Below are 461,373 nucleotides of genomic sequence, written 5' to 3'. Positions count from 1 at the left end.
AACAGCTGGTAAAGTGAATCGGCATGCTGCTCTGCCAAAATTTCTGTTGGGACCATTAATGCACCTTGAAAACCTGATAAATGAGCGGCATAAAGCGCAATGGCTGCAACAGCTGTTTTCCCTGAACCTACATCTCCTTGAAGCAGCCGGTTCATTCGATATGGAGACGCCATGTCCGACATGATTTCATCAAGTACTCTTGATTGTGCCTTCGTCAGCGGAAATGGCAGGCTGTTAACAAACTCAAAAACAGCCTCTTTGGAAAACGGATGCTGGATGCCTGATGTCCTCTCTCGTTCTTTTTTTCTAATCGCCTGCATCTTCAGTTGAAAAATGAGAAATTCCTCGTACACAAAACGGCGTCTTGCTTGCTTGAGCGAGTCTCTTGTTTCTGGAAGATGAATGGCTTTTAATGCTTCCTGATAGGACATGAGTTTATAGGCAGAAACAAGCTGCTTTGGCAATGGATCTTCAGCTTTGTCTGCATAAAGTGACAAGGCCTGCTTTACAAAGCGTCTCATCATTTTCACGGTCACATTTTCTTTTACTGAATAAACGGGCTCTATACTGCCATCTTGCTCGTGCGTCCCTTTTTTAAATTCCTGCACCATGATAGATTGACGGTTTTTATCCCATTTTCCTGTAACGGAAACTGTATCACCTAACACAAGGCTTCGTTTTAAATATGGGCGATTGAAACAAATCGCTGTAATGAGAAAACGCCCGACAAGCAGCCTGAATGTCAGCCTGCTTCGTTTTTTTCCATAATAGGTGAGAACGGGCTCACTATGTACTTTTCCTTCAACTGTGACACGTTCGTCATGTTTGACTTCTTCTAAGTTACGAAGCTCATAGTCGTCATATCGATAAGGAAAGTAGCCGAGTAAATCGGCTACTGTGTAGATTCCAAGTTCATTGAGTGTTTTTTCGGTTTCCTCTCCAATCCCCTTCAGGACAGAGACATTATCTTGCAGTTTCTGTATCACGAGATGAGGTCACACCTCCGAAAATCTTCTTTTCAAGCTCTCTTGCTGTCGGTGTCGCAGCGAGACCGCCTTGTGCAGTTTCGCGAAGAGCTGTTGGCATCGTTTGACCGATTTTGTACATCGCATCAATCACTTCATCACAAGGAATGCGGCTTGTGATGCCAGCAAGAGCCATGTCTGCTGCGATCATGGCGTTAGATGCACCCATTGCGTTTCGTTTCACGCAAGGTACCTCGACAAGTCCCGCTACTGGATCGCAAACAAGTCCAAGCATATTTTTCAGTGTAATCGCCATCGCTTCTGCAGATTGCTGCGGTGTACCGCCTGCCATCTCGACAATCGCTGCTGCCGCCATACCTGATGCAGAACCTACCTCTGCCTGACAGCCGCCTGCTGCACCGGAAATGCTCGCGTTATTCGCCACAACAAAACCAAATGCGCCAGAAGTAAATAGGAATCTGACCATTTGTTCCTTTGTTGGCTTTAATGTTTCTTTTACTGCAAATAACGTACCTGGTACAACACCTGCTGAGCCTGCTGTAGGCGTTGCACAAATGGTTCCCATTGCGGCATTGACTTCATTTGTTGCAACTGCTTTACTGACAGCATCTAATATCGTATGACCAGACAGTGTTTTGCCTGATGCGATATAGGCTTGAAGTTTGACTGCATCTCCGCCTGTTAAACCTGATAATGATTTCACACCCTTCAGCCCGTTTTCAACGGCCTGCTCCATCACTTCTAGGTTGCGGTACATCTGGGAGAAAATTTCTTCACGTGACTTCCCTGTCACTTCCATTTCTTGCACAATCATAATTTCTGAAATGGAGGTATTCCGTTCTTCTGTTAGCTGCACGAGTTCTTTGACGTTTTTAAACATCATTCATAACCTCCTTGTTGTTACTCTGCAATTTGTGTGACTTGAATAATGTTTGGCAGCGTTTCAAGCTCTGATAGGACAGCTGGGTCAATATTTTGATCCACTTCAATCGTCATCAGTGCCTCTTGCCCGACATCTTTACGCGCCACTTCCATATGACCGATGTTGATGGCGAATTTCGCTAAGACATTGGCAACTGCCGCAATCGTCCCGTAGCGATCGTTATGAACCACAAGAATGGCAGGATGATTCCCTGAAAGCCTGAGCTCAAAGCCATTTAATTCTGTGATTTCAATTTTACCTCCGCCGATGGAAATCCCGATTAGTTCAAGGCTTCCGTTCGCATCTGAAATCTCTACTTTTGCTGTATTCGGATGCGCCGGCACCGCCTCTTCTTCTTTAAATTCAATGTCGATCTCTTTGCTTTTTGCAATATCGATCGCTGTTTTGATTCGTTCATCAAATGTATCAAAGTCAAGAACACCGCCAATAATGGCGACATCTGTACCGTGTCCTTTATACGTATCTTTAAAAGAACCATAAAATGAAACGACAATTCGTTTCGGTTCTCTTCCAAATAAGCTGCGAGCTACTCTCCCTATACGAGCCGCACCCGCTGTGTGCGAACTTGATGGCCCAATCATGACAGGTCCAATAATATCAAACACACTTCTAAATTTCATAGGTCTTCCCCTCTCATCACCACTCGCGTATGGTTTGGTTCTTTCTTTAGACTAATGGATTCATTCGTTTCCCGCAACTCATTTCACCGTGGAATGGCTAGTAAAAAATTGCAAAAGAAGAAGAAGGGCTTTATTTGCCCTTCTTTCGTTATTCAACCGCCAAAATATATGAATAAAGCGGCTGTTTTCCATCGTGGACTTCAACTTCTACATCTTCAAATGTTTCTTCAATAAAGGCTTGCAGTGCATCCAGCTCATCAGATGATGCATCTTCCCCTTTAATGATGGTGACAATCTCATCATCTTCTGTCACCATTTTGGTTAGAAGTTCTTTTGCTGCATCTAATTGATTTTTCGCTGTTAACGTGATTTTCCCGTTGAACAGACCCATATAATCACCTTTCGCAATGTCGATTCCATCAATTTGAGTATCTCTTACTGCAAAGGTAATTTGCCCGCTTTTCACATGGTCAATCGCTTCTAGCATCGCTCTTTCGTTGTCTTCATTTGAAGCTGCTTCATTGAGAGAAAGAAGTGCCGACATTCCTTGAGGAACGGTCTTCGTCGGAATGACAACGACCTCACGGTTTGAGACAGTTGCCGCCTGTTTAGCTGCCATGACAATATTAGAATTATTAGGTAAGATAAAGACGGTTTCGGCATGTACGCTTTCTATTGCTGTGACAATGTCTTCTGTGCTCGGATTCATCGTCTGTCCGCCTTCAATGACGACGGAAGCTCCGATACTTTTGAACAAGTCAACAATTCCTTCTCCCATTGCGACACTGACGACGCCAAAGCGCTGTTTTTCAGCAGCAGGTGCTTTTGGTGCAGCAGGTGCGTGTTCTCTTTCTTCGTTCACGATTGAGCTATGCTGCTCTCTCATGTTTTCTATTTTCATATTAATTAAGCTGCCGTAGCGCTGTGCATAGGATAAGACATCTCCTGGCTGCTCTGCATGAATATGAACTTTCGCCAGTATATCGTCAGACACCACAAGAAGTGAATCTCCGAATTCACTTAAGTCTTGTCTGAAGGCATTCTCATCAAAGGACTGTTTGTCTTCTTCAAATTTCACCATAAATTCAGTACAGTAGCCAAATTCGATATCTTCTGTGTTCATATGGCTTTGCGCACTTTTATGATGCTCTGCACTAACGAGCTCTTTTAACGTAGGTAAAGAAGCCGCTTTAGGAGGAAGCTCTTCTCCTCTTAATGAAGCAAGGAAACCTTCATATACGCATAGAAGTCCTTTACCTCCACTATCGACAACACCCACTTCTTTTAAGACAGGAAGCAGATCTGGCGTTCGATCAAGTGATGCTCTTGCTTCCTCAATCGTTAACTCTAGAACGCGGTCAATTTGATCCTCTGCTGCCGAAACAGCAACCGCTTTCTTTGCTGCATCCTTTGCAACTGTTAAAATCGTTCCTTCAATCGGTTTCATCACGGCTTTATATGCTGTATCAACACCCGCCTGTAAGGCAAGAGCAAATTCTTTTGCATCAATCGTTTCTTTTTGTTCAATATGTTTACTGAAACCTCTAAAGAGCTGTGACAGGATCACGCCAGAGTTTCCTCTTGCGCCCATCAATAACCCTTTTGACAGGGCCACGCCGACCTTCCCAATATGATCGGTATTTGTTTCTTCAACTGCTTTTGCCCCTGAAGTCATCGACAAATTCATATTTGTCCCCGTGTCTCCATCTGGCACTGGAAAAACATTTAACGCATCAACAATTTGTGCGTTTTGAGAAAGATGGTGAGCACCTGCAAGAATCATTTTTGCAAATGAGCGGCCATCAAGATTTCTAATAGACAATATATTTCCTCCTTACTACGGGTTCGTAACTTTTACTCCTTGTACATAAATGTTGACCGAGTCAACAGAAAGTCCAATTGTGTGATGAATCGTGTATTTGACTTTCGTTTGAACATTATGTGCGACTTCTGATATTTTTGTACCGTAGCTTACGATGATGTACATATCAATATGAATGCGGTCTTCTTTTTGACGCACAAGAACACCCCGGCTGAAGTTCTCTTTGCGGAGAATATCCGTCAAGCCGTCCTTGATTTGATTTTTGGACGCCATGCCAACAATACCATAGCAATCGATCGCAGCGCCTCCTGCCACCATTGCAATGACTTCATTTGATATATCAATTTGTCCGTATTTCGTTCTAAGTTCAATGGACACATTGGTTCCCCCTTTTTGAGAAATTGCCCTGAGTTATCACTATTTTACTATAAGACCCTTCTTTTTAAAAGAAATCATTCAATCCGACCCAATCCTACTTATACTATAGCCTTGATTTTTTATCAAGATGTCAAGGTATTTTTCTTGAAAGAGGAGTAAACAATCCTTGCAAACCCCTTGAAGCTGTGGTAAATTATTAAAGTATCTTGAGGCATCTCTAAGTACGTATATGAAGAATATGATGATGTTTTCGCAGTTAGGAGGGAAACAAATGGCACGTAAATGCGTTATTACAGGCAGAAAAACAAAAGCTGGGAACAACCGTTCTCACGCAATGAACTCTACAAAACGTACATGGGGCGCGAACCTTCAAAAAGTTCGTATTCTAGTGGACGGTAAGCCTAAAAGAGTATATGTATCAGCTCGAGCTTTGAAATCTGGTAAAGTTGAGCGTGTATAAGCAAGAGTAAACGCCTGCTACAATAAACTGTAGCAGGCGTTTTTATGTGGAAATAAAGGAGATTACTCATTAATCTTTTTTAAATGAACCAAGCATCGCACGGACAATGCCGCCAAGAAATCTAGGCAGTTTGATTGTATAAAATTTCATTTTGTCCCCCTCCTAAAAGTACCGCTTGCAGCACAATTGAGCTTAATCAGCCATCCACATTGATAGGTTGGTCAATCTTTGCTTCTTACCATTATTAATATGCCTTCATGAAAAGAAAAAGTACCACTTGAGTGGATGAGTTCGTTACTAATACATAGTGTGGAACCAGGCTCAATATGACAATTTTTCAGAGGATATTTGAAACCTTTTAATGTCAGCTTTTCAACCGATGTACCAAAGGGCAGAAACGACACATATTTTTTATCAGGGTCTTCTTTTATTTCGTATGTACCAGGTCCAAACATTTGAATGATATTTTGCTTATCTACAAGAGTGATGTTCTGCTTGTGCTGAATGCCTTGATATAGAAGGTGAATATTTCCTAGAAAGTGATCAGCCCTTCCTCCTGTAATGCCGTAGATGTGAATATGCGCTGGGTGCTGGCGCATGGCCCAGTTCAGCGCAAGCTCTAAATCGGTTTCATCCTTTTCAGCCTGAAATACATTCAAGGCAGGCAATTTCTTTTTCAGCTCACAAAGCTCTTCTTCTGTCACACTGTCAAAATCACCAAAAGCCTTGGCAGGCATGATGCCGTTCTCTAGTAAAAAAAGCGTCCCCCGGTCTACACCGACCCAGAGAATATCGTCCTGTGATGCTTCCTGTTCAAGGGGCGGGATGTATTCAAAAGGACCGCCGGCTACGATATGTATGTGCATGATATACGCTCCTCTCCATGTAAAAAGAACCAAAGATCAGAGTGACTTTGGTTCCTTTTTTTACGCTTCTCGAATGGCCTGAATGGCGGCTGCACGGTTGTTTTTACCGTATACCGCTGAGCCGGCCACAAGTAAGTTAGCGCCCGCCTCTTTACAGCTCTTTGCAGTCTCTACATTGACACCGCCGTCTATTTCTATGAGTAAGTCTGATAAGCCCTTTTGTTCGCTAAGGGTCTTCACTTCTTTTACCTTCTCGAGGACAGATGGAATGAACGCCTGTCCGCCAAAACCAGGATTCACCGTCATGAATAAGACAAGGTCTACGTCCTCTAATACATGCTCAATCTGAGAAACAGGTGTGTGCGGGTTCAAGACGACACCTGCTTTTACACCTTGTTCTTTTATGTGCTGTATCGTGCGGTGCAAGTGCGGACAAGCCTCTACATGGACAGATATAATGTCAGCACCTGCTTTTGCGAATGCAGGAATATACCGGTCTGGCTGCTCAATCATTAAGTGAACATCGAGCGGCAGCTTTGTATGCGGTCTGATCGCTTCCACAACATTCGGTCCAAATGTGATATTCGGTACAAAATGGCCGTCCATCACATCGATATGAATGTAATCCGCTCCGCCTTGTTCCACATCACGGATATCTTTCTCCAAATTGGCGAAATCTGCTGATAAAATGGAAGGGGCAATATAAACCATGAGTTAGTACCTCGGCTTTCTGTCTTTGATTTCAGTTAAAAACTCTAAATAATGCTGATAGCGATACGCTCTGATTTGCTCTTGTTCGACCGCGCCTTTTACCGCACAGCCAGGCTCTTTCACATGCAGACAGCCTCTAAACTTACAATCTGCACTCCGCTCTTTGATTTCTAAAAAGTAAAGGCCTAAATCTTCCGCTTCAATGCCGGTAAATTCGAGCGAGCTAAAGCCAGGTGTATCTGCAATGAGCCCTTCTGCTGTACGAATGAGTTCGACATGTCTTGTCGTATGCTTCCCCCTTCCAAGATGAGAGGAAATATCATTGGTTTTCAGCGCCAAATCAGGACTCATCGCATTTAAAAGAGAGGACTTACCTACACCTGACTGACCGGCAAATACAGTGATTTTATTGTGAAAATGCGGGGTCAGCTTTTCAATTCCGTCTCCCTCGATCGTGGATGTTACATGAACATCATATCCAATTTGCCTATAGTCCTCTGCATAGCCTTGAATACTTTCACGCTCTTCATCTGTTTTCAATAAGTCCATTTTTGTGATACAGATAATCGGCTTAATATCATTTGCTTCCACCAGCACTAGAAATCTGTCTAAAAGCGATGTGCTAAAGGTCGGTTCTGTCGCGGAGAAAACGAGCACCGCTTGATCGACGTTACTAATAGGCGGACGAACAAGTTCGTTTGTCCGCTCTTTTACTTCTAATAAATAGCCTTCTTTATCGTTATCCGCTTGATATACGACATAATCTCCAACTAGAGGTGTGATTTTGTTTTTTCGAAAAATGCCTCTCGCTCTGCACTGAATCACTTTTCCACTTTCTAGAGACTCATCGAGCACATAATAAAATCCGCTTAATGCTTTAATAATTTTGCCCTCAGGCATAAAGTCCCTCCTTTATTCATCGTCAGGGTATTCGATTGTTTTAGAGCTTACGACTTTATCATCAACCGTCACTTGATAGTATCCTTTTTGACCTGGTTCAATCTTAAATTTAATGGTCCGTTCAGTTGGTGCAGTGATGTTAAAGGTTTCATATGAATCAGAAATGCTATGCTCAGCATCGTCAATGGAAATCTGAACGGTCATCTCTTGCCCTTCAGTGACTGGCTCATACGGGATGGCAATCTTCTCAGTTACCGTTTTAGCCGGTTTTTTCTTCGGTCCGAGTGAGAAGGTGATCTTAACCGTATCCCCTGGTTTCACAGCAGTACCTGCTCCTGGCTCCTGCTTCATGACCTCACCTTTTGGTACATCATCAGAATACGCTTCTTTTTCATCAAGCTTTAATCCGTTATCCTCTAAATAATTCGATGCAGCCTGTTTACTATATGTCGTTAAATCCCGCAAAGTAATATCGGCAGGACCTATGCTGACCGTCAACGTCACTTCTTCATCTGCTGCCACAAGCTCAGTACTCGCTGAAGGTTTCTGTTCCATGACAATCCCAGATTCGGTGTCATTATCATTTACTTCCTCCACAACAACTTGCTTAAACCCTTTTTTCTCTAATAATTCTTTTGCTTTATCGACCTTTTCACCTGTTACATCAGGTAATTCGGTCTTTTCTTTGCCAGTACTTTGGTAAAGCTGAATCTCGGTTCCTTCTTTTACCTTTGTGCCGATTTTCGGGTCTGTTTTGACGACAAGCCCTTTTTCAATTTTTTCATCAGCGATCTCAATTGGTTCAGAGGCAACGGTAAAGCCGGCTTTCTTCAAGGTGTCCTCTGCTTTTTCAATCGTCATGCCAGATACATCAGAGACCTCAACATCTTTTGGAAAGAGCAGTCCGGGAAACACAGTGATAGCTAAAATAGTCGCAGCAGTTAGAATAAACAGGATGGATGCCACAACCCAAGGCCATTTTTTTCGTTTCTTTTTCGGGTTTTGTTTCTCTTTTTTCTTCGGTTTTTGCACCGGATGGACAGCTGTTTTTTCATTATCTTGATCGACTTGATGATCTTGAATGATTGGGATCGCTTTCGTTGCTTCATGATCCTCTTCAATGACAAAGCGTTTTTCTTTTAGTCTTGAAGGGTCGAAAGCAGTTTGCAGATCTTTTTGCATTTCAGATGCATCTTCATATCGATAAAATGGATCTTTGGCCATTGCCTTTAAAATGATGTTTTCCACGCTTTGTGGAACAGAAGGATTCCACCTTCTTACAGATGGCGGCTCTGATTGCAAATGCTTCAGCGCAACACTGACAGCTGATTCCCCTTCAAATGGCATGCGTCCAGAAATGAGTTCATAGAGCACAATTCCAAGTGAATAGATGTCTGACTTTTTCGTCGCAAGACCTCCGCGGGCTTGCTCTGGAGACAAATAGTGCACCGATCCTAGAACCGAATTTGTGTGGGTGATGGTCGCTGAGCTGAGTGCAATGGCAATCCCAAAATCAGTGACTTTAATATTCCCCATGTTGTCTATTAATATATTGTGAGGCTTAATGTCCCGGTGGACGAGCTGCTTTGCATGGGCTTCTTCCATTGCCGCAACCACTTGCTCCATAATGCGAACGGCTTCTTTCGGATGAAGCGGGCCATTGGCATGTATGTATTCTTTCAGCGTCATCCCTTCGACATATTCCATGACAATATAATAAATGTCATCTTCTTCCCCTACATCGTAGATGCTGACAATATTTGAATGATCTAAACTTGCGGCTGACTGCGCCTCGCGCCGGAAACGTCTAATAAAATCATCATCGCTTGCAAAGTCAAAGCGCAAAATTTTAATCGCGACTTCGCGATCTAAAATCATATCCTCCGCCAAATAAACGTTTGCCATTCCGCCTCCGCCTATGACGCGAAGAATCTGATAACGGCCGCTGATCCGTTTTCCGATCAACACTTGCTGTCACCCTCCTCTGGCTGGGAGGAGATTTCTAACAATACTGCTGTAATGTTATCTTCACCGCCGTTGTCATTCGCTGTTTGGATTAATGCTGTTACTTTTTCATCTGGTGCGGTCGTTTGCGTTAAAATATGAATCAAATTCTCTTCTTCTACTTTATTTGATAAACCATCTGAGCAAAGCAGGATTTGATCTCCTGGATCCACTTCAAAGGTATGTGCATCGATTTGAACGTGTTTATCTGTTCCTAATGCTTTCGTAAGCACATTTTTTCTTGGATGATATTCTGCATCCTCTTTAGAAATTTCACCTGTTTTCACAAGCTCATTTACGAGTGAATGGTCATCTGTTAGCTGGGTCAGTGCTCCTTCTCTTAGCAAATAGCAGCGGCTGTCGCCAATATGGGCAATTGTGACCGTTTGCAAATGAACGAGCGCACAAACAATGGTTGTCCCCATTCCTTGGCACTCCTCATTGTTTTTCGCATGTTCATATACTTGATCATTAATGTCACTAATTTTTGAGATTAACCAGCTTTCTTGCTCTGCTGGTTTTGCTGGAATTGAAGATGTTTCTTCCCAGTATTCTTTTAAAGAAGAGACGGCCATCCTGCTGGCGACATCACCAGCAAGATGACCTCCCATTCCATCTGCTACAACAGCTAGAAGGGTGTCTTCTTTTGCTTCAAAAATACCTGCATCATCTTCATTATGCTGACGGACTTTTCCTGTATCGGTTTGAAAGGCTGCCCTTATCAACATTCGTCACCTCGTCTCTTCCTGACGCTCCTTCGCTCTTAGCTGACCGCAAGCAGCATCAATATCATGGCCTTGCTCTCGTCTAATTGTTACGTTTACGCCGCGTTCTTTCAGCGTTTTTTCAAATAGGAAGATTTGTTCTCTTGGTGTTCTTACATAATCCCTTTCCGGTACATAGTTCACCGGAATGAGGTTCACGTGGCACTTGATTCCTTTTAATAAGTCTGCAAGCTCTTCTGCATGATGCACTTGATCATTTACTCCGCCAAACAGGCCGTATTCAAAGCTGACACGTCTACCCGTTTTTTGAATGTAGTATTCAATGGCTTCCATTAATTTTGGCAGCTTATATGCCTTATTGATCGGCATCAGACGGCTTCTGATCTCTGTGTTCGGTGCATGCAGAGAGACAGCAAAATTGATTTGCATTTGCTCATCAGCGAATTGATAGATCTTTGGAATGATTCCGCTTGTCGACACTGTAATATGACGCGCGCCAATGTTTAAGCCGTTGTCATGGTTGATGATTTTAAGGAAGGCAAGCATTTCGTCAAAGTTATCAAACGGTTCGCCAATTCCCATGATGACAACCGAGCTGACTCTCTCATCTGTTTCGTCAAGTGCCTGCTGCACTTTCAATACTTGAGCAACGATTTCTCCTGCTTCAAGGTTTCGTTTTAACCCGCCAAGTGTAGATGCACAGAATGTACAGCCGATTCGGCAGCCAACCTGAGTTGTGACACAGACAGAGTTGCCGTATTCGTGGCGCATCAGTACTGTTTCAATCGTATAGCCATCATGTAATTCAAATAAAAACTTGATCGTTCCGTCTTGAGACGTTTGTTTGATCACGGTTTTTAATGTGGTGATCGCAAATTGATTTTTTAATTTTTCTCTTAAATCCTTTGAAAGGTTAGACATATCGTCAAAGGATGTCACACGTTTCTCATAAAGCCACTCGAAAATTTGGGCTGCGCGGAAAGGCTTTTCGCCTTGTTCTTTTAACCATTCTTTCATTTCGTGAAGCTCAAATGAGTAGATCGACGGCATTTCTGTCTTCAGTTCTTTTCTTACTTTTTGTTCTGTCATTTTTTATCCCTTCTTTCTCATGCTGCAAATAAAGAAACCATCTGTTCCGAAATAATGAGGAAGAATTTGTACACTTCCGTTTTGAACAAACGGAGCAACCTGCTCAGGCAGCCGTTCATTAAGAGATAGATCGGGTTCGAAGTCTTGGTGTTCTTGTAAAAACGCATGAATCACTTGTTGATTTTCTGTTGGGTCCATTGTACACGTACTGTATACAAGGGTTCCGCCCGGTTTTAAAAGCGGGGCCGCTTCCTTTAAAATGGCCTGCTGGATAGCTGCAAGCCTTGCTGAGTCTTCTTGTGACTTTGTATATTTCATATCTGGTTTTCGTCTAATGACGCCAAAACCGGAACACGGTGCATCAATGAGAATACGGTCAAACGAAGCTTCGCTGTAATAGTCTGCCGCTTTCCTTGCATCAAGTGCTTTTGCCTCAATGTGAGTAAGGTTTAGACGTTTTGCTGCTTGTTTAATGAGTTTCACTTTGTGTTCATGTAAATCAAGAGAAACAATTTTGCCCTCATCGTTCATACGTTCTGCAATATGTGTTGATTTTCCGCCAGGAGCCGCACAGGCGTCAAGCACCGTTTCTCCCGGCTGAGGGTCGAGCGCTCTTGCGACAAGCATCGAGCTTTCATCTTGTATCGTCACATAGCCTTCTTGAAAAGAAGGGGTTGAGACGATAGACCCTTTCATGAGCTTAAGTGCATCTTCAGATAAGTCGCCAAGCTCCGTTTCAATGCCTGCATCCAATAGTTTTTGCTGCAGTGCCGTGCGGTCAATTTTCATTCGATTGACACGAAGGGTTTGCTTTGGCGGGACTAAATGAATGCGGCACATGCTTTCTGCCGCTTCAAACCCGTACGCCTGAACCCACTCCTGCACAAGCCATAATGGGTGGCTTGTCTCAATGGACAGCCGCTTTACGGGATCTTTGATCGCATCAAATGACGGAACGCCTTCTCTTTGCACGGAACGAAGAACACCGTTCACAAGTGAAGAAATGCCTTTGTGCCCGCGCTTTTTCGTTAGCTCGACAGCTTCATGAATGGCTGCACGATCTGGTATTTTTTCAAGGTACACCATTTGATAAAGAGACATCCGCAAAAGCTGCATCACCCATGGAGCGACCTTTTGCGGTTTTTTCACAAAGGGTGTCAGCATATAATCTAATGCCAGCTTATTTTGCAGTGTACCATATACAAGCTCTGTTAACAGCGGTTTGTCCTGATCAGCTAAGTCTTTATCTTTCATGACTGACTGCAACAGCAAATTACTGTAAGCTTGATTTTGTTCGAGTTTGATTAAAGCGTCCAGCGCTACTTCTCTCACATTACTTTTCTTCATTCATTAGCCCTAATTTCTGTCCAATTTCGATATTTGCGCCTCTTAAGAAGTCTTCGCCGCTCATTTTTTTCTTACCAGCTGGCTGCACACCTGTTAATAAAAGGCCTTGCTCATTCCCAGTTGCAATGACCGGACCTTCTTTTTGAAGCTCAATCACTTTCCCGGGTTCTTCTTGCGCTTGAAGCGGAACCTTTTTCGCTTCCCATACTTTTAGATGAGCGCCGTTCCATTCAGTATAGGCAACTGGCCAAGGATTTAGCCCGCGAACTTGGTTGTAAAGCTCTTCGCCGGTTTTTGTCCAGTCTAATCTTTCTTGCTCCCGCTTAATATTTGGTGCGTATGTGGCCGCTTCTTCATTTTGCGGAATTGGAGAAATAGACCCGCTTAGAACATTTGGCACCGTATCTTTTAGCAGTGTGGCACCAGCTGCACTTAATTTATCATGCAATGTTCCGACATTGTCTAATTCATCGATTTCTACTTCTACTTTACTGATCATGTCACCTGCATCAAGCCTTTCCACCATGTACATGATGGTAACGCCTGTTTTCTTTTTGCCTTGAAGGATCGCATAATGGATCGGCGCGCCGCCTCTTAGTTCTGGCAGGAGCGAGGCATGAACATTGATACAGCCAAACTTAGGTTCATCGAGTAATCGCTTTGGTAAGATTTGTCCAAATGCCGCTGTGACGATTAAATCCGGCTGTAATGCAAGCACCTTATCAATTTCTTCATCAAGGCGCACCTTTTCAGGCTGCAACACAGGAATGCCGTGCTTTAAGGCTTCCACTTTTACAGGAGGCGGTGTGAGCACTCGTTTTCTTCCTTTTGGGCGGTCTGGCTGCGTGACAACCCCTACCACTTCGTATCCTTCTGTTATCAGTGTTTGCAGCACAGGTACTGAGAAATCAGGGGTTCCCATAAATACGATACGTGCCATTTTCTTCACCCTTCCATTTCCGCAAGTTCTTTTTCTGTATAGGTTTCAATGATTTTTGACGTAAATAAAATGCCGTCTAAATGATCAATTTCGTGCAATAAAGCTCTTGCTAAAAATCCGTCTGCTTCTATTGTAAATGGTTTACCTTTCTTATCAAAGGCTTTTACCTTCACATAGTTCGGTCTCTCTACAGTGCCGTATAAAGATGGAAAGCTCAGGCAGCCTTCAATATCTGTCTGGCTTCCTTCTACTTCAAGCACCTCGGGGTTCACTAAGTCAATTCTGCCAGATTCTTCTCCGATATCTACAACAGCGATTCTTTTTGAAATACCGATTTGTGGTGCTGCTAGTCCAACTCCATCCAGCTCAAGCATTGTATCATACATATCATCCAGCAGTTTTTTAAGCTTTTTATCGAACGTCTCGACGCGCTCTGTCTTTTGTTCAAGCACTTCTGCCGGATGTATGACTATTGGTTTTACTGCCACTTACAGCCCTCCGTTTTACATCATCATATATGGATTCATATCTATTGAAATCATCAATTGTTTTTGTTCCATTTCCTTTTGATAATGGTCTTGTATTTTCCGTAGTAAACTTGCCAGTTCATTTTCCCTTTTGTATTTTATCACGCATTGATATCGATATCTATCTTTGATCTTAGCGATTGGTGATGCGGCCGGACCAAGGATTCGAGTATTCGGTGCACAGTTCATTTTTAGGAACTGGACAATTTGGTCAGTAACATGCGCTGCCTTCGTCACTTCTTCGTGTGACACTGTCACCATCGCCAAAAAGTAATAAGGCGGATAGGACTGGTGGCGGCGATGCAGCATCTCCTGTTCATAAAAGGCTTCGTAGTCATGCTGCTTCGTTAATTCAATACTATAGTGAGAAGGTGTATACGATTGAATAATAACCGAGCCCGCTTTTTCATGGCGCCCTGCCCTGCCGCTGACCTGCGTGAGAAGCTGAAATGTTTTTTCACTTGAACGAAAATCAGGGATGTGAAGGGATGTATCCGCACTGAGAACACCAACAAGTGTGACATCTGGGAAATCCAGCCCCTTTGCAATCATCTGCGTCCCGAGCAAAATGTCCGCTTCTTTATTGCCAAAAGACGTAAGAAGCTTTTCGTGAGCACCCTTTCGAGACGTTGTATCCACATCCATTCGAATTACACGCGCCTCAGGCAATACCTTTGTCAGTTCCTCTTCTACTCGCTGCGTGCCAGTTCCAAAATAGCGAATATGCTCACTGTGGCATTCTGGACATTCAGCAGGTACTGGTGCTTCGTGACCACAATAATGGCACTTCAGCCGTTTTTGATAGCGGTGATAGGTAAGAGAAATTTCGCAATGAGGACATTGCTCCACATAACCGCAATCACGGCACATCACAAAGGATGAATAGCCTCTTTTGTTCAGAAATAAAACGGCTTGTTCTTTTCTTTCAAGCACTTCCTTTAACCTGATCATTAATTCTTCTGAGAACATGGAGCGGTTGCCATTTCTTAGTTCTTCTCTCATATCAATTAACGAAACGTGCGGCAGCTGCTGCTGGTTGACGCGGTGCTTGAGCGACAGCAATGTATAAACGCCTTTTTTCGCACGTGCATAGGTTTCAAGTGAAGGTGTTGCACTGCCTAATACGACTGGACATTGATGCCGCACTGCTCGTTCAATGGCGACATCCTTGGCATGGTAACGAGGCATTTCTTCTTGTTTATAAGAGGATTCGTGCTCTTCATCTATAATAATCATGCCTAAATTTTCAAATGGAGCGAAAACAGCAGATCTTGCGCCAACGACAAGCTTGACTTCCTTGCGATGAATCTTCCGCCATTCATCATATTTTTCTCCTGTCGATAAGCCGCTGTGAAGAACAGCCACATTTGAGCCAAATCGTTCTTTAAATCGCTGCACCATTTGAGGGGTTAATGAAATTTCAGGAACTAAAACGATCGCTTCTTTCCCTTTTTGAAGAACATGATCAATTGTCTGCAAGTAAATCTCCGTTTTGCCGCTTCCTGTCACTCCGTGCAGCAAAAAGGTTTCGTGCTGATCCTCACTGACTGCTTGATGAATATGTTTTGCCGCCTCTCTTTGCTCAGGCGTGAGATCAAGTGATGCAGATGGTGTAAACTCCCGGTCATGGTAAGGATCCCGGTAGACCTCTTCATAGCTTTCTGTTAACAGCCCTTCTTGAATAAAGGTTTTAAGCGTTTGAGAACTCGCCCCTGTTTGCTGCTGCAAGTCTTTCGCTAAAAAGGTTGTCTCTCCAGCTTGAAGCAAGTAAGAGATCAGCGCCTTTTGTTTTACCGCATTTTTCTTTAGCTGCTGCTGCTTTTCTTCAAGTTTTTCTTTCAATACAGCCAACTGGAGCATGCGGACCTTTTTCTTTCCAGATTTTTGCGAGACATGATATCTCACCTCTAGATGACCTTTTTGGACATGCTTTTGAATCTGTTTTAATTGTTCAGCCGGGATGTCAGCATAAAGAATGCTCTCACGCTGACCGAAAAGCTCTTTCAATGACTGCGGAAGTTCTTCCTCTGATAGCACCTGTATTTCTTTTTCATACTTTGCCTTCATGGCTGCGGGCAGCATCGATTGAAGTGCCGTAATATGATAGGACAATGTTTTTTCCGTCAGCCAGTGGGAAAGCTCCAGCAGCTCATCTGTCAGAACAGGTGATAAATCAAATAAATCGACTATCTCTTTGATGCTTCCTGTCTTGATGTCTGTTTCCTCTTTGACTTTTGTCACAAACCCTTGAATCTTCCGCGGGCCAAAGGGAACGACCACCCTCATTCCCGCTTTGACGAGATCTTTGAATCGATCTGGTACACGGTAATCAAATGGCCGGTCAATGGCTTTCGTTGTGACATCTACGATGACTTCAGCAATCATGCGCGATCACGCTCTTCTGGAAGCAGCAGTATTGCCTCCTTTAAAATTTCAAAAGCGAGGTCTTTTTTGCTCATCATCGGCAGCTCTTTTTTCGTTCCATCTGCTTTGATGATCGCTGCCACATTTGTATCTGTGCCAAATCCTGCACCTTCTTTAGTGACGTTATTGGCCACAATCATATCTAGGTGCTTGGATTCAATTTTCTTTTTCGCATAATATTCTACATCCTGCGTTTCAGCTGCAAATCCGATCAGCACTTGATGCTCTTTTCTTTTCCCTAGCTCTTTTAAAATATCTTTTGTCCGGGTGAATTCAATGTCCAGAGCGCCGTCCTGTTTTTTCATTTTATGAGCATATGTCGTGACAGGGGTGTAATCGGCGACAGCTGCTGATTTAATGACAAGATCTGCTTCTCCGTATACATCTAGCGCAGCTTGATACATATCTTCAGCTGATTCAACGTGCACTACATGTACATGGTCAGGTTCAGTTAAAGAAACAGGTCCAGAAATCAGCGTAACATCTGCCCCCATTTGCTGAGCAGCCTCTGCGATCGCATAGCCCATTTTTCCACTAGAACGATTTGTAAAGAATCGGACAGGATCGATGACTTCACGTGTAGGACCAGCTGTCACCACGACTTTTTTTCCTGAGAGCGGTAAGCTTTTTGGCTCATCAAAAAAAGCACGGATGTGTTCCACAATTTTTTCAGGCTCTTCTAATCGCCCTTTTCCAATGTAACCGCAGGCTAAATAACCTTCACTTGGCTCAATAAACCGGTAGCCGTCTTCATATAATGTGCGAATGTTCCGTTTGACAGCCGGGTGATCGTACATATGCACATTCATCGCTGGAGCGATCCATACAGGCGCTGTTGAAGCAAGCAAAGTCGTCGTCAGCATATCATCTGCAAGTCCAGCGGCCATTTTACCAATCGTATGTGCTGTTGCAGGGGCAACAAGAATGAGATCGGCCCAGTCAGCTACGTCAATATGCGCAATGACTCTTGGATTGTTTTCTTTGAATGTATCTACATATACCTCATGCCGAGACAGAGCTTGGAAGGTTAGCGGAGACACAAACTCACGAGCAGATTCCGTCATAATCACTCTGACATTTGCGCCTGATTGTACGAGTTTACTAGTAAGTGCTGCTGCTTTATATACGGCAATTCCTCCGCTGACACCGAGCAAAATATTTTTTGACTGTAACATTTGTTTGTCCCCCTTAACGGCCTTTTTCACAAATTCGTCTACAATTCAAAAAAGTCAAAACCAATCATAGTTTTGACTTTTTTGAACGTATCGTATCTGCATTGCAGAAGCGATGTGTTATTCTTGATCCTCTTTTTCAAATGTCAAAAGACCAGCGTCGATTTCTTCTAGTGCTTTGCCTACGAATTTGTAAGACTTTGTGTTTTCAATCTGCTGATCTTGATGGATCTGCATTTCACGTGCACGGCGTGCCGACACTGTTACAAGTGTATATTTTGAATCAAGTTTGTTCATCAATGAGTCAATTGAAGGATCTAACATGGTTTATTCTACCCCCAGCATTTTTTTATATCTTGGTGCGACTCTGTCTCTGCGCAGGTGTTCTGCAAGGACGATCGCTTTGATTCTTTCACAAGCCAGCTCGACATCATCGTTTTCAACGACATAGTCGTAAGCATCCATCATTTCAATTTCTTCTTTCGCAGCGGCCATTCGGTTTCGAATGAGCTCCTCAGACTCTGTACCGCGTGTAATGATGCGGTTTTGAAGTTCTGAAAGGCTAGGCGGTGCAAGGAAAATAAAAAGACCTTCCGGGAATGCTTCTCTTACTTGAAGTGCACCTTGCACTTCAATTTCAAGGAAAACATCTTTTCCTTCGCTTAATGTCTGTTCTACATAGTCAACAGGCGTGCCGTAGTAATTCCCGACGTACTCTGCCCATTCTAACAGCTTTTTGTTTTCAATCATATGTTCAAATTCTTCCCTGGTTTTAAAGAAATAATCGACACCATTTCTTTCACCTTCACGCGGTTTGCGTGTCGTCACAGAAATAGAGTATTCAAATTTCGTATCTTCCTGGGAGAAAATGGCTTGTCTGACCGTTCCTTTTCCAACTCCCGAAGGTCCAGAGAGAACGATTAAAAGTCCTCTTTCTTTCATAATGGCGTATTACCCCTGCCCTTCATCTATGATTTCTTCTTTTACAGAAAGTCTTTGCGCGACAGTCTCAGGCTGAACGGCAGATAAGATGACATGGTCACTGTCCATAATGACAACAGCACGGGTTCTTCTTCCGTATGTAGCATCTATGAGCATGCCTCGATCTCTTGCGTCTTGTATCATTCGTTTAATCGGTGCTGATTCCGGACTGACGATCGAAATCATCCGATTCGCTGAAATGATGTTTCCAAATCCGATATTGATCAACTTTATGGTCATCTTCTTTCGTCCCCCTGTAATATAAACGTCTCTAGTCTCGCCGAAAGAGACGCACTGTAAACAGCATACACAATGACTATTCTATATTTTGCACTTGTTCTTTTATTTTTTCAATAGCACTTTTCATTTCAACCACCAGCTTTGTTAAATGGTGATGGTTCGCTTTTGATCCAATGGTGTTCACTTCACGGTTGAGCTCCTGTACAAGGAAGTCAAGTTTTCGGCCGGCAGCACCGCCTTGCAGCAAGATTTGCTGAAACTGCTGAAAATGACTTTTTAATCTCGTAATCTCTTCTGTAATGTCACACCGGTCAGCAAAGATGGCTGCCTCTGTAGTCAGTCTGCTCTCGTCAAGCGCGTCTCCGATCCATTCTTGCAATCGCTGATTCAATCGTTCTTTGTACTGACTCACAACCTCTGGTGCAAAGACTTTGATTTCTTCTGTATAGGCCTCTAGTTCAGAAAGCCTCAGTTCACAGTCTTTTTGAAGGGATGCTCCCTCTTGCTCTCTCATGAAGCAAAGCTCCTTGACAGCAGCCTCGCAAGCTTCCATCAGCAGCTGCTCTAACTGTTCATTTCGGCTGGCTGACTCTTCCACCTGAACAGCAAGCTCCAGCCCCAATAAGTCATGTGCATGCTGAATACCTGAAATGTGATAGCGTTTCTCGAGGTCTTTTGCGGCTTTCATGTATTCATCAAGCAGCGGCCAGTCGATCTGTAAGGACCGGCTTGCTAGTTTACCGCCTTCAATCGTGACAAACAGCTCAATTCTACCGCGCTGCACGTGACGAAGAATGATCTTTTTTAATGTATCTTCGAAATATAAAAGCGGCCTCGGCAAACGGGCATGAACCTCTTTAAAACGGTGATTGACCGATTTTAGCTCAACTGACACTGTCAGTTCTCCATCCGTTTTACTCGCTTGGCCGAATCCCGTCATACTGCGTATCATGTCAAAACACCCAATTCTTTCATATTAATAAAATGAAAAAGGTAATAGCAGACACTATTACCTCAAAATTATACCATAATCAATTATTTTTTTCTTGTCAAAAGTGATCCTGCCAGTAAAAAAGTTGGCAGTGCAGACATCCCGATGATCAGCAGCCAATCAATTGGTGCAACCGCGACCGTTTTGAAAATCGGCTGAAGCGGCGGGTAATAAATGACCACAAGCATGAGCAAAAGTGATGACAAAACCGCACCGATCAAATAAAGGTTCCCAAATGGATTACGTTCAAAAATGGACCGTTCACTGCGGCAGTCAAATACATGAATGAGCTGCGCCAAAACAAGCGTACTAAATGCGACAGTCTGTGCATATTGCAGGTTGTTTGGATCGCGGTGATACACAAATATAAATGCCAAAAGGGTCGCAAGTCCGATGAGGAAGCCTCTTGAAATGACCTTCCAGCCAAGCCCTCTAGCAAAAATGCCCTCTTTCACATTCCGCGGCTTTCTCTTCATGACATCGCCTTCTGGCTTATCCATGCCAAGTGCCATAGCCGGCAGACCATCTGTGACAAGGTTTACCCATAAGATTTGTATAGGAACGAGCGGCAGCGGCAGCGCGAGCAGCATCGCAAACAGCATGACCAAAATTTCTCCGACATTTGATGCCAGCAAATAACGGACAAACTTACGAATGTTTTCATAAATATTCCGGCCCTCTTTAATGGCGGATTTTATGGTCGCAAAGTTGTCGTCAAGTAAAATAAGAGAAGACGCTTCTTTGGCTACGTCTGTTCCAGTGATGCCCATGGAGATACCGATATCTGCTTGTTTAATAGCAGGCGCATCATTGACCCCATCACCTGTCATCGCCACAACATGCCCATTTTTTTGATAGGCTTTGACAATTCTCAGTTTATGCTCAGGGGAAACCCGGGCAAAGACGTATACATTTTCAGCCGTTTGCTCAAGCTCTTTGTCGCTCATCTGATCAAGCGCTTTCCCGTCGAGCACCTGTCCTTGCTTCGGTAAAAGGCTCAAGTCTTTGGCGATCGCTTTGGCCGTTTCTACGTGGTCGCCTGTAATCATGACCGTTTTAATCCCGGCATCCCGGCACTCTTTAATCGCTCGTCTGACTTCAGGACGCGGTGGATCGATCATACCCTCTAACCCGATAAATGTTAAATCGGTTTCAGCCTGCTTTACAGAGGTGATTTTTTCTGTCAGACCGACTTTTTTATACGCAATGGCAATGGTTCTAAGCGCCTGTCTTGCTAACCCTTGAATCGCAGCTTCTGCTTCTTGCCTATGAGTTGCTGAAAAAGAAGCTGTGCGTCCGCCGTGCATGATATGACTTGAACGGTTCATTAGTACATCCGGCGCACCTTTTGCAATGACATACCGCTCTTTTTGATTCGTTTCAACGACGACTGACATCATCTTTCTTTCTGAGTCAAAAGGGAACTCCTCAATGACATGAAATCCAGCTTCAATGAATTGCTCTGTAAAACCCGCTTTACGTGCTGCGGTAAGAAGCGCCCCCTCTGTCGGATCGCCATCAAGCCTCATCTCTCCATCTTTTTCAACGATGGTCGATGTATTACAAAGCGCCCCGTATAATAACACCTTTTGCAGGCTTGGGTGCTTGTCGGCATGGACGATTTCTCCGTTCAAGGTAAAGTCACCGGATGGCTCGTAGCCTGTGCCAGAAATATTCCACGTTTTCCCCTCTGCCCATACATGAGTCACGGTCATTTTATTTTGCGTCATCGTTCCTGTTTTATCTGAGCAAATGATTGACGCGCAGCCGAGTGTTTCCACAGCCGGGAGCTTTCTGACAATCGATTTTTGTTTGATCATCCGCTGCACTCCTAGGGAAAGTGCGACAGTGACAATCGCCGGCAGTCCTTCTGGAATTGCCGCAACAGCAAGAGATACTCCCGCTAGGAACATATGATACAATTCATGTCCTTGCACAACACCGAGAACAACAACGAGCACCGTTAAAAATAAAGCAGCCACAATCAGAATTTTCCCGAGCTGCTCGAGACGCCTTTGCAGCGGCGTTTCCATATTACCTGCTGCATCCAGCATACCGGCAATTTGTCCCATTGCCGTATTCATTCCTGTACCAATGACAACCCCTACGCCGCTTCCTCTAGTAACAAGCGTCCCCATAAAGGCCATGTTCGTCAAATCTCCAAGTGAGACATGGCTGCTTGAAAGAGGACTTGCGTGTTTGACAGCTGGGATAGACTCGCCAGTGAGAGCGGACTCCTCAATTTCTAAGCTCTTTGTTTCTAGTAATCTAATATCTGCCCCAATCCGGTCTCCGCTTGAAAATTTCACAATATCCCCTGGCACGAGATGTTTAGACGGGATCTTGACCCATTCATTATTTCTCCTTGCATATACATGCGGAGTTGATAATTCTTTTAACGCTTGAAGGGATTTTTCCGCCCGGCGCTCTTGATAAAAGCCGAGTACACCATTAATCAAAACAATGGCTACAATCGCAACAGCATCAATGTATTCTCCTAAAAAGGCAGAAATGATTGTTGCTGCAAGCAAGATTAACACCATGAAATCTTTAAACTGTGCTAAAAAAATGATCAGAGCCGACGCCTTTTTTCCTTCCTGCAATTCATTTGGCCCGTGTTTTTCAAGCCGCTTTTGTACATCTTTTTCTGACAGTCCGTCACCTATCGATGTATTCATGGTTTTTAATAAATCGGTTTGGTTCAGTTCATGCCAATTCATTTGACCTCGTCCACTCCTCTTTTGTTCTCTCTCATATGCAGTGTTCTATAAGCCAGTTTATTCAGACTCGTCCTAAATCATGCTATAATAATAAGACTGCCTAAAGAACGAGAAAACGGAAGTTCTTTCAGTAGATTTGTGCGAAAGAAGAGGGTGTATCCAACATGTCATTTGACGGCATTTTTACATATGGTATGACAAATGAATTGCAAGAGACATTAACTGGCGGGAGGATTTCTAAAATCCATCAGCCATATAAGCACGAGCTGATATTTCATATTCGGGCAAACGGGAAAAATCATAAGCTCCTTTTATCGGCTCATCCGAGCTATGCGAGAGTGCAGCTCACTGAGCATCAATACGACAATCCAAGCGAGCCGCCAATGTTTTGTATGCTCCTCAGAAAGCATCTTGAGGGCGGCTTCATTGAACGTTTTGAACAGATTGGATTTGACCGGGTGATCGTGCTTCATGTAAGAAGCAGAAATGAAATTGGTGATGAGCAGACGCGTAAGCTTTACATTGAAATCATGGGACGACATAGTAATTTCATTCTGGTAGAGGATGGAACGCAGCAGATCATTGATGGTTTGAAACACCTTTCTCCATCTGTGAACAGCTATCGAACGGTGCTCCCTGGTCATGAATACCTTCTGCCGCCTGCGCAGCAAAAATTGAATCCTTTTGACGTGACAAAGGATGATATTTTGAAGCATTTACGCTTTCAAGAAGGAAAGATCGCAAATCAAATTGTCGATACCTTCTCTGGGGTTTCTCCGCTGTTTGCAAAGGAAGTTGTACACCGGGCCGGTCTTGCCAATCAAGAAACGATTCCAAATACACTGCTCGACATGTTCCAGCTCATTCGCATGCATTCTTTTACACCGCAGCTCACAAGAAAAGACGGAAAAGAGTATTTCTATTTATTAGAGCTTCAGCATGTCCATGGCGAGATGAAGACATTCGACTCACTCAGCCAGCTGCTTGACCGCTTTTATTTTGGAAAAGCTGAGAGAGATAGAGTCAAACAGCAGGCAGCTGACCTTGAACGGTTTGTCGTCAATGAAAAAAAGAAAAATGAAAACAAGCTGAAAAAGCTAAAAAGAACCCTTGAAGAATCTCAAGATGCACACAAATATCAGCTCTATGGTGAGCTGTTAACAGCCAATTTATATGCGATTAAAAAAGGGGATAAAGAAGCGACTGTCATCAATTATTACGATGAAGACGGCGGAGAAATCACGATTCCGCTCAAAACAAACAAAACCCCTTCTGAAAATGCCCAGGCATATTTTACAAAATATCAAAAGGCAAAAAATGCTGTAGAAGCTGTAAATGAACAAATTAAGCGGACACATGAAGAAATTGCTTATTTTGAAGAGCTGATTCAGCAGCTGTCCTCTGCTTCACCGAAGGATTTAGAGGAAATGAGAGAAGAGCTTGTTGAAGGAAAATATTTGCGCGCCAAACAAAAGCGTCTCGCCAAAAAGAAAAAACCGGCGGCCATTCAGCTCGAAACGTATGAATCATCCCAAGGCATACCAATTTTAGTCGGAAAAAACAACAAACAAAACGAGTATTTGACTACAAAGGCAGCTGCTCGTGATGATATTTGGCTGCATACAAAGGATATTCCTGGGTCACATGTCGTCATCCGTCACCAAGCACCTGATGAACAAACGCTGCTTGAAGCGGCTCAAATTGCCGCCTATTTTTCAAAGGCAAAAGAGTCCAGCTCCGTACCTGTCGACTATACAAAAATCCGCCATGTGAAAAAACCAAACGGAGCAAAGCCAGGCTTTGTTACGTATGATCAGCAGCAAACATTATTTGTCACGCCTGACGAAGATCTTGTGCTCAAGCTGAGAAAATAAATAAAAAAAGCCGATAAAATCTCCTGTAAGGATTTTATCGGCTTTTTCTTTGTCGTTTTTTTCTTTCGATGTAAAGGGCATCAAGTGCGTCAATATCCTCTTGTTCAAGCAAGGATTCAATTGCCGCAGCCAGCTGTTTTGTCCGGGCGGGGCTTGCACCGCTTGTAGAGACTGAAATCGTCACTTTTCCTGCTTTGACAACCTTCGGCACCATCACATTACCGAGCTCAGATTGGCTCACACAATTCACGAGCTGGTGAGGCTGCGCTGTTTGTGCAATCCATTCATTTACCGAAGGGTCGTTTGTAGCAGCTACAATGAAAAACGCATCCTTCAAATCTTCAGCGCCCACCTTCTTTTCCTTCCAATTCAATGCGTATGTATCAATGAGGCACGCCATCTCTTCAGAAAGGTCAGGACTCACAACAGTTAGATGGCAAGGCTCCGTACACAATGTCTTTGCTCTTCTTAATGCAACAGATCCGCCGCCGGCGATGACCACTTGTTTATTGGTTAAATCAAGATGGACTGGAAGCATGGCTTTCTCCTCGGAAACGAAACGCATCGTCTTTGTTTAAAATGGTTTCTAGCACTCGTTCAATATAAGCCGCTTTGACATGCGGATGAAAGCCAATATACCGGCATACCCGGACATCTTTCAGCCGCTTTCTCGCCTGAGCGGCTTCACTTTCAATTTCTTTCATTAAAATCCCCGTAAACAGTAAGTAAGGAACGATATAAACAGGCCCATCGTCATCTTCTGATAACTGCGCGAGAACATCTCGATAATTTGGCTCACATGCTGTAATAAAACACGGAAGAACCTCTGCATGCGGAAGCAGGCTTCGGACATCGTCTGCAATGCCAAACACATCTCGCTTCACCTCCGGATCAGAACTCCCGCGGCCAATTAAAAGAATCCGAGCGCGCTCGCCTTGATATCCTGCTTCTTTAATTCTTGCGGCAACCGCTTTTGTTACTTCTTGATTCACCCCGATCGGCTTTCCATATGTGACCTTCACTTGCGGGAAACGCGCGCGCACTTTCTCAATTTCGACCGGGATATCCGATTTGGCATGCATGGCAGTTAAAAGGAGGAGCGGGACGATTGCAATGTGTGTCGCTCCTTTTTTCACACAGGCCTCAAATCCTTCTTCTATAGAAGGATCCGTCAGCTCTAAAAAACAAATTTCTTGTATATCTGCTTTCACTAACGGCATACAGCTTTTCATAAAAGAAATGGCCTTATCTTGTGCTTCTTTCACCCTGCTTCCATGCCCAACATAAAGGACAGCTTGTTTCATGCGGCTCCTCCCTCTCACTTGTTTTCATCAGACGAAAAGACACGATGTATGCACGTGTCTTTTCTCTACCATTCTCATTTCTCGATGAATGCGGGTTCAAACCAGTTCAGCTTTTGATGAAAATGAACGACATCTCCAACAACAATTAAACTTGGATGCTCGATCCCTTCTTTTTCAACAGTTTCAGACAGTGTCGCAACCGTGCAGCAAGTTGTCTTTTGCCTCGATGTGGTTCCCCAGTGTATAAATGCAGCGGGTGTTTCTGGGTCCCGTCCATTTTTTAAAAGCAGGCGCTGCACTCTTTCCACGTTTTTGACACCCATGTAAATCACAAGAGTATCAATCCCTGTAGCCAGCGCCTCCCACTTTTCTTCAAAATGTTCATCCTTTTGATAGTGGCCCGTGACAAAAGCAACATTTGAGCTGAATTCACGATGTGTCACAGGGATGCCCGCATAAGCAGCCGCTGCAATCCCAGAAGTAATTCCTGGGACGACCTCATACGGAATTCCGTGCTCAGCTAAGCATTCGATTTCTTCACCGCCGCGGCCAAAGACAAAGGGGTCGCCGCCTTTCAGCCGAACGACAACGTTCCCTTCCTTTGCATGAGCCACAAGCGCTTCATTGATGGCTTCCTGCCTCATTGTATGATGATTTGGCAGCTTGCCGCAATAAATCAATTCCGCCTCCGGTTTGGCATGGGCGAGAATTTCTTGATTGACAAGACGATCATATAAGATGACATCTGCCTGCTGTATCGCCTTATAGGCCTTTAATGTGATTAAATCTGGGTCACCGGGTCCAGCACCCACAATGTATACTTTCCCCATCTTGCTTTTCTCCCCCTGCCATCAGGCGATTATTTCGTTGTTCCTTTTACATAATCAACAAGACGCTGTTTAGATTCCTCACGGGATAATTCCCCTGTATCTAATACGAGCTCAGGCGCAGCAGGCTCTTCATACGGTGAATCGATTCCAGTGAAAAATGGAATTTCACCGTTTCTCGCCTTTTTATATAACCCTTTTGGATCACGCTCTTCACACACGTTCAGATCACATTTGACAAACACTTCGTGAAATTCTCCCTCTTCGACCAACTGTCTGACAGTGTGGCGGTCTTCCTGAAATGGAGAAATAAAAGCAGTGATGACAATCGTTCCTTGCTCCACAAATAATTTCGCCACTTCTCCGATCCGGCGGATGTTTTCTTTTCTGTCATCATCTGAAAACCCTAGATCTTTATTGAGTCCGTGCCGCACGTTATCGCCGTCAAGAACTGTGACTTGGTAGCCTTGTTCAAACAGCTCTCTTGCAGCTGCATTCGCGATCGTTGATTTACCTGACCCGCTTAGACCTGTAAGCCAGATAATGCCGCTCGTATGATTGTTTTTTTGTTGATATTCTTTTTTTGTAATAGATGAATCATGCCACACGATATGTTCGTTGCTCATGTCATACCCTCCCGTTAAGATACCGTCGTTTTTAATCCTTCGATTAATGTTTCAATGACTTCTTTTCGGCTGAACGTGCTTGGTGGTAATTCACCGTTTCTCAGCATTGTTCGAACCTTTGTACCTGAAAGAATGACATGCTCGCTTTTGTCGTGAGGACACGTTTTTGGAGTGGCCATCGCTTCACATGTATTACAGTAGAAGCTGTGTTCAAATTTTAATGGAGTAATGCCGATTTCTTCGCTTGTAAATTGATCAAATAGTTCCTGCGCCTCGTATGTGCCGTAATAGTCACCAACACCTGCATGATCTCTTCCGACAATAAAATGGGTGCAGCCATAATTTTTCCGTACTAGCGCATGAAAAATGGCTTCCTTTGGTCCAGCATAACGCATTGCAGCAGGAAAAACACCTAAAAAGACGCGGTCTTTTGGATAATAACCGTCCAATAACACTTGATAGCTTTTCATTCTTACATCTGCCGGGATGTCGTCAGATTTTGTTTCACCGACAAGAGGATTTAAAAATAAACCATCGACTGTTTCCAGTGCTGTTTTTTGAATATATTCATGAGCACGGTGAACCGGGTTTCTCGTTTGGAAACCAACAATGGTTTTCCAGCCGTTTTCTTGAAAATGACGTCTTGTTTCTTCTGGCTCATACGTAAATTGAGGGAATGGTTTTTCACTGCGTTTCGTCAGTGTAATTTTCCCGCCAATGTAAGTATCGCCGCGTTCAAATAATTTTTTCACGCCTGGATGATTGCGGTCATCTGTTTTATAGACATTCACCGCTTCTTTTTCCTTATCTGGTGTGTATTGATCCTCTACTTCAATGACCCCATATACAGTTCCATTGTAGGATAAGCGCACGATATCGCCTTGATGGATTTCCGCAGCCTTTTCTTTTGTCACTGGCAGTGTAATAGGAAGAGACCAAACGACACCACTTGCTAGCCGCATACTGCTTACAACTGCTTCATAATCAGCTTTTGTTAAAAACCCTTCAATTGGACTATATCCGCCAATTGCAATGAGTTCAAGGTCTGCAAAGGAAATCGCATCTAGTTCAATTTCCTTCGCAGCCGTGCTGAGATCATATTCTTCATTTACTCGATTAATTAATACGCCACCATGTGGTGTTAAACTCATTTGTTCATCTTCCTCTCAATGTTCATATTTATTAGATGTTAATAGTCGGATTTATGGTTAAATCCCGCCGCCCTGTTCATGAATAGAGCTGCTTTCATTTTTGACTGCTTTCATCAGACTCAGCGCACCAAGTGAGGCAAGCAGTACACTCATCATGATAAAGATAGAGTAATAGTCTCCTTTTAAGAAAAGGCTCACAAGCAAATACGATAGGCTGAGTGATAAGAAAGGTGAGACCACCCATACTTTCAGCATTTTTTTCACCACATGTTTGTGAAAAATGTTAGGCCCGCCTTTTGCCATTCCAAGCCCGATAATAGACGAGGAGGTGATTTGCGTAAGTGGAACGGGCAGCCCAAAAATAGAGCTGACGATGACAAGCCCGGCACCGGTACTCGAAAGTAAAATCCCTTCGCCTGTTTGATAGCGGGTAATTTTCTTTCCGTTTGTTTCCAGTACTCTTCTACCTAGCAAGAGGGCCCCTGCTGCGACAAAGATTCCGCCGTAAAGTGTTCCCTGCCCAACTGACAAAACGCCTGAAGCGACGAGTGGGCCGACGGCATTTGCCACATTGTTCATACCGGCTGAAAATGCCTCTAAAAATCCGCTGAGAATTAATACGATAGATAAAATAGCTGTGCCTTTTTTAGACAGCTTCCGTTTAGGGAACATTCTGATGATTTTGACGACAGCAAAGGTAAAAAGAAAGGCGAAAAGCGGGATGATGACCCAAAATGCCACAATCACTAAAATGGATTTCACAAACAAAACTTTATATGCGACTGCCACACCAACTACAGCCCCTACTGTGACCTCACTTGTTGATAAAGGAATCGCCATCAGATTTGCTATGAAAAGTGATAGTGCAGCAGAACCAATGATAATACAAACGATTTCAAGTGTAATGACTGATTCTGGCATAATACCAGAGCTGATCGTTTTGACGACCTCACCGCCGCCAATCACTGAACCTGCTAAAATCCCAACTGCACAAAAACTGAGCGCATAAATGGGCTTTTGAATGGCACCTGATCCATACGCAATGCCCATAGAAGCAGCTGCTCCGCTTGCGCCTATGTTTAAAGCAAAGAATAGACTAAATAAAATTGCGGCGATTTCCATACATTATGCTCCCTTACTCATGTAATCCGCACTCTGTCTTTGCTGTGCCTGACCATCTGCCAGAACGCAGATCATCTGCAGTAAATGCTGGCTGTGTACACGGTGCACAGCCGATACTTGGATATCCTTGGTCATGCAGCGGATTATAAGTAAGTTCCTCTCTAGATGCATATCTCCATATGTCCTTCCACGTCCAATGGATGAGGGGACATACTTTCACTGATTTGAATTTTTCATCCTTATTTAAGAAATTCGTCCCTGCTCGTTTTGGTGACTGCTCTCTTCTTAAACCAGAAAGCCATGCTGGATAACCAGATAAGGCTTCTTGCAAAGGAATGACCTTACGCATATGACAGCAGCTTTGAGGATCTGTTTTCCATAATTGATCACCGTGCTGCTCATTTTGCTGTTCAACCGTCAGCTCAGGCGTTTTCAGTACAATATCTAAGCCCGGATATCTTTCCTTTACCGCATCAATTGTGTCGTAAGTTTCTTTAAAATGCAGACCTGTATCTAAAAAGACAATTCTCGCATCTTTTTTTACTTTTGCAATCAGATCAATTAGAACGATGCCCTCAATCCCAAAGCTGCACGCATATACGAGCTGGTCACCATAATGACCGTACGCCCATTTCAGTACAGACAGGGCTCCTTTATACAAATCATCCTCTTGAAATGTAATGGACGGCTCTTGCCAATTTTCATAAGTTAACATGATTTCTCCCCTTCCGGAGTACCGCTCATATTGCTATTTTCCGCACTACTTTAATCTAATTTTTTCGTTTTTTTCCACTTGAATCACTTGACCGTCCTGAACAATTAACGTAATTGAACCGAATTTCATATCCCCAATCAGTTCTTGCATATGCTTTACTAAGTCCTCATCCTGATTTTGTTTCACTTCCATCTCCTCTTCCTCCTCACCGTTAAAATAAAAAAACTTTCTTTCAGTCCGAAAGAAAGATGAGGAAGCTCGCAATTTCCTTATCTTTCAAAATAGAATCATTTTGCAGGAAGTAGCACCTTGCGAATCGCAGGTTGCCGGGTTTCATCGGGCCAGTCCCTCCACCTCTCTGGATAAGAGTTTCAATTTGTCTTAAATATTAACACAATTCAAACAAAAGTCAACCCGACTTTATTGATAGGATTAGTTTTTATTAAAATTTGAGTCTATTTTACTATTTTTACCCAAATAAAAAAGCCGTGCGGGCAGGCACAGCTTTAAAATTGTTAACGATGGACTTTGACTTTTCAGACCGTTTCTTCCATCCAAGATTCAGAGGAAGGGTCTTGTCTCCAGCGTTTTAGTTTGTTCATCGCAGACGGCTCAATCGCTTTCAGTTCAAGTGCCACGTCTGTCAATGTGTCATAGTCTGTCAGGGTGACATATGGAATATTTTTTTCTTGAAAAGCGGCCGCTGCTTTTGGCAGTCCGTATGTGAAGATTGCGGCAACTCCTAGTACCTCGCAGCCCTCAGCTTGAAGAGCAGCAACCACTTCCAGCACACTGCCTCCTGTGGAAATAAGGTCTTCGACGACGACAACCTTTTGGCCTTTCGATACGGCCCCTTCAATTTGATTTCCTTTGCCGTGTACTTTCGGCTTACTTCTGACATAACACATCGGGATGTTCAAGCGGTCTGCTGCTAATGCCGCATGCGGAATGCCTGCTGTTGCAGTACCCGCGACAACCTCTGCTCCCTTGAAATGAGTGAGAATCAAATCTTTTAGACCTTCCGCAATGTCGTGTCTGACTTCTGGATATGATAATGTGAGGCGGTTATCACAATAGATCGGTGATTTTATACCGCTCGCCCATGTAAACGGTTCGTCTGGTTTTAATGAGACCGCTTTGATTTGTAATAGATGTTTCGCGATTTTTGATTTCATCTGGCAGTCACTCCCACTCTTTCAAAATTTGATGATAGGCTTCTATTGGTTTATCAGCTTTTGTGATTGATCTTCCGACAACAATTTGTGAAACACCTTGCTCTTTTGCATAGGCAGGTGTCGCCACACGCTTTTGGTCATCGGTTTGATCATTCGGTAAGCGAATCCCTGGCGTTACAGTGAGAAAAGAGGGTGAGATATGTTCATGAAGTGCTTTAGATTCATGAACAGAGCAAACAACCCCGTCCAGCCCACTTTCATATGCTAATTGTCCGTACCGGATCACAGTCTCTTGCAGCGGACGGTCAATGAGTAATTCGTTTCTCATCATGTCTTCTGACGTACTAGTCAGCTGGGTCACTGCAATAATGCCCGGACGGCTTTGTCCAGCAGGAGTCCCGCTTTCAAGTCCCTCTAATGCAGCCTGCATCATTCGTTTCCCGCCAGCAGCATGCACATTGACCAAATCAACGCCAAGTGCGGCAAGCCGGTTCATCGCTTTTTGCACCGTTGTTGGAATGTCATGTAATTTTAGATCGAGAAAAATGCGGCAATTTTTTTCTTTCAGCGCATCAAGGATGGCAGGTCCTTCTTGGTAAAACAGCTCCATGCCGACCTTCACAAATAATGGTGTCCCTTCAAAGAGATCTAAAAAGGCAAGCGCGTCCTGCCCTGATGGAAAATCAAGCGCGATGATGGGCAAGTGCTTCATGTTTCCAGCTCCTTCCGATACATTCCTCTACAGATGAATAACCATATGCTGCTAACACATTTGGCAATTCTTCAATGATTTCCGGGCAAATAAATGGATTCACAAAATTGGCTGTACCGACAGCGACTGCACTTGCACCTGCTAGTAAAAATTCAAGTACATCTTCAGCACTTTGCACTCCGCCCATCCCGATAATCGGAATAGAAACCGCTTGACTCACCTCATGCACCATACGTACAGCGACAGGTTTGACAGCTGGTCCTGATAATCCGCCTGTTTTATTGGCAAGGATGGGTTTCCCCGTTTTTAAATCTAAACGCATCCCAATTAATGTGTTAATCATAGTGAGTCCATCTGCTCCAGCAGCTTCAATCGCTTGAGCAATTTCTACAATATTGGCTACGTTAGGTGACAGCTTGACATAGACAGGTACGGAAGAGACTTTCTTGACTGCTTTTGTCAATGATGCTGCCATATTTGGATCTGTACCAAAGGCGATTCCGCCGGTTTTAACATTTGGGCAAGAAATGTTCAGCTCAAGGGCATGAACATTTTTTGCTTGGCTGATTTGCTTGGCTACTTCAACATAATCATCCACCTGTGAGCCAGCAACATTCGCAATAATAGGCGTATCAAACTGCTCGAGCCAAGGCAATTCATTTTCAAGCACACCTTTTAGACCTGGGTTTTGAAGGCCGATTGCATTGAGCATACCGGCTCCTGTCTCAGCTACCCTTGGAGTCGGATTGCCAAATCTCGGTTCAAGGGTTGTGGCTTTGATCATGATACCGCCCAGCAATGACAGGTCATATAAGGATGCAAATTCTCTCCCGAATCCAAAGCAGCCTGATGCAGGGATAATTGGATTCTTTAAAGATAATCCCGGTAACTCAACGTTTAGCATGACAATGCCACCTCCTCTGCTTTAAATACAGGTCCATCAAGACACACTTTGACGTAAGGTTTGTCGAGCTGATCGGTATGACAGACACATGCAAAGCAGGCACCAATCCCGCAGCCCATTCGTTCTTCCATCGAAATGTAGACAGGCTTATCAGGATACGTGTCTTTCAGCGCTTTTAGCATAGGTGTTGGACCGCAGGAAAGCAGCACATCAAAGCTCAGGTTTTGCTCTTTTATCACATCTGTTACAAAGCCTTTAGCACCGTATGTGCCATCAACCGTTGCAATAAACGTATCGCCGAGTGCTTGAAATTTTCCCTCGTAAAATACATCCTTTTTCGACTGAAAGCCGAGGACATGCTTTACGATGACGCCTTTTTTCGTTAAACGCTTGGACAGTTCATATAGAGGCGGTACGCCAATTCCGCCGCCGACTAGTAATGCCGTCTCTCCGGGCTTGACGACTGAAGGATCATACCCGTTTCCAAGCGGCCCTAATACATCGACTGATTCTCCCTCCCGCTTTTGGGAGAGGAGCTTTGTGCCCTCTCCCTCTGCGCGGTAAATGATGGTTGCTTCTTTTTGCTCGGCATGAATGTTGGCAATACTGATCGGTCTTCTCAGCAGCGGTGTCATCGATTCACTGACCTTTAGATGAAGAAATTGTCCAGCCGTTTGAAAGGAGTCCACAAGGTCACCTTGTAATGTCATTTCGTAAATATGATCAGCGATCTCTCGGTTCGAGACGACCGTCAAGTATGCTTTTTTCATATCGTTACTGTCACCTCAGCATTCGTTTTCACTTCTGGCATTTCATCCGCTCTAAATGTCATGCTCTCAAGCACTCTTAAAATGGCTTCTGCTGTATCTAGTGACGTTAAGCAAGCCACTCCGTTTTCAACAGATTCACGTCTAATTCTAAAGCCGTCTCTTGCCGGCTGTTTTCCTTTTGTTAATGTGTTGATCACGAATTGGGCTTCCCCGTTTCGAATAACATCAAGAAGATTTTTGCCTTCTTCTCCAATTTTGCCGACCACACTTGAAGGAATGGAGGCTTGTTTTAAATAATTCGCCGTTCCTTCTGTTGCTAAAATATGATAGCCGATCGAATGGAATCTTCTTGCGATCTCAAGTCCTTCTTCTTTATCCTTATCAGCCACTGTCAGAAGAACTGTTCCGTCATTAGGGATTTGAATGCCTGATGCAATCAATCCTTTATATAGGGCTTTTTCGATCGTGACATCTTTCCCCATGACCTCACCTGTTGATTTCATTTCAGGCCCGAGTGTAATATCCACTCTTCTTAATTTTGCAAAAGAGAAGACTGGAACTTTGACGTACACTCCTTCTTGCTCTGTATGAAGCCCTTCTTCGTAGCCATAATTTTTGAGCTTGTCTCCTAAGATGACTTTTGTCGCAAGGTTTGCCATCGGGATGCCTGTAATTTTACTTAAGAAAGGAACCGTCCGGCTTGATCTCGGGTTCACTTCAAGTACATACACTTCACCTTTTGATAGGACAAACTGAATGTTCAAAAGCCCAATAATGTTGAGTCCTTTTGCAAGCTTGATCGTGTATTCTGCGATCTTTGCTTTGATGTCCTCAGACAATGTTTGCGGCGGATAGACCGCAATCGAGTCACCAGAGTGAACTCCGGCTCTTTCAATGTGTTCCATAATGCCTGGGATTACGACAGTTTCTCCATCAGACACGGCATCTACTTCAATTTCTTTTCCTGTCAAATACTTGTCAATTAACACTGGATGCTGCGGGTTAACCTTCACCGCATTCTCCATGTAGTGAAGAAGCTCAGCTTCTTGATACACAATTTCCATCGCGCGGCCGCCTAATACATAGGAAGGACGGACAAGGACTGGGTAGCCGATTTGATTGGCAATCGCTACAGCTTCAGGCACAGACGTTGCTGTTTTCCCTTTAGGCTGCGGCACGCCGAGTGTTTCTAACGTTTGTTCAAACTTGTCCCGGTTTTCTGCGCGGTCTAGGTCTTCTAGAGAAGTTCCAAGAATTTTAACCCCTCTATTTGATAATTCATCTGCTAGGTTGATCGCCGTTTGTCCGCCGAACTGAACGACGACTCCTTCAGGCTGTTCAAGGTCGATGATATGCATGACATCTTCTACAGTGAGTGGTTCAAAGTAGAGCTTATCTGAAATACTAAAGTCTGTTGAGACCGTTTCAGGGTTGTTGTTTATAATGATCGCTTCATAGCCTGCTTGTTTAATTGCCCACACAGAGTGAACAGTCGCATAATCAAATTCAACCCCTTGTCCAATTCGGATAGGACCTGAACCTAATACGATAACGCTTTTCTTGTCTGTACGTTCTGATTCATTTTCATCTTCATATGTGCTGTAGAAATATGGTGTCTCTGATTCAAATTCTGCCGCACATGTATCCACCATTTTGTATACAGGTACAATGCCTGCTTCTTGTCTTAGCTTGTAGACATCCGCTTCGTTCATCTTCCACTCGCGGCTAATGTAGATATCTGAGAAGCCTTTTTCTTTCGCTTCTTTTAATACGTCTGTATTGCCTTTGTTTTCTTTTAATATCTTCTCAAAGGCGATGATGCCTTCCAGCTTATGAAGGAAGAAGTAATCAATTTTTGAGAATTCATGTATTTGTTCGACTGTATAGCCTCTTCTAAGCGCCTCAGCGATATAAAATAATCGTTCGTCTCCCGCTTTGATAATCCGTTTTTCAAGCACTTCATTTGTGATGTCTGCTTCATCTTTTAATTCAATGTGATGCACATCGGCTTCAAGTGAACGTACAGCCTTTAGAAGAGACTCTTCTAATGTGCGGCCGATCGCCATGACTTCACCAGTTGCCTTCATTTGCGTACCAAGACGTCTGTTCGCAGATTCAAATTTATCGAACGGCCAGCGCGGTATTTTTGAAACGATATAGTCAAGTGCCGGCTCGAAGGCTGCATAGGTTTTACCTGTGACTGGGTTCATCATTTCATCAAGCGTTAAGCCGACAGCAATTTTCGCTGCCAATTTGGCTATTGGATAGCCTGTCGCTTTCGACGCAAGCGCAGATGAACGGCTCACACGCGGGTTTACTTCGATGATATAGTATTGAAAGCTGTTTGGATCAAGTGCCAGCTGTACGTTACAGCCGCCTTCAATGCCAAGTGCACGGATCAGCTTAAGCGACACATTTCGAAGCAGCTGATATTCACGGTCACTTAACGTTTGGCTTGGGGCTACAACAATACTGTCACCAGTATGGATGCCGACAGGGTCAAAGTTTTCCATGTTACAAACAACGATTGCATGGTCACCGCTGTCTCGCATGACTTCATATTCAATTTCTTTAAAGCCTGCAATGCTTTTTTCAAGTAAGCATTGTGTGACTGGGCTTAGCTTCAGACCGTTTTCAACGATTTCCTTCAGTTCTTGCTCGTTTGTACAAATTCCGCCGCCTGTTCCGCCTAATGTATAGGCTGGTCTGACGATGACAGGGAAACCGATTTGATCTGTAAACGCCATCGCTTCTTCCAGGTTATGAATGATTTCACTTTCTGGTACTGGCTCATTTAGTTCATTCATTAAATTACGGAATAAATCTCTATCCTCTGCTTTTTGGATGGCTGACAGCTTTGTACCGAGTACTTCAACGCCGCATTCAGCTAATACGCCAAGCTCTGACAATTCAACAGCAAGGTTTAATCCAGTTTGCCCGCCAAGTGTTGGCAAGATCGCATCAGGGCGTTCTTTTCGAATGATTCGTGTTAAAAATTCTGGTGTCAGTGGTTCGATGTATACCTTATCAGCCATTTCTGTATCTGTCATGATGGTCGCAGGGTTAGAGTTCACAAGAACGACTTCATAGCCCTCTTCTTTTAGCGCTAAGCAAGCCTGTGTACCTGCATAGTCAAACTCCGCTGCCTGACCGATGATGATAGGACCTGATCCGATTACTAAAATCTTTTTGATGTCTACGCGTTTTGGCATACTTCTTCCCCTTCTTTCTCAGTCGTATGAATCATTTCCATGAACTGGTCAAATAAGTAGTTTGCATCTTCTGGACCCGGTGATGCTTCTGGGTGGTACTGAACAGTGAAAGCTGGTGCTTCTTTATGTTTTAATCCTTCAATCGTATTGTCGTTTAGGGCAATATGTGTGACTTCGAGCACGTCTTCGTTAATACTGCTAACCGTGTAGCCGTGGTTTTGAGACGTCAGTGTCACCTTGCCAGTTGCTAGTTCTTTCACCGGATGGTTTGATCCTCTGTGGCCAAATTTCATTTTTTCTGTGCTTGCACCGCATGCTAGAGCAAATAATTGATGTCCGAGGCATATACCAAAGAGCGGCACCTTTCCAATCAATTGCTGAATCATCTCAACGGCTTCCGGTACATCCACAGGATCTCCAGGTCCGTTTGAAAGCATGATGCCATCAGGCTTTAGCTGCAGCACTTCATCTGCAGTGATGTTGTATGGCACCACAATGACGTCGCAGTCACGTTTATTGAGCTCGCGCAAAATGCCGTGCTTCATGCCGAAATCGACAAGGACAATTCTTTTTCCTCTGCCTGGGCTTGGGTACGCATTTTTCACAGATACTTGACTCACTTGATCTGTTGGCAGCTGCAATGTTTGAAGGCGGCGGACAACGTCTTCTACTTGTTCATCAGGTCCTGCAAATGCCCCTCTTAAAGTCCCTGCACTTCGAATCATTCTAGTCAGCTTCCGTGTATCGATTCCGCTCAGCCCCGGAATGTTTTTCATTTTTAAATATTCATCGAGTGAATATGAAGAGCGCCAGTTTGAGGGCTTTTCACAAAGCTCTTTCACAATCAGCCCTTTCACAAACGGTGTGATCGATTCAAAATCGTCACGGTTAATGCCATAGTTGCCGATAAGCGGGTAAGTCAGTGTGACAATTTGTCCGCAGTATGATGGATCAGATAAAATTTCTTGATAGCCCGTCATCCCTGTATTAAAGACGACTTCTCCGACTGATGGTTCTAAGCTGCCAAAGCCTGTTCCTTCGAATACTGTTCCGTTTTCTAGCACTAAGCGTCTCTTCATTTTACTAGTCTCCCCTCTTCATAAACGACTTTCCCAGATGCAAGTGTCATGACCGGCCATCCTGATACAGTCAATTTGTCAAACGGTGTATTTTGCCCTTTAGATAAGAAGCTTGTTTTATCGATTGCCATTTCTTTGTTTAAATCAATGAGTGTGATATCAGCTATGTGCCCTTCTTCAAGCTTTCCGTATGGAAGAGAAAATGCTTCAGCTGGTTTGATTGTCATATAATCAACGAGTTCTTTTAATGTCCATTCGCCTGTTTTGACAAATCGTGTATACAGAAGCGGAAACGCAGTTTCAAGTCCCACAATTCCAAACGGGGCACGCTGCATCGTTTCGTTCTTTTCTTCTTCTGTATGCGGCGCATGGTCTGTTGCGATGAAATCAATCGTTCCATCTAACAGTCCCTCGATCAATGCCTCGCGATCCTCTTTTCCTCTGAGCGGCGGGTTCATTTTATAATTTGTATCAAGACCTGGAATGTCCGTATCACACAACAGCAGGTGATGCGGTGACACCTCAGCCGTCACACGGATGCCTGCTTTTTTTGCATCGCGTACGACCCGCACAGATTCTTTCGTACTGATATGACATACATGATAATGACAGTTCGCTGCTTCTGCTAAAAGAACATCTCTTGCAATATGCACCGATTCACAAATGGACGGTATTCCGTTTAACCCATTTGCTTTTGAAAATTCTCCTTCATGAACGCACCCGCCGTAAATGAGCGAGTTATCTTCACAGTGCGCCACAATCGCTTGATCAAGACTTGCTGCCTTTTTCATCGCTTCGTACATCATGCCTGCTGTTTGGATGCCGACACCGTCATCTGTAAAGGCAAAGGCGCCTGCTTCTTTTAGTGCTGCAAAATCCGTCATTTCTTCCCCAATTTGTCTCGTTGTGATGGAGGCGTATGGCAGCACTCTTACAGATGAAGTCTCTTCGATTCGATTCATGAGCCATTCCATTTGCTCTTTTGTATCTGGAACCGGCCTTGTATTCGGCATCGCTGCAATCGTCGTATATCCGCCTCTTGCGGCTGCTTTAGAGCCTGTTTCAATCGTTTCCTTTTTCTCTCCGCCTGGCTCTCTTAAATGCACATGCAGATCGATCAAGCCTGGTGATACAAATAGCCCTGCTGCATCAATAACCTCTTCTCCGTCTTCTCTTTCTAAGTGACCAATCGCTTGAATCACTTCTCCTTTTACCCTAATATCCTGCTGCACCCTTTCGCCTGTGCTTGTTAAGATAAAACCGTTTTTAATGAGATATGACATAGACAGAATCTCTCCCTTTTTGATGTAGTGTGCTATTTTGAAAAGCTCTTTTTAATACGGCCATTCGGATATAAACACCATTTTCCATTTGTTTGAAAATCCTTGACTGCTTGGACTCTACTAATGAATCATCTATTTCAACACCTCTGTTTACTGGTGCTGGATGCATAATAATCGCGCGTTCTTTCATTTTGTTTGCTCTGTCTACTGTTAATCCATAAGTTGATAAGTAATCTTCACTGCCCATTTTTTCAGCGTGCCGTTCATGCTGGATTCTAAGTAGCATCACCACATCAGATTGTGCGATGGCTTCATCTACTTGGACATACGTTCCGTGAGGGTTTTGTTCATCCTGGAAGGAGGCAGGCCCTGAAAAGAGGACTGTCGCTCCCAGCCTTGAGAGAACCTCAGCATTAGATCTTGCCACCCTGCTATGTTTGATGTCTCCATGAATCGAAATCGTTAAGCCTTCAAAGCCGCCAAACTCTTCAAAGATGGTCATGAGGTCAAGCAGTGATTGGGTTGGATGCTGTCCGCAACCATCTCCTGCATTGATGATGGGAATTCCAACCTTCCCGATCAGCTCGTTATAATATTCATCTGTGCTGTCTCTGATCACACATGCCTTTACTCCGATCGATTCGAGTGTTTTTACCGTATCGTAAAGTGTTTCGCCTTTTTGAACGGAGGTGCTTGCTGCATCTAAGCTCAGGACATTCATCCCTAGTTTCTTCTCAGCTACTTCGAAGCTAAAACGTGTTCTTGTGCTTGGTTCAAAGAAAAGGTTTGCCACAAATTCTCCGGCTAATCCATGTTCTTGTTTCCCCTTTTTGAGTGCAGCTGCTTCTTCAATCAGCTGTAAGATCTCTTCTTTTGATAAGCTGCTCATTGTCGATAAATCATTCATTTTTTCTTCCCCCTCTAGTTTTTCATCACTTTCAGGTTCAAAAAAACCCTAAGCCTCGGCAGCTTAGGGTTCTCCAAAAGAAGCAGCGGCACTTTTGTGCATTCCGCTCCATTTAGAACCCTTGTCAGCCTCACTGGACTTCTTTTAAAAGGTTTTCTGTATTTGATTCATTTGAGTTGTCATCTTCTGCTTTTTGATGCGGCAGGATCAGATTTAACAGGACACCCGTAATCGCAGCAAGTGCCATTCCAGATAGGGTGAGATTGATTTGTTTCACCTCAATGAATGCCCCGCCAATCCCAATGACTAGGATGACTGATGCGATAATGAGATTACGCTTTTCTTCAAAATTCACTTTATGATCAATCAGAATTCTCAGGCCGCTTGAAGCAATGATTCCAAAGAGCAGGAACGAAACGCCTCCCATCACCGCGGACGGCACTGTACTGATTAATGCTGAAATTTTTCCTACAAAACCGAAGCAGATCGCAAACACGGCTGCTCCGCCGATGACGAAGATACTGAACACTCTTGTGATGGCTAGTACGCCAATGTTCTCTCCATAAGTTGTTGTTGGTGGTCCGCCAATAAGTGAAGCGAAGATCGTCGCCGCACTGTCTCCTAAAATGGAACGGTGAAGACCTGGTTTTTTAATAAAATCTTGTCCTACGACCTTACTTAACACCACTTGGTGGCCGATATGCTCAGACATTGTGACAAAGGCTACCGGCACCATCACTGTGAGAATGCTTAAGGTCACAGCAGGTGTATAGTCGACAAATGGCACGACGAAGTCTGGTACAGCAAACCATTTTGCGTCAATGACCGGCTGGAAGTTCACGATGCCTTGTGTTAAGGCAAAGAGATAGCCGCTGATGATGCCGATTAATACTGGGATTAAGCTAAGGAATCCTCTTAGGAAAATCATACTGATAATGGTGACAGCCAGTGTGAAGCCAGCGACCATTAAGTGCTTGAGGCTGTAAACAAGCTCGGTTGCATTCGGATCAACATACATCGCCATGTTGACTGCTGTTCCAGCGAGTCCGAGTCCGATGACCATAATGACTGGTCCTACGACCACCGGCGGCAGAAGCTTCATCAGCCAGCCTGTGCCGAGCCATTTAATGAATAGGGCGATGAGTGCATAAGCGACACCCGCCATGAAGGCGCCAACCATTGCGGCTCCAGGGCCGCCTGTTGCTTTCACATTCAGTATGGGGGCGATGAAGGCAAAGGACGATCCAAGATACGCCGGAATTTGTCCTCTTGTGATGATTAAGTAAACAATCGTTCCCACTCCGCTTGAGATGAGCGCGACGGCTGGACTCATATCAATGATTTTTGGTACAAGAATGGTCGCACCAAACATCGCAAACAAATGCTGCAGGCTAAGTGACAGCCATGTGAATGGTTTTGGGATATCTCGAATGCCTAAATTGGCTTTTTGTTGACTCATGATTTTCCTCCTAGATGTGTCCTTTTTCATTAAAAAAGCCTCTTTGCGAGTATGCGCAAAGAGGCCTAGATAAACCGGACACGTCATGTAAGCCGTGTACTCGGTTTCTCTGTTATTGCCCTCTTTGCAAACTCTCTGGAATGCATTTAAAAAGGTTATTTTTCATATATAGCGACAAGGTCGTTTTGATCTACTTCATTGAGCTGAACCATGACTGTCTCTGCTTTTGAAGTCGGAATGTTTTTCCCGATATAATCCGCTCGAATCGGCAGCTCCCGGTGTCCTCGGTCGACAAGCACAGCCAGTTGAATGGAAGATGGTCTTCCTACATCCACAAGGGCATCCATAGCTGCTCTCACGGTTCTGCCTGTAAATAGGACATCGTCAACAACAATGAGTGTTTTGTCATTAATGTCAGCTGGTATATCTGCACCCTTTACAAGCGGGTCTTGGTTGTCTGTCTTTTTTGTCAGGTCATCACGGTATAGCGTAATATCAAGTTCACCCACAGTGACTGGATTCCCTTCAATTTGCTCGATGCGCTCTGCAAGGCGCTTAGCAAGATGTATGCCTCTTGTCTTGATCCCGGCAAGGATGACATCCTTCATCCCTTTGTTGCGCTCAATCATTTCATGTGCAATTCGGGTAAGCGCTCGTCTAATCGCTTGTTCATCAAGAATGACTGCTTTTTGTTCCATCTATTACACCTCTTTTTGACAAATAAAAAGCCCCTTCTGCAAAGGGCAGAGAGGGGCGTTCATTTGTGCATACGCCTGCACAAATTGATCCGTTATCCTTCTCAGCCTCTCTGGACTGTTTTAAAGAATCTCAATTTCTTCGTTTATTATTTCAGAAAAAGAACGGCCTGTCAATCGTTATTTCTTAATGAATCAATAAAAGCCTGCATATCAGCTGGAATTGGTGCTGTGAACTCGATATATTCTCCTGTTCTAGGATGATCAAATCCTAAAACACCTGCATGCAGCAGCTGTCCATTAAAATCGACTGTTTTTCTCGGCCCATATTTCGGATCTCCTGCAAGAGGGTAGCCGATATATTTCATATGAACACGAATTTGGTGTGTTCTTCCCGTTTCAAGACGGCATTCAACAACCGTGAAGTCTTTAAAGCGTTCAATCACATCAAAGTGAGTAACGGCCTGTTTTGCATTTTCTTTTGTGACCGTCATGCTTTGGCGGTCTTTTTTGTCTCTGCCAATTGGGGCATCAATTGTGCCTGTATCATGCTGGATAATACCGTGGACAACAGCTGTATACTTTCTAGTGACAGTTTTAGCCACCAGCTGATTAACGAGTGACTCATGTGCCATATCGTTTTTTGCGACCATCAACAGCCCAGACGTATCTTTATCAATTCGGTGGACAATTCCAGGACGCATCACACCGTTAATCCCTGATAAGTCTTTGCAATGTGCCATCAGTCCATTTACAAGTGTTCCTGAGACATGACCCGGCGCTGGATGAACGACCATTCCTCGTGGTTTATTTACGACTAACACATCTGCATCCTCATAATAAATATCAAGATCCATTGGTTCTGCTTCTACATCTAGCGCTTCCGGATCTGGAATCTCCACTTTGATTTGATCCCCAGCTTGTACTTTGTAATTGGCCTTTACTTGTTTCCCGTTTACTTCGATCAGCCCATCTTTTACCCATTGCTGGACTTGGGTTCTTGACCATTCTGGTTCTGTCGTGCTTAGAAATTTATCTAGCCGTTCACTCGTTTGTTCTTCTGAAACGGCAATATTTACTTGATTCATGTAGTTGACTCCTTATTTTTCTTTCCATCTAACAGCATTTGAATGAAGAGCAGAATAACCCCTACACAGAGAGAAGAATCTGCAATATTAAAGATTGGGTAGTGATAATCCCCAAATACGAAATGAGCAAAATCAACCACTTCCTGACGGAAAATACGGTCGATAAAGTTTCCGATCGCTCCGCCAAGCATTAAGGCCAGCGCTACTCCCAGCAGCTTGTCCTTTTGTCCATGTTTTTGTAAGTAATAAACAATTCCCGCAATAACAACGAGTGTGATCACATAGAAAAACCACATTTGCCCTTGGAGAATTCCCCATGCGGCTCCTGAATTTCGGTGAGACGTGATATAAAAGAATCCATCAATTACTGGAACAGAATCACCGAGCATCATATTTTTGACAATGAGCCATTTTGTTAATTGGTCTAAACAAATGATAACGAATGCGATTATGTAATAGAACACACACGTTCCTCCATCTTCATACTTTGATCTTTAAGCATTTTATCAAGAAAACAGGAAGGAGTAAAGAAACTTTAGTTGACAGACAAAAACCTCCCTACATGTGGAAGGCTTCAAAATGAGAATCATTTGATTCGGAAGGATAAGGAGTGAATGCTTTTTTCTCGTATTGCTTATGATATAAAAAGTCGTCAGCCGTGCGGGCGGTAGGAAGAATGCTCATTTGTTCAAGCGGAATCATATTACCTGTCGCCTCACATATGCCATAGGTCCCTTGTTCGATCTTTGCAATAGCGAGAGACACATCTTGCAGCTCTTCTTTGATGTGATAAAGAAGTGTGGTCGTTTTAACGTCATTCAACGAGACATGCTCAGCGGGTGAACGAAATGATGCGTATTCAAACAGTTTAGATTGCAGCTCTTCTTTTATTTGAAGGAGTTCCGTGTAAATCGTCTCTAGATCGCCATTCATGTCGCTATTTCAACTCCTGCCCTGTCGTGATAATCATATTGTTGCCCTGCCTGGTTACTTTAAAGCCATAAGATTTTTCCTTTCGTTCTAAACGCTGTCATTTTCTCAAAAAAGAAAACGCCCCGCATATGACGGGGCGCCAGCTTGTGATTATCGCACTGTTAATTTTGGTAATATTTCTCCACGATTTCAGCATTTTTCAGCGACAATGTTGGGTATTTCGGATTTGCACCAACATCTTTTGAAATAATGCGGGAACGTTCGCACAGTTCTCCTTCTGCTTTTTGAACCACAATTCTTCCTGATGTATATTCAGGCGCCGATGTATCTGCATGCTGCTTATCCTCTACCGTTAATTCAGAGATGATAAAGAGCTGCTTCACATCTTCTTTAATGGATGCAAGAAGGTTTTTCACTTCGTCTGTCGCATAAAGCGTCACACTTGCTTCAAGTGAACGTCCGATGACTTTCTCATTACGCGCAATCTCTAGCGCTTTCAGCACATCGTCACGTACCTCCATAAAGCGGTCAAACTTCGCTTCTGTCGCTTCAGCTTGAGGAACTGCCACACCTTCTGGCATATCTGTTAACTGAACACTTGGCTCTTCAACAAAGCTTAAGTGGCTCCATAATTCATCTGCTGTATGCGGAAGAATTGGTGCAGTCAGCTTCACTAATGTCATTAATGTTTCGTAGAAGACAGTCTGCATGCTGCGGCGGTCTGGGTGATCCGCATGCTCAATGTAGACGACATCCTTTGCAAAATCGAGATAGAAAGAGCTGAGCTCAATCGTACAGAAATTGTGAATCGCATGATAGACGACCGCAAATTCGTAATCATCATAAGCTTTTTTCACTTTATCAATCAATTTGTTTAATTTGATCAAGATGTATTGGTCCACTTCGCGAAGCTCTTCTACTGGCACAGCATTTACTGCTGGATCAAAGTCAAATAGGTTTCCATGCAGGAAGCGGAATGTGTTACGGATTTTACGATAGACTTCTGCTACTTGTTTCAAAATATCATCAGACACTGGATGATCGGCTTGATAGTTGACAGAAGATACCCAAAGTCTAAGAATTTCTGCACCGAGCTGCTTCGCAACCTTCGTTGGGTCAATCGTGTTGCCTAATGATTTACTCATCTTACGTCCTTCTTTATCAAGCGTAAAGCCGTGGCTTAGGACACCTTTATACGGTGCTTTTCCAGTGACAGCAACTGCTGTTGATAAAGAGGAGTTAAACCAGCCGCGATATTGGTCAGAGCCTTCAAGGTAAAGATCTGCCGGACGGACTAGGTCATCTCTTTCTTCTAAAACGGCTTGGTGAGAAGAACCGGAATCAAACCATACATCCATGATGTCCTGCTCTTTAGTGAATTCACCATTCGGGCTGCCTGGATGTGTAAAGCCTTCTGGCAATAGCTCTTTCGCTTCTTTTTCAAACCAAATATTCGAGCCATGCTCTCTAAATAATTGAGATACATGCTGGATGGTTTCGTCTGTGATGATCGGCTCACCATTTTCTGCATAAAACACCGGAATTGGAACGCCCCATACACGCTGTCTTGAAATGCACCAGTCACCTCTGTCACGCACCATATTGAACAGGCGTGTTTCACCCCATGCTGGAACCCATTTCGTTTCTTTAATATTGTCTAATAACGCTTCTCTAAAATCTTTAATGGATGCAAACCACTGAGCTGTCGCACGATAAATCGTTGGTTTTTTCGTTCTCCAGTCATGCGGATAGGAGTGCGTGATAAAGTCGAGCTTCTTCAGCGCGCCTTTTGCTTCAAGCTGTTCTGTGATGGCTTTATTGGCATCCTCGTAGAATAGTCCTTCAAAACCAGGTGCCTCATCTGTCATCACACCTTTTTCATCTACTGGACAGAGCACATCAAGACCGTATTTCATACCGACAATAAAGTCATCTTCCCCGTGGCCTGGTGCAGTGTGAACACAGCCTGTTCCTGCATCAGTTGTCACGTGATCGCCAAGCATCACAAGAGAATCTCTACCATAGATTGGATGCTCTGCAACGATGTTGTCTAATTCTTTTCCTTTTAGCGTTTTCACCACTTCATACTCTTCAAAGCCGAGTGTTTTTACTACTTGTTCAACAAGTTCAGATGCAACGACATAACGCTCATCACCGACTTGAAGAACACTGTACTCTAAGTTCGGATGAACACAAATGCCAAGGTTTGCAGGAAGCGTCCAAGGTGTTGTTGTCCAGATAATGAATTGTTCGCCGTTTTCAAGAACGCCTTTGCCATCTTTTACTTTAAACGAAACGTAAATGGATGGTGAACGTTTGTCTTTATATTCAATTTCCGCTTCAGCAAGAGCTGATTCACTTGAAGGAGACCAGTTAACTGGCTTCAGTCCTTTGTAGATATAGCCTCTCTTCGCCATTTCACCAAAGACAAGAATTTGCTGCGCTTCGTATTCAGGCTTTAATGTGACATATGGATTGTCCCAGTCTGCTCTGACGCCTAAGCGCTTAAACTGATTGCGCTGACCTTCAATTTGCTTCCAAGCATACTCCTCGCATAGTTTGCGGAATTCTGCTGTAGACATTTCTTTGCGTTTTACTTTTTTATTTTTAGTAAGAGCTGTTTCAATTGGCAGCCCGTGTGTATCCCAGCCCGGTACGTACGGAGCATGGTACCCGTTCATTGATTTAAAACGGACGATAAAATCTTTTAGGATTTTATTGAGTGCATGCCCCATATGAATGTCACCATTCGCATATGGAGGCCCATCATGCAAAATAAACGTTGGGCGTCCTTTTGTCCGCTCTAAAACCATTTGATAGATGTCTTTCTCAGCCCACTCCTCTTGGATTTCAGGCTCTTTGTTCGGCAAGTTCCCTCTCATCGGGAATTCTGTTTTCGGCATTAATAAGGTGTCTTTGTAGTTCATACCCATTCCTCCACATGCAAATTCTGATTAAAAAACAATAAAAAAAGCCCTCTCATCCCATAAGGGACGAGAAGGCTTGTCTCGCGGTACCACCCTTTTAGACAAGCGATATGAAAGAGCCGCTTATCCACTCTAAAATCGTAACGTGATCAGACGCCTTTTCTTACTGTTTTTTTCAGAAAAGGAACTAAAGGGGTGATCTCATTGCAGCGTCTCGTAATGTCAGGCTTCCACCATCCCTGATTCGCTTTATTACGCATGTGACAGCTGCGAGTGTCCCTTTCAAACGTTTATCTCTTGTTAATTTATGATGGTATTATATGCAACATGAGCACGTCATGTCAAGATGATGCGCTTATTCTTTTTCATCAAAGACAGCGTCTACTTCATATTCCAGTAAATGATCCCAATCGTCATTTTTCAGAAGATCAAGCTGCGCTTCGATGAGCATTTGGAAACGAGTTCTAAAGACCTTCGACTGTTTCTTCAGCTCTTCGATTTCCATTGCAATTTTTCTTGATTTTGACAGCGCTTCGTTGATAATACGGTCTGCATTTTTCTCTGCTTCACGAATAATCAATTTTGCTTCTTTATCCGAATGGCGCTTTACGTCTTCTGCTGCTTCCTGCGCCACAAGAATCGATTTGTTTAATGTCTCTTCAATTGTTGCAAAATGACCTAGTCTTTCGTCAAGCTCGTTTACTTTGTCTTCAAGCTCATTCTTTTTACGAAGTACGATCTCATAGTCTTTACGTACTTGGCTTAAAAACTCGTTTACTTCATCTTCATCATAGCCGCGAAAGCTTTTTGTGAACGTTTTATTATGAATATCATTAGGTGTTAATGGCAACCTCGCCACCTCCAGATTCAAGTTCGTTATGTCAGAAGCTCAAATGTTACTTTGAACTTATCTTTTTTGGTCTTCCCATCAATCGTTTTGAGGCTAAAGCGGCCAAATCCCCGAACAGAGAGCTGATCGCCTTCACCGATTGTAAAAGAAGGGTCCTCTGTGACTTTCCAATTGACTTTGACAAGCCCATTTTTGACTAAAAGCTGTGCTTTTTGCCGAGACTGACGGCTGACAGCAGCACATACAGCATCAAGCCGAAGTGAAGAAATGGTATCTTCTTTGATATCAGTCTTCGTGATCACTGGCTTTATTTCTGCCTGCGTGATTTCCTCTAATGAAACGCTTGCTCTGCCGACATGAGTCAGCTGCGCCCGCACAAAATCGGCGACATCACTTGTACAAATAAACTGCACATCTTCCTCTGAAAATAATAGATCTCCGAATTTTTGACGCTTCAAGCCTGTCCCAATCAATGAGCCGAGAAGCTTCGGGTGTTCTAAAGAAATAAACTTTTTCGCATAGTTCACCTGAAAATATGACAGCTCAACATCTTGAATAGAAGGTTCTAAATAATCAGGATAAATGAGGGCTCTTTTGCGCTCCGCTCCCTCATACCCGCCAAAAAACATGATCCCAAGTTCTTCGCCATGCTGGATGACGGACTCAGTAATAAATTGCTCACGCGGATCGAGGAAATCTGTTAATTTCATTCGATATTGGTCGAGTGCGATTTTTTTCCAGCCTAACACTTGGTCGACAAATGGCTGTTCGTCTTTTCTAAAATGCTGATAGATATCGCTCATTTTGTTCCCCTCTTATGTAAAAGAGCCTGGCAGTGCCAAGCCCGGCAGCCTGTTTACATGAAGCGCACAATCATATTGTAAAGACCAGTTAGTCCATATGATGATGCAAAACGAATCACAAGCAATGCCACAATCGGCGAGATGTCAATCATGCCGATTGGCGGAATAATTTTACGAAATGGTTCTAAATACGGTTCGCAAATATTTGTCAGAAAACGGCCAAACACAGTTTCTCTTGCAGATGGCACCCATGACATAAAGATGTAAATAATAATCGCGAATGAGTAAATCGTTAATACCGTTCCTAAAATATTAAAAATGAAATTTAGAATCACTATGATTTACCACCTCTGAGGTTCTTCCTCTGTCAATAGCTCTGATATTGTACCAGATACATCTACATTATCAGGTGTGCAGAGGAATATATTCGAGCCAATACGCTGGATGTCTCCACCGATTGCATAAACGGTTCCGCTTAAGAAGTCAATGATTCGCTTTGCTTGATCATGCTGAATGCGCTGCAAATTCACGACGACTGCACGTCTGTTTTTAATATGGTCTGCAATCTCCTGCGCCTCTGCATAAACACGCGGCTCACTTAACACCACTTTAGAGGATTTTTGCACGCTTTGCAAGCTGACGACATTTTGTTTTCCTGTCTGCGGGCGATCTTGAAATGCTGCTTTGTCCTTCGTTCCTTTTTCTTCTTGAACGGGTTCTCTTTCTTCATCAATATATTCGTACTCATACTCTTCATCGTCGAGAGTGAAAAAGCTTTTAAACTTATTTTTTATGCTCATGTCACGCACCTCCTGTTTCATTTCCAACAAGTGAAGAGCCAATCCGAACGAATGTCGCACCTTCTTCAATTGCGATTTCAAAATCATTTGACATGCCCATCGATAAATGCTGACAAGGTGCATTTACTTGGTTAAGATGTTTTACTTCTTCTTGAAGATTTTTTAATGTTTTAAAACAGTTGCGAATCACAGTGTGATCATCTGTAAATGGAGCCATCGTCATCAGCCCAGCCACTTCAATGTGTTTGAAATCAGCCAGCTGCTTTACAAATGGAATGACGTCTTCACTTTTCAAGCCGTGTTTTGACTCCTCAAGTGATGTGTTCACTTGTACAAAACAGCGAACTGTGTGATCCGCTCTTTTTTCAATTTCATTCGCAAGAGACATTCTGTCAAGCGAATGTAAGTAGTCAATTGTCTGAATGACAGATTTCACTTTTCGCGTCTGTAAACTGCCGATGAAGTGCCAGCTAATGTTTTCATCGGTTATGGCCGCCTGCTTTTCAAGTAAACCTTGGTCACGATTTTCACCAAAGTGCATAATTCCTGCTTCTTTAGCTTCTTGTGCTCGTTCAATGGAGACATACTTTGTCACAGCGACGACCGATACATCTGCTGGATGTCTACCGGCTCTTTTACATGCTTCGTTTATTTGTTCATTTATTTGTCTGAGATTCTCTCGTACATTCAATTGCACTTATGCCTCCTTAAGCCCGACAAAAGACATCATACGTCCTGTTTTCCCTTGATCACGCCGGTGTGAGAAGAAAAGCTGATCATTGCAGCTTGTGCACATCGAACTGACATGTATGTTTTCTTCCTTTATTCCTGCATGAAGCAATACGTTTTTGTTTAATGTTTTCAAATCAATTTTATATTGTCCTGGTGAAATCTCGGAATACACATCCTCTGTTGAAAAAGGAAGCTGTTTCACTTGATCCATGACTGCGTCATCGACTATGTAGCAGCAGCTGCCAATGGATGGTCCAATGACGACTTGAATATGATCGGCCTTGGCATCTTCTTGGCTGACCCATACATCAACCATCTTTGCACCAATTTGCTTGACGGTTCCTTTCCAGCCGGCATGAGCCGTTCCAATTAATCCGTTTTGCGGAGCTAGAAAATAAAGCGGAACACAATCAGCGAAACAAAGAGCGAGCATCATGTTCGTCTCAGACGTATATAAACCGTCTGTACCAGGCAGTGCCTCATGATAATGAAGACTTCCTCTTCCTCTTTGCTCCTTGGTGACTTTCAGGATGCGATCCTCGTGTGTTTGGTCTGCAAACACCCAATCAGAGAGCGGCACAGCAGCAGCATCTGCTATGACTTGACGATTCATTTGAACACTAGAAGCATCATCTCCTACATGGAGTCCAGTGTTCAATGATTGATATGGAGGTAGGCTGAAGCCGCCGTTTTTTGTGGTAAACCCGGCCAATACCTCTTTACCAGAACATGTCATGTTCGTCCAATCATGAATGGTCATTGCATATGGTGATTTCTGCTGAAAGGGGTCATATTTGTATGTCAAAGCTGCCTCCCACCTTTCATTCATCTCTCTTTATTTCGCTCCTATTTTACCACAAGACATGCATAGACAGTTAGTGGGATTCATTAAATATTACACTCAAATGTGCCCTTTCTGCAGGTTTTTTTACAAATTGATATGAAAACGTAATCTTTTTACCCGAAAAAGACATTGTTTGCTAAGAATGAAGAGTTTGTTTTAAGGAAAAATTGAATGATTCATTGAGGAGTTATACGAATTAAGAAGACAAGCGGACAAGTATCACATCTTCGCCAATTTTTACTATATTTCGCCATGGGACAATCATTTCCTCTTCTTTTCCGAAAAATCCCATCATTTTACCTGTGCCGCCAATAATAATCGCTTGGATTTTGCCGCTTGTGACATTAATATCAATGTCCCCAATGGTGCCTAGTTTTTTCCCGCTGGATACATCGACGACATCCTTGATTTGGAATTCAGAAATACTGATCATCTGTCCTTCCCCGCCTTTCGTTTTCTACTATAATATGTATGATGGAAAAGCAGGGAAGCAGACCAATAGTTTCTTTTATCTACAATTTGCTTAAATGCGGACGGCCATTTCTCCACATGACATCTACCGGACATTCAAAAAAAGAAGAAAGCAGGCCGCTTGTCATCATCTCTTTTGTTTCTCCTTGATCAAAAACCGATCCATTTTTTAATAATAAGGTATGCTGAAAAACAGGCAGAATCTCCTCTGCATGATGGGTCGTATAGAGCAAAGTAGGCGCATCAGGCTTAGCTGCAATAAATGAGATGGTCTCCAGCACTTGCTCTCTTGCTAAAAAATCAAGACCCGTCACAGGTTCATCTAAAATCAAGAGCTGCGGATCATTCATTAAAGCCCTCGCAATCAAGACTTTTTGCTTCTCTCCCTGTGAGAGGGTTTCATATGTTCTGTTGGCATATTTGAATGAACCAAACGCTTTTAATAGATCAATGGCTTTCTCTCTCATTTCATCAGTCGGGGTTTCATAAAGCCCGATAGAAGCAAATGCGCCGCTCAAAACAATTTCAAAAGCATTGTCGTCTCTGTGCAATTTCTTTTCAAGTCCCGCTGAGATGAGACCAATTTTCCTCCTGAGCTTTTCACCAAGAGCTTCCTTGCCAAAGACATGCCCCAGAACTGTCATCTCGCCTGACGTGGGGAAATAATAGGAGCAGAGCATATTTAATAAAGCGGTTTTTCCCGCACCATTTAAACCGTAAAGCACCCAGTGTTCCTGCTTATTTACCTGCCAGTCAACAGACTGCAGCAGCCATTTCCCATTTCTTTTTAATGAAACATTCTTCAATTCAAGTGACACCATAACTTCCTCCTGAGTAAAAATTCTGAATATACAAATAATGAATGTTTACAGCATATCGTAAATGCTCTTTCTGGTAAACCTCATATAAAAAAGCTGCTCCAATTTAGGAACAGCTTTTTTTACAAGGTTACGAAATTTCAATTCGTACGCCTTCTTTTATATCAGGAAACGTGTGCGGGGATGCAAATACAGCTCCTGGTAATACATCATCAAACGGCTCTTGGAAGTAGATCGAAATATGGCCGAGCTCTTTAAAGTTGTCATTTGCTTTATTGCCTAGGGCTGTGATCGTGTACGTTTGATCGCCCACTTGAATGGTTCCGCCTAGCTTCAGCGGCTCTTCTTCTAAATGTTCGAACTCATGAATGACAGACATATCTCTTAATTCCTGCGGCGCTGCGGGTCCAAATAAAACAATCAGCTTATCTTCTTTAAATTGCGGGACTAAGATCCCAATTTCTTTTACGACAGATTGTGTTACCATGTATCTCGATTCCTCCTTTAATACGTTTAATACATACCGAAGCTGGCAACGTATGCGATCACAACAGATAGAACCCCTGTAATAAGACGGCTATACAAAACAGCTGGTACCCCATATTGTACCGTTTCCGGCTTCGCTTCACCAAGTGACAGCCCCACTGGAATAAAATCACACCCTACTTGACCGTTGATGGCAAATAGTGCAGGAAGTGCAAATTGAGGCGGAATGTTTCCTAGTGCAATTTGACTACCAATCAGAACACCGATGACTTGGGCAATGACTGCTCCAGGTCCTAAGACAGGTGATAGGAACGGCAGTGTACAGACCACAACGAGCAGTAAGAGCCCCCAAAGAGATCCTGCCAAAGGTGATAGAAAATGGGCAATCAGATCGCCGATTTTTGTATAATTGATAATTCCAATTAACATACTGACAAATGCCATGAATGGAATAATGTTTTTCAAAAGCATATCAACAGAATCACGGCCAGCCTGGTAGAACGTACCGGTGACTTTCCCGATTCCGCGTGAGAATCTCATCAGGAAATTGCCTTTTTCCTGCCGCTCAATATTTTCCTCTTTCAGCTTTGCATACGTTTCTTTGAAATTCTCTTTGTCAATCGACTCACTGTTTTCCTGACCTTCTGCTTTCGCCTCACCATCAGATGCTTCTGCATAGGAAATATCTTTTTCTGTTACGCCTGATACGAAGATATCTTCTGTAATATGTTTAGCAAGCGGCCCAGAAGGAGAGGATGCCAAAACGTCTACAGTTGGAATGCGTTTCATTGGATAAAGTCCGATTCGCGCTGTTCCCCCGCAGTCAATGACAACACACATCATTTCATCTTCTGGTATAGAGTTTTTAAAGCCATCACATGCTTCTGTCCCTGTCATTTCTGCAATTTTACGTGCAACCGGGTGAATGCCTCCCCCTGTAATGGAAACGACCTTTCTTCTTTTACCAGTTGGTTCAAGCTCTAAGCCTTCTCCCCATCCGCCAGCACCTTTTGCAACAAATACTTTGTGGTTTGTCATGTCTAACCCTCCCCTATTGTGAATTCGCTTTCATTTTTCCTGCTAAATATTTTGTAATCCATTCAGTAATGATTCCGCGTAGCAAAATGACGACGATCCCGACTAAGAAGTAACGAACAGCGAGCTCTGACATTGAATATCCAGCTTCTTTAATCCCGTTCGCAATTCCTAAGTAGACAAATAGTTCTCCTGCGTTGGCATACGGGAACAGTGATGTCACCGGATGAACAAATGAAACAGCTGAATCATAGAATGCTGGTTTTTGTTTTTCAGGTAAGAAGCGGCCAAACGTATAAGCCATTGGGTTTGTCAAAATAAGAACAGATAAGATCGGCATTAACGTGTAGCGCAAAATGGTATATTTCGCTGCAAACTGAATGGCTCTATTCACTCGCTCTTCTCCAATAAATTTCATGACAGCATAAGTGAAAGTAAGTAACACAACAAGCGTTGGAACGATACCTGTAATCAGACCCATGAACTGCTTTCCGCCGGCTTCAAACATTCCGATAAAGTGCTCTCCAAACCATTGAATCCATTCCATGTTTCATCTCCCCTTTCTTTAGTTCACATTTGTTATATTTTTTTTCGAAATCGAGACAAGTGCCTGCTCAGCCGCCATGGAAAGTGCTTGCATGACAGCTGGCGCCTTTTTACGCTTTTTCAACGTTTTCTTCATCATGTGGTGCTCGTCCAGCACAGCCCCAACATGCTTGCCTTCATATGCAGGGACTTCTTTAAATTTAGATAAGATCGACACGCCGCCAAGCACATGGCATTTTTGAATGATATACGATTCATCCACAATGATGAGCGCAATGGCCCCAGGGCCAACTTTGCGCCGTTCCATTCCTGAAAATAAGTGATAGCCTTGTTTCCCTCTGTAGTCATCAATCAGTGAGTCCATGCTTTTGCGATAATACTTGATTTGAATAAAAGATAACCCATACTGCACGATGAGAATGATACAAAGTACGATTGCTAATTTTTCCATAGCTTCACGTCCTTATGATTGAAATAAGTGATCTTGTAATGAACGCAGCTTCCAGACGGTTGTGTTTGAATCAAGCTCTACATCATCAAGAGTCAGGAACTGTCCTAATTTGATGTCTTTTTTCGCTACGACTTTTCCGCTGATTAAACCAATTGGAATGTGACCGTTCGTTTTCATGTCTTGATGCGTTTCAAGTACACCTCTTACGGAGTATCCGCCAATCCCGTCAAGTGATTCCCCTGCTTTAATATCTCTTTTCGCAACAGCGACTGTTTCTGACACTGGTACACCAATCGGGTGGATCGATGAATCATGCTGTAAGACCGCTTTTGCGATGGTAACAGGTGTTTCAAGACTCGCTAAATGGAAAGGGCGGTAAAGCGTGTAGTGAGGACCTTTTCCAACTTTTAAGTAACGAAGCTCTTCATCTACTGGCTCTAGATCACTCTTGACGATAACGAATACGCCAGGAGCAAGTCCATTTACATATTCAACGACTCCGAAGTTATCGAGCACGCCGCCTTGTTGTTTTTGATTCAATTTATCTGCTACATTCTCTAAATTTGCTTCGACTCCGTGCATACCGACTTTATCTGGCAAAAGCCCTGTCGCGTTACTTAATAAGTTCATTTCTGCCATTGTTTTTGTTCCGTCTTGGAAGGCAGCGAGCATATGTGCACTCATATGTTTACTATCTGCTTCTGCTTTACACGTATCTGGATTTGCTTCTGGGAAGAATGGGTTGTTCTTGCCTTTCCCAGCAACGAGCACCTCAAGTCCCATTGTTTTTGCAAATTCATATAATTCTAGTGTTGCTGCCGGTTCGTCTCCAGCTGATCCAGAATAAACAAGTCCTGCATTTGTGAATAATTTATGCATCACCAAACCGATGGTAATATCAACTTCTACATTTAAAAGAACGAGATGTTTCTTTGAATTAAGCGCTTCCAAAGAAATGTTTGCTCCGACCTCTGGCACTCCTGTTGCATCTACGACAACTTCCACAAAATCTGATTGAATCACTTCTCTATAATCATTTGTGACGACCATTTGATGCGGCTTCGCATGCTGCTTATAAAAATTCGCTGCCTTCTCTGCTGCACTAAGGTGAATATCACAAACACCTGCTACAATCATGCCTGGAATTTTAGAAATTTGTGAAATAAGTCCAAAGCCCATTTGGCCTGCCCCAATAATTCCTACTTTGATTGGATCTCCACTGCGTTCTCGAGCTAACAACTGTTGATAGATTGACATCTAAATCATCCTTTCAGGTTTTCTTGCTTCTCGGGTAGATTGCTAGAAAAATAATCTGAAACTTTTAACAAATGTTATAAAAATTAACAAAAATCTGTTTCTTGTAACATTTGTTATTTTATTTATCATTTGTTATGAACTTAGTTTATATGATGTGTCAACTTTGTGTCAAGATAAAATCAATAAAATTTTCAATCTTTTTGAGTCTAAAGACTCAAAAAAACTACCTAATCATATTAGGTAGTTACTTTAATAAGGCATCTCCTGTTCGTTCATCCGTAATTAATACATGAATTAATCCACCTTCTAAGGCTGCCCGGATCGCTTCAACTTTTTCTTCTCCTCCAGCGACACCAATGACTAGCGGGATTTCTTTCAACTTTTGCGGGCTTATGCCCATTACCCTGTCGTTCCATGGGTGAGGATACACTTCCCCTTGGTGATCAATAAAGTTATAGCAAATGTCACCCGCTACATCCTTCGCTTGAAGAATATCCTCCTCACCGCTTGTCATATAAGATTTCACCATCGTTGAATGCTGCGGAACCCCGCCAATCCCGACAACCGCAATATTTGATGATTCTCCTAATTCAATCACTTTTTTGATTGACGGCTGCCGTATCAGTACATCCTTCGCTTCTTTCGTATCAAGCATGACAGGCACATGTAAAAACTCACATTTAGATTTGAGTGCCTCTGTGCATCTCGCAATAATATAATTGGCATGGATATCAACATCTTCGTTTCCCACACCCCCGACAAGCGGAACAAATGTCACGGATGGGTAGTGCTGAACTGACGTAAGCGATTTCGCCATTTCATGCAAAGTGGTTCCTGAGGAAAAACCGATGACTTGTCCATCCTTCATGACTTTTAATAAAAAGCCTGCCGCCGCAGCGCCGATTCGGCTTTTTGTTGTTTCTTGGCTGAGCGTTTCCACACAGACGACTTCTCGCAGCCCGTATTTCCGCTCTATTTTTCTTTCTAAAGATCCATATTGTTGATTCATTTCATCATGAATAATGATTTCCACGATTCCTGCTTCACGTGCTTTTGCCAAATATTTCGATATGAGCGAACGGCTAACCCCAACAGCATCTGCTATTTTAGATTGAGTGGCGCCTTCTTCATAATACATATGCGCAACCTTAATGAGCAGCCTTCTTTCATCATGGAATGTCATAATAACCCTTCTTTCCGCTTAAGTGTTCCCTAACAAATGATATCTAAAATAACATTTGTTAAAAACAGATTAAATGAAAAAAATAACAGAGTCAATACTAGAGACGTGCTCTTTCCAAGAATGAAAAAAGCCGCACATGAAGCGGCGGCTTTAAAAGATGTTTTTATTCATTTGTTTGATGGCTGCTTTTTCAAGTCTTGAGACTTGTGCTTGAGAAATCCCGATCTCTTCAGCGACTTCCATTTGCGTTTTTCCTTGGAAGAAGCGTTTGCGGAGAATCATTTTTTCTCGATCATTCAATCTGCGCATTCCCTCTTTTAAGGCCAATTCCTCTACCCATTGTGTGTCTTTGTTCCGATCATCACTAATTTGATCCATCACATAAATCGGATCTCCTCCGTCATTATAGATCGGTTCAAACAAAGAAACAGGATCTTGAATCGCATCTAGGGCAAAGACAATTTCCTCATGAGGCACTTCCAGCACTTTGGCAATGTCTTCTGCCGTTGGCTCCTTGCTTGTCTCACTAATCAGCCTCTCACGAACCTGAAGCGCTTTGTAGGCAATATCTCTTAGTGAACGAGACACCCGAATTGGGTTGTTATCACGCAAGTATCGACGGATTTCTCCTATGATCATAGGGACCGCATAAGTTGAAAATCTGACATTGTGGCTTAAATCAAAATTATCAATTGATTTCATTAATCCGATACAGCCTACTTGGAAGAGATCATCCACATACTCGCCTCTGTTGTTAAAACGCTGAATCACACTTAAAACCAACCGCAAATTGCCATTGACTAGCTTTTCTCTTGCTGTATCGTCACCCTCATCTTGCAGCTGTCTGAACAATTTTCTCATCTCTTCGTTTTTCAGAACAGGCAGTTTGGAGGTGTCGACTCCGCAGATTTCCACTTTATTTCTGGACACTTTTTTCCCTCCCTACAGGAGCTGTTGTACAAAGTTCAGTATCTCCTTGGGATGGAAAAATATGCACGAGTGATGACGAGAATCATGAGAAAAGAAGTTGATTCCTTTGACAGCAAAGGGACAGAGCTTTTCAAAAAATTTTTTTAGACCATTTTGTTAAATTCTTTTTGTAATCGTTTAATAATTCTTTTTTCAAGCCTTGAAATATACGACTGGGAAATGCCTAGCATATCAGCGACATCTTTTTGGGTTTTTTCCTCACCGCCAACCAAGCCGAATCTAAGCTCCATGATCTGCTTTTCGCGGTCATTTAATTGCTCCAGCGCTTTTTTCAAAAGTTTTTTATCTACATTTGCTTCAATATCTCGTGTGATAATATCATCATCTGTTCCAAGTACGTCTGATAAAAGCAGTTCATTTCCGTCCCAATCAATGTTGAGCGGCTCATCAAACGACACTTCTGAACGAATTTTATTATTTCGGCGCAAATACATCAAAATCTCATTTTCAATACATCTCGAAGCATATGTCGCAAGCTTGATCTTTTTTTCTGGGTTAAATGTATTGACTGCCTTAATTAGACCAATAGTTCCAATACTAATTAAATCCTCAATATTAATCCCTGTGTTTTCAAATTTTCTTGCGATGTAGACCACCAACCGCAAATTTCTTTCAATCAGGATAGCCCTTGCTGTTTGATCACCTTTTGGTAATTTGACAAGCAGTTCCTGCTCTTCATCCTTTGATAATGGCGGCGGCAGCGCCTCACTACCACCAATATAATAAATCTCATCACTCTTAAGACCTAGCTTCATGAGGAGTTTATACCAGTAGTAACTGAGTTTAAATTTTAATTTTTTCATCTTCTTCTCCCTTCTAAATGTCAAGTTGACCTCGTAAGATAAAAGACATCACCAAAACTTAAGACACCCCTTGGATGATTTTTCCGTCTAACATATCTGGATGAATGATGGATTGAAATTCCTGATCTGCTGATAAACCGCTCAGACTCATGCCTACAAAACACTTGGCTGGCTGGATCATATGCGTTTTTGAATAAATGATGACCGTATCTGGTTTTAAGCATAGAAGAAACCCGTGATCATGACCGACCGCTCGATATGGAACAAGTCTTAAACGGTCAAGAAGCGGAAATTGATCATCGAGCTTTTGCATCACTTCAACAGGATGAGACTGCTTCATAAGCTCTATAAATGGCTCTCCGCAAATGGACATGAGTTGATCTGCTTGAACGATCATCACAGGTGTTTTCGTCATAGGATCATACAGCTGATTGCCAGAATCGACGAGTCCCTTTAAGCGGATGGTCTCTCCTTGAATGTGTATCTCCGCAAGGACTTGTTCATCAAACTGTCTTTTTTTCGCACCGACCTCTCCTAATCGTTTCTTTGAAAACAGCCAAATCGCAGGAAAGCCGGTTAAAACGAAAAGCCAGCTAATGGGATCACCAAAGCCATCATTTTGTGAAATCAGCAGCCCGTCTTGAATAACAGTATTGGTTTGTAAAAACGAATGAACCCCGATCATGCCTCCTCCCATCAAAAATGTGACAAAGTAAAAAGCAAACAGGTTTTGAAAAAAGAATCGAAATCTTTGAAATCCAAAAGTTGCAAGCACGATCAAGACAGAAAAAAGCAGTTTGCCTAGAGGGTGTGACACAAACATTGCAAATGGTGTAAAGAGCAAGAGAACAATGCTCGATCCAATCAGAGCTCCTAACATATATCGCCGTTTTTTTACTTGTCGTTTGAGAATAAATGCAGTGAGTAAGAGAAGCAATAGATCAAAACAAAAGTTTAACAGCCAAATCACATCTAAATAAATGACCACCTTCTGCTCCTTTCATCTGAAACAAAGAATCAAAAGCAGTACTTGCACTTGTTTGTACCAGTATAAAACAGCCAAGAGATGGAAGTCTGTCAATTCTTGTTGGGGATGATAGAGAACTTTTGGTGGATTGTTATTGTTTTTGTCGAGGAATGAGAGCACAAAGAAAGAGAGTGTGCTTCCGGACAAGCTTACAAACAATCATTCGAAACGAAAAAGACACGCTCCAAGGAGGCGTGCCTTTTTTAAGGGTTATTTTACATTGATATTTAATGTGCCTGGGGCCTTTTGTCGAGTAACATTTCCATAATCATCCCGCACAATCACTTCAATGACTGCACCTTTTGCTTTGGCGGTAGAAGTAGCTGTCCAGTAACCTTCATATGTTCCCTTGGCTACCTCACGAAGCGGCAGCTCTGTTGTATTTTGCAGCTTTGATCTCGCGTTTGTCAGCGGCATGTGAATGACAAACGTTGCGTCTAGCTTTTCTCTGCTGTTAAATGAAATTTTAACAGACTCACCTGATGATAGATTGACATTCTCTGCTGGTGTCAGCTTAGAAATCTCAGGCGCTTCGTATTGAACATCGATATCGACTTTTTTAGTCGTTTTGTTTCCTGCTGCATCTTTTGCTGTTACTTTGATCGTATTTTTCCCGTTTTCAAGCAGGATTCTTGCAGAATATTTCCCATCTTTTATTGCTGCTTTTTTTCCATTCACAGTGACTTGATCAAGATGATCATCCGTTACCTTTCCTTCTACAGTGAGTGATTCTTTGTTAGACTTTTCCCCTTTTTTTGGTGTATCTATCGTTAACACTGGGGCTGTTTGATCAATGATCACCTTGACTGATTTGGATTTTTTCGTTGCGCCTTTATCCGTAACAGTAGCAGCCGTGAATACATGCTCTCCGCTTGACACTGTAACCTTCTCTTTGAAAGCACCCGACTGATCTGCTTTCACTTTGGCAATCTCTTTATCGTTTTGATAGATCGCTACATCAAGCCCTGGAGAGGCTTTACCTCCGATCTCCAGTTCATCTTTGTTCGTGATCGTTCCAGCCTTTGGAGATGTTATTTCTGGCACATCTGCTTCATATTGGACAAGCGCACGAATCATATAATTTCCCTCTTCTTTTGGAGAAGGAGAAAAGGCACCGCTTGTCAGCTGCCAGCTTCTTTCAGCATTTGGTCCATCTTCATCTGTTGCAAGGCCTGGAGATTCCATATTCTTTTTCGTTTGAATATAGACAAGATAGAAATCTCCATCCACCGTAATGGCTTGATCTTCTAAATCTACTTTTGTCCATTCACCATTACGCAGCGCATTCGCTTTAAAAGGTCCCGCAATTTTCTCACCTGGAGCGCCGTCCTTCCCAGAAGCATCATACACTTCAACCGCAAATTCATTCCCGCCAGGGGCTGGCCACTCTGTTGTCCAGAAACGGAAAAGCCCCCCTGTAACCTGTGCTTGTTTCTTCCCTTTTTCTAATGAAAATTTCACCGCCCAGCCATTACCAGGATCATAGAACGCCCGTGCATTTTCAGCTGTTCCGTCATCGTAGCCAATTTCGCCAGTAAAACCGATGAAAGGTTCCAGCTTGATTGCTGTTTCAAGCGGCTTTTCTGTCACATCGGCTGTAAACGAATATCCTTTAAACCCTTTCGCAAATACTTTGACTGTATATACACCGCTCAATGCCTCTAGAGAAAACTCGCCAGATTCATCTGTTTTCACCGGCTCAATTTTCGCATCCTCTACAAGATAAACCGTAGCATCCTTTACTTTTTCACCCGTTGTTTCATTGACAATTGTGCCAGATATCGTTCGTTTTTCTAGTGGCTGTAATGAGAAATTTGCCTCTGCTTGATCATTTGCAGAAATATTGACTTTTTGTGTGCGTGATTCAAAGCCATATGCTTCAGCTTTCACTGTAAATTCCCCTGCACCATGAGAAAGCTGATATCTCCCTGTCGCTTCATCTGTGTACGTGGACTTGCCGCTTTCAAGAACACTGATTTCTGCCTTCATCGGAAGAGCTTTGATAGATGGGGCATCTACACTTTTTTCCTTTTTCATCTGGACATGTTTTTCTTTTATTTTAGCAGGCTTTGCGCTTTTCGGATCGACGGGTTTCTTCTGCTCCTGTGCTGACTTTTCTTTTTTGATGACGCCAAGCTGTTTCTTTGCCTTTTGAGGCAAGGCTTGATCTGTTATTTTCACATCATCTAAATAAAAACCGTCTTTTGTCACACTGCCATCCGTTCTTAGCTGAAAAATAACTCTCACGTTCTGACCTTTGTAAGCAGATAAATCTACTTCTCCTTTTGTCCATCCACTTGTTTTGCCTGTGTAGGCTGCCACTTGGACAGCATCTTCCCCCTCAGGCTGCACATGAATATGCACATAGTCATAATTTGCTTCAAGGTCATGCCAGTATTGATATTGTAAAAAGGCGGAGCCTGACTCAGGTACAGCAATCATCGGCATAGATAAATGAGCATCTGTTTGATTTTCATAAGGACTGTCTAGGTTTGTAGCATAGACATGATCTCCAGTAAAGGCCTTTTTCGGACCTGTGGTCGGCTTCCCCCACTGCCAAGGATCTTTTGTTCCACCACTGAACCATCCACTTGGCCAAGCTTCAAAATCTTGCGAGTAGCCAGTCGTGATGGATGTTTTAATCGGAAGCGTATACGGTTCTGATGCAGCTTCATTTTCTCCAAAATCTTTCACAATCCATCGGTACGTGACGTTTTCTCCCTCAAGTTCTGGGAGCTGAACAACATATGTCCCTTTTAAATGATTTCCATCCGTTCGTTTTGCTTGCAGCGTCTCCCTTTTCCCTTGATCCACTTGATAAGTCAAGGAGACATTTGTCACAGCTACTTCATCTTCTGCTGTAATACTTAGAGGTGTTGGCGTAGAGGCAAAAATTTCATTCGGTCCTTTATGAGAAAAAACAGGTGGTTCTGTATCTTCTCCTTCTTTTGTTACCTGTCCTTCAATCTTGCCAATTCCATCTGTTAATGCTGTGATGGCTTCTTTTGCATCAACTAATCCTGCCCCATAGCCATTGTTAGGGGATTCCGGGAATTGCTGATCTGTCAGAGGTTTTGCAGTATCAATGAGAATTTCTTCGATCTCTTCAACAGACAGATCTGACTGTACTTGGCGCAGAAGAGCCACAACAGCTGAAACATGTGGACCTGCCATCGAGGTTCCATTCCAGCCATCCTCATACCCTTTCCCTGGAATAGAAGAACGAATATTTACCCCTGGGGCCGCAATATCTGGTTTCATGACCCCATATGGAGAGGGGCCTTGCAAAGAGAAAGAACCCAGTTTGTTGTTTTGATCTGTTGCACCCGTCGCAAAGGCTTCGGGATAGTTCGCAGGATTTGCAATAGATCCCTCACCGCCAGGGTTAAATAAATCCGTATTACCAGCTGAAAACTCTGGGAAGATGTCCGCTGCTCTCCAAGCATTGACCACATCTTTATACCAATCATCAAGACCAGGCCCACCGCCCCAAGAATTATTGACCACATCTGGCGCCTTTTCTGGATGAGGGGTTCCGTTTTCATCTTTTGGAGCTAAAATCCATTCACCTGCGTCAAGCAGATCAGCATCTGATCCACCATCTTCTGAGAAAGCTTTCACCGCGATCCATTTTGCACCTGGTGCGACTCCAATTTGATTCTCTCCATTTGGCTCAGAGCCAACCATCGTTCCCGTTACATGTGTACCATGCTCTAAATCATCGTATGGCGCTTTAGAACCTGTCGTTGCATCGTACCAATTGAATTCATGAGAAGGTTCATTCGGACGTGCAGGGTCAAATCCGCGGTATTTTTCTTTTAATGCAGGATGATCCCATTCCACACCTGTATCAATACTTGCCACAACGGTACCAGTTCCGTCATAGCCTAAAGCCCACGCTTCTGGGGCATGAACTTGAGAAATATTCCACTCGATTCCATCTGCTGCTTTGATTTGTTTGTTTTTCTTTGAAGTCTTCAAATCAACAGGACGATGGATTTGACGGATTTCATTTGGCAGCACTTGATCTACTTCTGGGAAGGAAGCTACCTTTTCCATGACTTCTTTCGTTCCCGTCACAGCGAGACCATTCACAATATAGTACGAATGAATATCCTTCACTTGCTTTTTCTTTTGGGCTTTTTGTAAATAAGCAAGCAGCGCTTCCTGCGTCTCTTCAGACGTCGCTCTTAGTTCTGATACGACAGCTGATCTTTTTGTGTACTGCGTTTTAGCAGCTGTTAACTTTTGTTTTTTGGCTTTTGACACAGCATCCTTCGCCACTTTTTTGACATTGGTTTGTTCCTTCATTTTGACTAAAAAGGTCACCTTGTCTTCTTGTTGAAACTGTTTCATTAATCTAGATGAGATCTTTGCTTTTGTTTTCTTGGAGGAAACAGCTTCCTCTTGATATGAGGTAGAAGTCGATTTTGCTTGAATCATCCCAAAGCTTGTCATCATTAAAGTACCAATCACCAAAAGACTCATCAAACGATAGCCGGCGGTTTTGCGAAACTTCACTTTCAATCAAATCCCTCCTCCTCAAATGGTCAAACAGTGTATGGGTTTAACTCCTCCCTTTCCTTTGTTCATGACAAGATTCATGGTGTTCTATTTAATGTAGTCAAATAAAGTTCATCATTTTGTCGCTTTTTGTAATAGGGTTTAAAAATGATTCTTTTTACTTAATCACTCTAAGTCGAAATACATATGTTGGATAAAGTAACCCAGACACTTTTAAGACTTTTTGATTAGTAGTGATGCGGGTTTCTTTATATATTGGACATGAAAAAATCCCCTTCCGGTGGAAGGGGATGAGTGATACTCGATTAACGTTTATTACGGTTGCGCAAGAACGTTGGGATATCCAGCGTATCATCGCTTGATTGTGTATTTTGTCTCGGCTGAGATGATGACTGCTGATGTTCCTCACGTTTTACTTCACGTTTTTGAGGAATGGATTGATTTTGCTTTAATCCTTGCCCTAATGGATTTCTTTGTGGTTTTGACACCTCTGGCTCTTGCTCAATAAATCCAGTTGCGATCACGGTTACCACAATTTCATCCTTCAAGTTATCATTAATGACAGAACCGAAAATCATGTTTACATCTTCATCAGATGCAGAAGCCACAATGTCCGCTGCTTCTTGTACCTCATAAAGACTTAGGTTCGTACCACCAGTAATATTCATGATGACACCTTGTGCACCGTCGATTGCCGTTTCTAGAAGTGGTGAAGAAATAGCTTTCTTCGCAGCTTCAGCGGCACGATTTTCACCAGTCGCAACACCGATACCCATAAGAGCAGAACCTTTATTGGACATGATCGTTTTCACGTCAGCAAAGTCAAGGTTGATTAAACCTGGTGTAGCAATAAGATCTGAGATCCCTTGAACACCTTGTCGTAGCACGTTATCTGCTGCACGGAATGCTTCAAGCATTGGCGTGTTTTTATCAACAATTTCAAGCAAGCGATCGTTTGGAATCACAATTAAAGTGTCAACTGCTTCTTTCATAGAAGCAATTCCTTCAACTGCTTGAAGCTGACGCTTTCTTCCTTCAAATGTGAAAGGACGAGTCACGACTCCAACTGTCAATGCACCAGAATCTTTTGCGATTTTTGCAATGACAGGTGCAGCACCCGTACCAGTTCCACCGCCCATACCAGCAGTAACAAAGACCATGTCTGCGCCTTTTAATACTTCTTCAATCTGTTCTTTGCTTTCCTCAGCAGCTTTTTTACCGACTTCAGGATTCGCACCTGCTCCAAGCCCTCTTGTCAGCTTAGCACCGATTTGCATTTTCGTTTCTGCTTTTGATAGATTTAACGCCTGTGCATCTGTGTTGACTGCAATGAAATCGACACCTTGTACGTCATTTTCGATCATTCGGTTGACAGCGTTATTTCCGCCTCCACCTACTCCGATTACTTTAATTGATGCTAGGCCGTCTATATTTGTTTCAAACTCCAACATGCTGAATCCTCCTAATCCGTCGAAAATCTAATTCTATTCCCAGAACATATTAAATAGTTTTTTCATTTTGCCCGGTTTTTTATTTGTCTCTTCTTGTGCTTTTTGTTTTACTTTCGGTCTTGGCTGCGCTTCTTTCACTTGTGGTGCAGAAGAAACCGGCTCCATGGATGCGCCTACTTCATGAAACGCCTCATCCGGCATTTGGAATCCAACTTGTCTGCCCTGAATCTTTGCATTGCGATAAGCAAAGTGGATCAGACCCACTCCTGTCATATACTGAGGTTCTCTCACCCCAATATAATTCGGACTTGCAATTCTAACATTGTTTTGCAAGACCGTTTGTGCAAGAGAAAGGATACCTGGTATAGCTGCCTGTCCACCTGTTAGAACGAATCCGCCAGGCAAATCATGGACACCCATATTTCTTAATTCCTCTGCCACAAAGAGCAAGATTTCTTCCAGCCGAGCCTCGATGATATTAGCCGCCTCAAGCTGTGTATACGTCTGTTTCTGATCGGTACCGATGACAGAAACTTCAAATGTTTCTTCAGACGATGCCTCATCATAAAACGCATGTCCAAATTGTTTTTTGATTCGTTCAGCTTCTTCAGTAGAAGTTCTAAGTCCTATAGACAAATCTTTTGTAATGTTCTCTCCGCCCAAAGGGATACTGTGAGTAGAATAGAGATGCCCGTTTTCAAATACGGAAATCGTTGTAGATCCGCCGCCAATATCGACGAGAGCTACCCCTAGATTTTTTTCATCTTTCGATAATGCTGCTGAGCCCGATGCGAGCGGCTGCAGGCAAATATCCATAATTTCAATTCCAGCTCTTTCTACACATCGGAGCCAGTTATGTAGAATCGTTTTAGAACCTGTAATTAACGATCCATCCACCTCTAGCCGAACACCAAGCATTTTTTTCGGATCAGTGATCTCATCTCTTCCGTCGACGATAAATTGTCTCGGGATGACGTCTACGACGAGATGTTCTTGAGGAATAGATACTACCTGTGCAGCATCTAAGACACGTCTCACATCTTCAGCATGTATTTCTTTGTTTTCACTAGATACTGCGACCACGCCGCTCGTATTCTGAATATGAATGTGGTTTCCGTTAATTCCGACAATCGCCTTTTGTAAAGGAAAACCTACCATTCTCTCAGCCTGTTCAAATGCTTGTCTAATAGAATGAACTGTCTCATCTATATCAACAATCGATCCTTTTTTTAACCCTTCTGAAGGGACATTTCCAACACCTATAATGTTAAGCGAATCATCCGCCATTTCTCCGACGATGACTTTTATATTGGATGTACCGATGTCAAGGCTGACGTAAATTTCATTGTTGTTCATTCTATGGCACCTCCTCACATATCAATACTTTCTATTCTATTATTTGCTGAACAACAATACAATGAATGTGTTTTTACAAGTGTGTAACAAAACTTAAAAAATCAACATTTTTTATTAGGATTACTGAAAATATTCGTTACATCATATGTATATCCTTTTTTATGACTCACTTTTTTTCTTTTTTTCTCTAGAAATTGTCCATTTTGTTAGTAGAATTCTGCGAATAACTGCTATATTTTGAAACAATCTAACGCCGAAAGCAAACATTCCGACTAAATACAAGTCTACACCAAGATGGACGCCCAGAAAAGCTAAACTTATTGCAAGTATAATATTAAAGAAAAAGCCTGATACAAACACTAGTTCATCGTATGCCCCTTGCAGATGTGCCCTGATTCCACCAATCAATGTATCAAGCGCAGCAAGTACAGCGAGGGAAAGATAATTAGAATACTCATTCGGTATCGTAAAATTTGTTAAGAAACCGATCGCAACTCCTATGATTAAGCCAAGTACAGGAAGCCACATTAAGATTTTCCCTCCTTTACATCGTCAAGAGGCTTCAACTCGTTTAACTGAATTGCACCGTCATATGCTTTTAATTGAATTTGCTGCTTCGGCTGGCTAATACTTAAGCCGAAATTTTCCTGAGCAAACAAATCACCAATATCTGATACATTTAAACGGCTGTATAATTTGTCGGCCTGGTCGCTGATCATCTTGATGGTCACTTCATCACCATCTAAGCTGTAGCCATCCATTTTCGTCGTACCATTAATATCTCGAATCACACTTGTATTAATCACACGGTGGTCATTAATGGAAATATGTTTTGCCCCATACATATTGGCTTCGTTGATTAGCTTTTTCAGAAGATCAGGCGGGATATTTTTCACTTCTTCTCCGGTCAGATCCTTGGAGAAGAGCTGAGAGATGTCAACTTCAATTCCCTCCCCTGTCACTTCTGTAAAACCAGCCTTTTCTTTTAAATCTTTTAATGTTTTAGTTAGTTGAGCTTCTTTTGATTGATCTCCTTGATGACCATACTTTTTCAGCATTTCATCGTATTTATCAATTTCTTTCAGTAAATCCAATTCTTTACTTTTAGATGCAGATAAATCCTCTCTTAGCTCCCACACATCGCGAGTATCACGAACTTTGGGCTTTTGCAATGAATTAAATTGGATGGAGACCATGATGCCGAATATCACCATTAAGGCTGTCAAACTAAGTAAAGGCTTCTTTTTCCTCAACACCACTCACCTTTTCACTTTTAATCTTTGTGTTTTAAAAGAGGATTCATACGAATATCCTTTTTTTCAATCGTCATCGAAATGTGATCACTTGTCAGCTGATCGACTACTCCTCCTGCAATATTTAATGCAGGTATTAACACAGCCGGATCACCAATAGCAGAAATAACAAATGGCGCTGGATGCTGAACACCGTCAACTGTGACAACTGGGCCATTACAATGTATGTATGATTGGTGTGTAATTCTCTGTCCATTAATAGATACGGCAGAGGCCCCTGATATAAACAGTTCGTTTATCACATGAAAAATGTGGCTCTCATGAACAATGTAATTATTGACATTTTGTCCACTCGGGATATAAGATGCATCTTCAAGGGATACTTGTACCCCTTTTCCTTTTACACCGATCTCTCCTGTAAACATCCTGTATTTCTCAACATCTTCCAATACATTAAAATACTGCTCTTTTTCATTTTTCAAATTGGACTCAGTGGCTTGAACCTGTGATTGAAGACTATATAATTCTTTTTCAAGTTTCTGATTCGCCTTTTCTTGCTTTGTCAGCTGACTTTTCAAGGAGTATTCTTTTTTCCATTGCTCTGTTCGAATGACATCTGCCTGATGCTGCTTAGTATATTGGTATGAAAAAGAAATCAGAAAACCAAGAACAAGCATGACAATTGAGAATATAACTGTTTTGCCTCTCAACGTTCATCTTCCTTTTTCTTAGATTTAAACGCTTCAAAATACGTCGCGACTTCCATATGGATTGTGCCTTTTTCAGATGGCGAAAGTTCTTTTACAATGGCAGGATAGGTTTTCATTTTATCAGCGAATGTTTTAATTGATGCAATCACGGTGTTCCCGTCATTCATATAAAATTTAACGAGCCACTGGTTTGAGCTTGTTGGCACATAATATATTTCTGAGATGAGTTCCTGAATAGAGGCTGGCAGCTGATTTAAAGATCTAACCGTTTGCTTCAGCTTCTCTTTATTGTCCCAATCAACAAAAATAGGTCCTGCATGACTTGGTGTGACTTCTTCTGGTAATGCTGTCCCATTTTCAAGAAGCTCATAGTATAAATTTCCCTTTTGAAGATACGCAATATTGGCATATTCCTTGACAGCAATACTAACCTTATTTGGAAAATGTTTTTTGATACTGACACTTTTAATCAGTTTGTTTTGCTTAATATGATCTGCTGTTAAATCTTTATTTAAATTCCAAAACTCTGTTTCGCCTTCTTTAATCTGGGAAAGTTTCACAAGCTGTTTTGTAGGGACATGCTCATTACCCGTAATAGTTAAAGAAGAAATTTTACTGATTGGTGTCTGCAAATAAATAATGATTAAAACCATGATAAAAAACAGTAGAATAAAAGAGATTAGTCTCCGATTCGCTTTCTGCTTCCTTTGTTCTTTAATTTTAGGAATTCGTTCTTCTATATTGACGATCTTTTCATTTTCATGATCAGGCCGCATATATATTCTTCACCCCATTCAAAGCTGCTTGTCCACACCTTTGGGTCATCTTTTGATGAGAAAACAAACGGCATTCTTTCATGCCGTTTGTTTTCCTGTGATGCCATCATTCATAAAACTTGCTTTTAATTTGCTTCACCGATAATTTCTACTTCTGTATGCATATCTACATTGTAGTCATCTTTAATTTTCTTTTGGATGTACTGGATTAAGTCCAGCACGTCTTGAGCAGTAGCCCCGCCAGCGTTCACAATAAAGTTGCCATGCATATCAGAGATTCTTGCTCCGCCAATTTGGTACCCTTTTAAATTCGCTTTTTCTACAAGCTGTCCTGCATATTCAGGCAGTGGATTTCGAAAAATACTTCCGGCACATGGTCGATTATAAGGCTGTGTTTCCTTGCGATAGTCTTTATTTTGCTGCATTTTCTTTGTGATTTTCTCGCGATCATCCTGTTTGAGCTTAAACACGGCCTCGAGAACAATGCCTGGTCGTTCCTTTTGAAGGACAGACGTTCTATAGCTAAAGTTCATCTGCTCATTTGTTAGCCACTCGATGCTTCCATCTTCAAATAAGATTCTCGCTTTCACAAGAATCTTACTGATATCAGATCCGTGCGCACCTGCGTTCATATAAACAGCGCCTCCAATAGACCCTGGAATACCAGCTGCAAATTCCAGCCCTGAAAGACCCTGCTTACTAAGAGACGTTGCAAGCCTTACAACAGAATAGCCGCCGCCAACTATAATTTCTTCACCATTTACAGTTAAGTGATCAAGTCCAGCGCCTAACTTCAGGACGACGCCACGTATTCCTTTATCAAGTACGAGTAAATTTGACCCTCTTCCAATAACCGTCCAGTCCGCGTGGTGTTTTTTTATCTGATCCATGATCGTTTTAACTGAATCGATATCTTTAGGAACGATCAATAGATCTGCCGGCCCGCCTATTTTCATTGTCGTATGATTTGCAAGCGGCTCATTTTCAAGCACTTTACCGACTTGCGCTTCTAATAATTCATTCTTCAAGTTCTCCATATTACCCTCCGCCTTACCTAATATCATTCCATCATGTAGTCGTAATTTCTTTTAATACATTATATAAACGTCCAGCCGCATCTGGTACTCCAAGTTCTTTTGTTAAACGGCTCATTTCGTTTAATTTTTCTTCATTACCAGCAATTTCATCAATGGCATGAAGGAGGCTTTCTCCAGAAAGCTCTGATTCTCTTAAAACGATTGCAGCGTCATGCTTTTCTAGTGATCTTGCATTGATTTCCTGGTGATTTGCCGTCACGTATGGGCTTGGAATAAAAATAGTTGGAATTCCAAGGGCTGTTACTTCAGCAATCGTTGTGGCACCGGCTCTTGCAACAATCACATCAATCGATTTCAAGTACTCCGGCATTTGATGCAAGAAAGGCTTTGTGATCATATTAGGTGCTGCACCTTTTTCCTTTAGTTCGTTCAGCACTTTTTCATAATGAACCTCACCCGTGATATATAAAAGCTGATAGTTCTTAGCCTTTAATCCATCTTGCATGTCAATAACTGCTCTATTAATTGGCGCAGCCCCCCGGCTCCCGCCAAAAATAAGAACCGTTTTTTTCGTTTCATCCAGTCCAAACTCCTTCAGAGATTTCCCCTCTTTTATAGAGACGACTTCAGAGGCTCTAGGGTTTCCCGTAAATACAACCTTTTCAGAAGGAAAATGTGCCTTTGCTTCTTCAAAGCAGATGGCTACCTTATCAACATATCTTGCTAGAAACTTATTCGTGATACCAGGCAGACTGTTCTGTTCGTGAATAATGGTCGGGATTTTCAGCTTAGAAGCTGCATAAACGACAGGCCCGCACACATAACCACCTGTTCCAATGACCGCATCTGGCTTAAATTCCTTTAAGTAAGATTTGCTTTTTTGAACGCCTTTTAGAAATCTCATCACCGTTTTTACGTTATCAAAGGAAAGCTTTCTTTTAAAACCTGAAATTTCTATGGATTTGAAAGGGATATTTTCTCTTTCTACAATTTTCTTTTCAAGTCCATTTTCAGTACCAATATATAAAAATTCTACATCAGGATGCAGTCTTTTCACTTCTTTAATAAAAGCTAAGGCTGGATAAATATGTCCGCCTGTTCCGCCTCCACTGATTACTATACGCATTATACCATTTCCCCTCAATTTTTTTCTGCTCTGAACAAAGTATAAACCCTGTTTTAAACAACAGGGCTCCGTTAAAACCTGTAAAGAAGAGTCAAAAAACATGTTTCCAATACAAAATCTGTCATTTCTACTCTTCAAATCATTTTTTTGTACTTTTGCAAAATAAATGTCATCATGGTTTCATGAACTAGCAGCACTAATATCTAGCGTACCTGCTTACATTTAAGAGTACGCCAATTGCCATCAGCATTAATGTCAGTGATGAGCCGCCATAACTTAGGAATGGGAGCGTGATACCTGTCACAGGGATAAGTCCAGTAACAACTGCGATATTAATCATCACTTGAATGGCAACCATTGAAATAATACCAACTGCTAGGAAACTTCCATATAAGTCTGGGGCTCCAAGTGCTATTCGTATGCCTCTCCATAATAGAACACTAAAGAGCAGCAAAATGAGTGATCCTCCTATAAAGCCAAGCTCTTCAGACAATATTGCAAAGATGAAGTCTGTTTGAGGCTCAGGTAAATAAAAGAATTTTTGTCTACTTTGACCGAGACCCATTCCGAACAGACCGCCTGGACCAACAGCGTATAAGGATTGAATAATTTGAAACCCACTGCCTAGTGGATCTTCCCAAGGATTTAAGTACGATGTAATTCGTTTTATGCGGTAGGGCGCTGATAAGACTAGTGCAGCAAATCCGCTGAGCCCTAAAAGACCGAGAAATATAAAGTGAGCAATTCTCGCACCTGAAACAAATATCATAATAATACAGGTTCCAACCATTACCGTCCCTGTTCCCAAATCTGGCTGCAGCATGATGATGGCAAATGCAGAAAACACAATGCCTAATGCTGGTGCGAAACCTTTACGAAAGGATGTGATATTTTTTTGTTTTTCAGATAAGAATTTTGCAAGAAACGCAATCATCGCAAGCTTCATAAATTCAGAGGGCTGAATACTAAACGCACCGACACCGATCCAGCTTCTTGATCCATTTCTCTCCATACCGATACCAGGAATAAGTACAAGCAGCAAAAGGAGAAAACAAACAGCAATCAATATCTTTGACCAAGTCCGCCACGTCCAATAATCGACTCGCATAATGAAAAACATCGCGATAACTCCGATTCCGGCAAACAAAAGCTGTCTTTTTGCAAAATAAAACGAATCATCAAATTTATACGATGCCCACACAGCACTAGCGCTGTACACCATAATTAAACCAATCGTCAATAAAAGTAACGTAATGACAACAAGCAAAAAGTCCGGAGAAGTTTTCTTATTCGTCAAGAGACCGACACCCCAAGCATAATTTCATTTGGGCTGTCAGTCATACGAGAGACAAGCCCTTATTTAAGCATATGCACGGCGTTTACAAACATGTCTCCACGTTCTTCAAATGTTTTATGTTGATCCCAGCTTGCACAAGCCGGGGATAATAAAATCACGTCTTCTTCTTCAGAAATGTTAAACGCCGCAGGTACTGCTTGTTCAACATTATCGACATGTTTTACGTGATGTATTCCCAGTTCTTCACCAAGCTTCACAAACTTAGGTGCCGTCTCACCAAATGTGATAATTCCTTTTACATTTTTCATAAAAGGTTTCAATTCATCAAATTCATTGCCGCGATCAAGCCCGCCAGCTAGTAAAATGGTCGGCTGATTAAAAGCTGACAATGCTTTACTTGTTGCCAGTATATTGGTGGCTTTACTATCGTTATAGAATTTTCTGCTTTGAATTGTATCTACAAACTGCAGACGATGCTTCACTCCACTAAATGTCGTGAGAACGTGTGCGATTGCTTCATTTGAACAGCCTGCATTTTTCACGACACAAATAGCTGCCAAAATATTTTCTTGGTTATGCTCACCAGGAAGAACAACATCCTTTAAATCGATGATATGTTCATTCATGTAGTAGATCGCACCATTTTTAATATACGCACCATGTTCTACTTGCTCTTTCACTGAGAAAAACACTTTTTTTGCTTTTGAAGCTTCAGCCAGTTTTACGACTGATGGATCATCGAGGTTAATAACAGCTATGTCATCTTCAAGTTGATGTGCGTATACTTTCTGCTTTGCTTTTTCATATTCATCACGAGTGTGGTGATAGTCTAAATGTGCATCAAAAATATTTAATATTAAGCTGATTTTAGGTCTGAAATCAACTGTTCCCATTAACTGAAAAGAAGAGAGTTCAGTTACGATCCACTCATCGCCAGCTGCTTTTGCAGCGACTTCGCTGGCAACCGTGCCAATATTACCTGCCACTAAAGTTTTTTGACTGTCTTGTTTCAACATTTCATAAATCAAAGTCGTGGTAGTGGTTTTTCCATTTGATCCAGTGATCCCAATAAAAGGAGCTGAGGTTAAATGATAAGCTAATTCTATTTCCGTCCAAACTGGAATTCGTCGGCGAAGCGCTTCTTGAACCATCACATTTTCATATGGAATTCCTGGATTTTTAATTAAAATCGTAATTTCTTTATCATCGAACATACGAAGAGGATGGCTGCCGCAAACGACATCAATCCCCTTTTCAGAAAGAAGCTGAGCAGGTTCATTTTCTTCAAACGGCTTTTGGTCATTTACTATGACATTTACTCCATGCTCATGAAGAATTGAAGCTGCCGCATATCCGCTTTTTGCAAGACCTAATACTAGTACATGTTCGTTTTTTAACATTTGCATCTTATTCAATTATAACCACACCTCGATGTAAATTCCTAAAACAGCAAGTAATAAACCAGCTGTCCAGAAGGTGACAACTACTCTCCACTCAGACCAGCCAACTAACTCATAGTGGTGGTGAAGCGGACTCATCTTAAAGATTCTTTTTCCAGTTGTTTTAAAGGAGATCACTTGAAGAATAACGGATAACGTTTCGACAACAAATACTCCTCCAATAATGACAAGTAAAATTTCAAGCTTTGTTAAAATCGCAATTGCTACAATCGCTCCGCCTAAAGCAAGCGATCCTGTGTCACCCATAAATACTTTTGCAGGATGCGCGTTAAACACAAGAAACCCAAGAACGGCTCCAGCAACAGCTACTGAAAAGATCGCTACATCGTACTGTGATTGATTCCAAGCCAATATAGCAAAGGCTCCAAAGGCAATAGCCGCGGTTCCAGATAATAGACCATCCAGTCCATCCGTTAAGTTCACGGCATTAGAACCTCCGACAAGCATGAAAACGACAAGGATAAAGTAAGCCCATCCTAAATCGAAGCTCACATCTGTTCCTGGAATGCGAATCGTCGTTGCAAACTGATAATAATGGAAGACTGCATAAAAAATCACTGCGATCACAATTTGACCAATTAATTTCTGTTTCGATGTTAAACCTAGGTTTCGTTTCATCGCTACTTTAATATAATCATCTAAAAATCCTAATAGACCGTAGCCAAGCGTGACAAATAACAATAAAAACATTTCTGGACTAATCTCAGAAAATTTGTTGATCATCACAATCGTTGTAATGGTAATAGAAAAGATAATCATAATTCCGCCCATTGTCGGAGTACCTGATTTCTTTTGGTGAGACTGTGGTCCTTCTTCTCTAATACTTTGACCAAATTTAAGCCTTCTTAAAAACGGAATAAAAATCGGGGATAAAAGAACACTGATTAAAAATCCCATTATGATTGTAAACAATATCACCTGTTCAAGCATCGTTCTTTACTCCTTCCGAATTTCCAAAGCCGTTTTCCATCAGAAAATCACATTCATTATTAAGGTATTCATTCGCGTTCTTCGTATGTTGTTTTTGTACAAAATGCTTCATTTCATTACACTCTTTTCATCATTTTAAGATTTGTTTAGATCTAAAATAGCGTCCATAGCAACCTTTGCATCATCAAAATCGTAAACTTGATCGCCGACGATTTGATATGTCTCATGACCTTTACCCGCTATTAAGACTGTATCGCCTTTTTTCGCATTGGCAATTGCAAAAAAGATGGCTTGTTTGCGATTCACAAAACTATGATAATATGCGTCTGGCACCCCATTTTCCATATCCTTTAAAATAGCTGAAGGATCTTCGCTTCTTGGGTTGTCTGATGTAAATACAGGTTCATCTGCATACTTCACAGCGATTTGGGCCATTTGAGGACGCTTTGTTTTATCACGGTCGCCGCCGCAGCCTATCACACAGAAAATTTTGCCCTCTGTTAATTCTCTACACGTTGTCAGGACATTTTCTAAGCTGTCAGGTGTATGGGCGTAATCGACGATAACAGGGAAATCTTGATCACAGTTCACAAGTTCAAATCGGCCTTTGACTCCCTCCAGCTCTTCAATAGCACTTACAATCGTTTCAAATGTTAAGCCAGATACGATCCCTACTGATACAGCTGCTAGAATGTTGTACACATTAAACTTACCGATGAGGGCAACTGTCACATTTTTTGTGCCAATTGGAGTGATCAAATCAAATTGAGTCCCCTTCGGTTTGATTTGAATATTCTTTGCCATTACATCTGCTTTTTGCTCTAAGCCATATGTCATGACTTCAGCAGCTGTCACTTTTTCATAATAACTCGAAGCGTCATCATCTGCATTTAAAATCGCATGCTTCGGCTTGTCGTGATGAAAGGCACTGCCAAGCTGTGAGAATAGCAAGCTTTTCGCATGTTTATATTCTTCCATTGTGTTGTGGTAATCAAGATGGTCCTGAGAAAGGTTTGTGAAAACAGCAATATCATAATCACATCCATGTACCCTGCCAAGATGCAGTGCATGTGATGATACTTCCATAATGGCTGTGTCTACATCTTGGTCAAGCATCTGTTTAAAAGTTTTCTGAAGTGTGACACTTTCAGGTGTGGTGTTTTTCACATCGAGAATGTCATCATTCACCTTCATATACATCGTACCGATTAAGCCAGTTTTCTTTTCGGCTTTTCTCATCATTTGTTCAATCATGTGTGTTGTGGAAGTTTTTCCGTTTGTTCCTGTGATCCCGATGAGATTCAGCTTATGAGTTGGCTGCTCGTAAAACGCATCAGCTATTCTTGCAAGAGCTCTTTGAGAGTGTTTTACAATAATGACTGGTACATCTGATATGTTAAGAGGGTGTTCTGCTACAATCGCTGCAGCCCCGCTTTTCACCGCTTTTTCAGCATAATCGTGTCCATCTACTGTATAGCCTTTTATACAGACAAAAAGGCTTCCTTTTTTCACCTCTCTTGAATCCATTTCAATGGAAGTGATATCAGGATTTTCGTTTATTAGTTCGTTGTTTTCACTTTTAAAATATGTAAGGAGTTCTTGTAATTTCATTTCATATCAAACCTCTCAAATTCGTTCACGTGCATGTCTTGTGAAAAAAACACACAGTCTATATTTTATCGTAAAAAAAGGGATACATCCAGCGTATTCCTTAAGTTTCTCTTGGAAAAAACACACTTTAGGCTCTTTTTTTCCAACAGACCTTCTCTTTCAACAAAAAGAGGCAGCCGAATGAGTGCGGCTACCCTCTGTTCATTCTTTATTATTCATCGTTTAAGTATAATCTGATGGTGGAGCCTTCTTTGACTTTTGTCCCGGCAGCAGGCGATTGCTTCACCACTTTACTGCCAGTTCCAGAAGCATCGATCTTCAGGTTAATCAGTAAGGATTCAAGGTCTGAAACAGATCCCCCTACAAGATTCGGTACTTCAATGGTTTTTGTGTCCAGCCACTGGTACTTCTTTTCAATTTGTCCTTTTCTTTTTTTCACACCCATCTCAGGCAGGCTGTCCCGCATAATATGACCCACAATTGGTGCAGCAACTGTCCCGCCAAATTGAATAGTGCCTTTCGGGTTATCTACAGCCACATATACAACGATACTCGGATCATCAGCAGGCGCAAACCCGATAAATGACACAATGTGGTTATTTTCCATGTACTTGCCGTCTTTTACCTTCTGTGCTGTCCCTGTTTTTCCGCCAACTCGATATCCTTCAACAAATGCATTTCGGCCAGTTCCTTGAGCGACTACACTTTCAAGCGCATATCTGATTTCTTTGGATGTTTCTGCTGAAATCACTTTCTTTTTGGCAATCGGTGATTGCTTTTTCACTACCTCTTTTGTGATTGGATCTATCCATTCTTTTGCAATGTACGGCGTGTAAAGTGTTCCGCCATTTACCGCAGCTGCTACGGCAGCTACTTGCTGTATCGGCGTAACAGATACACCTTGACCAAAGGCAGTTGTTGCCTGCTCTACAGGACCAACCCGGTCCAGCGGGAACAAAATGCCTCGCCCTTCCCCTTGAAGATCGATTCCTGTTTTTTGGCCAAACCCGAAATTTTTAATATAGGAAAATAATTTATCCTTTCCAAGACGGTCGCCTAGCTCAACAAAGCCAGGGTTACAGGAGTTTTGAACCACTTCTAAAAATGACTGTGATCCGTGTCCGCCTTTTTTCCAGCACCTCAGTCTTGCACCATCAACTGTCACAGATCCGCTGTCAAAGAAATGATCGCGTTTTAAATTGACTTTTTTCTCTTCTAGTGCTGCTGCAAGTGTAATAATTTTAAATGTCGACCCTGGCTCATATGTGCTCCACACCGGTAGATTTCGGTTAAACACTTTCGAGTCAACTGATTGATAGTCCGCTGGATCAAAATCCGGTCTGCTCGACATCCCAAGCACTTCACCGTTCTTCGGGTTCATCGCAATTGCAATCATCCCATCTGGGTTATATTTTGCCTGCGCATTGTCTAATTCCCGTTCTATAATGGTTTGCACCTTCGCATCGACAGTTAACTTCATATCAAGACCATCTTTAGGTGGTGTATAATCATCTGCTTCATCTGGCATTTTCTGCCCTTTTGCATCGGAATAGAACTTGACAGAGCCTTTTTCACCTTTTAGGTCATCATCATAATAGGCTTCCAGTCCAAGTAACCCTTGATTATCAATTCCGGCGAAGCCCAGCACATGAGAAAGAAAACTGCCAAACGGATAGTGTCTGATGCTGTCTTCCGCAACATAAACGCCATCTAAATCAAGCTCTCTGACTTCTTTTGCTTTTTCATGAGATACTTTTCTGCCTTCTGGAGAAATTCGTTCGATGGATGTTTTCTTTGTGACGTGCTTGTACGCTTTCTCTTCAGACATATTCAGTACTGCCGCCAGTTTCTTGCTTGTTTCTGCCGGATCTTTAATTTGCCGCGGGACGACCAATATAGATGGGGCACTTTTGTTCGTCGCAAGCTCTACCCCATTTCGGTCCAAAATATCTCCCCTTTCTGGTTCGAACGGGAGATTCCGGCTCCATGAATCTTTTGCTAAGCTTGTCAGCTTCTCGCCCATAATAAACTGTACATATCCTAATCTAGTATCTATGATGAAAAAAATGATCACCCCAAACAGCAGCACGAAAAGCAATCGTTTTCTCACTGTTACACTTGATACTCGCACGCCCGGTTCACTCCTTACATACATATGGCTTGTTTCCATCATATGCAGGCCCGTCCTTATGTAGAACGTCTCGTCTATCCCGCTCGGCAAAAGAAAAAACCTAGCAAGTGGTTTGCTAGGTTTTGCAGTTAATTCGGGCTTTTAAATGTCACAGTGACGACTTTATCTGAAATCTCCGCTCCATTTTTCACACTTTGTTTGACAGCATATCCTTGTCCTTTTGTTTCGATATGCACACCGGAAATGGATGCATATTGAAGGACTTCCCGTCTCGACCAGCCTGTCATATCAGGCATTTTTATCGTTTTTCCTGCTGTTTTCAAGAAAACTTTCTGGCTTTCAGAGAATTCAGAGCCTGCACTTGGCCACTGTCGTTTAATGGAGAGGCCGTCGCCGATGACAACAGGCGTTAAGTTTTTGTTTTTGGCTTCTGTTTCCGCCTGCTTCACTTCTAAATCTAAGAATGAAGGCATTGTTTCTTGTTTCACTTTTTGTTCGCCTGATTTTTTATCGTCTGTTTTTGTTGGTGCAATATTTAAATATAGCAGACTATTTTTCATGACTGGGTTAAAGATTTGTGCAACTGGGGCAGAGCCAGTTTCTGTATCAGACAGCTGCGGCTGCTGTACAGCGACATAAACGAGCAGCTTCGGATCATCTTTTGGCGCCATTCCCATAAATGAAAAGACGTAATCGTTTCTTCCTTTGAGATAACCGCCGGCACCGCCAATTTGTCCTGTTCCTGTTTTTCCAGCAACGTCAAATCCTTTGATTTGGTAAGGCTGGCCTGTTCCAATCTTCGAGGAAACCACCTCACCTAAAATGTCACGGACTTGCTTTGCTGTATCAGAGGAAATTGGTTTTCCAGCTACTGTTGGTTCGTGCTGTAAAATCGTTTTGTTTGTGTTCGGGTCTGTAATATGATCAATGACATATGGCTTCATCATCGTTCCGCCGTTTGCTATTGCTGTCGCTGCTTCGATTTGTTGAATCGGTGTAATGGCAGACGCTTGACCGTAAGCCGTCGATGCTTTGTCATATTCGTATCTGTAATTGATTTTACTAGACGCTTCGTTCGGTAAGTCAATACCTGTTTTGTCATAGAAATGGAACTTCTGCAAATATTGTTCGTAGCGCGTGAAGCCTAATTTTTCTTTTGCCAGCTTTGCAAAAGCTACATTAGACGAACGGAGAACCCCTTCATGAAAGTCAATTTTTCCCCAGCCGTTTCCATTGTTGTGGTCTCTTACAAGGCCGCCTCCTACTTTATAAGTACCCGATTGATATTTATCATTGCCTTGGTAGACCCCTTCTTGGATTGCCGCAGCAAGTGTGAAGATTTTCATCGTTGAACCTGGTTCAAACGCATATGAAATGACATCATTGTTATAATTCGTAATGTCTAATTCATTTAAATTAAAGCTTGGCCGCTGTCCCATCGCGAGCACCTTTCCCGTTTTTGGGTCAACGACTGTGGCAATGATTTTCTTCGGTTTATATTTTTTGGCAACCTGCGTCATACTTTCTTCAAGGAACGCTTGGATTTTTTGATCGATGGTCAGCGTGACATTTTTTCCATCCTTCGGAGCGACAATGTCTTCTTTACTATTTGGAAGAGCCCATCCGCTTCTGTCACTGTTATATGTCACATAGCCGTCTTTTTCTTTTAAAAATTTGTTCAGCGCCTTCTCAAGTCCCATCGCGCCTGACATGTCCTTCGTTGCCTCATCTAATCTTGCATAACCGATCAGATTCGACGCAAACATGCCGTTTGGATAATATCGCTTCGTGTCTTTTTCAAATGCGATCCCTGGAAGCTTTAGCTTTTCAATTTTTTCTTTTGTTGAAAAACTGATGTCTTTCCCAGCTTTACCAAACTCAACTTGGAACGCATCTTTTGTATTCAGACGCTTTAAAATTTCGCTTTCGCTCATATCAATGACTTTTGACAGCTCTTTTGCTGTCTTTTCTTTGTCGACGACATGCATCGGGTGCTTTGGATCGACCGTCATTTTCTTGCTCATGATCGCAATGAGCTTATAGACAGACGTATCCTCGGCAATCACATTCCCATTTCGGTCTAAAATAGACCCTCTTTTCGCTTCAAGTGTTTTCTTCGATTGATATTGTTCATTTGCCTTTGCGGCTAACACTTGGCCATCGACCGTTCCTGTAATCTGAATATAAATAAAACGTGCAAGGATGATAAAGAAAAACAGGGCGAAGCAAATACTCGCAATTGCCGCGCCTCTGTTCATCATTTTATTCTTTTTAGGCATCGCCATCTTAATCGACCTTCTTAACATCTTTCGAAATGCTTAAGCCAGCTTTTTTCGCAGTATCAATGACTCTCTCTGGTTCACTCAGCAAGTCTTTTTCCTTTTGAAGCTCAGTGATCTTCTTCGATTCTAAAGATACTTGCTGCTCTAATTTCTGCACCTCGATATTGGCGTGATAGACAGCAAAGGCTTTAGAAATGATGAGAATGGAGCTGCACATAAGAGCCATGACAAACATGACAAGTAAGATTTTTTCACCAAGTGTGATTGAACCTCTTCTTTTAATTACAACCGATTGGCCTTGCTGCTCTGTTTGATATTGTTTTACTTCTCTTTTGTAAGCCAAATTACTCATAAGAAACCTCCTTTTTATCATCATCTATGGTGTCGTTTTACTTTTTTTCTGCAATTCGGAGCTTCGCTGAACGGGCACGGTTGTTATGTTCCAGCTCTTGTTCTGATGCAACGATTGGTTTTCTCGTGATCAGCTTCAGCTTTGGTTCAAGTCCTTCTGGAATCACTGGTAGTCCGTGCGGAAGTTCTGGAAGAGAAGACATTTCTTTAAATGTACTTTTACAAATCCGGTCTTCAAGTGAATGGAATGTAATGACAGAAATTCTCCCCTTCGGATTGAGTAACTCTATTGCTTGTTCTAGTGCTTCTTCAAAAACTTTCAATTCATCATTGACGGCAATTCGGATCGCTTGAAACACTCTTTTTGCTGGATGTCCGCCAGTTCGTCTTGCAGGTGCGGGAATTCCTTCTTTGATAATGTCGACAAGCTCACCTGTTGTTTCAATTGGTGCTTTTTTTCTAGCTTCTTCAATTTTGCGTGCGATTTGCTTGCTGAATTTTTCTTCCCCATATTTGTAGAAAATCCGAACTAGATCTTCAAATGGCCATTCATTCACCACTTGTTTTGCCGACAATGCGGCTGTTTGATCCATTCGCATGTCAAGAGGTGCATCATGGTGATAACTAAAGCCTCTCTCTGGTGTGTCGAGCTGAGGAGATGAAACCCCAAGGTCAAAAATCACACCGTCTACGCTTGTAATGCCTTGTTCATTCAGACGTTCTTTTAAATATCGGAAGTTGCTCTTTATGAAAAGAATGTTCGCTTTTGAATCTGCGAGCTTCTCTCGTGCATGATCCAGTGCAGCATCGTCTTGGTCAAATCCAATCAATGTACCTTTTTCTGATAGTTGAGATAGTAAATATGAGCTATGACCTGCTCCGCCCAGCGTGCAGTCTACATATGTACCGTCTTCTTTGACGTTTAAACCGTCAACTGTTTCTTTTAATAATACTGTCTCATGTTGAAACATGATGTTATGGTCCCACCTTTTTCAAATAGAAATGAATGTGTAGAAAGCTTGCTGCACAAGGGATTATTATATATCAAACCCAATCATGTTTTCAGCAATTTCAGCAAAAGAATCTTCTTGCTCTTCTGTATATTGTTCCCAGATCGACTTACTCCACAACTCAATTCGATTTGAAACGCCGATGACCACACATTCTTTTTCGAGTTTTGCATATTGGAGTAGGTTTGATGCGATGTTAATGCGCCCCTGCTTGTCCAGATCACATTCAACTGCGCCGGAGAAGAAGAACCGGGTAAACGCACGTGCATCTTTTTTCGTTAGCGGCAGTGCTTTGAGTTTCTCTTCAATTAGTTTCCACTCACTCATAGGGTAGCCAAATAAACATTGATCAAGCCCTCTCGTCAGCACAAACTGTTCTCCGAGACCGTCTCTAAATTTAGCAGGGATGATCATGCGCCCTTTTGTATCAATCGTATGTTGGTATTCACCCATGAACATGATAATCAGAGCCCCACTTTCTCACCCTTACTCTCCACTATCCACCACTTCTCTCCACAAAACTTATTTTACACTGTTTCTACATAAAAAAAAACCCTGAACTAGTCAGGGTTCATTAAAACTTTATTTCAAAGTTTGACAATTTGCTGCTTGTTTTGAAATGAAAATGGCAGATTTTTGAACGTTTTGAAGAATTCTGGACCATATTTGTTTAAAAAGTACATGATATTCCAAATTCTTTCTTGCGGGGCATCTAATGGTTTTAAGCTGTTTTCAATCCGTTCAAAATCTCGAAGGATATATCCTTCCTTCTCTTCCACACGCTGCGCCACCTTTTGATAAACAAATTGAAGCTGGTCTTCGATAAATTTGGCATTTTTATCTAGCAGCTGTTCGAAGTTTGGTTCAACCTCCAGTGCTTCTTGCCTCAGTACGCCATGAACATTCGCTAATTCACGTTTCGCCTGATCAACGGCTTGAACAAAGCTGTCTGGAAGGCTTTGCTCAAAGTGAGCCTCTTTCTTTTCTTTTACTCCGTTTGTGAGCACTTCTTCAAGAGAAAGTTCTCTGACCGGCAGCTTCTTATCGATGTGCCTTTCAAGAATGGTCACGTGCAGTCTTGGAAGAACGGGTGCCATCTTTAATTCAAAATGCTCAAAAATTCCTTTCAGTTCTCCCCAATAGTTGACTTCACCGTGGCCTGCCATAAAAGCAAGTGTTGGGAGAAGGGTTTCCTGCATTAAGGGACGCGTCACCACATTGTTGCTGAACCGTTCTGGGTGCTCCTCAATTTCCTGCAAAAGCTCTTCTTTTGTCCACGTAAGCCCCACTTCTGATATAGAAAACTGGCCGTTTTCTTTTTCAATAAGGAAACGCTCTTCATCATATTCGTAAAACAGGTTCGCCTGATTGTCACCAGCTTCTATGATAGGCTGATATCCCGCTCGTTTCATGGCAGCCTGCGTTTCATTCAAACGAGCTGTGACCGCATCATTTGTCTCAACAATATGCTTGAATAACGTACGCTCAAGTGGTTTGACGCCTAAGTCTCCTGAATTAAATAGAAGCAGTCCATCTTCTTCAAAAAGGTCGCATACAATCCATTCAAAGAAATCCGTAAATGTTTGTGATTTGCGTAAACATCGAAGAAGCTGATCAAGCAAGTCATTTGTATACGCAGATTCTTCATATGTTGAAAACACATCGCGGAGCCATTTCTCTGTTTTTTCTTGATGCAGAGGTGTTCTTTTGGCAGCAGTTTTTTTGACGTTATGTAATGGCAGCTTTTGCTTGACTGGACCTTTTTCGCCAGATGTGTAGACAAAATTAATTTCATCTACGTCATGATCCTCACCTGCTACCCAAAAGACTGGAATCACAGGAACGCCAAGCACTGATTCTTTTTCTTTTGCGAACTGAATAATGGATATGATTTTATGTATGGTATAAAGCGGTCCTGTCAGTAGGCCTGCCTGCTGTCCTCCAACCACCATGACACTCCGTTCATCACGGATCTTTTCAATGTTCTGACGCATCGCTGTCGATTCAAACTTTGCGTGGTATGCGCTCATATAATCCGCTAAAGCCTCGCGCGGGAAGCTCATTTCCATGAGATCGTCGTATCTTTTTTTCCATGTGTGCTCAGAATGTATATCATAATCAAAAAAAGCAGTCATCTCTTTTTTTTCTTCTATATAATCACGTATGAATAAATTCTGACTTCGGATGGAAAGTTCAGTCAATTGCATGTTTAGAACTTCCTTTCTTCAATAAATAGTTAGTTTCCCGAAAAAAGTATAGCATGTAAATGAGCTCACTCAAAAGATTTTGTTTGCTTTTTTTCCAATACTTCCAAGCTTCGATTGAAGAAAGTAAGATGTGGCGCCAGAATTTCTTGAGCTTGAGCCTTTTTTAAAAGATAGCCAACGATGGCTTTTCTTTCGGTTTCACGGCCTTTGACGATATCTTGAAGCATTGACGATTGATTGGCGGCCGTTTTCTTACAAATGGAAACGACGTGTGACCAGAGCCGCTCTTTTTCAGCCAGACCTAGAATGGACAATGCTTCCTCAAATGCACATTTCATCATGTATTCATATGCAGGAGTTGCGATCAATTCTCCATTTTTCACATGCAATAAAGCCGTGAGCGGGTTAATACAGACATTGACCAGCAGTTTTTCCTCCAGCACTTTTTTCCATTCATCCGTATAAATCATCTGAAATTGGGCCGGCGTTTCATTCAAAGCATTTCTCACATCAGCTGCATCCTCAGGATGAAAAGCCCCCCACTTGATGACACCAATCCCTGTATGGTTTACTGCATGATCTGATACCTTCATCGCCCCGTGCTCTACAACACCGATATATATCGAATGCGGCGTGTCCCAGTTTTCTAAATCTAATAAGTGGGCCATGCCATTTTGTAAAAATAAGATTCGTTGACGAGGTAATGTGGATAGTTCATCAAGCACCTCTTGCAGCTGGTGATATTTCACCGTCACAATCAGCAGATCAAATACTCCTGTAATCCCTGCCCTTGCCTCCGCAGACGCCAGGAATGTGTCTCCTTTTACCGTTCGCTTAATACCTGATGTTCGAATCTTCTCTGCTTGTTCTTTTCTTCTTGTCAAAACAGTGATGTCATGATGCTGTGATAAATAACTGGCACAAAGCAGACCAATCGCACCGCCGCCAATGATTCCAATGTTCAACTGCCGCACTTCCCTTTTTCTGTTTACTTCATCATATCAACCATTTTAACAGTTTCAAGCCGCGATGCAAAAAGCAGATGGCGCGCCGCGATTGAATTTTTTTAATTTAAAAACTATAATAATAAGTGTAAAAACTTTTTGAGGCGGATGGGATGAAAACGCCTTCAACGACATCACTGTCAACATTATGTGTGTAAGGGGGAAGATCATATGACACAAGTAAAACGACTTCTAATCAATTACAAAACTTTAGAGGAATTTAAACAATTTAAGGAATATGGCATACAAGAACTATCCATGCTTGAAGACCTTGAAAGTAATATGATTGAAAATGACAGCAACTCTCCATTTTACGGGATTTATTTTGGAGATAAGCTGGTTGCACGTATGAGCCTTTATCAAGTGGACGGCTCGACGACAACGTATTTTGACCACAATCATGATTATTTAGAGCTGTGGAAGCTGGAAGTGCTTCCTGGGTATCAGCGTAAAGGGTACGGCGAGGCACTTGTTGATTTCGCCAAATCTTTCGGACTGCCAATCCGGACCAATCCACGCGTCAAATCTGCTGGTTTTTGGGATAAAATGGGCTTTGAAGCGGTAAAATATGATATGGAACGCGACAAAGGTGAAAATCCACTCATCTGGGAACCTGCCCATATTCAAAAGAATACAGGTGAATCCGCTTAATCACTGATGGCAAAACGCCCCTCCTTTCTCTGTGAGGGGCGTTTTCTTATTTAGCATATTCTTTTAAGTTGATATTCTGTTTGACTCTTTCAACAATCCCAATAAGTGCCCGGTAGTCTTCTTCTGTCATTTTTAATTGCCGCTTCAAATGTTCATTTTCTTCTGTGAGCGACTTCAGTTGATGCTGCGTGTCCGCCAGTTCTTCGCGTAAATAAGCTGAGCCAGCCGGTTCTTTTTCAAGCTTCTCTAAAAACTGAATCACTTCTCGCAAGGTCAATTCAGCCTGATCTGAAGTTGCCTTTTCTTCTATCGTTAACGTATTCTGTGGTAAACCCGAGGAATGAATTCCAATCTTTTTACGCAGTTCTTTCCGCTGTTTTTTCGCCAGCTCAATGCCTGCCTGATATTGTTTTCTGACGTATGAGTTCCATCTGAATCCACATGCTGCCGCTGTTCTTGACAATGCTTTCCCGACTTCCTCAAATGCGGAAAGCTGCGTTCCTCCATCTCGAATATGCCTTAAGACGACTTCTGCTAAAAGTAAATCTTCATCTTGTGTCCATGCGTCCTGCCTTGTAATCGTCAATTGATCATCCCCCCCTGAATCTGAATACCACATCATATGCGCTTACTAGAGTAGATAGACTATTTGCAGGAGAGAAACCTAAAAAAATAGACAAATAAAAAAACGCAAGGGAAGATTCCCTTACGCTTTTTTATCAAGCATTAGTTGCTTTTTACGTCTTTGCCTTTGTATGTTCCGCAAGATTTGCAGACACGATGAGAAATTTTCATTTCACCGCATTCTGGGCAAGCTACCATACCAGGTACTTGTAGTTTGAAATGCGTACGACGCAATCTTTTTTTCATTTTAGAAGTTCTTCTAAAAGGTACAGCCATTATTCCCACCTCCTTAAAGAGTTAAGATTCATTATTTTCTTCTAAAAGCTTTTTCAAGCCTTCCAGACGCGGATCAATTCGGTTTTGATGTGCATCTTCCGAAATGACCGCCCAGTCATTCCCTTCCTGTGGTGCAGCACCTTTTACGTCTGTTTGGTCGCAAAAGATTTGCATCGGCACTTCAAGAAGAATTTCTTCCTTGACTATAGGCGTTAAGTCGATGATATCGTCTTCTACAACAGATACGTCTTCATCTTCTATATCGTCTGTCTTATGAAGTACAAATAGTTCTTTCGTTGAAATCGCAAATGGATAATTTACATCAACAAGCGTTCTTGAACAAGGCAATGTCATTTCACCTGTGATGGTTAAATCAAATGCGACTTGCTTTGATTCGATCACTCCAGTCCCTTTCACCTCTACCGGTGAAATACGACGTATATCTGAATGAAGGCTAGTAAGTTCATTTAAGTCAACCGTCTCATGAAAATCGAAGCTGTTTTTAGCTTTTTGATGTAACTGATAAACTGTCCATTTCAATTGTATCACCTCTAAGAGCAACAAACATGATTATAGCTTTCATCATGCTATTTGTCAATATTTTTTCTTTACAGTCCTTTGTGATGTCAGAGCGTTGTTTGACATCAGTTCACGGAATGCCTACACTGAAAAAAATGGGCTTCATTTTTCCCTTATGCTACTGTAGCATAGACCATTTAACCATAGCAAGAAAGGCGGAACATCTATTGAAAGCAACAGGAGTTGTTGTCGAGTACAATCCATTTCATTATGGACATGCCTATCATGTTCGCCAGGCGAAAACACATACCTCCTCAGATGTAGCCATTGCCGTCATGAGCGGATCCTTTCTCCAGCGCGGAGAGCCCGCTATCGTCTCCAAATGGGCACGAACAAAAATGGCATTGCAAAACGGTGTAGACATCGTGTGTGAGCTTCCATACATATATGCAGTGCAAAAGGCAGAAACCTTCGCAAACGGCGCCGTGTCTATTCTAGATGCTTTAAAATGCCGCTCCCTTTTTTTCGGAAGTGAGGACGGAAACATCAAAGCATTTGAGCGAACAGCTCACGCTTGGCATGAGAAAAAAGAAGAAATCGACCTTTTCACAAAAGCAAAGGTAAAAGAAGGTCTTAGTTATCCGGCTGCCGCTGCCGCTGCGTTTCAAGAGGTCATTGATCCGAAACACTTACTGGATCTGTCTAGGCCTAATAACATTTTAGGCTTCCATTATGTCAAAGCCATCTTAGAGAGATCTCCTCACATAGAGCCCTTTACCTCTCAAAGAATTGCATCCGGTTATCATGATCAAGAGCTTCCTAAACATCAGAAAATCGCAAGCGCTACAAGCATCCGAAAAGCCATAAAAGAGAATGGGTCATTTGAAACTGTCGCCTCTTATCTCCCGGAAGCCTCGCTTAAGCAATTACATGACTATTATTCTTCTTATGATCTTTTACATACGCAAGAAGACTATTTCAGCTTCTTAAAACATGTGTTTCACACAATGGATACAGCTGAACTAGAAGGCATCTATGAAATTGAAGAAGGCATCGAACACCGCATGCAAAAGGCGATCACACATGCGTCCTCCTACGAGGAATATCTATCACTTGTGAAAACAAAACGATATACGTGGACAAGGCTGCAGCGGATGAATACGCACCTTTTAATGAGGGTGAAGAAAACGGTCATGCATGAGCTGCTAAAGGAGAAACAAGCACCATACATTCGTTTACTTGGTATGTCAAAGAAAGGCCAGCAATACTTATCTCTTGTAAAAAAGGAATTGGACGTACCGCTTGTCAGCAAGCTGTCTTCCTTTTCACATCCTGCCCTTGATCTTGACATTCGCGCTTCCCGCGTCTTCAGCCTTCCCATCAGCGAACCAATGCAAACAAAGTTAACAGAAGCAGAATTTAAAACCTCACCGATCCGCTATGATGAAGAGACTGGTCTCTTCCAATCTCGATAAAAAAAGCAGCCTAAGGCTGCTCTCTGATTGTTGACAAAGGGCTAAAAGGATCTTTATTTTAGTCCTTTGTCCTCTTTTCAGCGTGATAGAAAACCTTTGAAGTCTAGGAAGGGCGAGCACCGGAACGGAGCGAATTTGACATTCGTGAGTACCGGCGCAGAGACCTGACACCGAATGCGAGGGTTTGTCTACACGCTGAGAGCAGCCTGTGATAAAGGCTGCTCTTTTTTCACTTAAGATGCTTTCTCTTTTAACTTGTTTAAATAGTTCAGTGCGTCCTGCATTGTGTCCACAGGAACGATTTTCATATTACTTTTAATATCTTTTGCTGTTTTCACTGCATTTTTGTAGTCTGAATTTGGATCACCTTTATCGTTTGGTGCAAAGAAGATATCTTTTCCTGCTTTATCTGCTGCAACAACCTTTTGATCTATTCCGCCAATTGGCCCGACCGTACCATCAGCGTCAATCGTTCCAGTCCCTGCAATCGCATAGCCATGTGTTTCGTCTTCTTTTGTCAGCTGGTTATAAATTTCAAGTGACATCATTAAACCTGCCGACGGGCCGCCGATATTTTCAATATCGACCTTAATGGAAGGCGATACTTTCACATTTCGGTCTGTAAATAATGATACGCCAATTCCGACTCGGTTCGGCTCTTCTTTAAAAGGCTTTAACTTCACTTTCTGCGTAATATCCTTGCCGTTTCGTTCAAGGACAAAACGGACAGATGTACCAGCTTTTTGACGGCTGATATACGACACCATTTTATCAGCAGAATCATACGTCTTGCCATCAACGCTTTTAATCCGGTCGCCCACTTCAATTTTGCCATAAGCAGGCATGCCTTTCATGACGTAGCTCGCATATACCCCATTAAACGTATAATCTACTTTTTTGCCTGCTTTTGTATACGCTGCAATCATGGCATTTTCTTGAGAGCTTTTCATCAGCTGAAGCTGTCTTTTCATATAATCTTCATCCGACTCTCCGTCCGCTTTAATATTTTCTTCTGGGACGATCTCGTCATATTTATTCATTTTCGCAAGTAAATACGTATACGGATTGGCTGGACCTACTTTTATCGTCATAAGAGAGAAGCTGCCCTTCTCGCCGTATCCACCGTCCACTTGAATGTGAGGGGCAATCTCTGTTGCATCACCCGGCTTTGTCACGTAATACGGCAGTTTAACAAAAGTTAAGCCAAATAAGACAAGAACAACGACAAAAAAGCTGAGCCAGCGAATATTCAATTTTTTCATTCGATTAACACTCCCATTTATCAATGACATCTTTCAGTTTACCTGCTAATTGATCTGCGGCGAGCTCACCAGCTTCAATCATCTCCTGAACCTGGGTGAACGAACTAGAGCTAAATGTTTCAAGCCTCGGCCGGATCATGAGATCTGCATGAATGGTTTGATGACGGACCAATTCATTTTGAAGGATGTCCAAACTTTGCATAATCACATCCGATAATCTCGTCGCCTTTTCTGTTTTTTTCACCCTTGATACATCAGAGGCGATAATAAGGTCTGCGCCCATTTCTTTTAAAACAGACACAGGAATGCGGTCAACAACCGCTCCATCCACTAGCTGTCTGCCGCCCATTTCGTGAGGAACAAACACGCCTGGAATGCTGATGCTTGCTCTGACTGCTTGTGAGACAGACCCTTCTTTAAACACAACCTTCTCCCCTGTTTCGAGGTCACAGGCAACCACCGCAAGGGGCATTCTTAATTCTTCGAATGTTTTCCCATATGTAAACGTGTGAATCAGCTGCAAAATTCGATTTCCTTTTAAAAGACCGATTTTTGGCAGTGTATAGTCAGCATAATACTTTCTTCTGAAGACAAGTGCAAGTTTTTTCATTTTTTCTACGTCTTGTCCTGCCGCATAAAAGCTCCCAACAAGTGCGCCAATACTGCTTCCAGCAATCATATCTACCTGTATTCCTTGCTTCTCAAGACTAGACAATACCCCGATATGCGCCATTCCCCTCGCACCCCCGGAGCCTAGTGCAAGCCCGATGATCGGTCGCTTCATGAAAATCCACCCTCCTCTTTCTATGCATATATACGAATCTATAGGTCTAAACATGCCCCTACTGCTCGTATAGTAATAGAAGACAGGCTCGGCTAGTTTCTTTTTCTAATATCACGAGCTCGCCAATAGATCATAACGGCAAGGGGCGAAATCTCCATGAAAAAATGGAACACTCTGTTCATCGCTGCTTTTTTTATTTTTTTAACAGCCACTGTGATTACACACCCACAAGCCTCTTTGCAAGCATCGAAAAATGGACTTGCAATGTGGTGGGAGGTTGTATTTCCATCATTGCTTCCTTTTTTTATTTTGTCCGAGCTATTAATTAGTTTCGGGATTGTCAGATTTGTCGGGGTATTATTAGAGCCATTTATGCGCCCCATCTTTCGGGTGCCGGGTGTAGGCGGATTTGTACTGGCTATGGGAATGGCTTCAGGGTTTCCTTCTGGTGCGAAATTAACGACAAGACTGAGGCAGGAAAGGCAGCTGACGCGGATCGAAGCAGAGCGTCTCGTTTCCTTTACAAATTCATCGAATCCATTGTTTATTTTCGGTGCGGTGGCTGTTGGTTTTTTTCATCATCCAGCTTTAGGCATTGTATTGGCCAGCGCTCATTATTTAGGGAATCTCGCTGTTGGTGTGACGATGCGGGGATATAAAGCGCGCCATGATGCACACCTAAGAAGCCGTAAGAAATTTTTATTCCCCCCGTTTAAAGAGGCATTCAATGCTCTTCATACAGCAAGACTCGCAGAGAAAAGACCGCTCGGCCAAATGTTAAGTGATGCAGTCATGTCATCAGTCCAAACACTCTTTATGATTGGCGGCTTTATCATCTTATTTTCTGTGTTTAGCAAAATGCTGTCAGTTGTCCATGTGACAGACCTTTTATCTATAGGGCTCGGATATATGCTGCAAACGCTGCATCTTCCGCCAGAATTAGACCTTGCCATGATTGCCGGTTTATTTGAAATCACATTAGGAAGCCAGATGACGGGGTCACAGGAAGTCACCCTTCTCGCTAAAACCATTGTCGTCAGCTTTATTTTAGGATTCAGCGGGTTCTCTGTTCAAGCCCAAGTCGCCGGCATTTTAGCGGCAACCGATATCCGCTTTAAACCGTTTTTCTTTGCCCGCTTGCTTCACGGGATTTATGCAGCTGTTTTTGCCTTTTTATTATTCAAGCCTCTTTATGTCTCTCGATCAGACATGGCTCTCCCAGCGGGTGCCTTTGATGCAGGCCAGCAGGTCGTCATGTTCAGCAGCGTGCTTTGGAATCAGCTTGTGACAGCTGGTCCTTTGATCACACTTTGCAGCTTGATTGTGTATATCGCGCTATACTATCGGAAATTAAAAAATGGATGAGTGCTGGGTGCACTCATCCATTAAATTTTTCCTTCAGCGCTGCTTCTACCTCTTTTGGTACAAGATCTTTGACTGCCCCATGATATTTCGCTACTTCTTTGACAATGCTGGAGCTTAAGAAGGAATATTGATTGTTGGTCATCATAAAAAACGTTTCAATTTCATCGTCTAACACTTTGTTCATTGAGGTGCCTTGCATCTCATACTCAAAGTCCGTCACAGCTCTTAGTCCGCGTAAAATGACTTTGGCTTCTTTTTGCTTCGCATAATCAACAAGCAGGCCATGAAACGATTCAACTTTGATATTTGGCAGCTCCTTCGTTGCTTGGCGAATAAGCTCACACCGTTCTTCAACAGTAAATAACGGTTTTTTAGATGAATTATTTAGTACACATACATACACTTCATCAAAAATCTTTGCACCTCTTTTGATGATATCCAAATGCCCCAATGTAACTGGATCGAAGCTGCCCGGACAAACGGCTATGTTCCCCATGCTAATTTCCCCGCTTTCTATAGATCGTAATACCAGTCAATCCGTACAGTTCCTGCCTTGTGATGTGAAGCTGTCCTGCTTCTTCTGGCAGCTTCACATCTTTATCATGCTCACACACGATCACGCCGTCATCTGTTAACAAGGCGTGCTCGTCAATCATTTCAAGAAGTGCTTTTAGCTGTTGATCTTTATAGGGCGGATCAAGGAAAATGGCTTGAAAGGATTCCTCTCGTTTCACAACAGCTGCAAGTGCACGCTTTGCTTCATTTCGAAACACTTCACTTTGATCCATTAGCGACAATTGATTCAGGTTGCCTTTAATCGTCTGAATCGCCTTTATATCTCGATCAACAAATATGCAATGATCGAATCCTCTAGAAAGCGCTTCAATCCCTAAACCACCGCTTCCTGCAAATAAATCAAGAGCCCATCCGCCATCAAAATACGGGCCGATCATATTAAATATTGATTCTTTTACTTTATCTGTCGTCGGTCTTGTTGATTGACCTGGTACCGCTTTAAGTGTGCGGCCTTTTCTCGTTCCAGAGATGACTCTCATTTTTCCACCACTTTTTCTACTTGCTTCTATTCATCATTATATATGACAAAAAATTCAACATTATCTTACCACATCACTCCTCAAGGAACAATGCAATGATATTCTTTCATTTTCTATGTATAGATCAAGAAATCCGGGGTCATACTACTTATAACAGCATCTGATGTGGTGCTGTTGCCAACCGCGGAGAAGACTTACGTTTCCCCATAAGTTCTTCCTCCGGTTTCTCCTCTCCCTTTGCCTTCTCCTTAATGAATCATTAAGAATAGAAGGACCCCGCGGGTGATGCCGCGGGGATTTTTTTGTGTCTTTAAAAGCCCACCTTATAATCATACTCTTTTGCTTTGTCCAATTTGGATTCGTACTCTAATTTAATAAAAGGTTTATATGAAGGCTCAACACGTTTCACAAATGGTAACGAGCTGAGTTTAGCCATATGGCGCTCAAGATCATCCATATCACAATAGATCACAGCATATTTCATTTTCCTTGAAATATAGTGAACATTTCCGAATTTTCTTAGCGCTTTTGACTGCTTTAATGAATGCAGCCAGACGACCATCCCTTGACGTTTGGTTTCCATCTTTTCACCTGCCGCTTTTCAATTCTTTTCATTCATTATGTAAAAGACGAGACATTCAAGTCTCGTCAAGATACTTTACAGCCGCAGCTGCCACCTGATCCACAGCCACCGCCGCATGATGATAGACCATCAAAATATGGGTTCCCTGTTGGAACTTTAATATATGCTGATACAGCTTGACCGATTTCAATACTAATCTCATCTAAGATGGATTGAATCGCTGTTTCTGCTTTTTTGAAATCAACCACTGTATCGTGAAGATCTAGCTTTCTTTTGACCTCACGCATTTCCTTTGAGATCGTTCTATAGTCCGGATGATATTTGCCGAACCGCTGCACATCCTCATACTGCTCTTTTACTTTTGTAAAATGGGCAATAATTTGTTGGGCTTCTTCGTCTTGCTGGAGACGCTTAAAGCAGTTGCGGTAATGTTCAGCCTCCTCCGACTGAAGAATCATGGCAGCCAATTGATTTGCTTCCTCTTGGAGCTCCACAGATTCGATTGTCGCATACATAAATGTTGCACCTCCAATTCATAGTTTACCACGAAACCTATGGATCAGAAAATGCTTTTACGTGACAAATACATCCCATGTTTCTCTTTTCTGTTTATATTCTGGATGACGGGAATTCAGCACAACAGTCATTTTATGCTTTCCTTTTGAAAGATGCTTGACCACAAATGCCGCGGTATACTCATTCCCTGCACGTTTCCCGTCTACATACACTGTGAAATATCCCGCCTTCTCGTTCTTTTTCAGACGCTCTGGCTGAAGATGAAAATCTTGAAGTGTACTTTCTATATAGACAGACGACCCTTGCACTTTGTATTTCAAAAAGCCTTGCTGCTTCATTTCGCTTTGGGCTTGCTGCATGACTGGTACTGCTGGGTCTTGCTTAATCACTTGCTCTTCTCCATGTTGACTTTGACACCCGGTGACAAGAAAAAGCAATGCGCCTATTGACAGCATCCATTTCATCATCTGATTCTCCTTTCATCTACTTTTTATAGGATGCTCAGGAAATAGACATCTTAATCAACTCAAAAAAAGCCTCAACCGGCTCCATTTTGATTGCGCATTGCTTGGAACATTTGAATCATCATTTCAGCCATTTGGACGCTATTGCTCAACTGACTCACACGATGAGGAATGGTTTTTTCGTAAAAGTTCATTTTATCTAATTCAAAGGACGTTAGATTTTCAGGATGTCGCGTCAGCTGTCTGTACCAGATAGGACGCTGCCTTATGAATTTGATTCGCTCCTCTTCGGCCATGACAAATTCCTGTACTTCTTTTCGCACCAGAAGCATCCCCTTTCACTTAATCTTTCCTGAAGGAGAATGGGTGCTGACTGCCTCCAGATGAACCTTTCTTTGAACCATTGGATGAAAATTGGCCGAGCAAGCTTTGTAAAGAGGAAATAGACTGGCTCATTTTGTTAATCTGTTCATTCATTTGATCAGCGTCCATTTTTTTCACAGCAGAAACCATTTTAGACATAAAATCTGCTTTTCCTGCTTCACTTGGCTTAGTGGCTTTTTCTTCTTTCGCATCTTCTGATTTCGATTGCCGGTAAGGTGACCACATCTCATCTTCCTCACCAAACATGACCCAATTCTCGTATACACTTTGCCAGCTTTTTTCTTGCGTTTGCACTTCTTGAATTAACTTCGGATGGCGTCTGACGAATTGTTTAAATTCATCAATGGATGTTTGTTTATGCTTGTTTGTCATATCCTCACCCCCCATACAAATGCCTACTATACTATATACACCAGCATCTGTTTTGGTGAGCCTCTTTTTAACCATCAAAAAAACAGCTGCGACCATGCAGCTGCTTTCGTTTAAGAAGTTTTCTTGATGAAATTTTGGGTGTAATATTTTTCTTTCACCCCTACGCCAAGATGCGTGTAATCTTTATTTAATAACGCCTTCCTGTGACCTTCACTATTGAGCCAGCCCTCTACCGCTGCAGGTCCATCGACATAGTTATAGGCAATGTTTTCACCTGCGAGCTGAAAGCCCACCTCGCCTCTTTCTAACCGATCTTTCAGCGTACCGTATTTTTTAGATTCATGGGAGAAATAATGATTCTCTTTCATGTCCTCACTATGCATGAATGCCACTTCAGAGGTTTCATCATCCCACTTTAAGATCGGCAGGTTGTACTTATGGCGGATAATATTGGTCATATCAAAAATTTGTTTTTGACTGGAAGCTTCGATATCTTTCCACTTTTCGCCTGATATCGCTTCAGGTTCTACCAATTGACCTCGGTAGACCACCTCATACGGCTTTTGTTTCACAAATGTATCTGCGTTGAAGGCCCTGATACTTGAAAGGGTGCTTTCAAACTTATCCATGTAAAGCTGAACATACACATCATCTCCCACTTTCACAGTAGGTCTTGTATTCATATCATCTTCTGAGAATTCAAAGCGGTATGAATTTTGTTCATCCTCCACATGAATGTAAGGTGCAATTTGTGTTTTCTTAAATACTTCACTCGTGGCTTGACCGATTTTAAACGGTTCTACATTCAGACCGTCTCCTGTTGCAAACAAGGTCACCACTTTACTATCCTTTACCCCTACTTGAATATAGTGCTTCTTCGATTGGTTGTAAATCCACCAGTCATAATCATATGCGGAAGGATCAATTCGATCTGGTTCTCCCAGCTGCTTAAGCACTTCGTTTGAAGATTTCCCCATAAAGGACATGAGCCCCTTTTTGGGGATGTTGATCGGCTTATCGCTAGATGTTTCTTCATTAGACACCTTCGGTTCATTGCTGTTTTCTTTTTCTGGTGAAGATCCATATTGAATAAACAGAACGTACGTTCCAGATATAATCAGGAGGATGAGGAGTGTTTTGAGCACAGTTTTCAAATAAACACCTCCGTTAAATTGGCAAGGTACAAAAAGTACCTTCTACTGTCATTTAAACAAAACTTGCTCCATTTATCAACGACAATACAGCCTATTTAACACGAATTTAAAATATGCCCCTCTTAATGAAGAAATCCTTGTCCATGATCTTGATCCTGTTGAGAGATTTCTGTCAGTGCCTCTCCCGCGCGATCATTTGATAAATCTTCGACTGATAAATCTCCAAGAGCGACAATCCCTGTTAATGCGCCGTTTTTTACAACAGGAATGCGGCGGAGCTGATGCTCTGACATGAGCCGGACAATTTCTTCAAGTGTTGCATCTTCTTCAGCTGTTAATACTTCCTTTGTCATCAGCGAGCCCACTTCCTGTGAGTTTGGCTTTTTTTCTGCAATGCCTCTAAGCACAAGGTCACGGTCTGTCACTATCCCAACGAGCTGATCTCCGTCAACCACTGGAATGGCACCAATATCAGCATCTCTCATTTTGACTGCTGCTTCATACGTATTGTCATCTTGATTACATGTCACTACTTTTTTGGTCATAATATCTTTGATTTTTTTCGTTTTCACGTTGATTCCTCCATCCGTTATTTTCTTTATTACTGTAACCAGCTTATAAAAGAACATACCTTTCACAGTTGAAAGTTTAACGCTTTCATACTATGATTGTCAGTAAAGGGAAATTTTATAAGGAGGGGTTTTGGGTGAAGTTTGAAGGTACGGGGATTGAAAAGGTATCAGCTGACTTAAATAAATTAGATTTCATTATGGAAAGTGAAGGATTTGTACGAGCCGATCAATGGGATTATGAGCGTGTGACATACGACAGAAAGTACAGCATGGTAGAGGGAACCTTTTATTTACGGATTTCCGGCTACGCCACTGAAGGAGATGTCGGTTCCAAAAAAGCACACATTCAGCTTCTAACACCGTTACTAGGAAAACACTATTATCCACATGGCGTTGAATACGGCGAAGGCGAAGAATTCCCTAAGTCTCTCATCCAATCAAGCAAAAAAACACTTGCACAGCTGAAGGAAAAACTAGAAGCCATGACGGCTGAAGCATAAAACAAAGGGCTGAAATGATCTTTATTTTAGCCCTTTTTCTAAGATGAAAGCACAGCCAGATGGGACTGACCCCGTTTTTGAGACAGGGATCAAAACACCTTTATACAGCCAATTGCCGATAGTTGATCGGTGATTGATTGTTTAGTTTTGTTTGAATACGAATGTTGTTATAATAATAAATGTATTCTTTGACAGTGCGTTCTACGATGGTGGTCGTAGTTCGATCAATACTGTTAAGATAGAACGTTTCAGACTTTAGCGAGGAATGAAACGATTCGATGGAGGCATTATCAGCGGGCGTCCCTTTACGGGACATGCTCATGGTAATGCCTTTTATATGAACAGCTTTCTGATACTCGTAAGATGTATACACAGAACCTTGGTCGCTATGTAACACACAGTTTTCAGGCAGTGCTGGGAGCTGATCAAGTGTGTTTAAAATAAAGTCTGTGTCCTGCTTATCACCAATCGTAAACGCAATCACTTCTCCATTATATAAATCCAATATACTGGAAAGGTACAATTGTTTCTGTCCATAAGGCAAATACGTGATGTCCGTTACTAGTTTTTCAAGAGGGCGATCAGACTGAAAGTTCCGATCCAGTATATTACCAGCCACAGCATAGGGCTGCCCATTTTTCTTACGCTTTTTCATTTTAACCCGGCACTGCCACTGGTTTTTCTGCATGATACGTTGAACAGTTTTATGGTTAATACGCATTCTCACTTTTAGTAAGGCTGTGATTTTTCGGTATCCATATCGATACTTGTGCTCTCGGCACAACGTGCCGATTTGTTTCTCTAGTTGTCTTTTAGAATGATTCTGATTCAGATTCTTTTTCCATCTATAGTACGAAGCGCGTGAGACGCCTAAATGGACACAGATGTCCTGTACTGTCATCGTTTTGCACAATTCTTCTACCAGTTTGATTGACGTTTCCTTATCAACTTCCTTTCCAATTCGTTGTACTTTTTTAAAACTTCATTCTGTTGACTCAGATAGCGATTTTCTGCCTGCAGTCTCTCTAATTCGGAAGAGTACTCGGGACCCTTTCTATGGGTATATTGTTTTCCAACAGGCTGTTCGAACCGGTGTGTATCCCCAGCCTTATGCCACCTCACCCATGTCTGAACCTGCGTTTTATTTTTGATATTCAATTCCCGCAAAATCTCTTTCATTGATACGCCTGCCAATCTCATTTCTACAGCCTTCTGTTTGACTTCAACCGGATAACTCACTCTTGTCCCCATAGAAAAAACACCTCCATGTTTTATTTCGGATTACAACGATCCGTTTTCAAACTTGAAGGTGTTTTTTATTTGTCTCATTTTATGGGGTCAGTCCCAGATGGCTGTGCTTTTTTTATTCATATTTCGGAATAAGCGCATCTGGTACGGCATCTTTTGCTCTTTCTTTTCTTGCCCAGTCAAAGAAGACAACAGCAAGAATAGAGCCGTACACAATCTCCTGAATAATTTTCATCAAAATGGCACCTAGCTGCTGGTCCTCCAGCAGCGGCAAGATGTGGAACATATCAGGGCCAGTGAGGGCAAGGCCTGCCAGCATATCACTTGGCACACATAAATGCAGTGCTTGTATCCATGCGCCGGCATCCGAATAAGTGGCATAGATCGGAGCCTCACTAAACATGATGAGTGCACAGGCCGGAGTCATCAATATCCCGTCTGCCATGATATATCCAAGCTTCAAAATGCCTGTGATCTGCGGCTGACTTTGAACTTTATGGACAAGCGGCCACCACATGAAAAAGGCAGCGATAAAAATAACCACCGTCATCACTGCGTGGTAAAACGGATCTGTTTTCACAAAATCAAACACAAGCGGAATGTGATACAGCGAAAACAAGCCGTTAAACCCAAGCAGTGCAATTAAAGGTTTGGAAAACAAACGGAAAACAGCTTGAATACCTGGTGTTTGAATGATCCGCTCCCAAATGGCTGGAGGCAATCCTGTAATAAGGAGAGGCGGGATGACTAAGTACAGCACCGCCATTTGCGCCATATGTGCACTAAACATAATATGCCCCATTAAATCAATTGGGCTTCCTTTCACAGCATATAACAGAACAAGCCCTGTCAGAAACAACGTCTTCTCTTTCACCGTCGCACGGTGCTTTCCATTTGTCACAAGAAGCAGATAAAGAGCAGCTGCTATCACAATACAAGTCAAATAATAAGGGCTCCATAAAGCCCGAAATCCGAAAATTTCTAAGTTCTCCATTGCTGCGCCTCCTTCAAGGGCAAAGCGGGTTTACCACCATATAATGGTCAAAAAGGCTAATACGGTAATAAACGCAACAAACACACCTGAGTATAGAAACAAGGCGGGTGTTTCATGCCCTTTTTGGTTCATGTGCATAAAATAATAAAGCTGAAAAGCTACCTGAATGCCTGCAAGCAGTAAAATAAATGGTACTGCGAACCAATTTCCAACGTCTTCTGAGGCGATCGTTAAAAACGCAACAAATGTTAATCCAATCATCAAGCCGAAAGAAATGAGCTGATGCTTCATTTCTTCGGCATTTTTCTTTTTACGATATACAAGGTCGACTTTAGACTGATTTGTGTTTTTATTTCCCATTCTTATCCCACCATTCCCATTAAATATACAACGGTAAAGATGAAGACCCACACAACATCAATGAAGTGCCAATAGAGACTAGCCACATAATATTTCGGCGCATTGTATAAATCGAGTCCGCGTCTCATATTTCGAATCATAAGAGCGGTAATCCAGCAAAGTCCGAAGGCGACGTGAGCTCCGTGAGTTCCTACAAGAGTATAGAAGGAAGAACCAAGAGCAGAGCTGGTAATCGTAAATTCATACGCATGCACATAGTGATAAAACTCATATATCTCAACCCCTAAAAATCCAGCACCTAAAAGGACCGTGATACCAAGCCAAAGCTGCATTTTTTTAAAGGCAAAGTTTTTCATATGATACATGGCATACACACTCGTTAAACTGCTCGTTAATAGAAGCATTGTGGCAATAAAGACAAGTGTGAGGTCAAACATATCAGTTGTTTTTGCTCCGCCTGCATTTGAGTTTTTCAGCGCCAAATAAGTGGCAAAAAGCGATGCAAACAGAACGGTTTCTCCTCCAAGAAACAGCCAGAACCCGACAAACTTATTCTTCCCTTCTAACGTGGCCTTCTCAGGAGAAGCCGGAAAGGTTTCCGCCGTCATTTTTTGTGGTTCCATTATGCTTTCACCCCTTTATCATCGTCGTCAGTCAAATCTTCTTTGTGAATATGATATCCATGATCATCTTTCAGAGATCTAACGAGCATGGTCGCAAACGTAATACCAAGACCAATGAAGATCACCGGAAGCCCCCAGCTGTGCTCTTGACGATACATGAAACCAAACGCTGACACAAATAGACCGAATGAGATAATGACAGGCAAAATGGAGTTATTCGGCATGTGAATATCATCGAGCGGTTCAGATGCTGTCATTCCTTTTTTACCATCCATTTTTTCAATCCATAATGGATCTAGTCCTCTCACAAGCGGCAGCTGTTTAAAGTTGTATTCTGGCGGAGGCGAAGAAACTGCCCATTCAAGTGTTCTTCCATCTCCCCAAGGATCGCTCGATACCCGCTCTCCTTTTGCTGTTGTCCAGATGATGTTAATCAGCATGATCACAACAGCTACAAACATAAACAGTGCTCCAATCGTACTGACTAAGTTCCCAAGCTCGAGACCCTGACCTGGCAGGAATGTAAAGACCCGGCGCGGCATGCCCCATAAACCGAGAAAATGCTGGATAAAGAAAGTTAAATGGAAACCGACGAAAAACAGCACAAAGCCAATTTTCCCAAGCTTCTCATTCAGTATTTTTCCAAACATCTTCGGCCACCAGTAATGCACACCTGCTAGAATACCGAATACAACCCCGCCGATAATGACGTAATGGAAATGCGCCACAACAAAATACGTATCATGGAACTGATAATCCGCTGCAGCTGCTGCAAGCATGACCCCAGTTACCCCGCCAAGTAAGAACGACGGAATAAAGGCAACAGAATAAAGCATCGGCGTTGTAAACTTCACATTACCGCCCCATATCGTGAGCAGCCAGTTGAATACTTTAATTCCTGTTGGCACCGCAATTGCCATGGTCGCTACAGCAAAGATCGCATTGGCGATAGGTCCAAGCCCCGTAGTGAACATGTGATGCGCCCACACCATGAATCCAAGGAAACCAATCAATACAGTAGCGAACACCATGGACGAGTAACCAAACAATCTTTTTCTTGCAAACACCGGAATGATCTCAGAGAAGATTCCGAATGCCGGCAGGATCAAGATATATACTTCCGGGTGTCCGAAAATCCAGAACAAATGCTCCCAGATGATTGTATTTCCTCCAAGCTCTGGATTGAAAAAGCTCGTGTCAAACATTCTATCAAGCATCAGCATCGCAAGCCCTGCTGTCAGCGGAGGGAATGCGAATAAAATAAGTGCGGAGGCGACAAATGTCGTCCAAGTAAAGAGCGGCATTCTCATATACGTCATACCAGGCGCTCTCATATTAATAATCGTTGCAAGAAAGTTAATTCCTGCGATCAGCGTACCAATACCCGCGATCTGTAAACCTAAAATGTAGAAATCCATTCCATGACCTTCTGAATTCAGCGTGAGCGAAGCGTATGCAGTCCAGCCTGCATCAGGTGCTCCGCCCATAAACCATCCAAGGTTTAAGAAAATTCCTCCGAAAAAGAATAACCAAAAACCAAGTGAATTCACAAACGGAAATGCTACGTCACGTGCACCAATTTGAATTGGTACTACCGCATTCATTAATGCAAATAACAGCGGCATAGCTGCAAGGAAAATCATTGTCGTTCCATGCATCGTCATGATTTCATTGTAAACCCCTGCACTGACAAAATCATTTTCAGGGATGGCTAGCTGAATACGGATAAACATCGCTTCTAGGCCGCCAACCAAAAAGAAAAATCCCCCTGCCACTAAATATAATATGGCAATTTTTTTGTGGTCAACCGTTGTCAAGTAATCCCATAAGACAGCGCCAAACCCCCGCTTTTTAGCTATTGTACTCACCATGAAATCCCCCTCTTATCTCCCATTTGCCCCTTTTCATATAGATGTCTTTCTTCACGATCCTTTAAGCAGACTATGTCTGACAGATGACGACTTCTCGGTTGTAGAGACATATTCGGGAGCTCTTAACAAAAACTTCACATCGATCACATACCCTCTTGAATATCTGCTCTAGTTGTTACTCGATTTTAAGACCTTTTAAATACTCGTAAAGTGCATCTGCTTCTGAGTCATTTAATTTAGGGTACGTTCCTGTCATCTTATTACCTGGTTTAAAGCTTTCTGGATCTTTCAGCCATGCTTTCACATTTTCTTTGTTCATGTCTTTAATTCCAGCTACTTTCGTCCGCTCTCCGAAGGTCGCAAGGTTTGGTGCAGTCCTTGCTGCTTCCGGCCGTTCGTCACCAGGCTCTACTGCGTGACAGCTTAAGCAATTTTTCTCTTTAAATAGCTTTTCACCCTCTAAAGCGAGATCCTTTGTGGATTCAGGCTTCTTGTAATCAGCCATTTTTTTCGTCCATCCTAAAAACTCATCTTGAGAAAGCGTTTTAACTTTAAAGTCCATTAAAGCATGTGACGGCCCGCACAGCTCCGCACATTTCCCGTAGAAATATTCCCCTGCATCTTTCGTTCGTTTCGAGTCAAAGGTTAAATAAAATTTGTTTTCATTATCTGTGTTTGTATCAATTTTACCGCCAGCCGATGGAACCCAGAATGAGTGTTTGACATCGGACGCTTTCAGCTTAAAATATACCTTTTGATCTGTTGGTACGATCAATTCCTGACTTGTGACAATCCCATAATCAGGGTATTCAAATTCCCACCAATATAAGCTGGCTCTTACATTAACAACAAGTGTCTTTTCAGGATCTCGTTTTTTCTTATCCATAGCGCTTGTATCCCCTAGTTCAAGCGTGTATGCCACAACAGGTACAACGAGAATAATGAGTAGAAGAATCGGAATCGCTGTCCATGTGATTTCCAGGTTGCGGTTCCCTTCCACCTGCTTTGGAATCGTATCTTCTCCCACTTTAGAACGTTTGAATTTAATGATGACGTAAAAGAAAATGATCGATACAACAATGACGACAAGAACCATAATGAGTGTACTCAGTACCGTTAGGAAAAACTGTTTATCTGCTACTTCCCCAACAGGCTTGAGTGTTGATAAGTATGGTTCACCACAGCCCGCCAAAACGAGCGTCAGTAAGAGAAACAGTGAATAAACACGCCATTTTCTTATCATAATTTGTCCCAACCCCTTTTGCTTGATCTCCTTTGCCTTTCGCTTTTTACCTCTTATTTATAAAATCACTTCTCACCCATGCATAACCCCCGCCTCTTATAAAAGCACTTACATTTCCTCTTTTCATAAAAAAATGATGTTTTTACTCAAAATACCATCTATGTATAAACAGAAAGCCGCCTAAATAGAACTGAATATCAGGCGGCTTTCATAGTTGTTAGAAAATGTTGTGTTATAAGATATAGCCATTGTTTTGATGTGATCAAAGTGTATTTCACTCTAGAATAGTGTAATAATAATCATCGCTACGAAAAAGATGGTTAAGTAGTTTAATGAATAAACGAACATGAGCGTTGACCACTTCATGATGTCTTTCATTTTAAAGCCCATAAGGCCAATAACAAGCCATCCAATATTAAGCAATGTACCAAGTGCGACAATCGGCCATCCTAATCCACCTAAGAAAAATGGAAGCGGAAGAAGACATGCTGTCCAAATGATGATCTGGCGTTTTGTGACTTCAAAGCCGTAAACAACTGGCAGCATTGGAATGCCCGCCTTACGGTAATCTTCCGTTTTCTTAATCGCAAGTGACAGGAAGTGCGGGATTTGCCAAATGAACATAATCATAAACAAAACCCAAGCTGTTGTGTCGATTGTACCTGTGACAGCTGTCCAGCCGATTAATGGCGGAACCGCGCCAGATACACTTCCGATAACTGTATTGATGGTGTAGTGGCGTTTAGACCACATGGTGTAAAGAACCGCATAAGTAAAGACTCCAATAAATCCAATCACTGCTGATGTAATGGTTGTCATCAGAAGCATAATGAGTCCTAATACAACAAGCAGAATGCCAAATGCATACGCTTGCCCCGGCTGAATTTTACCTGTAACCGTCGGTCTTGTTTTTGTTCTTTCCATTAATATATCAATATCACGGTCAAACGCATTATTAATTGCGCATGAACCGGCAATAATAAGAGAAGAACCAATCATTGTTAACAGCACAATATCAAGATTTCCAAGAAAACTCATATCTGTAAAATAAAAAGCAAGCCACATTCCAGTAAATGTCGTAATGAAATTGGAATTGACGATGCCCATTTTAATCAGAGCAAGAAAATCTTTCCACGCTGTTGTTTCTTCTATTTGTCCATGAATAGCTGCTTCCGCGGCTGTTTTGGAATTTGCCAATGTGTATAACCTCCCTTGCCCAAACCTTCAAACGAACGAATGACACGTAAAATCATTACAACTCTATCATACAAGATAAACAGCTGTAAAAAAACATCCTATTAAATAATAAACGACAAACTTGAAGTTATTTGTGAACTTTTCGTGAATTTATTAGGATATATGTGTGTTTCAGAAGGCGGTGCAAAATGAAATATTCTCTCCTCTATTTCTATCAGACTGTCAAAGAAAGATCAAGCACTCTAAATCTGTAAACTTTGTGAACTAACATATCATTTTTTTGTGAACTTTGGTCATTATGAATTGCAACAGAACACGCATTTGGCTTAAACTTGAGAGCATGTGAGGTTTTCATTTACATCAGAAGTTTTTTAGAGAAGGTGAAATAATTTGATGAAATTTGCTTTAAGGCTATTGAGCGTGATCACAACGTTTGTGATGCTGATCGTACTGATTGGCGGTGCGCTTGTGACGAAAACCGGTTCGGGTCTTGGCTGCGGTAGACAGTGGCCCCTTTGCCACGGTCGTTTCTTTCCTGAAATGAACCCCGCTTCCATCATCGAATGGAGTCACCGCATGTCAACAGGGGTTTCCACCATTCTTGTTCTGGCACTGGCGGTCTTATGCTGGAAAAAAATTAGTCCAGTATTCCGTGAAACCAAATTTTTGGTCATCATGTCCATTATATTCTTAATGCTTCAAGCGCTGTTAGGAGCTCTTGCCGTCGTATTTGGTTCTAACGCACTTGTAATGGCACTGCACTTCGGTATTTCACTCATTTCATTTGCTTCAGTATTACTGCTTGCACTTCTTGTCTTTGAAGCAACCAGATCTGAAACAAAGCTTGTGAAGCCGCTTCATATCGGCAAAAAAATGCAGTTCCATATTTATGGGTTGATCACCTATACGTATATCGTGGTATATACGGGCGCTTATGTGAGACATACAAAGTCAAGCCTTGCTTGTTCTGTCTTCCCGTTTTGTTCAAAAGACGGTGCGCTTCCAACGTATTTTAATCAGTGGGTTCAAATGTCTCACCGAGCAGCAGCACTTCTTTTATTCGTCTGGATATTTGTCGCAATGTTCCATGCCATGAAACATTATAAAGAACAGAAGCAGCTTTATTATGGGTGGATTATCTCAGCCATTCTGATTACACTTCAAGCCATTTCAGGTGTGATGTCTGTTTATTCTCAGCTTGCACTTGGTTACGCGCTGGCTCATTCATTCTTTATTTCTTGTTTGTTTGGGGTACTATGCTACTTCTGCTTACTCATTGCCCGGTTTAAATATGAAAGCAAAGAGCCATTTAGATAAGAATTGTATCCCCCTTTCATGTGGAGAGGGGGATTTTTTATTGTTGTTTTGCATTTTCGAATAGTGAAATGGCCTTTTTGCGTCTTTCCTTGTGATCAACTGTCGGCAGCGGATATGTATCCCCTAGTACACAGCTCGATTTCAGTTGTTCATCGGTCGGCATTTTACTTGGTTCATGAATCCATTTTTCATCAACATGCTCTAGCTCTGGTACATATTTTCTAATATATTCCCCGCTTGGATCAAACCGCTTCGACTGGGTCGTTGGGTTAAAAATACGGAAGTACGGCACGGCATCTGTCCCAACAGAAGCTGCCCACTGAAATCCTCCGATATTCGAAGCCTCATCATAATCCACAAGCTTTTTTGCAAAATACGCTTCTCCCTTTCTCCAATCAATCAAATAATCCTTTGTTAAAAATGAGGCGGTGACCATTCTTAAACGATTATGCATCCAGCCTTCCTCATTTAATTGTCTCATCCCTGCATCAACGAGAGGAAAGCCTGTTTCACCTTTACACCATGCTTCAAACAGCGTCTCATCTTCATTCCATTTCATCCCTTGAAACACTGAATTGATTTCTTTTTCTTTCATCTCTGGATAATGAGCATAAATCATATGGTAAAAATCTCGCCACGCCAGCTCTTTAATAAAGGTTTCTCTGCCCTCGTCTTCAAACAGTGCTTCCTCATCTACCGCATGAAAGATCGTTCGAATTGAGATGGTCCCTGTTTTTAAGAAACGTGACAGCTTGCTCGTTCCAAAAACAGATGGAATATCTCGTTTTTCATGGTAACGTGTTAGTCTTTTTTGGATAAAGTCATGCAGCGTGTTCATCGCTTTGTGTGAGCCGATTTGATCAAATTTTCTTGAGCATCTCATGATTATACTGCGCAGTTTGTCATTCCCTTTGTGTGAAAGTGACTCATCACAAATCGTATGAGCGCTATTGAGAAATGATTTGTCAACTTTTATCACAGGCTGCTTCTCTTGCTTTCGCCATGATTGATAGTATGGAGTAAATACTTGATAATGAGTGCCATCCGCTTTTAAAATATCTTGCGCCCCGTGAAGGTGTGTATCTTGCCATTTTGATACATGAATGCCCTTCTTTTCTAAAAAAGCGGTTACTTGATGGTCACGCTTTTGACCGATTCCCACTTGATCTTCATTAAAAAAGACAGCTTTGATGTCATACACTCCGATAACTTGCTGAAAGGCACGCAAGACATCTCCATAGAGAAGGTGAATATACATTTGAGATTCTCTTGCTTCCTTGACGAAATGCGCCAAGTTTTGAAAAAAATGTTCGTTGTTTAAATCGAGGTCCATTTCAGTAAAAAATGGATCTAGATGATAAAGAGCAAATAATTTGTACTCGTGTTTTTTTGCATATGTGATCGCTTTTGATAAGGCGATATGATCATCTAATCGCATATCCCGGCGAAACCAAATCACAACAATCTTGTCCAACCTTCTTCACCTCACTCTATAGTGTAATCACTCTCACTTGCTGCTGCACATTTTAATGCGCTCAAAAAAAAAGACACATCACGGTGGATGTGTCTCACTTCTTATTCAGGCTTTAATACAATTAAAAGATCACCGGTTTGAATCGGTTCTCCATTTGTCACATGTATTTCATCTACGACCGCAGAAAATGGGGCTTGTACAGTCGTTTCCATTTTCATGGCTTCATTGATCATCAAATGCTCTCCTTGTGAAATTTTCTGCCCTTTTTCGACGAGTACTTTGATGACAGTGCCTGGCATCGATGCGGCGATGTGATTTGGATTTGAACGGTCCGCCTTCATTTTTTCTTGAACGGAAGATTTGATGCTTTCATCCTTAATCACCACTTCACGCGGCTGGCCATTTAACTCAAAGTAAAGAACTCTTGTGGCATCTGGATTCGGTTCACCAATTGATACGAGTTTGACAATCAGGGTTTTTCCTTTTTCGATTTCTACCTCAATCTCTTCTCCAAGCCTCATCCCGTAGAAGAACGTTGGTGTATCAAGAACAGAGATGTCACCATAGCTTTCTGCTGTTTGGACAAATTCAGAAAAGACTTTCGGATATAAAGCATACGCAATTGCGTCTTGCTCTGTTAACGTCAGGTCATGAGATTCTTTGAACTGCTTCTTAATGTCTTCAAAGTCCACTGGCTTCAGCTTCTCACCAGGTCTGACAGTAAGAGGCTCTTCCCCTTTTAAAATCAGCTTTTGCAGCTTTTCTGGGAATCCGCCATGCGGCTGGCCTAAATAGCCTTTAAATAATTCCACAACAGAATCCGGGAAGTCTAGTGTTGCGCCTTTTTCATAAACATCTTCTTCTGTAAGATCATTTTGCACCATATAAAGTGCCATATCTCCAACTACTTTAGAGGATGGTGTTACCTTTACAATATCACCAAACATGTCATTCACACGTCTGTACATTTCCTTTACTTCATTCCAGCGCTCGCCAAGACCGACACCTTTCGCCTGCTGCTGCAAGTTGCTATATTGACCGCCAGGCATTTCATGCTCATAAATTTCTGTATGAGGCGAATTCATGCCGCTTTCAAATTCATGATAGTATTTTCTGACGGAATCCCAGTATTGAGAAAGGCGTTCGACAGATTGGACATTCATGTCTGGCTTTCTTTCATGTCCATCTAAAGCATAATAAAGTGAGCTTGCACTTGGCTGCGATGTGAGTCCTGCCATAGAGCTGACGGCAACATCCACAATATCAACACCTGCATCAATCGCTCTTGCATAGGTGAACAGTCCATTTCCACTCGTGTCATGCGTATGAAGATGGATAGGGATCGTAAGCTCATCTTTTAAAGCAGAGACTAGCTCGTAGGCTGCCTGCGGTTTTAATAGCCCCGCCATATCTTTAATACCTAAAATATGTGCGCCGGCAGATTCAAGCTCTTTTGCAAGAGATACATAGTACCCAAGATCATATTTTGGACGAGATGGATCAAGAATATCTCCCGTATAACAAATCGCCGCCTCGGCCACTTTGCCTGATTCCCGAACAGAATCAATGGCAAGCGTCATGCCTTTGACCCAGTTTAAGCTGTCGAAAATACGGAACACATCAATGCCTGCCTCGGCTGATTCTTTTACAAATGCTTTGATCACATTATCTGGATAGTTTGTATATCCGACAGCATTTGATGATCTTAATAGCATTTGGAACAGCGTGTTTGGCACTTCTTGACGAAGCTCTTTCAATCGTTCCCAAGGATCTTCTTTTAAGAAACGGTACGCAACATCAAATGTAGCCCCGCCCCACATTTCCATACTAAACAGCTCTGGCCATAAACCTGCTGTCGGCTGGGCAACTTTCTTTAAATCATGTGTTCTGAAGCGTGTCGCAAGCAGAGACTGATGCGCATCTCTAAAGGTTGTGTCAGTTAAAAGGACGTTACTTTGTTCTTTCACCCAGTTAGCAAGCCCCTCAGGTCCATGCGTATCTAACAATTGTTTTGTCCCAGACGGAATCTCTTGATTGAGAGGAAGCTTCGGAACGTCTGGCTTGTCAAAATGAGGCTTCTTTTTCTCCGCAATACCCGGGAACCCATTAATGGTAACGTTACCAATATAAGTCAGCATCTTCGTTCCGCGGTCTTTTTGCTTAGGGAAATTAAATAGCTCTGGCGTTGAGTCGATAAACGATGTATCGTATTCCCCTTTTAGGAACTTTTCATGCTTAGCTACGTTTTCAAGAAATGGGATGTTTGTTTTAATTCCGCGAATCCTGAATTCTTGTAAATTTCGAACCATTTTAGCAGCCGCTTGATCAAACGTGAGCGCCCATGTGGACAGCTTGACCAATAGTGAGTCGTAATAAGGTGTAATGACCGCACCTTGGAAGCTGTTCCCTGTATCAAGACGTACACCAAATCCCCCACCTGAGCGGTAGGCCATAATTTTTCCTGTGTCTGGCATAAAGTCATTTAAAGGATCTTCTGTTGTGACCCTTGATTGAATGGCAAAGCCGTGTGTAAAGATATCTTCTTGCTTTGGAATACCAACTTCTTTGCTGTGAAGGTTATGCCCCTTTGCAACAAGAATTTGGGTTTGAACGATATCGACACCTGTGATCATTTCTGTGATCGTGTGTTCTACCTGCACCCTTGGATTGACTTCAATAAAGTAAAACTCTCCATTTGCAACTAGGAATTCTACAGTCCCTGCATTAATGTACGATACATTCTGGGCCAGCTGGACAGCCGCTTCGCAAATATCTTCACGCAATTGATCTGTTAGAGACACACTTGGCGCCACTTCAATGACCTTTTGATGCCGCCTTTGAACAGAGCAGTCACGCTCATATAAATGAATGATATTGCCGTGATTGTCTCCAATCACCTGCACTTCAATATGTTTTGGATTTTCAATCAGCTTTTCAACGTATACTTCGTCATTTCCAAAAGCAGCTTTGGCCTCTGACTTCGCACGGTCATAGGCTTCCTTCAGCTCTTCTTTTGATCTGACAATCCGCATACCCCGGCCGCCGCCGCCTAGTGAAGCTTTAATAATAAACGGGTAACCGTATTCTTCACCGAATTTTTCGACTTCTTCGACCGAATCAACTGGTCCGTCACTTCCTGGAATGACTGGAATACCAGCTTTTTTCGCTTCATCTCTCGCCTTTACTTTATCTCCAAACATATCTAAATGCTGAGAAGTTGGACCGATAAATTGAATGCCTTCCTCTTCGCATCGTCTTGCAAAATGAATGTTTTCGGATAAAAATCCGTAGCCTGGATGAATCGCATCCACGTCATTTCGTTTTGCAATTTCGATGATCCCCTCGATATCGAGGTAGGCATCAATCGGTTTCTTCCCTTCTCCAACTAGATATGCTTCATCAGCTTTATAGCGATGATAAGAGCCCGAGTCTTCTTTGGAATAAATGGCCACTGTACGTAAATTGAGCTCCGTACAGGCCCTGAAGACTCTGATAGCGATTTCCCCTCTGTTTGCAACTAGAACCTTTTGAATTGTTCTCTGTGACATTCTCACTCCTCCATATCCCTTAAAATTTTATATGTACTCTATAATAAAGGAAGAAATGAAAACTGTACACTTTTGTTTTCTAAAGATTCAAAGTTTTCTGCAATCCATTTTTTTCAACCGATGGTTTGCTCATTGATTTTTTCTTTTTGTAACGCTCTTTATATTCAGTAAACATGCTGATATTCAGCAGCATTCCCATACAGATGCTAAGTAAAATGATAGACGATCCCCCGTAGCTGATAAACGGAAGTGTCACCCCAGTAATTGGAATAAGACCTGAAACACCGCCTAAATTGATACAAGTTTGGATCGCAATCATGGAGGAAATTCCTATTGCAAGCAAACTTCCAAACGGATCTTCACACTTTCTCGCAATATAAAAACCTTTCACGACGATGAAACCAAGAAGAGCGAGAACAAAAAACACGCCGAAAAAACCAAGCTCTTCTGAGATAATTGCCATGATAAAGTCTGTGTGCGGTTCTGGAAGATACCCGTACTTTTGAACGCTTTCTCCTAGACCGAGTCCAAAAAAGCCGCCTGATCCAATCGCATAATATGAATTAATCAATTGATGCCCAGTAGCCCCTGCATCTTTAAATGGATCTTGGAAACTCTCAAAACGTCCGAGACGATTTTGCGTGAAAATTTTATCCCAAAAAAGAATAATAAACGGGGTCACGACGACCATTACTGCACTAAATAGCGCCAGCAGCTTCGCAAGCGTTTTGCCGCTAAAGCCTGAGCATAAAATCATCGCAAGGGCAATCATGCCAATGATAAAGGCTGTCCCATAGTCTGGCTGCAAAATGATAAATCCGCACAGGATAGAGACAATCACGATTGGAGGCGTGACACCTCTTAAAATATGATCAATATAATGCTGCTTTTTGGCATACACCGCAGCAAGATAGATGATGACGACAATCTTTACAAATTCAGCTGGCTGAAGACTAAAAGGGCCTAATTTGATCCAGCTTCTTGCGTTCCCTGCAATATGACCGCCAAAGTACACATAGATGAGGGAAAAAACTGAAATCAGCAGCATACCAATCTGGAATTTCTTATTTGAAAACAGCTGATATGGAACTAATGCTGTAAAGATCAAGATGACTGCTCCAACAATCATAAATAAGAGCTGTTTCTTAAAAAAGTTATCTGGCGCGGCATCGTATCTGATAACAGATGTAATCATACTTGAGCTATACACCATAACCAAACCAAATGCGCTGATTAAGATAATGGCGAACAATAATGAGTAGTCATACGATTTTAGCATTCTCTTTAACATATAATCCTCTTCCTAACGTCTGTTTCTACTGCTTGATATCTTCTTAGCTGTTCTTATTCTACTACATTTTCTCCGTTTGATCCCGTTTTACCTCTTTTATATTGTTCGTCATTCATGAAAGAATCAAGTCCGTTTGCCGTCAATCCATCAAAAGAAAATAGGGGACAAAAAAACTCAAACTTATGTTGTGGAAGTTTGAGTTTTCAATCGTTATTTTTTTGTGAACGCATCATGAAGTGCGGAAAGCTCTCTCTCAAGTTTATCGAGTAGTTTCTTGCCTTCATGTTGATCAACTAATCCAAGCCGGACAGCAAAATCAATCTCTCTCGATAATCCGAACATTTGAGTATCTAAAACCTCTTCATAAAGAGGACATTGCGGCATCGTTAAGTTGTCCATTTGCACTTGGATCAATTTTAAAATTTTATCTGCATCCAATTTTAATAAAGCCAGTGCTTTTTGCCGATGATCGACTAAAATTTCTGACGCCAAAAGTATCCCTCCGTTCCCCAGGCGAGTACCTAATTCTTCTATTTATCATAAAGCGAAACGCCCAAAATTGCAAGCAGATTTGTACAGTTCGCTTTGTGAAAATAAAAAGAAGACATTTCTCATTAAAAGATACTCATCTCATATTTTTCACTCATAAGCTCAAGCAGCTTAATCCCAGCAATACTATTCCCTTTTTCATCCAGGGCAGGACCGAAAATTCCGATCCCAAAATCATATGGTGCCGCTCCCATAATCCCGCCTGAAACACCGCTTTTAGCAGGTATGCCGATATTAATGGCAAATTCCCCGCTTGCATTATACATGCCGCACGTCACCATAAAGGTTTTACAAATTCTAGCGACATCTTTTGAAAGAATTTGCTTGCCCGTCTCTGGATGTCTGCCATCTAATGAAAAAACACAAGCAATTTTCGCCAAATCTAAGCTGTTCATCATGATGGCGCATTGTTTCGTATACACATCCATGACCTCTTCTACGTTCCCTCTAATAATATGATATTGCTTCATATAATAGCACATAGCCCGGTTAATCATCGATGTCTCAAATTCGGATGCGGCTGTTTCCTTGCAGTATGTAATGCTTTTGTCATTTGCGAGCTCTCTAATAAAGCGGAGCAGGCGGTTCAGCTGATCTTGCGGAGTCGCTCCTCTTATTAAGCTTGTGACTGCAAGCGCTCCTGCATTAATCATCGGATTCAGCGGCTTATTCGGACTTGCTGTTTCCAGCTTAATCATTGAATTAAACGGGTCACCTGTTGGCTCTTGTCCAACAAATTGAAAGACTTTTTTTGGCCCTTCTTCTGAAAGCACGAGCGCAAGGGCTAATACTTTAGAAATACTTTGCAGGGTAAAGCGTTTATCTACATCTCCTGCCGAGTGGCAAGTATTACTCACATGGTACACAGCCACAGATAAATCCGTCTGATCCGCTTTGGCGAGAGCGGGAATATAGGATGCTACTTTGCCATCTTTGGCCACTTTTTTTGCTTCTTCTACAAATCGCTGAAGCTCTTCATTGTCACGACATGCCATGCCCAACATCCTCCCTATCTTTCATGTACGATTAGTGTGTACAAGGAAAAGCATGTTTATGAAAGTGACAAAGCAGGCGAAAACTTCTATAATTTATGTTGGAAAGGGGTTGTCTTGAACATGAGCATCATTCAAATTAAGGGGAACGTAAAGTACAAGATCACCATTGATCCAAGTGTATGGATTTTTGATGACCGCAAATTTTTAATGGATTCATTTTTTGAAAAAAGCACGGCAAATGAAGAAAGTCAGCTGGATCAGGAGCTTGACCAAGAGCGGGTGATCAGAGAAGGACAAACACTTCCACCCACTTTAAAAACAGAGAAGAAGTACGAAAAGGAAAGACTCATCACAGGCAGCTTCGGGATGAAGCTGGGTGATATGCTGAAAAATGCAGAACCGCTTGAACATGCAGACACATGCGAATTTGTCACAGAAACAGAGACAGTTGCTGTTCCGCTTTCTCAGGCAATGGAAAGCATTGCACACTTCAGCCAAAATGGGAAGCCGATGACTGAAGAAGGACCAATCCACGTTTATTTCGCAGATCAGTCCAACCTCACTCAGCCGATAAAAGGTGTCAAAGAGCTCATCATTACATAAGACAGAGGGTCTGGACTACAGCAAATCAGCTGCAAGCTGTGCAAGTCCAGACCTTTCTCCTTTGACAAGCTTGACATGTCCAGATATTTGCTGACCTTTGAACCGCTCAATGACATACGTAAGCCCATTATTTAAGCTGTCTAAATAAGGATGATCAATCTGCTCCGGGTCCCCCATCAGCACGATTTTACTTCCCTCTCCGACGCGCGTTAATAATGTTTTTACCTCGTGTTTCGTTAAATTCTGCGCCTCATCAATGATGATAAATTGATCAGGAATACTTCTTCCACGGATATACGTTAAAGCTTCCACTTGAATAGAACCAATTCCCGCCAAAATCGCATCAAGTTCACCAGGTTTTTTTGTATTAAATAAAAATTCCAGGTTGTCATAAATCGGCTGCATCCATGGTCTGAGTTTCTCTTCCTTTTCACCTGGCAAGTAGCCTAAATCCTTGCCAACAGGGACAATGGAACGGGCTACGATCAGTTTTTTAAACATGCCGAGATCCTCTGTCTGCATTAATCCGGCAGCAAGTGCAAGGAGTGTTTTACCAGTACCCGCTTTTCCGATCAATGTCACAAGCGGAATATCACGTCGCAATAGCAGCTCTAGGGCCATCGTCTGCTGAACATTTTTCGGACGGATTCCCCAAACATGCTCTTGATCATAAATAAGCCGTTTCACATGCTCTGCCTTTTGATCAAGCATTCCTAAAGCAGAACCGCCTTCATTCCCCTTCATAATGACAAATTGATGAGGGTTTAATGGTGCACTTGTGACTTCTTTTATCGGCAATTGACTTTGCTTATAAAATGTATTCAATTGCTCGGTCGGAATATAGAGCTCATGATAGCCGTTATCAATGTCTTCGTTTTGCAGCACACGGTCACTTAAGAAGTCCTCTGCTTGGAGACCTATAGCATCTGCCTTTACCCTGACTAAGACATCCTTACTGACTAAAATGACAGGCCGGCCGTGAGGCTTTGTTTCTTCCTCTAAGCTCAAATTTTTCGCGACCGCTAAAATCCGATTATCGTTCGTTTTTTCAATAAAAATTTCTTGAAGTTCATGGAAAGAGCGGTGATTCAGCTCGATGCGCAGCGTCCCTTTTGACTCTAGCGTAATTTTTTCATGCAGTTTCCCTTTCGATCTCAAACCGTCGATTAAACGTGAAACGCGCCGGGCGTTTTGCCCAACCTCGTCCATGTATCTCTTTTTCGAGTCTACTTCTTCTAACACAACGGCCGGAATGACGACCTCGTTGTCTTCAAATGAAAAGATTGAATTCGGATCCTGTAATAACACATTTGTGTCTAATACATAAATTTTACTCAGGTCCTTCGCCTCCTGATCGGGGTTTCATTCATCCTTGTCTTTCCCAAAACGATTGTTAAAATATATGTTTTCATGAATAAAGTTAGAAGGTTAATTCAACAATAAAATAAATCATGCAGTTTGTGAAGGAGGGAATATAAATGCGACTATTTTTGACATTATTCATGATTCAAACGATCATTCTGTTAGGCGCTTGCCAGCAGCAGGAAAAACCAGAGGCGCTGGACAAGCAAGATGGACGCCAGCACTTAGTAAGGGTGTCAGACTCATCCAAGAAAGAGACCAATCAAGCCCGCCCATCCACAGATGTTGCGCAGCATCTTGTCAATGTGACAGAGCACGTAGCAGATGTTAATGATGCAACGGCAATCGTCATCGGCCGTTATGCTGTTGTTGGTATTGATGTAAAAGATGATTTAGATAGAAGCAAAGTAGAAACCATTAAATATTCAGTTGCAAAAGCGCTGAGAAATGACCCGGAAGGTGCAAATGCTGTTGTGGTTGCTGATCCGGATACAGTCAGCCGTTTAAAAGAAATGGGCAAAGAAATTCAAGCAGGCCGTCCTGTAAGCGGTATTATGGATGAACTGGCTGCCATTGTCGGCCGCGTGATGCCTGAGATGCCGAAAAATGAGATCGACCGTAACGAAAAGGATCCGACAAATGATCCGAATAATCAGCTCAAAGAACGAGATCAAAAACAGTTAGAAAAAAATCAGAACGACCAATCAAACCATCATATGAATCAGAAGAAATAATGAGAACGGCTTATATCTCCTGTGATATAAGCCTTTTTCTACGCTGATTTTAAGTAGCTGGAAAACATGCTATAATAAATGCAATAAAGTGAGGTGAAAATGATGAGAGTGAAGTGCTCATTATGTGAAAAGCTTGAAACCATTGATGATGATACACTCGTTGCGAAACGGTTAAGAAACCGGCCAATTCATACATATATGTGCGATGACTGCCAAGAACGCATTAAAATAAAGACAGAAGCTCGCATCAAAACCGGCAGATTCTCTCTTTATCAGGATCCTGCGACAAAAGAGAAAAAGAAGAAAAAAGGAAAGAAAGAACAAAAGACATAAAAAAAGACCTGACACATGTTCAGGTCTTTTTTTACGTATTGACTGTTCCTTCTTTTTTCGCACGATGCAGCCGTATTTTATAAATAATCAAAATGGCAGCTGCCACAACCAGTCCTTCCGCTACTGGCAGGAAGATTCCTAGAAATGTGAGAAACGTGCAGCCAAAAATCAAAAACAAATAAATCACGAGCGCTTTTAAAATCGGTAAACGTCTTGCAAAGCCGAGCTTAAAAACAATAATCGCTAAAACAAGGATGGTGCCATATAGGAGCCACATCCCTGTTTGCGGATTTTCATCGACACGAAACAGCATCGCGAAAAAGGATAGATTTTCACTTACTTCCTGATCATTCAAAAAGATTCCCTCCCCTTATCTTTCAGGGTTCTATCTTTTTAATTCTTCATGGAATTAAGATAATCCTGCTAGCTTTTTCTTCTTCGCTGCTTTCTCACGTTCGTTTTTGTCTAAAATTTTCTTTCTAAGACGAATTGATTCAGGTGTAACCTCACAGTATTCGTCTTCATTCAAGTACTCAAGAGATTCCTCAAGTGACATAATGCGAGGTTTTTTCATGCTAACTGTTTGATCTTTCGTCGCTGAACGTACGTTTGTTTGTTGTTTCATACGGCTTACGTTTACAACAAGGTCGTTCTCACGGTTATGCTCCCCAACAATCATCCCTTGGTATACTTCAGTACCCGGCTCAACGAAGATCACACCGCGCTCTTCAACACCTTGGATTCCGTAAGCAGTTGCTTTACCTGTTTCCATTGAAACAAGTACACCTTGACGGCGTCCGCCAACTTGACCAGACTGCATTGGCTGGTAGCTGTCAAACGTATGGTTCAAAATACCAAAACCACGAGTTAATGAAAGAAATTCAGTTGTATATCCAATTAAACCACGTGATGGCACTGTAAAGATCAGGCGAACTTGACCGTTACCATTGTTGATCATGTCAATCATTTCACCTTTTCTTGCACCCATTGATTCCATGACAGAGCCAGTATGCTCTTCTGGTACATCAATTTGAACGCGCTCAACAGGCTCACATCGAACACCATCAACTTCTTTTACAATAACTTCTGGCTTCGATACTTGCAATTCAAATCCTTCACGTCTCATATTCTCAATGAGAATGGATAAGTGAAGCTCTCCGCGTCCAGAAACAACCCAAGCATCAGGTGAATCAGTTGGATCTACACGAAGACTGACGTCTGTTTGAAGCTGCTGCTCTAAACGCTCTTCGATTTTACGTGATGTCACGTATTTTCCTTCACGGCCTGCAAATGGGCTGTTGTTTACAACAAACGTCATTTGAAGTGTCGGCTCATCAATACGAAGGATTGGAAGTGCCTCTTGGTGTTCTACCGGACAAACCGTTTCACCTACGTTGATGTCTTCCATTCCAGATACAGCGACAAGATCTCCCGCTTTCGCTTCGTTGATTTCCACTCGTTTTAACCCTTGGAAACCAAAGATCTTTGTCACGCGGAATTGTTTCACAGTGCCGTCGACTTTCATCAAGGCTACCTGCTGTCCTACTTGCATTGTTCCTCTGAATACACGGCCAATTCCAATTCTGCCAACATAATCATTGTAATCAAGTAGCGCCACTTGGAATTGAAGCGGCTCTTCATGGTTATCAACCGGGCAAGGAATATGGTTCACAATAGCTTCAAACAAAGATTCCATGTTTTCATCTTGCTTGCTCGCATCGTTACTTGCTGTACCATTGATTGCTGATGCATAGACAACTGGGAACTCAAGCTGTTCTTCTGTTGCATCCAATTCAATGAACAAGTCAATCACTTCATCGACTACTTCAGCCGGACGAGCAAAGTCGCGGTCAATTTTATTGACGACAACGATTGGTGTTAAGTTTTGCTCAAGTGCTTTTTTCAGCACAAAGCGTGTTTGAGGCATACAGCCTTCATAAGCATCCACAACAAGGAGTACACCATCTACCATTTTCATGATACGCTCAACTTCACCACCGAAATCGGCGTGTCCTGGTGTATCTAAAATATTAATGCGTGTATCTTTATAATTTATCGCAGTATTTTTAGCTAAAATCGTAATACCGCGCTCTCGCTCTAAATCATTTGAATCCATGGCTCTCTCAGCGATATTTTCATTCGCACGGAAAGTACCAGCTTGATGGAGCAATTGGTCAACAAGCGTCGTTTTACCATGGTCAACGTGGGCAATAATTGCGATGTTGCGAAGGTCTTTTCGAAGTTTCACATTTTCATCTCCTAAAATAATTAGATAACTTTCATATTATATCACAATCCTCTTTAAATGCCGATCGTTTTTCTGTAAACTTATATTAACTCTAAAAAAAGGGATGGGGACATATGAAACAAATCAAATGGCTTCTATTATTATGTGCATTACTTGCAGTTGTCAGTATGGCGTTTATTGGGGTAACTCTTGCAGAAAAAAACATACTGGGTATATGTCTAAGCATTGTATTCGCCATGATTTTCATGGGTACAGGATTTACATTAAAAAGAAAATTAAACGTGCAATCATAAAATTAGTGAAAAGTCTTTTACATTCTATATGTAGAAGGCTTTTTATTTTGAGTAAAAACAAGACAAATCACCTATGAAAGCTTCATTCATCAGACGGAACGTATCTTGAAGAGTTGACAAAAGTAAGCAATCTGAACCCCTCCATTTTTCGACAAGAACTTTTATAGTTCTCCAAAATCAAACATAAAGTTACAATTTTCCTATTCTTCCACAAAGTTTCTCATGGTATGCTTTTCTTGCAACAAAATTTAACAGAAAAGGGAGAGAAAAGAAGCATGAAGAAGTTTTTGAGCAAATCGCTCAGCTCTGTTGTATTTTTCGCTTTAGCTATCATTCTTACTTTCACAACAGTAGCTCCTGGGCAAGCAAGCGCTGCAACTTTCAAAGGAATTCCTTTTGAACAGCAGCAAATCATTAAAGAATTATTGGAGAAAAACGAGCGTGTCATCAACATTCTCATCAATTCATTTGTTGAGGAAGACAACAACTACACATTTGATGTGAAAAAAGCTGTTGAGCTCGGACTAACTGAAGAAGAAGCGGCGACTGCTGAGAAATTCTTAGATCGCGCAGCTGTTCTTACAATCGTTTTCAGTGAAAGCATCACTAAAAACGAAAAAGGGAAATTGGTTTTTGATGCAGCAAAAGCTGTTGAACTTGGTCTTACAAAAGAAGAAGCGGCTAAATTCGAAAAGCTTTTCAAATCAGTGATCAGAATTGCTGATCTTGCTGGTGATGCCCTTGTTCTAGACAAAAAAGGAAACGTTGTGATTGATTCAAAAATCGCAAAAGGTCTTGGATTCAGCTCTACTGAATTACTTGTTTTCAACCAAATGCTTAAGAAAATTCCTCAAGAGCAATTGAAAACGTTCTATGATGCAGTTCAAATTGCGAAAGAAAAATTAAGCTAAGCTAGAAAAAACCCCCACCTGGTTTATCCAGATGGGGGTTTTTTATTTCAGCCAATAAAGAATGATCATCACGACATATCCCATACAAAACGCGATACTTGCTCGATATAACAGCTTGCCATAGTAGCGCTTTTCAAATTTTCTTCTTTCTTCCTTTTCATCTATATATGGCATGAGATCAGGAGTTTGTATAAAGGTTATTGGCTCTTTCATTTCGTGATAAAGGTGTTGGCAGCTCTCGCAGGATTGTAAGTGCTCTGCAACAATTTTATTTGTTTCTGCACTTGTGTCCCCCTCTATATAAAGTGGTAACAATTCTTCAATCAAATAACAGCTCATTTATTGAACTCCTCACAATGTAGCTTTCGCTTCAGCTCTAATCTGGCTCGATGAAGGGTTGTTTTGACTTTAGATAAACTCCAATTCAAAATTTCTGCTACTTCTTCATATGACAATTCTTGAATATCTCTTAAAATAAGGACCTCCCGGTAGGAATCCTTCAGCTGATAAATATGATGCCACAGCCTTTCTATATCAGCTTGTTTTTCAATGTGATCTTCTGGTGTCGTGAACGACTGCTGCTCTAAGAAATCTATTTCCTCTACGTTTGTAAAAGTCCATTTTATTTTTCGGCGATAATCATTCACAAATGTGTGATACGCAATGGTATAAAGCCATGTTTTCATACTAGAATGTCCCTTAAAGGAGGACAATCCATGCAGTGCCTTCATAAATACGTCCTGTGCAAGGTCCTTGGCTGTTTCCATATTTCCCGTCCGGCGATATAAATATTTAGTGATTTCCTGAAAATATTCTTCATAGATTTTTTCAATTTGGTCTGCTGGTCTGGACATCAAAAATAAAACCACACAGTCATCCAAATCGATAAAACGATAAAAAAGAAATATAACGAGTAAATAAACCCTTTCATACGTTTTAACTCGTCATAGTCATTCTGACCTTTCATCGGCGCTGAAGACTGCTTTTTACCCGCGTCCACATGCTGAAATTGCTGCTCGTGTGCCTTCATCCAGCTGGCTGCCTCGGCTCCCAGATCCCCTTCTTGATACAGTTCATATAAGTCTTGAAAGATGGCTTGTTTTTCTTTATCTGTCAAAACGATGCACCTCTTTTGTTCGTCCATTCACTTCATAGATTTTATGCTCATTTGATCCGAAGGTTTGTATGATGACAAGCCATGAAATGTCGATGTTCCCTTCTTTGTCGATCATCTTCACAGGTTTTATTTGTTTTTTATAGATCGTATATGGTTTATACCTTTTAAGTACTTGCTGATAGACTTCCTCCCGATCTTGATTAGATACTGCGTGCGGGATAGAAGAATCTGATTGTACTCTCAACTCAATTCCATCATCCCCTTTAAACAGATTGACGACATGTGATGAGTGATTAAATGTAAATTGTTTGCTTTCACTAGTGCCTGTTTCTTTTCTTATGTCTTTTGGCTTTTTCCCTATGATTTTTAACAAATCTTCATCGCTGACGTTCTCTTTTTTCTGTTGAAGAAACGCTTTTGACAACTTGAAGCTGATGAGTCCTTTTGATGAGCCATTAAACAGAAACTCCGATTGATCTTTTGTTGTGACCCTCACTTCATGCTGCCAATTAAAATAAAATTCATCAATGCCTGTGATTTGATAAGCTGGCGGCTTTAAATTTAAATTTTGATAAATACTGTTGACTCTGTTTTTTATCTCAGTTTCTGTTAAACGGATTCCGTCTATATCCTTTAATTGAAAGATGGCGTTTACGTATCGCGCTTGTCGAAGCGTCCCTTTTTTCCAAGTGGCAAACGCTAAACTGTCCTCTTCATTCTGAGACATTTTTGGCAGAAGAAGAACATTCGTCTCACCGTCCTCTTTTTTTACAGCTAATTGAATACGCTGTAGATCTATTGACCTTCCGCTTCTTTCGAAAAATTCAATGGTCTTTTGCCTATATTCTTTATCGGTCATCTCCTTTCCCTCTACACGACCTCGATAAGAATATCCGCTTAATTCACCTGTAAACGGAGAAATATTCACTTCATACTGATCATCTGCAAACACGTAATGGTAAGGGATAGGCTGATGACTAGCATTTAAATACAGCGATTGATGCTCTGGTACAAATTTTGAAGCGAATGCTTTTGCACTTGCTTCAGATAAGGGGCGATATTCTTGTGAAAAAGTATCTACCAGTTCCGTTTTGGTAAATTGGAACATGGTATGAGGAATATTGACAACCGGGTTGAGTAACAGCAGAAAAAAGACAGTTATACAACCAGCGCCCCACTGCCTTAATCTCAGCTTGTCCCGTAGTAAAGCAGATAACAAATCAATCGTCATAAAGCTTCCTGCTGCTGCCGCTAAAATGACAATCGATTTAAATGAAGATTGGAGCTCATACTTCGAGATAGAAGGATAAAATATATAAAGCAAGGCTGCGAAAATTAAGCCATAGAAGAAAAGCAATTCCTTCCACTTTCGGTGCCAAAACAAGCGAAAGAAAAGGTGCAGCACCAAAGCGGCGAAGCAAGCCATAAGCAAAATGGTGATCATATCTCTCCATACTAGCCCCGTATCACCGCTAAGAAAGAACTTTTTGCTTTCAGCAAACACAATAAACACTGTTTGACATAAAGGCAGAAGTAATACAGATAAATCAAAAACAAAGAACATACCTTTATTTTTTAAATAAGGAAGAGTAATCACATAGTACAGTGATGCAAGCAAGACATACCCATAAATGAGAAATTGCATGAAATCTGTCAGCACTTCAAATGTTTCGATCGTATACTGTCTAGACAGAACTTGGTGGATCATTTCAACTGTCATCCCGCCAAGCAGAACAACTCTTAATACGATTCCAGCATAAAATACATAACTACTCCTCTTTTCTTTCCATATGGGGAGTGTGACGAACAGGACAAATAGTCCAAATACACACCATTGAATGATGTGGATATTGTACTCATTTAAAATAAAATACCTTTCAAAATGGAGCGATAAATCACTAAACAAATCAAACATTGATACACAATCCTTTACATGAAATTAAGGCCTCATTCGTATAGACATCTGCCTTACCAAAAAGTTTCAGGAAAAACAAAAAATCACTTCATTCTCATGAAGTGATGTCGTTTATTTTTTATTTCCGCTTCCTTTTATGTAATCATGCAAGATTTTTTCACAAATGGATCGATTTCCAGCCACTATACTGTTTTTGTCTAGGAACGTAAGACGTTCTCCGTGAATATTTGAGTAAACGGCCCCTACTTCATCAAGCAGTACGCAGCCCGCTGCATAATCCCACGGCGCAAGCCTTAAGGTGACATATGCGTCACTTCTGCCGCTTGCAATATAAGCAAGCTCAAGGGCAGCTGATCCAATCGTTCGTGTCCCTCTCACGTCACGCACAAGACGGGCAAATGGTTTGGCGTCAAAATAAGGGCTTTCAATCGCCCATGTCGGATTAATACCCACAATGGCTTTTTCAATCTCCACATCTTTTAATGGCGGGAGCAGGATATCGTTCATATAGGCTCCTTCTCCTTTAATGGCATGGTAGAGCTCGTCATGAATGACGTCATAAATAAGACCGATTTTCCCCACACCATTTTCAAATATCCCGATTGAAATGGCAAAGTTTCGTTTTTGATGGACAAAGTTCATTGTGCCATCGATCGGATCAATGATCCACACAATTCCATCGAGTGAGGTGACCTCTTCCCCTTGTCCCTCTTCTCCTAAAATGTGATGATCTGAAAATGTCGACTGTATTTTTTCAATAAAAAAACGTTCTGTTTCTTTATCGATATTCGTGACTAGATCATTTGGATTTGATTTTGTTTCAATTGATAGACCTTCCTGCATGGACGCTTTAATACGGCTTCCTGCTTCTTTTACCCAGAGCTTTGCAAGACGGTCAATTTCCACCCAGTTTGTCATCAGATTGTAAACCTCTTTTCTATGTAGGACCTATTTGTAATAGCATACTGATATTATGTACGTAAAAGCAAGAAAAAAGCAGCTTCATACAAAAACGAACCGATGAATTGGTTCGTTTTTACCTCACGCTGTTTTACCCTTGAAGCTGCTCCCATTCTTTTCTTAGGCGCTCAAGCTTTCGTTTGCTGCGTTCGATTTGGATGTCATCTTTTTGTTCGATGGCTTCATGAAGCGTAGAAAGCTCATAATCAACCTCTAATCTCCACACAGCGATGCGATTTTTCTTCTCCTGTCTATAGCCCTGCTTCACGATTTGCTTCATTGGTCAACGCCCCTTCCAGAGAATGATTCATTCCTTGTCAGTTTTCATTGATAAAAATTCAATCGATAAGAGAAATGGTTCTTGCTTATATCGTATGAAGCGATCGCATAACCGCAACGACATTCTGAAAATTGTGTCTTTACCTATTAATGATGTACCACAAATTGAAAGGTTTTAAACTCTGCACCACGTCCTTTTATCTGCCGGTGCATCTTTTTTTGAGCTTGACCCAAGCTATGATAAAATATGATCAGCGAAAAGATACAGGAGGCATAACATGAGTGAAATGCGTTTTAGAGATGAAGATTTTGAAACATTCACAGTTGATGGTTTAGATGAACGAATGACTGTATTAAAAGAAAGAGTCCGTCCAAAGCTTGAGGCACTTGGCGAACATTTTGCACCACTTCTTTCTTCTATTACAGGAGACGAAATGTTTGTACACGTCGCAAAGCATGCTAGAAGATCTGTCAACCCGCCAAATGATACATGGGTTGCTTTTGCAAACAGTAAGCGCGGATATAAAAAGCTCCCTCATTTTCAAATTGGGCTTTGGAAAACACATGTCTTTGTCTGGTTTGCGCTCATTTATGAATCTCCAGTTAAGGGTGAGTACGGCCAGCTATTTGAAAAAGAGCTAGACACCATCCAGCAGAAAATACCGCAAGATTTTGTTTGGTCTAAAGATCATATGAAACCAGATGTCATGCGTCACAGCGAACTAGATTCCGAACAGCTGAAAACGCTTTTTGAACGTGTTCAAACAGTGAAGAAAGCCGAGCTTCTGTGCGGTATTCAGCTGCCTAGAGAGGAAGTCGTTCAAATGAATAATGAAGAATTCCTATCGAAAATCGAAAATGCCTTCCGCACGCTGACGTATCTATACCGCTTCACACAGAAAGAATCTGTATAAAAAAACGAGCCCTTATAGGCTCGATTCAAATTGTTGACAAAGGGCTAAAATGATTTTGATTTTAGCCCTTTGTCTTCTTTTTCAGCGTGATAGAAAACCTTTGAAGTCTAGGAAGGACGAGGACCGGCGCGGAGCGAATTTGACATTCGTGAGCACCGGCACGCAGGCCTGACACCGAATGCGAGGGTTTGTCTGCACGCTGAAACGAGCCTTTATATGCTCGTTTTTTACATACGTATAATAGCAGTCTCTTCTGCCTCTCTTGCGGTTTTCACTGCACGATAAGGGGAATACCCGCTTCCCTTTTCAAACGCCGCACAATGCGTTTTTTCCTCTGCTTTTGATGGCACAACCTCTTTAAATCGTTTATAAGCATCTAATAACTCCTGCTTCGCAATTCCTTTTTCATAGGCTTTTTCAACAGCCTGAAAAAATGAAATGACTGCAATTTTTTCCTCTGTCGTCCAGTCGACATCCATTGGATATTGATATTCCATTTACTTGTCCCTCACTTTAACACTCATTTCTCATTTGAACTTTTATTATAGCATCTGTTTGATCAGAAACCGATTGATTTTATGCTTTACATTCCGATCAGTTCATAATATAATTCTTTTGTTTTATGCAATGAAATCTGCTGTAATTGGCACAATAATAGCAGGTATTTCGATGAAGGTGGGAAAGCAATTGTCACAACATGATACACCCTTATATACTGGACTAAAAAAACACGCAGCAACCAATCCAGTCCAATTTCACATTCCAGGCCATAAAAAAGGAGCCGGAATGGATCCTGAATTTAGAGCATTCATTGGCGACAATGCATTAAGCATTGACCTCATTAATATAGAACCTCTCGATGATTTACATTCACCTCGAGGGATGATAAAAGAAGCACAGGAGCTTGCTGCTGAAGCCTTCGGTGCTGATCATACGTTTTTCTCCATTCAAGGCACAAGCGGCGCTATCATGACAATGGTGATGACGGTATGCGGGCCTGGAGATAAAATTATCATTCCGCGTAATGTCCATAAATCAATTATGTCCGCGATTGTATTTTCTGGCGCAGTTCCTGTTTTTATTCACCCAGAAATAGACAAAGAACTTGGCATCTCTCACGGTATTACACCTGAATCAGCCAAAAAGGCGCTCACTGAGCATCCAGATGCGAAAGGTTTGCTTGTCATTAATCCAACGTATTTTGGTATTTCAGCTGACTTAAAATCAATCGTAGACATTGCCCATTCATTTGATGTGCCTGTCCTTGTCGATGAAGCACACGGTGTGCATATACATTTTCACGATGAGCTTCCCCTCTCTGCGATGCAGGCAGGTGCCGACATGGCAGCAACAAGTGTCCATAAACTCGGCGGCTCTCTTACGCAGAGCTCTATTTTAAATATGAAGGAAGGGCTTGTTTCAAAAGACCGAGTGCAATCGATTTTGAGTATGCTGACGACAACGTCCACTTCTTATTTGCTCTTAGCGTCACTTGATGTCGCTCGAAAACGATTAGCCACTGAAGGAAAGGCACTAGCTCAAGAAGCCATTCGTTTGGCTGAATCAGCGAGAGACCGCTTGAATCAAATTGAAGGCATTACCTGCATTGGCAAGGAAGTACTCGGTTCAGCTTCCACTTACGATTATGACCCAACGAAATTAATTATCTCCATTAAAGACCTTGGGTTAAACGGACACGATGTCGAAAAATGGCTGAGAGAAAGCTATCGAATTGAAGTAGAGCTCTCTGACCTTTACAACATTTTATGTATCGTTACCCCTGGCGATTCAGATGAGACAATTGATACGCTCGTGACGGCGATGCAGGAAATTGCCGCAACCTCTACTCGTGAGAGCGGCAAACAAGCAGTAACGGAAGTGCTGCTGCCTGAGATCCCATCGCTTGCTATGACGCCGCGTGACGCCTTTTACGCTACAACGGAAGTCGTTCCATTTAAGGAAGCAGTCGGCCGCATTATCGCAGAGTTCGTGATGGTGTATCCGCCAGGTATTCCGATTTTTATACCAGGTGAAATTATCACAGAAGAAAATATATCGTATATCTTTAAAAATATTGAAATTGGTCTCCCTGTCCAAGGACCTGAAGATTCAACGCTTGAAATGATCCGTGTGATTAAGGAACAAAAACCAATTTTATAAAAAAGAAACATGCAGCCCCAAATGGAGCTGCATGCTTTTTTATTTATTCAGAGGCTTCATCACAGCAATGACAGTGACCACACGTTCCGTATAGCGTTGTCACTTTTTCATTTTCAAATTGATCAATGGTTTCATTGCAATCTTGACAAATAATTGTACCCACGTACATTCCCCTTTTCTTCATTCATAGTTTGAAAGCGTTTGATCTATTTCTTATTTCTATAATATGATGTCACATTTAAGTTGTCAACGGTTAATTGTATGACACATTTAATCATTTTTTATAAATATGTGCTTTTTTCTTCTCATATTGAGGGAACGTTTCAATTGTATTTTGCTTCATATCAATTCTGTAACAATTGAGTAACAATCGAAAATTGTCAAAAGAGACATGATACACTAGAGTGACTAACAGGGAACAAGCTCCTAAAAATGTTGGGACAACCCCAAATGATTTTGAGGTGAATAGATTGAATTTTATGAGGACACTTCTCATTATATTCCCCATGCTCTTTGTACTTAGTTCATGCTCATTTGCGTATATCATACCGAATCAGACCGACCAAGTCCGTCATATTCAAAAACCGAGAATTCTCTTTTTTACTGATGCAGAAAACCTTGATAAAGAAAGCCCTTATTATGATGCAGTCCTCGATTTAAAAAATGAATACCCTAAGGAAATGTCAAAAATGATTGTAAAAGAAGATCGTAAAGGCTGGAAAAATGAAGTGGACGAATTACCGGCTATTTTACTTGTCAATGATGAAAAAGTGATCGTGAAGGTGGAAGGAAATGTCCGCAGTAAACAGGAGATCTTATCGCCTTTATGTCATGCTTTAGACCGCGTCAATACAAACTAATGATATTTACCTTGCACTTATATATATCCATATGAAAAAACCCCTCACCTCATGAGGGGTTTTTCATATGGTGTTCAGGGCGCCAAAAAAAACCCTCTCCATCAAGGAGAGGGTTTCATAGGTTTCATTATTTTACGATGTGGATTGGGCTTCCGATTGCTACTTCAGCCGTTTCCATTGTAATTTCACCTAATGTTGGGTGAGCGTGAATTGTCATAGCGATATCTTCAGCAGTCACTCCAGCTTCGATTGCAAGGCTAAGCTCTGAAATCATATCAGAAGCGCCAACACCTGCGATTTGAGCACCGATAACTAGACCATCCTCTTTACGAGTGATCATTTTCATGAAGCCATCAGTTGCATCAAGAGAAAGTGCACGTCCGTTCGCTGCGAATGGGAATTTCGCTGCAACGATTTCGATTCCTTCTGCTTTTGCTTCTGCTTCAGTGTATCCAACAGTTGCAAGTTCTGGCTCAGAGAATACAACAGCAGGAATACCAAGGTAATCAATTTCAGCTGGCTCTCCAGCGATTGCTTCAGCTGCAATTTTACCTTCGTAAGAAGCTTTGTGAGCAAGTGGTGGTCCATCAACGATGTCACCAATTGCATAGATGTTAGATACGCTTGTACGGCATTGTTTGTCTGTTTTGACAACTCCGCGGTCAGTCAATTCAACACCAACTTGCTCAAGACCAAGCTCATCAGTGTTTGGACGACGACCAACAGTCACAAGTACGTAATCAGCATCAACTGTTTTTTCTTCGCCTTTTACTTCGAACGTAACAGTGACACCATCAGATTTTTCTTCAACGCCTTTTGCAAGAGCGTTTGTATGGATTTCAACGTTTCCTTTTTTCTTCAGGTTACGTTTAACCAATGAGCTCATTTGCTTTTCGAAACCTGGAAGGATTTCGTCTCCACCTTCAAGGATCACAACTTCTGTTCCAAAGTTTGCATAAGCAGTACCAAGCTCAGTACCGATGTATCCACCACCGATGACAACTAACTTTTTAGGTACTTCTTTAAGCGCTAAAGCACCAGTTGAGTTGATCACGCGGTCTGTGTATTTAAAAGTAGGCAATTCAATTGGACGAGATCCAGTTGCAAGAATTGCATTTTTGAAAGTGTAAGTCTGTGCTGAATTATCATCCATTACACGTACAGAGTTGCTGTCTACGAAATAAGCTTCACCTTTGACGATGTCTACTTTATTTCCTTTAAGAAGACCTTGAACTCCACCTGTTAACTTATTAACAACAGAAGCTTTCCACTCTTGAACTTTTGTGAAATCAACTGTTACGTTTTCAGCTTTGATACCCATGTCTTCAGAATGCTTAGCATTTTCAAAACGATGGCCAGCATTGATTAATGCTTTTGAAGGGATACAGCCAACGTTTAGACATACACCGCCAAGTGTTCCTTTTTCAACGATTGTTACTTTTTGTCCAAGCTGTGCAGCACGAATAGCAGCTACATATCCACCAGGACCTGCACCGATGACAAGAGTATCTGTTTCGATTGGGAAATCTCCTACTACCATGACATTACGCCTCCATTAAAATTAATTGTGGATCATTCAATAAACGCTTGATGTGGTTAAGGGCATTTTGCGCAGTAGCTCCGTCAATCATACGGTGGTCAAAGCTTAGGGAAAGAGCTAAGACTGGAGCTGCAACGATTTCGCCATCACGAACAACCGCTTTTTCAGCGATACGGCCAATACCAAGGATCGCTACTTCTGGGTGGTTGATGACTGGAGTAAACCATTGTCCACCAGCAGAACCGATGTTTGTGATTGTGCAAGATGCACCTTTCATTTCAGCTGGAGCCAATTTACCATCACGTGCTTTTGTTGCAAGCTCATTGATTTCGTTAGAAACTTCGAAAATCGCTTTGCGATCTGCATTTTTTACAACTGGAACTAGCAAGCCTTTTTCAGTGTCAGCTGCAATTCCGATGTTGTAGTAATGCTTTTGAACAACTTCATCTGTTTTATCATCGATAGAAGTGTTAAGTACTGGGTACTTTTTCAAAGCAGAAGTTAGAGCTTTTACAACGTAAGGCAAGTAAGTTAACTTGATTCCTTGATCAGCTGCAACTTGTTTGAATTGTTTACGATGTGCAACAAGGTTTGTTACATCAACTTCATCCATTAATGTTACGTGAGGAGCTGTATGCTTAGAGTTCACCATTGCTTTTGCGATTGCTTTGCGGATTCCGCTCATTTTCTCGCGAGTTTCTGGGAATTCTCCTTCAAGAACTGGAGCTGCTGCCGCTTTTGGAGCTGCTTCTTCTTTCGCACTTTCAGCTGCTTGAGGTGCTGCCTCTTGAGCTGCAGAACCACCATTAACGAAGCTGTCGATATCTTCTTTTAACACACGGCCGTTTTTACCAGAACCTGCAACTTTGTAAATTTCAACGCCTTTTTCGCGAGCATATTTACGTACAGATGGCATAGCGATTACGCGTTTGTTTGGATCAGCGTCTACTTGCTCTTGTGCGCCTGCACCAGTTGCTGCTGCCGCTTCTTCTTGTGCTACTTCTTTCTTCTCTGGCTCGTTACCAGCTTCAGCAGTACCTTGTACTTGAGCTTCAGTTTTTGCTTCGCCTTCTTCTTCGCTGCCTTTAAATTGAAGATTTTCGTAACCAGGTGCATCAAACGTAATGATTGTTTGTCCTACAGTTGCAACTGTTCCCTCTTCAACTTTTAATTCTAATACTTTTCCTTTAACAGGTGAAGGAATTTCTACAACTGCTTTATCATTTTGTACCTCTGCTAAAACGTCATCTTCATTGATTTCGTCGTTTGGTTTAACAAACCACTTAACGATCTCACCTTCGTGGATACCTTCTCCGATGTCCGGAAGTTTAAATTCAAATGCCACTGTTTTTCGCCTCCTAGATTTTGTTGAACCCTTGTTGTGTATATTTACACGGTCATGTAATTGATAAAGGGGAAGAGAAATAAATTCTTTTCCCCTCTGTCATTTAATTAAAATTCAAGAACTTTCTTCGCTGTTTCAAGTACATCTTTATGGTTTGGAAGCCATACGCTCTCAGCTTGAGAGAAAGCAAATACAGTATCAGGTGCAGCTACACGAAGTACTGGTGCTTCCAAGCTAAGGATCGCTCTGTCATTGATTTCAGCTACTACGTTTGCAGCAATACCAGCTTGTTTTTGTGCTTCTTGAACAACGATCGCACGGCCTGTTTTTTCAACAGAAGCGATGATTGTTTCAATATCAAGCGGGCTTACTGTGCGAAGGTCGATCACTTCAGCAGAAACGCCTTCTTTTTCTAGCTCTTCAGCAGCTTTTAGTGATTCGTGAACCATTGCACCGTAAGTGATGATTGAAAGGTCAGAACCTTCACGTTTCACGTCAGCTTTACCGATTTCAATTGTGTACTCTTCTTCAGGAACTTCCTGACGGAAAGAACGATAAAGTTTCATATGCTCAAGGAACACTACAGGATCGTTGTCACGAATTGCAGAAATTAAAAGTCCTTTTGCATCGTAAGGTGTTGAAGGAATAACAACCTTGATACCAGGCTGTTGTGCGATAAGACCTTCTAAGCTGTCAGCGTGAAGCTCAGGTGTGTGAACTCCCCCGCCGAATGGAGAACGGATTGTCACTGGAGAATGCCAGCGTCCGCCAGAACGGTAACGCATACGAGCCATTTGTCCAGAAACAGAATCTAATACTTCGTAAACGAATCCGAAGAATTGAATTTCCATTACCGGGCGGAATTCTTGTAGTCCAAGGCCAATAGCAAGACCGCCAATACCAGATTCAGCAAGTGGAGTATCGAATACACGATCCTCACCAAACTCTTTTTGCAATCCTTCAGTCGCACGGAATACGCCGCCGTTTTTACCAACGTCTTCTCCGAAAACGAGAACGTTTTCGTCATTTTTCAGTTCTGTGCGTAACGCATCAGTGATCGCTTGAATCATTGTCATTTGCGCCATGGCTTACTTCGACTCCTTCTGTTTGTAAATTTCAAGCTGTTCAACTAAGTTGAATGGTTTTACATCGTACATGTTTTCAATCAAGTCAGTGACTTTTTGCTTAGGCTGTTCGTCAGCTTCTTTGATCGCTTGTTTGATTTGTTCTTTTGCATCTTCAATCACTTTATTCTCTTCTTCTTCAGACCATAGGCCTTTGTTTTCCAAGAATTTGCGGTAGCGTACCAATGGATCTTTTTGCTCCCACTCGTTTTCATCTTCTTTTGTACGATATCTTGTTGGATCGTCACCAGCCATTGTATGTGGGCCGTAACGGAATGTAAGAGTTTCGATTAATGTTGGACCTTCACCATTTACAGCGCGCTCACGAGCTTCAGCAGTTGCTGCATAAACAGCTAATGCATCCATACCGTCAACTTGTACGCCTACGATACCAGCTGCAGCTGCTTTTTGCGCAATTGTTTGTGCAGCAGACTGCTTTTCAACAGGTGTAGAGATCGCATATCTGTTGTTTTGGACAACAAAAATCGCTGGCGCTTTGTAAGCCCCTGCAAAGTTAATACCTTCGTAGAAATCACCTTGTGAAGCTCCACCGTCACCAGTGTAAGTGATTGCAACAGCTTTTTTACCGCGCTTTTTCAAACCAAGAGCTACACCAGCAGCTTGAATGATTTGAGCACCGATAATGATTTGCGGTGAAAGTGCATTCACATCTTCAGGCATTTGGTTACCAACAAAGTGTCCGCGAGAGAACAAGAATGCTTTTGTTAGCGGAAGACCATGCCAGATTAATTGTGGTACGTCACGATATCCTGGAAGAATGAAATCTTCTTTCTCAAGTGCAAAGTGAGTTGCAAGCTGAGAAGCCTCTTGTCCAGCTGTTGGCGCGTAGAAGCCAAGACGTCCTTGACGGTTCAATGAAATTGAACGTTGATCTAATACTCGTGTAAACACCATACGGCGCATTAATTCTTTTAATTGGTCATCTGAAAGATCCGGCATTGCCGCTTCGTTTACGACTTCGCCTTTTTCGTTTAAAATTTGAAACGTTTCAAACTGCTTTTTGATGGCATCAAATTGCTTTTTGCTATCAACAATTGCTTTTTTTGTTTTTGCAGCCATTCTAAAGTCACCTCTTCCTTTCTTTTAACAGTCCATTTGTCGTGAATCCATTTATACATACAGATATAGGATAACCCAAAATACTCATATGACTCCTGTATATAATAGCCACTAAGATCGTTGTCGAAACATTGGTTGACCACTCGTTTTTGAGTCCTTCTAACTGTATTAACGATAGTTCACAAAAAACTAATACAACTTCTGTTAACAAGGAATAGTTTACAACAAGAAAAATAGTCCGTCAATTGATTTAACGGCTTTATTTAAATAAATGTATTCGCTTTACTTTTTATGGTGAACTGTATCAATCTGTTTAACAAACAACCTAATCTGTACTAGTATAGAGTGTACTACTGTACTACAATAGAAAATGTTTGTTTTTGTCGAAAAATAAAAAAAGAGCTGTTTTTCAGCTCTTTTTCGACTCTTGATCTGCTGCTTTATACAAAGCCTTTTTATGATCATTCAATTGATCTGTATATCGATTGAACTCCTTACTTTCTTTTCTGACTTTGCTATATGAACGATTCACGGTCTTCAGCTTTGACTTCAGCTCTTCATACCCTAGATCCTTTTTCTTCAAAGATTGATACAAATGCTGATCTTGTTTCAGCGCCTTTTGATACTCCTTGTAAAGCTGATCATATGACGCATATCGTTTCTCGATCGATTTGACCGTTTGAGCTGCTTTCTCTTTTAACTCCGCATCTTGCAATCGTGCGGCAGATTCCTTTACCGTTTTCAATTCTTTTTTCGATTCATCCATACTGTCTTTTTCTGTTTTTAAATGTTCTTCTCGTTTCGCTGCCGATGCTAACGCCTGATCAGAAAGGCTTGCCACTGTTTTTGTATGGTCCTTTGTTGTTTGAATCATTTTTTTATACAGCTTCTGCTCTTTTTCTTCATAGCTTTGCAGTGTACCTTGCTCTTTTTCGAAGGATGCTTCTTTTTCACTCATTTTCGTCATTGCGTCCTGCATATCATTGAATGGACTTTGACCTCCGCACCCTGTCAGCAAAAGGGTACATATCCCCGCTAAAGCAGCACCTGCTTTCATGCTTCTTTTCATCTGTCTCATGACAAGGTCCCCCTTTACATCTCCACATACCACTATAATTTTTATAGACGTTTGTGACAAGGAAAGAGGTCAGTCAAATGAGGCGGAGAAGATTTTTTTCAAGCAATAGGCGCATGACTATACAAATAGTGCATTCATACATAGTTTATATTACACGCTTCGCCTTCACTTATGAGAGGCCAAGTGTATTTCCAAAGGAGGTCAAAAGTATGTCTAATTATAGTCATGGAAGTATGTATGGTGGATACGGCGGTTACGGGTATGGATTCGGTGGTGGATATGGCGGCGGCTGTTGTTACCCAAGCTATGGCGGTGGATACGGATGCGGATACGGCGGCGGACGTACATTCGCTTTAATCGTTGTGCTTTTCATCCTATTAATTATCGTTGGCGCAGCATTCTTAGGCGGCGGTGGCTGCTGCTAAGGCTGTTTAAGCCTCTGACCGGTCTCACAGGACCGGTCTTCTTTATTTCATTGCATATGTTGTGTATCATTTTATATACTTTACATACAAAGGAAATAGGAGTGAAGTTTTGTGATTACCATGGATGATATCGTAAGGGACGGACATCCCGTCTTAAGACAAACAGCTGAAGCGGTCGAGCTCCCGCCGACAGAAGAGGAAAAACAGCAATTAGCTGACATGATCGAATTCGTCAAAAACAGTCAGGATGCTGACATTGCTGAAAAATACGGACTAAGACCCGGCGTTGGATTGGCAGCTCCGCAAATCAATATTAGTAAACGAATGATCGCTGTTCACTGTGAGGATGAAGACGGAGAAGAATACAGCTATGCTCTGTTCAACCCGCGTATTGTCAGTCATTCAGTCAAAAGAGCTTATTTAGCGACTGGTGAAGGCTGCTTATCAGTTGATGAAGCCATCCCTGGATTTGTTCCTCGATATCAAAAAATCAGGGTCAAGGCCACTACGCTTGAAGGAGAGGACATTGATATCCGTCTAAAAGGGTTCCCTGCCATTGTCTTTCAGCACGAAATTGACCATTTAAATGGCATTATGTTTTATGATCATATTCAAAAGGATCAGCCATTCGCTGAGCCAGAAAACTCTGTTGCGATCGGCAGATCATAACATAAAAAAGAAGACCCGGCGATCTAAGGGTCTTCTTTTTTATTCTTCAATGAGGCCAAGCTGGGTCACTGCATGGAATATGCCGTCCTCATCTACTGACTTTGTCACAAAATCAGCCAATGCCTTCAATTCACTCACAGCATTTCCCATCGCCACGCCTGTTCCAGCAAACGAAATCATTTCTCTATCGTTCAGTCCGTCTCCAAAGGCAATGGTATCCTTTTGATCGTAAGGAAGTCTTTCGATGACTCGTTTGATTCCTTCAGCTTTTGATCCGCCTTTTGGCAGAACGTCTGTTGACAGCTCATGCCATCTGACAAGGTCAATTTCTTCGCGGAATGCCTTATACTCCTCTTCCTCTTCTGCCTTACAAAATAACAGCATTTGAAAAATGTCGTTTTCTTTAAAGAAAGATACATCGTGCTCAGGATGCTCTGTTTTTAAAGTACCGATTCCTTCATGGATAAACGGATGATTCGGCACAGACGCCTTCATCGTTTCTTCTCCCATAAAAACAAGCGGATGATCATGACGATCCGCTGTCTCATAAATCCGCTCCATCAGCTCCTGCTTCAGCGGATTGCCGTAAATAACGTCTCCCTCATACATGACATACTGACCGTTATAAGCAATGAATGAGTCAAGCCCTAATTCTTCTAAAATGGGCCGAATCAGAAAAGGAGAACGCCCAGATGCAATGAAGAGATGATGACCTTTTTCTTTTAATAAATGAACCGCTCGCTTCGTTGACTCAGGTATATTTTTATCATGGTCATATAAAGTACCGTCGATATCAAAGAAGATGACTTTTTTATTCATATCTCGCCCTCCTGCTCTTCGTTATGTATACACACTCCCTTTCATCATACAGAAAGATTTCCGCTTTCGAAACCAATTCCTTTTGAAAGCGCCTATTTCCCACATATAACCATGTAACATTCAATAGAAACATCATATAATACAAGTATATAGAGAGACCGGAACACGCTGGTTAAGCTTACTTCAATCCGAAAGGAGGCGGCATCTGATGCTTCGTCGTCTGCGTAAGAAAATTCGAAGACAATGGAAGGACATGCTTCGTAAAAAATCGATTGCTTAAAGGGATCTTCCGCACATTTGCCGAAGGTCCTTTTTTCTCAGAGACTTTTCTTATGCGCGTTTTTTTAATATAATAGAATAAGCGAGTGTAACATACGGTATTTAAGGAGAGATTTGGATGATATATAAGGTATTTTTTCAGGCAAGTACTACTGAGGTACCTGTAAGAGAACACACAGATTCACTATACGTTGAAGCGGTTTCTGAAAGAGACGTACGCGATAAGTTGAAAAAACATAACTACAACATTGAATTCATTCAGCCTGTAGACGGTGCTTTTTTAGACTATGAACGAGAAAGTGAAAATTTTAAAGTATTGGAGCTATGAGAGGAATGAAATTTGTTAAAAACGATCAGGCGGCAGTTTTTGCGCTCGGCGGTTTAGGCGAGATCGGTAAAAACACGTATGGCGTTCAATTTCAAGATGAAATCATTTTAATTGATGCAGGTATTAAGTTTCCTGAAGACGAGCTTCTTGGAATTGACTACGTCATCCCTGACTATACGTACTTAGTTAAAAACGAAGATAAAATCAAAGGTCTTTTCATCACTCACGGACATGAAGACCACATCGGCGGTATCCCTTACCTTCTCAAGCAAGTGAATATTCCAGTTTACGGCGGCAAACTCGCAATCGGCCTACTTCGTAATAAATTGGAAGAGCACGGTCTCTTGAGACAAACAAAACTTCATATTTTTGAAGAAGAAGATACCATTAAATTTAGAAAAACAGCTGTGTCTTTCTTTAGAACGACACACAGTATTCCAGATTCTTATGGAATTGTCGTCAAGACACCTCCTGGTAACATCGTACATACAGGTGATTTCAAGTTTGACTTTACTCCTGTTGGCGAGCCTGCCAATTTAACCAAAATGGCTGAGATCGGAAAAGAAGGCGTCCTTTGTCTTTTATCTGATAGTACAAACAGTGAAATCCCAGAATTTACGATGTCTGAAAGACGCGTAGGTGAAAGCATTGATGACATCTTTAGAAAAGTCGATGGACGCATCATCTTTGCCACGTTTGCTTCCAACATTCACAGACTTCAGCAAGTGATTGAGTCTGCTGTTGCCAACGGCAGAAAAGTCGCTGTATTTGGACGCAGTATGGAATCTGCCATTGATATTGGTCAAGATCTTGGCTATATTAAATGTCCAAAAAACACGTTTATTGAACATAATGAAATCAACCGCCTTCCGGCAAACAAAGTGACCATTCTTTGTACTGGAAGCCAGGGTGAACCGATGGCAGCTCTTTCTCGTATTGCCAACGGTACTCACCGCCAGATTTCTATTAATCCTGGAGACACTGTTGTCTTCTCATCTTCACCGATTCCAGGTAACAATATTAGTGTAAGCCGCACAATTAACCAGCTTTATCGTGCAGGTGCTGAGGTCATTCATGGCTCGCTTAATAATATTCATACATCTGGTCACGGCGGACAAGAAGAACAAAAACTCATGCTCCGTTTAATTAAACCAAAATTCTTTATGCCGATTCACGGTGAATACCGCATGCAAAAAACGCATATCAAACTTGCGAATGATTGCGGCATCCCTGAGGAAAACTGCTTTATCATGGATAACGGTGAAGTTCTTGCACTGAAAGGTGACGAAGCAAGTGTCGCTGGCAAAATTCCATCAGGCAACGTGTATATCGACGGAAGCGGTATTGGCGATATCGGAAACATCGTTTTAAGAGACCGCCGCATTCTTTCTGAAGAAGGTCTTGTCATTGTCGTCGTGAGCATGGACATGAAAGAATTCAAAATCTCTGCTGGTCCTGATTTAATCTCAAGAGGTTTTGTCTACATGAGAGAATCTGGAGATCTGATTAACGATGCACAGGATTTAATTTCAAAGCATCTTGAAAAAGTAATGGAACGTAAGACAACTCAGTGGTCTGAAATCAAGAACGAAATTACTGACACCCTTGCACCTTTCCTTTATGAAAAAACAAGACGCCGTCCAATGATCTTACCGATTATTATGGAAGTGTAATCATAAAAAGAGACACAAGCCGCTTGGCTGTGTCTCTTTTTTGCACTATTCATTGAAAAAAGCGCATATATACAAGGTACACATGCGGTTTCTCATTTTTTATTGAATTGGGAGATGCTGAAAGCTTCTGACATCAAACAAACCCTTTGTCGTCATTTTCACATCAGGAATGACTGGGAGTGCCAAGAAGGACAGCGTCAAAAATGGATTAAAATCTAATGTAAAGCCTGTTTCTTTCAACGCTTCATGGAGTGCATGAAGGCTTTCATTTACAAGATGTGCCGGCTGATCTGAAAGTAAACCAGAGATCGGTAATGGCAGCGTATGAAGAGACTGACCCTCTTTGACAACCGTCAAACCGCCCCCTGCTTCTTTTAATGCGTCAATGGCTTTCACGATATCAGCATCATTTGTGCCAACCGCAATTAAATTGTGAGAATCATGCGCAACCGTTGTTGCAATTGCGCCCTTTTCTAATCCAAAGCCGCTGACAACCCCTATCCCCATTTCAGATAAGCCTTGATGGCGTTCAACAAGCACCATTTTTAATACATCTCTTTCTGTATCACTAGTGAATTGTCCGTTCGTTTCTGATGGAGAGATGCGTTCTAATTTTGTTTCTAGCTGATTTGGAATAATGCGGATGACATTCATTTTTTGATGAGCTGTGATAGGCAGAGACAGATCTTGCTCTTGAACGTCTATCGCATGAACAGATTGTAATAAGGCTGGACTTGGTGCAATTTTTTCGACACTTGGCTTGTACTCTCCATGCTGCGCCACCAATTCTCCTGCAATAAATACGCTGGTGATGTCTACTTGATAAAGATCAGAGACAAGCATAAAATCAGCATCAAAGCCTGGCGCAATGGCTCCCTTTGTTTTGAGGCCAAAACACTCCGCTGCGTTTAAACTTCCCATTTGATACGCTAAAAATGGATCTAACCCTTCTTTTATAGACATACGTACTTGTTCATCAATACTTCCTTCAGCCATTAAATCATCTAAATGTTTATCATCGGTACAAAAGAAAAAACGTCTCGCATTCTTTTCATTCACAGCTGGTAAAACGTTTTTCACGTTTTTGGCAACAGAGCCTTCTCTCAGCATGACATACATGCCTCGTTTTACACGTTCAAGGGCTTCGCCGGCTGTTGTTACCTCGTGATCTGTTTGGACACTAGCTGTGCGGTAAACGTTTATTAATCGGTCCGTTAAGCCTGCTAAATGGCCATCAATCAATTTATTCTCATTTTGAGCATCAAGCAGTTTTTGAAGCATATCTTCTTCAGCCTGCTCCACACCGACGTAATCCATCACCTCGGCAAGACCAAGAACCTCTTTCTCTTGATACAAAGGCTTTAAATCTTTCGCTTTTAAAACAGCACCTGATCGCTCAAAACTAACTGCCGGTACGCAGGATGGCAGCATGAAATAAATATTTAAGGCAGCTTTTCTCGCTTCTTCCAGCATAAAACGGATGCCTGTGATCCCTGACACATTGGCAATTTCATGCGGGTCTGTTACGACAGTTGTCACACCGCGCGGGACGACAGCTTTGGAGAATTCAGCAGGGGTCACCATAGAGGACTCGATATGAACGTGGCCATCAATAAAACCGGGTACTAGCATTTGACCTGCTGCATCCAGCTCCTGTTCTCCCTCGTACTCTCCAATCCCTACTATTTGTCCATTTTCAACAGCGACATCAGCGTCTAGCCATTCCTGGTTAAACACGTCCATAACCTTCGCATGTTTAATCACTAGGGCTGCTTTTTTTCTCTTTGCAGCTACTTCAATTTGATGTCTGAAAAGCTCCTTATCCAACGACACTGCCTCCTCCAAGTAAACAATATAATGTTTCTTATCGTAAACGAATCTGTTTGCCCAGTCAATGACATTTAGAGAAAATCATCCAGATAAAAAGACTGATTTTTATTTCTGAATAGTGATAATTGCATGAATAATATGATGATTGACTTTAGCTGTTTATGCAGAACAAAACAGCCCTTTTAAATGTCTTCTTCCCTCTTCACTGTCCACCTCATGTGTACACAATCATATAAAAAAACACCCCGCCCAGGGTGTTTAATAATCGTTCTGCATTTCTCGTTTTTCAAAGCGTCCAATATCGGCTACTGCCCCAATGACAATCAGAATATCTTCTTTTTGAATCATTTCATCTGCGAGCGGTGAAACAATCACTTCTTTTCCACGCTTAATCGCCACAATATTAATGCCATATCTCGCTCGAATATCGAGATCTAGAAGAGAATGCCCTGCAAGCCTGCTGTTGGCAACGATTTCAATGAGGCTGTACTCATCTGACAGCTCAAGATAATCTAATACGTTATTGGAGATGATTTTATGTGCAATTCGTCTGCCCATGTCCCGCTCTGGATGAACGATGCGGTCAGCCCCAATTTTATTTAGTACCTTTTCGTGGTAGTCGTTCTGCGCCTTTACTGTGACCATTTTGACGCCAAGCTCTTTCAGCATGATCGTCGTTAAAATACTGGCCTGAATGTTTTCACCAATCGCAACGATGACATGATCAAAATTGCGAATGCCGAGATTTTTTAAAACAGATTCGTCCGTCGAATCACCAATCACCGCATGTGAGGCAATTTTCGCGTATTCGTTCACTCGATCTTCATTCATATCCATGGCCATGACTTCAAGTCCTTCTTCGCTCAGCGCCTTGCAAATACTCCCGCCAAAGCGTCCAAGACCAATGACTGCATATTCCTTTTTCATGTTCAGACTCCTTTTATCTCACTTACCATGCATTTTACTACGGTTTGATTAACGAATCCATATGCGAGCGAATTTTTTTGCGGAACGCTTCACTTAAGTAAAGATCTGCTCCTTTTTCAATTTCACTGCGGTAATGACCTGGCGGAGCAATTTCATCGCTCTTTTGAAGAACTAGAAAGGTTAAACAGTCTGCATATATTTGATCACCTATTTTGACATCGACAAAAGCTGGACGATATGTGCCCTCATAGACGCCTTCTCGTTTGTACAAATATCGAATGGCATCAAAAGGAACCTCATATAAAACGCCCTCTGTTTCTCCGCCGTCTTCTACCATATCTGCTCTTGATCCATCAGGCCTCACCAACGTAAATCTAGTTGTAAAGCCGTTCAGAGCACCGCCGCCGATGATTTGTTTAAAATAATGATCAACTTCTGCCAGTTTAAATCTTGCATCATCCATACAGGAGCCATAGGCAAAATAATAGAAGGATGCCGGCTTCTGCTGCCACAGTCTATATTCCTTCCAGCAGCCGCTCTCGATCTCCTTCAGAGATGATGCCTTCTGCTTTGGTAAAGTGTATGTAACAGCCGCCACCAGCCCTTGGTCTGTCATGACATCGACCACCTGCTTGTCATACCCTTCCTCAAGAAAATCTATCTTATTCAGCGTGCTTGCGGTTACCTCGTACAATTCTCCATATACTGTGCTTTTCTCTTCTAGAACGCACGCAGGGTATCCTTGACCTGTATCATAGATTCTGCCGCTGATCCAAGCTGATTTAGCTAATGGCCTGCTATCTTTCATATACGCCTCGTGGTGCTCTTCATGCTGCAAAAGCGTCCCATATACAAATAAAGCTTTCACCTTCATGAAATCACGTCCTCTCGCCTTGCTGCTGTCTGCATTTTTGCCACACAGGTAAATAGATATGAAAAGCTGTACCTTTTCCCAGCTCACTGACCACATCCATCCTACCGTGATGATCTTTTAAAATCGCTGCACAGATGGTGAGACCAAGTCCCGTCCCTTCTGTTTTCGTGGAGAAGAAAGGATCATATATTTTCTGAATATCCTCTTCAGACATCCCTTTTCCTTCATCTTGAATGGTAATTTTCCATTCGTTCATCACTTTTTCTGTTGATATGTATATGCTGCCGCCTTCGGGCATTGCCTCAATGGCATTTTTGATTAAATTAATGAACAGCTGTTTCATTTGATTAGCGTCTGCTAATATAGCGCCGGCATCCTGCTTTTTAAATGGCTGTTTGAGATCAATATTCGAGAGGACTGCATTGGTTTTCAGCAATGTAATGACCTGCTCTAACAGTCCATGAAGCTGAACTTCTTGAAAATGGACCGACTGCGGCTTTGCCAGCACAAGCAGCTCACTTAAAACAAAATCAATCCGTTTAATTTCGGAAAAGATAATGTCAAAATAATCGGTTCTTTCAGGATATTGTGTTTTCATCAGCTGCAAAAAGCCGTTTACTGAGGTCAGCGGATTTCTGACTTCATGGGCGATTCCAGCAGCTATTTGTCCTGCAACGGCTAACTTTTGCGCCTGCATTTGCACTTGTTGATTTGATCTTTCAAGTTCAAGCTTTGCCAGCTTTTGTTTTGTAATATCTGCAACTGTTCCAATACCTCCAGTAAACTGGTGCTGCTCATCAAAGTAGAGCTTATAATGAACGTCTCCCCATACTTTCTTCCCCTCTTTATGAAGAAGCTGCAGCTCGATCCGCCCTGAATCTTTATGCTCTTTGATAACAGATGACAAATGCTGAATAACTCTTTCTTCTTGATCAAAGTACTGATTGTACATCGTACCTAGACATTCATCTATGTCATAGCCGGTCATTTGTTTCCATGCTTGATTTAAGAAGATGATGTGCCCTTTTTCATCTGTTTCAAAGACAATTTCTTGCAAGTTATCTGTAATTCGATTCAGCCGCTCTGTCAGTTCGTGTGCTTCTTTTTCTCTCTTATTTAGATCAGACACAAGTAAATTCAAGCGGTCTACATATCCTGAGACAATCCAGATCCCTGCTAACACAACGACTGTAAAGGCTAGATCGAGCGGCCAATTAATTTGATAGCCGCCTAGATAATAAAAGAAATCCCAGCTTATGATTAAGATAAATGCAAGAACAGATAACACGATCCGCACTTGATATGTTTTGTTCAAATGATTCCACCTGCCGCCCTGAGATTCTTTGTCAATTGTACCATTTTCCACTTATTTTTTGAGGGAGATGGGGCATTTTTAAGGAACTTTTTTAAAGAAAAATAGCCTGTTCTCAGCACAAAGGAAGAGAGCAGGCTATTTTGATTACTTCTGAAGAGCTTCTTGCAGCTCTTTTAACAGCAGTTCTGCGCCTTCAGCGCTTAATGTAATTTGACCATTTCCATATTCATGGTTCTCTGATGTAATCTCACCAGTCATGAGACAAACGCCCTCTGGCTGATATTTTTTCAAGACGATTTTATCTCCATCTATAAAAAATTCCATACTGTCTTTAATAGCGATATCAAGTGCTCTTCTCAATTCGATTGGCATCACAATACGCCCTAGTTCGTCTACTTTTCTTACGACTCCGATAGATTTCAATTTCGTTCCCTCTTTCTTTCATTAGCTCAAGATCAATCTGTTTTTCACCAATTGATATATCGTAGACGTAAGAGATTCTTAAAAGGTTTCTCCTCTATAAAAATTTTTTTCATAAAAGAAAAAACAAAGGGAAAATTTATTGTGATTGTCAAAATGATACTTGAATTTTACAGATTCATTTCAAGGTGATCACAAACCCCCACAAATGACATCAACCCTCTGAACTTTTAAATGTAAAATTGTTTAAAACAGCAAAAATAGAGATTGGGTGAAAACATGTTTCAAAATGCCGAAATTGGAATTGATTTAGGAACAGCTAACATATTGGTTTATAGTAAAAATAAGGGAATTATTTTAAATGAACCGTCCGTCGTAGCAGTTGATACAGAAACAAAGACTGTACTTGCCGTCGGATCAGAAGCAAAAGAAATGATCGGGAAAACACCTGGGAAAATTGTTGCGATCCGTCCGATGAAAGACGGTGTCATCGCTGATTATGATATGACAACAGATTTACTTAAACAAATCATGAAAAAAGCAGGAAAAAATATCGGGTTTACCTTCAGAAAGCCAACTGTCGTTGTATGTACACCTTCTGGTTCAACGGCTGTTGAGCGCCGCGCCATCAGCGATGCTGTGAAAAACTGCGGAGCAAAACATGTGCATTTAATTGAAGAACCTGTTGCAGCTGCCATCGGTGCTGATCTTCCGGTAGACGAACCTGTTGCGAACGTCGTAGTCGATATTGGCGGCGGAACAACAGAAGTTGCGATCATTTCATTTGGCGGTGTTGTCTCTTGTCATTCGATCCGAATTGGCGGCGATCAGCTGGATGAAGATATCATTACGTTTGTCAGAAAGAAATATAACCTATTAATCGGTGAACGGACTGCCGAGCAGGTGAAAATGGAAATTGGGTATGGTCTCATTGAGCATGAGCCTGAATCATTAGAAGTGCGTGGGCGCGATCTTGTGACAGGTCTGCCAAAAACGATCACACTTGTCTCTCATGAAATTCAAGGCGCCATGCGAGAATCACTTCTTCATATTTTAGAAGCGATCCGTGCCACATTAGAGGACAGCCCTCCAGAGCTAAGCGGAGATATTGTAGACCGCGGCGTCATTTTAACTGGCGGAGGCGCTCTTTTAAATGGAATTCAAGAATGGCTTTCTCAAGAGATTGTGGTTCCAGTCCATATTGCAGCCAATCCCCTTGAATCTGTTGCAATTGGAACAGGTCGTTCATTAGAAGTGATCGACAAATTGCAAAAAACTTTAAAATAATCTTCTTGTTCTACTTCTTTTTTTGTCATTTCGATCATATCGTGAGAAATGGATAAACGTGAAGGAGGAAGAACATGTTGCTTGATTTAGGTAAACGGGTCGTTGTCACAGTCATTTTAACGGGTATTATTTTAGGAGGAATGAGCCTGTCGTTTTCACATATGCCGCCTTCTAATGCACAGCCTGTGAAACAACTGAACCGCTAAAAAAGCCGCACGAAAGCGGCTTTTTTATTTTGGCTTTAAACGGGCTCCCCATTTTCCTTTTCGGTCATAAATCTGATATGATGAACATGACTAAAGGAGGGGTTTTTATGAGTTCATTTGAAAAACAACTAGATCAATATGCGAAGACCATCGTTGAAGTCGGTGTGAATGTACAAAAGGGACAGGAAGTCGTTGTATCCGCATTTACTGAATCTGCACATCTTGTTCGTCTTGTAGCGAAACACGCGTATGAGCGCGGGGCGAAAAACGTACATATCCGCTGGAGTGATGGTGTTCTCACCCGTTTAAAGTATGAACATGCACCGCAAGATGTATTTGAGCAATTCCCTGAATGGGAAGCACAGATGATGGAAACCATCGCAAAACGCGGAGGCGCTTTTATTACCATCCTGTCAGAAAGCCCTGACCTTTTGCGAGGCATTGATTCGAAAAAAATCGCTGCACAGCAAAAAGCTGCTGGTTCAGCACTACATACATATCGTCAATACGTTCAATCTGACAAAGTCGCTTGGACAGTCGTAGGTGCTGCATCAAAAGAATGGGCGAAAAAGATTTTCCCTGACCATACAGATGAAGAAGCTGTCACGTTATTGTGGGATCAAATCTTTAAAGTCGCACGCGCTGATCAAGCAGATCCAGTTGAGGCTTGGAAAAAGCACGATGCGTCATTAAACGAAAAGGTCAAAATACTCAATGAACGCCACTACCACAAGCTTCATTATGAAGCACCTGGCACAGACTTAACGATCGAGCTTCCAGAGCAGCATATTTGGGTAGGTGCTGGCAGCGTAAGTGAACGCGGCGTTTCGTTCATGGCCAACATGCCGACAGAAGAAGTCTTTACCGTACCGAAAAAAGACGGTGTAAACGGGACAGTCTCAAGCACAAAGCCGCTCAGCTATGCTGGAAACATCATTGATGAGTTTTCATTAACCTTTGAAAACGGCCGGATTGTGGATGTGAAAGCAAAAGAAGGCGAAGATATTTTAAAATCTCTCGTTGAAACAGATGAAGGCTCTCATTATCTAGGTGAGGTTGCCCTCGTACCAGATGATTCACCAATTTCTAACTCAAATATTCTTTATTACAATACACTTTACGATGAAAATGCATCAAATCACCTTGCCATCGGCAGCGGATATGCGTTTAATATCGAAGGCGGAAAAGAAATGAAACGAGAGGAATTGGATGCTGCGGGTGTGAACAGCAGTATTACACACGTTGATTTTATGATTGGTTCAAAGGAAATGAATATTGACGGAATCACAAAAGACGGGAAACGCGAACCGATCTTCCGAAATGGAAACTGGGCGATTTAATCAAAAAAAGACATCCACATTTGGATGTCTTTTTTGTGTTATGCGTAAAGCTCTTCAAGTCTTTTTTGGATGTCTTGATCTGATAAAAACTCATCATATGTTGTTTGTTTATCGACGATGCCATTTGGCGTCACTTCGATAATCCGGTTTGCGACTGTTTCAACAAACTGATGGTCATGAGATGAGAAGAGCATGGCTCCTTTAAAGCTCATGAGACCGTTATTCAGCGCTGTAATGGATTCTAGGTCTAAGTGGTTCGTTGGCTCATCCAGCAGCAATATATTCGCTCCAGACAGCATCATTTTTGATAACATACAACGAACCTTTTCTCCTCCTGATAAGACACTTGCTTTTTTCTTCACTTCTTCCCCAGAGAAAAGCATACGTCCCAAGAAACCACGCAGGAAGCTTTCGCTTTGATCATTCGGAGAATATTGACGGAGCCAATCCACGAGATCAACATCGTTTCCTTCAAAGTATTCACTATTGTCTTTCGGGAAAAAGGCTTGTGACGTTGTGACGCCCCATTTAAATGATCCGCTGTCTGGCTCCATTTCACCAGCAAGAATTTTAAATAATGTGGACACAGCAAGCTCATTACGGCTTAAGAACGCAATTTTATCTTCGCGGTTCATAATAAAGCTGACATTATCCAGTACTTTTACACCGTCAATTGTTTTTGATAGACCTTCTACTTGAAGGACATCATTTCCGATTTCGCGCTCTGGTGCAAAATGAACATACGGATATTTACGTGAAGACGGCTTAATGTCATCTAAAGAAATTTTATCAAGCAATTTCTTTCTTGATGTCGCTTGCTTCGATTTAGAAGCGTTCGCACTAAACCGGGCAACGAATTCTTGAAGCTGCTTAATTTGTTCTTCTTTTTTCTTATTTGCTTCTTGGCTTAGTTTCAGCGCTAACTGGCTGGACTCATACCAAAAATCATAGTTACCGACATATACTTGGATTTTTCCGAAATCAAGATCCGCAATATGAGTACATACTTTATTTAAGAAATGACGATCATGCGAAACGACGATGACGGTATTTTCAAAGTTAATGAGGAACTCTTCGAGCCACTGGATTGCTTGTAAGTCCAAGTGGTTCGTCGGCTCATCGAGAAGAAGAACGTCAGGCTTGCCAAATAAAGCTTGAGCTAAAAGTACTTTTACCTTTTCCGAACCGCCAAGCTCAGACATTTTCTTCGATTGAAGGCTTTCTGGAATGCCAAGACCCTTTAATAGGATCGCTGCTTCACTTTCAGCTTCCCAGCCGTTTAATTCGGCAAATTCACCTTCAAGTTCTGCTGCACGAATCCCGTCTTCATCTGAGAAATCAGGTTTCATATAGATCGCATCTTTCTCCTGCATCACATCATATAGACGTTTGTGACCCATGATGACGACTTTCAGCACTTCAAACTCTTCGTATTCAAAGTGGTTCTGTTTTAAAATCGCTAAACGCTCGCCAGGACTCATATGAACATCGCCCGTTTGAGGCTCAATTTCGCCAGAAAGAATTTTTAGGAACGTTGATTTACCAGCTCCATTGGCACCAATTAATCCGTAGCAGTTGCCAGGAGTGAATTTAATATTTACTTCTTCAAATAGTTTACGATCAGCAAAGCGCAAACTAACATTATTTACTGCAATCATTTATTAATCCTCCATCACTCATTCATCATTATGAAGTATAACATGAATAACGTTTGATAGAAACGTCTCTCGCTAAGAACGAAGGCTTTTTGTCTATTATGATATAATAAACGGGAATGATTGATTGAAGGAGTTCGGGCGATTTGAGATTACTCACACTGATGGAATACTGTTTATTGATTTTCTTTATGGGCATTTATTTATCTGCAACAGGCTTTAATGCGAGGGACTTTGGCCTTTATATTGGGCTTGTCCTGATTTACACACTGGTTCACATCTTTTCCAAACGCTTTTTACAAAAGCGGGGAAAAGAAAACCAAAAGATCGGATTGTTTCGATCCGTTTTAGCCATTATCGGATCTGTGTTCGCTTCTGTTCTTGCGATTGTGATCATTGTGACGGTGCTCACACCAAATTAAAAACGACCCTTCTGTAAGGGTCGCTCGTTCAAGTACCTTTCTCTTGCCCATGAGAAGGTGCTTTTATTTTGTCTGTCGAATATCGCCAAATGGGAAGAAAACAAATTCTGATGTCCCGACAACCCGATCCTTTTCAATGAGGCCAAGTCCATTTCGGCTGTCCATGGAATTGAGTCTGTTGTCCCCCATCACAAAGTAATCGTTTTTCGGTACTTTTACTGGACCAAAATCTCCAGTTAAATGCACTTCATACTCTTTCGCATGCGCCTTGTTCTCTTTTAAATAAGGCTCATCTACTTTTTTTCCATTAATGTAAAGCGTATCATCCTTCATTTCAATCGTATCACCTGGAAGGCCGATTAACCGTTTGACATAATGAATCTTCTGACCATCTTTTCCATTAATAATCACGATGTCACCGCGTTTCACACCACCGAGATAGTTAATGGTTTTGTTGACAAACAGCTTTTCCCCGTCATGAAGTGTCGGTTCCATTGACTCTCCTTCCACCACATACGGTTCAAATATAAACGTACGGATGAGCAAGACGAGCGCAAGTGCGATTAAAATGGCTTTGATCCATTCAAATAGTGAACTTTTCTTCTCTGTTTTGGCTTGCTTCGCATCAGATTGAATTTCATTTTCGTTTTGTTTGTTTTCTTCGTTCAAAATACTGCTTCCTCCTAAGACTTTCTGCTAAAAGACTTGAAACGTGAATTGAATAACTTTACTTTATCATATGTCATTTAAAAATTCACAAGACAACCATCTAATTAGATATTTTTTCCTAATTCACTGATAATTAAACAAAAAGAAGCACCGTTTTACACGATGCTTCTCTTCTGCATTACGCTTCTTGTCTGACTGGTTTTTTCAAAATACCCAGTAAAATCGCTGTCACAACGGCACCGATTAAGATGCTGATGATATAAAGAACTGGATGATTTGTTACCCAGAAAACAAATAGTCCGCCATGCGGTGCAGGAAGCGTCACTCTGAAGAATTCCGTTAATCCGCCAGCAACTGCTGCACCAATAACAGCTGAAGGAATCACACGAAGAGGATCTGCCGCCGCAAATGGGATCGCTCCTTCCGTGATGAAGGCAGCTCCCATGAAGTAACATGTAATCCCTGCTTCACGGTCACGTTTTGAGAACTTATTTCTAAAGATCGTTGTTGCAAGTGCAATACCTAGTGGTGGAACCATTCCGCCTGCCATAATCGCAGCATGCGGTGCATAGTTGCCAGCAGCAATCATCGCAAGACCAAATGTGTAAGCCGCTTTGTTAATTGGGCCTCCCATATCAATTGCCATCATACCAGCTAAAATAATACCCATTAAGACAAGGTTTCCCGTACCTAATGATTCAAGCCAATGTGTTAATCCGTCCATCACCATTTTCACTGGTGTGTTGACAATATAATGCATGATAATGCCTGTGAAGAAAATACCGAACAATGGATACAGCAGAACCGGTTTAATCCCGTCGAGTGTCTGCGGTACGAATGTGAATACTTTTTTGAGCAGCACAACAATGTAACCTGCTAGGAAACCAGCAATCAATCCGCCTAAGAACCCTGCACCTGCTGCTGACGCCATAAAACCACCGACCATACCTGGCGCAAAACCTGGACGATCTGCAATACTCATGGCAATAAATCCAGCCAATACCGCAACGATTAAGGCAAGCGCATTATCGCCGCCAATTCCTTTTAAGACAGCTGCAAATGAATTAAATGAAGGGTCCTTAGGATCTGCTGAGTTAATGCCCCAGAAGAATGAAATCGCAACAAGGATACCGCCTCCGACAACAAATGGAAGCATGTTACTTACACCACTCATTAAGTGCTTGTAAAATCCGCTTCTTCCTTTGCCAGATGATTCATTTTCCTCTTTAGAAGAACTGCCGCCTGAACCTTTATAAATCGGCGCATCTTGATTGATTGCTTTTTCAATTAATTCCTGTGGACGGCGAATACCAGCTGTTACAGGGACTTCAATGACATGCTTGCCTTTAAAGCGTTCCATTTCTACTTGCTTGTCCGCTGCCACAATGATGGCTGGTGCTTCTTCAATTTCTTTTGCTGTAAGGGCATGTTTAATACCACCAGAGCCGTTTGTTTCAACTTTAATGTCAACGCCCATTTCTTTTGCTTTTTCTTTCAAAGCATCTGCTGCCATAAATGTATGGGCAATGCCTGTCGGGCAGGCTGTTACCGCTAAAATTTTAGCAGGTTTTCCTTCTGCAGCCGGCTCCTCTTGAACTTCCTCTTCTTCTTCATCATCTTGATCATGTGTATTGATGATCTCAATGATTTCATCTTCAGTCGCCGCTTCAAGGAGCTGCTTTCGAATTTCTTCACGCATAAGAAGTGTGGATAAACGAGAAAGTGCCTCTAAGTGCGTGTTGTTTGCGCCTTCAGTTGCGGCAATCATAAAGACAAGGTGACTCGACTGCGCGTCTAGTGACTCATAATCTACACCAGCAGTTGAGCGGCCAAATGCAATGGCAGGCTCTTTTACACTCGCTGTTTTAGCGTGCGGGATGGCAATTCCTTCGCCAATACCAGTAGAGCTCTGTTTTTCACGATTGATCACAGCTTCTTTGTAGCCCTCTTTATCATTTAACTTGCCTGCTGTATCTAAAACAGTGACCAGCTCTTCAATGACTGCTTCTTTCTGCTGGCTGTCTAATTGAAGCTTAATGGTATGCTTCGTGAGTAGTTCTGTAATTTTCATGATGACTCCTCCTTTAAATGCGTGTGACTTTTACTTGTGGTAATAGTGTGTCAACAAGCTCTTTTGTGCCAAGCTCCTCAGAAAAGGCTGTAGCGCTTCCTGAAGTAACACCAAGCTTAAATGAATCTTCAATTGAAAGGCCTTTTGAAACGCCGGCTAAAAACCCTGCAACGACTGAATCTCCTGCTCCAACTGAATTAACGAGCGTTCCCTTTGGAACATTGGATTGATAGATTCCTTCTTTACTGAATAATAGGGCACCATCTCCAGCCATGGAGACGATGACATGTTCAGCACCTTGTTCTAACAGCTTTTTCCCATAAGGAATTGCTTCTTCTGCTGATGAAATACTCGTCTCAAACATTTCACCCAATTCATGATGATTTGGCTTCATTAAGAACGGTTTCATGTCTGCTGCTTTTTTTAACGCTTCGCCAGAAATATCAAGAACAACTCTTACACCTTGCTCTCTGCAAACTTCAGCAATACGCTCATATGTGTTATGAGGTAATGAAGAAGGAATACTGCCAGCTAAAACCACGACATCTCCTTCAGTCAATGAAGAAAATTGAGATAGAAACGACTCAAATTGCGCTTCAGTAATTGATGGGCCGAGTCCGTTGATTTCTGTCTCTTCACCTGTTTTTAGTTTCACATTGATTCTTGTATCTTCTGACACCTCGTGAAAGGCTGTTTGTAATTGTTCGTTCTGTAAAAAATCTTGAATATATTTGCCTGTAAATCCACCAATGAATCCAAGTGCTTTTGATTCAACACCGTGACGTTTTAATAGCCTTGAGACATTGATACCTTTACCACCTGGATATTTTTGATCATAGGTTGAACGATTTAAACCGCCGACTGCAAAATCCTCCACGTGTACGATGTAATCAACTGATGGGTTTAAAGTAACTGTATAAATCATGTTTTCACTACCTTTATAACCGTTTTTTCATGGTAATTATCGAATGAATCCTCTTTTGCGTCGTTTGTGATAATGGTGGCTTCCTGTAAACTAGCAAAGGCTGAAAACGATATTTCGCCAAACTTCGAGGCATCTGATAAGATATAGGTTTTTTTCGCCTGTTTCATGGCTCTTTTTTTCATGAGTGCTTCCTCTGGATCAGGCGTTGTAAATCCCGCCTCGGGATGAATGCCGTTTGTCCCAACAAAGCTTTTGTCAAAACGATAATTTTCCATCGCTGTCAAAGCTGCGGCTCCCACCATGGCTCCTGTTCGATGTTTCACTGATCCGCCTATCAAGTAAAAGGTAATGCCTTTTCTCATAAGTGCTTCAATATGCATCACACCGTTTGTCACCACAACAATATCTTGATCTGGATCGATATATTCAATCATTTGCTGTGTGGTTGTACCTGCATCTAAATAAATACAGTCGCCCTGTTTTAAAAGAGATGCCGCTGCCTCTGCTACCACTGACTTTTCTTGAAGGTTTTTGGCAGATTTCTCAAATACATCTGGTTCAAGGCGAATACTCGAAATCTTGGCTGCTCCTCCATGAACCCTTTTAAGAAATCCTTTTTCTTCAAGGGCTGATAAATCTCTTCTAATTGTAGATTCAGACGCATCCGTCATCATCGTTAAGTCCTGTATTTTAATGACATCATTTTCTTCTAAGCTGTCAATAATGAGTTGATGTCTTTCCGGTGTTAACATGAGAACACCCCTTTTGAAAACGTATTCATTTTGCGCGCACCTTTATTGTAATCGCTTTTTTCAACATTATCAATACAAAACAATCAAATACATTCAATAACTATCAAAATCTTTCACCATGGTCATCTTACCTTTATATGTACCATTTGTAAACTGAAAAATATGTGACATTAAGATGAAAGTCATGATATTAGCATTTCTATCATTTTTTATTTCATTCAATGGAACTAAAAAAAGCTTCTATGCGATTTGCATAAAAGCTTTTGATGTGTAATGAAGGCAAATGTAAACCATTTGTATGCTTTTTTCTTCTCCGAATCATTCATACCTGAGCGATTCAATAGGGTCTAGTCTCGCTGCTTTATTCGCAGGAATTAACCCAAAAACAATTCCAATGAGCATACTAAACAGTACGCCTCCACAAACCACTTGCCAAGATACGAGAGACGGCCAGCCGGCAAATAGTGATACTAGCGAAGCACCGCCTAATCCAAGTGCAATTCCCATCAGCCCGCCGATGAGTGTTAAAACGACAGACTCAATTAAAAATTGAACGAGAATTTGCGCCCTTGTTGCGCCCATCGCCTTTCGAATACCGATTTCTCTTGTCCTCTCTGTCACAGAAACGAGCATAATATTCATCACACCGATGCCGCCGACAAGTAAAGAGATTCCGGCTATTGAGCCAATGATCGTTGTCATAACGGACGTTATTTGACCGATCCCCTCTGCGATTTCTTCCATATTGATCATTTCGTAAGCATCTTCTGTATGATGATTTTCATTTAATATGGCAGCCGCGCTCTTTCCTACTTCCTTCATTTGATCCGCATGTGCGACTTGAATAGACAACTTATCATATTCATTCATACCAAATGTGGAGGTGAGCATCCCAAATGGGACATATATTTCATTCATATCAAATGAAAACATCCCTTTCTGTTTTGCTAACACACCGATGACTTCAACTGGCTGTCCGTTCATCCAAATCAGTTCACCTAATGCCTTTTGTCCATTGAATAGTTCTTTTTGTAAGCCATCCGAGATGAGGGCAGCTCTTCTGCCGCTTCTAAAGTCAATATCTCTTAAATTCTGTCCTTCTGCGATTTGTAATGAATGTACATCCGTATACCCCTCATTTATGCCGTTAACTGTCGCATCAACTGTCGTATCTTGAAATCTCAGCTGCATTCCTTGTGCAGTCGAGGAGGCGACCTGCTTCACCCCATTGATTGTCCTAATGCTTTTTATGTCTTCCTCAGTAAATGAGGCTTCGAATAAGGCATTTGGATTTGCATTTAACTCTTCGTCAGAAGGCGTATATGTCATATCAATGGTATTGTTTGGACCTGAAATCGATCCTTTTAACATTTGCTCACCGCCTTGACCGATCGCCACGACTGCAATGACTGATCCAACACCAATAATAATCCCAAGCATCGTTAAAATAGAACGTAATTTATGAGCTAAAACCGAATTCAGCGCTATTTTGATATTTTCAAAGAGTTTCATTCATAGCGTCCCCTTGTATCCATCTATCTTCAACAAGCCGTCCATCTCTCACAACGACCGTACGGTTTGTATACGCAGCTATTTCTTCTTCATGGGTGACAAGCACAATCGTTGTCCCTTCCTCATTCAGCTGTGTAAACTGTTCCATAATTGACATGCTTGTTTTTGAGTCGAGCGCACCAGTCGGTTCATCTGCTAAAATAAGCTGAGGCTTATTGACAATCGCTCGTGCAATTGCCACCCTTTGCTTTTGTCCTCCTGACAACTCACTTGGCATATGTTTCATTCGATCTGCCAAACCAACCTTTTCAAGCGCCAATTCCGCACGTTCTTTTCTTTCCTTTTGACTGATCCCAGCATAAATCATTGGCAGTTCAACATTGCGCCTCGCATTTAACCTTGGCAGAAGGTGAAATTGCTGAAAAACAAATCCAATGGATTGATTTCGAATGACCGCAAGCTCTTGATCCTTTGCTGCTGACAGCTCTGTACCTTGAAAATGATATTGTCCTGTCGTCGGGCGGTCTAAACAGCCAATAATATTCATTAATGTTGACTTTCCAGAGCCGGACGGGCCCATAATGGACATATACTCGCCTTTTTCAATGACAAGATTCATGTCACTTAATACATCAAATGTTTCGTGTGCGACCTCATAGCTTTTTGTTACGTTGGAAAGCTGAATCATTCAGCATCCACTTCCATTCCGTCATACATATCATCTCCTATATGAGCAATGATTTGATCCTCTGCCTTGACACCTTTTGTCACTTCAAGATCATGACCTGACGTTTCCCCTATGACCACTTTTACTTTTTTCAGTACATTTTTTCGAACAACATAAACGTATTGTCCATCAGTCTCTTTTTTTACCGCTGTTTCAGGAATCGTTTGCGCTTGGCGCTTATCTGTTTCAATTTCCATGATCATTTTAAAACCAGGCTTCGCCTCAGGTTTCTTTCCCTTTATTTCAACTTCAACAGGATATTGAACCGTTTGATCGCTCGAAGTTGTTTCGGCTGCATTCTGGACAGGAACAGCGCCCACTTTTTTCACGACTCCTTGCCAGCTCTTCCCGCGAATGACATCAGACGTTACCTTCACTTTTTGTTTCTTTTTGATTTTGATGGCATCATACTCTGAGATCAAACCCCGCACAATCATTTTTTTCTCATGACCAATATGGATGATCGGCTGCCTTTCTTCCGGCCCCCCTGCTCCGGCCTCTTGCTCAATGGAAATGACTGTTCCATCAATTTTACTATGTACGGTTAAGTCTTCTATTTGCGCCTTTACTTTTTCTTGGCTGATCTCTGCTTGCTTTTGTTCTAATTCAGCCGCTTTCAGTTCTAATTGAAGCTGATCTCGCTCGCTTTTAGCATTAGCGTCAGATCCGCCTGCTTTTTTCTCATCTAATTCACTCAGCCTTTTTTGCAATTGTTCCAGTTTTAATGTACTTGACTCAGCCGCTAGTGCTTGCTGCTGCTCCTCAAGCTCCAGTTCCTTGTTTTCATATGTAAGAAGCGGCGTACCAGCCTTTACCTTTTCCCCTTCTTTCACAGCAATTCCCTTCAATTTCCCCTTTTCCTCTTCTTCATAGATGAACTGCTCTTCAGAGAACGAAAGTGTCCCGGGTGTCATCACCGTAGATGTGATTTCTTTCGGCGTGAGTTTGACTGTTTTAATCGCTGCTGTAGAAGCAGGCTTTGCTTGGTTTTTCGCAATATTAAATCCAATAAATAGTCCAATCACAATAATTAAAATAGATCCAATGATGATTTTCTTTCTCATAAAAACCTTCTACCCCCAGCTTACTGATATGTTAATTGCTGTTCCTATATATTGAAAAATTAACGATAAGATATAAAAAACGCCTATAATCACCCAAGAAATTCTCGGTGATATACGCCCAACTCGGATGAATAAAAAGCCTGTTAAAACAAGATTCCAGATCACAAAAAGATCGATATTGGCTAACACCGCCTGCCATGGACCAGAAATTCGAATGAGCGCGTTTAACGAGGTAACCGTGATGTCTTTTGGAACATGAAAAAGGATGACTGCCAAATGAGAAATAATCGTTCCAATGATCGTAACGGGCGTAATGAACAGGACCGCTGAAAACAGCTGCCGAAATGATGCATCACCTTTCGCTAAAAATACGATGAACTTATATATAGCTGCATTGATGACAATGCCAAATACCAGGCCAATGAGCGTCACCACATAAACAACAGGTACCGGCAAACTTAAATCTGCCCACATTCCCTTATTTACGTGCTCAGACAAATAAGTCACAACGACTGTTAAAATAAGCACACAAGATAAAGGCCACCAAACAACTGGATGTTCCCATACTCTTTTCAGGTGCTCTGATGGTCTTGTGCTCACTCCAATGATCGTAGGTTTTTGCATGTTTTCTTTCATCAAATCTCATCCTCTCTATGTCAAGCAAGTATGCAAACGCACAAGACGCTCTTTTTCTTTCTATTTTATCAAAAGATTGCCAATAAGTGATCAATCATTTAATTTTCTTATTTTCGTTGAGAAAAAATTTTATCTATTATTCTATTTTCACGAATGAAATCCTTCAAATGACCTCATGATCCGACCATATTCATATCAAGAATCGTGCTTTTACTGACTTAAAAACATTTTATTAAGTAAACAATATGTCTTTCGGAATAAATATCCTTTTCTTTTGGATTCGCATGGTCTTACATAGACACAACAATTTTTTGTTAAAATAATCCTAGTAATTTCGGCAAATCCCGGCTTTATAGGACTATGAATGGTTTCTTTTACAGAACAAATAAGTCTTTAGTATCAATACTTTCATATTAAAAAATTAAAAATAAAGGGATTTTACTTGATCAAAAGTTATTTTTTCATATAATGTAAAATAGAGGTAGGTTAAATGATAGTGGAAATGGAGTCAAGTGAATGTTAAGAGAAAAATTGAAAATGCAATTGATTTTACTGTATGAAAAGGAACAAGAAGCATGGCAATACTTTCGAAAGGAAAGAGAATCGATTTATCATGAGCTCAAATTACTTGATATGAAAGAAAGCAGACCTTCTAACGACAAAATATACTACGCTGCAAGATGTGTAGATATTATTAAAGAGAAAAAGGGAAGCATTGTGAGCACAAAAGAATTAAAGGAACAGCTTCAAGCTCAAACAGATTTCAATGTGAGACGAATCAGCGAATTGTATGATCTCATTCAGCAGCTCGATCCTCACATTTCTAAAGCAAGAAGGGGATGTTTTATTTACGAAGATCACACCCAAGCACCTCTACAAACTTTTCACACATAAAAAATTGGTTACAGCCGGGTGGCCATAACCAAATCCTCTAATATCTATTATCCACCACTTACAGGAGGAATGAGTGCAACAGTGTCCCCGCTACGCACTTCAGCATTTCCCCTCGTATATATTTCGTTGACTGCAACCATTACATTTTGTGCAGCATCAACACCATATACCTCCTGTAATTCTATTTTAATCTCATCAACCGTTGTTTGATCTTTTTGAATGATGATTTGTTGTTTACCGGCCTTCTCAGCAAGGCCGGCGAACAATAACACATTAATCATGCTGATCACCTTCTTTCTCTGCAAGTTGAAGATGGCTAGGTTTACCTTCTGGATATGAAACCGTTTCAAGCTGATCACCTATCCAGGCCTCTCCATCTTCCCAATATTCTTTTTTCCAAATAGGAACGATTTCCTTGATTCGTTCAATAGCATATTCATTGGCTTCGTAGGCAGCCTTCCTATGAGGAGACGAAACGGCGATCGCAACAGCAATATCGGTTATCTCAAGTGTTCCAATCCGGTGCACAATCGCTGCTTCAGTGTCAGGCCACCGATTCTTCATTTCTTGTCCAATCTGCCTTAGCATGTTTTCAGCCATTGGTATGTATGCTTCGTAGGTTAAACGCAATGTTTTCTTGCCGTTTGTCCATTCTCTGACCGTCCCGATAAACGTTGTAATGGCTCCTGCCTTTCGTCTTGTCACATACTGAATCAATTCGTTTACCTCAATCGGCGTTTTTGTTATTTTAAAAAGTTCGCTCAAAACGTGCCGCCTCCCTTCAATAAGTGAAAAGCAAATGTCATCCCGCGCTTATCAAAAGCTGAAAACACAGGAAACGGGTAATTTTCGGTTAATGGATCCTCTTGAGAAACATAAATAGCTGCTTGTATATTAGAAAGAGTTGAAAGGTCAATAAGCTCCTCTTCATTCTTGACACAAACGATTTTGCGATAAGGCGCCTGTTTGTACCCCTCTATGAGAACAGCGTCTAACGGAAGATGCTGACACATGTTGAGCAGCTGCTCTAACGTGAAGTCCTGCATCGAAAAGTGAAATTCACCTTCTCCTTCCACACCTGCGGCATATGCACCTGCCTGAATATATCGATCAGTATCTTTTTCTTTGAAAAGACGATCTGGTGTCCCGCCATGTCCATGATGTTTAAAGCAGCCTAGCTTCAGCCCTTCACATTCAGCCAGCTGACAGAGCTTTTCGATCAACGTGGTCTTGCCGCTATTTTGATAACCGACCACCTGTAATATGCTTAATTTGTCATCCAGCATGGAGACCCACCGCCTTTGTGCTGAAACAGCAGAACATCAACTTGATCACCTGCTTGAAAACCTCTTGTTCCCCCAGGCAGCACGATGAAACAGTCAGCCTCTGCAATAGAGGTCACTGCACTTGATTTATCAAGACCTGTTGGAGTCACACTGATCTGACTGCCAGTGAATTGAAGGGCCGCCCTGACAAAACGAGTGAACGGATTGGCTTTTGGAAAATCATGTGTGAGTTTCGCCTCAGCAAAAGTGGGAAACGGATTTTCTTTCCTATACCATTTATAAATGATCGGTTTCACAAATAATTCAAAGCCCACAAAACAGGCAGCAGGGTTTCCGGACAGCCCAAACAGCAATTGGCCATTCGGCATTGCAGCCACAGTCGTCACACTTCCAGGTCTCATGGCTACTTTATTAAACAAGACCTTGGCTCCCAGCTTTTCATAAATGGCAGGCAGAAAGTCAAAATCGCCCACTGACACACCGCCTGTTGTGATCAGAATGTCTACCTTGCTCATGGCTGCTTTTACTGCATGATAACTTTTGTCAAAATCATCGGTGACTCCGCCTAAATCAAGCGGCTCAGCTCCGGCCTCAAGTACTTGCGCATAGACCATACTAAGATTACTATTTCTAATCTTGCCGTCCACCATGGCATCACTTACTTGAAGAAGCTCTGTGCCTGTTGAGATAATGCCAATCACCGGTTTTTTGACAACTGGCACTACCGCATATCCGAATGTCGCCAATAGAGCCGTGACGCCAGGAGTGACATCTGTTCCTTTTTTGACCATCACGTTTCCTTTAAGTACTTCTTCTCCTTGACGAGAAATATTGTCTCCCTTTTTCAGCGGTCTTTTCAGTGACATGAATGATTTGCCGCCTTTTTCAAAAGTCTTCGACAGTTCAATCATGATGACGACATTTGCGCCATTTGGAATTTTTGCTCCTGTCATAATACGAATGGCCTGAAAGGGACCGATGGTTTTTGCTGAGACCATTCCTGCACCAATATGATCAATGACCTCGAATTCAACTGGATGCGCACTTGACGCTTCTTTTGTATCTTCTGCCCGAAGTGCAAAGCCATCATACGGAGAACGATCAAATGCCGGAACATCATGGTCTGCCAAAATATCTTCTGCAATAAACCGTCCAAGGCTGTCTTTTAAAGGGACCCATTCTATTTCTCCATGTTTTTCGTATTGGTGGACTTTCTTTATGGCCTCTTCTACTGGTATTGGCTGCCGTCTTTCCATCACACATCACTCCTATATCCCTAGCAGTCTTGCTAGTAATGAATTGGCTTCTTTTTCATCATTTGTTCCATGGATTAATGCACGTCCCCCTTTGAAACAGACCATTCGGTAGTTTTCGTAGCGTACATGGATTAAGAAGTCGTTTACTTCCACCTCACATAAAGATGAGAGCCGCTCTTTTATATGCTGAAATGATAGTTTTGCTAAATCCTTCGATACAATTTGAACGGTGTCACGTCCGCAAAGGACCGTCGATTTTTTACGCTGATCATGTAAATAAGGATAGGTTCTTGCCGTGCCGCAAGTTGGACAGGTCTTCTCTTTAGTGCGAGATAAATCCATTTTAAATGATGTAGACTGCCAAAGATCAAACGTGACAAATTTCCGCTCGATTTGCTCTTCATGACCAGTTAAATATTTGAGTGCCTCTGTTTGCTGATAAGCAGAAACCATTTGAACGGCAGGTGAAATAATCCCCGCTGTATCGCACGTCAAGCCGCCAACAGGCATTGCCGTGAACACACATGATAAACATGGCGTTTTATCCGGCAATATGGTCATATACATCCCCTGACTGCTCACACAAGCGCCATATATCCAAGGCGTCTTCGTTTCTAGTGATAAATCATTCATCACCATTCTTGTCTCAAAATTATCTGTTGCATCAATGACGATATCTGCTCTCTGAAATAACGGCCTTAACAGCTCCGCCCCTGCATCTTCAATCAGGGCGTGTATCGTCACTTCATGATTGATCTGCTCGAGACGTTTTTTTGCCGCTGCTGCTTTTGGCACATGTGCGTATGCATCATGTTCCGTATACAGCTGCTGCCGCTGTAAATTTGAAAATTCCACATAATCACGATCGACAATCGTCAGCGTACCGATGCCAGACCGAACAAGCCCTTCCGCAGAGGCGGTACCAAGAGCACCGGCTCCAACGATCAGAACATGACTTTCAACCAGCGCATGCTGTCCTTTTTCCCCAACCGGAGGGAACAAGATTTGTCTTGAATATCGGTCATTCAATGCTGTTCTCTCCTCACCGTTTTTTATGTATCATATCATACCGTTTTCAGGTAAATCGCTTCTTTTATTGATATTACGAAATTCATTTGATGTCACGTTCAGTTCTTCCTCTGAAACGATACGCACTTGAAGCTTTTGAAGCAAGTCCTTGACGGCAAATTGATTCTCTTTTAAACACGCGCGAATAAACGGCAGAGAGCGGCGGTGATAAAGCGCAAATAAAGGCTGTAATCTGCCCTGAACAAGCGGGATAATGGCATCTGCGTGCTCGCTGCAATAGGACGATAATACTTTCGCCGTTTCCTTCCGTATGAAAGGCATATCACATGCCGTTACTAAATACCATTCTGCCTCTTGCTTTTGCATCGCCGTATATATGCCGGCAAGCGGTCCGCATCCGCGCACCTCTTCATCATCTAACCACACACTTTGTTCACCTCTTGCTTTGAAAAAAGGAAGAAGCGACGGATGGCTGATGATAACTGTCTGCCCTTCTAAAAGCTGCTCTTTCACATGCTCATATAATGGTTTCCCTTGATACATATGACTTGCCTTTGGCTCTCCAAAGCGTCTGGAAGCGCCTCCAGCTAAAATGACATTCACTACGTGCATCCTCTAAGTCCTCCTTTGATATGGTTGTTCTAATCGCACTCCTTTCGCATACTTTATTGGTAACATGAATAAGGAGGGTCTATCGATGAACAGGCGCCATGCTTCTCCCCTATTCCATGATTTATCTCAAGAGAATTTATACTTAAAAGCTGAAACTGCCAAATATCAACAAATGATCTCTGATTTACAGTCCTCATATACGTATTCTAAAAATAAGAAGTTAACTCAAGAATATCATGAGATGAAAAAGGATTTCACGCAATTAAAACAACAATTGGATGAAATGACCAATGATCAACACGATGCTGCCTCAAAAATACAGGAACTCTCCTACAGCAAATCAGAATTAATACATAAAATTGTCCTTCTCCATGAGATGCTGCAAAAGGAAACCTATCATAGAAGAAAAGAAACCGAAGAAAAACACAGGCTGCATTTGAAAGTTGTCAAATATAAGGAAATCTCTCAACAATTAAATGAGCGGATAGAGGATCAAGATAAACAGCTTGCAAAAGAGGAGAAAAAAGGAAATACTTTATCCGCAGTGATTGAGAAGCTGCAGCAAACATTGAGCGATAAAAATGCAGAGTTTCATGTATTACAGGAAGGCGTCAGACACCTTCAAGAGCGTTTTTATGAAACACAAGAGAAATTGCTGCAAATAGAAAAAGCAAAAGAAGCGATTTTTTACGAAACGCTCACAAACTATCAAAAACAGTTAGCAGAAAGCGAAGAATGGATCGCCTCTCATTTTGCTGATATTGACCAGTCAGAAAAAACAAATGCACAGCCATTCTCACGAGACCGGATCCTGCAAACGACAGAAGAAATCGAACCGATCTTGAAGAAACTCAACGAACAAGTTCAAACACTTCAGGAACACGTTGATGCAGTGCAGCGTAATGGAGAGGTCATGACAGTCAAAATCGACAGCTTCAAAAAACAGCGTGATCACCTGCCCAAGGAACGCAAAATTGTCTATACAGTTGATCAAAAGAAGTAATTCTCGAAATAAAAAACTGCTGGCTTTTACGCTCAGCAGTTTTTTATTTATTCGTCTTCTGTTTGAATGTCGCCTTCTAAAATATACTGTCCGCGATAAGGCTTCTTCACTTCAGGGTACATTTTAATTAAGCTTTGCATAAACGTTGTCATATTTGGGATTTCAAGACCGCTCTCTTTTTCGATCTCTTTTTGAAGTTCTGAGCTTTTAATCGCTGCATTATGACGTTTTAACGTTTTAATCGCAGCTTCACGAAGCTTCGCTGCCTTAGAGCCAGGACGAGCTGTGCCTCTTCTGCGTCTTGTCGATCCTTCAGGAATACCTACAGGTGCACCGTTTAGCTGTCCTGTTCCTAAAGATGATGATTGTGGTTGTGCCGGCTGCTGGTAGCTTCTCATTTCTTGCGCAGCAAGCTCAGCTAATACAGGCAGTGAATCCGTCTTTCTCTCTGTACGTACTTCTTTTTTTGTATCTGACACTAGACCTGTTCCTTGACGGTCTAATTCTCTTAATTTTGCATAAATCGCATCTCGCTCAATTTGATATTCACGGATGACCTTTACTTCTGCCTCGTTTAATTGTTCCAATCGTAAACGTAACGCTTCCCTCTCATTAAACAATGGATTTCCCCCTCATCATATAAAAAATATTCTATAGTAAATATTAGATTAGAAAACTAATTTTATCAACTATTTTTTTATCATTTTACAGTTTGCTAACAGATAGGTATTTTCAACTAAAATTTTGCCAAAGAGGAAAAATCGGCACCCATTTCATTGCCACTATAGGCTTTTGACAAACCTTAAAATATTGTAAAAAAATTGAATAAACGCTTATACTACTTGATTTATATAGTTATTTACCTAACTGAAATTTCTTTTGTGCAAAAACGTTCTGAATAGTAAAAAGTTAAAATCTTTACATTTTCATTTCAAAACAAAAATGTAAATAGGTCGTTATACCTTTTTGTTTCAGGGATATTTTTTAATAAACTCCCTCATTTTCTCTTTTCTTAGGAATAACACCTACATAAAAACTCATCCGAAGCCATATGCTTCTTATTTTTGTCCATGAAAAAACCCCCATTTATGGGGGAAAAGCTTATTCTGCAGCCTTTTCAGACTCAGAAAGCACTCGATTGACACGTTTTTCAAGCATTTTCATTCCGCTTCCGCCGGCTTGGAAGTGGCGCAAAGCACCTGTTTTATCAAATACATAATATGCCGGTACATATTCGTTTTCAAAGGCTTCTGTTAAGTGATGATCACTGTCCACAAAGATTGGCTGCGTGATTTCATGCTCTTTCGCAACTTCTTTGATTTTTTCTAGATCTAGGTCATCCTCTGAACGAGGCATATGAACTGCCACAACGTTTAGTTGATCCTTGTATTCATCACGGAATTGATTGACTTGAGGCATTGCCTCTTTACAAAGATGACAGCTGACAGACCAGAAATGAATCAATGTTGGTTTGTCACCAATCAAATCTTCTTTTGTTACTTCTCCATTTAACCATTCTTTTGCACCAGTTAGTTCTGGCATTGGTTGACGTAATTTCATTATGAAGCGCCTCCATCCATTGTATGTGTCGAAACAAAAAGGTCTAACATCAGTTAGACCCTCTTGTTTCTTCAGCTATCAATTAAAGTGTTTTTTGACCAGGTTTCCAGTTCGCTGGGCAAAGTCCACCAGTTTGTAATGCTTGAAGAACACGTAATGTCTCATCTACATCACGACCGATGTTGTTGTGGAATACTGTTTGATATTGAAGTTCGCCTTCTGGGTTAATGATGAATAAACCGCGAAGAGCAATTCCTTCTTCTTCAATTAAAACGCCGTATTCTCTAGATACTGTGTGGTTAGTATCAGCAGCTAATGGGTATTTTAATTCACCTAGACCATTATCTTTACGGTCTGTATTGATCCAAGCAAGATGCGTGTGGATTGTATCAGTAGATACACCGATGATTTCTGCATCTAAATCTTCGAACTCGTCATAACGATCGCTCATTGCTGTAATTTCAGTTGGGCAAACAAATGTGAAATCCATTGGATAGAAGAAAAGAACTGTCCATTTGTCATTCTTCATGTTTTCCTCTAAACTTACTTTACCAAATTCCTTGTTAGCAAGTACTGCTTCCATTTCAAAACGTGGAGCTTGTTTTCCTACAAAACGCTCTGCCATATGTAAATCCCTCCAAAAAATAATATCTTTATACAGTCTTCTTAGCTGTATATAAAATGAGAATCAAAACTTAAAATTCTCATTTAGTTAATAACTTCACAATTACAATTATAATACTTATGCGATTTTTAGTCAATATTAATTAATAATAAATTTAATTAACGATTTGTCACAATTCCTGCTCTACTTATCAAAAGTTTAACATGACTTGCATAAGGGAACAAATGATTAGCTTCTCTTTTAGAGCATACATAGAAAGGTTTTGAAGATTATGAGAGCATTTCAACAAGTAGATTGGGTTTCCATTATCCTCAATAGCAGTATGATTTTGCTAAAACTAGTCGCCATTTTTGCCATTTACTTTATCATCAGAGCCATAGGAAACAAGATGATTAAGCGCGCCTATTCAACATTCGCTGAAAAGCATGAAGTCTCTTTATCAAGAGCTCAGACACTGCAAAGTTTGACGTTAAATATTTTCGCCTACTTATTGATTTTTATTCTAGTTGTGATGATCCTCGACTTATTTCATTATAACCCAACCGCTTTGCTGGCAGGTGCGGGCGTTGTGGGACTTGCGATCGGTTTTGGCGCTCAAGGGTTAGTGAGTGATATTGTGACCGGATTCTTTATATTATTGGAAAAACAATTTGATGTAGGAGAATATATAACGGTCGCGGGCTTTGATGGGATTGTCGAACAAATTGGCCTAAGAACCACGCAGCTTCGAAGCTTTGACGGCACCCTTCATTTCATTCCAAATCGCAGCATACTGAATGTGAGCAATCATTCAAGAGGGACGATGCAGGCACTCGTTGATATTGAGCTGTCACCGGATGAAAATGTGGATCAGATGATCACAGCCCTCCAAGCTGCCTGTGATGAAGTGCGGGAGGAAACTCCGCAAATTATCGAAGGTCCTCAAGTTGTCGGCGTAGAGGCGTTCGGTTCCTCTTCCCTTGTGCTGCGCATCATAGCGAAAACTGAAACAATGGAGCAATGGCGAGTGGAACGAATCTTGCGCAAAAAAATGAAAGAAGTACTCGATATAGAAAAAGAGCAAAAAGAACCGGGATCATAATCTACCGGTTCTTTTTCTTGTTTTATTGAACACGCTGTTCTACTTCTTGACAAATTTCATCAGCCGTCATACCTGATGCTGTAATAACAGATGCCTTTGTTGTTGTGTCTGAAATGCCAAGAACATTTGAATCTAGTCCTGTGACGACATAACAGTCACACTGATCCATTTGCTGTTCATTTTGAATACGTACGACATCATACCCTTTTTGCTTCAATAGTTCTTCTACATCGGATAAAGATTGTTCTACACCAATTCTTGTCATAATCAAGTACACCTCCTGTTCATAAGGTGTACAGGAGGCAGCTCGATTATTCATTCGCCAGCTTGCTTTTTAAAATAAGCCGTCATGACTTTCACAGCTGTTTCAATCGCGTTTTCATCAGGCTGGAGCTTTGCATGGTGCAGGCCGTATTCTGAATCGACCCCTAACCAAAACATGAAGCCGGGATACTTTTTCAGCATGTACCCAAAATCTTCTCCTGTCATGGCTTCTCTGCATTCAATCACATTTGCTAGCCCTTCTTCGGCTACATATGACATAAATTCCTCAGTCAAATCCTTTGAATTGTCCACTTCGTAATAAGATGAAGGGTATCGAACGGTTGCCTTGCATTCGTAGCCAATTTCAATGCCTTTTGCCAATGCTTCAATTCTCTTTCTCACCTTGTCCATAGACTCTGGGGATAGTGTGCGAATGGTACCGTCAAGCTTTGCATGCTGCGCAATAATATTTTGAGCCGTTCCACCGGTAATTGTACCGACTGTAATGACCGCACTATCAAGGGGGTCGACATTACGCGAAATAACCGATTGCAGCTGACCTACAAGTGCACTTGCAGCAACAACCATATCATTGGATAAATGAGGATATGCAGCGTGTCCGCCTTTTCCTTCAAGCTCAATCACAAGCTCACTCGTATTGGCAAATAACAAACCAGACTTCGTAGCAATTGTTCCAACAGGATATTCAGGTGCGATATGCAGCGCTGTAATAAAGTCTGGCGTCCATTTTTTCAATACATCACTTGCAAGCATCGGTTCAGCTCCGCCTGGACCTTCTTCTGCCGGCTGGAAGATAAATAATACGTCTTCTTTGATCGGTTCATGGACGAAATGATCAATGATACCAAGTGCAATGGTCATATGAAGGTCATGTCCACATGCATGCATCTTTCCTTCATGCACAGATTCAAATGGATACCCTGTTTCCTCAGGAATAGACAGACCGTCCATGTCTGCACGATAAGCAAATACGCGCGTTGGATTTGTTCCCTTCACTTTCACAAAAAGCCCAGTTCGCCACGTTTCAATCTCAACTCGATCTTTTGAATAGGTATTAAGGTGCTGAATGAGATACGCTTGTGTTTTAAATTCTTGGAAACCAAGTTCAGGGATTTGGTGTAAATCTCTTCGAATGGATATTAATTGCTCACGATTTAACAAGTGAACTCACTTCCTTTCTTCTATACGAATAAGACGTGGATATCTCATCCACGTCTTTGTCTTCAGCTGCGAATTATATGAATTAAAGCTGACGCAGTTCTTGTTTGATTTCAGTCTTACCTTTTGTTTTCTCATCAATGTCTTTGATTTTCTTAGCAGGTGTACCTGCTACAACTGTGTAAGGCTCTACATCGTTTACAACGATTGCACCAGCAGCTACTACTGCACCTTTACCAATTGTCACGCCTTCTAGAACAACAGCGTTCGCACCGATGACAACGTCATCTTCTACAACAACTGGTTTAGCAGACGGCGGCTCAATGACACCTGCAAGAACAGATCCAGCACCGATATGACAGTTCTTACCTACTGTCGCACGGCCTCCAAGCACCACGTTCATGTCAATCATCGTACCTTCGCCGATCACAGAACCGATATTAATAGAAGCACCCATCATAATGACTGCATTATCACCGATTTCAACTTGGTCACGAATGATTGCCCCTGGCTCAATACGGGCTTTAATGTTTTTCAAATCTAACATCGGAATTGCAGAGTTGCGGCGGTCATTTTCCACGACAACATCTTCAATTTTATCTTTGTTAGATGCTAGCGCTTCTTGAATTTCGCTCCACTCACCGAAAACAACTCCAGTGTTTCCTGTGATGAATGTTTTTGCATGTTCACCAAACTCAATACCTTCTAAGTCACCTTTGATATAGACTTTGACAGGTGTTGATTTTGTACTATTTTGAATAAATGAAATAATTTCATTAGCGTCCATTTGTTTCATGTATGTATGTCCTCCTCTTAATTTATACTTCATTACTGTACCAAAGGAGTGTTTTAATGACAAGTGAAAGAGTCATCTCCGCAATGGAAAATAAAACAAGCGGGACCGATTATCCCGCTTCTTGCTGGTGAAGCTGAACAAATTGTCTGCCAAAAGATATTAATTCGTCTTCTTCCTCCCCTTCTGGATTCAGCTCAATCTTAACTGAGGGCAGGACAATGTCACCGCCAAGCTCCTTCACTTTTTCTTCAATTAGGTCAACAGCTCCGCAAAAATGTTCGTAAGATGTATCGCCAGAACCAAATACTGCAAATGCTTTTCCCGTTAAATCAAGCTCTTCCATTTCTTCATATAAATCAATAAAATCATCCGGAAGATCGCCATCTCCCCATGTATACGCACCTAACATAATGTGCGAGTAATCATTGAGCAGCTCGGCATCAATATCCATCGCTTCATGCCGGTCTACGCTGGCTCCTGCTTCCGTTATACCTTTTTCAATTAAATCTGCCATCGCTTCTGTATTTCCAGACATCGTGGCATATACCAATAAAACCTTTTCTGTCACTTTTTCTTCCTCCTTATCAATGAATCAATGCAGGCTCCTCATATGGCCTGACAAACTTACTTTCATATAAACCCGCACAGAAAAAGTTTTCGTTTTGATTGGCTACACGAAAACCGTGTCCTTTGATCGTATCAAACCATTTGAGCTCTTTTTGCTCAATATCAAGCTGATACACTTTAGAAAATCCGTGTTCATCTTGTGAGGTGGTCACATACACAATGCCATTATCCTCAGACACATCCAAAAATGATTCTTCTTTAGCAAAGGCCTGTGATTGAATATCATGCAGAATATTTGTATGTAAATCTAAAATTTGAACAGATCCTTTTTTGCCTTTTTTTGAACCTAATGCACAAACAAGAAGATGTTCATGACAGAGCAGCATAGAAGCTGTCATTCGGTGCTCCTCTCTGTTTAGAAGAAAAACCTGTTCACTTTGCAAGTCATACACCCATATTCCTCCGTGAACCTCATGAATCTGTGTTCCAATATAAAGATGGTCACCTGCAGCACATAAAGAACGAATGACCGGCGGATGATTCACATGAGCAAACGGCTTCATAATTTCCCAGGAAATTCCGAAATCATTTGACACATAGATACTATGTTTTCCATGCGCACATACAAACCCATCTTTACGTCCTGTAATAGACCAAACGACTGCATTTGTTGGGAATGAAGATAACGCCCATGTGTTGCCTTCATCTCCTGATCTAATTACTGTGCCATTTTCACCAACACCGAATAAATAAGGGCCAATATAGCTGATCGCATGGATTTTATGCTTGAGCTTAAACAGCTGCTGCCATCCGCTCTCCACATTATAGTGAAAAATACCTTCACGTTTTACAGCAACAAAGTATCCACCACTTTTAGATGCTGCAACGGCTGTTGCTCCTTTATGAAACATGATTTTCAACTCGTTTCTCAGATAAAGCAGCCCACGTTAAAAAGCTCGCAGCAAATTCCTGACAGCACGCCACATCTTCATCTGTATCCGGTGCAAGCTCCATTTTTAATGTTTCAGGAAAAACAGAGGCACCCGTTGATTTCAGCATGTCATGGAATGTATGGACAGCCTCGCAAAACTTCGGATAGCTGTAATCACCCGATCCAAAGACAGCTGCTTTGATCTGACGAAGTTCAAGCGTAGAGACCTCTTCATAAAAATCCTCAGCTTCATATGGCAAATCTCCATCACCCCAAGTGTAAGAACCAATGAATACGTAATCGTATGAGGAAAGGTCTTCAGCATTCGTATCATCAAACTCCATCATCTCTGTATCGACCCCTTTTCCTTCAAGTGTTTGCTTTAAGATCGCTGCCATATCTTCCGTATTTCCAGACATACTCGCAAATGCAATTAGTGCTTTCATCTATCGGTCACCTCATCTAAATGATAATCATTTTCAATTATTATATGTACACTTTAAATGATAATGATTTTCATTGTCAAATGATTTCATAAAAAAAAGTACCTCCTAATTCTAAGAAGGTACTTACACGGCATCATTCTCAAGCATTTCTTTAACCACACCAACAAAAGCTTGCACCTGTTTTAACTGAAAAGACGCTTCATAGCCTAGCAGCCATGTGTCACGGCCGATTTGCTCTCCGTTCACATCAACAAGCGGTGTTTTATAAACACTTTTTTCGTGGTCATATAAGGTAACAGAAGGCAAAATGGCGTAGCCGATGCCGTGGTAGGCCATTTGTTTACATGTTTCAATTTGGTCTACTAAAATCGTCTGCTTTGGAGACACTTTAAACTTTTGGTGCCACCAGTGCTGGATTTCCTGATAATACGTGCTGTCGCTTTTAAATTGGATAAATGGCCGCTCTGTCTTGATTAATTCATCTACGTCCTTGATCACGGAATCAACTAAATATAAATGATCTGTCATCAAGTATTCCTTTGTCCCCTTCCAATCAGGGTTTCCGCGAATGATTCCTATGTGCACGTGGTCTTCATACAAGCTTTTGAGCATTTCACTGCTCCAGCCAGTAACGAGTGATACTTTGGCATTTGGGTATTTTTCAACATACCGTTTTAACACCTTTGGCAGCCAGTGCTGTCCAATAATCGACGCCACCGCAAGCTTGAGTGTACCGTGAATATCACCCTCAAGTTCATCAATTCGCTCTCTCACTCGATCCTGTTCAACCGTCACCTCTTTTGCAAATTGAATAATCTGTTCACCTGCCGAGGTCACAGTCAGCCCCTTTTGTGAACGAAAAAAGATTTTGGTACCCCATTCCTTTTCGATCGTCTGCAATCTTTGAGATAATGCAGGCTGGGAGACAAAGAGCCGCTCTGAAGCCTTTCTCATATTCAATTCTTCACTTAGCACAACAAGCATATGTAACTCCTGAAGCTGCATGGGTGTCCCCTTTCTCTCTATAAGTTTTCCTTATTTTATATGCTCATTATATAAATTTTAACTTATGAAGGCAAAAAAAATAAGCTGGGCTGCAGCTCATTTTTTTGCGGAATGAATGACCTCATTTAAGCGCTTTAATACAACTCGTCGAGTAAAAATGCCTTCAAAGACCTGCTCCTCATTTTCTACACAAACAAATCCATTATTCGTCACAGCGTGAACGCCTTTTAGTACAGGATCTGTTGTTTTAAGTCTCGGAATATCCGTCAGCATGACCTCTTCAACCTTCAACTGGTCGAGCTTCTCGAATTCGATACGTTCTAAACCGAAGATTTTATCCATAATCATATTCGTTCCGATTAACCCGTGTAAATGATAAGAAGCGTCTAATACCGGTATGGCTGTATATCCTGTTTTTGTTAGAACCAATAGGGCATGCTCAAGATTATTTCCAATTTGAACATGTGCCACCTTATCTGCATCAATCATATGCTCGGCTACTGTTGACTCAAGCAATTGAGTCGGTTCTATCTCTATCATGTTTCTTCGACCCCTTTTCTCTCAATCATCAATCATACATTCCCCTTTACCATTAAGCATAAACTAAAACGAAATTTGTCGAAAGATTTTTTCTGCATAAAAAAGATACTCAGCCCCCGAGTATCTAATAGAATGTTAAATCAATATTAATTCTCAAACCTTACTCTGTCATACAATGTGATCAATTGCTTATACGTATTGTCGTCGACATTTTTTGTTCCACATTCTATATCATTGATCTCACTGCTTAGTAATTCGACAGCATATTCCTGATTCAGCAATACGTTTAATAATAGCTTTTTCTCTTCTTCATTAAAACGATTTTCGATGACGCTCATTCAACATCAGGCCCCCTGTTTCATATATGCTTTTATATTGATTAGCAGGCTTTTGAATGTCTGCTTCCTCTCTATACAGCTAGAATAAGGAACTAGAATCGAATCGTCAACCGCACGTTTCGACAAGGTTTGGAGAAAAATGACGGAATTTATTTTGTGTATCGATTGGCATAGCAAAATGCTGCATATGAGTCGGGTTTTATTTTCGCTTCAATTCCCATAGCTGTGATCATTCCGGTCATTTCCTGAATCAGCTCTTTTGTACTTCCTTTTTTGCCAATATCCAGATGGGCTTCAAAACGAAGGTCTGCCCCTTCCTCAGCAAACGGAAGAAGCAAATCCATCAGTTCTGTTAAAGGCCCCTCAAGGATGTCTGCACATACCTTTTGGCTAAACGCTGTCTCTAATGAAATTTTTTCTCTAAGACTTTGCACGGGTCTCTCGATCACTTGTTGTGTGAGACAGCCCCAAGCTCCTTTGCCAATCCGGTGGAGATGAATTGCAGTCATAAATGTTGTGACATTTTGATTGACCTGAGAGTCCGTACCAATTGATAACACATAGGCGGATCTAGGGTCTTTTCGAATAAAGTCTTTCATTCTCATGACGACATCAGAAAACGCTAAATGATCTTCAGAAAGATTGTAGAAAAAAGAATCACTCACAGAAAGGAACTCCTTTTTAATGGTCTCTTATCCGAAAAATGCGCTGATTGATCATCTTCCATTTGTACATATCATCTATGATGATCCATGTATGCTGCCGCAATAAACGAAGGAATCCTCAGAAAAAACATTTCATACGATTCAGCTTAGGATTGTAGAAGCTCAAAAATCTCAATCGAAATCATATCAATGTTGTCAAATGGGAAAGTATTTGGCTTATCCCCTTGTTGAAAAACAGTCAATTCAAACGTTTGATTCTTTTCGAAATACTTAACACTACAGATTTTCTCACCGTTCACTTCGAAATAACGCTGTGCCGGCTCGTTTGCAGCTTCTGCTGTCTCTTGAAGACTTTGCAGCCTTGTAATGATACCCATTAATTGTGACATTCTAAAAAAAGACTCCTTTCAAAAAAACAACTCAAGATGAACCCGTATTGATTATACACAAGTCCTACAAAGCATCATACCATAAAGTGTTCTCAGATGATATTTTTCCTCTTGAATTCAAAAAAAGAAAAAGAATCTGTTTTTTTAGTTTGAGTCTTTTTTCTCATCTCATGCACCATGATTTTTATAAACCAGCAGATCTCATCAGCCGTTTCGCAATTTCATCAAAATCCTCTTTTGAAATGCCTGGAGCAAACTCTTCCGGTAATTCTCTATAATCTGGCACAGGTGCACCTTGCGGGGTGCCCTCAATGACTGTCAGCGGCTTTCCATCAATCGGATGGCTGCCTTTCCAAATTTTATTGATATCCTTGTAATCCGTATCACTAAATGTATACAACTTTGTATGAACATTCTGGTCTTCAAATTTCCTCGCTGAGTCAAAGTATTTGTTGTCGAGGTTTGGGATTGGCAGCATCTTCCCAACATCTACTCCTGTAGCGACTTCAAGTGCCTTTGCATATGCCACAATATGCACGCCGCCCCTGACAAGTAAATAACCGATCATCTCTCTTGCTGTAGGATGGTCCGTCATTTCATATACGCGCATTTTGTGCGTACGTGCTCCGCATTCAAGAAAGAAATTATGGAGAAGGTCAAGAATGAGGTTGCCACTTGAGAACACATTCTCTCCGGTCCAAGGTTTTGCCATTGAATCAAACGGATAGCCTGTTTGGGCTGTTTGAATAAAATGCTGTGTATTTCGTTTATCGACAGCTGCCTTCATCGGCGTCGTATCTGGGTCCCCGCCATGGGTGGTTCCTGTAATCATGAGATTGATGGCTGTGGTTACAAGCTCAACATGACCAAATTCTTCAGCCGTAATACTGGATACGAGGTCATAAAACGGTTTAAGTTTTCGTTTTCCTCTAAAGTTAAAGGATTGAAACATGTAATTATTTAATGTGGACATTTCACCGAATTTTCCGCCGAGTAATTCTTGCACAGCAGCGGCACCATTTGCATCTGGGTGATCTGGCCTTGGCAAATCAATGAGCAGCCGCATGTCACGTTTGATCATGATGTTTCCCTCCTACCGTCTAACTATCATCACTTAAGATGTATGGAAGGTTTGGGCTGTCCTATGCATGAAGGGAAAGATTGAAGCACAAAAAAACTTGGCGGGGGTAGCGCCAAGTTTTTTGGATCTTGATCTGATAGAGGGGTTGGGGAACAGAGAGTAGCTTCTCTCTATAACTAAATGATAATGATTATCAGTTTCATTGTCAACCATTTTTTATTTCTTTTTTCTATCAAAAAAAGCAGCCTGCAAGGCTGCTCAGATTGATGACAAAAGGCTAAAATTCCTTTTGTTTATATTTCAGCGTGATAGAAAACCTTTGAAGTCTAGAAAGGACGAGTACCGGAGCGGATTTTACATTCGTGAGCACTGCCACGCAGGACTCAACGAATGAGAGGGTTTGTCTTCACGCCGCGTCTTCAAATTAATCCATCTTGCTCATATAAATAAGCATACGGAAGGTCTATAAACAAATACATATCTCCCTCTAAAGGATAAGAAAACGTACGTATCCTCTCACCGGTTTCTAAATCACTGTAAATATCGCTGAAAAATCCTTTTCCGCTAATTCTCATTTGAAGAATATTTGCTAGGAAATAAGGACGCCAGCTCCAGTTTTTTTCGATATACTCCGGCTGAAACAGCCATTCTTCTTCTTTTTTGAACACATTTCCAGTGATTTGAAAGCCTTCTTCATTACACATATAAATCCGGAAGCTGCAATCTGTTAGTTCAAGTGCCAGTTTTTGAATGAGCTCATCATTTGTGCTGCACGCTTTCTTTAAAGTCGTAACAGCTTGATGAATTCGTTTATAAAATGTTTCAGAATGTTCGTAGACCGCTTGCAGCTTCTTTTTCTCATGGGCAATAAATTGCTGAAATTCTTCTCTAAGCTGATCTTTTCGGTGGCTTCGGTCGATTAATTCTCCTGCAGGCTCATGAAGATAGAACCCTTGAAAATATCTCCCGCCATTTCTCCAAGCATACTGCAGCTGGAAATTCGCTTCAATATCCTCATAAATTAAGGCTGCTCCTATTTTTCTTGCAAGCAATGAAATGCTGTACAAAACATATTCATAGGAAGGAGATGGAGCCGATGCTTTTAATGCCTGTAAATCTATTTTTAATAAATCAGGTGAAAGCAAGGCAATCCGGTCCAGATTACTGCTTTCTTTTCCTATATTTGAGACGGCGATTTTAATCCCATATGTACGATAATACGTTAACGTATGGTATAGCTGTTCAATGTCGCCGCTAAACGTATGCTCTGCAAACTCAATAACAAATCGGTTAAGCTGAATGCCCTTTGCTTCATATTCTTTTAAAAGTTCTAAAAAGCTTTCTCCATGATCCAGCATGAGGATATTGGCATCATGATTAATAAAAATGAGCAAATCGTCATCTGCTGTTGTGAAGAGATCAAGTGCTTGAGTCAATACTTTGTGATCTACTTCCAATTTATATTCGTCAGGAATAGATGAATCCGTAAAGAAGGAGCCTAGGCTGACCGTTTCTGACTCAAGCTTCATTCTTCCTAGAATCTCATAGCCTATCACTTTTTGCTCTTCCGCACTGAATATTGCTTGGTAGTGCGGGAAAACATCTTCAATATTCGTTAAAATATCCAATGGATCGACCATTTTCATCACCTGCTTCTCTCTTTGTGTGATTATACCACATCAAAAGCAGGTCTTACATCGTCAATCAAAATGGTGATTGGTTGAGCCATTGTCCCCCATCCATCGTGATACAATCTCCATTTATATAAGACGCATGCTCAGACAATAAAAAGCTCGCAAGCGCTGCAATTTCCTCAGGTGTGCCCAGTCTGCCAAGAGGAACACTATCTAATGTTCTTTGCGCTGCCTCTTCAGATTCCCATAGTTTATCTGCACCGCCTGTTCTCTCAATAGGACCTGGTGCGATCGCATTGACGCGAATTCGATATTGCTTCCCCCATTCCACAGCAAGCGTTCGAGTGAGAGACAACACACCGGCCTTTGCTGCCGCCGAATGCGCCACGCCTACACCAGCACCCCATGCATAGGTGGCCACCATGTTAATCATACTTCCCCTTTTCTTTTGACGAATCCAGTAATTCCCCACTGCATGGCTGCAAAAAAATGTACCATTTAACACAATATCAATGACAGCCTTCCAGCCGTTAGGAGACAGTTTTTCTGCTGGCACTAAAAAATTTCCTGCTGCGTTGTTAATGAGGGCATCGACATCACCAAATGTATCCACTGCAAACTTGACCATTTGGTCAGCATCCTCTGGGTTTCGTACATCCATTTGGAAATAAGCGACAGATCCGCCCTTCTGCTTCATTTCTTTTGCCGTCTTTTCCAGCGTCTCTTCCGTTCTACCAGTAATCACGACATTCCAGCCTTCAGCTGCCAAATGATCAGCCATCGCCTTCCCCATACCGCTTGATCCCCCTGTGACAATCACTGTTTGTTTCGTCATTTGTTCTCCCCCTCTGTGTCATTTGAATGACTATTCATTCATTATTGTCTATCATATCATGATTGACCCTCGGTGCACCATATGGGAGATTATCCAAATATGATGCTATACTTAATTTTATTTATAAAGGAGTCTTATATGAAGCAGCTTTCCCGCAGACAATTTTTAAAAGGAGCAGCTGGTGCGAGTATTCTCGGTTTTTTGGCTACAAGTTGTGGATATGGATATGCCAGGTACATTGAGCCGCGCATGATCGATACCGTGTCACTGACCATTCAAGATGCTCAGCTTCCAGCTTCATTTGACCAGTTTAAAATAGCCCAATTTAGTGACGTTCATTTGAGTGATACATTCGCTGCGAAGAATCTAGAAGCCATCGTCCAGAAAATCAATGCTGCATCTCCAGATCTCATTGTGTTCACAGGTGATCTCGTTGATTTTCAAGCATCCTCTGAAGAGCATGAAAAAGCGAAGGCTTATTTGAATAAGCTTCATGCTCCGTTCGGTAAGCTTGCCATCTACGGAAATCATGACTACGGACCATTTGGCGTGGAGCTTTATGAGAATACAATGGAGGCTTGTGGATTTACATTATGTAAAAATGATGTGTTTCTATTAGAAAAAGATCATGCGCATATTCAGATTGCTTCACTGGATGATCTCATGATGAGCGTGCCTGATTACGATTTGATCAAACGGGAAGTATCATCTGATTTATTTACGTTACTGCTCGTTCATGAGCCTGATGCCGCATTAGAGCTGAAAACAACACCTATTAACTTGCAGCTTTCCGGGCATACGCATGGCGGTCAAGTGCAGCTCCCTTTCTATGGACCGATTCTCACAGCACCTTACGGCCGTACATATATAGAAGGTTTATACGGCAGCGATCAGCACCGCATCTATGTCAACCGTGGACTTGGAACAACGCGGCTGCCGCTTCGGTTTTTAGCCAAACCCGAGTTAACCTTTTTTACCTTGACATCTCGCGTATAAATAGAAGCCAAACCGCCCTCTCCTGCATATGTATAATCAAAGTTCTTTTTCATGACAAATGTTAGGAGAAACCTTACTGGGCCTGATTCCGTCCATATAGTATGTCAAGTGACGGCATCATGGCTTCTTTTATTTGATTAAAAGGAGTGTGCTTTGGTGCTTCGATACACGGTGAAAAGTGGAGAAACCCTTGCTTCTATAGCACTTGATTTTCGAACTACAACAGATGCCTTAAAGACTGCAAATCCGTCACTTCAAGCTCGCGAGCCCGAACAAAATGAGGTCATTATCATTCCTGGTTTGCCGGATCCTAATACGATCCCTTATCGCATTTTTGTTTCGATTTCAACGAAACGTCTCGTTTTGTTTTCTGGATCACAGCTTATTCGTTCGTATCCGATTGCAACAGGGAAAATTTTAAATATGACACCGACAGGTTCTTATTATATTGTCAACAGACAGCCAAACCCAGGAGGTCCCTTTGGCGCTTATTGGCTGAGCCTCTCAAAAATTCATTACGGCATTCACGGTACGAATAACCCGTCTTCAATTGGTAAAGCTGTTTCTAGAGGATGCATTCGAATGTATAATCAGAATGTCATCGAGCTTGCTTCACTCGTTCCAAACGGAACACCTGTGACCATTAGCCAGTAGAAGAAATCAATTGTACGAATGCTTAAAATTTTATATGATATAAAGTGGGATCTTCAGGTTAAGGAGCGTATTTATGGATATTTTTAAAAACAGAAATTTTGTTCGTCTCTTTTTTGCAGCACTTGCTTCGCAAATGGGGACAACAGTAGGCAATATGGCGTTTGCCTTTTATTTGCTCGACCATTTTAGTCATCAGCCCGCATACGCCACATTGGCTGAGCTCATGTATTCTCTTCCTACCGTCTTTGTCTTTTTTATGGTCGGTGTGGTCGCAGACCGTTTTGATCGTAAAAAAGTCGCAGAGAATTGTGATTGGATACGAGCTGGGCTGACGATTGTATTATTCATCGTTATTTATTTTAATTCACTGCCACTTATTTTCTTGATCTTGTTTATTCGAAGTGCCATTACGAAATTCTTCTATCCAGCTGAAGCTTCTCTCGTTCAGGCCATTTTAAATAAAGATCAATATGCAAAAGCCGCTGGCTTAAATCAAATGCTGTTTAGTTTATTTATGGTATTTGGCGTTGGACTCGGTGCCATTATGTATAAAACGATTGGTCTTCACGGTGCCATTACAATTGATTTAGTCAGCTTTATTATTTCAGGCATCCTGATTCGTTCATGTAACATTCCAATTGAAGCGCGTCAGCCAAATGGACAAGCTGGCTGGAGAGGCATGACCATTAAAACGTCTCTGAAAGATTTTAAAGAAGGCATACTGTATATTTTAAAAAATAAATTATTGGCTTCTTTAATTTTTGGCTTTTTTGTTTTCGGTCTAGTCAATGGCGCATTTGCCGTTCTTCCGATGTTTACAATGAAATATGGACTTTCACCAGACCATTTTGAGCTGCATACATCCTTCTTTACAATTGCGATCGGTGCAGGATTGCTCGTTGGAAGCTTAATGGGCTCTGTCCTCGCTAAGAAGGTAAAGATGCAATATCTCATGTCGATTCCAATTCTGGTCGCAGGTATTTTGATTTTTGTCCTTGGTTCTACCCATACATTATGGTTGTTTTATGTCACATCATTTGTCATTGGTACATGCATTGGCCCAGTCAACATTGTCATTGGCGGCTGGCTGCCTAGAATCGTCCACCCTCGCCTGATGGGCCGTGTGTCAGGATGGGTTGATCCGCTTACTATGTTTGCTCAATCGATGACATTAGGTCTGATTGCTGTATTATTTCCAAAACTCATCACAAATGTTTCTTATATTTATTACGGAATGGGCTTTATTATTTTACTCGTCTTCCTTTTTTACTTCATTACACTGCCAAAGTTCAGCAGAGAAGCTGCCGACTTAGACGTGCAGCGTGAACTAAAGGGTCAGGGAGTTCAATAAGTAAATAGCAAAAAGGACTTTCTTTTCGGGAAAGTCCTTTTTGCATGGCTGAAACATCCTTCATGTCATTTCCTCTGCCCATAGAATCTGTTTGGAGCATGCATAAATAAATCACATATACCTCGCTTTACTACCCCCCTCCATCCATTTAGCACTTCTCGTTTTGTTTTGTTGATCCATTTTTTCTTGTTTTTCACAATAAAATTCCTTTACATCATTAAACGTTTTATAGTAGGATAGTCAGGTTGGAGGTGAAAGAAATGCTAAAAAGTTACTATTTTATTCATACAAAGAATGAACAAGGACAGTTTGTTGTACATACAGAAGATTGTGCATTTTTAGGTGATGCTGCAAGCCGTACATTGATTGGCATGCATATGAATGGGGAAAGCGCCATGGGCGAAGCCAAACAAATGACGAATGAAACGGACTTTAATGGTTGTTTTTATTGCGCTTATTCTATTCATACAAAATAATTCATCTGCTTACATCATATAAAAAATATCATTTGAGAAACTACCCATTTTAATAAATAGGTAGTTATCATGAACTAATAGTTCACTTTATTTATATTTCATTCAGTCAACTCTTCTTATCGTTCCTTCTATTGTTCAACACCCATCCCTCTCATTTTTTCGGCTGATACAATGCCAAGAATAAAATCAAATAGACAATACAAGCTGTCCCTATCCATTGGAAAAGTCCGAATGGCTCTTTTAACCAGAAAACTGTCGTAACGACTGCTGCAAGGGGCTCAACACTTCCAATTAAGCTCGACTCTTTTGGTGATAAGTATTGCAAACTTTCTATGTAAAACCAAAAAGCGATCATCGTTCCAAATATGACCACAAATAATAAATAGACATACGCTTCAAAAGGTAAATGAGTGAGATTAACCTTCCAAGGAGGATGGATCAAGCTAAGGGCGCCTCCTCCTATCAGCATCGCCCAGCCGACAACCACTAGAGAATCGAATTGTTTTAACAGTCTGATTGGATATAACGTATAAAACGAGAGCGCCACAGCCGATAATATTCCCCACATCACTGCCGCAAATGGAACGGTTAATGTTGAAATAGAACCATTCGTCAATAAGAAAAACATGCCTGCTAAAGCCAATACCACTGTGACCAGATCTCTTCTAGTGAAGGTTGATTGCCTGCGAATGATCAAATACACGATAATCATAACAGGGGCTGTATACTGCAGCAGCGTTGCCACAGCAGCATTTCCATGTTGAATGGATGCCATATAAGTATATTGAACAGCCAGCATCCCCATTAGTCCAAATAGAAGGATTTGCATCGCTGTCCTCTTCTTTTGCCACACACCCATCAGATGTGTTTTTTCTTTTGTCATCACATGAACAAATAAAAGCAATCCCCCTGAGATGAGCAGCCGGACCGTCACAAGCCAATTGACATCAATCCCATATTGCTGAAACAATTTTTGTGAAATCGTTCCTCCTACACCCCAGCAGATGGCGCCTATGAATACAAGTAAAATGCCCTTTCTCCTATTCATTTTCATTCTCCTCAATTCTTAACAAATCATGATAATATAGTTGATAGTAGTTCACTTTGTTACATATTGATATATTAATTGAACATAAAAATAAAAGAATATTGAGGAGAATTATGCACAACCATCATTTTCTGATTGACTACAACCTGAAAGAATTAACGGAGCATTCCACGACAGCATGGCCTATTGCTCTTTATCATACGAAGATTCGCCATCATAGAAGCGGCTTTATTCCTCTTCACTGGCATGACGAGTTTCAATTTGTCTTTATTTTAGAGGGTGAGGCTGAATTTCATATCAATGAAGAGACATTATATGTAAAGCAAGGAGATGGCATTTTCATCAATAGTGGCTGCCTGCACATGGCAAAAGATGCGAATGGGACGGCATGTACTTATGTTTGTTTAAATGTCTCTCCCTACTTCATCACAGCGAATGAATTATTCACCACTTTTGTCCATCCTTATATGCATGCGAGCCAGACAGCTTATATTTTACTCAACCAAAAAGATCACTGGCCTAAACATATTTATCAATGTATTCAAACCATTCAACAATTAATTGATGAAACTCCAGTCTATTATGAACTTGAACTCAATATTCAGCTCATCACCATTTGGAAAAGCTTATTACAAAATGGCTTCCAAATGAAACATGATGCGCGTAAACACGATAAAAACGAACGGATGAAACACATGCTGAATTGGATTCATCAGCATTATCATGAAAAGATCCTTCTCCAAGATATTGCTCGTGCAGGACAGCTTAGCCGGTCAGAATGCTGCAGATCCTTCAAAGACATTTTAAAGAAATCACCTATGCATTATGTAAATGAATATAGAATTCAGCAAAGCCTCATCCTGCTTCAAGAAACGGATCTCACTATCACAGAAATCGCTTACCAAGTAGGCTTCAACAGCACAAGCTATTTTATCAATTTGTTTAAAAGAATAAAAAATACGACACCTTTAGCATATAGAAAATTAAAACAGCTGGATCTTCTCCAGATAAAACAGGTAGAGGAAAACTGATGGCAGATAGCTTGTTTGCTAAAATGTAGAAGGTGATTTAGACCCATTATGAATGGCAATTGTAAATACAAGCGATGAGAATGGCTTAATTTTCAATGCCCTCGACGAATGCAGATTAGGGCATTTTTTATTGCTGTTTTTGTTCTATTAGTTTCTTGAAAATCACAAATTGATATACTCCAAATAATACGGTTAGGATCATAATTGCTGTAAATAATTGATCGACTGGAAGCAAGAAATATACGACAATAAAAGATAAAAGCAAAACAAAATAACCTATATTGAACGCTTTTTTGAATGTCATGATATTACCTCCTTTTTACAATCATATCACGTTTTAACTAACCGTATAACCAAGTTTCTCCAGTTAAAGCCCCTATCCATTTATGGACAAAAGCTTTACTTGTTTTAACACTTTTCGAGACTGTTCCTCTGCCATCTCCTTTATGCTGTCAATCTGTTATCGATAACCGTAATCTAAAAAATTTACCGTTCACAGTTTACGACTTACTCATGCGACTATACTGATAAGCAAAAGAATACCAGTCAAATTCGTAGCTGATCGTCTTGGGAACAACCCTCAAATGATTAATGATATATATAGCCATACCTTTGAAGAATTAGGCTATGAATTTATAATTTGGGGGATGTTTTTGGGGGGATTCTAAAACACAAAATTTTCAACCCTCCCTAATCCCTTTATACCAAAGGTTTTCTTTTTACAATAACTCTATTTGCAATTTACTAATAAAAACGTATAATTTATACTAAGCACAGGAAGACGAAAGACAAAGGAGAGAAAAAATGGACGATTATGCTCATACTAAAGACATAGAACCTACAGCAGAAAACATCGCAAAAGCCATTTATACTGTTAACCGCCATGCTAAAACCGCACCAAACCCCAAGTTTCTTTATCTTTTGAAAAAACGCGCGCTGCAAAAACTATTGCAAGAAGGTAAAGGAAGAAAAGTGGGCCTACATTTCTCTAACAATCCCAAGTATAGTCAACAACAGTCCGACGTGCTGATTGAAATTGGAGATTATTATTTTCACCTGCCACCAACGAAAGAAGACTTCGAATTTTTGCCACACTTAGGAAATTTAAATCAATCATATCGCAATCCGAAAGCGAATATGTCATTAAACCGAGCAAAGCAAATACTTCAAACGTATGTCGGTTTAAAAGAAAAACCTGCCGCCACAAAACAAAAATCACATTACACAAAGCCCGTCTTCAAACGTCTCGGGGAAAGTTATTTTTAAACAGAAAAAACCACTCATACCGAGTGGTTTTTTAGTTTAGATAATAAAATGATCGACTTTTTCAATCAGCTGATGAATTTCTGGTTTACTGATTTGATCATCTGCCCCGATCGTTTCCCCTTTATGACGCAAATCTTCAGTGATTAACGAAGAGAAAATAAGAATCGGAATGGAATTTGTTAAAGGATTGTCCTTCAGCAGTTTTGTTAGCCGGTGGCCATCCATTTTAGGCATTTCAATATCCGTAATAATCATATCAATTTCTTCTGTGACACTGATTCCTTTGCTGACAAGGTCCATGACATGATCATATGCCTGTTTGCCATCTTCAAAGGTCACAATGTTTTTATAGCCTGCTTCGGTTAATTCATTTGTTAATAAACGCATGAGAAGCGGAGAATCTTCAACGACATACAGTTTCTTCCCTGTTCTTCTCTCGTCTTTCTCACCGTCAAACATATGATACGTATCAACACCAGAAGCGGATTCAATATCATAAATGATTTTTTCGTAATCTGGAAGGAAAATCATTTTTTCATCAAGCTTAATGATGCCCGTTAAATGACGGTCCATCCCTTGATTGAGTGCAGTCGGCTTCTCAATCTCTTCCCAGCTGACGCGGTGAATTTGTGATACCGTTCCTGTATGGAACACAAATTTCCGTTGGTTGAATTCAGTCACAATATATTTCTCTTGTTCTGACTGATCTGACTCGACATTAAAAAAGGAAAATAGATTGATGACTGGTAAAATCTCGCCTCGTAAACTAATCATCCCTTCTACATCTTGGTGAGAGTGCGGTACAACCGTCACCTCAACCGGCTGAATGATTTCTCTTACTTTCATGACGTTAATGCCGAATTGATTTGCACCAATTTCAAACTTCACAATTTCCAATTCATTGGTACCAGAGTCAAGTAAAATTTCTTGTTTGTTTAAAGCCACGGAAATCCCTCTATTCTTCAATATAAGATTGTACTTTTTATATCGGCAGCATAGGTAAAAAGTTGACGTTTCTTTACGCTTTCTCTCGAACGAATTGATGAATCACAAGTCCTATCGCTGCAAGGATGAGCAAAGACCCTAGTGCAAGGCGGCTTGCGAGATTTCCGTGCTCTGCAAACAGCAGGGTAACTGAGCCATAAATGATCGGCCCGATAATGGAAGATACCTTCCCTGAGAATGCAAAGAGGCCAAAAAACTGTCCCCTTTTTTCCTTCGGTGTCAGTTCAATAATCAAGATTCGTGATGCCCCCCAGCTTGCGCCAAGTGAAATCCCGAATAAACTGCCCGCTATCCAGAAGACCCATTCGGTTGCCGCTGTCACAGCCAGAATGAGCGCCACAATTAAAATGACATACACGACTGTAATCGATCGCTTTGCCCCTATCGCTTTTGTGATATATCCAAACAGAAAGGAGCCAATGATACTTGAAATGGTCGACACAAGATAGAGCAAAATAAATTGCCCAGCGGTAAAGCCAATGATGATTTTGGCATAAACAGCCATCATCGCAATCGCTGTTTGTAAAGCATCATTCATAAAAAAGAAAGCAATCATAAAGATAAAAGCTGGCTTGTACTTTTTCATCTCTTTAAACGTGTGAATAATCTCTTTATACCCGCTGAAAAAAGACGCCTTTTTCTCTCGCTGAGGCAGCGGATGAGGATCTTTTACAAAAAAGAGAAAGGGTAGAAAAAAGAGAAGGAATAAAAGAGCTGTCGGAATAAATGCTTCATGAAACTGGTCATTGCCGACAAGTAAATAAACAGAGAGACCGACAAGTGTTCCTAAATAGCCAACGGCGATACCAAATCCTGAAATAAGCGGGATTTCTTCCTTTGTCCCAAGATCGGGCAAAATGGTGTCATAGAAAACAAGACTAGAATGATAAAAAAACTTTGCGATCACAAACAAGGTGACCACGACTAATAAAGAAACAGGCAGCCCAAACCATTCACTTGAGAAATCAATCCCAGCAAAAATCCCCATCATCAACGTACAGGCAATACATATGAACGTAAACACCGTAATGTAGCGTTTCTTTTTTCCTGTACGATCAATCAGCACTCCGTATAAAGGTGTAAAAATGACGAGAAAAAAGCTGGCTAGTGCGTTTGCATAAGAAATAAAGGTGCTGGCGATCTGGTCCATTCTCGCACTGTCCCCGATCGTTTCCTGCAAGTAAAACGGGAAGAAAATGGTGATCATATTTGATGAAAAGATCGTATTTGCAAAATCATACAACGCCCAGGCCAGCACAGGTGCTGTCAAAAACAGCCCAAAGCCTGCCCCTTTTTTCTGTGCGGTCTTTTTTCCTGTTCTCAATCGATTGTCTCCCTTCCCTGCCTCATTTTTCACTATCATTCTATTTTATGTGCTGTTTCCCTCATCCATACAAGCGATCTATGAAAAAAAGCACCTCTTACCATATAGCAGAGGTGCTTTTTTCATTATTTCTTCACAACAATGGTACTTGCAATCAAATCGTGAAGTGCTTGTTTTTTTTCTGTGAAGAAAGCAATGATATAGCCAATATATAAGATCGGAGACAAAAAGCCTTTTGCAAAGAAGCGGCCAGTTGCACGGCCAAATGTGACCTTTTCGCCTGTGACTTTTGTTACTTTGATGCCGAGAGCCATCTTTCCAAGTGTTCCTTGCAATTTTGATGATTCCATGATGGCGTAATAAAGCCATGTCACCACGGTACCCATCAAGATTGCCCCTATATAGAAAAAGATCAGTCCCATAATAGCTTCCCACTCCTCATCCGTTATGACGGTTGAAGAATAGTAATAACTGTCGTCATCCATCATCATTGCTGCTTCTGGGCTTGAGATAAAAAAGACTGACGCCAAAATAAACATGATAAATGCAATTGGTACACCGATAATGATACCGTCCAAAAGGTGTGCAAGAAAACGATAGCCTACACCTGCTAGCTCAGGATGCTTCTTTTCTTGAATGTGTGGTTCTGTTATGTTGGTTTCCATCCTATTTCTCCTTTATTATGTATGTTTTCTATAAATTCCTTATAATCATTCGTTATTATATCCTATGAATATAGCAAGATCAATGGAGCTTTACACTTTTACATACATTTTAGATCAGTTTGATCTAAGCGATTTATGTGAATAAATACTGAAAATTTGTGAAAAACATGGCACTTCTAGTTCTTTTACCTCCTGATTTTTTAACATTTTGTGATATTTTCGTCTTGTTTCCATTCTTCTGTTGACAATGATTCTTCAAATGGTACAATAGTCAAGGATTTTTTAAAGAAAGGTGTTCATGATGGGAACTGTCGTATTATTAAAGAACAACGAAATGACTGTAATTGAAGATATTTGCGAGGCTGACTTTTTAGATATGAAGCATGGTTTGTCAAATGATGACACAGCTTATATCTCTTGGTATGAAGACTACGATACTGCTTATGGATATTGATTTCATTTCATAGATGAAGCGTAAAAAAAGGCGATACAACCTGAGAATAGGTTGATCGCCTTTTTTACGTTTGTGCGCTTCTTTCACTTTCAGGTTCCACATGAATAAAGATTTGTGCATGCGGAAATTCCAGCTGAATCTTCTCTTCAATTCGATCACATAATTGGTGAACATCTTCAATCGTTGTCTTTCCATCTACAATCAAATGAAAATCAATATATTCCTCGGCACCAGACCGCCTTGTTCGAAAGTCATGATATTCAATAAATTCTTGACTAAATCCTTGAATGATCGCTTCGATTGATTGTTCTTCCTCTGGTGTTAACCGAGCATCAACAAGCGGCGGGAAGGCTTCCTTCATGAGTTTAAACGCTTCACGCATAATAAAGAGGGCCAGAACCATTCCAATGATCGGATCTAGGAAATACCAGTCGGTTAATGCCACAAGCAATAAACTAAATGCCACCCCTAATGACGTAAACACATCCGTTAAAAGATGCAGTGCATTTGATTTCATGGCAACTGAATGTACTCGCTCAGCCTCTTTGTTCACAATCCTAGATACAACAAAATTGATGAGAGCGCCTAGCAGCATGACCACAATGCCAAGCACAGGCAGCTTGACTGGCTCTGGATGCATTAATTTGTGAACACATTCGTATATAATCCAAATGCCAGCAACGAAAATCAGCAGTGTCTCAATCGTTCCAGAAATATTTTCGACTTTTCCATGTCCATAAGGATGTTTAGAATCTGCTGGCTTTCTTGAAATACGAACAGAAATAAATGCAATAAACGACGCCATTAAATCGAGAAACGAATGAATGGCTTCTGATAAAACCGCGACAGATCCGGTTAATAAACCCACAATGATTTTTAAGATGACAACAAATGTGTTGCTCAGCACGGATAGAAACGCGATTTTCGATGTCTTCGCTGATTGTTCCATCTATCGTCCTCCTTTAGGAGATCGTATGTCTATGAAAGCAATTCCCATGACCCTGATTCTCACGTTCTTTCAGTTTACGCAGTTTTGCCGTTTTCTAATCATCTTCATCACAGCCTGTATTTTCTCTTGAGGTTACGCTATAATAAATGTTGCTCTTTCTTTAATATATCACTCATGCGGTGATGGATAGGAGAATAGACTACATATAACGATATCCAGTGCCTTTCGCAGGTGACATTTATGCAGTGAATGGTAAAATAGGATAAAAACATAAATTTTTAAGGTGATGAGAAATGGAGCATTTGCTGAATCCAAGAGTAAAGGATATTGAAATTTCAGGCATTCGAACATTTTCAAATCTCGTATCGTCATATGAAGATGTCGTTTCATTGACGATAGGCCAGCCCGATTTTTATACGCCGCATCATGTCAAAACAGCTGCCAAAGCAGCCATTGACGAGAATTTCACCTCATACACTCACAATGCTGGTTTCCTAGAGCTAAGACAAGCGATCCAGCATTATATCAAGAAGAAAGTGAATCTTGATTATGATGCAGAGTCAGAAATCATTGTGACAACAGGTGCAAGTCAAGCAATCGATGCTGCGTTTCGAACCATTTTAACAGAAGGCGATGAGGTCATTTTACCTGGACCTGTATACCCCGGATATGAACCGATCATTCGAATGTGCGGTGCCATGCCCGTACATATTGACACAACGAATGCCGGCTTTAAATTGAATGCCAAGCTGATTGAGGATGCGCTAACGGAAAAGACAAAGTGTGTGGTTCTTCCTTACCCTTCAAACCCGACTGGTGTCACGCTTTCAGAAGAAGAATTGAAAGAAATTGCCCAGCTCCTTGAAGGAAAAGACATCTTTATTTTATCCGATGAAATCTACAGCGAGCTGACATTTGACCGGCCGCATCATTCAATTGCCTCTTTCTTAAAAGAACAGACCATTGTCATCAATGGACTGTCTAAATCTCATAGCATGACTGGATGGAGAATTGGATTTTTATTTGCTTCAGCTCCAATTGCTAAACATGTATTAAAAGTACATCAATATAACGTGTCTTGTGCCTCGGCTGTCTCACAAAAGGCGGCACTTGAAGCTGTGACAAATGGTGTGGATGATGCACTGATCATGAGAGAGCAATATAAGAAAAGACTCGATTATGTATATGATCGGCTCATTTCTATGGGGCTTCCGGTGATTAAACCTTCTGGCGCTTTTTATATTTTTCCATCCATTGAATCGTTTGGGATGAGTTCCTTTGATTTTTGCATGGAGCTGTTAGAAAGTACAAGACTTGCGGTCGTACCAGGCTCTGCTTTCTCTCCACTCGGCGAAGGGTATGTGCGCCTGTCTTACGCTTATTCACTTGAAACGCTGAAAGAAGGACTTGACCGGCTAGAACAATTTGTACTCGAAAAACGTTCCATTCATTCGCTAGATTGAAACAACGGCTCTCTTGCCGTTGTTTTTATTTTGCAGGAAACATGATGTGAAATACGGTGCCCTTTTCAGGCTGACTATCCACACGGATCGTCCCGTTATGATTTTCTAAAATATTAAATGTGACCATGAGGCCAAGTCCTGTTCCTTTTTCCTTTGTGGTTAAAAAGGGCTCTCCAATCCGCTTCATCACCGATTCAGGAATGCCGATCCCTTCATCACGAATCGTGACAAGTATTCCATCATCTTCTGCTTTGGCTGTGATGTCTACCTTTCCTCCGTCCGGCATGGATTCTACGGCATTTTTGATTAAATTGATAAACACTTGCTTGAGCTGATTTTGATCCCCGTTCATCAGGAGACCCTCCTCTATCTCACTTGTGTTCATTAAAATGCCATTTAAGTTCGCTTGTGTTTCTAACAAGGCTGTGACTTCGCTGATGATTTTTTTCAAATCCAGCGTCTGCATTGAGGACGTTTGCTGCGGTTTCGCCAGCATTAGCAGCTCACTCAAGATAATTTCTATTCGGCTCAGCTCAGAGAAAACAATCTCGAAGTATTGATCGCGATCTTTTGTTTTCGGTTTAATAAGCTGTAAAAAGCCTTTGATGGCGGTCAATGGGTTTCTGATTTCATGTGCAATGCCAGCCGCCAATTGGCCTGCAATCGATAATTTTTCAGAGCGGAGCATGAGCTCTTCTGTCTGCTTACGTTCGGAGATATCTCTTAAAATAATTTGAACCGCTGTTTCTCCAAAAAATGTAGTTGGGATACAGACCATTTCTGTATAAATCAGCTTATGTTTAAACGTATGACAGCTCATTGTGACAATCTCAGAATCTGATGCTCTTTCAATAATACGTGATAAACTCTTTTTGACCTTTTGCTGATCACAGGAATGAATTTGATGAAAGATATCCTTTCCTATTAATTTATCGTAATGCTCTGCTTCAAATAATTTAATGCCAGATTCATTCATAAACACCCACTTGTGATCATGGATGACCGCAATCGTATCAATGGAGTTTTGAATGAGCAGCTGATACCTCTCCCGGCTTTTTTGAAGAACGGTTTGAAATTTTTTACGGGATGAGATGTCCACGAGCAGTAAAAGCTCTGCCCGCTGATTTTGATAAATCGTCGGTGATGACTTTACCTCAATATGAATACTGCTCCCATCTTGACGCTTCCATATCTGTTCAATCATTCCGACTGGAAGTCCTTGCTGCAGCCTTGTTATTCGGCTTCTGACAATGTCATGGTACTCTTCAGCAATAAAATCAAACGCGGACTTGCCGATCATGTCATCTCTTGCACTTACCCCCATTAATTGCAGCATTGCATCATTCGCATACACAATTTTCCCTAAAGTCGTAATACATAACGGATTTGGCAGCATGGCAATCAATTGTTCAGCTTCACCGACATTTTGGAAAGCCGGCAGACTGCCTAACGACTGTTCTGCTACGTTTGATGTTGTTTGAAATGCTGCTTTTTGGGGCTCAGTATCCAGCACCCTCATTTTCAGGATCATTTCTCTACTTACTTCGTTGTCTAACCCATCACAAGCAACAAAATCAATGCTTGCTTCGATCCATACAGCTGTCAGATCACTTCTTAGCAGTCTAAAGTGGCAAACCTCTAGCATGTGCTGATTGTAAAAATAACTTTCGACGAGAAATTGATCTTCGGTATGAACAAAGTCTTTCAAAAAACACCCTAGTAAATCCTTTTGTTCATAGAGCAAAAGCTGCTTACAGTTGGAAGAAATGTAGAGAAAGCGGCCATTAGAAGAAAGAACGGCATGTAAATCGATGTTCGAATACAATTGATTCGAATCTTTCATTTGTTGTTCCATCGTCGTCCGACCCTCCTTTTCATTTTTTAGGGTTGTCCTTAGATTGATGTATAAAAAAGATTCGCTAGAAAACCCGTATTTTCCTTCTGTCATCGAGGGAAACGTCCATATTTTCAGCAAAAAGGGAGCACTTTCTGCTGCTGTGCTCCCTGCGGTTTATTGTTTTTCATATTTCTTTTGTAATTCAACGTACTTATCCACAATTTTACTTGGGATGTTTTTAATAACAGGATCCTTATCTGAGACATAAGGTGTCACGACACTAAACGCCACCTTTGGATTAGAAGAAGGATAATATCCTCCAAAGGTTAAGTTGTACGTTGAATTTCCCCACCAGCTGCGGTTGGCACCATAGTAGAACGTTTGCGCTGTACCTGTTTTTCCCGCGACATCATGCTGACCAAACCGGCCAGCGGCAGTTCCGCCTGTTGATGTGACCATTTTCAGTCCCGTTTTTACGCGGTCAATATCTGCTTTCGAGTTGTTAATCGTATTCAGCACCTTCGGCTCATATTTTTTTACGACTGGGCCTACTTCATCCTTCTTCGTTGGAAGATGAACACTTTTCACTACTCTTGGCTGAATACGGCTTCCTCCATTGGCGATCGTTGACATGTATTGTGCCACTTGAAGCGGTGTATACGTGTCATACTGACCAATTGCTTCATCAAGCAAGAGTCCGCCGACCGTCTTAGGATGCGTCTGCATCCCGCTTGATTCCTGCGGCAGATCGATCCCCGTTTTCACGCCAAGACCGAATTGCGCATAGTAGTTTCTCATTTTTTGTAAGTGCTCAGGCCTTGCAGGTAACGGTCCATCCTTTTGATAGGTGATGCCCGCCATTCTCATCGCTACTTGGAACATGTAGACGTTGGAACTTTTTTGGAGTGCTTGAATGTCGTTAACCCATCCAAGAACTTTGTAAGACTGTTTCGGCTTTCCATTACTCCCTGCAAAATAGAGCGGTGTATCCATATAGGCTTGGTTGTGTGACATCCCGTCCTGATAACCGCCAAGTACTGTGGCTCCTTTGACAACAGAGCCCATTTCGTACTGGGTCGTAAATGTTCCGATCGCATAATCTGTGACGTCTCTGCCGTCCATTTTCTTGCCTGACATGGCGAGAACATCCCCTGTGTGAGGGTCCATCATGACGACAAAGGCACGATCCATCATATAGTTTCTCGCGCTGGCGGATCTAAGCTCTGATTCAACGATTTTGTCGACTTCCTTTTGCAGCTCCATATCAAATGTCAGCGCAAGATCAAGTCCTCTTCGTCCTTCTGTCCGCTTGATTTCATCGAGCAGCTTCCCGCCAACCTGTGTATATTGAACGGTCGCTTTCTCTGGGTTTAGAAAATCCTCGTATTGATATTCTAAATAGCTCTTCCCTACCCGGTCATTTCGCGAGTAGCCTCTTGCCATATAGTAATCTTCACGCTCTTTAATGATTCCTTGCTCTGGTGTAGTCACACCGCCAAGTACATTATAAAGGGTCTTTTCATACGGATATTTTCTTGTCCAGTCGTTGATGACGTTCACACCAGGCAGTTCATCAAGATGCTCTGAGACAAGTGAAATTTCTTCATATGTCAGGCTTACGGATGAAGTTTGTTTTGATTCTTTCGTTTCATCGAGTAAAGCCACTTTTTCGTTCCCTTTTTTCTCTTCGTTTGGGTTCATTGCCTTCACGATTTGGGGCTCAAAGGCATATCCGCCTGTAAATCTACGGTAGATCGCTGCAACAGCTTTTTCCTCTGCATCCTTTTCGATCGCTTTGACTTCTTTCTTTGGGACACGCTCTACTTGAAGCGGATAGACATCCTTTGCATCGATATCTTTTTTCTCCGCTTTTGAAATGAGTTTATCCGCTTCTTTCGGATGGCTCGCCAGCCAAAAATCTCGAATGTCACGCTCTCTCAAAAAATCAGTATCCATTTTTATATAAGTCGCAAGTTTTCTTGCTACCTTAATCTTATCCTTCGCTTTCACACCGCTTTCTGATGTATAAACGATGGCAGGTACACTTTCGTTATCAACGACGACTCTTCCTCTCGCGTCATACATTTTTCCTCTTGGAGACGGGTATGATGCTGTTTTGACCTCTGTTCGGTTGGCTTGCTTTTTATAATCTTCACCATTGACGATTTGCAGCACACCAAGCTTGATCACAAGTCCAGCAAATAAACTAAATACAGCGAAGAAAAAGAGATTAATTCTCCAGGCGTTCCGGCGCTTGATTTTTTTTTGCTCGGCAGCACCTTGATGCTGTTTCTCTCCCACTTATGTAGCTCCTCTCATCCTTTTCAATCTTTTACAATTACCACTCATTATTGTAACACTTTTGTAATAGTTGTTACAGCGAAACGAGTGAAAAAAAGCTGTCAATCCCTAATCTGCAAAAAAATATACTAACACTTTAAAATATTGGTATGTTTATGTCGTTTTCTTTAAATGGAAGAATTCCCTATCCTTTGATATGAAGCGCCTCTTACGATGACTTTAACAAAAATGACAAACTTGCATTGTCAATGGAGGATGCTGGTACGTTTATAACAAAAAGTCCATGGTATGATTTTTTGTGAGAAAACAAAACAAAGATTTTAGGAGGAGTTACAATATGAAGAAGAAATCATTCTTTTTTTCAGCGCTGACAGCTGCTGCACTCATCACGTTCACTGGAGGACATTCAGCTGATGCGAAGGAGCTTAACCTGAAACAAGTAATAAATGTACAGCATCAAGCCATTGATCTTCATACACTAGCAGCAAAATTACATATCTCTTCAGATGTAAACAAGCTAAGCAAGTCGAATCAAAAAGAGATCGAAGCTCTATTAAACAAACTGATCAAAAGCGGTCAACCTGTTACAGGAACAAAAGTAGTAAAAGAAGTAAACAAAGCAAAACAAGAACAAAAACAAGAATCAGTGAAAAAACCAACTGCTTCTAAACCAAGCACTCCAGCAAAAGAAAATACAAACAACAACAGCAACACAAAAGCTGACCAAAAAGACACAACCGCATCAAAAGCAGACAGCAGCTTAAATGCATTTGAAAAAGAAGTGGTTGAACTTACAAATAAAGAGCGTGCAAAACAAGGCTTAAAGGCCCTTTCTGTTGATTCTAAATTAAGCAAATCTGCTCGCGCAAAATCTCAAGATATGAAAGATAAAAACTATTTCTCTCATACAAGCCCAACTTATGGATCTCCATTTGATCAAATGAAGCAATTCGGTATCACTTACAAATCAGCAGGTGAAAACATTGCCCAAGGTCAAAAATCTCCTCAAGAAGTTGTGACAGCATGGATGAACAGTGAAGGCCACAGAGCGAACATTTTAAACAAAAGCTACACACATATCGGTGTTGGTTATGTGAAATCTGGCAACTACTGGACGCAGCAATTCATCGGAAAATAATATCAAAAAAACCTGTCCCTATTTGGGACAGGTTTTTAGTTTGTTTTGAGAGTGCTGCAAACTATTTGACCCATAATTTATAGATGCTCTGGGTACCGCTGTTTTCTTCGCCCTGTTCGCTCAGCTTTTCATAAAGGGACTTCGCAAGTGAGAGCCCTGGCATTTCTTCCCCCATCAGCTCTGCTTCTTCAAGTGCAATGCCCATATCTTTGATAAAATGCTTCACATAAAACCCTGGCTCGAAATCGCCTTTCAGCATTCTTGGTGCAAGGTTTGACAAAGACCAGCTGCCGGCTGCACCTGTTGTGATGCTTTTGAGCACCTGCTCTGGATCAAGCCCTGATTTTTCGGCATAGGCCATTGCCTCTGCGACACCGACCATTCCTGCTGCAATGGCAATTTGGTTACACATTTTTGTATGCTGACCGCTTCCTGCCGGTCCTTGATATTGAATGTTTTCACCCATTTGCTCAAATAGCGGCAGACAGGCTTCATAGGCTGACCTTTCTCCGCCGATCATAATGGCCAGCGTGCCATTTTGGGCTCCTATGTCTCCGCCTGATACAGGTGCATCTAATGTAAATATACCTCTTTCCTTCGCTTTCAACTCAATTTCTTTTGCAAGCTGAGGCTTCGATGTTGTCATATCAATGAGATATGTACCTGGCGCAGCATGTGCCACAAGCCCATCTTCACCTAAATAGATCTCTTCTACATCAGATGGATATCCCACCATTGTAATGACGGCATCTGCACTTTCTGCAATCTCCTTTACTGCCGGCTTCCATGATGCGCCTTTTTGAATCAATGCGTCTGCTTTTGCTTTCGTTCTTGTATAAACGATCACTTCATAGCCTGCATCCATTAAATGTCCTGCCATACTGCGACCCATTACACCGATTCCTATAAAACCAACTGTTTTGATTTTTGCCATCACTTGTTCCTCCTTAAAGAGACTTTGTCAATCCACCATCAATGATCAGTGTTTGACCTGTCATATATGTATTGGCTTCTGATAAAAGAAACACTGCATATGCTGCAAATTCCTCTGGCTGGCCGTAACGGCCAAGCGGGATCGCTCGTTCAGCCTGTGCTTTGATTTCTTCAACCGTTCGATTCTCTCTTTGTGCGCGGTGCTTTTCCAGCTGTTTCACACGGTCTGTTTCAATTTTTCCCGGTGCTAACGTATTGATCAAAATACCATCCTTTGCAAACTCCAGAGCGGCTGTTTTTGTCCAGCCGGCTATGGCCGGTCTAAATGTATTCGACAGCATCAAGCCCGGGATCGGTTCTTTCACTGACATTGACGCAATATTTAACACACGTGCGCCGCGTTTTTTCAAATAAGGCAATGCCTCTTTTAATAATCGAATATAGCTGAGTAAATGAAGCTGAAATGATTCGATCCAATCTTCATCTGTTAAGGTGTCGAGCGTTCCTGTTTTAGGCCCGCCTGTATTGTTCACAAGAATGTCTAGACACTTCTCATCACCAGCCGCCGCTTGAACAAGCGCCTTGATTTGCCCGGCGTCAGATACATCACATACTTGATAAGTCAGCTGTCCTTTGACAAGCGGAGACAGCTCGTTGACTGTTTCTTTCAGCTTCTGTTCATGTCTTCCCGAGAGCATCACATCTGCTCCCTCTTTTGCTAGAGCAAAGGCAATCGCTTTTCCGATACCTTGACTGCTTGCAGCTACCAATGCTTTTTTTCCAGTTAGATTGACATCCATGTCAACACCTCCTCTAGTTTATTTTATCATACAAAAAGAACCTTGCTCACATCACAAGGTTCCTTTCCGCTCATTACACCTTAAATCGGTCAACCGCCTGACGCAGTGCCTGGCTTGATTCGTTCAGCATTTCAGTTGAGGTTTTCGTTCTTTCTAACACTTGAACTTGTTCATCTGTAGACGCATGCACTTCCTCAGCTGAGGCAGCAGATTCTTCTGAAATGGCAGCAATACTTTGAATGGAGTCACTCATCTTCTGCTGTTCTTCTGTCATTTCATTAATCTGTGTATGAATGCTGTCGATTGAACCGACAAGTGCCTGCATTTCCATTGTGATGCTGCTGAGTGCCTCACCGGTTGCATTGATGGCGGCACCTTGTTCCTCATTCATTTTACTTGCTGTTGTCATCGCTTCAGCCGCCTTCTTCGATTCATCTTGAATGAGTTTGACGGTTTCACTAATGTGTTTTGTTGACTGCGCAGATTGTTCAGCAAGCTTTCTCACTTCTTCTGCAACTACAGCAAACCCTCGTCCACTTTCTCCTGCTCTCGCTGCTTCAATGCTTGCATTTAGTGCAAGTAAATTCGTTTGATCCGAGATTTCAGAGATGGCGGTCACGACATTTTCAATATTTTTCGTTTTATGCTCAAGGTCTAGCAGCATTTGCTCAACCTTTTTCGATTCTTCACTCGCTTGTGTTGATTTTTGGACGAGCAAACCAAGTGCGTCAAGCCCTTTATAGCTTGCATCTTCAGATGATTTTGAGTTGGTTTGCATTTGCGTGGCAAGCTCACCCATATGGCGCACTTTCTCATACAAATACTCTGATTTTTCATTAATCGTTTCTGCATCTGATGCCTGCTTAGTCGCTCCTGTTGCCACCTCTTGAATGGCCGTTGCAATCTGTTCGCTAGACAGCAAAGTCTCATTTGAAATGTGGGTCACTTCATCCGCTGATTTCACAACTTGATCTGAAGCCCCTTTCACTTTTTCAATTAACTCCCTGATATCCTCGGTCATTTGATTAATGCTTTTCGTGAGGGAACCAATTTCATCTTGGGATTTCACTGCAAGCGTACTTGTTAAATCGCCTTCTGACACCTTACGCACATGCTCTATTAGACGCTTGATTGGCGTTGTAATGCTTCTTGCCAATAAGAAGCTGAGGATCATCGCAAGAATAATGGCAATGACGGAAATAATGATGCTTGTCTGATTCATTTGTTCTGTGATCCAAAGCAGTTTCTTTTTCTCAAAGCTGACACCAATCGTCCAATCAGCTTCTTTGATTTTAGATATGACCGTCAGTTCTTTTCTGTCATCAATACCTGAATTGTCGATCGCTTTTTTCACAGAAGCTACTTTTGATATGTTTTTTCCTTGCTCTGTTGGATGTGCTAAAATGGTTCCTTTGCCGTCAACTAAGAAAGCGGTACCCATATAAGGAATCTTTTGTTCCTTTATATAAGATTGAATGGAGGATAATTTCAAATCAAGTCCAGCGACCCCAACGACCTTTCCGTTTCTGACAATCGCCTTTGTGGCTGAGACGACCATTTCATTTGTTGCTTTATCGATATATGGATCAGTCCAAATGACTTCGTCAGGCTTTTCAGCTGATTGGATAAACCAATCTCGTTTAGATGGGTCATACCCTTCACCAAAATCGGACTCTGGGAAGGCGAACATTTTGCCGTCACTTGTTCCAATATAGGCAAGTGAAATAAGTTCATCCTGCTCCTGCAAGCCTTTTAGTTCATCGTTTTCGAAGACTAATGTTTGTTTTGTTTGTTTTTGCGCAAAATCTTCAGTAAGTGTACTAGTTGCCAGTTTATTAATTGTATCACTGTAATTATCAAGCTTTTGTGCAATGATGTCTCTCATGCTCTCTGCCGTTGCTGCTGTGGTGGTTTTTGCATCTCGTTCAATAAGTGGTGTTAATACTATGTTAGAACCCACTTGAACGGCCACGACGGTTAAAATTAAAATAACTGAGATGAAAACAGCTATTCTCACTTGAAGTTTCTTAAACATCTCATCACCCCTACATCTACTTTCACACCTTAATTTATATATCGGCAAAATGATACCGCATTCAATAGTTGTAAGAAAATTTAAATAGAAAAAACAAGCCGTATAGGCTTGTTTCAAGTAAAATATTCAATTTTTGCAGAAGGAAAGTACTGATCTATATATGACTCTAAAGTCTTTCTTAGTTCTTGTTCCTCATCTTTTTGATAGATATATTTTCCTATTCCGTATCTTCCCCACTTGTATCTTCTTTTTTCTTCGTCCAACTCTAATTTTGATTTTGGGTAGTTTTTTTGAATCACACGCTTTGCTGGTTTTGTAAAGCGATGCTGAATCATCTCAAAGGTGATATCGTCTCTCACATCTTCAGGAAGAGCTGCATCAAGCTTTTCAAAAAGAACTTTATATCCTTCCTGCCAGCCTTCATGGATATAGATTGGAGCAACAATAAAGCCTAGAGGATAGCCTGCCTTTGCGACCTTAACAGCCGCTTCAATCCGCTGATCTAGCGGTGATGTTCCGGGCTCAAAATATTTAATGACATAATCGGCATTGATACTAAAACGGAATCTTGTCCGGCCATTATGCTTTGCGTCTAACAGATGATCAACATGATGGAACTTCGTGACAAAGCGAAGCTTTCCTAAGTCGGTCTGCCCAAAGTATTCAATCGCTCGTTTGAGTGTATGTGTCAAATGGTCAATTCCTACGATGTCTGAAGTACATGATGCTTCAAATCTCGTGATATCCGGCGCCCGCTCGTTCATGTATTGCTCTGCCTGATCTAATATTTCTTCTACATTGACGTACGTTCGAATGTACGGCTTACTTCCCATTGTTGTTTGCAAATAGCAATAATGACAATGTCCCATACACCCTGTTGCAAATGGGATTGCATACTCTGCAGATGGTTTAGACGAGTCAAACTTCAATGTCTTCCTCACACCAATAACAAGCGTTGACTTCGCATTACGATACTTTTGCAAGTCATTTTTTCCCGGAATATTTCTGACCTGGTTGTGTGAAGTCGTTTCTCTTATTTCGATTCCCATACCCTCAAACTTTTCCTTCAGCTCTCGTCCTAACGGGTACTCTAACGCCCGGGGTTCAATGTAAACAAGCTGGGGAACGAAAGGTTTGATCATATTAAGCACATCCTTACCTTTAAGGTTTTCATACCGTTACTTTAACCGCACAGGATGGCTTTTATCCTTTCTAAAATCTCCCTTATTCAAACAAGTCTTGATAAAGAGCTTCTGCTTCTTCATATGTTGGAAACACAGCATCATCAGGTGCTAGTGGATGATACGTTTCAAGTAAAAAGAGGGCAAGCTCTTCTTCGTTGTATGGATGTGAAACAATTTCTGCTTCTTTAATTTGTGCTACGTTTGCAGCATGTGGATTTCGATAAATCACATATACTTGATCACCCGGTTTGTAGTCTGAGAAAGGCAATCTGGTCACCTCCATTTTTTAATTATAGGGTGCCCTTCTCACTGCCCAATATGACTCATTATGATAAAATTCGACAAAAAAACCAGACAGTCTCACCTGTCTGGTTTTCATTCACTTAGTTCTGTTGAAACGTCTTCTTGACGAAATCAACCACTTCTTCTGTTGTGCTAAGTGATAAAATATGCTCTTTAAATGATGCAGCTTCTTCTTTAGAAAGCTTGCTTAGCTGCGTTCTAGCTGGAAGAATGGATGTTGCACTCATTGAGAATTCATCTAATCCTAATCCAAGTAGAAGTGGGATTGCGATTTCATCTCCTGCCATCTCTCCGCACATACCGACCCATTTACCCTCTTTATGCGCTGCTTCGATCACAAGCGTAATAAGACGTAAAATCGCTGGGTTGTAAGGCTGATAAAGGTAAGACACTCGTTCGTTCATTCGATCAGCAGCCATTGTGTATTGAATCAAATCATTCGTTCCAATACTGAAGAAATCTACTTCTTTTGCAAATTGGTCTGCGATGACAGCTGTTGATGGAATTTCTACCATCATTCCGATTTCAATGGAATCAGAAACGTCTGTACCAGCGGCAACCAATGCTTCTTTTTCTTCAAGTAAAATGGCTTTTGCTTCTCTAAATTCTGATAACGTCGCGATCATAGGGAACATGATTTTCAAGTTTCCATATGTACTTGCACGAAGTAAGGCGCGTAGTTGTGTTCTGAAAATCTCCTGCTCTTCCAGGCAAAGGCGAATGGCTCTATAGCCAAGGAACGGGTTCATTTCTTTTGGAAGCTGCAAGTAAGGAAGTTCTTTATCGCCACCAATATCTAGTGTGCGGACAACCACTGCTTTCCCTTCCATCTTCTCTAAAACTGTTTTATAGGCATCAAACTGCTCTTCTTCTGTAGGAAGCTGGTCTCTGCCCATGTATAAAAATTCAGTACGGTACAATCCGACTGCTTCGCCGCCATTTTCAAGTACACCTTTTACATCTTCAGGTGTTCCGATATTTGCAGCTAGCTCTACGTGAACGCCGTCTTTTGTAACCGTTGGCTGGTCAACAAGTTTCGCCCATTCCGCTTTTTGAGCTAAGTAGTCTTCATGCTTTTTTTGATACGCTTTCACTTCATCTTCAGAAGGCTGAATGATGACGTCGCCGCTAATACCATCCACAATGATCAGATCATCGTTTTTCACCGTTTTTGTTGCTTCTTTTGTCCCAACAACTGCTGGAATCTCCATAGATCTTGCCATGATCGCTGAGTGAGAAGTACGACCGCCGATATCTGTTGCAAAGCCTTTGACAAATTGTCTGTTCAGCTGAGCAGTATCAGAAGGTGTTAAATCTTCAGCAATGATGATGACTTCTTCAGAAATCATGCTTGGGTTTGGAATGTCAACGCCTAGCAAATGGCCAGTCACACGTTTCGTTACGTCGCGAATATCCGCTGCACGTTCCTTCATGTATTCATTGTCCATTGCTTCGAACATTGTGACAAACATTGTCGCTGTTTCTTTTAAAGCAAACTCAGCATTTACTTTATCAGATTTGATTTTATCCTTTACTGGGTTTAGCAGTTCAGGATCACTTAACACAAGAAGGTGGGCAGAAAAGATATCTGCTTTGTCTTGGCCAAGCTCTTTTAGCGCATGCTCTTTAATTGCTTCAAGTTCTTGTTTAGAAACATGAATTGCTTCTTCAAAACGCTTCACTTCTGTCTCTGGATCATTGATGTCTTTTTGGTGAACTGTTAAATCTGGTTCTTCCAGACGATACGCTTTTGCAATCGCAACGCCTGCTGAAGCACCGATTCCTTTCAGTTGTTGCATTACTCGCCTAGGCCTTCACTTTTCATTGTGTCTTTAAGCGCAGCAAGTGCATCATTTTCATCAGAACCAGAAGCAGAGATTGTGATTGTAGCACCTTTCGCAATTCCTAGAGACATTACACCCATAATAGATTTCAGGTTCACTGTTTTACCATTATATTCTAAGTTGATATCAGCATCATATTTACTAGCAGTTTGTACAAGAACTGTTGCAGGACGTGCGTGAATTCCAGAATCTGCAGTTACTTTGAATGTTTGTTGAGCCATTTTTATCAATCTCCTTTTTATACAATTAATACATCCACAATATTATATCATACTGCCGAGCTTGTCATCTAACAAGAACGGCAGTTATGAAAATTATTTTGAAATTTTCATGATGTTTTCTTGTCCAGCTTTGATTTCACCGGATGCTTGAAGGTCAATAAATTGTCCTTCACTTAAGTTGGTAAATACAATTGGAGTCATCAAAGATGGTACTTCAGACTTAATTTTATCAATATCAACCTCTAAAAGTTTTTGACCGATTTCTACTTGATCTCCCTCTTGTACAAATGCTTCAAACCCTTCTCCTTTGAGGCCGACCGTATCAATTCCGAAGTGGATCAAAATTTCAAGTCCACCATCAGACTGCAGGCCAATGGCGTGTTTCGTCGGGAACACATTTAAGATCTTCCCTCTTACCGGTGAAACAACCGTTCCATCTGTTGGCAAGATGGCGAAACCGTCACCCATCATTTTCCCTGAGAATACTTGATCTGGTACATCTGTAATTGGATGAAGCTCCCCTGTAATTGGTGAAGCAAAAATTTCTTCCCCTTGCTCATTTTGAAGCGGTTTTGCAATAACTTCTTCAACCTGCTGGCTGACTTCTTCTTTTGCAGAAGGGTCTTTCGCTGGACGAGGCGTGCGGCCTGCAATGATGTCCTGCATTTGTGTTTTTAAGTTATCAGAGCGAGGGCCGAAAATGGCCTGAATGTTGTTCCCTACTTCGAGAACACCAGAAGCGCCAAGCTTTTTCAAACGGTCTTTATCCACTTTCTTCTGATCATTCACAGTGACACGTAAACGCGTGATACAAGCATCCAGGTGCTTAATGTTTTCTTGGTCACCCATTGCTTCAAGGATTTCATAAGGCAAGTCATTACCTTTTTCAGACTTCGCCTCACTTGCTCCATCTGCTGCTTCATCCTCGCGGCCTGGTGTTTTCAGATTAAATTTGCGAATAGCGAATCTAAATCCGAAGTAGTAAATGACAGCAAGTACGAGACCTACTGGAATGACGAGCCACCAAGCGGTTCTATTTGGCAGGATACCAAATAGGAAGAAGTCGATTAACCCTCCTGAGAAGGTCATCCCGATTTTCACGTTTAGAATATCCATTATCATAAAGGATAATCCAGCGAATACACAGTGAATCGCAAATAATACTGGTGCAACAAACAAGAATGAGAATTCAAGCGGTTCAGTGATCCCTGTAAGGAAAGAAGTAAGGGCCGCTGATCCCATAATTCCTGCTACTAGCTTTTTATTCTTTGGTTTTGCTTCATGGTAAATCGCAAGTGCTGCTGCTGGAAGACCGAACATCATGAACGGATATTTCCCTGTCATGAATGTACCAGCTGTCAGCTGTACACCATCTTTGATTTGCGCCATGAAAATACGCTGGTCACCACGGACAAGCTCTCCTGATAAGCTCTTGTAGCTAAAGAACTCATACCAGAATGGTGAGTAGAAAATGTGGTGCAGACCAAACGGAATTAATGATCGTTCAATGACACCGAATACAAAGGCAGCCAGCGGCTCATTCGCTGCGAGCAGTCCTGTTGAAAATGAGTTCAGTGCACCTTGGATTGGCGGCCAAATGACTAGCATCAATAGCCCTAAAATAAGTGCTGAAATAGAAGTAACGATTGGAACAAAACGCTTACCAGCAAAGAAGCCAAGATATTGCGGGAGCTCAATTTTGTAAAATTTATTATACATATAAGCTGCTAATACCCCGACGATAATCCCGCCAAAAACGCCGGTAGACAAGGTCGGTATGCCGAGCATATTAATATATGCTGGATGGCTTTCCTTGAAGAACTTAGCCAGTTTGAGTGAATCAGATGGAATGGATCCGTTAGCCATTAATACGGCACTCATCGTGACGTTCATGACAAGGTAACCGATGATAGCGGCAATCCCTGCCACTCCGTCTCCATTGGCAAGACCGATGGCAACCCCTACAGCAAATAATAGCGGAAGATTCGAGAAGACGATGTTCCCCGCATTCTCCATGACACTTGCAACAAGCTGAATTGTATCATTGCTTAAAAATTGAGCTACATCAATCAGCTGCGGATTTTGCATCGCATTCCCAAGTGCCAGTAAAATACCAGCAGCAGGAAGGATCGCAACTGGAAGCATGAGTGCTCGTCCAATTTTTTGCAACACACCAAAAAGTGATTTAAACACTGGTTGAACCTCCTTTTGTTTTCGCTTACAACATACATTTGGGATGCTCCCTGACGTACATTTCATAATTAACCGTTTACATTTCACTTTCAAACGCAAAAAAAGGCATGGTGATCTAAGGTTGCGCAAATAACAGGATCTTATCCTGTATTTACCTTAAGTCACTCATGCCTGATCGAATCAGTTACACGTTTCAAGGAAACTATGAAATTTTATTTGTCAATCTGTACAGATGAAGTGTCAGGTAGACAGCCTCAGCATCCTGTACAGGCTTTTTCAATGCATGCTGCAAAATTTTGATCATTTTCCAAGCAGTATTGTAGCATAAAGGATATTCATTTTTCAATAGATGAAGCAATTTTTCTGGCTCCTCTAATGATTCTCCCCGTTTAATACGCTCAATTGAAAACGTAATATGGCGTAATAAGCGTAAATAATGAATACTTTCTCTGTCTACTTTCATATGAAATGAATCTTCAATGACTTGGACCATTTGTGTAATGAGCTGCGAATGACGGTTCACTTCAGATAATGGCCTATTCGTCAAAGCTGAATGGATATGGAGCGCTATAAAGCCAATTTCTCCTTCTGGCAGCTTCGTTTCGACATCTGGCCGCTCGTTAATCAGTTCAACAACTTCCTTTGCAACCTCGTATTCTTTCGGGTAAAGCGATTGCGTCTCAAGCATAAAAGGGTTCGTGATATCATAGCCTTGCTGCACCCGCTTAAAACTAAACGCAATATGGTCGGTCAGTGCAACATGTATATGCTCATTCAATCGTTGTCCCATTTTTTCTCGTATATGATAAATGACGTCATTGGCAAGCTCGATCATGTTCTCATCAATATGATGAAGCAGTTGTTTATATTCTGTTTGTTCCTTCGTGTTTTTTAACACAAACATTTTTTCAAACACGTCTTGATCGAGAAGATCCCCCGATTTTTTACCGAAGCCGATCCCTTTCCCAATCAGAACCACTTCGCCCAAAGAAGGGTGTCTTGCGATGATGACATTATTATTTAACGCTTTATCAACGGTGAAGGATTCCATGAACATCCCCACCTCCTTCTTATTCAATCCCTCTTATCGTACAAAACAGATGAAACGTGCGTCAACGATTGTTTTTCAAAACGGTTGTTGTTCGCTCAATCAGGCGAAATGGCAGCATTCTTTTTTCTGATTTCTCTCCCTTTAATGCCCGGTCAAACAAGTCAAACGCTTCCTGTCCCATTTGTTTGAGGGGAATATGAATGCTGGAAATCCCCAAAGCCTCACTCAATTGGTTATTTTGAAAGCTGAGTATGGCTGGTGATTCTCCTACTTTTATGTCATGACGCTGCGCCTCTAATAAAAAGCCGGCAGAGACTTCGTCATTTGTAATAAATAAAGCTGTAGGACGATTTTTCATTTCCTGCCATTCTGCAAATAATTGCTTCCCATCAAGCAGGGATAACTTCCCTTCGATGATCCACTTCTCATCAATGGTCTGCCCGAGCGATTGCATCATGTCTTGATAAGCCTGAAGTCGCGACTCGCTATTCGCTCCTTCTGTTCTGGCGAGAACGATCGCAATTCGTTGATGGCCGCATGCCGCCAAATGATGCAGGCCTTCCTTAAATGCTTGATCATGCGCAATCGACACGGTTGAGCATTGATCGTGCGGTGCAGGATGACAAAATATAATCGGCCCTGATTCCTGCCACTTTAAAATGTGACCATCACTTAACGCATTTGAACAAAATATTAAACCATCTACACGGCGCTCTTTTAAACTCATTAACGCTTCTTTTTCTTTTAATGGGTCATATCCTGTTTGAAATAAAGCAAAATGCATGCCGCGCGCCTGTGCTTTTTCTGCAATACCTGTGACGAGTGCGCTGAAATAAGAGTGTTCAATGTTTGGAAGGACGATGCCAAGCATATTCGAATAGCCCTTCGCTAAATGGACCGCCTGGATGTTTCTTGTATACTTGAGCTCTTTCATCGCTTGTAGAACACGTTCTCTTTTTTCTTCTTTAACATAAGGATGCTCATTCAACACACGTGATACGGTTGTCACAGATACGCCCGCTCTTTTCGCAATCTCCCTTATGTTTGCCATTTTTTCTCCTACTTTCTCTTGATATGGTAAGCGTTTCATACTTTAAGATGTATGTGAGCTGAACAAATCACTGGATGGAAAGGGGAATTCAAGATGGGTTTCATCATATGGATTATATTATGTATGACTGTTTTGTTTTCTGCTCGTTTTGCATTACATCCTTTAGGAAAAGAACATAAAATCAAACCGTTTCAATCAATTGATGATTTTTTTGTTGATAAGGATCGAGAAGAGTGATAAAAAATCACGATGACACTTCCAAGACCTGGACGTTCATCGTGATTTTTTTCATTACTTGATGATCGTCAGCTCTTTCGGATAATTGGTTAAGGTGACTGGACCATCTGCCGTAATGAGAACATCATCTTCAATTCTTACGCCGCCGACTCCTGGGACATAAATTCCTGGTTCAATCGTATACACCATACCTTCTTGCAGAAGGTCGTCATTTGCCTGACTCATAGAAGGAAACTCATGAACAGAAACCCCTAACCCATGTCCAAGGCGATGAGGGAAATATTCACCATATCCCGCTTCTGTGATCAGCCCGCGGGCTTTTAAATCAAGATCACCGATTCTCACGCCGGGCTTACTCATTTCAAGTGCTGCCATTTCTGCATTTAAGACGGTTTGATAGATGTCCTTTTGCTTTTCAGAAGCTTCCTGATAGATAAATGTTCTTGTGATATCTGAGCAATATCCATCGACAATGACGCCAAGGTCAAATAACACAAAATCACCTTTTTTTAAGGCTGCCTGTCCCGGATTTCCATGAGGCTCGCCTGATTTTTCACCAAAGAGAACCATAGTTGAAAAGGACATACCTTGAATGCCTTTTTTCTTTAGTTCATATTCTATGACAGCGAGCACTTCTGTTTCTGTAATTCCTTCTTTTAAGGCGTTAACCCCAATTTTTACACCTTCATCTGCCAATTGAGCCGCTTTTTTCAGTGTAGCAATTTCAGATTCATCTTTAATCAGTCTAAGCTGATTGAGCGCATCTTCAGCCCGGACGAACGTTTCTGCCCCGGTAACAGCTTGGAGCTGTTCTGCTCTTTGAAGTGGAATCGATTCTTTTTCAATCGCAAGACGCGCCGTTTGAATGCCTCGTTTTTCTATCGCTGATTGAATGAAATCAAATGGATTCTCATGATCTTCATATCCAATAATATCGCCGGACCATCCTGCATTTTTTGCCTGCTCAACTTCCATTTTAGGCAAAATAAAAAATGGTTCTGCCTCTTGGAACACAAACAGCCCCATCACTCTTTCATGCGGCTCTGTGAAGTATCCAGATAGATAAAACACATTTTCCTTTGTATGTATAAATGCACCTTGAATGTCTTCTTTCTTAAGCCAAGAAGACAAGCTCTTCATTCGGTTCATCATGATCCTCCTCACACGTTTTACTACTGGTCTATTGTATCAGTTTTTGCTTTATTTCGCACAAAAGCGCACTGGCATGAATCCAGTGCGCCCTGATGATTGATTTAAGATGCACGAAGCAGACGCAGACCATTTAAAATGACCAAAATCGTACTTCCTTCATGCCCGATGACGCCAAAAGGCAAATCAAGCACTTGTAAGAAATTCGCACAAATTAACAGACAGATCACCGTTAATGAGAAAATAATGTTTTGCTTAATGATTCGATTCATTTTTCTTGAAAGACGGATCATCTTTGTTAGGTTATTTAAATTGTTCTTCATTAAGATGAGATCCGCTGTTTCTAAGGCAACATCTGTGCCTCCGCCCATCGCAACCCCAACATCTGCTGTGGCAAGCGCTGGTGCATCATTGATTCCGTCTCCTACCATGATGATTGAATTACCTTGTTTTTTTAATTGATTGACCTCATGTACCTTTTCATCTGGAAGACATTCAGCCACTACGGTTTGGATGCCGGCTTCCTGCGCAATCGCTTCAGCCGTTTTTTGCTGATCTCCTGTCAGCATGACGGTCTGGATGCCTAAATCATTTAGTTCTTGAATCATTTTTTTGGCTTCAGGTCTGATTTGATCCTTAAGGCCAAGACAGCCAACAACTTTTTCATCCTTTTGAACGTAGACCACTGTGCATCCTTGCGCTGAAAGGTCATCACCTGTCTCTTCAATCTCGAGGTCGATTGACGCCTTACCCGCAAAGTCTTTCTTCCCAATCCGCCACGTTTCTCCATTTAATTGTGCTTTCACACCAAATCCAGAGGTTTCTTCAATGGTGACATGGACTGTTCTTTCTGTTTGGTGCTCTTTTGCCATATCAGAAATTGCTTTCGCTAATGGGTGGTTTGATTGACTCTCAATTTGATAGAGTGCCTGGTAAAAAGCAGATTCATCCTGCCCTTTCGTCATGACAACTTGTTCTACGGCTGGCTTCCCGCTTGTAATCGTCCCCGTTTTATCAAAAGCAATCATACTGCTTGTGCCTAGTTTTTCTAAAAAGACGCTTCCTTTGACAAGCATCCCATTTCTTGCGCCATTTGAGATCAGTGACAGTGCGGCTGGCATAATGGATGCAACAAGAGCACAAGGTGAAGCAACGACCATAAACACCATAGCCCGATAGAAGGTTTCACTCATGCTCCAGCCGAGGACAAAATGAGGCAGAACCATTAATACCGCGACGGTGATCAGCACACCTTTTACATAGGCACCCTCGAATTTTTCAATAAATGCCTGGCTTGGCGAAACACTTTCTTGAGCGGATTCGACAAGTTTAATAATTTTATGGAAAAGCGTTTCTTCATTATGTTTAGTGACTTCCACTGTTAAGGAACCATTTAAGTTCACTGTTCCTGCAAAGACGTCTTCCCCCTGCCCTTTTTCCTGTGGAACAGATTCGCCTGTAAGTGCAGATTCGTCCACACTTGTTCTCCCGCTTAAAATCACACCATCTGCTGCAATGCGTTCCCCAGCTTTGATCATAATACGGTCACCAGGTGTTAATGATGAAGCGGCGATTTGAATGGTCGTACCATCTTCTTCAATTAAAGTTGCTTCATCTGGTGCAATGCTCATTAATGCTGTTAAATCTTTCTTGCTTTTATTTGACGTATACGTTTCTAGCGCACCACTCAGTGAGAAAATAAAAATTAAAATAGCGCCTTCTGCCCAATAGCCGATCAGAGCTGAGCCTATTGCTGCGAAAATCATTAAAAGTTCCACATTCAAGGTCTTAGACGAAATCGTTTCTTCAATTCCTTCTTTCGCCTTTGCAAAACCACCAATGACAAATGCCAGGATGAAAAGAGGAATGCTCCACATGCTCTCATCCTTTAGAATCCATCCAATTAAAATGAGAATCCCTGATATCCCTGCTGCAATTAATTCTCCGTGCTGTGCCCATTTATGTAAGGACCATTTCGATTCCTTTTGATTTGTCGTTTGGTAAAGTGTTGTATTCTCATTCATGATTGTTTTCTCCTCTCTAATTGATAATCGTTTTCACATTATCAATCGTTGCCCGTTTCTTATTCCATCTATATTTTCTGCTATTTCAAGCTTTTTATTGGTCTGTAACTCATTATAACAGGTTCTGAACAATTTTCAATTAATAATTATTATAATTTCTTTTTGATAATAATTATCATTATTGATATAGACCGTTCCTTCTTCTTCTGAGCACAGTGTATTCAGATGAAAAGCAAATGAACACAAAAAAAGAACCAACAGAATTGGTTCTTTCACAGAAAGGATTGGTTCTACGAATTCGTCCACTCTTTGATTTGTTTTTTCGTCAGTGGACCTACATGATTTTTCACCACTTCTCCTTTTTCATTAATCAAAAAGGTTGTTGGAATGGTGATAATTTGATATTTCTTCATCATTTCTCCGTGTTCATCTAGTATGATCGGGAATGTAAACCTTCTGTCTTTCACAAATTGGGCAACAGCATGTTTACTTTGTTCAGCACCTAGTAAATTCACGGTCAATATGTCAACATCACTCTGATTTTCTTTCACAATCTGTTCAAATTCGGGCAACTCCATTTTGCATGACGGACACCATGTTGTCCAAAAATGCAAAATGGTCTTTTTCCCTTTTGTGGGAACCATCTGCATTTCACCAGTTAATGTCGGTGCCTCTATTCTTGGCGCCATCACAGGCTCTTTTGCTTCCGCTGCTGCGCTCATGAGAAATAGCAGCATGGTCATCATTAGAAGACTGGCGGGTAGACGTTTACGATTCATCAGGATCTTCCTTCCCAGTTTTCTTATAGCTTGCCCTCTCGATGGTGATGACATTCAAGCTTTTTTCAATGTAAGAAACATTGAAACGCCGAGCTCCTTACAAATCGTCGCATAATGCAGGGCAGTCAAAAGCAGCATGCCTGTGTTCATCCCTAAAATGACCCCCATCATATTCAAGCTTTCCATTGAACCGAGGAAATACACCATAGAAAAAGAGACGACATGCACCCATATATTATGTAGGAACACATCTTTGATGAGCCCCATACCGATTAAACACGCTTGAAACGGCATCACAAACAGGTGGCATAAAAAGTATGGCCAAAGCAGCTGTAAATAGACAGCAGCTTGCGGTGAATCAAAAAAGAGCTGTGTGAGCGGGTAAGCAAAATAATACATCACCATCACTGCCGGCACCCCATATCCAAACGTTATGAGAATCGCCTGTCTGACACGTTTTTTCACAAGATCATACTGGCCTAAAGCATAGGCTTCAGAGACACTCGGAATCATCACAATCATGATGGAATGAGCGATAAATGCTGGGAAAAAACCGATCGACATTGCGACACCAGCCAGCATGCCGTAATGATCAACAGCAAGTGTTCCAGAAATGCCTGCTGCCACGAGTGCTCCTTTGATTAAAAATGGTTCAACCGCATTGGCAATCGCATGAAAGATGCGCATGCCCGTTGTCGGAATGGAAACGGCTAATAGGCGCTTTCGCACATCACTTCCTCTTAATTCAACAGACCTGACATTCACAGCATTTTTTGCCATGACGTATTGGGAGTATAAATAAATAAAGACAACAAGATCACTCGCAACAATGACACCAATGGCGATAAGTACTGCTGTTTCAATATCAAACGAATACCAATGAAAAAACAAAAACAAGCAGATAAGCTGGATCGTTTTCTTCAGCATATTGGCTAAAGCAATTCTGCCCATTTGCTGCTTTCCCATAAAATAGCCGCGGGCAATGGAGGTAAACGCAATAATCGGGATAAGTGACAGCACCAAGCCTTTCATAAGCGGATGATACGACTGAAACACTGGAATGAAAGGCAGTACAATAGCTGCTATAGCTGTAGTTGTACTTGTCACCACAAGTGTCATTTTAAAGGCATGGCGGAGCATACTTTTGTGGAGACGCTCATGTGATTCTGCAATGAATTTAGAAATGGAGACTGGCAGCTCTAAACTGGCGATCACAAGGACAAGCATGATGATTGGAAGGATACTCATATATAAACCCATTCCATGTTCTCCAAGCTCTCTCGCTAAAATCATATTGACTAAAAACTCTATACACTCCGCAATAAAAGCTGCGACAGATAGCAGAATGACCCCTTTTACAAATCGATTCATGTAGCCTCCCCTTGTCTAAAGCAAATTCTTTTCACATTCTATGAGACAAGTCCAAAAAATATTTTAATAATTGAAGACAAAAAAAGAGCAATCTCATTGATCGCTCTTTTTCTTTATACGGCAAACACGTGACGTCCGATGCGTTCTACAATTTTGCGGGAACGAATCCAATGATCTGTTGCCGTTTTTGGATTATAAAAATAGATAGCCTTTGTTGTTCTGTCATGCTCTTTTACTACCTGCTTCACCGCTTTAATGGAATCTTGATCTGCCTTATCATGAATGCTTCCATTTGATACTGGCTGGAAGGCATTTCGCTGATAAATCACACCTTTAACGCTGTCAGGAAAAGAACGATGCTCCACCCTGTTTAAAACAACGCTTGCCACCGCTTTTTTCCCTTCGTAAGATTCACCTTTCGCTTCAGCATGTACCAATCGAGAAAGCAAATCCATTTCTTCATTAGAATACTGTTTGCCGCTTGCCTTATTCGTCGTTTCAGATTTTACTTTTTTCTTTTGCTTCGGTTTTGAAGACTTTTCTTCTGTTGACGTACTTAGCATTTTCACTTTTGGCTGACGCTTCTCTTCAGAAAATGCCGGGATGACTTGATCGTGGTCTTGATCTATATATGAAAGCTGATGTTTAACAGGTGCTTGTGAAAGTTCGTGACTTAATGTGCCTTGCTGCTCTTGTATATTGTCCATCTTCATTGCTGCAACTAGCATAAGGATGACAAAAAGAGCTGTATGAATTTTAATCATTCGCCTTTTTCCTCCTTTAATCAAAAGTAGGCTGTAAGATACTTGTCCACTCTAACAAGAGCTCATTCTATTTTCACGCACAAAGATTTACATGCCTGTCCAAATTCCGTCATTAAATGGCATGTCCTAGTTGAGCGCACATAAAATGGAATTGTTAGCGCTTAAAAAGGTCCCTTTTTCACCTATCATCATCCTTATGCTCCTGATTATGGGTTATTACATTTTCTTTTCATATGTATCAGAGTGGTTTGAAGTGTGACAAAAGAACGAAAATAAAAAAGCTTTCTCTCATCAATGAGAAAAAGCTTTAGCTTCTTGCTTCTGTAAGATATTCAAAAATAACATCTCCACCATGTTTGGCAATCCCGCGAAAATGTTTAAAATCATCTTGATTCACCAAAACAGAACGAAACGTTAAAAAGTCATCTTTTTGGATGGTCACCTGTTTTTCCGTCCCATTCCGTAAAGATTCGAGGATGGTGAGGATTTGTTCTTCAGTCAAAAAAACCGCTCCTTTTCAGCCATGATCAATTATTAAATATACCATTCGTTAGAAGAGCATACAACGAAAACAAAACAAAAACGTCTTTATCCTTTACATTGGTATGAAAATATTGCAAAATACTTTTTAATAGGGAATGAAATCTGTTTTTAAAGGAGAGGGATCGGTTGAAGATTGCAAAAATTGGAAATGTGATCGAATTTAGAAATGGTTTAACAGGTGTAGTTGAAAAAGTGAATGAAAACTCTGTCATTGTGGATGTCACCATTATGGACAACTATAGAGATTTAGAACTGGATTCACTAACAGTCGTTAATCATAAAAACTATAAAATCATCAAAGACTCCGTACATTAATTTGCAATCCTCAATTCAGACGATCGGTACATACGTATATATAAAGCAAATTTGGCTCGTTTGATAACTTTGCTCTATTTGAACAATCACATATGAAAAAGACTGATACCACTTAAAGAGGGGTCAGTCTTTTTGCGTATGAAAGGTTTGCATTTCCGCCTTCGTCTTGTACATCTCGACTTCCTCGGGTGTGATCACTCCTTTATCAATCAAGAGGGCAATCACTCCAAGCAATGTGGAGGCACTCCATTTATACCGTTCTTTGTTTTGATGTTCAAGCATTTGAAGCTCTTCCCTTAGCTCCATTAGCAGCTGCTCTGCCCGCTCTTCTTTGTTTGCCAACTCAAACGCCTCCGTTAATCATTCATTGCCTCTATTTTATCTTAAATCAAATGAGATAAGCAAAAAAACATGATCCCTCTTTACAAACATACGTTCTGCCATGTATAATATATTTACGAGCTGGTAGCCCCCAGCCGTCCTAGCAAGTTCTATTCCCATTCGTATGAGAAGAGTGACATGACTCTTCTCTTTTTTTTATGGTTGATTCGCAAAAAAAGACATGCATCCGGCATGTCTTTTCCTTTTTTCTCATTTTACATATCCATCATCAAACTTAGTTTGCAGCATTTATGGTTACTCAGGACATATGGAAAACGACTTTTTTATACGACTCAAGGAAATCCCCATTAAGGACGATTTGCAATCCCTTCGCAGTGACATTATACCTGTGCTAGCCCGCCATCTACGAACAATTCAACACCCGTCAAGTAACTGCTTTCGTCTGATGCAAGGAAAGATACAGCGTTTGCTACTTCTTCAGGTGTCCCAACTTTTCCAACTGGAACAGTATTTCTGGCATTTTCCATCGCTCCTTCAAGTGCATCACTAAAAAGCTCATCGTATGCAGGTGTAAGAATCACTCCTGGACTTACCACATTTACACGAATTTCAGTACCTTTTAGGTCAAGAATCCAGTTGCGAACTAGTGCTCTTAATGCTGCTTTAGATGCTCCATATACACTAAATGCTGGGTTGCCAATTGATCCAGCAGTAGAGCCCGTTACAATAATAGAACCTACTTTGTCCGGGAATAGTGATAGCGCTTTTTGAACAGTAAAAATGGTTCCTTTCACGTTAATGTCGAACGTTCTATCAACCTGCTCTTCAGTAATTTCACCTAATGGAAGGAAGTTGCCGATGCCTGCATTAGCAAAAAGGATGTCCAACTTACCTTTTTCCTGCTTTATCATGTCATATAGTTTGTCTAAGTCTTCAAGCTTAGAAATATCACCTTGAACACCGGTTACGTTCTTGCCAATTTGGTTAACAGCTTTATCAAGTTCGTTTTGTCTACGTCCCGTGATATAAACATATGCACCTTCGTTTACAAATTTTTTTGCTGTAGCAAGACCAATCCCACTTGTTCCACCCGTTACAAGCGCTATTTTACCTTCAAATTTCCCCATACTTAAACACTCCTTTAGAATTCATATTATTTTATGTCTAGTACCTTTAAATACTTGAAGAACAACTTACAAGTAATAGTATCCTTCAGTAAGCACATTATCGGAAGTACCCACTTTTTTGTGATATAGTAACTAAAAAGTAATAAATGTGGAATGGAGAGCTTTAGACATGAAAAAATTTAGCTGTGGGTTTGAAGTGACAAAGGAAGTGATTGGCGGAAAATGGAAAGGACTTGTATTATACTTTTTAATGAATGGACCAAAGAGAACGAGTGAATTAAAGCGCATTATCCCAAATATAACTCAGAAAATGCTGATTCAAACTCTTAGAGAGCTTGAAGCCAGTGGACTTGTGACAAGAAAGATGTATAATCAAGTACCGCCGAAGGTTGAATATTCATCCACTGAACTTGGAAAATCTCTTAAACCTATCTTGCAGGAGCTCTGTCAATGGGGGAGCCAATATGCGGAGCAAGAGTATGCAGAAGGTGAATATGAAATTGTACAACCAGAACAACTAAAGTTAGGATAAATGTAGCTACTGAAGTAAATGCTAAACAACAACTTCAATACCCTCGCCTAACAGATGAAGAACTGTCAGAAATAAATGAGATAGTCAATTTTGAAAGTGAAGTTCTAATCAGAAGTGTCATGGACTATATTCAGGAGAGCTTTGATGAAATTCAAAAATGAGCTGTTTCAAATGTTAAAGAGAAGGTTCAGTAACTTAACCAAACAATAATGCCTATGATCTCATAATAGGCATTTTTTCTTTCGGATAAAAAAGAAAAGACGTACAAATTGTACGCCTTCATCTGCTTCTGTACTATCAATTTTTCACTGCATAAAAGTCACAGTTAGGTTGCACCTTAGGTCACACTTTTTCATACAATTCTCATGAGTATTTTCAGGTGTGACTTTTTCCACTTTAATGTGACACCATTTCGTTTCATACTCCGTCTCACACAGCGGAATAATTACCGATTATCAATCGTCTCCGGATACATATCATGGTTCATCATACGGTATTCTGCCATTTCCTCATATTTCGTGCCAGGTTTCCCGTAGTTCGTATATGGGTCAATGGAAATACCGCCTCTTGGCGTAAATTTGCCCCAAACTTCAATATACCTTGGGTCCATCAATTCAATCAGGTCGTTCATAATAATGTTCATACAGTCCTCATGGAAGTCACCATGGTTACGGAAGCTGAACAAATATAATTTTAACGATTTACTTTCGACCATGATTTCATTTGGGATATAGCTGATATAAACTGTCGCAAAATCTGGCTGACCTGTTTGCGGACATAGTGATGTAAATTCTGGGCAGTTGAATTTCACAAAGTAATCTCTATTTGTATGTTTATTCGGAAACGTTTCAAGCACTTGTGGTGCATAATCAAACAAATAATTGGTTCCCTGGTTTCCTAGTAGCGTGACACCTTCTAATTCTTCTGGTTTTCTTGTTGTCATATCATCTCTTCCTTTCTATACGCCTCGTTTATTTCCCCACAATAACGTGTGCAGCTGCGGCAGCACTCTTACGCGGTTTAAGTCTGGATCTTGCGCGACTTGATCGACAAGCGCTTCATATTTCTTTAATAAATGCGTTAATAAGTACGCATCATCACCTGTCGTTGTGTCATCATTTCCTACCTGCAAATAAAAAGGAAGCTCAGGGTATTTCGCATGAACATCCTTCGCATACGCAAGATCACGATCGTCAAAAATCACGACTTTCAAGCTAGCATGCTGCAATCTATTCCCGCTTTTCAGCTCATCTATAATACGTGTTAGTTTCGTAAAATCTGTTTTCATATTCGAGCTTGGCGGCTTAGGAGAAATGGTTAAATCATCAATTTTCAAAAACCATTCCTGATACATCGTCCCTTGTGTTTCAAGCGCTGTATCAATTCCTTCTTCATGCAGCAAATCAATAAGGGATTCCATTTGTTTTAAAAGCGCCGGGTTTCCCCCTGAAATGGTGACATGAGAAAAAGCCTGTCCGCCTATTCTTTTTAATTCTTTGACAATGTCTTCTGCCTCAAGCCACTGAATGTCATGCTTCGCTGAGCCATCCCATGTAAAAGAGGAATCGCACCAGCTGCACGAGTAGTCACAGCCAGCCGTTCTGACAAACATGGTTTTTTGTCCAATGACCATTCCTTCTCCTTGAATGGTTGGACCAAAGATTTCTAATACGGGAATCGCTTTAGCCATTGATCTCAACTCGTTTCGGACGGTAAATGCAATAGCTTGTTGGTGTCTCTCTGACAAAGACCTGAACACATGTCGGCTTGTTCGCTAAAGTCGATAAATACGCTGCGACTTTGTCATGTACGGTCTTTGCCACCACCTCAGTGGTTGGCATCGCGTATCGATCGTTTGATGAGAATTCCTCATGATCATTGAGCAGCGTGTGATCATACTGCCCATGAATGAGCTTCTTCAATGTACTGAAATTGACAAGGAAACCCGATTCATCTAGCTCGTCTCCCGCAATCGTGATATTGATGGTGTACGTATGACCATGAACACGGCTGCATGCGCCCGCATCTTCCCGCGGGATAAAATGGGCAGCAGATACATGCATGTCTTTATTTAATTCAAATGAAAATGGATGATCGGTTTGTGGATAGATTTGAGAAAGCATTTATTTTGCCTCCTTCATTTCCATATAAGTGTCATAGCCATTTTTCCGCAGCTTACACGCAGGACATTCCCCGCAGCCATCAGAGATGATGCCGTTATAGCAAGTGAGCGTTTCATTTTTCACAAAATCCAGCGCATTAAGCTCGTCTGCCAGCTTCCATGTTTCTGCTTTATTCAGCCACATCAGTGGTGTATGAATCACAAATGGTTTTTCCATTGCTAAATTCACTGTGACGTTGCAAGATTTCACAAACTCGTCACGGCAATCTGGATAGCCGCTAAAGTCTGTCTCACAAACACCTGTGATAATATGTCTTGCTCCAATTTGATACGCTAATATAGAGGCGAAGGATAAGAACACTAAGTTTCTTCCTGGTACAAATGTGGAAGGAAGCTCCCCTTCTTTTTCCTCAATGTCAATGTCATCTCTTGTTAAAGCATTAGGTGCCAGTTGATTTAAAAGTGACATATCTAATAGATGATTCTTCACACCTAATTTGTCAGCGATTCTTTTGGCGACATCAATTTCTTCTTGATGACGCTGATTATAATGAAAGGTCACTGTTTCTACCTCTTCAAATTGTTGAAGTGCCCATAATAAACAGGTCGTACTGTCCTGTCCCCCGCTAAAGACAACGACTGCTTTTTCATTTTTCATTTTCTGTTCTCCTCCTTTTGCAGATGGTACAACCGTACAACACTGCATCTGAAAGGCTCCTGAAAACCCCTATTTTTCTCAAAAGAAAAGACACCTTTACATGTGTATGAGGTGTCCCAGCCATAAAAAATAAAAAATGCCACATCCAAGGATACGGCAAGTCCTTAGTTTTTTATAGAGGGTTTTGCTAGAACCTCTCCCGTCTTCACGGATTTTTGTTCAATTTTCACAGAGGATAGTGTACCACATATTTTTCTTGCAGGCTATCCTTTCTTTACTTATCTAGCGGTGCAGGCACTTTTTTTAGACAAAGAAAGAGGATAAAAAAGATGCTGACATAGCCAAAAACCGGATAAACCGTTGAAATCAGTGTACCGTAACCAATTTTACTAATCACATAGCAGCATATGAGAATAAGGGATATCGTAAAGATGCTGTTCATTCGGATATATGCCCTCACTTGTCTCTCCAGCCCGTATAAATTGCCTATGACGGATGTAAAAACTTCACCGAAGATGACAAATAAATAAATGAGATGAATCGAGTTTGCAACTTGATACACCACCTGGGCCATTGGAATATCAAACGCCTCCAGCATATCTAATGAAGAAAGAGATAAGAAGCAAGCAAGCAAAATGAGTGTCAGCATGACACCCCCAAGCACCGCTCCCTTTTTAATGACTGCTTCAGAGGTCATTTCATTTGCGACGGGTACTAACACTGCCTGTGACAGTGCTAAATTAAAGGCACCATATGACACTGCTGATAATATCCACTCGCCCTCACCCATTTGCAGCGCAAGAACATAACTTTCACTGCTGCTAAACACAAATGAATCAAGAAACACGATCATTGAAAAGAAAATCAGCATTGGAACGACAAGCACGTTGACGCCAAATAACCCTTTTGATCCTTTAAAGAGTACAATGACGCTCAGAATGATCGTCAAAAAGATCCCATATTCCTTCGATATACCAAGTTGTTCTTCAAAAATAGCCCCTGCGCCTGAAATCATCACTGAGGTGACACCAAGTAAAATAAAAAACATGACAATATTAATATAACGACTCGCAGCTGTGCCAAATAAAAAACGATTCATATCTTGATAAGATTCTGCTTCGATTCGTTTCGAAATCAGCATCATTTTTGCACCAAGACCAGTAAAAATAACACCGCTAATCAGGATTCCTAATAGTCCAATCCAGCCAAAACGAACAAAAAATTCTACGATTTCTTTTCCTGTCGCAAACCCAGCTCCAACCACTGTTCCTACATATACAAAGGCAAGCTGAAAAGCGGATTCATTTGAACGTTTCATGTGACCCCTCCGCACCCATCACTTTCGATTGTTCCTTTTTTATCCTATGAGACAAGTTCCTTGAAAAGAAGGACAAACCATGATTAAATGCAAAAAAGGATTTTTATTCCCCTTTGAGCAAAACAGTTGAAAGTCAAAATAGGTCAGAGTATACTATAGTCAAAGATGGTCAAACAATAGACCATTTTCTTTAACATTCATTGGTCAAATAAAGTCAAACTTTATTTTAAGGAGGTCATGGCAAATGCGTTGTCAACATTGTCAAGTAAATGAAGCAACTATTCGCCTGAATATGCAAGTAAATTCGTCCCGAAGCCAAATGGTTTTATGTGAAGACTGCTATACCTCTTTGATGGAGCAGTCAAAAATGAAAATGGGACCTCAGCTCTTTGGAGGAAGTTCATTCTTCTCTCAGGCAGCAGGTCATGCCCCAAACATGGAGCAGCCAAAGCAAAAAGGCTTACTCGATGAGCTTGGCCGTAACTTAACAGATGGAGCAAATGCTGGTTTAATTGATCCAGTCATTGGCCGTGATGAAGAAGTCGCAAGAGTCATTGAGATTTTAAATAGAAGAAATAAAAATAACCCTGTTCTTATTGGTGAACCAGGTGTTGGGAAAACAGCGATCGCAGAAGGACTCGCGCTCAAAATTGCGAGCGGCGATGTGCCAAATAAATTAAAGAACAAACAAATCTATTTATTAGATGTCTCCTCACTTGTCGCAAACACAGGTGTACGCGGTCAATTTGAGGAAAGAATGAAGCAGTTAATCAAAGAACTGCAAAGCCGTAAAAATATCATCTTATTTGTAGATGAAATCCATCTTCTTGTGGGCGCAGGATCTGCAGAAGGATCAATGGATGCTGGAAACATTTTAAAACCAGCCCTTGCAAGAGGTGAACTGCAGCTAGTAGGTGCGACGACATTAAAAGAATATCGCCAAATTGAAAAAGATGCTGCACTCGAACGGCGCTTCCAGCCCGTCATCGTAGATGAGCCAACACAAGATGAAGCGATCGACATCTTAAAAGGCATTCAAGATAAATACGAGGCCTATCATGGTGTCACCTATTCAGATGAAGCAATCAAAGCTTGTGTTCAATTATCTTCGCGGTATATTCAAGACCGTCATTTACCAGATAAAGCCATTGATTTAATGGATGAAGCTGGTTCAAAAGCGAACCTTTCCATTGATGCAGCAAGTGAAGATGAGCTGACAAATCGATTAGCGGAAATTGCCGCGGAAAAACAAGCTGCGCTAAAAGAAGAACAATATGAAAAAGCAGCGAAGCTTCGCGATGAAGAAGAAGCCATTGAAGCAAGACTTCAAAACAAAACAACTGAAAAAGAGCATATCGTTACAGCAGAGGACATTCAGGCCATTGTGGAACAAAAAACAGGCATTCCTGTCGGGAAACTCCAAGCAGACGAACAAACCAAAATGAAAGAAATTGACGTCCGTCTAAAAGCACGAGTGATTGGGCAGGAGCATGCGGTTGATAAAGTGGCCAAAGCCGTGAAAAGAAGCAGAGCTGGATTAAAATCGAAACATAGACCAACAGGCTCCTTCCTTTTCGTTGGACCAACAGGTGTCGGGAAAACCGAATTGTCTAAAACGTTAGCTGAAGAATTATTCGGTTCAAGAGATGCGATCATTCGTTTAGATATGAGTGAGTACATGGAAAAACACTCTGTGTCCAAACTCATCGGTTCTCCTCCTGGTTACGTTGGACATGATGAAGCCGGCCAGCTGACTGAAAAAGTGCGCAGAAAACCATACAGCATCATTTTGCTGGATGAAATCGAAAAAGCACACCCAGATGTACAGCACATGTTCCTGCAAATCATGGAAGACGGCCGCTTAACAGACAGCCAAGGCAGAACGGTCAGCTTTAAAGATACAGTCATTATCATGACAAGTAACGCAGGCACCGCAGATAAAACAGTCAAAGTGGGCTTCCAATCTGATCAGGAAGAAGCGTTTGAGGAACAATCACTCATTGATTCACTGAGCAGCTACTTCAAACCAGAATTTTTGAACCGTTTTGACAGCATCATTCAATTTGATTCACTAGACAGAGAGGACTTAGTGAAGATTGTTGATCTTCTGCTCAATGAGCTGTCAGAGCAATTAAAAGAGCAGAATTTAACAGTTCATGTCACAAATGAAGCAAAAGAAAAGATCGCAGAGCTTGGATATCATCCTGCATTTGGTGCTCGTCCACTTCGAAGAACCATCCAAGAGCACGTTGAAGACCAAATGACGGAAATCCTGCTTGAAGAGGAGCAGCTTTCTGGATTTACTGTGGATGTTGAACATGACGAAATCGTCGTAAAAAAAGGATAACTACATCTTCAGGATGATATGCACCTCCATCATGTTGCGGCGTCTAAGTTCCATCTGAACGCCGACGCTCCCCCGCCTCTTTTCCTTTACGATAAAAGAAAAAGAGGTGGATCACATGATGAATTGGAGCTACGATCTTATCAAAATCATATATGAAGAAAAATTAAAAGAACTGCTTCATTTAGATGAACCAGCTCAAAACGATTAAATGGAGACTCCCTTTATATGAGAGGGAGTTTCTTCTTTTACATATTTAGAAAGCGCTTTCGTCAAAAATTCTTCACAGAAACTGTCTTAATTTTATATTCTTACTAAAACCATTCTAGAACACACCGATATTAACTATAGAAAAAGATAGTTAAAGGATTTGGTGAGATAATGGACAAAACATCGTTAATTGGTATTATTTTAGCATTTATTGCACTGGGTGTCGGTATGGTTTTGAAAGGTGTGAGTCTAACTGCTCTTCTCAACCCGGCGGCTATATTAATCATTATTGTTGGAACGGTTGCAGCTGTTGTCATCGCATTCCCTTCTAGTGAAATTAAGAAAACACCAAAATTGTTCGGAAAAATTTTCAAAGACAGCCAGCTTCCAACGATTCAAGAAATGATCCCTCTATTTTCAAACTGGGCACAAATTGCGCGTCGTGAAGGTCTTTTGGCATTAGAAGCAAGTCTTGAGGAAGTCGATGATGATTTTCTAAAGAACGGGTTAAGCATGGCAGTTGACGGCCAAAGTGCTGAATTTATTCGAGACGTCTTAACAGAAGAAGTTGACGCCATGTCTGAACGACACCAGTCAGGTGCATTAATCTTTACACAAGCTGGTACATACGCTCCGACGCTAGGGGTACTTGGCGCCGTTGTCGGACTTATTGCCGCACTTGCCAACATGGGAGATATTGAGGCACTTGGACATGCAATCAGTGCTGCCTTCGTCGCCACACTGCTTGGGATTTTTACTGGGTATGTATTATGGCATCCATTTGCCAACAAGCTGAAGCGTAAATCAAAGGAAGAAGTAAAGCTTCGTCTAATTATGATCGAAGGTATTCTGTCTGTTCTTGAAGGTCAGTCTCCAAAAGTCATTGAACAAAAACTTCTTATGTACTTACCAGCAAAAGAGCGTGCAAATCTTGTCATTGAAGAAGGAGAAAATCAAAATGGCTAGGAAACGTAAAAACCATGATCATGAAGACCATGTAGATGAATCTTGGCTTATCCCTTATGCCGATCTTCTGACGCTTCTTCTCGCCCTCTTCATTGTGCTTTTTGCATCTAGTTCAATTGATGCGGCAAAATATGAACAGATGGCTAAGTCTTTTAATGTAGTTTTTACTGGCGGTACCGGTGTTATGGATCAATCCAGCATGCAAAGCACGGAAGAAACTGAAAACAGCAACCAGGTCAAGAAAGCAGCCGAGGAAGAGAAAGATGAAGAAGCCAAAGCAAAGGCTAGGGACCAAGCGGTTCTCACAAAGGTCAAAAAGCAGGTCGATTCATTCATTGCAAATAAAAAACTTGGTGCCAAGCTCGAAACAAAGCTTACGGATGAAGGACTTCTCATTACGATTGAAGACAGTATCTTCTTTGATTCTGGGCGGGCAGTTATTCGCCCTCAAGATGTCCCGTTAGCAAAAGAAATCTCAAAACTGCTCGTCATTAATCCCGCACGTGACATTGTCATTAGCGGACATACAGATAATGTACCGATCAGAAATTCAGAATTTGAATCAAACTGGTATTTAAGCGCCATTCGCGCTGTGAACTTTTTAAATATTCTTCTTGAAAACAGCAATCTAAACCAAGAGAACTTTAGTACAAAAGGATACGGCGAATTCAAACCGATTGCCTCAAACGATACAGCAGAAGGCAGAAGTAAAAACCGGCGTGTAGAAGTACTCATTTTACCGATTGAGAAAAAAGCGAAATAAAAAAAGAAGCCAGGGGCTTCTTTACAGATTGTTGACAAAGGGCTAAAATGATCTCTATTTTAGCCCTTTGTCTTCTTTTCAGCGTGATAGAATACCTTTGCAGTCTAGGAACGAGCACCGGCACGCAGGACTAACGCCAAATGCGAGGGATTGCCTGCACGCTGAAAAGGAAGCCGGCGGCTTCCTTTTTATTTAGTCTTGATGATCATATAAATGCTTTGCACGCAGCCCTACATGTTTGAGCATATCAATGCAGACATCTTTCTCTTCTTCGCTCAGGACACTGATCATCTCATGAATTTCTTTCGCATGATCTGGGAAGATGTCATCAAGCAAAGCTCGTCCCTGCTTGGTAATATGCGCAAATGTCACTCTGCGGTCTTCTGCACAAGCCTTGCGACTGAGAAGTTCTTTCTTCTCCAATTTATCGACCACATACGTGATGCTGCCGCTTGCAAGTAAAATCTTATCACCGATTTGCTGAAGCGGCTGATCACCTTTATGATATAGCAATTCTAGCACAGCAAATTCAGTTGGATTCAGCCCGTGCTTCACAATATGTTTGTTCATGTGATGATTAATTGAGCGATAGGCACGTGATAATACAATAAATAGTTTCAATGATTTTTCAACATTATGATTTTCCATTTTTTATCATCCTTTATGAAATGCAACCTACTAATGTGACATTAATAAACAATAAGTAAAATGTCAACATTTTGATCCATCTTTAGCACGAAAATGAGACCAGAACGAATCACCTAATTTTTTAAAAATCACACAAGTCATCGTAATAAAGATAGGTTCAATGCTATAATAAGTCTATTAGGTAATACGTTGGAGCGATGAATGATGAGTATACTGAAAGGGTTTTGGAAGAAGATCAGGCTTTACCTTATTTTGGTCATGCTTCCAACCCTAATCATTAGTTATTTTATCTACGAAAAAGAAACTGAAAAAATCGATTTAAAGAACAAACAAACCGCTACACTTATGTTAAATATTCACAAAAACCAAATGAATTATTTAATAAGTGAGACAGAAGCGAGATTAACTTCCCTTGCCATGGGATTTGACCAGCCGCTTGAGACGAAAAAAGTACAAAACATCCTAGAGAAAATCTATAAACAAGAACCTCGTTTTTCAGGTCTGTATCTCCTAGACAAAAAAGGAAATGTAACAGCAAGCACCACCCCGTTAAAGGAAAAAATCAACCTATCATTCAGAGATTACTTTAAACGCATTCAAGTGACCAAGCAGACCGTGATCACAGACAACTATGTGAGCCGAATTACAAAACAGCGGATTCTCTCCATTTGTGTGCCTGTTCTCGATGAAAACGAAGAGGTCACCAATGTACTGATTGCCGCCATTCAAATTGATTATTTAAGAAATATTATGAATGTATTGAACCCTGATCTTCATTTTAAGATGCTGAATCAAAATGGACATGTTGTGTTCACAAGCGGTCCACAGCCAGTACCCGAGGGCGGCAGCACCGTGTCTACATATTTAGATGAAAACAGCTGGAAGCTGGAGGTTTTTCCGCAGCGTGCTTCAACTAGTGAAGTGCTGTCTGTGATGCTCATCCCTTTATCCAGTGCGTTTATTTTATTAAATATTTTATTCACACTCGTCCAATATATCGTGTTAAGGCGGCAAACTCAGCAGGAGCGTCATGAAAATGAAGCGCAAAAGCTTGAATTGATCGGAACACTCGCAGCAAGTACAGCACACGAAATTCGCAACCCATTAACAGGGATTAGCGGATTTATCCAGCTATTGCAAAAGAAGTATCATTCAGAAGAAGATCAGCTCTATTTTTCTGTCATCGAGGAAGAAATTAAACGGATCAACCAAATCGTCAGTGAATTTCTTGTACTAGGAAAACCAACGGCAGAAAAATGGCAGAACAACTCTGTAAAAGAAATTGTAAGTGAAATCATGCCGATCGTTTTCTCTGAGGCAAACCTTTATAATGTGGAAGTGGATTTGCAAATCAATACGATTCAAGATGTGGGCGTGTATTGCACAAAGGATCATATTAAACAAGTCGTTTTAAATGTAGCAAAGAACTCTTTAGAAGCGATGCCAAACGGCGGTCATTTGAAGATTGTGATCGAAGCTGAAAAAGAACATGTCATCATTAAAGTAGAGGATACAGGTGAAGGCATACCAGAAGAGATGTTAAAGCACATCTTCCTCCCCTTTATTACGTCGAAGGAAAAAGGCACAGGTCTTGGGCTTGTCGTGTGTAAACGAATCATTTCGATGTATGGCGGAACAATTGATATTCATAGCGAAGTGAATAAAGGAACGACTGTCATGATCATGCTTCCTTCTGCTCACTCAGCATAACTGAAGATGTCAGCCGGTTTTGCTTATGCAAGACCGGTTTTTCATGTCAATAAGAGGGGCGGTTCACAGATAAAAGACTCATTTGAGACACAAGATCATGAAAGGAGGGGGCAGATTGTTTCTCATGAAAAAGAAGATGCTGATACTCATTCATCAGGTTGTCCAGTTCTTGACTATATTTAATTGTCTTCTCACCAGTGTACCCTTCCACTTGAGCAGCTTCTACCATTTGTTTTCTCTTCTCATCAATGGACATCAGCAATTGTTCTTTCCTTACATAAATATTCATGATCTCAGCTCCCGCAATGAATTCGACTGTCTATGCTCAAAATGATCCGACACCAAAATTATACTTTATTTGTAAATTAAATTAAATATGCTTATTTTATTTAATTTTTTACAGCCTAAAGACCTTTTACCCAATCAAATTTGGGGGTAAACTTCAAATTTGGACAGGACTGACACATTGATTAAACAGAATTTTATCCTATGCAGAAGATCAAAATCAACTATTTTCTTTCTCATTTTATGTCTAATTTCCTAAAAAAAAGCTGATCTTCCGCCTCATGCGGAATGATCAGCTCTATCATTAAACCGTTTCTTCCTCGTAAATCGGCACCCAGCCCTCAGTTGTGACAAATATGCGAACTGCGACCACTTTGCGATCCTCTTGAAGTGTAAAGTAATGACGAATGTTTGGCGGCACAGAAATTAAATCACCTGGATTCAATCTCACATCAAAAAAGACGCCATCCTTGCCTTGAATAGCAAAGATTCCGTGCCCGCTCACAATAAAGCGTACTTCATCATCTGTATGGTGATGCTCACGTTTAAAGTTTTGGAGCAGCTCATCAAGATTTGGAGTGGCATCAGACAATGAAATGACATCCTGCGCTTTGTACCCTCTTTTTTCAGAAATACTTTGGATTTCCTTTTGGAAAACAGTCAAAATCTCTTCCTTTTCCTCATCGGTTAAATCATACTTTTCTGATAAACGGTTTGGCAGCTTTTCAATATCCCAATGCTCATAAATGACCCCTTGGTTTTCTAAATATGATGCTACCTCTTGTTCGTTCTCAAGTAATGTGTTCTCTTCGTTATGAATCAAAATCGTCGCCATATGTTTTTCCTCCTTTTTATCTTACAAGCTGCTGTTGATAAAGCGCTAATTTTAAGTGATAGCTAAATAAAAATTCATATGCTTCTAATACTCGTTTTGCTTCAAAGGCTGTTTTTCCCCAGACCGTGATGCCATGATTGCGAATGAGTACAGCACCAGATGACGCCTCTAGTGTCAGATGTTTGGCAAATTGCTCTGCAAGCTGCGGAATATGAGCTGGATTTTCAATAATCGGAATCGACACTTCTGCATCCTCTTCCCAATAACCAAGCGCTTTGATGATTTCGTTGCCTTTAAAACGAATCTCTCCCTTATCCCCATATAGCTCTGACATCACATTATTATCGATTGTATGGACATGGAGGCAGCAGCCTGCTTTCGTCCGTTCATACACGTAAGTGTGAAGCAGTGTTTCAGCTGATGGTCTAAGCGGTTCGTTCGGATGATGGGGCTGGCCTGCTGCATTTACTAGCACAAAATCTTCGTTTGTTTCTTTTCGTTTATCTTTGCCGCTTGCTGTCACCAAAAACGTGATTGGATCATCCGACACCTTGATCGATAAATTACCGCTTGTTCCGAAAAACCAATCTCTTTGGGCCAGTTCACGTTTAACGTCTGCTAGCTCCTGCCAGCGTTTGCTCTTTGCGTCTGCCATTCCTTCACTTCCTTTATTTGAACAAATTGCGCGTGTAGATCAATAAATGTTTCATACTCCTTATGTACGAGCCCGAGCTCTTGACATTCATTGAGCAAGTAGTCTCGTGCAAACGTAAGATCCGCATGCTTCGCCGCCTCCACATCAGTCACTGAATCTCCGATCATGATGATGAAGTCATCCTCACGAGTCAGCTTTCGAATGATTGAGGGCTTGCAGCATCCGCAGCCATTTTGACATTGCGTATCACAGGCATGCGGCCATTCAATCTGAATATGGTCTTCCCCAAATGATGCATGGTTGCAATAAATATCGTCTCGATCGACAATGCCTTCGAGGATAGGGTAGACAAAAAAGTCCATCCCCCCGCTCAGTACATAGAAAGGAATATCTGCTTTTTTTACCTCATCCACAAATTGCTTAAATCCTTCTCGAATCTCTGTATCCTCTAAAATAAATGATTGAATGGCATCCTTTTGATCACTTGTCAGTAATTGAAACATTTGCCCGACGCCTTCTTGAATGGTGATTTCTTTTGACAGGACACCATCCTTCAGCTTCGTCCATTCACTTGGTGCAAACTGTTTCATGATGCGGATGATATTATCATTTTTTGTAATTGTTCCATCAAAATCACAACATACAATTGGTTTTTTCATTATTCTGCTACCCTTCCCCAAAGATCAAGTGCCGCTTTTAAGTCTTGGCAGGAAGCCGCCTTATCTTGGATGGACTCTTCATGAATCACGGCATCAATGATCGAACGAAATGCCTTCCCTCCGCCGATGGCTCCCCGCGGATGTCCGTGAATGCCTCCACCTGCATTTATCACATGATCAATTCCAAAATCTTTGATTAATACTGGAACCATTCCTGGATGAATGCCTGCTGACGGGACAGGGAATGTTTTTTGAACCGTATCCTCTTTTACGCAAGCTTCATAGATTCCAAGGGCATCTTTTTTCGGAAGTGCAACCGACCCATAAGGTGAGGGGAAAAGGCTCAAATCAGCGCCAGCATATCGATTTAATTTGCCTAAAAGAAGAGAATGCGAGAATCCATATTCAGGAGAGGATGTCAAAGCACCACTCACAGCGGGATGCGCCATAATCGGCAGTGGAATGTCTGGGTCCTCAGCTAGGCTTTGCATGACATCCAGGCCGTAAGCAAAGACATTGAATAAGAGCGCATCTGCCCCAAGTTCAGCGGCCTTTCTCGCCCGATCCTTCAGGTCAAAGGTTCTGCCCGTTAAATTGACAGCATACAGCGTGCGGTGTCCTGTCTCTTCATAGGTTTCTTTTAAAATCGCTTTTCCTTCTTTGATTCGCTCTTCAAAAGGAGCTAATGGACTTTCAAATAAAATTTCATCGTCTTTGATGAAGTCAACCCCGCCTAATGCCTGTAAACGGAGCTGCTCTTTTAAATCCTGCATATCACGGCCGATAACGCCTTTAAAAATACTCATCAATAATGGACGATCAAACACATTTACCTTTTTTCGAATGCCATCAATTCCAAATACAGGTCCTGGCAGGCTTTTTTTAAATTCTTCAGAAAATTGGATATCGACTAGCTTCACTTTTCCGTCTAGTGAAAGCTTTCCAAAAATCGTCGTGAAAACAGCTGGTAAATCAGCTGAAAAGTTTGTCTCAGGATAAGCAATCGTCACCTCTGATTGATAAAGACCATTTTCGGCTGGAGCAGCCTTTTCTAATACTTTTTCAACTCGGCCTTTATGCTTTTGAAGCTGCTCCTTTTTGAGCTGCGGCAAATCCGTCCATGATCCAACTGTTAAACCAAGCGCGATCTGCTCTGCTTTTCGATTTATTTGTTCATCCTCTCGATGTGTTAATACGTATGTTGCCAGTAATTCACTCACTAGGAATCCCCTTTCGATTGCGTCATGCATATGTTCAATAAAAAAACCTCTTCAAGTGCTTCTTGAGCGCCTTAAAGAGGTTGTTTCGTGTCATTCGTCCGAATCTTATCTCTCAGCGCTTGCTGCAAGAATTAGCACCGTGCTTCATGGAAGTCGGTTGCCGGGCTTCATTGGGCTAGTCCCTCTGCCTACTCTTGATAAGAATATTCAATTTTCTTAAATATTGCCTGAATTATCGCACCATTTTTTTATGTTGTCAATGGCTTTTTTTCAAACAGATTCAAAGCAGCGATGCGCTGAGCAGCTTCTTGTAACCGCTCCTCACTTGTTAGAAGCCCTGCTCTCACGTACCCTTCACCGTGATCACCAAAGCCATTACCTGGCGCAACCACAACATGTGCCTTCTCTAATAATAAGTCAGAAAAGGCTTCAGATGTATATCCTTCCGGCACCTTTAACCAAGCAAAAAATGATCCCTTTGGTGCACTGACTTCCCAGCCAATTTCTTTGCAGGCAGCAATCCATACATTCCGCCTTTTCTCATATCGATCATTTTGCACCTGTACGCACGTTTGATCGCTTAATAGGGCTTCCGCTGCTGCGTCTTGAGTGGCTTTAAACAGGGAGACAAACAGATGATCCTGATAAAGCTCAATGGCTTCAATAACAGATGAATTTCCAGCTGCAAATCCTACTCTCCACCCTGCCATATTGTACGTTTTAGACAATGTGTAAATTTCTATTCCCGTCTCTTTCGCTCCCTCTATTTGCAGAAAGCTGAGCGGCTTTTCTCCATCAAATCCAATGCCGCCATATGCAAAATCATGGACAACACATAGCTTGTGATCTTTCGCAAATGTAACGGTTTCTTCAAAAAATGAACGGCTTGCCGTAGCCCCCGTCGGATTGTTGGGGTAATTTAAGTACATTAATTTTGCCTTTTTCTTATCATCCTCAGGCAGCAAATCGTAGTCAGGTAAAAAATCATTTTTTTCAAGAAGTGGCATGGTTACCATATGCGCTCCAGCAAGCACAGCGCCTGACCAATAATCAGGATAGCCAGGATCAGGGACAAGAAGCGTATCACCCGGATTCAGCAGGCATTGCGGCAGCTCAACAAGCCCTGCTTTCCCGCCAAATAAAATCGCAATTTCCGTCTTTGGATCAAGTGTGACGCCATATTCTCTTTCATAAAAAGCGGCAGCAGCCTTTTTTAATTTCGCTGTTCCACGGAATGAGGAGTATTGATGATTTTCAGGTTTTGCTACCGCTTTCTGCATGGCTTTTACAATGTGCGGAGGAGTTGGCTGATCAGGATTTCCCTGCCCCAAATTAATGATATCTGCCCCTTCCTGCACTTTTTTCTGCACCTTTTGGACAAGGGACGCAAAAAATTGTTTCGGTAATTGTTTCAACACATCTGATTGCTGGAATTCCATTTCTTCACCTTCTATTCAAGTTACGTGACAATACAATCACTGTAATGGATTGTTTTATGAATTGTAAAGCAATTTTGAAAAAAGATTGACATGTAAAGCAACGCTCTGATAATATCTTGAATTAAGAAATGCAAACAGACACGAAACAATTACATATTGATTTCTCTTATCGAGAGTTGGGCGAGGGATTTGGCCTTTTGACCCCAACAGCAACCGACCGTTAATACCACTGTGAAGTGGGGCGCAGCAAGTAACGCGCCAAGACAATTGTCTTATAGGGCACGGTGCTAATTCCATCAGACGTATGTGCTGAGAGATAAGAGAGGCTTTGAGCATACACACCATCAAGCCTCTTTCTCTCAGGAGAAAGAGGCTTTTTTATATGATTTGGAGGGGAAGCAATTGGTTACACTTACGGCATCATATGAAGAACTAACAGAAAGCTCGGCAGTTGCACTCGCAATTAGACTTGGTTTGATCCAAGAAAGCAGCCATTTGACATGTACTGAAATTGGTGACGGGAATTTAAATTACGTCTTTCATATTTATGATCACAAACAAGAAAAAGGATTGATCATCAAGCAGGCGCTGCCTTATGCAAAGGTGGTTGGGGAGAGCTGGCCGCTTACATTAGACCGGGCAAGAATTGAAAGTGCCGCCCTGATCAAGCAGTCAGAATATGCGCCGCATCTCGTACCAGCAGTCTATTATTCAGATACAGCTCTTGCAGTGACAGCCATGGAGGATCTCTCTCACTTAGAAATCGTCAGAAAAGGGCTAATTGCCGGAAAACAATATCCGCATTTATCTGATCATGTTGGAGAATTTTTAGGAAAAACACTTTTTTACACATCTGACTTTGCTACAAATCCTAAAATCAAAAAACAATTTGTGAAGCAGTTTACGAACCCTGACCTGTGTGATATTACAGAAAAACTCGTCTTCACAGACCCTTTCTTTGATAGTGAAACAAATGACTTCGAAGAAGAATTAAGAGAATCAGCAGAAGCGCTTTGGAAAGATCTTGAGCTGCAAGCCAAAGCAGCGGAATTGAAGCGTATCTTCCTGACATCAGCTGAAACATTGGTTCATGGAGATCTTCATACAGGCAGTATTTTTGCAAATGAGACTGAAACGAAAATCATTGATCCAGAATTCGCGTTTTACGGTCCCTTTGGATTCGATATCGGCCACTTTATCGCCAATCTGTTCCTGAATGCTTTATCTCGCGAGAATGAACACGAGCAGCAGCACCTTTTTGACCATGTCGTCAATGTATGGGCAACATTCAAAGAAGTGTTCACAAAAGCTTGGAAAGAGGACAGCATTGAAGCGTTTAGTGTATCGGACAGCTTTTTAGAAACAACCTTTGACCGGATTTTAAAAGAAGCGACAGGCTTTGCCGGCTGTGAGCTTGTCCGCCGAACAATCGGTCTTGCTCATGCCGCTGATCTTGATGCGATTCCATCACCAACTAGACGGATTCAGCAGAAAAAAACAGCACTGACACTTGGAAAAACATTTATCAAACAATATCATACAGTGGAAACAGCGTCTGATCTCGTCGCATTATTCCAGCCATCTGTAAAGGAGTGACGGGTTTTGTCAAAAGAATTTGAAGTCCCCCGTTCTGTCGAATGGGAAGAAAACCGTATTCACATTTTAAATCAGCAAAAATTACCGGCCGAAACCGTATTTGAGCATTTATATACGAAAGAAGATGTGTATGATGCGATTGTGTCATTAAAAGTACGCGGAGCGCCTGCGATTGGCATTACAGCAGCTTTTGGGCTGGCGCTTAGTGCGCAAGCCATTGAGACAGAAGAAATGGATGTTTTTAAACAAGAAGTCATTCGAATCAAAGAATATTTAAACAGTGCTCGTCCAACCGCTGTGAACCTCGCCTGGGCATTAGACCGGCTGCTGCAGCGGATTCAGCGTGCAGCATCAGTGAATGCAGCCAAAACAGACCTTGTCCATGAAGCCATTCAAATTCAAATTGAAGATGAAGAAACATGCAGACAAATCGGTCAAAATGCTCTTCAGCTCTTTAAATCAGGTGACCGTATCATGACCATTTGTAATGCAGGCTCCATCGCAACGAGCCGGTACGGAACAGCCCTTGCTCCCTTTTATTTAGCCAAAAAGAAAAATCTTGATCTTCACATTTATGCATGTGAAACACGCCCTGTTCTTCAAGGTGCTCGTCTGACAACATGGGAGCTTATGCAAGGCGGCGTGGATGTGACGCTCATTACAGATAACATGGCAGCCCATACGATGAAGGAAAAGCAAATTTCTGCTGTCATTGTTGGTGCTGACCGTATCGCCCGTAATGGAGATACAGCGAATAAGATTGGAACGTTAGGTCTTGCCGTTCTAGCCAAGCATTTTAACATTCCGTTTTTTGTAGCAGCACCGCTTTCAACCTTTGATGTATCCACCCGCGACGGGTCAGATATTCCAATTGAAGAGCGCGACCCGCTGGAAGTAAAGGAATTAAACGGCGTCCCCATTGCACCGCCTGATGTTCAGGTATTCAATCCCGCCTTTGATGTCACTCCTCATCATCTTATTTCAGGCATCATTACAGAAAAGGGAATTATCACATCGAACTATGCAGAAGAGATTGATGCTCTTTTCGCCGAAAGCATCTCTCAATAATCGCAAAAAAGCGCCGTGTTCTTGTCATTTAAGAGCACCGCGCTTTTTTGTTTCTTGATTCGTTTTTGTTAAGATTTCTTTTTTTTGTTCTTCCGTCAAAACGTTCATTTTGACACATAGTGATGTAACGGCATACATTTTGCCTTTTTTGCCCCAAAACATGCCAGCGCCCTCCTTTTTCCCTCAACCAACTTTTTTAGCTTAATAAAAGGATATGTCGCTTGACAAACATTTGGAACAGGTCAATCGATTTATTTTTGAACAAATGGGATGCCTTCTAATTCAAGGAGGACCGCTTTCATGTCTGTCTTCGATCCTGCATAGCCCGTCAAAGATCGGTCTTTTCCAATCACCCTGTGACATGGGATAAAAATAGGTAATGCATTTCGTCTGTTAGCTTGTCCGATGGCTCTTACAGCCTTTGGATTGCCAATCGCTTCTGCAATGTCTGCATAGCTTTTTGATTCACCATATGGTATGGCCGACAATGCTCCCCACACCTGCTCTTGGAACGGAGAACCTGTTTGGTTAAGCGGGAGATCGAATATTTGACGCTCACCCTTGAAATATTCATCTAGCTGTTTTTTCGCTTCTTGTAAGACAGGCGTATCTGCTTGCTTTAGATTCGCTGCCTGCTTTTTTGCTAAAAACGGTTCATCATCAAACATCACCTCGATGATGGCACCATCCTTTTCTAGTATGTATAATTCCCCGATAGGTGCGTGATAGACGGTATAATACACGTTACTGCTCTCCTTCTTGTTTCTGCTGCCTAAGTGGTAGCGTGAGATGGAAGACGGTTCCTACGCCTTCCTCACTTTCTACCTCAATAGTTCCTTGATGCTCTTCAATAATTTTATAACTAACCATTAAGCCAAGTCCAGTTCCTCTTTCTTTCGTTGTATAAAAAGGCTCACCTAGACGCTTTAGCTTATCTTCTGCCATTCCGCAGCCTTCATCACGCAGTGAAATGACAATATGCTCCTCGCCCTTCCGCTGAATGCTCACATAAACATTTCCTTTGCGCGGCATGACTTCAATTGCATTTTTTAAAATGTTAATAAAGACCTGCTTTAATTGGTTTTGTTCACAATAAATGAGCGGAATCTCATCCAGCACATTGAGATGCATTTGAACATTGCCAAGATTCGCCTGTGCGTGCAGAAGATCCATCGTGTCTTTCACAATCTGCACCACATTTTTTTCTTCATATACAATGGCTTGCGGTTTCGCTAAAATCAAAAATTCGGTGATGATGGATTCAATTCTTTTCAGCTCTGATGTGATGACATTGAAATAGAGCGAATACTCCCCTTCTATATTTCCTTTTAACAGCTGAATGAAGCCTTTTAAGGCTGTCATCGGGTTTCTAATTTCATGAGCAATTCCAGCGGCAAGCTCTCCGACCACATGAAGGGTATCTGATTTTCTCACCCGCTCTTCTAATTCCTTCCGCTCTGTCACATCTCTAAAGATCGCCAAATTCATATTATGGATAATGTTGCGTTTAAAAGAGAATTCCAGGATACGCTGATCTGGATGATTCAGTACAAACGGAACCTCATTATCCATTTCATCTAATGACATCGCCTCGGCAGGCTGAGCCAAATTTTCTATTTGATAAGGGGCAAGGATGTGGAAAAGATTCATTTCTGTTAAATGATCGTCCTTCAATTGAAGCAGCTCGCTGGCAGATGGATTGACTTCAATGATTCGATATTGATTATCAAAAAGAACAATGCCGTCCATTGATCCATTAAATACTTTGCGGAATTTAAGCTCACTTTCGCGCAGCTCCTGCTCCATTCTTTTTCGATCACTTACATTACGTAAAATGGTTAAGTGCTGTCCTTCTAATACCGCATGCTTTGATGTAAACTCAAGCTCTTTATACTGTCCATTTGCCATTTTGAACAATAGCTCTTCCCTTATTTCATGATTCCGGATATAGCGTCTTCTTGTTGGTCTATATCTCTTATCAGATTTGACGAGAAAGTCGGTAAGTTTTTTGCCAATCAGCGAGTGCATTGGTAATTCAAAAATTCGGCAGGCTGATTCATTGGCTCTCACAATCTCTCCATCGTCCGCCCATATGATGATGGCATCCATTGCATTTTCGAAAATTTCTCTAAAGCGTTCTTCACTTTTTAACAGCTTCTCTTCCATCAGCCTTTTTTCTGTAATATCCCGCATGATGGACATATAAAAACCACTCATCACATTTGATGTAATGGTGAGTTCGAATAATTTGTGCTGGCCAGATTGTAGAGTAACAGGAAGCTCTCCTTTTGCTTTTCCTGTTTCTTTAAGTGACGTCAAAAGGTGCTGCAAGGCGGGAAGATTTTCTTCTTCGACAAATTCATGTAAATAGCGATCGGTTAAATCAGTCTTTTGCAGCTCAAAGCTCTGACAAAAAGAATGATTCGCATCAATCATGCAGCCATCCTGATCAAAAATGACCATCCCATCAATCGCTCGGTCAAACAAATCTTTGAACAGCTGCTCATTCATGGAGCGTTCTCGTTCTAATATTTTCTTTGATGAAATATCTCGCATAACCACTATATACTGCTGATTCATGGTGTCGTGCTCTGCGACAAATTCAATGTATTTTGTTTCGCCATTTTCCAGCTGAATGGAGATTTCTCTTTTTAACGTACCTTTTCGAAAAAATAGATCGAGTGAGCATTCAATTTTATCTTTCGGGATGCCGTATAGGAAATCTAGAACGGATTTATTGAGGAGGTCTTCTTTCGGTGTCTGGACAAGCCTGCATGTTGCTTCGTTGGCTTGGATGATGTTGAGGTGCTGATCAAATATAAAAATGGCATCTAGCGTCTTATTTAACAGCATTTTTTGCTGCATCAACTCAGTTCGCAAATATTCGTTCTCTTTTTCTAATTTTCTGATATCTCCCGCAGGAGTTAACCTATTGCCATCGAGCGTTTCAGTCATTCTCTTACACTCCTTTTCCAGCCTCATTCCTCTACAATATTTCTACAATATTTTCATTGTTCCTTCATTCGACTCATAAAAAAAGATAACTTTTTACACGAAGACTGTCTCATTTATTTCATTTGGATGACAGGATTGTATAAAGATTCACTTTTCTTACGCTTCTTTTACAACCGTTCTACAATTTCACATCAAATAGCGAATTAAGCCAAAATGTATTTTAGAATGAGGCAAATAAGGGAACAGTGCACTTAGAACATTTATGTTCGAAATCGAGCAGGAAAGGTGATGTTATGGCATCTTCACGAGATAGTTATTTTGATAATGCGAAATTCCTTCTGATTTTTCTAGTTGTTTTTGGTCATTTGTTACGATCATTCATTCATGATAATGACTGGATGCTCTATTTATACAAGTTTATTTATACCTTTCACATGCCCGCCTTTATTTTAGTTTCTGGCTTTTTTGCAAAAGGGTTTAGAAAACCTGGCTTTATGAAAAAAGTCGCCGTTAAGCTGATCATCCCATATTTAATCTTTCAGGTGATCTATTCGGTTTACTATTATCTATTACAGGATCAAAGCATGGCCAATTTAAATCCAATTGATCCGCAATGGTCCTTATGGTTTTTAATTAGTTTATTCTTTTGGAACTTGCTGCTCATTCCTTTTTCAAAACTGCCGTTCCACTGGGCGATGATCGTCAGTTTATCGATTGCATTACTTGTCGGTTATGTGGACAGCATCAGTGATACACTCAGCTTATCACGTACGTTTGTCTTTTTGCCTATGTTTTTAGCTGGATTCTATTTAAAAAAGCAGCATTTTGAATTCATCCGTACAAGCAAAGGAAAGCTGGCAGCACTTTTTGTATTAATGGCTGTGTTCCTGTTTTGCTACTTCTATGAATTTGATTATTCCTTCTTATTTGGCTCAAAGTCGTATGCTTCTCTTGGAGATGAAGGAATGATTGCGGCGATGAAACGAATGGCATGGTATTTGCTTGCATTTGGCGCTACATTCAGCTTCTTTGCATTAGTTCCAACACGCCGTTTCTTCTTTACAAAATGGGGAACAAGAACGTTATATGTTTATTTATTACACGGCTTTGTGATCAAGCTGCTAAGAACCACTTGGTTTGATGACTGGGCGCTAAATGCAGCAAGTGTACTCATTTTATTGCTGCTGACCATTCTGTTAACCTTTACCCTGTCTAGCACTTTTGTCAAAACCGTTGCACAGCCAGTGATCGAGCTCAAAATGACCAATCTCATGCGAACAATCACCGGCAGGCAAGGGAGTTATATCAAATAAAAAACGATCCTTCATGGATCGTTTTTTCTATTTCTTATTCTGCTGACATGCAGCATCTTTCTTTGGCTTCACCAATGTATCAATCCATTTGCTGCTGTTAATATCTCCAAGCTCACTGCCAAATTCCTCTTCTAAAATATCTGGGTCCATTGGCTTTTTATGGTCCTTCATCTCTTTGCTCTTTACATGCTTCTTAGTCACGAGATGCTCCCCCTTGTTTCCCTTTATGAGAATTTCGGTTTGCCTGACGATCTCTTGATTGTTCGTCAAATTGAGTTTGTCCTTGATCATGTGCCATGCTTTCTGTCGGCGTCATATTATTTGTTAATACTTCATTTTTCGCTGCTTTTCTTTTCATCTGCATTCAGTCCTTTTTTGACAGGTTTAGTTCTTCTCTTAATTGGTCAAGGAGTTCCTTCATTTGCTTGACCGTCACTGGCTTTTCCTCAGGTTTTAACTCATAGCCAATTTGTCCATTGGCTTCTAGCGTGGCTTTTTTGAGACTGCTGATGTCAGTGATGCCTTGCTGCTTTAAACGCATTTTGAATTCATCCCTTGTGAGCCTCGTTTTCTTCAGCTTGTGATCAAGCATTGCTCCATCCTGCAAAATGACCACAGATTTCCCTGAAACCAATTTTTCAAAGAAATCAGATCGGATAGACAATTTTTCCATGATGACGAGTGCAATGATAAATGTAGAGGCGGCATAAATCGTTTCAAGTAAATTGTGCTCAATAAAGGGTTGGATAATAATCGATCCGATTGAAATCATAATCACTGTTTGTTGCACAGTTAATTGACTAATGGATTTAGGCCCTGCTATTCTCAGCAGCAAGGTACCAACTAGCAGCATGACAATTGCTTTCCATATTACATCCAGCACGTCTCATTCACCTCTTACCTATAGATTGCGAACATCTCATGTGATTTAGCCAGTTAGATAATGGAAATAAAAAAACAGCATTCGATTAGAATGCTGTTTAGCCAATGATGACGCGCTCTTTCGGATAATGATAATTTGCTTCGCTTTCTCTTCGGCCTATTAAATATAAAAAGCTTGGAATGCCGATCCGGCCAATAAACATGACCACCATGATGATACATTTACCGAACACAGTGAGATCTGAGGTGATCCCAAGCGACAGCCCCGTTGTTCCGAAAGCAGAGCAAACTTCAAATAAATTTTCAAGAAGTGTATTATGCTCTGTTAAGGATAACAGGAACGTAGCGCCAAAGACCAAAATAAAGGCCATCATGGTTACCATAAGGGATTTATTAATATCCGCTTGATGAAGCTCTCTCTTGAAGATTTTAATGGACTTATTTCCCCTAGCAAAATGAAACAAGGCGAGTAAATTAAGGGCAAACGTAGTTGTCCGAATTCCGCCCCCCACAGAGCTTGGAGAAGCCCCGATAAACATGAGCATACATAAAAATAAAAGCGTCGGCTCCGTCAGCTGTGTAATATCTAACGTTGTCAGCCCCCCGCTTCTTGTTGCAGTCGATTGAAATAAAGAATAGAACAAGATTTCGTGCCAGCTTTTCCCTACGAAGCTAAACCCTGCTTCAAGTGCATAGATTCCAATCGCTCCGACAACGACAAGGCCGCCGAAAGTGAGCGTGGTGATTTTTGTAAACAATGAGAACGATGCGTGCTTACGGTCCTGATTGAACAAATAATCCTTTACTTCCACAAGCACAGGAAAGCCAATCGCTCCAAAGATGATCAGCAGCATCGTAATAAACTGGACGAAATAATCATCTTTGTAAGGGATAAGAGAGCTCCCTGTAATATCGAAGCCACCATTGGTTGTCGCACTAATACTTGAGAAGAAGCCATGCAAGAAAGCGCTTTGCACATCGTAATACTTGAGAAAATACATGCTTAAAATCAGCCCGCCGACAAACTCAATCAGCAAAATTAAATATAAGACCTGCTTCATTAGTTTCACAATTCCAGATAAATTGCTTTGGTTTTGATCTGCCATGATCAGCTTTCTTTCTTTAATTCCAATTCTTTTTCGCATGACAAGCCATACGAAGGTACCGAGCGTCATAATGCCGATGCCTCCAATTTGCAGAACAAACGCAAGGATCCACATCCCTGCCACACTAAATGTTTGTGAGGTGTCGACAACAGTCAGTCCTGTAACACTTACCGCACTCACCGCTGTAAACAAGGCATCAATGAATGTCCATTTGACTCCCTCTTGATGAGCCACTGGCAGGCTGAGAAGAATAAACGACACGGTCACAGCAAGAAAATAATAAAGGGCAATCAACTGAAAAGCTGACAGCCGGTCAATTAGCTTTTTTATAGGATTCATTGTCATTCCTTCTTTTATCTATCTTTTCGAATACCTTTATCATTTTAATGAAAAGAGACATGATTTTAAAGCTATTTTATGCTTTATTTTCTTTTTCATCAAAAAGAAATAGACATCCTGTTAAAGAATGTCTATTCCTCTTTCTTATTTTGCTTCTAGTCTTCTGATTCTTTCGTTTAAATCAGGGTGTGTTGAGAAAAGAGAAGCTTTTCGTTTACCGCTGATTTTCAGCGTAGCAACTGCTGTTTGATCATCATCTTTGATTCTTGACGTGTACGCCTCAAGTGAACGAAGCGCATGAATCATTTTATCTTTACCTGCAAGGTCGGCTCCGCCGCGGTCTGCATGGAATTCACGGTGTCTAGAATATGCAAACACGACAAGGCTTCCTAGGATAGAGAAAATGATTTGGAAAACAATCACAGCGATAAAGTGAACAATCGGCACAAGCTCTTCACGTGAAACAAAACGGCTTGCGATCCATGCCGCAATTCTTGAAAGGAACACAACGAACGTGTTGACGATTCCTTGAAGCAGCGTCATCGTCACCATATCACCATTCGCAACGTGAGCGACTTCGTGGGCGATTACACCTTCAACTGCTGCATCATCCATTTCATGAAGCAATCCAGTTGATACCGCAACAAGTGATCTTCTCTTAGAAGGACCTGTTGCAAATGCATTGACTTCAGATGATTGATAAATACCAACCTCAGGCATTTTAGAAAGGCCTGCTGCTCTTGAAAGTCTGTGCACGCGGTCAACAAGCTGCTGCTCATCATATGTTAATGAATCCTTTTCTGGATTTAACACGCGTACACCCATCATCATTTTTGCCATCCAGCGAGACATTGCAAGTGACATAAACGAGCCAACAAAACCAACAACTGCACTGAATACAAGAAGATAAAGGATATTAAGTCTTCCGTCTGCTCCTATATAAGAACCAACACCAGTTGCTGCACTAATAACCGACAGTACAATACCAATCGTAGTGATAACAAGAATGTTCGTTAATATAAACAGAAATATTCTCTTACCCATACATAACCTCCGCTGTCATATTAAGTTCAAATGAACTTATTAATAAAATTATAAAAATAAACGTCTCAAATTGCAAGGAAAAAGGAATCACTTTCTCTGTTTATCATAACGGCTAAAGCCCCATCACATCAATATTTACGACATTTGCCCCAGCAGAAAAGTGTACAAATTGTGACGCACAGGTTTGAATTTGAGTTTATTTTGCATTTTCATCAAAAAGAGACTATGATGTTGAATTAGATCAATAATCACGTTTTGACGTACAAATGAGGTGGAACATGGTTACTTTTAAATTAACGAGAATTGACATGACAAGACTTCTGTATTCTCTAAAAGGAGAGGGAGATCTGACTCCGCTTCAGCTTTTGAAACTATCTGTAAAAAATGGCAAGGATCATGACTATGATGAATTAAAGATCCCGTCTTTTTTTGAGAAGCTTGAACGGCGGAAGCAAAAATCAGAGCATGGTCTTTCTACAAATGAAATTGTTGAGCTTGGCAACTTGTGTGAGCTGACTTCTCTTAAATCGACGGCGATTCAAAATTGGATCAAACGTGATATTAAAGATATGATTGGCCATCCAGAGCTTGGCAAGAAGTACTCTATTGATCAGGTCGTTATTTTATTAATTGTCAGGGATTTAAAATCAGTTTTTGACTTCGATACCATTCGTATGATCTTATCTGCCTTATTTAACACCATCACAGATCGAACAGATGATATTATTAGTCCAATCCGTTTTTATGAAGCATATGCGCACGTCCTTGATTTTATTTATCACCATACACAATTTCCATTAAAGGAAACAAATTTACGAGAAATAACTGAGGAGCAGACAGACAAACTCCATGACGAGTTTACAGAATTGACGAAGAGCCAATGGAATTTGATTAAAGGCATTATCAGTTCTACCGTCTTCTCTGTATTTACTTCTCATTTGCAAAGTACAGCTCAAGAAATGATGTATAATACGCTTCAGCTGAATAAGGGATAAATAAGAACCGAGGTGACCTTCATCATCTCGGTTTTTTGTACAGCAATTGCCAGCATAAATGTGCGGCTTTTTTTTCAAAATAAGAAGGCGCAACAAACATGAGGTGAAAGGAGGAATATGACATGGCAAATCGAAATCAACTTCTTGTTCCCGGAGTAGAACAAGCTTTAGATCAATTTAAATACGAGATCGCTCAAGAATTTGGCGTCACTCTCGGTTCAGATACAGTCTCACGTGCAAACGGTTCTGTTGGCGGTGAAATCACAAAAAGACTCGTTCAACAGGCTCAATCACAAATGGGCAATCAATCTAAATAAAGACATGGTGAAATACGCCGGAGCTAATCTGGCGTTTTTTATTGTTCATATGTGTGCTCATGCCGGTTCTCGCGATAAGGAAACGGTGCACCTTTCCCTTTTTGCTTCACATGTTCTCTTTTTTGTTCAGCGGATGGATTGTTCTGATCCCTGCCGTTTTTTTTTGCATGTTTTTCCACATCACCACGTGATGTGCCGTTCCAGTGTCTTCTTTCATCAGGATCAGTTGATTGATTTTTTTTTTGCTCTTTATCGAAAGAATGATCCTTTTCTTCCTTTATCTTGTTGTCTTTGCTTGCATCATCAGGTTTTTGAGGCTTTTGAACAGTTCCTTGCTCTTCCCTCTCTGCCTCCTTCTGCTCTTTGTCCTCAGCTTCAGGAGCCTCTTGATCTGGCTGCATCTCTTCGCTATCGTCTGTCTTTACGTCTTCTTGTTTGTCTTTATCTGCTTGTTCTTCATCATGTTTCTTAGGATCTTCTTCCTTCACAGCATCGTTATCTGCTCCGTCTTCATCCTTTTTGATGTCTTCATGTTCTTGATCTTGCATTTCTTGATTTCTAATATATGTTCCTGTTGAAATGCCTGCCTTTTGAGCTTTTTCTCTTGTTTCCATGTCACTTTCCACAGTTTCCAACTTATAATTGCGTTTTTGATATTCACCAGAAATGGTGTTAATTTTGCTTTTTACGTTTGTTTTATATGTATTGTCCTGCTTGTTTTCATAAACGGTTGAAATATAAATACTTTTAGAATTGTTCACATATCCTTTTTTGTCACAGTCATCTATAATTTCCTGGACGACTTTGGTCATGTCGTTTTTTTCTAAATCCTTCATACTCGCCAGTACTTGCTTTGCATCTTTATTCAGCGGTGTGACACCGATCACTTGATAATTGTGATCAAGCTTCAGCTCAAAGCTTGGGTTAATATCAATTGTCATATACGCATATGCTTTTTGACTTGAGAAAGATGGCATCATAGTAAAAATTACGACAATAATCGCTGCTATTGATAGGATTCCTGCATTTAACGGACGTAAACGAAGCAGGTCAAAAAAACCGGCTCTTTTTCTTTCGAGACGTGATTCATTCGGAAATGTCACTTCTTGGCCGATTTCATAGTTTTGCTCTTCATATTTAGTCCGCAGAAATTGTCCATCAGGGGTCAGCAGCGTGACATATTTTTTGTTTTTCTCTACTATAATGCCTCTTCTCATGAATTAAGCACCCCTTTAAGGTAATCTTTCAAATACACATAATCACCTGTCATAATGATCGCCATCGCAATGATATATTTTCTATTTCTCTCAATCGTTTTGCGGCTGACTTCCACTAACTTTTCCAGCTGTTTGACAGGCAATTGTTTCTTCTGAAATAAAATGGTTCTCAGCTCATCGTGTTCAACGAGTGTATGGGCTACTTTAATGGCATTTTGCCTGGCATCTGCATGCTTTGGTGAATGCTCAAGCAGCTCTTGAAACGTGAGACCGTATACTTTCAATCGTTCTTTAAAATGTTCAATCTCTTCTCTTCTATGTTCTTGTTCAATTAAACGCCTATATTCATTTGCAGAGAGCTCCGCTTCAATCATGCTTTGAGAGTATTCGCCGTTCTCACTTTCTTGCAGGTCCATTTGAACCGTTGGCGCATTTCTTGCTTCTTTTCGAATATAGTCAATCACTTTTCTTTTAATAATTAATTCTGCGAAAGCAAGCAGTGAGTTTCCTTTTTCGGCAGAATATTTTTCTATCGCTTCATTAAAGGCTATTAAGCCTATGCTGAATTCATCATCTTTTTCATCTATATATCGTTTACAAACGGATGAAACCGTCTTAGCGACAAATGGTTTGTATTGCTCTATTAATGCATTTTGCAGTTCGATATCACCTTGTTGAATACTGATAGCCGACTGCTCTAATGTTTGCTTTTTCTTTCCTTTTTTAAACAAAAGGCTAAGCAATGGTTTCACCTCAGTTCTCCCTATATTACTCATTTATGATAGCTAATTTATGAGGGAAGCGCAAAGGAAGAAATGAGGAATTCATTTCCTGTTACTCAATTATGACATGTATGTCACCATCTACTTTACAATGTTTCGTCTAAAAGCAAAGAAATAAGGGGGTATCTCCCCCTTATTTGTAATATACGTGTTATGAAAATGAAATGATATTTCTTTCAAAAAACCTACTCTCCCAGGCGTGCCTCTTGCTTCTCCTCGTTTTCCTGCCCGCCTTTTCTTGATGGACTTGATAAAAACCAGCCAAATGCTGCAATTGCGAGAAGCACTGTCCAGAAAATGACTTTCCATAATGCTGAATGGATAAAATGAGACGATACGACCCCAATAGCTGGATGTGACAGTGTATAAAGCGTGAGCTTCACACCCACCCATCCGACAATGACAAATGCTGCTGTTTCTAGGCTCGGTCTTGTTTTGAGCAGTTTCACAAAGACCGTTGCTGCAAATCGCATAATAACAAGACCAATGATACCGCCTAAAAGAATGACAATAAATTGACCGCCATCGAGTCCACCGATTTGCGGAAGACTTGTTTTTGGCAGTGTCACAGCTAAAGCGACGGCCGCTAAAATGGAATCTACGGCAAAAGCAATGTCGGCAAGCTCTACTTTCACGACTGTTGCCCAGAAGCCGCTTTGTTTCACATTTGTTTCAGTTTCCTTTTTCTTAAATACGTGCGATTTTAAAATATGGTGAATGGAAATATAAAGAAGATAAATTGCACCAATGGCTTGAACTTGCCACACATCCACTAAAAACGAAATAAGAAACAGAGAACCAAACCGCATGACAAACGCACCTGCAAGTCCGTAAAACAATGCCTTTTTTCTTTGTTTTTCAGGAAGGTGTTTGACCATCACGGCCATGACCAGCGCGTTATCAGCTGCTAAAATCCCTTCTAATCCAATCAGTACGAGCAGAACCCACCCGTACTCTAAAATAATAGCTGCATCCATCATCATTCCTCCTTGTTTTTATCTATTGTCCCACAACAGACAAAGGCTTATGAATGCAAAAAAGACCTTTGCCTGTAATGGCAAAGGTCTTGCTAGACATGTGATATGTAGATTCATGCCAACAAAGCCGATGAACATCAGTCCATGTAATGACGACTTTGTTTCCGGTAAAAACCGGACGCTACTCCCCTTTGGCGGGATTTAGAATATTTAGATTACTTATATCATAATCAATAGACACTGGATTGTCAACAGCTGACTTTCTGTTCGATCCATTGATTAGGCAGTTGGCGTTTCTGTTTTTCTTTTTCTTCGTTTTATCAATAGGTAGACAACAAACAATAACACAACACCGATCCCAATTGGTAAAAGATAAGGATCTATCATGGCGCCAACCTCTTTCCAATTCTCCCCAAGCATAAACCCAAGATACACATACACAAACGTAATTGGTGTAATTGCCAAAAAGGTATACAGGCAAAAGACCCACACATTCATCTTGGCAATACCGCACGGGATGGAGATCAGCGTTCTGACTCCTGGTATGAACCGGCCGCTGAATGCGACGAATCCGCCATGCTTTTCAAAGAAAGCATCCGATTTATCAAGCGACTCAGGTTTTATAAAAAAGTACTTTCCATATTTATTTAAAAAGGGTCTGCCGCCGTAACGTCCTAACCAGTACAAGGTCAAAGGACCAGCCACACCGCCAATAGAGCCGGCCGCCACAACACCGATAAAGGCCATGTCCCCTTCTGAGACCCAGTAACCCGCAAGAGGCAAAACCACTTCAGCAGGTACAAATTCAATGCATAATGCGAGGAAGATGCCAAAGTATGACAAGTTCTTAAAGGCATCAGCTAAAGAAATAATAAAATCTTCGATGTTTATCAATCCCTTTCACACATAATCATTTGACTGATTCTATCTCTTTTAGAATCACACCATATATTAAACGAATAAAACCGAAGAAACGATTCGCTTTTCGTCGTTTTTTTACATTAAATTTGATTTTACTATAAAAGAAGGGTGAAAAAAACGTTGATTGTTGTATTTAAGTGAAGGAAAGGTGAACACAGAAGCCATTCGATCCGATATATTAAGTATATGTTTGTTTTAAAGTACAGGAGGTTTTCTTACATGACCCATTTAACAGGAAGCTACAATGGATGGCTTGTCTTTCTGTCAATCGCTGTCGCCGCTGTCGCCTCCTACTCAGCTCTTCATATAGCCAGCAGGGTAGCACAGTCAAGCGGTGCAAAGAAAAAGGTATGGCTGCTCATTGGTGCAATGATCATGGGAATGGGGATATGGTCGATGCATTTTATTGGCATGATGGCATTTCAAATGCGTGTTGGCATCACATATGATACATCCTTACTGATTTTATCGATTTTGGCCTCATTTATCGGATCCTTGATCGCTTTTTCAATATGCATTCAAAAGCAGCTCTCTAGAAGACGGCTGCTCATTAGTTCAATCACCATGGGTTCAGCTATTTGCAGCATGCATTATCTTGGAATGGAATCAATGGCCAATGTCTCAATCAGCTATGATCCAGTCCTCTTTTTTCTTTCGTTTTTCATTGCTGCCATTACCTCCTACTTCTCATTGAAACTCTTCTTTCGTGTTGACCGCACGAAAAGTAAACGGGAGAATTATCTTTTAAAGGGTCTTGGTTCAATGTTGATGGGCGGTGCTATAGCAGGTATGCATTATACTGGTATGGCTGCCTCTACCATGTTTTATCATTCAAATGGACAGGCTGCTATAGGTGGATCTCTTGAAATGTCGCCATTCAGTCTGTCGATTTTTGTCGGCTTAATGACACTTATAGTCCAAACACTGATGATTTTTGGTGCCTATATTGATCACCGGATCATGACGCAGTCAGATCAGCTGAAAGAAAATGAACAACGGTTTCAATCGCTTATCAAACATAATATAGACGGCATTATCGTGCTATCTGTCGATCGAAAGGTTCTTTCTGCAAATGACTCTGGTAAACAAATCTTAGAGTTGTACAATTCTAAGATTGGTGATGATGTCAGCCAATATGTGATGCCGACTGAGTTGTGGGAAGAATTTATTTCTCAGTCAAAAAAAGCTATCACACGTGAAGCAGAACTGAAAACAGCAGATCGTTTTTATTATTATCATGTCACTTACATACCTGTTCATGTGAACAATTCACTCGACAGCATTTATCTTGTTTTAAAAGATTTAACGCAGCAGCGGATTGCAGAAAAAGAAATTCATGTGATGGCACATTATGATGCACTAACAGAGCTTCCTAACCGCCGCCACGGCATCAATCATTTAAATGATGTTCTCTCCGCTCAAGAAAAGTCAAAAACGTCAACAGCGGTTCTGTTTCTGGACTTAAATCGTTTTAAAATTATTAATGATGCACTCGGGCATAACATAGGAGATTTACTGCTGAAAGCTGCCGCAAACAGACTGACGCAATGTTTACCGGACAATGGCTTTATCGCAAGACTTGGCGGTGATGAATTTTTAATGATCTTTCCCCACATGGATCATGATACACATAAAATCGAACAATTTTCTAAGAATATCATCCATCAATTTGAACGTCCTTTTTTCATCCAGAACCATCAGCTTATTACGTCAATCAGCATTGGGATCGCTATCTCTCCGCAAAATGGCAAAGACGGGATGGAGCTGATGAGAAAAGCCGATATGGCCATGTATTTATCCAAAAAACATAAGCAGAGCCGTTATGAGTTCTTTACCGAATCCATGGAAAGATTAAGTGAGGACAGGTTAAACCGGGAGCTGGAGCTGAGGGATGCCATTCAAAGAGAGCAATTTGTCCTTCACTACCAGCCTCAAGTCAGTGCCAAAACTAGAAAGATGACTGGGGTTGAAGCCCTTTTGAGAATGAAGGCACCAGATGGGTCCTTAAAATCACCTGAGGCTTTTATTGAGCTGGCAGAGGAATCAGGTCTGATCATTGATATTGGCAGATGGGTCATTGATACGGCTGGCAAACAGGCAAAAAAGTGGTATGACGATGGGCTGAAAATTCCTGTGGCTGTCAATTTATCTGCGAAACAATTCAATTCTGAAGACTTAATTGATTTGATCAAGCTCACACTGAAAAAATACGACCTGAAACCGTCACTCTTGGAGCTTGAAGTCACAGAAAGTATGACAATGGACAATATCAAGCAATCAAAACAGGTGTTAACATCGCTAAAACAGCTTGGCGTCCGCATTAGTATTGATGATTTCGGTACAGGCCACAGCTCATTAAGCTATTTAAAGGATTTACCGATTCATCGACTGAAAATTGATAAATCCTTTATTGAGGATATTTTAAGTGATTCAAAGTCTGAACAGATTACAGGGGCTATTATAGCGATGGGACACCAGTTATCTCTCGAAGTGATAGCAGAAGGTGTTGAAACGTTTGCACAGGCTCAGCTATTATCTGCCCAGGGCTGTGACGACCTGCAGGGGTTTTATTATGCCAAACCGCTGCCAGCAAGCGATATTGAAAAATTCATCGCCTATCCGGCGCTGCTTGACACATAAAAAAGGTGCCAATGATGGCATCTTCCAGCGTGCAGACAAACCCTCGCATTCGGTGTCAGTCCTGCGTGCCGGTGCTCACGAATGCTCAATTCGCTCCGCTCCGGTACTCGTCCCTCCTAGACTTCAAAGGTTTTCTGTCACGCTGAGCTGAGAAGAAGACAAAGGGCTAAAATAAAGATCACTTTAGCCCTTTGTCAACAATTTAAAAGGTGCCAATGATGGCACCTTTTCGTTTTATCTAAATAATAAATGCTGACTGTGAATACCTGCTTTTTTCAATAGACTAATCAATTGTTCTTGCTCTTCACGCGTCAGACCAGAGAATGCACGCGCAATCCGAAGTGAGTGGATCGGATAAATCTTGTCAAGATAGCTTCGCCCTTTTTCCGTTAAATGGGCATAAACCGACCGTTTATCCTTGGGGTCCTGTTCTCTTTCAATGAAACCATTTCGTTCTAATTTGTCAATTACGTACGTCACATTCCCGCTGACAAGCAGGAGTCTTGAGCCGATTTGCTGAAGCTTTTGAGCACCTCTTGTGTACAGTAATTCAAGAACGGCAAATTCAGTTGGATTAAACCCATGCTCTTTGCTGTCTCTAATACTGTGTTCTGAAACGCTTTTAAATGCTCTTGCAAAAACCTTGTAAAGCGTCATTGAGCGTTCTACTTCTTCTTCATTAAACGATAGTCTCATCACATATCTACCTCTTATAATATTTTTTTAACTTCAAGGCTGTCTTGCGGTGCAGTTGGAGCCTTTCGTAAAAAATAGAAGTACGTTTTTGAAAACCCTTTCAACCACATAAGTGACTCCATTCGTGTTATGTATAAGGTTTCGATATAAACTTTTAAAATCCTTCTTATTTTTCACAATCATCTCGAAAAAAAGCTTTTTCAGCAAACCATCAAGATGCGACACACTTTAACAAAATCTGTAAAGAATCTATGGTTTCTTGCACTTCATTCGCCAAATTTCTACAAAATTCAATATTGCTATAATATTAAACAAAAAAAAGAACCCTTTATGTGACATACGCACATTTCAAGGGATTTTTACAGACAGCGTTCTGTTTTGTTGAAAAAGAAATGATACTCTTTTTTTAGGTCACTAATTGTCATGTTCTTGGCCGCATCAGGGCTGTAAACCCCTAATGAACATAGCTGCTTCGTATAATAATGTCTTTCCTTTGCTAAAGCTTCTTTTAATATACGCCGCACCGATTATCCCTCCTATCAAGTGATTTGGATCGGGTGCTTATGAAGACTTCTTATACAAATCATTTTGCATGGCTCTTAGAAGCGCATGTGCATTCTGACCTGCAGCCTGCATGAATTGCTCAAGCAATTCATCCCTCTTCACATCTAATGCGATGATTTCTTTTGCCATACGAATGATCTGTGCTTCCTCCATCATATGCTCCTCCTCCTATGTCAATTCACCATGATTATATGCCGCCGTAAGATGTATTGCACACTCCCTGTAATCTTTCCTCCCATGGTTTTTTCATTTTTTTCGTTTTTGTGTTATATTTTCTAACAAACGATAGGTTTTTTCACTTCTCGTTCTATATAATATGAAGAAAAGACTTGCAGGGGTGAGTATATGACGCAGGAAGATGTATCTTATAAAGATAAAAAAGTCATTTCAATCGGGATTGTCAGTGAGCTAACAGGGCTTTCCGTCAGGCAAATCCGATATTATGAGGAACGTAAACTCATTTACCCCCAGCGCTCAACAAGAGGCACACGGAAATATTCTTTTGCAGATGTTGAACGTTTGATGGACATCGCCAATAAACGGGAAGACGGTGTGCAGACAGCTGAAATTTTAAAAGACATGAAGAAAAAAGAACAAGCGCTAAAAAGCGGACAATTTAAGAAAAAAATGCTGGAAGGTCAGATTAACGCACACTTTCGGTATAAAAATCGTTAAACAAAAAAAGAATCGCTCTTTTGAACGATTCTTTTTATTTAGAGGAAGCTTCAGTACCTTCTACAACCCCTACAAAGTCAATCAGCACGCCACCTCTTTCAGGATCTTCTTTCACCCGCAGGGCAAGTGCCTTTTTCTTCCCGGTTTTTGCATCTTCGTAATTCGCATGGAACACATGAATGCTGGCTTCTTCCAATTGAAAATCCTCATAAGAAAGCGTGTCTATGCCCCATTCTTTTTTCAGTTTCAGAATGTCATCCGGGCTCGGGACCGCACCTTCGACGTAGATGTCTTCCATTTTTCTTTTATTTCCTTCGGTGATGGCTTCAAGCATATGCTCTGCAGCCACTAGCCTTCGGTCTTTCCCCTCGTCCTCCCTTTGACATGCACTCAGCAAAAACATACACATCAAAACGAATAAGAATTTCTTCATGTTTCTCTCCCACCTTCTCCTTAAAATGTAAAGGATGGAAGCGCTATATGCAATCTTTATACAAAAAAAGACTGTAAAACGTCATGTTTTACAGTCTTAGATTGTGGACAAGGGATGGTCCTTTGTCTACCTTTCAGCGCGATCTGAAAACCTTTGAAGTCAAGGAAGAACGAGTACCGGAGCGGAGCGAATTGAACATTCGTGAGCACCGGCACGCAAGGACTGACACCGAATGCAAGGGTTTGTCAGCGCGCTGAGACTGCAAAACGTCATGTTTTACAGTCTTCTTGCTACATAAGTGTATGAAGGAACGCTGTCGCAATACCAAAATAGATAAGCAGTGATAAAATATCATTCAATGTTGTAATCAGCGGCCCAGATGCAATCGCAGGATCGACGTTTAATCTGTGTAAAATAATAGGCACGATCGTACCAGCCATCGTTCCAATAATCAGTGTGGCAAGCAGTGAGGAACCGACAACAAATCCTAAAATCATATTGCCCTGCCACACCATTGCGACGACTGTAATAATGATGGAACAGACAATCCCAATGTAAATACTTGTTCGGAGCTCTCTAAAAATCAGGCGCATAATGGTTTTTTTCGTTAATTCTTCTTTTGAAAGTCCTCTAATGACGACGGCAAGCGACTGTGTGCCTGTATTCCCTGTCATTCCTGCAATCATTGGCATGAAGAAGGCTAAGGCGACGACTTGCTGAAGGGTATCTTCAAAGTAATTTAAAATACTGCCTGAAATCAGCCCAATGAATAAGAGCAAAATGAGCCACGGGAGACGGCGGTATGCCGCAACAAAAGCGGGCGTGTCGAATGTAATATCTTTACCAGAGGCAGCGAACTTCTCATAGTCTTCTCCTGCCTCTTGAATGACGACATCAATGATATCATCGACTGTGACGATTCCGACAAGGACATTGTTCTCTTCTACAACAGGAATGGCAAGAAAATCATACCGTTCAATCAGCTTTGCGATTTCTTCCTGATCTTGAAAAGCTCCAACGGCAATGACTCTTGTAAACATAAGATCCTGCACTTTTTCATCTGGTTCACCTAAAATGAGATCCCGGTACGACAGAACCCCTACAAGCTGCTTTTGATCATTAATGACATATAAATAGTTGATCGATTCTGCAATTTCAGCAAAGCTTTTCAGCTTTACAACTGCGTCCTGAACCGTATAGTGCTGAGGAATCCAAACGTACCGGTTGGTCATGATCCGGCCTGCTGTCTCAGCAGGATAATTCATAAGAAGCTGGACGGCCTTTGATTCCTCCGCCTCCATGTTTGATAAAAGTTGGTCTTTCAGCTCATCATCCATTTCATCAAACAAGTTGGCTAGGTCATCGTTATCCATTTTGTTTGTGACGAAGGTGGCTTTGTCTTTTCCTACTTTTTCAAGCACAATTTCTTGGTATTCGCGCTCAAGCTCACCCATCATTTCCGTCACATCATCGATTGTTAAAAAGCTGAGGAAACGGCCGCGGTGTTTTTCTGGAAGTTCTTTAAATAAATAGGCCATATCATATGGCTGAAGTTCTTCCATAATGTTTTTAAATTCTTTGCGTTTGCCATCTCTTAATAAAATAATGATTCTTAAAATGAGTTCATCGTACGTAATGTTCTGTATCATCGCTGTTACCTCCCCAAAGTCAGGAGATACCCGAATCCCTTAGAATGTGCGGGGGTCAGGATCTCCTCTGTCTGATGCGTCAATCTGATCTTTTGACATACTCTTTATGTGTCTCGAATCGGGATGATCCATCCCCACACCTCCTTTTCTCATAAAAAAGCACCTTCAACCGAATGAAGGCGCTTTGTAAGCATGACAAAATAAACACTTGCTCCTTCAATCGTAGAGCTTTAGCACTGTATGGCATAGGATCAAATCCAGCTGCATTAAAAATCACCTTATGTCGATGATTTCTGTTGACCCATTGGCGTCTTTGGACATTTTTGGGCAGCAGCGTATCTCCATACAGGAGCCTCACCTAACGAAGTCTCATATTGTTAACACACTGAGATTACAGAAAAAGCGGAATGATGTCAATAAGCAAGATGCCAAGTATCCTTATGTATTCGCTTACTTTTCAAAAAAAGAGCGATAAACAGCTCAGCCATCGCCCTTTTCATGTCTTTTTATTCCTCTTCCGGCTGATTCATATCCTCTTGGGAGAGGAGATGAAAGGAATCATGCAAAAACAAAGCATATCCTTCTCCATCAGGATGCGGAACGTATTCCGCGTGATCCATTGTTTGCTCTTCTTCTTTTTTCTTCATATTCTCTCGCCTCCTTTCCCGTAGTTTGTCCCAATGAAAAAACCTTACACATGAAAGTGTAAGGTTTGCAGATTGTTGACAAAGGGCTAAAATGATCTTTATTTTAGCCCTTTGTCTTCTATTCAGCGTGATAGAAAACCTTTGCAGCCCTAGGAAGGGCGAGCACCGGAGCGGAGCGAATGAAACATTCGTGAGCACCGGAGCGCAGACCTGACACCGAATGCGAGGGTTTGTCTACACGATGAAAACCTTACACATGAAAGTGTAAGGTTTGGTCATAGCTTAATCATCCCATTCTTGCTTCAGGATTTTGCCTGTTTTAGCGGAAATCTCAAAATCAACTTCCTCGCCGCTTGGTGTTGTGATTTCAATTTCGTAAATGTAAACACCATTTTCTTTATCTAGATCAGAATCTGTGACTGTGCCTTTTACTTTTGCAAGAGCAATTTTTTCAGCCTGTTTTTTCGTGATCTTCACGTTCTGTTTCTTTTCTTTGACTGGATCATTCAGCGCTTTTCCAGTTTTTGCATCGACATATACTTTATATTCAAAGCCGCCTTTTTTGATCTCGACCTCATACACCCATTTTCCTTTTTTACGCTCAAGATCCACATCATCCACATAGCCTTTCACCACTTTTAAGGCTGCTTTTTCAGCTTGTTTCTTTGAAACAAATGACGATTTCTTTTGCACGACTTGCTCGGCGTTTGCTGTTTGATTTGTATTTTGCGCTTGAAGTGTGAAACCACCTGCGACAAGAGTTCCCGTTAATGCTGTAGCTACTAGTACTTTTTTCATCATGTTCAATTCCTCCTCTGTTTGATTTCTTCTATATCTTAAGAAAACAAGATGATAAAGGAAGGAAAGAAACATGAGAATATCATGAGAAAAGGATTAGTTTTCGTACGTAATGCCCTCAATGTCTCCTGTATAGGCGTTCACAAGCACCTCTGCCTCTCTGCCGTCAGGCAAATCCAGCTCTACCTCAAATACGAGCATACCGCTGAATGTTTCAAGATCAGCATCATCCACTGTTCCGCCAACTTCTTTGACGGCAATTTGGATGGCTTCCTCGACGGTGATTTTCGTGAGCTTCTTTTCTTTAGAGGATGGTTTTTTCTTTTCTGCTTCAAGCACCTTAAATGACTGTTTGTCGACCTCAACTTGATACAATTCTTTTTTTGATTGGATGGTAAAAATGAAACGATCTGACGTCTCCTTTTTTTGAATGACGGTTCCGCTCACCTTTTTAACAGCCGCCTCTTCTGCCTGGAGCTCAGCATTTTTTTCATTTGGCTTCTGATAGCTTTTTAACTGTCTAATTTCTTTCATTTGACCGCTTGCAGAAGATGCAATGATTTGATAGATGCCATTTTCATTTTCGAGCGTCATTGTGTAGTCCTGTTTATGATTGATTAAATCAATATGTGTAATGTTTCCATTATAGTCTTTTGAGATCATTTTTTTCATTTCTGCTTCACTTAATATTTTTTGATCAATGGTTTGAATCATGAGCATTGCAAAGGCCGCAAGAATCACAAGACATCCTGCGAGCGCAAGCACCATTTTCGTTTTTCTAGACATGCAGCGCCTCCTTCCTATTTCCTATTTTATAAGGAGGAAATGAGAAATTGATGAGAAAAGACCCATTTATTTCTGAAAAAGAATGGTCATGGCTGTTCCTTCGCCGATACGGCTGTCTACCTTCAGCTCGGCCTCATGTTCTTCTGCAATTTGCTTCGCAATTGAAAGACCGAGTCCGGTTCCGCCCGTCTCACTGTTTCTCGCTTCATCCACACGGAAAAAGCGGTCAAAGATTTTCGGCAGATCCTCTTCTTTTATGCCAATTCCTTGATCAATCACTGAAATAAATGGCTTGTCTCCTGCCCATCCGCAGGTCACATCAACTGGCTCTCTGCTATATTTGACCGCATTATCAATTAAGATAGTCAAAAGCTGTTTGATTTTCTCTTCGTCTCCTTCTGCGATCAGCGGCTGATCTGTCTGCACATGAGATTGAATCGTTCGATTGGTGGCCACTTCAAGTGTATGGCATAGCTGCTTGCACAAATGACCAAGATCAACCGGCTTCATATCCAAGTATAACGGCTGGTCGTTTTTCGCCAATGTCAGTAATTGATCTGTCAGTCTTTTCATTTTTTTCGCTTCATCATGAATCGCTTGGGAGGATTCTTCTACAACCTCTGGACGTGTTTGCCCCCAGCGTTTGAGTAAATTGCTGTAGCTCATAATGACGGTAATCGGTGTCTTCAATTCATGGGAGGCATCATGCAAAAATTGCTGTTCTTTTTCATAATGCTTCTCGAGAATCTCGGACATTTCATTAAAGGTTTGTCCCATTTGATATAGTTCATCCTTTGAATCGCCTGTTAATTCAATTCGTTTAAACGCCTTCTCTTTCATACTTGCCTTCATGGTACTCGTCATTCTGCTAATCGGCCTGACAATTTGCTTTGTTAAAACGTGGCCTGCAAAGTAGGAAAGCACAATAAACAAAACGCCGGTAGCGATTAAAATCATTTTTAATAACGCTAAGTTCTCTTCCGTATTTTCGATTTCTTCATATACTTGAAGCGACATAATCTCACCATTTGTCCAAATGACCGGAATAGCAGCGAACGCAATCATATGCTTATTGTATTCTTTGATCTCTGCTGTCTGGCCAGATTCGTATGTAAAAGGCAGTGAGCTAAACGTTGATTCCTTTGTGACAGTCAGTTTTGACTCTCCCGTTTCTGTCACGACACGGATCATACCATTTTGAGGCAGGTACGCCTTCAGCAGCTCCGAGGACGGAAGACCCTCTTCCTCTGATTTTTTTAAAGCAATCGCAATATTTTCAGCCACCTCAGACAAGCGGGACATATCTTTTTGCGTCAAGGTCATCGAAAAAATAAAATAAATGGCTGTATGAAACAAGAGCACCATTAAAAACAAAGACAACGACGTATAAAGCTGAATCTTATTTTTTAATCTCATTCTTTATCCTTTCATCACATAACCCACACCTCTCACTGTGTGAATCAGCTGTTTTTCGAATGGGTAATCGATTTTTTTCCTTAAATAACGGATATAGACATCTACCACGTTTGTATCACCGAAATAATCAAAACCCCAAACCGCTGTTAAAAGCTGATCTCTTGTGAGCACTTGCTGCTGATGGTTCAGTAAGTGAACAAGCAGGTCATATTCTCTCGGTGTGAGTTCAAGCATTTGCCCAGCCCTTTGTATTTCTCTTGTTTTCTCGTTGACCGTTAAGTCTGCTATGCTCAGCTCTGTCTCCTTTTCTTCTTGTGCATGTATATTCAACCTTAGCTGTGCACGAATTCGTGCTAATAATTCTTCTATGTCAAAAGGTTTTGTTATATAATCATTCGCCCCAAGATCGAGCCCGCTTACTTTATCAGGAACACTTCCCCTTGCTGTAATCAAAATAATAGGTGTCGCTGTATTTGTCTTCCGAACCCTTCTCAGCACTTCAAGCCCGCTTAACTCTGGAAGCATGACATCAAGCAGAACCAAATCGAAGCTATCTTCTTCAAGAGCCTGAAGCCCGTCTATTCCTGTCTCTTTGACTGTTACCTCATATCCTTCATATTCAAGCTCAAGTGACAGCACCCTTGCGATTTTCTTTTCATCTTCGACTACGAGTATCTTCCCTTTGTTCATCTCTATCTCTCCTATCTAAAAGGCAAGCTTGTCTTTCCATTATTATATGTTGCCTTTCTTATTTGGAACAGTCACAATCTTCACATCTATTTTTTTATGGAGGGAATTATTTTTGAGAAAAAACATTTAACTTGAGCCTACTTCTCAAGTTGTTACTTCATCTCATTATTTTTTAGTCTGCCGCTTTTAGTTCTATTCACCCATTTTCATCTGTACAGGTGCAACCTCACTATGCAGCATTTCCTTCTTTTTCATATGATATCAAGAGTTTTCTTCAAAAGGTGAGCTCTTTCGTCAATATGTGAGGAGAACTGCACTTTTGATAATAGATTGATTATTTGAAAAATTATTACAATTGACCCTTTCCGATCAAAAGTTTCTTTTATACAATAACATTATGCAGCCTGAATCTACTTTGAAAACAAAATAAGGAGGGCTTTCTTATGAAAGGTGAAATTCGCTTAATTCCGTATGAAGTAAAAGCCAATGTGATGGAAGCGAAAGAGACGCCGGAAAGTATTCAGGAGATTAAAGCACCCGAACTTTGGTCAAGTGGCTTCAAAGGAAAAGGCATAACCATTGCTGTCCTTGATACAGGCTGTGACACAGAGCATCCCGACTTAAAAGATCAGATTATCGGTGTGAAGAACTTTACCGATGATGACGATGGAGATGCTGAAAATGTAAAAGACTACAATGGGCATGGTACCCATGTAGCAGGAACGATTGCCGCAACAGATCAAAATGGCGGAATTTTAGGGGTTGCCCCTGAAGCCAAGCTTCTCATCGTGAAAGTTCTTGGCGGTGAAAATGGCAGCGGAAAATATGAGTGGATCATTGATGGCATCAACTATGCCGCAGAGCAGAAGGTGGATATTATCTCCATGTCTCTCGGTGGTCCAAGCAATGAGCCTGCCCTGCAGGAAGCCATTCAAAATGCGGTAAAAAGCGGTGTGCTTGTTGTGTGCGCAGCAGGAAATGAAGGGGACGGGGACGAGCGTACGGAAGAGTTCTCCTACCCAGCAGCATACAATGAAGTCATTGCCGTCGGTTCTGTTTCCCTTGCTAGAGAATCCTCTGAATTTTCTAACGCCAATAAAGAAATCGACCTCGTCGCTCCAGGAGAAGACATTTTATCCACTCTCCCTAACCATAAATACGGCAGGCTCACAGGGACTTCAATGGCTGCCCCTCACGTAAGCGGTGCACTAGCCATTATTAAAAATGCTGAAGAAGAAGCGTTCCAGCGCAAGCTGACAGAGCCTGAGGTTTATGCTCAGCTTGTCAGAAGAACCCTTCCATTAAAGCAGTCGAAAGCCCTTGTAGGGAATGGATTTTTATATTTAACTGCGCCTGATGTCCTTTTAGAAAAAACATTGGAAGCAGATCTTTTATCTCTATAGCTTAAATAGAGGTCCTGAGAAGAGATAGAATTTTCTCAGGATTTTTTTAATTAAAATTATTCAAAATTTACTTTGACGAAATGAAGTGAACGTTATATAATCGAACACAATAAATTCATAGTTTGAGAGTCGGTAATTCGATTACACGTCGAATTTTAATTGGGAAGACCGGTGAAAATCCGGCGCGGTCCCGCCACTGTGAGTGAGGAGAGCTTTTCTCAGGAATCCACTGTCATTAGGATGGGAAGGATGAAAAGCTTGCAGATTCACCAGCCAGGATACCAGCCGCTCTATCACATCAAACCCCCTACGGTTGATAGGAGATGTCGGAAAAGCGTCAGTGATACTCACGCCTTATTTCGCACACACATTTTGTCTTTTAAACCAGACATTTACCTCATCAATCATGATCATGAGCGTAAATGTCTTTTTATATTTAGAGGAGGAATTGGAATTGACAATTGTTAAAACAAGTAATCTAGGCTTTCCGCGAATTGGTTTAAACAGAGAATGGAAAAAAGCACTTGAGTCTTACTGGAAAGGTCAAACAGACCGCGAAACCCTCTTAAGCACACTGGATGAACAATTTTTAACTGCCATTAAAACACAAATCGATCAACAAATTGATGTTGTTCCTTCTGGAGACTTTACCTTCTATGATCACGTGCTGGATACCGCTGTTATGTTCAATTGGATTCCAGAGCGCTTCCGCAGCTTAAAAGACCCGCTAGATACATACTTCGCGATGGCAAGAGGAACAAAAGATGCCGTCTCAAGTGAAATGACAAAATGGTTTAATACAAACTATCACTACATCGTTCCAGAATACGAAAAAAGCACAGAATTTAAACTCACACACAATAAACCGCTTGAAGCTTACGAAAAGGTGAAAAAGGCGTTTGGTGTTGAAACAAAACCGGTTGTACTTGGTCTATATACATTTGTCTCACTCTCTAAAGGTTATGAAGCAAATGAAGTGAAAGAAATCCAGCAGCGTCTAGTGCCGCTTTATACTCAGCTTTTAAAAGAACTTAAAGAAGCAGGCGTCAAATGGGTTCAAATTGATGAACCTGCACTTGTCACAGCTTCCAGTGAAGACGTAAAAGCCGTAAAAGAAATCTATCAAACGATCAAAGAAGCCGTACCTGGGTTGAACATTCTTCTTCAAACATACTTTGATTCAGTAGATGCGTATGAAGAGCTTGTCACCTATCCTGTTGAAGCAATCGGTCTTGATTTTGTCCATGATCAAGGGCGCAACCTTGATCAAGTGAAAAAGCACGGCTTCCCGAAAGATAAAATTTTAGCAGCAGGCGTCATTGATGGAAGAAATATTTGGAGATCAGACCTTGGCGAAAGATTATCCTTTATTTCTGAAGTCATTGCTGACGTTCAGCCGAAAGAAGTGTGGCTGCAGCCATCAAGCAGCTTGCTGCATGTGCCAGTTGCCAAACACCCAAGCGAACAGCTTGAAGAAAAACTATTAAACGGACTGTCTTATGCCACTGAAAAGCTGGCTGAATTGACACTGCTAAAAGAAGGTTTAACAAAAGGAGCAGCTGCCATTGATGCTGATATTAACGAAGCAGCACAAGCACTTCTTACCTTAAAAGAGTTCGCAAAAGGAACAAATGCGGATCTAACAGCGGAACGCAACAATCTTTCATCGAAAGATTTTAAACGTCCAGCTGCCTTTGAAGAACGCCTTCGTATCCAAAACGAATCTCTTGAGCTCCCGCTTCTTCCAACAACAACAATTGGCAGTTTCCCGCAGTCTGCCGAAGTGCGCAGTGCTCGTCAAAAGTGGCGCAAAAATGAGTGGACAGATGCAGAGTATGATGAGTTTATTAAGAAAGAAACAAAACGATGGATTGATATTCAAGAAGAAATTGGTCTGGATGTGCTCGTACATGGGGAATTTGAACGTACAGACATGGTTGAATACTTCGGCGAGAAGCTAGCCGGATTTGCCTTTACGAAATTTGCTTGGGTTCAATCCTATGGATCACGCTGCGTGAAGCCGCCAATCATTTATGGAGATGTAGAGTTTACAGAGCCAATGACAGTGAAAGAGACAGTTTACGCACAAAGTTTAACAAAGAAAAAAGTCAAGGGCATGCTGACAGGACCTGTTACCATCTTAAACTGGTCTTTCCCAAGAACGGATATCTCTCGCAAAGACATTGCTTTCCAAATCGCTTTCGCTTTGCGTAAAGAGGTAGAAGCTTTAGAAGCAGCTGGTATTCAAGTGATCCAAGTGGATGAGCCTGCGCTAAGAGAAGGACTTCCGCTCAAAGAAAGTGATTGGGCAGAATATTTAAACTGGGCAGCAGAGTCATTCCGTTTATCCACATCATCCGTTCAAAATGAAACACAAATTCATACACATATGTGCTACAGTAACTTCGAGGATATTGTCGATACAATCGAAGACTTGGATGCTGACGTGATTACAATTGAACATTCACGCAGTCATGGCGGATTCCTCGATTACTTAGAAAAACACCCGTATTTGAAAGGACTTGGACTAGGTGTTTATGACATCCATAGCCCGCGCGTTCCATCTGTTGAAGAAATGAGCGAAATTATTGATGATGCGCTGAACGTTTGTCCAACAGATCGCTTCTGGGTGAATCCGGATTGTGGTCTAAAAACTAGACAAGAGCCTGAAACCATTGCTGCTTTGAAAAACATGGTCACAGCTGCTGAAGTCGCTCGTAAAAAGCTGGCGCAGCACGCTTAATTGAATGTCTCTCCCCTGCTGAACTCGGCAGGGGTTTTTTATGCGCAAATTGGCCTGTTCGATCTCCTACTATGATGATTTCTTTTCTAGCATGATTCGTTTATACTAGAGAAGTCAGTCGAACAAAGGGAGGAAGACAATGAATCACGAAGATTTTTTACAACGCGCAATTGATCTTGCAGTAGAAGGAGTCAATAGTGGTACTGGCGGCCCTTTTGGAGCAGTCATTGTCAAGGATGGTCAGATTATTGCAGAGGGCAGCAACAACGTGACAACGAGTAACGATCCAACCGCACATGCAGAAGTCACAGCCATTCGCAAAGCGTGCCAAACTCTACATACATACCAATTAGAAGATTGCATTCTATACACAAGCTGCGAGCCTTGTCCGATGTGCCTTGGCGCTATTTACTGGGCTAGACCAAAAGCTGTGTATTTTGCTGCTGGACATCAGGATGCAGCGGATTCTGGTTTTGATGACTCATTTATTTATGAAGAAATCAACAAAGAATACGAATCAAGAAATATACCATTTTACAAGCTGACACCTCAAAAAACCCTTGCACCATTTGAAGCATGGGAAGCATACGATAAAAAGAAAGAATATTAAAAAAAGACACCTGCTCGTAAGCAGGTGTTGCGGATTGTTGACAAAGGGCTAAAATGATCTTTATTTTAGCCCTTTGTCTTCTTTTCAGCGTGATAGAAAACCTTTGCAGTCTAGGAAGGACGAGCACCGGAGCGGAGCGAATTCGAGATTCGTGAGCACTGGAGCGCAGACCTGACACCGAATGCGAGGGTTTGTCTACACGCTGGACACCTGCGGGTAAGCAGGTGTCTTCTACTATTACTCCGCCACTTCAAGCTCTACTTCAATGTTCCCTCTTGTTGCTTTTGAATATGGACAGAATTCATGTGCAGCATGGACAAGCTCTTTCACTTTGTCATGATCATGACCTTTCGCAGACACAATCAGCTTTACGCCAAGCTTAAAGCCGCCGTCGCTTTCATCTTTTAAAAGACTGACATGTCCTTCTACTTCCGATTCTATTTCTATCCCTTGCTTCTTCGCTACGTGCTCAAGTGCTCCTCCGAAACAAGCTGCATAGCCTGCTGCAAATAATTGCTCTGGGTTTGTACCAGTCTCTCCATCTTTCTTTGCGTTAGGCATGACAATGTTATGGTCGAGCACACCATCCTCTGAACGAACATGTCCAGCTCTTCCATGCTGCGCCTTTACTTTTGCTGTGAATAATGGTTTCATCTTCATCTCCTCCTTCATCTATTCATCCTTTTCACGTTCTATTCATTTCTCAAACATTTATCGCACATTGAAGAATTTTTCATTTTTCGTCTGTATTTATTTTAAAAAGGAAGAAAATCTTATACAATGATAAGTATGACAAAAAATAGTTGGTGACTGACATGACAAATGAATTTGAACATATGAAGCTGGAAAATCAGCTTTGTTTCTTGTTATATGCAAGTTCACGAGAGATGACGAAGCAGTATAAACCGTTGTTAGAAGAATTAAACATTACGTACCCGCAATATTTGGCACTGCTTTTATTGTGGGAGCATGGAACATTAAATGTGAAAACGATGGGAGAGCTTCTCTATTTAGACTCCGGTACACTCACGCCCATGCTGAAACGAATGGAGCAAAATGGACTCATTATCCGAGAACGCTCGAAAGAGGATGAGCGGTCTGTACAAATTCGTTTAACGGAATATGGAGAGCAGCTAAAAGAAAAGGCCACTGCGATTCCGTCTCACATGCTGACTGGGACAGGCAGATCGGAAGAAGAGCTAAAAACACTGCGTGCCTCTTTACATGAGCTTTTGCAAAATTTAACACAATCAAAAGGCTGAGGGAATGTTCCCTCAGCCTTTTATAATGTCTATTATTGTGCGACAGCTACTAGTTCTACTTCGATGTTTCCTTGAGTTGCTTTTGAATATGGGCAAACGCCGTGTGCTTTATGAACAAGTTCTTCTAATGCTGACTGCTCAATTCCAGTTCCTTTTACCTCTAATTGAACGCCTAGTTTGAAGCCGCCATCTGAACTGTCTTTTAATAAGCTGACATGTGCTGTAACTTCACTTTCAAAGCGAATACGCTCTTGTCTCGCTACCATTTGAAGGGCTGAATCAAAACATGCAGAGTAGCCTGCTGCGAATAATTGCTCTGGATTTGTTGCTTTTTCAAGTTTTTTTGCTCTTGGTGTTCCAGGCATTGCTACATCATGTTCAAGTACACCATCTGTTGAAACAACCTTACCTTCTCTTCCTCCTACAGCTGATACCGTTGCTGTAAATAAAACGTCTGACATGAATATAACCCTCTTTCTCTCCAATAATGTTTTCTACAATTGAATTGTACACAATTTAAATTACAGAGTCAATCAATAAATACTCTTTTTTAAGTTTTCCTGCCTGAACCCTTTTTATGAGTATGTCCGGAAATTGTTAGGCAGTAAAAAAAGCCCTTTAAAAAGGGCTTTTAGATCGTGTCATGCTGCGGATTCGGTTGTTCTAGCGTATGGTTTCTGTTATCTGGGTCGGCATTTGCTGCTGCCAGCCACAATGCCATAATGGTGATACTTGTACAGACGACTGCCCATTTTTTAAAATTCATATAAACAATCCCCTCTCTGAATATAGATTCGAGCATGTTCCGCTTCCCCATAGAACATGGAAGATTTTTCATAATCCCCCATTTCATTATAATACTTTGCGGTATCTAATGCCAGCTCCTCTATATCTGGATATGCATAGGCAGACTCTAAAAAATGGAAAATTCGTTTAATATGCTCAGCATCTTGTCTTAAATACAATGCTTCTAGAAATATGGTTTTCTGAATATGAATGTCATCTTGAAGAGCTTCTGCTCTCTTCATACATTCTTCTCTGTAGTGTAATGCTTCTTCGTGTTTTCCTTGTTTGTATAATATCTGAGCGGCTGTATAAAGAGGGTCTATAGATCGACGAAGATGATCGGATTGATTTTCATCAAATAACGAGATGGATTCTTTCATTAATTCGAGTGCGCGGCCCAAGTCTCCCATTCGGTAATAACTGTTGCCCATATTAAACAAAGAGGAGGCAATAAAACGCACATTTTGAAACTCTCTTGATCTCGCAAGTGCTCTTTCGAGATGTGGTAATGCTTTTTCATGCCTTCTCATATCATCGTAGTTACCGGCCACAATAAATTCACACTGAATCGTGCGAAGCGCATACAGTTCATGCTGAACATAAACATCCAGCGCTAGTTTAGCATGGTGCATCGAGATATGAGTTTGTTTCATGTGATAATATATTTCTGACATTTTAAAATGAAATTCCGCACGTTCAATATCATCTGATACAAAAGAAAGCTTATGCTCTGCCTTTTGATAAGACGATATGGCAGCAATATACTCCCTCCGCCCGAATTCATACATGCCTCTAAAAAAATGATAGTAGTATTCAAGCATGCCTGTGACATGCGTTTGATGCTCATCTATTTCTTTCGAAAGCTCGGAAAAGTTGGCGCGAAGCTTTCCTTCCTTTAATGGCTTTAAATAATCGAGCATGACCTCATGCCTAAATTCCATTAAAGAAAAATAGAGAAGCAAATTCTGATCTTCTTCCATTGAATCAAGAGAGGTGCGAATTTCCTGCTTTAACAGTTCTGCTTGTTCGGAATCAAATCTGCGGATTAATTCATACCACTTGTTGATTTTCACTCCAATATCCGAAGAGGGAATGATTTTCGCCATACGTTGCCTTCTCCAATCTTCTCAAAATATAAAACATTACCATATTTTATCATACTTGACCGGAGAAATACAAAAATGAAAGGAAAAAGAGAGCCTGTTGTCACAAGACTCTCTTTTAAATTCGTTATTCTCTTATTTGTCCTTGACCACGAATGACAAATTTTTCAGACGTTAAGGCTGGCAGACCCATTGGCCCTCTTGCATGAAGTTTTTGCGTACTAATTCCTATTTCCGCTCCATAGCCAAATTCAAATCCATCTGTGAAACGAGTAGAGGCATTATGATAAACAGCGGCAGCATCGACTGCTGTTAAGAAAAGGGCTGCATGCTCATCGTTTTCCGTAATGATCGCTTCAGAGTGCTTAGAGCTATATGTTTGAATATGCTTAATCGCTTGTTCTATGTTTTCTACAATTTTAATACTGACGATCGGTGCTAAAAACTCCGTTGCATAGTCCTCATTTGTCGCTAATGCAGCACTAGGAGCAAGCGCGCAAACGGCTTCATCACCGCGTATTTCTACCCCATTGGATTGAAGGGCTTCAAATAAGGAAGCACCGTAGTTGTTTGCCCATGTTTTATGAATGACAATGCTCTCGATCGCATTACAAACAGAAGGTCTTTGAGTTTTGGCATTGAGCACAATCCGCTCAGCCATTTCGTTTTTCGCTGTTTCATCAATGTAGATATGACAATTTCCTGCACCTGTCTCAAGCACCGGCACAGTTGACTCTCTCACGACAAGATCAATTAAATTCTTCCCGCCGCGCGGAATGAGGACATCTAGGTATTCATTTAAGGTGAACAGTGTTTTTGCCGTTTCACGGCCAGTATCTTCAATTAATTGCACACTGTCTACTGGAATATCCGTCGTATGAAGCGCTTCATGAATCACCTTTACAATCGCTTTATTACTATGAATAGCAGATGAGCTTCCGCGCAGAATCACAGCATTCCCAGTTTTCAAGCAAAGGGTCGCAGCATCGACTGTCACGTTTGGTCTTGCTTCATAAATCATTCCAACCGTTCCAAGCGGTACACGGACCTTTTCGATGAACAGACCGTTTTCTTTTTGAATGGTTTCTAACGTTTCACCAATTGGGTCTTTTAGCTGAATGAGTTGAAGGGTCGCATCTGCAATGGCTTCAATTCTCTCTTCCGTGAGTGTGATCCGGTCAATGACAGATGGCGTGAACTGCTTTTCCTCAGCAGCCTGAACATCTTTTTGGTTCTCTTCTATTAAATAAGCTGAAGATGCTTTTAGTGCACTGGCAATGGCGTGCAGGGCAGCATTTTTTTGTTCCGTCGTTTTTAGAAGCAGCTGATCTTTGGCTGCACTTGCTTTTTTGGCTTTTTCAAGAACTTCATTCATCGTATTCCCTCCTCAGTTTTGTACATGCTGTACCCAGTGATCTCGGTGTATGACCTCAGGCTTCTCTTTTGCAAGCTCGTCACTTCGCATTCCTTTAATGCCGAGAAGCTCATCGGAGGCGTACAAGGTTTGTCCCTTACCAACTAATCCGTTTGGACCGACGACTTCTACGACTTCTCCTTTAGAAAAGTCACCAGCGACATCAATAACTCCTGCCGGAAGAAGGCTTCTGCCATTATGCAAAATCGCCGCTTCCGCTCCTGCATCAATCATGATCTTCCCAGAGACCGGTGAGTGGAATTGAATCCATTGACGGCGATTGTTCACAGCTGATAAATCCTGTTCACCGATATACGTTCCGTCGCCTTGACCCGCAAGTATGCGAAGCAGCTTGTCTTCCCCAGTGCCTGTGCCAATGAAGACTTTCACGCCAAGTGAAAGTGCCGTTTGTGCAGCTGAGAGCTTCGATTTCATTCCGCCTGTTCCAACCTTTGAACCGGTGCTCTTTGCATATGAAAACAATTCTTCTGAAATGTGGGTCAGGACATCAAATCGCTTCGCCTCAGGATGCTCATTTGGATTTGCATCATAAATGCCATTGATGTCTGTTAATATGATCAATTGGTCTGCATGGATTAATCCACTGACAAGAGCTGACAGCATGTCATTATCCCCAAAGGTAAGCTCCTCGATGGAGACTGAATCATTTTCGTTTATGATCGGCAAGATTTTTCTTTCAAGCAGCTCCATCATCGTTGCGTACGCATTTCGATATCTTGTTCGATCTGAAAAGTCATTACGTGTTAAAAGCATTTGAGCAGGTATCATATGAAACTGTGAAAAAAGCTCTGTATATTTCTGCATTAACAAACCCTGTCCAACGGCGGCAGCTGCCTGTTTCCCCTTTAAGGTCACAGGTCTTGATGGATAGCCTAAACTGCCAAATCCTGCTGCAACGGCTCCTGATGAAATTAAAATGATTTCATGACCTGCTTCTTTGAGCTTTGCTATGGCTCTTACATGATCCTGCATCTTTTGTTCATCAATGGCTCCTTTTTGCTCTGTTAATGAACTGCTGCCAATTTTTATGACGATCCTTTGCTTTTTCATCCTTGATTCCCTCCGCTATACCTTTAGGCACAAAAAAATCCCTATTTCTCCTTATGTAAAGGACGAAAAGGGATTTTCCGTGGTACCACCTTCATTGAATAAGCATGCGATCTGCTTATTCCACTCAACTCCTGTAACGCCAGGCACGCGCTTAGATTTTTCCTCTAAGGCTCAAAGGGCAGGTTCAGCAGCTGTCTGCGGCAAATGTTTCAGCACATCATTTGCTCTCTTTACGCATCAGTTCCTGCTTACTATTCCTTTTCAACGCTCGTTAATTTTTTTATATTATCACCAATTGCTAAAGAAAAGTCAAGCGGTCAATTAAAGACAATCGTTTTATTCTCATGAACAATAATGCGATCTTCAAGGTGCCATTTGACAGCACGTGCAAGCACACTGCGCTCAATTGTCCGGCCAATATTTTTTAGGGCTTCCGCATCATCCCGGTGATCGACCCGCTCAATATCCTGTTCAATGATCGGGCCTTCGTCTAAATCATTGGTGACATAATGAGAAGTCGCACCAATTAATTTGACCCCCCGCTCATATGCCCGCTTGTATGGGTTTGCACCAATAAACGCTGGCAGGAAGGAATGATGAATATTAATGATTTTGTTCGGATGCTCTTCAATGAATCCAGGCGTTAAAATTTGCATGTATCTAGCAAGCACAACCACATCAATGTCGTACTCTTCTAATAAGGCGAGCTGCTCTTTTTCAGCTTCTTTGCGAATGTCTTTGTTCGCCTTTACAAAATGGAATGGGATTCCAAGCGATTCTACTGTATCTTTTGCCGTTTCATGATTGCTGATCACAACTGCGATTTCAGCCATTAAATTTCCGCTTTGCCATTCCCACAGAAGCTCATGCAGACAATGAAGCTCTTTTGAGACAAAGATTGCCAGCTTTTTAAGCTCACTTGCACGCGACATGCTCCACGTCATTTGAAATGAGGCTGCGATTGGCTCAAAACTATTTTTCAATTGATCCATATTCGCCGAGATGTCTTTCCAATCAAATTCAATTCTTAAAAAGAACCGGCCGCTTTCATGATCAGTTGTGTATTGGCTCGATTCAATGATGTTCGCTCCGTGCTCAAATAAAAAGGAAGAAACAGCTGATACAATACCAGGCTGATCTGGGCAGCTGACAAGTAATCTGCCTTTTTGCTCGTGCTTTTGTCTGTGTAATTCAAGTTTCTCTGTAATCAATGTTCTCATGTATCATGACCTCATTTGCGTTTTCATTCTAATGAAATATTATACTGGACTGGAAAGAGAAAAAGCAATGAAGAGTCCATTTTTTATTGAATATTCATTCAATTCTGCACCTAGCGTGATATAATGTGAGTAGACCTTTTATCACAAAAGGAGTGATGGAGATGAAAAGCATGACTTTGTTTGGTAAAGTGAGCTTTTGGCTCGGCATCGTATGTCTGATCACAGGTATTTATCTTTTTATGGCCGGTGAGAGACTCATTCCTTTGCTCACATTTGGTGTCTGTTTTCTTCTAGTGAGTCAGCTTTACCGCAAAAATGAAAACGATTCCAATCATCATTCGATGTAACAAAAAAGGGCTAAAATGATTTTTATTTTAGCCCTTTTTCTTCTTTTTCAGCGTGATAGAAAACCATTGTAGGCCTGACAAAGAATGTGTGGGTTTGTCTACATGCTGAGGCTGGCAGTTAGATGACAGCCTTTTCTTATTCAATGATTTTTAACCCGACCGCCGCAGATAAAATCAGTGCGATAAAGAATATACGTTTTGCGTCCTTCGACTCACCGTAAAACAGCATGCCGACAATGGCTCCTCCAGCAGCTCCAATGCCAGTCCAAATGGCGTATGCCGTTCCCATCGGAATTGTATTCATCGCAAGAGAGAGCATGAGAAAGGACAGCGAAAATCCAGCTGCAATGAATAAAATCCATTTGACATGCCGGTCTTTCTGGAATTGATTCATCATGGTGACACAAAGCATTTCTAAAATGCCTGCACCAATGAGTAAAAGCCAGCTCATGATTCAGTCTCTCCTTTCTTTTCACCTGTGGTTAGTTTAAGCCCTAATACACCACTTAAAAGCACCATGATTAAAAGTAATTTCACCAGCTGTACTGGCTCTCCCAGTACCATACCTACTATGACAGTACCTGCTGTCCCAAGTCCGGTGAAAACGGCATAAAGTGTGCCAACTGGCAGTACAGTCGTGGCTTTCAGGAGTAAATAAAAGCTCACGACAATACAAACGATGGTTGCGGCCCATTCCAATAAAGAGTCAGCATATTTCAACCCCATCACCCAGCCAACTTCAAAGATGGCTGCAATCAATACATTTCCCCATTTCATCCGATTCTCTTCCTTTCTGAACGATTCCAAGCAATAAAAAAAGCCCGGAAATCGATCGTTTGATCAAATCTCCCGGGCTTTTATCCCTCCGTGTCCATACGGTCTATTGTCTAGACCCTATGTGTTTTCTCTCGGTCCAGACTGCGCCACCCGCACGGAACCCTAGAAAACCATTTCTTAATAAGCAGATCTGACTTAAAGCAGATTCTGTGTGTCAAAATTGTATCACACCCCGAAATACCGGTCTACCGCTTTGCTTTCCACATGCAAATATACTTGTTCATTTTTCGAAAGAATTTTTATGGAACCGCCGTATACTAAGTGTTAGAAGCAGGTCAACTGATAAAGAAGATTTGCGGACTGTTTCGCGTGCTGCGGACTGAAGGGAAATGAGCGTATATGACAATCCATTTATTTTTTATGACATTGACGATCAAGCGTAAATACAAGGACATGGAGACCGTACTTTACGAACAAGAAGTTGAAGCATTTTATGAAGAAATGAAACAGAAGCAACTAAAATATATGAACTAAAACAGGAATGAGAAAAGGAGGAGATTGACATGTTTATGATGCTTGATTGTTCCTTAAAGCACGGATACGTCAATGATCACATCGCTGATATAATGAAATCAGATTGATGCGATGAACGTTCAACTTTAGGATGATGTATTTACAGATCATCCGTCGTACCCCAAACAATGCTGAAAAACATTTTATAGAAAATCAAGAGGTGGCTTCATATGATGATGACCGATGAACAAAAACATGAATTTTATCAAGCACTTGTTGACAAGAATCCGCAATATGACGGCACATTTTTTGCCTGTATTAAGACAACCGGTATCTTCTGTCATGCCACATGTACGGCCAGAAAGCCAAAATTTGAAAACTGTGAGTTTTTCTTTACAGCGGAGGAAGCACTGCTGGCAGGGTATCGCCCGTGCAAGCGCTGCACACCATTAACATACCCTAACAGCATTCCTGAAGAAGTCAAAACACTCGTTTCAGCAGTAGAAAAAAATCCTGAGAAACGCTGGAAGGAAGAGGACTTCCGCCAATTAGGGATTCACTCTGCCACAGCTCGAAGAAAGTTTAAAGACATTTACGGCATGACCTTTGTTCAATATGCAAGATCACGCCGAATGGGACTTGCCTTTAAAGAAATTTTGAACGGAAAAAAAGTAATCGATCAGCAGGTCACTTTCGGCTATGAATCTTCAAGTGCCTTCAATGATGCATTTACGAAAATCATGGGAAATCCCCCTAAAAAAGCGCAGATTCACATTCTCTATGCTAATTTTATTTCCACACCGATCGGGCGGATGATGAGTGTGACAGATGCCACACATGTGTATTTACTGGAGTTTATGGACAGGCGGGGACTCGAAAAAGAAATTGAAACATTAAGAAAGAAGCATCATGCCCGCATTTTAGTTGGAGAAACAAACGTCCATCAGCAATTAGCAAAGGAATTGGCCTTATATTTTGAGAAAAAGCTGACCAAGTTTACTGTACCGCTTTCTTTACATGGCACCCCTTTTCAAATGAAGGTGTGGGACCAGCTCTCACGCATTCCAGCAGGCGAAACGAGATCCTATCGAGATATAGCCACGAAACTAGGCGATCCGCATTTGGTTCGTGCCGTTGGTAATGCAAATGGTGCCAATCAATTGGCGATTATCATTCCCTGCCACCGCGTGATTCAAACAAGTGGTGAGCTTGGAGGCTACGGCGGAGGGATTGAACGGAAGAAATATTTGCTTCAGTTAGAACAGCGTGCATAAAAAAACGGCTCTGCTTATTCGGTAAGCGAGCCGTTTTCTCCGTTACGGGTGATGCTGTATACATCAATGATTTGGTCCCATTTTGAAATGGTTTTTTCTTTTTTCATGCCCATTTTTAAAGCGACCTTCACCGACGCTTCATTCTCAGGACGAATTAGGCTGACCATCCGTCTGACCTTCATTTCTTCAAATCCATAGGTAAGGCAGCCTTTTGCAGCCTCAGCAGCATAGCCATTCCCCCACGCCGCTTTCTTTAGCATATAGCCAATCTCAAGCTCGGTTTGTCCTTCAATGTTTTGCAGGACAATGCCGCTTTGTCCAAGTCGTTCATTTGTTTCTTTATCTTCAATGATCCATAGCGAGGTGTGGTACATGCGGTCATTTTTTTGATTCCATGCAATCCACTCTTTTGTCTGCTGTTCATCCTTCAAAGAAGGATAATACTTCATCACTTCTTCATCCTGAAACAGCTCGTCATATAAAAATGACGCATCATGTTCATTCATCGTTCTCAGTTTCAGGCGCTCTGTTTCAAATACTGTTCTTGTTTGAACTGTCATTGATGATCCCCCCTTTTTTACTTGCTAAAAATATCTCCGAACAACCCATTTGAATCTGGGGCAAAGTAATGGAAGCCCGCACCGGTTAAACTTGCAGCCAGCGCTGTCCACATCATTAAACTGACAGTCATCCACACCGCGACTTGCTTTCTTTTCGTTCCAAAGCTCATGCACATCAAGGCTGCTAAGTGACTGCCGATGATAAAAGGTCCTATGAGCGCTAACCCAGGCAGACCGTATCGTTCCCAAATTTTTCTCGCCCGCAGCTGCTTTTTCTCTCCTTTTTCATCACCTTTTTCCTCTTTTCTTTTTAACCACCATGCTTTAAACCGGTCCACAAACACAATGAGAAGCAAGACTGTCAAAAAGTTGCCGATGAATCCAATCACAGCCGTTGTCACAGGATGCAGCCCACTTAAGATTGCGAATGGAACGACACCAATCACTTCAAAAAAAGGCAAGGCAGCCAATACAAAAACGAGTACATATCCCCATACAATATCCAAAAACAGAACCCCTTTTCATTTTTGTCCTCTCCCCATTGTAATGAAAAAGACAATTCCATTTCTACATTTTTTTAGAAAAAGAAAAGCACATCGGATAGGATGTGCTCAGTTTACATTCGTATTTTCATTTTTCTTATTTGTCCGGCGCAGTACAATGAATATAAGCCCTATTAAAATCACAATAGATAGCAGACTTTGCAGCAAAATCACACTTGGTGACGTCCAGCCAATCCATTCGAAGATGAGCTGCGGTCCGAAAAAGATAATCGGAATCAATGAAACGACATTCGCCTTTAAGATTGCATTAAATACAACGATACATAGCAGCATGAGCAAAATGACGCCCCACCTCTGGCCAGAAGTAAGGACAAGTAGTGGTGTGCCGACTTTTTGATCCAATAGTTTGATTGTCACCATCGCTGTCAGCTGAAAGATTCCTAACATCCAAAAGTAGAGAAATACCCGGCTGCTTGTTTGAAAGGCGGACGCTCTAAACATCACAATGATCATGATAACATTGGCCACTAAAACGAGCGGATATCCAATCAAAGCAAACCAAGAATAGGATAAGTTTTGGCTGATTGCATCTGCTAAAATCATGTAAAAAAGCGATCCAATTAAGAAAGCACTGACGAATGGCACCCAGTCTTTATGATTCCCTGACAGCTCTTTTGCCAGTTCATCAGCATAGCTCCGCGGATCTCCGCTGAACACATCCTCACCTGTTTTGCCGTCTTTTTCAGCCTCAACCGCATGTGCTGTCAGTTCGTCCATCAGCTCATCGATTTCATCCTGATTTTTTCCCTTTGATATGAGATAAAGTTGCAGCTCTAGTAGAATGTGTCTTGTTTCTTTTGATACCATAATCTCACTTCCCTTTTTGTAATAAGCGGTTTACATTTTTTGAAAGCTCATTCCAGCGGTCAATAAACTCTGTGAGCGCTTGTTCTCCCGCTTGTGTGAGCGTATAGTATTTCCTTTTCGGCCCGGTCGCTGACGCTTTTGTGACGGTGGTCACCAGCTGTTCCTTTTGCATACGCAGCAAAATCGGATAGATGCTGCCTTCACTTATTTGATCAAACCCATAATGCGCGAGCTTCTTCGTCATTTCATACCCATAAATTTCGCCCTCAGAAATAATCGACAGCAGGCAGCCTTCTAAAATTCCTTTTAGCATTTGTGTGGATGTTGTCATGATTGTTCCTCCGATTCCAGTACCTTGCATCACAAGATAGCTTTATCTTACCACACACTACCTTGCCATGCAAGATACCATTCCAGAAAAAAATCACCGCTTAAAGGGTGATTTTTACGCCCAAGGCTTATCTGTCCCAAGTGCGTCAGCAAGCGCCTTACTATGCTTGCGGCGGCTTTTTCTTTCCTCTGCCCGCTGCTTCGCTGTTTGATGAAGCATGATCTCTTCCTCTGTTTCCGGCATCACCTGCGGGACTCGTTTAGGCTTTCCGTTTTCATCTAATGAGACAAATGTCAGAAATGAAGTTGCTGCGAGTCTGCGCTCTCCAGACATCAAGTTTTCTTTAATGACTTTGACGAACACTTCCATAGAAGACGTGCCCACCCATGTGACATAGGATTCCAAGCATACGGACTCCTTTTGTCCAATCGGCTCTAAAAAGTCAACAGAATCCATTGAAGCTGTGACCGTTTCACTGCGGCTGTGTCTTGCTGCCGAGATGGAGGCAATGTCATCTATATAACTCATTAATTTCCCGCCAAATAACGTTTGGTGGTTATTCGTATCGAGAGGGAACACCCTGCTGGTTTTAACAACCTTCGATTCCTTGCAGTATTTGAAATTTTCTTCACTCATCATCATAGCTCCTTCTTGCTGTTTTCGTGGATGCGGAACGACTTTTATTAAACACTATTCTTTTAGGTTTGTCTAAACTTTTTGCTTTAGTCTTATGTGAGAGATTTTCTTTCGGAAATGTTTCAACCATGGCTAGAAGAAGGAATAATAGAACTATGAATGAACAAGGAGGCCATTTGATGGATTCTATGAGAGCAGAGCAATTATACAAAATGCCGCAATGCATGAGTGAATACGACGATTTAGAAGAAGTTCTTTTATGCAGTCCTATTTATATGGAAATCAAACAAATTATTAACGAAACCCAGAAACATTTTGCGAAAGAAAATATTTCTCAAATGAAAGCAGTCGCTCAGCATAAGCAATTGATTCAAACCCTTAAAGAGAATCAAGTACGGCCCATCCTGCTTCCGGCGAATGACCTCTTCCCTGAGCAAGTCTTCACTCGGGATATTGGGTTTACGATTGGACATACACTGTTTGTTTCAAGTATGGCCGCTCCGGTTCGGCAAGGGGAAGAACAATACCTAAAAGAATGGGCACAAGCAAAAGGGTGGTCAGCTGTCACTTTGACAGACGGAACGATTGAAGGCGGCGATGTGCTTGTGGATCAGAACCGTGTGTTTGTTGGCACGAGCAAAAGAACTAGTCCAGCCGCTATCTACCAGCTCAAAAAGGAGCTGCCGGATCATGACATCATTCCGATTCACCTTCCTCCTCACATTTTGCATCTTGATTGTGTGATGAATATTCTGTCTCATGACGAGATCATCATTTATCCTGAAGCGTTCAAGCAAAAGGATCTCCAGCTGCTCAAAACGTATTATGATTTGATTGAAATCAGCGAACAAGAGCAATTCACACTTGGACCAAATGTTTTATCCATTGGGCAGAAAAAAGTGATCAGCTTGCCCAGCAACCAAGAAACAAATGCTGCGTTAACCGCTCACGGATACACCGTTATTGAAGTTGACTTTTCTGAAATTATTAAATCTGGCGGCTCTTTCAGATGCTGCACATTGCCTATTCGGCGTTCATCTATTAAAAAAGCCAGCATGTAGAACAGCTTGTCTACTAACTGGCTTTTGTCTAGCTTATCCTATTTTCTATTATATAAATGACAGGCGACTTCATGTCCTTCTTCCACCGCTTGTAATGCCGGCTTTTTTTCAGCACACACATCCATTGCGGCAGGGCATCTTGTTCGAAATACACAGCCGCTTGGCGGGTTCACTGGACTTGGAATTTCTCCTTTTAAAATAAACCTTTTGCGCTTGTCCTCTACGTCAGGATCTGGAATGGGGATTGCAGACAGCAAGGCTTGTGTATATGGGTGAAGCGGTGTTTGATATAATGCATCGCTTGTCGTCAACTCGACGAGATGGCCTAAATACATCACACCGATCCGGTCACTAATATATTTCACCATTGACAAGTCATGTGCAATAAAGAGAAATGTTAATCCTTCCTCTTTTTGCAGTTTTTTCAGCAGATTCACGACCTGCGCTTGGACGGAGACGTCTAGTGCAGAAATCGGCTCATCTGCGACAATAAACTTTGGCGCTAAGGCAAGTGCTCTTGCAATGCCGATTCTCTGCCTTTGTCCCCCGCTAAATTCGTGCGGATAGCGGGTAGCAAAATCATAGCTTAATCCTACCGCTTCGAGCAGTTCTTTCACGCGGGCAATCCTTTTCTTTTGACTCCCATAAAGCTGATGAATCTCCATTGGCTCCAGCATAATATCTTTTACTGACAGTCTTGGATTTAACGAGGAATACGGATCTTGAAAGACCATTTGCATTTGCCGGTTGAAATCAAATGATTCTTTTTTAGAAAGGTGGTGAAGACTTTTCCCTTCATATAAGGCTTCACCATCTGTTGGTTCATAAAGACGCATGAGCACTTTTCCAAGTGTGGATTTGCCGCAACCAGACTCACCAACGAGACCAAAGGTTTCACCTTGTTTCAGCTGAAAAGAGACACCATCCAGCGCTTTTAAGGTTCTTCCTTTCGAAAGATGAAAATGTTTTTTGAGGTTGTTTACTTGTAAAAGTGGTTCAACTGTCATGATCACTCCTCCTCTCGCTTGGTAAATACCGCCTTGCACCTGCCCATTCCTTTTCATATGAAGTGCCAGAAAGGGAAAGAAGCTCAATTTGTCTGCCAGTTTTAGGCGAATGAAGCATCATCCCATCCCCAGCGTAGATCCCTACATGACGGACCGCTCCCTTTCCGTTTTCATTTGCAAAAAACAGCAAGTCACCTTGTTCTAAATGGCTTGATGTAACCGGTGTTCCTTGAACTGCTTGGTCACTTGCGTCTCTCGGCAAAAGATATCCGCACGCTTTGTACATGCTGTAAGCAAAGCCTGAACAATCATAGCCAAAGCTGCTCATGCCTCCCCATAAATAAGAAAGGCCAATAAATTGTTTTCCTGCGTCTACGACATCTTTGCCGGTCATAGAGAAAGCTTGCGATACTGGGCGTACATCCGCTTTGTTGATTTCTCTTATTCCTAATGGGGTGACAACATGAAATTGATCATCTGTTTCTTTGGCGGCTGCCAGCTCTGTTAAAAAGCTAATCTCCATATCAGGTTCCCCGTTTTGATAGAGCGTGGCTTTTTTCTGACAAACGATAAGAGATGCAGCTGACGCACTTCCCTCTGTTACTTGTTTTAATTGCTCAGCAGGCATATAGCCTGGATAGCCTTGCGGATGTTTCCGGCTGGCCTGCTGCGGAATGACGACTTTCATCCAACCATCTGTCTCTTCTAATCCAATCACTCGTCCGCCGAGCAGTACTTGAGATTGAATCAAATTTTCTTCACATAAAGCCAGCTTTTCTTCATATGTTTGCTGGTCAATCCATTCTTTGATGTTGATGGAGTCCTGAAGTACCTTTCGATCGATTTCTCGGGGAGACTGCGGCGCTGTCCATACATTAGCGACTGGAACCTTTGATTCGTATATCATCATGAGACTCCTTTCACCCCTTGAATGCCTAACCCATGATGCAGCGGTAAAAATATATCTTTTCCTTTGTACACGATTCCTCCGTCTATCATGTCCTCTTTCAGCATAAGCGGGGCATCAAAATCGCAGCGGGTGATATTCGGCTGGCTTGCGGCGAAATGTGCCGCTGCTGTAATGCCAAGCTTTGACTCAATCATACTGCCAACCATGCACTGAACACCGTATGCTTCGGCAAGGGCATTGATTTTTAATGCTTCTTTTATGCCGCCTGATTTCATTAATTTTAAATTGATCAAATCACAGCTTCTCATTTCAAGCACCTTGATTGCATCATGAAAACTGAAAATGCTTTCGTCTGCCATGATCAATGTTTCAGTTGCTTCCGTCACACGGCGCAGGCCTTTGATATCTTCTTTCGGCACTGGCTGTTCTACTAATTCAATATTCAGCGCTTCCATTTTTCGAATAGCTGTGATCGCTTCCTTCCATGTCCAGCCCTGATTGGCGTCGAGCCTGATCTGAATGTCTGGCCCGACTTTTTCTCGAATCCGCTTGATCCGCTGTATATCCGTGTGTATATCATCTTTTCCTACTTTGATCTTTAACGTCTGAAAACCTTCAGCTGCGTATTGCTTCGCATCTTCTGCCATCTCAAGCGGCCGGTTTACACTGACCGTATAGTCGGTTTCGAGCTGATGACGATATCCGCCAAGGTATTGATAAAGCGGAAGTCCTGCCTGCTTTGCTAAGCCATCATAAATGGCCATATCGATTGCAGCTTTTGCGCTTGTGTTGCTTGCGAGCACGCGGTTCATAGCAGAAAAGATTTGTTCATACTCTGCCAAGGAAGCCCCGAGCAAAATAGGTCTGATTACTTCACAGATGGCATAGTCGATGCTTTCCAGCGTTTCTCCTGTAATCACCGATGTGGGAACTGCCTCTCCGTAGCTGACGTCACCTTGATCATATGTGATGATAACGATCAGAGATGCGGCGTCATACACCGTTCTTAAAGCGGTTTTGAAAGGCTTTTTTAGCGGTACACTCGTTCTGCATGTACGAACATCGACAATTTTCATTTGATCGCCTCTTTCGCTGCAACGCCTGGAGAAATGTGCAGTTTTTTCCCTGCGGCATCTAGTGCAGCCTGCACGCCCATCGGAAAGGCAAAGTTCGGTGATGAATGACCGATCCGAAAGCCGCCGAGTGCGGGTTTCTTTTGCGGCACAATATAGGTTTCCCACAGCTGTTCCAAGGTTAAGGACTGGTCTTTCTTTTTTGGTTCACATTGATGAAAATCTCCAATGATGAATCCAGCCGCATCATCCAATTTTCCAGCAGAGGTGAGATGCTGCATCATGCGATCGATTTTATAGGGCTCTTCGTCAATATCTTCAATGAACAACAGCTTTCCCTTCGTATCAATTTCAAAAGGTGTACCAAGTGTTGTCACGATGAGAGCAAGATTCCCTCCTATAATGTCACCTGAAACGGTGCCGGGGTAGAAGGTATGAAGAGGTGACAAGTGATGCGTATACGTAAAGGGCTTCGGCGTGAACAGCTGCAAAAAGGTATCCTTCGTATACGGATGGACCTCTTCAAGTCCCACATCAGAGGAAAGCATTGGACCATGAAAGGTCACAAGACCAGTCTGCTGCTGGATGGCCGTATGTAAAAACGTAATGTCACTATAACCCCAAAAGATTTTTGGATTCCGGCGAATGAGGTCATAATCAATGGCTTCCGCAAGTCTTCCAGTTCCGTACCCTCCGCAGGCACAAATAACTGCTTTGACTTCTGGATCTTGAAACATGCCATGAAGATCTTCCACTCTTTCATGATCACGCCCTGCTAAATACCCGTACCGGGAATCGAGATACTTCCCTTTTTTCACCTTTAGCCCAAGGCTTTCTAAAAAGGCAATCCCTTTTGCTAATTTCAATTCATCAGGCGGGCTTGCTGGTGCGATAATCCCCACCGTATCCCCTGTTTGAAGCGCCGCTGGCAGCTGGTTCATGCCAATCCCCTCTTTCTCTTTATTTCTTACAATCTATGGGCATTTTCTCCATAACATGAACAAATAAAGGAACAGACGCTTCTGTTCAAAGCGTCCCATATTGTTGACAAAGGGCTAAAATGATCTTTATTTTAGCCCTTTGTCTTCTATTCAGCGTGACCTGAAAACCTTTGCAGCCCTAGGAAGGACGAGCATCGGAGCGGAGCGAATTTGACATTCATGAGCACCGAAGCGCAGGTCTGACAAAGAATGCGAGGGTTTGTCCGCGCTGAGACGCTTTTGTTCAAAGCGTCCGTGTTCCTCATTCCCTTCAATTACTCTCCATCTACTTGCGCCCATTTCAAATCGATATACCCAACAGGGTGGCGGACAATTCCCTTCACGCCCTCTTTTTGCAAATGAACTTGATTATAAAAATGAATTGGAATGATTGGTGCTTCTTCAATGAGAAGTGCCTCTGCATCATGAAGGATGCTGTTTCTTTTTTGTTCATCTGCTTCCTGACTCGCCTTTTTCATCAGCTGATCATAGGTGTCGTTTGACCATCCAGTCCGGTTCATCGCATTCCCTGTTTGAAAGCTCTCTAGGAAGTTAATCGGATCTGCATAGTCTGCTAAAAATGAACTTTGCGAGAATTGAAATTTCAGTGCCTTTTGATCCTCTGCAAATACATTGGCTTCCATGTTTGCAAGCTTCACGTCCACACCCAGCGCTTCTTTTAATTGCTGCTGGATGGCTTCAGCTTTTTTCTTGTTCTCAGGCTTTGTACTATATGTCAATGTGACGGGCGGCAGCTTTGAATAGTTCTCTTCTTTCAGCCCTTTTTCTAATAGTTTTGCAGCTTCACTCGTATCTTGTTTGACAAGATCACCGCCAGCTTCTCTGAAATCCTCACCCTTTGAATCTAAAATCCCCGGTGAAACGAAGGCGCGAGCTGGCTTCTCTTTATTTTTCGTGACATAATCCACGATATCTTGCGGATTGATCGCCATTTGAAAGGCTTTGCGAATGTTCTTATTTTGAAAAGGTTCCATGTTCACATTCAGACGATAAAAGAACAGTCCAGCCTGATCTTCAATTTGTACATCTTTATTTTTCAGCAAATTTTCACTTTGTTCTGCTGGGACGAAGGCAGTATCTAAATCTCCCGATTGATACATTTGATAATCAGTGTTTCGATCGCTGATCATCAGCCACTTTACCTGATCCAGCTTGACTGATTTTTTGTCCCAATACGTCTCACTTTTTTCCATAGTGAAGCTCTCATCATGCTTCCATTCTGTCAGCTGAAACGGTCCATTCCCAACAAAGGTTTTGGCATCCTTTGCCCAGTTTGGATCCTTCTCTGCTACCTTCTCATTGACAGGGAAAAAGGCAGGGTTTGCGGTCATATTTAAGAACGATTTCTGCGGGTATGCCAGTGTGACCTTTAGCGTTTTGTCATTTTCAGCACTGACTTTTACATCCTCTTTCTTTCCTTTTCCGCTGTTAAATGCCTCTCCTCCTTCAATCATGTAAGCTAAGAACGATGCAGAGGAGCCTGTTTTCGGATCAAGCAGACGCTTCCACGCATATTCAAAGTCACTCGCTTTCACTGGATCACCATTCGACCACTTGATGCCGTCTCTTAAATGAAATGTGTACGTTTTTCCATCCTCTGAAATTTCCCATTTTTCCGCCATTGCAGGAGATGGTTCGTGCTTTTCATTCAGCCTCGTTAATCCCTCCATTAAGTTATTCAGTCCTTGCCACGATACATTATTAAAACCAATCGGCGGGTCAAATGACGTCGGTTCGTTTTCGTTATTTAAGGTTAATACTTTCTTTTCATTCTTGTTGCTCGATGATCCTTTACCTGCTTGCTCATTGGCTGTACATCCTGCGAGCAGCATGATGATGAACAAACAAACACTAATGATCCACCCTTTTTTTCTCATGAAAAACTCCCCCTTTGTGTTGAAGATAACATCGCTTGGTTCGCTCGCTCATCCTGGAGCCAGCAATGCACTGTATGAGTAGGTGACCGCTGCGTTTCGTGCGGCATGATATGATCACACACTTTCATGGCAGCCGGGCAGCGATCGGTATACGGACAGCCCTTTGGCGGTGCAAATAAATCAGGCGGGCTTCCTTCAATCGGAATCAGTTCATCTTTCATATCAAGTCTTGGAACGGATTGCAGGAGTCCTTTTGTATAAGGATGCTGCGGACTGTAAAAAATATCTTGCCTTGTTCCGGTTTCAACCATTTTCCCTCCGTACATGACTGCTACCCGGTCGGCAACTTGGGCTACGACTCCTAAGTCGTGTGTGATTAAGATAATGGTAACCCCTGTTTTCCTCTGAATCTCTTTAAACAGTTCTAAAATTTGTGCCTGTATGGTCACATCCAGCGCGGTCGTCGGTTCATCTGCGATCAGCACCTTTGGCTCACAAATCAGTGCCATGGCAATCATGAGCCGCTGCCTCATTCCCCCGCTGAATTGGTGCGGGTATTGCTTTAATCTCTCCTTCGGCTGCGGAATACCAACCAAATCAAGCATCTTTATGGCGGCTTCTTTCACTTCTTTTTTCGTCAGCTTTTGATGCTCCTTCGCCGCCTCCATCAGCTGATCCCCTATTGTCAAGGTAGGGTTCAGTGCCGTCATCGGATCTTGGAAGATCATCGAAATATCGACACCTCGTATGGCGCGCATTTCTTTTTCAGATAATGACAGCAAGTTGCGGTCTTGAAACCAGATTTCTCCCTGATCGACATGCGCGCTGTATGCAGGCAGAAGCCTCATAATGCTTTGTGATGTCACACTTTTCCCGCAGCCTGATTCTCCCACAATGGCTAAGGTTTCTTTTTCATATACATCGACATTCACTCCGCGTACTGCTTGAACTGAACCGCCGTATGTCCGAAAGCTGACGTGCAGATCGATGATTTGTAGAACTTTTTTCAAAGCGCCATCACCTCTTCATCTTTGGATCAAGCGCATCTTGCAAGCCATCACCTAAATTGTTAAAGCAAAACATCGTGAGTGAAATAAAAAATGCCGGAAAAAATAAACGCCACCAATGTCCATTGTCTGACAGCACAGTCGGCAAAGCATCATTGGCCATCACGCCCCAGCTTGCAAACGGTGCTTGAATACCTAAACCGAGAAAGCTTAGGAACGCTTCAGCAAATATCGCAGTCGGCACAGTCAGGGTCATTTGGACGATAATCGGCCCCATCGTATTCGGCAGCAGGTTGCGGCGAATGATCCGCAGGCTTTTGGCACCAAAGGTCTTTGAGGCAAGGACATATTCCTGGCTTTTCAGCTGAAGAACCTGACCTCTCACAATTCTTGCCATTCCAATCCATCCGGTGACAGTGAGCGCTACAATAATGGTGACAAGCCCTGGTCCCATGAGCACCATCAATAAAATGACGACAAGTAAATAAGGAAGTCCGTAGAGCACCTCGACAATCCGCATCATGACATGGTCATAGCGTCCGCCTTTATAACCGGCTATGCCCCCATAAATCACACCGATGGCAAAATCAATCAAGGCTGCCATGACACCCACAAATAACGAAATGCGTGCTCCGTACCAAGTGCGTGTGAACACATCTCGTCCAAGCTCATCTGTTCCAAACCAGTGAGCAGCCGAGGGCGGCAGATTTTGCATCGAAAGACGCTGCTCTGTCACACTATTTGGTGCAAGCAATGGACCTAAGACTGCCATGACAAAAAGAAAAATCAGAACCGATAGACTAAACATTGCAAGCTTATTTTGCTTCAGCCGCCTCCATGTATCAGCCCAGTAGGAAAGAGAGGGTCTTTTAATGGCATGGGCTTCTGTTTTCTTTTGCTCTCGTGGAGAAAACCATTCGTCCGGCACTTCAGGATGCCTGTTCGGTGGATCATGCTGAAGGTGTATACTCATGCCTTTCCTCCTTTCTGATGCAGCTGAATCCTTGGATCAAGGAGACGATACGCCACATCGACAATGAAGAGAAGTGTGATTAAAATAATGCTGTAAAAAACAGTGGTTCCCATGATGACAGGATAATCACGGTTGTTTATGCTCTCGACAAAGTATTTTCCCATTCCAGGAATGGCAAATATTTTTTCAATGACAAAACTTCCTGTTAAAATACTTGCGACAAGTGTTCCAAGAATGGTTACAACGGGTAAAAGTGCATTCCGAAGCGCATGTTTAAATACAATTTTAAAGGGAGAAAGTCCTTTTGCTTTGGCCGTACGGATATAGTCTTGCGACAGCACTTCAATCATGCTCGACCTCGTTAACCTGGCGATAATGGCCATTGGGCCAACAGCAAGGGCGATTGTAGGCAGCACCATATGCATTGGACTTGTCCACATCGCTGTAGGAAAGAGCTTCAAATTGACAGCAAGCTGCTGAATTAATAAGGTAGCAAAGATAAAGTTTGGAATGGATATACCGAATACAGCAATCGTCATGGCGATGTAATCAATCAAACCATTATGCCGGAGGGCAGCCATAACCCCTAGCAGGATGCCAGAGATGACAGCAATCAATATTGAGATAAGACCAAGTTCTAATGAGACTGGGAAGCCTCTCGCCAATAGATCATTGACACTTTCAGAAGGCTTTTTAATGGAAGGACCAAAATCAAAGGTAACAATGGATTTTAAATAAATGACATATTGAACATAGAGTGGTTCGTCTAAGTGATAGTAGCTTTCGAGGTTTCGCTGGACGGTTTCGTTTGTATTTCGTTCTTCATTGAAAGGCGATCCTGGGATGACCTTCATTAAAATAAACGTTAAAGTCGTAATCGTTAAGATCGTAGCGATCATCGCAATAAAACGCTTGAGCAAAAAGCTGGCCATCTGCTGTCTCCCCCTCGCTTAACAAAATGTTGTACGTGCGGCAAGCTCTGTCATGACAAGCATTGCTTGATAGGCTTCTAATATATTGTCTGCCTGGTACGTCACCGTCGTTGTTCCTTCTATGATGGCAGTACCGGGCATTAAATTCGCCCATTCAGCTTGTCCATAATTGGCAAACTCAATCTTAAGCAGCGGCTGATCAGGAGGCGTCAGCGGCTTCATTTGATCAATCTGTTTCATCGCGGCTTCCACTTGCTGCGAGATTTGTTGATTGACTTTGGCTGGAGGTAAGCATTTCACAGCAGATCTTGAGATGGTTTCTTTCACTGCCACTGTTTTCACACCAGGCATCAGCTTTTCTGCCTCAAGTGCTGCTTGATCATCCCCGCAAACAAGAATCACCGGCACACCATAGTAGCCTGCAACATACGCATTAAAGCCCATTTCACCAATTGGATGATCATTTATGTAAAAATGTCTGACCCCAAAAATCATACTGTGTGACATCACACCTTTCATTGATGCCCTTGCATGATAGCCTAAAAAAACAGCTGCATCATAGGTTTGATCCAATCCTTGCACCATTGAATAAGGCTTTACGTCACCTGATATGAGAACTGCCTCTTCATGCAGCTCTTCGATCAAAAGATTATTCATTTTAGAATGACTGTCATTGACCAAAATGTCGGTGGCACCATGCTGGACAAGCGCCTCTACACAGGCGTTCACTTCACCCGTCATAATGCGTCTGCCACGCTCATAGTTATGCTGGCGTGAATCAACAAATGTATGATCAGCTAGACCAGTAATTCCCTCCATATCGACAGATAGATAGAGCTTCATTCCCATCCCCCTTTAATTAAACATAAAATTTGTGTATATTTTTCTAAATTTTCTAAAAAATTATATGAGAACTTGATTGATTTTTCAATACAATGTCCGAAAATAAGGAGTTTAGACTCAGATAATACAGGTCAAAAGGATTTTTTAGAAAGGATTTTTTTAACAAATAAAACACCACTAACTATGTCTTTAGTGGTGTTTATCTGCTTCGTTAATCTGCGATTTCAGCTGTTCATATTTCTTCATGGTTTGTGTAAATAAATCATCAAACATCTGAGGTGCCTGCTGTTGAATGACCTCAGCACCTTCTCCTGTAATTCCCCCTTTTGTCGCCACTCTATCGACAGTTTCAGCAAAGGTTAGGCCTCGTTCTACGAGGATCTGGCCAGTTCCTAAAAGGGCATACGTTAAAAATTCATTCGCTTCCTCTAAGGAAAGATCACTATTTCTCACAGCCGCTTTTGCCATTTCTTCAAAAAGAGCAGCGATAAAACCAGGAGATGAGCTTGTCAAATTGCTCGCCGCATCAAACCGGTCTTCCTCTACCTCCCTGACGATGCTAAAAGCTGAAAGCAGCCGGTGCAAACGCTCCTTGTCCTCACGTCCTGCGGCTGCACCATGCGCAACAAGGGATACACCTGTCCCAACAGCTGACGTGAGCGTTGGGATGTATCTGGATACTGGCTGCGCTGTATGCGCCTGTAACTTTTCTAATGTCACAGCTGCTGCTACTGACACAATATGTACCGCTCTCCCTTTAGAAGGCAGCTGATCCAGAACATTTAGTACAGCAAGCGGCGGCACGCAGACAAACAATATATCACATGACGCAGAAAGTTCGTCTAATGAACAAATGTTGATTTCTTGGTGCTTTTCTTTGAGCTGATGAAGGCGCACCGTTTCGCTTCTTGTATGGATCATGATTTGATGAGCATCCAGCACCCCATTTTCCAGCCACTTTTGCACCATCATATCAGCCATACTTCCATATCCAATGATTCCAATTGTCTCCACAGTTTAATCTCCTCTATCTTGCTTAGATTCACTACTTATTTTAACAATTTCCCACAATGTTTTCATTTTTATCCCACACTTTTTTCATACGATAAAGTCAGTCCCCACCACATACGGTAAAACACCCAAACACATACATGAAAAAATCATTGAAAGAGAGTGATTGAATTGACACAGCACAAAGATGACAAACAAACAATTGAACAACCTCAAAAGCAGAAAAAGCCAAACGGCTGGTTTAAGCCATTTGTCAGCGGTGTTGTAGGCGGTACATTAGCGTTAGGTGTCTACGTTCTTACGCCATATGCTCAGCATTCATCAGACAGCACCGCAAATGATTCGGCAGCGAAAACTGAAGCAGTATCGACAAATCACACGAATTCGTCAAAAACAACAGCCGTCCAAACATCAAATTCATCAAGCAGCATCTCCAGTATGGTCGAAAATGTATCACCAGCTATTGTCGGCATTACAAACTACCAAGCGCAAACTCAAACAGACACGAGCTTTGGCGATTTCAGTACGCCTTTCGATGAATCACAGCAAAACAAAAGCAGTCAAGAGGAAGAAACCGGTACAGGCTCAGGAGTCATTTTCAAAAAATCAGGCAATAAAGCCTATATCTTAACAAACAACCACGTCATTGAAGGCGCAAATAAACTCACCGTATCCTTACACGATGGCAAAACCATTGAAGGAAAACTCGTTGGAGCTGATCCGCTCACTGACTTAGCCGTTGTGGAAATTAGCAGCAGTCATGTGACAAAGGTTGCGGCATTAGGCAATTCCTCCTCACTGCGTGCTGGGGAAACCGTCATTGCGATCGGAAACCCGCTTGGTGAAGATCTTTCAAGAACGGTGACACAAGGAATTGTCAGCGGCGTCGACCGAACAGTCTCTATGAACACATCAGCAGGCGAAAGCAGCATTAATGTCATTCAAACAGATGCAGCTATTAACCCAGGTAACAGCGGCGGCCCGCTTCTGACGACAGACGGAAAGGTTGTGGGGATCACGAGTATGAAAATCTCTGAAACAGGTGTTGAAGGCATTGGGTTCGCACTGCCAATCAATGATGTCAAACCAATCGCTGATCAGCTTCTCACAAAAGGAAAAATTGAACGTCCATATATCGGCATCAGGATGCTGGATCTCGAACAAGTTCCAGATGTGTATCAAAAAGAAACTCTCGGACTCAAAAGCAGTCAGCTCGATCAAGGCGTGTACGTCAAAGATATTGCCGCAGGTTCACCTGCCGCCAAAGCTGGTTTAAAATCAGAGGATGTCATTACCGGCATCAATGGGAAACAAATCAAAACTGGCAGCGAATTACGTCATGAGCTATACACGAATGCAAAAGTAGGAGATACCGTGAGCATCACCCTCATTCGAAACGGAAAACAAGAAACAAAGCAGGTCACATTAACACAATCTGAATCTAAGCAGGTCAGTTCCTAATGAAAAAGCAGCTCAGTTGATGAGCTGCTTTTTTTATGACGACTGAATTGGTGTTAATCTTTGTTCAATTTCTGCTCGTTTATGCTCTAGGAACGGCGGAAGGGCTAATTGATCGCCAAGTACATCCACCCCTTCATCGACTGTAAACCCAGGACCATCTGTTGAAATTTCAAATAAAATACCATTTGGCTCTCTAAAGTAAAGAGCTTTAAAGTAAAAGCGTTCTACAACACCAGAGTTCGTAAAGCCTGCTTTTGAGATTTTTTCATACCATTTTTCAAGCTCCTCTGCATCCTTCACGCGAAATGCGACGTGATGCACACTGCCTCTGCCGGAACGTTCAGAAGGCCCTTCTGTTTTTTCGATCACATGAATTTCTGTTCCAGCACCGCCATTTCCTGACTCAAAAATGGTCACGATCTCACCATCATTTGATTGTTCACGTGCTCTTTCAGTGAAACCAAGGATGTCCGTTAACACACGGATCGTCTTGTCAGCTTCTGCAACGGTTAATTCAACTGGACCTAAACCTCTAATCGCAAACTCTGCCGGAATATCGTCATGCACTGGCGGTGAGCCTGCCTCTTGCGTATTCGGTTCTACTGTTAAAAACAGCTGCTGCCCTTCTGGGTCTTTAAAACGCAAAGCAGGTCTTCCGCCTCTCAAGGAAGCTGTTTCTTGCTGCACGCCTTTATCTTCAAACCGCTTTTCCCAAAACGTGAGTGCCTCTTCAGAAGAAACGAGAAGACCTGTGCTTGTGATCGCATTTGTCCCTTCCAAACGGCGGGCAAGCATTGGAATTTCAAAGAATGTTAGCTCTGTTCCTGGTGAAGCGACCTCATCTCCATAAAACAAGTGGTACATAGACGGATCATCCTGATTGACTGTTTTCTTTACAAGTTTTAAGCCAAGGATTTGGCGGTAGAAATCAACATTTTTCTGAGCATTGGCTGTTAACGCAGATACGTGGTGAATCCCATTGATTTTCATTATTTTCACTCCTATTTTAAAATATCTCGAATTCGAGATAATATCCTTATGAATAAAATAGTTCATTTTTCAAGAAAAGTCAACCATTTGACTGCACGTTTACTGGATGTTCGGTTTCCGGTCATTAAATTAACATTAAATCAAAAATAAACTTCCATTGTTCGTTTTTAACACAACATTTACCCTAATATCTCCAATAAACGAACACTTTTAAATACAAATAAGAAAATCAGAAAATTTTTTTAATTCTTGTTTTCCTAAAATCGTATTACAATGAACAAAATACATGTCACAGTAACGTACGAAAGTGATGCAGGAGGTCGTGTGTAATGAACAAAGAACAACCAGCGTTAAAACAAGACATCGGCTTATTTTTCGCCCTATCTCTTGTCATCGGGACCATTATCGGCTCAGGCGTCTTTATGAAACCAGGCAACGTCCTTTCCTATTCAGGAAGCTCAGACATCGCATTATTCGCTTGGCTGTTAGGTGGGATCTTAACCCTTGCAGGCGGACTGACTGTCGCTGAAATTGGTACACAAATCCCGAGAACCGGCGGTTTGTACGCCTATCTTGAAGAAGTGTATGGTGAATTTTGGGGCTACTTATGCGGCTGGGTGCAGATTATTATTTACGGACCTGCCATCATTGGTGCACTTGGTCTTTATTTTGGTTCATTATTAGCCAATTTATTTTCTCTTTCGACTTTATGGTCTACAACGATCGGCATTATCACCGTTTTATTTTTATGTATTATTAACATCATGGGAACAAAATACGGCGGATTTGTTCAGGGGCTGACCACTATCGGAAAGCTTGTCCCAATTGCCGCGATTATTGTGTTTGGCATATGGAAAGGTAACGAAAACATCTTCATGGCCGTCAACGATAGTATCGCTCAAATGAACTTCGGTGCAGCGATTTTGGCTACGCTGTTTGCCTATGATGGCTGGATTTTACTTGCTGCGCTTGGTGGTGAAATGAAAAACCCTGAGAAACTGCTTCCTCGCGCGATGGCAGGCGGAATTTTAATCGTGACGGCTTGTTATCTCTTTATCAATGTCGCACTTTTGCACGTGCTGCCAGCTGATCAAATCGTCCAGTTAGGTGAAAATGCAACAAGCACTGCTGCTACCATGCTCTTTGGACCAATTGGCGGGAAAATCATTAGTATTGGGATCATCATCAGTATCTTTGGCTGTTTGAACGGAAAAGTTCTTTCATTCCCACGTGTGATTTTTGCGATGGCAGAGCGAAAGCAGATTCCTTTCGCCAACGCGATTTCGCGGATTCACCCAACGTTTAAAACACCTTGGATCGCTGTATTTGTGCAAATTTTGATCGCCATTGTGTTTATGATCGTCAGTAATCCAGAGAAGCTGTCTGAGGTGTCGATTTTCATGATCTACATCTTTTATGTCATGGCCTTTTTCGCCGTCTTTAAGCTGAGAAAACAAAACAGCGGAATGAAGCGTGCGTACAGTGTACCACTTTACCCGCTGACACCGATCATTGCGATTATCGGTTCATTATTCGTTTTAATCAGCACCATGATCACCGATTGGAAAAGCTGCCTGATCTCCATGCTGATCGGGATGGCCGGACTGCCTATTTATTATTATATGAAAAAAGCACAAAAAAAAGCAGAGCACTAATCAGTGCTCTGCTTTTTTTCCTTCTTCTCAGCGTAATAGAAAACCTTTGCAGTGTAGGAAAGACGAGTACCGGAGCGGAGAGAATGTGACATTCGTGAGCACAGTAACAGAGGCCTGACAAAAAATGCGAGGGTTTGCCTACACGCTGAAGCAGAGCGCTAAATGGTCTCTGCTTCATTTTTTATATTGTTTGATCACTTTGTATGATTCGTTTAAATATCTCATGAGCCGGTATGGCTTACTAAGCACGCGGATTGGGAGTCTTGAGATAAATCCATTCAGGTTCGACTTATATTCCTGCGTGATCCGCTTTGGCTTTGTTGCTATTTTCTCGTATACTTCCTTGTAAAATTCCTTCATGATGTCGACTTGCACACTGATCTTTTGATGACACTCTGTACACTCAACGCTTTTCATCTGATCATTCACATAAACGATGCTGTGGAGGGTCTCTTCTTGGCACCGAGTACAGTGTAGGTTTGCTTCCATTTCGGTTTGCTTCAAGATACACAGCTCCTTTCTCGTTTGATGTTGCTCTTGTTATACTATTCGAACGCTGCCAGTCTTTTATTGAACGGATGCTTCCTTTAAAATGGCTGCCGCCGTTAGTTCGTCTGTCACCAGTACTTGGATGAAGCCGCCATTTAAAGCCCCTAAAATGCTCTCAGCTTTATGGGTTCCTTCTACAACAGCGATGACCGTTTTGACGCTCTTTAATTGTTCCAGCGATAAGCCAATGACCTTTTGATTCAGTTCATCTTGAACAGGTTTTCCTTCTCCATCAAAGAAACGAAAGCCAATATCACCGACAGCCCCTGATTGCCTTAAACCAGATAAGTCCTCTTCTTTTAAATAACCGACTGTTTTTAAAGTTGACCCTTTATGCGGGTTGCCAATACCGATGAGGGCAATATCCACATTTCTGCCTTCTTCAAGCACAGCTTCTATGTCCTGCATCGCCATAAGCCGTTCTTTTAATTCTTCTGTTTCTAAAATCGCAGGGGCATATAAATAGGAACACGTGCCGTTCATTTTCTTTGCCAGCTCATATGCCAGCTGATTGGCATGAATGTCGACCGCCTGCCTGCCCATTCCGCCTTCTAAAGGAATGACCTTCACATCATTTCTTCGTTCAAAAGGATATTCTTTGACAAGCTCAGCAAGCGTCGTGCCCCATGAAATACCGATTTTCTCCGCATTTTTCATGTTTTTAGACAAATAATAGGCGCCTGCTTGACCGACTGCCCGCTTCACCATCTCAGACATTGTCCCGACACTTGGGACAACGACCGCATCTGTTAATTGAAAGGTTGTTTCTAGCTGCTTTTCAAGTTCCACCGTATGAATGCTTTCGTCTTTAATGTACACTTCAACGATTCCCACATCTTTTGCTTTTTGTAAGAGCTTTGAAATGACTGGTCTTGAGACATTGAGCTTTTTTGCAATTTCCTGCTGCGTCCACCCGTCTGTATAATAAAGATGAGCAACTTTGACGAGCTGTCGTCTTTCTTCCCAATTCAGCATGTGACATCATCCTTTTAATATACTATGATTACCAGTATACCAAACATTCGTTTCCAATTGGAACAATTGTTATGAAAATGACAAAAAGAGCGATTAACTCTCCGCTCTTTTTCCCTCAGTATATTTCGGCTGATACGTTCTCCCTCCGTCTAACAGGATAATTTGTCCGTGCAAATAACTCCCCTCGCCACGTGTGAGAAATAAAGTGAGTCCTGCAATATCCTCAGGCTTTCCTAATCTTCCGATGGGAATGAGTGATTGCAGCTGCCGTTTCTCCTCTACAGTAGGATAGAGCGTATCAAGCATTTGAGATTCAATGACGCGGGGGGCAATCACATTGATGCGTATATGATGCGAGCCTAGTTCTTTTACGAGCGAACGCATCAATCCAAAAGCCCCTGCTTTTGATGCATAATATTGAATACCGCCGCCTGATCCGGTGATTGCCGATCCCGATCCAATAATGACAACACTGCCTTCCTCCCGCTCACACATATAGGGTGCCAGCGCTTTGATGCAATAGTAAAGACCATATAAGTTCACAGCAAGTGTCTTTTTCCAAAGTGAAAAATCGACTTCTAAAAAAGGCAGTGATTTTGTCATTCCTGCTGAATACACAAGGTGAGCAATACCGCCCAGCTCCCTTTCAGCTGCTGATATCATTTGCTGAACACTTTCCCACGATGAAACGTCAGCTTGAAATATCAGCAGCTGAGGATACTGTGTCTTTAAGAGCGAAAGTCCCTTTTCGTCTATATCTGACACGGCGACTTGGTGCCCTTCTTTTAAAAATCGCTCAGCAATTTTTTTTCCGATCCCTTGGGCTCCGCCAACGATGAGAACTGGTTTTTGAACATTAGCCAGCACTCTCACCCCCATCAAGCATAATCGCCGCGCCATCTGTAAATGCACCATAGGATGTACTGAGAAACACCGTCATATGGGCCACAGTCTCCTTGATTTGCTCTGTATCAGGAACCAAATGGAGAGGCGGCGGCAGCAGCGCAAGCACCCGGATACCTTTGTCTTTAAATTCTCTCGCTAACCCTTTTGTCATGGCATTCAGCATAGATTTTGATGTAGCATGTGAGATCCCGCCATCCCCTGTGATACTGCCTGATGACGATATATTAATGATGCAGCCTTGCTTCTGATCAACCATATGCCATACGGCAGCCTGACTGGAAAGAAAGACGGTATTCACAGCCGATTCCACTTCATCCACCCACTCATCTGGGCTCACGTCATCAAGCTCCGCGTCCGCTCCTTGTTCAGCTTGATTGACCAAAATATCCAGTTTACCGCATGTATCAATCACTTGCCTCAGCATCTGTGTGGCATCACGCGGCGTTTCCAGCGGGTTCTGAATGATACTCGCTTGACCGCCCATTTTTTGAATGTCTTCACGAATGGTTTTAGCCTTTGATTCATCATGAAACGTGTGTAAAAAAACATGTGCACCTGCCCGGGCTAAAGCCAGGCAGATGGCTTCTCCAAATCCATCTGTGCTACCTGTCACAAGTGCCGCTTTCTGATGAAGCTGGACGTGCACATGCATCTCCTCCCTATCCCTTGTTTGGCATTTATTTTCTCAGCTTACTCACGATATCAAGTGCTGCTTCATAAAAACCTTCTGAGATGGTCGGATGCGGATGAATCATTTTCGCCATCTCTTCTGCTGTTCCTTCTAAATACATAAAGGAGGAAGCTTCTGAAATCATCTCTGTGACATGCGGGCCAACCATCGTCGCGCCAATCACTTCACCATAGGCTGTATCGTATACCAATTTAATAAAACCTGTTTGCTCGCCTGCCGCTAATGCTTTACCACTTGCTGCTAAATCAAATCGTTCTGCCCGCACGTTAAGTCTTTTGGCTTTTGCCTCTTTTTCAGTTAGACCAACACTTGCTACCTCTGGTAATGTATAAATACATCTAGGCATGATATCAGCATTCATTTTTTCAGAAACACCGCAAATATTACTGACCGCAACAGCGGCTTCTGCCATCGCTGCGTGAGCAAGCTGATAGCCGCCAGCGACATCCCCAACTGCATAGACACCTTCCACGCTTGTCTGCATCTTGTCGTTCACCTTGATAAAAGGACCATCCAGCTGAAGGTCAAGCTGGCTGACAGCAGAAACGCTAGGTCTTCTTCCTACACAAACAAGCAGTCTTTCAGCCGTAAAGATATGGGTCTCTCCTTTATCGTCTGATGCATGAACCGCTTTGATTCCTTCGCTTTCCGTCACCTCTGTCACAGTGGTTTTTTTCGCGATATGGATGCCTTTTTTCTTTAATTCTCTTTCTAGCAGCTTAGATGCTTCCTCATCCTCTTGCGGAATAATAGACGGAGCCGCTTCGATAATCGTGACTTTTGATTGAAGACTCTGGAAGATACAAGCCAGCTCAAGTCCAATGACACCGCCGCCAATGATGACGACAGAAGCCGGAATATCTGGAATGTCAAAGATTGTATCACTTGTGTCAAATTGAATGTCTTTAAGGCCCGGTATTGGCGGAATGGCAGGTGAAGATCCAGTAGCAATGATGAGTTCTTTCGTTTCGATCGATTCTGCCCCATCTTGCTTTTCAATCTCAATCCGGTGCTTTGTAACAGCTGTACCTCTGCCGTTATATACATCAATCTTTCCTTGCTTTAATAAAAAGGCAATTCCGCCTCTGAGCTTTTCAATGACGTCATCTTTGCGCTTTCTCATTTTATCGAAGGTAAGGACCAAATCACCTGTTTCAATTCCCCAGCTTTTCGCCTTCTCAATTGATTCAATGACTTCTGCATGTTTGAGCAGCGTCTTTGAAGGAATACAGCCCCGATTTAAACAAGTACCGCCTAGAAAATCCTCTTCAATCAATGCGACCTTCCGTCCACGCTCAGCTGCTTGAAGGGCGGCAGTATACCCGCCAGGCCCTCCGCCAATGACTGTCAGATCATACGTTTTCGTCATCCGATTCATCTCCTACATTAGCAATTCAAATGGTTGTTCAAGCACTTTTTTAAGATCTGTTAAAAAGGCAGCCGCTGGTGCGCCATCTACCACTCGGTGATCAAACGATAAACTAACGCCCATCATCGGCCGCACCTGAATTTCTCCATCTACTACAACAGGTTTTTCTTGAATGCGCCCAACCCCTAAGATCGCCACTTCCGGCTGATTAATAATCGGGGTAAAGGTATCAATGGCATACATCCCTAAGTTACTAATGGTAAAAGTGGACCCTTTCAGCTGGTCTGGCAGCAGTTTTTGGTCACGTGCGTTTCGGCCGATTTCTTTCGCTTCTTTTGTCAGCTGTTTTAACCCTTTTTGGTTCGCATGAGAAATGACTGGAACCATTAAGCCATCTTTTACAGCGACAGCGAGACCAATGTGCACATCATCATGGAAATGGAGCTCATTTTGTTCAAACGTCATATTGATATGCGGGTGGCGTGTGAGTACGTTGCTGACCGCATGAATGATAATTTCTGTGAACGACAGTCTGTAGCCTGTCTCTTTTTCAATCGCTGGCAATAGCTGTTTGCGTACTTCTTTCGCTTTTGTCATATCGATTTCACTTGTTAATGTCACGTGCGGTGCTGTAAAGGCACTTTGTGACATCCTATCAGCGATCACTTTTCTCATGCCAGCTAGTTTTTGTGTTTTCGCTGGAGAAGACTCTGCTGTTTGTGCAGCTGCTGCCGTTACATCACTCTTCATAATTTTTCCGTGTGCACCAGATCCAGCAACATTCGCTAAATTGATTCCTTCACGAGCAGCCACTTTTTCTGCAAGTGGTGACACGCGCTGATCTTTCTCACTAGAGTGGACGGCCGCCTCGACGTCACGCTTTTGAACTCTGCCTTTAGGTCCTGTGCCAGATACCTCATGAATCGCTACATGATGATCCTTTGCCGTTTTTCTCGCCGCAGGTGTGGCACGTACTTTTTCATTAGGTGTTTTTGGAGCTTCAGTAGAACTGGATGAAGCCGCTTCTGATGAAGACGATTCGCTGCTGTCTGGTGAATCTTCATCTGATTGTGCTGGCGGTTCGCTTGGTACCTGTTCATTTGCCTCTCCGATGTATCCAATGACAGCATTGACTGGAATTTGATCATCGGCTTCATAATATTTCTTTAGAAAAATACCATCATCATAGGCTTCCACCTCAATATTGATCTTGTCTGTCATAATTTCAAAAAGAGGCTCACCGATTTCAACCGAATCTCCTTCTTCTTTAAACCATTGAAGCAAGGTGCCGACTTCCATCGTACTGCTCAGCTTCGGCATAAATATCTCTTTTGGCATGATCTTCTCCCCTTTACTTAAGAGCGCACAAGCTCTTTTGCTGCTTCAATAATATCTGGCACTTGTGGAATGACCGCTTTTTCCAGCGTCGGGTTGTATGGTATTGGGACCGCAAGACCGCCAAGTCGTTTAATTGGAGCATCTAAGTAGTCAAAGGCTTCACTTTCCGCTATCATACTTGCAATCTCTCCGCCATAGCCGCCTCGTTTTACCGCTTCATGAACGACGATACATTTACCTGTTTTCTTCACAGATTCGATAATCGTTTCTTCATCTAATGGGACGAGTGTTCTTGGGTCAATGATTTCAACATCGATTCCCTCGGCTTCTAGTTCCTTCGCCGCTTCTAACGCTTTGTGTACCATAATCGCTGTTGCTACAATCGTGACGTCTTTCCCGCTTCTTTTCACATCTGCTTTCCCTAGAGGAATGGAATATTGCTCTTCAGGCACTTCACCGATTGTTTTATATAAAAGCTTGTGCTCGTAGAAAATGACAGGGTTGTCATCATCCATCGCCGCTTTTAAAAGTCCTTTTGCATCATAGGCTGTTGAAGGCTGAACCACTTTAAGTCCTGGAATATGCGCCATCCACGCTTCTAAGCTTTGGGAGTGCTGCGCCGCTGCACCCGTTCCTGATCCTGCTGGTGTTCTTACGACAAGCGGCACCTTTCCTTTTCCGCCAAACATGTATCGTGTTTTGGCTGCTTGGTTCACAAGCTGATCCATTGCGATTGTGATAAAGTCAGAGAATTGAAGTTCTAAAATCGGCCGCATACCAGTTAAAGCCGCTCCGACTGCCCCACCTGCGATGGCAGCCTCTGAGATAGGTGTATTGCGAACGCGCTCTGGACCGAATTCTTCAATCATGCCGCGCGTGACCCCAAAAGCACCTCCATATACGCCGATATCTTCACCTAAAATGAAGACATCTTGGTTTTCTCTCATTTCCTGACTCATTGCCTCTCGAACGGCTTCTAAATACGAAATCTCTCTCACTGTTGTTTTTGTCACGTGATTCCCCTCCTAATTAGGCGTATACATCCTCTAATAGTGTGTCAATTGACGGTTCTTTACTGTTTTTGGCGAATTCGACAGACGCTTCAATTTCCTGCTTTGCTTCTTCCTGTAGGCTTGCTGCCTGCTCTTCTGTCAAAACATTCAGTTCAATCAAGAGAGACTTAAAGCGTTTGATGCCGTCTTTTTGTCTCCACTCTGTCTCTTCTTCACGTGTACGGTATTTTTTCGCATCACTCTTAGAGTGACCCTTCCAGCGGTATGTTTTCATTTCAATGAGTGATGGGCCTTCTCCCGCTCTCGCACGGCTGACTGCTTCATCAACTGTGTTCATAATTTCGACCATGTCATTTCCATCAACCGTTTTCCCTGGCATTCCGTAGCTTTCTGCTCTTGTTGAAATGTCTTCAATGTTGATCATTTCTTTCACAGGGCCAGACATGCCGTACTGGTTGTTTTCACAAATAAACACAACTGGTAAATCCCAAATAGAAGCAAGGTTTAATGCTTCATGGAAGCTGCCTTCATTTGTGGCACCATCTCCGAAGAAACAAAGAACAACAAAGCCTTCCTGCTTCATTTTAGATGTGAGCGCTGCACCTGTTGCCAGCGGGATACCGCCGCCAACGATTCCATTTGCCCCAAGGTTTCCTTTTTCTAAGTCCGCGATATGCATGGAGCCGCCTTTTCCTTTACAATAGCCGGTTTCACGTCCAAACAATTCAGCCATCATTTTATTAACCTCGGCCCCTTTTGCAATACAGTGACCATGTCCCCTGTGTGTGCTGACGATCTTATCTTTATCTTCTAATACGGCAATCGATCCAACAGCTGACGCTTCCTGTCCAACACATAAATGAGTGGTGCCATGGATAAGTCCTTTTGCAAAAAATTGGTCGACCTTTTCATCAAAATATCTCACTAACCACATTTGTTTATATAAATCTGCTAATTTCTCATGACTAATCTGTTCAGGCAAAGTGATTTGTTTTTGCATTTATTCTCTCCCCTTTACATTTGTTCTTGTGTGTTACATTTGTAATTATCATACGTTTAAGTGTCATCGAAGTCAAGCATTTCTCTCTCATTTTTAAGCGTTTTCATCTTTTGTCCGAAAAAAAGAGAAAGGCAAAGCCCTTTTCCAAAGAACTTCTCTTTCTCTTTTAATCTCATACACTCATTCATCTGGATACATCATGATTTTGACGCTCTCACCCTCAGGATGCCTCGCACATTCTATCGCCTGAAGCAGCTGGCTTAACGGATAACGATGCGTCACCATCTTTTCAGTGTTGACCACTTTTGCTTTCAGAAGCTCAAGGGCTTCACGATAATGATATGGATGCGAGGAATAGGCTCCTACTACCTTCACTTCATCATTGAAAAATCGTTCAGCAGGAATGGGCACATCGCCCTTTGGAAAATGAGCAAACACCAAAATCGTCCCGCCTCGCGCTACAGCCTGAAACGCCTCTTTTAAAAGCGCACTGCTCCCAACAGAAATAATAACGAGGTCCGCTCCCTTTCCATCTGTTTCCTTCATCACCCGGTTTTCAACCGGCTCAGCTGCTGGATGGAAAGCCACATCTGCACCTAAACTCCTCGCTTGCAGCAGCCTGTTCTCATTCACATCTGTTATCATCACTTTCCCAGCCAAATAATATTTGGCGAGCTGCAATTGAATACAGCCAATTTGCCCCGCTCCAAGGATCAATACGGAATCTCCTGGATGAACAGGAGCTCGTTCAAACCCATGCAGACAGCAGGCAACCGGTTCTACCATCGCCCCTTGCTCATACGATACGTCTTTTGGAAGCTTGCCCATCGTGTGCTTGACATGCAAAGCAGGTACACGGATATATTCTGAAAACCCGCCCGGCTCTACATTTGTGGCTGTAAACTGCGGACACATCGTATAAAACCCCTTTTGACAAAAGTCACAGGTGAAACAAGGCACATGATGCGCCACATAAACCCGGTCTCCCGTCTGGACATTTGTCACACGCTTGCCGGTCTCGACAATATCACCAGCGATTTCATGCCCTAACACCGTCCCAGGAGGTACTGTCTCATGCGTTGCTTTGTAAATATCCGTTCCGCATAAGCCGCAGGCTCGCAGCTTTAACAGAACTTCATCATCACCGATGACTGGCCGGTTCCGCTCCTCATACCGAATGTCCTCTGAAGAATAAAAGACAGCTGATTTCATGTAGCAGCATCCTCCTTTTCATCACCCTTCGCAAAATCCTGTAGTGTTTGAACAAGCTGCTTGTACTCACTCATCTCGCTGGATATCCAGTAACGCCCTCCGAATATACGAGCTGGCCCCACCCTGACATAGACTTTCCCGATATGAGGATAAGGCTTTAAAAAAAGCTTTCCTTTAATATCAGAAACTGCATATGTGTGCCATCTGCCAAAAGCCCCTATCTTCAGTTGATCTTCACTAATGATGACGTTTGTCGGCTGGTTCAGTCCTGTAATACTAGAGAGCATGAGAATAGGCAGCGTATAAACGCCTAACACAGCTAACGGGTCAGGTCCTGCTGACCATAACGTATAAAGAGACCAGAGAAAAAACAGACAGATGAGCACAGCCGGAAGAAAAATAGACAACATTGCAGACGTTCGGCTATAAGCATGATGCTGCATGAGACTTCCTCCTTTCAGATCACTAGAAGGAGCCGCAAAAGCTCCTCCATGCAATAACTCTCTACTTGATATGATCGATGATTTTCTCGATATCATCTTCAATACCAAATCCAGTTAAAAAGGATAATGTTTGAATCACAGGTGTCCCTTTTGTATCACTCACAGGCGTTGTTGTCACAATTAAATCAGCACCCTCCGCTTTTTGCGGGACTTCAGATGCCTTACACTGTTCCACGATGACATCATATCCTTTTTCCTTTAACGTTTCTTCTACCTTTTTAGCCACAACCGTTGATGTTGCAACTGCCGTTCCGCATGATACTAATATTTTCTTCGCCATTAGAATCCCTCCAGCTCATTTATTGTTCTTTTTGATCTAAGCCCATTTCTTTCGCATACTGCTTTTTAATATCATTTCGCACCCAGTACCATAGAAGCGCATAAGCCAAAGCACAGATAATCGCTGCAATAAAGTAAGGGTTGCTCGGATCAAGAAGTCTCACCATGATCCAAGGAATAACGTGAGAACCAAGGTCAATACCTGAAATCATGTTTGCCCCTTCTGGGAAATCAAAGCCGACTGCTTTCCCCATGGTTGTCGCAAGCGGTGCAAGGTTCGTTGCGATAAAGAAGACAATCATTAATGTAAAAATACTGTTAATAAGACCGCGAATAATATTTCCACGAGCGGCTGCTACTGCCCAGACAACTGTAAATGGCAGAACCGATAAGTCAGCAAACGGGAGCATGCCATTGTAAGGCAGAACAACTGCGAGCAAAATGGTAATCGGCACCATTAAAAGGGCTACCGCCATATTCGCTGGATGACCAATCACAATCGCTGTATCTAAACCAATATAGACATTTTTCCCTGGGAAACGCTTTTGAATATAAGAACGAGCGCCCTCAGAGATTGGAATGAGCCCTTCCATTAATAGCGCAACCATTCTTGGCATTAAGACAAGAACTGCTGCCATTTGAATACCGAGCGTCATCACACCTTTTGCATCATAGCCGCCAAGAAGACCAATAATGATACCAAGTATGAGACCCATCACAAGCGGTTCACCAAAAATGCCAAAGCGTTTCTTCAATGTTTCTGGATCAGCATGAATTTTGTTTAAACCAGGGATCTTATCAATGATGCGGTTTGACGCATACATGAGCGGGGCAAAGTTGACCGTTTCAGCATGAGCCATCGATACGCCTTTTAATCCAAAATGGTGTTCGATTGTCGGCGCCGTCCAATCGGCTAATTTTAGCGTGATCGCAGAGACGATCAAGCCAACAGCAAGAGCCAAGAACATATTATGATAAGCGTAGTAAGTAACAGAGGCTGCGAAAATCAAATGCCAGAAGTTCCAAATATCCACATTCAGCGTTTTCGTAAAGTTTACGGACAATAAGATGACATTTAATAAAAGCACAAGAGGAATCATGAGCGGGGCAACGGGTGTACCAAAGGATATGGCAGCTCCAATCGGCCATCCAACATCCAAAATATCGAGCTTTAGCCCAAGGGAATTAACCATGGCTTTTGCTGCTGGCCCAAGTCCGCTCACGAGCAAATTAATGACAAGATTGACACCGACAAATCCAATTCCGATCGTAATACCGGCCCTGAAGGATTTCTTAAAGCCCTGCCTTAAAATCATACCGAAAAGCGTCATAATAATCGGGAGCATAATAGTTGGTCCAAGGTCTAATATAAAATCGACGGCTTGCTTGATCATACATCCACCTCCTGAATTTTTCAGATAAAGCGCTTACATATTTTCGTGAATGGCTATTGGTTTAATTCTTGCTGAAGCACGTCAACTGCTTCTTCATATGATGTCATGTGTGAGAGCTTTGTCATCACCTCTTCTTTTCTAAAAAGTGTCATCAGCTTCTCCAGCATCACAAGCTGTTTGCTAGGCTCAGAGATTGCTAGGACAAACACAATTTTGGCTTGCACTGTTTCATCAGGGCTTCCCATCTTATGAAAAATGACAGGTTCCTTTAAAGTAGCTACACTAATCGCTGGTTTGTTCACATGCTCAGGATCTGTATGCGGAATCGCTACCCCAAAGGCTGCCAGTGGAAGGCCTGTAGGATATGTTTTTTCTCTTTCAAGCACTGCTGGTAAAAAGCTCGATTTAATGTACCCTCCAGCTTCTAACCGCCCTGCTAAATATGTGGTCACCTCCTCTCTCGAAGATGCTTCGAACTGCAGCTTAATCAGTTGTTCATCTAACTCAAACAAGCTGTTCAAACAACCACCCCTTTCATTTGGTATAAATATGAACACATGTAACAAAAGAAAGAACATTTTTAGAATAGAACCTTTTATAAAGCGCTTACAATTATGAGTTCTGAAAAATGTTCAATGCTGTTACCTTTGTAAAGATATTATAATATTCAAAATTATAAGTCAATGTCCCTAGGGAAATTTAAATAAAAAAAAGACGCAGTCATCACCGCGTCTCTTCCTTCTAATCTTCTATACTGCTTGTTAAATGTGGCTTCCTATATCTAAAAATTCAGATACAAATAGATTGTCTGTCTGCACTGCCATTTCTTCCTTTGTGCCAATTTTTTCGATTCTTCCTTCATTCATCACCACAACACGATCAGCAATATCGAATGCTTCTTCTTGATCATGTGTCACAAAAATGGTGGTCATTTGAAAGTCACGATGAACTTTTTTCAGCCAATGCCTTAATTCTTTCCTCACCTTTGTATCAAGTGCACCAAAGGGTTCATCTAAGAGGAGTGCCTTCGGCTGAACGGCAAGTGCGCGCGCCAGTGCCACACGCTGCTTTTGCCCGCCTGACAGCTGATCTGGATACCGCTGCTCAAACTGCGTAAGCTGAACAACCTCTAAAAGCTCATGTACCCGCTCTTTGATGTCTTTTTTAGGCAGTCTTTCTCCTCTAGGTTTAATTTTCAGCCCATATGCCACATTATCAAAAACCGTCATATTTCGAAAAAGCGCATATTGCTGAAATACAAAACCGATCTGCCGTTTTCGTACTGGAATGTGTGTGTAATCCTGATCTCCAAATAAAATCTGTCCGTTATTGGCATAATCAAGACCTGCAATGATTCTTAATAAAGTCGTTTTCCCAGAGCCAGATGGTCCTAGTAAAGAGATTAATTCACCATTTCTTATCGATAAATCCACGTTTTGCAAAACCTTTGTCTGACCAAATTGTTTTGATATTTGTTTTGCTGTAATCTCCAAGGCCGATCCCTCCATTTATGTTGACCGCTTGCCAAGCCGGTGATCCCTCTGCTGAATGATTTGCTTAATGATTAAAGTAATGACTGCCACAAACGCCATGAGAGACGCCACAGCAAAAGCGGCTTGAAATTGGTACTCATTGTATAAAATTTCGATATGAAGCGGCATCGTATTGGTCATGCCTCGAATATGACCTGATACAACCGACACGGCACCAAATTCACCAATCGCTCTTGCCCCGGCTAAAATGACACCGTAAAAAAGAGCCCATTTGATATTCGGCAGTGTCACAAAGAAAAAAGTCTTCCATCCGTTTGCACCAAGTGTGAGCGATGCTTCCTCCTCATGAATGCCTTCATGCTGCATAAACGGGATTAATTCTCTGGCAATAAACGGAAATGTAACGAATATGGTGGCTAGGATCATGCCTGGTACAGAATAAATGACTTTCCATCCATTCGCCATAAGCCAAGGTCCTAAAAGCCCGTTTGAACCAAATAAAAGCACAAATACAAGTCCAGCAATCACAGGCGAAACGGCAAACGGGAGATCAATCACAGTCGTTAACAAACGTTTTCCGCGGAAATTAAATTTTGTGATAAGCCATGCAGCACTCACCCCAAAGATCATTTGAAGCGGCAAGGTGACGACGACAATGAAAACAGTCAATTTGATCGCCGCGAGTGTATCTGGATGTGAGATGGCCAGAAGGTATGAACTCCACCCTTTCTCAAATGCTTTTGAAAAAACGGCGATCAGCGGTATGAGTAAAAATAAAATCAAAAAAGCATACACGACCGTAATCAAGAGGATTTTCACCCCTTTAGATTCGGTTACAGGACTTTTATACTGAACATGGTGCTGATGACTAAGCTCTCTCTCCAATGGTTTCACCTCACGTATACTTGTTTTTTCCGCTCAACATACCACTGAATGCCGTGAATCAATAACAGGATGAAAAACGAAAGAAGCAGCATCAAGCATGCAATCGCTGCTGCACCATGATAATCATACTGTTCAAGCTTGGACATGATCATCAGCGGTGTAATTTCTGTTTTAAACGGAATATTTCCAGCAATAAACACAACAGAGCCATATTCACCTAGCGCTCTTGCAAACGCAAGTGAAAATCCAGTCATCACCGCAGGAAACAGGGCCGGCAGCAGTACGTGAAAAAAGGTCTGTCTCCTTGTCGCACCAAGAATCGCCGCAGCCTCTTCGACTTCCTGCTGAAGCCCTTCTATCACAGGCTGAACGGTTCGGATAACGAATGGAATGCCAATAAAAATCAGTGCCAAAATAATCCCAATCGGTGTGTACGCCACCTTTATATGCAGAAATTGACCAATCCATCCATTAGGAGAATAGAGGGTGGTCAGTGCAATACCCGCAACAGCTGTTGGGAGAGCAAAAGGCAAATCAATGAGAGCATCTAAGATTTTCTTTCCATGGAATGTGTACCTGGCGAGAACCCAGGCAATTAGTACACCAAACCCTGCATTGATGAGAGCAGCTGCAAAGGAAGTCGTCACGGTCAGCTGAAGAGACTTCAATACTCTTGCATCGGTAAAAACCTTCCAAATCCCCTCTGCTCCTAATGAAGCCGTCCAAATAAATACCATGGATAAAGGAATGACGACAATCGCACTCACATAAACGAGCGTCACCCCAAGGCTCAGCCCAAATCCAGGCAATATACGTTTTCTTTTATTGGCGGCTGCATGTGCTTTCTTCATCACATCGCCCCCTATTTTTGTCCGCTGTATATTTGATCAAATAATCCGCCATCATCAAAAAATCTTTTCTGCGCCTTTCTCCACCCGCCAAACGCTTGATCAATCGTCACCATATCAATCTTTTTAAACTGGTCTTTATATTTGTTTAAGACTTCTTGATTTCTAGGGCGATAATAGTTTTTCGCCGCAATTTCCTGCCCTTTTTTAGAATATAAATAATCTAAATAAGCCTTCGCCACTTTCTCTGTTCCTTTACGTTTCACATTTTGATCAACAACCGCAACAGGCGGCTCCGCTAGAATACTAATTGATGGGGTGACAATTTCAAATTTGTCTTTGCCTAGTTCGTGCTGCGTTAAATAGGCTTCATTCTCCCATGCAATTAACACATCCCCAAGTCCGCGTTCAACAAAGGTCGTTGTGGCTCCGCGTGCACCTGAATCAAGGACTTCGACATGTTCATATAGCTTTTTGACAAAATCCTTTGTTTTTTCTTCATTCCCATGAAATGTTTTATCGGCGTAGGCCCATGCAGCTAAGTAATTCCATCTCGCACCGCCGGACGTTTTCGGATTTGGCGTAATGATGGACACACCTGGCCGAATCAAGTCGTCCCAATCTTTAATATTTTTGGGATTCCCTTTCTTCACAAGAAACACAATGGTCGATGTATACGGTGTTGACTGATTTGGAAATTCTTTTTGCCAATCTTTTGAAAGCAGTCCGCGATCTGCAATCGCATCAATGTCATACCCTAAAGCCAGTGTTGACACATCTGCCTCGAGTCCATCAATAATCGATCTTCCCTGCTTTCCTGACCCACCATGAGACTGCTTGATCGTGACATCCTCACCTGTTTTGTCTTTCCAATACGTCTGAAAGGCTTGATTGTATTCCTGATACAATTCACGTGTAGGATCATACGAAACATTTAACAGCTCAACCTTTCCCTTTTGGCTTGAGGCTTCGTTTGCGTTTGAGCATGCAGTACTCGTCACAGCCAAGACGAATATAATGGTCACGACCCAGACCCATTTCCACTTTTTCATGTTATCCCGCTCCCCCGTTATCAAAAATAGTGACACCAACCTTGCCGTTTCATACGCAAAAAAGACCCTTAGCCACCTGAAATACATCACAGTCCTGTACTTCAAATTGCCAAGAGCCTTCGGTTGTCCGATCAGCTATGTATGATTGATGTTAGTCTATATATTATTCAAACTATTCACAGGTGTCAACTCTGTTTTTTCATTTAAACAAAAAAAGAAACGCCATCTTGAAGAGGCGCTTCTTTTCCCGGGAAATGGTTTTAATCGGCAGAAAGCTTTAAATTGACACCAACAGCGGTTCCATTTCTCGAGGAGTCAGCTACTCCTGTAAATGTCCCTGCTTTCCGATCAATGAGTAAGGCTTGCACATTTCCTATATCAATAGGTGAACTGCCAAAACGATGACCCATATCATTTAGCTTCGTTCTTACATCAAGGGGAACACCTACTTCGTAACGGTAAGAAGTTGTACTGTTTGTATAAATCCGCGGCTCTTCCACCGCATCTTGCAGCTCCATGTCGTATTCAAGCAAGTTTAATATGGTTTGTGAAACAGAAGCAATAATAGTCGTTCCTCCAGGTGAGCCCACAGTCATGACCGGCTCGTTATCTTTAAATATGATGGTCGGGGTCATACTGGATAATGGACGCTTATTCGGCTGGACTTCATTTGCTCCGCCTGGTCTTGCGTCAAAATCTGTTAGTTCATTGTTTAAGAAAAAGCCATATTCCGGAACAAGAATCCCTGTACCAAATAACTGTTCAATGGTTGTTGTGAATGACACGACATTTCCCCACTGATCAGCAACAGTAAAATGAGTGGTCTCGCCAATGGTTTTATCTTCTGGCTGCGGGACAATTGGGGATGGATTTTTTTCATCCTCATACGCCCATGGATCCCCTTCTTTCGGGTTTTTGTTCATTTGATCTAATTGAATGAGAGAAGCTCTTTTTGAAATGTAATCATCGTCTAGTAGTCCTTTTAGTGGAACATCTACGAATTCGGGGTCGCCTGCATATGCAGCACGGTCAGCATAGGAGAGATGCATTGTTTCAGCTAGCAGCTGATATTTTTCGAATGATTTGGGGTCATATTGTGATAGATTGAAGTGATCTAGTATTTTGAGTATTTGCAGCATAAACACACCGCCTGAGCTTGGTGGAGGCATACTTGCAAGCTGGTATCCTTTATAGTCCCCCCAGATAGGCTTGTCAGTCTTGACCTCATAACGACCAAGGTCATCAGTTGTCATCGTTCCGCCAAAATCTTGGACTGTCTTTGCAAGTGCTTTTGCTACTTTTCCTTCATAAAATGCTTTGCTTCCTTTTTTCGCAATGAGCTTAAATGTTTTCGCAAGACCTGGCTGTACAAGCAGATCGCCTTCTTTGAGCGGCTGATCATCTGGAAGAAAGATTGGCGCTGCGGCCGTTTTTTTCAGCTTTTCTTGATGATCTTCAATGGCTTTTGCTAGCACAGAATCGATTTCAAATCCATCCTCTGCAAGATGAATGGAAGGCTCAATCAATTCCTTCATCGAACGGGTTCCCCACTTATCTAATGCTGCTTCGAGACCTTTTACTGTCCCTGGAACACCAACCGCATTACCGTGTGTGGATCGCTCAGCAAATGGGATGACTTTTCCCTCATCCGTTAAAAACATGTCAGGTGTTGCGCCCTGTGGTGCTCGTTCTCTACTATTGATGATGGATGTTTCTTTTGTCTTTCCATCATAAACCATCATAAAACCACCGCCGCCAATTCCAGACATCATTGGCTCTGTCACATTCAGTGCGTACTGGATGGCAACAGCAGCATCCACTGCGTTTCCACCTTTCTTCAATACATCAGCACCTACTTCTGATGCCAGCGGGTGAGCAGTAGCCACCATGCCATCTTTACCAACAGCTACTTTACTCCCATGAGATTCGTTCGCATTGACTTGGCTGACAGGCAGAAAAAACGAGAAAACAAACAGACATATGGACAAAACAGTTAGAGAAATGCGTTTCATGAACAACACCCCTTCCATATTCTTACTTTGACCTTACCGACTTCTTGACCAGAATACAATAGATTATTCTAAAATTTCAAAAATTTTCATCCTATCATCCTACATTTCCCAAATCAAACATTGTTTTTCAAAACATATGACGCACTCACTCATTAGGAATAAAGACACATCATTTCCAACGATTCAGCTTCAAGGTATAATAAACACAACAAAGAGGGGGAAAAACATTGAACAACAAATGCAGATTATTTTGGGAAGACTATTGGAAAGAGAAATCAGAAAAAGCACCTGCTGACGCGTTTGTTTCGGCGTGGGCATTCGGCTCAGATCCTGATCATTTGCTTGATCTTGTAAAGCAAGGAAAAAAAACAGCCACTTGTTCTGGACACCTTTTTTATGAAAAGGAACAGGAGCCGCTTCCACAACCCGGACAATATGCGGTCATTTTGGACAGCCAAGAAGAACCAAAAGCCATCATTGAAATTACACATGTTGATGTTATGCCAATGAATGAAGTCCCCGTATCATTTGCACAAGCAGAGGGTGAAGGCGACTTATCTTATGACTATTGGTACAGAGAACATAAAGAATTTTTCACAGAAGCACTCCAATCATACGGTTTAGAATTCAAAGAGGATATGCTTCTTGTTTGTGAACGGTTTAAGCTGATTCATTCAGCTTCTTAGCCTTTAAGCGGCGCCAAATATGGCCCGCTTTTTTCGTTGCTTTTCCCCTTTTAGAAAAAGGTGTGTTGAGATCACATCTTTAGGTCAGAATAAGATCAAATAGAAAAAGTGAAGAAATTTTCGACTACACCTGTTTTTTTTCGACAAAAGAATATATAATTATTTGATGTGTGCATTGTCTCATTTATACAATGGAGGGTTTTTACATGTTAAAAAGGAAAAAAGACAAGTTTTCCGTCTTGTTAACGGAAATTGCTAAAAATTTAGATGAAACTGCTGAGTATTTTGTTAGCTATAAAGTAACAAATCAAACCACTCTGAAAGAATTTTCTGACACATTGAAGGAATATGAGACAAAAGGTGATAATCATGTTCATACCATGATTAAAGAGCTGAACAAAGCCTTTATTACACCGATTGAACGTGAAGACATTCTTCAATTGACGAATAGCCTCGATGATGTTTTAGATGGAATTGAGCATTTTTCCGCAACATTAGAAATTTACTCAATTACAAGCTCTGACGAACATATCGACAAATTCAGCCACTACATCAGAGAGTGTGCGAAAGAAATTTTAATCACAATTGATCTACTAGCTGAAAATCGCTTGAAAGATATTCATCCGCACGCAATCAAGATCAAAGAGATTGAACATAATTGTGACAATCTTCATCGTAAATCATTAAAGAACTTGTTTGGAAAAGAAACAGATCCAATTAAAGTGATTCAATACAAAGAAATTTACGAAACACTTGAAGAAATCGCTGATTCCTGTCAAAGTGTTGCCAACAATCTAGAAACAATCATTATGAAGAATGCGTAACGGGGTTAGTTAAACATGGACACATTACTCATCCTTACCATACTTATTGTCATTTGTGCACTTGCTTTTGATTTCATTAACGGGTTCCACGATACAGCAAATGCCATTGCGACTTCAGTTTCAACGAAGGCATTAAAGCCTAGACATGCGATCATCATGGCAGCGTTCATGAACTTCTTAGGAGCAATGACATTTACAGGTGTGGCAAAATCCATTACAAAAGACATCGCAGATCCATTTACACTTCAAAACGGCTCTGTTGTGATCTTGGCTGCTTTAATTGCCGCTATCACATGGAACTTGCTTACTTGGTATTACGGGATTCCGAGTAGTTCTTCACATGCATTAATCGGATCAATTGCAGGTGCGGTTATTGCCTCTGCCGGTTTTGGCGCTTTAAACTATTCGGGATTCATTAAAATCATTCAAGCACTTTTGCTTTCACCTATCCTAGCTTTCGTATTGGGATATATCGTGTATACCATTATCAAAATTATATTTAGAAACAACAATCTCGCAAAAACAAATAAACAATTCCGACGTGTTCAAATTTTAACAGCTGCACTGCAATCGTATACCCATGGGACAAACGATGCGCAAAAAGCGATGGGAATTATTACGATGGCTTTAATTGCAGGTAATTTGCATACAACAGACGACATTCCTTTCTGGGTACAATTCTCTTGTGCGCTTGCAATGGGACTCGGTACTTCTATCGGCGGCTGGAAGATTATCAAAACAGTCGGCGGTAAAATTATGAAAATTCGTCCAGTAAACGGAGTATCTGCCGACTTAACGGGTGCAGCTATTATCTTCGGTGCGACGTTTATTCACTTACCTGTTAGTACGACTCACGTTATCTCGTCTTCTATTCTAGGTGTAGGTTCTGCACACAGAGTCAAAGGGGTTAACTGGGGTACGGCAAAACGTATGCTTGTCACTTGGGTGATTACATTACCGATTTCAGGAACTCTAGGAGCTCTTATATACTTTGTGTTAAATGCGATTCTCTAATATCAAAGACCTGTCTAACAGGTCTTTTTTTATTTGCCCGCACACTTAAAACCCTTTTCCTGCAGGACATTTTTTCATGAAGCAGGGTTTCCAATCATATCCATAGATATAAACAAGTATTCATCTGTCTATGGGAGAGAAGAACATGCTATTATTTTTTCAATTGACTGTATGGTTATTGCTAGGTGCTCTTGCAGTGTATGTATTTGCAGTTTGGCGCTTTGAACAAAAAGTAAAAGAAAAGATGTTTGCCATTCGTAAAACGTGGTATTGGATTTATGTAGCGGGTGCTGTTGTGTACTGGACAAATGACCCTTCTTCTATCTTCACCGATTGGATGCACTACTTGATCATTGCCGTATTTTTCGCATTAACTGATGCTTTCATCTTTCTTAGCTCCTATATTAAGAAACTCGGAAATCATGAGCTGGAAACCGACACCCATCAACTCCTTGAACAAAATAACGATCTCCTTCATTCTTACCTCAATAAACTAAAAACGTACCAATACCTATTGAAAAATGAACCGATCCATGTATATTATGGAAGTGTAGAGGCATATATAGAGGGAATTGAGCGGCTGATTTATTCTTTTGCCGACAAGATGAATATTCAAGCGGTGCTTTGTCCATACGATATGCAGGAACAAAAAGACGACCTGCTTCGGACACTTGACCAGCGAGCTCTTATTCAGGCGAAGCTTGACAGGCAGGAAGTATATTACGATGATTTCGGTCATTTGGTGCTCATCCCATTTTCTGTAGCAGATGCTCATTTTGTCATTAAGCTCACCTCCGATGAGATTGTCACGGAGTTCGACTATTTATTAATGACATCACTTACAACAATTTATGACCTAATCTTGCCTGACGAAGAGGAAGGTGATGAAGATGGACCACGCACTTCAAGGGGATAACAACAACCCTAAGAAAAACCCTTTTAAGATTTTAAAGAAAAAACGCCATATCAGTATGGCCGATTATAAGGTAAGCCCCCATACTGAGCGAATTTTTAAAAAGAATGAACAGCTTCTGGATGAGTATAAAAATAAAAAGGCTTGATTACACTAAAGGACGCGGAACGAAATCCGCGTCCTGCTTCCATTTTCACATAGACTTGCATACAATACACTATACGCTGCAACGATTGAGGTGCCAAAATGAAAAAGAAAATCAAACAACTGAGATATGTTCAGTTTGCCGAATATCAGCCGTCCCCATATACTAAGCGATTAATTGAAAAGAGTGAAACAGCCATCCAATCATACAAACAGAAACACTCACTGATTTAACAGTTTAAGCAGCTTCTCCTTCGTTTTAGGACCGTATACCCCATCACTTGTCAGACCGTTCACCAGCTGAAAGCGCGCTACGGCATTCGCCGTTTTTTCTCCGTAAACACCATCGATGCCTTTATCTGCAGCCGATTTATCAGGGTAAAAATAAACAGCAGCAAGCGCTTTTTGGACGAGGCGTACGTGCTCTCCCTTCGTTAGAGGCGAAGTCACCTTTAAAATCCCATCTGGCAGCTCATACATCATTTTTCCATCATTTCGATAAATTTTGAGAACCTGTCCAATTTGAATCTTGTTCGGGTCGCTAATGTTATTCCACTTCTGAAGATCTTGAACTGTGACGTCATGAGCTTTGGCAATACTCGTTAACGTATCCCCGCTTTTGACGACATACGTGATGACCGTTTCAGGGTCTCCTGCCGTTTCAATTCCTTTTTTAAATTCATTCCATGTAGCGAGAAGCAGACGCGGACATGCTTTTCCAGACCAGTGCTGATGTGTGACCACATTCGCTAGTGGAATATTATGCTCTTTCAGCAGCTTTTGAATGAGCCATTGCGCATGTTTGACCGCTTGTTGGAAATTCCCATCTTCATTTTCACAAATTTCAATCCCGATCGATTTTCTGTTCCCATTTCCATTTCCGTCCCCTGCATGCCAGCCATTTTCATTTAACGGCAGATGCTGAAAGATTTCATGATCATCCACTGTAAAGTGCCAGCTTTCCGCTGTCGTTGGGCGTTTCACATATGCCGCATGACTTTTTGCATCCGCTCCCTTTGACGTGTTTGCTGTGTTATGCACCGTCACATACATCGGTGTCATGGCGTATCCTGGGCGGTTCCCGTTTCCAACTGGAATAAAATCTTGATAAATTTCTACCATGTTCTGCACTCCCTTTTGCTAAATTGAATTGATCTTTCTCATCAATTGGTGGCGTTCGTAAGACAACTTGTGTTTGTTTTAGTGATAAGACTATGGTAAAATTTGAATTCAATCCACTCTTTTTAGTAATGGAAAACGCAAAAATGAAGAAAAAAACAGGAATTAATTCCATTTTCCCTTGATTTTATGTTAAAATTGTTAAAAATAAGCCGATATTAAAAGTAAGTAATAGCTTCATTAGCTATTTAGTCCTATATGGACTTTTCTTTTACGCCAAAAACAGAACATACGTTTGCTTGGAGGTTTTTAAATGACTGGTTTTTTAACCCATTTAGAAGAAGAGATTAAGCGGTTATATGCCAAATTACAAATAAGCGGTCCTGCTTATAGAGACATGCAAAGGATCGCTTCTGAATTTCATGTATGGGTCCACTATGAGGATACTGGCAGCATGATGATCAAACATCAAGGTCTTTACAGTATTATATTAAACAGATCTCTATCGTCAGAGGAACAATGGCAGGATTTTGCCCACGAGCTTTGTCATGTGCTGAAGCATGCAGGCAACCATTTCAAGATGCACAAACTCTTTCGAGAACTGCAAGAGTTTCAAGCTAAACAATTCATGTATCACTTTTGTGTGCCGACCTTTATGCTGATGCAAATGAAGCTTCCAAACCTTCGGCAGCAAGCCATTTTGCACATTGCGCAAACATTTCACGTCACCTGGGCTTTCGCTGAAAAGCGGCTCGCCTTGTTCGAACAGCGGAAAGCAGGCATTCGCTTCCAACAAGAGTTTACATCTTATTTAATGAAAGCCGAGAAGGTCGCGGAAAAAGAAGCTGTTTATCAAACATAAGCCTCTTCTGCATAGGGCGACAGGGTTTATCCATAAAGATTTAATACTTGCTTGAGTACATTTGTGTACCGATAAAATTGCTCATTTTGCGTTTCACGGCGATAGCGCCGTCTGAAGTCTTGAAAGAATGCTCTTCTTTGCGCCTGACTGATTTCAAGTTGTACACTTTTTCCGGTCAGACATTGATTATTAATATTGTGAGGATGTGTTCCAGAATAGCGATCAGATTCAGATAGCAGCACTGCGGGAAATCCATTAAGCGTTAAACGTTTCACTGTTTCTGCCGCTTTTTCTCTGTCTGTCCCGCCCACTAATGTTTGAAGCACCTCCGTTTCCCCGTAGCCATGGAGCGCAAACGTGTAATGATGGGCATTCACTAGAGAAAGGCAGACCGGCTCATTGAAACGTGTGCTTGTAATATGAAGCACATGATTGCCTTTTACTTTAAGGCCTTCAAATAAATACATAGAATCATCACTTGCGATTTCATGAATGAGCTCACTCACGCCAGATTCAATTCCCCCAGCATGAGGGGACAAAACCAAAAGCTGGTCTCCTTTCCGCTCGTGAAGAATTTGATAGTCGATTCCCTCTCTTTCATGAGCGGAAAGCTCTTCATAACTTTGATATGTATCAATGATTTGCGTCATTCCATCTTCCCCATTTCTCTATATGAGCATAAGTCTACTGATCTTAAATTCTTTTGTAAAGGGATTTCGCATGACCTATCGACTTAATACATCCTTAAATTTTCCTTATCTTTTCGGCTATCTGTTGAATTTTGAGAAAAAATGACCGATAATTGAAATGAATAGAACTTTTGGACTATATGAATCTTTTTACATTCTCTCTCATAAATTAGAAATATTGTGATCTACATCTGGAGGAATTCATGTTAAAAAAGAAAACCACCATCACTTTTGTCATCTTAATCCTTAGCTTTGCTGGCATCATTTACTGGAAATGTTTTTCTCTTCAAGGCGTATCTCACGGAACCTTTATCCGCTCGATGACATCACCTGACGGAACATATATCATCAACACCTATCGACATAGCGGAGGGAAACTAAAGGAGAACGCAGTTAGAGCAGAGATTGAAAACAAACTCACCCACCGAAAGAAAACGATTTACTGGAAATACCCTGATAAAGACCCCCTCATCAAATGGAAAAACGGACAGCTTGTTCAAATTGGGCATGAATTTTTAAATGTGGTAAAGGGAGAAACTTACGATTATCGCTTTGATCGGAACAAAAGAAAATAGCGCATCAAAAAAACGAATCCTCTTGGATTCGTTTCAAATTGTTGACAAAGGGCTAAAATGATTTTTAATTTAGCCCTTTGTCTTCTTTTCAGCGTGATAGAAAACCTTTGCAGTCTAGGAAGGACGAGCACTGGAGCGGAGCGAATTGAAACATTCGTGAGCACCAGCGCGCAGGACTGACAAAGAATGCGAGGGTTTGTCTACACGCTGAAACGAATCTAATTGGATTCGTTTTTTACGTTGCCATCACATGCTGCATAAATTCTTTCATTTCTTTACTTACGATTGTCAGTCGTTCCACAATTTCACTAAACTCTGTTACAAGTAAAGCCTGCTCTGCTGATGAACCTTTCATATGTCCCATACTCTCAAGTAATGTATGTATATTGGAGGAAATTCCTTGCAAAGAGCTTTCGATATTTTCTGTTGCACGTGAAGTTTCACTTGAAAGCTTTTGAACCTCACTGGCTACAACACTAAAACCAGCCCCTTCTTTTCCTGCCCTGGCTGCTTCGATTGACGCATTCAATCCTAGCAAACTCGTTTGTTTCGAAATCCCTTTAATCATTTTTGTAATATCGGATGTTTTTTTCGAGCTTTCAAGTGTTTGCTGCGTTTGTAGGGTCATTTCCTCACTTGTCGCAGAAAGCTCTTCTGAATGCGCCGCCACCACATGCACCTTTTCTTGAATACTATGAATGATGTCATTTAATGACTCCATATATGCTTCAAGCTCTAATTGATTTTTAAGCGGAAAACCTAAAGCGAGTGCGCCGATCACTTGTTGATTTTCATCAAAAATTGGCAGACCCATTGCGTTTAACGGTATTCCGTAAACCGATTCAGGCACAAACATACTTGATGTCTCACCTCTAAGCGCTTTTTTCATATTTAAATCATCTGGCTTAATGAGTTCTCCAGCTCGAATTTGAAAATCCACATCTTTCGATGGCAAATACAGCAAGAATTTCTCTCGATCAATGACACCCATCGTCACTTTGTTTTTTAAAATCTGCATCATATAAGGTGCTGCTGTCACAATACTCTGTAGTATATCCAATTTCTCTACCCCCTTATATAGTTTATCGGTCGTTCTTCTTAAATTAATAGATACTTTTTAAAAATAATGATGATGATTAGAAGAAATTCTTCATATTTACGAGTAAAAAGAAGTACTTTTCCTTTCTATATTCAAACGTATATTTGCTATAATTAATGAATTAACATATGATGAAATGATCATGTAATCATTTTGTGTATTCATTGGAGGCGCATGTTGTGACACAACCCATGAAATATGAGCGGGCAATCGTCATTGGCGGAGGTATCACCGGGATGCTCGCTGCAAAAGTTTTATCAACATATTATCATCAAGTCTTAATTATTGAAAAGGATGAACTGCCAGACTCTCCTGAGAATCGTCTCGGCACTCCTCAAGCCTTTCATCCACATAGAATGCTGCCACTTGGCAAACAAATCGTTGAACGTCTATTCCCTGGTTATACAAAAGAGTTACTGGCAATGGACGGATTTAATACCATGCATCAAACCTCTCGATTTATCACAAAAGATGGCGAGTTAACGCTCACTGATACAGAAGAAACTGCCGTCACAAGACGCGCGATGCTAGAGTGGGTGCTGATGCAAAGAATGGTAAAAGAGGAACATGTGCAGTTTTTAGAAAAACATGAAGCCATCTCCCTTCAGTTTAAAGAGGGAACCAATCAAGTCATGGGGCTCATCGTGAAGAACCGGCAAGTAAAACCTGGAAGCATTCATGAAATGAAAGCAGACTTAGTGATCGATACGTCTGGAAGAATGTCCAAATTGCCAAAATGGCTGAAAGACGCTGGATGGACCTTACCAAAGACTGATGAGTTACATGTGTTTCTAGGCTACAGCACAAGATATTATCACATACCATCAGGGGCCCCACCCCTGCAATCAATGGTCGTAGTTGGCCAGCCAGACAAACAAATTCCAACAGGACTGTTTGAACGGGTAGATCATGATTTAGTGGCTGTTCTTCTTTCTGCAGCTGGCGGTTCACATTATCCAACAACGGATGCTGATCAATTTGATTCAGAAACCGCTGCACTGACCCACCCCGCGATAGCAGAAGCCATCACCCATTTAACGCCCTTTACAAAACCAAAAGGATTTAGAGTTCCTTCTTGCGTGAGACATCACTATGAACTCATGCAGGATTGGCCAAGTGGATTATTGGTGATGGGCGATGCCTTGTGTACGTTAGATCCCATTCATGGGCAGGGCATGACTAAGGCAGCCCTCGAAGCACAAACTCTTGACCGAATGCTCAAACAAGCACAAAAAAATGAGCGGCTGTCTTTTGAAAAAGACACATTACAACAAATGCAGCAAGCGAGTGAACTTGGCTGGTGGCTTTGTGCGATTGCTGATTTGGCGTGGGACGGCGTCGAGTTAAAAGGAGAAACAACCATCCCCTACTTGACGTTCGTACAGGAATTTTTAAATCGCTACGTACAATACGCCATTGTCACAAAACAGCCTAAACGTCTTGAAGCGTATCACCGGATGCATTCTTTTTTATTAGAACCGAGAGAAATCATCAACTTAGAACAGCTGCACGACATAATTCAAGCTGACACCTCAGGAGAAACCGCCGAATGGTGGAAGCAATGGGATCAAAAGAACGATGAAGGCAACCGAGCTTTTTTCCATGAAGCGGTTCCTGACTTCCGTCTAAAGCACTTGCTGTCATTCGATTGAAACAAAAAAAAGCCCCTTTAAAGGGGGCTTTTTCATTAACGTAATAATTGAAGTACGTTTTGTGGTTGCTGGTTTGCTTGCGCTAACATTGCTTGAGATGCTTGAGAAAGAATGTTGTTCTTTGTGAACTCACTCATTTCTTTCGCCATGTCAACGTCACGAATACGAGACTCAGCAGCTGTTAAGTTTTCAGCAGAAGCACCAAGGTTATTGATTGTGTGCTCTAGACGGTTTTGGACTGCACCAAGTTTAGAACGCTGATCTGAAACTTGTTTGATGGCTCCATCAATAATTGCTAATTGGTCGTTAAATCCACCTTCTTCATCTGCTGCAATTTCGGCGAAATCAGTTACTTTAATAGTAGAAACTGTTTTATCCTCAACTCCAAGTTTATCAGCAGACATTGCTTCAATATGAACTGATAGTTGCTGCGCACCGTTAGCTCCAATTTGGAAAGTTAATTTCTTCGCTTCTCCACCTTCTGGCTCAGCAGCAAAAGTACCATCAAGAAGTTTCTTTCCGTTGAATTCAGTACGGTCAGAAATACCGTTCTTATCTGTACCGTTACCAATTTCTTGAACTAGCGCATCAATTTCTTCTTGAATCGCACCTAGATCTGTATCATCCTGAGTACCTGTGTTTCCAGCTTGTACAACTAGTTCACGAACACGTTGAAGGATTGAGTGAGTTTCAGTCAATGCTCCCTCAGCGGTTTGAATAAGAGAAATACCGTCTTGTGCATTTTTCGTCGCCATTTCTAATCCGCGGATTTGTCCACGCATTTTTTCAGAAATTGCTAGACCTGCTGCGTCATCTCCTGCACGGTTGATTTTAAGACCAGAAGAAAGCTTCTCCATGTTCTTTTGTCCTGCCCCATTGTTTGCAGACAAACGGTTTAATGTGTTAAGTGCTGCGATATTGTGGTTAATTCTCATGTTAAATGACCTCCATGTGTTTGAACCAATTGGACGTCCTTATCCAAAAGTTCTAAATTAGAATTTTTTTGTAAGCCTTACAATCCATTTATCGAACCTTAATGGAATATGTTTAACAAAAAAGGAATAAATAAGAAAAAAGTCTCATTCACTATGATCGTTTCGCTAGAGTATGCCAAATTTAAAGGTCATTTTTCATGATTTATCAGAGGGATTTAAGAATCATAAGACTGGAGGAAATTCGAAGAAAAAACAACATAAAAAAAAGCCCCATCAAGGGGCCTTTCATTAACGTAGTAATTGAAGTACGTTTTGTGGTTGTTGGTTCGCTTGTGCAAGCATTGCTTGAGACGCTTGAGAAAGAATGTTGTTCTTAGTGAACTCACTCATTTCTTTCGCCATGTCAACGTCACGGATACGAGACTCAGCAGCTGTTAAGTTTTCAGAAGATGCACCAAGGTTGTTGATTGTGTGCTCTAGACGGTTTTGGACTGCACCAAGTTTAGCACGTTGAGATGAAACTAGGTTAATTGCAGCATCCACACCATCAAGTTGATTATCAAAAGATGTAGTAGCAAAGTCAGTTACATCAATATCGCTAATTTTTACAGTAGCACTACCTAAATCAGCAGCTTTCATACTATCAATGTTTACACTTAATTGTTGACCAGAATTTGCGCCAATTTGGAATGTAAGTTTATCAGTAGCAAAAGTACCATCTAAAAGGTTTTTACCGTTAAATTGAGTACGGTCAGCAATCCCTTTACTACCTGCTTCTCCACCTACTTCTTCAACAAGTGCTTTGATTTCTTCTTGGATTGCTTTAAGATCTGTAGCAGCATCTTGTGTACCAGTGTTTCCAGCTTGTACAACTAGTTCACGAACACGTTGAAGGATTGAATGAGTTTCAGTCAATGCACCTTCAGCTGTTTGGATAAGAGAGATACCGTCTTGTGCGTTTTTAGAAGCCATTTCTAATCCGCGGATTTGTCCACGCATTTTTTCAGAGATTGCAAGACCTGCTGCGTCATCTCCTGCACGGTTGATTTTAAGACCAGAAGAAAGTTTCTCCATGTTCTTTTGGCTCGCACCGTTGTTTGCAGACAAACGGTTTAATGTGTTAAGCGCTGCGATATTGTGGTTAATTCTCATTTCCTATTACCTCCATGTATGTGGGACCTAACAGACGTCCTTGTCTGAAAAAAGTCCTTTATTCTAGGGCTTATCAACCCTGACAATTCTATTATCGGATTTGTTTATAGGATGTTTAGCAGATTTTTTAAAAAATATCTTATTTTTTCATGACGTTGATCCTAATTTTAACAATTTTATCAAAATAAAAGCTGCTGATCTCTTATCAGCAGCTTTACAATTTATGAATTTCAGTATTGCTTGATATCAAACATTAAGATATTTTGGTACACGACATAATCCTTCTTACTTGTGAAAGGACCTTTATTGTGTTCATCATTGATTTCATAGAAGTTCATACCAATTCCAAAGCTTCTTTCTTTATACCAGTTAAGAAAATCGTTGATTTCTTTCATTGAAAGCAAATAATCCTTTTGAAGCCCATTTATCATCGTAATTGAAAGTATACCTTTTGTTGCTTCTTCACCAGGTTTTGTCCCGTCCTGATCTTTCGGTTCTTCCGTGGATCCATCACCAGGTTTTGTTCCATCTTGATCTTTCGGTTCTTCCGTGGATCCATCACCAGGTTTTGTTCCATCTTGATCTTTCGGTTCTTCCGTGGATCCATCACCAGGTTTTGTTCCGTCCTGATCTTTCGGTTCTTCCGTAGACCCATCAACAGGTTTTGTTCCGTCCTGATCTTTTGGTTCTTCTGTTGCATCTTCATCTGGCTTTGCTTCATCTTCAGTTATTTGCAAGTCACTTAATGGAATAGAAATCACTGATTTGTAATCACTTTTTGCAGAAAAATTCCCCATATAATATGAATAGTTACGTCCGCCAATGACATACAATTGATCATCAACTATTGCGGCGACAGCTGATACTCTACCTTCTGGTAAATCATACGCTGAATTTTTAAATTGACCATCTTTCGGATTGAAAATTTGAACTTTATTCAGCATTTCACTTGAACGATCACCAGTCCGCTGTCCACCAATAACGAAGAATTTCTCATTATATGTTTCGTAGGCTGGTTCAAATACATATGAAGTTAAGTCACTATCTTTTAATTTACTCCATTTATCTGTTGTAATATCATACTGGAACAAAGATCTTTCTCTACTATGCCCAATCGAATTTTCTCCACCTGCAACATATATTTTGCCGTCAATTGCAGAAATGGCTCTCCCATTTCGAGATGGTAAAGCCGATGAGTCCAAGCTCTTCCATTCACCAGTGGCAGTATTGAATTGATAGACATTATTTTTATAAGAGTTTTTTGAAGAGACAATATATATATTCTCTTTCACTGCAACTGCGTACAAAGTTCCCTTGCTATAAGCTGAAAATACAGGATCTCTTGGAATTTGAATCGGTTCTTCAGCCCACTGATCAAGTTCTGCATCATAAATATCAATCGTATTATAAGCTACTTTAGTATCTTCGTTAATCCCGCCTATTAAATAGATTTTTTTACCTACAGTAGCATATGTTCCACCTGTTCTATATCTTGGCATACTTGCTTTCTCTTCCCACACATCTTTCTTAGGGTCATACATAAAAGTTTGGTTGTTTAATTTATTTTTTTCACTTGCTCCACCAAACACATAAATCTTTCCATCAACAACTCCCACACCAGCATTAATACGTTCTTCTGGTAAATCAGCTCGTTTCGTCCATCCAGTTGAATTTTGAGCTGCATTCGCTTTGAATGGACTAATGGTACTTATTAAAAGAAGTACCAAGATAAATAGTAAAAACCTTTTTTTCATTTTTTCTTCCTCCAGTTCATGACATTCCCTCCTTTTATCGTCCTTGTTTTTACTTTTTTTATCATTAAAGGTTATTATTGATCCATTTTCTTGATGAAATCCTCACACATACATCACCGGTGTCGATATTTTAATAATCTTTCCGCCGCGACGATAAAACCTTGGGACGCGGCGGCTTAAGGTGGCAATGACTTCGTAGTTGATCGTATTGAGCATTTCGGCGATTTCATCGACAGAAATTTCTCCGCCCTTTTGACGACCATATATGACGACTTCTTCGCCTTGCTTTGCTTTCATTTCTCCTAAACTGATCATGGTCATATCCATTGTGACGCGGCCAGCAATCGGCATTCGTTTTCCTCGGAAAAGCATGAATCCTCGATTGGATAAAGCACGTGAGTACCCATCTGCATAACCTATTGGTATGGTTGCTATCACTTCATCAGGTTTTGCTACATAGGTTGCCCCATAGCTGACGGTTCTTGGCTTTGTCACCATTTCCTTCACGAACGCAATCCTTGCTTTTAAACTGAGAGCGGGCTCTAGCTGAACAGCATCTAAACTCTCAATGTATTGCGAAGGGTACAGTCCATATAGCCCGATGCCGAGCCGAATCATATCTGCGCTAAATTCAGGAAACGCGATAGCAGCCGCTGTATTGTTCATATGTACTGTGGGCAGTGTAATGCCTTGTTTTTTTAAGAAACGAAGAAAATCAATAAAAATGCTGTGCTGCAGCAGTGTGAAATCAGGGTCAGGCTCATCCGCAGTGGAGAAATGCGTAAATATTCCATCCCACCTCAGGTTTTCACTCTTTTCAAGCGCCTCTACCACCTCTAACAGCTCTTCCTTTGTCCGTACACCTAATCGTCCCATCCCTGTGTCAACATTGATATGAATCCCAAGGCGATGCTGACTTTCTTCTTCCGCTAAGATCTCATTTGCTTGAACAATCCAGTCTTCTCGAAGGCCGGATAGGTCAATTCTCCAGGCTGCAGCCCTTTTCACACAGTCGAGCGGGGTAAATCCAAGGACCAGAATCGGTGCTTCAATTTTTGCTCTCCGCAATACAATGCCTTCTTCCAAGCTGGCAACCGCAAGCTCTGTCGCACCGCTTTCTAGTGCCTGCCGCGCTACTTCAACTGAACCGTGTCCATAAGCATTCGCCTTTACGACAGCCATGATCTTACTTTTCCTTGGAATATGCGCTTGAATGGCTTCAATATTTCTTTTAATCGCGTCAAGATTGACCTCGATCCAGACTTCCCTGCAAAGCTTTTGCATGTATGTTTCCTCCAGTCATTTCGATATCAATGTTCGTTTTCGTGTCTAGTCTATCTTTATTCATTTTTGAGAAAAACATTCAACCGCAATGATTGAACCAGCCTTGTCTTGATTGACATAAAAAAAGAAACCACCTCAAATGGTGATTTCTTCTTTATGAACAGGCATTTCATTAATCCGCAGATTTCATCATTGAATCAATTTCATGATAAATCTCTTCCAGATTTTCTCGTTCAGTCAAATATTCGGCAGTGCTCTTACGAACAGGCACATCAAATGTCAGAAAGGTGAGCGTGATCGTTGATGATTCCTGATCATTCATAGTTAATCTCAATTCAAGTGTCGAGATCTCTTCATTATTATCAATCTCAACAGATTGTTCAATCGGCACACCATCTTCTAACATGTCAACTTGTTTCAACTCTTTCAAGGAAAGCTCAGTGACTTCAAACCTGAATTTTCGAGATGAGCCGCCAGGTTGGTGTGTAATAAAGCGCATTACCTTTCGCTCATCATCAATCGCAAAGCCTTTATCAACATTTTGTGAAAAAAGGTATGTGGAAGCCTGAAAACCGTCTTCTTGAAAAAGCATCATCATTTTATCTAATAATATGTTTGGATCATTCTTTTCTTTTTGTCTTTGCAGCCTACCCGCTATCCATAAAATGACCATTGCACCGATGATGCTAAAAACCGTTCCCAGCCCATTACCTACATCTACGAAAATAGTAAAGCCTAAAATAGCAACAATAAAAGCGATTACAATGCCTATGATGAATATCACTCCATGCTCCTCCTGTCATGACCCTCATTGTTATATTGGTTTAATCAAGTATAGCATCTGGATTTTGATCGAAAAAAAATCTACTATAGACTAAACAGATACTATATTCATTTCGCTTTTAAATAGAAAGGATTTTTATGATGAACCTCTACACGACAGACGAAATCATTGATGCTCTTTTTAAAGCCTGGTCCTCTCAATCTAGTTCAAAATGGAGTAAAGACAACCCGGCCAATGGACAATGCGGTGTCACTTCTTTAGTCGTCCATGATCTTTTAGGCGGAAAAATAAACAAAACCGCATTACCCAACGGATGGCACTTTTACAACGTAGTGAATGGAACAAGAATCGACTTTACTTCTTCACAATTCTCTGAGGAAATCGTTTATATGGATGTACCTTCAAATCGAGAAGAAGCATTTGAAGATACGAATGAGGATCAATACCGATATTTAAAGGAACGAGTCCTAAAATATTTAAACATATAATACTCATGAAAACAGACCATATGAGGTCTGTTTTCATTGCAGTTTGATAAAGTGTTTAAAAGATAGGCAGTAAGAATTCACACACCTTATCTTCGCCTTCTTCTTCTTTATATCTCTCCATTATAGGTGCCTGACGCATGTTTAATCGATTGTTTTGGATCATTTGAGGCAAATTGTCTCCAAAACAAATTCACTTTTTCAGTTGTATGTGTCACCGTAAACACAGCATACTTTCCTCCTTCAAAATGGCCAGTCTGAACCATTTGATCTTTTGTGAAATCTCTATTTGTCATAAGCATGAGGTCGTATCTGCATTTTTCTGATGGAATTTTTCCAGGATCATCTTGAGGAACACCATATATACCATATTCCTTTAATTCATCATTTAATTGATGTTGCTTGATCCATTTTTTAAATCTCTTCATCATCTCAAAATTCTCTTTGCTGCCATATGATCCGATATTTCTCATATACACCATTTTCATATTCGTTAACATTTCAATGTTGTAATTCATGATTTCCCTCCAACTCGTATTGGAAGACTGGCCAATCATTCCTTACAAACAACGGTAACATCCTTTAAAATAGAATGCAGTAGGATATTAAAAATAATGTAATGTATGATGGAAAATACATATGGAGGATTTGCGATCTATATCATACATGAAGTAATCTCATTTTCTCCATTAGATATCAAATTTTTTAAATAAAAAAGAACGGACTATTGCCGCTCACTTGTTATTGATTTTCCTTTGAAGATTTAGCATCGAGAAAGACGCCAATTAAATAGATGATTGTTCCGAAAAACAAACCATTTAACAAACTGATAAACAACATCTTACAAACCATGCCAACATAATAAGACGCTGGCGTCCCTGGAAACACAGCCATATTGAACAGGCTAATCATAAAGGTTAAAGCAAAAGATATAATGAAAATCCTTCGAAATAATGTTGATTTTAACATTGTCACTTTACTTCCTCCTCAATATCTTTTCTATGGAAAAAATATTCTTTATTCATAGCATATATTCCGTCTTAAAATAAAAAGCCCTTAAGGGGCTTTTTATTTAAGCAGTATAACCGATACTTGCAGTATGACCTCTCCTAGCTTCATCATGACTTGCTGTCACTTCAGATGTAAAATAACCAATAATACTGATCATACTAATCATCACGCATACGACTGTTAACGTTTTAAATTTCATACTGACAGTCCCCCCGCTTCACTTGAGTTTGGAAATAAAGAATTTTCTCGTAAAAAAGCATCGCATTGTCTTTATCTCCCATTTCATTATAATATTTTGCAGCATCTTTTGCTAAATCTTCAAGATCAGGATACATTGACTTTATTTCTAGCAATTCCATTATTTTTTCCAACTGCTCAAAATTGTTCTCAACGTATAGTGATCTTAAAAATTTGAATATCAATAACAGCACATGGTCTTTCAGTTTTTCAGATAGTTCTATACCGTTATTTAAAGCATATATACCTAAATCCTGTTCTTTCTTTTTGAAGTAGGCTTTTGACAACATAATGAGCGGGTCTAAGATTCTATTTAAATGTTCGTATCCCTGTTCTCTAAATGCTCGAATTGAGTCATTAAAATGAATAATTGCTTGGGCTATTTCATTATGATGAAAATAACTCAACCCTAAATTATAGAGTGCTGATCCTTTTAATCGTTTTGTTGAGTTGTCGGCGGCTTTTTCTAGTGCGTGTTGAAAATGGGGTATTGCTTTTTCGGGGCAGCCCATATCTATATAGTTTAATCCGATCACAAAAGAACATTGTATTTCTCTTACAGTGTATGTATCTTTTTCTCGATAGCATTGTATCGCCTGTGCGATATGGTGCATGGACATGTGGGTTTGTTTCATGTGGTAATAGATTTCAGCCATCTTGTAATTGAACTCGGCCCGTTCAATATCGTCGCTGACAAGAGACAGCTTTTTTTCTGCCCGTTTATAGAAGGTAATCGCATTTAGGTATTCATAGTTTTCAAATTCGTACATGCCGTAGAAAAAATTGAAGTAATACTCGAGCAATCCTGTTAATTTCTCTTGGTCCCTTTTGATCTTCATTGCGAGCTCCTTGAAGTTGGCCCGCTCTTTCCCATTTTCTAAAGGATTCAAGTAATCAAGCATTAATTTATGTCTGAACTCCATGAGTGAGAAATACAATAATAAATCTTGATTTTCTTCCATATGATCAAGCATTGATTTGATTTCCTCTTTATATGCTTCGGCGTCCGGTACGTTAAATCTTTGAATATGATAATACCATTCATTGATTTTCAAACCGACGTGAGAAGAAAGCACTTTCTCCATCAGCCCTTACCCCTTCCTCTATTTCCCCTATAATGACATATATTATCATTTTATGAACCATTCGACACCGAAAAGAAACCGCAAAAAAGCCCTATAAAGGGCCCGTGAATGATAAGATAAAAAGACTTCTATTCATAAATAAGCACCCAGTATTTCGCCCCAGGTTCTCCTTCTTCTACAACAGCCTTCCAGCCTCTTTTTTGATAAAAAGACAAAGCTTTGTGATTTTCGGAGACACATTTGAGGGTGACCGGTGTTCCTAAAACTTTTATCGCTTGTTTGAGCAGCAGATCGCCAGCCCCTTGACCAGCAGCTTCTGGATGTACAAACAAAAGGTGAATAAAACGATCTGGTACATATAGAGAAATGAATCCAAGGATTTTATTGTTCTCCTCAGCTAAGAAAATTTGCTCTTCCTGCGTATCTTGATCAAAATCTTGCAGATGGAGTTCTTCTGGATTGAGCCAGTGAAAGCTCTGGCGCCGGGATTCTAAATAGATTTGTCTTAATTGTGGATAATCGATCGTTTTTGCTTCTCGAATGAGCAATAGATTTCCCCCGTTTTTATTGAAATGTGAAGCTGCATCATTTAACTCGACACTTCTTCTTTTCTACCAAGTTTCATTGATAACTGAACGCCAATCATTAACGAGACAATGACAAGCATTGCCACAATGGAAGCATAAAAATGTCCGCTTAAATCGAAAACCAAGCCAATGAAAAACGGACCGAATCCACCCACGATGTACCCGCCCATCTGCGACATCGCGGACCAGGTTCCGGCTTCCTCCGGAGTACTCGTCTCCATAATCGGGAGCATAAGAGCTAAAGGAAATAACCCCCCGGCACCCATACCTAGGAAAATGACGGCTGGCAAGATCGGCATTGGCAGAAGAAGAAAGATAAGGCCAATGAGTTCAGACAGACTGCATAAGATGAGAAATAATTTCGGTTTTCCTAACCGAGTAACGACCGCTGGAACGAGTAGTGCCACCGGAATCTGAATGAGTGTAAATATGGTCAAGAGCATGGCAGCATATTGCGGACTGTTTCCAAAACTAAGAGCAATCGGTGAAATCCATGCCGTCAAAGAATAAAACATACTGGACATAAAGCCAAAGAACAAGGTGAATTGAATGGCCTTTTTGTTTCGTAGCGGCAATTTTAACGGCAACGTTACAAGATCACTCTGCTCATTTTTGCGAGCTAAACCTATCCATAGAATAAGGGCGATCACCCCTAGAATAGCCCAGCAGGACAATGCAAATGGAAGATGATGCTGACTGCGTAGATAAATCGGAATCGTGAAACCGGAAGCGAGCGCTGCACCTATTGTCATCGAAATTGAATACACACTGACAATACCAGGATTTCTCGGGAAATATTTTTTAATAAAACTAGACAATAAAGGACCTGCGAAGCTAATCCCTACCCCTCCAGCAAACGCAGTCATGAGCAGGATAGCAACCGATTGGCTAGTACCACGCAGTGCAGTGGCAATCGTGATCAGAAGAATCGAGAAAAACAGCGTTCTCTCTAAACCAAAACGCCGGCTGAGTATCGTTGCAACGGGAGCAAATATTCCCATACAAAGGACAGGCAAAGTGGTCAAAAGACTTGCTGTCAGTGCGTTTACGCCAAGCTCTGATTGGATCATGCTCATCATGGAAGCCACGGACGTAATGATCGGACGTAAGTTTAAAGCGGCTAAAAATAAAGCGGCTAAATAATATATTTTTTTCATCAATACCCTTCTTTCTCTCTCATCTTGTTAAGGTTACTTTGAGTATAAATCTGCCGCATTCATTGATCAATACAATAAATCGTATTATGATGATAGGAAAAGACTATCATCTATGAAAGGTGGACATATGGATACCCGGCATATTACCTATTTTATGGCTGTATTCAACCATTTGCATTTTACAAAAGCCGCTGAGCAGCTAGGCATATCACAGCCTACACTTAGCCAGCAAATTCGACTGCTTGAAGCAGAAGTTGGGATGCCGCTCTTTGATCGAATCGGCAAAAAGGTCGTTGCTACCGAAGCTGGTTCGCTGCTTTATCAATATGGCGTGAAAATGCTTCAAGCTGAAAGAGATGCAAAAAATGCGATGAAAGAACTATTATCGGAAAAACGAGGAACCGTCCGTCTCGCAGTACTCCCTTCAGATCTTGATTTTCAGCTGGTGCCACTATTTGTAGAATTTAAAACTCTTTATCCAGAAACCAATCTAAAGGCATATTCAAATATCTTCGTTCGTGAAGAAGTCCTTTCGCATAAAGTGGATCTCGGCATCGGACTGCGAGGGCCTGCGGATAAGCGTCTCGTTCAAATTCCACTTGGAAGTGAGCCTTACGAATTATTTGTTCATTCAGAAAGTGATTTGGCCCAAAAGAGCGAAGTGTCATTAAAAGAGCTGACTCACCGTGCGTTGGTCATGTATCCGAAGGGATATCTAGGAAGGGATTTAGTAGATGACGTATGTAAAGAACAGGGTGTTGAACTGGACACCGCCATGGAGGTTGGGTCCGCGTTTTCGCTATTGCAGCTGGTTGAAGCCGGCATCGGTGCAACCATTCAGCCAAGAGGATTACTAAATCAACATTCGATGTGGCCTAATATTGTTTCGATTCCTATTGCTGATCCAGCACCTGTCCGGCACTTGGAATTAATTTATTATGCAGATCGATTTGTCAGCAAAGCACAACAGCAGCTATCTGAATGGCTGATAGACTTTTTCAAATCAAGAACAAACTAAAAAGTGAGGTTAACACATGAAGAATGCAAACAGCATATTTACAAGAACAAACCGAGTTGTTATTCGCCAATTCGATAGACAGGATATTGAAGCGTTTTATCAATACCGAGCAAATCCCACAATTGCAATATTTCAATCCTGGGAAAACTACACATACGAAGATGCTGAATCATTTGTTCAACATCAATATCGAGTTCATTTATAAAAAAGGAAAATCCAAATCCGTTTTCATTGATCAACTCAAACAGTTTTTCATGAATTAGATTAAAAAAAGCCCTTTTCAGGGCTTTTTTTGGATTCGTTCTGATTGATTAGCTTTCGTTTGCCAACATGTATGCTGCAGTTTCATGCATATCTTTCAATCCTGATCTCTGTGCGTACTCGGCCACAGTGATCGCACTTGTCGTCAGAAGTTCTATTATATGTTCATCCATTCCTGGCCAAGTTCTCCCGCCTGCTTTTTCATACGCATGGATAAGTTTTGTTAATCCTTCTTTCCCAAAGAGAAGTTGATGCGACAAAAAATCTGCAGATACATCACCAACCCCCACTTCAGACCAATCAATCACACCCGTCACACATTGATTTTCATCAATCAGAATGTGGCCAGGATGCAAATCTCCATGCTTCACTCCCACGAAAGGCGGCCATAAAGAATCTTTAGCTAGCCATTCTTGCCAGCGCTCCCATAAACCGCTGTTAATGGTGTATTGCGATTTGACACGTTCCATTCGCTGTTTCATTGATCCTCTTAATTCATGAGCACTGAGCATCTCCACACCGATCGTTTTAAATGGCTGTTGATCTAAGGAATGTACATTCGCTAAAACTCTTCCTAATGATTCATAATAAGCTTGCGGTACTTTCGTTTGGTCAAAACTCCACACATACGATTCCTTCTCCACATCAATACTAGCCGCCGGTACCCCCTCTAATTGTTTATAAGCAATCAGACTTTCTGAAAAGATAGACCACTGAGGGACCTGAAAGTGAACCTGCTTACTCATATGATCTAATGTCTTTTTTTCTTGTAAGGTATGTTTCATTGATTCAGGTCTGCGAGGCACTCTTAATATCCATTGATCACCATGTAAATCTTCGACATGCGCGACACGAAAATCAACACCTGATTCATTTATTTTAATGGTATTCTCTGAAATGTCTAATCCGTGATGATTGGCTAACTGCTTTAATTCTAATCTATTCATATTCATTCCTCCAATTGCTCATTTAGTCATGATCAATAGGCATCAAGAATATCATCACAAAAAACCACAAAAGGCTACTTTATGTGGTCAGAGTAAACAAAGCTAGACTTATGCCATTCTTTGTATTAAAAAACATACAAAAAAGACAGAACAATTATCTGCCTGTCTTCTAGTGAAATTGCATACTTTCCCGCTGAAGATCATTAAAAATGTGCAGACTACCCCGTTTACTCCGTTTGATGAAAACAGAGCCTTTGAACATATGAAATTACTGATTGTTCAAAGTTTGCTGGCGTAATCTTCCTGCATGCATCATCTTTAACCATCCTCCTCTTTATCATATAAAGTTACTATACTTTATTTAAATATGACTTTCAATAAGATTACAAAAAGAAGCCCTTTTCAGGGGCTTTTATTCTTTCACTATCTTTTTTTCACTGGATGAATGTCTTCTCCCAAAAAAGAGGTATTAGGCTCACCACTATTTTCTAGGAACTCCGCTATTTCTTTCAGCTCTTGATTGATGAGGTCATTTCTTTGCATATCCGGGTTTAACAGAAGGATGGAGTGAATCGTTGTCGCTGCTTCATATAAAACATGTTGATCTTTTATCTGTTTGATGCATTGTTTCATACGATCGAAAAACCATTCAATCTCTTCAATTTCTTCCATCGGATAATGTGCCATTTTAAAGAGATTCTGCTGACGAAGGTCTTGTCTCTCAAAAATTTGTTCAAGCTCTTCTTTACTGACATACAAATCCGAGGATTCCTCATCAATCTCTACTACCTCGACCATCACATCTTCAGCTGTATATAACTGCTCAATAAAATCATCGAAAGTATCCGCCAGCTTAAAATCGACTCCCATTTCTAAATCAAAATAGTGAATAGGAGGATGTTCTTTCGTTTGTCGATAATCCATTGCGATCCATGTATCTTCTTCTCCGCTGATGATTACAAGTCCCTCAGGCAGCTCCAATTCATCACTTAACTGAAGACTATTCATGATGCCATCATCTTTGGCGATTCCTCTTAAATGGTCAAATTGAACATGATCCTCAGCCCATGAATTCGGCTGTTCAGTTGGGAAAGCATTACGAACTGTAAAACCACCGTTCCATTCTAAAATGAGCTTTTTATATGTATCAGGTAAAGTGACACCAAGTCTTCCCTCTGCTTCACGAATTTTTTCCTCATCTATCTTTTCTAACGTGAAAGGACTCTCTTCTTCTTTCTCCCAGAAAGGTTTCAAAGTGGATGCCTCCCTATATCTATTGAGATAAGTATAACATTGACCAACTGTTCATTTGCTCATTCTACTTCATAAAAAAACAGACTATTAAAGTCTGTTTTAATCTTGTCTATACGTTTTCAGAGGTTGTATTTCGATCAATCATAGTCGTGTTTCGATTTGATTTTTGATGTTCCTCCATAGTTGTATTCCGAATTGATTTTGTTTCAATGAGTTTCAAAGTTTCTGCTGTTGAAACACTTAACAATACAATGGAAACAATGACTAGTAATTTTTTAATAATCATACAGACACTCTCCTTTTTGAATATCATTTTGAGCTTTAAGAGCCTTTTTATAATATTCGACAGCTTTTTCAAAGTCCCCCTTTTTTTCAGAAGATAATCCTATACTTTGAGCAAATACCTCGACATAGACATATAGTTGCTTTTCCTCAAAATAATCTAGCACTTCTTGAATTGCTTTCTCATTAGCATCTATATAAATCGCTTTTAAAGCTTTAAATAACATCAAACACAACGAATCATTTATCTCTAAGGAGCACTTAAGACCATCTTCTACGAGTGGAGCGGCTTCATCATGTTGACTAGACTTATACAACGACCAGCTTAAACTAAATAGGGTGATTGGTTTTATTTCAATACTTCGTGGTGTAATAATGTCTAAAACTTCTCTGTAGCGTATAATTGCTTCAGTGTACTTTTGTTGTCGATCATATGTATTCGCTATGTTCAATAGAATTTTAGCAATTAACATATTATCGGCGAGCTCTTCTGCTATAGAAAAAGCTGTATTTAGATGCTTTAATGACTTGTCATATCGCTTGAAATCATCATAATTTCCTGCAATAACAATCAAGCTTTGTATTTGGCGAACTTTATATTGTTCATGCTGCTTATAGATGTCTAAGGCTTTTATAATATGATGCATAGAAACATGAGTTTGTTTCATAATATAGTAGGCTTCAGCCACCTTGAAGTGAAACTCCGCTTGCTCAATATCATCGACCACCAATGCGAGCTGCCTTTCAGCGATCTTATAATATTGGATAGCCTGTATGTATTCTTTCTTACTAAACTCATGCATTCCTCTAAAAAAAGCATTATAGTATTGCAGCATACCAGAAAGTTGATGATTTGAATTTTCGATTTTATCAACCAAATCAGAAACAGAAGGCGATCGTTTTTCTGAAGGTTTAATATAATCGAGCATAAGCTGATGTCGAAAACACATCAATTGATAGTAAATGAGCAGGTCTTGATCCTCTTCCATTCGCTCAATTTCTCGTTCTACCTCAGCTTTCAAAATCTCTGCATCAGGTACACTGAATTGCCGAATCATTTTATACCATTCATTGATTTTCACACCTACATGTGAAGAAAGAACTTTCTCCATCCCTTATTCCCCTTCCACTAATTTCCCTTATATTACATTTATTATCACATGTTTAAGTTTTCAAGGCACCGAAAAGAAACCGCAAAAAGAACAATTGAGTAACCGTGATTTTACATATTTCTTCTCACAACAGAAAAAAGCAGACTCTGCAAAAGTCTGCTTTTTTCTAAAAATCAAATGACTACACCTTTTGAAAATTAAGTATACAATGACTCGTTTAACCACTCGTCACAATGTTCTATCAGCCACCTCAAATATTCCACATATTGACCGACATGAAAACCGTCACAAACAGCATGATGGACTTGAATGGCGACTGGCAAGATAATTTTCTCTTCTTCCAGCTTAAATTTGCCTAACGTAAATATCGGCAGTAAATAAGTTTCATCTGTAGATACATTAAGGTTAAAAGAAGTAAAATCAATCCAAGGCAGGCTTGAAATATTGAACATATTTTCTGGCATATGAGGTTTCGGAAATAGTTTGTTACTTTCGTTATAAGCTTCAATATCAGCTACACAGCTTTTATAAAACTGAGCAAAGTTTTCGTCATAAGGCGTCCAAATACTTGAAAATGTCTTTGTTTCTTTATTTAGAATCGTATAACTAGGATGGAGAAGATCCCAGTGACCAAGCTCATCGTTTACTAGATCCATCCGAAACTCCGGTATTTTTTGCACAGCCCTTGCTAACAAATAAATTTGCACAGGATATACTTTTAGCTTTTGTTCTTTTAATATTGAATGCAATTTCGTGATGTCTAGATCGATCACCAGGCTATATGAGCATCGGGTTACCTTCATATAATGATGAAAGTGCTCTTTTCTAGGATAATTTTCATCTATTTGTTTAAACATTTTTATCTCCTCCTGAATGTGATTTCATGTATTCAGGAGGAGACTTTATCTGTTTTCACCACCACAATCATCCTTTCAAGAGATATGTGTTTCTGTCCATTCAAAGTCTACCATGAGTTTTACCTACGATAAAGCCTGCAGCAACTCTTCGTAAGTCATCTTGCCTAACGTGAATTTTTCTAGTGCTATATATGTTTTCTCCGCTGAGGTATTCATTCTATTATGACATTCATTCACTAACTCATGTTCATTTGTTATTGGCTCATGTATATGTTCTTTTTTTCGAAATGCTTCATAATATCTTATACCAAAAATTCTCTGGGACATCGCATTGATGTGAATTCCGTCTGGGTTAGGCGCAAGGCCTTTGGCAGTAACATAATAACAATTTTCATGATGATGTGCATATTTTTGAAGTTCCTCATTCATCAGTGGATATTCCACACATCCTGCGCCAAATGCCACTTTTCCCAAGAAATCGCCCAAACCTCCTATTACAAGCGGAATGTTAGGTACAGATAATTCAGTTCTTAGTTCATGAAATAATCTTCGTATTTTTTCATCGTATTCTTTGTATTTCCCATCTTGGCTGTCACTTTCTCCTTGATGCCATAATATCCCTGCCAATTCGCTATTTTCCTTTGCAAATTTAGCTTCACTTATAGCATGACGAAATAATGCTCCATCCGGCGACCACTCATCAATGGAACTGCCTCCCTCTGCACAAGGAATCAGGCCAATCTTCTCTCCTTCATGATTCTTACACCAAGCCTCCGCAAAGGAAGCCGCCAGTCCTACGCCAGCTACCGGCCTATCAAAATGAATGGGTTCAGTCATCATTTGCCATCTACCATTTCGCAGCATCATGATCCTTTCATTATAAATCGGAGGAACTTCATGTTTGAAGCCGCGCCCCGCCATATTTGATTGTCCAATTAGTAAAAATGACTTCATATCTTTTTCCCCTCGCTAAATATTCTATCAAATATATATTCATCTGAACGTTATCATTTTACCCTTCCTTTGTTTTTCATATTTGTCTACTTTTGTCGAAAGGATAGTAAAAAGGAATTACTTATTGTAAGATCCTTATGCAACTATCAATCAGGAGGATCGACTATGAAGAAATGTTTTGTATTATTTTTTACATGTTTATTATTGTTAACAGCTTGTAGCAGTGCAGCATCTACTAAAAAACAGCTCACCACAGATAACGTGATTGAAGCTTTCAAAAGTGCTGGGCTTGAAGCAGAAAAACCAACTGATCTTGAACAAAAAGAGTTTGGAAATATAAGAGAAGAAGGAAAAAGGATTCTCATTCCTTCTTTAGGCGAAAATGCTGGCGGAAGGATTTTTAAATTTGGAAATGAAACTGACCTTAACCAAGCCAAATCTTATTATGATGAGTTAGGAAATGCTGGATCTATGTTCTTCTCTCACACATATTCAAAAGGGAACTTCCTGCTTCAAATGAACGGAGAAATGAAGGATTCTGAGTTTGAAAAATATAAGAAAGTGATGGATGAGGAAATAAAATAGTTTCATATTTTTTTACTTATTGCTTCTTTAATCTTTAACAGAGAAGGGTTCTTTACGATGGTCTCTAATTCTGTTGGATCGAACCGTCACCTCACCCAGTTAAGGTGAATGACCTTATCCTGAGCAAACAGACCTTCCCTGAAAAAGACTAATTTAATAAGGTTCTATGATGAGCCTTTCCGATAAAAAATGTGCATTTTTGAAGAAAACTGAAAGGGTTCGTCCCCAATCCGTCCCCATAAAAAAACAGACCATGCAGGGTCTGTTTTAATTTTGCCTATACGTTTTGAGAAGTTGTGTTTCGATCAGCTGCAATACTGTGCATTCCTGAATATTGGCTTACGTTAAGCTTGTGAAAAAATCATATTCATGTATAATACAATTGATGTATGATGCATGAATTGTAGGAGGGTGACCTTTTTGAAAAGAGAAGATGCCTTAAAACTAAGAACAGATATTAAGAAAATGATTATATTAACTGGGGTTTTCGAATCTCAAAATTTGCCCAATGGACCATTTGAAAAACCTCTACCAACTTCTCAAATGATGGCGTTAGAGGAACTAGAGATGGAAAAATTAACTGTTTGGCAACTATCCAATAAACTTAGATTAGAGACTTCAACTGTAAGTAGGTTGGTAGATAAGTTAGTAAAAATGGGGCTTGTTTATCGTGAAGTAAATGAAAAAAATAGAAGAGAACTTTTTCTGCACCTCACAGAAAAGGGTCACATTACTGTTAATCGCTTAAGAGAACAATCCCTTACATTTTATCAACGTATCCTCAATAATTTATCAGAATCAGAACAAAAAATAGTTGTGGATGGTTTTGAATTATTTATTGATTCTATTTCTAAGTCTTTTGATTAGAGTGAGGTAAATCATAACCTTTGGAGGATAAAATGAGTTTGGATTTTGAACGTCCTATTATTGAACTAAAAGAGAAATTTGATGAATTAAAGAAAATGATGAAAGAAAATAATGTAGATTTATCGTCAGAAATTCATTTATTAGAAAAACGTTTAAATAAAATGCAAGATGAAATTTATTCTAATCTTACAGCTTTTCAACGAGTTCAAATTGCAAGGCTACGTAACCGGCCCACGACATTAGATTATATACCTTTATTGTTTACAAACTTTTTCGAACTTCATGGTGATCGATTATATGGTGATGATAAAGCAATGATAGGTGGTATTGCAAAATTTAAAGGAATGCCCGTTACGGTTATTGGTCATCAAAGAGGTAGAAGTACAAAGGAAAATATAGAAAGAAATTTTGGAATGGCTCATCCAGAAGGATATAGAAAAGCGCTAAGACTGATGAAACAAGCTGATAAATTTAATCGGCCTATTATTACATTTATTGATACAATAGGCGCCTATCCAGGGAAAGGGTCTGAAGAACGTGGAATTTCTGAAGCGATAGCTAGAAATCTATTGGAAATGGCTACGCTTAAAGTGCCAATTGTTTGTATTGTAATTGGAGAGGCATCAAGTGGTGGAGCTCTTGGCATTAGTGTCGGTAACCATATCCATATGTTAGAGTATTCATGGTACTCGGTCATTTCGCCAGAAGGAGCAGCATCTATCCTATGGAAGGACGCTAAGTATGCTCCAGAAGCTGCTGAACATATGAAAATTTCAGCAAAAGATTTAAAACAGTTAGGAATGATTGATGAAATCATCCCTGAAATGCAAGGTGGAGCACAAAATGATATAAAATCACAGGCACAAATGATTAAATCTGTGATCGAATCATCTCTAAAAAAATTGATACCATTATCCTCAGAAGAGCTTATACAACAGCGATATGAAAAGTATAGACAAATAGAGAATTATAAATGAAAATATTATTACATTTAGGAGGATTCTCGCAAAAAATACTAAATATTTTGTAAGAATCCTCTTAAACTGGATATGCTGATACTATTAAAAGATGTGTGATTAGTATGGAAAGGAAAATTTGTTCAACGGATTATCTTCCATCAATACTTTGAAACGTCGTTATCCCTCTACGAGATGGCAGGCCAAGCCGTCATATATCCCCATACTTTGTTTCTGGTTCTTTTATTGTTAATGACTCTTTCACATCAAAATTACCTATTTCAACAACCACGATTCATAATGGTCGCACTCCTTAAATACTATTCAAAAAAGAGCTGGACATGCTAGTGCTAAAACACCCTCAGATAGGATTACTCTACCTTTTTTAAGGAAGAATTTAATTGTTTTTCTAAATTAATCTGTCCCATCTTAGGGAATGAACTATAAATTCTTTATGATATAATTCAATATCAGTTTAAAATTTCTTTTTTGAATTTTAACAGACGATCCAGATTACATCACAAAAAGCTTTTATAATACGTATTTTTAGGAGGTTAACATTAGTGGACAGTTCCCTCAATGAAATGAAGCTTATCATTCCAACAGGATGTGACAATGCTCCCAGGAAGCAAATAGTCATTGATTTTACAGTAGCTATATTAACGCGGCAGACTGAAGTTATTAAGGAATTTGCGGATGAATCTATTATCTGGTATCAGTTAAAGGATAATACAAAGCTTGAAGGGCGAAATGCCTTAATCTCCACTTTGTACAAAGAGGACAGAGAAATCGTTGGCAACCTTGAAATTTACCAAGTAATAACACACGGGAAATTTGCTTCAATAAATGGTGTGATGTTATTAGCGAATGGTTTAAAAATTGATTTCTGTGATGTATATATTTTTAGTAGTGCTGCAAAGTCTGGAAAGATAAAGGAAATAAAATCATATAGGATTTAAACGTTACTGGTCTATTTATTAGGTGACTCAAAAGGCGTTGCGATACAAATTTCATACGTTTTCATGAAGAAAGATAAAAACAAAAAACTGCTACACAAGGGTTTCAACGATGATTCCGACTGGGCTCGAACCAGCGACCTCTACCCTGTCAAGGTGAATGACCTCATCCGAAGCAAACAGACCTTCCCTGAAAAAGACTGATTTAATAAGGTTATATGATGAGCCTTTCTGATAAAAAATGTGCATTTCTGAAGAAAACTGAAAGGGTTCGTCCCCAATCCGTCCCCATAAAAAACAGACCCTTAAAGGTCTGTTTTAATTTTGCCTATTAGTTTTCAAATGTTGAATTTGGATCGATCATCGTCGTGTTTCGATCAGTTTTTTGGGGTAATACAGTGGTATTTCGATCAGTTGATTCTTGTGAGTAATTCAGCGAACCCAGGCAAGCAGCACCTACCAATAAAGCGGTGCTAATCAATATCTTCATTTTAATATTCATATAAACACTCTCCTTTTTGGATTTCGGTTTGAGCTTCTATGGCAGTTCTATAATAATCTGCTACCCTCTCCGAATCATTCCTTTTCTCATAGAGATTTGCAAGGCTTAAAGCAAACTCTTCAATATAAGGATACAACTTCTTTTCCTCTAATCCTTTAAACATTTTTCGTACATTTTCAATACCTTCATCCACATAAATCGTCTTTAGTGAATTGAGCAATGTTTTATAAAATAGATTGTTTTCGGCTGTTGCACTTTTTATTCCTTTTGCGATATATTCAAGTGCTTCTCTCGTTTTATCACTTTTAAACAAGGTCCAACTTAAACTAAAAAACAATCTTGGTTTTATATCTTCATTGTTTTCACTCATCTTATCTAGTCCTTTTTTGTAGAAGGACGCAGCCTTACTATAATCCTGCTGCCTGTCATACGTATTTCCCAGATTTAAATAAGTTTTAGCGATTAATCTTTGATCATTTATTTCTTCAGCAAGTTCTAGGGCTTTATGTAAGTGGGGAAGCGACTTCTCATATCTTTTAAAATCATCATAATTTCCTGCGATCACAAATAGACTTTGAATTTTTCTCACCTTATACAGATCATAACGATCATAGATTTCTAGCGCTTTTATAATATGGTGCATTGAAACGTGGGTTTGTTTCATAATGTAATATGCTTCAGCAACTTTAAAGTGGAATTCTGCTTGTTCAATTTCATCTACAACAAGCGCCAGTTGTCTCTCAGCAATCTTATAATATTGAATGGCCTGTACATATTCTTTTTTACTGAACTCATACATACCTCTAAAAAAGGCATTATAGTATTGCAACATTCCAGACAGTTGATGGTTAGAATTCTCTATTTTATCGACTAGAGCGGAAATTGATTGATCGAATGAAGGCTTTATATAATCAAGCATAAGTTGATGTCGAAAGCACATTAGTTGATAATAGATAAGAAGATCCTGATCTTCTTCCATCCTATCTATTTCCCATTCAACTTCCGCTTTCAAAATTTCTGCGTCTGGAACACTGAATTGCCGGATCATTTTATACCATTCATTTATTTTCACACCTACATGTGAAGAAAGAACTTTCTCCATCCCTTACTCCCCTTCCACAAAATTCCCTTATATTACATATATTATTGCATACAGGAATTTACAAAGCACCGAAAAGATACCGCAAATAGAACAAAAAAGAGAGACGAATTCGCCTCTCTCATATGCCTTTATTATTTAATACTTCCCCAAATAGATCTTCCACCAGTGTGCCCTGTTTTTGCATGCTCCCATGTGTTAACTAATTGCATCTTACCTACATGTTGATGGTGATGCCAAGTATAGCCGGTCGGTGTAACACCTTTTTCAATCTGATCAAGTTGCTTTTTATTAAATTGTTTCATCTTTGTGATATCTTTAAATACATCTTTCTTCAATTGAACATTTGCTGTTTTAAACTGTGTAGCATTCGATGATTTCAATTGATTTAATGGAAGGGTCATCTCAGCTTTAAAATTAAACTTTGGAAAACCCTGCCTATCAAACTTAACGCCTGTCACAGGATGACTCTTACCAGCTAAATGTCCATTTCTAACATAAACTGAACGAATTTTTTTAGGTGTATGCTTTTGAACAAATCTTTTTGTTTTTGTCTTACCTCCTACCTTAACTGTTTTTTGTGTTACAGTAGGCTTCGACAATAATTTAAGTATTTGAGTAAGACCCCTGACTACCATTGCTTGAGCCTTATCTTTACTAGAAAGTGTCCCATCTTCGTATACTGTAGGTAGGGACTCAAACTCTTCCGCAGGTAATTCTTCTAAATCTTCATCGGCAATTAAATCATCTTCCGTTTGACCAGGAATATATTGTTGTCTACCTGGTTCAACCGCAGCTTTAGCCTTAGAATTTTCAGCTGCATTCAAAAAATCCATCGGAATGCTTGATACAAGTAACGTGATTGCAAATAATAAAAATAAAAACTTCTTCAAAATAACATTTCTCCTCATAACTAGTATTTTTGTCACATACTAATTATAAGTCCAATATCTTAATTTTTTTCTTAAAATTACCTTAATTTATATTCCTTATCTTAAAAGCAATATGTTCACCTAAATTCACTATGAGCGAATCTTCATTTCTTTCTAAGAATTCAGCAATTTGTTGAACAAGGTTTTTAATATTACTATTAGTTGGCATCTTTTGATTTATTAAAAGAAGTGAGTTAATAGTTGAAGCTACCTCATACAGAACATCTTCATCTTTCACATTCTCAATGTAATTTTTTATCGTATCGAAAAACCATTCAATCTCTTCTATTTCCTTCATTGGATAGTATTGAATTTTATAGATATCATCTGTATCTGGGTTCTCCATCTTTAATATAGCCTGAAGTTCTTCTTTACTTAAATACTCATTTGGAATCTCATACTCAATTTCTGCTTCTGCTTCTGTTTCTTCATCGACAATATACTCAACTGTATAAAGTCCCTTGATAAGTTCATCAAAAGAATCTGCTAATTTAAAGTCTTCTTCCATCTCAACATCAAAGTAATGAATTGGCGGATTCTCTTTGGTGTTTCGATAATCCATTGCAACCCATGTGTGTCCATCACCATTGATTAAAATTAATCCTTTTGGCAAATCCCACTCTTCTATTAAATATTCACTCTCCATAATACCATCATCTTGTGCAATTCCTCTTAGATGTGTAAATTGGATATGATCCTCAGCCCATGAATTAGAATGAGTGGTTGGAAAAGCATTATGAACAATATACCCACCATTCTGTTCTAGAAGGAGCTTTTTGTATGTATCGGGTAAAGTCACTCCAAGTTTCTTTTCTGCCTCAGCAATTTCCTTTTCATTTATTTTTTCTAGTGTGTAGTAGTTTTCTTCTTCGTCAATTTCCCAAAATTGTTTCAAGGTTTGTACCCCCTAGTATAATATGCACATAAGTATACCATTTTTAATGGTTTTGTTTAACAAGTTTTCATTTTGATAACTGCTTTGAAAAATTGATTTATTTATTGAGGAAAGTATAAAAAATTGAAGTGGCTTGTGAGGAATTGGTGTGGGATAAAGAGAAAAGAGAATGGCGATTTTAATATCAACTTACCAACGCCTTTATCCGAATGTCTAATGCACTAAAAAGAGCAACTTCCAAATGAGAAGTTGCTTTTTCAATCTTCCGTATGCAGAGATTTAACTTATATCTAATGATTTTTAGAATAAGAAGCCAATAATGTTAAATCAATTAATAGCCACACGCTGTTGTTTCTTGGCAGCCTGTAAAGAAATTGTAGACATAATTTTTCTTTTCACTTCACAATAGTTACTTATTAGTTCATTACTTATTCTATTAAATTTGTGTTTATTACCTTCTCCTAAGTAATGAAAATCTTCATCCTCTTTTTCTTTTAAATATTTAAGAAGCAGCTCAACATTCTTAATTCTCAGATCCCATCTCTCTTTATAATCAGTACTTTTATTATTAATCGCTTTAAAGTTAGAGTAGATTTCATTATATATTTCTTCATTTTCAAATTTTGTATCAAATATAATCATTTCTAAATATTCATGATTCTTTAATAATGTATCCAGGTGAAATTGAGCAGGAGGAGCAATGCGTACTAAACTAATTTTATCTAAAAAATTGTCCTCTCCCATCCTTCTAGCACCAATATCACTTTCAATTATATGTCTTTCTAACATTGGAGAAAGAAGCGCCTTCAGAGAATCCATATCATTGCAATAAACTGACAAATCTTTTAAAATATCGTTCAATGGGACAAACCCTTTGATTGTTCCTAATCTTATTTCTTTATCTTTATAAGACATAAGTATTTCGAGAATCCTTATATTTATAAAATGGCTGCCAAAACCATCAAAAGTATTACTCTGGAATAAATTCAGTAACTTTGATTTTTGAGTATCATAATTGATTCCTGTTGAGAGACCTACACTTTTAACTAGTCTATTAAAAGGGATAAATTGATTTTGAAGCTTCTCTTCTTCATATTTATAATTGAGTAATGAAACTAGATTACTATGACCTGATGTTACAATATCTCTAAAGAGTTGTAACGAGTATCTCAAGTTTCCACTTGAAAGGTGAACTAATAAATCTTCAACTTCTTCTCTTTTTAATGTCTGTGACAACAAATTAAGTAAATCTTTATACTTCAACTTAACCGATGCGTAATTAAAATCAAAATTCACCTCTTCATCACCTGTTATTTCTTTTACATAAGCGATTCGTTTCATTAATACTTCTTTCACGCTTGGAGGTACTATCTGATAAGGTGTTATATTAGCATAAGCATTCATCGGTGGTTTTGTTTTCATTGACCAATATGTCTCGTCTCTTAAAGAAAGAATAGTGGTAATTTTCAATTCTGAACTTTTAGTCAATCCATAAAAACTAGCCTTTTCTTGAACGACAGTTGGCTGTTGATCTAAGTTGTCCAAAACTAAGAATAACTCAAAATCCTTTTCTACTAAATAAGATATAATTTTCTCTATATGGTGTTTTTTATCATTTTCCATTGATTCTATTAAATTACTGATATTTTCGTTTTTCGTCTGTTCAGATAAATGTTTCCATGCGCCTCTGAGCTTTTTATTGATATTATCTTCATAGAGCTCTTTTAGAAAATCATATTCATAAATATCGATTTGGTCAATTTTTTCTAAAGCACTCTCTATGTCTTGAAGTATTTTATCTTCAATCTTTTTTTCAATTTCTTCATCAGTATTATAAAAAGAACGGAAGTCAACTTGACACCAAACTATCTTCTTAGTATAACCTTTGAGAAAATGATCGTAGAACCTTTGGATAAATGTACTTTTACCAGCACCTAAATTACCAAATAAGACAAATACGTGTCCTTGTTTCTGATATTTTTTTTCTTGCATTCTTCTTAATAAATCATTGTGGAAGCTCCCAGCTGATTCATCCGACACCTCTAATGAACGATTAGACTCGAAAGGAAGACCTAATAATGGTATCCTTCCCTTGATGAAATTTTTCAATTCATTACCATAAGAATCTAACTTCACATTATTACAATATAACTTCTTTAGTAGCATCTTATTATGGCTTATATCAGAAAAATAATCTGTAAGTATAGGAGTCAAAGGTGCTGATAGTGGGTTATTCCCAATATTGTCGTTTCTGTAAGTTTCATCTGCAATTGATTTTCTAAATTGAGGAGCTTCCCTATAAACTTTCAATTCTAAAATTTCCTCAATATTATTAAAACCATTTTTATAAGGGCTAAGTATTTCATAGATATGATGAAAATTATTATTAAAAGCGTCTACTCCAGACAGTGCAAGTGTATCAAAAGCCCGATTTGCCTGATAAGTTGTACAAAAAATCAAATTCAATCCATTGCTGACAACACATAGAGGCGATTCCTTTTCTTTAGCATAAGCTCTTGCCTGTTCAATTGCACTCCATAAATTTGACTTAGTTTTCTTTATTACAGAAGAATTGTAACGTTGTAACTTACTGTTTTTTGGAAGATTAAAATCAACCTTATTACTCTTAGCTTCCAATACAAAATTATTATTTCCTGTGTTACAAAAATAATCAATAAAACCTGCCTTTACTTTTGGCTCTCTTTGTATATTTTTTTCATCCCAAAAAAGAACTCTGGTTAGTAAATTATCTATAATTTTACATCTGATATCCGTTTCACTTTGTATTATATTATCTTGGAAATCTGCCTCTTCAGAAAATTCATTCCATTTCTCTATCGAATCATTTAAAGTCATTCAACCCAATGCCTCCAAAACAAAAAAAGATTAAGACTTTAGTCTTAATCTAATGATAATGAATTATTCCAATTTTAGCAAGTATATCCAATGCCTGAAAACCTTGTTCTTTTGTATATTTTGGTTTTTCTAATACCAGTCTATCCATAACCGTTTGAACACCTAAATATGAATACTCATCATATAAAAAGTGAACTGAGGCCAAAAGTTCAACCCAGTCTGCTTCAGACAAGTTTAAAGAGTTATATTTTATTGCATTCTTCAGTGGAGTTAAAGTTCTTTGGATATCTTCTCTAATTTTGAATTGCGAATAATCAAAATGGTTTAGTTGCTCTGTTTCACTGTAAAGAACTTTAGTTAGTGATGGAGAATAGGGACCTTTCTTATACCAAGTAAATTGATAATCTCCACAATGTATACCAAATTGATTAGCAAGATAAACAACTTTTTGAGCTATAATACGATCATCAAGGCTTTGAACAGAAGGTGGACGATCCACTACAAATTCATGAATTAAGTGAACTGATAAATATTGAGTATTCATTTGCATTAACCCCTTCCAAAGCACATAGTTAGATTATATTATATCCAAGAACACCCGAAAAAGAAACAAAATGTTTCTTTCCGAAACTTTTTTTGCAATAAATTGGATTTTATACCTTACCATGACCATAACTTTATTATTGAATTCAATAATAGGTGGCATCAGTAAGACACGTTTTATTTGAATGCTTTTTGAAGAGTTGCTTTAGTCTTTGGACCATAGATGCCGTCAGCAACAAGACCGTGCATGAGCTGGAATCGCTTGACCGCATTCGCGGTTTTCGGTCCATAATAGCCGTCAATACCGTTATTTTTTGCGCCTTTATCGGGGTAGTAATACACAGCAGCCAGAGCTTCCTGCAATGATTTTACTCCAGCACCCTTTGTCAAAGGCTTGGTTACTTTAATAATGCCAGATGGCAAGTTAAATGATTTTTTAGGCTTACTCGCTTTTGGCTTGGATGGTGTATTTTTGACAGGTGACGCTTTCACAGGTTTCGCTGTTGCCTTTTTCCCTGTATGAGCGGTTGCAATACCTGCCTTGAAGCTGTCCCAACGATTAAGCAGCTTTCGTGGACATTGTTTACCGCTCCATCTTTTATGGGGAACAACATTGGCCAACGGAATACCTTGATCCTGCATCAGCTGACGAATTAACCATTGAGCGTTCTCGACAGCCTTCTCAAAATTACCATCGCTGTTCTCGCAAATTTCAATGCCGATCGACTTCATGTTTCCGGTTCCCCGACCATCTCCTGCATGCCAGCCGTTTTCATTCAAAGGCAAATGTTGATAAATGACTTTATCATCAACTGTAAAGTGCCAGCTTGTAGCTGTATCAGGTTTTTTTACATAATTGACATGACGCAAGGCATTTGCTCCTTTGTCAGTGTTTGCGGTGTTATGAACTGTAATATACAAAGGCTTCATATAGTTTCCTGGTCTGTTGCGGTTACTCTTTGGAATAAAATCTTTAATGATTTTTACCATGTTCATCGTCTCCTCTGATCAATTTAATATAAAAAGAGCCACCTCATGGCAGCTCCTTACTTCGCTAATCCTTTTTGTTTTAGGACTTCTTTTTGTTGCTTACCTTTGTCGGTCACATAGTTGTTTTTGAACCATGCGGCAAGGGTTGTTGCGATTGTGAAGATCATTGAACCAGCAAGGTACAATGTGTCAGCTAATGATGTGATTTGATCATCTTCAATCGGTAAAACTGGTTTACCGAAAATAATTAAAGTTTGGTTGATTAATGCCATAAATAGAAGCACCGTGCGGATCACCGTGCCTTTGTCGAATGTTTTCATGATTTTTACCTCCTATTTTAAATTCCGTTCAATTTTATCGAGCTTGTCGATCACGACATCATACTTTTCACTAAACTTTGCTAACACTTCATTTTGCGCTTCGATTTGTTCATTGAGCTTGTTTTCTCTTTCCTTTGTCGTGTTGAGAACATAAAACAATACCCAACAAAAAAGAACCGCAAAGGGTCCTTGTGTCATCAAATATTGAGCCAAATCCATTTCCACCATACTCACCTACTCCTCCACTTTGTCCACCTCCTTAAAGAAGGCAAAATAAAAAGCCCCTCTAGGCTTCGTATTGTTCTCCTGTTATGTCTTGATAGTCTTCTTTATTAATCCAACCGATTTCTACATAAAAGGCAATGTCTTCAGGACCGTAACACTTCCAATCCCAAAACTGCTTTATATCCGCGACTGTTGGATATATCATGATTTTTCACCGCCTTTCATCTCCTGAATCTCAGTCATTAATTGAGCCAGTTGTTTTGTCATCTGTGCCTCACGCAATTTAGCTGCAGCTGCTTCCTTTGACAGTTCAGTCAATTGTTTAGTTAAGACTGCATTTTGCTGTTTAAGTAAATCAATATCATACGGCGGTTGCTCTATTTGTAAGCTATCAATGTATTCTTGGGTTGCTGATTCGCTCCATGTCTTGCTTGTGGGATTGTATTTCGCGATGTACAACCCTTCTTGAGGTTGAACGTCTGTAAACCCCTCTGGAATTTCAGCGTCATCGGGGATTTCTTTATCCCCACCAGGTATATACTTGTTGTGTTTATCAAATGCATATATAGGTTTCATACGGTTCACTCCTTTGCTTTAAACATACAATTCACGACAATAAACTCAGTATTACTACTCGTGTCTTGTATGCAGAAACGTCCATCTGTAGCGATATACTGTCTACTAAATTGCGGTCCCTTAAAACCACCGGTACTAGAAGCGATGCCAACATTATAGAGAGGGAAAGGCGGTTCACACCCTTCTGGCAACATAAACGCACCAACATCCCCAAGTGTACCGCCTGTGATGGCTCCTGTAACATGAACAATTCCCATCGCATCCTTTGCAACGCGAACCCGATAGTCATTATTGACCTCAGACTTATATGTTTTCCATCCATTTCTGATAGTCGGTAACTTCCAGTCTAGTTTTGCATCAGAATCAGTGATCATACGTTTCCAACCTTTGAATTCCCCACCAGTATGAACGGTTCCGAACCAGTACATATTGTCAAAACTTCTCCATAAACGAATGTCTTTTCTTGTTCCTGCAGTCCCGACATCAATATTGAACCACGATGAATCGTTTGTGGTTGGCTTGTTTGTAAGATACTGTCCAGCTGCATAATAGTTGCCAGAGGGTAAAGATAAGATATCCGTTCCATCTAACACAGTTGGAAGCGGCTTACGATCCCCCGAATCTTGCGTCAGTTTATAGAGTTGGCCATTGTTCCATTTATCTTTTTCAGCTGCTGTCGGCAGCTGCGTCCAAGTGATAGATATATGGCTAGAATTATAGTAGAAGTAATAAGCATTACCTGACGTATCTACCGCAAAACCAGTTCCGATGTTGTTTTGTCCCACCGTCTGAATACCTCTCAAATAGGCATTGCTGGGCGCTGGGGAATCTTCTACCCCTGGTGATGCAATGAAAGTACAGGTCCCTTTGTCTTTTATCGAATCATAAATATTTTTGTCAGCTGGAACAGAAATCAAGTATTTGCCGTCATCAGCTGTGATCTTATATAACTGCGATTCATTCCATTTCTTCTTCTCTGCTTCTGATGCATGCGGCTTGGTGTCACCAATATGGCCAACGAATTGTTCTAACAGCCCGGCATCATTTTCAAGTAATACCTTCACCATGTCATTGAAAAGATCCGCATGAGCTTTGTCGCTTGTTTCAAACACTTTAGGAGATTTAATATCCATCGATGAGCACTCCTTTCCTAGTAAATATCATCAATCTCAAAGATGAATTCAATGTCACCATCTTTTTGCTTGTCTGTCATGGTACGGATGGCCGTAAACTTTCCATCTTCATCAACAAGAGCCAATTCGTTGATGACTTCTCCTGCCAGTTCTCCTTCAGCGATGGTGCACGTGTACCGGATCTTCGCCGGCTCCATGAATTCATATGAATCAATTTCTTTTTGAACAAGTTCCTTTTTAAGTTCTTGTTCAGTGCCGTCTAGTGAGATCGGTTTCCCATCCTTCGTCCCACCCTTTCCAAAAGCCATCTTAACCACTTTTGTGAGCTTCGTTCCTTCTGCTCTAGCCTTGGCCATTTGTTGCCGAGCATAAAGCGTTGTAACGGTTAATTGATCAGCCATTATGATCCTCCTTTATAAATCTATTTGTTTGGACGTGGCAGCTAGATATTTTGAACCGTCTAGCGGTACTGATCCATCAAGCGTCCAATATTTCTGCTTAATGATTACACTTCCGCTTTGCTCATTTGATACATGAGCAGCCATGCGGAATGTTACTTTCCTTTTTTCTTTATTTACGTGTTTGAAACGAGATCGAAGTGTAAGAGTTGCTTGTTGATCCGTTTCGTTTCTGGCTCCTACCATGACATATCTTGTACGTCCAAGAACTTTCATTTCTTTATTGAGTTTCATGGCCAATTTTAAAGACTGTCTAAATCGAACTGGGATGTCAGTTGAATTGCGTGAACCGCTAAGATAAAACGTACCATTTAGTAAAAATTCACCATTGAGTAAAATGGGGATGTGATCAAAAAAGCCCACTCTGCTGCGCAGTGTGAGCCGGTTATGATAGTCTTTGATTTCATGAACATCCGTATGATGTATGCTTGTAAATTTGTAAGCCAAGTGAGCCGGCTTCAAGTTTTCAAGCGTCTCCACAATGTATCTGGTGTTCTGCAGGTCATCCAAATTAACACGAAGGGAGAAATGATAGCGGCCTGTCGTTAGACGAACCACCGCGCTAGGATTCTTCAAGAACCGGTTCACTGCTCTTTCTAGTGATGCATACGTGATCGGTGGAATGTTTGACATGAGATTCAATATACGTGCCCTTCTCAATTCAATCGAGTCACCTGATTCACGTTGCACCTTCAGCATTCTTTCCCATCGATTCAGACCCCATGTGGCTGTTATCGGAAAAAGCTGATCAGTCATATTAAAAATAGAATCGTCTAGCATTTCCATCTCTGGAGCCTCTGATTTCATTAATTCATCAAATTCAGTGATCTCCGTTAGGTAGGAAGGTAAATAGGCTTTCATATCATCATACTTGCTCATTGACGATCACCTGCCCTAGACGCGGGATTTCAATGTCTTGAAGCGGCAAGTTTTTGGCTTCACCGTTGATCAAGACATCTGAATAGTCCGATACACTACTCGCATGATACAAAATGTCATTGATCGCTGACATTCTTATCACGTTCTCCTCGAAAGCAAGTGATTTCAGAAGAGCTTTGATCTTCTCTTCAATCTCCTCTTGTGCATCCTCAATGGAGTAATCCATTTTAAGCTCCACCGATACGGACACCTCAACATCTTTCCAATTGGCGCTTTCAACAGTGGCATTAGCCCCGATTGGTGCTTGGCCTTCCCCTTCTCCTGGAACCGGATCAATGTACTCTTGGACCTTATTGACGAGCAGATCCGTCGCAACATCAAAATTCCCGTCTGTGATGACAACTTTTACTGTGCCTTCACCATTCCAAAGCGGGAACACCTTCGCCCTCCCAACTCCTTCTACTTCTTCAGCCCACTTTTTATAATGAGCTTTGTTAGCACTGACAGCCTCCCGCCTTGCCCTCATCAAGTACCTTTCATATAGAGCTTCATCGTCTTCTTCTTCTTGACCAGGTATTTTCAGCTCCTCGAAAATGACTGATTCTAAACCTGGTATGTTATCGAGCGATAGGAGCGGCAGTTCTGCAAAATTCCCGTTGCCTACAGCACCAGTCGTTTCACACTTCAGCGTGCCGTCAGATTGATATTGAAAGTACAAATTGTCGATATAGAATCTTGATCCCGTTGGTATTCTGATAGTTTCAGGTGTCACCTCAACGGACCATACAGCACTTGTGGCCGCTTTACGAGTGATCCCCACTTCAGCAGCTCGTCTATCTAAAAATTCTCCCTGCGCTGTATCCGCAAAGACAAGATCGAATACCTGATCAAGCCATATATAAGATTGAGCAAGTTCCGCAGCTGCAGGAGCCAATGCATTCCATATCACGCTGTTTTCACGTTTATCAATATCATCGGGTATACGTTCCAGCATTCGCTCCATGATGGCTTCATAAGACTGTTCCTCAAACATCTCCGATCACCTCCTCGATCTCCAAGGTCCCTTCATCAGTCACCACGTTAAAGAGCACTTTAAAGGTTGCCCCTTCTTTAGTGATCTCAAAATCTTGCACACTTTCGATTCTTTCATCTACTAAAAGAGCTTCTTCAATGAGACGCGGGATTTCCATCTCTTTGTATTCGTCCGTTGATTCTTCATCAGACACAGCTTCCTGCACTTCGCATCCTACGTCATGGCTATAAACAGCATGCGAATATCGTTCCGTTCGCAAAGCCATATAGACGAATTGGCGAATAGCATCAAGACCATTAATCTTTTCATTGGTTAAACGGCCAGACTCAAAGTCGATTCGGTAGGTAGTCGAAGGTTCAACAATATCCTCTTCGTCCTCATCCAAATCCTCAATTTCTTCTTCAGGTGAAAGAGCCATTATGAACCACCTCCTACTACTTTATCTAAGATGTAAAACGTCTGGCCCCCTGACATCGCAAGAACCATGATACTATCGCCTTCTTCTAGCTCATCATCTTCTCCCTCGTCTAAGCGGGCTGGCCAGATAAGAAGTTCTTCAGGAATGATGAGTTTATCATTCTCATTGAGTCGAACACTAAGAGGAGAAACAGACACCACATCACCAAGTATCAAGTCAGTTGGCGATTGTGCATCCACAGCATCGACAGCCAATCGCTTAATTGCCTCGCTTAGTTTCATGTCTGGTTCCCCGTTGGGATGGAATTTTTCTCAACGACATCGATCGTCATGGTGTGTTTGGTTCCTTTAAATTCATGGCTGTCTTGATCGATCCAATACGTTTTTTTAATGCCGATATCAGGGATGATGATGCGTACTGGCATACCACTTTGTAATCCAGGAATACCTAGAGCTTGAATGCTTTTCAGCTCTTTTTTTACGCCTTTCCTTTGAGCCAGACGGACATCTGCTCTCTTTTGCAGCTGTGCCTGATTTATTTCCCCTGACACTCTTTCGACGTGCTGCAGGATGCCGTATTTTCTTCTTGCAGCACTATCATTCGCCACAGCCTGCATCTCAATTTCTTTCTTTTGTGTGACCATCTTTGGCTTCTTTGGCTTTGTTGGTTTGGTCGTTTTCTTCTCTTTGTCAGTAGTCTTAGATTTCTTTTTTTCTTTCTTCAGCACCTTAATTTTATCCACGTGTGTTGCTCTCATCTTCACACGTGTGGCTGTTTCTTCAATGGAAGTGCTGTACTGATAATCAATGAGATTCACGCCTGATTCAATGACCCATACTTCAGACGGATCAGGCCATGCTCTCAGCCCCATCTTGCCTTTAGCAGAATAGATTTGATAGTTACGTCCTGTTTGTTTCTTTGTTTCCCTTAGAGCCTGCAAAATGATGTCATACAGGCTTGTATCATTTTTGAATACAAGTGATTTAATGACATGGCCAGTGTTAGCAATCGACGTCATCGGGATCTGAAAATCTTGACCCAGTCGCTTCATTATTTGATCAGCCCGCTTGTTTGCAAAGACATATACATCCTGGTTCTTCACCAAATACTGAAGCATGTCATAAGCAGTAAAAGTGAGCTTTTCATCTTTGGGCGTTCTTGCAAAGACTGTACCTCGAAAGAGTTCTTTTCCTTTCCACTTGAAAAGAACAGTGTCACCTTCTTTGATGCTGTAATACTTTTGAGAACCCTGTCTTGTCACGATCGTTGCTTGTATTGAGCGGGGGGCCTGATACCTTTGCCCCCGAAGTGTCACACTCTCTGTCACAAGCTCATACATGGTGCCGCTTCTGATGGCAAAAAGCTCAATCAATGTCAGCCCCCCTATTGTGGTATTTTTAATTTTTGACCAGGGAAAATCCAATGCCCTGGTTGTCTAATATTGCGCCTACTTCGTTTGATCATCGCGGCTTTATTCGCATTCCAAATGCGGCGCCACTTTGTGCTGTCACCATAGAAACGACCAGAAATATCCCACAAGGTATCACCCTTTTTAACGGTGTACACTTTTGGTGCGCCTTTTGAACTGCGTTTTTTGCTGCTCTTTTTGGATTTCCGTTTAATTTTTCTTGGTGATGCTGTTTTGTATTCTTTGAGTTGCAAAGTAAACTCTCGATCACCAACATCATAAGTACCTTCATTGTGGTTAAAGCTTTCTATGCTGCATTGGATATTGATTTTGGTTCCAGTAACGATAAAGCGTACAGGCTTCTTTGAACGCATCATTCGTTCAATTTTCGCAATCGCATTCTCTGGTGATGGAATGCTTTTATATTCAGCGATCGGTGTATACTTCTTTGGAAAAAAGGCTGTAAATGAAATTTGGCGAGCCCCTGGTACATCCAAGAATGTGAGCTCGCCAAATTTTGATACTTTGATAGATTCATTTTGTACGTTGTTATTGAGTTCCAATTTCTCAGGAAGAACAGGGAATCGTAATTTGTCCTTCCCTTGTGACATCCACATTTGATATTTTGATTTAGCCATCAATCACGACTCCCTTCGTTCCTGTGTTGATCTCGACTTCTAGTTCTTCAGCTATTGATCGTTTGATCTTTTCAACAAGTGAGTCTTCATCTTGTCCATTATGGAAGTGCTGATCGCCATTAAAGTTAATGATGACCTGTTTTGACCCACCAGAAGCAGACGGTGTATTCGTTGTGCCAACTGTTACTGTTTGCACCTGACCTTGTGAAAGCTCAGATGATGCAGCGTTGGTCGGATCGTATACATCCATTCCTAAAGCCTGTGCAGCTTGAGCCAACAAGTAGCGGCCACGTATGCCGCGCTCTTCAGGAATAATCCATTCACGCTTGTTTCCTTCCCCCACTCTGGCGATTTGCTCTTGCGTGATTAGACCACCGTTTGCATACCCCTTATATGGTCCACCGTTTCTGATACTTCGTAATCCCGGCGTATTATAGACACTACCATATCTGCCTTTGATGTAATTGATAGCAGCTGCAGCATTATGGATTGGGTTCCAGATGTCGTTCATGCCGCTTGCTTTGTTTGAATTAAAGGTCGGATCAATGGTCTGCATTAATCCTTTAGACGGCGTTCCTCTCTTGGCGTTTGAATCCCATAGGTTGATCGCTTTCGGGTTTCCACGTGACTCATTCTGCGCAATCGTCATCAAACCAGGTAGCCAGCTCATAGATGTGCCGGTTGCCATTAAAGCAGCCATCAGCCACTGTTGAACACTCAGGTTAGATGCACCCATACCACTAAATGCAGCGATTAAGGAGGCGGCTTGATTCTCTGCGAATTTCTTCACGTCAACTGAATCAAGACCTTTGACGACTCCGATCGATGCGAATTTTCCAAGACTCATCATGACACGTGAAGGAGAATGAATGTCTAGCTCTTCCCTAAACGCCTGTTCTACCTTCTTGGCCATGTCCTTAGCCGCCTGTGTCACTTCACTTCCTTTTGACCTCATGCCGCTATTAAATGCGTCAATCAGTCCAGCTCCCCAGGTAGGTGACTCTTGGCGAGCGGATAAGAAAGGTTGCCTTACATTTTGATCTAAGAATTGACCTGTACCGGTTGGTGTCATATTTTGACCTGCAGCAAAGCCACTGACAGTTTGAACACCATACTGCGAAGTCGAAGTCTGAATTTGAGTAAATGGTTGCTTGATATTGGCTTGTTTCCACTGTTCCAGTGAAACGACTTTGCTGTTTAACCCTTTTTCAAAGTCAGTGCTAAACTGTTCCCCGTATTTTGATGCGTTGCCCGCATCCCCAATTGATACCGATCCACCTGCAGAAGTGGAAACTGATGAAGCAGCAGCTGGTCTCATAGGAGATGATGAACCTGCTGGAGAGGTTGGTGATGTACCGTTTGGCACTACGGACATTCCAAGATGTGAAGCAGCCTGAGCAAGCAGCATCTTCCCTCGACCTCTATTGTTTTCAGTCGGGATGACAAATTCTTTCCCTGCCTCGCCGATCCATGAAAGTGTTGGTTTTGTGATATAACCACCGGTGGCGTTATTTGCTGTTTTCTCTTTCTTTTTCAGGCCTGTTTTTTCTTCTCCTTTTTTCTCAAAGATATGAAATACATTTCCACTAATTTCTTTAACTTTACCGACTACATTCCCAACAATGTCAAATAAGCCTTTCCATGTGCTCGTTAACCTTTCAGCATGGTCTTTTAGCGGATTAAAAACATATTTTTCAAACCATGTACTCACTGTCTTCCAGATACCTTTGATAATTCTCCAGGCATCCTGAAACTTTTCCCACACAAAGGTAATCGCTGGTTCCGCATATTTCTTATATGGCTGCCAAACGTACTCATCAAACCATTTGGCAAGTATAATCCAAGTGGTTTTAATCCAATTCCACGTATTTTTAAACAAATTCCATATAAAGATAATGGGTGGCAAAGCGTAAGTTTTAAACGGCTGCCACACATACTCATCAAACCAAGCCGCTAGTATCACCCATGTTGTTTTAATCCAGTTCCATGTACCTTTGAATAGATTCCAGATAAACATGATGGCTGGAATGGCGTATGTCTTAAATGGTGTCCACACATATTCATTAAACCACTCAGACAATACTCCCCATGTCTCTTTGATCCAATTCCATGTATCAACAAGTTTATTCCATACCCAGCCAATGGCTTCTACTGCATATTTACCATATGGTTTCCATACCTTTTCCATGAACCACGTTGATGCAACACCCCAAACAGTTTTAATAATGTTCCAGGCAACAACAAAAACACCAACAACAAAGTTGATGATTGGTACAACAAAGTTATAGATAGGTATGAATACTTTTTCCATGAACCAGTTAGAGACTTTCTCCCAAGTGGTTTTAATTTTTGTCCATGCTTTTTCAAAAAAATCACCAATTGGTTCAGCAACGTTGTCATTGAACCAAGTAGAAATATCTTTCCATGTATCTTTAATCCACTTGATTGCATCCTCTGACCATTTGACGATCTCGTCCCATTTCTTCTTGATGGTTCCATTGTCGAACATCTTTCCAATCCATTTGCCAAGATCACCGCCAAAGATGCTCCCTAAGATTCCACCGATTGCTGTTCCAATTCCAGGGGCGATCATTGTTCCGATTGCCGCTCCACCGATTCCGCCTCCTAGATTTCCTGTGAACCCACCGATCTTTTCACCTTTATTATCATTGTTGATGCCAATCAGTTCTGTGGCCGCAATCAGTGTACCGAGAATAGGAATACGTTTTCCGATGCTCTTTGCACCTTTACCGAGATTTCCTAAGAATCCACCGCCACGCCCTTGGTTTGGCGTTGTTGGACGTACCGGCTCACCTCTATTGATCCAAGGCTGACGATATTCAGGAGGTCGTTGGTTCCTTGGCGGTCTCCCTGCTCCTCCAGAACCTCCAATTACACCGCCGCTCGTTCCTGCTCCCATTCCTCCTCTTAAACCTTTTCCCCATTTGTAGGCAGCAAAGGCTCCTGAGAGTATGGATTTAAGCGGCTTTAATAATGTGGCCACCTTTCCTAAGAACGCAAGCGCAAACGCATTGGCAATCAGCGCACCGGCAATTGAACCTTCGCCAGTAAGGGCATTCCAGTTGATCTCGCCAATCTTCTTGGCGATCCGAATACCTAATTGCACAGGATCAAGTGCTTCAAGAAACGATTCAATGAATATCTTTCCTGCTTTGGCTCCTGCATCAGTGAAACTGTCCTCGGATGATTTGTCATCAATACCAAGTAGACCGTTGATCACACCGTTTATAATGCCACCGTAAGTCTTCCCGACATTCTCGGCCATTTTGAAAAGACCTGGTTTCCCAGTCTTCTCCCACCACGCTCCGAAAACATCTTTCGTGTTATCAAGGACGAGCTTCCACCGAGTTTCAAAATCCATTTTTCTGTATTTTTCTAGTTGTTCAAAGTGCTTCTTCAGCTTAGGGTTGTCCTTAAATTTCACTTTGAGCTCTTTCATTTGCTTCTTGGAGAGTTTTTCTCCAGGGAACAAAATTTTGAACTGATCACCAATAAATCCGAAAACACTTTTGGTCGGATCAAGGAAGCTATTAGCGAATTTCTTACCCGCTTTTTCAGCTTTGTTGGAAAGGTCAGTCAATACAAAGGAGTATTCCCCACGCCACGTTCTAAATGCTTCAAGAGCGGGTTGGAACGCAGCTGCAAGTCCTTTACCCCAAGGCATAAGGATGCTGTTATTGATGAATGATTTAACACCCAGGAATAAGTTGGCCAAGTTGTCCGACATTTTGATCATCATGTCGTTGTATTTGCCAAACTCTTTTGTAACTTCAGGCCACGTTTTATTTATGTCCTTGCCGCTCTTTGCAAGTTTTTCGAGCTTACCTCTGGCATCACCAGAGATTGCCCCCATTTCTTGAAGAGCAGCCGTTGCGTCACCGATAGGACGCCCCGATTTAATGCCGTCATATAAACGCCCCATCCATAGCGCAACTTCTGAAAATGGCCGTTGAACACCTGCAGCAACATCCCCGACTAGCTTCATACCTTCAGTCGTAGAAAGGGCATTGCCCGTAAACACTTGAAGAACTCGACTTGACTCGAAAATTTCATCACGAGTAAATGGCGTTTGACCGGCAAAGGCTGTCAGCTCGTCCAGACGTGCATCTGCTTTTCCTCTGCTGCCGAGCAGTGTTTCAAAAGCCGTGGTCATGTTCTGTCGATCAGCAACCATTTTGAGCGGCACAACAATACCACCTGTTGCACCGGCTCCTACTCCAAGCAACCCAAGTGTACTGGTGACAGCTGACACGATCCCTCTCAATGGCTTTGTGAGTAGGTCAAGGACCTTAATTGTGGTTGTGTATGTCCGTCCCAAATGGGTATTCGCAAATGAGACAGCCCCACGTACTGGAGCGGTAAAACGATCAATCGCATTAATCGCCACCCTGTATTCAGACCCTAACGTGTTCCGAGTATAAGACGCTATACGGCTGACTGTACGCCGGACCATATCAACGGCTCTAATGGTGTAGCTGTAGCCTCGACCAAGTTGACGCGCTGCATATGATGCTATACGTCTGATCCCTGCGGTCGCACGATCATGTACGGTTATTGCAAACCGCTCTACTTTGCCGAATTTCCGATCGATGTAACGACGAAGCCTAACAAGCCCTGGTGTTGCCTGATCCTTAATACGCATCAGCACACTATGAGTACGCGGCATCTTGCGTTGTAAGAAGCCATTGAACTTTCTCAATGCTTTTGTAGCCAGATCATTGAGATCAAGAGTCAGCTGATAAGTTCTAGCAAGGTCACGCAAAACAAAACGCTGCACACGTCTTAATGCGATTGTTGCATTGTCTCGGATTCTTAATGTGATGGGCCGCTCTGATCTGCGGCGCAATCTATCAAATCGTTCTAGGTCCCCTCTGATCAAACGCAATTTACGCGTGATCCGGTCTTGTAAATCAAACCGAGCGGTTAAACGAGCCATGTCTTATCCTCCTTTCTTCGATTCCTTTTCAAGCACTTCTAATTTGTGCCTGATGAGGCCATATAGGAATGCTTTGAATGGCCTTGGTGCTTCATAAACCTCTAAAAGCTGGGACGGGGAATAATGAAGCTCATGCATGCAATAGTACAGATACACAGCCTCTTTATTCCCGTCCTTTATTAGTTTTTTGCTTCTGTTTCTAAGTCTTCAATTTCATCTTCAAACCCGTTGACCTCAATTGCTTTGTTTAACCAGTTCGCATATTCACCGCCGACAGAAAGGACACGCTTTGCCACTTCTACCGGATCTTGTGTGCCGTATGCTTCACGCAATTCTTTTGACTTAAAGTCAGGATAAATAGTTGATTCAACCGCAATACGTGCATAGAAGCGTTGAGAATCCAAGTCTTTCACACGTCCTCGACCTTTGACATTCTTGTAAGTCGTGTTTTCTTTCTCCAGTTCATCAATACGTTCAGTTGTGATGGCTTTGAATACGAATGGAATCACTTCACCCTTTTTATCAACAAAGCGCTTTGAAATGATTGATTTGACCTCTTCCGCTTCTGTTGATTGCCCTGGCATAAAGAATGAAAGATCATATAAGTTGTTTGTTTGTTTTTCGCTCATGTTTAAAAACTCCCTTTGATTTGTTTTTTGAATGCAAAAAAGCACATCCAATTTTTGAATGTGCTTTCCAATCTTTTCATGTATAATAGAGATCGTACAATTTAATTGAACGGCTTACTCAAGGGCGGTCTGGCTCATCCCCGTTAGAAAGGGGGTGATGCTCATGTCAGCATTTGAAGCGATTAGTTTGATGATTGCTTTTGGGATTTTTACCGTAAGCATTCTGACTTTCGTCGTGACACTGTTGGCACTGTTAAAAAAGAAAAAATAGACCACCCTTGAGCTCCGCTAAAAGTTAAAGGGTAAGGTCTATTTCAAAAGATCTTTCTAGCTTAAGGACCAAGCCAGCCCTCTTGATGGGCCAAAAATTGTACATTAGAGTCAGGATGTTTGCGCATCCTGGCTTCTTTTTATTGTATGCAAATCACTTTGCATGTAAACAAGTTTTTTCTCGAATGGTGAATGGTGGGTTCACTATTATCCCATGTATCCCATTTATCAAAAGTATATCATATTTGTACAAAAAAGTGAAAATACCTTATTTAAAAACACTCACTAGTCAGTTCTTTTGTTACATTTTCTATGGTGGTTAAATTTTAAAAGGAATCTTTCAGCTTCTCAGGAAGATCAAAGTCCTCAAACGTGAAAGGAACCTCTTCTTCAAGTGCTTCTGAATCCACATCAAGCCCTGCAATTTTAGCTGAATCAAAGTTCACATCAAACAATGTGACTCGTTCTGTGCCTCTGCCAGATGATTTGTCATCCAGTACAGCTTGAATAGTGAAGTACGGATCTTGTCCCTTCTTCACGTAATTTAACATCAACTGTACAAAACGTGATGTGACTTTATAGAAAGTCGCTGTGCCAGTACCATTCGCACCGGTTGTCTTGTGACCGGTCATACGACGACCCATAACGTTAACTTCTGATTTGTTCTTCTCCACGTTTGCTTCAAACGTTTTGATGAAAGCCATTTCCTCACCATCGAGGAAAAGACGCCCTTCCTTACCTGAAATGGTATTCTGCGCTTTAAAAGCCATCTTATTTCACCTCTACATTGAAATAGAATTTTTCAGCTGCATCAACAGGTTGAACAGCTAGATCAATCAAGAAACCGTCACGATCTTCATTTAAAGCGATCATGATGTCAGTCTCAGAATCAAAGCCAGTGATTCCAGATCCATCTTGGAGCTGTGTGAGATATTGCGTGATGAGTGTTTTCACCAGCTGCAGACCATCATCAGATGCAGGAATGTCATTGCCATTTGCTTTGCGTAACTTAATTAAATCTTTCAATTCACGTGTTAGATCGTTGTTGATCGCATCGAGCACTCGGATAATTTTGTTTTTCCCGAATGTCTTGTTTTTCTCCGTTGTATAGCTTGTTAGAGAGTTGATGTCCTTCTCAACGCTAACTGTGCGATCACGCGCATCAAATGTGAACAAGAATTCGCCTTGTGATAAACGGTATTCCACTTGATCATTATCAAGACGCTCTAAGGTATCAACAGCCCCTTCATATTCAACAAAGGTTAACGACTGATTGAAGTTTGCTCCTGCAGATGCACCGGCCACCCATGCAGTTGCTTTGGCTGGCGTGATCTCTGTACCGTCTTCTAGCAGCACACCGCTTGTGACATTGATAATTCCTTCGTGATTAGCTGCGTAGTTTGGCAATACGCCTTGTATCTTCCGACCTTGATCATCACGCAAACGCTTGACGAAGGCCACAAATGTCGCTTTTAACTGTTCGCTAGTGTTATTAGGCAGCGCAATTACGTCAAAGTATTCTGTTTCAGCTTCTTCAAGGAATGCTGTGTAATCTGCCACGCTTGGCACGCCGTTTTTCCCGCCGCTTAGTGTTACACCAGCAGTGATCGTCGCTTCACCTTCACCAGAGAACGAAACATATTTGTTTTGCTGCAGTTCTTTGACATCAGTGACAACCTGCTTATCGACAATGTCTGTACCCACGTAAGTCACCACATCACGCTTGGAGCTATCCAATACGTTTTCAGTGACTTGGATCGTGACCTCATTACCTTTCTGTCCGCCATAATTGGCAAGAACGTTGAAATTCTCGCTGATCTGAGCCTTTGCAGGTTCACCCTCATTCAAGCGATATAAAAGAACCGTCTGTGCTTTTTTCTTCGCTTCTCGGAAAAGAAGCAGTGATTTGTCATCGATGTTTAACCCGACTTTTTTATTTAAGTCCTCGATGCCTGAGATAGAGATGAACGTCTTAGGCTCTCCCCAACTCATCGTGATTGGAAGCGCAACGGTGCCGCGATCGCCTAAAGTAATTCGCTGCTGTGCTGTGGTTTTGAAATTGAAGTAGATACCAGGACGCTTTTTCTCTGTACCTGGTGTAAAAGTACCTCCATTCATGCTTAAACCTCCTTAGACAAAAAAGCATCAATCTGCTTCTTTGCTTCTGTTTTTGTAATTGGTTGATCTTTGATATAAAAAAGAGCACCCTCAAGGATTTCAGGCTTTACGCCAAACAATTCCTTGCTGTGCTCCTTTAAGGCTTCAAATGAAAAGCCAGGTTCCTTTGGAATAACTGGTGCGGCTTTCTCTTCTTTCACCTGTGATTCATTTTTATTCTTGGCCACTTTTTATCACCCCATCTGAAAAATTTATGTCGTCTAGGCTTGGCTGCTCATCTCGGTTGTACCAATAAGCACTATCCCATGTGAGGACAATCGTTGCCACGCCTTGATCTGCAATCCTAGTTTCTGCTCTCTTGATACGGACATAATCATCAAGCGGTTCACCTTCTACACTGACCATCTGAATGATATTCCGATCCGCTGATAAGGCATCAACGATTGTTTCTGCCGCATCATGAGCCTGCTCAGAGTCCTTGTGAAACACTTTAATATGCAGCGTGTAGGTTTTAAGAAATGTTGAAACAGTATCGTTTCTTGTATTGACCCAAGCTGCCGGAAAGTACATCGATGGGACCTGGAACTGTTCCGGAATTTTCTTTTCGTAGACCTTCACAGGAAATCGACTGTAGCAATAATGCATGATGGCGCCGACTTCTTGATTCATCTAATCACCGCCCAAATTGTTCATCAATCCATTGCTGCAGCTTGCGGTCCAATGATTGTTCAAACATCTGTTCAAAGATAGATATTGCATTATCCCAATAGCCGCTGCCCTCAACCCATTGAAATTTCAGGAGCATTCCTGTTTCAGCGTTTGGATCGTATTCAAACCGATCACCAACCCACCTGCCAGGAACCCAACGTCTGTCCTGATTCTTGGAAGGATCAATGGTAAAGTGACCATCGTTTGTGTACGATGCGTATTCTAGGTTTGTCCCTACATCCAAGGTCAGACTGCCGCTACTCATCGAAAAGACGTTTTCTTGGTCGCCTTTTTGGAATGAGTTGAGCAAACGGCGAGCATCCACCGTTTTTGTACGAATGACCTCATCCTGAACAATATCAAGAAACTCATAGCCCATTCCTTCAAGCCATTCTTCATATTCTGCTTGCAAGCCGCCATTAACAGCTGCATTCAAATCCTCTATGAACTGGTCTAAACCATCAATCCTCAAAGGCTTTCACTCCTCATCGCTACCACCTCAATATGATGGTTTTTGATCCTTCTGGGCTTTTGCAGTTTCAATGTCACACCTTCCCATACCACTTTATCGTTCAGGCGGACATCGGTATTACTAGGAAAATGAACAAGGTACGATTGATGAATGGTTGCGTTTGGCTCCTGCTGTGTGATGGATTGGTTTTTCTCCGTAAAATAACATGGCTGCGCAACTTGATCAGGCTCATCAGGATATGAAAAGACCGGCTGCGCATCGTGGACAGGTATTCCATAGTGATTGCCTGTTTTTTGCTCTTCCTGCAGGTGATATATGTCGCATCGATCCGTTAATAATGATTGATAGCTCATAATGATCTCAACCTCATTCTTACACTTGCCGGATCTTCCGGTGGATCAATTGGCTCAATGAAATCTATCAACAGGTTATACACATCTGGCTTTGAAACGGCGTTACCATCTGCCAGTGTATAAGAGTAGTCGCCAATCTTTTCAGATTTATAACCCTTTATGATTGATTCATCCCCGTTGATCAGCGCAAAGAACTGCGCCATTTTAATCAATGCGATTCTTGCTTTTTCAGGAAGTGGCTGATATTTTTCACTTGTGAAATCATGACCTGCGATCTTAAACACCTCAGCTTCAGCCTCAATGATGTCACTTTCCAATAATTCATCTGAGCGGTTTTTCACGCTCTCGAATACGGTATACGCCCTAACTTCTTCAGGAGAGATCAACATCAGCCTTACTCTCCTGCTTTTTCTTGATGCTCGAGGATATAGGCAATTCTTTCACTCTTATCTTTGAGTTGAGACGGATCGCCGCCAAGATCAATAACAATGGCTTCTTGTTCAGTTTTGTTCATGCCCTTCAGTTCTGATTCAGTGTAGATTTTTTGTTCTTGTTGAGGTTCTTCTTCGGCCTCTTTTGGTTCTTCCTCTTCCGATGGATTTTCTTTTGTTTGATCATCCGTTTTTGGATCATCAACAGGAGCTTTCACTTCCTTACAAGAGAAAAAATCATTGCCATTGAGATATTGAAAGACCTTTTTCTCAATCTCTTTTTCCTGATTTAAAAGAAAGACATGACCCATTACAGAGTATGTCTTTCCCTTGATCAATTCAGCTGTGTACATATTGATCACTCCTTGACCTTGATGATCTTAGCAACAGCATCCTCTTCCTCAAATTTGCTGTCGAGCTTCGCTGTGAGGACAATAATAAATTTACGGCTGCGAATATCTTTTTCTACTTCAATTCGAATATTACGAGAGAAGCCCAAGATGATGTTTTTTGGATGAGTCAATAAAATGTCTGAAACATCTGTGCCGTCCGCATCATACGGTTGCATGTTTGCAATTCCTTTGACTGGAACACCGAATGCAGAAGAAAGCCCACCTTGTACTGCTGCATCTCCTAAATTCGTTTGACGATCCGCTACTTTATCTTTCCATTCGACCTCTTGCCCCGGGGAAGAATAGAAGCGGAACTCTTGTGGGACTCGCAAATATTTTGGTGGAACAGCTTTGTATCCTTGTTTGAATACTTGGCGTGTAAGTGGTTCACCAGCAACATCTACGATATGAGATGTGGCTTGCTTGCGGATGCCATCCAGCTGCGCAAGGTAAGTATCAGATGACGATGTATCACCATTTAAGATCAATTCTTCAATATCTACTGCAGCTCGTTCAGCCAGCATTTGCATGATGGTGTTTTGCAAAGCATCGCCCTCGATGTTGTTTTCAAGTGTGTCATACGTAATATTCACTTCTGCGATGACTTCTTTTGCGTTAAGCTCCACAGTGCTTGTTGTTGGTGCAACTCGATCACTTGCTGGAACTGCTTTTCCTTCCACACCAGGACGAAGAATCCGCTGACCAAAACCGATTTTTTCGATTTTTTGTGCATCACTATCCATTGGAATAACACGTGCATCTTGTAGCAGTGTTGGTGCATTTTGCACCATACGAATAAATGTGCTAGATTGGGTCGGATTCATGAGACCGCCTGTTTTTAACGTCCCAAGCGTCACTTCCGCTTTGTTAATTACCTCTTGATTTCTCACTCTAGTTCCTCCTTTTTCTCGGCTTAAAGCAAGCCGCCCCATACCGTTTCAGATTTTTGTAAGTCTTGTTGTTGTGCATCCCCTACTCCATTACCTTGCGGACGTGCCTTTTCCAGTGCTTCGACTCTATCGACTACTGGAGCCAATGCCTTTTCTACAGCTGCGGCCATTTCTTTTGCGACCTCTTCATCAATTTGTTTTTCTTGCGGGTCAGGCTGACCTTCGCCTTCTCCCTTCTCAAGATCATCCAGACGTTTTACAACTGGTGCGATTGTGTCATCTAGCATCTTTTGCAGATCTTCTTTTTTCACTTCTTCATTCTCCTCCTTCTCTTCCGCTTGACTCAACAGATTGTCGATAGCGGCTCTTGCATTTTTCAATTCAGTTAAGTTAGCAGCTGAAAACTTTCGGCCAGCTTTTGCGACTTCTTCAGGTGGATCAGTTTGGATCCCCGCTAAGTCATCAGTAAGCAAAATCTCTTGTGTGATTTCCACAAAGTCTTCCAGTGCTGATCTAACCTTGTCAGGATCAGTCTCCAAGTCTTCATCGTCGTAAGAATCCCATTTAAACAAAACGGAATTCAATGCATCTTGTGCCGCCCAAAACTCACGACGCATGCGGCCTTTGTCGTATCTGTTCTTTACTTCTCCTTTTGATAGAAAGAAGTTTTTGAGCAAAGAAAAAAGCCCCTTCTCTTCAGAAGCTGGCTCACGCTCTTGTTTTCCTATGTCTGCTGTTCCGGCCATTGAATATCCGGTGATCTCGCCCTTTTGAATCTGTTCCCAAATTTCATCGGAAGCCTTCGTCACAAGGACCCACGATCCTTTCTTGATAACATCATCGCCCATTTCAAAGTCAGACGGAGCAATGTACGATTCAACGACTTCCCCGACACCGCCTTGGAAATCATGTTGCTTATCGATCTCACGTGCATCCTTCAGGAACCCATGAGCGGCTTTTTCAATCTCCGCCGGCGTCATGTAATCCCCATGTGCATCAGCTACGTTGGGTTCGTATACAATTCCATAAACAAGACGCTGTGCATCATCAGCCTTCGCAATGACCTTGATCTCTTTTTGAAAGTCTGGCTGCTTTTCCGATTTCATAAAAAAGAACTGCTTTTGATTAGCAGCCTTGTCTACGTATGAAACATGTGTGATTTTTGCATTAATCAATTCGCGTGGCAATTCATTCACCTCCTTTCAAAATAAAAAAGGCGAATTTAAATTCGCCCACATCATAATTTGAGTAAATCCATAAATGATTTTATTACACCAAGAGGTGGAAAATAACATTCTAGAATTTTCCGAGACAGTTCGAGTCCTAATGCGTTTTTATTTTTATTAATGTCTTCCTTTATCTTTTCCTCAATATCAATATTACCATCACTTAATTCTAGAGGGTCAGGACTTATTTTATAGGATAAAATGTTAGTAATATCACATTCAACGATAAAATTGAATTTTTTTAAATATTGATTACAGTTAGCAGCTTCATTAAATACCAAACATACACCACTAGCCACTGTGATTTTTGTTCCATCTAAAGTAATGTTAATGTCAGAAAGCCCTTTTAATTTTACAATTTCAAAATTCAAATGAGAATCAAGGTAATTTTTTATTATTTTCTCTGCATCATCAATAGCCTTATTAATTAACGTCATCGGGTTCAATTGTTCCAATAATGTTTCTAACTGATTACTATAAGATTCTATTTCAGCAATCATTTCCCCAGCTATTTCTACTGGATTTGGCACACTATTTTTGAGGTTATTAATGGCAGCCTGCGCTCCCTCAGTTAATTTATTCTTGGTAGCTCTTTTCAATGCCTCTTCCAAACTCCTAGCTATTTCTTCTGGCGAAGGAACATTTAGTATATCCGGAATAGGCGGCAGAATATCTGGCACTGGTATGTTCGGGATTGAAATTGGTCCTCTAAACGGATTTCTAACTCTGATCCGAAGGTGTTCGTGATATGCAGTTTTTTCGTTGATATTATTTATTTTTTCAATCGCTCTTTTTACCACATTTTCTGCTGTTTCAGTAGTATATTTATTTTGCACTTTAAGTAAATCTATTTCATGAATAGTATCGTTTATTATATTTTGTATCAGGCTACTTACGGACATTCTTTTTTTTACCTCCTTTACTGTATATTAAATATTTTTCTCGTAAGTCCCATTTCAATACCTTCCTATATTTTCTATTGTTTTTTGACGTATTGTCTCTTTTTCCTCAGCTGATAATCCAAGAATAACAGGATCAACCACAGGACCAACCGCACAATGACAATTTACTCTCTCTTTTGGCGTGAGCTGTGTATCTCTCGGAAACATGCATCGCTCTCCGCTACCTGGTATCTCAAACTCTTCATCAAGCGGGATGATTGTGCCATCTAGCTGCACGTGACTTTCTCTCGACTGATTCTTTTTCCCTCCACTGTGCTTCCACTTCTTACCCGTTACCGCCGGGGATTGGACATAGGATTCATGTTGAGCGACGGAAGAAGCGGTCAACACCTCTGTAATAGCTGTTACACGTGCGCGCTTCCGGCTGAATTCAGGTAGGTCTTTCAGCTCCAATTCAATTTCTTGAATAGAGCGGCCTTCTTTTATGCCCTCTTTCAACGTTTGTTCAATGGCCACATGAGTATTCAGCTTCATCAGCTGTGCCAACTCTTGAGACCAAGATTCAATCCACTCTTCGGTTCTTTCAGATAGAACCTTGAATGGAATATCTGCATCGATGGAATTCATGATTTTCTCAGCCAACTGCGTGACGGTAAGTGTTAGAAAGACAGCCGTTTCTTTTCCGAATAGCTCTGCAAACTCATCTGAAGTGAATAGATCATTATTAAAAAACGCTAGAATTGATTCTAACGTCTCCGAATCGTCCTTAGATATAAAACCATTCAGTTCATTCAAAAACGTCCTGCGTTGCAATCTGAGAAGTTTTGCGGTGATTTTCTCGTACTCTTCTACCAAAGAGGGAATGTCTTGCAGTTCGGGGAAATCAGCCACCGCAGCTTTGAATTCCTCGACCTCATCCGATTCCGCTTTTTGCACAAAGGCATTGATGTTTTTTATCAGCTGATCGATCTTACTCATTTGCGTATCTCCTCTAGTTCATCCCTAACATCTTTTAAGAGATGGATCAGATCTTCCTGGGAACCCGCAGACTTTTGAAGAACCGTATCAAGCAAGCTAGTTGATTCCTTTGGCTTCGCCTCAATTGGTCGGTGATATTCTTCCTCTGGCCATTCTTCAAGTGTCTTACCAAGAATACGCCCAGCCAGATCACGCAGGTCATTCGGTGAAACCGCTCCCGCTTGAATAAACGGTGTAAGAACCTTAGCAATTTCGAGCGGATCACGAAAATCAGGACCATTTAATATGAGTCGCACATGCCAGAGATCGAGATCAGGAAGGAAAAGTGTATTGAGCTTGCCAGTGATGATCATTCGCTCTGGCTGAAATACCTGTTCCTCTGTCGTCTTTCGAGCGGTGTCAGCTGTCGCCTTGTTATAATCCTGTGATTCGCCTGTGTAGATCGGCGGCAGACGGAAAGAAGAACGTATCTTGTTTCTCGTTTTCTCATCGTATTCAAGGAATAGTGCATCTTCCTGAAGAATCTCGGCAAGTGATTTTATATCCACCTTTACATTTGCCGGCTCTTCATCGTTTGATATCTCATCCTTCTTCGGAATCCCTTCCACTTCAAGTAACAGGAATTTATGTGCATTGTCTGATCCCTCAATGCCATTCATGTATTCCTGAAGCTGTTCATATGAGGATTCAGAAAGCATTCCATTCTCTACAGTAATTGCAGCCGGAACATGTCGCCCCTGTTTAAAGTACAGATAGTTCAGTTCTTCAGCTTTGCGGGCTCCATACATATTGACGATGTTACCAATCCAACGAGGAACACCATATGTACCGCTTCCGATCTTGAAGTGAATGACTTCGCTTGCTACAAATTCAGGGGGAGTTTTTTCGCTATATTCTCCCGTAGCAGCATTCATTGTTCTTGGATCACCGTATTCCTTAAAGAATACTTTTTTGGTATTGTTCTTCTGAACATACTTCCTGAATCTCTTCTTTCGCTTCAATGACTTCACTTGGCCGTTTTCTGTGTATCGGAAATCGACTTCAACGGGATCGCTCAGCTTACAAACTCGTAAGTATTGTGCATCCAGGTACTCAATACCTGCAGGTTTCCCTGTACCTTCTCGAAGCACTTCCACAAATCCATTACCTGTTTTCTCTCGGTCTTCTATTACATAACCAAGAACCACTTCGGCTGACTCATCATAGTTCATATATCTGGCGAACTCTTCAAGTTGGGTCCATTCTTTCTCAGCTGCAGCTTTCTTTTCTTTCGGTGCGTTCTCTGCGTTGAAATCGAAAGTATACTCGATTCCTAAGCCGAAACCTAGAATATTCGTTTTATAAGCATCGATGCATTGCTGAAGAATGGTAGAATACTCGGCCATTTGTTTGAGCTCTTTGATATTGTATGGCGGCTCGATCACATCATCAGCATCGTAATTAAATCCATCCTCATAAATCTGCTTAGTGGTTTCAGACACATTGGCCTTCATCACTGTTGCTCTGACCGTTTTCATCAGCGTGACCTCCTTTCTCTGTTCGGGCGTGTCCGCTCTTTTGGTTTCTCTTTCAGATCGGTTACCTCATAGTCATCAAGCGCATACCAGATGGCCGACAACGTATGGGGATCAATCTTAAACTCGTCTTCTATGATGTTACCGTTCTTGTCTGTCTTGTATGTGAGCGGCTGAAGCTCATAGATCGTATTCTTACATGAGTCGGAACATATGATTTTCTTGAACCGTTTGATCTTCTTTGTGTACTGCAAGCGTGATCCCTGAAACTTATGTGCAGCCACCATGTTGTAACCCATCTTCCTGAAGTATGCGATGGTTTTCGGTTCAGCTGCATCCGCTTTAATCAGCTCTTTTGTTTTGGCAAATTCGATGAGCTCTTGTACCGTTTCATCATCGGTTGTGCCTTTTTGATAATACTCCCAATAGATGTATAGATATTTCTTCTCGTGATCGACAGCCAGTCGAATCAAAGCGTTATATGACTCTACGAAACCAAAGTCCATCCCCGCTCTAAGCAAAGGCCGATTGATATTTGAGATGGCCAGCATCACATCTTCATGCGGTTGCACCTCAAATTGAGGAAGAACACGAATTCCGTTTATGCCAAAATGACCTTTTCGAGCTATGCGATAAAGGTCGGGATCATATTCTTTTAGTTCATCCAGCTGCTTAATATAGCTGACCGGAAGGAACAAGTTGTCTTCAGCTGTAGAATGATGATAGTACGTATCGTTGATAGCGATCGTTCGCTGTTTGTATAAGGTTTCGTCATCAAGGACAAAACGTTTCAGCTGCTCATCTCGAAAGAAATGTCTGTACGTCCAATTATCCTGACCAACGGGATTCGTCGATAACATCATATAAAGAGGTAAAACCGGATGTCTCAGCCTTCCAAGCAGCTCCTTGAATCCCTCGTACTTAACTTCTGAACATTCCTCAATCCATATGATCGAGATGTTGTTGATCGACTTCAACTTGGCTGGCTTGTCCAATCCTTTGAAAATGATCCGGCTGCCGTTATGAAATTTAAGCATGAGCGGTGATGTCCGGCACTGAATGACATGATCGAGTCCTAGATCATTCACGATCTCTTCAAACAGTGAAAAGGTTGAATCCCTGTGTGTGTCATAGACTTCACGAATCACAAGGGCTGTCCTCTTTTCATCCAGTAATTTTAAGATGAGTTTCAGCGCAATGTGATAGCTTTTGGAGGAGCCGTAACCGCCCACCAAGAATTGAAACTTCTGATCCCAATCAAAAAGAAAGTCCTCAAAATGTGGATTGACTTCCTTCTCCATCATTTGAACCATCAGCCATCACCTTTATTCTTCCGCTTAATCGTTATTTGTACAGAGTCATCAACAGGTCGAGCGGTGATCTGCTCCAGCTCTGCCTCTCTCGTTCGGTTTGCAAGATCAAGACCTCTGAGTCTCAATTCATGCTCTGACATAGTTTTCATTATGTCGTGTTTCTGCCTAATGGCTTTAAGACGCTTGTCTGTTACTCGCGTCAATGCTTCCTCTATTTCAAGGATGCGGTCAATCACAGGTAATTGAGTTTCTTCCACCTCAGTGACTACAAGACGTTCATTGATAATTGGAACGTATTTGACAACACCATTCTCACTTGTCGAAGGTGCGACATCTTTTGTTTTTCTAAGTTGCTGAAGAACACGTCGCTGATTATCAGTTAAACCATTTTCATACTTCATGATCCTATGCATCATACGCCGCTCTCGAATACTAAGCTCACGTATGGTCAATTCAATTTGATAGAGCGGATCGGTCTCAATCTGCTCAAAGAGCTCCTTTTCTGTGTCGTCCATATAATCGAACATGATAGATTCATATTCACCTGTCCGCACAGAATTTCTGTTTCCTTTTGGAGCACCGCCAGTATTCCCTTTTGCATTTTGGTTACCAGGTGGCGCTTTACCACCTTTATTCCCTTTGGCATTTTTACTGCCTTTTGGAGCTCCAGGACGTTTAGGAGCGCTCCTTTTCGATTTAGGAGCGCTCCCTTTGAAATTATCATCCCATTTATCATTCGCTTTCCATTTACGGACAGTGCTGCTTGTCACACCCAACTCATCTGCAATGTCTTTAAGTAAGCGGGCTCCACCGCTCTCTTTCCAAAGACGGAAAGCTTCATCTCTTCTCGGATCACGCGGTCTAGCCATTACATATCACCCACCTCCGAAATGCTTAATTAAGTTTGAGTTGTTTTCAAATATCGTCATGCTTCTGAAGGTCGATGTCGAGTTCTATGAGCTTCTTCAGATCTTCTACTGAAGACAATTTGATGTTACCTTCTTTAAAATCCCTCACCCATTGAGAGATACAAGCCTGTGCAATTTTTCGATAGTTCTCTTTTGATTTATCTATACCTTCAGCCTGTTCAGCTTGAAGGATCATAAGCATTTCCGTCTTTTCTTCGCCAGAAAGGGAACGTGCGTTTGTATTTTCTATTGTCATTCTCCCTGACCTCCATTACAATAGTGGATGAGAGCGTGATATTTTCCCACAAACGCGGCCGCGTCTTGATCACGCTCTTAGGCAGGGAGTTTCTTTCTGTCTTTGAAGGGAGGGTGTTGTCAGCACCCTCTTTTTTTGATCTATAAACAGACCTAATTTACTACACACCTAATTCCTTCATTTTCATACTATACTTCTATAACCTAATTAGGAGTGAACTTTGTATGCATCAACAATGGTATTATGACGACTTTGACACATGTTGCTTATATCAGGATATAATCACAAATAAAATAGTTTGTTACTGCTGCTCTAAAATTCCTTTTTGCATAGAACCAAATAACCCTAATATAAAATTATTAGATCCTATTTCGGTACCAAATTGCAATTCTTGCAAAAAACTTGCTGAAGGAATTGAAAGAGGAAGTGTACCACGATATTATTACCCTTATTTTCATATGTAGCTCAAAATTTCTGTTTGAACCTGCTAACTAGTTTCAGTAAACCATTGCAAATGTATCTGTTCCGCGATCCGCTTCATCATCACTGGAGGCACGCTCATCCCGCAGACATACTGCACTGAAGCGTCCATAAAGTCATAATCCAGTGGGAAAGATTGCATCAGAATAATATCCCTTTCAGAGATATAATAAGGTTCATCGTATCTAATAAAGACAGAACCGCTTGCTAGTGTTGGCGGAACTAAACTGTTTTTAACTAATACTGTATTGAAATTCCTCTCTTTACCTTCTGTTCGTTTAGTGATGTCTCCGATGTTGCCATCAGACGGACGCCGCTTAATCCATCTTTTATATGTTTTACTTGATTCATTCAGCCTTGATCCATGTCCACTTCTAAACTCTCCGTAAGTGACCGGTGGTTCATTGAAAGCCAATTTCAACGGTGGCAGATTCAGGTCCTTTCTACGGCCAATAAAAAAGACCCGCTCTCTTCTTTGCGGGACTCCCATTGTGGCCGCGTTCAGCAAGAACAGCTGAACGTCATACCCGATTTCTTTTGCTCGCTCAATGACAAGCTTCACATACCCCTTTGCTTTCCCTTTGATCATGCCGCTTACGTTCTCAGCCACAAAGGTTTTCGGCTTCAATCGCTCTACAGCATCCAGGTAATGAAAGAACAGATCGTCTAGTTTTTGGACAGCTTGTCCCTCTCTGAACGCCTTTTCTTTTCCCCAATCATCTTCTCTTTTGCCTGCAGTTGAAAATACGCTGCATGGTGGCGATCCATCGAACACATCAAGATTCATGAGTTCTTCAGGAAGATCGGAGAGCGGTATCTGGTTAAACTCTCGAATGTCCATGAGATAAGGATATTTCGGCTTATGATTCTTTTTATAGATTTTCATCATTTGCGGATCGATCTCGCAATTGCCTATCAATTTAAACCCTGCTAACTTGTAGCCCATTGATGAGCCGCCACCACAAGAGAATGTACTGAACACTTTCAACCCATTGGAAGGGATGTTTTTTAGATCACTCAATTTCCATCTATAGTTCATGCTGCCACCTACTCATTGAAAGAGAATCCGCACTTAGGACATGTATGCTCAAATTGATCATCTCCATATTCGTCAAGATCGATCTCATGACTCTCAGATACTGCTCCACCTTGACCTGTATGTTCCAAATCATTCAGAACATCCTCTAATTCTGCGTCACTGAATCCAGTTAGGCTTAGATCATACCCTGATCCCTCTAAGTCTTTAAGTAGCTCAGTAAGTTTATACTCATCCCATTCACCGTCAATCTTATTCAATGCGATATTCAGTGCTTTTTCATCTTGTTCATTAAGTGATACGACGGATACAGGGATATCACTTGGATTGTCCTCCATCAATACTTTGAAACGTTGATGGCCTCCTACAAGATGGCCAGTCCGTTCATTCCAGATGAGCGGATCAACGTATCCAAACTTTTCTATAGATTGTTTTAGTGAATCATACTCGGGATCTCCTGGCTGCAGATCGATACGGGGGTTATATGGTGATGGGTTAATTTTATGTACGGGAATTTTTTTGATGTTCATCGCTGTTTCCTCCTATAAAAACAAATGATGCCGCCCTAAAGGCGGCATCAGCTGCTTACTTGATGTAAAATTCTGATGTGTAGAATGTACCGACAGTTTCAACATGGTTGCCATGTTTGTCATATCGCTCTACATCCACCTTGAAGCGATACGTGCCTTTCTTGTTATCAAGTGATCCCTTGATGTCGAATTCATCGTACTGTTTCTCTGCTGGGTTCAGCGGATTAGGTGAATTCGTTTTGATTGTGACCCATTTCCCTTCAACTTTTCGTTGAGGAATTAAGTTTGGCCCACAAATGTAATCATTGTGATTCTGAATCGCAACAACCACAACCTTGTCCTTTCCTAAAGTATGGTTCGCTTTTTTTGGATTAGCAGATACACCAAATCCTGATGCCATGCTCATCATCTCCCTTTTTATATTTTTGCGCTCCTATCCCTCACCAGAGCACCTGCAGCCATACACCCAAAAGACGACTGTTCCCAAAATTTATCGTTTTCTCCGGATACGGCCGCCTTGTCGTTGGTACGTTTCGCGTCTCGTTCCCATGATTTCTTCCCAATCTCGTCTTGTTATCGGATCAGCATTGCTCTTCTTTCGATTAGAACCAGGAGCAATGCGCTTTAATTGCTTCGTTGTTTCTACGGATAAAGAATCTCTGATCTTCATGTTCATACTCCGAATAAGCACCACCTTACGCTATTCGCTTAAATAGATTTTGCAATGATGACTACACTCCGAGAGGATGCCAAGTACAGTCAATCATCAAGTAAAATGAAAAACTGTCCTCGATACGGCCGCCGCAGACCAGCTGCTATCCAGGCTCAGAATGTCCCTCTCGTATGGCCACATTCCTCAACACCTTTGTTCCGTATCCAGATACGCCATTGATATGGGAAAGACGCGTCTCCCAATAAAAAAAGCGGACACCAATCAAGGCACTTAGAGTGCTCAATGATCAGCGTCCGCAGGTTCTTCCTTCTGGACAAAATATTCACGTTCGTTTTGCTTGTCTCTATCATATGATGATCCACACAGGAAAAAAGGTCCCTTTTTTATCCCCCTTTTTGTCGGCTTTTTCTCGGCAATACAAATAAAAAAGTGCCCATAAAGATGGACACTCTAGTTTTAAAAACCATGTTCAAAATCAATGTCATACAAATCAACCCATTCCACAAAATCAGGCATAGTTTTTGTACTTAAAAAGTGCTGAACAATTCTATATGCTTCTTCTCGACTTACATAACTGCATGATGGTACTTTCATTGGTTCTCCACCAACCAAATGCTCTATTGTTTCTATTTCAACATCCTTTTTCAAAGGGACTAAATAATTAGGATGTCTCATGATAAAGAATCCATATGGCTCATCATAAAAGAAAATAAGCCATTCATCTCCTCCCTCTACCTCAAAACAAGAATCTCCACTTCCTTGTTTCCAATAATCCGCTTCTTTTTCAAAGAAAATATTTTTAATAAATTCTTCTCCTGGATTTTCAACTGGTTCTTCAACTGGTCCATTGTATACAATCATGAGTTTTCCTCCCTAGAGAAAGAACGTCAAAAAGCACCCATTGCCATTTGAGCAAGTAAGTGCTTTATATTAATCAATCTACGTATTCTGCTGTACCAATAAACTGTAGTGTGTACTCACCTTTATTTACTGAATTAACAGCCAAACCGTCTTTCTCATAATTATAATTATAAATTAAAATAATGGTATTATACTTAGAGTTTAATTGGATATCATTAAATTGTTTTATCAATTGATCATCATATGAGAAATCAACCAGAAGTTCTTTTATATCATCTTCAGCTTCTGGAATCCAATCCTTTTCAATTAAACTCCTATCATAGTATCCCAGTTTAAATTCTTTCTCAAAAACAGATGGAATGCTATCACCATCATCGTTATACATAACTTTTGTGTAATTTTCCACCTCATCAAAATCACTAAAGTTTCCCAACCACAAAGAAACATCATTTTTCATTGTATTACCTCCTTAGCCCTTCCGGTAAATCCTGAACTCCATTTTTCATGCGTTTACTCGCCCATTCATTTAACTCTCTAACAAAACTTTCATAATCAGGAGCATTATCAATAATTTTTAATATTTCATTATGTGCTTTAGTAGAGCCCCGTCCTCCATGCCGTCCAGGAGGATTAACAAATTCAACATCTTTAGTTAGCGTCCTCAATTCTTTTATGCGATCCATACTCACATCCCACTTTTTAAATTGAGGTGTTCTTGCTACAAGATGCCACTCGTGGTAACCTCATGGCTGTCTGATCCTATCTTCAATTTTACTTCTCAAAGCAGGAACATTCCACGCTTTCTCAAATTCATCGACTGATAATTTATCAAACCACTTATTAAATTCTTTATTTCTAACAGAAGGAATATCAGTGCTCTTGCCAGCTCCCTTTACCCCCATTTTCCCCTGAAAACCTTTCGCCCCAAACGGTAAAAGCATCCCCAGCGCTGCATTCATACTCGCTTCCTGCTGTTCTTTCGAGATCTTATTTCCAAACATATCTCGGCCTGTGATCGCTTCGCTGAAGCCATTGGTTGCAGTGATGCCGTATAAGCCTTTTTGAGATGTTTTCAAGGCATCAAAGGATTTTTGTGATGTCTTGTAAATGTCGACTGCCCTGACTGCGGCTGATGTGGCTTGGGTCGTTTTATAGACGGCTTTCCCGCCTTTGAAAATGCGTCCTGCCCAGCCGACGATTGGAATGTAGCCCGCTGCTGCCATGCCACCTGCCGCGACTCGTTGGCCTGCGGTAAGCTCTTCGCCTGTAATTGGATCGACGCCTGTAGCTGCACGTTTTGCATCGTTCACACCGGTTAGCTCATTGACAATGTTTCCCCCATAATCAAGGGCTTTTTCATACCAAGGACGGTTGGCGAGCGCTTCTTGTTCCTTTGCGATCTCGCGGGCTTCTTCTTGTTCTTTTTTGATTTTGAGATATTCAGCAGTTTGTTTCTCAATATCGCTTTTTGCCTTATAGATTTCGCTATCTTGAAATGCTTTTTTGTCAAAATTCATAGGTGAAATGGATTTCCCGTCATTCGTGGCATTGATCATTTCTGCATACAATGCCATTGTAGCCTTCTCCTCAGTCTCTGACAAAGCATATTCATCTTTTAAATTTTGATCAAGTTCAATCAAATCCTTAATAGTCTTTTTCCGTTCATCTTCCGCACCTGCAATCTTTTCATCAAAAGTGTTACTATCAAATACCTCTAGAGATATGAGATCATCAATATCTTCGAAAATCGTTTTGAGTGCTTTTTTTTGATCCTTTACAATGCTTTTGGCGTTTTTGATGCCCATATGTACTGCATTGTCTAAAAAGTGTTCTTCTACAAAGGTGTCCCTGCCAAAGCTCGTATCATCAAGCGTACCAGATACACCATCATGAAAGGCTATTTGCTTGTCAATAAAACTGATAAACATGTCCACATTTCCAGACAGCTCTTTATAAAAGCTTTTAATGTTATCGGCACCTTTTCCAGTGAAATCATCACCGAGATTTGCCACGCCTTGTAGTGCCTTTTTTAAATCAACCATTTGTTCGCGGAGTTCCTGATAGTGTTTTGCCCTTGCGTCCATGGCACTTGTTAGTGCTTTTGCATCAAGTATCTTCCCCAGCAGAATTCACTCCTTCCTATTCATTGACAAGGTCAATTTTACCAACACAAAGTTTGTCATTAAATAGGAATAAAGATACAAAAAAAGCGCCCCTTGTTGAGGCACTCTTAAACTTTGGTTACACGGACACTGAATTTTGTATCTTAGTCAATGATTTTGAATAGTTTTCAGACCTAAACTTATATTCATCTGTTGTTTTATAATTCCTATCAGTTTTAACTTTAGCTATTGGCTCAAAAAATTTACCATATGATTCAATATACGGTGTATAATCACTAGTATCAGCACAAATAATGGTATTGTGATTTTTATGCCTTTTCTCACCGAAATATAACTTCACTTTTTTTATTGAAAGTTTATTAAAACCTTTTTCAAAGAACAGAAAATTTATTCCTCCTTTTTTGGCTTTTGATTTATAAGCTAAACAATCCGGTTTTCTATGCTCAATTAAATTAATTAATTTTTTCTCATCTAACATTAACTCTTCATTTCTTTCTATTTTTGAAAGTATCTTATCAAATTCAAGTTGAATTCCATCTATAATGACTAAGTCTTCATTTGTGTTTAGCGTTGGGAAAGTACTACTTTTATCATCATAAGCCATAAATGTTAAATAATTTTTATTACCACCATGCTTTTTAATTTCAGCTAAAGCAGTAGAAGTATCATCAGCCCAATAAGATATTTTTTCATGTGGGAACAGCCTTGAATGCCTTCCCTCACCGTTATTATCTCTTAAATTCCCCTTGTGTAGATCACTTACATTTTTTCCAAACACCCAATCCTCTACATTAACACATCTAAAAAAATTAAATTCAAAGGTTTTTAAAATAGGTAAATCTTTATCTCTTAAAACCCTAGCAAATATAGAATGATTTCTAAAAAGTGTGCTCATTTTACACCCCTTAATTTTATTGAATTTCAAGTTTACAATAAGTTTAAGTAAGAATTTCGAAATATCAACCTTTCTTTAATCGTTTGTATTTATCATCTTAAATCTTTCTAAAAATTTCTGAATATAAACAGCACTCAGATGATTCCAAGTGCTGTCGATAGTTTAAACGTAGCTTGCTTTTTCAATTTGTAATATCGATCTTTCTTTAATCCTAACTCTTCGCATACCTCAAGGTCTTTAACCATTCGTGAAGTAAGGTACTTCATGCGAATAATGTCTTGTTCAATTTCATCCAAGCTGTACTCTAGTGCTCTTTCTATTTGCCGCACCTTCAGATCCGAACAAACATTCTGATCTTTTAATCTTGGAAACAAAGTTAAGATGTCATTTGCTTTTTGCTCATCTAAGTTCTCTTGTTTAACTTTTAATGCTTTATAAAGCTTCAATTCATTTATTAATGTCTGACGGACCTGCTTTTCATTTACCTCTGGTAAAAGGTGAAGTACTTCAACAGTCAAGATTATTCACCACGCATATCACATCTATTTTAAAGCGTCTAACTCTACTTTATCATTTGCCCATAGAAATTTTGACTCAATTAAATGATCATCAAAAAAGTTTGTACCTTTTATAATGGATTTAAACTTCTCTCCTTTTTCGGAATAGACAACATTATAAAACAGCATTAATAATTCCATTGAAGATAACTGTGCCCTAAGAATCCCTCGGTATTTCTTTTTTTCTTTTTTATTCTCCTCTTCATCGGTGCTGAAAATTTCATCCTGTATAAATCTCACAATTCGATAGAGATTTCTATAATAGTGTCCAATTTCTTCTTCCCTTTCTTTATATAACTTTTCATATGCAATTCTCTTTAGATGAGAAGGCTTAAGTAATGTTTTCCTTCTAATTTGTTTTAAAAAATTGACTAACTCTTCCTCTTGAAAACTTTCAAAAAATTCAACGTTTGAAATTCTATAGTGACTTTCATTATTACCATATACAACAATTCGATAACTGTTTTTATTTGAGAAGTAATTTAATATATTTAAGTCACGTATAGATTCAGAAAAACGATGATCAATAGATGTAGCTGCAAATTCTACCTTTAATTTTTTTTTGCTAAAAGAGTCTTCAAAATTATTTTCAATATCTGATTTTATCTTTTTCATTAGTTTATTGTCCCCGAAATCTAAATTCTCATAGTCATTCAGGGAATTTTTCAAATAAGAAACTTTTCTATTATTTATATACATTGTTAATAATAGTTTTTTAAATTGATCGGGCTTTCTATCCTTTAGCATGTTCAATTGTTCTTTCCAATGATTTTCCACAACACTTCTATACTCACCCCTTAAGGATTCATAATTCTCATTAAAGTATTCTCGCCTTCCCTCTAAATCTTTTAATAGGTTATGATGTAAATTAATCATATTAAAAAAAGTACTCTCAAACTGTTGTTTAGTTAATGTTTTGTTTGTAAGCTCAAACTCTTCCCTAGTTTTAGCTAACTCTTCTCTCTGCGTCTTTAATTCAACTTGTTGCATATCAAGTTGCTTTCTTTGCATTGAAATACTGGCAATAACAAATAACATGCTTGCCAACGTTAAGAGGCCAACAGTTGTTCCTCCAAAAAAATCTCCTACTGGCCCTAATGCTTCAAATGTTTTTTTATCTAAATGATTTCTCACAAGAATTAATATTAGAGGAGTTAGTATCGCTACAACAATCACAACTCCCCCAGCAAACATCCATTTGTTTTCTTTAAACCGTTCTTTCATTAAATTATCTCCCATCATCCAAAAATCCTATAAATCATAACATGCAATCCATAATATAACAATAATCATATTAATTTATATCCATAATCATACTGGATCCTTATAGGTAAGCCGTTTTTTGAATGAATACTAGTCTTCCCGTAATCAGGAATATCTGATAAGTAGGCTTTGTGGTTAAGTCCATCTAAGATGAGTAGCTTTACTCTGCCAAACTCAATATGCTCTTCAATTTTCTTTGTAGTTATAATTTCAATAGGTAAGTTCATGCACAAGGCCTCCCATGTTATAATGAATTGTCGGGATTCATTAGAGTCGGAGCCTTGTGCTTTGGTTCTTTTTATTTGTCCAGAAAAGCTTGTAGATCACGTACGCACATTCTAAAGAGATGTTCATCATTTAAATCTAAGGACAAATCGATCAGAGCCTTTAATTCATCTTTAGTGATCGTTACATCCAAGTTTTTAGCCCAATGTTTAGGAACAGCCGTAGACTTTCCTTTAAGCGGCTTCACTAAAAGTTCATCTTCAGAGATTTTCACAACGTAACCAGATATATGAAACATTCTGCGATTAACTTCACCCAAAGCTTCCAACCAATCGCCTTCTACAATCTTACTCATTTCCTGAAGCTCCTTCCGCATTTAGTGCAAATTGGACCATTGAAAACCCGTGTGCAAAATTCCAACTCATAGCCTCGCTCAACTGAAACAAGGTTCCTACACTTAAAGCAAAAGAAGTGCTTATGTTTGAAGAAAAACTTGATTTTATTAATCATCTGACAAGCCTCCATCCTTTCCTGATCCGACTTTGCAGTTCATATTTTTTAAGTGGTTCATAGAGGTGGACGTGCTGTCCATCCTCTTCGCGATAAAGCAAGAACCACCGTTTGGAACGTTTGCGTGCCACCTTATGCAGCCCCATCTTCCTCATCTTTTTGATCATCTTTAGGAAGATCGTATTCATCTGGAACGCTATTATCTGAACCCTTTTCGTCTTCAGCTGCTTCTTCAGCATTTTCTTTTTGTAACGGTTCAGCTTCGTTGGCTTGATCCTCTTTCCAATCCCACCATGCTTCAGCAAGCGGAGCCACTGCTGCTCGGTAATCATTGATCAGATCAACGATGGTGCCAGATGACATCTCAAGCTTTGTTGCCAACTTACTGTAAGATTCTCCTTCAATGCGTCGTTTCACGATATCTGCCATATTCTCAGGGAAACCTTCCTGTTCTGGAGCCATACCTTCAATGATGAATTGATCCACCACTTCACGCTTAATTTCCATCGGCTTTTCTTCAATTTTTGGTTTTTCTTCTGGTAAACCAAGTTCAGCTTCAAGCTGTTCCGGCTCAGGATCAGCTATATGAACCACGCCGCTCTGATCCACTTGATAATTTACAATTGGTCGTTCAGTGTTTGCGTTGATCTGCACGTTATAGCGGACAATGTCACTTTCAATCTCTACTTTCACGTCCTTATCAATCATTTCTGCAAGGTTTTGAATTCTGTTGCCTAGCTCCTTTGTTGGCACTTCCAACACTAATTCGGTAATCCCTTTAGGCTTGTGATTCATTTTTTTAACCGTTCCATTGAAATTTATAAAAGACATATTTGTTCCTCCTCATGGGTTGGTATTAGAGTTGAGACTTCGACTTCAATTCTCGGTGTGCTGCTATAAAACTTGCTTACATGCAAATCAACAATTTGACTATCATCCTGCCAAATTACTTTATTCAGGCCATCTTTTATCCCTTTGATGTAGTTATCAACATCCGGCTTCTTAGCTGGACGCAATTCGCCTCTTTCGGCTGCTGCTGCTTTTTTCTTGCTAAAGCTTTTCAATAATGATTTATAGACTTTCACCTTCAATTCAAGAGGACCAGTCAGGAGTTGATCAGGTCGGTGATCGCTCGCAGCCAGCTTCACATAAGACTTAAAGTCTCTTGATTTTTTTGGATCATACAGCCTAGTCATGCCATTTACACTCGTAGCCCGCGGTCTTCCTTGTGCAACAGGTTCTGCGTAAATGGTGAATGCTATTTTCATTCGAATGCCTCCATCCTCGCGTTATATGTTAAAACCTTATTTCCTCGCTCACTCTTGGCTGAAATGACTATCATTTCAAGATCATAGAGTGATAGTTTTTCGAGACTTTCATTCTCACTTGGTTTATATCCAATGCGCTTCAATTCTTTGAGCAAGAACTGTTTGCGCTGATCGCTATTGATTGACATGTTCATTCCTCATTTCATAAAGCGGCTTCCATTTGCCGCGATAAGTTTACAAACCTTCCGTACTCTTTCATAAAGGCAGCATTAATTGTCCCAACCTCACCATTTCGCTGTTTAGCAAAGATGATTTCGACTATATTTTTCTGCTCACTATCTTTGTTGTAATAATCATCACGATAGAGGAACGTAACGATATCAGCGTCTTGTTCAATGCTTCCTGAATCACGCAGATCAGACATCATTGGACGTTTATCTTGCCTCTGTTCCACTCCACGTGAGAGCTGTGATAGCAAAATGATTGGGACATTAAAGCTTCTCGCCATATTCTTCAGCTCTTTGGTGATGGCACCAACCTCATAGTTTTTGCTCTCAAACTTACCGATCGGGGTAATAAGCTGCAAATAGTCAATGATGACTAAATGATCTTGATCAGGATGATCCTTTTTTGTTTTACGGATCTGGGACCGGATATCTGCGACTGTTTGAGTGGGTTGATCATGGATGTAAATATCTAATTTTTCGTATTCACCCATAGCTTTGTTGGCTCTGTCATAATCTTGATCGCTAAAGTACTTTTTTGGATTCCTCCACTTCGTGCCTTCAATTCTTCCAAGGCTGCTTAACATTCGATGAGTTAACTGTGTATCTGACATTTCGAGCGAGAAAATATCAGTTACTCCACCCTTTAGCGCGTTGTTACATCCTAGGTTAAGAGCAAAAGCAGTCTTTCCCATCGATGGACGAGCAGCTACGATAATCAAATCGCTTTTTTGCCAACCACCTGTCATAGCATTCAGGTCCGCAAGACCAGTGTCGACTCCTGTAAGATCTCCTTGATCTTCTTCCATGCTCATGAATATCTCCGTCAGAACATCCATTTTTGTCCGAGTGGCTTTAACTCCAACTTCTTGCACTTCAATAGTCTTTTGATAAAGCTCAGTAATCCCCTCATCGCATGGGGCATTAGCAAAAGCTAGAGCAGCACTTTGCAAATCTCTGAGTCTAAAAGCCTCGTAGATTAATGTTTCATAGGTCTCGAAAGCATGTTTTGAGGGAACAGTACTTGCAAGATTGGTTAAGTATTCAAAGCCTCCAATTGAATCTAAAAGGTCTCCCATAGATGCAGCGATATTGGCCAATTCAACAGGCTTGCCAAGCTTGTCCACTTCCCTCATCGCTTCGAAAATCCGTTTATGCCGTTCTTCAGCAAAATGTCTGGGCTCTAGTGCTGTTTCTTTAATCAGATCACCTTCAAGGATGATACAACCTAATAAAAACTGTTCAGCTTCTACGTTTCGCAAATTTTGCATTTTGTTCCCACGCTTTCTGTTTCGCTAAGAATTCATTTTGCTCTGGTTGTTTGATTTTGATTTCTGCGATAGCAGGTGGGAATCTCTTTTCAGCAATGTGCTGGTCGATCTTTTTCAAAACCTGTTCATAGGGTTGATCCTTTAAGTGGTCAAGCCAGAGTTTAATTCTTTCTTTTCCGATCGCGTCTGTAGTGAGTTCAAACCTTGGATAGGCAGCTGCAATCCTTGTTAGGATAGACATTGCTTGCTCTTGATTCATGCTCATCAACCTCCTCCAAATTTAATCCCATTTTCTTTTGCGTATTGAGCTAGAGCGTCTAAATTACTTTGTCTATGCTGCTTTGGTTTAAATTCAGAAACATTGTTTATAAGTGGCTGAGCTTGGTACTGCTGTGCATGCCAACGATCAAGAATCGCTGATTCAAGGTATACAAAAGATTTAATACTGTCTGCTCTATGCTTTGGTTGATATTGATCGAATACCTCGTCGATCCACTTCAATATGACTTCAAGTGGTATACGCTCCTTGAGAATCCTTTCAATGGCAGCTGAATCTTTTGGTGTTAACATCAACCCACCTTTTCGCGATAAGTACTTTTCTTCGATCTGGTGGAAAGGAGTTAAATCATTTTCTACTGAGGCTCTCTTTTCTTCTTCCTCTTCTTCTTTAATTCTTAAATTCTTTAATTCTTGATATAGTTCCGACTTCGTACCGCTTTCGTTCCGTCTTCGTTCTGCGATAGGTTCTTCTTCCGTTCTGGGTTCTGTTTCGTGATCACTCGAAAACTCTTGATATGACTCGTATTTCACAATGGTGAATAGTGTTCCTAGTTCCGTTTCGCTAACAGTGATGATGTTGTTCGTAACAAGTTTCTTAATTGAACGCATAATTGTACTTTTAGACAGCTTTTTTAGCCCTCTTCCTTCTTTATAAGCGAGGTCCTCACATAGTTTTGAGTACGATCTTATGTACTGGCCCTTATTTAAAACAACTCCATTCATTTTGAAGCCATCTTGATGACTTGCTCTCATAACTAATAAAGTGAACAGTCTAAAGGTAGTCACGTCATTCCATAATTCGTGTTCTAATATTTTTCGATGCAGTTTTACCCATCCAGTAGACAAATAACTTCCTCCTCTCCAACATCATCAATTAAGGCATTTTAATCTCACATAGAGCGTACATTCCACTGATCCTAATAAAAGTAAGACCTGGCTCATTTCTTTGGATATAACCCTTCACATACGCTCTAAATAAAGCAGCTTGATTACGACTTGATTTAGATAAAGACAGGTACACAAACGGAATAGGAACTTTAATGATTAGCTTCTCCCTCACTAGCTGTTCACCAGTTCGGAAAAATGGATAATGCGGTTAAGACGATTTGTAGATCGACAATACTTACACTTTTCACATCTTCTCGGTCTTTCTCCGCCATGCTTAACCTGAACGATCCGCTCCATGTTTTTTTCTATATCTTCTAACTCAATTTCCATCCTTGACTCATCAATATTGATAACTGCTTTATCTGGTGGATCTTCTTTTGATATGGCCACAATCAAAGGCTCTAACCAATTACTACGTCCTGCTTCCTGTCTTTCTATTTCCGCATAGAGAGCCATTTGAGCAATATATCCATAGGCTTCTACAAATGAACAATAGCCAAGCTCTTGATCCCATATTCTTTCCCTGAGAGAACGAGTTGTTTTAAGATCAGCAAAGCGACCACCTGCAGGGTTGAACACATCGAGTTTTCCTTTCCAAGGCACTCCGAACAGTTCGCCTGTGATAATTACTTCTTTATCTCCTTGAAGAACAAACATGCACAAGTCGTCATTCTGTATAGCTTCAATCATGAGATCAGCCAATTGATACTGTTTATACAATTGACCCTTTTGTGTAAATAGAGCAGGTGTGTTCATCTTAAATTCATCAAAGGCCTGCTCTCCTTCAAGCCAGGCATGAACATATTGACCAAAGAGTAGAGCTTCAGAGGACGGCGGCTGCCATTCACCGTTGAGTTTTGCCATTGTAGCCGCCTCACACTCTAAGAAACTCTTATATTGAGAATTTGACATATAAACTTGATCGATCTCGTTAGAGTAATAATTCTCCTTGTTGATTGTCGGAATCATCATTTGCTGGCTCACCAGCCTTTACATCACTCTCTTTTTGTTCCTGCTGCTTTAGAAACTCTTCTTCGATTTTTGATTTTGTAGCACCTGAAACTTTGACGTTGAAATAATCCTCTTTCTTTGCCATACCATCACGAAGAGAAGTGTAGATGCGTCCTATTTTGAGATAATCTTGCTCAGTAAAGGCATCTAATTTGCTACCGACATATTCCTCGACCATTTCCTTCGTAACACCAAAATCAGTTTTAAATGTTGTTAATGCTTTTCTTAACCGGTCTTCTAAAGGCTCTTTATGACCACTAATCAGCGTTCTTTGACACATATCAACTGCAGCATCAACAATGTCTCCTGGAATCACTCCAAGAATGCAGGCACGAACTCGACGTGCCCCTTGGTTTGCAACCAGTTCATAAATATCTCTTGGATCATTAAGCTTTGTAATGGCGCCTTTTGCTTTTCGTTCATGCTTTACCGTAAATATTTTGGTCTGACGAGTATTGGTTTCAAGATCCCACGCATAAGCCATAACAGAAGATTCTCCTGCTTTTTGTTCAAGTTCCATGATTCCGTAATCAATGTTTCCCCAATTCTGTGCCAGAGCTTCAGCCAGACGAATAGAAGGACCTGATACCTTTGTTCCACCTCGTGGATATTCGTAGACAGCATTCTCAGCTAATAGCCTACGCTCACACGCTTTCTTGATTCGTTCAAAAGCAGCATATACGTCTCGCGGAAACTTCTTTGCTATGACCATAGCTGCTTGTACTTCCTGTGCCTGCCGACTAACCATAGCTTCTGTTGTTACTGACGTTCCCGCTGATGGCTGTGAAGCTGCCATATAGTTTGAGTAATCAACATTTGACAATCCATTCATATAAGAAACCCCCATTGAATTTAGGTGACAACCTGCTTATAATAGTGGTTGACACCTTATTCTGTGTCTGGTTATTTAGATGAGTTCACTTGTGGGAGTGAGCTCTTTTATTTTGCTGTTTTAAATTCAAAATCAAGTTCCTCTGCAAGATATCGTTCTAGATTTTCTCGCAAGATCAATTCACCCGAATTTTTATCCTCAACATAGTCATCTTCTAGCAAAATTTCTGAACCATAAAAATCAATTCCAAAGTGTTCTTCTTGCTTCACCATATCTTTTGGATAGCCATATCTATTGATCTCTGTGATGATCGGATGCTCAATATTCATCTTCTTCCCTCCTCTTCTGTTTGGTGTAAGCATCAAAAAATCTCTAATTTTGAGCGGATCGCATCGGCCTTTAGTTGTTGAAATTTCTCAAAGGCTTGTTTATCAGGAAATTGGAACATTGGCTTACCTTTGTTAGTCATGACAATTGATCCATTCACTTGTGATAGATAGAATTGATCAGACTGTCTCTCACTGAAAGGTTTAATAACTGGTTTAGTTCTCAAGACTTCTTTCCTCCCTAACAGATTATTTGATGCTTATTCGCATCGTCCGACCGCGGATGGAGCATGATTTGAGGGGGTAGGTGTACACTGTCCCATCCGCAAGCCGGACGACAAGAATAAGCCTTGTCGTGATCTCTAAATAACGCTATAATGAGATCGATCATTTTGTTATTCATGGTTTGAAATGATTTAAGCAGTAAGTGTCGGAGCTTGCTGCTTTTTTCTGTTTTCTATTTCCGTTCTGATCTGTAATTCCAGAGCGGCTAATAAAATGAGCCCTTCCTCTGTATGACGCATCTTACATTGTTTCACGATATCTTTCGCCTTCATTAAGCGACTTGCTGTGAACAAATATTTCATCTAGATCAATCCTCTCAATCTATTTTTTAGTGATTTTGGATATTTGATTTTTGTAATCCTCGCAGCCTGTTTTAATAAATGAACCTTAGCTTGGCTTTCGTAACGCTGAATTTGGTTTAAAGATTTTGCTATATCTTTGTGAGCTGCTAATGCCGTATCTATATCCGCACTTTCTAATGCTTTCATTAATCTTTTTTGTAGTTGTTCAATACAGATCATTTCAGCTGTTATCCCTTCGTGATCAATACTCTTGAAAATCGCTTTTCTCATCTTCATCCTCCAAACAAAGCCATGATGGCTGTAATCTGCTGAGTGACTGCAAGTGGATCGACACCACATAAGGTTGCGATCATGGCTTCTTTTGCATTTGTCGCTTCCATCCACCGTACATATGTAGGAACATCAAGCATCTTTTGATCATTCTCAAATTTTGATATGCAGCTCCTTGAGCGACTTAACAATTCAGCCAACTTCTCTTGGGACATCCCAGCTCTTTTCCTTGCTTGTCGGAGCACTACCCCCAACCTCAACTTCCTCACCCCCTTATTGTTCCTATATAGAACATGTTGCGAATTGGAACAGAAAAACCTAAAAATCAGCTGTATTCTAAGGTGGTAAATTATTAATCATTCAACTGGCTGAAAATTGGATTCCATTTGTGCTAATTGCCATTCTTCAAGAACTTCTCTTTTAAAGAAAATTCTTTTTCTTACTCGGAAGAACGGTATTTGTCTTTCACGAACCATTGTGTAAACAGTGTCGTGATGTACCCCAAGAAAATCAGCTGTTTCATGAACAGTCATAGTTGATTTTGTTGGCATATCTTATCTCTCCTAGTCATTTAATTATATTTCTATTTTAGAAATTCACTTCCGGAAGAAATCCCTTATGTCACAGTCTAATTCTTTAGCCAATATCGGGAGATGGTTTGCTTTAAAGGCATATTCTCCTGTCTCATATTTCATATATGTTGAGGCATTTTTGAATCCTAGAGCCTTGGCCATTTGTTGCAAATTAATTTGTTTAACATGACGTCTCGATTTGACAAATTTTAAATCTAACATATTTCCCTCCTCTCGATTTCTGTTTTAGAAATCCTGTTGTTGATTTAATAATACATTTCTAAAAAAGAAATTTCAACTGTTTTATTTCTAATTTAGCAATTTATTTTTTTCTACATTGGAAAAATGTTAAGATTTATATTGCTAATATAGAAAGTTGGTGATTAAAGATGCTGGCTGTAGGCGAAAGAATAATTAAATTGAGAGAACAAAAACAGTGGAACCAAAAAGAGTTGGCTCAAAAAATCAATATGAATGTCAGTGTAATGAACAGAATAGAAAAAGGAACTCGTCCTTTAACTGATATTGAAATTGTGAAAATTGCTGAGGTTTTTGGGGTATCCACAGATTATTTGCTAACCGGGAAAGATTATAGGTTTGAAGCAGAACAACTTCTGAGATCAGGCAACGCGTCTACTGCTGCAAGTGATGGAAATTCTGATATAGAAAAGAGAATTGAAAGAATTGAAAGAGCACTAAGACTTCAGGAAGGTCGTAAACCAGGGGATAAGCAGAATGACTTCTATGGTGACTAAATAAAAGAATTCAATTACTTTCATACATGTATTTCATGAAAGGGGCGCATATTTTGAAAAAGACTTTTTTTTATGTACTTATTTTCTTAATAGCAACGTCTTTAACAGCGTGTAATTCACAGAATACAAAAGTAAATGAATCAAATGAAAAAAGCGATAAACAGGAATCTAATGAGGGTTCATCTGCTAAGAAGAAAACTAAAAAAGAAGCTGATGGAACACGAACTGCTCCTATACCTTTAAAAAAACCAATATATTTCGACGATTACATTAGTGCATCGGATAATGAATATACTGCTGAATTAAAGATGAATGTAGAAGAGGTTATTCGAGGAGATAAAGCATTTAATGTTTTATATAAGAGGAATAGCACAGTTTCTCAACCTAAAAAGGGTTTTGAATGGGCACTTGTTAAGGTCAAAGTGAAGATGACAAATTCTGAAACAGATGATGAACCTATACTATTCAGTCCAATTCTTAACTTTGACTTTTTTAGTAGTGATGGTTCTCCTTATTCTGAGGAAATTGGTACTGTTGTGCCAAAAGAATTTGAAGGCGAAGTATATAACGGTGGTTCACTTGAAGGTTATATAGTGAATCAAGTAAAAAAAGACGATGATTTTTTAATAGCTTATAAAAGTATATCTACTTCAGGTAAACTATTCTTTAAAACTAAATAAATAATGCCCATATTGGGCTTTTATTTTTACACTAAAACAGAACGTATGTTTCTAACTCATCTAAGAGCATTCTCTTTTAGAAAGGGGCTTATTAACATTGAGATATATAAATAGTCATTTAGAAGATTGGATTGAGTCATTCCTTAATAATATTGGCATAACTGAACCTTCACAATTAGATAAACACAAAATAGCTAATGATCTAGACATTTGGATATTTTATGTTAATGACACAAGTCATTATGTAGAAATTAACAACCTGTACACTATTTTTCTAAATAAAAAACTATCTAAAGAGGAACAATGGCAGGATTTCGCTCATGAACTTTGCCATATAGTTAGACAATCTAGCAAGTTCACTAATTTTCATTTGACTAAAACTTTATGGAATATCTATCAAGAAAGACAAGCGAATTATTTTGCTTATCATTTTTGTATCCCAACATTCATGTTAATTGATTTGGATTTACCCAAAAGACCTGAACTCGCTGTCTTGAAAGTTTCTAATATTTTTAACGTTACTCCTGAATTTGCAAATCACCGTTTAAATCTTTATTATCAAAAAACTTTTTCTCAGACAAGGGGTGTTTTATATGGCTAGCATTGAAAAAAGAGGAAACAATTCTTTTAGATTAATTGTTGAAGCTGGTCACGATATAAACGGAAAAAGAAAGAAAAAAACTAAAACCATTCGCATAGAAGATACTAAACTATTAAAGACGAAAAGAAGATTGCAAGAGTATCTCTCAGACCAGCTCTATCAATTTAAAATCGAAGTTTCTTCTGAAGAATACATAGAACCTGAAAAATTAACATTTGAATCTTTTATCGCTAAGTGGAAAGAGAAGAAGCTTTATCAAAAGAGCGGAAAACCATACTCTCTCACTACTTCCGATGTATATTGGAGACATTTAAAAAATCATATTCTCCCTGTCTTTGGCAATAAAAAAATGGAACAAATAAAAAGCCTTCATATTGTAGATTTTTTAGACAGTTTAAAAAAAGATGGCGCACGAAAGGATGGAAAACCAGGAGGTTTAAGTGGAGCCACTATCCAAGACATTTTTAAAATTTTACAAGTTGTTTTTAAAACGGCTACTGAAGAATGGAAGATCATTAAAGTTGATCCTATGAAAGGACTTCCTCAACCAGAACATGAAAAGCAAGAAATGAAATATTTTGAATCTGACGAAGCTGCTGAATGTATAAAAATTTTGTATCAAGAAGTTGATATTAAATGGAGACTTTATTTTTTAGCTGCTATGATTGGTGGTCTAAGACGCGGTGAAGGTCTTGCACTTGAATGGCATTTGGATGTTGATTGGGATCTCGGCGGCTTTCATATTAATCGTTCAATTTCCAAGACAGTTGATGGCAAACCCTATGTTAAAGAACCTAAAACAAGAAGTTCTAAACGTTTTGTAAAGATGCCTAACTGGTATATGGATGAATTAAAGCAGTACCATATCATGTGGAAAAAAGAAAAACTATTAGTTGGTGACTTATGGCAAGGAGATGATCACCAATATTTATTTCATAATGGTTTTGGTGAGCCTTTCCATTACACAACCCCTACTTCCAAATGGTCAAAAATCAAAAACAAACACAAATTAAAAAACATTCGGCTACATGATTTAAGACATACAATGGTCGCTCTCCTTATAGAGGCAGGTGAGAGCATTAATGCTATTCAGAAAAGAGCCGGACATGCTAGTGCTAAAACAACCTCAGATATTTATGGTCATGTCACAAACAAATTAGAATTTAACACCGCAGAACACTTTAATCATTTTGATCCTAAAAATACTGAGAAACAATCTGGCGGATAAAGTTCGTCCCCAATTCGTCCCCAACCAAAAGAAACGGAACAAATATTCGTTGTCAAAAAAACAAAAAACCCTTGCTATGCAAGGGTTTCAACGATGATTCCGACTGGGCTCGAACCAGCGACCTCTACCCTGTCAAGGTAGCGCTCTCCCAGCTGAGCTACGGAATCGGGTTATGTATCAGTTCTGGGCTTTCTGTTACTGACAGTCTCTATTATATAACCATCATCATGAGGCGTCAATGGTTTTGTTCAAAAAAGCCAAAAAGCCGGTATCCGCACCGGCTTTTCACTGACTTTTATGACTGATTCACAAGAACTGGCTTTAACTGATCAAGTGCTTGTTTGAAGTCGCGTTTGAGATCTTCTCCGTTTTCAACTCCGACACTTAAACGAAGCAGCCCATCTGTAATCCCTCTTTTTTCTCTTTCTTCTTTTGGCATAGCCGCATGTGACATTTTGGCTGGATACGACAGAATGGATTCGACGGCGCCGAGGCTGACGGCGAATACAGGTAATGTGACAGCGTCCACTAATTCTTTGACAGCCGCTTGGTTTTCTAGTTCAAATGAGAGAACCGCTCCTGCTCCGCTTGCCTGCTTGCGCTGAATATCTGCCCCTGGATGGTCATCTAAACCTGGATAGTATACTTTTTTCACCGCAGGATGTTCTTTTAGAAATGAAGCTAGTTCGAAGGCCGTTTGGCTGGCTTTTTCTAATCTCACCTGAAGGGTTTTTAACCCCCTTAACACAAGCCAGCAATCCTGCACGCCAAGGACCGCTCCGAAAGAGTTTTGCAGCGAATAGAGTTCGTCTCCGAGTTTCTCATCTTTCACCACAGCTAAGCCTGACAGCACATCACTATGGCCGCTTAAAAATTTCGTTGCGCTGTGCAGAACAACGTCAACACCAAGGTCCAGCGGACGCTGAAGCGCAGGTGTTAAAAACGTATTATCTAAGAACGTCAGACAGCCATGCTCTTTCGCAATCTGTACGACACCTTTAATATCTGTAATGCCTAGTGTTGGATTTGACGGTGTTTCCATGTAAATGACCTTTGTATTCGATTGAATGCCTCTTTTGACTTCATTCAAATCGGTCATGTCCACGAAGGTATGCTCAATTCCAAATCTTGAAAGAACTTGGGTGATCATTCGGAAAGTCCCCCCGTACACATCTCTTGTGACCAGGACGTGATCTCCCTTTGATAATAGAAGAAAAGCGGTTGAAATAGCAGCCATGCCTGATGCAAAGGCAAGCCCTCTCGTTCCTCCTTCCAGCGCTGCAATCGTATCCTCTAATGCTTGACGTGTCGGAGTTCCCGATCTGGAGTAGTCATATTGGCCAAATTCATCGAAGCTGCTTTGATGAAATGTGGATGCATGCTGAATGGGTACACTGACTGCACCTGTCGAACGGTCTGTTTTAAACGCATTATGAACGAGTTGTGTTTCAAGTGTCCAATCGTGTGTGGTCATTTGGCGTGTACCTCCTCTTTTACTTGTGAGAGTGCCTGTTTCAGGTCTGCTTTCAGATCATCTACATGCTCGATGCCAACAGAGAAACGGAGCAGCTTGTTACATACACCGTTTGCAATGCGAATCTCTTCTGGAATATCCATATGCGTTTGTGTCGCAGGATACGTAATGAAGCTTTCGACTCCGCCAAGGCTTTCAGCAAAACAAATCGTTTTCAGCTGCTTCAAAAATGGATTGACCCATTCCTCTTTGGCTACTCGGAATGACAGCATGCCTCCCTTTCCTGGGTAAAGCACATCTTGAATTTCTGGCTGCTTCTCTAAAAACTGTGCCAGCTCCTTCGCATTTGCCTCGTGCTGGCGCATTCTAAGAGCCAGTGTTTTCATTCCTCTCATTAAAAGCCATGAGTCAAATGGTGATAGAACCGCTCCAATCGCGTTTTGATGCTGGAACATGTCTTCAGACAGCTGCTCTCCTTTTGTCACCACAAGCCCTGCAAGAACGTCATTATGTCCGCCTAAATATTTGGTTGCGCTATGAATGACAATGTCCGCTCCAAGCGTAATCGGCTTTTGCAAGACTGGTGTGTAAAAGGTGTTATCGACAATCACCAAAGCGCCATGCTCTTTTGCAATCTTCGCTATTTTTTGAATATCTGCTTCCTGCATCAGTGGATTTGTCGGTGTTTCAATAAAGACCGCTTTTGTGTTTGGCGTGATTTTAGAGCGTAAACAGTCTTCATCTGAAAAATCATCATAAAGAAAACGTAATCCGTACTTTTTCCATTCGTTTTCAAACAAACGGTATGTACCGCCATATAGGTCTGAAGAGACGATGAGCTCATCTCCGCTTTCAAATAGAGCCATGATCGTTTGGATTGCCGCCATTCCCGAACTGAAGGCAAAACCGGCCGTCCCTTCTTCGAGTGAAGCAATTGCATCCTCTACAAGCTGTCTTGTTGGGTTTTTCGTTCGAATGTAATCAAATCCTGTAGATTCCCCTATCCCTCTATGTCTATATGCTGTCGAAAGATAAACGGGAGGACTGACAGTGCCAGTCACCTCTTCGCTACGGTTTCCAATCTGCGCTAATTTCGTTTCCACATGTTCTGTCATTTGACACCATCCTAAGTAAAAATCTGATTTCAAAACAGAAAACCCCTTCTTCATAAGAAGAAGGGGTTTAATCGCTTCCTCTTATCTTCCAAGCAAAAAAGCTGCTTGCTGGATTTAGCACCTTGGTACATCACATAAAGTGATGCATACCGGTTGCTGAGGTTTCAAAGGGCCAGTCCCTCCACCTCTCACGATAAGAATGTGTTGTCTGTCTGTTCTAATTCTTAATACTGTAACCCATTAAATCTCATTTTTCAAGGGGAAATGTCATGATTAATTAAAATTTTCTGTATTTTATAACAGAATCGATGTTATACGGTTTGATTGCATGTTAGCATATAGGAACAACGCTGTTTTTCATGTTACAATGAATGGAAACGTTTCACTTTATGATGAATTTGGTTAGCTGGAGGAATGGATTATGGTGAAGAAAACAGGAATCATTCAAGAAGAAACCTTACAGTCAAAAGAACTTGGGGCAGACATGACCATTTTGATCTATTTGCCAGTCAATTACTCCCCCCTTTATACATATCATGTCATCATTGCCCAGGATGGTCATGATTATTTCCGCCTAGGCAAAATAGGCAGACAGGCAGAAGAATTGATGCAAAACAAAGAAATGGAACGCTCGATTATCATTGGTGTTCCTTATGAAAATGTCACGGAAAGACGAAACACGTATCATCCAGATGGTACAAAGTTTGAAGCGTATAAACGCTTTTTAGCAAATGAACTGGTCCCTTATATTGATAAACACTATCCAACCTATCAAATTGGATCAGGACGGACGTTTATTGGTGATTCACTGGGTGCGACGATTTCCCTCATGACAGCCATTGATTATCCTTCTTTATTTGGCGGGCTGATTTTGCAGTCCCCTTACGTTGACGAGTCGGTTCTAGAAGCCGTCAAACAGTCAACAGCCCTTTCTCATTATGCCATTATCCATCAAATTGGGCTTGAGGAAACGGCTGTGAAAACAACAGATGGTCAGGTGCTTGATTTTGTTCAGCCGAACGAAGATTTAAAGGCCCTTCTTGAACAATCTGGTGCGGATTACTTATTTGAGACATTCGAAGGGGATCATAAATGGACGTTTTGGCAGCCGCTCATTGCGCCTTCGTTAAAAAGAATGCTCCCATATTCGTTAATCAACTGAATTTTGTTATAATAAACAATAATAAATACTTTCTTATTCAGGAGGGAACATGATGAAATACGGAGTTGTTATATTTCCATCAAAAAAATTGCAAGATATTGCGAACTCTTACCGGAAGCGTTATGATCCGAACTATGCACTCATACCGCCTCATTTAACATTAAGAACACCTTTTGAATTAACGGATCTAGAAGCGGCTGAGGTCGTCTCAACGTTAAGAGATTATGCAAAAAATGCTTCTCCTATTACGTTACGTATTAAAAAATTCAGTTCATTCGCTCCTGTAAACAACGTCATTTATATGAAAGTAGAACCGAACGAGGACATCATGGCGCTCAATGAAAGATTGTACGCAGATCCACTTGCTGGTACACCTGAATATGCCTTTGTTCCGCATGTGACAGTGGCTCAAAAACTATCCGATGATGAGCATTCAGACGTACTTGGCACATTAAAGCTGAGAAAGATTGACCATGAAGAAACAGTGGATCGCTTCCACCTTTTATATCAATTAGAGAACGGTTCTTGGACCGTCTATGAAACATTTATTTTAGGAGAAGAGGGTTAAAGACATTTGAAAACAGTCATCGTAACAGAACAAACACAACGCGAAGATGCATACTACGTTCGAAAAGAAGTATTCGTAAAAGAACAAGAAGTTCCAGTAGAGATCGAAATAGATGAACTAGAGGACAAAGCCACCCATTTTGTCATTTACAATGATGACAAAAAGCCTCAGGCAGCCGCTAGACTGCGGATCATTGAGGGTTCAAAGGCAAAGCTTGAACGGATTTGTGTGTTAAAAGAGGCGCGCTCCTTCGGCCTTGGCCACAAGCTATTAGAGGCGCTAGAAACAGAAGCGATTGCTAATGGAGCAAAAGAAGCGGTTATGCATGCCCAAGTCCAAGCTCTTCCTTTCTACGAAAAGAAAGGCTACAAAGCGGTTTCTGAACCGTTTGAAGAAGCAGGGATCACACATGTCAAAATGACAAAAACGCTGTCTGTTTGACCAAAAGAAAAGCCAGAGCATTCAAGATGCCCTGGCTTTTTCTTTTTCATTATCGTTCGCCACAGGAAGAAAGCGCAATCATTTATATATACGTATTGATATGAATGCCCTTGCCTTCCTCCATAAACATATCTCGTACAAAGCGTTCCCGCTTTTTTTGCTGTACTTTCGTTTCCGCTTCTGTCACTAAGTCCTCTTTTTTCTCCAGCTCTCTGTATATCTTGTCATGAAAGGTGCGAGTAACCTTTGTTACTTTCGCATAGTCTTCTTTATCATGAGGAGCTGGACGATTGATATATTGAAAATACAGATCCGGCTGAATCGGGGCTATATATCCCATCAAGAACGCCTCCTTTGCTTCTCTTCTATTCTACTATTCCCTAATTATGACTGTTTGAAACACGCCTCATTTGATATGATTAGATGTGTTTCGTTTTAAGATTGATTGACTATTGGAGGACTAGCTTTGAAATGCGCACGACGATATGATCGAACGATCTCATTACATATGTATTCGAGAGAACACTATCAATTCCTCCATGACGAGGGAAAAAAAGGACAATTATTCTGCCCATATTGCGGACAACCGGTCTTTTTTAGATTAAATATACATGATGAACCTGCCTTTATTCATAAGCACATGTCTCAGCAAGAGATATGTGAAAAAGCTGAAGAACAAGCAGATCATCATCAAACGGCTGAACAAGAGGAAAAGACTTCCTATAAAGAACTCGGCGGCTTCCGTTTTCCAACCGGCAAACAGATCATCTCGCAAACGAGCGAATCATATGACTGGCAGGAACCAAGGTCGATTCAATTTAGCGACGCCTTACATTTAGAAGAGAATGAAGAAGTTCATACGATCGACCTCTTCCCGCATATCACCTTTAGCACACCGCAGCTTCAAGCTGTCACACATTTAGATGGTCCGATGCTTGTGCTGGCTGGTGCCGGCAGCGGGAAAACAAGAGTCCTGACGGCTAGAGCGGCTTATCTCATGTCCCATCATCATATTCCTGCTCACCATATTTTACTTGTAACTTTCACCACAAAAGCGAGCAATGAGATGAAAGAAAGGCTGCGTAAGCAATATCAGCTTCATCCTTCACAAGCTAGCCAAGTGGTGACAGGCACCTTCCACAGTCTTTTTTATAAAATGCTGCTTCACGATGACGCAAGCAAATGGAACGGCCAGCATCTGATCAAGTTTGACTGGCAAAAGGAGCAATACATCCGAAAAGCCATCATGAATGAAGGACTTGATGAGAAAGACTATCCTACCGATCAAGTACTGCAATCGATCGGCTATTGGAAAAATGCCTTTTTACCAGGTGAACTTCCTGATTTGAAGGATGAAAAGGAAAAACACATGTGGACGATCTATCAATCATATGAACAGCAAAAACGAGATCATCAGCAATTTGACTTTGATGATATGGCGATTGCCTGCTTACATATGCTCACAGAACAGCCAGAACTGCTAAAACGGTATCAAGAACGATTCCAGTATATTTTAGTGGATGAATTTCAAGATATTAATCCAGTGCAATATCAATTGATTCAGCTTTTAGCCGGAGAATCAGAGCAGTTATTTTGTGTAGGGGATGATGATCAAGCCATTTACGCCTTTAGGGGTAGCAATCCTGCTTTCATTCTTGAATTCAAACAGGACTATCCTTCGGCTCAGATCGTCCATTTACATGCGAATTACCGGTCTCACCATACGATTGTCGCAAGTGCTGATGCGATTATTAAGAAAAATCAGCATCGTTATGAGAAGACGTTAAAAGCCGTGCGCGCGGAGAAAATTCCTCCGACGCTCTTCTATCCATATGACGAAGAAGAGGAAGCGACGATGATAGTCGCAGATATTCAGGAGAAAATTAAAAATGGTGCAAAGCCGAATGACTTCTGCGTGCTGTTTCGAACGAATACAGGCGGCCGTGCGATTTATGAACGGCTGCATCAATCAGCGATTCCATATGAGACGGATGCTGGCGTCAAAGCCTTCTACAGCAGACGAATGGTTCGGGTACTCCTCGCCTTTCTTTCCTTAAGTCAGGATGCAGATGATGTGGCCGCCATAAAACAGCTGCTGCCCGTTTTCTTTTTAAAGCAGCAAACCCTGAATTCACTAAAGGCACTGACCATCACAGAAGATTGCTCAATGATAGAAGCGCTTGGAAAACTGACAGATATACAGCCGTTTCAACGGAAAAAGCTGCAATCAATTGTTCCTTTGTTCCGAACGTTACGGACGTTAAAGCCATCGGACGCAGTGACATTTATTGAACAAAAAATGGGACTCGGGGATTACTTAAAAAAACGGGTGAACGATACGAATGTACTTGAAAAAGGAGCGGATGATGTACGTGATGTGAAAACAGCCGCCAAACGCTTTGAAACGATTGAAGCCTTTCTCGCACATGCCGAACATATGAAGTCTGCCGAAAAGGAAAAAACAGATGAACCCGGTGTTCAGCTCATGACGATCCACCGCGCAAAGGGACTTGAGTTCCAGACAGTATACATCACTTGTGTGGTCGACGGGGCACTGCCCCATGATTTCTCACTGGATGAACTCAGAAACGGTGATGAAGAAGCGCTGGAAGAAGAGCGCCGTTTATTATACGTTGCTATGACAAGAGCTGAACAATCTCTTTATCTGTCTGTTCCATCATTTAGACGAGGAAAAACGGCTCATCGTTCTCGCTTTTTATATCCTCTTCTAAAGAAAAACCGTGAATTATTTACGCAAAAACAACAGGCCCCCCTTTAAACGGAGAGCCTGTTGTTTATTTTTTGTTGTTCATCATTTTAGAGATTGTATTGAAATCAAGCTTTTCTTTTCCACTTGTAATCGATTGAACGATTTTGTCTTCCATTTCTTTAGGTACACGTTTGTTCGCAAGCTGCGCTACTTTTTTAATGACACCTCGAACGGTATTCTCATCTTTAAAGTTGGCATTTTGCAAAGAACCTGCAAGTTTAAACACATCATTCATATTCACACCGGTTTTGTTTTCTACGCTTTTAAAGAATTTATTATCCATTCATTTGCCTCCTCTTTGTGGAGTAATCACCTTACTATATGAAAATAGGCGAGATATGTGCCTATCCTAAAGCCTTGTTTGATCAAAGAGAAAGGAAAGCAAAAGGCTTCCCCCTTGCTTCCCTCACCTTCTTACTTTTTAGTAGTTAAAGAAAGAAGCACCAACGATAATTAGAAGGATGAAAAGCACAACGACAAGAACAAATGTTGATCCATATCCGCCGCCGTAGCCACCACCGTAGCCGCCGCAAGAACCGCCACCGTAACCGTAACTCATATTTAAGCACCTCCTCTTCTCCCTTACAAAGTATGAAAAATGAAAGAAATGGTTTGGACGATCACATAAAAAAGTGCGGAATTTTTATTTCTGCTGTTTAAAGATGTAATCTGCCTCTCTATGACGCACCATGAATGCTTCTGTTTCTTTCGCAAAAGCCTCCATCTTCACGCCAAATGCTTTTAAGTGCTCCTCAAAATCATTCGCTTTATCCGTTAGATCCATTTCAGCCTTTTCGTGCGCTTGTTCTTTCCCATCATGGGGTTTAGTGAACAAGGAACCGATTAATTGTTCGAATGCATCCATTCTGGTCACCCCTTCTCTCTTACATATGCACCACTCAAAAAAAGGCAACAAAAAAACCGGATAAATCCGGCTTTTGTTTTTCTCTTCTATTATTGAGGTTTCTTTTTGTTTCCACAGCCGCAGCCATTTTTTTTGATTTTCTTCGTATATACAGATTGTTGATTTGACTGCGCTGGATAACCTTGAAGCATATGTGACGGCGTTTCAGTTGGTTTCATCGCAACCCTTCCTTTCCTATTCCATGATAGTATATGCATTTATTGAAAGCGTGTCTGATCAGAATGCCTGTTTATTTCACAAGCTTCGAGACGACCGCTTCAATGATGCCTGCTGCTGCGGCAATCGCTAATAGTAAATTAAGCCACATGCTGATGACAGGAAAAAGTATGTATATCAGAAGCAAGGCAGCAGTGCACCATATGCCAGTACACCAATAACAGCTTAACAGTTCTCCAACCCAAGACCGCAGTCCTTCCCCTTTAATGATGATATATGTTTCGACCTCACCTTGTTCGTTTACCTCTTCCTGTTCTTCATGAAATAGACGGCGGAATGGCGCAGTAATGGTATCAAACACAATCAGTCTCGTCAGTCTAAAGGATGCGAGGGCAAACACGACAAATGACAAAGCACCGCTCAGGGAGCCTCCACCTCCTTCTTTCTTCTTTTTCCGTCCTTTCTTTATATATGCAAGAAAAAAGACCGTCATGATGAATCGAGCGGAAATAAAATTGGGTTGTACTTTTTCACACTTTCCGATTCCACCTTGAGTCCTTCCTGCATTAAATAATGTATAGATAAGAAAGGAGTGAAAGTATTGTCTATTGAAGAAAGTGCTGAAATATTATATACACAACTGTTAAACGAATTAATCAGCAATTATGATGATTTCATTGAGATCAAAGATTCCGAAAATGTCACAATTCATAAAACAGATGTAACAGCCGCACTCTCCCTTCAAGCGACCGTAACGACAATCATTACTCTTTTAATCCAAATTCTTGTACCAGACGATGAATTGGCTGCTGACATCACAGACCAGCTTTTATCCACACAACAAGTGGAAGTCCAAAAGAAAACTGTGATTCAAATCATCAACTGCTATAACATTACGATTACATTATCAGATGCATCCATTATGAACTCCGTCCAAATTCTCACTCAAACATTGAATGTGCTCTTAGTTGAAGCCGGCATTCTTTGACCCTTTCTTTTTCTAATGACGTATGAAAGAGGTGAAATCATCGTGGCTGAAGAGAACGAAAAAAAGGAGTTTCAAATCAATACTGATATTGATCCATTAACAAGTCTTCTTGTCAGTGATGTGTTAAACAAAAACAATATCACTGATGATCAGAAAGCAAAAATTTCAGACGATCAAAGAAGAATGATTTTGAAATTAGTCGAGGACTTACAAAAGAAAGCAAATGATTTCGTAGAACAGCAGCAGGAGAAAAAAAGGCAAGCTGAGGCAGCAAAACAGCCGGAACAAGAGCCTGAACCAAAAGTACGTCCAAAACGAAATTCACTTCGAAATCGTATTCAGCAGCGCCGTGATGCGCAGCGTAATAACGATTAAATAAAAATGGGTTGCCTGCTAGGGTAAATGCCCGAGACAAAACCACGCATTCCAGCATTTAATAAAGTAAACGGAAGGAGGAATAGAAATGGATTCTAAACCATATTCTTGGGTCGCTCTAGATCGTAACTGTACACATCACGGACACCACGGACACCACAGATACCACGACGATTGCAACTATGAAAGAAAAGCACTTTGTGACGACTATTATGATGATGAAAATGTCTTACAAGACTTGGATCAAGTAAGTTTCACAAAGCAGACATCTGAAGAAGTCATTATCGTCAGAGACTCTTGTGACATTAACGTCTCTTCTGTTGATGCACAGGTTGCAGCATCTATCCAAGTAGCGATTCAAACAGCGATCATCACGATTACAAATATCTCAATCGCAGACGGTGATTTGGCAGACCGCGTCACGCAGGATCTCTTACAAGCTGCTACTCACAAACAAACAAACCGCCAAAAACTTGTCATCGAAAATTCAAGAAACGTTACAGTATCTACAATCGATGCGGACATCTCTATCGCAATCCAAACACTTACTCAAACACTTGTTGCGACAATCGTTGCAATCGGTATCCTCTAATGTCCAAAAGCAGAGCGAAAAGCTCTGCTTTTCCTTTTATCAAAATACATCAAATATAAATGGTCATTTACCCACACCAACTAGCGGGCGCATACATATGTTGTTAAGGACTAAAGTCAAATACCTTGTTAAAGGAGCTGAAATCCATGAGCTGCGGAAAACACCATGGCCGACATGATGAAAACTGTGTATGCGATGCGGTTGATAAGATTTTAGCAGAGCAGGAAGCTGTAGAAGATAAATGTCCTACGAGCTGCTACAGTAATTTATTAAGCCCAACAGTTTCTGGAAAAGATACGATTCCGTTTTTACTTTTTGATAAAAAGGGCGGGTTGTTCTCTACTTTCGGAAACATCGGAGGATTCGTTGACGATTGCCAATGCTTCGAATCTATTTTCTTCCGGGTTGAAAAATTACACGACTGCTGTGCTACGTTATCTGTATTAAGACCTGTTGATGTACACGGACATACGCTAAGCGTGTGTCACCCTTGTGACCCTGACTTCTTTGGTCTAGAAAAAACGGACTTTTGTATTGAGGTTGATTTAAACTGCTTCTGCGCAATCCAATGCTTAAACCCAGAGCTTGTCGACAGAGTCATGCCATCAAAAGATAAAAAGCATCATCACCACGGCTAAATCAACAGGCCGCTCATCTAACTTGTCATGAGTCAAAGCATCCCCTTCCTCACGAAAGACAGCCAATGATGCGGAGCAGTCAGCATAAGAAGCGGCCGCTTCCGCATTGGTTAAAAGTAGATGCACGAGCCGGCAAAGATAGCTTGAAGATGATGACAGTGCTCAAACACTCAAACAAATTTCCTAGTATAGGAGGGTTGAATATGAGCCGCAATCATTCATGGAGCTGTGTAACAGAGGCTGTTGAAAACATTAGCGACTTGCAAAATGCTGTCAAAGAAGATTGCCCGACCAGCTGTTACAGCAATCTCCTTTCTCCATCACATTCATTAGGTGACACTGTCCCGTTTGTTCTCTTTACATCCAAATCAAAACCATTCGTCGCATTCGGAAACGTCGGAGAAGTAGATGCAGGCCCTTGCTTCAGCACTGCATTTTTCAGAGTCGAACATATCTGTGATCACTGTGCAACACTCAGCTTGCTTATCGCATTTGACAAAGACCGTCATATTTTAGATTTTACAGATAAAGATTCCTTATGTGATGTGTTCCGATTAGAAAAATCGAAGTATTGTGTTGAAGTAGACCTTGACTGCTTCTGCGCAATCGAGTGTCTAAACCCACGACTCATCAATCGTAACTGCTAACAAAAAAAGTCCCTAAATGGGACTTTTTTTATTAGTTAAAAACCTAGCGGGTGAATGGAAGAAATCTCAGCAATCGCTAATTCAACTGGATTTCCCCCGCCTGCTGTACGAATGATCACTGTATCATCTTTTCGATCCATGATGATTCCTCTATATGTTTTACCATCAGCTTCAATCAGACAAAGAGCCCTTGGCATATTATGAGGCAGTCTTGTGAGAAAATCGACTTTTTCATCAATACTCATCTGACTTAAAGGCTTTTTCACTCGTTTTCTTCTTGGTTCTTCTTTTGTTTCATGAAAGACACCTTCTGGCTGGTTTCCCTCTTCTTCTTGAGACTCTCGCTTTTGTATGAGCTCTAGTTCTTGTGGGATCTCTTGTTCCTGCGCTGGCTCGGCTTCTTCTGTGATCTCTTGTTCCTGTTCAGGCTCGGCTTCTTGTGGGATCTCTTGTTCTTCTGTAAACTCAACTTCTTGTGTCATATCTCGTTCATGTTGAAGTTTAGGCGGCTCGGCTTCTTTTTTATGCTCTATTTCTTGAGCTGCAGGCTCCTCCTGCGTGCTTTCTTCGATCACGTCTTTTGCAGTGGTCTCACTTTCTGGCTGTTTTTCTGATTTCTTTCGCTTTCTCACAATATTTTGCATGGCCGGCTTTGATTCATGATAGCTCGGCTGAACAATATACATCAGCGGCTTTTGATTCTCATCACCTTTATTTGACATACTAATCCCTCCCGAATGATTCATTCCTTATATATATGAACGGTGGCCTTAAATCAGAAGAAAAATAAAAAAACAGCATACCCTTCATCGGTATGCTGCAAGTCATGTATTCGTTTAACGGGCAATGATATGGAAGCCGGAATCAACATGCAGATTCTCACCTGTCATGCCGCGAGATAGATCACTGAATAAGAATAGAGCGGTATCGCCAACTTCTTCAGGAGTTGTTGTACGGCGAAGTGGTGCGCGCTCTTCAATATCCTTCAGAATGGTATTAAAGCCACTGATGCCCTTTGCAGATAACGTACGAATTGGACCAGCAGAAATACTGTTCACGCGGATGCCTTCTGCGCCTAAATCAGCTGCTAAATATTTCACACTTGCTTCAAGTGATGCTTTTGCTACACCCATTACGTTGTAATTTGATACAACACGTTCTCCGCCTAGGTATGTAAGCGTCACAATGCTTCCACCCTCTGTCATCAATGGACGTGCTGCTTTTGCTACAGCAGTTAATGAGTATGCACTAATGTTGTGCGCCAAAAGGAAACCTTCACGGTTCGTGTTCAAGTATTCGCCAACAAGCTCTTCCTTGTTTGCAAATGCAATGGCATGCGCAACGCCATGAATGACTTGTACTTTTTCTTTAATTGCAGCAAAACATTTTTCGATTTCTTCATCACTTGTCACATCACATGGAAGAATGATTGAATCATCACGCTCAAGTGTGCTTGCCAGCTCTTTTACCGATTCAGCAAGACGATCTCCAACATAAGTAAAAATCAAACGAGCTCCAGCTTCATGAAGTGAGCGGGCAATTCCCCAAGCGATGCTTCGTTTATTGGCAACACCCATCACCACGATATTACGGCCTTCTAAAGAAAAGTTCATATGTAATAAAGCCTCCTATTTTTTCAAGACATAGTATTAGTACCTGATCATGATATTATCACAGATCATAAGAGAATGACAATTTCCGCTGAAAGAAAGTTTCATTTTCGCGAAAAAACCGCCCTCACAAGTGAAGACGGTTCGATACCCTTATCGTTTGATTCTGTTTTGCTGATAAGCAAAATGGTTCGTAGGTCCGTGTCCAGCTCCAATACGCAAAGGGAATTTAATGGCTTCATGAACAAAGGTTTCTGCTGTTTCAAAGGCTTTTTGCATCGAATATCCTTTCGCAATTTCAGCTGTTAATGCTGCTGCAAACGTGCAGCCTGTGCCATGTGTATGCGGTGTATCAATATGTTCATTTGTGACTTCAATAAAGCCTTTTCCATCATACAGCAGATCTGTAATCATCCCATCAGATGGCCCATGGCCGCCTTTGATCACGACATGTTTCGTACCGAGCTCATAAAGGTGCTCCGCTGCCAGATAGCGGTCCTTTTTCGTCTGAATTTGTATCCCTGTCAGTACTTCTGCTTCAGGAAGATTCGGCGTTACTGCATAGCTGACAGGCAGCAAGTGTGTTTTCATCGCAGAGACCGCATCTTCATTTAATAAAGAGGCCCCTCCTTTTGCGATCATGACTGGATCTACAATCAGCTTCATATCATATTGAATCGTTTTTTCAGCTACGATCTTGATCATGTCTGCACTCCACAGCATCCCTGTTTTGACGGCATCTGGCAGTAAGTCTTCTGCCACTGCATCTATTTGACGCTCTAACGCCTCAATTGAAAGCGGGTATATCCCGTGAACACCTAGTGTGTTTTGCGCAGTAATCGCCGTGATCGCAGACATTCCGTACACACCGAGCTCCTGAAAAGTTTTCAAATCTGCCTGAATGCCTGCTCCGCCGCCAGAATCAGAACCCGCGATTGTGAATGCTTTTTTGATCGTCATTTCTTCACACCTCTCATTAGCCAATCCATTGATGATAAATGGTTCTTGCTTTAGAAATATCATTCGTACCATGAACAAGCGCTCTGCCATCTTTAAATAAGACAAGTTTAAACTCATCCTTTTGACACGAAAGCAAATATGGATTCTCAAGCACATCCATCCCTGCTTTTTTTAACCGAAGAGCTACTTCATGTAAAGGCGGCGGTGTTTCTGCTGCACTGCGGATTTGTACCGTATTGCGGCCGCATAGTACATCTGCCTTCGCTCTCTTGTCATATGAAAGAAATGGATAGGTCTTTAGTCCACAGCTTGGACATTGCTTCTTCTTTAAAGACGCGGTCGACCGAATGTCAGACCGTTCATTTTTCCATAAATCGAAGGATTTTAAAATTGGCGTCACTTGATTTCCTGTTAAATATTTAAGTGCATCTGCCACTTGATATGCCGCCACTTGCTGCACAACTGGACTAATGATACCTGCTGTATCACATGTCATGCCTTGTGCGGGTAAATGTTCAAGCAGACAGTGTAAACACGGCGTCTCACCAGGGATCACTGTGAATTGAATGCCGTAACTTGCTACACAGGCCCCATAAAGGAACGGAATTTGATGTTTGACAGCGGCATCATTTGCGATCATTCTTACCTCAAAATTATCCGCTGCATCGACAATGATTGAAGCCTCACTGACAAGTTCGTCAATATTGTGAGCAGTCACATCGATTACGATTCCTTTGATGTGCACGTCACTGTTTACTTGCTTGAGTCTTTTTTCAGCCGCTACAGCCTTTGGCAGCCGATCCTTCACGTCTTGCTCCGTGTAAAGCTGCTGACGCTGAAGGTTGCTCCATTCAATATAATCTCGGTCCAAAATGGTGACAGATCCAACGCCGGCACGAACGAGCATTTCAGCACTTGCGGTTCCAAGTGCCCCCGCTCCAATAATGATCGCCTTTGAGTCATTTAGCCGCTTTTGCCCCTCTGTTCCGATTGGCTGAAAAAGCTCTTGGCGTGAATAACGAGTGCTCAAAATGACGGCATTCCTTCCTGTGGACTGCTCGCTGTCCCATAGTTTTTTAGCGGAATACGTCCTGCCTCATAGCCTAGTCTTCCTGATTCAATCGCCAGTTTCATTGCTTTTGCCATTTTCACAGGATCCTTTGCACCAGAGACAGCGGTATTTAGTAATACAGCGTCTGCTCCAAGCTCCATCGCATAAGCTGCATCCTTCGGAGAACCTACGCCAGCATCAATAATGACCGGCACCTTCGCCTGCTCAATAATAAATGAGAGATTCAAAGGATTTAGTAAGCCTTGGCCTGAACCAATTGGTGAAGCACCTGGCATGATGGCATGGACACCGAGTTCTTCTAATTTTCTTGCCAGCACCACATCATCAGATGTATATGGCAGCACGATAAATCCTTCCTCGAGCAGCATTTCAGATGCTTTTAATGTTTCAACTGGATCTGGCAAAAGAGACCTTGAACAGCCAATGACTTCTACCTTGATCATGTCACAAAGTCCAGAAGCCTTTGCTAAACGGGCAATACGCACTGCCTCTTCTGCTGTACTTGCTCCAGCTGTATTCGGAAGCAGCGTATATTTTGATAAATCAAGCTGCTCCAAAAAATTAGGCTGAGATGCTTCGAATATGTTCATTCTTCTGACAGCAAAGGTTAAAATTTCGGCTTCCGATACGTTCACCGCTTCTTTTTGAACCTCAAATGATGGGTACTTTCCTGTTCCGAGTAATAGTCTTGATGTGAATGTTTTTCCGCCAATGTGCAGCATTGGATCATCCTCCTCCTACGAAATGAACGATTTCAATCGTGTCATTTGGTTGAATTTCTACTTGTTGAAACGCTTCTTTATCAATGATTTCATGGTTCTTTTCAACGATCACCACACGGTTTTCAAGCTGATAGGCTGATAGCAGATCATAGATCGTTCCATTCTCTTGATCGAAATCAACGATTCTGCCATTCAATTGAATCTTCATACGAATAGTGCCTCCTTTCGTCCAATACGAAACGCGTGTAGCCATTCCTCTTTGACCGGTTCGTCTAATATCAGGTCACGAATGATTTCTCCAGTAATCGGCGCAAGTAAAATGCCATTCCTGTAATGCCCTGCAGCAAAAAGAATACGCTTGTCTTCTGGATGTCTTCCGATATAGGGATGCCGATCGTTTGTCGCCGGACGAAGGCCTGCCCAGCACTCTTCAATCGGCATCTCCTTAATAGAAGGCATAAGCTGAGACGCCTTTTGAATCACAGCTTCCATGCCGCCAAGCGTTGGAACAGCCTGCCACTCGTTTGGCTTCATTGTTGCGCCGATAACAAGCTTTCCGCTATCTCGCTGAACGATATAACAATGATCATGATAAATGGTGTGTGCGAGCGCCGGACCATTATTCCATACAGACACACATTCCCCTTTTACTGGATAAAGAGAATGCGATAATCCGAGTTCTTCAAAAAAACGGCCAGACCATACACCACTTGCGATTGTCAGATCATCACATGTGAATGTGCCCTTCGTTGTTCTGACAGTTAACGCTTCTTTGCCCCGCTTCACATCGATCACAGGTGTACACTCTTTCACATCTGCTCCGTACCGGACCGCCGCCTGCCATAAAGCCCTGCATACAGCGTAAGGCTCCACATGCACATCCTCTTCAATCAAACCTGCTCCCAGCATGTGATCTGTAACTTGAGGCATACATTTTTTTACGCTGCTAGCGTCAAGCCATTTAAATGTAGACAAATGCTGCATCCGGCAAAGGGCTTGTTTCTCTTCTTCTGTAAAGGCGACCTTCATGATACCGCCCGCTGAAGTTCGAATATCAATGCCTGATTCATGCAGAAGATCGACTTTTAATTTTTCGTACAATGCCTGGCTTGCTCTGCCTGCCTGAAAGAAAACATCCTCATGACCCTCTCCTTCAGCATGTGCACCGAGCATCCCGGCAGCCGCACTTGTCGTTTGCTTCCCTATCTCACTCGCTTCAAATAAGACCACCTGTTTTCCTGCTTTTGCAAGGTGATAGGCGATGGAGACCCCTATGATTCCACCACCAATGATTGCAACGTCATAATGCTTTTTCATAAGGATTCTCCTTTACCTTTTCAGAAAATGCTTGTGCCATCATACGCGGCTGATGATGAGCAAAAATCCCAGACATGACAGCAATTCCTTCCACATTTGCGTGTTTCAATTCTGGAACTCGTACTGGGGTCACCCCGCCGATGGCCACCACTGGAATCGTTAGTGCAGAAGTCAGTTCTTTCACAAGCTGTACACCTCTTGCCTGAAGTCCTGGTTTACAAGAGGTGTCATATACGTGCCCAAACATGACATACTCTGCTCCATTTTTCTCTGCTTCTTTCGCTTCTTCTATCGAATGGACAGATACTCCCGCATGAAGGTGAGGGAATTTTTTTCGCAGCTCTTTTGGCGAAAAGCTGTGGCCCGGGAGATGCACCCTGTGAATATTGGTAAGCAGCGCAACGTCTACTCTGTCATTGATCACGAGCTTTTCTTTCGGCACACCTTCTAAAAGGAGATTCTTCACGAGATCAACAAGCTCACTTGCTGTTTTAGACCGTTCCCGAATATGAATAAAATCCACTTCAGACGCTATGGCTTTTATTTGTTTGATCAGTTCACCCGCAGAAAGGGAATCATTTGTCACTGCGTGGAGTTCCATTTGCACCAACCCCATCTAAGCAAACTGTTTGCCACATTTCTTTTTGATACGCCATCTCCCAAAAGTGATATTCATAATAGCTTGAAATCACGAAATTTTCTTTCATATTGGCCCGTACATGGTCTGGTGCTTTTTCTGCTAGTTCATCAAAGCGGTTCACTTGTTCGAAGACGAGTTCCTTAAACCAATCGCCTCCGTATGTCAAAATCCATTCTTGGTAAATTGGATGGTCAGGTGTTGTTTGTTTCAGCTTTTCACCTACCTCATAATAGAGCCAGTAACACGGTAATAACGCGGCTAAAATCTCTTCAAACCGTCCACTTTTTACAGATCGGTACATATGAGAGGTATACGCATAAGCAGTGGGAGAAGGCTTAAAGTTCTCAATGGCTTCATCAGAAATTTGCAGAAGCTCTGTAAACTTCCTATGCAGCGACAGCTCTGCTTCATACGTGCCCTGGGCATGATACGCCATTCTGCCCGTCGTATGTAAGTCCTCACTCATCGCCGCTCCATATGCCTGCACCTTTGCAAAATGAGTTAAATAATAAGAATCCTGCATCACGTAATAGGTGAAACGATCGAGTGAAAGTGTTCCATCTCCAATCCCTTTGACAAAAGGATGTGTAAAGCTTCCATTCCACCATGTTGCTGCAGCCTCTTTACATTCTGTTGAAAACGTCATGTTCCTCTCCTCCTGTTTTTCCATATAAAAAAGCCACTTTCCGCGTGGAAAGTGGCTTGGAATTTGTAAAAAGCATAGTCAAAAACCGCACCACTTCCCTACGCAGGTATGAACCTGTTCAGGTAATGAGGGTCTAAAAGTGAACACTTTTATCTCAGCCCTTTTAAAGGACTCCCCTAGTGGATCAAATATATGATGTTGTACCTCTATCTTAATCAGGAATTGTTCATTGGTCAAGGGTTCATTGTCATTCTAATTGGGCTCTTAGTCCTGCCACATACTCACGAGAGCCCGATACAAGCACACGGTCGCCGCTTCTGAGTGTCGTATCTCCATGCGGTACTAAGCTGTCTATCCCTCTGAAAATGCGGACAAATACCAAATCACCGGTGAAAGGAAATTCTCTCAGCATGACATTATGATAACGATGATTGTTCATTTGAATTTGATACAAAGAAGAATCCTCATTTGTTAGCAATCGAATCGCATCAGGTGCTTCAATCAAAGCTCTTAGCACCGTTTTAGATGAAAGGAAAGTAGAAAACGTATCAATGCCCGATTCCTTCAATGTCAGCTCTGCCTCTGCTTTGTTGACACTTGCAATGACTTGTTTCGCTCCTTCTTCTTTTGCAAATAAAGCAATTTCCTTATTTTTCGTCTCACTGCCTGTTGCGACGACAAGGACATCCTCTTGACCGACGCCTGCCTTTCTCAGCGTCTCATCGTCGTATTGTTCAATTGATTCGACTTCAAAGATAGAGTCTGCCAGCAGTGCTTCCTTATTTTCTTGAAACACATGCAAAATCCGAATGTCATATTCATCCTGATGTAAATCAAGTGTGACAGGTAAGGTCAGCTGATTTGCACCAATAAAGGTCACACGCTTCTTATGGCTTTCCGCTTGTTCTTTTTTAAACAGCGCTTTAAACCAAACAGGTGTTAAAATACTCGTTAACACAGCAACTAAAATCAGCGCTCCTGACATTTTATGATCAATGACCCCGAGCCGCTCACCAATCGTTGCAGCTGCAATGACGAGTGATAGCGTTGAAGTTAATAAAAAGCCGGAGCCAATGACCTTTTTCATGTCATACCATTTTTTCAAATAAAGAATCGGGATGAGCTTACTCATAAGCAGCGCAATAAACAGCAGCGGAATCATGATTAGGATGTTTGGGTCCTTAAATAGTGCCCATATATTCAGATCTACTCCGACCATCACGAAAAAGATCGGGATTAAAAATCCATAGCCAAATGAGTCCAGCTGCTGAACGAGCTCTTTATTTGGTGAAAGAAGGGACACAAGCACACCAGCTAAAAACGCCCCAAGAATATTTTCAGCCCCGAGTGATTCAGATAAGGCAACTAAGACTATAATGAGAGTAAAGATTGCCCTTGTCCCAATTTGCACGGTTCCTTTTGACATCGACTGAAAAATTGACTTTGTCTTAAATACGCGGCCAAATAAATAAAGAAGAATGCCTGCAGCAAATAATAAGAGCAGGAGCCACATGTTCCCTGTTCCATCTCCATAAATGGAGGAAAACACAGCAAGCAAAATCATCGTGACCAAATCGGCAATGACAGCTACAAGCAGAATGATTTGACCGATATTCGTCTGCATCAACTTTTCCTCTTTTAAGGTTGGCACCACTACGCCTAATGAAATGGTAGAGATAATGAGCGTCATTAAAAAGGCATTTTGGATAAACCCTGCGAGTACAAACGCATAGGACAGGATAAAGGAAATACAAAATACCCCAAGAAAAATAATGGTGGCTGCTTTAAATGTATTTGGTTCTTTTAAACCATTTGGAAGTTCTCGTGCTTTCTTCTTTGACTCAAAAGAAGAAAAATCTATTTCAAGTCCACTTAAAAACATCAGAAAAATAAAACCGAGCATGGATAATGTATCTAACCACGCATCATGTTCGACAACCAGTTGAAGACCGCTTTTCCCAATGATGAGCCCCATGATGATTTCAGCTACAACGACCGGAATGGTCAGCTTAAATCGGTGCAATAAAATAGGGGTGAAAAAGGCGACAATAATAACGACAACGAGTGATGAAACAGATGTATGCTCCATTGGCTAAAGCCTCCTAACATTCATGTTTAATTTTTTAAGTTTTACGTTAAAGCATTGATTCTAACAATTGCCCAAATGAAATGAAAGCCATTCGTTATATTTTCTAAAATTCAAACTTCTTTATATCCGATGAATGGATGAAAAAATCAGGAGGAAACCTTATGAAATTCGATATTATTGGCGATATCCACGGCTGCTACGAAGAGCTGCTTACCCTCATACACAAACTAGGATACGAACTCAAACATGGATTACCCGTCCATCCTGATAAGAGAACGCTGGCCCTTGTTGGTGATCTAACAGATCGTGGACCTCAGTCAGTAGACGTCATGCGATTTGTCATTCATGCCTATTCACACGGCGCAATCCGCTATGTACCTGGCAACCACTGCTTTAAGCTTTATCGCTACTTAAAAGGAAATCCCGTCAAATTGCTTCATGGCATCGAAACAACAGTGAACGAAATAAAAAAACTGCCAATCCATGAACAAAACAAATTGACACATGAATTTAAGCAGTTATTCGAGAAGGCTCCGCTTTATGATGTACTCATTCCTGATGAGCTGATCATTGCACACGCAGCGATGAAGGAAAAAGATATTGGAAAAAAGCCGAATAAACAAATGCGGTCCTATTTATTATTTGGTGCCGTCACAGGAGAAACATGGCCAGATGGACGGCCTGTTCGCAAGGACTGGGCAAAGGAATATCACGGAAAACCGTGGATTGTGTATGGCCATACACCAGTAAAAGAACCTCGATTCGTTGGCAGAACGGTCAATATTGATACAGGCTGCGTATTTGGCAACAAGCTGTCTGCCCTCACATACCCTGAGCTTAAAACGGTCTCCGTTCCTTCATCCATGCCTTATGACGATTCTAGATTTCAGCATTTCACATCATAAAAAAACCCGGTCCTGCGCTGCAGGTGACCGGGTTTCTCTATTTAAAAAAGCAATGATTTCATATCATCAGGAAGCGGGGCTGAAAAAGTCATTTGCTCACCTGTCATCGGATGAGGAAACACAAGGGTTTCACTATGCAGTGCCTGCCGGTCTATCCGCTCGGTCGTTCCGCCATACAGCGTATCTCCGATGAGCGGATGCCCAAGAAATTGCATATGAACACGAATTTGATGTGTTCTCCCGGTTTCAAGTGAGAGAGACACATCCGACATGTTCAACTCAGCGATTACCGCTCGCACGGAATAATGCGTTACTGCCTCCTGCCCAGCATCATCAACCATCCGCTCGATAATACTATCCCCTTTTCGGGCAATTTTTGCAGCGATCGTTCCATGTTTTTCTCTGATCATGCCATGTGTAAAGGCTCTGTATGTTCGTTTAACCGCTCCACTTTTTTGCGCCTTTGATAAAAGGCTATGGGCAAAGCGATGCTTCGCCACAAGCACGACACCAGATGTATCACGATCAAGACGGTTCACCAAATGAACCGTATGCCGAACAGACTGCTTGGCATAATGATGCAGTAATCCATTCGCAATACTGTGCTCAGGGTGCTCCCGAGAAGGGATCGAAGGAATATATGGCCTTTTATTCAGCACAAGGACATGCTCGTCCTCAAATATAATATCAAGTGGAATCGGTGCAGGCTTCAGCCCTTCACTCACTTTTTCCTCGGGAAATAAAATGGTGAGTCTGTCCCCTTCATGCAGCTCGCACTTCACGGTGACATGCTCTCCATTAATGAGGAGGTCACCGCCATCAAACTTAATATCCGTCAGCATTCTTTTCGAAATGCCAAGATCAATTAAATATTCCTTTAAAAGCAGACCTTCTTCTTTGGCTGTTATGGTTTTGTTTAACGTAAAGTATTCCAGCGGGAACAACCTCTTTCTTATTCTCCTTTTCCGATAAAGGAATCTTGCACCCTTTTCCAAAACGGAAACGGTCTAAATCTGGCAAAACGGACATTCTCGTCTGCCACCCGGCATTGAATGGATTTGACGTCTTTATGAAGCAGTGTCAAATGATCAATGGTCACCTGAAAATCGACATCATTCCTCGGTTTAATCACACAAGTATGATGGTCAGGCAAAATAAGCGGTGAACCGACCGTCCGAAACACTCGGTTGTTGATTGAAGCCATTTCTGCCAGCTGAATGGCTCTAATAGAAGGATGAATAATGGCGCCACCCAGTGCCTTATTATAGGCCGTACTGCCAGATGGTGTAGACAGACAAAGGCCGTCACCTCTGAATGTTTCAAACAGCTGGCCTCTAATTTCAACATCTGCTACAAGTGTCCCTTCCATGCTTTTAATCGTACATTCATTCATTGCTAAATATTTCTCTTCTCTGCCGCCGTCGTTGTATCTGACAATGACTTCTAAGATCGGATATTCCACAATATGATAAGGCGTTTTCGCAATGGCTAAGACGAGTTTTTCAATTTCACTCGGCACCCAGTCAGCATAGAAGCCAAGATGACCTGTATGAACACCGACAAAAGCTGTTTCATTTAGACGGTCGCTATAACGGTGAAACGCATAAAGAAGGGTGCCGTCTCCACCAACCGTAATGACAAGATCCGGTTCCTCTTCATTTAGTTCCATACCAAAATCCAATAAGTAGGTCTGAATTTTACTTTTGAGCGTGTCAGATACAGAATTCCCTTTTGAAGAAACTGCAAATTTCATGAATTCTTCTCCTTTTTCACCTTGCTGCTATGAGAGGGCAGCATCATATTTGATCAAACTGGCTCAGCTGTCGTTTTTCTTTTTCCGGGAAAATGCCACTTGTGCTTCTTGAATTTCCCCTCTGATTTCGGACATTTCTTCATCGAGGCGAGATGCTGCCTCAGATGCTCTTTGAAGGCGCAGCTTGACCTTCTCCGGGATATTCCCGCTATATTTATAATTCAGAGAATGCTCAATGGTCGCCCAAAAGTTCATCGCAAGCGTACGAATTTGGATTTCGACGAGGAGCTGTTTCTCTCCACTTACGGTTTGCAGCGGATATAACACAACAAGGTGGTAAGATCGGTATCCGCTTTCTTTATGTTCTGCAATATAGTCGCGTTTATCTACAACCACAAAATCTTTACGTGACTGGAGCATTTTTTTCACGACTTGTATATCTTCTACAAACTGGCACATAATGCGAAGCCCAGCAATATCCTGCATCGTTTCAATCTCATGCATCGGGATGTTTTTACGCTTTGCCTTTTCTAATATGCTGGCAACGGGTTTCACTCGGCCTGTGACAAATTCTACTGGTGAATGGTCATCCTCGAATTCATACAGCTTTCGAATGCCTTTTAGTTTCACTTTTAATTCTTCGACTGCTTGTTTATACGGTGCGAGGAATTGATCCCATTGTTTTTTGTCCATGAAACTTCCCCCAATTCCATATACCTAATTATTTCAGAGGAATGTGCTTTTCACTTTCTCTTCCATATCTCCGTAATTGGCATTGTCTTTAATATTGTCGATTAAATAATGTAATTCCTGTTGAAGCTGAATGAGTTCCAGCGATTGTTCACCCGATGCCAAATAGACAGGGATGTCACGATTCATTGCTTCTTTTAATGGAGCCCATGTATGTTCCCCTAAAATAAGATACGAAAAGGACTCCTCGGTTTCAAGTATGTAAACGAACGCAAAGTGATCAGAATCAACAAGCATTTGTCCTGATGCTTTTGCTTTTTGGATTTGCTCTTCTGACTGGATTGTCAAAATCAGCCTGTCTTCTTTTAAAGTTGCTTCTGTGATTTCAATTCTGTTTTGCATCATGATCTCCTTTACAACAAAGTACAGCTTTATTTTATCATATCAAGTTCAATATTGATAAACCGAACTTTTTGAGAAAATCCTGTTTTTCTCTTTTAAATGATCCTTTCCCAAGATTCTTCATTCATTTTGGTCCATACCTAAAGAAAATAGAGAGAAAAAAACAGTCTTTTACATGGTGAATACACTTCATGTACAATAATCATATTTCCTCTAATGAAAGGTTGATGTCAAAATGGCACAGGAAATTGAAATCGAACTAAAGCAATTATTAATGAAAGAAGAATTTGAACAGCTGAAACACCATTTTCAATTGAAGGATGCGGATTTCCACACGCAAACCAACTATTATTTTGATACACCTCAATTTGATATAAAATCTCAATTGGCTGCATTAAGAATGAGAGAAAAAAACGGTCAATGGGTGCTCACATTAAAAGAACCGCACGAATTAGGCTTGCTCGAAACCCACCAAACAATCGCTCCCCCATCTCAACTTGACGATTTTGAGCTGCCAGAAGGTGAAGTTGCGGACAGATTAGACCACCTGAACATACAAAAGGATCAAATTGTGTACTTTGGTTCACTTGAAACGTCAAGAGCAGAAAAAATGATCCAAGAAGGCTTAATTGTTTTGGATCACAGCCGATATTTAACAGTAGAGGACTATGAACTTGAATTTGAAGTGAGCGACCTGGAAATTGGACAAGCCGCTTTCTCCACATTGCTCCGCAAATTTCATATTCCAGTACGAAACACGAAAAACAAAGTCGTTCGTTTTTATGAAGAAAAAATGAAAACACAGAATAGATGAATTCCTTGAAGGAGGAACATGATGAACGTCAATCAACTTCAATCCTTTATGCAGCTTCAAGCGCTTAAAACGTTACAGACAGATCCAGCACAAACGCCAATGTCTGCAGGTCAAGAATCGAATGCCCAAGCTTCATTTCAGTCGTTGCTGCAAGATTTTTTAGGCGGATCAGAATTATCACGTCTCCCGCTTTCCATCTCTGCTTTTATGGGCACGGACCCGTCAACGGCTCCGAACACGCAATATGCGCGTACAAATCCATATTTATCTGCCATTTCCGGCAGTGAGCAGCTTCAGGCCCAATCTTTGTACGCAAATGACAATCAATTAAATACAGCGAATGGCATTGGAAATGTCTTAAACAACAGCTACACACCGCCGCTTCAAAAGGCAGTCTCAAGCGGCTCATCATCAAAAGAGATTAATCAAATCGTGTCACAAATGGCTCAAAAGCATGGCGTTCCCGAAAAGCTGATTCACGCGGTCATCAAGCAGGAATCCGGCTACCGCACAAATGCTGTCAGCCATGCAGGTGCGCTTGGACTCATGCAGCTCATGCCATCTACGGCTAAATCACTTGGCGTCAATAATGCCTTTGATGCCGCCCAAAACATTGAAGGCGGAACGAAGTATTTAAAACAAATGCTCCATAAATATAACGGAAATATCTCACTCGCCTTAGCGGCCTATAATGCAGGCTCAGGAAATGTAGATAAATATGGAGGCATTCCTCCATTTAAAGAAACACAAAATTATGTAAAGAAAATCACAGCTCAATATTTCGCTTAAACCGAAGAGAATAACCTCTTCGGTTTTTTGTATGTCGCTTTTCCCCCTTTTTTGACTGAATGTGTTATGATATGGTCAATTGATCACAGAATCCGATTCTCTCTTTATTTCGAGCAGACCAAAGCGGTTTGTTTGTGGAATTGAGATGAGGTTGTTAAAATAAGTACAAGAATAGAAACAATAAAATAGAACAAACTGAATATCACTTTTGAAATAAATGAAATGCGCAATAGGGTGAGTCATCCTATTAACTACGAGTAAAAGGAGTAGTCAACATGGTACAATCGTTTAACGCACCTTACGAAGCGGTTGGAGAGGAACTTCTATCGCAACTTGTTGATACTTTTTATGAAAATGTAAAGTGTCATCCTTTGCTTCATCCTATTTTCCCGGATGACTTAAAAGAAACAGCAAGAAAACAAAAACAGTTTTTAACGCAATATTTAGGCGGACCACCGCTTTATACAGAAGAGCATGGCCACCCAATGCTGCGGGCGAGACATCTCCCTTTTCCGATTACTGAGGAGCGGGCTGACGCATGGCTTGAATGCATGGAGGATGCAATGGATCAAGTAGGATTAACCGGCGATATTCGTGACTATTTATTTGAACGGCTTTCTCTGACGGCTCGTCATATGGTCAACCAAACACCTGAAAAGGATGGACGATCTTGAGCTGCAATACGCACGATCAATATTTCTCACACTGTCACGGACATCCTCAAAAGCCGATTGAAATCTATGTATTCATTGATCCTCTAAGCCCAGACTGCTGGTTATTAGAGCCATCCATTAAAAAGTTGAAAATGAAATATGGCCGTTTTTTCACTTTACGAACGGTAACAAGTTCTAGTATTAATGCTTTGAATCGGAAAAGAAAGAAACATTTACTGACTGAAGCATGGGGGAAATTTGCCACTAAAACGCAGACCAAAAAAGAACAAATGCTGTCTGAACAAATTGTGACATCACCCTACCTCGCCTCACTCGCACTAAAAGCAGCGGAGCTTCAAGGCAGAAAATGCGGAATGAAATTTTTGCGTCTTATTCAAGAATCACTTTTTTGCCATCAGCAAGATGTCACAAGTGAGCAGGTACTGATAGAAAATGCAAAAAGTGCTGGTCTGGACATCGAGGAATTCCAGCGGGACATTCATTCTCAAAGTGCTGTGAAAGCCCTGCAATGTGATATGAAAATTGCAGCTGAAATGGACGTATCTGAGCTTCCGACCTTCGCCTTTTTTAATACCGTAAATGGAGATGAAGGATTAAAAATTTCAGGTGCCTACTCTTATGATATATACGAGGAAATCCTTTTTGAAATGATTGGTGAAAAACCAACACCATCAGAACGGCCTCCAATTGAATGGTTTATTGCTTACTTTCAATTTGCTTCCGCAAAAGAAATAGCCGTTGTCTATGACCTGACGCTTGAAGAAGTTGAACGAGAAATGAAGAAGCTGGCTTTCGCTCAAAAGGTAGAACGTGTACAAGTGCAGCAAGAAATGTTTTGGCGCTATAAAGAGAATGACCACCATACAGATCTTGATGTCTATCGCTGTGAAAATGAACATGGGTGCTGACCCATGTTTTTCTTTACCTTCACCAGGAACATGTGTTCTATTTATAAATACGAAGAAACCGCGCCGGGATAAGCGCGGTTTCACTATGTCTTAACGACAACAAAGGGGATGGGAGAAATTTTTCACGGTCAAACAAAGGGGTAATGTTTGTATGTGATTAATTTCACATCTGTAGTATATCAAATTTTGTCGACTTATGACAACAGATATACTATATGTTCATATTTTTGTCACAAAACATAAGAGGGTTGTCACTTTCATATAGTAAAAGTAACAAAAAAATGGGGGGATCTGCATGCGCAGCACAACTATTGGACTTGTTGCCATTGGCTTATGTTTCTTTTTAAATATATTAGGCTTAATGAAGATGCTTCCTCTTTATTTGACGTCTCCACTCTTATTTGCTTCGATTCTTTTTACGCTTTATCGAATGAATCACCGTAAGACCTTTAGAGGTTTTAAAGGTTGATGCTTGACCAGGAACGGCCTCGACATCTGAAGAGGTCTTTTTTTATGAGAAAAAAACTCCTGTCAAAAGATGAGATAGCACTCACACGTCTGACAGAAGTCTTTTCATTACTCACCTGTTTTGGAGATGAGCTCTTCCATTTCTTTTAGTTTTTCTTCGAACAATTGACATGCTGCTTCGATTGGTTCTTTAGAAGCCATATCAACACCTGCTTTTTTCAGCACATTGATTGGATAATCAGAGCTTCCTGCTTTAAGGAAATCGGTGTAGCGCTCTACCGCTGGTTTTCCTTCTTGTAAGATTTGCTTGCTTAATGCCTGCGCCGCACTATAGCCTGTCGCGTATTGATACACATAATAGTTGTAATAAAAATGAGGGATTCTCGTCCACTCTAATCCAATTTCCTTATCAACCACCATGCCGTCACCAAAGTACTTCTTGTTCAGGTCGTAATAAAGGTTCGTCATAAATTCTGGCGTTAAAGCCTCTCCTTCTTGTGCTTTCACATGAATAAGATGCTCAAACTCAGCAAACATCGTTTGTCTAAATACCGTTCCTCTAAATCCTTCTAACAAGTGGTTTAATACATACAAACGCTGCTTTTTATCGTCTAAATGATTAAGCAGGTATTCGCCTAGTAACGCTTCATTTGTAGTGGAAGCCACTTCAGCTACAAAGATACTATAGTTTCCATACGGATATGGCTGGTGCTTTCTTGTATAGTAGCTGTGGACGGAATGCCCAAATTCATGAGCCAGTGTAAACAAATTATCAATATTATTTTGCCAGTTCATGAGGATATATGGATTTGTACCATAGCTCCCAGATGAATAAGCACCGCTTCGTTTCCCTTTATTCTCATAAACGTCTACCCAGCGATTTTCGAGTCCTTCTTTTAACACGGACACATATTCTTCTCCTAATGGGGCTAACCCTTTCAGCATATAATCCTTTGCTTCATCGTAGGTGAGCTTCATGCCAGCATCTTTCACAAGTGGTGTGTACAAGTCGTAATTGTGCACTTCATCAAGCTTTAATACCTTTTTACGTAATTCAATATAACGGTGTAATAACGGTAAATATTGATGAACTGTATCAATTAGATTGTCATACACTTCTTCCGGGATGCTGTTTCGTGATAGTGCTGCTTCTCTTGCCGATTTGTAATTTCGTACTTTTGCATAAAAATTATCCTTTTTAATCGAACCGCTCAGTGTAGAAGCAAGTGTATTCTTATACTGATCATACGTTTTATACACAGCTTTAAAGGCATTCTTTCTCACTTCACGATCATCACTATTTAAAAATGTGATGAAGTTGCCGTGGGTAATCTTCTTTTCCTCCCCATTCTCATCCTTTACAGAAGGAAACGAAATGTCGGCGTTGTTAAACATACTAAACGTAGTAGATGAAGATGAAAGTGGTTCAGATGCCTCAGCTAATAAAGCTTCTTGCTCCTCACTTAAAATATGTGGTCGCTCTTTATTAATTTCTTCGAGAGCATGTGAATACAGTTTTAATTCTTCTTTTTCTAGTATGAATTGCTGCAATTTATCTTCTTGAATCGATAAAATCTCTGGAACAATATAAGCAGATGTACTAGACAGCTGTGTAAATAGATTCGATGCCTTATCATTTAACGCCTGAAATGATGAGTTCGTTGTATCTTCATCATATTTCATGTGCGCATATGTATAAAGCTTGCCAAGCTTTTCAGAAAGTTGATCCTGAAAGGTGAGGGCTTCATACAGAACATCAGCAGAATGGGCCAGCTTGCCTTTAAACTGGGCCAGCTTCGGAATTTCTTTTTTGACCGCTTCGAATTCCTTGTTCCATGCATCGACGCTTGCAAAAATATCTTCAAGACGCCATTTGTTTTCTTCTTTTACTTCGCTTCTGTCTGGTAAATGATTGTTTTTGTTTTGTGAAGTCATATGAATCCCCCTTGCATGAGTTGTGTTGAACCAACCTTTCGGAAAGTGAAAGAAATTGGTGTTGTATTTATCTTCTTTGTTTTGAACTATATTTGTCAAATCATATGCAGAAATAAATACCAAACAGACTAAAAAAATGAGAAAAAAGCGTTTCTTTTGATTCAATAGCAGCACCACCTTTTTCTTATCATGATCAAAGTGGTCATGAAACATGCTAATGAAATAAGAAAGCATCTCGTTTTAACACTTCATCTAGTGTTCGTATAGGCATTTGATTCGACGATACTTCATAATTACCCTCTTTCGTCATATGTAAAAACCCTTGTCTTACAAGCGCATTTACATATGCAGTGACCACCTCTTTTATTTCTTCTCTTGAAACATCGCCATATCGGAGTTTCACTTCTTTCATTTGCACACATCGATTGATTTCCATCATCAGCTGTTGAATCGTCACTCTTCCGCTTCCTTTTTTCCGCATCATCCAATCATAGAGACACCCCTGCCAAACATACACGGGACTTGTAAAGATATACGCTTCTTGCACCGGGATAAATAATTCAGTTGGCAAAAAAGGGAATGCTGTTTGATGATGCTCATAAAAAATATCTCTCAAACGTTTGCTTTCATTTGATAAAATGCGAGGAGGACGCAACCTAAATTGCTGTATACATTTAATCCATTGTTGGTTTACTTGACGCTTGCTTGAAGGCGGAGATAGAAATGCCGGCATTTCGCGGTATGATGAAGGCGGTCTGACAGTCATGGCCGCACATATTTTCGTTGGTTGAAACACGAGGAATTGATCAAGATGGATGAACCTATTCTGGATCGGGCAGAAAAAAATCAACCGCCTTTCCTCTGATTCCCTTAAAATTCCCCAATGAATGGAGGAGAAAGAAAAAAGCTGGGCAGATTTTCGGTTTAAACGATTTGCCCCTATCATCCATATGGGAAAGAGCCCTGCCTCGCGGAGACCTGCTGTTCTTCTGCGAAGCTCTTGCCGGGAAATATTTGCACATTGAAATTCGATTGCATAGGTTTCTTTTCCTATAGAGACGGTCACATCAGGACGCTGATGAATATTTGACATATACTTTTCCAGCGCAGGTTTATGTCCAAGCCCCTTCAGCCAATTCATAATAGTTTCCTTTCCCGCCTGATGATAAGCCGTTTCGCCTGAGGCTAACGGACATGCTGTCAGCTGTTTATGCGCAAAATGATAGACACGATGCTCCCCTAGCTTTAATTGCACCTCCTCCCTGCACTCAGGACAATAAAATTTGCACGTCGTTCTTACATGCTCCAGACGGCTTTTCGATAGATGATGTGTCATTCGGATAAGCTTTCCGTTATCCATAATTGCTGCATTCATTCAGTTCGCCCCTTGCTCTTTGATAACCGTATTATAGCTTGTTCATCTATAAGGAAGCGAAAAAGCAAAATGAATTTTTACCGTGTCAAAAGATGATTTTAATAATCATTTCTTCGGTAAAATCAAAAATCCCCCTTATAGAAAAGGGGGAAAATATAATCTTTATAAAAGTGGTGATAATAATCTTGCGGTTGATTCAAACAGTCTGACCCTCAAAGGTCTCTTTGCGAACTCTTCTGAAACAATTTCATGTGAATGCTCTAAATCACCTAAGAAATCGTTGACGAGCTTCTCTGTGCTTTTCGTTTTATAGAGGAAGGCATTCACTTCAAAGTTCAAATGAAAGCTTCTCATATCCATGTTTGCCGTTCCAATTGAAGCCAGTTCATTATCCACAATAATAAATTTACTATGCATAAAGCCTTGATCATACTCGTACACCTTCGCCCCTGCGTCAAGAAGCTCTGGGAAGTATGAACGAGACGCATGGAAAACAATCCGTTTATCTGGATTCTTTGGAGCAATAATCCGGACATCTACTCCGCTCAATGCGGCAATTTTCAATGCTGACAAAATATCATCATCCGGGACAAAATACGGTGAAGCGATCCAGATGGACTTTTTAGCGGAGATGATCATAGAGAAAAAGAGATTTTTAATGACCTCCCACTGCTTGTCAGGCCCGCCAGCAATCATTTGTACGCCTTCTGTTGTACTCTCAAGGTGGCTGAAATCTTTGAAATAGTCCACACCTGAGCATCTTTCATTCGTCATATAATACCAATCCTGCATGAAAATCTGCTGGAGGTCACGAACAGCTTCGCCTTTAATCATCAGGTGTGTATCACGCCAGAATCCATATTGTCTGCTTCGGCCCAAGTATTCGTCTCCAATGTTAAGCCCGCCGACAAATCCCACTTCTCCATCAATTACGACAATTTTTCTATGATTTCGGAAGTTGATTTTATTATTTAAAAGGGGGAGCCTTACTGGTAAAAACGGAACGATCTGAACGCCAGCCTTTTCTAGGTCAGCAATATATTGACGAGAAAGCTTTAAGCTTCCTACATCGTCATATAAAAAACGGACAATCACGCCATTTTTCGCTTTTTCAATGAGAATCTCCTTTAATTCTTGACCAAGGTCATCGTGGCGGAGAATGTAATATTCTAAATGAATGTGATGAGTTGCTTTTTTAATCTCTTCAAAAATATGAGAGAATGTTTCTTCACCATTGGTTAAGACTTTAGAGGACGTGCGATATGTAATAGGAGTATGTCCGAGTCTGTGGGCCAGCTTAAATAAGAGCTGCTGATGATCACCCATATGCGTCATTTTTTCAATCGCTTCTCTATGGATACGTTCATCTTCCTGGATTAACTTCTCGTCCAATACCGCCTTCTTTTCAAACAGCCGGCGCTTTTTGATATTGCGTCCAAAGAAAATGTAGAACAAAAAGCCGAATAACGGAAAGCTGCCAAGCAGGACAAGCCATGTAATCGTTTGAGACGGATTCCGGTTCTCCAAGAAAATAACAAATCCGATGAAAATAATCGATAAAGTAAATAGAACACTGACAGAACTTAATACACTTACCGCTAAATCACCGACAATCAATTGGATGATTAAATAAGCACCTATCGTAATGATTAGAAAAAATAGAACTTTGACTACATTTCTCATTTCATTTTTCTCCTTGCCGATCTCTTTATTTACCTATTCATTCAGATAAAAAAGCCGATTCCTCTATAGAAATCGACTTTTTGTGAGTTACGAGAAGTGCTGTTGAATCGTTTCAAGGGCATTCCCTTCGATAATCAGCTGACCGTATTCTTTCAGTCTGTAGATGCTGACCACTGATTCATGAGCATATTCAAGCAAAATGCTGAGCTTATTCTCCACTTGCTCATCTGACAAATCCTCGTGGAAGTCAACATATAGATAATAACGGTTTTCAAACGAATATAAACTTGTGGTAAAATCCTGAATATTTAATTGAGAAAGTGCAATCAAATCTTCAAAGTCATCCATTTTCAACACGAATTGAAGTTGAAGTTTTTTGTCCTTCTCATTATGGTCTTCTTGATCTTGCTCTTCTTTATGAAAATCATCAAGCAGTGCGTCTAAGCTTTCTTCATCTGTTTGATCTTTTTTATCTTCTGGAATCGGCAATTCGAGCTTTTGTCCATCTTTAGAAAGTTGGGCTTTTGTCACGACAATTTCAAGACCTTTATCAAGTGCCTGTACTTGAATCCAAAGCGGCCCCTCTACTGCAAATTCTTCTTCTTCGTGCACTTCGTCCATTACTTCCCAAAACAGCTCTTCACTGCGCTCACGATTATACCAAATTTCTTCACGGTCAAATCCGCGATCTTCAATATCACCGTAGGAAATATAAAATTTTACTGTATGTTCATTTATTCTTTCGATTTCCATTTTGCCAACCTTCCCTTCTATATAAGATGTTGAAGGGACATACAAGCTCCCAATTAATAGTACTTTACTACACTTTACCCGTTCCGTCTACATGTTAACCGTTTAAAGAATTGAGGTATTGCTTCGTACTGTCTATTTTATGATAAAACATGAATAAAAGAAATAAAAACGCATTTTTTGCAGAGAAAACTTGCAGAAACATATATTTGAATTGTCCTCATATATTGGTTGTACGAGCTCTATTAGGACAAGAGGTGAAATGGATGGAAACAGAGTGGATCGTATCCTTACTGATGATTATTGGTATAGACCTGATTTTAGGCGGAGATAATGCGCTCATCATTGCGATGGCCAGTCGCAGTTTATCACATGACAAACGCAATAAAGCCATTTGGATCGGCACTCTTTTGGCCGTTCTGATGAGAATTACAATGACTGGTGCCGCAGTTTATTTATTGACTATCCCTTATTTGCAGTTTATTGGCGGTCTTTTTCTCCTTTATATAGGATACAATCTGTTAATTGAACAAAAAAAGGAATCGATTCGGATTAAGAGCAGCGGCTCCCTTTGGCGTGCGGTTCAAACCATTGTGATTGCAGACCTCTTTATGTCACTTGATAATGTCATCGCAGTTGCAGGTGCGGCAAAAGGCAACATGCTTCTGACCGCTTTTGGCCTCATGATTTCTGTACCGATTATTATTTGGGGAAGCAAGCTGATTCATGCGGCTTTAACTAAATTTCCGTTTCTTTTATACGGAGGAAGTGCACTTTTGGCCTTTACTGGCGGAGAAATGATTGTGCGTGATGTGAAATTGACTGAATTTATGTCACAGCATGCCACGCTTGAATTGATGCTACCGTTTTTAACCGTCATTACGGTCATATTAGCAAGCCTCTTTTACGAACAAACGGCTGAAAACAAATAAAAAAAGCTGCCAAATGATCGGCAGCTTTTCGTGTTTTTATTAGTTAGCAAGTCGCTGAGCTTCTCTTAGTTGGAATGTACGAACCGTTCTTGGTAAGAAACGTCTAATTTCATCTTCATTGTACCCAACTTGTAATCTTTTTTCATCCAAGATAATTGGACGACGCAAAAGACCTGGATGCTCATTGATTAGTTTATACAATTGTTGAAGCGGCATTGTCTCAACATTGACATTTAGTTTTTGGAATACTTTTGAACGTGTTGAGATAATTTCGTCTGTACCGTCTTCTGTCATTCGAAGAATTTCTTTGATTTCATCAATTGAAAGAGGCTCAGAAAAAATGTTTCTCTCTTGATATGGGATATTGTGCTCTTCTAACCACGCTCTTGCTTTTCTACATGATGTACAGCTTGGTGATGTGTATAATGTTACCATAAATCTTCACTCCTCAATTTGTAGAATGAATATTGATCTGTATTCTTAAATTAAAATTGTTCTAAATAAGTAATCTTTATAGTGATTATACTATAAAAAAGTAAGTGTGAACAGATTTTCTTGCAATTTTTGTGACAAAAACTAGACAATTTCATTCATCTTGTCGTGCTGCTGGATGTCAGAACATTCTCATTTAGTCGAGATGATCGAAAATATTTTTTTGTTTTCTATTTTCAATGATCTTCAATACATCATCAACATCCTCATACGATTGTCCATACCATTCTTCATCTTTATACGTATGGATTCGTTCATAGGTCTTCCTCATGGCTTCCATGATCTCTTCCTCATGATTTGTAAGAGGCGACCAATAAAGAATTTCCATGCGGTTCACTTCATTTGTTGCAAGTGACCTGCGTTTATAACCAATTGATTCTGCATGCTTGAAGTGCTCTCTTTGATAAAACTTTAGGCGTTTTGCAGTATCTGCATCATCTTCATCTACAGGCTCGACCTCAAGCAAGATCGGTTTCTTTTTTTCCTTCAGCTTATGAATAAGCTTTGACCCGAGGCCTTCACCTCTTGCATCTTTGGAAACAAATAAATAATCAATAAAGATGAAAGAATCAAATTCGGCGTACATCATCACATGATGAGGTCCTTCCTCCTTATGATAAATATCACTTCTTTCCTTTAATAAAGCTTCCATATGCTCTTTTGACTTCATTTCTTCTATCGGGAAATATTCACTGAGCTTTTCATACCAATTCATGGATCTGCTCCTTATGCTATAGTTAAGAACCACTTCCTTAGATATTCCCGATTTCCTGCTATTTAAACGCCTGTACTAGTAAGACGCAGCAAAGTCTAAAGTAGTTTCACTTTTTTTCAATTAACGCAAAAAAAGTTTTATAACGAACGATTCATGACGAGTTGAATGCAGACAAACAGGATAAGTGTCATGGCAATTTGAAGCATGATGAAATAAAGATATTTTACACGCCGTGCTTCTTGCTTCTGACCGCTTGTCTTTCGGTTAAGCATATATTCCACTGAAAAAGACACAATCCCAATGAGCACCATAAACGCGAGCATCCACTTTCCTCCGTTTGGTTTCCTGAAAAAAGACGTTGAAAAAAGCATGAATACAATGAGAACATGAAGCAATGAATAACGAAAGGTTTTCCATCTCAACATCCTATTTTTCCCTCCTTTTATTTGTTTAATTCTTTGGTCAGAATGTTGATGGCTTCCTTAACTTCTAACATATTTTCTTTAGTGTTCATTTCATTTCTAGCGTGAAGTAATACTGGTCGGACTGATTCAACTGAACGACCGAAGTTATACATCCATTCATATCTTGGTACCATCCAAGTATGAAAATGATGGGTTGTATCTTCGTTGTAAAAATAATAGACATGTTCTATCCCTAAAGCGGTTCTTTGTGCTTTTCTTATCTTTGCTAAAACCTCTATGTAGTCTAATCTTTCCGAATTAGTTAAATCATCTAAACATTTGATGTGTCTTTTTGAAGCTAAAATTATTAGCCCTCTGATTGGATAAGCGACATCTTGATGGGCGTGAAAATACTCTGTTTCAATAACGACACCACCTTCTGGTACAACTAATCCATTCGTTAAAGCACAACTAAGACACTCGACTTCAACTGTTTCTCCATTTGATAATGTTATTTTTTTCAATTGTCCTCCCCCAAACGAAATAGTATACAATTTGAATTTTCATTACTTAAGCGTATCATATTTTTCCTTATTTTGAATTAAACTCCTTAATATCACTTCACCTGTGATTGAGTTATTTCTTTTTAACTTTCTAATATATGAAACCAGACCCAAATAAAAAGAAGCACTGACTTAGCAGTGCTTCTTCCTTCTTATGATTGTTTCGCCTGTAGCTCTTTGAATTCTTCCTCTGTGCAGCTCACAAAGTGACCTGGCTTCACTTCACGGAACTCGGTGTTTGTTCCTTTGTGAACAGATGGATCATACTTGATTCGTTTGCGGTTACGCTCATAATCAGGATCTGGAAGCGGAATCGCAGACAGCAATGATTTTGTATATGGATGAAGCGGGTTTTCGTATAATTCATTCGCTGGTGCCAGCTCAACCAATTTTCCGAAATACATCACGCCGATACGATCGCTGATGTATTTTACCATGGACAAGTCATGGGCAATGAATAAGTACGTTAAACCTTTTTCCTCTTGAAGCTCTTTCAATAAATTGACGACCTGCGCTTGGATCGACACGTCTAATGCAGAGATTGGTTCATCGGCGATGATGAAATCCGGCTCTACTGCTAATGCACGTGCAATTCCGATACGCTGCCTTTGACCGCCTGAGAATTCATGCGGGTATCTGTTCGCGTGCTCTTTGTTCAAGCCAACAGTTTCAAGTAATTGGTACACACGCTCTTTACGCGCCTGTTTTGTTTTTGCAAGGCCATGAATGTCGATGCCCTCTGCAATGATATCAAGCACTGTCATTCTAGGGTTGAGTGAAGCATATGGATCTTGGAAGATCATCTGCATTTGACGATTGAACTCAAGCATTTTTTGTCTTGATTTCTTCCCGTGTACATTTTCGCCCTTATAAAGAACTTCACCATCTGTCGCATCATAAAGTCTAATGATCGAACGGCCCGTAGTGGATTTACCACAACCAGACTCACCTACAAGACCTAGCGTTTCACCCTTGTAAATATCAAATGAAACCCCATCAACTGCTTTCACAGTTCCTCTTGCTGTATGGAAATGCTGTTTCAAATTTTTGATTTCTAACAGTTTTTCTGCCATGCTATTCACCCTCTTTTACTAATACAGGTTTTTCGTAGCTACCTTCTAGTTCACGCATTCTCGCCTTTACAGAAGCAGGCGGTTCAACTTTAGGTGCATTCGGATGAAGTAGCCATGATTTCACATAATGCGTATCTGATACTTTGAACATTGGTGGTTCTTGTTCAAAGTCAATTTTCATTGCATAATCGCTGCGGAGTGCAAATGCATCTCCTTTCGGCGGGTTTGTCAGATCTGGCGGTGTTCCTGGAATGGCAGTCAGCTTTCCTTCATCTCCGCCATCTGTGTCAAGACTCGGCATGGATGCTAAAAGTCCCCATGTATACGGATGCTTAGGATTGTAGAAAATTTCATCGACAGTCCCTGTCTCCACAATCTGTCCTGCATACATAACAGCTACACGATCAGCGACGTTGGCAACAACACCTAGATCATGCGTAATAAAGATAATCGAAGTGTCAACCTTTTTCTGAATTTCTTTCATTAATTCTAAAATTTGTGCTTGAATTGTTACATCAAGTGCAGTCGTCGGCTCATCGGCAATCAGCAGCTTTGGATCTGCTGCAAGCGCCATGGCGATGACAACCCTTTGTCTCATCCCGCCACTAAATTCGTGCGGATATTGTTTAATTCTTTTTTCAGGCATTGGAATTCCAACGAGCTCCAATAGTTCAATGGCTCTTTTTTCAGCCGCTTCTTTTGAAATTTGTTCATGCTTGAACAGCACTTCTGTAATTTGTTTCCCGACTTTCATCGTTGGATTCAAAGACGTCATCGGATCTTGGAAGATCATTGAGATATCTTTTCCTCGAATGGTTTGCATTTGTTTCTCAGTTTTCTTGACAATATCTTGGCCATCAAACAGGATCTGTCCGCGCTTGAAATAACCCGGCGGCATCGGAATTAATCTCATGATCGCTTGTGATGTTACACTTTTACCAGAGCCAGATTCACCTACAATAGCAAGTGTCTCGCCTTTATTTAAGTGGAAGTTCACACCACGAATGGCTTGAACCTCTCCACCATATGTTTTAAATGAGATTGCAAGGTCTTTCACCTCTAGAATACGTTCACGTTCCATCCTAATCACTCCTTATTTACGCAACTTCGGATCTAAAGCGTCTCTTAGTCCGTCTCCAACCACGTTAAAACCAAACATTGTAATACAGATAAATGCGGCTGGGAACCATAATCTCCAAGGGTAGTACGTCATGGCTGGAATTCCGTCAGACGCCATCGTTCCCCAACTTGCTAATGGCTGAGGCACACCAAGCCCTAGGTAACTTAAGAATGCTTCCGTGAAAATAGCAGAAGGAATCGTTAATGTCATCGTCACAAGAATTGGTCCCATTGAGTTAGGAATTAAGTGTTTAAATAAAAGTCTAGATGTTTTCGCACCTAATGTTTGTGCTGCAAGAACGTATTCTTGACTCTTTAATTGTAAAACCTGGCCCCGAACAATACGTGCCATGTTAATCCAGCCTACGACTGTCATGGCGAGGATAATCGTTAATAATCCTTTTGGCAGAACAACCATCATTAAGATAACCATTAATAGTGTTGGAATTGCCCATAAAACGTCTGCGATACGCATCATCACTTCATCTGTACGGCCGCCCTTGAACGCAGCAATACTTCCCCAGATAATACCGATGATCACGTCAAGGACCGCTGCAGCAAGACCGATGAAGATCGAAATTCTTGCCCCGACCCATGTACGGACAAACATGTCACGTCCTAAATCATCTGTACCGAACCAGTGCTCTTTTGAAGGCGGCTGGTCCGCATTCAGCAAATCAGTCGTGGAGTAATCATATTTAGAAAACATCGGAACAAAGATGGCCAGCATCACAATAATAAAAATGATTGTGAGTCCAACCATTGCAAGTTTATTGGCACGGAAGCGAAGCATGGCATCCTTCCATAAAGATAGACTAGGTTTAGTAATTTTTTCAGATTCTGCTGCGTCAGCTGTCGCAGGCACAAATAAATCTTTTCTCATCTCTTCCATGTGTTAGACCCCTTTCTTCGCCTTCGTCAGTTTAATTCTAGGATCGATAATACCGTAGAGGACGTCAACGACTAGAATACTGATTAATAGAATAATACTGTAGAAGACTGTAACACCCATGATGACGGTGTAATCACGGTTTGTAATGCTTGTGACAAAGTGAGAGCCTAATCCAGGGATACCAAAAATCTTCTCAACGACAAAACTGCCTGTTAAAACTGAAGCAGCCATTGGTCCCATGTATGTGATAACAGGTAACAATGCGTTTCGGATGGCGTGTTTGATCGTCACAGCAGATTTTGTTAATCCTTTCGCTCTAGCCGTTCTAATGTAGTCACTATTTAGTACTTCAAGCATACTTGACCGTGCAAGTCTAGCGATAAATGCCATTGGCATGAAGGAAAGTGCAATAGAAGGTAGTACGGTGCTGGCCCAAGACTCCCATCCTGCAACTGGGAAAATCGCTAAAAAGCTTGCCTCAGATGCAAAAACATATTGTAGTAGCGCTGCTAAAATAAAACTTGGAACTGAAATTCCAAATATCGTTAAAATGGCAATCGTATAGTCTTGCCACTTGTTATGATAAAGCGCTGCAAGGACCCCAAACAATACACCAAATGCTAATGCGAGGAGAATTGCCTCAATTCCGAGGGTAAAGGAAACGGGGAATCCAGAACTGATTAAGTCATTTACAGTTTGTCCTTTATATTTAAATGAGGGACCAAAATCTAATGTTGCAACTGAACCTAGGTAGCTTACATATTGAACAAATAAGGGCTTGTCCAATCCGTAGTGCTCATTTAGGTTTGCTTCAATTTCAGCAGGAAGTTTCTTCTCACCAGAGAATGGACCACCAGGTGCTGCCTGCATGAGAAAGAAAGTTGCAGTTACAATAACAAACAGTGTGATTAAAATATATATTAATCGCTTACCGATATATTTAAGCAACGGAATTGCACCTCCATGATTTTACAACAATTTCTCTAATCAGCAAGAAAGGTATATGGAGAGACATCCTCCATATACCTTAAGATCCTTGCCGTAGATCTCTTACACTATAACTATTACTTTTCGAAATGTGCCCATTTGTATTGAGCATCACCAAGACCAGATACAACTACACCTTTTAGTTTTGGATCTTGTACCCAAAGCTGAGTATAGAAGTAGATTGGTGCTACAGGCATATCGTTGATGAGAATTTCTTCTGCTTTTTTCAGCATTTCTTCACGCTTTGTTTTATCTGTTTCTTTTGCAGAATCATTCAACAATTGTTTATATTCCTTGCTTTCCCATCCAGTGTCGTTGTTCCCACCGTCTTTATCTTTGTAAAGCTCAAGGAAGTTCACTGGATCGTTAAAGTCACCTAACCAGCCCATACGTCCGATTTGGTAATCGCCACTGTGAAGTTTATCGATATAAACATTCCACTCAGAGTTATCAAGTTCTACTTTTAATCCTAAGTCTTTCTTCCACATTTCTTGAATTGCTTGTGCAATCTTTTGGTGGGCTTCATCTGTGTTGTAAGACAATTTCAATGTTGGAAGATCAGAAACTGACTTATAGCCTAATTCTTTTGCACCTTTTTCAAGGAGATCTTTTGCTGCTGTTACATCATGATCTTTGAAGTAGCCAGTTTTGTTGCCCTCGAAACCTTCCATTGTTGGAGGAACGATTGCCATGGCAGGAACTTGTTCACCTTGCGTAATTTTGTCAACGATCGCTTGACGGTTAATTGAGTATGCAAGTGCCTTACGGATGTTTACATTGTTTAAAGGTTTTACTTCAGTGTTGAATTTATAGTTATAAACACCTGCGATCGTTTGAATTTTTAGACCGCCATCTTTTTTCAATTTTTGTAGAGACTCAGTTGGAAGGTTTCCAGTTGGAGAACCAGCCCAGTCAAGCTCGCCTTTTTGGAACATGCTAAGCTCAGTGTTCGTATCTTTGATCATAGACATGTTGATCTTTTTCAATTTCACAGTATCTTTATCCCAGTAATCGTTGTTCTTTTCAAGCGTGATAGAACCGCCATGTTTCCATTTAGATAGAACGAATGGTCCGTTAGATACGTAGTTTTCACCAGCATTCGTGTACCAGTTTTTATTCTTTTCAGCCACTTTTTTGTTGACTGGCATATAAGTATAGAATGCAGTTAGTTCAGTAAAAAACGGTGTTGGGTTCTCTAGCTCAACTACAAGCGTTTTGTCGTCTTTAGCTTTAATGCCAACATCAGCAACTTTCGCTTTCCCTTTATTCGCTGCTTCAGCACCTTTAATATAGTAAAGCTGGTAAGCATATTGAGATTCATTTTTAGGATCTAATGCCCATTTCCAAGCATATTCAAAATCTTCTGCTTTTACAGGGTCACCATTAGACCATTTTGCATCACGAAGTGTGAATGTATAAGTTTTACCATCAGCACTTGTTTTGATATCAGAAGCCATTGCGTTTTCTGGCTTTCCTTCAGCGTTAATTCTTGTTAACCCTTCAAAAGTCTGACGGATGACACTACCTGAAGTTGAATCATTTGCCAATCCCGGATGTAGAGAAAAAGGCTCAGTGGAGATATTCACATTTAATGTTGTTTTAGCCTCTCCAGAACTGCTGTCGCCTGATTTGTTTCCGCTGAAACCACAAGCGCTTAATACAAGTGTGAAAATAAGCATTAAAGTAACAACAGACCAACGCTTTTTCAACTGTATTCCCCCTTATAATATGTTTTTAGTTCAAAGGTCTCGATAGAAGATGAGATTCAGATTTAAGAAATAGCGTAAAAAAGTCCCTAAATAGCTTACTTTCTATTTCTTTTGTTTTTTCTGAATTTTCACTATGTAAAGAGCCTAGCACAAACGTGTGAACAAATTCATTATAATGAATAGAATAATTTATTGCAATATTAATTTCATATATTTTTTAAAAACGTAAATGGGGATAAAGAGGGATTTTTATAAACTAAAGTCTCAATCACTTCAACAAATTAAAGCGTAAATTGATTAAAATAATTTAACAAATTCAGCAGGAATAATGTTTTATACATATAATTAATCATCCTTTTTTAAAAAATTCTGACAGATATTTGGTATTTTATCTAAAATTTTAAGTGTCAATGGGCATGATGAGAAGGTCACATAATGGCTTCGTGACTTTTTCATGGTCATCCTTTATAATAGATAGACATATTGTTGCGATGAAAAAGAAGAGTACATATATTCACCATTTACAGAGAGTCTGCGGCCGGTGTGAGCAGATAATGGCATGTATGGAATGGGCTTTGGAGCAGCTAACCGAACACTTCTAAAAAAGTGAGTAGGCTTAGACGGAGCAGTCTCCGTTATCAACGTCTTGAGTGATTTCTATGTGAAATAACAAGGGTGGTACCACGGTTCATTCGTCCCTTTTCTGTTGAAAAGTGATGGGTGGGCCTTTTTATATTGAAGAAAAGAGGTTTTAGTATGACAAAGAAGACAATTTTTTCAGGCATTCAGCCGAGCGGTTCTGTCACATTAGGGAACTATATTGGAGCAATGAAGCAATTTGTCGATTTGCAGCATGACTATAATGGCTATTTTTGTGTCGTCGATCAACATGCGATTACAGTGAGTCAGGACCGATTAGCTCTCCGTCAAAATATTAGAAGCTTAGCAGCTCTTTATTTAGCTGTTGGTCTTGATCCAGAGAAAGCGACATTGTTTATCCAATCAGAGGTACCTGCTCACGCCCAGGCAGGATGGATGCTTCAATGTGTTGCTTATATTGGGGAATTAGAAAGAATGACCCAATTTAAGGACAAATCCGCTGGTAAAGAAGCAGTTGTTTCAGGCCTATTAACGTATCCCCCATTAATGGCTGGCGATATCTTATTATATGGTACTGATTTAGTCCCTGTTGGAGAAGACCAAAAGCAGCATCTTGAATTGACTAGAACGCTCGCTGAACGCTTTAACCGAAAGTACAATGACATCTTCACTGTGCCTGAAGTGAAAATTCCAAAAGAAGGCGCACGGATTATGTCTTTAACAGATCCAACGAAAAAAATGAGCAAATCCGATCCGAACCAAAAATCTTTCATTACCTTATTAGATGAACCAAAGCAGCTTGAAAAGAAAATTAAAAGTGCTGTGACGGATTCAGAAGGCATCGTCAAGTATGACAAAGAGAACAAGCCTGGTATTGCCAACTTGCTGACGATTTATTCTGTATTAGGCAACATATCCATTGCAGAGCTGGAGCAAAAGTACGAAGGCAAAGGATATGGTGAGTTTAAAGGAGATCTTGCGAACGTTGTCGTTGATGCTTTAAAACCAATTCAAGATCGATACTATGAACTCATTGAATCAGACGAGCTTGACCGCATTCTAGACGAAGGTGCTGAAAAAGCAAACCGCGCAGCAAACAAAATGCTGAAAAAAATGGAGAATGCGATGGGTCTTGGCAGAAAACGCAAATAAAAAAAGCTTGCAGCACGACTCGCTGCAAGCTTTTTCTAATTTACTTTTGATTCGTTTTCCATTTCCCAAAGCTTTTCGAAAAAAGGCTGTCCTTTAATCATTTTTTCACAGAAGGCTAAATGATTCTCTGACCACCCATCAATCGTTTCATTGTAAAGCATGTTCCAAATCTCTTCGAAAGACATTCGTTTGATTTGGTTGTACATGCGCGGGTTCCATTCCGTATACCAATACGCAATCTCCGCCCTGTTTTTGAGCCCTTTTAATTGATCGAGCGCCATAAACATCAGCTGTTTCAGCTGTCTTTCTTTTCTCGTTAATCCGCTGATATGCTGCGGCGGCAGTGATAGAATGTGATACTCTTTCGTCGATTCAAGGCCGTCCTTAGAAAATTCATATTCCTCTGCCTTCACATCTTTCACCATTTCATACACCAATTGCTCCTGCCTTGGGATCAAGCGGCTTTTTCTCACAGGTATGGAATACCCAATCGTATCTACAGCAATAATTCGAATGCCGTCTGTGACCACAAAGCAATACTCTAATTTACGGCGTTCATGATTTTTTCGAATATAGGATTTCTCAAATACAGACTCTAGCAGTGTCTTCGGCAGCTCTGAAAGATCATTCTCTATGTAATCAAACAAAGGGCTCTGCACCTTAAGTAAAGGCACTTGATCTAACAGTTCAACGCTGTCCTCCTTACGCCACTCATGAAAATGACACACATTGTAGCCATTTTCTTCCCCTTCAAACCAATTCACCCATACGTCATGAAGAAATAACATAACCAATCCCTCACTTTATAAAAACTGTTGTCCACAGTATGGGCAAGGGATAGAGAAATTATTCCAACTTTATCAAAACTTCAAGCTGAGCGAATGATGGCAGGAAACAAAGAGCGTCTCGCAGAGTCCCTTTCATCTTGTCATGAAGGACGAACCTACTTCAGCTTTTTAGGATCAAGCGCATCTCTCAGCCCATCTCCTAAAAAATTAAAGCATAAAACAGTCAGCAAAATGAGTAAACCTGGGAAAAGCGGGTACCACCACGCTTGCACCATAATCGAGAAATTTTGTGCATCTTGCAGCATGTTGCCCCAGCTTGCTGTTGGCGGCTGAATACCAAAGCCAAGATAGCTGAGCGTTGATTCAGCTAAAATGACGGAGCCTACTTTTAATGTAGCTGATACAATAATAGGACCGATACAGTTCGGTAAAATATGCGAAAAGATGATGACATGATTTTTCGTTCCAATGGTTCTCGCCGCGAGGACGAATTCTCTTGTTCGAAGTGATAAGAATTCACTGCGTATGAGCCTGGCGGTTGTTGTCCAGCCTGTCAAAGCAAAGATTAGGATCAATTTATCAATGCCCGGTTTGAAAATGGTGACGAGCGTGATCAATAGGAAAATGTCTGGAATCGACAACACGACATCCACAAATCTCATTAACAAGGAATCAACAAACCCTTTGAAATACCCCGCGACCGCGCCAACGACAGTTCCAATAGTAATTGCACCAACCACCGAGACGAAACCGACCAACAAAGAGACCCGCGCGCCATATAGCACCCTTGAGAAAATATCACGGCCAAACTTGTCTGTGCCCATAAAATGCTCAGCACTTGGCGGCTGGAGCCGCTTCAATAAATCTTGATGCTCTGGTGCATATGGAGCGATCACTGGAGCGAAAATGGCAGAAAAAATAATGATCAATAAGATCACGGAGCCGGCAACCGCCAATTTATTTTTGAAAAATTTCTCGCAAAACAAACGCAGCATCGTCTCAGGCTTTGGCGGAAGGCCCTCCTTTAATTTGATATCAACAGGAGGTGTTCCCATATTAGGCTGTGCCAATTGTGCTTCAGCTCCCTTCTAATATTCAATACGCGGATCAACGATCGCATATAAAATATCCGCTATTAAATTTCCAACCACCACAAGCACTGCGGAAATAACGGTCATTGCCATAATGACCGGATAATCTCTCGAAAAGGCAGAATCAATGAACAGCTTTCCAAGTCCAGGCCAGGTGAAGATTTGTTCCACCACGACTGCGCCGCCAATAAAAGATGGTATCATTAATCCGAAAATCGTTATGACAGGCATAAGACCGTTTCTTAAACCATGCTTAAAAATGACTTTGTTTTCTCTAAAGCCTTTCGCTCTTGCTGTGCGAATGTAATCCTGCCTCATCACATCAAGCATACTCGACCTTGTGTACCGGGTCAGCCCTGCCATATCAGCCGTTGCTAAAACAAAGGCAGGTAAAATGATATGATGGAGCCGGTCAAACACATTAAAATCGGCATTCAAGGTAGAGACTCCGCCAGTTGGAAACCACCCTAAGTTCACGGATAAAACCATAATGAGGATGAGACCAAACCAAAAGTTTGGAATAGCCAGTCCGATAAAAGATGTAACCGTAATGCCATAGTCAAGCTTTGTATAAGGACGTTTTGCTGAAAGGACACCAAATGGAATGGCGATCAGCAGGGCAACTAATGTAGAAAAGATCATGAGGATGAGGGTATTTGGCAGCCGGGCAAAAATCAAATCAGCCACGGGTGTTCCCTTTTTGACAATGGATGTGCCAAAGTCACCTTGAAGCATATTGCCAAGCCATTTCATATATTGCACATATTCAGGATCGTTCAAGCCGTACTTGTCAATAAAGGCTTCCCGGTCTGCCGCACTAATGGTAGGGTCCATCATGAGTGACATCGGATCGCCTGGTGCTGCTTTCATAATGGCAAAGGACAAGATGGTAATCCCTAATAAAATGGGAATGGAGAGTAATGTCCTTCTAATGATATATGTAACCATATGCACAACTCCTTTTTCATCGGATCGCCATTCTGTGAAAAAAAGGCCAAAATGATGTTATTTTAGCCCTTTGTCTGCTTTTCAGCGTGATCTGAAAACCCTTGAATTCTCGTGCTGATGCGGAGCGAACGAAGTGATCTTTTAGCACCCACGCAGAGAACTGACACCGAATGCAAGAGATTGTTCTCACGGTGAAAGGGGAGAATCCCCCCCTTCTTCACTATCAGCCTACTGTTCAAGCCACCATTTTTCGATTTTGTAATATTCATCTTTCGGGTGGTAAGAGTAGCCTTGGAGATTAGATGGCATAGCACGATGTGAGTTAGCATAGTAAAGGAACGTGTACGGCTGATCCTCTGCGATCAATTTATAAATTTTTTCATATGCCTTTGAATAATCTTTTCGATCGCTTAAGTTTTTAGCATCAACTAACAGCTTATCGACCTCTTTATTTTTATACCAGATGTTATTTAAACCTTTTTCTGACTGGCTTGAGTGGAATATGCTGAATTGATCAGGGAATGTCGCAAGGCTCCAGCCGAGCAGCAGCGCATCATAATCCCACTTAGGCGGTGTCGTCTGCTCAATGAGTGCACTGAATTCCACAATTTGCGGCTTCGCTTCCACACCGATTTCTTTGAGCTGCTGCTGGACAACGACAGCGATATCTTCACGAACTTTATTTCCTTGGTTGGTCTTTATGACAAAGGAGAATTTCTTGCCATCTTTATCAAGATAGCCGTCTCCATCTGTATCCTCCCAGCCCTCTTCTTTCAGCATCTTTTTCGCTTTTTCTTGATCAAACTCAAACACTGGAACATTTTCATCCTTTGGATAGTTCCAGGACAGCGGACTTTCTGGAATATTGGCTACTTTGCCGTCTCCATCTAGCACTTGGTCAACAATCGTTTGACGATCAATGGCATGTGTCAGCGCTTGGCGGACCTTTTTACTTTTAAAGAGTTCATTTTTCTGGTTCCAGCCAATGTATGAATAATTGAGTCCTAGATCAGATTCAATTTTAATGTTGCTCACTTTTTCAGCTGTTTGCAGCTCGGATCCTGGTACAGCAAAGAAATCAATATCTCCTGCTGACAGCTGGGCAATCGCTGCATTCTGATCAGGAATGGTTTTAATGGTGACAGTATCAAGGTAAGGACGTCCATCCCAATAATCGTCAAAGGCTTCTAGTTTGACATAGTCTCCTTCTTTCCATTCTGCGAATTTAAATGGACCTGAACCGATCGGTTTTTTTCGGTTAAATTCGTTTTCACCGAGATCTTTTATAGGCACATCACCTAAAATATGCTTAGGTAAAATACCGTAGCTTCCTAGTGTGACATTATAAAAATAAGGATCTTTTTTATTGAGCTTGAATTCGATCGAGTAGTCCCCTGTCTTTTTAACAGACTCTAAAACTTCAAAGCCTGATCCGCGCTCCCCGTTGTAGTCCTTATTGATTGGTATGCTGTATGTAAACACAACATCATCAGCAGTCAGTTCTTCACCATCATGAAACTTTACACCTTTTTTAATGGTGACATCAAACTGCTTGCCATCATCCGATTCTTTAATATCCTCTGCCAGCGATAGCTGAGGGTTGAGCTTTCCGTCTGTTTGAAGTAAGAAGCTGTAGATTCTTTCCTCAATATCAGAGCTTGCCACATCTGTAGAATACAGCGAGTTAAATAATGTTGGCTCTGCAATTGAACCGATGACAAGATCGCCGCCTTGTACCGGTTTACCTGTGGATTTCTTTTCACTGTCTCCAGACGTTTTATTTCCACCAGAACAAGCAGCAAGGATTAATGTAAAAATCAGCAGTAAACTGACCAGAATGGACTTTCTATTTCTACCTTTCATAGACAATTCCCCCTATTCTTTTTTAAAAATAATGACTGAATCCTGTTTCATCCCCCCTCTCAAAGATGAGATCATACAAGCTTGATCAAGCGTTGTAGAGGTGGCAGGCAACAAAGTGGTTCGTTTTTAACTCCTGAAATGCTGGTACTTTTTCTTTACAGATTTCTTTCGCATGCGGGCATCTTGTGTGAAATACGCAGCCTTTTGGCGGATTTGCAGGACTCGGCAAATCGCCTTGCAGCATAATGCGTTCTCTTTTCGTCTGCCCTTTTTTACGGGTGACAGGAACGGAAGAAAGCAGAGCCTGTGTATACGGATGGAGCGGTTCATCGTACAGACTGTGCTTGTCGGCAAGCTCCATCATTTTGCCGAGATACATGACGCCGACTCTATCGCTAATATGTCTGACCACACTTAAATCGTGAGAGATAAATAGATAGGTAAGGTCAAATTCCTCCTGAAGCTCCTCCATCAGATTAATAACCTGCGCCTGAATAGATACATCAAGTGCTGATACAGGCTCATCTGCGATGATCATGTCGGGATTCATGGCAAGCGCACGAGCGATGCCGATCCGCTGCCTCTGCCCGCCTGAAAATTCATGGGGATAGCGGTTCGCAAAGCTTGGATGAAGACCTACCTTTGATAAAAGCTGTTCTACTTTTTCATTTCTTTCTTTTAAGGAATATAAGTGATGTGTTTTGTAGGGTTCTTTGATGATGCTTCGAAGTGTTTTTCTAGGGTTGAGTGATGCAAAGGGATCTTGAAAAACCATTTGGATGTTTTTTCGTGTAGATTGTCTTAGCTTTGATTCTGATACGCGCGTGATGTCTTGCCCTTTAAAAAAGATTTGACCGTCGGTTGGTTCGTATAGGCGAATCATTGTCCGGCCTAGGGTGGATTTCCCGCATCCTGACTCCCCGACAATACCTAACGTTTCACCTTTATAAATCTTCAAGTCTATGCCGTCAACAGCTTTCACTGCACCGACTTTCTTCTGAAAGACGCCCGCTTTAATCGGAAAATGTTTTCGAATCTGTTTCAGTTCAAGGATCGTTTCTTTCTCTGGTAAGTCTGTTATTTGTGTTTGATTTTGAGCAAGTGTCATGTGTGGTCTGCCTCCTCATATAAGAAACATCTGACGCTTCTGCCATCTTCAAATGTTCTCAGCTTAGGCAGTTCTCCCAGGCAGCGTTCCTTCACTTGCGGACATCTAGGAGCAAAGCGGCAGCCGGCTGGAAGCTGATCTGGCGCAGGAACATTTCCTTTGATGGCTGTTAACGGCTGTATGTCTCCGTCAATGACAGGAATCGATTCAAGCAGCCCTTCTGTGTAAGGATGAAGCGGCTGTTCAAACAACTCTTCAACAGTCCCATTTTCAACAACCTGTCCGCAGTACATGACAATCACTCGATCTGCCACTTCAGACACGACACCTAAATCATGTGTGATAAGAAGAATAGATGTACCAAAGGTAGAGCATAAATCTTTCATTAAAGTGAGTACCTGTGCTTGAATGGTCACATCCAGGGCAGTTGTCGGTTCATCTGCAATGAGAAGCTTCGGATCACAGCTTAGCGCTATGGCAATCATCACTCTTTGCCGCATGCCGCCTGATAAACGATGCGGATAATCTTTCATGATTTGCTCCGGGCGGGAAAAACCAACAAGCTTCAGCAGATCAACCGCTTTTTTGACCGCTTCTTTTTTTGAAAGTTTTTTGTGATAGATGAGGATTTCTGTTATTTGTTCTCCGATGGGTAAGACGGGATTAAGTGAGGTCATGGGTTCCTGAAAGATCATAGATACATCATTACCACGGATGCTGCATAATTCCTTTTCACTATATGTAACAAGGTCCTTTCCATCAAGTTTGATGGAACCGTCCATAATTTTCCCGCCCGTGCCATGAATCAGACCCATAATGGATAAGGACGTAATGCTTTTGCCAGACCCAGACTCACCGACTAATGCGACAGTTTCTCCTCTGTTGATGCTGAAATCAACGCCATCCACAGCAGGTATCGGTTCCTTTTTTCGAAAAAAATAGGTTTTTAAGTTTTGCACTTCAAGCAGCGTGCTCATTCATTCGCCCCTTTCTCCTTAGATCAATAGAATCGAACCTGAATATTCTGTATTTTAAAAATAAAAAGAATTATTTGTATATTATTACATCGTTATGACGAAATCAAGAAGTATTTAGTAAATTTGTATTATGTCTCTTTTTATGTGAATTATTCACTTTGTGATTCTATTGCCTTTAAAAAGGTTTCTGCTGGCTCTGCAATCATAGATTCCTCGCTGATTCGGTGCTCATTGAAATATTTTTTCACGATATAAAACCCGGTAGCGTAACCAAGCATTTTAGGGTAGTTCCCTTTTCCATAAAGAAGATTCTGTATCAGCCTTTCGTCGTCCTGGACTCTTTGATCAAGATGACTGGATACCCATTTCTTGTACATACGCTGAAGCTGTTCTTCGCTATAGAAGGTGGTCCATTTCGCTGTATAGTTTTCTCCATATCTATGATACACAGCATATTCAGCGAGCCCCTCCATCATGATTGTATCGAGGAATGTAAAGTCTTTTTCTTCTTTTGAGAGAAAATGCAGCCTGCATACATGGTGATATTCATGAGTCAGCAATGTACCGATACGCTCCTTCGGGGTATTTGGAGACAAAAAAAGAAAGACCTTGTCATCAAATGCCATGCCGGATTGATAATAAAATTGCTCTCTGATTTCTCTGCTGCTCTCATTGACAGGTAAAATAAACACAGGAATGTCTGGACCTTCCCACTGCTTTTGAAGCGTTTGATATTCTTTCATGACAAGCTTGAAGTACCCTTTTTCCTTGAGCTTGTCGATCATGTTTTTGCACGAGCTCCAAGACCGAACCATCCCGTGATGCTGCAGGTGAGCGAGGATAGACGACCATTCTTTTTCCTCGGCCCCTTTAAAATAAGGAACAAAGCGCGCTGCAAGCTCCTGAAATGATGATGATTGATGAATGAGATATTGTGTATTGATCAGACCCATACCGCTGAACACCTCCATTTTCATCATATGCAAAAAAGCGGCGATCTGTTTATCGACCGCCGCTTTCTCAGCAAGTATTATGCTTCGTATTTTTTGAAAATAATTGTCGCATTATGCCCGCCAAAACCAAGTGAGTTACTTAAAGCCACTTGTACTTCTTTTGAACGTGCTTCATTTGCTACATAATCAAGATCACATTCTTCATCCGGTGTTTCAAGATTAATGGTTGGAGGAAGGACGCTGTCTTTAATCGCAAGAACAGAGAAAATGGCTTCTACTCCGCCTGCTGCGCCAAGTAAGTGACCTGTCATTGATTTTGTCGAACTGATCGCAAGCTTGTTTGCATGCTCTCCGAACACTTCTTTAATCGCCATTGTTTCAAATTTATCATTGTAAGGTGTGCTTGTACCGTGGGCATTGATATAATCAATGTCTTCCACAGACAAACCTGCATCTCGAATCGCTTCTTTCATTGCACGGACGCCGCCTTCTCCATTTGGAGCTGGTGCTGTTATATGGTAGGCATCTCCAGTTGAACCATAACCAACGATTTCTGCATAAATGGTCGCACCACGTTTTAAGGCATGCTCAAGTTCTTCAAGAACAATAATCCCTGCACCCTCACCCATGACAAATCCGTCACGGTTTTTGTCGAATGGACGGCTTGCTGTCTTTGGATCAGGATTTGTCGAAAGGGCTTTGTTCGCACAGAAACCTGCAAACGACATTTTTGTTAATGGCGCTTCTGTTCCGCCTGTGATCATCGCATCTGCATCACCGCGCTGAATAACTTTAAATGCATCACCAATTGAGTTTGTTCCTGTTGCACATGCTGTCACTGTACAAGAGTTAACCCCTTTTGCGCCAAGTGCAATAGAGATTTGGCCTGTCGCCATATCAGGAATCATCATTGGGACGAAGAATGGACTGACGCGTCTTGCCCCTTTATTTGAATACACTTCGAACTGCTCTTCAAATGTTTCAAGTCCGCCAATACCAGACCCAACCCATACACCAACACGCGGTGCGATTTCATCTGTGATTTCAAGACGTGAATCTTCCAGCGCTTTTTGAGCAGCAACGACTGCATATTGCGTGAAGCGTGCCATTTTTCGCGCTTCTTTTTTCTCCATGTAATCTTCAATGTTAAAATCTTTTAGTTCTGCCGCTACTTTTGCGGTATATTCACTTGAATCGACACGTGTAATTGGTCCAACCCCTGATACACCCGCTAAAGCATTTTTCCATGTTGACTTTACATCGTTGCCAAGTGGTGTCAAAGCACCTAATCCTGTAACAACTACTCGTTTTTTATCCATTAATTTGTGCACCCCACTCTTTTATCGGCCCCATCGCATAGCGATTGCGCCCCAAGTTAATCCGCCACCAAAACCAACCATTACAATCACATCGCCGTCATGAATTTTTCCGGCTTCGATTTCTTCACATAGTGAAATTGGAATGGATGCTGCTGATGTGTTTCCATATTTATGGACAGTCTTCGACATTTTTTCAACTGGAAGCTCTAAGCGTTCGCGTGCTGCTTCCATAATGCGAATATTTGCTTGATGCGGGATCAAGAAATCAACGTCTTCTTTTGATAATCCAGCTTTTTCAATGACATTTACACTTGACTCGCCCATTTGTCTTACAGCAAATTTAAATACTTCTCGTCCATTCATGATTGTATGATCTTTTTCATCTAAGTACAAGTGCTTCCCGCCGCTTCCATCTGCTCCAAGTTCAAATGATAGAATTCCTTTACCTTCGCTGACTTCTCCCAGCACAGCAGCTCCAGCTCCATCTCCAAACAAAACAGCTGTATTGCGGTCATCCCAGTCGGTAATACGAGAAAGCTTTTCAACACCGACGACAAGCACGTGTTTGTAAGTTCCTGATTCGATAAATTGTTTTCCAGTAACAAGCCCATACATAAAGCCAGCACACGCAGCGCTAATATCCATTGCACATGCTTTATGTGCACCGAGCTGCTCTTGAATCATACAAGCAACTGTCGGAAATGCTTGATCTGGCGTGACTGTCGCCACAAGAATCATATCGATATCTTCTGCAGCCACATCTGCGTCAGCTAATGCTTTTTTTGCAGCAGCAAGCGCCATATGAGATGTATTGACATCATCAGATGCAATTCTTCTTTCTTCTATACCTGTTCTAGTACGAATCCACTCGTCAGAAGTTTCAACCATTTTTTCTAAATCATGATTTGTTAATACTTTTTCAGGTATATAGCGGCCAAGGCCAATAATTCCAGCATTCATTGAATAAGACTCCTTTTACTCATACGAGCATGTGATATTGTGATCTTATATTAGTATCTGGTACTAATTTTACCTTATTTTTTTCTTCTTGGCAATACAAACGTCTAACCTTTCTTCTCACTTTTTTCATAGATTAATGATATATACCAATAGTAGAAAGGAACATGTGATATGGCGCAAAAAGATATTTTCTCAGCAATGATGTTTGGACAGCCGCTTGAAAAGGAGAAAAGCAAGACAGAGGCAAAGGAGGAACGTGCGGAGACATCTTCAAGTGAGGACTCAATTGACTACATGCATGTCATGAATCAAATTGGGAACATTATGAACTCCATCGATGAGCTGAAGCCTGTGTTTAAAGATGTTGGTCCTATGATTAGTGCCTTCAAGAAAAAATTATCATAAAAAAAAAGCCACTATTCTGTGGCTTTTTCTGATTCTGCATCTGCTTTTCCAAGCTCGTATGCTTCTTGCATGACAGATGTAAATAATGTTAGAAGCGGCTGAAGTGCTTCAGGCTCAAGCTGAATCCCTGCTTTATCTAACTCTTCCTTCGCCTGCGGAAAATACTTCATGGCAATTTGTAAAAATTCCATCGATTTTTCGTGCTGCATGTCGTCGTCTCCTCACTTTTCATTTGGCAGTTTACTTGTTTTTTTGTATGACGCAATATCACTTTCAATGTCTTTCACAAAAGCGTCGTCAATGGTGGAACTAAATTTCCCCATCTCGACCACTCCTTCTTTAAAATCAAAGGAGTACTCATCTTGTTCATTTAGCTTGCCTTCATTAAACTTCTTTGCAATGATACTATACGCTTTATCAACATGCTGTACAGTGCTCGTTAAAACTGTATGGCTGCCTAGGTTGGATTGATCGGTGACGTACCCGATCGCTGATAAATTATCGGCTTTGATTTGTTCAATGACAGGGATATTATAACCATCACCTGCTGGATACACAACATCAACGCCCTGCTTTTTTAATTTTTGATAGAGCTCCACCGCTTTGTCAGCATCATCCCAGTTTTCGACAAACTCTGCTAATACTTGTACATGTTCATCTTGATATTTTGCTCCTTTGATAAAGCCGTCTACTTCACTTTGCCAATCATATGTAGCAAGAATACCAATCTTTTTTGTTTTTGACATATGTGCAGCTGTCATGCCTCCGAAAAAGCCCATCGCTTCACCTTTAAACGTCACGTTTGTGACATTGCCCGCCTGAGGCTTGTTTCCATTGACCGTAATAAATTGTATGTTTGGATAATCTTCACTGATCAAGTTAAAAATTTCACTGTATTCATTGCCATGGCCAATAATCAAATTGACTCCTTTTTTATGGAATTCTTCAATGGCATCAACGATTTTCTCCTTGTCGACCATTCCTTCCTTATAATAAACATCTACACCAAATGTTGATTGGATACTTAATAAGCCTTTATAACCTTTCGTTCCCCAAACTTGATCATTGATCGTATCGGGGACGAGTAAACCCACCTTCTCAATTTTTCCTTTTAAAGGCGCCTGCGAGCAGGCAGATAATAGAAGAAGGAACGAAAAGATCATGACAAGCCGCTGGTACTTCATGCCATGTTCAACTCCCTTTTACAACATGCAGTGATGAACCTGTATGTTAAATATAGGTTTATTTTATACTGAAAAAAGATAAGATGGAAGATCATTCTTGCTTTTTGTCGAAAAATGTTGAGTTTTGTCTTTTCCATTCTGCAATCATGTCTTCTGCTTGTTTGTCATCTGTTTGGCTCTCTACCTTCAATTCATACGTCATGTCCTGTCTTTGACCTGTGTCCGATGCCCATTGTAACAATTCCTTTGCCACATCTTCTACAAAAAGTGAATCTGCACGCTTTGTTTGATCTTCATTGAGTGTCCATGGTCCGAACATGCGAGGAAGAATAACTGCCGGCACATTCTGTTTCGCGGATTCGTTTTCAGGTTTTTCATAAAGAATCTGGTACATGCCATGCTCTGCTTTGATGTCTTTCTGCCTGTTATGCGGTTCCTCTGATTGAATAAAAATGAGGTCATACGTGTCTTTGCTATCCTGAAGGTCAATGACACGAACGAGATCATTTCTGCCCAGCCACATCATCCGCTCTTCTAACAGAGCCTTTTGTTCTTCTTTAAGATCATGAGGACGCGTGATATCCACTTGAATGCCCTCTTTCATCATATATTCACAAAGTGTCAGGCCAAAAAACTCATCTGCCCCTATGATCAGTCCTGTTTCCATGTTCATGTCCCCTTTTTTAATATCGAATAAAAAGAAGAGCCCTTTCTATGAAGGGCTGTTATCATCCTATTCATCACAATTCTCTTTCATGCGATTTATAAAACTTGTGAATGGATTGAAAGATTCTTCTCGGATGATCAAACATATGCAGCGTGAGATCGACCTGACAATGTTCTGGATTTTTCATATGCTGATCAATAAAAGGCTTTGCGTGAAGTTCATATGCATAAGGTGCGCCGTTTAGCCTTTGCCATATATGAATCGGCACATGAGCAGAATGAACAGGACAAGAAGGCAGTGGATACGTTTCAGCTTCCTTTTCAGAACAGCCATAGCTCTCTGCTAACTCTTTGAGCAGCTGCTTATAAAAGAATTTGTGTTCCTTTTCTCTTTCTCGTTGTGCATCCAGATTCAGACATGGATTCACCATCGCAATGGACCTTAGTACTTCAGGCATCTCCTCAGCAAGGCTCATGGCAACAAGTGCACCCATTCCCTCTGCGAGCACATGAATTTCCCGGTTTAATATTTCTTGTTTTAGTGTGTGATGCACGAGCTGCTTGGCACTAAAAACAGCATCTTCGCATCCCCAGTGATTCCCATGAAGATGACTATTAAACAATGTATATCCTTCATCCTTTAAGGCAGTTAAAAGCTGGTTTCTTCCATAATGCTGAAGCCAGAATGATGTATTTTCCTGCACAAAGTGATTTCGGTCACCGAGGATTAGAATGCCAAAGCCATTTGGTTTTTGAGGAAGGTGAATGATGTTCCACTGGGAACCAAGCTGGAAAAAACGTTCGCTTACACCCATATGGCCAGCCTCCTTTCAGTGATTCTGCTTTCTATGATATGAACAACAACTCTTGTAGGAATAAGGAAATCCCCTAAAGACAGAAGAATTCTTTTTATTTTTATAGCAGAAGGTCTCAAAATGGTCACATAAAGGCGGAAAACAGTCTTTTCCCTTCACTTGCATCTATGGTATGATAATCAATAGATTGTTACATAAAGGACGGTGGGATTATGCATTATATTATCACCCTCATTTGGACTTTTCTGCTGACACATATGGCTGGTTACATCGTTGCCTCTATGAATGGAGCTGCTTATGATTTTACGCTCACTTCCATTCTTGCAGTTGTGTTTACGGTTATTTTATTCATCTTTGCTGAAGTAAGTCCAATGAAAGAAACGGAAAGTTCAACAAAACATTCTTAATATGACTTGTGAAAAAGAGCTAAATTGATGTTTAGCTCTTTTTTCTTTTTTTCAGAGTGATTGCGGCACGCTAAAACCCCCTGCCTTCAACATACAGGGGGTTTTTATTGTTTATACCTCGACGGTTTCGGACTTCTGTTTGTCCTCTGTCAAATGGCTTTTCGCAAGCCCTGTAAACAGGAAGATCGCGATACCTGATAAAATTTCAAGGATTCCTCCGCCAGCAATGACAGGTCCCGCTCCAAATCTTTCTGCCAGGACGCCTGATACGACAGCTGCAAGCGGGAGAAAGACATTTGATGAGGCATTGATCACAGCATATACTTGCGGCTGATCCTCTTGGTCAACAGATGTTTGAATAATGACCATTTCCGGCACATTGATCGCACTGACAGCAGCTCCGAAAATAAAGGAAGCAAGCAGAACAACCGGCAGCCATGTACTCATCCCAGTAATAAAGAATGCAGCCCCTTCAATCATGCCAGCGACAATAAAGAACAAACCAAATCTCTTAATTTTCACCTTTGCCAGAGCAAAGCCCATCATAAACGCGCCAACTGCGGCAACACCTCTTAAAATGGAATACACCATGGAGTCGCTTTGCAGCGCTTCTGCTACGTATACCGCTGACAGTGCCTGCCACGGAGCTGCTGCGACATTCATTAAGATACAATACAGCGTGAGCGCAAATAAAATGTGATGGTTTTTGACAACGAGAAAACCTCTTTTTAAGTTATACAAATATGTATTCTTCGCTTGTTTAATGCCCGCTGCTTTTTCTTCATCAGTTTTCTTTAGTTTGACCCCGATAATAAACAGACCAGAAATCACAAATAAAGCAGTGGTGATCAGCAGAGTATCTGCAGGTCCAATTAATTTAACCAAAAGGCCTGCCACCATGACTGCTGCAAGTGCAACAATCTCAAAAGAAGATTGCAGGATTGCATTTGCTTTTTGAATGAGATGCTTTGGAACAATCTGCGGTAAGATCGCCACCGAAGCTGGATTATAAGCTGCACCTGTTGCCGATTGAATAACCATTAATGAAATCAATAACCATAGAGGCAATAGATGCGAAAAGTGCAGAAGTGGAATAATGAGTACAATTGTTGCTCGAACAACATCTGAAGCGAACATCCATTTAGACAAATGGTGCTTTTTCATAAGAGGTCCTAATATTGGGGCTAACAAAGATGAAGGGAGAACAGTTACTGCTAGAAGAAGTCCTGTACCGAGCGCTCCATCCCCTCTTAAAATCAATAGCCAAAGGACGGATGTAAAAGCAAAACTTTCCCCTGTGTTTTTAATGAGTCTTGATATGAATAATGAGGTGAAGCGTTTATTCCAAACACTTTCACTGAGATTCATCTTTTCCATCACACAAATCCTTTCAACAATATATTACATATTTTACCTTAAGTTCTCTTTTTTTCATACTATTTATTTGAAAATTTGAACTTAATTGTTTTTTTATTATAAAGAAAAAAGAGGCATGACACATGCCTCTAAAGTCTTATTCCTGCTGACTCTTAGTCAATTGCTTACGGCTTTCTTTGGTAGGTCCAAACACGATTATGGTTCGAGTTATCAGGAAAGACATCGCCTGCTTTAAGCTTAATCTTTAAAGGATCTTTCACCATACTTCCAGTTTCGCCGATCTCGATATACACACCATTATTCGGTGCTTTATTCCCTGATTTAAACTGATGCTGCTGACCCATTTTCATCCTCCTTTCTCGATTGATGTTATTATGTCCCGTCCCTTGGCTCTCCAATCCTTTATGCAAAAAGTCCCTGCTCATACGAGTCAGGGACACTTGGATTTATTTGGATGGTTGATACATAAGTTCTTTCATTAACGCTTTTTGCACATGTAGGCGGTTTTCTGCCTGTTGAAATACTTTTGATTGCGGCCCGTCAATAATATCTGCCGTCACTTCTTCCCCGCGATGTGCCGGGAGACAATGAAGGAAAATATAGTCCTTTGCTGCATGACTCATCAGTTCGTCATTGACTTGATATTCTTTAAATTCAGCAAGACGTTTCTCAGTTTCTGCTTCCTGTCCCATGCTTGTAAACACATCTGAATAAATAACATCTGCATCTTTTACAGCTGCAACAGGATCTGTTGTCACGGTCACTTCTGCGCCTGATTGTTTTGCAAACTCACGGGCAGTGTTTGTTACTTCTTGAAGCGGTTCATAGCCTTTTGGTGATGCAACCGCAATGTCACAGCCTAGCTGCGCACAGCCGACCATCAAGGAGTGCGCCACGTTATTTCCGTCACCGATATAGGCCACTTTGATTCCTTTTAAAGTACCTTTTGTTTCTTTAATGGTTAATAAATCAGCAAGCGCCTGACATGGATGTGAGTAGTCCGTTAATCCATTAATGACTGGAATTGACGCGTATTGTGCAAGCTCTTCAACCTTCTCATGCTCAAAGGTTCGAATCATAATACCGTCGACATAACCAGACAGCACCTGCGCTGTATCACTGATGGTTTCTCCTCTGCCAATTTGCAAATCATTTGAGCTGAGGAAGAGCGCATGTCCTCCTAGCTGCGTCATCCCCGCTTCAAACGAGACACGGGTTCTAGTTGAAGATTTTTCAAAGATCATCGCTAACGTTTTTCCTTTGAATAAATCTTGATATGGGTTTTGTTTCATTTCTTCCGCTTTTTCAATTAAATAAGCAATCTCATGGATTGAGAAATCTTTTAATGATAAAAAGTCTTTTCCGTATAATGCCGGTTGCACGTCGACTTGACTCATGCCGTCACTTCCTTTTTATATAATTCATGGAGCGATACTGGTGATACATCTCCATTTTTCCCTTGCAGGAATGCTTGAACTGTTTCATATTCGGTTAGGACTTGAACGCCGTGTGTGAGTGCTTTTACACGCTGCTCTTTTGCCTCTTCATCTTCTCCTAAATGAATATGAAGGGATTTATCTTCATTCTGCAGCCAAGATTCAAAGCTGCCAGTCCAGACGTCAAAGCCTGCATGCTTCGCTTCATCTATCAATTGATCGCTGCCTTGTATAAAGAGGCTTCCTTTTTGCTTCCAGATCGGCGCAAACACTTTTTTCAAGGCGCTTTCGGCGTTCTTGCCTACACACATTCCTTCTCCTGTCGCTTTCATTTCAGGTGTCAGCTTGAGGTCGATATCTTGAATGGCATGTGATGAGAACACTGGGAATTTGACCGCTGTCCCCCCTTTGTTTTTCGTTGCAGGGTTTAGTTTTTCAAGCGATGCACCAGCTAATAATTGAGTGGCCATTGGGATCATATCAATGCCCATTACCTTACTGACGACTGGTACAGTCCGGCTTGCCCTCGGATTCACTTCTAATACAAGCGCCTGATCCCCTTTGATGACAAATTGGATATTCATAATGCCCTTGAACGCTAATTTCTTCGCTATTTGTTCAGACGCGGTATACACCTGCTGTTTGATGTCTTCACTGATTGAGATACTTGGTAAAATGGCAAAGCTGTCACCTGAGTGCACGCCCGCTTTCTCAATATGTTCTACGATGGTTGGAATGAAGGCCTTTTTCCCGTCAGAAATAAGATCGACTTCAATTTCTTTTCCTGTGACGTACTCATCAATTAAGATTGGGTATGGTAAATGATCTGGCTGATCAAGCAGTGACGCCAAATGTGCTTCTGACTGAACAACGATCATTCCCATTCCGCCAATGACATACGATGGGCGAATTAATACAGGGTAACCGATGCTTTTCGCATGTACGAGTGCTTCTTCTTTTGAATGAGCCGTATCTCCTTTTGCGTGAGGAAGATTCAGTTCATCAAGAAGCTGATAGAATAAATCACGGTCTTCAAGTGCATCCAGCGTATCAAAGGACGTACCTAACAACGTGACACCGGCTTTTTCCAATCCTTCTGCGACGTTAATCGCAGTCTGTCCGCCAAATTGGACAATGACAAAATCAATCTGTTCTGCTTCCACAACGTTTAGGATGTGCTCTAATGTAATCGGCTCAAAATATAAACGATCGGCAATCTCATAATCAGTACTGACTGTTTCTGGATTGTTGTTCATCATGATGGTTTCAAATCCAAGCTTTTGCAAGGTCAGAACGCCATGAACGGCACTGTAATCAAACTCGACCCCCTGCCCGATTCGGATCGGACCAGAGCCAATGATGAGTGCACGCTGCTTTGTTTTTTCTTGATGTTCACCATCGCTTTTGCCGAAGTAGGTGGAATAGAAGTAATTCGTTTTTGCATCAAATTCCGCCGCACATGTGTCAACAATTTTAAATGAAGCAGCAATGCCGTATTCTTGACGAAGCTGCCTGATTGACTCTTCCGTGTAACCCGTAAGAAGAGCAATCGTTTCATCAAGGAAACCCTTTTCCTTTACCTTTTTCAAGGTATCTTTTGATAACGTCCCCTTATGATCTTTCAATTCTTGTTCGAGCGTAATCATATTCTGGAACACATGTAAGAAGAATCGATCAATTTTCGTCGTTTGATGAATCGTTTCAACCGTTTCTTGTCTTGAAAGAAGCTCCATAACAGCGAAAAACCGGCGATCGTCTGGTGTTTTGATGAGTTCAAATAATTGTTCTGTCGATTGCTCTTTCAGTTCTGGAAGGTGGAAGCCCTTCGTTTTAATTTCAAGTGATGCAACTGCTTTTTGAATGGCTGACTCTAAATTCCGATCAATCGCCATGACTTCGCCAGTGGCCTTCATTTTTGTGCCTAATTGACGATCTGCCTGTTTAAATTTATCAAACGGCCAGCGCGGGAATTTCACGACAACATAATCGAGTGCCGGCTCAAAACTAGCATAGGTTGTGCCTGTGAGCGGGTTTTTCAATTCGTCTAGCGTATAACCCACCGCAAGCTTAGCTGCCATTTTCGCAATCGGATAGCCTGTTGCTTTTGATGCAAGAGCGGAAGAACGGCTGACCCGAGGATTCACCTCAATGACAAAGTATTCTTTACTGAGTGGATCAAGGGCAAATTGGATGTTGCAGCCGCCGACTACATCCAGCGCTGAAATGATTTTCAGGCTTGCAGAACGGAGCATTTGGTAATCCTGATCTGTTAATGTTTGGGAAGGTGCAACGACAATCGAGTCTCCTGTATGCACACCAACTGGATCGATATTTTCCATGTTGCATACCGTGATACACGTATTTTGACGGTCTCTCATGACCTCATATTCGACTTCTTTAAAGCCAGCTATGCTTTTTTCAACTAAACACTGGTGAATTGGACTCGCTAAAAGAGCTCCTTCAATGAGCGGCTTAAACGCCTCTTCTGTTAGAGCGATTCCGCCGCCTTTACCGCCAAGTGTGTATGCTGGTCTTAGGATAACTGGGAAGCCGACTTCTTTTGCAAATTGAAGAGCATCTTCCGCATTATCCACAATTTCACTATCTGGCACAGGTTCGTTCAAATGCTTCATGAGAGCACGGAATTTCTCTCGATCTTCACCGTTTTCAATGGTTTCAACTGACGTTCCGAGCAGGGTCACCCCATGCTTTTTCAGCACACCGGCTTTTTCCAGCTCGACAGCAAGGTTTAAAGCCGTCTGTCCGCCAAGGTTGGCTAAAAGACCATCTGGTTTTTCCTTTTCAATGATTCTTGTCACTGAATCAACTGAAAGCGGTTCAAAATAGATTTCATCAGCAAATGACTCGTCTGTCATAATGGTTGCTGGGTTATTATTCACTAAGATGACTTTGTAGCCTTCTTCTTTTAAGGCCATACATCCTTGTGTTCCTGAGTAATCAAATTCTGCTGCCTGACCAATGATGATTGGACCAGACCCGATGACTAGAATGGTTTGTATGCTTTGATCTTTAGGCATGTGCGACTTCTCTCCTTGCTTGTTTCACTTTCTCAATAAAATCATCGAATACCCATTCACTTTCAGCAGGCCCTGGGTGTGCTTCTGGATGAAATTGAACTGACATAATCAGCTTTTCTTTATGAATGAATCCTTCTACAGATCCATCATTGACATGAAGGAATTTCACGTCCACTTCTTTGTCATTCATGCTTTTTTCATTCACAACATAGCTATGGTTCTGACTTGTCATAAAGACACGTTTGGATTCTGTATCCTGGACAGGATGATTTGCTCCCCTGTGGCCAAATGGCAGCTTATACGTATCTCCGCCAAGTGCAAGAGCGATTAATTGGTGACCTAGGCAGATCCCAAGTGTCGGAAATGACATCATAATGTCATGAATTGTTTTTAAATACGGTGTCATGGTTTTCGGGTCTCCAGGTCCGTTTGAGAGCAGGATAGCATCCGGCTTAATCTCAAATACCTTTTCCATTTGTTTATATGGAATGACGGTTACTTTACAGCCGCGTGCTGCAAGCGAATCTGCAATTGATTTTTTAAAGCCAAAATCAATGAGCGCCACATGTTCTTCACCGCTGCCTTGTGTGTAAATCTCACTATCTGTCACCTGTGCGACGACATTGTCTTGTTTCATTGCAGGCGGTGTTTCGTTTTCGTCTACACTGAGCACAGCGTTCATCGTTCCATTTGCCCGGATGTTTTGCACGACTGCGCGCGTATCTGTATGTGTCAGAAGCGGGATATTCCACTTTTGTAAATAATCTTTTAAGCTGACCGCTGCAAGATGATGTGAAAAATGCTCTGCTGCCTCGTACACAACCACCGCTTTTACTTGAGGCTTCTTGCTCTCAAAGTCTTCATGGTTAATGCCGTAATTTCCGATCAGCGGATATGTGAAAACAATGATCTGACCTTTATAGGAAGGATCTGTGAGCACCTCTTGATAACCTGTCATACCTGTAAAAAAGACCACTTCACCTGTGATGCCAGCTTCTCCTGTCAGATCTCCTTCAAAAGAGGCTCCATCTTCTAAATTTAAATAACCTTTCATGCTTATGTCACCCCAAAAATTGAATAATTAATGATACAAATGTATTTTTATACGTTCGTTTGTAAAAAAATTTACACCGAAACTGTTTTATTGGCTAATACTTGAACAATTGCTTCGATCGCTTGATCCAGCTCTGCTTTCTTCACATTCAGCGGAGGTAATAAACGAATGACATTCGGACCAGCTGGAAGCACCAGCAGCCCTTGTTCTCTAAGAGCTGTGATATAGCCGGCGACTGGCTGATCACATTCAATACCTGCCATCAATCCTTTTCCCCGCACTTCTTTTACGATATTCAGCTGTTTGACATTTTGCAGCTTTTCTAACAGGTAATCACCCTTTTCTTTCACTTCTGAAAGAAACTCTTCTTTGAAAATGACATCGAGTGTCGCATTCACAGCGGCCATGGCGAGCATATTCCCACCAAATGTTGTACCATGTGAACCTGGAGAGAATGCATCTCCTAGAGCTTTTTTCCCTATGACTGCACCAACTGGAAAGCCGTTCCCTAACCCTTTTGCTGCTGAGATAATATCAGGGTCAAGACACGTCTCTTCGTACGCAAATGCTGTTCCTGTACGACCGATGCCTGTTTGAATTTCATCTACAATCAGCAGTGCTTCATGCTTTTTGCAAAATGCTTGAACGGCTTCAAGAAATGCTGGTGTCGCTGGATTCACTCCACCTTCACCTTGCACAACCTCCAGCATCACCGCTGCCACATCATCGACTGCACAGGCTGACATAGCGTCTGGATCATTAAACGGTACGTAGTGAAAGCCTTCTAGCATAGGGCCAAAGCCAGTTTTGATTTTATCTTGACCTGTGGCAGCCATACCAGCATACGTGCGCCCATGGAAAGAGTGCAAAAATGTGACGATATTTGTTTTCCCAGTCGCTTTACGTGCTAATTTAATGGCACCTTCATTTGCCTCTGCCCCGCTATTACAGAAAAACACGAGATCCCCTGAACTGTTTGCTGCCAGCTTTTCTGCTGCTTTTTCTTGCAGT

Annotated in this window: 500 protein-coding genes, 1 tRNA gene, 10 riboswitches and 3 other annotated features (2 of these 514 running past the window's edge); of the genes, 98 read left to right on the top strand and 403 right to left on the bottom strand. The window is 41.2% G+C overall.

The window, feature by feature from the left end; genetic code table 11:
- The 5 genes from recG to MHH61_RS16920 all read right to left on the bottom strand — a co-directional run.
- Positions 1–986 carry the start of an ATP-dependent DNA helicase RecG gene (gene recG / locus MHH61_RS16940; protein ID WP_024426964.1) on the bottom strand. Its footprint begins 1,063 nt before the window's first position, so 986 of the gene's 2,049 nt are visible here — the first part of the coding sequence; the start codon lies at positions 984–986; its stop codon lies beyond the left edge, outside the window.
- Entirely contained in the window at positions 964–1,866 is a 903-nt protein-coding gene (gene sdaAA / locus MHH61_RS16935) for an L-serine ammonia-lyase, iron-sulfur-dependent, subunit alpha (protein ID WP_024424200.1), read from the bottom strand. The genes recG and sdaAA overlap by 23 nt, the downstream gene beginning before the upstream one ends.
- A 20-nt stretch (positions 1,867–1,886) precedes the next feature.
- Positions 1,887–2,549 (bottom strand): L-serine ammonia-lyase, iron-sulfur-dependent subunit beta, encoded by a 663-nt coding sequence (sdaAB, locus tag MHH61_RS16930; RefSeq protein ID WP_024424201.1) that lies wholly within the window; start codon positions 2,547–2,549, stop codon positions 1,887–1,889.
- Between the two features lie 148 nt (positions 2,550–2,697).
- A complete protein-coding gene (locus tag MHH61_RS16925) occupies positions 2,698–4,371 on the bottom strand; it encodes a DAK2 domain-containing protein (protein WP_125586813.1) in 1,674 nt (557 codons plus the stop codon).
- A 15-nt stretch (positions 4,372–4,386) separates the two neighbouring features.
- Entirely contained in the window at positions 4,387–4,749 is a 363-nt protein-coding gene (locus tag MHH61_RS16920; RefSeq protein WP_008344871.1) for an Asp23/Gls24 family envelope stress response protein, read from the bottom strand.
- A 271-nt stretch (positions 4,750–5,020) separates the two neighbouring features.
- Between MHH61_RS16920 and rpmB the strand changes: the two genes are divergently transcribed.
- A complete protein-coding gene (rpmB, locus tag MHH61_RS16915; protein ID WP_003212514.1) occupies positions 5,021–5,209 on the top strand; it encodes a 50S ribosomal protein L28 in 189 nt (62 codons plus the stop codon).
- A 69-nt stretch (positions 5,210–5,278) separates the two neighbouring features.
- Here the strand turns inward: rpmB and spoVM are convergent, their stop codons facing one another.
- The 17 genes from spoVM to MHH61_RS16830 form a co-directional block, all read right to left on the bottom strand.
- Complete coding sequence (gene spoVM / locus MHH61_RS16910; RefSeq protein WP_008354550.1) at positions 5,279–5,359, bottom strand: stage V sporulation protein SpoVM; 81 nt, start codon at positions 5,357–5,359, stop codon at positions 5,279–5,281.
- A gap of 71 nt (positions 5,360–5,430) precedes the next feature.
- A complete protein-coding gene (locus MHH61_RS16905; protein ID WP_024426962.1) occupies positions 5,431–6,075 on the bottom strand; it encodes a thiamine diphosphokinase in 645 nt (214 codons plus the stop codon).
- Positions 6,076–6,135: 60 nt separating this feature from the next.
- The gene (rpe, locus tag MHH61_RS16900; RefSeq protein WP_024426961.1) at positions 6,136–6,786 is read right to left on the bottom strand and encodes a ribulose-phosphate 3-epimerase; all 651 of its coding nucleotides are present in this window, start codon (positions 6,784–6,786) and stop codon (positions 6,136–6,138) included.
- A gap of 3 nt (positions 6,787–6,789) precedes the next feature.
- A complete protein-coding gene (gene rsgA, locus MHH61_RS16895) occupies positions 6,790–7,686 on the bottom strand; it encodes a ribosome small subunit-dependent GTPase A (RefSeq protein WP_024424205.1) in 897 nt (298 codons plus the stop codon).
- Between the two features lie 12 nt (positions 7,687–7,698).
- The gene (gene pknB, locus MHH61_RS16890) at positions 7,699–9,654 is read right to left on the bottom strand and encodes a Stk1 family PASTA domain-containing Ser/Thr kinase (RefSeq protein WP_125586815.1); all 1,956 of its coding nucleotides are present in this window, start codon (positions 9,652–9,654) and stop codon (positions 7,699–7,701) included.
- Complete coding sequence (locus MHH61_RS16885) at positions 9,648–10,418, bottom strand: Stp1/IreP family PP2C-type Ser/Thr phosphatase (RefSeq protein ID WP_034281746.1); 771 nt, start codon at positions 10,416–10,418, stop codon at positions 9,648–9,650. The genes pknB and MHH61_RS16885 overlap by 7 nt, the downstream gene beginning before the upstream one ends.
- Positions 10,419–10,421: 3 nt before the next feature.
- Complete coding sequence (gene rlmN, locus MHH61_RS16880) at positions 10,422–11,504, bottom strand: 23S rRNA (adenine(2503)-C(2))-methyltransferase RlmN (protein WP_024424208.1); 1,083 nt, start codon at positions 11,502–11,504, stop codon at positions 10,422–10,424.
- Between the two features lie 3 nt (positions 11,505–11,507).
- A complete protein-coding gene (rsmB, locus tag MHH61_RS16875; RefSeq protein WP_125586817.1) occupies positions 11,508–12,851 on the bottom strand; it encodes a 16S rRNA (cytosine(967)-C(5))-methyltransferase RsmB in 1,344 nt (447 codons plus the stop codon).
- Complete coding sequence (fmt, locus tag MHH61_RS16870) at positions 12,838–13,791, bottom strand: methionyl-tRNA formyltransferase (RefSeq protein ID WP_024426956.1); 954 nt, start codon at positions 13,789–13,791, stop codon at positions 12,838–12,840. The genes rsmB and fmt overlap by 14 nt, the downstream gene beginning before the upstream one ends.
- Before the next feature lie 5 nt (positions 13,792–13,796).
- Positions 13,797–14,279, bottom strand: coding sequence for a peptide deformylase (gene def, locus MHH61_RS16865; protein WP_025092560.1), 483 nt, complete (start codon positions 14,277–14,279; stop codon positions 13,797–13,799).
- Positions 14,280–14,294: 15 nt separating this feature from the next.
- On the bottom strand, positions 14,295–16,703 hold the full coding sequence (priA, locus tag MHH61_RS16860; RefSeq protein WP_125586818.1) for a primosomal protein N': 2,409 nt from the start codon (positions 16,701–16,703) through the stop codon (positions 14,295–14,297).
- A complete protein-coding gene (gene coaBC, locus MHH61_RS16855) occupies positions 16,700–17,917 on the bottom strand; it encodes a bifunctional phosphopantothenoylcysteine decarboxylase/phosphopantothenate--cysteine ligase CoaBC (protein ID WP_125586820.1) in 1,218 nt (405 codons plus the stop codon). The genes priA and coaBC overlap by 4 nt, the downstream gene beginning before the upstream one ends.
- A gap of 117 nt (positions 17,918–18,034) precedes the next feature.
- Positions 18,035–18,238 (bottom strand): DNA-directed RNA polymerase subunit omega, encoded by a 204-nt coding sequence (rpoZ, locus tag MHH61_RS16850; protein ID WP_003211647.1) that lies wholly within the window; start codon positions 18,236–18,238, stop codon positions 18,035–18,037.
- A gap of 3 nt (positions 18,239–18,241) precedes the next feature.
- Positions 18,242–18,856, bottom strand: coding sequence for a guanylate kinase (gmk, locus tag MHH61_RS16845; RefSeq protein WP_024424214.1), 615 nt, complete (start codon positions 18,854–18,856; stop codon positions 18,242–18,244).
- 9 nt (positions 18,857–18,865) lie between these two features.
- On the bottom strand, positions 18,866–19,135 hold the full coding sequence (gene remA / locus MHH61_RS16840) for an extracellular matrix/biofilm regulator RemA (protein WP_008344898.1): 270 nt from the start codon (positions 19,133–19,135) through the stop codon (positions 18,866–18,868).
- Between the two features lie 76 nt (positions 19,136–19,211).
- Entirely contained in the window at positions 19,212–20,087 is an 876-nt protein-coding gene (locus tag MHH61_RS16835) for a YicC/YloC family endoribonuclease (RefSeq protein WP_125586822.1), read from the bottom strand.
- A gap of 83 nt (positions 20,088–20,170) precedes the next feature.
- Positions 20,171–22,846, bottom strand: coding sequence for a calcium-translocating P-type ATPase, SERCA-type (locus MHH61_RS16830; protein ID WP_087978867.1), 2,676 nt, complete (start codon positions 22,844–22,846; stop codon positions 20,171–20,173).
- A gap of 164 nt (positions 22,847–23,010) precedes the next feature.
- Between MHH61_RS16830 and MHH61_RS16825 the strand changes: the two genes are divergently transcribed.
- Positions 23,011–24,720, top strand: coding sequence for an NFACT RNA binding domain-containing protein (locus MHH61_RS16825; RefSeq protein WP_024426952.1), 1,710 nt, complete (start codon positions 23,011–23,013; stop codon positions 24,718–24,720).
- 34 nt (positions 24,721–24,754) lie between these two features.
- Here MHH61_RS16825 and MHH61_RS16820 read toward each other — a convergent pair whose 3' ends face one another.
- From MHH61_RS16820 to MHH61_RS16530, 59 genes are all read right to left on the bottom strand, one after another.
- Entirely contained in the window at positions 24,755–25,258 is a 504-nt protein-coding gene (locus tag MHH61_RS16820) for a bifunctional precorrin-2 dehydrogenase/sirohydrochlorin ferrochelatase (protein ID WP_120207075.1), read from the bottom strand.
- The gene (locus MHH61_RS16815; RefSeq protein ID WP_087978864.1) at positions 25,239–26,024 is read right to left on the bottom strand and encodes a sirohydrochlorin chelatase; all 786 of its coding nucleotides are present in this window, start codon (positions 26,022–26,024) and stop codon (positions 25,239–25,241) included. Before MHH61_RS16815 ends, MHH61_RS16820 begins: the two co-directional genes overlap by 20 nt.
- A 74-nt stretch (positions 26,025–26,098) precedes the next feature.
- Positions 26,099–26,854, bottom strand: coding sequence for a uroporphyrinogen-III C-methyltransferase (cobA, locus tag MHH61_RS16810; RefSeq protein ID WP_125586824.1), 756 nt, complete (start codon positions 26,852–26,854; stop codon positions 26,099–26,101).
- Positions 26,855–26,883: 29 nt separating this feature from the next.
- Positions 26,884–27,477 (bottom strand): adenylyl-sulfate kinase, encoded by a 594-nt coding sequence (gene cysC / locus MHH61_RS16805; RefSeq protein WP_024424221.1) that lies wholly within the window; start codon positions 27,475–27,477, stop codon positions 26,884–26,886.
- Between the two features lie 14 nt (positions 27,478–27,491).
- Positions 27,492–28,628, bottom strand: a complete 1,137-nt coding sequence (sat, locus tag MHH61_RS16800) for a sulfate adenylyltransferase (protein WP_125586826.1) — start codon at positions 28,626–28,628, stop codon at positions 27,492–27,494.
- A gap of 57 nt (positions 28,629–28,685) precedes the next feature.
- Positions 28,686–29,750 carry an inorganic phosphate transporter gene (locus MHH61_RS16795; RefSeq protein ID WP_025092551.1) on the bottom strand — a complete coding sequence of 355 codons (1,065 nt, stop codon included), beginning with the start codon at positions 29,748–29,750 and terminating at the stop codon, positions 28,686–28,688.
- 13 nt (positions 29,751–29,763) lie between these two features.
- Complete coding sequence (locus MHH61_RS16790) at positions 29,764–30,465, bottom strand: phosphoadenylyl-sulfate reductase (protein ID WP_024424224.1); 702 nt, start codon at positions 30,463–30,465, stop codon at positions 29,764–29,766.
- Positions 30,466–30,510: 45 nt separating this feature from the next.
- Positions 30,511–30,657 carry a YezD family protein gene (locus MHH61_RS16785; RefSeq protein WP_073205135.1) on the bottom strand — a complete coding sequence of 49 codons (147 nt, stop codon included), beginning with the start codon at positions 30,655–30,657 and terminating at the stop codon, positions 30,511–30,513.
- Between the two features lie 74 nt (positions 30,658–30,731).
- Positions 30,732–30,834: riboswitch (SAM riboswitch) on the bottom strand.
- Positions 30,835–31,001: 167 nt separating this feature from the next.
- A complete protein-coding gene (gene pyrE, locus MHH61_RS16780; RefSeq protein ID WP_125586828.1) occupies positions 31,002–31,640 on the bottom strand; it encodes an orotate phosphoribosyltransferase in 639 nt (212 codons plus the stop codon).
- A gap of 7 nt (positions 31,641–31,647) precedes the next feature.
- The gene (pyrF, locus tag MHH61_RS16775; RefSeq protein WP_125586830.1) at positions 31,648–32,352 is read right to left on the bottom strand and encodes an orotidine-5'-phosphate decarboxylase; all 705 of its coding nucleotides are present in this window, start codon (positions 32,350–32,352) and stop codon (positions 31,648–31,650) included.
- The gene (locus MHH61_RS16770) at positions 32,324–33,256 is read right to left on the bottom strand and encodes a dihydroorotate dehydrogenase (RefSeq protein WP_024424227.1); all 933 of its coding nucleotides are present in this window, start codon (positions 33,254–33,256) and stop codon (positions 32,324–32,326) included. Before MHH61_RS16770 ends, pyrF begins: the two co-directional genes overlap by 29 nt.
- Complete coding sequence (locus tag MHH61_RS16765; protein ID WP_125586832.1) at positions 33,250–34,026, bottom strand: dihydroorotate dehydrogenase electron transfer subunit; 777 nt, start codon at positions 34,024–34,026, stop codon at positions 33,250–33,252. Before MHH61_RS16765 ends, MHH61_RS16770 begins: the two co-directional genes overlap by 7 nt.
- The gene (gene carB / locus MHH61_RS16760; protein WP_169510837.1) at positions 34,023–37,238 is read right to left on the bottom strand and encodes a carbamoyl-phosphate synthase (glutamine-hydrolyzing) large subunit; all 3,216 of its coding nucleotides are present in this window, start codon (positions 37,236–37,238) and stop codon (positions 34,023–34,025) included. Before carB ends, MHH61_RS16765 begins: the two co-directional genes overlap by 4 nt.
- A complete protein-coding gene (locus tag MHH61_RS16755) occupies positions 37,223–38,317 on the bottom strand; it encodes a carbamoyl phosphate synthase small subunit (protein WP_024424230.1) in 1,095 nt (364 codons plus the stop codon). The genes carB and MHH61_RS16755 overlap by 16 nt, the downstream gene beginning before the upstream one ends.
- Entirely contained in the window at positions 38,314–39,600 is a 1,287-nt protein-coding gene (locus MHH61_RS16750; RefSeq protein WP_125586835.1) for a dihydroorotase, read from the bottom strand. The genes MHH61_RS16755 and MHH61_RS16750 overlap by 4 nt, the downstream gene beginning before the upstream one ends.
- Positions 39,584–40,507, bottom strand: a complete 924-nt coding sequence (locus MHH61_RS16745; RefSeq protein ID WP_024424232.1) for an aspartate carbamoyltransferase catalytic subunit — start codon at positions 40,505–40,507, stop codon at positions 39,584–39,586. Before MHH61_RS16745 ends, MHH61_RS16750 begins: the two co-directional genes overlap by 17 nt.
- Positions 40,508–40,637: 130 nt before the next feature.
- Positions 40,638–41,966 carry a solute carrier family 23 protein gene (locus MHH61_RS16740; protein WP_025092549.1) on the bottom strand — a complete coding sequence of 443 codons (1,329 nt, stop codon included), beginning with the start codon at positions 41,964–41,966 and terminating at the stop codon, positions 40,638–40,640.
- A 155-nt stretch (positions 41,967–42,121) separates the two neighbouring features.
- Entirely contained in the window at positions 42,122–42,664 is a 543-nt protein-coding gene (gene pyrR / locus MHH61_RS16735; RefSeq protein ID WP_024424234.1) for a bifunctional pyr operon transcriptional regulator/uracil phosphoribosyltransferase PyrR, read from the bottom strand.
- Between the two features lie 170 nt (positions 42,665–42,834).
- Entirely contained in the window at positions 42,835–43,749 is a 915-nt protein-coding gene (locus MHH61_RS16730; protein ID WP_024426940.1) for an RluA family pseudouridine synthase, read from the bottom strand.
- Positions 43,746–44,213: a signal peptidase II gene (gene lspA, locus MHH61_RS16725; protein ID WP_024424236.1), complete on the bottom strand. Its 468-nt coding sequence runs from the start codon at positions 44,211–44,213 to the stop codon at positions 43,746–43,748. The genes MHH61_RS16730 and lspA overlap by 4 nt, the downstream gene beginning before the upstream one ends.
- A 94-nt stretch (positions 44,214–44,307) precedes the next feature.
- On the bottom strand, positions 44,308–44,682 hold the full coding sequence (locus MHH61_RS16720; protein WP_039178384.1) for a hypothetical protein: 375 nt from the start codon (positions 44,680–44,682) through the stop codon (positions 44,308–44,310).
- Positions 44,683–44,843: 161 nt separating this feature from the next.
- Complete coding sequence (ileS, locus tag MHH61_RS16715) at positions 44,844–47,609, bottom strand: isoleucine--tRNA ligase (RefSeq protein ID WP_107163627.1); 2,766 nt, start codon at positions 47,607–47,609, stop codon at positions 44,844–44,846.
- Between the two features lie 59 nt (positions 47,610–47,668).
- Positions 47,669–47,903, bottom strand: a binding site (T-box leader).
- A 61-nt stretch (positions 47,904–47,964) separates the two neighbouring features.
- The gene (locus MHH61_RS16710) at positions 47,965–48,459 is read right to left on the bottom strand and encodes a DivIVA domain-containing protein (protein WP_008344947.1); all 495 of its coding nucleotides are present in this window, start codon (positions 48,457–48,459) and stop codon (positions 47,965–47,967) included.
- Positions 48,460–48,485: 26 nt separating this feature from the next.
- Positions 48,486–49,262: an RNA-binding protein gene (locus tag MHH61_RS16705; RefSeq protein WP_075623003.1), complete on the bottom strand. Its 777-nt coding sequence runs from the start codon at positions 49,260–49,262 to the stop codon at positions 48,486–48,488.
- Positions 49,263–49,315: 53 nt separating this feature from the next.
- Positions 49,316–49,597 (bottom strand): YggT family protein, encoded by a 282-nt coding sequence (locus tag MHH61_RS16700; RefSeq protein WP_024424240.1) that lies wholly within the window; start codon positions 49,595–49,597, stop codon positions 49,316–49,318.
- Between the two features lie 6 nt (positions 49,598–49,603).
- Positions 49,604–50,062 (bottom strand): cell division protein SepF, encoded by a 459-nt coding sequence (gene sepF / locus MHH61_RS16695; protein ID WP_024424241.1) that lies wholly within the window; start codon positions 50,060–50,062, stop codon positions 49,604–49,606.
- Position 50,063: 1 nt separating this feature from the next.
- Entirely contained in the window at positions 50,064–50,753 is a 690-nt protein-coding gene (locus MHH61_RS16690; RefSeq protein ID WP_211484832.1) for a YggS family pyridoxal phosphate-dependent enzyme, read from the bottom strand.
- A gap of 6 nt (positions 50,754–50,759) precedes the next feature.
- A complete protein-coding gene (pgeF, locus tag MHH61_RS16685; RefSeq protein ID WP_241218569.1) occupies positions 50,760–51,599 on the bottom strand; it encodes a peptidoglycan editing factor PgeF in 840 nt (279 codons plus the stop codon).
- A 235-nt stretch (positions 51,600–51,834) separates the two neighbouring features.
- On the bottom strand, positions 51,835–52,071 hold the full coding sequence (locus tag MHH61_RS16680) for a YlmC/YmxH family sporulation protein (RefSeq protein ID WP_008344958.1): 237 nt from the start codon (positions 52,069–52,071) through the stop codon (positions 51,835–51,837).
- Positions 52,072–52,150: 79 nt separating this feature from the next.
- The gene (locus MHH61_RS16675) at positions 52,151–52,927 is read right to left on the bottom strand and encodes an ABC transporter ATP-binding protein (protein WP_024424244.1); all 777 of its coding nucleotides are present in this window, start codon (positions 52,925–52,927) and stop codon (positions 52,151–52,153) included.
- 130 nt (positions 52,928–53,057) lie between these two features.
- Positions 53,058–53,414, bottom strand: coding sequence for a PTS glucitol/sorbitol transporter subunit IIA (locus MHH61_RS16670; protein ID WP_007499733.1), 357 nt, complete (start codon positions 53,412–53,414; stop codon positions 53,058–53,060).
- A 26-nt stretch (positions 53,415–53,440) separates the two neighbouring features.
- Positions 53,441–54,451 (bottom strand): PTS glucitol/sorbitol transporter subunit IIB, encoded by a 1,011-nt coding sequence (locus MHH61_RS16665; protein WP_024426936.1) that lies wholly within the window; start codon positions 54,449–54,451, stop codon positions 53,441–53,443.
- Positions 54,452–54,464: 13 nt separating this feature from the next.
- On the bottom strand, positions 54,465–54,995 hold the full coding sequence (locus tag MHH61_RS16660) for a PTS glucitol/sorbitol transporter subunit IIC (protein ID WP_024424246.1): 531 nt from the start codon (positions 54,993–54,995) through the stop codon (positions 54,465–54,467).
- A gap of 18 nt (positions 54,996–55,013) precedes the next feature.
- A complete protein-coding gene (locus MHH61_RS16655; protein ID WP_024424247.1) occupies positions 55,014–55,445 on the bottom strand; it encodes a transcriptional regulator GutM in 432 nt (143 codons plus the stop codon).
- Positions 55,446–55,457: 12 nt separating this feature from the next.
- Positions 55,458–56,702 carry an NAD(P)H-dependent oxidoreductase gene (locus tag MHH61_RS16650; RefSeq protein WP_125586841.1) on the bottom strand — a complete coding sequence of 415 codons (1,245 nt, stop codon included), beginning with the start codon at positions 56,700–56,702 and terminating at the stop codon, positions 55,458–55,460.
- Positions 56,703–56,946: 244 nt separating this feature from the next.
- A complete protein-coding gene (locus MHH61_RS16645; protein WP_024424249.1) occupies positions 56,947–57,885 on the bottom strand; it encodes a sugar-binding transcriptional regulator in 939 nt (312 codons plus the stop codon).
- A gap of 150 nt (positions 57,886–58,035) precedes the next feature.
- Positions 58,036–58,815: an RNA polymerase sporulation sigma factor SigG gene (gene sigG / locus MHH61_RS16640; protein ID WP_024424250.1), complete on the bottom strand. Its 780-nt coding sequence runs from the start codon at positions 58,813–58,815 to the stop codon at positions 58,036–58,038.
- A 143-nt stretch (positions 58,816–58,958) separates the two neighbouring features.
- A complete protein-coding gene (gene sigE / locus MHH61_RS16635; RefSeq protein ID WP_034623684.1) occupies positions 58,959–59,678 on the bottom strand; it encodes an RNA polymerase sporulation sigma factor SigE in 720 nt (239 codons plus the stop codon).
- 58 nt (positions 59,679–59,736) lie between these two features.
- Positions 59,737–60,666, bottom strand: coding sequence for a sigma-E processing peptidase SpoIIGA (gene spoIIGA / locus MHH61_RS16630; RefSeq protein ID WP_024426933.1), 930 nt, complete (start codon positions 60,664–60,666; stop codon positions 59,737–59,739).
- Between the two features lie 249 nt (positions 60,667–60,915).
- Positions 60,916–65,232 (bottom strand): S8 family peptidase, encoded by a 4,317-nt coding sequence (locus MHH61_RS16625; protein ID WP_125586845.1) that lies wholly within the window; start codon positions 65,230–65,232, stop codon positions 60,916–60,918.
- A gap of 302 nt (positions 65,233–65,534) precedes the next feature.
- Entirely contained in the window at positions 65,535–66,680 is a 1,146-nt protein-coding gene (gene ftsZ, locus MHH61_RS16620; RefSeq protein ID WP_024426931.1) for a cell division protein FtsZ, read from the bottom strand.
- Between the two features lie 33 nt (positions 66,681–66,713).
- Positions 66,714–68,036 (bottom strand): cell division protein FtsA, encoded by a 1,323-nt coding sequence (ftsA, locus tag MHH61_RS16615; RefSeq protein ID WP_024424253.1) that lies wholly within the window; start codon positions 68,034–68,036, stop codon positions 66,714–66,716.
- Between the two features lie 159 nt (positions 68,037–68,195).
- The gene (locus MHH61_RS16610; protein WP_003210988.1) at positions 68,196–68,564 is read right to left on the bottom strand and encodes a small basic family protein; all 369 of its coding nucleotides are present in this window, start codon (positions 68,562–68,564) and stop codon (positions 68,196–68,198) included.
- Complete coding sequence (locus MHH61_RS16605; RefSeq protein ID WP_024424254.1) at positions 68,564–69,289, bottom strand: DUF881 domain-containing protein; 726 nt, start codon at positions 69,287–69,289, stop codon at positions 68,564–68,566. The genes MHH61_RS16610 and MHH61_RS16605 overlap by 1 nt, the downstream gene beginning before the upstream one ends.
- 20 nt (positions 69,290–69,309) lie before the next feature.
- Positions 69,310–69,999, bottom strand: coding sequence for a DUF881 domain-containing protein (locus MHH61_RS16600; protein ID WP_025092542.1), 690 nt, complete (start codon positions 69,997–69,999; stop codon positions 69,310–69,312).
- On the bottom strand, positions 69,996–70,775 hold the full coding sequence (locus MHH61_RS16595; protein ID WP_024424256.1) for a cell division protein FtsQ/DivIB: 780 nt from the start codon (positions 70,773–70,775) through the stop codon (positions 69,996–69,998). Before MHH61_RS16595 ends, MHH61_RS16600 begins: the two co-directional genes overlap by 4 nt.
- A gap of 125 nt (positions 70,776–70,900) precedes the next feature.
- Entirely contained in the window at positions 70,901–71,812 is a 912-nt protein-coding gene (gene murB, locus MHH61_RS16590; RefSeq protein ID WP_125586847.1) for a UDP-N-acetylmuramate dehydrogenase, read from the bottom strand.
- Positions 71,813–71,843: 31 nt separating this feature from the next.
- Positions 71,844–72,938: an undecaprenyldiphospho-muramoylpentapeptide beta-N-acetylglucosaminyltransferase gene (murG, locus tag MHH61_RS16585; RefSeq protein ID WP_034623688.1), complete on the bottom strand. Its 1,095-nt coding sequence runs from the start codon at positions 72,936–72,938 to the stop codon at positions 71,844–71,846.
- 196 nt (positions 72,939–73,134) lie between these two features.
- Complete coding sequence (gene spoVE / locus MHH61_RS16580; protein ID WP_024424259.1) at positions 73,135–74,235, bottom strand: stage V sporulation protein E; 1,101 nt, start codon at positions 74,233–74,235, stop codon at positions 73,135–73,137.
- Positions 74,236–74,294: 59 nt separating this feature from the next.
- Positions 74,295–75,650 carry a UDP-N-acetylmuramoyl-L-alanine--D-glutamate ligase gene (gene murD, locus MHH61_RS16575; RefSeq protein WP_024426928.1) on the bottom strand — a complete coding sequence of 452 codons (1,356 nt, stop codon included), beginning with the start codon at positions 75,648–75,650 and terminating at the stop codon, positions 74,295–74,297.
- A complete protein-coding gene (gene mraY, locus MHH61_RS16570) occupies positions 75,651–76,625 on the bottom strand; it encodes a phospho-N-acetylmuramoyl-pentapeptide-transferase (protein ID WP_003211854.1) in 975 nt (324 codons plus the stop codon).
- A gap of 135 nt (positions 76,626–76,760) precedes the next feature.
- Positions 76,761–78,236: a UDP-N-acetylmuramoyl-L-alanyl-D-glutamate--2,6-diaminopimelate ligase gene (locus tag MHH61_RS16565; protein WP_024424262.1), complete on the bottom strand. Its 1,476-nt coding sequence runs from the start codon at positions 78,234–78,236 to the stop codon at positions 76,761–76,763.
- A 211-nt stretch (positions 78,237–78,447) separates the two neighbouring features.
- The gene (locus MHH61_RS16560) at positions 78,448–80,367 is read right to left on the bottom strand and encodes a stage V sporulation protein D (protein ID WP_024424263.1); all 1,920 of its coding nucleotides are present in this window, start codon (positions 80,365–80,367) and stop codon (positions 78,448–78,450) included.
- A 128-nt stretch (positions 80,368–80,495) separates the two neighbouring features.
- On the bottom strand, positions 80,496–82,646 hold the full coding sequence (locus tag MHH61_RS16555; RefSeq protein WP_034623711.1) for a penicillin-binding protein: 2,151 nt from the start codon (positions 82,644–82,646) through the stop codon (positions 80,496–80,498).
- 7 nt (positions 82,647–82,653) lie between these two features.
- Positions 82,654–83,001, bottom strand: a complete 348-nt coding sequence (gene ftsL / locus MHH61_RS16550) for a cell division protein FtsL (protein WP_125586849.1) — start codon at positions 82,999–83,001, stop codon at positions 82,654–82,656.
- Positions 83,002–83,038: 37 nt separating this feature from the next.
- Entirely contained in the window at positions 83,039–83,971 is a 933-nt protein-coding gene (gene rsmH / locus MHH61_RS16545; RefSeq protein ID WP_024426925.1) for a 16S rRNA (cytosine(1402)-N(4))-methyltransferase RsmH, read from the bottom strand.
- Positions 83,972–84,037: 66 nt separating this feature from the next.
- Positions 84,038–84,469 carry a division/cell wall cluster transcriptional repressor MraZ gene (gene mraZ / locus MHH61_RS16540; protein ID WP_003211163.1) on the bottom strand — a complete coding sequence of 144 codons (432 nt, stop codon included), beginning with the start codon at positions 84,467–84,469 and terminating at the stop codon, positions 84,038–84,040.
- A 128-nt stretch (positions 84,470–84,597) separates the two neighbouring features.
- On the bottom strand, positions 84,598–86,217 hold the full coding sequence (gene bshC / locus MHH61_RS16535) for a bacillithiol biosynthesis cysteine-adding enzyme BshC (RefSeq protein ID WP_034281681.1): 1,620 nt from the start codon (positions 86,215–86,217) through the stop codon (positions 84,598–84,600).
- Positions 86,218–86,282: 65 nt separating this feature from the next.
- Positions 86,283–87,182 (bottom strand): 2-dehydropantoate 2-reductase, encoded by a 900-nt coding sequence (locus tag MHH61_RS16530; protein WP_034281680.1) that lies wholly within the window; start codon positions 87,180–87,182, stop codon positions 86,283–86,285.
- A gap of 210 nt (positions 87,183–87,392) precedes the next feature.
- Here MHH61_RS16530 and MHH61_RS16525 point away from each other — a divergent pair, with 210 nt between their 5' ends.
- The gene (locus tag MHH61_RS16525) at positions 87,393–87,872 is read left to right on the top strand and encodes an N-acetyltransferase (protein WP_007499784.1); all 480 of its coding nucleotides are present in this window, start codon (positions 87,393–87,395) and stop codon (positions 87,870–87,872) included.
- Between the two features lie 46 nt (positions 87,873–87,918).
- On the opposite strand, the gene gerR is transcribed toward MHH61_RS16525, so the two are convergent.
- From gerR to MHH61_RS16510, 3 genes are all read right to left on the bottom strand, one after another.
- Entirely contained in the window at positions 87,919–88,458 is a 540-nt protein-coding gene (gene gerR, locus MHH61_RS16520) for a sporulation-specific transcriptional regulator GerR (RefSeq protein WP_061109804.1), read from the bottom strand.
- Positions 88,459–88,598: 140 nt separating this feature from the next.
- Positions 88,599–88,772, bottom strand: a complete 174-nt coding sequence (gene rpmF / locus MHH61_RS16515; protein WP_008354700.1) for a 50S ribosomal protein L32 — start codon at positions 88,770–88,772, stop codon at positions 88,599–88,601.
- Positions 88,773–88,793: 21 nt separating this feature from the next.
- Positions 88,794–89,312: a DUF177 domain-containing protein gene (locus MHH61_RS16510; protein ID WP_019743276.1), complete on the bottom strand. Its 519-nt coding sequence runs from the start codon at positions 89,310–89,312 to the stop codon at positions 88,794–88,796.
- Between the two features lie 206 nt (positions 89,313–89,518).
- On the opposite strand from MHH61_RS16510, the gene MHH61_RS16505 reads away from it, so the two are divergent.
- Complete coding sequence (locus MHH61_RS16505) at positions 89,519–90,766, top strand: nucleotidyltransferase (RefSeq protein WP_061109973.1); 1,248 nt, start codon at positions 89,519–89,521, stop codon at positions 90,764–90,766.
- Between the two features lie 233 nt (positions 90,767–90,999).
- Here the strand turns inward: MHH61_RS16505 and MHH61_RS16500 are convergent, their stop codons facing one another.
- The gene (locus MHH61_RS16500) at positions 91,000–92,028 is read right to left on the bottom strand and encodes a SepM family pheromone-processing serine protease (RefSeq protein WP_024426920.1); all 1,029 of its coding nucleotides are present in this window, start codon (positions 92,026–92,028) and stop codon (positions 91,000–91,002) included.
- A 4-nt stretch (positions 92,029–92,032) separates the two neighbouring features.
- Complete coding sequence (locus MHH61_RS16495) at positions 92,033–92,812, bottom strand: patatin-like phospholipase family protein (protein WP_041117300.1); 780 nt, start codon at positions 92,810–92,812, stop codon at positions 92,033–92,035.
- A 156-nt stretch (positions 92,813–92,968) separates the two neighbouring features.
- Between MHH61_RS16495 and ylbJ the strand changes: the two genes are divergently transcribed.
- A complete protein-coding gene (gene ylbJ / locus MHH61_RS16490) occupies positions 92,969–94,177 on the top strand; it encodes a sporulation integral membrane protein YlbJ (protein WP_041108885.1) in 1,209 nt (402 codons plus the stop codon).
- 13 nt (positions 94,178–94,190) lie between these two features.
- On the opposite strand, the gene coaD is transcribed toward ylbJ, so the two are convergent.
- The 9 genes from coaD to MHH61_RS16445 form a co-directional block, all read right to left on the bottom strand.
- Positions 94,191–94,673 carry a pantetheine-phosphate adenylyltransferase gene (gene coaD / locus MHH61_RS16485; protein ID WP_024426917.1) on the bottom strand — a complete coding sequence of 161 codons (483 nt, stop codon included), beginning with the start codon at positions 94,671–94,673 and terminating at the stop codon, positions 94,191–94,193.
- Position 94,674: 1 nt separating this feature from the next.
- Positions 94,675–95,232, bottom strand: a complete 558-nt coding sequence (rsmD, locus tag MHH61_RS16480) for a 16S rRNA (guanine(966)-N(2))-methyltransferase RsmD (RefSeq protein WP_024426916.1) — start codon at positions 95,230–95,232, stop codon at positions 94,675–94,677.
- A gap of 310 nt (positions 95,233–95,542) precedes the next feature.
- Positions 95,543–95,815: a YlbG family protein gene (locus tag MHH61_RS16475; protein WP_024424276.1), complete on the bottom strand. Its 273-nt coding sequence runs from the start codon at positions 95,813–95,815 to the stop codon at positions 95,543–95,545.
- Positions 95,816–95,880: 65 nt separating this feature from the next.
- The gene (locus MHH61_RS16470; RefSeq protein WP_007499807.1) at positions 95,881–96,330 is read right to left on the bottom strand and encodes a YlbF family regulator; all 450 of its coding nucleotides are present in this window, start codon (positions 96,328–96,330) and stop codon (positions 95,881–95,883) included.
- A gap of 57 nt (positions 96,331–96,387) precedes the next feature.
- A complete protein-coding gene (locus MHH61_RS16465) occupies positions 96,388–96,798 on the bottom strand; it encodes a hypothetical protein (protein ID WP_224426554.1) in 411 nt (136 codons plus the stop codon).
- A gap of 71 nt (positions 96,799–96,869) precedes the next feature.
- Positions 96,870–97,118 carry a YlbE-like family protein gene (locus tag MHH61_RS16460; RefSeq protein WP_024424278.1) on the bottom strand — a complete coding sequence of 83 codons (249 nt, stop codon included), beginning with the start codon at positions 97,116–97,118 and terminating at the stop codon, positions 96,870–96,872.
- Positions 97,119–97,137: 19 nt separating this feature from the next.
- Positions 97,138–97,551, bottom strand: a complete 414-nt coding sequence (locus tag MHH61_RS16455; RefSeq protein WP_125586851.1) for a YlbD family protein — start codon at positions 97,549–97,551, stop codon at positions 97,138–97,140.
- Between the two features lie 110 nt (positions 97,552–97,661).
- Positions 97,662–98,705, bottom strand: coding sequence for a CAP domain-containing protein (locus MHH61_RS16450; RefSeq protein WP_024424280.1), 1,044 nt, complete (start codon positions 98,703–98,705; stop codon positions 97,662–97,664).
- Positions 98,706–98,827: 122 nt separating this feature from the next.
- The gene (locus MHH61_RS16445) at positions 98,828–99,250 is read right to left on the bottom strand and encodes a CBS domain-containing protein (protein ID WP_029706548.1); all 423 of its coding nucleotides are present in this window, start codon (positions 99,248–99,250) and stop codon (positions 98,828–98,830) included.
- Between the two features lie 161 nt (positions 99,251–99,411).
- On the opposite strand from MHH61_RS16445, the gene MHH61_RS16440 reads away from it, so the two are divergent.
- On the top strand, positions 99,412–99,777 hold the full coding sequence (locus tag MHH61_RS16440) for a YugN family protein (RefSeq protein WP_024424282.1): 366 nt from the start codon (positions 99,412–99,414) through the stop codon (positions 99,775–99,777).
- 100 nt (positions 99,778–99,877) lie between these two features.
- Here the strand turns inward: MHH61_RS16440 and MHH61_RS16435 are convergent.
- The 7 genes from MHH61_RS16435 to cyoE form a co-directional block, all read right to left on the bottom strand.
- Positions 99,878–101,028, bottom strand: a protein-coding gene (locus MHH61_RS16435) for an IS3 family transposase (RefSeq protein ID WP_149125678.1) whose coding sequence is annotated in 2 segments (ribosomal slippage) — positions 99,878–100,755 and positions 100,755–101,028 — 1,152 coding nt in all. Because the reading frame shifts where the segments join, the coding sequence is not laid out codon by codon here.
- Between the two features lie 112 nt (positions 101,029–101,140).
- On the bottom strand, positions 101,141–102,019 hold the full coding sequence (gene ctaG, locus MHH61_RS16430; protein WP_125586255.1) for a cytochrome c oxidase assembly factor CtaG: 879 nt from the start codon (positions 102,017–102,019) through the stop codon (positions 101,141–101,143).
- A 30-nt stretch (positions 102,020–102,049) separates the two neighbouring features.
- Positions 102,050–102,379, bottom strand: coding sequence for a cytochrome c oxidase subunit IVB (gene ctaF / locus MHH61_RS16425; RefSeq protein ID WP_024426910.1), 330 nt, complete (start codon positions 102,377–102,379; stop codon positions 102,050–102,052).
- 2 nt (positions 102,380–102,381) lie between these two features.
- Entirely contained in the window at positions 102,382–103,005 is a 624-nt protein-coding gene (ctaE, locus tag MHH61_RS16420) for a cytochrome c oxidase subunit III (RefSeq protein WP_087977219.1), read from the bottom strand.
- Entirely contained in the window at positions 103,002–104,873 is a 1,872-nt protein-coding gene (gene ctaD, locus MHH61_RS16415) for a cytochrome c oxidase subunit I (protein ID WP_034621096.1), read from the bottom strand. The genes ctaE and ctaD overlap by 4 nt, the downstream gene beginning before the upstream one ends.
- A gap of 175 nt (positions 104,874–105,048) precedes the next feature.
- Positions 105,049–106,116: a cytochrome c oxidase subunit II gene (gene coxB, locus MHH61_RS16410; RefSeq protein WP_024426909.1), complete on the bottom strand. Its 1,068-nt coding sequence runs from the start codon at positions 106,114–106,116 to the stop codon at positions 105,049–105,051.
- Positions 106,117–106,395: 279 nt separating this feature from the next.
- On the bottom strand, positions 106,396–107,313 hold the full coding sequence (gene cyoE, locus MHH61_RS16405) for a heme o synthase (RefSeq protein WP_024424777.1): 918 nt from the start codon (positions 107,311–107,313) through the stop codon (positions 106,396–106,398).
- A 393-nt stretch (positions 107,314–107,706) separates the two neighbouring features.
- Between cyoE and MHH61_RS16400 the strand changes: the two genes are divergently transcribed.
- Positions 107,707–108,630, top strand: a complete 924-nt coding sequence (locus MHH61_RS16400) for a heme A synthase (protein WP_024426908.1) — start codon at positions 107,707–107,709, stop codon at positions 108,628–108,630.
- Between the two features lie 37 nt (positions 108,631–108,667).
- Here the strand turns inward: MHH61_RS16400 and MHH61_RS16395 are convergent, their stop codons facing one another.
- The 5 genes from MHH61_RS16395 to glsA all read right to left on the bottom strand — a co-directional run bounded on the left by MHH61_RS16395 (position 108,668) and on the right by glsA (position 116,487).
- Complete coding sequence (locus MHH61_RS16395) at positions 108,668–110,068, bottom strand: deoxyribodipyrimidine photo-lyase (protein ID WP_125586551.1); 1,401 nt, start codon at positions 110,066–110,068, stop codon at positions 108,668–108,670.
- A gap of 137 nt (positions 110,069–110,205) precedes the next feature.
- Positions 110,206–113,652 carry a pyruvate carboxylase gene (pyc, locus tag MHH61_RS16390; RefSeq protein ID WP_034621095.1) on the bottom strand — a complete coding sequence of 1,149 codons (3,447 nt, stop codon included), beginning with the start codon at positions 113,650–113,652 and terminating at the stop codon, positions 110,206–110,208.
- Between the two features lie 79 nt (positions 113,653–113,731).
- The gene (ftsW, locus tag MHH61_RS16385; RefSeq protein WP_034621092.1) at positions 113,732–114,943 is read right to left on the bottom strand and encodes a putative lipid II flippase FtsW; all 1,212 of its coding nucleotides are present in this window, start codon (positions 114,941–114,943) and stop codon (positions 113,732–113,734) included.
- Positions 114,944–115,153: 210 nt separating this feature from the next.
- Positions 115,154–115,435: a YlaN family protein gene (locus tag MHH61_RS16380; RefSeq protein WP_003212509.1), complete on the bottom strand. Its 282-nt coding sequence runs from the start codon at positions 115,433–115,435 to the stop codon at positions 115,154–115,156.
- 122 nt (positions 115,436–115,557) lie between these two features.
- Complete coding sequence (gene glsA / locus MHH61_RS16375; protein ID WP_025092372.1) at positions 115,558–116,487, bottom strand: glutaminase A; 930 nt, start codon at positions 116,485–116,487, stop codon at positions 115,558–115,560.
- Between the two features lie 120 nt (positions 116,488–116,607).
- Here glsA and MHH61_RS16370 point away from each other — a divergent pair, with 120 nt between their 5' ends.
- Entirely contained in the window at positions 116,608–117,090 is a 483-nt protein-coding gene (locus MHH61_RS16370; RefSeq protein WP_087977216.1) for a hypothetical protein, read from the top strand.
- Between the two features lie 15 nt (positions 117,091–117,105).
- On the opposite strand, the gene MHH61_RS16365 is transcribed toward MHH61_RS16370, so the two are convergent.
- Positions 117,106–118,428 carry a PhoH family protein gene (locus tag MHH61_RS16365; RefSeq protein WP_025092370.1) on the bottom strand — a complete coding sequence of 441 codons (1,323 nt, stop codon included), beginning with the start codon at positions 118,426–118,428 and terminating at the stop codon, positions 117,106–117,108.
- 140 nt (positions 118,429–118,568) lie between these two features.
- Between MHH61_RS16365 and MHH61_RS16360 the strand changes: the two genes are divergently transcribed.
- Together MHH61_RS16360 and MHH61_RS16355 are read left to right on the top strand one after the other, a co-directional pair.
- Positions 118,569–119,186, top strand: coding sequence for a YhcN/YlaJ family sporulation lipoprotein (locus MHH61_RS16360; protein WP_125586257.1), 618 nt, complete (start codon positions 118,569–118,571; stop codon positions 119,184–119,186).
- Between the two features lie 99 nt (positions 119,187–119,285).
- Entirely contained in the window at positions 119,286–119,519 is a 234-nt protein-coding gene (locus tag MHH61_RS16355; protein WP_223250959.1) for a YlaI family protein, read from the top strand.
- A gap of 31 nt (positions 119,520–119,550) precedes the next feature.
- On the opposite strand, the gene MHH61_RS16350 is transcribed toward MHH61_RS16355, so the two are convergent.
- Together MHH61_RS16350 and typA are read right to left on the bottom strand one after the other, a co-directional pair.
- Positions 119,551–119,874 (bottom strand): YlaH-like family protein, encoded by a 324-nt coding sequence (locus MHH61_RS16350; RefSeq protein WP_003210819.1) that lies wholly within the window; start codon positions 119,872–119,874, stop codon positions 119,551–119,553.
- Between the two features lie 54 nt (positions 119,875–119,928).
- Positions 119,929–121,767 carry a translational GTPase TypA gene (gene typA, locus MHH61_RS16345; protein ID WP_024424768.1) on the bottom strand — a complete coding sequence of 613 codons (1,839 nt, stop codon included), beginning with the start codon at positions 121,765–121,767 and terminating at the stop codon, positions 119,929–119,931.
- A 113-nt stretch (positions 121,768–121,880) separates the two neighbouring features.
- Between typA and MHH61_RS16340 the strand changes: the two genes are divergently transcribed.
- Complete coding sequence (locus MHH61_RS16340) at positions 121,881–122,060, top strand: DUF5325 family protein (RefSeq protein ID WP_024426900.1); 180 nt, start codon at positions 121,881–121,883, stop codon at positions 122,058–122,060.
- A 275-nt stretch (positions 122,061–122,335) separates the two neighbouring features.
- Positions 122,336–122,971: a hypothetical protein gene (locus tag MHH61_RS16335; RefSeq protein WP_024424766.1), complete on the top strand. Its 636-nt coding sequence runs from the start codon at positions 122,336–122,338 to the stop codon at positions 122,969–122,971.
- Between the two features lie 42 nt (positions 122,972–123,013).
- Here MHH61_RS16335 and MHH61_RS16330 read toward each other — a convergent pair whose 3' ends face one another.
- The 6 genes from MHH61_RS16330 to MHH61_RS16305 form a co-directional block, all read right to left on the bottom strand.
- On the bottom strand, positions 123,014–123,310 hold the full coding sequence (locus MHH61_RS16330; RefSeq protein WP_024426899.1) for an anti-sigma factor: 297 nt from the start codon (positions 123,308–123,310) through the stop codon (positions 123,014–123,016).
- On the bottom strand, positions 123,307–123,825 hold the full coding sequence (locus MHH61_RS16325) for a sigma-70 family RNA polymerase sigma factor (protein WP_206427962.1): 519 nt from the start codon (positions 123,823–123,825) through the stop codon (positions 123,307–123,309). The genes MHH61_RS16330 and MHH61_RS16325 overlap by 4 nt, the downstream gene beginning before the upstream one ends.
- Positions 123,825–124,088: a hypothetical protein gene (locus MHH61_RS16320; protein ID WP_125586261.1), complete on the bottom strand. Its 264-nt coding sequence runs from the start codon at positions 124,086–124,088 to the stop codon at positions 123,825–123,827. Before MHH61_RS16320 ends, MHH61_RS16325 begins: the two co-directional genes overlap by 1 nt.
- On the bottom strand, positions 124,078–126,003 hold the full coding sequence (locus MHH61_RS16315; protein ID WP_125586263.1) for a hypothetical protein: 1,926 nt from the start codon (positions 126,001–126,003) through the stop codon (positions 124,078–124,080). Before MHH61_RS16315 ends, MHH61_RS16320 begins: the two co-directional genes overlap by 11 nt.
- A gap of 111 nt (positions 126,004–126,114) precedes the next feature.
- Positions 126,115–126,921, bottom strand: a complete 807-nt coding sequence (locus MHH61_RS16310; protein WP_024426895.1) for an inositol monophosphatase family protein — start codon at positions 126,919–126,921, stop codon at positions 126,115–126,117.
- Positions 126,922–127,054: 133 nt separating this feature from the next.
- A complete protein-coding gene (locus tag MHH61_RS16305; RefSeq protein ID WP_024424761.1) occupies positions 127,055–127,243 on the bottom strand; it encodes a hypothetical protein in 189 nt (62 codons plus the stop codon).
- Between the two features lie 277 nt (positions 127,244–127,520).
- On the opposite strand from MHH61_RS16305, the gene MHH61_RS16300 reads away from it, so the two are divergent.
- The gene (locus tag MHH61_RS16300) at positions 127,521–128,156 is read left to right on the top strand and encodes a DUF1054 domain-containing protein (protein WP_024426894.1); all 636 of its coding nucleotides are present in this window, start codon (positions 127,521–127,523) and stop codon (positions 128,154–128,156) included.
- A 227-nt stretch (positions 128,157–128,383) separates the two neighbouring features.
- Here the strand turns inward: MHH61_RS16300 and MHH61_RS16295 are convergent, their stop codons facing one another.
- The gene (locus MHH61_RS16295) at positions 128,384–128,653 is read right to left on the bottom strand and encodes a UPF0223 family protein (protein ID WP_024424759.1); all 270 of its coding nucleotides are present in this window, start codon (positions 128,651–128,653) and stop codon (positions 128,384–128,386) included.
- Between the two features lie 190 nt (positions 128,654–128,843).
- Between MHH61_RS16295 and MHH61_RS16290 the strand changes: the two genes are divergently transcribed.
- Complete coding sequence (locus tag MHH61_RS16290) at positions 128,844–130,316, top strand: aminotransferase class I/II-fold pyridoxal phosphate-dependent enzyme (RefSeq protein WP_125586265.1); 1,473 nt, start codon at positions 128,844–128,846, stop codon at positions 130,314–130,316.
- A 43-nt stretch (positions 130,317–130,359) separates the two neighbouring features.
- Here MHH61_RS16290 and MHH61_RS16285 read toward each other — a convergent pair whose 3' ends face one another.
- The gene (locus MHH61_RS16285; RefSeq protein ID WP_003212464.1) at positions 130,360–130,479 is read right to left on the bottom strand and encodes a GapA-binding peptide SR1P; all 120 of its coding nucleotides are present in this window, start codon (positions 130,477–130,479) and stop codon (positions 130,360–130,362) included.
- Positions 130,480–130,795: 316 nt separating this feature from the next.
- Between MHH61_RS16285 and MHH61_RS16280 the strand changes: the two genes are divergently transcribed.
- Positions 130,796–131,176: a hypothetical protein gene (locus MHH61_RS16280; protein ID WP_223250976.1), complete on the top strand. Its 381-nt coding sequence runs from the start codon at positions 130,796–130,798 to the stop codon at positions 131,174–131,176.
- Between the two features lie 127 nt (positions 131,177–131,303).
- On the opposite strand, the gene lpdA (MHH61_RS16275) is transcribed toward MHH61_RS16280, so the two are convergent.
- From lpdA (MHH61_RS16275) to MHH61_RS16255, 5 genes are all read right to left on the bottom strand, one after another.
- The gene (gene lpdA, locus MHH61_RS16275; RefSeq protein WP_024426892.1) at positions 131,304–132,716 is read right to left on the bottom strand and encodes a dihydrolipoyl dehydrogenase; all 1,413 of its coding nucleotides are present in this window, start codon (positions 132,714–132,716) and stop codon (positions 131,304–131,306) included.
- A gap of 4 nt (positions 132,717–132,720) precedes the next feature.
- Entirely contained in the window at positions 132,721–134,061 is a 1,341-nt protein-coding gene (locus MHH61_RS16270; protein WP_024426891.1) for a dihydrolipoamide acetyltransferase family protein, read from the bottom strand.
- A 107-nt stretch (positions 134,062–134,168) separates the two neighbouring features.
- On the bottom strand, positions 134,169–135,146 hold the full coding sequence (gene pdhB / locus MHH61_RS16265) for a pyruvate dehydrogenase complex E1 component subunit beta (RefSeq protein WP_012009824.1): 978 nt from the start codon (positions 135,144–135,146) through the stop codon (positions 134,169–134,171).
- Positions 135,147–135,149: 3 nt separating this feature from the next.
- Complete coding sequence (pdhA, locus tag MHH61_RS16260; protein WP_024424754.1) at positions 135,150–136,265, bottom strand: pyruvate dehydrogenase (acetyl-transferring) E1 component subunit alpha; 1,116 nt, start codon at positions 136,263–136,265, stop codon at positions 135,150–135,152.
- 409 nt (positions 136,266–136,674) lie between these two features.
- Complete coding sequence (locus tag MHH61_RS16255) at positions 136,675–137,343, bottom strand: YkyA family protein (RefSeq protein WP_125586269.1); 669 nt, start codon at positions 137,341–137,343, stop codon at positions 136,675–136,677.
- A gap of 233 nt (positions 137,344–137,576) precedes the next feature.
- Here MHH61_RS16255 and MHH61_RS16250 point away from each other — a divergent pair, with 233 nt between their 5' ends.
- Positions 137,577–137,768, top strand: a complete 192-nt coding sequence (locus tag MHH61_RS16250) for a YjcZ family sporulation protein (RefSeq protein WP_029706718.1) — start codon at positions 137,577–137,579, stop codon at positions 137,766–137,768.
- 111 nt (positions 137,769–137,879) lie between these two features.
- Positions 137,880–138,437, top strand: coding sequence for a peptide deformylase (gene def / locus MHH61_RS16245; RefSeq protein ID WP_024424751.1), 558 nt, complete (start codon positions 137,880–137,882; stop codon positions 138,435–138,437).
- Positions 138,438–138,476: 39 nt separating this feature from the next.
- Here the strand turns inward: def (MHH61_RS16245) and MHH61_RS16240 are convergent, their stop codons facing one another.
- Positions 138,477–139,256 carry a Cof-type HAD-IIB family hydrolase gene (locus MHH61_RS16240; RefSeq protein ID WP_125586271.1) on the bottom strand — a complete coding sequence of 260 codons (780 nt, stop codon included), beginning with the start codon at positions 139,254–139,256 and terminating at the stop codon, positions 138,477–138,479.
- A gap of 397 nt (positions 139,257–139,653) precedes the next feature.
- Between MHH61_RS16240 and MHH61_RS16235 the strand changes: the two genes are divergently transcribed.
- Together MHH61_RS16235 and rnjA are read left to right on the top strand one after the other, a co-directional pair.
- On the top strand, positions 139,654–139,863 hold the full coding sequence (locus MHH61_RS16235) for a DNA-dependent RNA polymerase subunit epsilon (protein ID WP_008345114.1): 210 nt from the start codon (positions 139,654–139,656) through the stop codon (positions 139,861–139,863).
- 5 nt (positions 139,864–139,868) lie between these two features.
- On the top strand, positions 139,869–141,536 hold the full coding sequence (gene rnjA, locus MHH61_RS16230; RefSeq protein WP_012009818.1) for a ribonuclease J1: 1,668 nt from the start codon (positions 139,869–139,871) through the stop codon (positions 141,534–141,536).
- A gap of 99 nt (positions 141,537–141,635) precedes the next feature.
- Here rnjA and ade read toward each other — a convergent pair whose 3' ends face one another.
- From ade to MHH61_RS16205, 5 genes are all read right to left on the bottom strand, one after another.
- Positions 141,636–143,363 carry an adenine deaminase gene (gene ade / locus MHH61_RS16225; protein ID WP_125586273.1) on the bottom strand — a complete coding sequence of 576 codons (1,728 nt, stop codon included), beginning with the start codon at positions 143,361–143,363 and terminating at the stop codon, positions 141,636–141,638.
- Positions 143,364–143,624: 261 nt separating this feature from the next.
- On the bottom strand, positions 143,625–144,293 hold the full coding sequence (locus MHH61_RS16220; protein WP_008345123.1) for a TrkA family potassium uptake protein: 669 nt from the start codon (positions 144,291–144,293) through the stop codon (positions 143,625–143,627).
- Between the two features lie 37 nt (positions 144,294–144,330).
- Positions 144,331–145,167: a gamma-glutamylcyclotransferase gene (locus MHH61_RS16215; RefSeq protein ID WP_034623312.1), complete on the bottom strand. Its 837-nt coding sequence runs from the start codon at positions 145,165–145,167 to the stop codon at positions 144,331–144,333.
- Positions 145,168–145,171: 4 nt separating this feature from the next.
- Positions 145,172–146,482, bottom strand: a complete 1,311-nt coding sequence (locus MHH61_RS16210; RefSeq protein ID WP_024426886.1) for an ATP-binding protein — start codon at positions 146,480–146,482, stop codon at positions 145,172–145,174.
- A gap of 144 nt (positions 146,483–146,626) precedes the next feature.
- Positions 146,627–146,905 carry an AbrB/MazE/SpoVT family DNA-binding domain-containing protein gene (locus MHH61_RS16205; RefSeq protein ID WP_024424746.1) on the bottom strand — a complete coding sequence of 93 codons (279 nt, stop codon included), beginning with the start codon at positions 146,903–146,905 and terminating at the stop codon, positions 146,627–146,629.
- Between the two features lie 276 nt (positions 146,906–147,181).
- Between MHH61_RS16205 and mreBH the strand changes: the two genes are divergently transcribed.
- From mreBH to MHH61_RS16190, 3 genes are all read left to right on the top strand, one after another.
- On the top strand, positions 147,182–148,189 hold the full coding sequence (gene mreBH, locus MHH61_RS16200) for a rod-share determining protein MreBH (RefSeq protein ID WP_024424745.1): 1,008 nt from the start codon (positions 147,182–147,184) through the stop codon (positions 148,187–148,189).
- Between the two features lie 74 nt (positions 148,190–148,263).
- Positions 148,264–148,395, top strand: coding sequence for a protein YkpC (locus MHH61_RS16195; protein ID WP_003210922.1), 132 nt, complete (start codon positions 148,264–148,266; stop codon positions 148,393–148,395).
- A 107-nt stretch (positions 148,396–148,502) separates the two neighbouring features.
- On the top strand, positions 148,503–149,735 hold the full coding sequence (locus MHH61_RS16190) for an aminopeptidase (RefSeq protein ID WP_024424744.1): 1,233 nt from the start codon (positions 148,503–148,505) through the stop codon (positions 149,733–149,735).
- Between the two features lie 38 nt (positions 149,736–149,773).
- Here MHH61_RS16190 and MHH61_RS16185 read toward each other — a convergent pair whose 3' ends face one another.
- Complete coding sequence (locus MHH61_RS16185; protein WP_024426884.1) at positions 149,774–151,393, bottom strand: ABC-F family ATP-binding cassette domain-containing protein; 1,620 nt, start codon at positions 151,391–151,393, stop codon at positions 149,774–149,776.
- Positions 151,394–151,536: 143 nt separating this feature from the next.
- On the opposite strand from MHH61_RS16185, the gene MHH61_RS16180 reads away from it, so the two are divergent.
- A complete protein-coding gene (locus MHH61_RS16180; RefSeq protein ID WP_024426883.1) occupies positions 151,537–151,812 on the top strand; it encodes a hypothetical protein in 276 nt (91 codons plus the stop codon).
- A gap of 63 nt (positions 151,813–151,875) precedes the next feature.
- On the opposite strand, the gene lepB is transcribed toward MHH61_RS16180, so the two are convergent.
- The 8 genes from lepB to MHH61_RS16140 form a co-directional block, all read right to left on the bottom strand.
- Positions 151,876–152,448, bottom strand: coding sequence for a signal peptidase I (lepB, locus tag MHH61_RS16175; protein ID WP_029706712.1), 573 nt, complete (start codon positions 152,446–152,448; stop codon positions 151,876–151,878).
- 211 nt (positions 152,449–152,659) lie between these two features.
- Entirely contained in the window at positions 152,660–154,552 is a 1,893-nt protein-coding gene (locus MHH61_RS16170; protein ID WP_125586275.1) for a PTS fructose transporter subunit IIABC, read from the bottom strand.
- Between the two features lie 13 nt (positions 154,553–154,565).
- Positions 154,566–155,477 carry a 1-phosphofructokinase gene (gene pfkB / locus MHH61_RS16165; RefSeq protein WP_025092362.1) on the bottom strand — a complete coding sequence of 304 codons (912 nt, stop codon included), beginning with the start codon at positions 155,475–155,477 and terminating at the stop codon, positions 154,566–154,568.
- A complete protein-coding gene (locus tag MHH61_RS16160; RefSeq protein WP_041117262.1) occupies positions 155,474–156,229 on the bottom strand; it encodes a DeoR/GlpR family DNA-binding transcription regulator in 756 nt (251 codons plus the stop codon). The genes pfkB and MHH61_RS16160 overlap by 4 nt, the downstream gene beginning before the upstream one ends.
- A gap of 318 nt (positions 156,230–156,547) precedes the next feature.
- Positions 156,548–157,741 carry an ABC transporter permease gene (locus tag MHH61_RS16155; RefSeq protein WP_041117260.1) on the bottom strand — a complete coding sequence of 398 codons (1,194 nt, stop codon included), beginning with the start codon at positions 157,739–157,741 and terminating at the stop codon, positions 156,548–156,550.
- Positions 157,728–158,429: an ABC transporter ATP-binding protein gene (locus MHH61_RS16150; RefSeq protein ID WP_024426879.1), complete on the bottom strand. Its 702-nt coding sequence runs from the start codon at positions 158,427–158,429 to the stop codon at positions 157,728–157,730. The genes MHH61_RS16155 and MHH61_RS16150 overlap by 14 nt, the downstream gene beginning before the upstream one ends.
- The gene (locus MHH61_RS16145) at positions 158,426–159,532 is read right to left on the bottom strand and encodes an efflux RND transporter periplasmic adaptor subunit (RefSeq protein WP_041117259.1); all 1,107 of its coding nucleotides are present in this window, start codon (positions 159,530–159,532) and stop codon (positions 158,426–158,428) included. The genes MHH61_RS16150 and MHH61_RS16145 overlap by 4 nt, the downstream gene beginning before the upstream one ends.
- Positions 159,533–159,541: 9 nt before the next feature.
- The gene (locus MHH61_RS16140) at positions 159,542–160,168 is read right to left on the bottom strand and encodes a YIP1 family protein (protein ID WP_103132181.1); all 627 of its coding nucleotides are present in this window, start codon (positions 160,166–160,168) and stop codon (positions 159,542–159,544) included.
- Positions 160,169–160,684: 516 nt separating this feature from the next.
- On the opposite strand from MHH61_RS16140, the gene MHH61_RS16135 reads away from it, so the two are divergent.
- Positions 160,685–161,062, top strand: coding sequence for a hypothetical protein (locus MHH61_RS16135; RefSeq protein WP_024424734.1), 378 nt, complete (start codon positions 160,685–160,687; stop codon positions 161,060–161,062).
- 47 nt (positions 161,063–161,109) lie between these two features.
- Here the strand turns inward: MHH61_RS16135 and moaD are convergent, their stop codons facing one another.
- The 6 genes from moaD to MHH61_RS16105 are packed head-to-tail and all read right to left on the bottom strand — an operon-like array spanning position 161,110 to position 165,245.
- Positions 161,110–161,343, bottom strand: a complete 234-nt coding sequence (gene moaD, locus MHH61_RS16130) for a molybdopterin converting factor subunit 1 (protein WP_024424733.1) — start codon at positions 161,341–161,343, stop codon at positions 161,110–161,112.
- Positions 161,336–161,827 (bottom strand): molybdenum cofactor biosynthesis protein MoaE, encoded by a 492-nt coding sequence (locus MHH61_RS16125; RefSeq protein ID WP_024424732.1) that lies wholly within the window; start codon positions 161,825–161,827, stop codon positions 161,336–161,338. Before MHH61_RS16125 ends, moaD begins: the two co-directional genes overlap by 8 nt.
- A complete protein-coding gene (mobB, locus tag MHH61_RS16120; RefSeq protein ID WP_125586277.1) occupies positions 161,824–162,348 on the bottom strand; it encodes a molybdopterin-guanine dinucleotide biosynthesis protein B in 525 nt (174 codons plus the stop codon). Before mobB ends, MHH61_RS16125 begins: the two co-directional genes overlap by 4 nt.
- Complete coding sequence (glp, locus tag MHH61_RS16115; RefSeq protein WP_169510676.1) at positions 162,330–163,607, bottom strand: gephyrin-like molybdotransferase Glp; 1,278 nt, start codon at positions 163,605–163,607, stop codon at positions 162,330–162,332. The genes mobB and glp overlap by 19 nt, the downstream gene beginning before the upstream one ends.
- Positions 163,608–163,616: 9 nt before the next feature.
- On the bottom strand, positions 163,617–164,633 hold the full coding sequence (locus tag MHH61_RS16110; protein WP_034623325.1) for a ThiF family adenylyltransferase: 1,017 nt from the start codon (positions 164,631–164,633) through the stop codon (positions 163,617–163,619).
- Positions 164,634–164,663: 30 nt separating this feature from the next.
- Positions 164,664–165,245: a molybdenum cofactor guanylyltransferase gene (locus tag MHH61_RS16105; RefSeq protein WP_125586281.1), complete on the bottom strand. Its 582-nt coding sequence runs from the start codon at positions 165,243–165,245 to the stop codon at positions 164,664–164,666.
- 85 nt (positions 165,246–165,330) lie between these two features.
- Between MHH61_RS16105 and MHH61_RS16100 the strand changes: the two genes are divergently transcribed.
- Complete coding sequence (locus MHH61_RS16100) at positions 165,331–166,248, top strand: sigmaE regulated sporulation protein (RefSeq protein WP_125586282.1); 918 nt, start codon at positions 165,331–165,333, stop codon at positions 166,246–166,248.
- Positions 166,249–166,295: 47 nt separating this feature from the next.
- Here MHH61_RS16100 and rok read toward each other — a convergent pair whose 3' ends face one another.
- The 3 genes from rok to ahpA all read right to left on the bottom strand — a co-directional run bounded on the left by rok (position 166,296) and on the right by ahpA (position 168,433).
- Positions 166,296–166,868: a transcriptional regulator Rok gene (gene rok, locus MHH61_RS16095; protein ID WP_024426871.1), complete on the bottom strand. Its 573-nt coding sequence runs from the start codon at positions 166,866–166,868 to the stop codon at positions 166,296–166,298.
- Between the two features lie 481 nt (positions 166,869–167,349).
- The gene (locus MHH61_RS16090; protein WP_024424727.1) at positions 167,350–167,808 is read right to left on the bottom strand and encodes a TlpA disulfide reductase family protein; all 459 of its coding nucleotides are present in this window, start codon (positions 167,806–167,808) and stop codon (positions 167,350–167,352) included.
- 82 nt (positions 167,809–167,890) lie between these two features.
- The gene (gene ahpA, locus MHH61_RS16085; protein ID WP_003211758.1) at positions 167,891–168,433 is read right to left on the bottom strand and encodes a biofilm-specific peroxidase AhpA; all 543 of its coding nucleotides are present in this window, start codon (positions 168,431–168,433) and stop codon (positions 167,891–167,893) included.
- Positions 168,434–168,704: 271 nt separating this feature from the next.
- On the opposite strand from ahpA, the gene MHH61_RS16080 reads away from it, so the two are divergent.
- Positions 168,705–169,514 carry a mechanosensitive ion channel family protein gene (locus tag MHH61_RS16080; RefSeq protein ID WP_024424726.1) on the top strand — a complete coding sequence of 270 codons (810 nt, stop codon included), beginning with the start codon at positions 168,705–168,707 and terminating at the stop codon, positions 169,512–169,514.
- A gap of 22 nt (positions 169,515–169,536) precedes the next feature.
- Here MHH61_RS16080 and MHH61_RS16075 read toward each other — a convergent pair whose 3' ends face one another.
- The 14 genes from MHH61_RS16075 to fadH all read right to left on the bottom strand — a co-directional run bounded on the left by MHH61_RS16075 (position 169,537) and on the right by fadH (position 180,184).
- Complete coding sequence (locus MHH61_RS16075) at positions 169,537–169,779, bottom strand: YkuS family protein (RefSeq protein WP_024424725.1); 243 nt, start codon at positions 169,777–169,779, stop codon at positions 169,537–169,539.
- 50 nt (positions 169,780–169,829) lie between these two features.
- Complete coding sequence (locus MHH61_RS16070; protein ID WP_125586284.1) at positions 169,830–170,960, bottom strand: N-acetyldiaminopimelate deacetylase; 1,131 nt, start codon at positions 170,958–170,960, stop codon at positions 169,830–169,832.
- An 82-nt stretch (positions 170,961–171,042) separates the two neighbouring features.
- Positions 171,043–171,753: a 2,3,4,5-tetrahydropyridine-2,6-dicarboxylate N-acetyltransferase gene (dapD, locus tag MHH61_RS16065; RefSeq protein ID WP_008347987.1), complete on the bottom strand. Its 711-nt coding sequence runs from the start codon at positions 171,751–171,753 to the stop codon at positions 171,043–171,045.
- A 109-nt stretch (positions 171,754–171,862) separates the two neighbouring features.
- The gene (locus MHH61_RS16060; RefSeq protein ID WP_029706705.1) at positions 171,863–172,288 is read right to left on the bottom strand and encodes a flavodoxin; all 426 of its coding nucleotides are present in this window, start codon (positions 172,286–172,288) and stop codon (positions 171,863–171,865) included.
- A 49-nt stretch (positions 172,289–172,337) separates the two neighbouring features.
- The gene (locus MHH61_RS16055; protein WP_041108804.1) at positions 172,338–173,231 is read right to left on the bottom strand and encodes a hypothetical protein; all 894 of its coding nucleotides are present in this window, start codon (positions 173,229–173,231) and stop codon (positions 172,338–172,340) included.
- Entirely contained in the window at positions 173,221–173,697 is a 477-nt protein-coding gene (locus MHH61_RS16050; protein WP_125586286.1) for a flavodoxin, read from the bottom strand. Before MHH61_RS16050 ends, MHH61_RS16055 begins: the two co-directional genes overlap by 11 nt.
- 123 nt (positions 173,698–173,820) lie before the next feature.
- On the bottom strand, positions 173,821–174,702 hold the full coding sequence (locus tag MHH61_RS16045) for a LysR family transcriptional regulator (protein WP_024424721.1): 882 nt from the start codon (positions 174,700–174,702) through the stop codon (positions 173,821–173,823).
- Positions 174,703–174,798: 96 nt separating this feature from the next.
- The gene (cbpB, locus tag MHH61_RS16040; RefSeq protein WP_034281593.1) at positions 174,799–175,242 is read right to left on the bottom strand and encodes a cyclic-di-AMP-binding protein CbpB; all 444 of its coding nucleotides are present in this window, start codon (positions 175,240–175,242) and stop codon (positions 174,799–174,801) included.
- A 146-nt stretch (positions 175,243–175,388) separates the two neighbouring features.
- Entirely contained in the window at positions 175,389–175,580 is a 192-nt protein-coding gene (abbA, locus tag MHH61_RS16035) for an antirepressor AbbA (RefSeq protein ID WP_003210802.1), read from the bottom strand.
- Between the two features lie 149 nt (positions 175,581–175,729).
- Positions 175,730–176,245 carry a ribonuclease H-like YkuK family protein gene (locus MHH61_RS16030; RefSeq protein WP_024426864.1) on the bottom strand — a complete coding sequence of 172 codons (516 nt, stop codon included), beginning with the start codon at positions 176,243–176,245 and terminating at the stop codon, positions 175,730–175,732.
- 146 nt (positions 176,246–176,391) lie between these two features.
- Positions 176,392–176,634 (bottom strand): YkuJ family protein, encoded by a 243-nt coding sequence (locus MHH61_RS16025; RefSeq protein WP_003212254.1) that lies wholly within the window; start codon positions 176,632–176,634, stop codon positions 176,392–176,394.
- A 184-nt stretch (positions 176,635–176,818) separates the two neighbouring features.
- Entirely contained in the window at positions 176,819–177,715 is an 897-nt protein-coding gene (locus MHH61_RS16020; RefSeq protein ID WP_075622945.1) for a manganese catalase family protein, read from the bottom strand.
- 419 nt (positions 177,716–178,134) lie between these two features.
- Positions 178,135–179,355 (bottom strand): EAL-associated domain-containing protein, encoded by a 1,221-nt coding sequence (locus tag MHH61_RS16015; protein ID WP_125586288.1) that lies wholly within the window; start codon positions 179,353–179,355, stop codon positions 178,135–178,137.
- Positions 179,356–179,419: 64 nt separating this feature from the next.
- Positions 179,420–180,184, bottom strand: coding sequence for a 2,4-dienoyl-CoA reductase (gene fadH / locus MHH61_RS16010; RefSeq protein WP_056766324.1), 765 nt, complete (start codon positions 180,182–180,184; stop codon positions 179,420–179,422).
- A gap of 138 nt (positions 180,185–180,322) precedes the next feature.
- Here fadH and MHH61_RS16005 point away from each other — a divergent pair, with 138 nt between their 5' ends.
- The 4 genes from MHH61_RS16005 to MHH61_RS15990 all read left to right on the top strand — a co-directional run bounded on the left by MHH61_RS16005 (position 180,323) and on the right by MHH61_RS15990 (position 183,661).
- Positions 180,323–181,180 carry a metallophosphoesterase gene (locus MHH61_RS16005; RefSeq protein ID WP_056766321.1) on the top strand — a complete coding sequence of 286 codons (858 nt, stop codon included), beginning with the start codon at positions 180,323–180,325 and terminating at the stop codon, positions 181,178–181,180.
- A gap of 156 nt (positions 181,181–181,336) precedes the next feature.
- Entirely contained in the window at positions 181,337–181,834 is a 498-nt protein-coding gene (locus tag MHH61_RS16000; RefSeq protein ID WP_125586290.1) for a L,D-transpeptidase family protein, read from the top strand.
- Between the two features lie 73 nt (positions 181,835–181,907).
- Complete coding sequence (locus MHH61_RS15995; RefSeq protein WP_024426859.1) at positions 181,908–183,185, top strand: MFS transporter; 1,278 nt, start codon at positions 181,908–181,910, stop codon at positions 183,183–183,185.
- Positions 183,186–183,445: 260 nt separating this feature from the next.
- Positions 183,446–183,661: a hypothetical protein gene (locus tag MHH61_RS15990; RefSeq protein ID WP_024424712.1), complete on the top strand. Its 216-nt coding sequence runs from the start codon at positions 183,446–183,448 to the stop codon at positions 183,659–183,661.
- Between the two features lie 151 nt (positions 183,662–183,812).
- Here the strand turns inward: MHH61_RS15990 and MHH61_RS15985 are convergent, their stop codons facing one another.
- Positions 183,813–184,709 carry a DMT family transporter gene (locus tag MHH61_RS15985; RefSeq protein ID WP_125586292.1) on the bottom strand — a complete coding sequence of 299 codons (897 nt, stop codon included), beginning with the start codon at positions 184,707–184,709 and terminating at the stop codon, positions 183,813–183,815.
- A 113-nt stretch (positions 184,710–184,822) separates the two neighbouring features.
- Here MHH61_RS15985 and MHH61_RS15980 point away from each other — a divergent pair, with 113 nt between their 5' ends.
- On the top strand, positions 184,823–185,740 hold the full coding sequence (locus tag MHH61_RS15980; protein ID WP_125586294.1) for an AraC family transcriptional regulator: 918 nt from the start codon (positions 184,823–184,825) through the stop codon (positions 185,738–185,740).
- A gap of 127 nt (positions 185,741–185,867) precedes the next feature.
- Here the strand turns inward: MHH61_RS15980 and MHH61_RS15975 are convergent, their stop codons facing one another.
- The gene (locus MHH61_RS15975) at positions 185,868–186,044 is read right to left on the bottom strand and encodes a hypothetical protein (protein ID WP_164512161.1); all 177 of its coding nucleotides are present in this window, start codon (positions 186,042–186,044) and stop codon (positions 185,868–185,870) included.
- Between the two features lie 500 nt (positions 186,045–186,544).
- Here MHH61_RS15975 and MHH61_RS15970 point away from each other — a divergent pair, with 500 nt between their 5' ends.
- Entirely contained in the window at positions 186,545–187,006 is a 462-nt protein-coding gene (locus MHH61_RS15970; protein WP_008356877.1) for a YkyB family protein, read from the top strand.
- Positions 187,007–187,042: 36 nt separating this feature from the next.
- Here MHH61_RS15970 and MHH61_RS15965 read toward each other — a convergent pair whose 3' ends face one another.
- The 3 genes from MHH61_RS15965 to MHH61_RS15955 all read right to left on the bottom strand — a co-directional run bounded on the left by MHH61_RS15965 (position 187,043) and on the right by MHH61_RS15955 (position 190,000).
- Positions 187,043–187,951 carry a chemotaxis protein gene (locus tag MHH61_RS15965; protein WP_024424709.1) on the bottom strand — a complete coding sequence of 303 codons (909 nt, stop codon included), beginning with the start codon at positions 187,949–187,951 and terminating at the stop codon, positions 187,043–187,045.
- A gap of 73 nt (positions 187,952–188,024) precedes the next feature.
- Positions 188,025–189,335: an MFS transporter gene (locus tag MHH61_RS15960; RefSeq protein WP_024424708.1), complete on the bottom strand. Its 1,311-nt coding sequence runs from the start codon at positions 189,333–189,335 to the stop codon at positions 188,025–188,027.
- A gap of 125 nt (positions 189,336–189,460) precedes the next feature.
- Positions 189,461–190,000 (bottom strand): RDD family protein, encoded by a 540-nt coding sequence (locus MHH61_RS15955; protein ID WP_024424707.1) that lies wholly within the window; start codon positions 189,998–190,000, stop codon positions 189,461–189,463.
- A gap of 301 nt (positions 190,001–190,301) precedes the next feature.
- Between MHH61_RS15955 and MHH61_RS15950 the strand changes: the two genes are divergently transcribed.
- On the top strand, positions 190,302–190,454 hold the full coding sequence (locus MHH61_RS15950) for a hypothetical protein (RefSeq protein WP_162842519.1): 153 nt from the start codon (positions 190,302–190,304) through the stop codon (positions 190,452–190,454).
- A 64-nt stretch (positions 190,455–190,518) separates the two neighbouring features.
- Here MHH61_RS15950 and MHH61_RS15945 read toward each other — a convergent pair whose 3' ends face one another.
- Positions 190,519–191,403 carry a cation diffusion facilitator family transporter gene (locus tag MHH61_RS15945; RefSeq protein ID WP_025092345.1) on the bottom strand — a complete coding sequence of 295 codons (885 nt, stop codon included), beginning with the start codon at positions 191,401–191,403 and terminating at the stop codon, positions 190,519–190,521.
- Between the two features lie 293 nt (positions 191,404–191,696).
- On the opposite strand from MHH61_RS15945, the gene MHH61_RS15940 reads away from it, so the two are divergent.
- Positions 191,697–192,866, top strand: coding sequence for an aminotransferase A (locus MHH61_RS15940; protein WP_024426854.1), 1,170 nt, complete (start codon positions 191,697–191,699; stop codon positions 192,864–192,866).
- A 25-nt stretch (positions 192,867–192,891) separates the two neighbouring features.
- Here the strand turns inward: MHH61_RS15940 and MHH61_RS15935 are convergent, their stop codons facing one another.
- Together MHH61_RS15935 and MHH61_RS15930 are read right to left on the bottom strand one after the other, a co-directional pair.
- Positions 192,892–194,721, bottom strand: a complete 1,830-nt coding sequence (locus MHH61_RS15935; RefSeq protein ID WP_024424704.1) for a PAS domain-containing sensor histidine kinase — start codon at positions 194,719–194,721, stop codon at positions 192,892–192,894.
- Positions 194,722–194,877: 156 nt separating this feature from the next.
- Positions 194,878–197,004, bottom strand: a complete 2,127-nt coding sequence (locus MHH61_RS15930) for a penicillin-binding protein 2 (protein WP_024426852.1) — start codon at positions 197,002–197,004, stop codon at positions 194,878–194,880.
- Positions 197,005–197,341: 337 nt separating this feature from the next.
- Here MHH61_RS15930 and MHH61_RS15925 point away from each other — a divergent pair, with 337 nt between their 5' ends.
- Positions 197,342–198,142: a CAP domain-containing protein gene (locus MHH61_RS15925; protein WP_041108781.1), complete on the top strand. Its 801-nt coding sequence runs from the start codon at positions 197,342–197,344 to the stop codon at positions 198,140–198,142.
- Positions 198,143–198,203: 61 nt separating this feature from the next.
- Here the strand turns inward: MHH61_RS15925 and MHH61_RS15920 are convergent, their stop codons facing one another.
- From MHH61_RS15920 to MHH61_RS15875, 10 genes are all read right to left on the bottom strand, one after another.
- Positions 198,204–199,076 (bottom strand): NAD(P)-dependent oxidoreductase, encoded by an 873-nt coding sequence (locus tag MHH61_RS15920; RefSeq protein ID WP_125586295.1) that lies wholly within the window; start codon positions 199,074–199,076, stop codon positions 198,204–198,206.
- Positions 199,077–199,089: 13 nt separating this feature from the next.
- Positions 199,090–199,875, bottom strand: a complete 786-nt coding sequence (locus MHH61_RS15915; RefSeq protein ID WP_024424700.1) for an SDR family oxidoreductase — start codon at positions 199,873–199,875, stop codon at positions 199,090–199,092.
- 73 nt (positions 199,876–199,948) lie between these two features.
- Positions 199,949–201,910 carry a methyl-accepting chemotaxis protein gene (locus MHH61_RS15910; RefSeq protein ID WP_125586297.1) on the bottom strand — a complete coding sequence of 654 codons (1,962 nt, stop codon included), beginning with the start codon at positions 201,908–201,910 and terminating at the stop codon, positions 199,949–199,951.
- A gap of 113 nt (positions 201,911–202,023) precedes the next feature.
- The gene (splB, locus tag MHH61_RS15905) at positions 202,024–203,052 is read right to left on the bottom strand and encodes a spore photoproduct lyase (protein ID WP_024424698.1); all 1,029 of its coding nucleotides are present in this window, start codon (positions 203,050–203,052) and stop codon (positions 202,024–202,026) included.
- 82 nt (positions 203,053–203,134) lie between these two features.
- A complete protein-coding gene (locus MHH61_RS15900; protein ID WP_044331928.1) occupies positions 203,135–203,377 on the bottom strand; it encodes a transcriptional regulator SplA domain-containing protein in 243 nt (80 codons plus the stop codon).
- Positions 203,378–203,477: 100 nt separating this feature from the next.
- Positions 203,478–205,196 carry a phosphoenolpyruvate--protein phosphotransferase gene (ptsP, locus tag MHH61_RS15895; RefSeq protein WP_024426847.1) on the bottom strand — a complete coding sequence of 573 codons (1,719 nt, stop codon included), beginning with the start codon at positions 205,194–205,196 and terminating at the stop codon, positions 203,478–203,480.
- A complete protein-coding gene (locus MHH61_RS15890) occupies positions 205,196–205,462 on the bottom strand; it encodes a phosphocarrier protein HPr (protein ID WP_003211078.1) in 267 nt (88 codons plus the stop codon). The genes ptsP and MHH61_RS15890 overlap by 1 nt, the downstream gene beginning before the upstream one ends.
- Before the next feature lie 93 nt (positions 205,463–205,555).
- Positions 205,556–207,655 carry a glucose-specific PTS transporter subunit IIBC gene (gene ptsG / locus MHH61_RS15885; protein ID WP_024426846.1) on the bottom strand — a complete coding sequence of 700 codons (2,100 nt, stop codon included), beginning with the start codon at positions 207,653–207,655 and terminating at the stop codon, positions 205,556–205,558.
- 202 nt (positions 207,656–207,857) lie between these two features.
- Positions 207,858–208,712 (bottom strand): transcription antiterminator, encoded by an 855-nt coding sequence (locus tag MHH61_RS15880; protein WP_024424695.1) that lies wholly within the window; start codon positions 208,710–208,712, stop codon positions 207,858–207,860.
- A 55-nt stretch (positions 208,713–208,767) separates the two neighbouring features.
- Positions 208,768–209,757: a LacI family DNA-binding transcriptional regulator gene (locus MHH61_RS15875; RefSeq protein ID WP_034623345.1), complete on the bottom strand. Its 990-nt coding sequence runs from the start codon at positions 209,755–209,757 to the stop codon at positions 208,768–208,770.
- A 93-nt stretch (positions 209,758–209,850) separates the two neighbouring features.
- On the opposite strand from MHH61_RS15875, the gene MHH61_RS15870 reads away from it, so the two are divergent.
- Positions 209,851–209,994, top strand: coding sequence for a hypothetical protein (locus MHH61_RS15870; protein ID WP_162842493.1), 144 nt, complete (start codon positions 209,851–209,853; stop codon positions 209,992–209,994).
- A gap of 54 nt (positions 209,995–210,048) precedes the next feature.
- Here MHH61_RS15870 and MHH61_RS15865 read toward each other — a convergent pair whose 3' ends face one another.
- From MHH61_RS15865 to MHH61_RS15840, 6 genes are all read right to left on the bottom strand, one after another.
- Positions 210,049–211,143: a Xaa-Pro peptidase family protein gene (locus MHH61_RS15865; RefSeq protein ID WP_034623347.1), complete on the bottom strand. Its 1,095-nt coding sequence runs from the start codon at positions 211,141–211,143 to the stop codon at positions 210,049–210,051.
- 104 nt (positions 211,144–211,247) lie between these two features.
- Positions 211,248–213,167, bottom strand: a complete 1,920-nt coding sequence (locus MHH61_RS15860) for a heavy metal translocating P-type ATPase (RefSeq protein WP_125586299.1) — start codon at positions 213,165–213,167, stop codon at positions 211,248–211,250.
- A 290-nt stretch (positions 213,168–213,457) separates the two neighbouring features.
- Positions 213,458–213,946: an endospore biogenesis thiol-disulfide oxidoreductase StoA gene (stoA, locus tag MHH61_RS15855; protein WP_125586301.1), complete on the bottom strand. Its 489-nt coding sequence runs from the start codon at positions 213,944–213,946 to the stop codon at positions 213,458–213,460.
- 54 nt (positions 213,947–214,000) lie between these two features.
- Complete coding sequence (locus tag MHH61_RS15850) at positions 214,001–215,317, bottom strand: polysaccharide biosynthesis protein (protein ID WP_125586303.1); 1,317 nt, start codon at positions 215,315–215,317, stop codon at positions 214,001–214,003.
- A 113-nt stretch (positions 215,318–215,430) separates the two neighbouring features.
- On the bottom strand, positions 215,431–216,081 hold the full coding sequence (locus tag MHH61_RS15845) for a cell wall hydrolase (RefSeq protein WP_125586305.1): 651 nt from the start codon (positions 216,079–216,081) through the stop codon (positions 215,431–215,433).
- A gap of 307 nt (positions 216,082–216,388) precedes the next feature.
- Positions 216,389–216,583: a hypothetical protein gene (locus MHH61_RS15840; RefSeq protein WP_024424688.1), complete on the bottom strand. Its 195-nt coding sequence runs from the start codon at positions 216,581–216,583 to the stop codon at positions 216,389–216,391.
- Positions 216,584–216,750: 167 nt separating this feature from the next.
- On the opposite strand from MHH61_RS15840, the gene MHH61_RS15835 reads away from it, so the two are divergent.
- On the top strand, positions 216,751–216,939 hold the full coding sequence (locus MHH61_RS15835) for a DUF2187 family protein (RefSeq protein WP_003211747.1): 189 nt from the start codon (positions 216,751–216,753) through the stop codon (positions 216,937–216,939).
- A 123-nt stretch (positions 216,940–217,062) separates the two neighbouring features.
- On the opposite strand, the gene MHH61_RS15830 is transcribed toward MHH61_RS15835, so the two are convergent.
- Together MHH61_RS15830 and MHH61_RS15825 are read right to left on the bottom strand one after the other, a co-directional pair.
- Complete coding sequence (locus MHH61_RS15830) at positions 217,063–217,281, bottom strand: hypothetical protein (RefSeq protein WP_039178087.1); 219 nt, start codon at positions 217,279–217,281, stop codon at positions 217,063–217,065.
- Between the two features lie 380 nt (positions 217,282–217,661).
- Positions 217,662–218,408 carry an SDR family NAD(P)-dependent oxidoreductase gene (locus MHH61_RS15825; RefSeq protein ID WP_125586307.1) on the bottom strand — a complete coding sequence of 249 codons (747 nt, stop codon included), beginning with the start codon at positions 218,406–218,408 and terminating at the stop codon, positions 217,662–217,664.
- A 169-nt stretch (positions 218,409–218,577) separates the two neighbouring features.
- Here MHH61_RS15825 and MHH61_RS15820 point away from each other — a divergent pair, with 169 nt between their 5' ends.
- Positions 218,578–218,940, top strand: coding sequence for a winged helix-turn-helix transcriptional regulator (locus MHH61_RS15820; RefSeq protein WP_034623357.1), 363 nt, complete (start codon positions 218,578–218,580; stop codon positions 218,938–218,940).
- A 445-nt stretch (positions 218,941–219,385) separates the two neighbouring features.
- Here MHH61_RS15820 and queF read toward each other — a convergent pair whose 3' ends face one another.
- The 5 genes from queF to MHH61_RS15795 form a co-directional block, all read right to left on the bottom strand.
- Complete coding sequence (queF, locus tag MHH61_RS15815; protein ID WP_024426839.1) at positions 219,386–219,883, bottom strand: preQ(1) synthase; 498 nt, start codon at positions 219,881–219,883, stop codon at positions 219,386–219,388.
- Between the two features lie 15 nt (positions 219,884–219,898).
- Entirely contained in the window at positions 219,899–220,630 is a 732-nt protein-coding gene (queE, locus tag MHH61_RS15810) for a 7-carboxy-7-deazaguanine synthase QueE (RefSeq protein WP_056766298.1), read from the bottom strand.
- Positions 220,623–221,063 carry a 6-carboxytetrahydropterin synthase QueD gene (gene queD / locus MHH61_RS15805; RefSeq protein ID WP_024424684.1) on the bottom strand — a complete coding sequence of 147 codons (441 nt, stop codon included), beginning with the start codon at positions 221,061–221,063 and terminating at the stop codon, positions 220,623–220,625. The genes queE and queD overlap by 8 nt, the downstream gene beginning before the upstream one ends.
- Positions 221,064–221,720: a 7-cyano-7-deazaguanine synthase QueC gene (gene queC / locus MHH61_RS15800; RefSeq protein ID WP_024424683.1), complete on the bottom strand. Its 657-nt coding sequence runs from the start codon at positions 221,718–221,720 to the stop codon at positions 221,064–221,066. It lies immediately after the preceding gene.
- A gap of 158 nt (positions 221,721–221,878) precedes the next feature.
- Positions 221,879–221,923: riboswitch (PreQ1 riboswitch) on the bottom strand.
- Positions 221,924–221,994: 71 nt separating this feature from the next.
- The gene (locus MHH61_RS15795; protein ID WP_098677356.1) at positions 221,995–223,038 is read right to left on the bottom strand and encodes a hypothetical protein; all 1,044 of its coding nucleotides are present in this window, start codon (positions 223,036–223,038) and stop codon (positions 221,995–221,997) included.
- A 244-nt stretch (positions 223,039–223,282) separates the two neighbouring features.
- Here MHH61_RS15795 and MHH61_RS15790 point away from each other — a divergent pair, with 244 nt between their 5' ends.
- From MHH61_RS15790 to motB, 3 genes are all read left to right on the top strand, one after another.
- On the top strand, positions 223,283–225,385 hold the full coding sequence (locus tag MHH61_RS15790) for an ATP-dependent Clp protease ATP-binding subunit (RefSeq protein WP_024426836.1): 2,103 nt from the start codon (positions 223,283–223,285) through the stop codon (positions 225,383–225,385).
- Between the two features lie 378 nt (positions 225,386–225,763).
- The gene (motA, locus tag MHH61_RS15785) at positions 225,764–226,558 is read left to right on the top strand and encodes a flagellar motor stator protein MotA (RefSeq protein ID WP_024424680.1); all 795 of its coding nucleotides are present in this window, start codon (positions 225,764–225,766) and stop codon (positions 226,556–226,558) included.
- Entirely contained in the window at positions 226,551–227,321 is a 771-nt protein-coding gene (gene motB / locus MHH61_RS15780; RefSeq protein ID WP_024424679.1) for a flagellar motor protein MotB, read from the top strand. Before motA ends, motB begins: the two co-directional genes overlap by 8 nt.
- 192 nt (positions 227,322–227,513) lie before the next feature.
- Here the strand turns inward: motB and MHH61_RS15775 are convergent, their stop codons facing one another.
- A complete protein-coding gene (locus tag MHH61_RS15775; protein ID WP_024424678.1) occupies positions 227,514–227,969 on the bottom strand; it encodes a MarR family winged helix-turn-helix transcriptional regulator in 456 nt (151 codons plus the stop codon).
- Between the two features lie 204 nt (positions 227,970–228,173).
- Here MHH61_RS15775 and MHH61_RS15770 point away from each other — a divergent pair, with 204 nt between their 5' ends.
- On the top strand, positions 228,174–229,679 hold the full coding sequence (locus MHH61_RS15770) for an ATP-binding protein (protein ID WP_024424677.1): 1,506 nt from the start codon (positions 228,174–228,176) through the stop codon (positions 229,677–229,679).
- 46 nt (positions 229,680–229,725) lie between these two features.
- Here MHH61_RS15770 and MHH61_RS15765 read toward each other — a convergent pair whose 3' ends face one another.
- From MHH61_RS15765 to MHH61_RS15740, 6 genes are all read right to left on the bottom strand, one after another.
- Complete coding sequence (locus MHH61_RS15765; RefSeq protein ID WP_024424676.1) at positions 229,726–229,968, bottom strand: aspartyl-phosphate phosphatase Spo0E family protein; 243 nt, start codon at positions 229,966–229,968, stop codon at positions 229,726–229,728.
- Between the two features lie 300 nt (positions 229,969–230,268).
- Positions 230,269–230,799 carry an acireductone dioxygenase gene (locus MHH61_RS15760; protein ID WP_024426834.1) on the bottom strand — a complete coding sequence of 177 codons (531 nt, stop codon included), beginning with the start codon at positions 230,797–230,799 and terminating at the stop codon, positions 230,269–230,271.
- 16 nt (positions 230,800–230,815) lie between these two features.
- Positions 230,816–231,454, bottom strand: coding sequence for a methylthioribulose 1-phosphate dehydratase (locus MHH61_RS15755; RefSeq protein ID WP_024424675.1), 639 nt, complete (start codon positions 231,452–231,454; stop codon positions 230,816–230,818).
- Positions 231,418–232,113, bottom strand: coding sequence for a 2-hydroxy-3-keto-5-methylthiopentenyl-1-phosphate phosphatase (locus MHH61_RS15750; RefSeq protein WP_125586309.1), 696 nt, complete (start codon positions 232,111–232,113; stop codon positions 231,418–231,420). The genes MHH61_RS15755 and MHH61_RS15750 overlap by 37 nt, the downstream gene beginning before the upstream one ends.
- Entirely contained in the window at positions 232,113–233,333 is a 1,221-nt protein-coding gene (gene mtnW / locus MHH61_RS15745) for a 2,3-diketo-5-methylthiopentyl-1-phosphate enolase (protein WP_125586311.1), read from the bottom strand. Before mtnW ends, MHH61_RS15750 begins: the two co-directional genes overlap by 1 nt.
- Before the next feature lie 102 nt (positions 233,334–233,435).
- A riboswitch (SAM riboswitch) is annotated at positions 233,436–233,537 on the bottom strand.
- Positions 233,538–233,581: 44 nt separating this feature from the next.
- On the bottom strand, positions 233,582–234,772 hold the full coding sequence (locus MHH61_RS15740) for a pyridoxal phosphate-dependent aminotransferase (RefSeq protein WP_169510677.1): 1,191 nt from the start codon (positions 234,770–234,772) through the stop codon (positions 233,582–233,584).
- A gap of 163 nt (positions 234,773–234,935) precedes the next feature.
- Positions 234,936–235,095, top strand: a riboswitch (SAM riboswitch).
- A 79-nt stretch (positions 235,096–235,174) separates the two neighbouring features.
- Between MHH61_RS15740 and mtnK the strand changes: the two genes are divergently transcribed.
- Positions 235,175–236,368 (top strand): S-methyl-5-thioribose kinase, encoded by a 1,194-nt coding sequence (gene mtnK / locus MHH61_RS15735; RefSeq protein WP_024426830.1) that lies wholly within the window; start codon positions 235,175–235,177, stop codon positions 236,366–236,368.
- A gap of 6 nt (positions 236,369–236,374) precedes the next feature.
- Positions 236,375–237,436: an S-methyl-5-thioribose-1-phosphate isomerase gene (mtnA, locus tag MHH61_RS15730; protein WP_024426829.1), complete on the top strand. Its 1,062-nt coding sequence runs from the start codon at positions 236,375–236,377 to the stop codon at positions 237,434–237,436.
- Between the two features lie 24 nt (positions 237,437–237,460).
- On the opposite strand, the gene MHH61_RS15725 is transcribed toward mtnA, so the two are convergent.
- The 3 genes from MHH61_RS15725 to MHH61_RS15715 all read right to left on the bottom strand — a co-directional run bounded on the left by MHH61_RS15725 (position 237,461) and on the right by MHH61_RS15715 (position 240,391).
- Complete coding sequence (locus tag MHH61_RS15725; RefSeq protein WP_162860203.1) at positions 237,461–237,598, bottom strand: hypothetical protein; 138 nt, start codon at positions 237,596–237,598, stop codon at positions 237,461–237,463.
- 89 nt (positions 237,599–237,687) lie between these two features.
- The gene (locus MHH61_RS15720) at positions 237,688–238,179 is read right to left on the bottom strand and encodes a methylated-DNA--[protein]-cysteine S-methyltransferase (protein WP_024426828.1); all 492 of its coding nucleotides are present in this window, start codon (positions 238,177–238,179) and stop codon (positions 237,688–237,690) included.
- A 1-nt stretch (position 238,180) separates the two neighbouring features.
- The gene (locus MHH61_RS15715) at positions 238,181–240,391 is read right to left on the bottom strand and encodes a PAS domain-containing sensor histidine kinase (protein WP_125586315.1); all 2,211 of its coding nucleotides are present in this window, start codon (positions 240,389–240,391) and stop codon (positions 238,181–238,183) included.
- 293 nt (positions 240,392–240,684) lie between these two features.
- Between MHH61_RS15715 and MHH61_RS15710 the strand changes: the two genes are divergently transcribed.
- Positions 240,685–241,704 carry an acyltransferase family protein gene (locus MHH61_RS15710; RefSeq protein WP_041116436.1) on the top strand — a complete coding sequence of 340 codons (1,020 nt, stop codon included), beginning with the start codon at positions 240,685–240,687 and terminating at the stop codon, positions 241,702–241,704.
- 27 nt (positions 241,705–241,731) lie between these two features.
- Here MHH61_RS15710 and MHH61_RS15705 read toward each other — a convergent pair whose 3' ends face one another.
- The 5 genes from MHH61_RS15705 to htpX all read right to left on the bottom strand — a co-directional run bounded on the left by MHH61_RS15705 (position 241,732) and on the right by htpX (position 245,075).
- Entirely contained in the window at positions 241,732–241,905 is a 174-nt protein-coding gene (locus MHH61_RS15705; protein WP_162860202.1) for a hypothetical protein, read from the bottom strand.
- Complete coding sequence (locus tag MHH61_RS15700) at positions 241,898–242,062, bottom strand: hypothetical protein (protein ID WP_164512162.1); 165 nt, start codon at positions 242,060–242,062, stop codon at positions 241,898–241,900. Before MHH61_RS15700 ends, MHH61_RS15705 begins: the two co-directional genes overlap by 8 nt.
- A 6-nt stretch (positions 242,063–242,068) precedes the next feature.
- Positions 242,069–242,587: a DUF421 domain-containing protein gene (locus MHH61_RS15695; RefSeq protein ID WP_024426825.1), complete on the bottom strand. Its 519-nt coding sequence runs from the start codon at positions 242,585–242,587 to the stop codon at positions 242,069–242,071.
- A 97-nt stretch (positions 242,588–242,684) separates the two neighbouring features.
- Positions 242,685–244,031: a TrkH family potassium uptake protein gene (locus MHH61_RS15690; RefSeq protein WP_080652937.1), complete on the bottom strand. Its 1,347-nt coding sequence runs from the start codon at positions 244,029–244,031 to the stop codon at positions 242,685–242,687.
- 144 nt (positions 244,032–244,175) lie between these two features.
- Positions 244,176–245,075, bottom strand: a complete 900-nt coding sequence (gene htpX / locus MHH61_RS15685; RefSeq protein WP_024424664.1) for a protease HtpX — start codon at positions 245,073–245,075, stop codon at positions 244,176–244,178.
- A gap of 278 nt (positions 245,076–245,353) precedes the next feature.
- Here htpX and MHH61_RS15680 point away from each other — a divergent pair, with 278 nt between their 5' ends.
- Together MHH61_RS15680 and MHH61_RS15675 are read left to right on the top strand one after the other, a co-directional pair.
- On the top strand, positions 245,354–246,070 hold the full coding sequence (locus MHH61_RS15680) for a DUF1836 domain-containing protein (protein WP_025092320.1): 717 nt from the start codon (positions 245,354–245,356) through the stop codon (positions 246,068–246,070).
- 122 nt (positions 246,071–246,192) lie between these two features.
- On the top strand, positions 246,193–246,387 hold the full coding sequence (locus MHH61_RS15675) for an alpha/beta-type small acid-soluble spore protein (RefSeq protein WP_024424662.1): 195 nt from the start codon (positions 246,193–246,195) through the stop codon (positions 246,385–246,387).
- A 38-nt stretch (positions 246,388–246,425) separates the two neighbouring features.
- On the opposite strand, the gene MHH61_RS15670 is transcribed toward MHH61_RS15675, so the two are convergent.
- From MHH61_RS15670 to MHH61_RS15655, 4 genes are all read right to left on the bottom strand, one after another.
- The gene (locus tag MHH61_RS15670) at positions 246,426–247,604 is read right to left on the bottom strand and encodes an anti-sigma factor domain-containing protein (RefSeq protein ID WP_125586317.1); all 1,179 of its coding nucleotides are present in this window, start codon (positions 247,602–247,604) and stop codon (positions 246,426–246,428) included.
- Positions 247,601–248,356 (bottom strand): RNA polymerase sigma factor SigI, encoded by a 756-nt coding sequence (gene sigI / locus MHH61_RS15665; RefSeq protein WP_003210952.1) that lies wholly within the window; start codon positions 248,354–248,356, stop codon positions 247,601–247,603. The genes MHH61_RS15670 and sigI overlap by 4 nt, the downstream gene beginning before the upstream one ends.
- A 215-nt stretch (positions 248,357–248,571) precedes the next feature.
- Positions 248,572–249,363 (bottom strand): TerC family protein, encoded by a 792-nt coding sequence (locus tag MHH61_RS15660; RefSeq protein WP_025092318.1) that lies wholly within the window; start codon positions 249,361–249,363, stop codon positions 248,572–248,574.
- 31 nt (positions 249,364–249,394) lie between these two features.
- Positions 249,395–249,565, bottom strand: a riboswitch (yybP-ykoY riboswitch).
- A gap of 77 nt (positions 249,566–249,642) precedes the next feature.
- The gene (locus tag MHH61_RS15655) at positions 249,643–250,257 is read right to left on the bottom strand and encodes a DedA family protein (protein WP_025092317.1); all 615 of its coding nucleotides are present in this window, start codon (positions 250,255–250,257) and stop codon (positions 249,643–249,645) included.
- 246 nt (positions 250,258–250,503) lie between these two features.
- On the opposite strand from MHH61_RS15655, the gene MHH61_RS15650 reads away from it, so the two are divergent.
- On the top strand, positions 250,504–252,924 hold the full coding sequence (locus MHH61_RS15650) for an EAL domain-containing protein (protein WP_125586319.1): 2,421 nt from the start codon (positions 250,504–250,506) through the stop codon (positions 252,922–252,924).
- Positions 252,925–253,158: 234 nt separating this feature from the next.
- Here MHH61_RS15650 and MHH61_RS15645 read toward each other — a convergent pair whose 3' ends face one another.
- From MHH61_RS15645 to MHH61_RS15635, 3 genes are all read right to left on the bottom strand, one after another.
- Positions 253,159–253,623, bottom strand: a complete 465-nt coding sequence (locus MHH61_RS15645) for a MarR family winged helix-turn-helix transcriptional regulator (RefSeq protein ID WP_087975546.1) — start codon at positions 253,621–253,623, stop codon at positions 253,159–253,161.
- 356 nt (positions 253,624–253,979) lie between these two features.
- A complete protein-coding gene (locus MHH61_RS15640) occupies positions 253,980–254,144 on the bottom strand; it encodes a hypothetical protein (protein ID WP_024426818.1) in 165 nt (54 codons plus the stop codon).
- 37 nt (positions 254,145–254,181) lie between these two features.
- Positions 254,182–254,337, bottom strand: a complete 156-nt coding sequence (locus MHH61_RS15635) for a hypothetical protein (protein ID WP_087977671.1) — start codon at positions 254,335–254,337, stop codon at positions 254,182–254,184.
- Positions 254,338–254,529: 192 nt separating this feature from the next.
- Between MHH61_RS15635 and MHH61_RS15630 the strand changes: the two genes are divergently transcribed.
- Entirely contained in the window at positions 254,530–254,859 is a 330-nt protein-coding gene (locus MHH61_RS15630) for a MerR family transcriptional regulator (protein WP_024424656.1), read from the top strand.
- A 34-nt stretch (positions 254,860–254,893) separates the two neighbouring features.
- Here the strand turns inward: MHH61_RS15630 and MHH61_RS15625 are convergent, their stop codons facing one another.
- The 7 genes from MHH61_RS15625 to MHH61_RS15595 all read right to left on the bottom strand — a co-directional run bounded on the left by MHH61_RS15625 (position 254,894) and on the right by MHH61_RS15595 (position 261,278).
- The gene (locus MHH61_RS15625; protein WP_024426817.1) at positions 254,894–255,292 is read right to left on the bottom strand and encodes a hypothetical protein; all 399 of its coding nucleotides are present in this window, start codon (positions 255,290–255,292) and stop codon (positions 254,894–254,896) included.
- Positions 255,293–255,582: 290 nt separating this feature from the next.
- Entirely contained in the window at positions 255,583–256,941 is a 1,359-nt protein-coding gene (gene mgtE / locus MHH61_RS15620) for a magnesium transporter (protein ID WP_024424654.1), read from the bottom strand.
- Between the two features lie 208 nt (positions 256,942–257,149).
- Positions 257,150–257,314, bottom strand: a riboswitch (M-box (ykoK) riboswitch).
- A gap of 133 nt (positions 257,315–257,447) precedes the next feature.
- Positions 257,448–257,588, bottom strand: a complete 141-nt coding sequence (locus tag MHH61_RS15615) for a hypothetical protein (protein ID WP_003212346.1) — start codon at positions 257,586–257,588, stop codon at positions 257,448–257,450.
- Positions 257,589–257,870: 282 nt separating this feature from the next.
- On the bottom strand, positions 257,871–258,389 hold the full coding sequence (locus MHH61_RS15610) for a PepSY domain-containing protein (protein WP_024424652.1): 519 nt from the start codon (positions 258,387–258,389) through the stop codon (positions 257,871–257,873).
- 93 nt (positions 258,390–258,482) lie between these two features.
- Complete coding sequence (locus MHH61_RS15605) at positions 258,483–259,172, bottom strand: PepSY domain-containing protein (RefSeq protein ID WP_368004457.1); 690 nt, start codon at positions 259,170–259,172, stop codon at positions 258,483–258,485.
- Positions 259,173–259,238: 66 nt separating this feature from the next.
- Positions 259,239–260,588 (bottom strand): ATP-binding protein, encoded by a 1,350-nt coding sequence (locus MHH61_RS15600; RefSeq protein ID WP_024426815.1) that lies wholly within the window; start codon positions 260,586–260,588, stop codon positions 259,239–259,241.
- A gap of 3 nt (positions 260,589–260,591) precedes the next feature.
- Positions 260,592–261,278 carry a response regulator transcription factor gene (locus tag MHH61_RS15595; protein WP_024424649.1) on the bottom strand — a complete coding sequence of 229 codons (687 nt, stop codon included), beginning with the start codon at positions 261,276–261,278 and terminating at the stop codon, positions 260,592–260,594.
- 443 nt (positions 261,279–261,721) lie between these two features.
- On the opposite strand from MHH61_RS15595, the gene MHH61_RS15590 reads away from it, so the two are divergent.
- From MHH61_RS15590 to MHH61_RS15580, 3 genes are all read left to right on the top strand, one after another.
- The gene (locus MHH61_RS15590; RefSeq protein WP_025092315.1) at positions 261,722–262,681 is read left to right on the top strand and encodes a S8 family peptidase; all 960 of its coding nucleotides are present in this window, start codon (positions 261,722–261,724) and stop codon (positions 262,679–262,681) included.
- 113 nt (positions 262,682–262,794) lie between these two features.
- A riboswitch (cobalamin riboswitch) is annotated at positions 262,795–262,986 on the top strand.
- 149 nt (positions 262,987–263,135) lie between these two features.
- Positions 263,136–265,424 (top strand): 5-methyltetrahydropteroyltriglutamate--homocysteine S-methyltransferase, encoded by a 2,289-nt coding sequence (gene metE / locus MHH61_RS15585; RefSeq protein WP_103132213.1) that lies wholly within the window; start codon positions 263,136–263,138, stop codon positions 265,422–265,424.
- Positions 265,425–265,563: 139 nt separating this feature from the next.
- Positions 265,564–266,034 carry a nucleoside deaminase gene (locus tag MHH61_RS15580; RefSeq protein ID WP_024424646.1) on the top strand — a complete coding sequence of 157 codons (471 nt, stop codon included), beginning with the start codon at positions 265,564–265,566 and terminating at the stop codon, positions 266,032–266,034.
- A 237-nt stretch (positions 266,035–266,271) separates the two neighbouring features.
- Here MHH61_RS15580 and MHH61_RS15575 read toward each other — a convergent pair whose 3' ends face one another.
- Positions 266,272–266,688, bottom strand: coding sequence for an organic hydroperoxide resistance protein (locus MHH61_RS15575; RefSeq protein ID WP_024424645.1), 417 nt, complete (start codon positions 266,686–266,688; stop codon positions 266,272–266,274).
- Between the two features lie 161 nt (positions 266,689–266,849).
- Between MHH61_RS15575 and MHH61_RS15570 the strand changes: the two genes are divergently transcribed.
- Positions 266,850–267,296, top strand: a complete 447-nt coding sequence (locus tag MHH61_RS15570) for a MarR family winged helix-turn-helix transcriptional regulator (RefSeq protein ID WP_024424644.1) — start codon at positions 266,850–266,852, stop codon at positions 267,294–267,296.
- 32 nt (positions 267,297–267,328) lie between these two features.
- Here MHH61_RS15570 and MHH61_RS15565 read toward each other — a convergent pair whose 3' ends face one another.
- From MHH61_RS15565 to purU, 6 genes are all read right to left on the bottom strand, one after another.
- A complete protein-coding gene (locus tag MHH61_RS15565) occupies positions 267,329–267,757 on the bottom strand; it encodes an organic hydroperoxide resistance protein (RefSeq protein WP_024424643.1) in 429 nt (142 codons plus the stop codon).
- A gap of 170 nt (positions 267,758–267,927) precedes the next feature.
- Positions 267,928–268,062: a hypothetical protein gene (locus tag MHH61_RS15560; RefSeq protein WP_024424642.1), complete on the bottom strand. Its 135-nt coding sequence runs from the start codon at positions 268,060–268,062 to the stop codon at positions 267,928–267,930.
- Positions 268,052–269,188: a tetratricopeptide repeat protein gene (locus MHH61_RS15555; RefSeq protein WP_125586325.1), complete on the bottom strand. Its 1,137-nt coding sequence runs from the start codon at positions 269,186–269,188 to the stop codon at positions 268,052–268,054. The genes MHH61_RS15560 and MHH61_RS15555 overlap by 11 nt, the downstream gene beginning before the upstream one ends.
- Before the next feature lie 124 nt (positions 269,189–269,312).
- Positions 269,313–270,560: a glutamate-5-semialdehyde dehydrogenase gene (locus MHH61_RS15550; RefSeq protein ID WP_025092312.1), complete on the bottom strand. Its 1,248-nt coding sequence runs from the start codon at positions 270,558–270,560 to the stop codon at positions 269,313–269,315.
- A gap of 12 nt (positions 270,561–270,572) precedes the next feature.
- Entirely contained in the window at positions 270,573–271,670 is a 1,098-nt protein-coding gene (gene proB / locus MHH61_RS15545; protein WP_024426807.1) for a glutamate 5-kinase, read from the bottom strand.
- 55 nt (positions 271,671–271,725) lie between these two features.
- Positions 271,726–271,944: a binding site (T-box leader), on the bottom strand.
- 43 nt (positions 271,945–271,987) lie between these two features.
- Positions 271,988–272,890: a formyltetrahydrofolate deformylase gene (gene purU / locus MHH61_RS15540; RefSeq protein WP_024424638.1), complete on the bottom strand. Its 903-nt coding sequence runs from the start codon at positions 272,888–272,890 to the stop codon at positions 271,988–271,990.
- Between the two features lie 161 nt (positions 272,891–273,051).
- Here purU and MHH61_RS15535 point away from each other — a divergent pair, with 161 nt between their 5' ends.
- The gene (locus MHH61_RS15535) at positions 273,052–273,237 is read left to right on the top strand and encodes a hypothetical protein (RefSeq protein ID WP_024424637.1); all 186 of its coding nucleotides are present in this window, start codon (positions 273,052–273,054) and stop codon (positions 273,235–273,237) included.
- A 136-nt stretch (positions 273,238–273,373) separates the two neighbouring features.
- Here MHH61_RS15535 and MHH61_RS15530 read toward each other — a convergent pair whose 3' ends face one another.
- On the bottom strand, positions 273,374–273,688 hold the full coding sequence (locus MHH61_RS15530) for a multidrug efflux SMR transporter (RefSeq protein WP_024424636.1): 315 nt from the start codon (positions 273,686–273,688) through the stop codon (positions 273,374–273,376).
- Positions 273,685–274,014, bottom strand: a complete 330-nt coding sequence (locus MHH61_RS15525) for a multidrug efflux SMR transporter (RefSeq protein WP_025092310.1) — start codon at positions 274,012–274,014, stop codon at positions 273,685–273,687. The genes MHH61_RS15530 and MHH61_RS15525 overlap by 4 nt, the downstream gene beginning before the upstream one ends.
- 67 nt (positions 274,015–274,081) lie before the next feature.
- A riboswitch (guanidine-I (ykkC/yxkD leader) is annotated at positions 274,082–274,191 on the bottom strand.
- Positions 274,192–274,413: 222 nt separating this feature from the next.
- Between MHH61_RS15525 and MHH61_RS15520 the strand changes: the two genes are divergently transcribed.
- The gene (locus MHH61_RS15520) at positions 274,414–274,548 is read left to right on the top strand and encodes a YrzI family small protein (protein WP_073204910.1); all 135 of its coding nucleotides are present in this window, start codon (positions 274,414–274,416) and stop codon (positions 274,546–274,548) included.
- 209 nt (positions 274,549–274,757) lie between these two features.
- Entirely contained in the window at positions 274,758–275,801 is a 1,044-nt protein-coding gene (locus MHH61_RS15515) for a bifunctional transcriptional activator/DNA repair enzyme AdaA (protein WP_125586327.1), read from the top strand.
- Positions 275,802–275,815: 14 nt separating this feature from the next.
- Here MHH61_RS15515 and MHH61_RS15510 read toward each other — a convergent pair whose 3' ends face one another.
- The 5 genes from MHH61_RS15510 to MHH61_RS15490 form a co-directional block, all read right to left on the bottom strand.
- Positions 275,816–276,361 (bottom strand): GNAT family N-acetyltransferase, encoded by a 546-nt coding sequence (locus MHH61_RS15510; RefSeq protein WP_024424633.1) that lies wholly within the window; start codon positions 276,359–276,361, stop codon positions 275,816–275,818.
- Positions 276,362–276,378: 17 nt separating this feature from the next.
- Positions 276,379–276,867 carry a small multi-drug export protein gene (locus MHH61_RS15505; RefSeq protein WP_025092307.1) on the bottom strand — a complete coding sequence of 163 codons (489 nt, stop codon included), beginning with the start codon at positions 276,865–276,867 and terminating at the stop codon, positions 276,379–276,381.
- Between the two features lie 105 nt (positions 276,868–276,972).
- Positions 276,973–277,731 (bottom strand): NADH dehydrogenase, encoded by a 759-nt coding sequence (locus MHH61_RS15500; RefSeq protein ID WP_025092306.1) that lies wholly within the window; start codon positions 277,729–277,731, stop codon positions 276,973–276,975.
- 4 nt (positions 277,732–277,735) lie between these two features.
- Complete coding sequence (locus MHH61_RS15495) at positions 277,736–278,062, bottom strand: PadR family transcriptional regulator (protein ID WP_024424630.1); 327 nt, start codon at positions 278,060–278,062, stop codon at positions 277,736–277,738.
- Between the two features lie 114 nt (positions 278,063–278,176).
- Positions 278,177–278,698: an acyl-CoA thioesterase gene (locus tag MHH61_RS15490; RefSeq protein ID WP_008346212.1), complete on the bottom strand. Its 522-nt coding sequence runs from the start codon at positions 278,696–278,698 to the stop codon at positions 278,177–278,179.
- Between the two features lie 179 nt (positions 278,699–278,877).
- Here MHH61_RS15490 and MHH61_RS15485 point away from each other — a divergent pair, with 179 nt between their 5' ends.
- Positions 278,878–279,759, top strand: coding sequence for a dimethylarginine dimethylaminohydrolase family protein (locus tag MHH61_RS15485; RefSeq protein ID WP_125586329.1), 882 nt, complete (start codon positions 278,878–278,880; stop codon positions 279,757–279,759).
- Positions 279,760–279,797: 38 nt separating this feature from the next.
- On the opposite strand, the gene MHH61_RS15480 is transcribed toward MHH61_RS15485, so the two are convergent.
- From MHH61_RS15480 to proG, 10 genes are all read right to left on the bottom strand, one after another.
- Positions 279,798–280,766, bottom strand: coding sequence for an ABC transporter ATP-binding protein (locus MHH61_RS15480; RefSeq protein WP_024426800.1), 969 nt, complete (start codon positions 280,764–280,766; stop codon positions 279,798–279,800).
- Complete coding sequence (locus MHH61_RS15475; RefSeq protein ID WP_125586331.1) at positions 280,756–281,673, bottom strand: C40 family peptidase; 918 nt, start codon at positions 281,671–281,673, stop codon at positions 280,756–280,758. The genes MHH61_RS15480 and MHH61_RS15475 overlap by 11 nt, the downstream gene beginning before the upstream one ends.
- Entirely contained in the window at positions 281,673–282,752 is a 1,080-nt protein-coding gene (locus tag MHH61_RS15470; RefSeq protein ID WP_041116392.1) for a mandelate racemase/muconate lactonizing enzyme family protein, read from the bottom strand. The genes MHH61_RS15475 and MHH61_RS15470 overlap by 1 nt, the downstream gene beginning before the upstream one ends.
- A complete protein-coding gene (locus tag MHH61_RS15465) occupies positions 282,749–283,690 on the bottom strand; it encodes an LD-carboxypeptidase (protein ID WP_125586333.1) in 942 nt (313 codons plus the stop codon). Before MHH61_RS15465 ends, MHH61_RS15470 begins: the two co-directional genes overlap by 4 nt.
- 314 nt (positions 283,691–284,004) lie before the next feature.
- Positions 284,005–285,627 carry a peptide ABC transporter substrate-binding protein gene (locus MHH61_RS15460; protein ID WP_125586335.1) on the bottom strand — a complete coding sequence of 541 codons (1,623 nt, stop codon included), beginning with the start codon at positions 285,625–285,627 and terminating at the stop codon, positions 284,005–284,007.
- Positions 285,624–286,637 carry an ABC transporter ATP-binding protein gene (locus MHH61_RS15455; protein WP_120207199.1) on the bottom strand — a complete coding sequence of 338 codons (1,014 nt, stop codon included), beginning with the start codon at positions 286,635–286,637 and terminating at the stop codon, positions 285,624–285,626. The genes MHH61_RS15460 and MHH61_RS15455 overlap by 4 nt, the downstream gene beginning before the upstream one ends.
- A 7-nt stretch (positions 286,638–286,644) precedes the next feature.
- Entirely contained in the window at positions 286,645–287,607 is a 963-nt protein-coding gene (locus MHH61_RS15450) for an ABC transporter permease (protein ID WP_024424622.1), read from the bottom strand.
- Positions 287,604–288,539 carry an ABC transporter permease gene (locus MHH61_RS15445; RefSeq protein ID WP_041116384.1) on the bottom strand — a complete coding sequence of 312 codons (936 nt, stop codon included), beginning with the start codon at positions 288,537–288,539 and terminating at the stop codon, positions 287,604–287,606. The genes MHH61_RS15450 and MHH61_RS15445 overlap by 4 nt, the downstream gene beginning before the upstream one ends.
- A gap of 18 nt (positions 288,540–288,557) precedes the next feature.
- Positions 288,558–289,382, bottom strand: coding sequence for a M55 family metallopeptidase (locus MHH61_RS15440; RefSeq protein WP_025092296.1), 825 nt, complete (start codon positions 289,380–289,382; stop codon positions 288,558–288,560).
- 189 nt (positions 289,383–289,571) lie between these two features.
- Positions 289,572–290,396, bottom strand: coding sequence for a pyrroline-5-carboxylate reductase ProG (gene proG, locus MHH61_RS15435; RefSeq protein WP_125586337.1), 825 nt, complete (start codon positions 290,394–290,396; stop codon positions 289,572–289,574).
- Positions 290,397–290,564: 168 nt separating this feature from the next.
- On the opposite strand from proG, the gene MHH61_RS15430 reads away from it, so the two are divergent.
- Entirely contained in the window at positions 290,565–291,854 is a 1,290-nt protein-coding gene (locus MHH61_RS15430; RefSeq protein ID WP_125586339.1) for a S1C family serine protease, read from the top strand.
- Between the two features lie 33 nt (positions 291,855–291,887).
- Here the strand turns inward: MHH61_RS15430 and MHH61_RS15425 are convergent, their stop codons facing one another.
- On the bottom strand, positions 291,888–292,844 hold the full coding sequence (locus MHH61_RS15425) for a ring-cleaving dioxygenase (RefSeq protein WP_034623409.1): 957 nt from the start codon (positions 292,842–292,844) through the stop codon (positions 291,888–291,890).
- 329 nt (positions 292,845–293,173) lie between these two features.
- Here MHH61_RS15425 and MHH61_RS15420 point away from each other — a divergent pair, with 329 nt between their 5' ends.
- Positions 293,174–294,499 (top strand): APC family permease, encoded by a 1,326-nt coding sequence (locus MHH61_RS15420; protein ID WP_025092292.1) that lies wholly within the window; start codon positions 293,174–293,176, stop codon positions 294,497–294,499.
- Positions 294,500–294,673: 174 nt separating this feature from the next.
- Here the strand turns inward: MHH61_RS15420 and MHH61_RS15415 are convergent, their stop codons facing one another.
- The 18 genes from MHH61_RS15415 to ggt form a co-directional block, all read right to left on the bottom strand.
- Positions 294,674–295,003 carry a bh protein gene (locus MHH61_RS15415; protein ID WP_034281483.1) on the bottom strand — a complete coding sequence of 110 codons (330 nt, stop codon included), beginning with the start codon at positions 295,001–295,003 and terminating at the stop codon, positions 294,674–294,676.
- A 63-nt stretch (positions 295,004–295,066) separates the two neighbouring features.
- On the bottom strand, positions 295,067–296,023 hold the full coding sequence (locus tag MHH61_RS15410) for a sugar-binding transcriptional regulator (RefSeq protein ID WP_024424944.1): 957 nt from the start codon (positions 296,021–296,023) through the stop codon (positions 295,067–295,069).
- Positions 296,024–296,116: 93 nt separating this feature from the next.
- Positions 296,117–296,902, bottom strand: coding sequence for an SDR family NAD(P)-dependent oxidoreductase (locus MHH61_RS15405; protein WP_125586553.1), 786 nt, complete (start codon positions 296,900–296,902; stop codon positions 296,117–296,119).
- Positions 296,880–297,581: an SDR family NAD(P)-dependent oxidoreductase gene (locus MHH61_RS15400; protein ID WP_211484809.1), complete on the bottom strand. Its 702-nt coding sequence runs from the start codon at positions 297,579–297,581 to the stop codon at positions 296,880–296,882. Before MHH61_RS15400 ends, MHH61_RS15405 begins: the two co-directional genes overlap by 23 nt.
- 25 nt (positions 297,582–297,606) lie before the next feature.
- Positions 297,607–298,989 carry a dihydrolipoyl dehydrogenase gene (gene lpdA, locus MHH61_RS15395; RefSeq protein ID WP_125586345.1) on the bottom strand — a complete coding sequence of 461 codons (1,383 nt, stop codon included), beginning with the start codon at positions 298,987–298,989 and terminating at the stop codon, positions 297,607–297,609.
- Positions 298,990–299,001: 12 nt separating this feature from the next.
- Positions 299,002–300,327 carry a dihydrolipoamide acetyltransferase family protein gene (locus MHH61_RS15390; RefSeq protein WP_025093460.1) on the bottom strand — a complete coding sequence of 442 codons (1,326 nt, stop codon included), beginning with the start codon at positions 300,325–300,327 and terminating at the stop codon, positions 299,002–299,004.
- A 17-nt stretch (positions 300,328–300,344) separates the two neighbouring features.
- Positions 300,345–301,325 carry an alpha-ketoacid dehydrogenase subunit beta gene (locus tag MHH61_RS15385; protein WP_034281944.1) on the bottom strand — a complete coding sequence of 327 codons (981 nt, stop codon included), beginning with the start codon at positions 301,323–301,325 and terminating at the stop codon, positions 300,345–300,347.
- 31 nt (positions 301,326–301,356) lie between these two features.
- A complete protein-coding gene (pdhA, locus tag MHH61_RS15380) occupies positions 301,357–302,340 on the bottom strand; it encodes a pyruvate dehydrogenase (acetyl-transferring) E1 component subunit alpha (protein WP_024424949.1) in 984 nt (327 codons plus the stop codon).
- A 180-nt stretch (positions 302,341–302,520) separates the two neighbouring features.
- Positions 302,521–303,552, bottom strand: coding sequence for an alcohol dehydrogenase catalytic domain-containing protein (locus MHH61_RS15375; RefSeq protein WP_024426782.1), 1,032 nt, complete (start codon positions 303,550–303,552; stop codon positions 302,521–302,523).
- Positions 303,549–303,995 carry a hypothetical protein gene (locus MHH61_RS15370; protein WP_024426781.1) on the bottom strand — a complete coding sequence of 149 codons (447 nt, stop codon included), beginning with the start codon at positions 303,993–303,995 and terminating at the stop codon, positions 303,549–303,551. The genes MHH61_RS15375 and MHH61_RS15370 overlap by 4 nt, the downstream gene beginning before the upstream one ends.
- A 61-nt stretch (positions 303,996–304,056) precedes the next feature.
- Complete coding sequence (locus tag MHH61_RS15365; protein ID WP_017367077.1) at positions 304,057–304,335, bottom strand: PTS sugar transporter subunit IIB; 279 nt, start codon at positions 304,333–304,335, stop codon at positions 304,057–304,059.
- Positions 304,336–304,354: 19 nt separating this feature from the next.
- Entirely contained in the window at positions 304,355–305,728 is a 1,374-nt protein-coding gene (locus MHH61_RS15360; protein ID WP_024426780.1) for a PTS galactitol transporter subunit IIC, read from the bottom strand.
- Positions 305,729–305,781: 53 nt separating this feature from the next.
- Positions 305,782–306,249 carry a PTS sugar transporter subunit IIA gene (locus MHH61_RS15355; RefSeq protein ID WP_024424952.1) on the bottom strand — a complete coding sequence of 156 codons (468 nt, stop codon included), beginning with the start codon at positions 306,247–306,249 and terminating at the stop codon, positions 305,782–305,784.
- A gap of 240 nt (positions 306,250–306,489) precedes the next feature.
- Complete coding sequence (cysA, locus tag MHH61_RS15350) at positions 306,490–307,221, bottom strand: sulfate/molybdate ABC transporter ATP-binding protein (RefSeq protein ID WP_169510679.1); 732 nt, start codon at positions 307,219–307,221, stop codon at positions 306,490–306,492.
- 15 nt (positions 307,222–307,236) lie between these two features.
- Positions 307,237–308,106 (bottom strand): sulfate ABC transporter permease subunit CysW, encoded by an 870-nt coding sequence (cysW, locus tag MHH61_RS15345; protein WP_024426779.1) that lies wholly within the window; start codon positions 308,104–308,106, stop codon positions 307,237–307,239.
- A 5-nt stretch (positions 308,107–308,111) separates the two neighbouring features.
- Positions 308,112–308,957 (bottom strand): sulfate ABC transporter permease subunit CysT, encoded by an 846-nt coding sequence (gene cysT / locus MHH61_RS15340; protein ID WP_024424955.1) that lies wholly within the window; start codon positions 308,955–308,957, stop codon positions 308,112–308,114.
- An 11-nt stretch (positions 308,958–308,968) separates the two neighbouring features.
- The gene (locus MHH61_RS15335) at positions 308,969–310,006 is read right to left on the bottom strand and encodes a sulfate ABC transporter substrate-binding protein (protein WP_125586349.1); all 1,038 of its coding nucleotides are present in this window, start codon (positions 310,004–310,006) and stop codon (positions 308,969–308,971) included.
- 260 nt (positions 310,007–310,266) lie between these two features.
- Entirely contained in the window at positions 310,267–312,018 is a 1,752-nt protein-coding gene (gene ggt / locus MHH61_RS15330) for a gamma-glutamyltransferase (RefSeq protein WP_098677331.1), read from the bottom strand.
- A gap of 227 nt (positions 312,019–312,245) precedes the next feature.
- Here ggt and MHH61_RS15325 point away from each other — a divergent pair, with 227 nt between their 5' ends.
- From MHH61_RS15325 to MHH61_RS15300, 6 genes are all read left to right on the top strand, one after another.
- Positions 312,246–312,704, top strand: coding sequence for an ASCH domain-containing protein (locus MHH61_RS15325; RefSeq protein ID WP_024424958.1), 459 nt, complete (start codon positions 312,246–312,248; stop codon positions 312,702–312,704).
- A gap of 206 nt (positions 312,705–312,910) precedes the next feature.
- Entirely contained in the window at positions 312,911–313,528 is a 618-nt protein-coding gene (locus MHH61_RS15320; protein WP_024426775.1) for a DUF47 domain-containing protein, read from the top strand.
- Between the two features lie 15 nt (positions 313,529–313,543).
- Entirely contained in the window at positions 313,544–314,542 is a 999-nt protein-coding gene (locus MHH61_RS15315) for an inorganic phosphate transporter (protein WP_017359158.1), read from the top strand.
- Between the two features lie 145 nt (positions 314,543–314,687).
- Positions 314,688–315,458, top strand: coding sequence for a type II toxin-antitoxin system SpoIISA family toxin (locus MHH61_RS15310; protein ID WP_024424960.1), 771 nt, complete (start codon positions 314,688–314,690; stop codon positions 315,456–315,458).
- The gene (locus MHH61_RS15305; protein ID WP_080652934.1) at positions 315,427–315,603 is read left to right on the top strand and encodes a type II toxin-antitoxin system SpoIISB family antitoxin; all 177 of its coding nucleotides are present in this window, start codon (positions 315,427–315,429) and stop codon (positions 315,601–315,603) included. Before MHH61_RS15310 ends, MHH61_RS15305 begins: the two co-directional genes overlap by 32 nt.
- 98 nt (positions 315,604–315,701) lie before the next feature.
- Positions 315,702–315,833, top strand: a complete 132-nt coding sequence (locus MHH61_RS15300; protein WP_120207232.1) for a type II toxin-antitoxin system SpoIISB family antitoxin — start codon at positions 315,702–315,704, stop codon at positions 315,831–315,833.
- On the opposite strand, the gene MHH61_RS15295 is transcribed toward MHH61_RS15300, so the two are convergent.
- Positions 315,822–316,721 carry an N-acetylmuramoyl-L-alanine amidase gene (locus MHH61_RS15295; protein WP_125586351.1) on the bottom strand — a complete coding sequence of 300 codons (900 nt, stop codon included), beginning with the start codon at positions 316,719–316,721 and terminating at the stop codon, positions 315,822–315,824. The two genes, MHH61_RS15300 and MHH61_RS15295, sit on opposite strands and share 12 nt — an antisense overlap.
- 310 nt (positions 316,722–317,031) lie before the next feature.
- Between MHH61_RS15295 and MHH61_RS15290 the strand changes: the two genes are divergently transcribed.
- The gene (locus MHH61_RS15290) at positions 317,032–317,580 is read left to right on the top strand and encodes an ImmA/IrrE family metallo-endopeptidase (RefSeq protein ID WP_024424963.1); all 549 of its coding nucleotides are present in this window, start codon (positions 317,032–317,034) and stop codon (positions 317,578–317,580) included.
- 26 nt (positions 317,581–317,606) lie between these two features.
- Here the strand turns inward: MHH61_RS15290 and MHH61_RS15285 are convergent, their stop codons facing one another.
- Positions 317,607–318,230: a poly-gamma-glutamate hydrolase family protein gene (locus tag MHH61_RS15285; RefSeq protein WP_125586353.1), complete on the bottom strand. Its 624-nt coding sequence runs from the start codon at positions 318,228–318,230 to the stop codon at positions 317,607–317,609.
- Positions 318,231–318,472: 242 nt separating this feature from the next.
- On the opposite strand from MHH61_RS15285, the gene MHH61_RS15280 reads away from it, so the two are divergent.
- On the top strand, positions 318,473–318,844 hold the full coding sequence (locus MHH61_RS15280) for a DUF5412 domain-containing protein (RefSeq protein ID WP_024426772.1): 372 nt from the start codon (positions 318,473–318,475) through the stop codon (positions 318,842–318,844).
- A 235-nt stretch (positions 318,845–319,079) separates the two neighbouring features.
- Here the strand turns inward: MHH61_RS15280 and MHH61_RS15275 are convergent, their stop codons facing one another.
- Positions 319,080–319,904, bottom strand: a complete 825-nt coding sequence (locus MHH61_RS15275; protein WP_125586355.1) for a methyl-accepting chemotaxis protein — start codon at positions 319,902–319,904, stop codon at positions 319,080–319,082.
- Positions 319,905–320,122: 218 nt separating this feature from the next.
- Between MHH61_RS15275 and MHH61_RS15270 the strand changes: the two genes are divergently transcribed.
- Complete coding sequence (locus MHH61_RS15270) at positions 320,123–321,595, top strand: NAD(P)/FAD-dependent oxidoreductase (RefSeq protein ID WP_125586357.1); 1,473 nt, start codon at positions 320,123–320,125, stop codon at positions 321,593–321,595.
- Between the two features lie 35 nt (positions 321,596–321,630).
- Here the strand turns inward: MHH61_RS15270 and hag (MHH61_RS15265) are convergent, their stop codons facing one another.
- From hag (MHH61_RS15265) to MHH61_RS15245, 5 genes are all read right to left on the bottom strand, one after another.
- A complete protein-coding gene (hag, locus tag MHH61_RS15265; RefSeq protein WP_034623420.1) occupies positions 321,631–322,530 on the bottom strand; it encodes a flagellin Hag in 900 nt (299 codons plus the stop codon).
- Between the two features lie 288 nt (positions 322,531–322,818).
- Positions 322,819–323,682 (bottom strand): flagellin Hag, encoded by an 864-nt coding sequence (hag, locus tag MHH61_RS15260; RefSeq protein ID WP_056766221.1) that lies wholly within the window; start codon positions 323,680–323,682, stop codon positions 322,819–322,821.
- A gap of 230 nt (positions 323,683–323,912) precedes the next feature.
- The gene (locus MHH61_RS15255; protein WP_056766218.1) at positions 323,913–325,436 is read right to left on the bottom strand and encodes a kelch repeat-containing protein; all 1,524 of its coding nucleotides are present in this window, start codon (positions 325,434–325,436) and stop codon (positions 323,913–323,915) included.
- Positions 325,437–325,538: 102 nt separating this feature from the next.
- A complete protein-coding gene (gene alr, locus MHH61_RS15250) occupies positions 325,539–326,720 on the bottom strand; it encodes an alanine racemase (protein ID WP_056766216.1) in 1,182 nt (393 codons plus the stop codon).
- Positions 326,721–326,892: 172 nt separating this feature from the next.
- The gene (locus MHH61_RS15245) at positions 326,893–327,504 is read right to left on the bottom strand and encodes a GlsB/YeaQ/YmgE family stress response membrane protein (protein WP_056766214.1); all 612 of its coding nucleotides are present in this window, start codon (positions 327,502–327,504) and stop codon (positions 326,893–326,895) included.
- A gap of 140 nt (positions 327,505–327,644) precedes the next feature.
- Between MHH61_RS15245 and MHH61_RS15240 the strand changes: the two genes are divergently transcribed.
- Positions 327,645–327,992, top strand: coding sequence for a hypothetical protein (locus MHH61_RS15240; RefSeq protein ID WP_087975684.1), 348 nt, complete (start codon positions 327,645–327,647; stop codon positions 327,990–327,992).
- Positions 327,993–328,099: 107 nt separating this feature from the next.
- Here the strand turns inward: MHH61_RS15240 and MHH61_RS15235 are convergent, their stop codons facing one another.
- The 6 genes from MHH61_RS15235 to MHH61_RS15210 form a co-directional block, all read right to left on the bottom strand.
- Entirely contained in the window at positions 328,100–328,507 is a 408-nt protein-coding gene (locus MHH61_RS15235; RefSeq protein WP_241218546.1) for a GyrI-like domain-containing protein, read from the bottom strand.
- 223 nt (positions 328,508–328,730) lie between these two features.
- Positions 328,731–328,964 (bottom strand): hypothetical protein, encoded by a 234-nt coding sequence (locus MHH61_RS15230; protein ID WP_125586359.1) that lies wholly within the window; start codon positions 328,962–328,964, stop codon positions 328,731–328,733.
- Positions 328,965–329,061: 97 nt separating this feature from the next.
- Positions 329,062–329,199, bottom strand: coding sequence for an aspartate phosphatase (locus MHH61_RS15225; RefSeq protein WP_125586361.1), 138 nt, complete (start codon positions 329,197–329,199; stop codon positions 329,062–329,064).
- The gene (locus MHH61_RS15220) at positions 329,189–330,322 is read right to left on the bottom strand and encodes a Rap family tetratricopeptide repeat protein (RefSeq protein ID WP_125586362.1); all 1,134 of its coding nucleotides are present in this window, start codon (positions 330,320–330,322) and stop codon (positions 329,189–329,191) included. The genes MHH61_RS15225 and MHH61_RS15220 overlap by 11 nt, the downstream gene beginning before the upstream one ends.
- Before the next feature lie 128 nt (positions 330,323–330,450).
- Entirely contained in the window at positions 330,451–330,870 is a 420-nt protein-coding gene (locus tag MHH61_RS15215) for a GNAT family N-acetyltransferase (protein WP_125586363.1), read from the bottom strand.
- Positions 330,871–330,911: 41 nt separating this feature from the next.
- The gene (locus MHH61_RS15210) at positions 330,912–332,066 is read right to left on the bottom strand and encodes a CynX/NimT family MFS transporter (protein ID WP_046310631.1); all 1,155 of its coding nucleotides are present in this window, start codon (positions 332,064–332,066) and stop codon (positions 330,912–330,914) included.
- A gap of 112 nt (positions 332,067–332,178) precedes the next feature.
- Here MHH61_RS15210 and MHH61_RS15205 point away from each other — a divergent pair, with 112 nt between their 5' ends.
- Entirely contained in the window at positions 332,179–333,084 is a 906-nt protein-coding gene (locus MHH61_RS15205; protein WP_125586365.1) for a LysR family transcriptional regulator, read from the top strand.
- A gap of 311 nt (positions 333,085–333,395) precedes the next feature.
- Here MHH61_RS15205 and MHH61_RS15200 read toward each other — a convergent pair whose 3' ends face one another.
- The 6 genes from MHH61_RS15200 to MHH61_RS15175 form a co-directional block, all read right to left on the bottom strand.
- Complete coding sequence (locus MHH61_RS15200) at positions 333,396–334,292, bottom strand: macrolide 2'-phosphotransferase (RefSeq protein WP_076840891.1); 897 nt, start codon at positions 334,290–334,292, stop codon at positions 333,396–333,398.
- Between the two features lie 423 nt (positions 334,293–334,715).
- The gene (locus MHH61_RS15195; protein WP_076840889.1) at positions 334,716–335,546 is read right to left on the bottom strand and encodes an SMI1/KNR4 family protein; all 831 of its coding nucleotides are present in this window, start codon (positions 335,544–335,546) and stop codon (positions 334,716–334,718) included.
- A gap of 109 nt (positions 335,547–335,655) precedes the next feature.
- Positions 335,656–335,832 (bottom strand): hypothetical protein, encoded by a 177-nt coding sequence (locus MHH61_RS15190; RefSeq protein ID WP_041105897.1) that lies wholly within the window; start codon positions 335,830–335,832, stop codon positions 335,656–335,658.
- Positions 335,822–336,940 carry a tetratricopeptide repeat protein gene (locus MHH61_RS15185; RefSeq protein ID WP_076840888.1) on the bottom strand — a complete coding sequence of 373 codons (1,119 nt, stop codon included), beginning with the start codon at positions 336,938–336,940 and terminating at the stop codon, positions 335,822–335,824. The genes MHH61_RS15190 and MHH61_RS15185 overlap by 11 nt, the downstream gene beginning before the upstream one ends.
- A 197-nt stretch (positions 336,941–337,137) precedes the next feature.
- Complete coding sequence (gene catA / locus MHH61_RS15180; protein ID WP_125586367.1) at positions 337,138–337,797, bottom strand: type A chloramphenicol O-acetyltransferase; 660 nt, start codon at positions 337,795–337,797, stop codon at positions 337,138–337,140.
- A gap of 123 nt (positions 337,798–337,920) precedes the next feature.
- Positions 337,921–338,751 carry a sialate O-acetylesterase gene (locus tag MHH61_RS15175; protein WP_125586369.1) on the bottom strand — a complete coding sequence of 277 codons (831 nt, stop codon included), beginning with the start codon at positions 338,749–338,751 and terminating at the stop codon, positions 337,921–337,923.
- 165 nt (positions 338,752–338,916) lie between these two features.
- Here MHH61_RS15175 and MHH61_RS15170 point away from each other — a divergent pair, with 165 nt between their 5' ends.
- The 4 genes from MHH61_RS15170 (at position 338,917) to MHH61_RS15155 (ending at position 342,118) form a co-directional block, all read left to right on the top strand.
- The gene (locus MHH61_RS15170; protein WP_125586371.1) at positions 338,917–339,336 is read left to right on the top strand and encodes a stress protein; all 420 of its coding nucleotides are present in this window, start codon (positions 338,917–338,919) and stop codon (positions 339,334–339,336) included.
- A gap of 420 nt (positions 339,337–339,756) precedes the next feature.
- Positions 339,757–340,203: a MarR family winged helix-turn-helix transcriptional regulator gene (locus tag MHH61_RS15165; protein WP_039177872.1), complete on the top strand. Its 447-nt coding sequence runs from the start codon at positions 339,757–339,759 to the stop codon at positions 340,201–340,203.
- Between the two features lie 32 nt (positions 340,204–340,235).
- Complete coding sequence (locus tag MHH61_RS15160; protein ID WP_125586373.1) at positions 340,236–341,180, top strand: acetyl-CoA carboxylase carboxyltransferase subunit alpha; 945 nt, start codon at positions 340,236–340,238, stop codon at positions 341,178–341,180.
- A gap of 542 nt (positions 341,181–341,722) precedes the next feature.
- Positions 341,723–342,118, top strand: coding sequence for a hypothetical protein (locus MHH61_RS15155; RefSeq protein WP_041105890.1), 396 nt, complete (start codon positions 341,723–341,725; stop codon positions 342,116–342,118).
- Between the two features lie 488 nt (positions 342,119–342,606).
- On the opposite strand, the gene MHH61_RS15150 is transcribed toward MHH61_RS15155, so the two are convergent.
- The 20 genes from MHH61_RS15150 to MHH61_RS15055 all read right to left on the bottom strand — a co-directional run bounded on the left by MHH61_RS15150 (position 342,607) and on the right by MHH61_RS15055 (position 362,606).
- Positions 342,607–343,719: a Rap family tetratricopeptide repeat protein gene (locus MHH61_RS15150; protein ID WP_125586375.1), complete on the bottom strand. Its 1,113-nt coding sequence runs from the start codon at positions 343,717–343,719 to the stop codon at positions 342,607–342,609.
- Positions 343,720–343,850: 131 nt separating this feature from the next.
- Positions 343,851–344,609, bottom strand: coding sequence for an HNH endonuclease (locus MHH61_RS15145; RefSeq protein ID WP_164512163.1), 759 nt, complete (start codon positions 344,607–344,609; stop codon positions 343,851–343,853).
- A gap of 82 nt (positions 344,610–344,691) precedes the next feature.
- Positions 344,692–345,543, bottom strand: a complete 852-nt coding sequence (locus MHH61_RS15140; RefSeq protein ID WP_125586379.1) for an SMI1/KNR4 family protein — start codon at positions 345,541–345,543, stop codon at positions 344,692–344,694.
- 327 nt (positions 345,544–345,870) lie between these two features.
- On the bottom strand, positions 345,871–348,399 hold the full coding sequence (locus MHH61_RS15135) for a P-loop NTPase fold protein (RefSeq protein WP_125586381.1): 2,529 nt from the start codon (positions 348,397–348,399) through the stop codon (positions 345,871–345,873).
- A 49-nt stretch (positions 348,400–348,448) separates the two neighbouring features.
- Positions 348,449–348,943 (bottom strand): hypothetical protein, encoded by a 495-nt coding sequence (locus tag MHH61_RS15130; RefSeq protein WP_125586383.1) that lies wholly within the window; start codon positions 348,941–348,943, stop codon positions 348,449–348,451.
- A 176-nt stretch (positions 348,944–349,119) separates the two neighbouring features.
- The gene (locus tag MHH61_RS15125; RefSeq protein ID WP_125586385.1) at positions 349,120–349,932 is read right to left on the bottom strand and encodes an N-acetylmuramoyl-L-alanine amidase; all 813 of its coding nucleotides are present in this window, start codon (positions 349,930–349,932) and stop codon (positions 349,120–349,122) included.
- A gap of 56 nt (positions 349,933–349,988) precedes the next feature.
- A complete protein-coding gene (locus MHH61_RS15120; RefSeq protein ID WP_125586387.1) occupies positions 349,989–350,252 on the bottom strand; it encodes a phage holin in 264 nt (87 codons plus the stop codon).
- Between the two features lie 12 nt (positions 350,253–350,264).
- Complete coding sequence (locus MHH61_RS15115) at positions 350,265–350,477, bottom strand: BhlA/UviB family holin-like peptide (protein ID WP_025092921.1); 213 nt, start codon at positions 350,475–350,477, stop codon at positions 350,265–350,267.
- 61 nt (positions 350,478–350,538) lie between these two features.
- On the bottom strand, positions 350,539–350,682 hold the full coding sequence (locus tag MHH61_RS15110) for an XkdX family protein (RefSeq protein WP_034667567.1): 144 nt from the start codon (positions 350,680–350,682) through the stop codon (positions 350,539–350,541).
- On the bottom strand, positions 350,679–351,053 hold the full coding sequence (locus MHH61_RS15105; protein ID WP_125586389.1) for a hypothetical protein: 375 nt from the start codon (positions 351,051–351,053) through the stop codon (positions 350,679–350,681). Before MHH61_RS15105 ends, MHH61_RS15110 begins: the two co-directional genes overlap by 4 nt.
- Before the next feature lie 5 nt (positions 351,054–351,058).
- The gene (locus MHH61_RS15100; RefSeq protein WP_125586391.1) at positions 351,059–352,186 is read right to left on the bottom strand and encodes a hypothetical protein; all 1,128 of its coding nucleotides are present in this window, start codon (positions 352,184–352,186) and stop codon (positions 351,059–351,061) included.
- A 17-nt stretch (positions 352,187–352,203) separates the two neighbouring features.
- Positions 352,204–352,587 carry a phage tail protein gene (locus tag MHH61_RS15095; protein ID WP_125586393.1) on the bottom strand — a complete coding sequence of 128 codons (384 nt, stop codon included), beginning with the start codon at positions 352,585–352,587 and terminating at the stop codon, positions 352,204–352,206.
- Between the two features lie 12 nt (positions 352,588–352,599).
- On the bottom strand, positions 352,600–353,523 hold the full coding sequence (locus MHH61_RS15090) for a YmfQ family protein (RefSeq protein WP_125586395.1): 924 nt from the start codon (positions 353,521–353,523) through the stop codon (positions 352,600–352,602).
- Positions 353,510–354,556 carry a baseplate J/gp47 family protein gene (locus MHH61_RS15085; protein WP_125586397.1) on the bottom strand — a complete coding sequence of 349 codons (1,047 nt, stop codon included), beginning with the start codon at positions 354,554–354,556 and terminating at the stop codon, positions 353,510–353,512. Before MHH61_RS15085 ends, MHH61_RS15090 begins: the two co-directional genes overlap by 14 nt.
- Complete coding sequence (locus MHH61_RS15080) at positions 354,549–354,974, bottom strand: DUF2634 domain-containing protein (RefSeq protein WP_125586399.1); 426 nt, start codon at positions 354,972–354,974, stop codon at positions 354,549–354,551. Before MHH61_RS15080 ends, MHH61_RS15085 begins: the two co-directional genes overlap by 8 nt.
- Positions 354,974–355,255 carry a DUF2577 family protein gene (locus MHH61_RS15075; RefSeq protein ID WP_125586401.1) on the bottom strand — a complete coding sequence of 94 codons (282 nt, stop codon included), beginning with the start codon at positions 355,253–355,255 and terminating at the stop codon, positions 354,974–354,976. The genes MHH61_RS15080 and MHH61_RS15075 overlap by 1 nt, the downstream gene beginning before the upstream one ends.
- Entirely contained in the window at positions 355,252–356,346 is a 1,095-nt protein-coding gene (locus tag MHH61_RS15070) for a phage portal protein (protein WP_125586403.1), read from the bottom strand. Before MHH61_RS15070 ends, MHH61_RS15075 begins: the two co-directional genes overlap by 4 nt.
- Positions 356,347–356,357: 11 nt before the next feature.
- Positions 356,358–357,020 (bottom strand): LysM peptidoglycan-binding domain-containing protein, encoded by a 663-nt coding sequence (locus MHH61_RS15065; RefSeq protein ID WP_125586405.1) that lies wholly within the window; start codon positions 357,018–357,020, stop codon positions 356,358–356,360.
- The gene (locus tag MHH61_RS15060) at positions 357,013–361,977 is read right to left on the bottom strand and encodes a transglycosylase SLT domain-containing protein (protein ID WP_125586407.1); all 4,965 of its coding nucleotides are present in this window, start codon (positions 361,975–361,977) and stop codon (positions 357,013–357,015) included. The genes MHH61_RS15065 and MHH61_RS15060 overlap by 8 nt, the downstream gene beginning before the upstream one ends.
- A 179-nt stretch (positions 361,978–362,156) precedes the next feature.
- The gene (locus MHH61_RS15055; protein ID WP_125586409.1) at positions 362,157–362,606 is read right to left on the bottom strand and encodes a phage portal protein; all 450 of its coding nucleotides are present in this window, start codon (positions 362,604–362,606) and stop codon (positions 362,157–362,159) included.
- Positions 362,607–362,769: 163 nt separating this feature from the next.
- Between MHH61_RS15055 and MHH61_RS15050 the strand changes: the two genes are divergently transcribed.
- Entirely contained in the window at positions 362,770–362,877 is a 108-nt protein-coding gene (locus MHH61_RS15050; protein ID WP_235340267.1) for a putative holin-like toxin, read from the top strand.
- Between the two features lie 325 nt (positions 362,878–363,202).
- Here MHH61_RS15050 and MHH61_RS15045 read toward each other — a convergent pair whose 3' ends face one another.
- From MHH61_RS15045 to MHH61_RS14830, 44 genes are all read right to left on the bottom strand, one after another.
- Entirely contained in the window at positions 363,203–363,646 is a 444-nt protein-coding gene (locus MHH61_RS15045) for a phage tail tube protein (RefSeq protein WP_044139480.1), read from the bottom strand.
- A gap of 1 nt (position 363,647) precedes the next feature.
- Positions 363,648–364,994 carry a phage tail sheath family protein gene (locus MHH61_RS15040; protein ID WP_125586411.1) on the bottom strand — a complete coding sequence of 449 codons (1,347 nt, stop codon included), beginning with the start codon at positions 364,992–364,994 and terminating at the stop codon, positions 363,648–363,650.
- Positions 364,995–364,996: 2 nt separating this feature from the next.
- Positions 364,997–365,167, bottom strand: coding sequence for a hypothetical protein (locus MHH61_RS15035; RefSeq protein WP_225310411.1), 171 nt, complete (start codon positions 365,165–365,167; stop codon positions 364,997–364,999).
- A gap of 40 nt (positions 365,168–365,207) precedes the next feature.
- On the bottom strand, positions 365,208–365,663 hold the full coding sequence (locus MHH61_RS15030) for a DUF6838 family protein (protein ID WP_125586413.1): 456 nt from the start codon (positions 365,661–365,663) through the stop codon (positions 365,208–365,210).
- Positions 365,664–365,667: 4 nt separating this feature from the next.
- Positions 365,668–366,174 carry an HK97 gp10 family phage protein gene (locus MHH61_RS15025; RefSeq protein WP_125586415.1) on the bottom strand — a complete coding sequence of 169 codons (507 nt, stop codon included), beginning with the start codon at positions 366,172–366,174 and terminating at the stop codon, positions 365,668–365,670.
- Positions 366,171–366,527 (bottom strand): DUF3599 family protein, encoded by a 357-nt coding sequence (locus MHH61_RS15020; protein WP_125586417.1) that lies wholly within the window; start codon positions 366,525–366,527, stop codon positions 366,171–366,173. The genes MHH61_RS15025 and MHH61_RS15020 overlap by 4 nt, the downstream gene beginning before the upstream one ends.
- Positions 366,524–366,916, bottom strand: a complete 393-nt coding sequence (locus tag MHH61_RS15015) for a DUF3199 family protein (protein ID WP_125586419.1) — start codon at positions 366,914–366,916, stop codon at positions 366,524–366,526. Before MHH61_RS15015 ends, MHH61_RS15020 begins: the two co-directional genes overlap by 4 nt.
- Positions 366,917–366,921: 5 nt before the next feature.
- Positions 366,922–367,311 carry a YqbF domain-containing protein gene (locus MHH61_RS15010; RefSeq protein ID WP_125586421.1) on the bottom strand — a complete coding sequence of 130 codons (390 nt, stop codon included), beginning with the start codon at positions 367,309–367,311 and terminating at the stop codon, positions 366,922–366,924.
- 5 nt (positions 367,312–367,316) lie between these two features.
- On the bottom strand, positions 367,317–368,240 hold the full coding sequence (locus tag MHH61_RS15005) for a phage major capsid protein (RefSeq protein ID WP_125586423.1): 924 nt from the start codon (positions 368,238–368,240) through the stop codon (positions 367,317–367,319).
- Positions 368,241–368,263: 23 nt separating this feature from the next.
- Positions 368,264–369,427: an XkdF-like putative serine protease domain-containing protein gene (locus tag MHH61_RS15000; protein ID WP_125586425.1), complete on the bottom strand. Its 1,164-nt coding sequence runs from the start codon at positions 369,425–369,427 to the stop codon at positions 368,264–368,266.
- Positions 369,428–369,477: 50 nt separating this feature from the next.
- Complete coding sequence (locus MHH61_RS14995; protein WP_125586427.1) at positions 369,478–370,368, bottom strand: hypothetical protein; 891 nt, start codon at positions 370,366–370,368, stop codon at positions 369,478–369,480.
- A 54-nt stretch (positions 370,369–370,422) separates the two neighbouring features.
- Positions 370,423–371,346, bottom strand: coding sequence for a phage minor head protein (locus tag MHH61_RS14990; protein WP_125586429.1), 924 nt, complete (start codon positions 371,344–371,346; stop codon positions 370,423–370,425).
- Positions 371,343–372,863, bottom strand: a complete 1,521-nt coding sequence (locus MHH61_RS14985; protein ID WP_125586431.1) for a phage portal protein — start codon at positions 372,861–372,863, stop codon at positions 371,343–371,345. Before MHH61_RS14985 ends, MHH61_RS14990 begins: the two co-directional genes overlap by 4 nt.
- Positions 372,863–374,161: a PBSX family phage terminase large subunit gene (locus MHH61_RS14980; RefSeq protein WP_164512167.1), complete on the bottom strand. Its 1,299-nt coding sequence runs from the start codon at positions 374,159–374,161 to the stop codon at positions 372,863–372,865. The genes MHH61_RS14985 and MHH61_RS14980 overlap by 1 nt, the downstream gene beginning before the upstream one ends.
- A gap of 11 nt (positions 374,162–374,172) precedes the next feature.
- Complete coding sequence (gene terS, locus MHH61_RS14975) at positions 374,173–375,042, bottom strand: phage terminase small subunit (RefSeq protein ID WP_125586435.1); 870 nt, start codon at positions 375,040–375,042, stop codon at positions 374,173–374,175.
- Positions 375,043–375,088: 46 nt separating this feature from the next.
- Entirely contained in the window at positions 375,089–375,337 is a 249-nt protein-coding gene (locus tag MHH61_RS14970; protein WP_125586437.1) for a hypothetical protein, read from the bottom strand.
- 487 nt (positions 375,338–375,824) lie between these two features.
- The gene (locus MHH61_RS14965; protein ID WP_241218549.1) at positions 375,825–376,763 is read right to left on the bottom strand and encodes a DNA (cytosine-5-)-methyltransferase; all 939 of its coding nucleotides are present in this window, start codon (positions 376,761–376,763) and stop codon (positions 375,825–375,827) included.
- Between the two features lie 101 nt (positions 376,764–376,864).
- Positions 376,865–377,383, bottom strand: a complete 519-nt coding sequence (locus MHH61_RS14960; RefSeq protein WP_125586441.1) for a ParB N-terminal domain-containing protein — start codon at positions 377,381–377,383, stop codon at positions 376,865–376,867.
- 55 nt (positions 377,384–377,438) lie between these two features.
- Positions 377,439–377,783: a structural protein gene (locus MHH61_RS14955; RefSeq protein WP_125586443.1), complete on the bottom strand. Its 345-nt coding sequence runs from the start codon at positions 377,781–377,783 to the stop codon at positions 377,439–377,441.
- Positions 377,784–377,873: 90 nt separating this feature from the next.
- Positions 377,874–378,053, bottom strand: a complete 180-nt coding sequence (locus MHH61_RS14950; RefSeq protein ID WP_125586445.1) for a hypothetical protein — start codon at positions 378,051–378,053, stop codon at positions 377,874–377,876.
- Positions 378,054–378,512: 459 nt separating this feature from the next.
- The gene (locus MHH61_RS14945) at positions 378,513–378,917 is read right to left on the bottom strand and encodes a hypothetical protein (protein ID WP_125586447.1); all 405 of its coding nucleotides are present in this window, start codon (positions 378,915–378,917) and stop codon (positions 378,513–378,515) included.
- A gap of 73 nt (positions 378,918–378,990) precedes the next feature.
- Complete coding sequence (locus MHH61_RS14940) at positions 378,991–379,374, bottom strand: immunity 22 family protein (RefSeq protein WP_125586449.1); 384 nt, start codon at positions 379,372–379,374, stop codon at positions 378,991–378,993.
- Positions 379,375–379,378: 4 nt separating this feature from the next.
- Positions 379,379–379,600, bottom strand: coding sequence for a hypothetical protein (locus tag MHH61_RS14935; protein WP_368004456.1), 222 nt, complete (start codon positions 379,598–379,600; stop codon positions 379,379–379,381).
- A gap of 60 nt (positions 379,601–379,660) precedes the next feature.
- Positions 379,661–381,001, bottom strand: coding sequence for a ribonuclease YeeF family protein (locus MHH61_RS14930; RefSeq protein WP_368004455.1), 1,341 nt, complete (start codon positions 380,999–381,001; stop codon positions 379,661–379,663).
- 157 nt (positions 381,002–381,158) lie between these two features.
- The gene (locus tag MHH61_RS14925; RefSeq protein WP_125586451.1) at positions 381,159–381,935 is read right to left on the bottom strand and encodes a hypothetical protein; all 777 of its coding nucleotides are present in this window, start codon (positions 381,933–381,935) and stop codon (positions 381,159–381,161) included.
- A gap of 134 nt (positions 381,936–382,069) precedes the next feature.
- On the bottom strand, positions 382,070–382,453 hold the full coding sequence (locus tag MHH61_RS14920) for an ArpU family phage packaging/lysis transcriptional regulator (protein ID WP_125586452.1): 384 nt from the start codon (positions 382,451–382,453) through the stop codon (positions 382,070–382,072).
- Positions 382,454–382,477: 24 nt separating this feature from the next.
- A complete protein-coding gene (locus tag MHH61_RS14915) occupies positions 382,478–383,716 on the bottom strand; it encodes a putative phage abortive infection protein (protein ID WP_164512164.1) in 1,239 nt (412 codons plus the stop codon).
- 65 nt (positions 383,717–383,781) lie between these two features.
- Positions 383,782–383,982 (bottom strand): XtrA/YqaO family protein, encoded by a 201-nt coding sequence (locus MHH61_RS14910; RefSeq protein WP_125586456.1) that lies wholly within the window; start codon positions 383,980–383,982, stop codon positions 383,782–383,784.
- Positions 383,983–384,053: 71 nt separating this feature from the next.
- On the bottom strand, positions 384,054–384,335 hold the full coding sequence (locus tag MHH61_RS14905) for a hypothetical protein (protein WP_125586458.1): 282 nt from the start codon (positions 384,333–384,335) through the stop codon (positions 384,054–384,056).
- A gap of 287 nt (positions 384,336–384,622) precedes the next feature.
- Entirely contained in the window at positions 384,623–385,321 is a 699-nt protein-coding gene (locus MHH61_RS14900) for a helix-turn-helix domain-containing protein (RefSeq protein ID WP_125586460.1), read from the bottom strand.
- The gene (locus tag MHH61_RS14895; protein WP_125586462.1) at positions 385,309–385,758 is read right to left on the bottom strand and encodes a RusA family crossover junction endodeoxyribonuclease; all 450 of its coding nucleotides are present in this window, start codon (positions 385,756–385,758) and stop codon (positions 385,309–385,311) included. Before MHH61_RS14895 ends, MHH61_RS14900 begins: the two co-directional genes overlap by 13 nt.
- Positions 385,755–385,946 carry a hypothetical protein gene (locus tag MHH61_RS14890; protein ID WP_125586464.1) on the bottom strand — a complete coding sequence of 64 codons (192 nt, stop codon included), beginning with the start codon at positions 385,944–385,946 and terminating at the stop codon, positions 385,755–385,757. The genes MHH61_RS14895 and MHH61_RS14890 overlap by 4 nt, the downstream gene beginning before the upstream one ends.
- 14 nt (positions 385,947–385,960) lie before the next feature.
- Complete coding sequence (gene dnaB / locus MHH61_RS14885; RefSeq protein ID WP_125586466.1) at positions 385,961–387,253, bottom strand: replicative DNA helicase; 1,293 nt, start codon at positions 387,251–387,253, stop codon at positions 385,961–385,963.
- Entirely contained in the window at positions 387,225–387,512 is a 288-nt protein-coding gene (locus tag MHH61_RS14880) for a replicative helicase loader/inhibitor (protein WP_095285472.1), read from the bottom strand. The genes dnaB and MHH61_RS14880 overlap by 29 nt, the downstream gene beginning before the upstream one ends.
- 5 nt (positions 387,513–387,517) lie before the next feature.
- Positions 387,518–388,378, bottom strand: coding sequence for a hypothetical protein (locus MHH61_RS14875; protein WP_125586468.1), 861 nt, complete (start codon positions 388,376–388,378; stop codon positions 387,518–387,520).
- Between the two features lie 213 nt (positions 388,379–388,591).
- Positions 388,592–389,392 (bottom strand): PD-(D/E)XK nuclease-like domain-containing protein, encoded by an 801-nt coding sequence (locus tag MHH61_RS14870; protein ID WP_125586472.1) that lies wholly within the window; start codon positions 389,390–389,392, stop codon positions 388,592–388,594.
- The gene (locus MHH61_RS14865) at positions 389,352–390,263 is read right to left on the bottom strand and encodes a hypothetical protein (RefSeq protein WP_125586474.1); all 912 of its coding nucleotides are present in this window, start codon (positions 390,261–390,263) and stop codon (positions 389,352–389,354) included. The genes MHH61_RS14870 and MHH61_RS14865 overlap by 41 nt, the downstream gene beginning before the upstream one ends.
- 107 nt (positions 390,264–390,370) lie before the next feature.
- Positions 390,371–390,592: a hypothetical protein gene (locus MHH61_RS14860; protein WP_125586476.1), complete on the bottom strand. Its 222-nt coding sequence runs from the start codon at positions 390,590–390,592 to the stop codon at positions 390,371–390,373.
- 32 nt (positions 390,593–390,624) lie between these two features.
- On the bottom strand, positions 390,625–390,816 hold the full coding sequence (locus MHH61_RS14855; RefSeq protein ID WP_125586478.1) for a hypothetical protein: 192 nt from the start codon (positions 390,814–390,816) through the stop codon (positions 390,625–390,627).
- Between the two features lie 189 nt (positions 390,817–391,005).
- Positions 391,006–391,176: a hypothetical protein gene (locus MHH61_RS14850; RefSeq protein ID WP_164512165.1), complete on the bottom strand. Its 171-nt coding sequence runs from the start codon at positions 391,174–391,176 to the stop codon at positions 391,006–391,008.
- Positions 391,177–391,446, bottom strand: a complete 270-nt coding sequence (locus MHH61_RS14845; protein ID WP_101677360.1) for a hypothetical protein — start codon at positions 391,444–391,446, stop codon at positions 391,177–391,179. It lies immediately after the preceding gene.
- 2 nt (positions 391,447–391,448) lie between these two features.
- Complete coding sequence (locus tag MHH61_RS14840; RefSeq protein WP_046344952.1) at positions 391,449–391,661, bottom strand: helix-turn-helix transcriptional regulator; 213 nt, start codon at positions 391,659–391,661, stop codon at positions 391,449–391,451.
- Positions 391,662–391,802: 141 nt separating this feature from the next.
- Positions 391,803–391,997, bottom strand: a complete 195-nt coding sequence (locus MHH61_RS14835; protein WP_101677361.1) for a helix-turn-helix domain-containing protein — start codon at positions 391,995–391,997, stop codon at positions 391,803–391,805.
- Positions 391,998–392,042: 45 nt separating this feature from the next.
- On the bottom strand, positions 392,043–392,240 hold the full coding sequence (locus tag MHH61_RS14830; RefSeq protein ID WP_046343209.1) for a helix-turn-helix domain-containing protein: 198 nt from the start codon (positions 392,238–392,240) through the stop codon (positions 392,043–392,045).
- A 167-nt stretch (positions 392,241–392,407) separates the two neighbouring features.
- Between MHH61_RS14830 and MHH61_RS14825 the strand changes: the two genes are divergently transcribed.
- The 4 genes from MHH61_RS14825 (at position 392,408) to MHH61_RS14810 (ending at position 395,282) form a co-directional block, all read left to right on the top strand.
- Positions 392,408–392,773, top strand: coding sequence for a helix-turn-helix domain-containing protein (locus MHH61_RS14825; protein ID WP_241218554.1), 366 nt, complete (start codon positions 392,408–392,410; stop codon positions 392,771–392,773).
- A gap of 53 nt (positions 392,774–392,826) precedes the next feature.
- Positions 392,827–393,453, top strand: a complete 627-nt coding sequence (locus MHH61_RS14820; protein ID WP_164512166.1) for a DUF4352 domain-containing protein — start codon at positions 392,827–392,829, stop codon at positions 393,451–393,453.
- Between the two features lie 97 nt (positions 393,454–393,550).
- A complete protein-coding gene (locus tag MHH61_RS14815; protein WP_101677363.1) occupies positions 393,551–394,054 on the top strand; it encodes an ImmA/IrrE family metallo-endopeptidase in 504 nt (167 codons plus the stop codon).
- Entirely contained in the window at positions 394,047–395,282 is a 1,236-nt protein-coding gene (locus tag MHH61_RS14810) for a site-specific integrase (RefSeq protein ID WP_125586480.1), read from the top strand. The genes MHH61_RS14815 and MHH61_RS14810 overlap by 8 nt, the downstream gene beginning before the upstream one ends.
- Positions 395,283–395,376: 94 nt before the next feature.
- On the opposite strand, the gene MHH61_RS14805 is transcribed toward MHH61_RS14810, so the two are convergent.
- From MHH61_RS14805 to MHH61_RS14795, 3 genes are all read right to left on the bottom strand, one after another.
- Positions 395,377–395,449, bottom strand: a tRNA-Val gene (locus tag MHH61_RS14805).
- Positions 395,450–395,577: 128 nt separating this feature from the next.
- Positions 395,578–396,756: a cystathionine beta-lyase gene (gene metC / locus MHH61_RS14800; RefSeq protein WP_075622836.1), complete on the bottom strand. Its 1,179-nt coding sequence runs from the start codon at positions 396,754–396,756 to the stop codon at positions 395,578–395,580.
- Positions 396,753–397,871, bottom strand: a complete 1,119-nt coding sequence (locus MHH61_RS14795) for a methionine biosynthesis PLP-dependent protein (protein ID WP_125586482.1) — start codon at positions 397,869–397,871, stop codon at positions 396,753–396,755. The genes metC and MHH61_RS14795 overlap by 4 nt, the downstream gene beginning before the upstream one ends.
- 78 nt (positions 397,872–397,949) lie before the next feature.
- Positions 397,950–398,071, bottom strand: a riboswitch (SAM riboswitch).
- Between the two features lie 221 nt (positions 398,072–398,292).
- On the opposite strand from MHH61_RS14795, the gene MHH61_RS14790 reads away from it, so the two are divergent.
- Genes MHH61_RS14790 through MHH61_RS14780 form a run of 3 tightly spaced genes read left to right on the top strand, consistent with a single transcriptional unit; the run spans position 398,293 to position 400,042 of the window.
- Positions 398,293–399,033: an esterase family protein gene (locus MHH61_RS14790; protein ID WP_075611257.1), complete on the top strand. Its 741-nt coding sequence runs from the start codon at positions 398,293–398,295 to the stop codon at positions 399,031–399,033.
- Between the two features lie 52 nt (positions 399,034–399,085).
- The gene (locus MHH61_RS14785; protein ID WP_024426454.1) at positions 399,086–399,601 is read left to right on the top strand and encodes a YjcG family protein; all 516 of its coding nucleotides are present in this window, start codon (positions 399,086–399,088) and stop codon (positions 399,599–399,601) included.
- Between the two features lie 6 nt (positions 399,602–399,607).
- Positions 399,608–400,042 carry a GNAT family N-acetyltransferase gene (locus MHH61_RS14780; protein ID WP_075622833.1) on the top strand — a complete coding sequence of 145 codons (435 nt, stop codon included), beginning with the start codon at positions 399,608–399,610 and terminating at the stop codon, positions 400,040–400,042.
- An 82-nt stretch (positions 400,043–400,124) separates the two neighbouring features.
- Here MHH61_RS14780 and MHH61_RS14775 read toward each other — a convergent pair whose 3' ends face one another.
- Positions 400,125–400,382, bottom strand: a complete 258-nt coding sequence (locus MHH61_RS14775) for a hypothetical protein (RefSeq protein ID WP_125586484.1) — start codon at positions 400,380–400,382, stop codon at positions 400,125–400,127.
- A gap of 126 nt (positions 400,383–400,508) precedes the next feature.
- Between MHH61_RS14775 and MHH61_RS14770 the strand changes: the two genes are divergently transcribed.
- Positions 400,509–402,821 carry an ATP-dependent helicase gene (locus tag MHH61_RS14770; RefSeq protein WP_125586486.1) on the top strand — a complete coding sequence of 771 codons (2,313 nt, stop codon included), beginning with the start codon at positions 400,509–400,511 and terminating at the stop codon, positions 402,819–402,821.
- Between the two features lie 16 nt (positions 402,822–402,837).
- Here MHH61_RS14770 and MHH61_RS14765 read toward each other — a convergent pair whose 3' ends face one another.
- From MHH61_RS14765 to MHH61_RS14745, 5 genes are all read right to left on the bottom strand, one after another.
- On the bottom strand, positions 402,838–403,095 hold the full coding sequence (locus tag MHH61_RS14765; protein ID WP_034282022.1) for a stage VI sporulation protein F: 258 nt from the start codon (positions 403,093–403,095) through the stop codon (positions 402,838–402,840).
- Between the two features lie 138 nt (positions 403,096–403,233).
- A complete protein-coding gene (locus MHH61_RS14760; protein ID WP_024426457.1) occupies positions 403,234–403,371 on the bottom strand; it encodes a YjcZ family sporulation protein in 138 nt (45 codons plus the stop codon).
- Positions 403,372–403,455: 84 nt separating this feature from the next.
- Entirely contained in the window at positions 403,456–403,677 is a 222-nt protein-coding gene (locus MHH61_RS14755; RefSeq protein ID WP_368004454.1) for a hypothetical protein, read from the bottom strand.
- 89 nt (positions 403,678–403,766) lie between these two features.
- Positions 403,767–403,895 carry a hypothetical protein gene (locus MHH61_RS14750; protein WP_259279657.1) on the bottom strand — a complete coding sequence of 43 codons (129 nt, stop codon included), beginning with the start codon at positions 403,893–403,895 and terminating at the stop codon, positions 403,767–403,769.
- Positions 403,896–403,966: 71 nt separating this feature from the next.
- The gene (locus tag MHH61_RS14745; protein ID WP_024426459.1) at positions 403,967–404,317 is read right to left on the bottom strand and encodes a DUF1360 domain-containing protein; all 351 of its coding nucleotides are present in this window, start codon (positions 404,315–404,317) and stop codon (positions 403,967–403,969) included.
- 168 nt (positions 404,318–404,485) lie between these two features.
- Between MHH61_RS14745 and MHH61_RS14740 the strand changes: the two genes are divergently transcribed.
- The 5 genes from MHH61_RS14740 (at position 404,486) to MHH61_RS14720 (ending at position 407,133) form a co-directional block, all read left to right on the top strand.
- Positions 404,486–404,881, top strand: a complete 396-nt coding sequence (locus MHH61_RS14740) for a spore coat protein (protein WP_225315488.1) — start codon at positions 404,486–404,488, stop codon at positions 404,879–404,881.
- A gap of 42 nt (positions 404,882–404,923) precedes the next feature.
- Positions 404,924–405,256 carry a spore coat protein gene (locus MHH61_RS14735; protein ID WP_125586488.1) on the top strand — a complete coding sequence of 111 codons (333 nt, stop codon included), beginning with the start codon at positions 404,924–404,926 and terminating at the stop codon, positions 405,254–405,256.
- A gap of 88 nt (positions 405,257–405,344) precedes the next feature.
- A complete protein-coding gene (locus tag MHH61_RS14730) occupies positions 405,345–405,848 on the top strand; it encodes a spore coat protein (RefSeq protein WP_041110160.1) in 504 nt (167 codons plus the stop codon).
- A gap of 146 nt (positions 405,849–405,994) precedes the next feature.
- Complete coding sequence (locus MHH61_RS14725; protein ID WP_003211658.1) at positions 405,995–406,486, top strand: CotY/CotZ family spore coat protein; 492 nt, start codon at positions 405,995–405,997, stop codon at positions 406,484–406,486.
- A 203-nt stretch (positions 406,487–406,689) separates the two neighbouring features.
- On the top strand, positions 406,690–407,133 hold the full coding sequence (locus MHH61_RS14720) for a CotY/CotZ family spore coat protein (RefSeq protein ID WP_024426462.1): 444 nt from the start codon (positions 406,690–406,692) through the stop codon (positions 407,131–407,133).
- Between the two features lie 35 nt (positions 407,134–407,168).
- On the opposite strand, the gene MHH61_RS14715 is transcribed toward MHH61_RS14720, so the two are convergent.
- From MHH61_RS14715 to MHH61_RS14670, 10 genes are all read right to left on the bottom strand, one after another.
- The gene (locus MHH61_RS14715; RefSeq protein ID WP_098676823.1) at positions 407,169–407,855 is read right to left on the bottom strand and encodes a CotO family spore coat protein; all 687 of its coding nucleotides are present in this window, start codon (positions 407,853–407,855) and stop codon (positions 407,169–407,171) included.
- A 114-nt stretch (positions 407,856–407,969) separates the two neighbouring features.
- Entirely contained in the window at positions 407,970–408,746 is a 777-nt protein-coding gene (fabI, locus tag MHH61_RS14710) for an enoyl-ACP reductase FabI (RefSeq protein WP_024425017.1), read from the bottom strand.
- Positions 408,747–408,896: 150 nt separating this feature from the next.
- Positions 408,897–409,703: a bifunctional hydroxymethylpyrimidine kinase/phosphomethylpyrimidine kinase gene (gene thiD, locus MHH61_RS14705; protein WP_125586490.1), complete on the bottom strand. Its 807-nt coding sequence runs from the start codon at positions 409,701–409,703 to the stop codon at positions 408,897–408,899.
- A 16-nt stretch (positions 409,704–409,719) separates the two neighbouring features.
- Positions 409,720–410,733 (bottom strand): thiazole biosynthesis adenylyltransferase ThiF, encoded by a 1,014-nt coding sequence (locus MHH61_RS14700; RefSeq protein WP_098676822.1) that lies wholly within the window; start codon positions 410,731–410,733, stop codon positions 409,720–409,722.
- On the bottom strand, positions 410,730–411,497 hold the full coding sequence (locus MHH61_RS14695) for a thiazole synthase (RefSeq protein ID WP_025093416.1): 768 nt from the start codon (positions 411,495–411,497) through the stop codon (positions 410,730–410,732). Before MHH61_RS14695 ends, MHH61_RS14700 begins: the two co-directional genes overlap by 4 nt.
- A gap of 4 nt (positions 411,498–411,501) precedes the next feature.
- A complete protein-coding gene (thiS, locus tag MHH61_RS14690; RefSeq protein WP_024426466.1) occupies positions 411,502–411,705 on the bottom strand; it encodes a sulfur carrier protein ThiS in 204 nt (67 codons plus the stop codon).
- Positions 411,702–412,814, bottom strand: coding sequence for a glycine oxidase ThiO (thiO, locus tag MHH61_RS14685; RefSeq protein WP_098676821.1), 1,113 nt, complete (start codon positions 412,812–412,814; stop codon positions 411,702–411,704). The genes thiS and thiO overlap by 4 nt, the downstream gene beginning before the upstream one ends.
- The gene (gene tenI, locus MHH61_RS14680) at positions 412,798–413,415 is read right to left on the bottom strand and encodes a thiazole tautomerase TenI (protein ID WP_098676838.1); all 618 of its coding nucleotides are present in this window, start codon (positions 413,413–413,415) and stop codon (positions 412,798–412,800) included. The genes thiO and tenI overlap by 17 nt, the downstream gene beginning before the upstream one ends.
- The gene (gene tenA, locus MHH61_RS14675; RefSeq protein ID WP_076840874.1) at positions 413,390–414,100 is read right to left on the bottom strand and encodes a thiaminase II; all 711 of its coding nucleotides are present in this window, start codon (positions 414,098–414,100) and stop codon (positions 413,390–413,392) included. The genes tenI and tenA overlap by 26 nt, the downstream gene beginning before the upstream one ends.
- Positions 414,101–414,178: 78 nt before the next feature.
- A riboswitch (TPP riboswitch) is annotated at positions 414,179–414,288 on the bottom strand.
- Between the two features lie 59 nt (positions 414,289–414,347).
- Positions 414,348–416,189 carry a monovalent cation:proton antiporter family protein gene (locus tag MHH61_RS14670; RefSeq protein WP_125586494.1) on the bottom strand — a complete coding sequence of 614 codons (1,842 nt, stop codon included), beginning with the start codon at positions 416,187–416,189 and terminating at the stop codon, positions 414,348–414,350.
- A gap of 161 nt (positions 416,190–416,350) precedes the next feature.
- On the opposite strand from MHH61_RS14670, the gene prpE reads away from it, so the two are divergent.
- Entirely contained in the window at positions 416,351–417,094 is a 744-nt protein-coding gene (prpE, locus tag MHH61_RS14665) for a bis(5'-nucleosyl)-tetraphosphatase PrpE (protein ID WP_125586496.1), read from the top strand.
- A gap of 41 nt (positions 417,095–417,135) precedes the next feature.
- Here prpE and MHH61_RS14660 read toward each other — a convergent pair whose 3' ends face one another.
- The 4 genes from MHH61_RS14660 to MHH61_RS14645 form a co-directional block, all read right to left on the bottom strand.
- Positions 417,136–418,029, bottom strand: a complete 894-nt coding sequence (locus MHH61_RS14660) for an RluA family pseudouridine synthase (RefSeq protein WP_206427963.1) — start codon at positions 418,027–418,029, stop codon at positions 417,136–417,138.
- 17 nt (positions 418,030–418,046) lie between these two features.
- Positions 418,047–418,847: an NAD kinase gene (locus tag MHH61_RS14655; protein ID WP_003211364.1), complete on the bottom strand. Its 801-nt coding sequence runs from the start codon at positions 418,845–418,847 to the stop codon at positions 418,047–418,049.
- A gap of 63 nt (positions 418,848–418,910) precedes the next feature.
- On the bottom strand, positions 418,911–419,540 hold the full coding sequence (locus MHH61_RS14650) for a GTP pyrophosphokinase family protein (protein ID WP_024425028.1): 630 nt from the start codon (positions 419,538–419,540) through the stop codon (positions 418,911–418,913).
- A gap of 33 nt (positions 419,541–419,573) precedes the next feature.
- Entirely contained in the window at positions 419,574–419,939 is a 366-nt protein-coding gene (locus MHH61_RS14645) for a hypothetical protein (RefSeq protein ID WP_041110150.1), read from the bottom strand.
- Positions 419,940–420,174: 235 nt separating this feature from the next.
- Here MHH61_RS14645 and MHH61_RS14640 point away from each other — a divergent pair, with 235 nt between their 5' ends.
- The 5 genes from MHH61_RS14640 to MHH61_RS14620 all read left to right on the top strand — a co-directional run bounded on the left by MHH61_RS14640 (position 420,175) and on the right by MHH61_RS14620 (position 423,593).
- Complete coding sequence (locus MHH61_RS14640; protein ID WP_087975599.1) at positions 420,175–420,753, top strand: CYTH domain-containing protein; 579 nt, start codon at positions 420,175–420,177, stop codon at positions 420,751–420,753.
- Positions 420,754–420,774: 21 nt separating this feature from the next.
- Entirely contained in the window at positions 420,775–421,542 is a 768-nt protein-coding gene (locus MHH61_RS14635) for a lytic transglycosylase domain-containing protein (protein ID WP_098676819.1), read from the top strand.
- Positions 421,543–421,817: 275 nt separating this feature from the next.
- The gene (locus tag MHH61_RS14630; RefSeq protein ID WP_098676818.1) at positions 421,818–422,216 is read left to right on the top strand and encodes a thiol management oxidoreductase; all 399 of its coding nucleotides are present in this window, start codon (positions 421,818–421,820) and stop codon (positions 422,214–422,216) included.
- Positions 422,213–423,124 (top strand): ClpXP adapter SpxH family protein, encoded by a 912-nt coding sequence (locus MHH61_RS14625; RefSeq protein WP_024425033.1) that lies wholly within the window; start codon positions 422,213–422,215, stop codon positions 423,122–423,124. The genes MHH61_RS14630 and MHH61_RS14625 overlap by 4 nt, the downstream gene beginning before the upstream one ends.
- Before the next feature lie 295 nt (positions 423,125–423,419).
- Positions 423,420–423,593 (top strand): hypothetical protein, encoded by a 174-nt coding sequence (locus MHH61_RS14620; protein WP_024425034.1) that lies wholly within the window; start codon positions 423,420–423,422, stop codon positions 423,591–423,593.
- A gap of 107 nt (positions 423,594–423,700) precedes the next feature.
- Here the strand turns inward: MHH61_RS14620 and pepF are convergent, their stop codons facing one another.
- From pepF to mecA, 4 genes are all read right to left on the bottom strand, one after another.
- The gene (pepF, locus tag MHH61_RS14615; RefSeq protein WP_283241882.1) at positions 423,701–425,527 is read right to left on the bottom strand and encodes an oligoendopeptidase F; all 1,827 of its coding nucleotides are present in this window, start codon (positions 425,525–425,527) and stop codon (positions 423,701–423,703) included.
- Positions 425,528–425,741: 214 nt separating this feature from the next.
- Positions 425,742–426,902, bottom strand: a complete 1,161-nt coding sequence (locus MHH61_RS14610; protein ID WP_098676817.1) for a competence protein CoiA — start codon at positions 426,900–426,902, stop codon at positions 425,742–425,744.
- Positions 426,903–427,064: 162 nt separating this feature from the next.
- Positions 427,065–428,585, bottom strand: a complete 1,521-nt coding sequence (gene cls / locus MHH61_RS14605; protein WP_098676816.1) for a cardiolipin synthase — start codon at positions 428,583–428,585, stop codon at positions 427,065–427,067.
- Positions 428,586–428,672: 87 nt separating this feature from the next.
- A complete protein-coding gene (gene mecA / locus MHH61_RS14600; RefSeq protein ID WP_125586500.1) occupies positions 428,673–429,338 on the bottom strand; it encodes an adaptor protein MecA in 666 nt (221 codons plus the stop codon).
- Positions 429,339–429,601: 263 nt separating this feature from the next.
- Between mecA and MHH61_RS14595 the strand changes: the two genes are divergently transcribed.
- Positions 429,602–430,267, top strand: a complete 666-nt coding sequence (locus tag MHH61_RS14595) for a TerC family protein (RefSeq protein ID WP_034621768.1) — start codon at positions 429,602–429,604, stop codon at positions 430,265–430,267.
- 39 nt (positions 430,268–430,306) lie between these two features.
- On the opposite strand, the gene spxA is transcribed toward MHH61_RS14595, so the two are convergent.
- The 9 genes from spxA to MHH61_RS14550 form a co-directional block, all read right to left on the bottom strand.
- Positions 430,307–430,702: a transcriptional regulator SpxA gene (spxA, locus tag MHH61_RS14590; RefSeq protein ID WP_003211421.1), complete on the bottom strand. Its 396-nt coding sequence runs from the start codon at positions 430,700–430,702 to the stop codon at positions 430,307–430,309.
- A gap of 193 nt (positions 430,703–430,895) precedes the next feature.
- Positions 430,896–431,474, bottom strand: a complete 579-nt coding sequence (locus tag MHH61_RS14585) for a GNAT family N-acetyltransferase (RefSeq protein ID WP_024425040.1) — start codon at positions 431,472–431,474, stop codon at positions 430,896–430,898.
- Positions 431,475–431,611: 137 nt separating this feature from the next.
- Positions 431,612–431,899 (bottom strand): hypothetical protein, encoded by a 288-nt coding sequence (locus tag MHH61_RS14580; protein ID WP_025093406.1) that lies wholly within the window; start codon positions 431,897–431,899, stop codon positions 431,612–431,614.
- A 17-nt stretch (positions 431,900–431,916) separates the two neighbouring features.
- Positions 431,917–432,402: an HIT family protein gene (locus MHH61_RS14575; protein ID WP_024426478.1), complete on the bottom strand. Its 486-nt coding sequence runs from the start codon at positions 432,400–432,402 to the stop codon at positions 431,917–431,919.
- A 191-nt stretch (positions 432,403–432,593) separates the two neighbouring features.
- The gene (locus MHH61_RS14570; protein ID WP_024425041.1) at positions 432,594–433,514 is read right to left on the bottom strand and encodes an ABC transporter ATP-binding protein; all 921 of its coding nucleotides are present in this window, start codon (positions 433,512–433,514) and stop codon (positions 432,594–432,596) included.
- Between the two features lies 1 nt (position 433,515).
- Positions 433,516–434,604: an ABC transporter ATP-binding protein gene (locus tag MHH61_RS14565; RefSeq protein WP_099663154.1), complete on the bottom strand. Its 1,089-nt coding sequence runs from the start codon at positions 434,602–434,604 to the stop codon at positions 433,516–433,518.
- 3 nt (positions 434,605–434,607) lie between these two features.
- Positions 434,608–435,525, bottom strand: a complete 918-nt coding sequence (locus tag MHH61_RS14560; protein ID WP_076840864.1) for an ABC transporter permease — start codon at positions 435,523–435,525, stop codon at positions 434,608–434,610.
- 3 nt (positions 435,526–435,528) lie between these two features.
- A complete protein-coding gene (locus MHH61_RS14555; RefSeq protein ID WP_076840863.1) occupies positions 435,529–436,473 on the bottom strand; it encodes an ABC transporter permease in 945 nt (314 codons plus the stop codon).
- Between the two features lie 116 nt (positions 436,474–436,589).
- A complete protein-coding gene (locus tag MHH61_RS14550) occupies positions 436,590–438,221 on the bottom strand; it encodes a peptide ABC transporter substrate-binding protein (protein ID WP_076840862.1) in 1,632 nt (543 codons plus the stop codon).
- 482 nt (positions 438,222–438,703) lie between these two features.
- Positions 438,704–438,924 (top strand) — a binding site (T-box leader).
- Positions 438,925–438,977: 53 nt separating this feature from the next.
- On the opposite strand from MHH61_RS14550, the gene trpS reads away from it, so the two are divergent.
- Positions 438,978–439,973 carry a tryptophan--tRNA ligase gene (gene trpS / locus MHH61_RS14545; RefSeq protein ID WP_024425046.1) on the top strand — a complete coding sequence of 332 codons (996 nt, stop codon included), beginning with the start codon at positions 438,978–438,980 and terminating at the stop codon, positions 439,971–439,973.
- 35 nt (positions 439,974–440,008) lie between these two features.
- Here the strand turns inward: trpS and MHH61_RS14540 are convergent, their stop codons facing one another.
- From MHH61_RS14540 to MHH61_RS14500, 9 genes are all read right to left on the bottom strand, one after another.
- Entirely contained in the window at positions 440,009–440,761 is a 753-nt protein-coding gene (locus MHH61_RS14540) for a YjbA family protein (RefSeq protein ID WP_125586502.1), read from the bottom strand.
- A 155-nt stretch (positions 440,762–440,916) separates the two neighbouring features.
- Positions 440,917–441,816, bottom strand: coding sequence for an oligopeptide ABC transporter permease (gene opp4C, locus MHH61_RS14535; RefSeq protein WP_080769820.1), 900 nt, complete (start codon positions 441,814–441,816; stop codon positions 440,917–440,919).
- Between the two features lie 33 nt (positions 441,817–441,849).
- Positions 441,850–442,800, bottom strand: a complete 951-nt coding sequence (locus MHH61_RS14530) for an ABC transporter permease (protein WP_034621771.1) — start codon at positions 442,798–442,800, stop codon at positions 441,850–441,852.
- A gap of 228 nt (positions 442,801–443,028) precedes the next feature.
- A complete protein-coding gene (locus tag MHH61_RS14525) occupies positions 443,029–444,663 on the bottom strand; it encodes a peptide-binding protein (protein ID WP_024425049.1) in 1,635 nt (544 codons plus the stop codon).
- 85 nt (positions 444,664–444,748) lie between these two features.
- Complete coding sequence (locus MHH61_RS14520) at positions 444,749–445,771, bottom strand: ABC transporter ATP-binding protein (RefSeq protein WP_041110125.1); 1,023 nt, start codon at positions 445,769–445,771, stop codon at positions 444,749–444,751.
- Positions 445,768–446,748 (bottom strand): ABC transporter ATP-binding protein, encoded by a 981-nt coding sequence (locus MHH61_RS14515; protein ID WP_024426488.1) that lies wholly within the window; start codon positions 446,746–446,748, stop codon positions 445,768–445,770. Before MHH61_RS14515 ends, MHH61_RS14520 begins: the two co-directional genes overlap by 4 nt.
- A 149-nt stretch (positions 446,749–446,897) precedes the next feature.
- The gene (locus tag MHH61_RS14510) at positions 446,898–447,701 is read right to left on the bottom strand and encodes a DUF2268 domain-containing protein (protein WP_024425050.1); all 804 of its coding nucleotides are present in this window, start codon (positions 447,699–447,701) and stop codon (positions 446,898–446,900) included.
- Between the two features lie 77 nt (positions 447,702–447,778).
- On the bottom strand, positions 447,779–449,020 hold the full coding sequence (fabF, locus tag MHH61_RS14505; protein ID WP_125586504.1) for a beta-ketoacyl-ACP synthase II: 1,242 nt from the start codon (positions 449,018–449,020) through the stop codon (positions 447,779–447,781).
- 21 nt (positions 449,021–449,041) lie between these two features.
- Positions 449,042–449,980 (bottom strand): beta-ketoacyl-ACP synthase III, encoded by a 939-nt coding sequence (locus tag MHH61_RS14500; protein WP_024425052.1) that lies wholly within the window; start codon positions 449,978–449,980, stop codon positions 449,042–449,044.
- A gap of 171 nt (positions 449,981–450,151) precedes the next feature.
- Between MHH61_RS14500 and MHH61_RS14495 the strand changes: the two genes are divergently transcribed.
- Positions 450,152–450,385, top strand: coding sequence for a hypothetical protein (locus MHH61_RS14495; RefSeq protein WP_024426489.1), 234 nt, complete (start codon positions 450,152–450,154; stop codon positions 450,383–450,385).
- Positions 450,386–450,396: 11 nt separating this feature from the next.
- Here MHH61_RS14495 and MHH61_RS14490 read toward each other — a convergent pair whose 3' ends face one another.
- The 4 genes from MHH61_RS14490 to MHH61_RS14475 form a co-directional block, all read right to left on the bottom strand.
- Entirely contained in the window at positions 450,397–450,594 is a 198-nt protein-coding gene (locus MHH61_RS14490; RefSeq protein ID WP_024425054.1) for a ComZ family protein, read from the bottom strand.
- 12 nt (positions 450,595–450,606) lie between these two features.
- Positions 450,607–451,569 carry a BMP family ABC transporter substrate-binding protein gene (locus MHH61_RS14485; RefSeq protein WP_125586506.1) on the bottom strand — a complete coding sequence of 321 codons (963 nt, stop codon included), beginning with the start codon at positions 451,567–451,569 and terminating at the stop codon, positions 450,607–450,609.
- A gap of 91 nt (positions 451,570–451,660) precedes the next feature.
- On the bottom strand, positions 451,661–452,236 hold the full coding sequence (locus MHH61_RS14480) for a hypothetical protein (protein ID WP_024426490.1): 576 nt from the start codon (positions 452,234–452,236) through the stop codon (positions 451,661–451,663).
- 73 nt (positions 452,237–452,309) lie between these two features.
- Entirely contained in the window at positions 452,310–453,050 is a 741-nt protein-coding gene (locus MHH61_RS14475) for a hypothetical protein (protein WP_024425057.1), read from the bottom strand.
- Between the two features lie 212 nt (positions 453,051–453,262).
- Between MHH61_RS14475 and MHH61_RS14470 the strand changes: the two genes are divergently transcribed.
- Complete coding sequence (locus MHH61_RS14470; RefSeq protein ID WP_003211779.1) at positions 453,263–453,457, top strand: YjzD family protein; 195 nt, start codon at positions 453,263–453,265, stop codon at positions 453,455–453,457.
- Between the two features lie 111 nt (positions 453,458–453,568).
- On the opposite strand, the gene MHH61_RS14465 is transcribed toward MHH61_RS14470, so the two are convergent.
- The 6 genes from MHH61_RS14465 to MHH61_RS14440 form a co-directional block, all read right to left on the bottom strand.
- Positions 453,569–454,834 carry an MFS transporter gene (locus MHH61_RS14465; RefSeq protein ID WP_024425058.1) on the bottom strand — a complete coding sequence of 422 codons (1,266 nt, stop codon included), beginning with the start codon at positions 454,832–454,834 and terminating at the stop codon, positions 453,569–453,571.
- Between the two features lie 164 nt (positions 454,835–454,998).
- On the bottom strand, positions 454,999–455,178 hold the full coding sequence (locus MHH61_RS14460; RefSeq protein WP_008348517.1) for a YjzC family protein: 180 nt from the start codon (positions 455,176–455,178) through the stop codon (positions 454,999–455,001).
- A gap of 102 nt (positions 455,179–455,280) precedes the next feature.
- Positions 455,281–456,231 carry an ornithine carbamoyltransferase gene (argF, locus tag MHH61_RS14455; protein ID WP_125586507.1) on the bottom strand — a complete coding sequence of 317 codons (951 nt, stop codon included), beginning with the start codon at positions 456,229–456,231 and terminating at the stop codon, positions 455,281–455,283.
- Positions 456,228–459,308 (bottom strand): carbamoyl phosphate synthase large subunit, encoded by a 3,081-nt coding sequence (locus MHH61_RS14450; RefSeq protein ID WP_125586509.1) that lies wholly within the window; start codon positions 459,306–459,308, stop codon positions 456,228–456,230. Before MHH61_RS14450 ends, argF begins: the two co-directional genes overlap by 4 nt.
- Positions 459,301–460,362, bottom strand: coding sequence for a carbamoyl phosphate synthase small subunit (locus MHH61_RS14445; RefSeq protein ID WP_024425061.1), 1,062 nt, complete (start codon positions 460,360–460,362; stop codon positions 459,301–459,303). Before MHH61_RS14445 ends, MHH61_RS14450 begins: the two co-directional genes overlap by 8 nt.
- A gap of 71 nt (positions 460,363–460,433) precedes the next feature.
- Positions 460,434–461,373: the 3' portion of an acetylornithine transaminase gene (locus MHH61_RS14440; protein WP_034621780.1), read on the bottom strand. The gene runs 212 nt beyond the window's last position; only the last 940 of its 1,152 coding nucleotides appear in the window; its start codon lies beyond the right edge, outside the window; its stop codon occupies positions 460,434–460,436.

The sequence above is a fragment of the Bacillus sp. FSL K6-3154 genome, from assembly GCF_040869395.1.
GTDB lineage: Bacteria > Bacillota > Bacilli > Bacillales > Bacillaceae > Bacillus > Bacillus safensis.
Note: the sequence above shows the minus strand (reverse complement) of the source record. Positions and strands in the feature narration are given on the sequence as shown.

What these genes read in the sequence shown, in the direction of transcription:
- rpmB (WP_003212514.1), top strand. Translation starts at nt 5,021, where the DNA reads ATGGCACGTAAATGCGTTATTACAGGCAGAAAAACAAAAGCTGGGAAC.
- MHH61_RS14460 (WP_008348517.1), bottom strand. Translation starts at nt 455,178, where the DNA reads ATGGGTCAGCAGCATCAGTTTAAATCAGGGAATAAAGCACCGAATAAT.
- MHH61_RS16465 (WP_224426554.1), bottom strand. Translation starts at nt 96,798, where the DNA reads ATGATGAAATGGATGCTGTCAATAGGCGCATTGCTTTTTCTTGTCACC.
- thiD (WP_125586490.1), bottom strand. Translation starts at nt 409,703, where the DNA reads ATGACGATCAAAAAAGCATTCACAATCGCGGGTTCTGATTCTGGCGGC.
- coaD (WP_024426917.1), bottom strand. Translation starts at nt 94,673, where the DNA reads ATGGGGAACATAGCCGTTTGTCCGGGCAGCTTCGATCCAGTTACATTG.
- MHH61_RS15890 (WP_003211078.1), bottom strand. Translation starts at nt 205,462, where the DNA reads ATGGCTCAACAAACATTCAAAGTAACTGCAGATTCTGGAATTCACGCA.
- MHH61_RS15010 (WP_125586421.1), bottom strand. Translation starts at nt 367,311, where the DNA reads ATGTACACAGCTGAATTGATCAAGGGAAAGACATACTCTGTAATGGGT.
- MHH61_RS15075 (WP_125586401.1), bottom strand. Translation starts at nt 355,255, where the DNA reads ATGAAACTAAGCGAGGCAATTAAGCGATTGGCTGTCGATGCTGTGGAT.
- MHH61_RS15670 (WP_125586317.1), bottom strand. Translation starts at nt 247,604, where the DNA reads ATGAGAAGAGGCATTATAGTAGAGAAAAACAAAAAATATGTCACGCTG.
- MHH61_RS14910 (WP_125586456.1), bottom strand. Translation starts at nt 383,982, where the DNA reads ATGAACTTACCTATTGAAATTATAACTACAAAGAAAATTGAAGAGCAT.
- MHH61_RS16300 (WP_024426894.1), top strand. Translation starts at nt 127,521, where the DNA reads ATGAGTGAAATGCGTTTTAGAGATGAAGATTTTGAAACATTCACAGTT.
- MHH61_RS15060 (WP_125586407.1), bottom strand. Translation starts at nt 361,977, where the DNA reads ATGGCTCGTTTAACCGCTCGGTTTGATTTACAAGACCGGATCACGCGT.
- MHH61_RS16075 (WP_024424725.1), bottom strand. Translation starts at nt 169,779, where the DNA reads ATGACAAGAATTGGTGTAGAACAATCTTTATCCGATGTAGAAGAACTA.
- MHH61_RS15750 (WP_125586309.1), bottom strand. Translation starts at nt 232,113, where the DNA reads ATGAAAAAACCAATTGTATGTTGTGATTTTGATGGAACAATTACAAAA.
- MHH61_RS16755 (WP_024424230.1), bottom strand. Translation starts at nt 38,317, where the DNA reads ATGAAGAGACGCTTAGTGCTAGAAAACGGAACAGTATTCGAAGGAACA.
- lpdA (WP_125586345.1), bottom strand. Translation starts at nt 298,989, where the DNA reads ATGACGAAAACGTATGATCTGACAGTCATTGGCGGAGGGCCTGGCGGG.
- MHH61_RS15510 (WP_024424633.1), bottom strand. Translation starts at nt 276,361, where the DNA reads ATGACAGTTCAAACAAGAACAGTATTTGAAACAGAGCGCCTGAAACTG.
- MHH61_RS14635 (WP_098676819.1), top strand. Translation starts at nt 420,775, where the DNA reads ATGAACGTCAATCAACTTCAATCCTTTATGCAGCTTCAAGCGCTTAAA.
- cysC (WP_024424221.1), bottom strand. Translation starts at nt 27,477, where the DNA reads ATGAGCAACGAACATATCGTGTGGCATGATTCATCTATTACAAAAAAA.
- MHH61_RS15285 (WP_125586353.1), bottom strand. Translation starts at nt 318,230, where the DNA reads ATGACGCAAATCATTGATACATATCAAAGTTATGAAGAGCTTTCCGCT.
- MHH61_RS16565 (WP_024424262.1), bottom strand. Translation starts at nt 78,236, where the DNA reads ATGAAATTACAAGAACTCCTTACATATTTTAAAAGTGAAAACAACGAA.
- MHH61_RS16470 (WP_007499807.1), bottom strand. Translation starts at nt 96,330, where the DNA reads ATGTATGCGACAATCGAATCTGTGGAGCTCCAAGAGGAAGCAAATCAA.
- MHH61_RS16340 (WP_024426900.1), top strand. Translation starts at nt 121,881, where the DNA reads ATGAAACAAATCAAATGGCTTCTATTATTATGTGCATTACTTGCAGTT.
- hag (WP_034623420.1), bottom strand. Translation starts at nt 322,530, where the DNA reads ATGAGAATTAACCACAATATCGCAGCACTTAACACATTAAACCGTTTG.
- alr (WP_056766216.1), bottom strand. Translation starts at nt 326,720, where the DNA reads ATGCAAAAGCTTTGCAGGGAAGTCTGGATCGAGGTCAATCTTGACGCG.
- mgtE (WP_024424654.1), bottom strand. Translation starts at nt 256,941, where the DNA reads ATGATACAGAACATTACGTACGATGAACTCATTTTAAGAATCATTATT.
- MHH61_RS15185 (WP_076840888.1), bottom strand. Translation starts at nt 336,940, where the DNA reads ATGGAGAAAGTTCTTTCTTCACATGTAGGTGTGAAAATCAATGAATGG.
- ctaG (WP_125586255.1), bottom strand. Translation starts at nt 102,019, where the DNA reads ATGGAGAACTTAGAAATTTTCGGATTTCGGGCTTTATGGAGCCCTTAT.
- MHH61_RS15080 (WP_125586399.1), bottom strand. Translation starts at nt 354,974, where the DNA reads ATGGCTCTTTCACCTGAAGAAGAAATTGAGGATTTGGATGAGGACGAA.
- MHH61_RS15710 (WP_041116436.1), top strand. Translation starts at nt 240,685, where the DNA reads ATGGCATCTTCACGAGATAGTTATTTTGATAATGCGAAATTCCTTCTG.
- MHH61_RS16475 (WP_024424276.1), bottom strand. Translation starts at nt 95,815, where the DNA reads ATGGAAACCAAACGTCAAGGGATGGTCGTCTGGCTGCATTCATTAAAG.
- MHH61_RS14960 (WP_125586441.1), bottom strand. Translation starts at nt 377,383, where the DNA reads ATGAACATCAAAAAAATTCCCGTACATAAAATTAACCCATCACCATAT.
- sigE (WP_034623684.1), bottom strand. Translation starts at nt 59,678, where the DNA reads ATGAAAAAATTAAAATTTAAACTCAGTTACTACTGGTATAAACTCCTC.
- MHH61_RS16005 (WP_056766321.1), top strand. Translation starts at nt 180,323, where the DNA reads ATGAAGCAGCTTTCCCGCAGACAATTTTTAAAAGGAGCAGCTGGTGCG.
- MHH61_RS14935 (WP_368004456.1), bottom strand. Translation starts at nt 379,600, where the DNA reads ATGGATCGCATAAAAGAATTGAGGACGCTAACTAAAGATGTTGAATTT.
- MHH61_RS16795 (WP_025092551.1), bottom strand. Translation starts at nt 29,750, where the DNA reads ATGGAAATCGCCGCAATTTTATTTAGTCTATTCTTTGCTTTAAACATA.
- MHH61_RS15760 (WP_024426834.1), bottom strand. Translation starts at nt 230,799, where the DNA reads ATGGCGACGATTTTGATTCATAACGAAGAGAACACATTACTTGAGAAC.
- mraZ (WP_003211163.1), bottom strand. Translation starts at nt 84,469, where the DNA reads ATGTTCATGGGTGAATACCAACATACGATTGATACAAAAGGGCGCATG.
- MHH61_RS16445 (WP_029706548.1), bottom strand. Translation starts at nt 99,250, where the DNA reads ATGACCAAAAAAGTAGTGACATGTAATCAAGATGACAATACGTATGAA.
- MHH61_RS14510 (WP_024425050.1), bottom strand. Translation starts at nt 447,701, where the DNA reads ATGGGTCTGATCAATACACAATATCTCATTCATCAATCATCATCATTT.
- MHH61_RS15560 (WP_024424642.1), bottom strand. Translation starts at nt 268,062, where the DNA reads ATGAATTTTAAAAAATGGGCAGTCGTCTGTACAAGTATCACCATTATG.
- MHH61_RS14825 (WP_241218554.1), top strand. Translation starts at nt 392,408, where the DNA reads ATGCTGGCTGTAGGCGAAAGAATAATTAAATTGAGAGAACAAAAACAG.
- MHH61_RS14750 (WP_259279657.1), bottom strand. Translation starts at nt 403,895, where the DNA reads ATGAAACCAACTGAAACGCCGTCACATATGCTTCAAGGTTATCCAGCG.
- MHH61_RS14525 (WP_024425049.1), bottom strand. Translation starts at nt 444,663, where the DNA reads ATGAAAGGTAGAAATAGAAAGTCCATTCTGGTCAGTTTACTGCTGATT.
- MHH61_RS16835 (WP_125586822.1), bottom strand. Translation starts at nt 20,087, where the DNA reads ATGATACGCAGTATGACGGGATTCGGCCAAGCGAGTAAAACGGATGGA.
- MHH61_RS15335 (WP_125586349.1), bottom strand. Translation starts at nt 310,006, where the DNA reads ATGAAAAAGTGGAAATGGGTCTGGGTCGTGACCATTATATTCGTCTTG.
- carB (WP_169510837.1), bottom strand. Translation starts at nt 37,238, where the DNA reads ATGCCAAAACGCGTAGACATCAAAAAGATTTTAGTAATCGGATCAGGT.
- MHH61_RS15975 (WP_164512161.1), bottom strand. Translation starts at nt 186,044, where the DNA reads ATGACATTCAAAAAAGCGTTCAATATAGGTTATTTTGTTTTGCTTTTA.
- MHH61_RS14620 (WP_024425034.1), top strand. Translation starts at nt 423,420, where the DNA reads ATGCGCAGCACAACTATTGGACTTGTTGCCATTGGCTTATGTTTCTTT.
- MHH61_RS15485 (WP_125586329.1), top strand. Translation starts at nt 278,878, where the DNA reads ATGGATTCTATGAGAGCAGAGCAATTATACAAAATGCCGCAATGCATG.
- MHH61_RS15040 (WP_125586411.1), bottom strand. Translation starts at nt 364,994, where the DNA reads ATGAATGGAGGTACTTTTACACCAGGTACAGAGAAAAAGCGTCCTGGT.
- MHH61_RS15110 (WP_034667567.1), bottom strand. Translation starts at nt 350,682, where the DNA reads ATGATATATCCAACAGTCGCGGATATAAAGCAGTTTTGGGATTGGAAG.
- MHH61_RS14795 (WP_125586482.1), bottom strand. Translation starts at nt 397,871, where the DNA reads ATGACAGAACATGTGGAAACGAAATTAGCGCAGATTGGAAACCGTAGC.
- MHH61_RS15520 (WP_073204910.1), top strand. Translation starts at nt 274,414, where the DNA reads ATGACAATCCATTTATTTTTTATGACATTGACGATCAAGCGTAAATAC.
- pdhA (WP_024424949.1), bottom strand. Translation starts at nt 302,340, where the DNA reads ATGCAAAAACAAATCACTTTGCCTGAACAGATTAGTCATGAGAAATTA.
- MHH61_RS14860 (WP_125586476.1), bottom strand. Translation starts at nt 390,592, where the DNA reads ATGAATATTGAGCATCCGATCATCACAGAGATCAATAGATATGGCTAT.
- MHH61_RS15915 (WP_024424700.1), bottom strand. Translation starts at nt 199,875, where the DNA reads ATGGATGTCAATCTAACTGGAAAAAAAGCATTGGTAGCTGCAAGCAGT.
- mraY (WP_003211854.1), bottom strand. Translation starts at nt 76,625, where the DNA reads ATGCTTGAACAGGTGATATTGTTTACAATCATAATGGGATTTTTAATC.
- MHH61_RS15515 (WP_125586327.1), top strand. Translation starts at nt 274,758, where the DNA reads ATGATGATGACCGATGAACAAAAACATGAATTTTATCAAGCACTTGTT.
- coaBC (WP_125586820.1), bottom strand. Translation starts at nt 17,917, where the DNA reads ATGTTACAGTCAAAAAATATTTTGCTCGGTGTCAGCGGAGGAATTGCC.
- MHH61_RS16830 (WP_087978867.1), bottom strand. Translation starts at nt 22,846, where the DNA reads ATGAATTGGCATGAACTGAACCAAACCGATTTATTAAAAACCATGAAT.
- ggt (WP_098677331.1), bottom strand. Translation starts at nt 312,018, where the DNA reads ATGAAACGCATTTCTCTAACTGTTTTGTCCATATGTCTGTTTGTTTTC.
- proB (WP_024426807.1), bottom strand. Translation starts at nt 271,670, where the DNA reads ATGAAAAAGCAAAGGATCGTCATAAAAATTGGCAGCAGTTCATTAACA.
- rnjA (WP_012009818.1), top strand. Translation starts at nt 139,869, where the DNA reads ATGAAATTTGTTAAAAACGATCAGGCGGCAGTTTTTGCGCTCGGCGGT.
- MHH61_RS15450 (WP_024424622.1), bottom strand. Translation starts at nt 287,607, where the DNA reads ATGAGTATACACCTTCAGCATGATCCACCGAACAGGCATCCTGAAGTG.
- MHH61_RS16595 (WP_024424256.1), bottom strand. Translation starts at nt 70,775, where the DNA reads ATGCGGCCTGATCATGAAAATGAAAAGATCGTCAATATAGAAGAACGA.
- MHH61_RS14530 (WP_034621771.1), bottom strand. Translation starts at nt 442,800, where the DNA reads ATGGTTACATATATCATTAGAAGGACATTACTCTCCATTCCCATTTTA.
- MHH61_RS15600 (WP_024426815.1), bottom strand. Translation starts at nt 260,588, where the DNA reads ATGAGATTAAAAAATAAGATTCAGCTTTATACGTCGTTGTCTTTGTTT.
- MHH61_RS15095 (WP_125586393.1), bottom strand. Translation starts at nt 352,587, where the DNA reads ATGGCTGATCAATTAACCGTTACAACGCTTTATGCTCGGCAACAAATG.
- MHH61_RS16335 (WP_024424766.1), top strand. Translation starts at nt 122,336, where the DNA reads ATGAAGAAGTTTTTGAGCAAATCGCTCAGCTCTGTTGTATTTTTCGCT.
- MHH61_RS15980 (WP_125586294.1), top strand. Translation starts at nt 184,823, where the DNA reads ATGCACAACCATCATTTTCTGATTGACTACAACCTGAAAGAATTAACG.
- MHH61_RS15575 (WP_024424645.1), bottom strand. Translation starts at nt 266,688, where the DNA reads ATGAAACCATTATTCACAGCAAAAGTAAAGGCGCAGCATGGAAGAGCT.
- ahpA (WP_003211758.1), bottom strand. Translation starts at nt 168,433, where the DNA reads ATGGCAGAGCGTTTTGTAGGAAAACAAGCTCCACGTTTTGAAATGGAA.
- MHH61_RS16315 (WP_125586263.1), bottom strand. Translation starts at nt 126,003, where the DNA reads ATGTTTGATTTGTTTAGTGATTTATCGCTCCATTTTGAAAGGTATTTT.
- MHH61_RS16670 (WP_007499733.1), bottom strand. Translation starts at nt 53,414, where the DNA reads ATGGTAACACAATCTGTCGTAAAAGAAATTGGGATCTTAGTCCCGCAA.
- MHH61_RS15940 (WP_024426854.1), top strand. Translation starts at nt 191,697, where the DNA reads ATGGAGCATTTGCTGAATCCAAGAGTAAAGGATATTGAAATTTCAGGC.
- MHH61_RS15990 (WP_024424712.1), top strand. Translation starts at nt 183,446, where the DNA reads ATGCTAAAAAGTTACTATTTTATTCATACAAAGAATGAACAAGGACAG.
- MHH61_RS15045 (WP_044139480.1), bottom strand. Translation starts at nt 363,646, where the DNA reads ATGGCTTTTAAAGCGCAGAATACCATTTCAGGTAAGGAAGGGCGTCTT.
- rpmF (WP_008354700.1), bottom strand. Translation starts at nt 88,772, where the DNA reads ATGGCTGTACCTTTTAGAAGAACTTCTAAAATGAAAAAAAGATTGCGT.
- MHH61_RS16090 (WP_024424727.1), bottom strand. Translation starts at nt 167,808, where the DNA reads ATGAAATTACGTCAACCAATGCCAGAACTAACTGGTGCAAAAGAATGG.
- MHH61_RS15210 (WP_046310631.1), bottom strand. Translation starts at nt 332,066, where the DNA reads ATGAAAAAAATATATTATTTAGCCGCTTTATTTTTAGCCGCTTTAAAC.
- trpS (WP_024425046.1), top strand. Translation starts at nt 438,978, where the DNA reads ATGACAAAGAAGACAATTTTTTCAGGCATTCAGCCGAGCGGTTCTGTC.
- abbA (WP_003210802.1), bottom strand. Translation starts at nt 175,580, where the DNA reads ATGAGCGTCATCGAAAATCGTTTTAATGAAGAAGAGAAAAAGCTATTA.
- MHH61_RS15500 (WP_025092306.1), bottom strand. Translation starts at nt 277,731, where the DNA reads ATGGTATCAAAAGAAACAAGACACATTCTACTAGAGCTGCAACTTTAT.
- MHH61_RS15050 (WP_235340267.1), top strand. Translation starts at nt 362,770, where the DNA reads ATGTCAGCATTTGAAGCGATTAGTTTGATGATTGCTTTTGGGATTTTT.
- MHH61_RS15635 (WP_087977671.1), bottom strand. Translation starts at nt 254,337, where the DNA reads ATGGAGGAAGCACAGATCATTCGTATGGCAAAAGAAATCATCGCATTA.
- MHH61_RS14500 (WP_024425052.1), bottom strand. Translation starts at nt 449,980, where the DNA reads ATGAATGCTGGAATTATTGGCCTTGGCCGCTATATACCTGAAAAAGTA.
- MHH61_RS16820 (WP_120207075.1), bottom strand. Translation starts at nt 25,258, where the DNA reads ATGCTTCCAGTCCATCTTGATTTAACCAATAAACAAGTGGTCATCGCC.
- htpX (WP_024424664.1), bottom strand. Translation starts at nt 245,075, where the DNA reads ATGGGTAAGAGAATATTTCTGTTTATATTAACGAACATTCTTGTTATC.
- pepF (WP_283241882.1), bottom strand. Translation starts at nt 425,527, where the DNA reads ATGACTTCACAAAACAAAAACAATCATTTACCAGACAGAAGCGAAGTA.
- MHH61_RS14450 (WP_125586509.1), bottom strand. Translation starts at nt 459,308, where the DNA reads ATGCCTAAAGATCAAAGCATACAAACCATTCTAGTCATCGGGTCTGGT.
- MHH61_RS16310 (WP_024426895.1), bottom strand. Translation starts at nt 126,921, where the DNA reads ATGACAAACTGGGTGGAAATTGACCGTCTTGCAAAGCTCTGGGTAAAA.
- MHH61_RS15945 (WP_025092345.1), bottom strand. Translation starts at nt 191,403, where the DNA reads ATGGAACAATCAGCGAAGACATCGAAAATCGCGTTTCTATCCGTGCTG.
- rlmN (WP_024424208.1), bottom strand. Translation starts at nt 11,504, where the DNA reads ATGACAGAACAAAAAGTAAGAAAAGAACTGAAGACAGAAATGCCGTCG.
- MHH61_RS16455 (WP_125586851.1), bottom strand. Translation starts at nt 97,551, where the DNA reads ATGACAAACAAGCATAAACAAACATCCATTGATGAATTTAAACAATTC.
- MHH61_RS15310 (WP_024424960.1), top strand. Translation starts at nt 314,688, where the DNA reads ATGCTATTATTTTTTCAATTGACTGTATGGTTATTGCTAGGTGCTCTT.
- MHH61_RS15550 (WP_025092312.1), bottom strand. Translation starts at nt 270,560, where the DNA reads ATGAATGAAGTTCTTGAAAAAGCCAAAAAAGCAAGTGCAGCCAAAGAT.
- sat (WP_125586826.1), bottom strand. Translation starts at nt 28,628, where the DNA reads ATGAGTTTAACACCACATGGTGGCGTATTAATTAATCGAGTAAATGAA.
- MHH61_RS16885 (WP_034281746.1), bottom strand. Translation starts at nt 10,418, where the DNA reads ATGTTGATAAGGGCAGCCTTTCAAACCGATACAGGAAAAGTCCGTCAG.
- MHH61_RS16395 (WP_125586551.1), bottom strand. Translation starts at nt 110,068, where the DNA reads ATGCGATTAGATGATCATATCGCCTTATCAAAAGCGATCACATATGCA.
- MHH61_RS15360 (WP_024426780.1), bottom strand. Translation starts at nt 305,728, where the DNA reads ATGATCAAGCAAGCCGTCGATTTTATATTAGACCTTGGACCAACTATT.
- MHH61_RS15900 (WP_044331928.1), bottom strand. Translation starts at nt 203,377, where the DNA reads ATGGAGGTGACCAGATTGCCTTTCTCAGACTACAAACCGGGTGATCAA.
- MHH61_RS16785 (WP_073205135.1), bottom strand. Translation starts at nt 30,657, where the DNA reads ATGGAAGTGAAACAAAATCAGGATGAGGACTTAGTAAAGCATATGCAA.
- MHH61_RS15190 (WP_041105897.1), bottom strand. Translation starts at nt 335,832, where the DNA reads ATGATTATTAAAAAATTACTAGTCATTGTTTCCATTGTATTGTTAAGT.
- MHH61_RS16680 (WP_008344958.1), bottom strand. Translation starts at nt 52,071, where the DNA reads ATGATCAGTATTTCTGAATTCCAAATCAAGGATGTCGTCGATGTATCC.
- MHH61_RS15700 (WP_164512162.1), bottom strand. Translation starts at nt 242,062, where the DNA reads ATGAAAAGAAAAGCAGCGAAAAATGAAGTATTAACAAATAATATGACG.
- MHH61_RS14640 (WP_087975599.1), top strand. Translation starts at nt 420,175, where the DNA reads ATGGCACAGGAAATTGAAATCGAACTAAAGCAATTATTAATGAAAGAA.
- MHH61_RS16140 (WP_103132181.1), bottom strand. Translation starts at nt 160,168, where the DNA reads ATGAAAGAAAACATGCAAAAACCTACGATCATTGGAGTGAGCACAAGA.
- MHH61_RS16500 (WP_024426920.1), bottom strand. Translation starts at nt 92,028, where the DNA reads ATGAAAAAATTGAATATTCGCTGGCTCAGCTTTTTTGTCGTTGTTCTT.
- MHH61_RS14915 (WP_164512164.1), bottom strand. Translation starts at nt 383,716, where the DNA reads ATGAAAGAACGGTTTAAAGAAAACAAATGGATGTTTGCTGGGGGAGTT.
- MHH61_RS15375 (WP_024426782.1), bottom strand. Translation starts at nt 303,552, where the DNA reads ATGAAATCAGCTGTCTTTTATTCTTCAGAGGACATTCGGTATGAGGAG.
- MHH61_RS14925 (WP_125586451.1), bottom strand. Translation starts at nt 381,935, where the DNA reads ATGAGCACACTTTTTAGAAATCATTCTATATTTGCTAGGGTTTTAAGA.
- MHH61_RS14870 (WP_125586472.1), bottom strand. Translation starts at nt 389,392, where the DNA reads ATGATGATTCCGACAATCAACAAGGAGAATTATTACTCTAACGAGATC.
- MHH61_RS15630 (WP_024424656.1), top strand. Translation starts at nt 254,530, where the DNA reads ATGACGCAGGAAGATGTATCTTATAAAGATAAAAAAGTCATTTCAATC.
- MHH61_RS14980 (WP_164512167.1), bottom strand. Translation starts at nt 374,161, where the DNA reads ATGGAGAAGGAAGTCAATCCACATTTTGAGGACTTTCTTTTTGATTGG.
- MHH61_RS14970 (WP_125586437.1), bottom strand. Translation starts at nt 375,337, where the DNA reads ATGACAATAGAAAATACAAACGCACGTTCCCTTTCTGGCGAAGAAAAG.
- dapD (WP_008347987.1), bottom strand. Translation starts at nt 171,753, where the DNA reads ATGAAACAAATGGACGCTAATGAAATTATTTCATTTATTCAAAATAGT.
- MHH61_RS14835 (WP_101677361.1), bottom strand. Translation starts at nt 391,997, where the DNA reads ATGCCAACAAAATCAACTATGACTGTTCATGAAACAGCTGATTTTCTT.
- MHH61_RS16730 (WP_024426940.1), bottom strand. Translation starts at nt 43,749, where the DNA reads ATGAATCAAGTAAATATTGCCGTTTCAGAAGAACAAACGAGTGAACGG.
- MHH61_RS15650 (WP_125586319.1), top strand. Translation starts at nt 250,504, where the DNA reads ATGACCCATTTAACAGGAAGCTACAATGGATGGCTTGTCTTTCTGTCA.
- MHH61_RS14955 (WP_125586443.1), bottom strand. Translation starts at nt 377,783, where the DNA reads ATGGCATCAGGATTTGGTGTATCTGCTAATCCAAAAAAAGCGAACCAT.
- thiO (WP_098676821.1), bottom strand. Translation starts at nt 412,814, where the DNA reads ATGAAAAAGCATTATGACGTTGCAATCATTGGTGGTGGAATCATAGGG.
- MHH61_RS15300 (WP_120207232.1), top strand. Translation starts at nt 315,702, where the DNA reads ATGAAAAAGAAAATCAAACAACTGAGATATGTTCAGTTTGCCGAATAT.
- MHH61_RS16370 (WP_087977216.1), top strand. Translation starts at nt 116,608, where the DNA reads ATGAGCATCATTCAAATTAAGGGGAACGTAAAGTACAAGATCACCATT.
- MHH61_RS15610 (WP_024424652.1), bottom strand. Translation starts at nt 258,389, where the DNA reads ATGATGAAAAAAGTACTAGTAGCTACAGCATTAACGGGAACTCTTGTC.
- MHH61_RS15400 (WP_211484809.1), bottom strand. Translation starts at nt 297,581, where the DNA reads ATGCATGTGCACGTCCAGCTTCATCAGAAAGCGGCACTTGTGACAGGT.
- MHH61_RS16235 (WP_008345114.1), top strand. Translation starts at nt 139,654, where the DNA reads ATGATATATAAGGTATTTTTTCAGGCAAGTACTACTGAGGTACCTGTA.
- ctaD (WP_034621096.1), bottom strand. Translation starts at nt 104,873, where the DNA reads ATGGTGAGTACAATAGCTAAAAAGCGGGGGTTTGGCGCTGTCTTATGG.
- MHH61_RS15440 (WP_025092296.1), bottom strand. Translation starts at nt 289,382, where the DNA reads ATGAAGCTCTATCTATCTGTCGATATGGAGGGAATTACTGGTCTAGCT.
- MHH61_RS15690 (WP_080652937.1), bottom strand. Translation starts at nt 244,031, where the DNA reads ATGAATCCTATAAAAAAGCTAATTGACCGGCTGTCAGCTTTTCAGTTG.
- MHH61_RS15280 (WP_024426772.1), top strand. Translation starts at nt 318,473, where the DNA reads ATGTTAAAAAAGAAAACCACCATCACTTTTGTCATCTTAATCCTTAGC.
- MHH61_RS14790 (WP_075611257.1), top strand. Translation starts at nt 398,293, where the DNA reads ATGGTGAAGAAAACAGGAATCATTCAAGAAGAAACCTTACAGTCAAAA.
- MHH61_RS15880 (WP_024424695.1), bottom strand. Translation starts at nt 208,712, where the DNA reads ATGTTCATGGAATCCTTCACCGTTGATAAAGCGTTAAATAATAATGTC.
- MHH61_RS14995 (WP_125586427.1), bottom strand. Translation starts at nt 370,368, where the DNA reads ATGTCCGTAAGTAGCCTGATACAAAATATAATAAACGATACTATTCAT.
- sepF (WP_024424241.1), bottom strand. Translation starts at nt 50,062, where the DNA reads ATGAGCATAAAAAATAAGTTTAAAAGCTTTTTCACTCTCGACGATGAA.
- MHH61_RS16015 (WP_125586288.1), bottom strand. Translation starts at nt 179,355, where the DNA reads ATGGTCGATCCATTGGATATTTTAACGAATATTGAAGATGTTTTCCCG.
- spoVM (WP_008354550.1), bottom strand. Translation starts at nt 5,359, where the DNA reads ATGAAATTTTATACAATCAAACTGCCTAGATTTCTTGGCGGCATTGTC.
- queF (WP_024426839.1), bottom strand. Translation starts at nt 219,883, where the DNA reads ATGACAACAAGAAAACCAGAAGAATTAGAAGGTGTCACGCTACTAGGA.
- MHH61_RS15200 (WP_076840891.1), bottom strand. Translation starts at nt 334,292, where the DNA reads ATGAATAGATTAGAATTAAAGCAGTTAGCCAATCATCACGGATTAGAC.
- MHH61_RS15480 (WP_024426800.1), bottom strand. Translation starts at nt 280,766, where the DNA reads ATGACAGTTGAACCACTTTTACAAGTAAACAACCTCAAAAAACATTTT.
- MHH61_RS14495 (WP_024426489.1), top strand. Translation starts at nt 450,152, where the DNA reads ATGGCGCAAAAAGATATTTTCTCAGCAATGATGTTTGGACAGCCGCTT.
- stoA (WP_125586301.1), bottom strand. Translation starts at nt 213,946, where the DNA reads ATGAATCGTAAACGTCTACCCGCCAGTCTTCTAATGATGACCATGCTG.
- MHH61_RS14810 (WP_125586480.1), top strand. Translation starts at nt 394,047, where the DNA reads ATGGCTAGCATTGAAAAAAGAGGAAACAATTCTTTTAGATTAATTGTT.
- argF (WP_125586507.1), bottom strand. Translation starts at nt 456,231, where the DNA reads ATGAGTCAAGTCGACGTGCAACCGGCATTATACGGAAAAGACTTTTTA.
- MHH61_RS16720 (WP_039178384.1), bottom strand. Translation starts at nt 44,682, where the DNA reads ATGAATGGCGATCTAGAGACGATTTACACGGAACTCCTTCAAATAAAA.
- MHH61_RS15370 (WP_024426781.1), bottom strand. Translation starts at nt 303,995, where the DNA reads ATGCAGCATCATGCTTATAGCCGAACGTCTGCAATGTTGTCTATTTTT.
- MHH61_RS14760 (WP_024426457.1), bottom strand. Translation starts at nt 403,371, where the DNA reads ATGAGTTACGGTTACGGTGGCGGTTCTTGCGGCGGCTACGGTGGTGGC.
- MHH61_RS15240 (WP_087975684.1), top strand. Translation starts at nt 327,645, where the DNA reads ATGAACCTCTACACGACAGACGAAATCATTGATGCTCTTTTTAAAGCC.
- coxB (WP_024426909.1), bottom strand. Translation starts at nt 106,116, where the DNA reads ATGATAAGAAAATGGCGTGTTTATTCACTGTTTCTCTTACTGACGCTC.
- prpE (WP_125586496.1), top strand. Translation starts at nt 416,351, where the DNA reads ATGAAATTCGATATTATTGGCGATATCCACGGCTGCTACGAAGAGCTG.
- catA (WP_125586367.1), bottom strand. Translation starts at nt 337,797, where the DNA reads ATGTTTAAACAAATAGATGAAAATTATCCTAGAAAAGAGCACTTTCAT.
- MHH61_RS16145 (WP_041117259.1), bottom strand. Translation starts at nt 159,532, where the DNA reads ATGAGAAAGAAAATCATCATTGGATCTATTTTAATTATTGTGATTGGA.
- MHH61_RS15125 (WP_125586385.1), bottom strand. Translation starts at nt 349,932, where the DNA reads ATGGTAAAAATCATTAAAGATTTTATTCCAAAGAGTAACCGCAACAGA.
- pyrE (WP_125586828.1), bottom strand. Translation starts at nt 31,640, where the DNA reads ATGAAATCAAAAATCGCGAAACATCTATTACAAATCAAAGCGGTCTCA.
- MHH61_RS15770 (WP_024424677.1), top strand. Translation starts at nt 228,174, where the DNA reads ATGAGTATACTGAAAGGGTTTTGGAAGAAGATCAGGCTTTACCTTATT.
- MHH61_RS15850 (WP_125586303.1), bottom strand. Translation starts at nt 215,317, where the DNA reads ATGAATCGATTTGTAAAAGGGGTCATTCTGCTATCTGTCGCAGCTTTT.
- MHH61_RS14905 (WP_125586458.1), bottom strand. Translation starts at nt 384,335, where the DNA reads ATGAGTAAGATTGTAGAAGGCGATTGGTTGGAAGCTTTGGGTGAAGTT.
- MHH61_RS15490 (WP_008346212.1), bottom strand. Translation starts at nt 278,698, where the DNA reads ATGAGTGAAGAAAATTTCAAATACTGCAAGGAATCGAAGGTTGTTAAA.
- MHH61_RS15065 (WP_125586405.1), bottom strand. Translation starts at nt 357,020, where the DNA reads ATGGCTAAATCAAAATATCAAATGTGGATGTCACAAGGGAAGGACAAA.
- MHH61_RS16240 (WP_125586271.1), bottom strand. Translation starts at nt 139,256, where the DNA reads ATGAATAAAAAAGTCATCTTCTTTGATATCGACGGTACTTTATATGAC.
- MHH61_RS15465 (WP_125586333.1), bottom strand. Translation starts at nt 283,690, where the DNA reads ATGAACCAGCTGCCAGCGGCGCTTCAAACAGGGGATACGGTGGGGATT.
- motB (WP_024424679.1), top strand. Translation starts at nt 226,551, where the DNA reads ATGGCTAGGAAACGTAAAAACCATGATCATGAAGACCATGTAGATGAA.
- MHH61_RS15615 (WP_003212346.1), bottom strand. Translation starts at nt 257,588, where the DNA reads ATGAAGAAAAAAGAAGAAGAGCAAACAATGGATCACGCGGAATACGTT.
- MHH61_RS16020 (WP_075622945.1), bottom strand. Translation starts at nt 177,715, where the DNA reads ATGATCAAACGTGACATGCGGCTGCTCATTGATTTGCCAAGGCCAGAT.
- remA (WP_008344898.1), bottom strand. Translation starts at nt 19,135, where the DNA reads ATGACCATAAAGTTGATCAATATCGGATTTGGAAACATCATTTCAGCG.
- MHH61_RS14865 (WP_125586474.1), bottom strand. Translation starts at nt 390,263, where the DNA reads ATGAATGGATTGTCAAATGTTGATTACTCAAACTATATGGCAGCTTCA.
- mecA (WP_125586500.1), bottom strand. Translation starts at nt 429,338, where the DNA reads ATGGAAATCGAAAGAATAAATGAACATACAGTAAAATTTTATATTTCC.
- rsmB (WP_125586817.1), bottom strand. Translation starts at nt 12,851, where the DNA reads ATGAAGAAAAGTAATGTGAGAGAAGTAGCGCTGGACGCTTTAATCAAA.
- queC (WP_024424683.1), bottom strand. Translation starts at nt 221,720, where the DNA reads ATGAAAAATGAAAAAGCAGTCGTTGTCTTTAGCGGGGGACAGGACAGT.
- MHH61_RS14465 (WP_024425058.1), bottom strand. Translation starts at nt 454,834, where the DNA reads ATGGAAAAGATGAATCTCAGTGAAAGTGTTTGGAATAAACGCTTCACC.
- MHH61_RS15860 (WP_125586299.1), bottom strand. Translation starts at nt 213,167, where the DNA reads ATGAATGAGAATACAACACTTTACCAAACGACAAATCAAAAGGAATCG.
- MHH61_RS15100 (WP_125586391.1), bottom strand. Translation starts at nt 352,186, where the DNA reads ATGGATATTAAATCTCCTAAAGTGTTTGAAACAAGCGACAAAGCTCAT.
- MHH61_RS15410 (WP_024424944.1), bottom strand. Translation starts at nt 296,023, where the DNA reads ATGCTGAATTGGGAAGAAAGACGACAGCTCGTCAAAGTTGCTCATCTT.
- dnaB (WP_125586466.1), bottom strand. Translation starts at nt 387,253, where the DNA reads ATGCAAAATTTGCGAAACGTAGAAGCTGAACAGTTTTTATTAGGTTGT.
- MHH61_RS16050 (WP_125586286.1), bottom strand. Translation starts at nt 173,697, where the DNA reads ATGAAAGCACTAATTGCATTTGCGAGTATGTCTGGAAATACGGAAGAT.
- MHH61_RS16055 (WP_041108804.1), bottom strand. Translation starts at nt 173,231, where the DNA reads ATGTTTCATAAAGGAGCAACAGCCGTTGCAGCATCTAAAAGTGGTGGA.
- MHH61_RS15985 (WP_125586292.1), bottom strand. Translation starts at nt 184,709, where the DNA reads ATGAATAGGAGAAAGGGCATTTTACTTGTATTCATAGGCGCCATCTGC.
- MHH61_RS16665 (WP_024426936.1), bottom strand. Translation starts at nt 54,451, where the DNA reads ATGACAAACCACAAAGTATTTGTTGCAAAAGGTGCTGGCGGATGGGGA.
- terS (WP_125586435.1), bottom strand. Translation starts at nt 375,042, where the DNA reads ATGGCTAGACCGCGTGATCCGAGAAGAGATGAAGCTTTCCGTCTTTGG.
- MHH61_RS14890 (WP_125586464.1), bottom strand. Translation starts at nt 385,946, where the DNA reads ATGTCAATCAATAGCGATCAGCGCAAACAGTTCTTGCTCAAAGAATTG.
- MHH61_RS15675 (WP_024424662.1), top strand. Translation starts at nt 246,193, where the DNA reads ATGGCAAATCGAAATCAACTTCTTGTTCCCGGAGTAGAACAAGCTTTA.
- MHH61_RS14595 (WP_034621768.1), top strand. Translation starts at nt 429,602, where the DNA reads ATGGAAACAGAGTGGATCGTATCCTTACTGATGATTATTGGTATAGAC.
- MHH61_RS14470 (WP_003211779.1), top strand. Translation starts at nt 453,263, where the DNA reads ATGCATTATATTATCACCCTCATTTGGACTTTTCTGCTGACACATATG.
- MHH61_RS16195 (WP_003210922.1), top strand. Translation starts at nt 148,264, where the DNA reads ATGTTGCTTGATTTAGGTAAACGGGTCGTTGTCACAGTCATTTTAACG.
- MHH61_RS14650 (WP_024425028.1), bottom strand. Translation starts at nt 419,540, where the DNA reads ATGGACAAAAAACAATGGGATCAATTCCTCGCACCGTATAAACAAGCA.
- tenI (WP_098676838.1), bottom strand. Translation starts at nt 413,415, where the DNA reads ATGGAACTCCACGCAGTGACAAATGATTCCCTTTCTGCGGGTGAACTG.
- MHH61_RS15660 (WP_025092318.1), bottom strand. Translation starts at nt 249,363, where the DNA reads ATGGATGCAGCTATTATTTTAGAGTACGGGTGGGTTCTGCTCGTACTG.
- MHH61_RS15205 (WP_125586365.1), top strand. Translation starts at nt 332,179, where the DNA reads ATGAAAGGTGGACATATGGATACCCGGCATATTACCTATTTTATGGCT.
- MHH61_RS16220 (WP_008345123.1), bottom strand. Translation starts at nt 144,293, where the DNA reads ATGAAAAAGGAATATGCAGTCATTGGTCTTGGACGCTTTGGCGGGAGT.
- MHH61_RS14480 (WP_024426490.1), bottom strand. Translation starts at nt 452,236, where the DNA reads ATGGAAACAGGACTGATCATAGGGGCAGATGAGTTTTTTGGCCTGACA.
- MHH61_RS16045 (WP_024424721.1), bottom strand. Translation starts at nt 174,702, where the DNA reads ATGCAGCTTCAGGAGTTACATATGCTTGTTGTGCTAAGTGAAGAATTG.
- MHH61_RS14730 (WP_041110160.1), top strand. Translation starts at nt 405,345, where the DNA reads ATGGATTCTAAACCATATTCTTGGGTCGCTCTAGATCGTAACTGTACA.
- MHH61_RS16495 (WP_041117300.1), bottom strand. Translation starts at nt 92,812, where the DNA reads ATGAAGCGACCGATCATCGGGCTTGCACTAGGCTCCGGGGGTGCGAGG.
- fmt (WP_024426956.1), bottom strand. Translation starts at nt 13,791, where the DNA reads ATGGCACGTATCGTATTTATGGGAACCCCTGATTTCTCAGTACCTGTG.
- MHH61_RS15740 (WP_169510677.1), bottom strand. Translation starts at nt 234,772, where the DNA reads ATGGAATTCCAGCAATCAGATGTGTTGAAACAATTACCGAAACAATTT.
- MHH61_RS16080 (WP_024424726.1), top strand. Translation starts at nt 168,705, where the DNA reads ATGAGAGCATTTCAACAAGTAGATTGGGTTTCCATTATCCTCAATAGC.
- MHH61_RS15305 (WP_080652934.1), top strand. Translation starts at nt 315,427, where the DNA reads ATGAAGATGGACCACGCACTTCAAGGGGATAACAACAACCCTAAGAAA.
- sdaAB (WP_024424201.1), bottom strand. Translation starts at nt 2,549, where the DNA reads ATGAAATTTAGAAGTGTGTTTGATATTATTGGACCTGTCATGATTGGG.
- MHH61_RS15030 (WP_125586413.1), bottom strand. Translation starts at nt 365,663, where the DNA reads ATGAATCAAGAAGTCGGCGCCATCATGCATTATTGCTACAGTCGATTT.
- pyrR (WP_024424234.1), bottom strand. Translation starts at nt 42,664, where the DNA reads ATGGAACAAAAAGCAGTCATTCTTGATGAACAAGCGATTAGACGAGCG.
- MHH61_RS15365 (WP_017367077.1), bottom strand. Translation starts at nt 304,335, where the DNA reads ATGGCGAAGAAAATATTAGTATCATGCGGAACGGCAGTTGCAACATCA.
- opp4C (WP_080769820.1), bottom strand. Translation starts at nt 441,816, where the DNA reads ATGGGAACACCTCCTGTTGATATCAAATTAAAGGAGGGCCTTCCGCCA.
- MHH61_RS16740 (WP_025092549.1), bottom strand. Translation starts at nt 41,966, where the DNA reads ATGAGTCAACAAAAAGCCAATTTAGGCATTCGAGATATCCCAAAACCA.
- MHH61_RS15290 (WP_024424963.1), top strand. Translation starts at nt 317,032, where the DNA reads ATGACTGGTTTTTTAACCCATTTAGAAGAAGAGATTAAGCGGTTATAT.
- MHH61_RS16250 (WP_029706718.1), top strand. Translation starts at nt 137,577, where the DNA reads ATGTATGGTGGATACGGCGGTTACGGGTATGGATTCGGTGGTGGATAT.
- MHH61_RS14940 (WP_125586449.1), bottom strand. Translation starts at nt 379,374, where the DNA reads ATGAAAAATGATGTTTCTTTGTGGTTGGGAAACTTTAGTGATTTTGAT.
- MHH61_RS14475 (WP_024425057.1), bottom strand. Translation starts at nt 453,050, where the DNA reads ATGGGTGTAAGCGAACGTTTTTTCCAGCTTGGTTCCCAGTGGAACATC.
- MHH61_RS15470 (WP_041116392.1), bottom strand. Translation starts at nt 282,752, where the DNA reads ATGAAAATTGTCGATGTTCGTACATGCAGAACGAGTGTACCGCTAAAA.
- mobB (WP_125586277.1), bottom strand. Translation starts at nt 162,348, where the DNA reads ATGCTGGATGACAAATTAAGCATATTACAGGTGGTCGGTTATCAAAAT.
- pdhA (WP_024424754.1), bottom strand. Translation starts at nt 136,265, where the DNA reads ATGGCTGCAAAAACAAAAAAAGCAATTGTTGATAGCAAAAAGCAATTT.
- MHH61_RS14785 (WP_024426454.1), top strand. Translation starts at nt 399,086, where the DNA reads ATGAAATACGGAGTTGTTATATTTCCATCAAAAAAATTGCAAGATATT.
- MHH61_RS14990 (WP_125586429.1), bottom strand. Translation starts at nt 371,346, where the DNA reads ATGAGTAAGATCGATCAGCTGATAAAAAACATCAATGCCTTTGTGCAA.
- murG (WP_034623688.1), bottom strand. Translation starts at nt 72,938, where the DNA reads ATGCGTATAGTAATCAGTGGAGGCGGAACAGGCGGACATATTTATCCA.
- MHH61_RS14850 (WP_164512165.1), bottom strand. Translation starts at nt 391,176, where the DNA reads ATGAAATATTTGTTCACAGCAAGTCGCTTAATGAAGGCGAAAGATATC.
- MHH61_RS14585 (WP_024425040.1), bottom strand. Translation starts at nt 431,474, where the DNA reads ATGAATTGGTATGAAAAGCTCAGTGAATATTTCCCGATAGAAGAAATG.
- MHH61_RS14695 (WP_025093416.1), bottom strand. Translation starts at nt 411,497, where the DNA reads ATGCTGCACATTGGCGGAAAAACATTCACATCAAGACTATTACTCGGA.
- MHH61_RS14965 (WP_241218549.1), bottom strand. Translation starts at nt 376,763, where the DNA reads ATGGGCTACAAGTTAGCAGGGTTTAAATTGATAGGCAATTGCGAGATC.
- MHH61_RS16135 (WP_024424734.1), top strand. Translation starts at nt 160,685, where the DNA reads ATGTTAAGAGAAAAATTGAAAATGCAATTGATTTTACTGTATGAAAAG.
- ptsP (WP_024426847.1), bottom strand. Translation starts at nt 205,196, where the DNA reads ATGCAACAACTGAAAGGAATCGGTGCTTCAGCAGGCGTTGCGATTGCA.
- MHH61_RS16905 (WP_024426962.1), bottom strand. Translation starts at nt 6,075, where the DNA reads ATGCACATACATATCGTAGCCGGCGGTCCTTTTGAATACATCCCGCCC.
- MHH61_RS15090 (WP_125586395.1), bottom strand. Translation starts at nt 353,523, where the DNA reads ATGAGCAAGTATGATGATATGAAAGCCTATTTACCTTCCTACCTAACG.
- priA (WP_125586818.1), bottom strand. Translation starts at nt 16,703, where the DNA reads ATGATTGCTGAAGTCATCGTAGATGTCACAACGAAAGCCATTGACCGG.
- queE (WP_056766298.1), bottom strand. Translation starts at nt 220,630, where the DNA reads ATGGCTAAAGCGATTCCCGTATTAGAAATCTTTGGTCCAACCATTCAA.
- MHH61_RS15150 (WP_125586375.1), bottom strand. Translation starts at nt 343,719, where the DNA reads ATGGAGAAAGTTCTTTCTTCACATGTAGGTGTGAAAATAAATGAATGG.
- MHH61_RS14715 (WP_098676823.1), bottom strand. Translation starts at nt 407,855, where the DNA reads ATGTCAAATAAAGGTGATGAGAATCAAAAGCCGCTGATGTATATTGTT.
- MHH61_RS16150 (WP_024426879.1), bottom strand. Translation starts at nt 158,429, where the DNA reads ATGATTCAGCTTTCCAACGTAACAAAAAGCTATGAGGTCGCACACGAA.
- MHH61_RS16750 (WP_125586835.1), bottom strand. Translation starts at nt 39,600, where the DNA reads ATGTCATATCTCATTAAAAACGGTTTTATCTTAACAAGCACAGGCGAA.
- MHH61_RS16360 (WP_125586257.1), top strand. Translation starts at nt 118,569, where the DNA reads ATGCGACTATTTTTGACATTATTCATGATTCAAACGATCATTCTGTTA.
- pfkB (WP_025092362.1), bottom strand. Translation starts at nt 155,477, where the DNA reads ATGATTTATACAGTTACTTTAAACCCATCAGTTGATTACATCGTACAC.
- MHH61_RS14755 (WP_368004454.1), bottom strand. Translation starts at nt 403,677, where the DNA reads ATGGATGCATTCGAACAATTAATCGGTTCCTTGTTCACTAAACCCCAT.
- MHH61_RS16215 (WP_034623312.1), bottom strand. Translation starts at nt 145,167, where the DNA reads ATGAAGGTGAAAGCTTTATTTGTATATGGGACGCTTTTGCAGCATGAA.
- MHH61_RS16255 (WP_125586269.1), bottom strand. Translation starts at nt 137,343, where the DNA reads ATGAGACAGATGAAAAGAAGCATGAAAGCAGGTGCTGCTTTAGCGGGG.
- MHH61_RS15420 (WP_025092292.1), top strand. Translation starts at nt 293,174, where the DNA reads ATGAACAAAGAACAACCAGCGTTAAAACAAGACATCGGCTTATTTTTC.
- MHH61_RS15970 (WP_008356877.1), top strand. Translation starts at nt 186,545, where the DNA reads ATGGACGATTATGCTCATACTAAAGACATAGAACCTACAGCAGAAAAC.
- rsgA (WP_024424205.1), bottom strand. Translation starts at nt 7,686, where the DNA reads ATGCCTGAGGGCAAAATTATTAAAGCATTAAGCGGATTTTATTATGTG.
- MHH61_RS15775 (WP_024424678.1), bottom strand. Translation starts at nt 227,969, where the DNA reads ATGGAAAATCATAATGTTGAAAAATCATTGAAACTATTTATTGTATTA.
- MHH61_RS16660 (WP_024424246.1), bottom strand. Translation starts at nt 54,995, where the DNA reads ATGGAATGGATTCAATGGTTTGGAGAGCACTTTATCGGAATGTTTGAA.
- MHH61_RS15120 (WP_125586387.1), bottom strand. Translation starts at nt 350,252, where the DNA reads ATGAAAACATTCGACAAAGGCACGGTGATCCGCACGGTGCTTCTATTT.
- MHH61_RS14560 (WP_076840864.1), bottom strand. Translation starts at nt 435,525, where the DNA reads ATGGAAGAGATGAGAAAAGATTTATTTGTGCCTGCGACAGCTGACGCA.
- MHH61_RS16295 (WP_024424759.1), bottom strand. Translation starts at nt 128,653, where the DNA reads ATGGAATATCAATATCCAATGGATGTCGACTGGACGACAGAGGAAAAA.
- MHH61_RS15175 (WP_125586369.1), bottom strand. Translation starts at nt 338,751, where the DNA reads ATGAAGTCATTTTTACTAATTGGACAATCAAATATGGCGGGGCGCGGC.
- MHH61_RS15315 (WP_017359158.1), top strand. Translation starts at nt 313,544, where the DNA reads ATGGACACATTACTCATCCTTACCATACTTATTGTCATTTGTGCACTT.
- MHH61_RS14655 (WP_003211364.1), bottom strand. Translation starts at nt 418,847, where the DNA reads ATGAAATTTGCAGTTTCTTCAAAAGGGAATTCTGTATCTGACACGCTC.
- murB (WP_125586847.1), bottom strand. Translation starts at nt 71,812, where the DNA reads ATGGAGAACTTGAAGAATGAATTATTAGAAGCGCAAGTCGGTAAAGTG.
- MHH61_RS14445 (WP_024425061.1), bottom strand. Translation starts at nt 460,362, where the DNA reads ATGAAAGGTTATTTAAATTTAGAAGATGGAGCCTCTTTTGAAGGAGAT.
- MHH61_RS14945 (WP_125586447.1), bottom strand. Translation starts at nt 378,917, where the DNA reads ATGATTGTATACAATGGACCAGTTGAAGAACCAGTTGAAAATCCAGGA.
- MHH61_RS15170 (WP_125586371.1), top strand. Translation starts at nt 338,917, where the DNA reads ATGAAGAAATGTTTTGTATTATTTTTTACATGTTTATTATTGTTAACA.
- MHH61_RS15920 (WP_125586295.1), bottom strand. Translation starts at nt 199,076, where the DNA reads ATGGCAAAAATCAAAACAGTTGGTTTTATAGGAATCGGTGTAATGGGT.
- MHH61_RS16280 (WP_223250976.1), top strand. Translation starts at nt 130,796, where the DNA reads ATGAGGACACTTCTCATTATATTCCCCATGCTCTTTGTACTTAGTTCA.
- MHH61_RS15020 (WP_125586417.1), bottom strand. Translation starts at nt 366,527, where the DNA reads ATGAGCTATCAATCATTATTAACGGATCGATGCGACATATATCACCTG.
- pyrF (WP_125586830.1), bottom strand. Translation starts at nt 32,352, where the DNA reads ATGAAGCACTTGCCCATCATCGCGCTTGATTTTCCATCAGGGCAGGAC.
- MHH61_RS16325 (WP_206427962.1), bottom strand. Translation starts at nt 123,825, where the DNA reads ATGTCCAGACCAGCAGACCAAATTGAAAAAATCTATGAAGAATATTTT.
- MHH61_RS15825 (WP_125586307.1), bottom strand. Translation starts at nt 218,408, where the DNA reads ATGGGGAAATTTGAAGGTAAAATAGCGCTTGTAACGGGTGGAACAAGT.
- glsA (WP_025092372.1), bottom strand. Translation starts at nt 116,487, where the DNA reads ATGGCATGTCGTGACAATGAAGAGCTTCAGCGATTTGTAGAAGAAGCA.
- MHH61_RS14670 (WP_125586494.1), bottom strand. Translation starts at nt 416,189, where the DNA reads ATGGAGCATACATCTGTTTCATCACTCGTTGTCGTTATTATTGTCGCC.
- hag (WP_056766221.1), bottom strand. Translation starts at nt 323,682, where the DNA reads ATGAGAATTAACCACAATATCGCAGCGCTTAACACATTAAACCGTTTG.
- MHH61_RS15755 (WP_024424675.1), bottom strand. Translation starts at nt 231,454, where the DNA reads ATGGCAGACGCAAAGAGCAAACGCTGGCAGGAGCTAGCAGACGTTAAA.
- MHH61_RS16770 (WP_024424227.1), bottom strand. Translation starts at nt 33,256, where the DNA reads ATGCTAAACGTTGAGTTACCGGGATTATCTTTAAAGAATCCAATTATC.
- pdhB (WP_012009824.1), bottom strand. Translation starts at nt 135,146, where the DNA reads ATGGCGCAAATGACAATGATTCAAGCGATCACTGATGCGTTACGCACA.
- MHH61_RS15725 (WP_162860203.1), bottom strand. Translation starts at nt 237,598, where the DNA reads ATGTTTTGGGGCAAAAAAGGCAAAATGTATGCCGTTACATCACTATGT.
- MHH61_RS16400 (WP_024426908.1), top strand. Translation starts at nt 107,707, where the DNA reads ATGAAATTTGCTTTAAGGCTATTGAGCGTGATCACAACGTTTGTGATG.
- sdaAA (WP_024424200.1), bottom strand. Translation starts at nt 1,866, where the DNA reads ATGTTTAAAAACGTCAAAGAACTCGTGCAGCTAACAGAAGAACGGAAT.
- MHH61_RS16610 (WP_003210988.1), bottom strand. Translation starts at nt 68,564, where the DNA reads ATGTGGCTTCCTGTACTTGGCTTAATCATAGGAGTTGCGATCGGTTTC.
- moaD (WP_024424733.1), bottom strand. Translation starts at nt 161,343, where the DNA reads ATGATTAATGTGTTATTGTTCGCCGGCCTTGCTGAGAAGGCCGGTAAA.
- MHH61_RS15595 (WP_024424649.1), bottom strand. Translation starts at nt 261,278, where the DNA reads ATGAACAAAGGGAAGATACTCGTAGTCGAAGATGAAAAGAAAATCGCA.
- spxA (WP_003211421.1), bottom strand. Translation starts at nt 430,702, where the DNA reads ATGGTAACATTATACACATCACCAAGCTGTACATCATGTAGAAAAGCA.
- MHH61_RS15220 (WP_125586362.1), bottom strand. Translation starts at nt 330,322, where the DNA reads ATGGAGAAAGTGCTTTCTTCTCACGTCGGTTTGAAAATCAATGAATGG.
- ylbJ (WP_041108885.1), top strand. Translation starts at nt 92,969, where the DNA reads ATGAAAAAATGGAACACTCTGTTCATCGCTGCTTTTTTTATTTTTTTA.
- MHH61_RS14645 (WP_041110150.1), bottom strand. Translation starts at nt 419,939, where the DNA reads ATGCAAAACAGAATTGAAATCACAGAAGCAACTTTAAAAGAAGACAGG.
- MHH61_RS15870 (WP_162842493.1), top strand. Translation starts at nt 209,851, where the DNA reads ATGGGTTTCATCATATGGATTATATTATGTATGACTGTTTTGTTTTCT.
- MHH61_RS15015 (WP_125586419.1), bottom strand. Translation starts at nt 366,916, where the DNA reads ATGTTGATCTCTCCTGAAGAAGTTAGGGCGTATACCGTATTCGAGAGC.
- MHH61_RS15795 (WP_098677356.1), bottom strand. Translation starts at nt 223,038, where the DNA reads ATGAAACGTTCAAATGAATCCGCTTTTCAGCTTGCCTTTGTATATGTA.
- MHH61_RS15570 (WP_024424644.1), top strand. Translation starts at nt 266,850, where the DNA reads ATGACAAATGAATTTGAACATATGAAGCTGGAAAATCAGCTTTGTTTC.
- MHH61_RS15475 (WP_125586331.1), bottom strand. Translation starts at nt 281,673, where the DNA reads ATGATATACGAATCAAAGGTTCCAGTCGCTAATGTATGGACAGCGCCG.
- MHH61_RS14540 (WP_125586502.1), bottom strand. Translation starts at nt 440,761, where the DNA reads ATGTTATTTCTTCATGACGTATGGGTGAATTGGTTTGAAGGGGAAGAA.
- MHH61_RS15235 (WP_241218546.1), bottom strand. Translation starts at nt 328,507, where the DNA reads ATGAATTACAACATTGAAATGTTAACGAATATGAAAATGGTGTATATG.
- MHH61_RS15625 (WP_024426817.1), bottom strand. Translation starts at nt 255,292, where the DNA reads ATGAAGAAATTCTTATTCGTTTTGATGTGTATGTTTTTGCTGAGTGCA.
- MHH61_RS16815 (WP_087978864.1), bottom strand. Translation starts at nt 26,024, where the DNA reads ATGAAACAAGCTGTCCTTTATGTTGGGCATGGAAGCAGGGTGAAAGAA.
- MHH61_RS15715 (WP_125586315.1), bottom strand. Translation starts at nt 240,391, where the DNA reads ATGACTGAAACGCTCGATGGCAATAGGTTAACTCCTGCGGGAGATATC.
- MHH61_RS14840 (WP_046344952.1), bottom strand. Translation starts at nt 391,661, where the DNA reads ATGTCCCAAGAGAAGTTGGCTGAATTGTTAAGTCGCTCAAGGAGCTGC.
- pyc (WP_034621095.1), bottom strand. Translation starts at nt 113,652, where the DNA reads ATGTCACAGAGAACAATTCAAAAGGTTCTAGTTGCAAACAGAGGGGAA.
- cobA (WP_125586824.1), bottom strand. Translation starts at nt 26,854, where the DNA reads ATGGGGAAAGTATACATTGTGGGTGCTGGACCCGGTGACCCAGATTTA.
- MHH61_RS15085 (WP_125586397.1), bottom strand. Translation starts at nt 354,556, where the DNA reads ATGTTTGAGGAACAGTCTTATGAAGCCATCATGGAGCGAATGCTGGAA.
- MHH61_RS15790 (WP_024426836.1), top strand. Translation starts at nt 223,283, where the DNA reads ATGCGTTGTCAACATTGTCAAGTAAATGAAGCAACTATTCGCCTGAAT.
- MHH61_RS14580 (WP_025093406.1), bottom strand. Translation starts at nt 431,899, where the DNA reads ATGTTGAGATGGAAAACCTTTCGTTATTCATTGCTTCATGTTCTCATT.
- MHH61_RS15160 (WP_125586373.1), top strand. Translation starts at nt 340,236, where the DNA reads ATGAGTTTGGATTTTGAACGTCCTATTATTGAACTAAAAGAGAAATTT.
- lpdA (WP_024426892.1), bottom strand. Translation starts at nt 132,716, where the DNA reads ATGGTAGTAGGAGATTTCCCAATCGAAACAGATACTCTTGTCATCGGT.
- MHH61_RS16655 (WP_024424247.1), bottom strand. Translation starts at nt 55,445, where the DNA reads ATGGAAAAATTAGCAATCGTACTTTGTATCATTCTCATCGTGCAGTAT.
- MHH61_RS16705 (WP_075623003.1), bottom strand. Translation starts at nt 49,262, where the DNA reads ATGAGCGATATCTATCAGCATTTTAGAAAAGACGAACAGCCATTTGTC.
- tenA (WP_076840874.1), bottom strand. Translation starts at nt 414,100, where the DNA reads ATGACGTTTTCAACAGAATGTAAAGAGGCTGCAGCAACATGGTGGAAT.
- MHH61_RS15135 (WP_125586381.1), bottom strand. Translation starts at nt 348,399, where the DNA reads ATGACTTTAAATGATTCGATAGAGAAATGGAATGAATTTTCTGAAGAG.
- MHH61_RS14950 (WP_125586445.1), bottom strand. Translation starts at nt 378,053, where the DNA reads ATGAAGATCAGAGATTCTTTATCCGTAGAAACAACGAAGCAATTAAAG.
- MHH61_RS15425 (WP_034623409.1), bottom strand. Translation starts at nt 292,844, where the DNA reads ATGAAAATCAATGGGATTCACCACGTATCTGCGTTAACAGCCAATGCT.
- MHH61_RS15580 (WP_024424646.1), top strand. Translation starts at nt 265,564, where the DNA reads ATGAATCACGAAGATTTTTTACAACGCGCAATTGATCTTGCAGTAGAA.
- gmk (WP_024424214.1), bottom strand. Translation starts at nt 18,856, where the DNA reads ATGAAAGAAAGAGGACTTTTAATCGTTCTCTCTGGACCTTCGGGAGTT.
- MHH61_RS15445 (WP_041116384.1), bottom strand. Translation starts at nt 288,539, where the DNA reads ATGGCCAGCTTTTTGCTCAAGCGTTTTATTGCGATGATCGCTACGATC.
- bshC (WP_034281681.1), bottom strand. Translation starts at nt 86,217, where the DNA reads ATGCAATTGACTGAACTTTCCATCCGAAGTCAGAATTTATTCATACGT.
- MHH61_RS16525 (WP_007499784.1), top strand. Translation starts at nt 87,393, where the DNA reads ATGACACAAGTAAAACGACTTCTAATCAATTACAAAACTTTAGAGGAA.
- MHH61_RS15680 (WP_025092320.1), top strand. Translation starts at nt 245,354, where the DNA reads ATGGTTACTTTTAAATTAACGAGAATTGACATGACAAGACTTCTGTAT.
- MHH61_RS15765 (WP_024424676.1), bottom strand. Translation starts at nt 229,968, where the DNA reads ATGAATATTTATGTAAGGAAAGAACAATTGCTGATGTCCATTGATGAG.
- MHH61_RS14930 (WP_368004455.1), bottom strand. Translation starts at nt 381,001, where the DNA reads ATGGACGCAAGGGCAAAACACTATCAGGAACTCCGCGAACAAATGGTT.
- MHH61_RS15590 (WP_025092315.1), top strand. Translation starts at nt 261,722, where the DNA reads ATGAAAGGTGAAATTCGCTTAATTCCGTATGAAGTAAAAGCCAATGTG.
- rsmD (WP_024426916.1), bottom strand. Translation starts at nt 95,232, where the DNA reads ATGAGAGTCATCTCTGGAACGAGAAAAGGCCGCACACTTAAAGCGGTA.
- MHH61_RS16155 (WP_041117260.1), bottom strand. Translation starts at nt 157,741, where the DNA reads ATGAAACTCTTTGAAAATATCAAAATAGCGCTGAATTCGGTTTTAGCT.
- thiS (WP_024426466.1), bottom strand. Translation starts at nt 411,705, where the DNA reads ATGAAGATTCAATTGAATGGCAGAATCGTTGATTTCGATCAAGAGAAT.
- MHH61_RS15910 (WP_125586297.1), bottom strand. Translation starts at nt 201,910, where the DNA reads ATGTTTAAGAAACTTCAAGTGAGAATAGCTGTTTTCATCTCAGTTATT.
- rpoZ (WP_003211647.1), bottom strand. Translation starts at nt 18,238, where the DNA reads ATGTTAGATCCTTCAATTGACTCATTGATGAACAAACTTGATTCAAAA.
- MHH61_RS16650 (WP_125586841.1), bottom strand. Translation starts at nt 56,702, where the DNA reads ATGTCAATCTATCAACAGTTGTTAGCTCGAGAACGCAGTGGAGATCCA.
- MHH61_RS15925 (WP_041108781.1), top strand. Translation starts at nt 197,342, where the DNA reads ATGAAGAAGAAATCATTCTTTTTTTCAGCGCTGACAGCTGCTGCACTC.
- MHH61_RS16330 (WP_024426899.1), bottom strand. Translation starts at nt 123,310, where the DNA reads ATGAGCTGTTATTTGATTGAAGAATTGTTACCACTTTATATAGAGGGG.
- MHH61_RS15605 (WP_368004457.1), bottom strand. Translation starts at nt 259,172, where the DNA reads ATGTCTAGAAAAACGAAAATGGTGCTTGCGCTCGCAGGATGTCTTGTG.
- MHH61_RS16160 (WP_041117262.1), bottom strand. Translation starts at nt 156,229, where the DNA reads ATGTTAACACCGGAAAGACATCAACTCATTATTGACAGCTTAGAAGAA.
- MHH61_RS14765 (WP_034282022.1), bottom strand. Translation starts at nt 403,095, where the DNA reads ATGGATAATAAATTCTTTAAAAGCGTAGAAAACAAAACCGGTGTGAAT.
- ftsW (WP_034621092.1), bottom strand. Translation starts at nt 114,943, where the DNA reads ATGTTAAAGAGAATGCTAAAATCGTATGACTACTCATTATTGTTCGCC.
- fabI (WP_024425017.1), bottom strand. Translation starts at nt 408,746, where the DNA reads ATGAACTTTTCTTTAGAAGGCCGTAATATCGTGGTGATGGGTGTTGCC.
- MHH61_RS15530 (WP_024424636.1), bottom strand. Translation starts at nt 273,688, where the DNA reads ATGAGCTGGCTTTTACTCATTGGTGCAGGCATTTTAGAAATGCTTTGT.
- MHH61_RS15320 (WP_024426775.1), top strand. Translation starts at nt 312,911, where the DNA reads ATGTTAAAAAGGAAAAAAGACAAGTTTTCCGTCTTGTTAACGGAAATT.
- MHH61_RS16025 (WP_003212254.1), bottom strand. Translation starts at nt 176,634, where the DNA reads ATGTCACAATTAATGGGTATCATTACAAGGCTGCAAAGTCTTCAAGAG.
- fadH (WP_056766324.1), bottom strand. Translation starts at nt 180,184, where the DNA reads ATGACGAAACAAACAGTGATTGTCACAGGGGGATCAAGCGGTATGGGG.
- MHH61_RS15875 (WP_034623345.1), bottom strand. Translation starts at nt 209,757, where the DNA reads ATGGCAAACATAAGGGAGATTGCGAAAAGAGCGGGCGTATCTGTGACA.
- MHH61_RS14520 (WP_041110125.1), bottom strand. Translation starts at nt 445,771, where the DNA reads ATGACACTTGCTCAAAATCAAACACAAATAACAGACTTACCAGAGAAA.
- MHH61_RS14610 (WP_098676817.1), bottom strand. Translation starts at nt 426,902, where the DNA reads ATGAATGCAGCAATTATGGATAACGGAAAGCTTATCCGAATGACACAT.
- ftsL (WP_125586849.1), bottom strand. Translation starts at nt 83,001, where the DNA reads ATGAGTAATTTGGCTTACAAAAGAGAAGTAAAACAATATCAAACAGAG.
- purU (WP_024424638.1), bottom strand. Translation starts at nt 272,890, where the DNA reads ATGAGAACATTGATTACAGAGAAACTTGAATTACACAGACAAAAGCAC.
- MHH61_RS15565 (WP_024424643.1), bottom strand. Translation starts at nt 267,757, where the DNA reads ATGTCAGACGTTTTATTTACAGCAACGGTATCAGCTGTAGGAGGAAGA.
- MHH61_RS14895 (WP_125586462.1), bottom strand. Translation starts at nt 385,758, where the DNA reads ATGAAAATAGCATTCACCATTTACGCAGAACCTGTTGCACAAGGAAGA.
- MHH61_RS14830 (WP_046343209.1), bottom strand. Translation starts at nt 392,240, where the DNA reads ATGTTAGATTTAAAATTTGTCAAATCGAGACGTCATGTTAAACAAATT.
- MHH61_RS15460 (WP_125586335.1), bottom strand. Translation starts at nt 285,627, where the DNA reads ATGAGAAAAAAAGGGTGGATCATTAGTGTTTGTTTGTTCATCATCATG.
- MHH61_RS16170 (WP_125586275.1), bottom strand. Translation starts at nt 154,552, where the DNA reads ATGAAAATTACAGAACTACTCACGAAGCATACCATTAAGCTTCAATTA.
- MHH61_RS14725 (WP_003211658.1), top strand. Translation starts at nt 405,995, where the DNA reads ATGAGCTGCGGAAAACACCATGGCCGACATGATGAAAACTGTGTATGC.
- ftsA (WP_024424253.1), bottom strand. Translation starts at nt 68,036, where the DNA reads ATGAACAACAATGAAATTTACGTCAGCCTTGACATCGGTACATCCAAT.
- MHH61_RS15950 (WP_162842519.1), top strand. Translation starts at nt 190,302, where the DNA reads ATGGGAACTGTCGTATTATTAAAGAACAACGAAATGACTGTAATTGAA.
- MHH61_RS16790 (WP_024424224.1), bottom strand. Translation starts at nt 30,465, where the DNA reads ATGTTAACTTATGAAAATTGGCAAGAGCCGTCCATTACATTTCAAGAG.
- MHH61_RS14630 (WP_098676818.1), top strand. Translation starts at nt 421,818, where the DNA reads ATGGTACAATCGTTTAACGCACCTTACGAAGCGGTTGGAGAGGAACTT.
- metC (WP_075622836.1), bottom strand. Translation starts at nt 396,756, where the DNA reads ATGACCACACACGATTGGACACTTGAAACACAACTCGTTCATAATGCG.
- MHH61_RS16305 (WP_024424761.1), bottom strand. Translation starts at nt 127,243, where the DNA reads ATGAAGCAAATCGTGAAGCAGGGCTATAGACAGGAGAAGAAAAATCGC.
- MHH61_RS14490 (WP_024425054.1), bottom strand. Translation starts at nt 450,594, where the DNA reads ATGCAGCACGAAAAATCGATGGAATTTTTACAAATTGCCATGAAGTAT.
- ileS (WP_107163627.1), bottom strand. Translation starts at nt 47,609, where the DNA reads ATGAACTACAAAGACACCTTATTAATGCCGAAAACAGAATTCCCGATG.
- MHH61_RS15995 (WP_024426859.1), top strand. Translation starts at nt 181,908, where the DNA reads ATGGATATTTTTAAAAACAGAAATTTTGTTCGTCTCTTTTTTGCAGCA.
- MHH61_RS15935 (WP_024424704.1), bottom strand. Translation starts at nt 194,721, where the DNA reads ATGGAACAACAAATGAAAGATTCGAATCAATTGTATTCGAACATCGAT.
- MHH61_RS16765 (WP_125586832.1), bottom strand. Translation starts at nt 34,026, where the DNA reads ATGAAAAAAGCATACTTGACGGTCGTCTCGAACCGAGAGATCGCTGAT.
- MHH61_RS14775 (WP_125586484.1), bottom strand. Translation starts at nt 400,382, where the DNA reads ATGGGATATATAGCCCCGATTCAGCCGGATCTGTATTTTCAATATATC.
- cls (WP_098676816.1), bottom strand. Translation starts at nt 428,585, where the DNA reads ATGAGAAATGTAGTCAAAGTTCTATTTTTTCTAATCATTACGATAGGT.
- MHH61_RS15845 (WP_125586305.1), bottom strand. Translation starts at nt 216,081, where the DNA reads ATGATTAAAATTCATACAGCTCTTTTTGTCATCCTTATGCTAGTTGCA.
- MHH61_RS16105 (WP_125586281.1), bottom strand. Translation starts at nt 165,245, where the DNA reads ATGCACGTAGTGAATGTCATTTTAGCTGGAGGCGCTTCCAGACGCTTT.
- MHH61_RS15390 (WP_025093460.1), bottom strand. Translation starts at nt 300,327, where the DNA reads ATGCCAAAAGAGATATTTATGCCGAAGCTGAGCAGTACGATGGAAGTC.
- splB (WP_024424698.1), bottom strand. Translation starts at nt 203,052, where the DNA reads ATGATCAAACCTTTCGTTCCCCAGCTTGTTTACATTGAACCCCGGGCG.
- MHH61_RS16185 (WP_024426884.1), bottom strand. Translation starts at nt 151,393, where the DNA reads ATGATTGCAGTAAATAATGTTAGTTTGCGCTTTGCTGATCGTAAACTA.
- MHH61_RS15495 (WP_024424630.1), bottom strand. Translation starts at nt 278,062, where the DNA reads ATGACAACATCCACACAAATGCTAAAAGGAATTTTAGAAGGCTGCCTG.
- MHH61_RS14900 (WP_125586460.1), bottom strand. Translation starts at nt 385,321, where the DNA reads ATGTCTTTTATAAATTTCAATGGAACGGTTAAAAAAATGAATCACAAG.
- MHH61_RS14485 (WP_125586506.1), bottom strand. Translation starts at nt 451,569, where the DNA reads ATGAAGTACCAGCGGCTTGTCATGATCTTTTCGTTCCTTCTTCTATTA.
- MHH61_RS15295 (WP_125586351.1), bottom strand. Translation starts at nt 316,721, where the DNA reads ATGGTAGAAATTTATCAAGATTTTATTCCAGTTGGAAACGGGAACCGC.
- MHH61_RS14515 (WP_024426488.1), bottom strand. Translation starts at nt 446,748, where the DNA reads ATGAGCACGCTGCTTGAAGTGCAAAACTTAAAAACCTATTTTTTTCGA.
- MHH61_RS16825 (WP_024426952.1), top strand. Translation starts at nt 23,011, where the DNA reads ATGTCATTTGACGGCATTTTTACATATGGTATGACAAATGAATTGCAA.
- rpe (WP_024426961.1), bottom strand. Translation starts at nt 6,786, where the DNA reads ATGGTTTATATTGCCCCTTCCATTTTATCAGCAGATTTCGCCAATTTG.
- MHH61_RS14720 (WP_024426462.1), top strand. Translation starts at nt 406,690, where the DNA reads ATGAGCCGCAATCATTCATGGAGCTGTGTAACAGAGGCTGTTGAAAAC.
- MHH61_RS15255 (WP_056766218.1), bottom strand. Translation starts at nt 325,436, where the DNA reads ATGAAAAAAAGGTTTTTACTATTTATCTTGGTACTTCTTTTAATAAGT.
- MHH61_RS14880 (WP_095285472.1), bottom strand. Translation starts at nt 387,512, where the DNA reads ATGAATCAAGAGCAAGCAATGTCTATCCTAACAAGGATTGCAGCTGCC.
- MHH61_RS15525 (WP_025092310.1), bottom strand. Translation starts at nt 274,014, where the DNA reads ATGAAATGGGGAAATGTATTGATTGCAGCCATCTTTGAAGTTGGCTGG.
- MHH61_RS14570 (WP_024425041.1), bottom strand. Translation starts at nt 433,514, where the DNA reads ATGGCAGAAAAACTGTTAGAAATCAAAAATTTGAAACAGCATTTCCAT.
- MHH61_RS15225 (WP_125586361.1), bottom strand. Translation starts at nt 329,199, where the DNA reads ATGAAATTTAAAACGTTAACAGTCGTATGCGTGATGATTAGTATGATC.
- MHH61_RS16645 (WP_024424249.1), bottom strand. Translation starts at nt 57,885, where the DNA reads ATGACATTCCATGATGAAAGAAGGCTGCTCATTAAGGTTGCGCATATG.
- MHH61_RS15820 (WP_034623357.1), top strand. Translation starts at nt 218,578, where the DNA reads ATGAAAAAATTTAGCTGTGGGTTTGAAGTGACAAAGGAAGTGATTGGC.
- fabF (WP_125586504.1), bottom strand. Translation starts at nt 449,020, where the DNA reads ATGGATAAAAAACGAGTAGTTGTTACAGGATTAGGTGCTTTGACACCA.
- MHH61_RS16060 (WP_029706705.1), bottom strand. Translation starts at nt 172,288, where the DNA reads ATGTCTGGAAATACAGAAGCGATGGCAGATTTAATTGAAAAAGGTATA.
- MHH61_RS15105 (WP_125586389.1), bottom strand. Translation starts at nt 351,053, where the DNA reads ATGAAACCTATATATGCATTTGATAAACACAACAAGTATATACCTGGT.
- MHH61_RS16355 (WP_223250959.1), top strand. Translation starts at nt 119,286, where the DNA reads ATGATGAGAGTGAAGTGCTCATTATGTGAAAAGCTTGAAACCATTGAT.
- ctaF (WP_024426910.1), bottom strand. Translation starts at nt 102,379, where the DNA reads ATGGGAAATAAAAACACAAATCAGTCTAAAGTCGACCTTGTATATCGT.
- MHH61_RS15535 (WP_024424637.1), top strand. Translation starts at nt 273,052, where the DNA reads ATGAAAAGCATGACTTTGTTTGGTAAAGTGAGCTTTTGGCTCGGCATC.
- MHH61_RS15555 (WP_125586325.1), bottom strand. Translation starts at nt 269,188, where the DNA reads ATGGCGAAAATCATTCCCTCTTCGGATATTGGAGTGAAAATCAACAAG.
- MHH61_RS15055 (WP_125586409.1), bottom strand. Translation starts at nt 362,606, where the DNA reads ATGAGCGAAAAACAAACAAACAACTTATATGATCTTTCATTCTTTATG.
- MHH61_RS14845 (WP_101677360.1), bottom strand. Translation starts at nt 391,446, where the DNA reads ATGAGAAAAGCGATTTTCAAGAGTATTGATCACGAAGGGATAACAGCT.
- ftsZ (WP_024426931.1), bottom strand. Translation starts at nt 66,680, where the DNA reads ATGTTGGAGTTTGAAACAAATATAGACGGCCTAGCATCAATTAAAGTA.
- motA (WP_024424680.1), top strand. Translation starts at nt 225,764, where the DNA reads ATGGACAAAACATCGTTAATTGGTATTATTTTAGCATTTATTGCACTG.
- mreBH (WP_024424745.1), top strand. Translation starts at nt 147,182, where the DNA reads ATGTTTCAAAATGCCGAAATTGGAATTGATTTAGGAACAGCTAACATA.
- MHH61_RS15955 (WP_024424707.1), bottom strand. Translation starts at nt 190,000, where the DNA reads ATGGAAACCAACATAACAGAACCACACATTCAAGAAAAGAAGCATCCT.
- cbpB (WP_034281593.1), bottom strand. Translation starts at nt 175,242, where the DNA reads ATGATAGAGATAGAACCGACTCAATTGCTTGAGTCAACAGTAGCCGAG.
- MHH61_RS16190 (WP_024424744.1), top strand. Translation starts at nt 148,503, where the DNA reads ATGAGTTCATTTGAAAAACAACTAGATCAATATGCGAAGACCATCGTT.
- MHH61_RS16745 (WP_024424232.1), bottom strand. Translation starts at nt 40,507, where the DNA reads ATGAATGATTTATCGACAATGAGCAGCTTATCAAAAGAAGAGATCTTA.
- MHH61_RS15865 (WP_034623347.1), bottom strand. Translation starts at nt 211,143, where the DNA reads ATGAACCGAATGAAGAGCTTGTCTTCTTGGCTTAAGAAAGAAGACATT.
- cysT (WP_024424955.1), bottom strand. Translation starts at nt 308,957, where the DNA reads ATGAAGAAAGCACATGCAGCCGCCAATAAAAGAAAACGTATATTGCCT.
- rsmH (WP_024426925.1), bottom strand. Translation starts at nt 83,971, where the DNA reads ATGTTTCAACATGAGACAGTATTATTAAAAGAAACAGTTGACGGTTTA.
- MHH61_RS16100 (WP_125586282.1), top strand. Translation starts at nt 165,331, where the DNA reads ATGAACAGGCGCCATGCTTCTCCCCTATTCCATGATTTATCTCAAGAG.
- MHH61_RS15130 (WP_125586383.1), bottom strand. Translation starts at nt 348,943, where the DNA reads ATGAATACTCAATATTTATCAGTTCACTTAATTCATGAATTTGTAGTG.
- MHH61_RS16555 (WP_034623711.1), bottom strand. Translation starts at nt 82,646, where the DNA reads ATGCCTAAAAAGAATAAAATGATGAACAGAGGCGCGGCAATTGCGAGT.
- MHH61_RS14985 (WP_125586431.1), bottom strand. Translation starts at nt 372,863, where the DNA reads ATGAAAACGGTCAGAGCAACAGTGATGAAGGCCAATGTGTCTGAAACC.
- MHH61_RS15405 (WP_125586553.1), bottom strand. Translation starts at nt 296,902, where the DNA reads ATGGGGGTGAGAGTGCTGGCTAATGTTCAAAAACCAGTTCTCATCGTT.
- queD (WP_024424684.1), bottom strand. Translation starts at nt 221,063, where the DNA reads ATGCTTTCTCAAATCTATCCACAAACCGATCATCCATTTTCATTTGAA.